We start from the raw sequence: 461,373 nt of genomic DNA, 5'->3' as shown, positions 1-461,373 counted from the left end.
TCTGGTTCATCAGCGGGCAGGCTCGACGGGGCCGGCAGGTGAGGCCGGCTCGGACTGGGAAAGGGGTGCAACGCCCAGGGGCGGCGGCATTGTGCCGTCCGCGCCCGGCATGGGCAATGCGCCAAGGCGGCGCAGCAGGCGTTCAAAGGCCTGACGGATGTCTGCATTGCTGGCGGTACGGGCGGCGCTACGGGCAACGACGACAAAATCGCCGGCACTCATCCACGGCCGTAGGTGGCGTGTGGCATCGCGCAGCACACGCTTCACTCGGTTGCGACCCACGGCTCGGGGATCGACTTTGCGCGACACGGCGAGACCCAACCTGGCTGGCGTATCGCTCTTCAGCCAGTGCAGGGTCATCAGCGGATCGGACACACGGCGGGCGCCGTTGAAGACCGTTGTATATTCGGCACGCGTACGAACCCGCGCAGAGCGAGGAAATCGCTTGCGCGGGTCGGAACTGCTCACAGTCAGGATTGCGTCTGCCGCGGGAAGCGGCATTGCAATCAAGCGCTCAGGACTTTACGGCCCTTGGCGCGGCGACGCGACAGGATCTTGCGGCCGTCAGCGGTCTTCATACGGGCACGGAAGCCATGGTCGCGCTTACGCTTGAGGTTGCTGGGTTGGAAAGTGCGCTTGGTGGCCATGCGGGCCTCTATATGAAGGGGACGGAAAGAACCGGAAATTCTATAGACCTGACCAAGGTGCCGTCAAGTGTCTGGCACTACGGGATTTCATCCGGCTGTGCAATAGCTGTGGATCATTTTGTGAATAACTTTGGGACAACCATTCCCGGCCCCCCTCGTCGGTGGTAGTCTGCGCCATCCATTCTTCCCTCCTTCCGGCCTGCGGTGCGGCGGTTTCCTACGCCTGTACGCTGGCCCCAGACGATTATTGCCGATGGATGCCTGGTCCCGTTGTCTCGAACGCCTCGAAGCGGAGTTCCCGCCCGAGGATGTTCACACCTGGTTGAAGCCACTGCAGGCCGATCTGCGCGTGGACAGCCTGGTGCTTTATGCGCCAAACGCCTTCATTGTCGACCAGGTGCGCGAGCTGTACCTGCCGCGCATCAAGGAACTGCTGGCGCACTTCGCCGGTTTCGGCGACGTTTTTCTTGAAATCGGCTCGCGTCCGCGGGCCGTGGAGGCGCAGATTGCGCCGAATCCGAGCTTCAGCGCCCCGGCCGTGGCGGCCGAACCGCTGGTGCCGTTCGCCGGCAACCTGGATTCGCACTACACCTTCGCCAACTTCGTGGAAGGCCGCAGCAACCAGCTGGGCCTGGCCGCGGCGTTCCAGGCGGCGCAGAAACCGGGTGACCGGGCGCACAACCCGCTGCTGCTGTACGGCGGCACCGGCCTGGGCAAGACCCACCTGATGTTCGCGGCCGGCAATGCAATGCGCCAGGCCAATCCGGCTGCCAAGGTCCTGTACCTGCGCTCGGAACAGTTCTTCAGCGCGATGATCCGGGCGTTGCAGGAAAAAACCATGGATCAGTTCAAGCGCCAGTTCCAGCAGGTGGACGCGCTGCTGATCGATGACATCCAGTTCTTCGCCGGCAAGGACCGTACCCAGGAAGAGTTCTTCCATACGTTCAATGCCCTGTTCGACGGCAAGCAGCAGATCATCCTGACCTGCGACCGGTACCCGCGCGAAGTCGAGGGCCTGGAAGCACGGCTCAAGTCGCGCCTGGCCTGGGGCCTGTCGGTGGCCATCGAACCGCCGGACTTCGAGACCCGCGCCGCGATCGTGCTGGCCAAGGCACGTGAGCGTGGCACCGAGATTCCCGACGATGTGGCGTTTCTGATTGCCAAGAAGATGCGCTCCAATGTCCGCGACCTCGAGGGTGCGCTGAATACCCTGGCCGCACGCGCCAACTTCACCGGCCGTGCGATCACCACTGATTTTGCGCAGGAAACCCTGCGCGACCTGCTGCGCGCCCAGCAGCAGGCGATCAGCATTCCCAACATCCAGAAAACCGTGGCCGACTACTACGGGCTGCAGATCAAGGATCTGCTGTCCAAGCGTCGGACCCGGTCGCTGGCCCGTCCGCGCCAGGTAGCCATGGCGCTGACCAAGGAACTCACCGAGCACAGCCTGCCGGAAATCGGCGATGCCTTTGCCGGCCGGGACCACACCACGGTGCTGCATGCCTGCCGTCAGATCCGGACGTTGATGGAAGCCGACGGCAAGTTGCGGGAAGACTGGGACAAGCTGATCCGGAAGTTGAGCGAATGATGCATGCACGCCGCACAGGCGTCATCGCATAAAACGGTGCAGAATCCGGTAGCAAGCAGGGGACAGGGTGTGGATAAGAAATCGGGTAAATTTCCCGGGTGATTTATCCACAGCTTCACCCTCCCCCCGAGGGTTAGTAGTGCAGAGGGTTTCAGGCTCTGAAACCTCTTTGTTTACAAAGACTTAGCTGTGTTTTCCAGCGATTCTGTTCCTACCATCACCACCAAGCTTTTGATTTATTCCATATTTTTTTAAAGCATAGGGGCACGGAACCACATGCGTTTCACACTGCAGCGCGAAGCCTTTCTCAAGCCGTTGGCACAAGTCGTCAACGTGGTCGAACGCCGCCAGACCCTGCCGGTTCTGGCAAATTTCCTGGTCCAGGTGCAGAACGGGCAGCTGTCGCTGACCGGTACGGACCTGGAAGTGGAAATGGTGTCGCGGATCGCGGTGGAAGATGCCCAGGACGGCGAGACCACCATCCCCGCCCGCAAGTTGTTCGAGATCATCCGCGCCCTGCCCGACGGCAGCCGGATCACCGTCTCGCAGACCGGTGACAAGATCACCGTGCAGGCAGGCCGCAGCCGATTCACCCTGGCAACCCTGCCGGCCAACGACTTCCCGTCTGTGGACGAAGTCGAAGCCACCGAGCGTGTGGCCATCGGCGAAGCCACCCTGAAGGAACTGATCGAGCGCACTGCGTTCGCGATGGCCCAGCAGGACGTGCGCTACTACCTCAACGGCCTGCTGTTCGATCTGCGCGGCGATGCCCTGCGGACCGTCGCCACTGACGGACACCGCCTGGCGCTGTGCGAAACCGAGCTGGAAAAAGCCAGCGGCGCCAAGCGTCAGATCATCGTGCCGCGCAAGGGCGTGACCGAACTGCAGCGTCTGCTGGAAAGCGGCGATCGCGAGATCGAGCTGGAAGTCGGTCGCAGCCACGTGCGGGTCAAGCGCGACGATGTGACCTTCACCTCGAAGCTCATCGATGGCCGCTTCCCGGATTACGAGGCAGTGATCCCGATCGGTGCCGACCGTGAAGTGAAGGTCGACCGCGAAGCACTGCGGGCCTCGCTGCAGCGCGCCGCGATCCTGTCCAACGAGAAGTACCGCGGTATCCGCGTGGAAGTCTCGCCGGGCAACCTGAAGATCAGCGCGCACAACCCGGAGCAGGAAGAAGCCCAGGAAGAGATCGAAGCCGACACCACGGTCAGCGACCTGGCCATCGGCTTCAACGTGAACTACCTGCTGGACGCGTTGTCGGCACTGCGCGATGAGCACGTCGTCATCCAGCTGCGTGATTCGAACTCCTCTGCCCTGGTCCGTGAGGCCAGCAGCGAGAAGTCGCGTCATGTGGTGATGCCGCTGCGTCTCTGACCTGACGCATGGTTCCACGTGGAACCGATGTGTTGAAGAAGCCCGGCCAAGTGCCGGGCTTTTTTTTGTTCCACGTGGAGCATTGCGTTTCAAGGTAACGGGCAGCGGTTTGGATCCTGGTTGGTGGCTGCCGTCGAAAGCGTTGATCAACGACTCGCGACAGGGCTGTTCGCACCAAGTTTCGACGTCGGCAGACCCGACGCATCGCGCAGAGGTTTCCCCTGCTCCGAAGCCTTGCTTTCGCGTTCCATGCCGACGGCTCGTTTGCCTGTCCGGATCACTGCTCTATGCTTTAAAAACTGTATATAAATCTAAAGCTAGGTGGTGGTGGTAGGGCCAGATTTGGTTGAAAAGTACCTTATCTTATTGAAATTCAAGGGAATGTTAGGCCTGAAACCCCCTACATAAGGCCCCCTGAGGCTGGGGGTGATCCTGTGGATATCTTTCAAGGCGGGTTTTGGGCCTGTTTTTATCCACAGCTCGTACATGAGTTGTGCATAAGTCATACAGAGCCTCTGTGGACAGCGAAATGCAGCCGCACCGTATTTGGCCAGATCTGAATAGGCATGCCGGGTCCAGTGCAGCAGATTTCAAAGAATTTACCCGCTGCAGTAATCGGCCCCCCGAAGGGCCAGGCAAAAACCCATCAATTTTCTTGAAATCTGCAGGCCTGCCGCCCTGCCCGGCCGCCAGATTTCAAGAAATTCACGGTGCTGCGTGGCCATGTGGCGGGCGGCTCCGTGCCCTGCGCTGGTGGATCGACGTGGATCGGGGGAGCAGGAAGCGCGTTCACCCCGCGGCCCACGTGAAACACACCCGATGCAGTAAGCTGATCGATTGCCCCTACCCGACTGCCGCCTTGTGCGGCCGTGATTGACTGCATGCACATCCGCCGCTTGTCCCTGCACCAGGTTCGCCGCTTTGACCTCGTGGAACTGGCCCCCGAGCCGGGCATCAACCTGATTACCGGTGACAACGGTGCCGGCAAGACCAGCGTGCTGGAGGCCCTGCATGTGATGGCGTACGGGCGTAGTTTCCGCGGACGGGTGCGCGACGGCCTGGTGCGCGAAGGACAGGACGCGCTGGAAGTCTTCGTGGAGTGGGACGAATGCCGCGAAGGCGCACCAAGTTCCACGCGGCGCAAGGCCGGGCTGCGTCACAGCGGGCAGGAATGGAAGGGTCGGCTCGATGGCGAAGACGTTGCGCAGCTGGGAAACCTTTGCGCTGCGCTGGCCGTGGTGACCTTCGAGCCCGGCAGCCATGCCTTGGTCAGCGGCGGTGGCGAACCGCGCCGTCGCTTCCTCGATTGGGGTTTGTTCCACGTGGAACCAGACTTCCTGGCATTGTGGCGGCGCTACTCGCGGGCACTGAAGCAGCGCAACGCCCTGCTCAAGCAAGGGGGCAACGCCCATGCACTGGACGCCTGGGACCACGAGCTGGCCGAAGCGGGAGAACCGCTGACCACGCGCCGCCAGCATTACCTCGAGCGGCTGCAGGACCGGGCCACCGCGTTGGCCCAGGTGCTGGCACCGAACCTGGGCATACAGTCGATGACGCTGAGCCCGGGCTGGCGCAAACAGGAGGTGTCCCTGTCCGATGCCCTGTTGCTCGCCCGGGAACGCGACCGCATGGCCGGCTACACCTCCGTCGGCCCGCACCGGGCGGACTGGAGCGTGGGCTTCGCCAGCATTCCAGGCCGCGACGCCTTGTCCCGCGGCCAGGCCAAACTCACCGCATTGACCTGCCTGTTGGCCCAGGCCGAGGACTACGCCGAGCAGCGCGGCGAATGGCCGGTGATCGCACTGGACGACTTGTCCTCCGAACTGGATCGCAACCACCAGGCCCGGGTTCTGGACCGGTTGAAGTCCGGGCCCGCGCAGATATTCATCACCGCCACCGAGACCCCGGCGGCGCTGCACGACGCAACCGATATCACCCGGTTCCACGTGGAACATGGGCAGGTCCAGCCTGTGCCATAGTGGTCGGGAGGGCGCATGCGCCCGGCTGGTATAATTGCTGTTGCAACCCCTTACCCACGGTGCCCCGCGTCAAGCGGCGGCCCGACCTGCGGAGCCTACGGCAAGCGCAATGACTGAAGAACAGAACACCCCGGCAAACAGCGGCAACTACGACGCCAACAGCATCACCGCCCTGGAAGGGCTGGAAGCTGTCCGCAAGCGTCCTGGTATGTACATCGGCGACGTCCATGACGGCACCGGTCTGCACCACATGGTGTTCGAGGTCGTCGACAACTCCATCGATGAAGCCTTGGCCGGCCACGCCGACCACGTGTCTGTGATGATTCACGCCGATGGCTCGGTCTCCGTCTCCGACAACGGCCGCGGTATCCCGACCGGCAAGCACGAGCAGATGAGCAAGAAGCTCGACCGCGATGTGTCTGCTGCCGAAGTGGTCATGACCGTGCTGCACGCAGGCGGCAAGTTCGATGACAACAGCTACAAGGTGTCCGGCGGCTTGCACGGCGTCGGCGTCAGCGTGGTCAACGCGCTGTCGCAGAAGCTGGTCCTGGACATCTACCAGGGCGGCTTCCACTACCAGCAGGAATACGCCGACGGTGCGGCACTGCACCCGTTGAAGCAGGTGGCCGCCAGCACCAAGCGCGGCACCACCCTGCGCTTCTGGCCGTCGCTGAAGGCGTTCCACGACAACGTGGAATTCCACTACGACATCCTGGCCCGTCGCCTGCGTGAGCTGTCCTTCCTCAATTCCGGCGTCAAGATCGTGCTGGCGGACGAGCGCGGCGATGGCCGCCGCGACGACTTCCATTACGAAGGCGGCATCCGCAGCTTCGTGGAGCATCTGGCGCAGTTGAAGACGCCGCTGCACCCGAATGTGATCTCGGTAACCGGCGAGTCCAACGGCATCACCGTGGACGTGGCGCTGCAGTGGACCGATTCCTACCAGGAAACGATGTACTGCTTCACCAACAATATTCCGCAGAAGGACGGTGGTACCCACCTCGCCGGCTTCCGCGGCGCGCTGACCCGCGTGCTCAACAACTACATCGAGCAGAACGGCATCGCCAAGCAGGCCAAGATCAACCTGACCGGCGATGACATGCGCGAAGGCATGATCGCCGTGCTGTCGGTCAAGGTGCCGGACCCGAGCTTCTCCAGCCAGACCAAGGAAAAGCTGGTCAGCTCGGACGTGCGCCCGGCCGTGGAAAGTGCCTTCGGCCAGCGCCTGGAAGAATTCCTGCAGGAAAACCCGAACGAAGCCAAGGCGATTGCCGGCAAGATCGTTGACGCTGCGCGTGCCCGTGAAGCGGCGCGCAAGGCGCGCGATCTGACCCGCCGCAAGGGCGCGCTGGATATCGCAGGCCTGCCCGGCAAGCTGGCCGACTGCCAGGAAAAAGATCCGGCGCTGTCCGAACTGTTCATCGTCGAGGGTGACTCGGCAGGTGGCTCGGCCAAGCAGGGACGCAACCGCAAGAACCAGGCGGTACTGCCGCTGCGCGGCAAGATCCTCAACGTGGAACGTGCCCGCTTCGATCGCATGCTGGCCTCGGACCAGGTCGGTACGCTGATCACCGCGCTGGGTACCGGCATCGGTCGTGACGAGTACAACCCGGACAAGCTGCGCTACCACCGCATCATCATCATGACCGACGCCGACGTCGACGGCGCGCACATCCGTACGCTGCTGTTGACCTTCTTCTACCGGCAGATGCCGGAGCTGATCGAGCGCGGCCACATCTACATCGGCCTGCCGCCGCTGTACAAGATCAAGCAGGGCAAGCAGGAGCTGTACCTGAAGGACGACCCGGCGCTGGATGCCTACCTGGCCAGCAGCGCGGTGGAAAACGCGTCGCTGATTCCGGCCGATGGCGAACCGGGCATTGAAGGTGTGGCCCTGGAAAAGCTGCTGCTGTCCTACGCCTCGGCGCAGGAAGCGATCAGCCGCAACGCCCACCGGTACGACCGCCAGGTCCTTGAAGCCCTGATCGATTTCACCCCGATGGACCTGGAACACCTGCGCAAGGCCGGTGCCGATGAGGGCCTGGGTGCGCTGGCGACGCGTCTCAACCGCAGCAGCCTGGGCTCGCCGCGTTTCAGCCTGGAGCTGCAGGAACCCACCGAGGAGCGTCCGGCCGCGCTGCTGGTCACGCGCCGCCACATGGGCGAAGCGTTGATCCAGGTGCTGCCGTTGTCGGCCTTCGAAACCGGTGAACTGCGTGCCCTGCACCAGTCCTCGCTGCTGCTGCACGGCCTGGTCCGCGCCGGTGCGAAGATCAGCCGTGGCGCCAAGTCGGCCGAGATCGAGAGCTTTGCGCAGGCACGCGAGTGGCTGCTCGAGGAAGGCAAGAAGGGCCGCCAGATCCAGCGCTTCAAGGGCCTTGGCGAAATGAACCCGGAACAGCTGTGGGACACCACGGTCAACCCGGACACCCGCCGCCTGCTGCAGGTGCGGATCGAAGACGCCGTTGCGGCCGACCAGATCTTCAGCACCTTGATGGGCGATGTGGTGGAGCCACGTCGTGACTTCATCGAAGACAACGCGTTGAAGGTCGCCAACCTGGATATCTGACACAATCGGGACACGGTCGGCCGCCTGCGCACTGCAGGCGGGCCGGCCAACGTCTTCTGCTGCCAGGAATCCGATGTCTGCTACCGCACCGGCGTCCACCGCCACGCCCCCGTTGCCCCCTGCCTCGCCGTCGGCCTCCGGCGGCAAGAGCGGTTCCCCCGTTGCCGGCTTCTTCATCGACCTGGGCATTGCTGTCGTCGCGCTGTTCGGGCTCAGCCTGATCAGTGGACTGGCCTGGGGCCTGTATCGCGGTGCCGTGGTGGGTGCACAGGCAGCACGCGATGGCACTCCCCTCGATACCGGCGCGCTGTCCCAGCAACTGGGCCAGCCCGGCGCCCTGGCGCAGATCCTGATGGCGTTGATCGCCACCGGCGGCGCCGCCCTTCTGCTGTATTTCCTGCGACGTCGTGCCGACGCCGCCGAACGGCATGCCTCGATGCAGGCCGCACGCCGTCCCTCGACCTGGGGCTGGACCCTGCTGGTGGCCACCGGCGTGGTGATCGGCAGCAACCTGATCGCCTATCTGGCCAAGCAGGCCGGCATTGAACCGGTTCCCACCAACCTGGCCTTGATGGAACAGGCGCTCAGCCGTTTCCCGTGGTTCCTGGCCGTGTTCGCCATCGTGCTCGCCCCCGCCTACGAAGAACTGCTGTTCCGCCGCGTGCTGTTCGGGCGCTTGTGGAAGGCCGGTCGGATCTGGCTGGGCGTGCTGCTGAGCAGTCTGGCCTTCGCGCTGGTGCATGAAATTCCCGGCACCAGCGCCAACGGCCCGCTGGAGATCGCGCAGCTTTGGCTGGTGTACGGCGGCATGGGCGCGGCCTTTGCATGGCTGTACCAGCGCACCGGCACCCTGTGGGCGCCGATCGTGGCGCACGGCCTGAACAACGCCATCGCCCTGGCCGCACTGGTGTTTTTGGGCCTTCACTGATCCACCGCTTCGCTTGACGAAAATTTACGGCGCGCAGTTCCACACTGGGCACATGAACACGGGGGAGCTTCGATGAAACCAGTGCTGTTCGGGGTCGCGTTGGCGCTGCTGGTCAGCGCATGTGCCACCACCACCTCACCCACCGGCCGCCGGCAGATGGTGGGCGGTGTGTCGCAGGCCGAGCTGGACCAGTTAGGCGCGCAGGCATTCAACGAGACCAAGCAGAAGGAAAAGGTCAGCACCGACGGTCGGCAGAATGGCTACGTGCAGTGCGTGGTCAATGCGCTGGTCGCGCAGCTGCCGCCACAGTACCGAGGCGTACGGTGGGAAACTGCGGTCTTCGTTGACGCCGAACCCAATGCCTTTGCCCTGCCCGGCGGCAAGGTGGGGGTCAATACCGGCATCCTCACCGTGGCCAAGAACCAGGACCAGCTGGCGGCCGTGATCGGCCACGAGATTGGCCATGTCATCTCGCGCCACCACGAGGAGCGCCTGACGCGCCAGATGGGCGCGCAGACCGGCCTGGCCGTGCTGGGCGCGCTGGCCGGGGCTGCCTACGGCGATGGCGCCGCCGGCACGGTCAACCAGCTGGGCGGCATGACCGCGCAGACGGCCTTCCTGCTGCCGGGGTCACGGACCCAGGAAAGCGAGGCCGACGTGGTGGGCCAGCGGCTGATGGCCGAGGCCGGCTTTGATCCGGGCCAGGCGGTCAACCTGTGGCAGAACATGATGGCCGCCAGTGGCGGGCGATCCCCGCAATGGCTGTCCACCCACCCCGATCCGGCCAACCGCATCCGCGAACTGCAGCGTGACGCGCCGGCCCTGAGTGGGGTATACCAGCAGGCCCAAGCCGCAGGACGCAGGCCGAAGTGCGGTTGATACGACCAAAAGATGCTGTATTGCAGCATCGGAAACGATTTCTCACGCCATGAGTTTCTGATACGTTTGGCGGCTCAGATTTTTCTGACAGTCCGTTTTGATGCCGCTGCGGCGGTTCGATCGAGGTGAAAGATGATTTTCAGCAACTCAAAGCACGCCGTCCTTTCCGTCCTCATCGCGACCGCCATCGGTGGCGTCATGGTCACCGATGCGTTTGCCCAGTCGCGTTCGGCTGAACGCAACAATGAGCGCCGCGGTGGCAAGAACAAGGCCACCAAGGCCGAGCCGCTGTATCCGCAGGCGACCCGCCAGGAGCCGGATGGCAAGTCCTCGGCCAAGCTTGGCAGCAAGCTGCAGAAGCTGATTGACACCTACAACGACCAGAAGTTCCCCGAGACCCGCACGCTGGCCGATGAAATCCTGGCCAACAGCGCCGCCAACGACTATGACAAGTCGCTGGCCGCGCAGCTGGCCTCGCAGGCGGCCTACCAGACCGAAGACAACGTCGCGGCCAAGAAGTACCTGCAGCAGGTGCTGCAGTTCAACGGCCTGGACAACAACGGCCACTACCAGTCGCTGCTGATGCTGGCCCAGCTCCAGCTGCAGGACGACGAAACCGCCGCCGGTCTGGCCACGCTGGACAAGTACTTCGCCGAAACCAAGTCGACCAAGCCCGAAGAGCTGGTGATCAAGGGCCAGGCCCTGTACCAGACCCAGCGCTACGCCGAGGCCATCCCGGTGCTGCAGCAGGCCATCGCCGGCGCCGCCGAGCCCAAGGACAACTGGAACCAGCTGCTGATGGCCGCCATGGCCGAAGCCGGCCAGACCGGTGAAGCGGTCAAGCAGGCCGAAGGCATCGTCGCGCGCAACCCGAACGACAAGAAAGCCCAGCTGAACCTGGCCAGCATGTACATGCAGGCCGATCAGATGGACAAGGCCGCCGCGGTGATGGACAAGCTGCGTGCAGCCGGCCAGCTCACCGAAGAGCGCGAGTACAAGCAGCTGTACTCGATCTACGCCAATACCGAGAACAAGGAAAAGGACGTCATCGCGGTCATCAACGAGGGATTGCAGAAGGGCATCCTGAAGCCGGATTACCAGGTTTACCTGGCCCTGGCCCAGTCCTACTACTATTCCGACGAGGTGCCGAAGGCGATCGAAGCGTGGCAGAAGGCCGCTCCGCTCTCCAAGGACGGTGAAACCTACTTGAATCTGGCACGCGTTTTGCATGCCGAAGGTCGCATCCCCGAAGCCAAGCAGGCTGCCCAGCAGGCCTTGGCCAAGGGTGTGAAGAATCAGGCGGATGCCAAGAAAATCATCAACCTGAAGTAAGTAGGAATAACGCCTGAACGCCTGCCACAGTGATGCGCAGGCGCTCAGGATTGGTATAAGCTTGGAGGTTCCTGCGGTGTCATGCACCGCTGATCATGGGCTACCTGTCCCCGGGTATCCCGGCCCCACTAATGAGCTCTTGGCGCATGACGGAACAACTAGTCGTTCACAGGTACGAACAACGCGATGACACCGGCTTAAGCTGGCCGCGAATCGTGGGTATCGCTTTTGTAATCGCACTGCATCTCGCCGCCTTCATGATGCTTCTGATCCCGGCTGTGGCTCCCAAGGCCGCTGCGGAGAAAGAACGCAACATCATGGTGACCCTGGTCGACGCTCCGCCGCCGCCCCCACCGCCGCCGCCGCCGCCGCCGCCGACGGACACCCCGCCGCCGCCGGTCAAGAACCTGTCGCCGCCCAAGCCCTCGCCGGTGCCGCCACCGCCGCAGGCCCCCGTGGTCGACGTGCCGGAACCGCGCGCCAACGACATCGTCACCCCGCCGAGCCCGCCGTCGCCGCCCGCGCCGCCGAGCACGATCGAGGCAAGTGTCGATATCTCCTCGAAGAACATGAACCCCCCGCGTTACCCGCCGGCCGCATTCCGTGCAGGTATCCAGGGTGAAGTCATCCTGATCATTGATGTCGACGCCAATGGCAACGTCACCAATGTGTCGGTCGAACGGTCCAGCCGTAACCGTGACCTCGACCGCGCCGCAATGGACGCAGCTCGCAAGTGGAGCTTCCGTTCTGCGGAGTCGGGCGGGAAGAAGGTCGCAGGTCGCGTTCGCGTCCCGGTCAACTTTGCGCTGAACTGATGGTCGCCGGTGGCCCGCCGGCCACCGCTCCGTCGGTCGTTTACAGCTACACCATTCATCACCACACACAACAAAGGTAAGCGTCATGCTGCAGGAACTCTTCATCGCCGCTGCTGCCGGGGGCAACCCGTCGAATGCCCTCTCGCAGATGGGCTTCGAGCATCTGATCCACGAAATGACCACCAAGCCGGGTGATTTCGCCGTCTCCTGGGTCGTGCTGCTGACCCTGATCATCATGTCGGCCATGTCCTGGTACTGGACCGTCATCAACATCTTCCGTGCTACCCGCCTGAAGAGCGCTGCCGACAAGGTCGTGAGCCTGTTCTGGGATACCCCGAACGCCCAGGACGCCATCCGTGCGATGGAAGAGCAGCCGGCTTCCGAGCCCTTCTCGAAGATCGCTCTGGACGCTGCCCAGGCAGCTGCCCACCACCAGCGTGCCGAAGGCGGCGCAACCGGTGGCCTGGGTGAGAACCTGAGCCGTTCGGAGTTCGTCGATCGCGCCCTGCGTCAGGCCGTGACCCGCGAAAGCAACAACCTGCAGTCGGGCATGACCCTGCTGGCCACCGTCGGTGCAACCGCTCCGTTCGTCGGTCTGCTGGGTACCGTGTGGGGCATCTACGGCGCGCTGATCAAGATCGGTGCCACCGGTTCCGCCTCGATCGACGCCGTTGCAGGCCCGGTGGGTGAAGCACTGATCATGACCGCCATCGGTCTGTTCGTGGCTATCCCGGCCGTGTTCGCCTTCAACTTCTTCAGCAAGATCAACAGCGCCACGATCAGCAAGTTCGATACGTTCGCTCACGACCTGCACGACTTCTTCGCCACCGGTTCGCGCGTTCGCTAATTGCGACGCGCTTTACCTGGCGAGAACGTAGTCAACACGATCTAGACGGAGCCCGTTATGGCTTTCAGTAGTGGTAACAGCGGCGGCCCCATGGCCGACATCAACGTTACGCCCCTCGTGGACGTGATGCTGGTGCTGCTGATCATCTTCATCATCACGGCGCCCCTGATGTCCCACAAGGTCAAGGTGGATCTGCCGGAGGCCAACCTGGTGCAGAACCCGGAAGACGCTGAGAAGCGTTCGGGCCCAATCACCCTGGCAGTCAAGGAAGACGGCTCGATCTACTGGAACGACGAGGAAATCAACAAGCAGACGCTCGAGTCGCGCTTGTCGACCGCCGCCCAGCAGACCCCGCAGCCCCCGCTCAATCTGCGTGGTGACCGCACCACCAAGATGCGTGTCATCAACGAGATGACCAAGATTGCGCAGGAGCAGGGCATGCTCGACGTTGGCTTCGTTGCCACCAAAGAGAAGGGGCAGTAAGCCATGGCGTTCAGTACTGGTGGTAACAAAGGCCCCATGGCCGACATCAACGTCACGCCCCTCGTGGACGTGATGCTGGTGCTGCTGATCATCTTCATCGTCACCGCGCCGATCATGACGTACCCGATCGCCGTGGACCTGCCGCAGCGCGTGCTCAACCCACCGCCGCAGCTGGTCGAGCCGCCGCCGCCGATCGAACTCAAGATCGACGCCAGCAACCAGGTCTCGTGGAACAACAGCCCGGTGGCAACCGGCGAGCTGCAGCAGCGTATGGAACAGGAGGTCCAGAAGGACCCGACGAACCAGCCGGAACTGCGCATCGACGCCAGCCCGGACTCTGAGTACGACGTGATGGCCAAGGTCTTGGCCGCCGCGAAGAACGCTCAGATGAAGAAGATCGGCTTCGTACAGCAGTAAATCGCACGACGCAGTCATGACGCGACTGGAAAACGCCCCTGGAGACAGGGGCGTTTTTTTTGGTTCTTCGCCCATATGCGGGGAAAGCAGAAACGTGCCTTGACGCTCTCCAGGCGCGGCCGTCGGCGGGTCAGGCGCTGGGGCCCCATGCCCTTTCCGGCGAATGTCCTCCGGCGTCGGCCTGCGGCCGCCACCTCCTCCTTTATCTCGCCTCCAAGGGCATGGAGCCCCAGCACCCGACCCACCGACCAGCGCCAGAAAAGCTGGCTTCCCCCTGCTTGCCGCAAGCCGAGCCCCGTAGCGGCCGGTAGGCCTCTGGGCAAAATAAAGGAGGAGGCCGCCCCGCGGCCGGGGGACATTTGCACCAGGGGCCTACCGGCCGTTACGGGGCCCTCACGCTCGCGACCGGCCTGATCGGGGACGCCAGCCGATCCGAACGGCGCCTGCACACCCGGCCACCCGCGCACCGTCGTGCTCACTCTGCGACGGCCCTTGCAAAAAGACGCTCCCCTCCGTTGGGAGAAGAACCTTTTTTATGGGTCGGTGCCGACCGCGGCGCCGGGTACGCGCGCAATGCACGCGGCCCGCTATCATCCGCCCATGCTCGCCACCTACCCTGCCCTTGCGGCCTGGCTCGACGCCATCCCGCACCTCCGTCCCCTGCTGGTGGCGGCCTACATCCTCTACCTGCTGTGGCTGACCGGCTGGATCATGCTGCAGAAACGCGAGCCGGTTGCCACGTTGAGCTGGATCCTGTCGCTGGCCGCCCTGCCCTACCTGGGGTTGTTCATCTATTACCTGCTGGGCCCGCAGAAGGTGAAGCGGCAGCGCCTGCGCCGCGGTCGCGCGCGCTCGGGCATGGAGCACTACAGCAGCGTGTGCCCGCCCGACGCGGACTGCACCGAACTGGCCAAGATCGCCCAAGCCACCACCGGCCTGGCGCCCACCTCGGCCACCGAGGTCGAATGGCTGGTGGATGGCGGGGCCACCTACACCGCGCTGCTGGCCGCCATCGCGCAGGCCCGCGACCACGTGCACGTGGAGTACTACATCTTCAACCCCGACCATGCCGGCACCGCGCTGCGCGATGCGCTGGTCGAGCGCGCCCGCGACGGTGTGCGGGTACGCCTCCTGCTGGATGCGGTGGGGTCCTCGGCCATCCGCACGCGCTTCCTGCAGCCGCTGCTGGACGCGGGTGGGGAGGTGGCGTGGTTCCATCCGCGGCAGCTGCTCAAGCCGTTCAAGCGCCCCTGGTTGAACATGCGCACCCACCGCAAGCTGGTGGTGATCGATGGGCGCACCGCCTTTACCGGCGGGATCAACATCACCGACGAGGAAGACGAACGCCGCCGCCCCGATGCCTACCGCGACCTGCACATGCGCCTGACCGGCCATGTGGTGCGCAGCCTGCAGCTGGTCTTCATCGAAGACTGGATCTACGCCACCGCCCAGCCGCCCGAGCGCTTCGCCATCGCCCAGCTGTGGCCCAACGACATGCCCAGCCGCGCCGACGGCCGTATCGATGCGCAGGTGCTGGTGTCCGGCCCCGACTCGGCCTGGGAGACCATCCACCGACTGCAGGTTGCCGCCATCCACGAAGCGCGCGAACGGGTCTGGCTGGTGACGCCCTACTTCGTGCCCGGCGAGGCCGCGCGGATGGCGCTGACCTCGGCCGCACTCGGTGGCCTGGACGTGCGCCTGCTGGTGCCGAAGATGAGCGATTCCTGGTTCGTCACCCAGGCAGCGCGCTCCTACTTCGACGAACTGCTGCAGGCCGGGGTGAAGATCTACGAGTACGGCCCGCGCATGCTGCACACCAAGGCGTTCATTGCCGACCACGACGTCTGCATCGTGGGCAGCGCCAACTTCGACCACCGCAGCTTCCGGCTCAACTTCGAGCTGTCGATGATGCTGGTGGACGAAGACCGGGTGGCCGCGCTGGAGCGCATCCTGGCTGCCGAGTTCGATGCCTCGGTGCGCGTGCACAACGACCGCCGCCGCTCCCTCTGGCGGCACCGGGTACCGGAAGCATTCGCGCGGCTGGCCTCACCGCTGTTGTGACCGCGCACGTGGAACCGCACCGGCCGGCGGCGCTACACTGGCGCGGTCAACGGGGAGAATGACGATGCATTGGCTGTTCCTGCTACTGGCGCTGGGCTGCTTTGCCCTGGCGCTGAAGGTGCCCCAGATGTCGCTGATGCTGCTCGCGCTGCTCGGTACGCTGGTGTTCCTGCTGATGTGGGTACGCGGGCTGTACGTGGCGCGCTTCGGCACCCTGCAGCGCGACATTTCCAGCGTGATCGACCCCACCGAACTGCGCCGGCTGCGCGAACAGGCCCAGGCCCGTCGCCAGCCCGAAGAAGACTCCGACACACCGTAGTGCCATGACCCAGCTCAGCGTCAACGTCAACAAGATCGCCGTCCTGCGCAACTCGCGCGGCGGTACCGACCCCGACGTGCTGCAGGCCGCCCGTGCGTGCCTGGAAGCCGGCGCGCATGGCATCACCGTGCACCCGCGCCCGGACCGCCGCCACATCCATGCCGAGGACGTGCTGGCACTGTCGGCGTTGACCACGGCACGTGGCGTGGAATTCAACATCGAGGGCAACCCGTTCGCGCCGCCGCGCGAGGGCTACCCGGGGCTGCTGCCGCTGTGCGCACAGACCCGCCCGGCGCAGGCCACTCTGGTGCCCGATGGGGACGGGCAGCTCACCTCCGACCACGGCTTCGACTTCGGCCGCGATGCGGAGCGGCTGCGGCCGCTGATCGCCGAACTGAAGGCGTATGGCTGCCGGGTCAGCCTGTTCGTGGATGCCGGCAACCCGGACATCGCCCAGGCCGCGGCGATCGGTGCCGATCGCATCGAGCTCTATACCGGCCCTTACGCCGAAGCGCATGCGGCCGGCGATGCCGGGGCCATGTTGGCTCTGTTCGCCGACGCCGCCCGCCGCGCGCAGGCCGCTGGATTGGGCGTGAATGCCGGCCACGACCTATCGCAGGACAACCTGCGCGCCTTCTTGGCCGCGGTGCCGGACGTCCTGGAAGTCTCAATCGGACACGCGCTGATCAGCGAGGCCCTGTACGCCGGACTGGATGCCACGGTGAAGGGCTACTTGGCGCAATTGGCCCCCTGATGGCCCCGCGATGGCCGGTTCCAGGCCAGCGGCGATGTCCGATTCTGGCCTGTGGACAAGTATGGGGACCAATTCCGCCGATTTCGGTCAGAACCCAATGGTGGCAAGCCTTTCCCGGTTGACACAGGTCTGTGGTTAGCAATACTACTAACCCCGATTGATGGGTTACCGCGCATGCTTCCCCACCCTCCCGTCGCAGCCACTGCGACACCCCGGCGATAGCCTCGGCCGATGGGTATCGCGATCAAAGGCCGAGGCTCCACCACGCACCTGGCGGGCCGCTTCGAGGTCACTGTCAGCGAAGCCGTGCACGATGGCTGGGACGCCGAGGAGAGCGAGGAGTTTCTCGCGCCGCGCCTGCGCACCGAAGTGCGGGCCGAGACCGCGCGCAGCATCATCAGCCGCAACAAGTCGCCGGACGTGGGGTTCAGCCAATCGGTGAACCCGTACCGCGGCTGCGAACACGGCTGCTCGTACTGCTTCGCCCGACCGTCGCATGCCTACCTCAACCTGTCGCCCGGGTTGGACTTTGAAACCAAACTGTTCGCCAAGACCAACGCACCGCAGCTGCTGCGCAAGGAGTTCTCGCGCCCCGGCTACGTGCCGCAGCCGATCGCCCTGGGCATCAACACCGACGCCTACCAGCCGATCGAGCGCAAGCTGAAACTCACCCGCCAGCTGATCGAAGTGATGCTGGAAACGCGGCACCCGTTTTCGCTGATCACCAAGAACGCCCTGGTCGAACGCGACATCGATCTGTTGGCCCCGCTGGCCGAACAGAATCTGGTAAGCGTGCACTTCTCGGTGACCTCGCTGGACCCGCACCTGTCGGCGAAGCTGGAACCGCGCGCCTCGGCACCGCACGCGCGGCTGCGGGCAATGCGTCGCCTGCACGACGCCGGTATCCCGGTCGGGGTGATGGTGGCCCCGGTGATCCCGTGGATCAACGACGCCGAACTGGAAGCGGTACTGGAAGCCGCGCGCGATGCCGGCGCCTCCACCGCCGGTTACGTGCTGCTGCGCCTGCCGCTGGAGGTGGCCCCGTTGTTCCGCGACTGGCTGGATACCCATCACCCCGATCGCGCCGCGCACGTGATGAGCACCATCAACCAGCTGCGCGGCGGCAAGGACTACAACAGCGAGTTCGGCAGCCGCATGCGCGGCGAAGGCGTGTACGCCGATCTGCTGTCGAGCCGGTTCAAACTCGCACGCAGGCGCTTGGGGTTCGACGCGCAGAACAGCCATTGGCCGAAGCTGGACTGCGACAAGTTCGTGCGACCGTTGCCGCCGCGGGTGGATTCGCCGCAGGGCAATTTGTTCTGATGCCGAGCGGTCGACATCGAGATAGACAGGGCTAATCACTTAATACTCATTTTAAGGCTGTGTATGCGAAACCCGGCCAGGGAAAAAAGATCGCGACGAGCGCCCTGTCCGTGCATTCAAGCGCCAACAACGCAAAAAATATATCAGGCGCTGCCATGCACTTAAGAAAATGCACGAGACAACGCAAAACAACACACAGAAAGAATCTCGAGTGTGTCACGGATCAGAAACTTGAAAGCTTCTGCTCCGCTGATTCCGCGAAGTGAGTGCTAGTCTCAGATCGCGCCTAGGAAGATGCGCGCAACTCTCAGCCAACATGCAAGGAGTTCTGACATGAAGTTCTCGCTTCCCGCACTTGCGGTCGCAATTGCCCCCGCTGGATTTGGCGAACCGCAGGCCGTAGCTCCTGTCTTTGTCGCCATCGTCGCCATTGAACTGATCGTCTACTCCGGCGATCTGCACTGACGGGCGTAACGCATTGTATGGCGTCTGTCATGCAATGCGTCTTGAAAACAGATGTACCACTCTGAAGGGCTCAACATGTGTCACGAGGCTGATCTGGACACGCTCCGGAATGGGCTGTCCTGTATTGAAAATGCAGCCGGAAAGCTGCGATCTCTACTGCCGCTGACCGAGTCTATTGCCGCGGGTAATGCCTGTAGCGGATTCTTTAATGCTTATTTCCGCGAGCAGCACGCCCGCCGTCGAGCACTTGGTGGCGTCGGCAACACGCTCCAAGTATTCGAAGAGAATGGCTATTCGGTCGCTCTGGGTATTGAAGTCGGTGGCCGCTCGCGACCACCTGAAGTATCCAGTGTTCCGCAGGACATGATTTTCGCTCTTTTGAGCGACTGCAGCGTGCATATAGAATTTTTCCGCAGCTCCGACGAAGCACAGGACGTTCCTATGGAGGATTCCGTTGTGGCGCACCATTGCACGCGGGTACTGCGCCGTGGACAAGCCCTTTTCATTGATGGTGCGCGAGACCATGTACTTACCTGGTCCGACACGCCCTACATTTCGTTGGTGGTAACCCGGCAGACGATGGTGCGGCATCTCGCGCTTCGGCACGACTCCATCACCGGTACCCCCCTGTATGCCACTGCGGCCTCCCAACATCTTTCCCGGCTGCAGCATGCCTGCAACTACATGGCCCATTTCGGTGATGCAGAGATGGTGCCGCCGCTGCAGGAACTCACCCGGCATCCCGCTCACTTCATCCGCTGGAAAGCCGCGGAAGCACTGCTGAATCTGGACGTTGATGCCGGACGCCGCATCGTTGACAAGCTACGCAGTGACCCGCACCCGCATATTGCCGATGCGGCGCGGCTGGCGTGGACGCAACTCCAGCACGCGAACATCGCATGCCACTGATCAACGTCAGCACCAAGGAAGTCATGAGCCTGGACAGCTTCTGCAACTGGGTAGATGCGCAGGATCCGCAGCGGCTACAAAACATTGGACAATGGCCTGAACTCTGGGAGCGGCTTTACGCGTTGCACAATACCCAGAACTTGGTCTCCAGATTCCTGAAAGAGCAACTGAACGACGACCTGGCGCTTTTTCAGCAGGACAACCGTTACAGCGGGCAGACCCTCATTCTGGCTCGCCGACGCGGGTTCTATCTGCGGGTGAATCTGTGGCCTTCAGCAAACGATGAGCTTGCGCGCCTGGACCTGCAGAACTTCAATAAGTTCTATGTGTACGGCGATCGGTACGCACACGACCACAACTTCGACTTTCTCACCATCGGGCTGCATGGCCCCGGCTATCAGACTGATCTGTGGACGTACGACAACACTGGCGTCACCGGTAGCATCGGCGAAAAGGTGCTGCTGACCGCCCACGGGCGTCAGCGCCTTGCGCCAGGCACCATGCTGCTATTCCGCAAGAGTGTCGACATCCATACGCAGCTGGCACCGGAGTCGCTGTCCGTTTCTTTGAACTTCATTCCCGAAGTCAGCCCTATCTCCGAGCAGTATCTGTTCGACGTCCACACCGGGCGCATCGCCAGCATCGAGGACCTGTTCCCACGGGCACGCAATATGGAAGTGCTGGTCAGTGAGCTCGGTGATGCCGGCGTGACCGACGCTTTCCAGAAAATGACCCATGAGCGTGAGCTGCAGGTGCAGGCCAGAAAAAAACAAAGAGCCGACGACGCGCGGAAGCACGATACGTCTGGAGAACCAAAATTATGACAAGGGCCACGATGAAAGTACTGGGCGACGTGATCGTCTCGCCGCAGGATGCCTGGGATGATGTCAATCAGTGCGGACAGTGGATATTGCCGCTAGTGCTGCTGGCCATTGCGACGGTGGCTGCTTGGTCGCTCTATTACAGCAGGATCGACATCGTCTGGCTGCAGGATCGACTGCTGGTCGGAACCAGCGAGCTGCAGGGGCGCGAGCTGGCGTTGGCCCGCGACATCATGGGTCCCGGCCTGCTGGCCTTGGTGACAATCGGCTCTTCGCTGATCGTGGGCGCGATGGTCATGCTGCTGACTGCCGGTTACCTGCACTTGGTGGGGCGTACGTTGCGCGTCACGCACACCGGCCCGTCGTGGCTGGTATTTGCCGCTTGGCTGACGGTGCCCGAGACCTGCGCGCTGCTGCTGATGGCAGTGCGGCTGACCTTCGGAGCCAATCAACAGATACTTCCGGAGTCGGCCAATCCGCTATCGCTGTCGCAGCTGCTGCATATCGCCGCCGACAGTCCTTGGCTCTCGCTGACTGGGGCTATTGGTGTGCAGTCACTATGGACGCTGGCGCTGTTCACCGTCGGCGTTTCCCGATGGATGAAGATTGGCACCGTCCGCGCCGCACTTATCGCCGGCCTGCCGCCGCTGCTCATCTACGGCACCTGGGCACTGGTCATCGTGGTAGATGCAGGCGCATGAACAGACGCTTGGTCATAGCAGGTGTGGTGCTGGCGGTCGCAGCGGGCAGTCTGGCGCTGGCATTGAACGCGCGCGGCACGTCACCAGAGGTGGAACTGGAGATTGTCGAAAAGCGTGCGCTGCGTGCCACGGTGCTGGGTTCGGGCACATTTGATTTCCAGGACACAGCAGCGTTGTCGCCGGAAGTGATAGGCCGGGTGCGCGAGGTCATGGTCAATGAGGGCGACGCAGTCCAGCAGGGACAACTGGTCATGGTGCTCGATCAAGAAACCCAGAAGGCGGAAGTAGATCAGCGCGAGTCAATGGTGCGCCAGAAAGAGGTCGACATTGAGCGCCAGGCGGCCATGTTGAAGTTGCGCCAGCAACAGGCCCGCCGCAGCGCCGAGCTGGTTGCAGAGCGCCTAGTAGATGTGGCCAGTGACGAACATGTGCAACATGAAGCCGAACTGGCACGCCTGCAGCTGGCAGCGAGCCGCGAGGAGCTGCGTCAGTCTAGGGCCGCGTTGGCGCAGGTCCGTGAAATCCTGTCCAAGACCCATATCCGTGCACCGATCAGCGGCGTGGTCACCGCCATCGCATTAAAGGTCGGTGAAACCGCCGTGCCGAGCTCCACCGGCATTGCTGGGTCGAGCCTGATGACCATCGCCGATGTCTCAACGATGACAGCCAAGATCAAGGTGGACGAAATGGACGTGGCGCGGCTGCAGGCGGGCCAAAGCGCCATGGTGTTCGCAGGCTCCGCTGCGGATAAGTCCATTACCGGGCGGGTTCATCGCATTGCACTGGCACCGCCGCGCAATGGAATGGATACCAGCAGCACCGAACGCAGTTACGAAGTGGAAATTGCGTTGCAGGATGGCGATCACGCTACGTTGCGGACCGGCATGAGCTGCCGCGCCGAGATATTTGTCGACGAAGGCCGCGAGCCCGTTGCCGTACCGGTGCAGGCGGTAATGACCGAGACGCTCGAGGAAGTAGATCCTTCTTCGCGTAAGGAAAATCGCACGCACCGTCGGCAGTACGTGCTGGTGGAACTAGGCGGCGCGGTGCTCCGACGCTACGTGGAGTCCGGCATGTCTGACGATACCTATGTCGAGATCGTGTCCGGGCTAACCCCCGGAGACCGTGTTGTTGTCGGCCCGGCCAAGGTCATGCGCCACCTCCGTGACAACCAGTCCGTGAATGCGGTTCTGGTCGGCCCGGTAGGGCCGTGATGACTCCCATGCTCAATGTGAAATCCCTGCACAAACGTTACGCCATGGCGGGCGAAGACCTGCACGTGCTACGTGGCATCGATATCCAGATCCGCGAGAACGAGTACGTTGCCATCACCGGCCCGTCGGGCTCTGGCAAGTCAACGTTGATGAACATCCTTGGTTGCCTGGACCGCCCGACCGAAGGGCAGTACCTGCTCGGAGATCAGGATGTATCCCGCATGGACGAGCAGACCCTAGCGCTGGTGCGAAACCAAAGCATCGGCTTCGTCTTCCAGAGTTTCAACCTGATGCCGCGTGAGTCGGCGTTGAACAATGTTGCTCACCCGCTTCGTTACCGCAGGATGAGCCGCAGCGAGCGACGGCACCGTGCATTTGCTGCACTGGCGCGGGTTGGCCTAGCCGACCGGGCCACGCACCTGCCTAACCAGCTGTCAGGCGGGCAGCGGCAGCGCGTTGCCATCGCCCGTGCACTGTGCGGCGAGCCATCGATTTTGCTCGCCGATGAGCCGACCGGCAATCTGGACTCGGCGACGACCGCCGACATCATGAATCTCTTTGACTCGCTCTGGATCGAAGGCAGCACCATCGTGATGATCACCCACGAGCCGGACATCGCGGAACGCTGCCGCCGTGTGATCCGCATAGAGGACGGGCGCATCAGCAGCGACCGATTGAATCCGGTCCATGACTGACGTTCTGCTGACCATGGAAGCTGCATTCAACAGCATCCGAGCGCATACCCTACGCAGCCTGCTAACTGTGCTGGGCATTGTCATCGGTGTGGCCTCGGTCATTGCGGTGGTTTCCATATTCCAGGGCATGTCTGCCTCGATCACCGAACAGTTCGCCGGTCTTGGTGCCAACAATCTAAGCGTGCGTGCCGAGACCTCGTTCGAAGACCAATTGCAGGGGCGGCGCAGCCGCATCGCGATCAGCGACTATCAGCGTCTACATGACAGCGTGCAGCATCTGGCAGAGCTGTCGCCAACTCTCGATGTGCTAGGTGACCATGGCGGCAACGTCAGTGCGGGAAGAGTGGAGGCCTTCACCCGGGTGATTGCAAGCTCGCCTTCGTATCAGCACTCACGACAGGTCTACCCGCGCATCGGCAGGTTCATCACCGAAGCGGACAATGACTCGCGCCGCCGCGTCTGTGTGCTGGGCGAAACACTGCGGGAGAATCTCAACCTGCCCGCCAATCCGTTGGGTCAGTACATTCGCATTGGGTCGGAGTGGTTCAAGGTTGTCGGCATCATGGAGGAACGTGGCGAAGTGTTTGGCTTCAGCCAGGACGACTTCGTGCTAATGCCGTTCGCAACCGGCCTGGCGCTGGTTTCAGATCCCGCTCAGGTCGACCTGCGAATCGACCTGCAGGCGCGCGACAGAAGCAATCTGGAGTTTCTCCGGGACCGGGTCGAGCAGGTTCTGCGACAGTCACGCCGGCTTGCTGCGAGCGCTCCGGACGACTTCAAGGTGGAGACAGCCGACCAGCTGGGTGACTCGCTTCAAACCGTAATCAACCTGGTGACTACGGTGTTTGTCGGGGTGGTTGGGATCTCTCTAGTGGTCGGTGGGATCGGCATCATGAACATCATGTTGGTCTCGGTTACCGAGCGCACACGCGAGATCGGCATCTGCAAAGCGCTGGGCGCTTCATCACGCTCGATCCTGCTGCAATTCTTGGGCGAGGCCGTGCTGTTGAGTGCGCTGGGGGGGCTGATCGGCGTTGCGATCGGGTACGCCGGCGGCTTGCTGGCGTCTTCGCTAATACCCGGCCTACCAGCGGCTGTAGTGCCTTGGTGGACAGCGTTGCTGTCGGTGGCCTTCTCGGGATTGGTCGGGGTGATATTTGGCCTGATCCCGGCTGCCAAGGCGGCACGCTTGGACCCGATAGAGGCACTGCGTTACGAGTGACCACACTGCCTCAAACCGTCCCGCCACTACCACGGCGGTGACTACAGTGGTTTCGCATGCAATGGAGTGCATGCGTGTTGGAAGGGATACCAAACCGATGTCAATCTACCAACGCAAGGAAAGAACATGAAGAACGGAAACCTCGAAGCCCTGATCTCCAATCTGGAAACGCCGGTAGGCCTGAGTTGTGATGGTGGGAACATTGGCGGCTGGCGCTGCGCTGCTATCCGCGGTGCGGTGAAGCTCATCACCGAAGTGCTGAAGTAAGCCGACGGCCGTCCTCCCGCGCAAGGGCGGGCGGCCTTCTCCAGGGTATCAAGGAAGACACATGAGTACTTTCAAGCAGTCGCCGAAGGACTACACGGGACGCACGCTCGCCGGTCTGGATGTCGGCACGCGCGCCTCCGGCCTGGTCAACATACTTGGGTTGCTGGACTCGCGATCCAACTGCATCGATGACTACACCCCGCTGCTCAGGGCAGCCGCTGCCGAGGGTGAGTTCCAAGGGTTGGCCGCTCTGCTGCTGGGCAGTTTCGACCACGCTTCGCTGATCGGCAAGGCTGCCTATCAAGCTGAAGACCAAATTGAAGTCTTCCGCGATGAGGTCAAGACCGTTCTGATGGCCAAGGTGCCTGAGATGGATGTTGCGCACAGCAGTGTGACCGTCCGCGGTGGCCACCAGTTCACGCGATCAAAGCTGAACCTTTCGCCTAATGACGCCACCTTTCTCTTTCTTGGCGATGGTGCGATGGAGCTTCGGCACCTGCAGGTTCTGCAAGATTCGGCAGGTGATCGCTTGGAAGACCTTGGTTCTGTCCGATACGCCCACGGTGACGTTATGACCGTGCGCAGTGGCAAGGACGCTTTCGATACGATATCGGTCACCGGCACCATCTGGCTGCTCCAGTTGGTGATCAACGAGCATTCCGATCTGATTCATCACTATGACCGCGAAACTCTGCAGCGGAGTGGTGTGTCGTCGGCGAACTTCCATGCGAGTCGCATGGAGTTTGTCATGGACATCTTCAAGCGCTTTCCGGCAAATGGATCACTGGACATGCTGGAGCAGACCTATGACTCCAGCCGCTTCCATTTCGTTCGGTGGAAGGCGGTGCAGACACTGCTTTGCATGGACCTGCGACGTGGCGCGGACGTGCTCATGCGAGCCGGTTCGGACCAGCACCCCCAGGTTCGCGCTGCGGCGGATATTACCCTCCAGAATCTACGCCAGCACGGCCACATTTAGGGAGCACGGAAATGGCAATTACCTGGGACTTGGAAACGGATGCGTCGATCTCGCTGGGCGAGCTGATCGTCTTTCTCGATGCACAGGGTGGTCGCGTTCTGACGGATGATCTCGATTCCGCAGCCATGATGCTGCGCAGGCTCTACAACAACCGCACGTTCCTGTCCGAGACACTACTGCAGCAACTGGCCAACCCTGCAGCGTTCAAAGCCATGAATCCGTACACCCCTCAAGTGTTCATGCTGCATCGCACTGAACACTACTTCATCCGTGCAGCAATATGGACACCGCCGGAAGGGCGCACAGGTGAGGAGATCTTCTTCTATGAGGATCCCCATGATCACAACTTCGGTCTGCTGACGCTGGGCTACGAAGGGCCGGGCTACGAAACTGTCTTGTACGAATACGACCACGACCAGGTTGTGGGAGATGTGGGTGAAATAGTTGATGTTCGCTTTCTTGAACGCACGCGCCTGTCGCGTGGACGGGTGATGTTCTACAGGGACAGCAAGGATATCCACGTGCAATTTCCTTCCGAGGATTTCTCCATCTCCATCAATGTCGTCGTGCCGAAGATGCAGATGAATCGGCAGTACTCATTCGACATGGACCTGTCACCAGAAACCACCCGCGCGGTCATTCGTGAGAACCTGATGTTCCACACACCGACAGTGATCAGCCGGCTGGCATACGACATGGGTGTGCCGGATGTGGCGGCGAAACTGCAAGATTTCGTCGCCTCCACTGGCGATCTCAATGCACAGCGTATTGCCGACGAGTTCATCCGGGAGCTGCAAGCTCGACCGCTGGATACCGCATGATGTTGATCTCCGCGTGCCAGCGCAAAGGACGTCTCCATGGATGAAGCTGTCTGGGTTGAAGATCTGCACAAGGATTTTCCAGGCCATCCTTCTGCCTTGGCAGGGGTATCGCTGACCGTGCGGCAGAGCCAGTCGGTGGCCATCGTAGGACCCAACGGCTCGGGCAAATCCACCCTGTTCAAATCCATCGTCGGCTTGATCGAGCCCACCGCGGGGCGGGTGCGGCTGTTGGGGCAGCCATTGACGGAGGCGGGGCGGCGCGGCTTGGATCGCACTGGCATTGTGTTGGAAGGGCGGGCCAATCTGTACGATCGGCTGAGTATCCAGGAGAACTGCGATTACGCGTGCCGGCTGCGAGGCAAGCGCGTGGACCGACCTTACATGCAGGCGGTGGCTGACCAACTCGGCCTGGGCGCTCTGCAGCGACCGGTACGCCGGCTGTCCACCGGAAATCGCCAGCGTGCGGCTTTGTTGTGTGCGCTAGCACATCGCCCCGATCTGATCATGCTGGACGAACCCACGTTGGGGTTGGACGTTGAAGGCACTCTTGCGCTGGAGACGCTGTTGAAGAACGAGCAGCGGCGCGGCGCCAGCATGATCACCATTTCCCACGACGCCGGCTTTGTTGCCGCCACCGCCGAACGCGTGGTCGGTATGCAGGCCGGACGCTGGGCGTTTGAACGCACCGGTACCACGGCTGCGACTGCGGTCGAACGGTTCCGCCTTGCGGTTGAGGCCACCTACCCGCTACCAACTTCCGTCACGGCTACGCTGGTCCGAGAGGATACGTTTGCTGGGCAGCTGAGCCAGCTGCAGGCGCTGGCTCGGATCTATCCAGACCTGCGCCACGCCAGCATCACTGCAGTGGCGAGGACGCTGGATGCGTCCGTGGACTCGCCGGTTGGCGAAGGCGAGGAGATCGCATGAAAATTCTGCGTCTATGCCATGCGGAGATGATGCTGCATCTGCATCGGCAGCGCCGCTACGCCTTCGAGTTCGTGGCCAGCTCATTGGTCCTGCTGGCGGCGTTCGCAGCGCTTGCCTATGGCGTCGAGCTTTTGCCTACTGCGGACTTCATGCCTACGCAGTCTTCGCTGGCACTGGGCTTTGTGTTATGGAGCTTCGCCAGTGCAGCGTACAGCGGCATCGCCGGAGAAGCTGCAGATGAGGTCCGCGGACGCACGCTCGAACAACTCTGCGTGGTTGGGCGCCCTCTGCCGGTGGTGCTGATGGTGCGCTGTGGCTTGCAGATCATCGGCGCACTGCTGGGCACCTTGGTGCTGTTGCATGTAACGTTCTGGATAGTTGGACGCGAGGTAGATGTACCTGTTCCCCCATTGATCATCATTCTGCTTGTAGCCGCTCCTTCGCTGGTCGGTCTGGGCTTGATCATGAGTGGGCTGAACGTTCTGTTCAAACACGCTGAAGCGGTCAACGCGGTGATGCTTCTTGGCGTTATCGCCTTGGTGGGCGCGCCGGCCTATCCGGCCAATGCGCTGGCAACCCTTCCTTTCAGCCACGCTGCTGCCTGGATCATTTCCGAGCAGAGCACGCTCAGCCTGTCAGGGCAGTGGCTGCGTCTGCTGTTTGTAGCAGGCAATGCCATGTTCTATCTGGTTGCCGGCATGGCCGTGTTCGGCGCCTGCTACCGCGCTGCGCGATGGCGCGGCACGCTGGGCCACATCTGAGTCGGCTGGCGACCGCCTGCGCTATCGGCAACATTTCCCCCACGCTTCCGAATGCGGCGCAAATGGCTCCGCCGAAAATGGTGCGGCAGGGTGACTACAGGGCAGTACCTCTGGCTGCGTTGACGCAACGGCATCCTCTGGCCCAACTTCCAGCGTCATACAGAAGGAAGCCGGGTGATGGCGGTCTGCGACGTGGTGCTGTGGATCGTCAGCTGAGCAGGCAGCCCGGGCGGCCGGTCACTGGCCAAACAACTTCTGCGCACTCTGGAACAGCACCCAGCTGGTGGCGATGAACTTGTCGCCACCCTGCGGACGATTGCCGCGATGCGTGTGGGTGAACGCCGTCGGGGCGATCAGCAAGCTCCCCGTGCGCGGGGCGATCTTGCGGTGCTGGAACAGGAACTCGGTTTCGCCCTGCTCGAAATCATCGTTGAGGTAGAGCGTCCACAGCAGGTGGCGGTGCAGCGTTTCGCCGGCGGGATCGCGCGGGTACAGCTCGCAATGCCAATAGGGATAGCCACCCTCGCCCGCTGCATACCATTGCAGATTGATGGCACCGGGGCGCAGGCACGTACGGGCCAGATCCGACAGCGTTGCATCGTCCATGCCGGGGAAATCGTCGGCCGCCAGACGGCGCGGTTTACCTTCGCTGTCTTGGATCTGCAACATCAGCGGCGAGATCAGCGCCTGTGGATAACGCCGTAGATAACTCAAAACACCGCGGAAAACCGCCTGTTGCAACAGCATGTCGATATCGCGCCACGCGGCGTCGCCGCTGATGCGTAGATCCTTGCTGTGCTTGAGTTCCGGGAACACGCCGCTGCCCACTTCGCCGGGTCGCAACTGCGCACTGGTTCGCATCCTGGCCTGGATGGCGGCACACACATCGGCGGGGATGGCGTTGTGGATTACTTCAATGAAGTCGTGCTGCGTGTCGGCCGTCATGGGGTCATCCGTGGGCATCTGGCCCCGATGGTGACCGCTGCACTGGCCGATGTCACGCCGTTGCCACGTTGGGTTTCTTCATGGCACACACGGGGCCGGCAATGGGCCGGCCCCGTGCTTTGCGATCAGCCCTGCGCGCTGTCGTGCTCGCGGTGATAGCGGGTGGCTTCGGCCACTTCATTGCGCGAGCCGAGGAAGACCGGCACGCGCTGGTGCAGCTGGTCGGGCTGGATGTCCAGGATGCGCTCGCGGCCGGTGGTGGCCGCGCCGCCGGCCTGTTCCACCAGCAGGCCCATCGGGTTGGCTTCGTACATCAGGCGCAGCTTGCCGGCCTTGGACGGGTCCTTCTTGTCCCACGGGTAGATGAAGATGCCGCCGCGGGTAAGGATGCGGTGCACGTCGGCCACCATGCTGGCGATCCAGCGCATGTTGAAGTTCTTGCCGCGCGCGCCTTCCTTGCCGGCCAGCAGGTCCTGCACGTAACCCTGCATGGGGGCTTCCCAATGGCGCTGGTTGGACATGTTGATGGCAAATTCCTGGGTGTCGGCGGGAATCTGCATGTCCGGCGTGGTCAGCACGAACTCGCCCTTCTCGCGGTCCAGGGTGAAGGCATGGGTGCCGTGGCCCACGGTGAGCACCATCTGCGTGCTGGGACCGTAGATGCAGTAACCGGCGGCGACCTGCGCGGTGCCCGGCTGCAGGAAGCTGGCGTCGTTGGGCTGTTCGGTGCCGGGCGGGCAGCGCAGCACCGAGAAGATGGTGCCGACCGAGACATTGACGTCGATGTTGGAGCTGCCATCGAGGGGATCGAACAGCAGCAGGAAGTCACCGCGCGGGTAGGTGTCCGGCACGGGCTGGCAGTGGTCCATTTCCTCGGAGGCGCAGGCGGCCAGGTGGCCGCCCCAGGCGTTGGCCTCGAGCAGGATCTCGTTGCTGATGACGTCCAGCTTCTTCTGCGCTTCGCCCTGCACGTTGCCGGTACCGGCCTCGCCCAGCACGCCACCGAGCGCGCCCTTGCTGACCGCGATGGAGATGCTGGTGCAGGCGCGGGCGACGACGGCGATCAGCTGGCGCAGGTCGGCGTTGATGCGGCCGGCATGCTGCTCTTCGATCAGGTACCGGGTAAGCGACGTACGGGACATGGAATGGCTGCCAAAGACATTTGGGGGCCGTATTGTCGCCCGTTGCCGCGGGCATTACGAGGCAGGCGCAGGACAGGCCGCCAGGTCAGGAAGGCAGGGCCGCGTACGCAGCAAGGATCTGGATACGGGAACGGCCGCACTGGGCGGCCGTTCCTGTGGGTGCTTCAGCGCGCGCCGATCAGCCCTTGGCGACGGTCGCCACGGCCTTGGCCACGTACGCCAGGTTGCCCTGGTTCAGCGCGGCCACGCAGATGCGGCCGGTGCCGACGGCGTAGATGCCGAACTCGTCGCGCAGGCGGTCCACCTGCGGGCGGGTCAGGCCCGAGTACGAGAACATGCCGGCCTGGTCGTTGATGAACGCGAACTCCGGTGCGCCGGCGGCGACCAGGTTCTCCACCAGGCCGTGGCGCAGGGCGTGGATGCGCTCGCGCATCTCGGTCAGTTCCGCTTCCCACACCTGGCGCAGCTCGACGCTGTTCAGCACGCCGGCCACCAGCGCAGCGCCGTGGTTGGACGGGCTGGAGTAGATGGTGCGGATGATGCGCTTGACCTGCGACTGCACGGCCTTGGCCGAGGCCGCGTCCGGGGCCACCACCGACAGCGCGCCAATGCGTTCGCCATACAGCGAGAACGACTTGGAGTACGAGTTGGCGACCACGAAGCTGTCGATGCCGGCCTCGGCGATGATGCGCACCGCGGCGCCGTCTTCGCTGATGCCCTTGTCGAAGCCCTGGTAGGCCATGTCGATGAACGGGAACAGCTGGCGGTCCTTCAACAGCTCGGCCACCTGCTTCCACTGCGCGACGGTGAGGTCGGCGCCGGTCGGGTTGTGGCAGCAGGCGTGCAGCAGCACCACGGTGCCCGGCTGCAGCTTGCCCAGGTCGGCCAGCATGGCGTCGAAATCCACGCCGTGGGTGGTCGGGTCGAAGTAGCTGTACTCCACAACCTCGAAACCGGCGGCGCCGAACACGGCGCGGTGGTTTTCCCAGCTGGGGTTGCTGATGGCGATGGTGGCGTGCGGCAGCAGGCGGTGCAGCAGGTCTGCGCCCACGCGCAGCGCACCGCTGCCACCGATGGTCTGCGAGGTGGCCACGCGGCCGGCGGCCAGCAGCGGCGAGTCCTTGCCGAACACCAACTCGCGGGTGGCCTGGTTGTAGGCCGGCAGGCCGTCGATCGGCAGGTAGCCGCGCGGCTTGGCTTCATCGGCCAGCTGCTGTTCGATCTGCTTGACGGCGCGGAGCAGCGGAATGCGGCCGCTTTCGTCGTAGTAGATGCCCACGCCCAGGTTGACCTTGGTCGAGCGGCTGTCGGCGTTGTAAGCCTCGGTCAGGCCCAGGATCGGGTCACCTGGGACCAGTTCCACATTTGCAAAGAAGGACACGGCGGTACTCATTCGGATGACGGAAGGGGGGGAGGTTGGCGCGACGCAGGTTGCGGCAGAATCAGCCAAAACCAAGCCATCCTAACAAAGCCGCGCCGTGGGCGCGGCGGCTGCCGTCACGTGATCTTCCGTACCATGGCGTGCGGCGTGCCCTGCCGCTGAGGACCCCTGCCCGTATGCTGCGTTTTTCCGCGTTTGTCGTCCCCTCCGCGCTGCTTTCGGCGGCGCTGCTGCCGAACCCGGCACAGGCCGCGCCTGCCCCGGCCGATACCCCGCCGATCGAGCGCCTGCCGACGGTTCAGGTGCAGGCGGCGCGCGTGCAGCAGGTGGACGATGCGGACCTGCCGGCTTCGATCAGCACGGTCTGGCTGGATGACGACGCCAATGGAACCCTGGCCCAGGTGTCCGAAGCGCTGGGCGGCATCCCCGGCGTGGTGGCGCGCGACCGCCAGAACTATGCGCAGGACACCCAGCTGTCGATCCGGGGCTTCGGCGCACGGTCCACGTTCGGGGTGCGCGGGGTGCGCGTGCTGGTGGACGGCGTGCCGGCCACCATGCCCGACGGCCAGGGCCAGCTGTCGCATGCCAGCCTGCTCTCGGCGCAGCGGGTGGACGTGCTGCGCGGCCCGTTCTCGGCGTTGTACGGCAACTCCTCCGGTGGCGTGGTGCAGGTCTTCAGCGCCGACGGCGCCCCCGGCGACCCGTGGCGGCTGCGGCTGGACACCGGCAGCGACAACACCCTCAGCGCCGGTGCGCAGCTGCGCGGCCAGCAGGGACCGATCCGCTACAACGTGGCCGCCAACCACTTCCGCACCGATGGCTGGCGCGACCACAGCGCGGCCCGCCGCGAGTCGGTCAATGCGCGGCTGGGCACCGACGTGGGCGGCGGCCAGCTGGACCTGGTGCTGAATTACTTCGATTCGCCCGATGCGCAGGACCCGCTCGGCCTGAGCCGGGCCCAGGTCAACGCCGACCCGCGCCAGGCCACCGCCGTGGCCAGCCAGTACAACACCCGCAAATCGGTCCGCCAGGCCCAGGCCGGGCTGGTCTTCACCCGCACTGACGGCGCCCACACCTGGCGGGCGATGGGCTATGCCGGGCAACGCAGCGTGGAACAGTACCTCGCCATTCCCCCCGGGCCGCAGGCCAACCCGCTGCATGCCGGCGGGGTGATCGACCTGGACGGCGATTACGGCGGCGTGGACGCGCGCTGGAGCTGGCACGGCGACTGGGCCGGACGACCACTGGATCTTGTGATCGGCGCCAATGCCGACCGTCAGCTGCAGGATCGCCGCGGTTACGAGAACTTCGTGGGCGATCAGCTGGGCATCAAGGGCCGCCTGCGCCGCGACCAGGCCGACCGGGTGGAGAACATCGACCAGTTCGCCCAGGCGTGGTGGCAATGGGCCCCGCGCTGGTCGCTGCTGCTGGGCCTGCGCCACAGCACGGTGCGGTTCCGCTCCAACGACCACTACATCACCGCCAGCAACCCCGATGACAGCGGCGCGCGCCGCTACGCGGCCACCACGCCGGTGGCCGGGGTGGTGTTCCGCGCCAGCGATGCCTGGCGGCTGTACGCCTCGGCCGGGCGAGGCTTTGAGACGCCCACCTTCAACGAGCTGGGCTACCGCGCCGACGGCCAGGCGGGCTTGGCGCTGGACCTGTCGGCCGCGCGCAGCCGCAACCTGGAAGTGGGCAGCAAATGGCACGCACAGAGCGGGGCGCGGCTGGAAGCAGCCCTGTTCCGGGCCGACACCGATGACGAACTGGCGGTGGCCAGCAACAGCGGCGGGCGTTCCACCTACCGCAACATCGGCCGTACCCGGCGGCAGGGCGCCGAAGCCAGCTACGTGCAGCCACTGGGGGCGCAGACCGAACTGGCCGTGGCCTACACCTGGATCGAAGCGACGGTGCGCGATGCGTACCCGCTGTGCGGTACCGCCGGCTGCAACACGGTGCAGGCCGGCGCGCGCCTGCCCGGCGTGCCCCGGCAGCAGTGGAACGCGCGGATGCAGTACACGCCCGGGCCGTGGCAGTGGGCCGCCGAACTGGTGGCCTCCAGCGACACCGTGGTGAACGATTTGGCCACCGAGAAGGCGGCCGGGTATGCGTTGCTGAACCTGGAAGCGTCGCGCCGCTGGCAGACCGCGCAGGGCACCTTGCGGGCGTTCGCACGCATCGACAACGTGCTGGACCAGCGCTACATCGGCTCGGTGATCGTCAACGACGGCAACCAGCGGTACTTCGAGCCCGGCCCGGACCGGCGGGTGGGCGTGGGCCTGCAGTGGCAGTGGGCGCCGTGATCACCGGACCGCTGCCGGTATAGCGCGGCCCACCCAACGGGCTGCCGCTAGCGCGGGATCTTGGCCGGCACGAACGGCGAGGTGGGGTCGCTGGCGGGGAAGGTTTCGTCCAGGGCTTCATCCTGGTTGTCGCTGGCGTGCTCCTTGCGCGCCTGGCGCTGTTCCTGGTTCTCCCGCCCGCCCGGGTGCGGCACGCCGGTGGGGTCCTTGCGGTCGCGGTAGCCGTGGCTGGGGCCGGACACCACCGGCAGGTGGTCCGCTTCGGCCGGGGGAGACATCCCGGCGCCGCGGTCTTCGGCGTCCTGGTTGTCGTGTTTGGCGTGCTGTTCGCCAGGCACCGGGGTGCTGGCTTCGCGCAGGGGATCGCGTGGCATGGGAATCACTCCGGAACGGGGGACCTCCACTACAGCGCTTGGCGGGTGAAGTCCCTGCGAATCGCCTGCCCTGAACACATCTGTCACGGCTGGCTAACGGCGGCGGGACTATTTCTGCCTGCCCTGTACCGCCGGAGTCGTGCCATGCCCCGCCTGGACCGTCGCGCCGCCCCCGCGCTGTTCAACGCCTACCTGCAGCCCACCCGGAACACGCGCCGCGTACGCCGTGAGCGCACCGAGGAAGCCCAGGCGGTGGCGCAGGACTACCTGCAGTACATGCGCAACGATTACGAGCGCCGCCGCGGGCATGGCCACCGCAGCTGGCGCGATCTGTACCCGGCGTACGCATTCGCCCTGACCACGCACTATGCCGCCTGGCCACGCGGCAACGACGACGACACCGACGGCGAGCTGGCCGAGCACTGGGAACAGATGCGTGGGCAGTCGCGGTTGGGCTGGGGGCAGGCACGCGGCATCGTCGAGGACGCCTGGCTGGCGCTGGACCACATGCCGCCAGCGGCGGTGCACGGCCTGCTGCAGTAAGCCGTAAAGGGCCCCTGCACGGTGCGGACACGGGCGTTTCACGCCTGCCGCGGTACAGCTGCCCTCCCCCTGTAGCGTTGGAGTGGCCCTGCCATGGCCCGACCGATCTGGACCGGTACCCTCTCGTTCGGCCTGCTCAATCTCCCGGTCTCGCTGATGTCCGGCGAGCGCAAGGTCGACCTGCAGTTCCGCATGCTCGATTCACGCGACCGCAAGCCGATCCGCTTTGAGCGGGTCAACGCCGATACCGGCGAAGAAGTGCCGTGGAAGGACATCGTCAAGGCCTACGAGTACGACAAGGGCAGCTATGTGGTGCTGGAGGAGGACGACATCCGCTCGGCGGCGCCGGAGAGCCATGAGGCGGTGGAGGTGGAGACCTTCGTGGATGCCAGCACCATCGACCCGCGCTACTACGAGAAACCCTACCTGCTGGTGCCGGCCAAGAAGGCCGAGAAGGGCTACGTGCTGCTGCGCGAAACCCTGCGCAGGACCGACAAGGTGGGCATCGCCCGGGTGGTGGTGCGCACCCGCGAGTACCTGTGCGCGGTGATGCCGCATGGCGACGCGCTGGTGCTGATGATCCTGCGTTACCCACAGGAACTGGTCGACCCGGAAGACTACAAGCTGCCCACCGGCTCACTGGCCGACTACCGGATCAACAGCAAGGAAACGGCCATGGCCGAGCAGCTGATCGCGTCGATGTCCGGCGAGTGGAAACCCGATGACTACCACGACGAATTCCGCGAACGGCTGCAGGTGCTGCTGAAGAAGCGGATCAAGGCCAAGGGCGGCACCACCCAGGTGGAGGAAGAACCCGCGCCGCGCGAGGACGACGCCACCAACGTGGTCGACTTCATGTCGCTGCTGCAGAAGAGCCTGGATGCCAAGAAGCGCACGCCGGCCAGGAAGACCGCCGTGACCGCTGCGCCGAAGAAGGCCGCCGCCAAGAAGGCCAAGGCGCCGGCGAAGGCACCGGCCAAGGCGGCCAAGGCCGCGAAGAAGCCCACCAAACGTGCCACCCCCACGCGCAAGGCCGGGTAAGCGCCGATGTCACTGCAGGAATACCGCCGCAAGCGTCGTTTCGACGGCACCCCCGAGCCGGACGCCGACCGCCGCGGTGCGCCGGCGCGGCGCCCGATCTTCGTGGTGCAGCTGCACCATGCCAGTTCGCGCCACTACGATTTCCGGCTGGAAGCCGATGGTGTGCTGAAGAGCTGGGCGGTACCCAAAGGGCCGTCGCTGCGCGCGGGCGAGAAGCGCCTGGCGGTGGAGGTGGAGGACCACCCGCTGTCCTACGCAGGGTTCGAAGGCGATATTCCCAGCGGCCACTACGGCGCCGGGCATGTGGATGTGTACGACCACGGTACCTGGGCCTGCGATGGCGACCCGCTGGAGGCGATCGCTGCCGGCAAGCTCGACTTCGTGCTGCACGGCGAGCGCCTCAACGGCGGCTGGAAGCTGGTGCGCACGGCGATGAAGGGCAAGCAGCACCAATGGCTGCTGATCAAGCGCGACGACGCGCAGGCACGGGACGCAGAGGCCGATGACATGCTGGACACACCGCCGCCACGCGGCGCCGCCCGCAAGCGCGCAGCGGGGACCAAGGCTGCGCCGCGCGCTGCTGCAAAAACAGCCAAGCGCCCGGCCACGCCCGCGCCTGCACGCAAGGCCGACGCGCGCTGGCGCAAACGCGCGTTGGCGCTGGAGGGCGCACGCGACGCCCCTTACCCAGCCGGCTTCAAGCCGCAGCTGACCGACCACCGCGCCACCGCACCGGACGGCGATGGCTGGCTGCACGAGATCAAATGGGACGGCTACCGCCTGTTGGCCGAGGTCAACGACGGGGTGGTCGCGCTGCGCTCGCGCGGTGGCCTGAACTGGACCGAGGATTTTCCCGAGGTGGTGCAGGCCATTGCCGCGTTGCCGGTGCGCGACCTGCGCCTGGACGGCGAGCTGGTGGTGCTGGATGCGCAGGGCTGCAGCGATTTCACCGCCTTGCAGAAGGTCATCGACGGCACCGCCAAGCAGCCGCTGCGCTACGTGGTGTTCGACATGCCCGGCATTGCCGGGGTGGATATCAGCCGCTGCGGGCTGCTGCAGCGCAAGGCGCTGCTCAAGGACCTGATCGGTCCGGGTCCGGGCACGCTGGCCTACAGCGACCACGTGCTTGACCATGGACCGGCGGTGTTTGCCGCCAGTGGCGAGGCCGGGTTCGAAGGCATCATCAGCAAGCGCGTGGACGCGCCCTACGTCAACGCGCGCTCGCCGGCGTGGATCAAGATCAAGCACGAGACCACCGACGAATTCCTGATCGTGGGCTACACCGATCCCAAGGGCGCGCGCAGTGGCTTCGGCTCGCTGCTGATGGCCACGCCCGACACAGGTGGCCTGCGTTACGTGGGCCGGGTGGGTACGGGGTTCGACGATGCATTGCTGCGCACGCTGACCGCGCGCTTGAAACCGCTGGCGGTGAAACAGGACGTGCTGGCACTGCCGGCGCACGTGCCGTTCAACGCACGCAGCGTGCATTGGGTGAAGCCGGTGCTGGTGGCCGAAGTGGCGTTCCGTGGCTGGGCCAAGGAAGGGCTGCTGCGCCAGGCCAGCTTCAAGCGGCTGCGCGAGGACAAGCATCCCGGTGACTTGGGGGCGGCCGGCCAAGGGCTGGCGAAGGGCAAGGCTATGAAGAAAGCAACGACGCGCGGCAACGCCAGCGCGCCGACCGCAGGTGAGGCCGCGGAAGACGTCAGCATCAGCCATCCCGAACGCGTGGTGTTCGCCAAGGCGAAGATCACCAAGGGCGAGGTGGCCGACTACTACCGGCAGATGGCGCGCTGGGTGCTGCCCGAAGTGGCGCGGCGCCCGCTGTCGGTCCTGCGCTGCCCGGACGGGGTGGACAAGCCCTGCTTCTTCCAGAAACATCACGGCACCGGGCTCGGCGACGCGGTGCGCGCGATCCCGCTGGAACAGAAAAGCGGGCGCGAAGACTACCTGTACATCGAGGACGTGGCCGGGCTGCTGCAGCTGGTGCAGATGAACACCCTGGAGCTGCATCCGTGGGGCGCCACCGTGGCCGATCCGGAGCATCCGGACCGGCTGGTGTTCGACCTGGATCCCGGCGACGGGGTGAGCTGGGCGCAGGTGAAGTCGGCCGCGCGCGATGTGCGCGACCGGCTGTTGGATACCGGCCTGCAGAGCTTCGTGCGGCTGTCCGGTGGCAAGGGCGTGCACGTGGTGGTGCCCTTGCAGCCCAAGGCCGACTGGGCCCAGGCCAAGGACTTCTGCGACGCGTTCGCGCAGGCCATGGCCGAACATGCGCCGGACCGCTACGTGGCCACCATGAGCAAGGCCAAGCGCAATGGGGTGATCTTCATCGACTGGCTGCGCAATGCACGCGGCGCCACCAGTGTCAGCTCGTGGTCGCTGCGCGCGCGGCCCGGTGCCGGCGTGGCAGTGCCGCTGCGCTGGGAAGAGCTGGGCCGCATCACCGCCGCCGATGCGTTCCCCATGGCCAAGGCGCTGCAGCGTGCGCAGCGCTTGAAGCAGGATCCATGGGAGGGAATCGAGGCGGTGAAGCAGGTGCTGCCGGGGGCGTGACGCCGTAGGGAGTGCGCGGGTGGTGCGTTTGCCCCGGCAGTCGATCGGGATGCGACCCTACCGCGTAGTTCGCCTCACTGCGGGCGATAGCGCGCGCCCAGCCAGATGCCGGCGGCCTGCAGCGGCAGCGAGAGCAGCAGCACCAGCACGAACCAGAACGGGAAGTCGTTGCCCAGGTCCCAGGCGGCATAGGCCGACGCAGCGGCGATCACCGCCCACACCACCCCACCGTGGACGTAGGGCAGCGCCGGCGCGTAGCGCGCAGCGAACGCAGTGGCCGCCAGGCCGCCGAGGATGGTCCAGCCCAGGTCCCAGGCAAGGCGCGCCTGCCCGCCCTCGCCCAGGCCGATCCACGGCGCAATCCAGCCGGCCGCGCCGCTGACCATGCCCAGCACGAACAGCGCCACCACCACGCACAGCACGGACAGTACGACGGTCTTGGCAAGCGACAACGCGGACATGGCGATCCAGGGCAACGGGACAGTGCCCATTATGGACGCGTGCGTGGGTTCAGACCTTGCCGGCGTCTTTCAGCTGCGCGAACTCGTCATCGCTGAACAGCCGCGAGCGCACCAGGAAGCGCACGCCCTCGCCGTTCTCCAGCGAGAACATGCCGCCGCGTCCGGGCACTACGTCGATGATCAGCTGGGTGTGCTTCCAGTACGCGAACTGCGACGGGCTGATGTAGAACGGGGCGCCGCCGATCTCGCCGAGCTGCACGTCGCGGTCGCCCACGATGAAGTCACCCTGGGCAAAGCACATCGGCGAGGAGCCGTCGCAGCAGCCGCCGGACTGGTGGAACAACAGCGGGCCGTGGCGGGCGTGCAGCGTTTCGATCAGCTGCAGTGCCGCCAGGGTGGCGGTGACCTGGGGTGGTTGGGCGCGCATCGTTGGGTTTTCCTGGGAGCCGGCCAGCGGCCGGCAGTACCGGGTTCTGGGCATTGCGGGGAGCCGGCCAGCGGCCGGCACTACCGGTGCAGGGTGCGGCCTGCCTTCGTTGGGAGAGGAGGAACGAAGACAGGCCGCGGCACGAGCGGTTACGCGTTGAGATCCAGCACCACGCGGCCTTCGATCTTGCCGGCGTGCATGCGCGCGAAGATGTCGTTGATGTTCTCCAGGCGGTCGCTGGTGACCGTGGCCGCCACCTTGCCCTGCTCGGCGAACTCCAGCGATTCCTGCAGGTCCAGGCGGGTACCGACGATCGAGCCACGCACGGTGATGCCGTTGAGCACCATGCCGAAAATGTCCAGCGGGAAGTTGCCCGGCGGCAGGCCGTTCAACGACACCGTGCCACCGCGGCGGACCATGCCCAGTGCCTGTTCGAAGGCCTTCGGCGATACCGCCGTGACCAATGCACCGTGCGCGCCGCCGATTTCCTTCTTCAGGAACGCGGCCGGGTCGGTGGTGCGCGCGTTGACCGTGATCGTCGCGCCGAGGCGCTCGGCGAGCTTCAGCTTGTCGTCGTCGATATCCACCGCAGCCACGTTCAAGCCCATGGCCCGGGCATACTGCACCGCCATGTGGCCCAGCCCGCCGATGCCGGAGATCACCACCCACTGGCCCGGACGGGTGTCGGTGACTTTCAGGCCCTTGTACACCGTCACGCCCGCGCACAGGATCGGTGCGACCTCGATGAAGCCCACGCCCTTGGGCAGCAGGCCCACATAGTTGGCATTGGCCAGCGCGTATTCGGCGAAGCCGCCGTTGACCGAGTAGCCGGTGTTCTGCTGCGCTTCGCACAGCGTTTCCCAGCCGCCCATGCAGTGCTCGCAATGGCCACAGGCCGAGTACAGCCACGGGATGCCGACGCGGTCACCTTCGCGGATATGGCTGACACCCGCGCCCACCGCCACCACGTGGCCCACCCCTTCGTGCCCGGGAATGAACGGCGGATTGGGTTTGACCGGCCAGTCGCCCTCCACCGCGTGCAGGTCGGTGTGGCACACACCACACGCCTCGATCTTCACCAGGATGTCGCCGGGGCCGGGCCGCGGTACCTCGACTTCCTCGATGCGTAACGGCTTGCCGAATTCGCGGACGACAGCGGCCTTCATGGTCTTGTTCATGCATGGATCTCCGTGGATTGCCAATGACAGCACTGTGGCGCCGGCCTCCGGCCGACGCCTTGATCGTGATCAAGCAGGGCGCGGGCTCAGAAGAAGCCCAGTTTCTTCGGCGAGTAGCTCACCAGCAGGTTCTTGGTCTGCTGGTAGTGGTCGAGCATCATCTTGTGGTTCTCGCGGCCGATGCCGGACTGCTTGTAGCCGCCGAACGCGGCGTGTGCCGGGTAGGCGTGGTAGCAGTTGGTCCACACGCGACCGGCCTGGATGCCGCGGCCCATGCGGTACAGGCGCGAGGCATCGCGGCTCCACACCCCCGCGCCCAGCCCGTACAGCGTGTCGTTGGCGATCTCCAGCGCTTCTTCCTCGGTCTTGAAGGTGGTCACCGATACCACCGGCCCGAAGATTTCTTCCTGGAAGACGCGCATCTTGTTGTGGCCCTTGAACACGGTGGGCTTCACGTAGAAGCCACCGGCGAGGTCGCCGTCGAGGGTGGCCTGCTCGCCGCCGATCAGCACCTCCGCGCCTTCCTGCCTGCCGATATCGAAGTAGGACAGGATCTTCTCCAACTGCTCCGACGACGCCTGCGCGCCGACCATCGTGTTGGGGTCCAGCGGGTTGCCCTGCTTGATCGCGGCCACGCGCTTGAGCGCGCGTTCCATGAATTTTTCGTAGATCGATTCCTGGATCAGCGCGCGCGACGGGCAGGTGCACACCTCGCCCTGGTTGAAGGCGAACAGCACGAAGCCTTCGATGGCCTTGTCCAGGAAATCATCGTCCTCGGCCATGACATCGGCGAAGAAGATGTTGGGCGACTTGCCGCCCAGTTCCAGCGTCACCGGAATCAGGTTCTGGCTGGCGTACTGCATGATCAGCCGGCCGGTGGTGGTTTCACCGGTGAAGGCGATCTTGGCGATGCGCGGGTTGGACGCCAGCGGCTTGCCCGCCTCCACGCCGAAGCCATTGACCACGTTCAGCACGCCGGCCGGCAGCAGGTCGCCGATCACCTCCATCAGCACCAGGATCGAGGCGGGGGTCTGTTCGGCCGGCTTGAGCACCACGCAGTTGCCGGCCGCCAGCGCCGGGGCCAGCTTCCAGGCGGCCATCAGCATCGGGAAGTTCCACGGGATGATCTGCCCGACCACGCCGAGTGGCTCATGGAAGTGGTAGGCAATGGTGTCCTTGTCGATCTCCGACAGGCTGCCTTCCTGCGCGCGTACCGCCCCGGCGAAGTAGCGGAAGTGGTCGGCCATCAGCGGGATGTCGGCGTTGAGCGTTTCGCGGATCGGCTTGCCGTTGTCCCAGGTCTCGGCATGCGCGAGCAGGTCCAGGTTCTCCTCGATGCGGTCGGCGATCCTGTTGAGGATGTTGGCGCGTTCGGTGGTGGAGGTCTCGGCCCAGGCGCGTTTGGCGGCATGCGCGGCGTCCAGCGCCGCTTCGATGTCCTCGGCGTTGGAGCGGGCCACCTCGGTGAAGACCTTGCCGGTGACCGGCGTGGTGTTCTCGAAGTACTGGCCGCTGCGGGGTGCCACCCACTGCCCGCCGATGAAGTTGCCGTAGCGCGGCTTGAAGATGGACTGCGGGTCGGTGGCGTGCGGCTTGGCGGACGTGACGGCGTTCATCGGGGTGCATCTCCGGCAGGTAGGGAAAGGCCCGTAAGGGTCCTTCCCTGCCGCAAGGACGGTGCCAACTCTGGCCTGCTGCGCTGCGGCACGCCTTCCGGCCGCGGCCGGCCACGGAACATGCCTGTGATCTGCGGCGGTGCAGCAGCGAAGGTCATTGCGCAGTAACGCTGCCTGTGCTGTTTATCGGAACAGGTCCCGCTACAACTGTCGCAGATTGCGACACTGGAGAAACAGGTGTCCCAGCAGCCGCTCCTGCACCGTGTCGGCAATGCGCGTCGTTCGTTCTTCGAGCGCGGCGCGACGCCGGTCGGCATCGTGCCCGACACCATCCTGCAGTCGTGGCAGCGCTGCCTGCGTGGCGGGCTGTCGGTGGATGCGCAGCCGGAGGTGGAGCCGTTGCCGGATGCACGCCTGCGCGAACTGCGCGAGCGCCAGCAGAAGCTGTGGCGGCTGGCCCGCCCCGAGCTGGACGGGCTGGCCGCCGACATCGCCGCCGCCGGCAGCATCGTGCTGCTCACCGATGAAGACGGCTGGATCCTGGATGCCGAAGGCAGCCCGGGTTTCCTCGACAAGGCCGGGCGCGTGGCGCTGATGCCGGGCGTGCGCTGGGACGAGACCACGGTGGGCACCAACGCCATTGGCACGGCCATCGTGGAAGGCCGCTCGGTGGAGGTACGGGGCGGCGAGCACTACTTCGCCCCGCACGGCATCCTGACCTGCTCGGCCACGCCGATCTTCGACCCCTACGGCCAGCGCGTGGGCGTGCTGGACATCTCCGGCGATGCACGATTGCAGCACCTGCACGCGCGGGTACTGGCGCGGCAGGCCGTGGCGCACATCGAGCACCGCTACTTCGACGCGGGGCTGGCCGACTGCGAACTGGTGCGGCTGCACCACGACCGCACCCTGCTGGGCACCCCGCGCGAAGGCATCCTGGGCTTCCGCGGCGGCCGCCTGGTGGCTGCCAACCGTACCGGCCTTGCGCTGTTCGGGCTGGAGCATGCCGATATCGGCCATGCGCCGTATGCCGCGCTGTTCGATGGGCCGTTGGCGCGCCTGCACGACGACGGTGCGCTGATCGACCGCCAGGGCCGCGCGCTGTACGGGCAGCTGGGCGAGGGCCAGCGTGCGCCGGTGCGGGGCCGTGCGGATGCGCGGCCGGCGGCGTTGCCGACCGGGTCACGCCGACCGGCGGCCACCGCAGTGGATGCCACCCCGCTGTTCGATGCCGACCAGCAGCGCGCGCTGGATCGCGCCTGCCGCGTGCTGGATGCGCAGTTGCCGGTGCTGCTGCAGGGTGAGACGGGCACGGGCAAGGAGGTCTTCGCCCGCGAACTGCACCGGCGCAGCCTGCGCGCCGACAAACCCTTCGTCGCGGTCAACTGCGCGGCCTTGCCGGAGGGCCTGATCGAGGCCGAACTGTTTGGCTATGAAGAAGGCGCGTTCACCGGCGCGCGCCGCCAGGGCAGCACCGGCCTGCTGCGCCAGGCGCAGGGCGGCGTGCTGTTCCTGGACGAGATCGGCGACATGCCGCTTGCCCTGCAGCCGCGGCTGCTGCGCGTGCTGCAGGAACGCACACTGTCGCCCCTGGGCGGCGGCAAGCCGGTGCAGCTGGATTTCACGCTGATCTGCGCCACCCACCGCGACCTGGACCTGGCCATGCAGGCGGGCGATTTCCGCAGCGACCTGTACTACCGCATTGCCGACCATGCGGTGCCACTGCCGGCGCTGCGTGACCATCCTGATCGGGCCGAGCTGCTGCGCGGCCTGTGGCAGCGCCTGGGCCAGGGCCGCACGCTGGCCGACGCCGCGTTTGCCGCACTGGCCGCGTATGCCTGGCCGGGCAATCTGCGCCAGTTGTGCGCGTGCCTGCGCACGCTGGTGGCATTGAGTGAGCCTGGCGAGGTGATCGCCCTGGATGCCCTGCCGGCCTACCTGCGCGCGCCGCTGAGCATGCAGGCCCCTGCCCCTGCCCCGCACGCCGATGCCGGCGCGCTCGACGCGATCGCCGAATCCGCGATGCGCGCCGCGCTGGCCGATGCCGGCGGCAACGTGGCGCAGGCGGCGCGCAGGTTGGGCATCAGCCGCAGCACTCTGTACCGCAGGCTGGGGCGTCCGGTCCGCTGAGCATCAGCTCGATGCCGGTACCAGGTCGAAGTTGTTGGCCTGGTACTGGAACAGCAGGCAGTCGGTGCCGGCCTTGCACCCGCTCTCGTGCACCCGGTTGGCTGGCAGGCTGTAGTAGGAGCCAGCCGGATACAGCACTTCCTTGCCATCGATGCGCGCATAGAACGTGCCGCTGAGCACCACCGTGGGCAGCGTCTGGCTGTGCGTGTGCAGGCCGTTGTCGGTGCCTGCCTTGAAGCGTACGAACGCCGAATAGAAGCCTTCGCCATCGCTGAGGATGTTGCCCTGGGTATTGGCGTAGCTGACCGCGCCCTGGGTGCCCGGCACGTCCTGCCAGTGCAGCTGTGCCGACGGCAACGAGACCAACGGGTCGGTGCCGGTCGTCGGGGCGGGCGGGTTGGCGGCGCAGGCGCTGACGGCGAGGGTGATCAGGGTGGCTAGGGCAAGGCGGTGGGTGAGGATCATGCGGGGCTCCCGGCTCGGTTGAGGAGGCGCCACTGTAGGAGTGCCACCCTCTCGCAAACAGCCACGCGCGCAGACACCACCTGTGCGGAAAGCGCACAGGTGGCACCATGCGTGACCTATCCGGCCAGCACCGACGCCTGGTGTGCCAGCTGTTCGATGCCGGCCCAATCCCTGGCCTGCATCAATGCCCGCGTGGTCAGCCATGACCCGCCGACGCACAACACGTTGGGCAGGTGCAGGAACTGCGAGGCGGTCTGCGCGCTGATCCCGCCCGTGGGGCAGAAGCGCACGTCGCCGAACGGCCCGTTCCACGCCGACAGCATCGCCGCGCCACCGGCCTGCACCGCCGGGAAGAACTTGAAGGTATCCAGGCCGTGCTCCAGGCCCAGCATCAGCTCGGACGAGGTGGCCACGCCCGGCAGGAACGGCAGGTCGGTGTCGCGCGCGGCGGCGTACAGGCGCGGCGTGGCACCCGGCGACACCGCAAACCGGCCACCCACCTGCTTGACCTGCTCCATCTGCGTGGTGGTCAGCACGGTGCCGGCGCCCACCACCGCATCGGGCACGGCCTCGACCATCGCCTTGATGGCGTCCATCGCTACCGGCGTACGCAGCGTCACCTCGATCACCGGCAGGCCACCGTTGAACAGGGCGCGCGCTACCTCGACCGCATCGTCGATGTTCTCGGGGGTGAACACCGGAATCACCGGGGCCAGTTTCAGGACAGCACGTACACGTGGATCAGCGCCGGACATCGAATCGCTCCTCGCCCGTCAGGGCCATCACGTCAGCCTCGCTGACAGGGTTGAAGTCGCCCGGAATCGAGTGCTTGAGGCAGGCCGCAGCCAGGCCGAAGCGTACGATCGCCTCCGGTGCGAAGCCGCGCATCATGCCATGCAGGATGCCCGCGGCGAAGGCGTCGCCGCCGCCGATGCGGTCCACGATGCCGATCATCTCGCGGGTTGGCGCTACCGCGCGGGTGCCATCGCGGCCGACCAGCATCGCCCCGAGCGCGTGGTTGTCCACACTGTGCGGCGTGCGCTGGGTGCAGGCCATCCACTGCAACCGCGGGAACGCGGCGAACGCCTGCGCGGCGGCCGCATCGACACGCTCACGCACATCGGCCTGTTCGAATTCGCCGCCGAGCACCACGCCGATATCGCGGTAGTCAGCGAAGACCAGATCGGCGCAGGCGAACAGCTGGCGCAGGATGCCGGGCGCATCGCCCTGCCAGCGCGCCCACAGCGACGGCCGGAAGTTGCCATCGAAGGACACCCGCACGCCACGCGCGCAGGCCGCCTGGGCGGCCACCAGCGTGGCCTGGGCCATGGCCGGGTTCAGCGCGGGGCTGACCCCGGACAGGTGCAGCCAGTCAGCGCCGTCCAGCAGCGCATCCCAGTCGTAGTCGGCCGCGCTGCCGCAGGCGAATGCCGAGTCGGCGCGGTCGTAGACCACTTCGCTGGCGCGCTGCACCGCGCCGGTGGTGAGGAAGTAGAGGCCCATGCGCCCGGGCCGAACCTGCACGTGGCCGGTGTCCACCCCATGCCGGCGCAGCTCTCCGCTCACGAACCGGCCCAGCGGGTTGTCCGGCAAGGTGCTGACCATCGCCACCGCATGCCCCAGGTGGGCCAGCGACACGCCCACGTTGGCCTCCGCGCCGCCAGCATGCACCGCCAGCTGCGCGCTCTGCAGCAGCAACTCGCGGCCGGGGGCGCTCATGCGCAGCAGCAACTCTCCGAAACAGACAACACGACTCATGGCGGTGGATCCTTGTGAAAGCGAGGGCGCCTGCGGGAGCGCCCGGATGGAATGGCTAGCGGTGTCATTCTAGCCTTGCGGCGCCTGCCGTCTACCGGATGGAATGTCGAAAGCATTGTCCCGCAAGCCTCCGGGGGACATTGAAAATCTGTTGCGCTGCAAGATGCTCCTTCTGGAACGGGCTGTTAACGTCCGCCCTGACCAGCGGTGTCATTGCACTGACATGTCGCCGGATAGCTGTTTCATGTAGCACCTTGGGAGAGGGAAAACATGCAATCTCGAAACATCCAGAAAAAGACACCGGTTACCTTGCTTGCCCTGTCGATCGGCCTGGCGCTGAGTGGTACCGCGCTGGCCCAGGAAACCCCTACCGACCTGGACACTGTCACCGTCACCGGCTACCGCGCCAGCGTCGAGAAGGCGCTGGACATCAAGCGCGGCGAAGCCGGCGTGGTCGATGCCATCGTCGCCGAGGATATCGGCAAGTTCCCGGACCTCAACCTGGCCGAGTCGCTGCAGCGCATTCCGGGCGTGGTCATCACCCGTGAAGCCGGCGAAGGCCGCAACATTTCCGTGCGTGGCCTCGGTCCGGACTTCACCCGCGTGCGCATCAACGGCATGGAAGCGCTGACCACGGTCGGCGCCGGTGACCAGAGCGGCGGCACCAACCGCGGCCGCGGCTTCGACTTCAACGTGTTCGCCTCGGACCTGTTCTCGCAGCTGCTGGTGCGCAAGACCGCCTCGGCCGACGTCGAGGAAGGCTCGCTGGGCGCCACCGTGGACCTGCGCACCGCGCGCCCGTTCGACTACGACGGCTTCACCTTCGCCGCCAGTGGCCAGGCCAGCTACAACGCCATGGCCGAAAAGGCCGATCCGCGCGTGGCCGCGCTGATCTCCAACACCTTCGCCGATGGCACCTTCGGTGCGCTGTTGTCGGTGGCCTACTCCGAGCGCCAGGCGCTGGAAGAAGGCTCCAACACCGGCCGCTGGGCCAACGGCCCGAGCAACAGCAACTTCAATGCCGACTCGCCGTTCGCGGAGGCGCGCAACGCCAACGTCTACCACCCGCGCTTCCCGCGGTACGTGCAGATGGAACACGAGCAGAAGCGCCTGGGCGTGACCGGCACCCTGCAGTGGAAGCCCACCGACGCCACCGAGATCTCGCTGGACGCGCTGTACTCCAAGATCGATGCCAAGCGCGACGAGCACTACATCGAGGCGATCTCCTTCAGCCGCGCCCGCGATTCGGCCACTGGCGCACTGCGTCGGCCCGAGCGCGACGGCAAGCCGTCGATGATCGTCAAGAACGGGGTGATCGAGAACAACGCGCTGGTGTACGGCGAGTTCGACAACGTCGATATCCGCAGCGAGAACCGCCACGACGAGTGGAGCACCGAGTTCAAGCAGATCGCGTTGAACGGCCAGCACCGCTTTGGCGATGCCTTCACCTTGTCCGGCAAGGTCGGCATCTCGCGCTCCAAGCACGAGAATCCGGTCCAGACCACGATCATCATGGACAAGTATGACGTGGACAACTACAGCTACGACTACCGGGGCAACAGCCGGTTCCCGACGCTGAACTACGGTATCGACCCGACCAACCCCGCTGGCTGGGAACTCGCGGAAATCCGCCTGCGCCCGCAGTACGTGGACAACGACTTCGACACCGGCCAGATCGACTTCAACTGGAACATCAGCCCCGGCTTCCGCCTGAAGGGCGGCGTGCTGGCCAAGAACTACACGTTCAAGACCGTCGAGCTGCGTCGTGGCAGTGAACTGGTGGTGCCCACCTTCGCCGACGGCACCAAGATCGTCCCGGTGGACATGACCCAGCAGGAAGGCCTCAAGGGCATCACCGGCAGCCCGAACAACTGGGTGGTGCCGGACCTCAACGCGGTCGCCAACCAGTTCGACATCTACAGCAACACCGGGATCTTCGCCGTCGCGCCGCGCGCCAACAACGTGCGCAGCGTGGAAGAAGAAGATCGCGGCGGCTACCTGATGGGTGAGTTCTCCACCGAACTGGGCAGCATCCCGTTCTCGGGCAACTTCGGTGTGCGCTACGTGCGCACCAAGCAGAGCGCCACCGGCCTGTCCACGCTGACCACCACCACGATCTCCACGACGGCCAACCGCACCTACGACGACACCCTGCCCTCGTTCAACCTGGTGGCGGAGATCACCCCGGACTTCCTGATCCGCCTGGGCGCGGCCAAGGTGATGAGCCGTCCGGGCCTGGGCAACCTGACCCCGGGGTCCACCGTGGCCGTGGCCGGCTCGGCGCGCACCATCGCCACCGGCAACCCGGATCTGGACCCGATCCGCGCCACCAACGTGGACCTGGGCTTCGAGTGGTACTTCGCCGAAGGCGCGATGGCCGGTGTCGGTCTGTTCTACAAGGACATCGACACCTTCATCCAGACCACGCGCGAAACCCATCCCTACAGCTTCAGCGGCTTGCCCGACGCGCTGCTGATCGGCACCGGCGCCAACCCCGACAGCGACTTCACGTACACCAAGCCGGTGAACACCCCGGGTGGCGAACTCAAGGGCGTGGAAGTCAACTACACCCAGCCCTTCACCTTCCTGCCGGGCAAGTGGTCCAACCTGGGCGTGCAGCTGAACTACACCTGGGTCGATTCGCAGATCCAGTACATCAACTCCAGCGGCCAGCCGGTGCTCAAGGCCGACCTCACCGGTCTGTCGCGCAACTCCTGGAACGCCACGCTGTTCTATGAAGGCAAAGTGTTCTCCGGCCGCGTCTCGGCGACCAACCGCGACGACTACCTGACCCAGGTGACCGGCACCGAAGCGGGCTTCAACCTCGATGGTTACCACGGCATGACCGGTACCACCTTCATCGACGCCTCGATCCGCTACGCGATCAACGAGAAGCTGGAGCTGAGCCTGGAAGGCATGAACCTGACCAACGAAGCCAGCGACGAGTGGGTGTACTCGCCGTCCACCGGGCGTTTGCCACTGCAGTACACCGAAACCGGCCGCCAGTTCATGCTCGGCGTGCGCTACAAGTTCTGATTCACCGGCAGGACCCAGCGGCGGCGTGAGCCATCACGCCGCCGGCTGCGCGCGCCGCCGTCGTTGCCATCCACGCCCGTATCGCATGCAGCCACGCTGCTGCGGCGCAAGATGCCGCCGCGTGAGGGGTTTGTTACGTTTCGGATGACCAACGGTGTCACAGCGGCACATGCGCGACAGACGCTCCGGGGGAGGCCGGACGTCCATGACTCATCACCATCACGCTCGCATGGCGGCGCACCCTGGAAGGAAACACGCGATGGATCGACCGTTCTCCTGTAAAAAGACACCGGTTACCGTACTTGCGGTCGCCATAGCATTCGCCCTGCAGGGCACCGCCGGCATCGCCGCGGCCCAGCAGACGCCGGAAGCGGCGGCCGCACTCAACGCGGTGGACCTGGACAAGGTGGAGGTCAAAGCCACCTACCGCGAAAGCCTGCAGCAGTCGCTGGATGAAAAGCGCTACAGCGTCGAGCAGGTGGATGCGATCTACGCCGAAGACATCGGCAAATTCCCCGATCTGAACCTGGCCGAGTCGATGCAGCGCATTGCAGGCGTGTCGATCGACCGCGAAGGCGGCGAAGGCCAGCAGATCTCCGTGCGCGGCCTGGGCTCGGACTTCACCCGCGTGCGCATCAACGGCCTGGAAGCGCTGTCCACCGCCGGCAGCGGCACCACCGGCGTCAACCGCAGCCGCGGCTTCGACTTCAACACCTTTGCCTCTGAACTCTTCAGCCGGGTCAAGATCAACAAGACCCAGTCGGCGCAGACCGACGAAGGCTCGCTGGGCGCCACGGTCGACCTGCGCGGTTCGCGCCCGTTCGACTTCGAGGGCTTCCAGGCATCGCTCGGCGGCCAGTACGGCTACAACGAGCTGTCCAGGAACAAAGACCCGCGCATCTCCGGGCTGATCAGCAACACCTGGGCCGACGGTCGCTTCGGCGCGCTGATGTCGGTGGCCTACAGCAAGCGCACCATTTTCGAGGAAGGCTACAACCCGGTCCGCTGGGAGCACGGCAACTACCGCAACTCCAACCAGAGCACCGCGGCCAACAACGGCACCTACGGTTTCTGCAGCCCGGCCGGCTACGACCCGCAGACCCCGCGCAACCCGCTGGCCAATGAAACCGCCGCCGGTGTGGGCAGCGCCGCCAACCAGGCGCGCAGCAACGGCTGGGGCAGCTACGGTATCGATGCCACCCACTGCGGCCCCGGCCTGGACCGGCCCGCCGCCACGGCCGAAAACATCGCCGCCTACGAGACCGCGACCAACGCGTGGATCCCGCGCTACCCGCGCTACGTCCGCACCGAACACGAGATCGAACGCCTGGGCGTCACCGGCGCGCTGCAGTTCAAGGTCAGCGACGACACCCAGTTGAACCTGGACGTGCTGTATTCCAAGCTCGACAAGGACGTGCGCGAAGACTCCATCGGCGCCAACCTGCACCGCACCGCGCAGTACGGCGGCAAGACCCAGATCGTGGTCCGCGAGGCGCAGGCCGACGCGCAGAACCGCCTCACCTACGGCGTGTTCGACAACGTGGACTTCCGCACCGAATCCACCGCGATCGAAGAGAGCACCGAGTTCAAGCAGTTCAGCCTGAACCTGGAACACCGCTTCAACGACGCGGTGCGGCTGGACGCGGTGGTCGGCCATTCCGAGTCGAACTACGCACGACCGGTGTTCTCGATGGTCAGCTTCGACAACAGCAACCTGGACGGCTTCGTGCTGGACATGCGCAACGGCAAGGTGCCGGCGATGTCGTTCCCGTTCGACCTCAGCGCCGTGAACAACTGGCAGTGGCTGGGCTACGGCAGCACGCCGGTCAATGCCAACGGCACCGCGCGCGGCGGCAACATCAGCGAAGTGCGGCTGAACCCGCAGTATGTCGACAACGCCTTCGACACGGCCAAGGTGGACCTCACCTTCGTCATCAATCCCACCTTCACCCTGCGCGGCGGTCTGGCCTACAAGGACTACGACATGAGCACGCAGGAGTACCGCAACATCAGTTACGGGCGCCTGTCGCAGGCGCTGCCGGACGGGGTTACCGTGGGTGACCTCAGCAGCTCGCTGAGCGGCTTCGGCAAGGGCATGGATGGCAGCCTGCCCAACGCGTGGCTGGTGCCGGACTTCAAGCAGATCGCCAACCTGCTGGACATCTACTGCAACTGCAACACCGGCACGCTGGGCGGCGACTACCGGCTGGCCAGCGTCGGCCACTTCGGCGCGTCCAACAACAACTTCGACGTCAACGAAAAAAGCTACGGCAGCTACCTGCAGCTGGACTTCAACACCGACCTGCTGGGCCGCGCGTTCCGCGGCAACCTCGGCGTACGTTACGTGCAGACCCGTATCACCGCCGATGGCTACGCGCCGTGTACCGCCACCAACGCGAACGACCTGTCCTCGGCCTGCGCACCGTTCTTCGGCGTGGCCAGCGCCACCGCCGACCCCGGCGAGCGTCTGCAGGTCGGCACCCGGGTCGGCCACAAGTACGACGACTGGCTGCCCTCGTTGAACCTGGCCTGGGACCTGACCGACACCTTCGTGCTGCGCTTCGGCGCGGCCAAGACCATGGCCCGCCCGACCCTGTCCAACCTGTCGCCGAGCGTCAGCGGTGGGCCCACGGCGTATTTCGACGATGACCGCGCGTACTCGATCAACCTGGGCAACCCCAAGCTGGATCCGTTCCGCTCGACCAACTACGACCTCAGCGCGGAGTGGTACTTCGACGAGGGCGCGCTGCTGTCGGCGGCGGTGTTCTACAAGGACATCGAGAGCTACGTGCAGCGCACCCGCCTGATGACCACCTGGGCGGACATGGGCTATTCGCTGGATCTGCTGCCGACCGGCTTCAGCCCGGACACCGTGTTCAACGTGCAGAGCTACTTCAATACGCCCGGCGGCCCGCTCAAGGGCTATGAAGTGTCCTACCAGCAGCCTTTCAGCTTCCTGCCCGGCTTCTGGCGCAATTTCGGCGTGCAGCTCAACTACACGCACGTCGAATCGAAGATCAAATACATGTTCAGCTCGGGCACCGGCAGCACCATCGTCACCACCTACACCGAGAACGACCTGCTGAACCTGTCGCCGAACTCGTACAACGCCACGCTGTACTACGACGACGGCCGCTTCAGCGCCCGCGTGTCCACCAGCTACCGCGACGCGTACATCAGCACCATCCTGTCGCAGGAAAACGTATGGGACCTGGACGGCAAGCAGCTCGCCACCGCCGATGTGCAGGGCAAGTACAGCGTGGAGAACGTGGACTTCAACATGTCCTACAAGGTCAACAAGAATCTCTCGCTGACCTTCGAAGCGATCAACCTGCTCGACACCGCCGATGAGCGCTACGTCGATTCGGCGTTGTCGCTGCCCGACCGCTACACGCACACCGGCCGTCAGTACTACCTCGGCCTGCGCTACAAGTTCTGACCGTGCTGCGCCTGCCGCCACCTGTATCGCGCCCGTCCCCGTCCTTCTCTCCGGGATGGCGGGCGCGGTGCGGGGGCGGGAGGCCACCGTGAGCCGCTGACGCCCGCTGGTGGTTCCGCTGTACTGTTTCTGCTGTCGAAAGGAAGGTCCCATGCATCGCCCTGTCGCCCCCTTGATCCGTCCCTCCCGCCTGTCGGCCAGCCTGCTGGCCCTGCTGCTTGCGGGCAGTGGCACCGCCTGGGCGCAGACCGCCCCGCAGCTGCTGTTCCACGTCTCGGCCGACCAGGGCCTGCAGGCCGACACCGCCGCGGGCGATCCGGTACCGAACTTCGTGGACAAGGTGAAGCGGGTGCCGAACGGGGCGCACGGCAGCGCGATCGAATGGGCGGATGATGGCGTGTTGTCGTGGAATGCGCCGGGCAACATCCAGGCCCAGCGCGGCACGTTGGGCTTCTTCTGGCGCTCCCGCTACGCGGTGGGCGAAGCCCCGTTCGTGATCTTCCGGGTCGGCTATGCCGACCACAGCAGCTGGGACATGGCCTGGCTGCGGATCGACTGGAACGGCCACGGCTTCGATGCGTTCGTCACCGATGCCAACCTGGCGCGCACGCGCGTGTCATTCAAGCTCGACCAGAACCCCTCGCCGCAGCAGTGGCAGCACATCGCCTTCGGCTGGGATGAAAACCACGGCGTGCGCCTGTACGTGGACGGCAAGGAGGTCGCCCGCCAGGAGACCACCGCCGACTACGACGCCGCACTCGATCAGCTCGGCCTGGCCGCGCGCGTGATGGCGCCCTACCAGGTGCAGAGCCGCTACAACTTCCTGCGCGGCAGCGACTTCGACGAGATCCGCGTCTACGACCGCCTGCTGGATCCGGCCGGTATGGCCGCCCTGGCGCGCAATGCCACACCCGCCACCGCCGTGGCCGTGCCGGACCCGATGCGCGCCTGGCGCCACCGCCATGGCTGGGACGCGACCCCGCCGCCGGCACTGACCACCACGACCACGACGATCCGCAAGGTCGAGTTCGCCGATACCAAAGACCACAAGCAGTGGATGTGGAAGGCCACCGACGGCATCGCCGAAACCACCTGGCCGGGCGTGTACAACCGCTCGCGCCTGCCGGGCCGCAACGACTACTTCCAGCTGCCCGACTGGAACACCTACGTCGAGGGCGGCCAGCAGTTGGACCTGACCCTGCCGGCCGGTGAAACCGTCAACCGCATCGAAGTGCGTGGCGCCGCGTTCGGCGGGCTCAGCCACAGCGCCGATGGCCAGCCGCCGCAGACCCTGTTCCAGCGCCCGCAGGGCGTGGTGCGCAGCGTGGATGCCATTGCCGCCCAGACCGGCGGCGTCCTGCACTTCCGCAATACCGAACAGGAAACCCCGATCCAGGAAATCTGGGCCTACCAGGTGAGCGATGCCGCCGAGCCGGAGGGCACGGTCAAGCAGCGCTACCTGGTCGACAGCCAGGCGCTGCCGGATTACACCAACATCGCGGCACTTCGGGAGTACATCGACGGCCGCTACCCGGCGGCCGAACGCAGCACGGTGATGGCGCTGCCCAAGGGGGCCGGCGCACGCCGGCGCACGGCCGATACGCTGCCCGCGCAGCCGCTGCCGATCGTGCACGTGCTGATTCCCTCCGGCGTCAGCGATGCCCCGGCGGCACAGCCGCTGATCCGCAGCTGGGCACACAGCTGGGAGAACATGCACGATGGCCTGGACGGCGTGGCCATCGACCTGCCCGCGCTGGACCTGCCCGCCACCCACGACGGGTTGATCCCACTCAACATCCGCATCAAGGACCCGATCTGGCCGGCGCGCGACATGATCGACGTGTCGGTGTCGGTCAAACCGGGGCAGAAGCGCACGCTGTGGCTGGATCTGCGCGACCGCATCCTCACCGCGGACAGCCTGTGGATCTCCATCGCCTCGGCCGCACCGGGCTTCAACGCCACCTCGCTGGACGGGGCGGAGATCCGCATGGTCTACAAGGACCGCGAGGAGGCGAAGAAGGAGCACATCGCCGACCGCTTCAACCAGGCACGCGACAATTGGGGCTTCCTGGTCGAAGAACACACCACGTCCAAGCGGCAGCGCCTGTACGCGCGCGTCTACGCCGACCTCAGCGACCTGCTGCGGGTTGATCCGGACCACGTCAACGGCCGCCTGTACTGGAACTACATCAGCTACAACAGCCAGGGCAAACCGCCGTTCGCCCAGCCGCAGGCGCCCAAGGGCGTGCCGCAGTGGGCGTTCGCGCAGACCGAAGACCTCAAGTACGTGCGCCGCTTCATCGACTGGTGGATCGACAACCGCCAGATTGCCTACGGCGACTTCGGCGGCGGCATCTCCGACGACTCCGACCTGACCCAGCAGTGGCCCGGCCTTGCGCTGATGGGCGTGCAGCCGGACAAGCTCAACGCCTCACTGACCGCGCTGTCCGATGCGGTGTACCGCAATGGCATGTTCAGCAACGGCCTGAGCACCATCGAGACCGACGAGCTGCATGCCTACGAGGAAGGCATCAACACCAACAGCGCGATGCTCTACCTCAACTGGGGCGATCCGCTCACCGTCGAGCGCCTGATGGAAACGGTGAAGGCCTTCGACGAACGCATCATCCTGCCCAACCCGCAGGGGCACCTGCTGTTCTCCAGCAACTGGTTCGGCGGCAACAAGGTCTACCGCGAACCGAACTGGCAGTGGCAGAAGCCGTATTCCTTCCCGGTGCTGCACCCGGCCTTCCTGATGGGCCAGTACAACGCCGACCCGACCGGTCGCAAGCTGGTCACCGGTCTGGCCGATGGCTACCTGGCCCACGCCTACACCGACGACAAGGGCCGCTGGGCACTGCCGAACGAGATCCACTGGGCCACCGGCAAGACCCGTGGCGGCGAGCTCAACAACGGCTCGGGCAGCGGCGACATCATGCACACCTTCTGGGCGGCATGGCGCTGGACTGGCGACGACAAGTACCTCAAGGCGCTGGACTACCGCGTCGAGCGGGGCGGCCCGGGGGCGCTGTCCAACCTGGGCGAGAACTACGTGGAAGCGTTGGGGCGCGCGGCCGAATGGAACCCGCGGTTCATCAGCGACGCCGACGCGGGCAACACCGGCTTCTCCAGCCTGATGGCGTGGCAGGCCACCGGCGACAAGAAATACCTGGCGGCGCTGCACGCCGACGGCATCCAGGCCAAGGCACAGCGCGAGTACATGAATACCGAAGGCCACTGGTGGTCCGACCGTGTCGAGGCGCCGAGCGAATTCCTGCAGCGTGCGCGGCTGGGCGGCATCGCGCTCAAGCGCAACCAGAGCTGGCCGGGCCACACCGTGAGCTGGCGCTTCGCCCAGCCGAACGCGGCCGAACAGGTGGCGCTGCTGGTGCACGCGCCCTCGCCGGACCGCTTCAAGGTGATCGCCTACAACCTGGGCACGCGCGCGGTGGATGCGGAGATGAGCACCTGGAACGTCACGGCCGGGCAATGGCGGATGACCAGCGGCGTGGACCGTAACGGCGATGACACCATCGACGGCAAGGCCACCACGCGCGATCTCACCTTGGAGCGCAGTGCATCGACCACGTTGCGGTTCGTGCCGGGCCAGAGCCAGGTGTTCGAGTTCGAGCTGGTGCAGGCCGGCACGCCGGTCGAACAGCGTGCCGACCTCGGCATCGGGCGGGGCGATGTGCGCATGGACGGGCAGCAGCTGCACGTGACCGTGCACAGCCTGGGCCACGTGGGCACCGGCGCGGGCGTGGCGGTGCTGGAGGATGCCAAGGGCCGTGAGCTGGCGCGGGTTGAGATGCCGAGCCTGCCCGCACCGAGCGACCTGCTGCCGAAGACCACGACCGTGCGCCTGCCGTTGCCGGCCGGGGATCGCCGTGGCCTGCGCGTGCGCGTGATGCAGGCCGATGGCGCGGCGGAAGTGACCCAGCGCAACAACATGGTGACGCTCGACCGGTAGCGCCCTGCCACGCATGGCGGCTTCGGCCGCCGATCACAGCGTGACCTGGCCCTCGATGCAGGTCACGCAGTCGCCGCCGATCCACAGCGCATCGCCTAGCCGCTCTACCCGCAGCCGACCGGCACGCCCGATCGCCGTGCCCTGGCTGATCACATAGCGTTCCGGCGCTTCGCCGGTGCCCAGCAGCCAGCGCGCGATGCCGGCATTGAGGCTGCCGGTGGCCGGGTCTTCCGGTGCGCCGTCGCCGGCAATGAAGGCGCGGCTCTCGTACTGGGCCTCGCTGCCATCGCTGGCGAGCCACGGCCCGAACACACCCACCTTCAGGCCCATCAGCTGCGCATAGTCCGGCTGGACCGCCAGCACCGCGGCACGATCGCGCAGGCGCAGTGCCAGCCAGCCGGTGCCGTTGTCGGCCCAGCGGGCGTCCACCACGTCCTCCGCCGCCACGCCCAGGCCGCGTCGGACGCGCTCACGCAGGTCCGGCGTCAACGCTTCGCCCCGCAGCAGCGGCGGCGCCAGGAAGGCCAGGCCGGCGTCGCTGCGGCGGATCCGCACCAGTCCGATCCCGCACTCCTGCACGATCTCCTCGCCCTTGGGCACGCCGCCGTGGGCCAGCCAGGCATGGCAGCTGCCCAGGGTGGGATGCCCGGCAAACGGCAGCTCTTCCAGCGTGGTGAAGATGCGCACGCGGTAGTCCGCCTGCGGATCGGTGGGCGGCAGCAGGAACGTGGTTTCGCTCAGGTTGGTCCAGCGCGCAAAGGCCGCCATGCGGGCGTCTTCCACGCCGTCGGCCTCCAGCACCACGGCCAGCGGATTGCCCCGCAGGGGATCCTGGCTGAAGACATTGACCTGCTGGAACGGAAACGTACGCATGGCGGAACTTCGAAAGGCGGAACCGGATGATGCGCGCGGCACAGGCCGCGGGTCGAGCGCGGCACTAGGCCGCGTCGGTTTCCATCACCTGCACGCGGCGCTGGTACCAGTCGCCTGCGTCGGGTTCGAAGATCGCGCTGCGGGTCATCTCGCCCTCGTACACATGCACCGAGATGGCCAGGCTGTCGTCGCTGGTGTTGCGGATGGTGTGGTATTCGTGCGGCGGGATCAGGCTGCCGGCACTGCCGCAGTCGCCCAGCACCGCCGGTTCGGCACGGAAGCGGAAGCGCTCGCCGTCGCGTTCGAGCAGCCGGTACTGGGTGATTTCCAGCTGGCCCAGCCACACCCCTTCCACGCACCACAGCCCGCTGTGGTCGTGCAGCGGCGTGCCCTGCCCCGGCCCCCAGCTCATCGCCACGATGCTGTAGCCGTGCGCGGCGCTGCGGTACAGCTCGCGGCGGGCGTAGTGGTCTTCGATGGGATGGTGCACGCAGGCCGGCAGCTGGATGCGGCTGTCGGCGATGGCCTCGCGCAACGCGCTGCGCAGGGTGGCGGCGATCTGCTGCGGGCTCTCGTGCTGCACCGCGTGGTCGATGGCCGCGATCAGTCGATCACGGCCATGGAAGGGCGGGAAGAGATTGCGTTGGTCTTGCATGCCCTGAGTCTAGGCCATCGCGGTGAATGTCGTGTTTGATCTGAATCACATCCAATCGCCCCACGATCACCGAAATACTGATCCATTCGAAGGAAATCGTGGGATATGCCTATCGATCACGGGATCAGCAGCGGCCGCAAGGACGGCACCTGCCGGGCCAGTTCCTCGGTCACCAGCGTGGCAAACAGCGCCGCGCCGTCCGGGCCCAGGTGGGTGTAGTCGAACGCGACCTTGGCCTGGCCCATCGGCTCGGCGACGGCGTTGTCCTGTGCGGCCGGTGCCCCCGCGACGGGCGCTGCCCCCACGGTCGTGCCGCCCAGCGCCGCGCTGACCTGCGCCGGGGTGGCCGCCGCCTGCGCCAGCGGCATGGCCGCCACCGGTCCCAGCGCCTGCACCACCGCACGGCTGCGGGCATGCAGGTCGACCAGCGGCACCTCCATCTCGCGCGCCACGCTGCGCACGGCCTCGGCCCAGGGCGCCAGATCGTCGATCAGCACGCCATCGGTGAACTGGCGGCGGGTCAGCGGCGTGACCAGCACCGGCTGCGCGCCCGCCGCACGGATCTCGCGCACGTAGCGGCGCAGGTTGTCCGGGAACTCGCGTTGTAGGTCGGTGGAGCGCCCCGGCTTGCCCGGCTGGTCGTTATGGCCGAACTGCACCAGCACCCAGGTGCGCGCGTAACCGGGCGTGCGCATCTCCGCCTCGGCCAGCGCCCAGGAGCCTTCGGCGCGGTAGTTGTAGGTGCTGCGCCCGCCCCGGGCCAGGTTGGTGCAGGTCAGGAACGAGGTCACGTGGCGCGCGCAGAAGGCCGGGCCCCAGCCCCCCTGCACGGCGGTGGTGGAATCGCCCACCAGCACGATCTTGCTGGCGCGGATCGGCGTCGGTGGCGGACGATCCAGCACCGCCGGATCTGCGGCGGCGTGCGCCGTGCCCAGTGCACCGAACAGCAGGCTGCCCAGCAGCCAGGTCGACGCGCGCATCAGAACGTACCGCGCTGGATGAAGGGGGCCTGCTGATAGAGACGACGCTCGCCGCCACGCGGGTCGTCGGCCTGCCGCGACGTGGCGTCGAACAGCATCGTTTCGCGGCGGGCGAGCGAATAGGTCTGCCAGCGCGGCAGCGCGGCGTGGTTGGGATCGCCGTGGCGGGCGAAGGCGATCAAGGCCTCGCTCATGGTCGCAGCCACGCGCGTGGCCGCTTCGCTGTCGCCGGTGCGCGAGCCGGTGCGGTCGGTGGTATCAAACACCAACGGGATGTCCAGGGTGTGGAAGGCACCGAACTTGCCGCCGTCCAACGGTGAGCCCCAGTCCAGCTGATAGGCCCAGGTGGGTGCGCCCTGGCGTGCGCGCGCCTCCAGTTCCTCCACCGCACCGCGCCACGAGCGGCCGGCGGTGGTGGCCGCGAAGAACACCTCCGAAGGCGTGTAGTGCGGATACAGGCGGCGGTACTCGGCGATCACCACCGAGGGCAGCAGGTCCACGTACTGCTCTTTTTCCAGCTTGGCCGGCAGCGTCTCCCACGTGAGCGCGAAATTGGCCGGGTCGTTGCCGAGGAAGGCGCGGGTTTCATCGTGGGTGTTGCCGATCACCATCGGAATGCCGGCGGACTGCGCCGGGGCGTCCGGCCAGAAGGGGTGCACCGGCAGCGAACGGCCATCCAGCACGGGACCGACGTAGAGGCTGCTGTTCTCCACGCGCGAAGGATCGCGTGCACGTGTGGCCGCCAGCAGCGCCTCCATCGGCAGCGTGCGCAGCGCATCGGCATCGGCCGCGCCCACCGCCTGCATCGCGATCTGCGCGCGCTGGGTGGCCGCACGCGGGCCGGCCGCGGTGACCTGCTGCCCACTCATGGTCCAGGCGCGCTGGAACAGACCACGTGCGGCCGGCATGGCCATCAGCGTGGCGATCTTGGCGCCGCCACCGGACTGCCCCACCACAGTGATGTTGCCGGCATCGCCCCCGAACTCGGCGGCATGCTGGCGCACCCAGTGCAGCGCCTGCACCAGGTCGAGCTGGCCGACATTGCCCGAGTCGGCGAAGCGCGCATCGCCCAGCTGCGCCAGGTACAGGTAGCCGAACACGTTGAGCCGATGGTTGACCGTGACCACTACCACGTCGCCGCGCCGGCACAGCGCGCTGCCGTCGTACAGCGGGTCGCTGCCGGAGCCGTTGTTGTACGCACCGCCATGGATGTAGAACACGATCGGCCGCTTGCCGCCGTCGCGCAGCGCCGGGGTCCACACGTTGAGGTAGAGACAGTCTTCGCTGCCTGGCCCTTCCGTGCCGGCCTGCGGGGCGGCGTTGCCATAGTCCAACGCATCGCGCACGCCACGCCAGGCCACCTCGGGCAGCGCCGGCTGGAACCGCCGGGGCGCGGTGTCGGCACCATAAGGGATGCCGCGGAACACATTCACCCCCTGCTCGCGTTGCCCGCGCACCCGGCCACTGCGTACCCGGGCCAGCGGCGCGGCGTCGTCGCGCGGCCCAGGCACGCCGGCGAAGGCCGGCAGCAGGGGCAGGCTGGTGGCGCCCAGCATCAGGGCATAGCGCGCGCTGTCGCGCAGGAAACGTCGACGCTGCAGGTCGGCGGGGGACTCACTCATGGCGCGCGGGCTCCGTGTGGCGCGAAGGGATCCAGCGCAGGGCCAGCTCGGGCCACTGCGCAACGGTCAAACCGGGCGGGATGCGCACGCCGAAGCCGTGGCCGCCCTGCGGGAACAGGTGCATTTCGGTGGACACGCCGGCCCGCAGCAGCGCCTGGTAATAGACCAGGCTGTTGTGCACCGACACCACGGTGTCGTCCTGCGCATGCACCAGGAAGGTGGGCGGGGTATCGGCGCGGACCTGGTCCTGCATCGAGAACTGCTGCAGCGTGCTGTCCGGATGCGGCCCGAGCAGGCGCGAACGCGAGCCGGTATGGGCATGGCTGCCCATGTCGATCACCGGGTAGATCAGCAACGCGACATCCGGTCGCGCGCTGAGCGCATCAATCGCGTCGCGGTGCGGGTACACCGGCGTATCGAAGCCGTTGCTCAGCCGCGCGGCGACATGCCCACCGGCAGAAAAGCCCATCACCCCGATACGCGCCGGATCCAACTGCCATCGCGCGGCCCCGGCGCGGATCACCCGCATCGCGCGCTGTGCATCGGCCAGCGCCGCCTGGCGGTCATTACGGCCGGCGGGCAACCGATAGCGCAGCACGAACAGGGTGACCCCGCCCTCATCGACAAATGCCGGCACCAGGGCGGTGCCCTCCTTGTCCAGCACGATGCGCTGGTAGCCGCCGCCCGGCACCACCAGCAGGGCGCTGCCATTGGGGCGCGCCGGCCGGTACACCACCAGGTAAGGCGCACCGACGTTGTCGATGTAGCGGTCCGGCAGCGCGGGGTCGGTACTGCGTTCGATCACGTTGGGCACGCTGGCCGGGCCGGTCTCGCCGGGGACCTGGCCGTGCGGCCACAGCTCGATGCGGTCCGGCGCGCCTGCGGCCGGTTCGGTGGCCGGCACAGAACGTTCGGCCGCGCGGGCCAAGGCAAGGGGACTGGCAAGCAACAGCAGCATCAACAACGGCAGCAACAGGGGGCGGCGCATCCGCATCGGTCCTTTCCAGGTGGGGGTGTACCCCGGATCGTGCCTGACGATGGCGCCTCTGATGCGCTGCACATTGCCAATGACACCGGTTTACCATATACAGCTCATCCAGCCACTGTCGATTGGCAGTGCAACATTTCTCCGGGAGACCCGCTTGAGCAACGACAACGGCAAACAGGACCTGCCAGACCACGGTTTGGGTGAGATCGCCCGCCACTTCGTCGGCGCCCGCCAACAGGGCCGATCCCTGCCGGATTTCCCGGGCACGATCCCCGCCGACCTGGTCACCGCCTACCAGGTGCAGGACCAGGCCATCGCGCTGTGGGGCGACCAGGTAGTGGGCTGGAAAGTGGGCTACATCGCCGCCGAACGCCGCGATGCCTCGGGCGATGACCGCCTGCTGGGCCCGATTTTCTCGCGCAATCTGCAAAATGCTACCGGTGGAACAGTGGACATTCCGGTGTTCGTCGGCGGCTTCGGCGCGGTCGAGGCCGAGTACGTGATCCAGCTGCAGGAAGACGCCCCGGCCGACAAGCTGCACTGGACGCCGGAGGAAGCCGAGGCGCTGGCCGCCCGGCTGTTCATCGGCGTGGAAGTGGCCAGCAGCCCGTTGGCCACCATCAACAAACTCGGCCCGCGCGTGGTGGTGTCCGATTTCGGCAACAACAACGGCCTGGTGCTCGGCACCGAGATCGCCGACTGGACCCTCCTGGACGATGCCGACCTGCGTGCGGAAACCCGCATCGACGGTGAGGTGGTCGGTACCGGCGGTGCCACCCTGTTGCCCGGTGGCCTGCGTACCGCCTACGCCTTCGCCCTGGGCCGTTCGGCGCAGCGCGGTCGGCCGTTGAAGGCCGGCGACCTGATCGCCAGCGGCAACGCCACCGGCATCCACGACATTGCCGTAGGCCAACAGGCACTGATCCGTTTCGCCGGTTACGGCGACATTACCTGCAGGGCCATCGCTGCCGGGTAACCGCGCAGCCTTGGACAGTCCGCTTGGGAGGGCGCAGATGTTCACTCGCAGAAATTTCCTTGGCACCGGTCTGGGCGCGCTTGCCGTGCCTGCGCTGGCGGCCTGTTCGCGGTCAACGGGCAGCGCGCCGGCCGGTGCGCAGTTGCTGACCGCCACCGACGTCCACGTGGCCGACTACCCCACCGTCACCGCGGTGAAGTGGATCGGCCAGCAGCTGGAACACAAGACCGGCGGCCGCCTGAAGCTGCGCCAGTACCACTCCGGCCAGCTCGGCCGTGAGTCCGAGGCGATCGACATGGCCCGCTTCGGCGCCATCGACATCACCCGGGTCTACTCCGGTGCACTCAACAACGCCTTTCCGCTGACCCAGGCGCTGTGCCTGCCCTACGTGTTCGAGTCGGTGGCGCACATGCGCCGCGCGCTGGACGGTGGCGTGGCCGACGCAGTGCTGAAGGGCTTCGAGACCCGCGACCTGGTCGGCCTGGCCATCTACGATTCCGGCGCGCGCTGCTTCTACAACACCAAGCACCCCATCGTGGAGCCCAAGGACCTGCACGGCCTGAAGCTGCGCGTGGCGTCGTCGGACATCTTCATCCAGCTGATGCGCCTGCTGGGTGCCAACCCCACCCCGATGTCGCTGGGCGACACTTTCTCGGGCATGGAAACGCACATGATCGACGGTGCGGAAAACAACATGCGCAGCTTCCATTCCAGCCGTCATTTCGAGGCCGCGCATTACTGGTCGCAGAGTGACCATTCCTATGCGCCGGACGTGCTGCTGATGTCGCGCCAGAGCCTGGAGGCGCTCACCCCGGCCGACCGCGCGCTGGTGATCGAGACCGCGCGTGAATCGGTCACGGTGATGCGCCAGCAGTGGGATGCCTCGGAAAACACCGCCCGCCAGGCCGTGGCCGACTTCGGCATCACGTTCAACGCCGTCGACATGCCGGCCTTCCGCAAGGCCGCCGATCCGCTGCTGCAGCAGTACCTGCAGCAGCCGGCGCTGGCCGCGCTTACCCGTCGCATCCGCGACTTCGCCTGAGGCCCCGACGCGATGTCCGACCCGACTTCCGAACCCCCCGTCATCGTCAGCGCGCCGCAGCGCGTGCTCAACGTCATCGCCGACGTCGCCATCCACATTGCCGTCATCGCCCTGCTCGGGCTGGTGGTGGTGCAGGGCTGGCAGGTGTTCGCACGCTACGTCATCAACGATTCGCCCAGCTGGACCGAGCCGGTCACGCTGCTGCTGCTGGCCACCGCGATGAGCCTGGGCGCGGCCACTGGCGTGCACACCCGCCGCCACTTCGGCTTCTTCCTGCTGGCCGCGCACATGGGCCCGGGCCTGCGCCGCGCGGTGGACGTGTTCGCCGCGCTGGTGGTGGCCGTGCTCGGCACCGTGATTGCATGGTGGGCCGCGGTGCTGCTGCTGGACGGCCTGGACATCAAGGCGGCCGGCGCCAACCTGCCGCAGAGCATCAACTACCTGCCGCTGTCCATTGGCGGCGCACTGATGGCGATCTTCGCCGTGAACCAGATGGTGCAGGCTGTGCTGCCCGTCGACGCCGACACCGTTGCCGAGGGAGACCGCTGAGCCATGGGTATCACGATCCTGTTTACCGTTTTCGCGGTGCTGCTGCTGCTGGGCGTGCCGGTGGCCTATGCGCTGGCCGCCGCCGCCCTGGCCACGCTGTGGTACCTGGACCTGCCCACCCTGGTGCTGGTCCAGCAGATCTCCGCCGGCACCGGCTCGGCCTCGCTGATCGCCATTCCCTTGTTCATCTTCGCCGGTGAAATCATGATGCGCGGCGGCATCTCCGAACGCCTGATCTCGCTGGCCTCCTCGCTGGTGGGGCGCATGCGCGGTGGCCTGGGCCAGGTGTCGATCCTGTCCTCGCTGTTCTTCGGTGGCGTGTCCGGTTCGGCCATCGCCGATGTCTCGGCGGTGGGCGGCACGATGATTCCGCAGATGGTCAAGCGCGGCTACGACCGCGACTTCGCGGTCAACGTCAGCATCACTGCCGCGCTGGTCGCGCTGCTGGTGCCGCCGTCGCACAACCTGATCCTGTTCTCGGCCGCGGCCGGCGGCGGGCTGTCGATCGCCGACCTGTTCGCGGCCGGTATCGTGCCGGCGCTGCTGATGACCGTCGTCCTGATGATCACCGGTTATCTCGTGGCACGCCGCCGCGGTTACGGCGTGGAAATCTTCCCGGGCTGGCGCGCGGTGCTGCTGCGGCTGGTCTCGGCGCTGCCGGGCCTGGGCCTGGTGGCGCTGATCTTCATCGGTATCCGCGCGGGCATCTTCACCGCGGTGGAAAGCGCGGCCATCGCCGTGGTCTACGCCCTGCTGGTCACCACCGTGCTGTACCGCCAGCTCAACTGGCGCGAGTTCATGGGCACGGTGACCCATGCGGCGCGCAGCACCGGTGTGATCCTGTTCGTGATCGCCACCGCCGCGGTGTTCGGCTGGCTGCTGGCCTACCTGGAAGTGCCCGCGGCCGCGGTGAACTTCCTGCAGTCCTTCGCGCACAGCCAGTTCATGGTGCTGCTGATGATCGTGGTGATGCTGTTGCTGCTGGGCACCTTCATGGACCTGGCACCGATGATCCTGATCTGCACGCCGATCTTCCTGCCGGTGGCCAAGGCCTACGGCATCGACCCGATCCACTTCGGCCTGGTGCTGGTGCTGACCGGTGGTCTGGGCCTGGTGACGCCGCCGGTGGGCTCGGTGCTGTTCATCGGTACCGCAATCGGCAAGATCAGCGTGGGCGAGAGCATGCGCTCGATCTGGCCCTTCTGGTTCGCCGCGTTGGGCGTGCTGTTGATCGTCACCTTCTTCCCGGAAATGTCGCTGTGGCTGCCCGCCCTGCTGCGCGCGTAAACGTGCGGCGGCTCGCGGTCCTGCTGTGGATCGCCCTGCCCTGCGCCACGATGGCGCAGGGCCCGGACATCGCGCTGCGCGGCTTCCAGGACGGCATCCACCACTGGCAGAGCGGGCACGGCACGGACTACCCGCGCTATCGCCCGGACCAGTACCGACAGATCGCCGACAACCTGCTTGTGCTGCAGCGTGGCGGCGGTGGCTGGGCGGTCAACCAGGACCCGCAACGCATCCTCGATGACACCGCCCGTACGCAGGCGCTGGCCGACCAGGCTACGCCCGGGGGCAGCTTCGACAACCGCAACATCTACACCCAGGTGGCCTACCTCGCCGAGGCCTTCGCGCGCAGCGGTGACGTGCGCTATCGCGATGCCGCCGTACACGGGCTGGACTTCATCCTCGCCGAGCAGATCGACAGCTGTGGTGGCTGGCCGCATTCGGTGCCGTCCCGTACCGCGTACCACGGCCACATCACCTTCGCCGACGACGTCACCAGTGGCGTGCTGACCACGCTGCGGCGCGTGCTGCGCGAGCCGGTGTTCGGCTTCATCACTTCCGATCAGCGTGCCCGCGTGGACGCCGCCGTGACCGCCGGGGATGCCTGCCTGCTGCGCCTGCAGGTGCGCCAGGACGGCGTGGCGACGATCTGGGCCGGGCAGTACGACCGCACCACCCTGCTGCCCGCGCAGGGCCGGAAGTTCGAGCTGCCCGCACTGGTCACCGACGAGAGTGTCGGCGTGGTCCGTTACCTGATGGCGATCCCGGACCCGTCGCCGGCGGTGGTCGCCGCCATCAACGCCGCCATGGCGTGGTTCCAGGCGCACGCAGTAACCGGGTGGCGGTTGGAGACGTTCGAGACGACCCCGGCGCAGTTCCAGTTCCATCGCACCACCGTCGACCGCCGCCTGGTCGCCGACGCCGGCGCGCCGCTGCTGTGGGGGCGCTTCCACGACCTGCAGGACAGTTCGGTGCTGCTGGCCAACCGCGAGGGCGAACGGGTGGCCCGTTTCGACGAGATTCCGCGCGAGCGCCGCACCGGCTACCACTGGTACGGCACCTGGCCGCAGGCCCTGATCACCACCGACTACCCGCGCTGGCAACAGCGCACCGCCGGGACCGGGGCGCGCTGAGCGCGGCCGGCCCACGCTACGTTCAAGGAGACACACGATGCGTTTGAGGACGACCCTGGCCAGCTTCGCCACCGCCTGCCTGCTGCTGGCGGGCGCCGGCCACGCCGCCGAGCCCGCCACCGCCTGGAAGCGCGGGATCGAAAACCAGCGCCAGGCCGACCTGGGCAACGGCACCTTCCTCAACCCGGTGTTCGCCGGTGACCGGCCGGATCCCTCGGTGCTCAAGGATGGGCAGGACTACTACCTCACCCTGTCCTCGTTCGATGCCTACCCCGGCCTGCCGATCTGGCACTCGCGCGACCTGGTCAACTGGCAGCCGCTGGGCCATGCCATCACCAGGAACGTGGGGGCGATCTGGGCGCCGGACATCGTCAAGCACGGCAGCCGCTACTACATCTATTTCCCGGCCCGCACCGGCGAGACCCGCAGCAACTTCGTGGTCTGGGCCGACAGCATCAAAGGCCCGTGGAGCGAGCCGATCGACATCGGGCTGGGGGCCTACATCGACCCGGGCCACGCGGTGGGCGAAGACGGCAAGCGCTACCTGTTCCTCAGCGGCGGCGACTACGTGCAACTGGCCGACGACGGGCTGAGCGTGGTCGGCACGCCCAAGCACGTGTACGACGGCTGGAAGTACCCGGAAAGCTGGGACGTGGAGGCCTACGCGCAGGAAGGCCCGAAGATCAATTTCCGCGATGGCTGGTACTACATGACCACCGCCGTGGGCGGCACCGCCGGCCCGCCGACCGGGCACATGGTGATCACCGCGCGCTCGCGCTCGATCCACGGCCCGTGGGTGAATGCGCCCAACAACCCGATCATGCGCACCCGGTCGGCCGCCGAGCCGTGGTGGTCGCGCGGCCACGCCACGGTGATCGAAGGCACCGACGGGCGCTGGTGGATGATGTACCACGGCTACGAGAACGGGTATTGGACACTGGGCCGCCAGGCCCTGCTGGAGCCGATCGAATGGACCGCCGACGGCTGGTTCGTGGCCAAGGGCGGCGATCTGGGCCAGCCGCTGGCCAAGCCCTCGGGCAGCTCGGTGGGCCCGCACGGCATGGCGCTGTCCGACGATTTCCGCGGCACGCGCCTTGGCCCGCAGTGGTCGTTCTTCAACCCGGCCCAGGACGAGTACGCCCGGCTGGACTTCACCGGCAAGGGCCTGGTGCTGCAGGGCAAGGGTGAAACGCCCCGCGACAGCTCGCCGCTGACCGCCATCGCCGGTGACACGGCCTACCAGTTCGAGGTCGAGATGCACGTCGCCCCGGGTGCGGTGGGCGGTGCCCTGCTCTACTACAGCGACCGCCTGTACGTGGGCGTTGGCAGCAACGGCGAGAAGTTCATCATGCACCGCTACGGCGAGGAGCGCCCCACCCGGCTGGCCCCCAGCGCCACCGGGGGCACGCTGTGGCTGCGGGTGACCAACAACCGTCACATCGTCACCATTCACTCCAGCACCGACGGCAAAACCTGGCAGAAGTACCCGGTTCAGATGGAAGTCTCCGGCTACCATCACAATGTGGCGGGCAAGTTCCTGGCCCTGAAGCCGGCCCTGTACGCTGCCGGCCAGGGCAAGGTGGAGTTCCGCAATTTCCGCTACCGCGCCCTCGATTGAGCTGCCCGCTAGAATCCCCTGACTCATCCCCGGTTTGAACGACATGTCATTGCGCAGCAAAACCGATCCGTCGCCGCACGGATTGACCAAAGGCAAGGCCGCCACGATCAACGACATCGCGCGCCTGTCCGGGGTGTCCAAGAAGACGGTCTCGCGCATCATCAACAACTCGCCGCTGGTGCGTAAAGACACCCGCGACAAGGTGGAAGCACTGATGCGCGAGGTGGGCTACACGCCCGACCCGCTGGCGCGTGGGCTGGCCTTCCGGCGCTCGTTCCTGATCGGCATGGTCTACGACAACCCCACCGCGCAGTACATCGTGGACATGCAGTACGGCGCGCTGGACGCGCTGCGCGGCTCCAGTTTCGAACTGGTGGTGCACCCCTGCGACTCGCGCAGCCCCGGCTACATCGATGGCGTGCGCCGCTTCGTGCAGCAGCAGAAGCTGCACGGCGTGATCCTGGTACCGCGTGCGTCGGAAGACCAGGCGCTGGTGGACATGCTCGATGAGATCGGCGTCCGCTTCACCCGCATCGCCTCGCTGCCCCTGGACGACACCTCGCAGATGGTGGTCACCCACGACCGCGACGGCGCCGCCGAAGCGGCCGACTACCTGCTCTCGCTGGGCCACCGCGACATCGCCCTGGTGACCGGCCCGAGCGCCTACCGTTCGGCGCACGAGCGTACCGCCGGCTTCATCGATGCGCTGGCCAAGCGCGGCATCGAGCTGCCCCCGGCGCGCATCGTCGAGGCCGGCTATACCTTCGAATCGGGCGTGGCCGCCGCCGAAAAGCTGCTGCTGGGCAAGCAGCGCCCCACCGCCATCTTCACCGGCAACGATGAAATGGCCGCCGGCATCTACAAGGTCGCCCTGCGCGCGGGCATCAACATTCCGCGCCAGCTGTCGATCATCGGCTACGACGACAGCCCGCTGGCCTCGCGCCTGTGGCCGTCGCTGACCTCGGTGCGCCGCCACACCCGCGACACCGGGCGCACCGCCGCGGCCATGCTGATCCAGCCCGACGGCCAGGCCGCGCTGCAGATCGCCAGCGTGCGCCCGCACCTGATCGTGCGCGACTCCTGCCAACCGCCCGAGGATTGACGCGCGCCGCGATGGCAACGACGCGCGTTCAGGATCAACGCGTCGCCACGCGCCCGTGCAATCGGTTGCCGATCGCACGGCTTTTCTGACATGGACACCACGCCGGGCCCGCCCTGGCCTATCGTGCGCTGCAAAATGACACCGGTTTACCAACTCGCTACACTTTGACCAAATCGCGCCGGGGCCGACCTGCTGCCCCACCCCTGCTCTGGAGACGCCATGTACTGCAAGACCCACTACGCCACCCATCCCGACGCCATCAAGGGCGCCAGCAATGACGACCTGCGCGAGCTGTACCTGCTCGACGGCCTGTTCAACGCCGATGCGGTGACGCTGAAGTACACCCACTACGAGCGCTTCGTGCTCGGCGGTGCGGCCCCGGTCAACGGCCCGCTGTCGCTGCCCAAGCAGACCGAGCCTGCCTCGGCCGCCGGCCATCCGTTCCTGGAGCGTCGCGAGCTGGGCATCATCAACGTCGGCGCCGGCAGCGGCACCGTCACCGTGGACGGCACCGTGTTCCAGCTCGGCCCGAAGGACGGCCTGTACGTGGCCATGGGCAGCGTGGACGTGGTGTTCGCCTCCGATGACGCCGCCACCCCGGCGCAGTTCTACCTGGCCTCCACGCCGGCGCATGCGCGCTTTGAAACCAAGCAGCTGTCGATCAAGGACGCCGTGGCGCTGGATCGCGGCGCGCTGGAAACCAGCAACGAGCGCACCATCTACCAGTACATCGTGCCGGCCACCTGCCAGTCCTCGCAGCTGCTGCTGGGCCTGACCGTGCTCAAGCCGGGCAGCGTCTGGAACACCATGCCGCCGCACCTGCACGACCGCCGCAGCGAAGTCTATTTCTACTTCGACCTGGGCCAGAACGACCGCGTGTACCACTTCATGGGCGAGCCCGACGCGCAGCGCCACATCGTCATCCAGAACAACGAAGCGGTGGTGTCCCCGCCGTGGTCGATCCACATGGGCGCCGGCACCAGCAACTACGCCTTCATCTGGGCGATGGGCGGCGAAAACCTGGATTACACCGACATGCACGTGCTGGACATCTGCCAGCTCAAGTGACCCCCGCACGCCGCCCGCATCGCGCGGGCGGCGTCTGTGCCGCATTGGAAAAGGACCGCATACGCAATGGCTAATCCGTTCAGTCTGGAAGGCAAGGTCGCCCTGGTCACCGGTGGCAACACCGGCCTGGGGCAGGGCATCGCCGTGGCATTGGCGCAGGCCGGTGCCGACGTCGCCGTGGCCGGCATCCAGCCGCCCACCGAGACCATCGCCGCCATCACTTCGCTGGGCCGTCGCTGCCTGGCTATCGAAGCCAACCTGATCAGCATCGAGCCGGTCGAGCGGGTCATCCGCGAAACCATCGAAGGCCTCGGCGGACTGGATATCCTGGTCAACAACGCCGGTCTTATCCGCCGCGCCGACGCGGTGGACTTCAGCGAGCAGGACTGGGACGACGTGATGAACGTCAACATCAAGTCCGCGTTCTTCATCTCGCAGGCCGCCGGCCGGCATTTCATCGCCCAGGGCCGCGGCAAGATCATCAACATCGCCTCGATGCTGTCCTTCCAGGGCGGTATCCGCGTGCCGTCGTACACGGCCAGCAAGAGCGGCATCGCCGGCATCACGCGGTTGCTGGCCAACGAGTGGGCCAGCAAGGGCATCAACGTCAACGCGATCGCCCCGGGCTACATGGCCACCGACAACACCGCGGCGCTGCGTGCTGACGAGGACCGCAACAAGTCCATCCTCGACCGTATCCCGGCCGCTCGCTGGGGCACCCCGGAAGACCTGGGCGGCACGGCCGTGTTCCTGGCGTCCAGCGCATCGGACTACGTCAACGGCGCGGTCCTGCCGGTCGATGGCGGCTGGCTCGCTCGGTAAGCGACACCACCGAACGATGCGCCCACGCGGGCAGACGATGGGCGCCCTTGGGCGCCCATCTGTCATTCAGGCACCCCATCTGCCCGGTAGTGCCGGCCGCTGGCCGGCAGCTCTCAGGCACCCCCATCTGCCCCGTAGCCCCGGCCGCTGGCCGGCAGCTCTCAGGCACCCCATCTGCCCGGTAGTCCCGGCCGCTGGCCGGCAGCTCTCCACCCAGGAGCATGACCATGCTGCGTTTGCTGTTGTCGCTGTCGTTCCTGCTCGCCGCCCCCAGCGCGCTGTGCGCCCCACACCGCATCTTCATTGCCGGGGATTCCACCGCCGCCGCGTACGGCCCGGAGCGCGCGCCACAGGCCGGCTGGGGCCAGGCCTTGCAGAGCTATCTCGATCCCACCGTGTGGGAGGTCCGCAACCACGCCAAGGGCGGCCGCAGCACGCGCAGCTTCATCGACGAGAAACGCCTGGACGCCATCGCCGCCGAACTCCAGCGCGGCGACGTGCTGCTGATCCAGTTCGGCCACAACGACGCCAAGTTCGAAGATCCCACGCGCTACACCGAGCCCGTCAGTGCCTATCCGCACTACCTCATGCGCTACGTGCAGCTGGCCCGCGACAAGGGTGCCACGCCGGTGCTGATCACCCCGGTGGCGCGCCTGCTGTACGACTTCGGCTCACTGCTGGACACCCATGCGCTGTACACACAGGCCATGAAGCAGCTGGCCACGCGCGACCATGTGGCGCTGATCGATCTCAACGACAGCTCCACGCGCTGGATCCGCGCGTTGGGCGAGCAGGGCGCGCGGCCGTACTTCCTGTTCGTGCCCGAACAGAACAAGGCCGATGGCACGCACTTCAGCACCGCCGGTGCAAACGCCGTGGCATGCCTGGTCATGCGCGACTGGGTTGCGTTGCAGCCCACGCTGAAACCGGCGCTGAAACGCGATATCGATTGCGACGTGCGAAGTGCAGGGCAGGGCGCGGATGCATCCAAGCCCTCGCGCGTGGTGCACGAGCGCGACATCGCGATCACCCAGCCCGGCCCCCATGGCGGCGCCGGCCCCACCACCGCCTACCCGTTCTTCGCCAACGACACCGACCTGCCGTTCGTGCTGCGCAAGCGCGTGCTGCACAAAGGCGCCGGCATCGGCCTGCACCCGCAGCACAAGGACGAGATCTACTACATCGTCAGCGGGCGTGGCAGCTATGTACTGGACGGCAAACAACACGACGTGGCGGCTGGCGACGCGCTGCTGACCCGCACCGGCAGCCTGCATGCGCTGCAGCAGGTGGGCGACGATGACCTGGTGGTGCTGCTGGCCTATCCCCGGTAGGTACCGACCGGGGGTCGGCACCGGGCGTACTCACGGCTGCGGGCCGGCATCCGGTTCCGGCCCGAAATGCAGCACGCCGAGCCTGGCCAGGTCCTCGGGGCGTGCGTAGTACGCCTCTTCAAACTGCTCCAGCGCGTCCTGCTCCGCAGGCGTCATCGCCTCGTACAGATCGCTCAACTCGGTCACCGCCGGATCATCCTCAAAACGATCCAGCAGCCCGCGCATGCCGGCCAGCGCCGCATGCGTCTGGTCCGCACCCATGGCACGCAGCCCCTGCAGGGCCAGCTGACAGGTGGGGTCGCCCCAGTTGCACAGGAACTGCATGAAGCCGCCGTTGTTGATGTCCGCTTCCATCCGCCACAACGCCACCAGCAGCTGGTCCTGCGCTGACAGCGCGTCCAGTCTCCAGTCCAGAGCATGCAGCCGCTGCATGGCATGGTCGTAGCGCGCATCCCACAGCAGGTCCAGCACGTAGACCATGCCGGTGGCCGACGCCGGCGACAGCGCCGGCCAGTTCGCGCCGAGGCCGTCGTCGGTCAACACCCACTGTGCACGCTGCTTCGCCGACGCCTTCTCCAGCCGCGGGTTGCGCGTGAGGAACTCAGCCACCTGCGTGCCGTTGGCCAGCTGCAGGTGTACGTGGGTGGCATCGAAGTGGATGGATTGGATGCGGAACGCAGACAGAGGCATGGCGTTGGACAGCGGCACGGGCAGGGCCAAGACCTTAACAGAGCTCAATCCATCCCCCGGTAGAGCCGACCGTTGGTCGGCTGCTCCACATCCATGCCGCCCGCTGCACTGTCGCGCGAACGGCAGCCGACCAACGGTCGGCTCTACCGATCAGACGTCGCCGCCGTCTTCCCAGCCTTCGCCGGTGCCCTTCTGGAACACGGTGTCGCCGTCCTGCACGTCACCGGCGGGCAGATGGTCCTTGGCTTCCAGCGCCGCATAGATCGGGGTGAAGTCCGGCGCGGTCGCCTCCATCAACTGCTCGAAGCTGTCGATGACGAAGTAGGTTTTCTGGAATGTGTCGATGCGGTAGCGGGTACGCATGATCCGCTCCAGGTCGAAGCCGATGCGGTTGGGCGCGGCCGATTCCAGCGAGTACAGCGATTCGCCCTTGGACGACACAATGCCGGCGCCGTAGATGCGCAGGCCTTCGTCGGTGTTGATCAGCCCGAACTCCACCGTGTACCAGTACAGGCGGGTGAGGTGCTGCAGCGCCTCGGGGCCGATCGCATGCGCCTTGACGCCACCGCGGCCGTAAGCGGCCATGTAATCGGCGAACACCGGGTTCATCAGCAGCGGCACATGCCCGAACAGGTCATGGAACATGTCCGGTTCGGCGATGTAGTCGATCTGGTCGGGCCGGCGGATCCACCAGGTCACCGGGAAGCGGCGGTTGGCCAGGTGGTCGAAGAAGTCCAGTTCCGGCAGCAGCCCTTCCACCCCCACCAGGGTCCAGCCGGTGGCGGCGCCCAGCACCTCGTTGAGCTGGTCGAAGCGCGGAATCATGTGCGCGCTCATGCCCATCTCGTCCTGCGCGTGCAGGAACTCCTTGCTGGCGCGGCCTTCCAGCAGCGCACGCTGGCGCTGGTACAGCGTGCTCCAGGTGGCGTGGTCGTCGGCGGTGTAGGTGTCCCAGGGCTGTTCCACGATCGCGGTGGTATACACCGGCACGTAACCCTTGTCGGTCTGCTGGTGTTCGACGCGGCGCGGGGCGGTGGCGGTTTCCATCGTGGTGGTCTCCTGGGAAGTCATCTGACGATGCTAGGGCAGGGGGCGCGCAAGAGGTTTGCAAAGTTGCGCGGATATGCCCAACTGGCGCAATATCATTGCGTCCACCTCATGTTGCGGAGCAGCAATGGCCGGAGAACCCCAGTTCGACCGCACGGATCTGCGCCTGTTGGCTGAAATCCAGCAGCACGGCCGTGCCACCAACGCCGAACTGGCCGCCCGGGTGAACCTGTCCCCGTCGGCCTGCCTGCGCCGCGTGCAGCGCCTGGAGAACGAGGGCGTGATCGCCGGCTACGGCGCGCGGCTGGAACCCCGGCGCATCGGCCTGGGCCTGCAGGCGTTCGTCCGCGTGCAGCTGGAAAAGCACGACCAGCACGCCATCGGCGTGTTCGCCGACAGCGTGGTGGAGTGGGACGAAGTGGTCGCCTGCCATGCCCTCACCGGCGACATGGATTATCTACTGCACATCTACGTGCGCGACCTGGAGCACTTCTCCAGTTTCCTGTTGGACAAACTGCTCAACGCCGCCGGCGTGGCCGACGTCAATTCCAGCTTCGTGCTGCGCACGGTGAAGGATTTCCGCGCGCTGCCGTTGTCGCAGCTGGAATAGCGCGGATCGCAAACGCGATCCCGTGGGGGAACCAGCCGTTGGTCGCCCACACGGCCATTCCAACACGGTAGAGCCGACCGTTGGTCGGCTGCGCGACCACACCAAAGCGGTAGAGTCGACCGTTGGTCGACTGAGCACTGCGTCGCAATGCTCAACATTGAAATGCGTTTAATCCTGCTCCGACAAACAGGCGTCCTGCCGTTGCGTGCGCTGTATCCGCGGCCTCGCCCTTTCTCCTCCTGACGCAATTGCCTCTGTAACCCCCAGCGCTGCGCGACGCACCATGCGCGCGTGCGTTAGGGAGATGACGGATGGACAAGGGTGCCGGAGCGCCACGCCACGGGGCAGTGGGAAACGGATCACAACATACGCCAGCGGATTCATGGTTGAATCCGTACTTGGATGAACGTGGCGGAGCCACGGCGGACCATTCCGCCGCCGGTGCCACGCGCAAGACAGACCCCAGCATTACACCGGCCACTGAGCCGTTGAATGCGAAGGCTGTTGGCGAATCAACAGGGATGTGAACATGGACAGTTCAATGACGGCCGCCTTGGTGGCGGCTCTGCGGGCAGGTGACGCCCGCCGGTTCCTGCGCCTGCACACGGCGCTGGGCCTTGGCGTATTGGTGGCCGAAACATTCGGTGGCCTCGAGCAGATCGATGGCGCGGGGTTTCAATGGTCCATCACCGCGCTCTCGCTGGAGGCCGGGCTCCCACTGGATGAGCTGATCGGCCAACCGGCGCTGTTGCAGCTGGAGCTGGCCAATAGCGACCTGCGCGCCTTCCATGGACGCATCACTGCTGTCCAACGCATCGGCAGCAATGGCGGTCTGGCGCGGTATCGCCTGCGCCTGCAGCCGTGGTTGGCCTTCCTGGGCCAGCGCGTCGACAGCTACGTGTTCCATGACGCCAGCGTGGTCGACATCGTCGAAAACGTCTTCGCCGACTACAGCGGCCTTGTTCCGGCATGGCGCTGGGACCTGACCAATCGCAGCCTCTACGCCAAGCGCAGCCTGACCACGCAGTACCAGGAAACCGACCTGGCCTTCGTGCAGCGCCTGCTGGCCGAAGAGGGCATCTATTACTGGTTCGAACACGCCGGCGAGCCGACCAGTGCGTCGTTGGGTGCGCATACGCTGGTGCTGGCCGACCACCAGCATGCGGCCGCGCAGCTGGGGCAGGTTCGCTTCCATCGTGGGGATGCGTCCGAACGCTCTGACAGCGTGCAGCAGTGGTCGGTGTCGAAACGTTGGTGTACCGCGAAGGTGACCCGTACTACCTGGGACCATCGCAGTCTTGAACTGCGGCACGCCAGTGCCGAAGCACTGACGCCCTATGAGGGCATCGGTGAGGACGCCGACACCTGTGGCCCGTACGGCTGGCAGGACAACGCCCGTGGCCAGCGCCGCGCCCAACAGCATCTGGATGCGCTGCGCGTGCGCGCGCACACGATTGAAGGGCAGGGCAAATGGCGGCAGCTCACCCCCGGGGCCCAGTTCCAGTTGGGCCAGCATCCGGGCGTGAATGCCGGCACCGCCTTCCTGTGCCTGTCGGTGCAGCACCAGGCGCGCAACAACTTCGAGGCCGATGTGTTCGATGCGCTGGAGCAGCAGTTGGGGCCGGCCGCGCAGGCGCCGCTCAGCCTGCCGGGCGCTTTGACGGGATTGTCCGTGGGCAACACCGCGCCGGACCTCACCACTACCTTCTACGACAACCGCTTCGTCGCCATTCCGGCCGACGTGGTGTACCGCCCGCAGACCGAGGACGGCCACGGCACGCGTTTGCATCCGCGCCCGTCGATCACCGGCACGCTCAGCGCCATCGTGGTCAGCGACGGTGAGCCGCTGCAGTCCGATCGCGACCACCGGATCAAGGTGCAGTTCCCGTGGCAGCGCGGTGGTTCATCGAGCACCGGCTTGGCCCATCCTGGCGGCGACGACAACGCCCCGGCCAATGGCGGTGCCTGGACCTGGGTGCGGGTGATGACCCCCTGGGCCGGCGACAACTGGGGCGGCGTGGTGCTGCCCCGTCGCGGCCAGGAAGTGCTGGTGGCCTTCCTTGAGGGCGACATCGACCGCCCGGTCGTGGTCGGCGCGGTCTACAACGGCCGCGGCCAGACCGATGCCGCCCATAACCAGGTCGCCAGCGGCGGGGCCAACGCCACGGGCAATGCGCCGGCGTGGTTCGACGGCAATGAACATGCCGCCGTCTACACCGGCTTCAAAAGTCAGGCGCTGGCCGACAGCCAGGGCGGGCAGGGTGGTTACCAGCAGATGCGCCTGGATGACACGCCGGGCCAAGGACGTGCGCAGCTGTCCACCACGCAACACGCCACTACGCTGACCTTGGGTCACCTGAAGGGCGGCGAAGACAACGTGCGCGAGACCGAGCGTGGTTTCGGCGCGGAACTTTCCACGCAGGCCTTCGGGTCGCTTCGCGCAGGGCAAGGGTTGCTGCTCAGCACCGAGCCTGGCGAACCGCAGTTGGCTGCCAACCAGGCGCTGACCCAGCTGCAGGAAAGTGCCGAGCTGCTGCAATCGCTCAACGAATCGGCAGTGAACCAGCAGGCCCAACTGCCTGAGGAACCGACCAAGTTGCACGCCCACGACGCGCTGGAGAAACTGCAGGAAAGCCTGCGCGCCACCCAGAGCGGCAGCGCGGCGGGCAATATCAGCGGCGGCGACGGCGATGCCCCGGGCTGGGACAAGCCGGTGCTGATGGGCAGCGGCGTGGCCGGCGTGATGAGCCTGACTCCGGCCGACCAGGTCTGGGTGAGTGGTGCGCACACCACGCTGGCCTCAGGCGTGGCGCTGAACTGGCTGAGCCAGGGCTCGATCACGATGGCAGTGGCCGGCGGGCTGGTGCTGTACACCGCCGGCGCCGAGCCCAAGCCGGAGAGCCCGAACCAGGAACGCGGGATTGCGCTGCACGCTGCGCAGGGCAAGGTCAGTGCGCGCGCGCACAAGAACCAGGCAATCCTGGCGGCCAAGACCAACGTGAAGATCACCAGTACCCAGGCCGATGTGCAGTTGTCGGCGCCGAGCAAGCACTTGCTGGCGACGGCGGCCGGCGCTTACATCCGGATAGAGGGCGACAACATCGAGCTGGGCGCGCCCGGGAAGGTGGAGTTCAAGGGCACGCAGCGGGAGTGGACCGCGCCTAGCGCAGCGACGCTGATTTCGGACCACAGCGATGGGCACCTGGGCGGCTGTGATTATAAGGACAGTGCCGGATGAGAGAAATCAACACTGCTGTCCAATCGGCGAGGCGAGGTGAAGCACATCTGATCGCAGACACCTGCTATCTGATAAGCAGAACCACGTCGCTGCAAAGCGATCTGTATGTCTTACTCGATGCAACGGTCGGGCTCAGCTCGGTATTTGGCGCAGAAACAGCGGCTGAACATGTCTCGATAGAGATCGATGGATACCGCAATGCACCTCTTCATCTGGTCAAAATCGAGCGCAAGAACGAACAGGTCTTGCAGGAGTCCGTATCGCTCTACCGGGCCGCAAGAAAGAGGAGGTCCAGGTCGCAGGTGATCGCGTGGATCAGGTCGTCAACAACTACTGAATGCCTCAAGGGAACTTTGGAGAGGGTGATAGACAACGAAAGACGCATGGGATCAGGCGACCCTATGAGAGTCTTCGACTCCAAGTCCGTGCCGCACTGGCCCTACGCGATGTCACGTCAGCAAGTGCAGTTTGTGAGTCGATCACTCTCTGGACTGGCCTTCTTGGACTTCCAGGCAGATTTGCAGTGGTCGTGCATGGATAGTAGACCCGAGCAGGCAGTAGAACGGTCGATACGAAACTGCTTCAACTACGAAAGGGTGCAGTTGATCAATGAGACGCTTGAGACCTTGCGTAAACTCGATGTACTCGAAGTCAATATAGAAAAGGCCCACCGTTTTGCCCAGTCCATAATGAGCAGGCCGAGCCGAATGAATATCTTGGACAGGGTGATCCTTCTTGCTCACGCGCTCATGCTCGACTGCGACTTTCATACGTCACCGAGCATATCCGCGCTCCTCAATGGAAAGCCGAGTACGGGTAATTCATTGATCCAAACCCTTGGTAGGTTGGGGCCGGAAGAGCTTGATCGAATCAGAGATACGCTAATCATCAAGCATGGAGCAGGCTGATATGACGTGGATGAAGAACAGAATTGTGGAGGCGGCCGTCAATTCAACATCACCCTGCGAGCAAGGAGCCTGCAAGAATTGTGACAAGCCGGGTCTGCTGATCCATCCATTCCGTTACTCCGCGTTCTTTAGCGAAGACTCATACGTTATGGACATGGTTCCGAACCTCGGACCGAGCGCAGGAGAGTCTTTGCCGGAATTGAAGACCTCGAAGTATGCGATCAGGATGATGCGGGAAGGTTACATATACATAGTGCTGGACCGCGGCGGCTTTCGTCACTTGGACAGCTACTACGTCCGACCCAGTGGACGTCTGATGCGTTTTCGAGGTGAGCCGCCGGATAGGAAGACATCGGACATCGCCTGTAAACGGATGGCAGAATCGGCCAATGCACTCATGGTGGCTATTGAATCGCCCGAAGAGGTGAGCATGTCGTACTGGCTCTTCACGCCCGACCCTCTCTCTGAGAGCAAGGAAGCCGAGCTCATCGAGCAAGCGCCCGCGTTGCTTGCTAACGGTTCTCTACAGGGGTTTAGCCCACAACAATGGATGAATCAGCAAGGGGTTCAAGAGTTCGCGATCTCGCCACGAGCAATGTCATCCTTTGTCCTTGAGTACATGGCGACTACAGACATCAATAGCATCGCCAAACTCCGAAAACCGATGGTTGCAGCATTGAATGAACAACCCTTTCCCGCCCTTTGCGACTCGCAAGAGCCTGGGCCCGCACCGCAGTTTTCAGGGCGGCCAGGTGGACCCTATCGATCAAAGCTCGATGAATCCTTGAGTGTTCTGAAAGATGCACTGCAACTTCTGCAAAGCACTGGTGGGGTCGGAATCGCGCTACAGGATGCGATTGGGATTACCCAAGAGCTCAATGCATGGCGTAACCGCGCCATGGAGGGCGTTGAGGAGTGGATGCACATTGTCGACAAGAATGGTGTCGACAATGAATGGAAGTATTTGGCTGCACACCAGTATGCGGAGCTCAGAGACGGTGTGCTCGAAAATCGCCTCAAGGTGGCGACAGATTGGGCGGTTACGGTCAGCAATGCACCATACGACCAAACCGAGCGGGAGCTTGAGGAGCTAAAAAGAAAAGGTGGATTCATTGACCCAGGCCCGACCATAGCCATCGTTCGGGCGGCGCGCGAAGCAGACATATTTGGACAGCGGAAAAGATCGATCGAGGAAGCGCATGCGCTGACCAAGTCTCAGTTCGCCAAGATAGAATCGCTTTTGGATGGAGAGCAAGCAAGTATCCTGAACGAGTTCAACGTCTTGGCGACGCCTTGCGAGCAGAAAATGCGCGAACGAGCGCCTGATCATTTGGCATGGTTGACGAGTCCGATGCTGAAGTTGGCATTGCGCAGCTACGATCAAGAAGATCTTGAAAGGGGTTGGGCCTTCGCGGTGCAGGTAGGTATGGCAATGTCCGGCATGGAGTCAGATGAGAGCTCGCGCCTGGTTCTGGACGGGTGGTGGAAGAATTTGCAGCTATTGGACGAGGGAGCGGATCAGATCGCTGAAGGGAATCTCGCCTGGCGAATATACTCGCTCAACCACCTCCCGCTGGCGAAGCAACTGCACCAAGCACTGGAGTTATCAAGACGCGAACACCGGTCGGTAGATGGCTGGGAGATCGCTGCGTCCGCACAGGAGTTCACATCCAAAGCGCTGGAGCTCTTTGACAAATCGAATGCTGCACTCCGTGCGTGCGAAGACGCAGGACAAGTGACGTGGTTCAAGCGTAGTCTGCTTGGTGTACTGATGAGCTGGTACGCACAGCTTGGACGAGTGGCATACAACACAGCGACCAACACGGTGGTTGATCAAGCACTGATGAGGCTGCTAGTGAGGGCAATGCAGCTTCGAATGGGGTCATATGCTCAGCAATTTCCGGTCGCGGAGTTCCATGCAAGCTCGGCCGGCAATGGCATGTCAGCCTACTGGCGAGGACAGATGAATCGGTTCATTCGCGAGGGCATCGAAAGAGAGTTGGCAAAGGGGCGTTCTGGTGGCGCCTACCAAGGGCGTGTCTTAGCAATGGCTACTCTCTTCGAGTCTGTGAATCTCATCATCAAAGGGAAGAGCATATTCAAAGATGATGCCACCGCCCGCGAGGGCGCCGAGTTCATTGCCTCGGGTATGGCGCTTACTGGCGGGGTCATTGCTATTTTCGAAGAAGGGGCGAACTGGGTCGCAAACAACTTCAATAGGGGAGCGCAAACATCCGCGTACTCGCGGGTATGGGGGGGGCGACTTGGTTTGTATGGTGGGGCTTTAGCCGGTACGGCAGGACTGATCGGTGCGGTGCTCGATGGGTCTTCCGCTCATGATAGCTACCGCCGGGGACACCAGATTCTTTCGCTGGCCTATGCGTCCAGAGGCGTAGTCGCAGCGTCTGCGGCCGCAATCGGCGCAACAATCTCCTTTGCCGGTTCGGCCCCATTTCTACGGGTAATGATGGGACGTGCGCGGGATCCACTTCTACGCATCATGCTGACGCATTCAAGCGGCTTGGCAGCTCGATTGCTCGCGCGCGAAGCAGTGATCCTAATGTTGAGGACGTGGGGCGCGCGTATGGGGTGGGCCGCCGCCGCACTCACAGTCTTTATAATTGTCTTGAGCCCAACGGATCTTGAAGAATGGTGCGACAGGAGTGTTTTTAGGAAAGACAAAAGTAGGCGGCAATATCGGAGCTCAGCGGAAGAACTTCTTGCGATTTTTCAACTTACAAAGCAGGGCGCGTAAGACGATGTACCTTTTGGAAATGATCTATTGGGAATCAAAAATCACCTGTTTTGATGAGGAATCAAAAGAGAATATTCGCATTTCAGCGGCAGAGGGCAATTCACAAATTCTGGTAGCCTTGAATACAGCGCCTCACGATGAGCAGGCAATATTCGCAGTCAACGAAAGATTCATGGATGTGCAGGCTGCCTGGCAGGAGGATCGGCGAGGCGTAGTCGCATTCCTATTCATTGGATTGATGTATTTTCTTCAATACCAGATATTTTTTAATCTAGTTCTCCCGGGCATTCGGAGCATCTCTTCGGGCATAGGCCCTATGGGATATCCCCTCACTACTGAGGGGTATATATTCGCTCCCCTTTCTATCCTTGTTTGGCTTGTGGCCAACATTGTTCTGTTCCGATTCGGCTGGCGCTGGATTCGCTTGGAGATCTTCACTCAGCGACGGCTTGTGATTCGCTTTAACAGACTCACCCGGCAGGTGCACATAAATCGTCCCTCCTACGCCGGCGGAATCGTGACATTTCCCTGGGAGTCTACCGTTGCGGATATAAGCGGCGGTGACAAGGGCTCGCGTCTTGGCGATGGCGTGCTCGCACTAGTTTGGCCGGCGCGTTACAGCGGTGCAGGTTTCGACGATCTTAGTCTGGTCGGCGGTACTCTGTCAGACCGCGATAGGGCTGAAGCACTATGGGAGTACATCCGGCGTTACATGGAGGAGGGCATCAATTCCGTTCCTAGTCCGACCAGGCTTCGTTCGACGTTTCCTTGGCCATGGGATTCTGTTCGATCAACTTTGAGTTTTATGAAGCCTTCTTGGCACAACGGTGACAAGGGGATGGTGCTCACATTCGCGCTTCTGCTCTCGCCCTTGCTGCTAATGCACAGCATCTGCCATTGGCTCTCGCTGCTTCTGTGCTGGCCTACATGGTGGCCCAGGATCATTCGTCGCGCCGGACTGCCCGGTGCGCCCGTGCCGAAGCTGACTACTGCCGACGACTACGGCCCGGAGATGGCGGCAAAGCTCAGAGCTTCGGCAGTCAAGGTTGTCGACAAGTCGGAAAGCTCTGTCGGTAGGCCAACCTAGACACAGTGCGTAGTAGGCAAGAACGCGTGAAGGCGCCCTTCGGCGATGCCCATGGCTGCCGAGGGAGTGTCTGCGCTGTGACAACACAAGGTCATGAACATAGCGGTGGTGATCTTCATTGGCTATCGGATAGGGCGACGCTTCAAGAAGATGATCTGTACGGCAGAGTCGATCTTCTCCATGCTCGGCTGGCCAGACGTCAAATGGGTGAACCTGCGCAAGGAGGTCGCGGCCCGTCGCCAATCCGGCGACCCGCCTCAACTGGGCGACACGTATTCAGATAATTACGTAGTTGAGGCTGACGTAAACGGTGCTCCAGAGCCCGCGTCCCCTTTGCCGGGGTCAGGAGCTTAAGACATCTGGTACGCGGCACCCGTTGCACTGTCCAGGCGTCGTTCAATGGCATCTCGGAACCGGCACTTTGCCGCCGGGTCCAACGGATTGAACGCGGCGAGCGGCGGTGCAGCGTAGGCAGGGGCCGGTGCAATTGCGTCGTTTGGGGAGAGCAGCCGGGCAGAGCCCGGCGCTACAGAACCTTGATCAGCACTTTTCCTTGCGCCCCATCAGCCGACCCACGCGCGACGGTTCATCGCACTTGGGCTTCGGCGGCGGCGGCGCTACCGCGGCCGCACGGGCCCGCTGCAGCTGCTGCACCTTCGCGCGGATCTGCGGCATCGCCGCCATCGCGGCCTTCTCGCCTTCCAGGATCGCGTAGCCGCGCTGGCTGAAATCGGCCGCGCCGATCTCCAGCACCTTGGGGCGGATGATGATGTCCGCGCGGGCCAGTTCCTGCTCGCCCAGGCGCTGGCCCATGATCGAGATGGACTGGTTCACGATGCCCAGCATGCCGGTCGGCGACTTGCCGCTGGCCTTGCTGGAGATGTCCACGGCGATGACGAAGTCGGCGCCCAGCTGGCGCGCTGCATCCACCGGCACCGGGCTGACCACGCCGCCGTCGACGAAGCTGTTCTTGCCGATCTTCACCGGCTCGAACACGCCGGGGATGCTGCTGGACGCACGTACCGCCTGGCCCACGTTGCCGCGCACGAACACGGCGCGGTCGCCGGTGTCCAGGTTGGTGGCCACGGCCGCGAACGGCTTCTGCAGTTTTTCGGCGGGGCGGTTGCCCACCTGCGCGTTCACGTAGTCCTGCAGCTTCTGGCCCTGCACCAGGCCGCCGGAGAACAGGCGCACGTCGCGGATGCTGGCTTCGTCCAGGGCTACGGCCTTGGACTGCATCTGGAACGCGTCCATGCCGCTGGCGTACAACGCGCCGACCACGCTGCCGGCGCTGGTGCCGGACACCACCACCGGCTCGAAGCCGTTGGCTTCCAGCATCTTGATCACGCCGATATGCGCAAAGCCCTTGGCCGCGCCGCCGCCCAGGGCGATGCCGATCTTGACCGGCTTGGCCTGCACCACCGGGGTGGCCACCGGTGGCGGGGTCGGGCGCACGGGGTCACCGCCGCAGCCGGCGAGCAGGCCGAGAGCGGCAACAGACAGCGTCAGGCGAATACGGTGCAGTGATTTCATCGGCGTGGCAGAAAGTGAATGGGCATCGAGGGCGTCAGCATACCGGTACTGCCGGCCGTTGGTCGGCAATGGCAGGGCGCCGGTTTATATCGGGTTGCCGGCCACCGGCCAGCCCCCTCAGAACCGGTTGTCGCCGTCCAGGATCCGGCCGATGCCGCCCAGCACCGAACCCTCGCCACGGCTCTGCCCGCCGGCCTGGGGCGCGGCCATCCACATGCGCCCGGCCAGGCGCGAGAACGGCAGCGACTGCAGCCACACCTTGCCCGGGCCGGTCAGCGTGGCCAGGAACACGCCTTCGCCGCCGAACACCATGCTCTTGATGCCGGCCACGCGGCGCACGTCCATGTCCACGCTGGCGTGGTAGGCCACGATGCAGCCGGTGTCCACGTCCAGCCGCTCGCCGGCGGCCAGTTCCCGCTCCACCACGCAGCCGCCGGCATGCACGAACACCCAGCCGTCGCCCTCCAGCTTCTGCATGATGAAGCCCTCGCCGCCGAACAGGCCGGTCATGATCTTGCGCTGGAACTGCACGCCGATCTGCACGCCGCGCGCGCCGGCCAGGAAGCTGTCCTTCTGGCAGATGAGGCGGCCGCCGTGCTGGTCCAGCTTCATCGGCAGCACCGTGCCGGGGTAGGGCGCGGCGAAGGCGACCTTGGCCTTGCCCTGGCCGGTGTGCGTGTACAGGGTGGCGAACAGGCTTTCACCGGTGAGCACGCGCTTGCCCGCGCTCATCAGCTTGTCCATGAAGCCGCCGCCCTGGCCGCTGTGCGAGCCGTCGCCGAACACGGTGTCCATCTGCACCGCGGCGTCCTTGAACATCAGGGCGCCGGCCTCGGCGATGGCGCTTTCGCCCGGGTCCAGCTCGATCTCCACGAACTGCATTTCATGGCCGACGATGCGGAACTCGATGTCGTCGGCGCGCTGGCTGCGGCCACCGGGGCCGGGCAGGGGCGGCGGCGCGCCCTGCGGGGCGACGCTGCCGGCCAGCAGCTCGGGCACCTCGCTGATCGCCATCCAGCCGCTCATGCCCTCGCACCAGACCAGCGCCCGCGGGTTGAGGTGGGCGTACTTGCGGGCGGCGGCATCGTCGAGGGGACCGGTGCGGTCGGCCTGGCCGGAGGTATGGAAGTACCACTGGGTCATGGCGGTGTGCCTGGCAGACGGAGGAGGGAGCCAGTCTAGGGCGGTCGACGGAAGGCTGAGTGGGCCGGAAGTCGTGATCGGCGTCGAAAACCGCAACCCGTCTTCACATCCGGGTGGCCGGATCTTGGTAATGAATGACCGGAATTTGCGACGCTGTTGCTGTACTGCAACAATTGTCTGGTAGCGCCGGTCCACCACCCCTCCCAACACAGCCTAAAACGCCATGTTCCCGAACCGCACTGCCCACGGCCGGTTTCCGTCCGTGCACCCGCTCGTCATCGCCCTTGCCGCCCTGCTGCCATTGACGGCCGCAGCCCAGGACGCCCCCGCCACCAAGGATCCGGTCGCCCTCGACACCCTGCAGGTGACGGCCCAGCGCCGTGTGGAAAACGCCAAGGACGTCCCGGTGTCGATCTCGGCCATCCAGGGCGAGAAGCTCGACGTGCTCGGTTCGGCCGGCGACGACATCCGCTTCCTGTCCGCGCGCGTGCCCAGCCTGAACATCGAATCGTCCTACGGGCGTGCCTTCCCGCGCTTCTACATCCGCGGCCTGGGCAATACCGACTTCGATCTCAATGCCTCCCAGCCGGTCTCGCTGGTGTATGACGACGTGGTGCAGGAAAGCCCGCTGCTGAAGGGTTTCCCGCTGTTCGACCTGGCCGGTGTGGAAGTGCTGCGCGGCCCGCAGGGCACGCTGTTCGGGCGCAACACCCCGGCCGGCGTGGTCAAGTTCGATTCGGCGCGCCCGTCGCAGGACGCCGACGGTTACGTCAAGGTGGCCTACGGCAGCTACAACACCTGGAACACGCAGGGCGCCTACGGCGGTCCGCTGACCGACCGCTGGTCGGCACGCGTGTCGGCGCTGTACCAGCGCCGCGATGACTGGGTGACCAATACCCGCGCCAATGCGCCCGCGCAGGGCTTTGAAGGCTACGACGAAGCCGCCGCCCGCCTGCAGTTCCTGTACGAAGGCGACGACCTCGAAGCGCTGTTCAACGTGCACAAGCGCAAGCTCAACGGCACCGCGCGCCTGTTCCGCGCCAACATCCTCAAGCCGGGCACCAACCAGCTGGTCGAGAACTTCGACCGCGACGAGGTCTCCACCGACGGCCAGAACTTCTCGGAACTTGAAACCTGGGGTGCCAGCGCGCGCCTGAAGTGGGACCTGGGGCGGGTGACGCTGCACTCGATCACCGGCTATGAAACCGCCGAATCGCTCAACCACGGCGACATCGACGGCGGCTACGGCGCCAGCTTCCTGGGCGCGGGCAACTATGGCCCGGGCAACATCCCGTTCGCCTCCGAGTCGGCCGATGGCCTGCCGCACCACCGCCAGTGGACGCAGGAATTCCGCATCGAATCCAACGAATGGGGCCGCTTCGACTGGCAGGCGGGGCTGTTCTACTTCGATGAAGACGTCACCATCGACAGCTTCAACTACGATTCGCTGACCCCGGGCAACCCGCAGAACGGCCATGCCGTGCAGAGCCAGCGTAACAAGGCCTGGGCGGCGTTCGTGTCCGGCGATTTCGACGTGACCGAGCGCTTCAAGCTGCGCGGTGGCGTGCGTTACACGCAGGACAAGAAGGACTTCAGCGCCAGCGTGCTGCAGGCCGTGCCGTTCGGTACGCCGGTCAGCGGCCCGTACCTGGCCAACACCGACGTCAACGACGTCAGCTGGGACCTGAGCGGCGTCTACCAGATCACCGACAACCTCAACGCCTATGCACGCGTGGCCAAGGGCTTCCGTGCGCCGTCGATCCAGGGCCGTCTGGCCTTCGGTGGCGTCTCCCAGGCCGACTCGGAGAAGGTGATTTCCTATGAAGCCGGCATCAAGGCCGACCTGTTCGACCGTCGTGCGCGCTTGGGCTTCAACGTGTTCCGCTACAACGTCGATGGCCAGCAGCTGATCGCGGTGGGCGGCAGCAACAACACCGCCACCCTGCTCAACGCCGACAAGACCCTGGGCCAGGGCGTGGAACTGGACTTCGAGGCCTACCTCACCGACCACGTGCTGCTCACCCTGGGCAGCAGCTACAACGACACCGAGATCAAGGACCGCGACCTGGCGGTGGCGATCTGCGGTGGCGGCTGCACCATCACCGACCCGACCACGGTCATCGACGGTTCCACCTACGCACTGGTCAACGGCAATTCGCTGCCGCAGGCGCCGAAGTGGATCCACAACCTGACCCTGCGCGCCGGTTTCCCGATCAACGACGCCAGCGAGCTGTACGTGTACACCGACTGGGCTTACCGCAGTGAAGTGAACTTCTTCCTGTACGAGTCGCCGGAGTTCCGCAGCCGCTCGTCGCTGGAAGGTGGCCTGCGCCTGGGCTACAACTGGGATTACGGCCAGTACGACGTGGCCGTGTACGGCCGCAACCTGACCGACCAGGTGCGCGTGGTGGGCGCGATCGACTTCAACAACCTCACCGGCTTCCTCAACGAACCGCGCACGTTCGGCGTGGAGTTCACCGCGAAGTTCTGATGCACGTCATGCGGTAGGTGCCCACCGATGGTGGGCACGCCCCTGAAAACGAAAACGGCGCGGAGAAATCCGCGCCGTTTTCCGTCATACCGGTAGAGCCGACCGTTGGTCGGCTGCCCAACGCGCCTACAACGCGCTCTCAGGCCGCACCTTCAACACCGCTTCCTCGGCGGCGCAATCGCGGCTGGAATGCAGCCCGGCCTTGCGTGCCGCGGCGATCTCCTTGCGCGCAGCCAGCAGATCCTTGTTGAACGCGGCGTTGTCGTGCAGGCGTGCCACGGCGGCCGCGCCCATGAACCGCCCTTCCAGGATGTCGCTCTGCCAGTGCACGTTGCACACCAGGCGGCTCTCGCCGTAGTTGCGGCCACGCAGCTGGATTGCATCGGCGCGCTCGGGGGCGATCTCGGACAGGATCAAGGCCCACGCCCAGCCGATGGACGTATGGCCGGACGGGTACGAGCCATTGCCGCGCAGCCCTTCTTCATCGTCGGGCGTGCAGGTGGGTTCGCCGTTGACCATGAACGGGCGCGCGCGCTGGTAGTGCTTCTTGGCGGTGCGCGTGGCCGAGCTGGCATCGATCCGGCTGCGTTCCAGCAGGCGGTACAGCGCGGGCGTCTTTACCGCGTCCACGTCGATGTCGATGGCGCAGGAGAACTGGTTGGCACCGGCCGGGAAGCCGAGTTCGGCATCGATATGGGCCTGCGCGAAGCGGGGGCTGCCACGTAGCGCGCGGGCTTCACGGCTGACCTGTTCGTCCAGCGCGAAGCCGGCCGAGCCGGCTGCCGGCGGCGCCGGCACCAGCGCCAGGCTGGCTGGCACCGCGTCGGCCTGCAGGTAACCCACCGCCTTGGTCGTGACCGATGCCTCCACGGCCGTGGTGCGCGGTGCGCCGGTGGTCGTACAGCCGGCCAGGGCCACCAGCACGGCAACGGTCAGCAGGGGGCGCAGGACGGGGGCGGCAGACGACGACATCGGCAGGACTCGCAGAGGGGGAGCCGGCATGATCGCAGCTTCACCCGGCCGCGACAGTGGCCGTTGGTCATGCGGCCAGATCCGGCACGCCCGGCAGTCGGATGACGGAAACCCGCGACTGGTTCACGGAATTGGGCCGCCGCGCGACATAGCTTCGGCGCAGGCGCCATCACTCGTCATATCTCTATGGATAGATGCACTGCATGGCAACGCGGTAGCGCCGGTCATCAGGGGGATCACCTGCAAGGGAGCAAACGGATGCGAAGCAACGCGGGATGGACGGGCGGTGGACTCGCCCTGGGCTTGATGCTGGCGTGCGGCACCACGCACGCGGCCGATGTGGTGGGCGTGGCGTTCGTGCACGGCACCGGCAAGCAGACCGACGCACGTACGGACTACTGGCAGCCGGGCATCATCGACACCGTGCGCCAGGGGCTGCCCAACAGCAGCAACTACACGGTCATCAACTGCGATTTCGAACAGTACATGTGGAAGCCCGAGGCGGCTGGCTGCCTCGCTGGGCAGCTGACCACCTTCATCAACACCAAGGGCATCACCAAGCTGGTGGTGATCACCCACTCCAACGGCGGCAACGTGGTGCGCTGGATGCTGTCCAACCCCACCTACGACAGCCGCTACCCGAAGATCATCCAGACCATCGGCAAGGTCACCGCGCTGGCACCGTCCTCGGCCGGTACGCCACTGGCAGATGCCGCGCTCAACGGCAACACGTTTGAAACCTCGGTGGGCTGGCTGCTGGGCTACAAGAGCGACGCCGTGCGCCAGCAGCAGGTGGGCCACATGGCCACCTACAACGCGCAGAACCTGTATGGCACCGCCGGACGCCCGGCGCTGCCGAAGCCGTTCCGCGCGGTGGTCGGCTCGGATGTGGAGTCGGCGGTGTGGGACAGCAACAGCTACTGCGGCGGGTATGCGCAGAACGTGGGGCTGGAGTTCACCCAGAACTGGTTGAACAGCTGTTCGGACGGGTTCCTGGAGTGCAGCAGCCAGAAGGCTGCCGGCACGCTGTGGTTCACCGACAAGGCGCGCACCCAGGGCGCCGAGCCGCTGAGCCACAACCAGAGCCGCCGCGAGTGCTTCGGCCTGGGCACGATCCTGCGCAACGACCTGACCCTGTGAGGAGCACGCCATGACTTCAAGACTGACGATTGCCGCCGCTGTTGCCGCGGCGCTGGTGGCCCTCCCGCTGCACGCCGCGCAGCCGCTGCTGGCCCGCAGCAGCGACCAGCTGGCGCCGCGCGTGGAAAGCGCGCCCCTGCAGGCCGACGGCATCGAGCGGGCCCCGGTGAGTTTTGCCTGGGCATTGGACCCCGCCGATACGTTGACTGCGCCTGCGCCCTTCGTGGCCACCAGCCGCAGCTACTGGGAAATGGTGGACGCGGCCACCCTGCAACGCGGCCTGGACCTGCCGCTGACCGCACCGGATGCGGTGATCCAGGTCAGCCCGGCGCCGGGTGCCCGCGCGCTGGCACCGCAGCAGTGGCAGGTGCGCGACCCGGCCGGCACGCTGGCGGTGGACAAGGTCGTGGATGACCAGCAGCTGCGTGCGGCCGGCATGGCGGCGGGGCAGGGCAGCACCATGGTGCGAACCGGGCGCAGTGCCGCGGTGGGTACCTATCGCCTGCAGAGCGCCCAGGCGCAGGGCCGCTACGTGGTGCAGGTGCTGGAGCCCAACAGCACGGTGTCGCTGCAGCTGCAGGCCAGCCGCCAGCAGGTGCTGGCCGGTGGCAGCGTGGAACTGAGCGCGCGGTTGCTGGATGACCGCGGCACGGCCACGCTGGCCGGCGCCACGGCGGCCGCGCGCACCCTGCCGGCCGGCGGCGAGGCGTTGCTGGTGGCCCCGGATGGCCGCAGCTGGCCGGTGCCGCTGGTGGCCGGCAAGGACGGCCTGCGCGCACGCGTGACGATCCCGCAGGACATCGGCCCGGTGCAGGGGCTGTGGGAACTGCAGGCCTTCGTCAGCGCCAACGGGGTACAGCGTGATGGCAAGGTGGCCTTCGCGGTGGCCCAGCCCACCGCGCGCTTCACCGGCCAAGCTGACGTGGACCTCGCCCGGCGCACGGTGACGTTGCCGCTGCAGATTGGTGCGCCCGGTCGCTACGAGGCGCGCGGCACGCTGTACGCCACCGGCCCGGACGGCCAGCTGCGGCCGGTGGCGCAGGCGCACAGCGCAGCGTGGTTCGACCGCGCCGGCCCGGGCGCCATCGCGCTGCCCTTCGCCAGCGTGGCCTTGCCGCGCGGGTATACAGCCCCGTTCGAGTTGCGCGACCTGCAGCTGCAGGACCAGGGACGGATGGCACCGATCGAGTCACGCGCGGTGGCGTTGAAGTTCTAGGCACCGCGGGCGACGGAGGCGACACCCTCCGTCGCCCGGCGGTAGAGCCACCCCATGGGTGGCTGCCTTTCATCGGGCACCCGTGCACCGCCAGCCACGCATGGCGTGGCTCTACCATTGGGGGCGCGGACACGGTACCCGTCACGCGCCAAGGTAGCGCCACCCCATGGGTGGCTGCGCGACCTATCCGGCGAACGCGCTCAGCCGGCCCTCGTGCTCCACCACCTGGATCGGGCCGCCGAACACTTCCGACAGCGGCGCGTCGCGCAGCAGGTCGTCGCGCGGCCCATCGGCGATGATCCGGCCACCGCGCAGCAGCACCACCCGCGCGATCTCCGGAATGACCTCCTCGATGTGGTGGGTCACCAGCACCAGGGTGATGCCTTCGGCGGCCAGCCGGCGCATGGTGGCGATCAGGTGCTGGCGGGCGATCAGGTCCAGCCCGGTGGACGGCTCGTCCAGCAGCAGCGCCTGCGGCCGGTTGACCAGCGCCCGGGCGATCAGCACGCGCCGGGTTTCACCGGCCGACAGCTCGGCATAGCCCCGCGCCAGCAGCGCCAGCGCACCGGTCAGAGCCAGGGTTTCACGCACGCGCTGGCGCATGTCCTCGGTGACCTCGCGGAAGGCCGGCACCACGAAGCTGGCGAAGAAGCCCGACAGCACCGCTTCCTCCACGGTCAGCCCGGGCATGTCGGCCAGGTTGCTGCTCAGATCGCCGGTGACGATGCCCAGCTGCGAGCGCAGCCGGTCCACCTGCCAGCGGTTCTGGCCCAGCACCCGCACCGCCACGCTGCCGTCGGCATGCGCCAGCGGGTACAGCTCGCGGGTGATCAGCTTGATGAAGGACGACTTGCCGCAGCCGTTGGGGCCCAGCAGCGCGGTGTGCTGGCCCTGGGCGATGCGCAGGCTGAGGTCGTGCAGAACCCGGACCTGGCCGCGGATCACGCAGGCACGGTCCAGCTCGATCAGGGGGACGTTGGCGGCCTGGGGCGCCGAAGAGGCTGCGACTGTCATGAATGCGGGGGCATGCTCACGAAGGAGGAAAACAACTGAATGACTGCGCAAAAATCGCACCAGACGGATGAAGTTTGCAACTGCAGGCCCCATCATGTCCGAAGGTGTACCTGTTCCCTTGCTGGCCGTCCGCGGCCCGGAGTCCTGCGATGCTCGATACGCTCCTCAACTTCCTGACCGGCGGTGTCGTCGGCCTCGGCTGGTGGGGCATGGCACTGGTGCTGCTGGTGTTCACCCAGCTCACCATCTTCGCCGTCACCCTGTACCTGCATCGCAGCCAGGCGCACCGTGGCGTGGATTTCCACCCGGTCATCGCGCATTTCTTCCGCTTCTGGACCTGGCTCACCACCTCCATGATCACCAAGGAGTGGGTGGCCATCCACCGCAAGCACCACGCCAAGGTGGAAACCGACGAAGACCCGCACAGCCCGGTCACCAAGGGCATCGGCATGGTGTTCTGGCGTGGCGTGGAGCTGTACCGCGAGGCCCGCGCGATGCGTGCGGACATCGAACAGTACGGTCGCGGCGCACCGGACGACTGGATCGAACGCAAGCTCTACACCCCGCATGCCAACCTCGGCCCGGTCGCGCTGCTGGCCATCAACAGCCTGCTGTTCGGCCTGCCGGGCGTTGCCCTGTGGGCGATCCAGATGGCGTGGATCCCGTTCTGGGCCGCCGGCGTGGTCAATGGCCTGGGCCACTGGTGGGGCTACCGCAACTTTGAATCGGCCGACACCTCCACCAACCTGACCCCCTGGGCGTTCTGGATCGGCGGTGAAGAGCTGCACAACAACCACCACGCCTTCCCCAGCTCGGCCCGCTTCTCGATGCGCCGCTGGGAGTTCGACATCGGCTGGGCCGCCATCCGCGGCCTGCAGGCACTGCGCCTGGCCAAGGTGCTGCGCGTGGCTCCGTCCATGGACGTACGCCCGAACATCGCCGTGCCGGATGCCGAAACCCTGAAGGCGCTGCTGTCGCACCGCTTCCAGGCCATGACCGACTACCAGCGCAATGTGTTCGTGCCGGCCCTGCGCGAAGAGGCGGCGATGGCCGGCGCCAAGCTGCGCAAGCTGCTGCCGCGCCGCATGCGCCGCGGGCTGGTCAACGACGGCCGCTGGCTCAAGCCGGACTGCCGCGCCCAGCTCAGCACCTGGGTCGAGCAGCGCCCGCGCATCCGCGTGCTGGTCGAACACCGCGCGCGCCTGGCGGCCCTGCTGGAAGCGCGTGGCAACGATGCCGCCGAGCGCCTGAAGCTGCTGCAGGCGTGGTGCCACGAGGCCGAAGCCAGCGGCATCGCCGCGCTGCAGGCCTACGCCGCCCGCCTGAAGGGCTACGCGCTGACGGCGCACTGACCGGTGCGCCCTGGCGTGATGAACCGTGGAAAACGCCGCCTCGTGCGGCGTTTTTCCTGCATGGCCGTGCTGATGGCCGCCGGCATGGCGCAGGCGCAGGTGGCCGACACCGGCAGCTACCTGCAGCGCATGGATACCGACGGCGATGGCCGGGTCAGCGTCGAGGAATACGTGCAGTGGATGATGTACGCCTTCGAGCGCATGGACCGCAACGGCGACGGCGTACTCAGCGCCGATGAACTGCCCGGCGGCAAGGGCGCCCCGATCACCAAGGAACAACAGCGGCAGACCCTGATGCAGCGCTTCCACAAGCAGGACGCCAACGGCGACGGGTACCTGAGTGCGAAGGAACTGGCCGCGCCGCCGCGGTGAGCGTGGTCTGGCCACCAGGTGAAGCGTTGGGCGATCATGCTCGGCATGGACGATCTGATCGACGAATGGTGTGAATTCTGCGCGGGACGCAGCGAACAGGAAACGTGGTACTTCTCGGGCCTGCTGCAGGGCGTTACCGAGGCGGCGGTCCTGACGCAGGTGTTCGCATCCTTTCCTCACGCCGATGCCCTGGAGGCGCGCGCCTTGGACGTGCTCCAGGCCGGTCGTTGGGGTAATCATCTCTACCTCCAGCCCGCCCACGAAGGGAATGCACAGGTCCGAGCCGCCGCCGCGCGCGCGTGGCTGGACGAACTGGCGCGCGTTGCCGGCGCGAATGGCGAACCGGCGTTGCAGGCAACGCTGCTCCGCGTCCCGGTTGTCAGCACATCGTCCGACCGGCTGGAAGCGGCTCGGTCCACGTCCGAACCGTCGGCCTACCTGCACGATGTGATCTGCGAGGTGGTGAGGGATGCGCGCACGCTGGACACCGCGCAGGTGGCCGCACTGGACGAGGCGCTGTACCACGTCGCTTCGGATCTGTATCTGGGCTGGTACATCTCCCAGCCGCTGGCACCTGACGCCATCGATTTCGCGCCCTATCTGGCGCTCTGGCGTTTGGGGGGATGTAGCGCGCTGGTCGAGGATGCATTCTTGGTCCAGAAGTGAACGGAGCGCATGCGACTCGTTGAGTAGAATTTCCCCATGCCTGAACTGCCCGAAGTAGAAACCACCCGCCGCGGCCTGGCCCCGCACCTGGAAGGCCGCCGCGTGCATGGCGTGATCCTGCGCCGGCCGGACCTGCGCTGGCCCATTCCCGAAGAGATCGGCGCGCTGCTGCCCGGGCAGGCGATCGAGGGCGTGCGCCGCCGCGCCAAGTACCTGCTGCTGGATACCGCCATCGGCAGCGCCCTGCTGCACCTGGGCATGTCCGGCAGCCTGCGCGTGCTGCCCGGCGATACCCCCGTGCGCGCGCACGACCACGTCGACATCAGCCTGGACAACGGGCGCCTGCTGCGCTTCAACGACCCGCGCCGGTTCGGCAGCCTGCTGTGGCAGCCGGCCGGGGAAACCCACGCACTGCTGGCCGGGCTGGGTCCGGAGCCGCTCGACGACGCCTTCGATGGCGATTACCTGTTCCAGCGCAGCCGGGGGCGCAAGGCACCGGTGAAGACCTTCCTGATGGACCAGGGCATCGTGGTCGGGGTGGGCAACATCTACGCCGCCGAAAGCCTGTTCATGGCCGGCATCAACCCGCTGCGCGAGGCCGGGAAGATCTCGCGCGGGCGCTACCAGCGCCTGGCCGATGCCGTGAAGCAGATCCTGGCCTACGCCATCACCCGCGGCGGCACCACCCTGCGCGATTTCATCAACCCGGACGGGGCGCCGGGCTATTTCGAGCAGGAACTGCTGGTCTACGGCCGTGAAGGCGAGCCCTGTCGCCAGTGCGGCCGGCTGCTGCGGCACGCCACCATCGGCCAGCGCGCCAGCGTCTGGTGCGGCTACTGCCAGCGCTGAACCCTCGCACGCCCGTCGCCTTGGCGGCGGTATAGTCCGCCCAACGTCACCGGCGGGGGTGTGCGATGGACGAAGCACCGGATATCACCGTATGGCTGGATTCAGCCCGCGCGGGCGACCGCGCCGCCCTGGACCGGGTGCTGACCCTGCTCTACCAGGAGCTGCACAGCATGGCCCGGCGCCAGTTGGCCGGCCAGCAGGGGCGCACGCTCGATGCCACCTCGCTGGTCCACGAGTCCTACCTGAAGCTGCTCGGCGCACGCGGTGCGGCCCGCTTCGAAGACCGCGCGCACTTTTTCGCCTATGCCGCCTCGGCCATGCGCAGCGTGGTCGTGGATTACGCGCGCAACCGGTTGGCGCGCAAGCGCGGGGGCGACCTCAAACGGGTGGACCTGCCCGAGAACAGCAGCAGCGGCGTGCGCCTGGATGAAGACCTGCTGGCGCTGGACGTGGCCCTGGCCCGGCTGCAGGCCGTGGACGGCCACCTGGCCAAGGTGGTGGAGCTGCGCTATTTCGCCGGGCTGTCCGAACAGGAGATCGCCGATCTGTGCCAGCGCTCGGAGCGCAGCATCCGCCGCGACTGGCAGAAGGCGCGCATGTTCCTGCTGGCCTCCGTGCGCGACGACTGAACACGGCGGGCAATGACGGTCCCGCGTGGCGGCGCGGGCGGTGGTACATCGTTCGGGGAGCAGATCGATGGAAGCGTCGCGCTGGCGGCAGGTGTCTTCGCTGCTGGACCAACTGCTGGAACTTGCCGACGGGCCGCGTGCGCAGCGGCTGGCGCAGCTGCGCCTGGCCGATCCGACGCTGGCCGACGACCTGGAACGCCTGCTGGAACACGAGCGCGACAGCCACGAGTTCATGGCCCAGCCGTTGTGGACCGCCGCCCCGCAGGACAGCCGCGCCGGCACCCTGATCGGGCCCTACCGGTTGTTGCGCGCGCTGGGCGAGGGCGGCATGGGCGAGGTCTGGCTCGCCGAACGCGCCGATGGCCTGTACCAGCGCCAGGTGGCCCTCAAGCTGCTGCGCAGTGGCTATGCCGACCCCGGCCTGCGCCAGCGCTTCAGCCGCGAGCGCGAGATCCTGGCGCGGCTGCAGCACCCCAACCTGGCCGAACTGCTCGATGCCGGCGTCGACCTGCAGGGCCAGCCTTACCTGGCGCTGGCGTATGTGGAAGGTGAGCCGATCACCGACTACTGCCAGCAGTTGCAGCCGCCGCTGGAACGCCGCCTGCAGCTGATGCTGCAGGTGTGCGCGGTGGTCACCCATGCGCACGCCAACCTGATCGTGCACCGCGACCTGAAGCCCTCCAACATCCTGGTCACCGCCCACGGTGAAGTGAAGCTGCTCGACTTCGGCATCGCCAAGCTGCTTGACGACCCGGAGGCGCGCGACAACGCGCAGCATCCGGCCACCGAGGCGCGCGCGTTCACCCTCCACTACGCCGCCCCCGAACAGGTGCGCGGCGAACCGGTCACCACGCTCACCGATGTGTACTCGCTGGGTGTGGTGCTGTTTGAAGTGATCACCGGGCGCAAGCCCTACCGGTTGCGCCGCCACAGCGATGCCGAATGGGAGCGCTCGATCCTGGAGGTGACCGCACCGCGCGCCTCGGCGGTGGTGCTGCGCGGCAGCGCCGGGAGCCCGCCCACGCTGGCCGATCGGCGGCTGGCCCGGCGCCTGCGCGGTGACCTGGACACCATCCTGCTCAAGGCCCTGCAGAAGGAACCGGCACAGCGCTATGCCTCGGCCGAAGCGCTGGCGCAGGACCTGCGCCGATTCCTGGAGGGCCGGCCCATCCATGCGCGGCCGCAGCGCACCCTGTACCGCCTGCGCAAGTACATCGGCCGGCACCGCTGGGGCGTGGCGGTGGGCTCGCTGGGGGCCGTGGCGCTGGCTGGCCTGGCGGTGGTGGCGCTATGGCAGATGCAGCAGGCACGGCGCGAAATCGCCCGCGCCCAGGCCATGCAGGAATTCACCGTGGGCCTGTTCGACCGCGCCGCCGGCGTGCGCCATGGCAGCTTCGACGTGCGCCAGCTGCTGGCCACCGGGCAGCAGCGCGGCGAGGCCGAGCTGGCCGATCAGCCGTTGTCGCTGGCCGATCTGCAGGGCGTGATCGGACGCCTGCGGATCGGCATGGGTGACTATCAACTTGCGCTGCAGACGCTGGACCGCCAGCGCGCACTGCTGGAGCAGGCGGGCGAGGTGCCACCCCCGTTGCAGCTGGAAGCGGTGACCCAGCGCGGACGCGCGCTGCGCATGCTGGGCCGCTCGCGCGAGTGCGTGGCGCACATGACCCCGATGCAGTCGCTGGCCGCGCAACAGCGCAGCGCGCTGCCCGGCCTGGTGGCCGAGTACCACGCCCAGCTGGGCCGCTGCCAGCAGCTGTTGGGCTACCGCGATGAGGCGCGCGCGGCCTTCGCGCTGTCGCTGGCCGTGCGCCGCGACGTCCTGCACGACACCGCCGGCACCGCCGAGAGCCTGTCCGACCTGGCCGCGCTGGACAGTGACGACGGCCGCCCGCAGGCGGCCCTGGCCGGCTACCAGCAGGCGCTGCAGCTGCTGCAGCTGCGGCCCGGCGAGCGCCAACCGCAGCTGATCGTCCTGCGCCGCCACCTAGGCGAGACCCTTGCCGCGCAGGGTGACCTGGCGGCCGCCGAGCAGACCCTGCACATCGCCTGGTCCGATGCGGTCAGCCTGTATGGGCCGGACCATCCGGAGACCTTGTCGATCCGGCGCCTGCGTGGCGTGCTGGCCCTGCAGCGCGGTGACCTGCGCCAGGCGGACGCGACCCTGCAGCAGGTCCATCGCCTGACCCGGCTGGCGCTGGGCGAGCAGCACCGCGACACCGGCCTGAGCTGGCACGCGCTGGGCCTGCTGGCGCTGGAGCGCGGTGACAGCAATGAGGCCGTGGTCGATTTCGAGCATGCCGTGGCGATCTGGCGGCAACCGGACTGCGTGCGGTTGCTGCCGCAGGGCCTGTACGACTACGGCAGTGCCCTGGCCCAGGCCGGGCGCTGGCAGGCCGGGTTGGCCGCCCTGCATGAAGGCCGCCAATGGCAGGCCGCGCAACGCGGCGACCACGATCCGTCGGTGCAGCAGGCCGACCTGCGGATGGCCGAGATCACCAGTGCCTACGGCGACCCGCGCCAGGCCGGCGACCAGCTGGCGCAGTTGATGCTGCGCCACCGGCAGGGCGGTGCCGAGGCCATGGCCGGGCAACAGGCCCTGCAGCTGGCCTGGGGCCGCAACCTGGCCCGCATGGGGCAGGACGTGGAGGCCGAGCGCGTGCTGTTGGCGGTGGCCGACAGCCGCGCGCCGGACCCGGCCAGCACCGCCGTGCGCTGGCAGGCGCGCACCCGCCTGGCCGCGCTGCACTGCGCGCAGACGCCGCTGCGCAGCCGCGAGGCGCTGCTGCGGCTGCAGGGCGAGGCCCGGGTGCAGTGGCCGCAGGGCGGCACCACGCTGCGCGACATCGACCAGGCGCTGCAGGCCTGCGCCAGTGCGACGCTGGCCACCACCCGCTGAGCGGCGGGCTGGCTGAACGCCACGCGCGCGCCACCTCGGCGATTTAACGTTCGCCTGCCTATGATGGCCGGCCCTTTCCTGCCAGTGCTGCCTGCATGCAACGTCGCGACTTCATCCGCAATGCCTCCCTGGCCTTGGCCGCGATCGGCTTCCCGGCGCTGCCGGCCTGCGCCGCGCAGGGCAGCCAGGTGGGCCTGCGCCGGCTCGGCCAGCCGCAGCCGTTCGATTTCGCCACCCTCAAGGGCCAGGCGCGCGCGCTGTCGCAGGCCGCCTACCAGACCCACAAGCGCACGTTGCCCGGGCCGCTGGAAGCGTTGGACTGGGACCAGTACCAGTCCATCAGCTACCGCCAGGACCATGCGCTGTGGGCCGACAAGCCCGGCAAGTACCAGGCCAAGTTCTTCCACCTGGGCCTGTACTTCCATTCCCCGGTGCGGATGTTCGACGTGGTCGACGGCACCGCGCAGGAGCTGGCCTACGACCCGGCCGCGTTCGATTACGGCAAGAGCGGGCTGAAGGGCAGCCACCTGCCGGCCGACCTGGGGTTTGCCGGCTTCCGGCTCAACACCCGCCAGGACACCAACCGTGATTTCGCCGCGTTCCTGGGCGCCAGCTATTTCCGTGCCGTGGGCAAGGAAGGCCAGTACGGCCAGTCGGCGCGTGGCTTGGCCATCGACACCGGCATGGGCAAGCCCGAGGAGTTCCCGGACTTCATCGCCTATTACCTGGAACAGCCGGCGGCCGACTCCAACACCCTGGTCGTCTATGCGCTGCTGGACTCGCCCAGCGTGGCCGGCGCGTACCGGTTTGCGATCACCAACGGCGACACCCTGCTGATGGACATCGACTGCGCCCTGTACCCGCGCAAGGCCATCGAGCGGTTGGGCATCGCCCCGTGCACCAGCATGTACCAGGTGGGCGAGAACGACCGCCGCATGGCCTGGGACTGGCGCCCGGAAATCCACGATACCGACGGCCTGTCGATGTGGACCGGCAGCGGCGAGTGGATCTGGCGCCCGCTGTGCAACCCGCACAACCTGCGCTTCAACATGTTCGTGGACAACAACCCGCGCGGCTTCGGCCTGCTGCAGCGCGACCGCAACTTCGACCACTACCAGGACGACGGGGTGTTCTACGAGAAGCGCCCCTGCCTGTGGGTGGAACCGAAGGGCCAGTGGGGCAAGGGCTCGGTGCAGCTGGTCGAGATCCCCACGGTGGATGAAACCTTCGACAACATCGTGGCGTTCTGGAACCCGGAGGCCAAGCCGCAGCCGGGCCAGGAGCTGTTGCTGGGCTACCGTCTGTACTGGGGCGCGCAGCCGCCGGCCCGCACGCCGCTGGCGCATTGCGTGGACAGCCGCACCGGGTTGGGCGGGGTGATCGGCAAGAAGCGGGCGTACTTCTCGTGGCGCTTCGCGGTGGATTTCGAAGGCGGCGAGCTGGCCGCGCTGATCGACAAGGGCGAGGTGGAAGCGGTGGTCCAGGCCAGCCGAGGCCGCGTGGAGATCGTGTCGGCGCGCCCGCTGCGCGAGATCAAGGGTTACCGCGCCATGTTCGACCTGGTCCCGCCGGACGATTCCACCGACCAGATCGACATCCGCCTGTACCTGCGCAGCGGCGGCAAGACCCTGACCGAAACCTGGCTGTACCAGTACAGCCCGCCGCCGAAGGGCGCGCCGGAGCGCACGCTGTACTGAGGGCAGGCGAACCGTTCCAGACGTAGCGCCGGGCTCTGCCCGGCTGCTGCTCACATCGGCAACTGCGCCTGGGCCGGTTCGATCTTGCCCTCGCCCCGCGTGATCTTCTTGAACTCGGCCCGGCTCACCGACACGTAGCGCTCGTTGCCGCCAATCTCCACCTGCGGGCCGTCCTGCACCGCATGGCCGTGCTCGTCCACCCGCACGGTCATGGTGGCCTTCTTGCCGCTGTGGCAGATCGTCTTGATCTCCTGCATCTCGTCGGCCCAGGCCAGCAGGTACTGGCTGCCTTCGAACAGCTCGCCGCGGAAATCGGTGCGCAGCCCGTAGCACAGCACCGGAATGCGCAGCTGGTCGACCACCTCGCTGAGCTGCCAGACCTGGCTGCGGCTCAGGAACTGCGCCTCGTCGACCAGCACGCAGCCGAGCTTCCCGTGGGCGTCCAGGTCCTGCGCAATCAGTCGCTGCAGGTCGGTGTCGCGGTCGAAGGCCACGCCGTCGGCCTTCAGCCCGATCCGTGAAGCCACCACGCCCCGCCCGGCGCGGTCGTCCAGGCGCGGGGTCAGGATGGCCACGCGCATGCCCCGTTCCCGGTAGTTGTGCGCCGACTGCAGCAGCGTGGTGGTCTTGCCGGCGTTCATCGCCGAATAATAGAAATAGAGCTTGGCCATCGGCCAATTCTAGACGCCTGGCCGGCTCCCGTGGCGGCCCGGCGGGGCCGGCGGACGCAATCGTCCGCCGCGGCCGGGCCCTCCGACCCGGCCGGGCGGCCCGGTACAATGCTCCTCCCCCGGAGATGGCATGCACGGTCTCAATCCCCCCCAAAGCGCTGCAGTGCTGCACTGCGAAGGTCCTCTACTGGTGCTCGCCGGCGCCGGTAGCGGCAAGACGCGCGTGATCGTGGAAAAGATCGCCCAGCTGATCGCGACCAAGCGCTACCCCGCGCGGCGCATCGCGGCGATCACCTTCACCAACAAGTCGGCCAAGGAAATGCGCGAGCGCGTGGCCAAGCGCCTGCACGGCGGGGATGCCGAGGACGTCACCATCTGCACCTTCCACGCGCTGGGGCTGAAGTTCCTGCAGATCGAGCACGCGGCGGTGGGGCTCAAGCGCGGCTTCTCGATCTTCGACGCGGACGATGCCACCTCGCAGGTCAAGGACCTGATGTACGGCGCCAAGCCCGACGACATCGAGGACGTGAAGAACCTGATCTCGCGCGCCAAGAACGCCGGTCTGTCGCCCGAGCAGGCCATGGCGGCCGCGCGCAGCACCCGCGAGAAGGAAGCGGCCAGTGTCTATGAGCGCTACCAGCTGCGCCTGACCGCGTTCAACGCGGTCGACTTCGACGACCTGATCCGGCTGCCGGTGCAGGTGCTGGAAGAGAACCCGGAGATCGCCGTGGCCTGGCGCGAGCGCATTGGCTACCTGCTGGTCGACGAATGCCAGGACACCAACGATGCGCAGTACCGGCTGCTCAAGCAGCTGGCCGGCAGCAAGGGCAACTTTACCTGCGTGGGCGACGATGACCAGTCGATCTATGCCTGGCGTGGCGCCAACCCGGAAAACCTGCAGCAGATGGCGCGCGACTACCCGGCGCTGGAAATCATCAAGCTGGAGCAGAACTACCGCTGCTCCAACCGCGTGCTGCGCGCGGCCAACGCGCTGATCGCCAACAACCCGCACGAGCATCTGAAGAAGCTGTGGAGCGACCAGGCCGACGGCGAGCGCATCCGCGTGTGGGAGTGCCGCAACAGCGAGCACGAAGCGGAGAAAGTAGCCGCCGAGATCTCCTTCCTGGCGACGTCGAAGAAGATTCCCTGGAGCGATTTCTGCATCCTGTTCCGCGGCAATTTCCAGTCGCGGCCGCTGGAAAAAGCGCTGCAGCTGGTGCGCGCGCCGTACCACATCACCGGCGGTACCGCGTTCCTGGAACGCCAGGAGGTCAAGGACACGCTGTCGTGGCTGCGCCTGCTGGTGAACCCCGACGACGATACGGCGTTCATGCGTGCGGTGCAGTCGCCCAAGCGCGAAGTGGGTGCCGGCACCCTGGCCAAGCTGGCTGAACTTGCCTCGGAGAAAGAGCTGCCGATGGCGCACGCGGCCGAAGCCATTGGCGCGTTGTCGCAGCTGCCACCGCGCGCGGCCAACGGCCTGAGCCGCTTCACCGACATCCTGCGCGACCTGCGCGCGGAGATGCCCAAGCTCAGTTCCGGCGACCTGGTGCGCAAGCTGGTGAAGGAATCCGGGCTGGTGTCCGAACTGCGCAGCGCGTGCAAGGAAGAGTCGGTCTACCAGCGCCGGCTGGGCAACCTGGAAGAGCTGGCGCAGTGGTTCGAAGGCGGCCCGCGCGGCGCCACCACCGCCGACCTGGCCGCACAGCTGGCGCTGTTGTCGCGCAACGACAAGGACGACGGCGGCAACCAGGTGCGGATGATGACCATGCACGCCTCCAAGGGCCTGGAATTCCCGTACGTGTTCATCATCGGCTGCGAGGATGGCGTGCTGCCGCACCAGGTCAGCCTGGACGAAGGCAACCTGCAGGAAGAACGGCGCCTGCTCTACGTGGGCATCACCCGCGCCAAGGTGCAGCTGTGGATGAGCTACAGCAAGCTCACCCGCAAGTTCGGCGAGCACGTGCGGCTCAAGCCGAGCCGGTTCTTCGATGAAATTCCGGCCGAGGAAATGCAGCGCGACGGCGCAGACCCCGTCGCCGACGCCGCGCGCAAGAAAGAGCGCGCCAGCGCGGGCCTGGCCGCGATCCAGGCACTATTCGACTGACCCACTGCACGGGTAGAGCCGACCGTTGGTCGGCTGCCCGAAGCGCGTCGGCTGCCATGCCCCGCCTCGAAGAGCAGCCGACCAACGGTCGGCTCTACCGTGTTCGGGGCGCGCATTGCACAATCGGCGTATCGCCTTCCACCGGTACCCGCATGTCCGCCGTGATCCAGACCGAACGCCTGCACCTGCGCCTGATCGATCCCGATCACGATGCGGCCGACATGCTGGCCCTGCTGAACGAGCCGGGCTTCATCCGCAACATCGCCGACCGTGGCGTGCGCACCCTGGCGCAGGCGCGCGACTACACCGCCGAGCGCGTGCTGGGCAGTTACACCCTCAATGGTTTCGGCATGTACGCGATCATCCGGCGCAGCGACGGTGCGTGGCTGGGCAATGCCGGACTGGTGCGCCGCGACGGCTTGCCCGCCCCGGACATCGGCTACGCGCTGCTGGCCCAGTACGAGGGCAACGGATACGCGTTCGAAGCCGCGCGCGGGGTGATGCACTACGCCCGCGACGTGCTGGGCCATACCGATCTGTACGGCATCGTGTCGCCGGACAACCTGCGTTCGGCTGCGCTGCTGCGCAAGCTGGGCATGGAAGACCGCGGCGACCTGCTGCTGCCGCCACCGCATGGCGGGGATGTCGTGCTGCTGTTCGCCACCCCGGGCGCCCCGGCCCCCTGACGCCGACAACCGGCCACGCAACACAGGGTAGAGCCGACCGTTGGTCGGCTGCCCCTCACCCCCCCAACTGCGCGCGCAACTCCGCCAACTGCGCCTGCAACTCCGCCACCGTGGCCTCCAACTGCTGCACGCGCGCTTCCAGCGCCGGGCTGCCACCGCCACCGCTCGACGACGACCCCTTGTAGCTCTCCGCCAACGCCTGCACGTCCACCGGGCCACCCAGCAGGTGCATGTACCGGTCCTCGCGCTGGCCGCTGGCGCGCGGCAGCTGCACCGCCATACCGCGCTGGATCATGCGTTCGATGTGGTGGCGCACTTCCTCGGCGTCCTGGAACTGGAACAGGCGCTCGCTGCGGGTCAGCAGCTCGTTCACCGTCTGCGGGCCGCGCAGCAGCAACAGGCCCACGATGGCCAGCTGTTGCCGGGTCAGATCCAACGCACTGCCGGCGCGGTGCTCGTAGCGCTCGGCCCGCGAGGAGAACTGCTGGCGCGCCAGGCCCAGGCTTTCCAGCTGGCGCAGCGCGTGGTGCACATCGCCGGCCGACAGCGCCATCACCGGCTCGCGCGCGGTCTTCTGGTTGGCGGCCACCTGGGCGGCATTGACCGTCAGCGGGTAGGCGTCCGGGGTGGTCGCCTCCTTCTCGATCAGGCAGCCCAGGGCGCGGGCCTGGGCCGCGCTCAGCACGGGCAGGGCGGGGGTCTGGGTGTCGTCGGTCATGGCGCGCTCCGGGGTGTTTCAGGGGCGTGCAGCATAGCCGAGCCCCGCCGATGGCATGAACCGGGCCGGACAAGCCGGTAAACTGGCGCGACTTTGTTGCTGGTGACCCCGATGCGTCGTACTGCTGCTGTTTCCCTGTCCGTGCTTGCCTGCGCCGTGATGGCGTTGAGTGCCTGCAAGCGCACCGAAGCCCCGGCCGATGCCGCCCCGCCGGCCGCCGCTGCGGCCCCCGCCGGCGCGCCCGCTGCCAGCGCCGATGCCGCCGTGTCGGCCAACGACAACCTCAACGCGGTGCTGTGGATGCAGCGCGCGCAGGAATACCGGGCCATCACCGAGCAGACCTACCGCGCCGCCGCCGACCACCTGGACAAGGCGCTGAAGGAACCCAACTGGGACGCGCTGGTGTCCGAAGAGCGCGGCAACGCCGCCAAGGGCCTGAAGCCGGCCGTGGTGCTGGACGTGGATGAAACCGTGCTGGACAACTCGCCCTACCAGGCGCGCCTGGTGCGCGACGGCAAGGAATACGACGAGATGACCTGGGACCAGTGGGTGGCCGAAAAGAAGGCCAAGGCGATCCCCGGCGTGGTCGATTTCGCCAAGGCCGCCAATGCCAAGGGCGTGACCCTGCTGTACATCTCCAACCGCGCCGTGCACCTCAAGGAGGCCACCCTGGCCAACCTGCGCGCCGAAGGCCTGCCGGTGGCCGACGACAGCGTGTTCCTGGGCCTGGGCACCGTGGTGGAAGGCTGCGAGCAGGCCGGCAGCGAGAAGAACTGCCGCCGCCGCCTGGCCGGCCAGAAGTACCGCGTGCTGATGCAGTTCGGCGACCAGCTGGGCGACTTCGTGGAAGTCACCGCCAACACCAACGACGGTCGCGACGCACTGCTGCAGCAGTACCACGACTGGTTCGGCGAGCGCTGGTGGATGCTGCCCAACCCGACCTACGGCGGCTTCGAGCCGGCGCAGTTCAACAACGACTACAGCCAGTCGCGCCAGGCCCGCCACGACGCCAAGCGCGCCGCGCTGGACTACGCGCCGTGAGCCGCGCCCCGCTGCCGCTGCGCGATGACGAGCGCCTGATCTTCGCGCTCGATGTGCCGGGCCGCGACGAAGCGCTGGCGTGGGTGGACCGGCTGGGCGACAGCGTGTCGTTCTACAAGATCGGCATGGAACTGCTGGCCTCCGGCGAGTACTTCCAGGTGCTCGAGACGCTGGCCGCGCGCAACAAGCGCGTGTTCGTCGACCTGAAGTTCTTCGACATCCCGGCCACCGCCGCGGCGGTGATCAAACGCCTGTCGCAGTGGCCGGTGAGCTACGCCACCATTCATGGCTGGCACCCGGCCATGATGGCGGCCTGTGCGGCCGCCAACGGCAGCGACATGCGCCTGCTGGCGGTCACCGTGCTGACCTCGATGGGCCATGAGGACCTGCGCGGCATGGGCATCGACCGCGAACCGGTGGACGTGGTGGTCGAGCGTGCACTGGCCGCCCAGGCCGCCGGTATCGACGGCGTCATCGCCTCCGGGCAGGAAGCCGGGCCGATCCGCGCCGCCACCGGTGCCGGTTTCTCCATCGTGTGCCCGGGCATCCGCCCCGGCGGCCCGGTGGGCGACGACCAGAAGCGCACCGTGGGCGTGGCCCAGGCGTTCGCCGACGGCGCCGATGCCATCGTGGTGGGTCGCCCGATCCGCCTGGCCAGCGACCCGCGTGCCGCCGCCGACGCCATCCAGCTGGAAATCGCCACCGCCTGGCGCGCCCGCCAGGCCTGAGCCCGCGTGCCCGCCCGACCCGCCGCCGCGACGTTGTGCGGCGGGTGGGCGACTACCCGCCGGGCACGCCGCACGTGCGATGGCGGCATGACCCCCGAACAACGCCGACGGCCTTCCCGGACGCCGCGCCCACGCATCAGGAAACGCCGCACTCCCGGTGAACTGGGATTACGCACCCGTTCCGCTGCCCCTCCCTGCGATGGAATCGATCCTGCCGGTGCATTCCTGCCCGGCCTGTTTCCATCAACGCAATGGAGGTGCCGCATGCATGTCTTCCCCCGACTGGCCCTGGCCGCCGGTTTCCTTGCCCTGTCCCTTGCCGCACACGCAGCACCCGCGCTGCCCGGTGGCGAGCCCGTGCGCCCGCTGATCATCGGCGGCGAAGACGCACTGCCTGGGCAATATCCGTTCATGGTCAGCCTGCAGCGGCTGGATTTCGGCGACTCCGACCACACCCGGCACTGGTGCGGCGGCACGCTGATTTCCCCGTCCTGGGTCCTCACCGCCGCCCACTGCGTCGAGGGTGCCCAGCCCGCCGGGTATGCGGTGCTCGGCGGCGCCACGACGCTGGACGCCACGGCCCGCGAACGGCCGTCCAACATCCGCGCCATCCACGTGCATCCCGCGTTCGACAGCAACACCCTGGTCAACGACGTGGCCCTGATCCAGTTGCGCGAACCCCTGGCCGGCGTCACCCCGGCGCAGATGCTGGATGGCAGTGATGCCGGTTACCTGCGGGCCGGGCGCCGGTTCGATGTGATCGGCTGGGGCGACACCGGGCTGGAGGGCGACGCTGCCTCGCCCACCGTGCTGCAGACCGTCAAAACGCCGTTCGTGTCGTTCCGCACCTGTCGGCAGGCCTATCCCGGGCTGCAGGCGGGTGCGGTCATCTGCGCCGGGGAAGAAGGCATCGACAGCTGCCAGGGCGACTCGGGCGGGCCGTTGCTGGTGCAGCGGCGCGGCGCCTGGACGGTGCTGGGCGTGGTCAGCTGGGGGCAGGGCTGCGCCCAGGCCGGCTACCCGGGCGTGTACGCGCGGCTGGGCGATGGCTACATCAAGGACTTCATCGCCGCGACCTGGCTGGGGGACTGACACCGGCGGGAAACACGCGGCGCGGTACTGTGGACCGATGTACCGTGGCAGTGGGAGGGCGACGCAGCGGCGTCGCCCTCCCGCGTGTTCCGGCACGAAGAGCGCCTGATTGCCACGGATCGCCACTGATCGAACCCCGTTCGGTTCCATTCCAGGGGGCTGGGCCGGGTTGGCCGGTGGGTGGCTTGCCGCGTCAGGGGCGCAGGCCGCAAGATGCGATCCGGTCCGGGGAGTCCGAATTCATGTCCATGTCGTCCAAGTCGTGGCAGTACCGGGGGCAGGCAATGGCCCTGGTCCTGTGTGGGGCGCTGTTGGTGGGGGCCTGCAAGCGGGACCGGATCGATCCGGATGCGCCGGCCGCCGAACCGGTGGCCGCACTGCAACAGCTGGCCCGGCACGTGGCCGACAACGACCTGCTCGGCTACGCCCGCGCGTCGGTACCGCCGGCCCACTACACGCGCCTGCAGGCCGCCTGGGCGCAGGGGCACAGCCGTTGGCCGCTCACCGAGCTGCCGCTGGATGGCCAGCTGTTGCCGATGCTGGCCTCGCTGTCGCGACCGGACGCACCGCAGCGCCTGCAGCGCTCGTTCGATACCCAGATTGCCGGCCAGGCCACCGGCGTGCGCCAGGCGGCGCACTCGATGGGCCTGTTCGGCGTGCAGTACCTGCGCAACCAGAGCGACTACACCGACGCCCAACGCGCCCATTACAGCCAGGTGGTGGACGCCCTGAGCAAATGGGCGGCGGCCGCGCCATTGACCGACAAGCAGCGCGCCCGCACCACCATCACCCTGCTCACCGCCACCGCGCGCACCGCCGGGTTGTCCACCGATGCGCAGCTGCAGGCGGCTGGCATGGAGGAGTCGCTGCGCCGCCTGGCGCCGTTCTTCAAGGCGTTCAAGACCGCGCTGGCCAGCTACGGCCTGGCGCTGGATGAGGCCTTGATCGGCCTGCGCGGCGAGCTGGTGTCCGAACTGGGCAACGACGCGGTGGTGCGGGTGCAGTACCCGCTGGCAGGCGAGCAGATCGAGGCGCAGGTGCGCATGACCCGCCGTGATGGCCACTGGTACGTGGCCCGCACGCTGGAACAGGCCGACGCGCTGCTGCAGGCCGCCGACGCCGCGCAGGCCGCGCAAGCTGAACATGACGCCGCCGAGGCGGCCAAAGCAGAGGCCGCCGCGCAGGTCAAGGACGGTGCTTCTGCACCGGCTAAGCCATAATGAAGCCGATGCCGAACCAGAATCCCCTGCCTTTCCCCGGCGAAGAGCCGCCCAAGACCCCGGACGCTTCGTCCGCGTCGCCCGACAGCGTGGCCGCCACCGGCGCCCCGGCCGATCCCGGCCAGGCGACGGCTGCCCCCTCTGCCGAGGTCGACCCGGACAGCGTCGCGCCCGCCGCGATCGTGCCCGGCACCCGCGCCCCGGTTGGCCGCCGCCCGTGGTGGGCGCGCCTGCTTGGCCGCCTGGTCGAGCCGTGGCTGTCGCTGAAGATCGAACCCGAACACCCCGGCCAGTACAACGACGGCCGCCCGGTGGTCTACGTGCTGGAAGACTACGGGTTGTCCAACGCGCTGATCCTGGACAAGGCCTGCCGCGAGGCCGGCCTGCCGTCGCCGCTGGTGCCCATCGCCGGCGACCCCACCGGGCGCAAGCGCGCCTACGTGGCGCTGTCGCGGCGGAGCAGCAGCAACTCGCTGATTCCCGAGCAGCGTGGCGCCAAGACCCATTCCGATTCGCTGGCCAAGGTGCTGCAGGCCCATCGCGCGCGCGATGAGCTGGACGTGCACCTGGTGCCGGTGTCGATCTTCGTCGGCCGCGCCCCGGACAAGCAGAGCGGCTGGTTCGCGGTGCTGTTCTCGGAAAACTGGGCGCTGGTGGGCCGCTTCCGCCGCCTGCTGGCCGTGCTGCTCAACGGCCGCAGCACCATCGTGCGGTTCGCCCCGCCGATCTCGCTGCGCAGCACGATCGACGAGGGGCTGGACCCCGAGCGCACCGTGCGCAAGCTGCAGCGTGTGCTGCGTACCCATTTCCGCCGCATCCGCGAGTCGGTGATCGGGCCGGACCTGTCCACCCGCCGCCTGCTGGTGGACAAGGTGCTGGACGCCGATACCGTGCGCGAGGCAATCGCCTCGCAGGCCAAGCGCGACAACTCCAAGCCGGCCGATGCCTGGAAGAAGGCGCATGCCTACGCTTGGGAAATCGCCGCGGACTATTCCAGCCCGGTGGTGCGTTCGGCCAGCTTCATGCTCAGCCATGTCTGGAACCGTATCTACGCCGGCGTGCTGGTCCATCACCTGGACAAGTTCAAGGCGGCGGCGCCCGGGCACGAAGTGGTCTACGTGCCCAGCCACCGCAGCCACATGGACTACCTGCTGCTGTCCTACCTGCTGTACGACCGGGGTATCGTGCCGCCGCACATCGTGGCCGGCATCAACCTGAATCTGCCGGTGGTCGGCACGCTGCTGCGCAAGGGCGGTGCGTTCTTCATCCGCCGCTCGATCCGCGGCAATGCGCTGTACTCGGCGGTGCTCAGCGAGTACGTGGCCCAGCTGGTGGCCGGTGGCTATTCAATCGAGTACTTCGTCGAAGGCGGTCGCTCGCGTACCGGGCGCCTGCTGCAGCCCAAGGGCGGCATGATCTCGATGACGCTGCGCGCGTTCCTGCGCCAGCCGCGCAAGCCGGTGCTGTTCCAGCCGGTCTACATCGGCTATGAAAAGCTGATGGAAGGCGGCAGCTACCTGGACGAACTGTCCGGCCGGCCGAAGGAAAAGGAATCGATCTGGTCGTTGCTGTGGTCCATTCCCAAGGTGCTCAAGCAGAATTACGGGCAGGTGGTGGTCAACTTCGGCGAGCCGATCGCGCTCAACGACGTGCTCGCCCAGCAGGCGCCGGACTGGAACGGCCAGCCGGTCAGCGAAGACGAGAAACCGTCGTGGCTGTCGGGCACCGTCGACCACCTGGCCGAACGCATCCAGGTGCACATCAACGGCGCCGCCGACGTCAATCCGATCAACCTGCTGGCGCTGGCGCTGCTGTCCACGCCCAAGCACGCGATGGGCGAAGCCGACCTGATCGCGCAGATCGAGCTGTGCAAGACCCTGCTGGTTGAAATGCCGTACTCGGACCGGGTCACGGTGACCCCGCATTCGCCGGACCGCATCATCGCCCACGCCGAGGAAATCAACGTCCTCACCCGCATCAAGCACCCGCTGGGCGACGTGCTCAGCGTCAGCGGCGACACCGCGGTGCTGCTCAGCTACTTCCGCAACAACGTCATCCACCTGTTCACCGCGTCGTCGTGGGTGGCGTGCTGCTTCCAGAACAACCGCCGCATGAGCCGCACCGGCCTGGTCCAGCTGGGCCGCACGGTGTACCCGTTCCTGCAGGCCGAGCTGTTCCTGCCGTGGACCGAGGAAGAGTTTGCCCAGCGCATCGAGCAGACCATCAACGTGTTCGTGCGCGAAGGGCTGCTGCAGAACGTCAACGACGACGACGGTGGCATCCTGGCGCGCAATACCGGGCAGACCGATGAAGTGTTCCGCCTGCGTGCCATCGGCCATTCGCTGCAGCAGGCATTCGAGCGCTATTACATCGCCATCTCGGTGCTGGTGAAGAACGGCCCCGGCACGCTGGGTGCGGCCGAGCTGGAAAGCCTGTGCCAGCAGGCCGCCCAGCGCCTGAGCCTGCTCTATGCCCCGGCCGCGCCGGAGTTCTTCGATCGCACGCTGTTCCGCGGCTTCATCCAGAAGCTGCGCGAACTGCGCCTGGTGTGGCCGGACGAGAACAGCAAGCTATTGTTCGACGACCGCCTGGACGCGTGGGCCAAGGACGCCAAGTTCATCCTCGGCCGCGAGCTGCGCCACACCATCGAACGGGTGAGCCCGGAAGCGGCCAAGCCGGAAGAACCGGTCAGCACGGATTGACGGAAGCGGATGCGCGGAGGCGCATCCGTCCGACCGCACCATCGGCGGGCATCGCGACGGACCGCAGCCGACCAACGGTCGGCTCTACCCCCGGAACATCGGCGGGGATCGGGACCAACCGCAGCCGACCAACGGTCGGCTCTACGCGGGTTCGTCTGGAATCAGCATGTCCGCCAGCTTGGCGATGCAGTCCTTCAACTGCAGCTTGCGCCGCTTCAGGCGCTTGGCTTCCAGTTCGTCTTCGCCGTTGGCGGCCATGCGCTGGATCTGCTCGTCCAGCACGCGGTGTTCCTGCCGGAGTTCGGCAAGACGGACACTGATCTGCTCGGGTGTGAGGGTATCCACAGCTGTCGAGCATACACATCTGCGATGACGCCCGGGAGTGAACGCAGTCACGACGGGGTCCCTGTGAGGGTGCCCCCCAGCCGGTAGAATGACACCATGCATTCCGCCGTCATCCGCCTGCCCGATCCCGTCCCGCGCGCCCGCGATCCGCGCGCGGCCGACGCCGTGCAGGACAAGCTGGCGCGGCGCCTGCGCCGCCAGGTGGGCCAGGCCATTGCCGACTTCGGCATGATCGCCGACGGCGACAAGGTGATGGTGTGCCTGTCCGGCGGCAAGGACAGTTACACCCTGCTGGACGTGCTGCTGCAGCTGCAGAAGAAGGCGCCGGTGCGCTTCGAGCTGGTGGCGGTCAACCTGGACCAGAAGCAGCCGGACTTTCCCGCGCACGTGCTGCCGCAGTACCTGGAATCGATCGGCGTGGCCTACCAGATCATCGAGCAGGACACCTATTCGGTGGTCAGCCGGGTCATTCCGGAAGGGCGCACGATGTGTTCGCTGTGCTCGCGGCTGCGGCGCGGCGCGCTGTACCGCCACGCGGCGGAAAACGGCTTCAGCAAGATCGCCCTGGGCCACCACCGCGATGACAGCGTGGCCACCTTTTTCCTCAACCTGTTCCACCACGCCAAGCTGTCGGCCATGCCGCCCAAGCTGCGCAGCGACGACGGCCAGCACGTGGTGATCCGCCCGCTGGCCTACGTGGCCGAGGACGACATCCGCGCGTATGCGCAGGCCCGCGCATTCCCGATCATTCCGTGCAACCTGTGTGGCAGCCAGGACAACCTGCAACGCCGCCAGGTGGGCCAGATGCTGCAGCAGTGGGAGCAGCAGCACCCCGGCCGCATCGACCAGATCGCCCGCGCGCTGGGCACCGTCGAGCCGTCGCAGCTGGCCGACCCGGCCCTGTTCGATTTCATGGCGCTGGCCCGAAGCCCGGCCACCGCCGTGCCGTCCCCGCCGTCGGCCTGGGCCGACGACACCCCCGACATCGGCGGCGCGCCCGGGCCGGCCTGAGCCGCCCACCGCCCCGCCTTCCCTTCACGACCTACTTCGGACTTCCATGTTCTTTCGCAACCTGACGCTGTTCCGCTTCCCGACCGCCACCGACTTTTCCGAAGTAGACACCCTGCTGCCGCAGGTGCTGCTCAAGCCGGTGGGTCCGCTTGAAATGAATTCGCGTGGCTTCATCTCGCCGTTCGGCCGCGAGGAAAAGACCGTGTTCTCGCACCGCATCGGCGATGCGCTGTGGCTCACCGTGGGCGGCGAGGACAAGATCCTGCCGGGCGCGGTGGTCAACGACCTGCTGGCGCGCAAGCTCGAGGAGATCGAAGAGAAGGAAGGGCGCAAGCCCGGCGGCCGCGAGCGCAAGCGCCTCAAGGACGACCTGCTGCACGAACTGATGCCGCGCGCCTTCGTGAAGAGCTCGCGCACCGACGCCCTGATCGACCTGACCCACGGCTACGTGGCGGTGGACAGTTCCAGCCGCAAGACCGGCGAGAACGTGATGTCCGACATCCGTGGCCTGCTCGGCAGCTTCCCGGCGATGCCGCTCAACGCCGAAGTGGCCCCGCGCTCGATCCTGACCGGCTGGATTGCCGGTGAGGAACTGCCCACCGGGCTGAGCCTGGGCGAAGAGTGCGAGATGAAGGACCCGGCCGAGGGCGGTGCGGTGGTCAAGTGCCAGCACCAGGAACTGCGCTGCGACGAGATCGACAAGCACCTGGATGCCGGCAAGCAGGTGACCAAGCTGGCGCTGGTGTTCGAGGACAACCTGTCCTTCGTGCTGGGCGACGACCTGATCGTGCGCAAGCTGAAGTTCCTGGACGGCGCGCTGGACCAGCTCGAACACGCCGACGACGACGGCCGCCGCGCCGAACTGGACGCCCGTTTCGCCCTGCAGAGCGGCGAAGTACGGCGCCTGTTCCTGCTGCTGGAAGAGGCCTTCAAGCTCAGCAAGGCCGACTGAGCCACCGGCGCCACCGCGTAGAGCGGGGCTCTGCCCCGCTGCTTCACGCACCCGGTAGAACGGGGCTCTGCCCCGCTGATTCCGCCCGGTACCAGAGCAGGTAGAGCGGGGCTCTGCCCCGCTGCTTCACGCACGTGGCACCCGCCCGGAAAGGCAGCGGGGCAGAGCCCCGCTCTACGTTCTGGGTACCTGGCAGCGCCCTGAACAGCGCGCAGTCATGCGCCGGTCACTGCCGGCGCTATGCTGTACCCATGTCCGGATTCCTCCGCCGCCTCATTTCGCCGGCTGCCCCCACCCTGCAGCGCGACACGGTTCGACTGCGGCTGGAAGATGCCGAGATCGACGTGCTGCGCGTGCGCGATCCGCGTGCGCGGCGGATCAAGCTCAGCGTCGACGAGCGGGGCGTGCGCCTGACGCTGCCGCCGCGGGCCAGCCTGGTGATGGGCGAGCGTTTTCTCGAACAACACCGCGACTGGTTGTCCACGCAGCTGCGCAGCTACCAGGCGCAGAACCTGCCGCCCCCGCTCGTGATCGGCGAGCCCGGCGTGTTGCCGTTGCGCGGTGCGCTGCTGCCGTTGCGGTGGGAAAGCGGTCGCTTCGCGCACATGCACGTGGACGGCGAGGGGGCCTGCCTGCACTGGCCGGCGCGCGGTACCGACGCCACGCTGCGCCGCACCCTGCGCGAATTCTACGAAGCACAGACCCGCGCCGATGTGGGCCAGTGGTTGCCGCGCTACCTGCCCGCGCTGCCGCGCGCACCGGCACGGCTGCGCCTGAAGGTGATGTCCTCGCAATGGGGCTCGTTGGCGCCCGACGGCAGTATGGCCCTGGACCTGGCGCTGGTACTGGGCCGGTCATCGGCCTTCGAGTACGTGCTGGTGCACGAACTCTGCCACCTGATCCAGGCCAACCACTCGCCGGCCTTCTGGGCCGAGGTGGAGCAGCGTTTTCCGGCGTGGCGGCAGGAGCGCGATTATTTCCAGGCCGAAGGACGGCGGTTGAAGGCCACGTTGCGGCAACTGCTGACCCCCACCCCGTAGAGCCGACCGTTGGTCGGCTGCGCAGCCCGGTGGTAGAGCCGACCGTTGGTCGGCTGCGCAGCCCGGAGGGTAGAGCCGACCGTTGGTCGGCTGCGTAGCCCGGTGGTAGAGCCGACCGTTGGTCGGCTGCCTAGCCCGGTGGGTAGAGCCGACCGTTGGTCGGCTGCCCATGACATCCAGGCCCCCGAGGTTGCCGGCCAGCGGCCGGCACTACCGGTATCTTCCGTACCGACCAACGGTCGGTACCTACCGGGTGGCGCGGGCGGTGGCGGCCTGCGCCCAGCGGGCGGCCACGCGGGGGGCGGTGATGCACACGGCCTGGTCGGTGACGGTGGTGACGGCGCGTTCCAGTAGTTGGATGTCGGCCTCGTGCTGGCGGGCCACGTGCGGGTCTTCGAAGAAGATCGCGCGCTGGCAGTGGCCTTCCAGTACGCGGTCGGCGATCTGCGCGTCGCCGCCCATCGGGCCGCTCTGGTAGCGCTGCACCCAGGCCTGGTCCTGCGGCCAGCCGCGGCTCCAGGCCAGCTCGTTGAGGCGCTGGCCGGTGGTGCCGGTGCCCACGCGGTGGGCGAAGCGTGAGAGCAGGTCGAAGTGCTCGTCGGCAAAGGCCAGGATGGCCGGCTTCATGGCGTCGTGCGCAATCAGGGCCAGGGTCTGCCGTTCGAACGCATGCAGGTCGTCGGCACCCGGATCGGCGGCCAGCCCCGCGTGCACGCGCTCCACTTCCACCCAGTCGCGCGCGGTGGCCACGGTGGAAATGAACGGTTTGCCGTGGATCACGCACTGGCGCTTGAGCGCGGTGGCCTCGGGGAAGATCGACGACGGGTCCACCGGGTCCATCAGGTAGATCGCCCCGTCCAGGGTGCGCTCGGGCGAGCCCATCCCGACCACTTCGGCCACCAGCTTCATCAGGCCGCCCTCGCGCCCGTTGGGATAGCGCTTGAGCGGGGCGAAATCGGGCAGGAAGCCCAGCCGCTGGATCGCATCGAAGGTGCGCCCGACCGCATGCAGCTCCACGCCCAGCTCGCGCAGGCCACTGTCGCAGGCGCGCAGCCAGCGGAACAGGGCGGCGTGCTTGTCGTGGTGGTGCAGGCGGTTGGCGGCCAGGCCGATGCGCATGGGGATGATCCGGTAGGGAGGGGCAATCGGCATTCTATGTCGCTTCCCGTGCTGCGGAACTGCGAACCCGGGCACGCGTCTTCACGCATTTTCGTATTAGTTGCATAGCCCGGCAGCGGGCCATAACCGACAGTGGAGGTCGTCAGTCAATCAGGAAAACCCGCCATGGCTCTCTCCCAGGTTCCCAAGGACATGTCGGTCCAGTCCCTTGCTGCGGATCGCAGTGCCCGCATCCGCGCGCTGGGTAGGCTGCTGCGGCATGCCGCCAGCGGCGATGCCGACGTGCTGCTGGTTGGGCTGGCACGCATGCTCGACGCGCACATCGACAACGATCATGCCGATGACGCCAGCAATGGACGTATCCGCGACCAGCTGGACGAGATTGAACTGCTGCTGGCGCTGGAAATCGAGCGGGCCGGGGTGCGTGCGGCCCCGCCGTTGTCGAACGCGGCGTAAGGGCAGCCGGGCAGAGCCCGGCTCTACGGCGCCGCGCATAACGCGGCCGCTGCATCGGTCCTGCGTTACACCGCCAGCAGCTGCGCGATGCTGGCCGCCGCATCGCGGCCCTCGGCCACGGCGGTGACCACCAGGTCGGCACCGCGCACGGCGTCGCCGCCGGCGAACAGGCGCGGGTGCGCGGTCTGGAACGGCAGGCGGTCCTTGCCACCGGCGATGATGCGGCCGTTGTGGCCGGCTTCCACGCCGCGCTCGGTCAGCCACGCCGGGGTGCTGGGCGAGAAGCCGAAGGCGATGATCACCACGTCCGCTTCCAGCAGCGATTCGCTGCCTTCGATCGGCACCGCGTTGCGGCGGCCCTGCGCGTCGGGTTCGTCCAGGCGGGTTTCCACCACCATCACCCCGATCACCTCATCGTCCGCGCCGGCTTCAATGGACAGCGGCTGGCGGTTGAACAGGAAGCGCACGCCTTCCTCGCGCGCGTTGGCCACTTCGCGCGCCGAGCCGGGCATGTTGGCTTCGTCGCGGCGGTAGGCGCAGGTCACCTTGGCCGCGCCCAGGCGCACCGCGCTGCGTACACAGTCCATGCCGGTGTCGCCACCGCCCAGCACCACCACGCGCTTGCCCTCCAGGTCGGGCAGGGCGATCTGGTCTTCCCAGCCGGCAATGGGCCGGCCGTGCGCGTCGCTGCCGCCGACGATGCGGCTGTTCTGCACCAGGAACGGCAGCGCCGGCAGCACGCCCTTCAGGTCCTGGCCAAGCAGGCCGCCGTCGGTATAGCGGTAGGCGCCGGTACCGACGAACACCGCGTCGTACTCGGCCAGCAGCTGGTCCACGCTGATGTCGCGGCCGATCTCCACGCCCAGCCGGAACTGCACGCCCATGCCTTCGAGCACGTTGCGGCGGCGGCTGATCACGGCCTTGTCGAGCTTGAAGCTGGGGATGCCGAACTGCAGCAGCCCACCGATCTGTTCGTAGCGGTCATACACCACCGCCTGGATGCCGGCATGCGCCAGCTTGTCGGCACAGGCCAGCCCGGCCGGGCCGGCGCCGATCACTGCCACGCGCTTGCCGGTGGGCTCCACGGCAGTCATGTCCGGGCGCCAGCCGGTGGCCAACGCGGTGTCCACGATGTACTTCTCGACCGCGCCGATGGTGACCGCGCCGAACTCTTCCAGCGTGCAGCTGCCTTCGCACAGGCGGTCCTGCGGACACACCCGGCCGCACACTTCCGGCAGCGGGTTGGTGGAGTGGCAGAGCGTGGCCGCTTCGTGGATGCGGTTTTCCTGCACCAGCTGCAGCCACTGCGGGATGGCGTTGTGCACCGGGCACTTCCAGCTGCAGTACGGGTTGCCGCAGTCCAGGCAGCGGCCGGCCTGGAACTGGGCGTCTTCCTTGCCGAACTTGCCGTACAGCTCGCCCCAGTCGCCGGACGTGCGCAGTTCGACGGGAATGCGCTGCGGCATGGTCCGGGGCAGGTCGAGGAACTGGAAGGCTTGCTTGCGGCTCATGGGTGGGCCCTGCGTTGTTCGGTCGCCGGGCAGAGCCCGGCGCTACGGAATGTTCGGGTTGCCGGGCAGAGCCCGGCACTACGATTTTTGGGTTGCCGGCCAGCGGCCGGCACTACGATTTTTTGGGTTGCTGGCCAGCGGCCGGCACTACGTGGACGGTCAGGCGGCGCGGCGCAGCGAGTCGGTGAGGGATTCGATGCTGGCGGCCTTGGGTTTGACCAGCCAGAACTTGCCTACGTAATCGCGGAACTCGTCGAGGATCTGCTGCGCCCAGATGCTGCCGGTCAGTTCGCGGTGGCGGCTGATCAGCGTATGCAGGTGCTGGCGATGGTTCTCGAAGCCCTCGGCGGAAATGCGGTGGATGTCGATGAGTTCGTGGTTGTAGCGGTCCACGAAGTCACGGTCGATATCCAGCACGTAGGCCAGGCCGCCGGTGAAGCCGGCGCCGAAGTTCAGGCCCACCTTGCCCAGCACCAGCACGATGCCGTCGGTCATGTATTCGCAGCAGTGGTCGCCGGCGCCTTCGATTACCGCCAGCGCGCCGGAGTTGCGCACGCCGAAGCGCTCGCCGGCACGCCCGGCCGCGAACAGCTCGCCGCCGGTGGCGCCGTACAGGCAGGTGTTGCCGATGATCGCGGTGTTGCGTGCTTCGAAGCGCGCGCCACGCGGCGGACGTACCACCAGCCGGCCGCCGGCCATGCCCTTGCCGACGTAATCGTTGGCTTCGCCTTCGACCTCCAGCTGCAGGCCACCCACGTTGAACGCACCGAAACTCTGCCCGGCGGTGCCGCGGAACCGCAGGGTCAGCGGCGCATCGCTCATGCCCTGGTTGCCGTGCACGCGGGCGATCGCACCGGACAGGCGGGTGCCGATCGAGCGGTCGGTGTTGTGGATCAGGAAGCGGTGTTCGCCGCCGAGCTTGTCGGCAATGGCCGGGGCCAGCAGACCGTCCATCTGCGTGGCCAGGCTGTCCGGCGATTCGTAGAGGCGCTGCGCGGCGCAGTGGCTGCCTTCGTACCGGGCCGGGTTGAGCAGGCGCGACAGGTCGACCTTGACCCCGGGGCGCGGCGCTACCTCGAGCTGTTGCAGCAGGTCGGTGCGGCCGACGATCTCGTCCAGCGACCGCACGCCCAGGTAGGACAGCCAGCCCCGCACTTCCTCGGCCAGCAGGCGGAAGAAGTTCTCCACGCGCTCGGGCAGGCCGGTGAAATACTGCGCGCGCAGGCGCTCGTCCTGGGTGGCCACGCCGGTGGCGCAGTTGTTGAGGTGGCAGATGCGCAGGTACTTGCAGCCCAGCACGATCATCGGCGCGGTGCCGAAGCCGAAGCTGTCCGCACCCAGCAGCGCGGCCTTGATCACGTCCAGGCCGGTCTTCAGGCCACCGTCGGTCTGCAGCAGGGTGCGCCCGCGCAGGTCGTTGGCCACCAGTGCCTGGTGCGATTCGGCCACGCCCAGTTCCCACGGCACGCCGGCATAACGGATCGAGCTGACCGGGCTGGCACCGGTGCCGCCGTCATGGCCGGACACGGTGATCAGGTCGGCCCCGGCCTTCACCACGCCCGCGGCGATGGTGCCCACGCCGGTATGGCTGACCAGCTTCACCGACACCAGCGCGTCGGGGTTGACCTGCTTGAGGTCGTAGATCAGCTGGGCCAGGTCTTCGATGGAGTAGATGTCGTGGTGCGGCGGCGGCGAGATCAGGCCGATGCCCGGCTTGGCATAGCGCAGCCGTGCGATCAGTTCGTTGACCTTGTGGCCGGGCAGCTGGCCGCCTTCGCCGGGCTTGGCGCCCTGGGCGACCTTGATCTGCAGCACTTCGGCGTTGACCAGGTATTCGGCGGTGACGCCGAAGCGGCCCGAGGCCACCTGCTTGATCTTGCTGCGCTTCTCGGTGCCGTAACGCACCGGGTCTTCGCCGCCTTCGCCGGAGTTGCTGCGCCCACCGAGCCGGTTCATGGCAATGGCCAGCGCTTCATGCGCTTCGGGCGACAACGCACCCAGGCTGATGGCGGCGGTGTCGAAGCGGCGGAACAGGTCTTCGGCCGGGGCCACCTCGTCCAGCGGCGTGGGCGTGGGCGCGGCCTTGAGCTGCAGCAGGTCGCGCAGCGCCGACACCGGGCGGCCGTGCACGGCCTCGCAGTAGCGCTGCCAGTCCGCGGCATCACCACTGCGCGCGGCGCGCTGCAGGGTCATGACCACGTCCGGGTTGTACATGTGGTATTCGCCGCCGTGCACGTACTTCAGCACGCCGCCCACGTCCGGGCGCAGCAGGTCGTTCCAGGCACGCACGGTGAGTTCGCGGGCTTCGTCGTCCAGGCGCGCAAAGCCCACGCCGGCCACGCGCGAGGCGGTGTCCGGGAAGCACAGGTCGACCACCTCGTCATCGAGGCCGACGATCTCGAACAGCTGCGCGCCGCGATAACTGGCCACGGTGCAGATGCCCATCTTGGAGATGATCTTGGACAGGCCCTTGTAGATGCCCTTGCGGTAGCGGCGGCCGATCTGCGACTGCTCGCCGCCCTTGCTCAGCTGCAGGATGCCGCGCCGGCCGAGGTCGAACAGGGTCTGGTAGGCCAGGTACGGGTACACCGCGGTGGCACCGAAGCCGAGCAGGCAGGCCATGTGGTGCGCGTCGCGCGCGGTGCCGGTTTCAAGAATCAGGTTGACGTCGCAGCGCAGCCCGGCGTTGGACAGGTGGTGGTGGACCGCACTGGTGGCCAGCAACGCATGCACCATCGGCCGGTCGGCGACCGGGTAGCGGTCGCTGAGCAGCAGCATCACGATGCCCTCGCGGGCAGCCGCCTCGGCCTCGGCGCAGATGCGCTCGATACCGGCCTTCAGGCCTTCGTCCAGGCTGTAGGACAGGTCGATCAGGCGGTTCTTCTCGACGTACTGCTCCATCTTGATCAGCTGGCGCAGCTTGCGCTGGCTGAGCACCGGCGAATTGAGGATGACGTGGTTCACCGTCTCCGCACCGGCATGGAAGATGTTGGTCTCCTTGCCGAGCTGCGTGGTCAGCGACATGACGCAGTCTTCGCGCAGCGGGTCGATCGGCGGGTTGGTGACCTGCGCGAACGCCTGGCGGAAGTAGTCGTACAGCGGGCGGCTGTGCTGGCTGAGCACGGCCATGGGCGTGTCGTCGCCCATCGAGCCGGTGGCTTCCTGCTCGGTCTCGGCCAGCGGCCGCAGGATCTGCTCGACTTCTTCGGTGCTCAGCTGGAACAGCTTGTGGTAGCTGCGCAGGGTACGCTCGTCGAACGGTTCCTCGACCAGCGAAGGATCGATCAGCTCGGTCTGCAGGTAGGTCACGCCCTGCTGCAGCCACTGCTTGTACGGCGCGCGGCCACGGTTGATGCGGTCGATGGCATCGGAGTCGAGCAGGTCACCGCGCTTGAGGTCGATGGCCATCATCTCGCCCGGGCCCAGCTTGCCCTTGCGCACCACGCGCTCGGCCGGCACTTCCCACACGCCCGCTTCGGAGGCGACCAGGAAGTGGCGGTCGGAGGTGAGCATCCAGCGCGCCGGGCGCAGGCCGTTGCGGTCCAGCGTGCAGGCCGCATAGCGCCCGTCGCAGGCGACGATGCCGGCCGGGCCGTCCCACGGCTCGCTGTTGAGCCCGTAGAACTCGTAGAACGCGGCCAGGTCGGGGTCCTTGAACTCCAGCGACTGGGTGGCCGGCGGCACCAGGATGCGCAGCGCCTGGATCAGCTCCATGCCGGCGCTGACCATCAGCTCCAGCATGTTGTCCAGGCTCTGCGAATCCGAGCCGTGCATGGAGATCACCGGGTCGAACTGGCCGATGTCGAAGCGCGGGGTCTTCCACACCTTGCTGCGCGCCTGCGCCCAGCGGCGGTTGCCCTCGATGGTGTTGATCTCACCGTTGTGGGCGAGCATCCGGAACGGGTGCGCCAGCGGCCAGCGCGGCAGCGTGTTGGTGGAGAAGCGCTGGTGGAACACGATGGCGCTGGAGGCCAGGTCGTTGCGCTGCAGGTCCACGTAGAAGCGGCTCAGCTTGTCCGGCAGCACCATGCCCTTGTAGCTGATCGCGTTCGGGCTGAGCGTGGTGACGTAGTAGTCGGCGTGCTCGCGCAGCTGCTGTTCGCTGCGGCGGCGGGCCAGGAACAGGGCCAGGGTGAAGGTGGCCTCGTCCTGCTCCGCACCGGCATCCACGAACACCTGTTCGATGCGCGGCAGGGTGTCGCGGGCCAGTTGCCCGCACACGCTGGGGTCGGTGGGCACCAGGCGCCAACCGACCGGTCGACAGCCGGCATCGCGCAGCTGCTGTTCCAGGGTATCGCGGCAGGCCTGGGCGGCCGCGTCGTCGTGCGGCAGGAACACCACGCCGGCGGCGAAACGCGCCCCCAGGCTGAGCCCGGCTTCGGCGGCGAGTGCCTTGAGGAACACGTCGGGGCGGCGCAGCAGCAGGCCGCAGCCGTCGCCGGTGATGCCATCGGCGGCCACGCCACCACGGTGGGTCATGCGCGAAAGTGCCGCAATGGCGGTGTCCACCAGCAGTCGGGACGGCTGGTCGTCGAGCTGGGCAACCATGCCGAAACCACAGGCATCGCGCTCATCTTGCGGGTCGTAAAGCCCTTGGCGGTTGCGGGGGGCCATCTCTGCCTCAATGTCGGGTGAGCGGCGACACTCGTCCCCGCTCAATCCGTTGAGCGCATCTGGAGGCACCGGATGACTCGACTAGATCACAGTTGCTGCAACGCCGCAATACACGGTTGCAGGCGCAACCAAACCCCTTCAAAAACCGCCTGGAACCGGGGTTCCAGGCGTCCCTGTTCAGCCGCAGCGCAGGCCGCTGATCGCGCCCTTTTCGTCCACTTCGATGTTCAGTCGTTCACCGACGAACTCCATCGTGGTCATGTCGTTGGGCTTGAGCACCCGCAGCTGTTTGGCGCTGGCGTCCTGCTGGGCCTGGCTGCCGATTTTGTCGGTATAGGCCTGGCCGACCAGGCTCTGCACCTGGGTGGCGTCGCAGTTGCCGACCGGCGGCGCTTCCAGCGCCTTGCCTGTTTCATCGGTCGGGGCCGCAGCGGCTTCGGCGGCCTTCTGGGCATGGGTGCCCACGGCTTCCTGCTCGTCCATGGGCGGCGCCTGGCAGGCGGCCAGTACGAGCAGGGCGGGAATGACGGCCACAAGGCCAATGGAACGCCGCAGGCGGCGGAACGACAAGGACGGCATCGAGACTCCAGACATCGAACCAGGGAAACCTTGGAGGATATCGCCAAGCGGGGCGTGAGGTGTTCGTGTTGTGTTATTGACGCGCCCTCGCACCCGTACCGGGTATCACTGCAGGCCCTTACCGCCGCGTCCTCCGATGAGCCCCAGCCGTCGCGTCACCCCCGAAGTCGCCGCCGCCCGCGAGGCCGGCCTGCGCTATGTCAGCGATGAAATGCCGGGCCTGCAGCGGCGCCGTGCCGGCAAGGGCTTCAGCTACCGCGACGCCGACGGCGCGGCGGTGCGCGATGCCGCCACCCTGGCCCGGATCCGCGCGCTGGCGATTCCGCCGGCCTACACCGACGTGTGGATCTGCGCGCTGCCCAATGGCCACCTGCAGGCTACCGGCCGCGATGCGCGCGGGCGCAAGCAGTACCGCTACCACGCCGACTGGGCGCGGGTGCGCGGCGACGGCAAGTTCGACCGCATCATCGCCTTCGGCACTGCGCTGCCCGTGCTGCGCCGCCGCCTGCGGCGCGACCTGAAGCTGACCGGCTTCCCGCGCGACAAGGTGCTGGCCATTGTGGTCGCGCTGCTGGCGCAGACGCTGGTGCGGGTGGGCAACGAGGTATACGCCCGCGACAACCGGTCCTACGGGTTGACCACGCTGCGCAACCGGCACCTGGCGCTGGTCAAGGGCGGGCGTGCGCAGATGCGCTTCCGTGGCAAGTCTGGACAGGCGCACGAGGTGGACGTGGATGATCGCCGCCTGGTGACGCTGATCCGTGGCTGCCAGCAGCTGCCCGGGCAGGCGCTGTTCCAGTACCGCGATGACGAGGGGGCGGTGCAGCCGGTGGATTCGGGCATGGTCAACGAGTACCTGCACGACGCGATGGGCGAGGATTTCAGTGCCAAGGATTTCCGGACCTGGGGCGGGACGCTGGAAGCCATCCGCCAGTTGGCCATCACCGAGCTGCCCGAACCGTCCAGCGAACGTGCGCTTGCGGGGTTGCAGAAGCAGGTGGTGTGCGAGGTGGCGACCCTGCTGGGCAATACGCCGTCGGTGTGCAGAAAGTCCTACATCGATCCGTGCGTGTTCGACGGCTGGCGCGCCGGCTCGCTGAAGGCGCTGGCAGGCCTGCGCGGCGAGCGGCAGTGGGAGCAGGCGACGTTGAAGGTGCTCAAGGCCGCACGGCGCACGGTCAAGCGCGCGCGGGCGGCCTGAGCGGGTCCATCAGCCGCAGTAGAGCGCGGTGATGTTGTTGGTGCGGCCGGTTTCGATGGTCAAACGCTCGCCGCCGGTTTGCGCGCCCGGGGTCGGGTTGGCCGCGCCACTGGCGGTGGGGCCGCTCTCGGCGCGCTGCCCGCGCACCACGTTCACCTGCAGGCTGTCGCTGTCCACGCGGGCGCGCTCGATGGTGGCCGCCGATGCGGCCAGGCCCACCGCACCGCGCACTTTGTCTACGTGGCACTGGCCGGAGATCACCCCGTCGATGGGTTGCACCTGCGCCACCGGGGTGCTGCTGCAGGCGGAAAGGGTGGCCAGGGCGGCCGCCGCGAAAAGGGTGCGGTACATGGGTGACTCCAGCAGGATTTCCGGCCTGCAGCGTGCCGCGTTTGACGTATGCAGCGGATGAAGCCTGCACGGATTGCCCACATCGCACTCACTTTGCGTGGCCGCGCAGTTGGCCACACTGCCTGTGCACTTGAACGCTTTCGCAAAGGAGCCGCAGATGGCCACCCGCAAGACTCGCACGCCCACCTCGCCCGCCGCCGCTGACAAGGCCGCCAAACCCCTGGCCGAGCGCACGCCGGTGGTGAAGACCGCCACCCGCAAGGCGGCGGCGAAGGACCCGCGCGCCGCCCGCGTGGCCGCGCGCCAGCGTCGCCTGCAGGACCAGGAGAAGGCCAAGGATGCACGCGTAGCCAAGCAGGCCGCCAAGAAGCAGGTGGCGAAGAAGGCGACCAAGAAGGCCACCCAGGCCGGCGCGCGCAAGCAGCCGGAGACGATGCCGGCGCAGCAGATCGCCAAGCCGGGCAATGAGCACGAACTGGCGCTGGCGCCGCGCTTCCTTGCCCCTGACTACAAGGGCAGCGGCAAGCTTGCCGGCAAGCGCGCGATCATCACCGGCGCCGATTCGGGCATCGGCCGCGCGGTGGCCGTGCTGTTTGCCCGCGAAGGCGCCGACGTGGCCGTGCTGCACCTGGACGAAGCGGCCGACGCCAAGGTGACGCGCCAGCATGTGGAAGCCGAAGGCGGCCGCTGCCTGGTGATCGCCGGTGATGTGCGTGATCCCGCGTTCTGCACCAAGGCGGTCAAGCAGGTGGCCAAGGCCTTCGGCGGGATCGATATCCTGGTCAACAATGCCGCCTTCCAGCTGCATTGCGAGCGCCTGGAAGACCTCGAGGACGCGCACCTGCAGGAAACCCTGCAGACCAACATCGGCGGCTATATCCAGATGGCCCGCGCGGTGCTGCCGCACCTGCAGGAAGGCGACTGCATCATCAACACGGGGTCGGAGACCGGCCTGTTCGGCAGCAAGGCCCTGATCGACTACTCGGCCACCAAGGGCGCCATCCATGCCTTCACCAAGGCGCTGGCCAGCCAGCTGCTGCCGCGCGGGATCCGGGTCAACGCGGTGGCGCCGGGCCCGGTCTGGACACCGCTCAACCCGGCCGACAAACAGGCCGCCGACGTGGCCGAGTTCGGCAAGGACAGCGACATGGGCCGCCCGGCGCAGCCGGAGGAGTTGTCCCCGGCGTACGTGTTCCTTGCCTCGCCGGTGACCGCCAGCTATATCAGCGGGGTGATCCTGCCGGTGATGGGCGGGCCGCGCGGCTGAGCGCGGCGCGGTAGCACGGCAGGCTGACGCGCGCGATCTACGCCGCGTCAGCCGCCGGTGGGGTGGAGTGGGACGGACATGGACAAGGAGTGCAACGATGGGTGTCGCCGCCGCAACCGGATTGGGACTGCTGCTGGCGGGCGTGGCCGCCGCGCCGCTGACGTCGATAACCACCGAGGACGGTGTGACGGCCACGCACTACGTCTCCCGCCACCAGCTGCACTGCGGTGACAGTCGCTTTGACATCACCGTGGAGGCGGGGCAGGCCGTGCCGGTGACGGCGTTCACGGTCAACGACGTGGCGCTGCCGCCGGAGCAGGTACGGCAGATCAATGATCAGATCGGTGCGCGCTCGGGGTTTCTGGGCCTGCGCAGTTCCTGCACGCGGCAGCGCCAGGCGCTGACGCTCCAGTTCACCTCGCCGACGCGGACCTACGGGGTTGCCGTGCGCTTCGTCGATGGCCGGCTGGCATCGGTGGTGGGCACAGCGCCGTAGAACGCGGCGATCGGGGCGATGAAGTCCTGCGGGTTGGCACCGACCAGGTTGGTCAACACGACCACCGCCAGCCGGCGTTCGGGATAGACGATGAACGCCGCGCGTGCGCCGCCCATGCCGCCGACCTGCAGGTCCGGGGCCGTGCCCATGATGGGCCAGCCGGCCGACCAGGCGCCGGGCTCACCGTTGTTCAGGCGTTCCGGTGTCCACATGCGGCGCACGCCGTCCGGCCTGAGCAATTGCCCCTGCGACAGCGCGATGATCCAGCGGCCCACCTCGTCGGCGGTGGTGAGCATGCCCGCACCGGCCCACAGACCCGGTGACAGGTCGTAGAACCAGTGCGACAGCCGTTGCGGTGCATCGGCGGCGTCGGTCTTGCGGGGGAACCAGCTGTAGATGGTGGCCGCGTCGGCGACCAGGTCGTAACTGTCGCCGAAGGTGGTGCGTGGCATGCCCACCACGTCGAACTGATGCCTGGCCATGTACTGCGGATACGGCATGCCGGCCTGCCTGGCGATGATCCGCGCCAGCAGCACGTAGTTGGTCTGGTTGTACCGGAAGCGCTCCCCCGGCGCTGCTTCCACCGGCAGGGCGGTCACCTGCGTCCACGCCTGCTCTTCGGTGCCGCCGCCCAGCAGGCCCTGCGCATCGAGGATGTCCGGCAGACCGGAGGTATGGGCGAGCAGCTGGCGCACCTGCACCTTGCCCCACGCCGGCGGCAGATCATCCAGGTAGCGCGACACCGGTGCCTGCAGATCCACACGCCCGGCCTGGGCCAGCTGCGCCATCGCGACCCCGGTAAAGGACTTGGTGGCCGAGTTGAGCGGGAAACGCGTGTCGCGCGTGGCGGCCACGCCGTTCTCGACATTGGCCAGTCCATAGGCCTCGGACAGCACCAGCTGGCCGTCCTTGACCACCGCGACCTGAAGGCCCGGAATGCGCCTGGCCTGCATCGTGTCCTGCACGAACCGGCGGGCCTGCGCGTTGGCGGGATCCCAGGCGGCGGAGGGAGCGGCGAAACACGCCAAGGGCACTGCGAGCGCGGCCAACAGGACGGGGGTGCGGAGGGCACTGAAACGCATGCAGCTTTCCTTGGGCGGGTGCACCGGTCGCCGCGCGCCGGTGGAGCGGCGGACAGTCCGGGCTCGCGGGCTTGGATGCGGCGGCGGGCGAAAAGGTTTAACCGGCGCGCAGGCGACCGTTCGTCGGCGCGCGCCGTCCGGCACTTGACGACAGTTGTAGTCACTGGCACGGTGACGACACGTGTAGTCATCGGAGTGTGTCATGCGCGGCAAAACCATCGGGGACCAGGAACTGGCCCTGTTGCAGTACGTAGCAGAACAGGGCGGCGCCACCGTCGGTGAAGTGGCGGCGGGGTTTGGCGAGGAGCGCGGGCTGGCCCGTTCGACCGTGCTGACCATGATGGAGCGCCTGCGCGGCAAGGCCTACCTGCAGCGCAAGCAGGTGCAGGGCGTGTACCGCTATGCCGCCACCAGCGGCCAGGACAGCGTGGTGCAGGGCGCCGTGGCCAGCTTCGTGGAAAAGACCCTGCAGGGCTCGGTGTCGCCGTTCGTGGCCTTCATGTCGCACAAGGCCGAGGTCAGCGACCAGGAACTGGCCGAGCTGGAAGCGCTGGTCGCGCAGTTGCAGTCACGCAAGCGGGAGGGCTGAGCCATGGAGACGCTGATGATGGAACTGCTGGTGCGGCTGGGCTGGACCAGCGTGCAGAGCGCGGTGCTGGTGGGCCTGGTGTGGGGCGTGTGCCGGCTGCTGCCGGGCCTGCCGCCGTCCACGCGGGTGCGTTTGTGGTGGCTGGTGGCCCTGCAGGCGGTACTGGGCCTGGTCTGGAGCAGTCCGCTGGAGCTGGCGGTGTTGCCCGCGCCCGTGGCGCAGACCACGCAGGTGATCGCACTGCCTGCCATGGACACCGCCGTTGCGGTGGCACCTTTGGCCGCCGACACGGTTTCGATGGCGGCGCCGGCCTCGGTGCTGTGGTCGTGGCCTGCCGTGCTGCTGGCGATGTGGGCGGCGGGTGTGCTGGTGATGCTGCTGCACAGCCTGCGTGGCTATCGCCACAGCCGCGCGCTGGTACGCGATGCAGTGGAGTGCACCGATGCCTCGCTGCAGGACGCATTGCAGCTGGCGGCCGAAGCACACGGTCTGCGCCGCGCGCCCGCCTTGAAGATCTCCGCGCAGATCCGCTCGCCGCAGCTGATCGGACCATGGCGTGCCGTGCTGCTGCTGCCAGCGCGGGAACTGCCGGCGATGGCCGCCGATGACCTGGACATGGCACTGACCCACGAGCTGGTGCACCTGCAGCGCCGCGACCTGTGGTGGGGCTTGCTGCCTGCGTTGGCGCAGCACCTGTTCTTCTTCCATCCGCTGGTGCATCTGGCGGCCCGCGAATATGCGCTGGCCCGCGAAGAAGCCTGCGATGGTGCGGTGGTGGCCGGGCATGGTCACTGCCGGCACGACTACGGCCGGTTGCTGGTGCAGCTGGGCGTGGCCCCGCGCCCGGCGGTGGGTGTGGCCAGTGCGTCGCCGAACTTCCGCAGCCTCAAGCGTCGCCTGCTGAGCCTGCAGCAGACCCGTCGTTTCCCGCGCATGGCGGCCATGGCGATCACCGCGGTGTTCGTGCTGGTGGGTGTCGCGCCGCTGCGGCTGGTGGCGGCGGTTGCACCCCCCGCGCCGCCGCCGCCACCGGCTGCACCGCACGCCCCGGCCACGCCGCCGCCCGCGCCCTCCGCGCCGGTCCCGGCCCCGGAACCGATGGCGGTCCCTGCGCCGCCGGCACCGCCGATGGCACCGCAGGCACCCCGTGCGCCGGCCTCACCGCAGGCGCTGGACGATGGCATGCCGCTGGTCACCCACGGCCAGCTCACGCTGTCCCGGCAACCGGCGCAGGCCTTCGTACTGATGGGGGATGGCGACAACTTCGTGAATGCCTCGGTGGCCGACCTCAAGCAGGCGCGGCGCGATGCCCGCGATGGCGAACCGGTGCTGTGGGTACGGCGCGGGCAGGCCCGCTACCTGATCCGCGATCCGGCCGTGCTGCGGCAGCTGGGACGCAGCCAGAGCGAAGTGGCCGCACTGGGCGACGCGCAGGCGGACCTGGGCGATCGCCAATCGGAGATCGGCGAGCAGATGGCCAGGGTGAGCATGCAGGTCACCGCCGACGTCATGGCGCATCTGGATGTGGACGCGGTGACCCACGCGGCCGCGCAGCACGCCACCCTGGACGCGGCCGCCGAGGCCAACCAGGCGGCACGTCAGGCGCGCAAGGCCTCTGCCAAGGCCGTGGATGCGCAGCAGCTGGCCCGGGTGGCCCGCGAACAGGCCGAACTTGGCCGCGAGCAGGCGCGCCTGGCGCAGCAGCAGAGCCTGGCCTCGGCCCGCGCCGCACGTGACGTGCGCGCGGCGATCGACCAGGCACTGTCCAGCGGCAAGGCCGAGCGCCTGCGCGACTGACCGTACGGCAACGGCGGCCTGCGCAGCGCTACGCAGGCCGCCGCCTTCATCGGCTCACGCGATCAACCGCAGTTGGCGCGGACGATCTTGTTCTGTTCGTCCACTTCGATGCTGACGCGGTCTTCGCGGTAATCCATGGTCATGGCCATGCCCGGCTTGAGCACGCGTGCATGGCGGGCGCCGCTGTCCTTGACTGCTTTGGCGAGCACCGCCTCGCTGGCGGTCTGGCCCACCAGGCCATTCAACTTCTCCGCATCGCAGCGGGCGGCACTGTCGGCACCGGCGGCCATGGGTTCGGACGTGGGGGCGCTGGTTTTCGGCGGCTGGCTGCAGGCGGCCAGTGGCAACGCACAACCTAGGGTCAACAACAGGGCAAGGCGCATGCGGTACTTCTCCCGGGGTCAGTAGCGGGCAGTGTGGTGGGTGCGTGCTTCACATCGCGTCAAAAGCCCACCGCCGCGTTCATTCGCCCTGCAGTGCCAGCGTTTCCCGCGCGCGCTGTTCCTCGGCCACCAGCCGCAGCATCAACAGCGACAGCGTCACCACGTCCTGGTGGTTGTGCTCGGCCACGCGGCGCAGGTTCACCGCGCTGCCGCCGCGCAGGTAGTTCAGCCATGCCGCCGGCGCTTCCGAACCGGGCAGGTCGTCTTCGCGGACGATCTGCAGCAGCTGCCGTTCGATGGTGGCCAGCCGGCAGTTCTCCCAGGTGCCGCGGTAGCGGCGGCGGGTCGGGAACAGCAGGTCCACGTGGTCCAGCGGGGTGATCGGGCAGCGCTGGCGGGCCAGCCGGTAGCGGGTCTTGAGCAGCGGGGCGTCGTAGCAGCGGCCGTTGTAGCTGGAGAACACGGTGGTGGGCTGCAGCCAGCCGGCGAACTCGCGCAGCATTGCGGTTTCGGCGGCCATGGTGGTCATCAACAACTGGCGGATGCGCAGGCCGTCGCCCTGTTCGGGATGGGCATGCCAGTCGGCCGCGCCGATCATGAAAGCGCGGGTGCCGGTACCGCCGGCCAGGCCGGTGGTTTCGGTATCGAAGAACATCAGGTCCTGCGGCTGCACCTGGTCGCCCTCGCGCTTGGCGAAGGCCAGCGACAGCGGTTGGGTGGGAATGGGCTGGGGCAGGAACGATTCGATCAGGAACAGCCCGGGCGCGATCTCCTCGCCGGGCACATGGCGGTCCTGCGCGTTGGCGCGCGGCGCGGGCGCTGCGGCGCTGCCCCGACCACGCAGGCCCAGCAGCCGGTGCAGGCTGCCCACGTCGGGCGTGCGCAGCGCCGGTGCGGGCGCTGCGGGTGTGCTGCTGGCCGCACCAGTGGGCTTGTGGCGGATTTCCTGTTCGACCCAGGCAAACACCGAGGCCGGCGCGGGGGACCGTGCGCGCGCATCGTTGGCGGCGGCGGGGAGCGCGGCGGCGTGTGCCGACCGACGGTCGGTGCCGACCGTTTCGTTGGGGGGGGCCACGCCCGTGTCAGCGGCGTGCGGGGCACCCTCGGTCGCCTTCGTCCGCTCCCCCGCAGGCGCGGGGGTAGCGTCACCGGCCTGCCGGCGCAGCAGGCGCAGCTTGTCCAGGCTCAGGCTCACTGCGGCACCACCTCGGCATGCACGCGGTCCTGCGCGTCGGCGCCGGGCAACGCCGGGGCATCGAACAGGTCCAGCACCTTCAACGCCAGCGCCCGGGGCGTGGTGGCATCGTCTTCCTGCCCGGCCAGCACCGGACCCACGCAGGCCGGGCAGCCGGCCTTGCAGTCGCAGCGCTGCACCAGCTCGCGCGCGCGCTGCAGCAGTTCGTCCTGGCGCAGCCACAACGGCTCGCTCAGGCCCACGCCACCGGGGAAGTTGTCGTACAGGTACACGGTGGGCACGAACTGCTGCTGCAGTTCGATCGCGCTGGCATCGAACTCGGCCCCGCGCAGCTGGCCACGGCCGCTCTGGTCGGCCACCGCGAACCACGCGCCGTCGCCGTTGCCCACCGCCTTCTGCAGGTCGCGCGCGTCGGCCATCACCGCCACCGTGGCCACGATGTGCAGCGCATATGCCGCGCCCAGGAAACCATCCAGCGCTTCCTGCTTGCTCTCGAACGCGGTCAGCAGCAATGCCTGCGGCAGCTGCCACCACACCGCGGTGGTGTGCAGTTCCTGGTCGGGCAGGTTGACCGGGCCGTAGCCGATGTTTTCGTGGGTGTAGTAGCGGATCTTCTTGTAACCGGCCACGCGCCGCACCACGTGCACCTCGCCGTGGTGGGCATCGCCCTGCCCGGCAAGGCAGCCGTCGAAGCGGTCCAGCACCTTGAGCTTGGTGAAGTCGATGCTGTCGGTGTAGTAGTCCACGTGGGTGCGGGTGACGTAGGCCTTGCGGCCGTCCCAATCCAGCCGCTCCACCTGGTATGGCGTGGATTGCACCATGTGGATCGCGCCCTCATACAGGGTGAGCGCGGCCGCCGAATAATCCACCTCGGCGATGATCTGCTGCTTGCCGTCGCTGCGGTCGACCACCACGAAGTTGCCGTCGGCCACTGAACGCAGGCTCACCGCGTTGGCCGGGTAGCTGTCGGCGATCCACTCCCAGCGGTCGCCTTCGCGGTGGATCACCTCGGTTTCGGCCAGCGCTTCCAGGAACACCAGCGGGTCGATCGGCCCGAACGGGTCGCCGGCCAGGAACGGCAGCTCGAAGGCGGCGCAGCGGATGTGGTCGAACAGGATCAGCGGCTGGTCCGGGGCGATGCGCGCGTGCTCGGGCGATGCGTCGGCGAAGAAGTCGGGGTGGCGCACCACGTACTGGTCCAGCGGCTGCGAACTGGCCACCATCACCCCCAGCGCGGGCTGCTGGCGGCGCCCGGCGCGACCGAAGCGCTGCCAGGTGGCCGCCACGCTGCCGGGGTAGCCGTTGAGCACCACCACGTCCAGGCTGCCGATATCCACGCCCAGCTCCAGCGCCGAGGTGCTGACGATGCCGTCGATCAGCCCGGCCCGCATGGCACGTTCGGTCTCGCGGCGCTCGGTGGGCAGGTATCCGCCGCGGTAGGCGCGGATGCGCGCGGGCTTGCGCGGGTCGTGGTCGAAAATGTCCTTGAGGTACTTGGTGAGCACTTCAACCATCAAGCGGCTCTGCGCGAAGATCAGCGTCTTCAGCCCGGACTTGATCGCGATGCGGGCGATGCGGTTGCTCTGCGAACGCGCCGAGGCGCGCAGGCCCAGGTCGGCGTTGACCACCGGCGGGTTCCACAGCAGGACATGCTTCGGCCCGCTGGGCGCGCCGGATTCGGTGATGGCGGTGACCGGGGCTTCGATCAGCGCCTGCGCATGCGCCTGCGGGTTGCCGATGGTGGCCGAGCACAGGATGAACTGCGGCTCCACCCCGTAGAACGCGCAGATGCGCTTGAGCCGGCGCAGCACGTTGGTGACATGGCTGCCGAACACGCCGCGGTAGGTGTGCACTTCATCGATGACCACATAGCGCAGGTTCTCGAAGAACTGCGCCCACTTGGTGTGGTGCGGCAGGATCGCCTGGTGCAGCATGTCCGGGTTGGAGACCACGATGTCGCCGTGCAGGCGGATCGCCTGGCGTGCATCGCCGGGCGTATCGCCGTCGAAGGTGAAGGCTTTCACGCCCAGGTCGCCGGCGCGGTTGAGTTCCAGCAGCTCGGCCACCTGGTCCTGGGCCAGCGCCTTGGTCGGGAACAGGTACAGCGCCTTGGCCTTGCCCTGCATGGCCGCACTCACCACCGGCAGGGTGTAGCACAGCGACTTGCCGCTGGCGGTGGGGGTGACGATGGCCACGTGCTCGCCGCGCTGGGTGGCATCCCAGGCCTCGGCCTGGTGGCTGTACAGCTGCTCGATGCCGCGCGCCTTCAGGGCGGCGGTGAGCGCGGCCGGCACGTCGGCCGGGATCGGCGCGTAGCGCCCTTCGCGGCCGGGGATGGTGAAGCTGCCGGTGATGCGGTCGGCGTAGCGCTGCTGCAGGCGCGCGGTGAGCAGCGCGCCGTTGCGCGAGGGCAGCCCGTCGGTGGTGGACAGGCGGCGCTCGGCATCTTCGGTGCGCTTGGCGAGTTCGTAGGCCATGGGAACAACGGTCTGCAAAGGACGCCATGGAACCACAGCGGCGTCTCAATGTTTGAGACACACCGGAAGCGCGGGTGAATCATTCAGTGCGATGGCCGCCCAACGAAATCTGAAGGCGGCATCCGTATCCTTGGCGCCGTACGCAACGGACCAGGATGGGCAGCTGTGGCACGTGTGGGATATCAAGCAGCCGTATTGGCCGGCATGATGCTGGCCGCCCGGGCACAGGCCCAGCAGCCGCCGGCACCCGAGCCGGCCCGGGAACCGCCCGTGGCGCCGTCTGCCGCCGCGGGCGACGTCACCACGCTGGGCGAAGTACGCGCCATCAAGCCCGATGAAGACGTGCCGCTGGATCTGTACCGGTTCAAGAGCCCGGTGCAGGCCGAAAACAACCGCTTCAGTCGCTCCTGGCGCGAGCCCCCCACTCCGGAGCAGGTGAGCATGAGCGGCGGCTACGTGATGATGGGCATCTACTACGGTATCGCCAAGGCCGCGCAGGGTATCCATAAGATCACCGGCGCACCGGACCAGATCCAGTCGGCCATCGCCCGCCCACCGCCGCAGCTGACCGAACAACAGCAACTGCGCGCGCTGCAGTTCTGCGATCCGCAGCAGGGCTGCGTGGCACCGCCGCAGAAGTGACCGGCTATCCTGTCGCCCCGCCACGCCCGCTTACCGCCATGTCCCTGCGCTCTGTGTTCCTGCTTGCCGCACTGCTTCCCGTCACGGCCATGGCCAGTGGCAGCGCGGACGATGGCAGCTGCCGCAACGGCGCCTTTCCCTCGGAACAAAGCGGCTTCGCGCTGGCCAAGGTGGTCGGTGCATCGCGGCTGTACCTGTTGAGCGACACGGAGGGCTGCCCGGCGCGCGGTGAACCGGCGTGCCGCCAGCGCAGCTACGTGGTGCCCGGCGATACGCTGATCACCGGGCGCGACAACAGCGGGTACCGCTGTGCGTTCTTCCCCAACAAGGGGGGCGGCAGTGCGGGCTGGGTAGCCAGCACGCGGCTGCAGCCGCAGCCGCTGCCACCGCCGACGCTGCAGGCATGGGCCGGCGACTGGCGCGATGGCGATGACCAGCTGGTCATCGGCGTGCGGGGTGGCCAGTTGCACGTGGAGGGCGATGCCTACTGGCCGTCGGCCAATCCCACCCCGGAGGTGCGCCCGTACGGGCCGAACATGGGCCAGGTGGAGGCGCTGGCCGCGCCGACGGGGAACACGGTGGCGTTCCAGGACGCCACCTGCACGCTGCGCGCCCACCTCCTGGGCGACTACCTGATCGTGGCCGACAACAGCGAATGCGGTGGCATGAACGTGCGCTTCAACGGTGTGTACCGGCGTACCCGCCCGCAGCGGTAACACCGGACAGGGCCCGGCGCGAGGGTGGCCGGCCGGGCCAGTACACGACAACCACGTGCGTCAGGCTGCCAGCCCGGGTACCGGGCGGGTCTGCATGTCCGCGTCCAGCGCGCGGCGGCGCGCCCGGGCCCGGGCCACCCCACGCCACAGCAGCGCGGCTTGGCCCAGTGCCAGCGCACTGGCCAGCAACAGGGCCAGGGTGCTGGCAGCGGCGGCCACGATGCGGCGCTGGTCGGCATCGGTATTCACCTCCAGGCGCAGGCCGGCGGCATCTTCGTGGCGGCCCACCACCAGGCCGTCCACCGTGAACGGCACCGGCGTGGCCAAGGTGGTCATCGCCTGCTCCCAGCGATCCAGCACCGATTCGGCACGCACGTCGGCCGCATCGAGCCGCACCGCGTCGGCATCGCCCCGCAGGTCATGCGGGGTGGCCAGCACCACGCCGCCCTGCTGCAGCGACAGCAACTGCGGGGCAAGCGTCTGCAGCTGCCGCGCGATGGCGATACCGGCATGGCCACGGGTAATGTCCTGCAGCGCGCTCAACTGGTGCGATGGCATCAGCATGCCGTCGTTGCCTTCCTCGACGGCACGGCGCAGTTCGCGGGCCAGGAGTGGCCAGCTGTCCAGGGCGAGTTCCTGGCCGTCCACGTCTGCCGTGGCGGCAAGCTCGTCCACGATCTCGCGCTTCAGCGCGTCGCAGTCCTCCAGGCCGGCGGCGCACGCCTGTTCGACGACTTCCACCAGGTTGCCCATGCCACTCACGATCTTGCCGCCGCTATGCTGCGCCGACAGTGCGGCCTGTGCGTAAGGATCGCTGCCGGCCTGCTGCAACATCAGCAGGCGCAGCATGGCCGACATGTTGTCTTCGCGGACGCTGACATAGTCGCCGCGATACAGCGACTGCAGCGCGGCGGGCATCTGCAGCCCGGGCAACCTCACCGGCGTGCCGCCCCAGCGCACGCGGCTGCAATCGGGCAGCACGATGGCCGCATCGATCTCCTGCAGGGGAGTGAGGGCGAGTTCGCACTGGCCTTCGCCGCGCAGTCTGACCCGGTCGCCACCGCGGGGCGGCCGCTGTGCCAGCGAAGCCGCGGTGGCATCGCTGCGGGTCTCTCCGCCACGCACGCCCTGCCACGCCAGCGCCATGTCGTCGGTGACGCCATGGCTGTTGAGCAGCGCGGCCAACAGTGCCACCAGCCCCACGGCCAGCAGCACCACATGATGGCCCCAGCGCGCCGCCGGGAAGCGACGTGCTTCGTCCACCTGCGACCACGCGCTGCCCATCGCCAGCACCTCGCCGCTGGTCGCCAGGATCTCCACCTCCACCGGCTGCCCGAGCGGCAACCGCCCGGAGTGCTGCCAGTGCGCCGGCATCTGCACCTGCAATGCATCGCCAAGGAAGTAGTGATAGGTGCGCAGGGCTGCATTGGTCGGATTGGGCAGCTCCACCAGCCGCAGCGGCCCGTGGACGCGGTTCACCGCCAGCGGCTTCGCCGGCGCGGCCGGGGCGGGGCGCCGCCACTGCCACCACACCGCTGCGCCGGCCATCGCCAGTGCCGCCAGCAGCAGCGGCACGCGCGCACCGCCGAGATCGGCATTGGCCACTACCAGCATCAGGACGAACGCAAGCACCCAGAGGCCGGCCATCTTCCACACCCGCGAGGTGGGCTGGCGCAGTGCCGCTTCCTCGGGCGTTTCCACGCGCCGTTCCCGTACCTCCACGGGCGTTTCTGCGATCTGTTGCACGGGCCTGCTGAGCGTGGCGTCGGCATCCGCAGGATCGCCCTGACCGGGCAGGGGCGGTGGCAGTTCGTCATCGCCGTGGGCACTTGCCTGCTGCAGGGTGCGGGCACGGCCGTCCACCACGGTGAAGCCGTTGAGCCGCACCACAATGGCCTGTTTGGCGCTCAGCACCACTTCCGCATCGTTGTCGTCGTCGTGCAGGAACGCCGGCGCGTCGTAGGGCAACAACACCTCCACGTTGCCCAGCGTGTCGTGCAGGGTCTGGGCGCCGTTGACCTCGAGGCCATGGCGGCTGAAGCGTCCACGCAGCGCCCGTACCTCCGGCGCCCAGCTCAGTCCGCCGGCCACGCGCAGCGGCTCCAGCGCCAGTGCTTCGTCGGGCGTCAAGGTGCGCAGCACGGGTGCCTCGCGCAGCTGCGCCAGCGCACCGTGATTGTCGCTGCGACGCGACTTGTAGGACAGGAAGCTGAAAAGGGCCACGCCCAGCAGCACCAGTTTCAGAATGATCCAGAACGTCATCGCGTTGCCCCCGCATGTGTGCGGTTGGGCCGGGACGGATCGGGCAGGAAACGCGTGCGATCGGCGCACGACATCATGTCGTTCATGGCTCCCTCCATTGGAGCGGCATTTGGCGGGCGCTAGTCTGCCGCGCGCGGCCGGATAGGGCAAATGGCATGCCTGCGTTTCTTGCGTGAGGCCGCTCGCGGTGCAGCGGCGACAGCACGCCGACCGCTACGAATACCGGGCGTTGTAAACGCGTCAGCGCGGCGGCGGTGGCGGTGGGCTGTACCCGGCATCGGGGGTGACGGTCACCGCCTGCAACGTCATCGGCTCGGCATCGGGCTGTTCAACTGACGCGATCGGCGCGGGCTGTGCAGCCGCTTCCAGCGCCTGGATGATGGCCTGCTGGCGTCGCTGGCCGTCGGCCACCTGCATCGCCATCATCTGCGCAGCGAATTCACGCTGACGCTGCTTGGCCACATGGTCGCGCAGCAGCAGCCCGCCCACCAGCAGCAGTGGCACGGAGAGGAGCAGCACTGAGGCGATCAGCTGCGTACGCTGGGAGGGGGTTTTCGATGGCTTTTCCATGTATGCGTGACCTGTCCTTGGTGTGCAGTGCGCAGGTAGTTTGCACGAGGCAGTCATGGCATGCAGAAACGGAGCGCACGTTGTGGCGGATGGTGGCTGTGCGGGCAGCGTGCCGGGTTACGGTGTGCCGCGCGGGCGCCAACGCTCCAACCACCACAGCAGGCCGGCCACCACGAGGAAGCCAAGCAGCCACGGCCAGCGCGGGCCGGGCACGGGAACGACCGCGGCGGTCGAAGCGGCGGTGGCAGTGCCCAGCCGCAGCGCGGTGGCATCGCGGGTCTGCTGGCGGTGCATGGCCTGCGCGCGCGCCGGGTCGAACACGTAGAACGCCCGGGTGCGTGTGCCCATCTGCACCTGGTGCCAGCCTGGCTGCTGCGGCCAGTAGCCGGCACAGCGGTCGCCCGCGGTATCCGGGTCGATGTGCAGCGCTACCGTGATGCCCTGCGGGCTGCGCACGGTGGTGCCGTCGGCCAGCGCGCACAGCGCGATGCGTTCGCCGGCCCAAGCCGTGGCACTGCCCAGGCGCACCGATGCAGGGGTCGCCAGCGGGCGCGCCAGCGTCGCCACCACGCTGCTCCACAGCTCGGCATGACGATCGTCGCGGCCGGCCAGCACCAGGCGGTAGCTGTCGGTGACGGGCAGCAGCGCGAGGCGACCACGGCCCACATCGCGCCAGCCGCCCAGCGCGGCACCGTTGGCATCGCGCAGCAGCGGCGTGGCATCCAGGGCGCGCTGGTTGAACTGCTCCAGCGCAGGCAACGGGGCGTTGTGCGAGGTGCTGTCCGCTTCGTCGATGGCGGCGGTGGGTGCGCTGGCCGCGCGCTGCGGGCCACGCCGCGCCTGCAGCAGCGCAGGATCCGGATCGGCGGCCAGGCGCAGCGGCAGGCTCTGGTTGCTGCCGCTTGTCGCCAGGCCCCAGTTGCGCAGTGTCTGCCGCGTGCCATCAGTGAGCGGGCCGCTGCTGCGCACCAGTACGCCGAGGCCATCGCGCAGTGCCTGCTGCACGACCGCGCGCTGGGGCGGGCCAAGCGCGGCCACGCTGCGCTCATCGAGGATCAGCACATCGGTGGCGGCCAGACGCGCGGCGGTCAGGGCCACGGGTGCGTCGCCGAGCACCACCCCGGCGCCCGCACTGGCCTGGGCGTGCAGCTCCAGGCCGGTATCGGATGCCCAGCGGCGCAGGTATTTCAGCTCCGGCGTGGGGGCGCCGGCCAGCACCCGCACCCGCACGCCGGGGGCGTCGTCGGTCTGCAATGGCACGGGCACGGTATCCACCACGTGCCTGTCGGCGTCGAGCAGGCGCAGGCTGAATTCGCTGCGGCCGCTGGCACGGGCAACGCCGTCCAGCGCGACGCTGCCATCGCGGCCGGGCGCGGCGCGGTCCACGACGATGCCGGCCGGATCAAGCAGTTCGGCGCGCGCACCGGTCACGCCCTGGGCCCGCGCCCGCACCGTGAACAGTGCGCCGGGAACGGTGATGGCCGGTGGTTCCAGAGCGACCCAGCCGCGGGGCGCGGCGGCAGGCTGCAGCGCGACCTGCCGGGGCAGCGCGATGTCGCGGTCACGCGCCACCAGCCCATCGCCCTGCAGTACCAGGGCCTGCGTGCCGGGGTGCTGGCGCAATGCCGTGGCCAGGTCGGGCGCGACGCGGGTGCCGCTGCGCGCCGCGGCTTCCGGCAGTGCAATCACGCTGGCGTCGCCGGCTGCGTTCGATGTGGCCGCCGCGTGGCCGGTCAGGAGGGTCAGGCGCTGGGCGGCGATGTGCACCGGCGGTGGCAGCAGGGTGAGGTACAGCAGTGCGGCCGCGCCGACCTGCAGCACCAGCAGCGCGACGATGCGCGCGGTACCGTGCGTGCGGTTGCGACGCTGCTGCAGCAGCGTGCGAACGCTGCCGATCAGCACGATGGCCAGCAGTGCCGACGCGATCCAGACGGCGTCATTCATCGCGTGGCCTCCAGGGCATCCAGATAGGTCTGGCCCATGCGATCGGGAGGCGTGCGCCGCGACACCTGCGGACTGGGCCGCGACAACGCCCGCCACAGGCGCGCGCGCAGCACCGCAAGGCACTCGCCGCAGTCCGGTGCAACCCGCAGCTCTTCGATGGCCGCGGCCAGGCTGAGCGGATCGGGCAGGCGGCTGTCGTTGCGCTGCAGCCACTGCGCGATGGCATCCAGGTCGGGCGTGCTGGCCGGGTCGGCAAGCTGTTGCCAGGCGCTCACGATCGCCGGCTCGGGGGCGGGCACCGCGGCGATGGGCAGGGTGCGGCTGCCGAGGTCGGTGCGGTCGCCGCTGAGCCGACGGCTTTCATCGATGGGCGGCAGTTCCGGACCCACCCGCGCCAGATAGATGCGCTCGGCCTGCTGCACCTGCTTGATGAAGGCCAAGGCCTTGTTGGCGTAGGGCAGCGCGGCTTCGGGCCGGCCCTGGCGCAGTTCGCCTTCGGACGACCACATCTGGTCCAGGGCGGCTTTCAGCGTGGCGCGGGTCTGCGGGTCGAGCAGGGTGGCGGCTTCGGCGTGGTCGTGGGTGTGGCCGTACTCGGACAGCACGTCGGTGGCGCTGCCGAACACCGGCGGTGCCTCCGGTGTGGCGCCTGCATGGTCATGGCCGTCATGGCCGGCCTGCGCGTGGTCGCTCTTTTCGGCCTGCGCATGCGCGTGCGCATCGGTGTCGTCGTGTGCATCGGCCGTGGGGGTGTCGCTGGTGGGCAGCGCGTCGCTGGTCGGCGGCGGCTTGGCGCCGCCTTCGCTCTCCTCGCCCAGGAACTGGCCATAGCGCAGGCGCAGGATGCGCTGGTCCACGCCGATGGCATCGGCGCGCTTGATGAATTCTTCGGCAGGCAGCTGGCGACGCAGTTTGATCAGCGCCTCGGCGTCGATGATGATCTGGCGCTGGCTGCGGAAGTAGGCGGGCAACGTCTTCTTGACCATGCCGTCCAGTTCCGCGCCCTGCACCTGCTCCACGCTGGGCAGGCGCAGGATCACGCTGGTGCTCTGCGCGGTCTGTGGCGTGGGCACACGGTTGTCGCGCACCTGCAGTTGGGCGATCACATCGTTGCCCGGCTCGGCACCCAGCGCGGCCAGGTCCAGCGTGCGCGCGAAGCGGCGCAGCGTGGGCGTGCCGCTGCCGGCCAGGGTGAGGGTGTGTTCGCGGAAGGTGATGTTCTCGCCACCGCCCTGGGCCAGGGTGATCTTCAGCTGGGCATCGGCGGCCACGCCGTGGTCGTCGCTGGCCTCGAACTGCAGCGCCCACTGCCGTTGCCCGGGCGTGCCCAGCACCAGCGTGCGGTCCGGGGCGAGCACGCGTACGCGCGGCGGCTGGTCGGGCAGCACATCCAGGCGGTACAGGCGTGGCCCTGCCAGCGCCGGTACGGTGACCACGCGGTACAGCGCGGGGCGGTCGGCGGTCCATGTGCCGGTCCAGGTGTCGCCCTCGCGACGCAGGGCGACACGGCGGCCATCGTGGAACTGCAGCACGGCCTCGCTGGGCTGCGCGCTGAAGCGCAGCGACCACTGCAGCGCGCTGCCCTGCGCGACCTTTGCATCCAGTGTGCTCTGCACCCGGGCCGGTTGCCCCGTGTAGGCCGGGGCGTTGATCGCCAGCCGGCTGGACTGCAGGCGGGGCGGTTGTGCGGGCGTGGCAAGCGGGGCGGTGGCCGACGATGGGCGCGCGGTGCCGCCGCTGGTACGCGGCCATCCCAGTGCCAGCGCGATCAGCACCAGCGCACCCAGCCAGGCCACCAGCAAGGCGCGGCGCGGCCACGCCGCGCGCAGGTCGGGCGTTCGCGCCTGCAACGCGGCGTGGACATGCGCGCGCTGCCGACGCTGCAGGGGGTTGAGCGCATCGTCGGGCGCGAACAGCAGGTCGGCGCTGTCCTGCAGTGCGGCGTGGCGGTCGAGCTGGCGTACCAGCCAGCGCCGGTCCAGCTGGCGGCTGCGCCAGGTGGCCAGTGCCGCGCCGGCCAGCAGCGCCACCAGCAGCACCACCGTGGCGATATCGAACCCGCCCAGGCGCAACGCCACGGCCGTGGCGCCCAACGCGAGCGGCAACGCCAGCAGCAGCGTCGACCACCACCGGCGTCGGCGTGCCTGCCGCCAGCGCTGCTGCAGGGCGGCGATCATGCCGTCCCCCCACGCCGGGGCGATGTGGCCAGCCAGCGTTCAAGCGCGAACAGCAGCACGGTCAATGCCAGCAGCCACGGTGCAAGGTCCAGCGGTTGCGGCGTGGGCGCTCGGGCACCCTGCAACGGCGCGTGCGCGCGCGCGTCCACCCACTGTGGCGCGGCGACCGGACGAACCAGCTGCAGCAGCCGTCGCGGGAACTCCGGGTCGCGCAGGCCCGGCGACGCCGCCGGTGACACTGCCGCGTGGAAGCGCAGCAGACGCCCGCTGCCGATGCGGTATTCGCTGAGCACCGCCGCGCCCTCCGCGTCGCGCAGCACCACGACCCCGGCCGCACCGGGCGGCGCCGGTGCGCTGCCCAGCACTGTGCCGCCGCCCGCCAGCCAGGCCTGCCAGGCCGGTGGCAGCGGGGCGTTGGACGGCCACACGCCGACCTCGTCGTTGCCGGGCACGGCCGCGTTGGCCGCTGCGATCGGCGCGGCGCTCCAGGCGCGTTGCACCGCATCGAACACGCGCTGCGCCTGTGCATCGGCATCCACGCCCAGGTGCAGGCGCGGCGCGCGTGCCGTCGGCTGCGCCGGGCTCGGCTTGGCCGCCGCCAGCGGTTGCCACTGCACGGTGCGCGACAGTCGCGGGCGCTCGGCGTCCGTGCCGGGCATTGGGTCGGGCACGTAAACGGTCAAGGGGGTGCCGGCAGGCAATTGCTGGTCCAGCTCGCGCAGCAGGCTGGCCAGCGGCTGCGCGCCGGTGGGGGCGGGCTGATCCAGCGGCGGGAAGCCCGGTGCCAGCCAGCGCCAGTCGGCGTTCGGCTGCCGTGCGTGCTGCGCGGCGACGTCCAGTCCGGGGGCCACCGCAACCACCGGATGCGTGTCGGCAGCGCTGCCCTGCAGTACCGGGCGCGCCAGCAGCAGCGCCAGGGCGGCCAGCAGCGCCAGGCGCACCAGCAGCAGCGGCCACTCGTCGAAACGAACGCGTTGGCGCGGCCGTACCTTGGCGCGCAGCCAGCGCAGGGCGGCAAACTCCAGCGGTGCGTACTGGTGGCGGCGCGCCAGGTGGATCAGCAACGGCACCAGCCACGCAGCCAGCGCCAGCAGGCCCAGCGGGAACAGCAGCGCCAGGCTCATGCGCCGCCGCCCGGGCCGAACAGCTGGCGCAGCGGTGCATCCAGCGGTTGGTCCAGGTAGCCCACCGCATACGCGATGCCGCTGGCGTGCAGGCGTGCCTGCAGGTCGCGCTGGGCCTGGGCGAAGCGGACCAGGTAATCGGCGCGGATGGCGCGCCCGTCACCCAGCAGTTCCTCGCCGGTTTCCGGATCGCGGAAGCGGTGGCCGTCGGTGAACGGGAAGTCGCGTTCGTCGGCGCCCAGCAGTTGCACCTGCAGCACCTCGCGGCGCGCGGCGGCCAAGCGTTCCAGCAGCACGGTGCCGGCCGCGTCGAACCCATCGCCGAGGGCCACCAGCAGGTCGCCGGGCTGCACGCGCTCCCATACCGGGCGCAGCTTGTCGGCGGGTGGCCAGCCGCCGTGGGTCTGCAGCTGACGCAGCAGCAGGTGCACGCGGTCGCGCTGGCGCGGGCCGCTGCCAGCGGGTATCAGTTGCACGCCGTGGCCGTTGACGGCGATCACCCCGAAGCGGTCGCCCTGCTGCAGGGCCAGTTCGACCAGGCAGGCGGCCGTGGCGCAGGCGTGGTCCAGGCGCGACCAGCCCGGGCGGGCGCGGTCGTGCTGGGCGGCCGATGCGCTGGCGTCCACCAGCACCCAGCTGGTGATCGGGCTTTCGCGTTCGGATTCGCGCACGAAGAAGCGGTCCGAGCGGGCGTACAGCTTCCAGTCGATCTGGCGCAGTTCGTCACCCGGCTCGTAGGCGCGGTACTGCGCGAACTCCAGCCCGGCACCGCGGCTGCGGCTGGCATGCTGGCCGATGCCGTGCGCACCCCGCGCACGCCGCGGCAACAGACGCAGCGCCTTCAGGCGGCTGCGCACGTCGGCGGGAATGGCGATGGGGGCGTGCAGCGTCACGGCGGGCTCAGGCGGGGAACGGCACGGCCTGCAGCAGCGCGGCGATCACATCGTCGGCACTCTTCTGCTCGGCCTCGGCGGCGAAGGACAACAGCAGGCGATGGCGCATCACCGGTGCCACCAGCGCCTGCACATCCTCACGGGTGGCGGCGAAGCGGCCCTGCAGCAGGGCGCGCGCCTTGGCGGCCAGCACCAGCGACTGCCCGGCACGCGGGCCGGCGCCCCACTTCACCCACTGGTTGATCGCCTCCGGCGCAGTGGTGCCCGGGCGGCTGGCGCGCACCAGCCGGGTGATCCAGGTGAGCACATCATCGCTGACATGCACCTGGCGCACGGCGGCCTGCAGGGCCAGCACGTCGTCGGCGTCCATCACCTTGGGCACGCTGCCGGTCGCGCTGCCGGTGGTCTGCAGCAGGATGTCGCGCTCTTCCTGCTCGGTGGGGTAATCCACGCGCACGTGCAGCAGGAAGCGGTCCAGCTGCGCTTCGGGCAACGGGTAGGTGCCGGCCTGCTCGATCGGGTTCTGCGTGGCCAGCACGAAGAACGGGGCAGGCAGGGTGTAGGTGGTACCGGCGTAGCTCACCGTGCGCTCCTGCATGGCTTCCAGCAACGCGGCCTGGGTCTTGGGCGGGGTGCGGTTGAGCTCGTCGGCCAGCAGCAGGTGGGTGAAGATCGGGCCCTGCTGGAAGCGGAAGTGGCGGTGGCCGGTGCCGTGGTCTTCCTCCAGCAGCTCGGTACCCAGAATGTCGCTGGGCATCAGGTCCGGGGTGAACTGCACCCGGCGGAACTGCAGTTCCAGCGCCTGGCCCAGCGAGCGCACCAGCAGGGTCTTGCCCAGCCCCGGCGCGCCTTCGAGCAGGCAATGGCCGCCGGCCAGCAGGCCGATCAGCAGCTGTTCCACCACCGCGTGCTGGCCAACCACGGCCTGGCCCAGCGCGGCGCGCAGGTGCTGCAGTTTGGGTAGAAGGGCATCAAGGCGGTCGGGGGTCATAAGGCACTCGCATCAATCGATGTAGAGCCACGCCATGCGTGGCTGAAGAATCAGGAAGAAACTAGTTGTTCAACGCGTACATCACGATGTTCACCGCGAAACGCGTGTTGTCTTCGGCCAGGAACCGCTTGTTGCGCCAGTCGTAGTCCCACTCGCAGCCGTAATCCTTGTTGCTGTAGAGCAGGCCCAGCCGGCCGTCCACCTCGATGCCCTTGAGGTAGTCATGCACCAGGTCATCGCCCCAGCCGTTGAGCTCGAAGCCGGTGGCGGGCGGCCCGTCGGGGAAACGGAAGAAGCTGCGGTACAGCGCGTGGCTGTTGGGCAGTTTGTTCAGCGCCTTGGGGCCGAACAGCTTGGCCATCTGCGCCTCGAACGACTTGGCAAACAGGCCGTCGATGTCGTGGTTGCAGTCATCCACGAACACGAAGCCTCCGTTGCGCACATAGCGCACGAAGTTCTGCCGCTCGGCGGCGTTGAACTCCACCAGCTTGTGCCCGGCCAGGTAGCAGAACGGGGCTTCCAGCATGCGTGGGTCGGACAGGGCGATGACATGCTCGGTCGGGTCCACGCGCAAAGAGGTGTAATCGATCAGCGAGGTGATCACGTTGGACGGCATGCGCGCATCCACGTCCCAGTCGCCGGAGTCGTACTTGAGGCGGGTGAACCAGAAGTCGTAACGACCGGCCTGGGCGCGCGCCAGTGAGGGCAACGCCGCGAATGCGGCGCTGCCCAGCAGCAGGCGCAGGAACTGCGCGCGGTTCATCCGTGCATCAGACCGCGTCGGACAACGAGGTGAAGGTGAAATCGCGCAGTTTCATCGGCGGAATCATCATCACGAAGTTCGACTCGTCACCGGCCACGCGCACCGGCTTGCCCAGCTCTTCGATGTTGTTGAGCATGATCACCGGCGACTCGTTGAAGCGGAAATTCTTCACCGGGTACTTGATCTGGCCGTTCTCGATGTAGAAGGTGCCATCGCGGGTCAGGCCGGTCAGCAGCACGGTCTGCGGATCGACCATGCGGATGTACCAGGTGCGGGTGACCAGGATGCCCTTCTGGGTACCACGCACCAGATCGGCGGTGCTCTTGTCGCCGCCGCTCATCAGCAGGTTGCCCGGGGTGGCATTGGCGGTCTTGCCCTGCTTCTGCGCCCAGAACCGGGTGTACTCCAGGTTGGCGACCTTGCCGTTCTCGATGATCGGCAGCTTGCCGCGCGGCATGCCTTCGCCATCCCACGGCAGCACCGGGGCTTCGGGGTGCCACGGGTCGGCATGCATGTTCACGCGCGGGTCGTAGACCTGCTCGCCCAGCTTGTTGCCGCCGCCCTTCTTGGACAGGAAGCTGCGGCCTTCATCGGCCGAGCGCGCGCTGAAGAAATTCATCATGAAGCTGATCAGGCCCGCCGCGGCGGCCGGCTCCAGGATCACCGTGTACTTGCCCGGTTCCAGCGCCTTGGCTTCCTGCGATTCGGTGGCCTTGCGCATCGCGATCTGGATGTCCTGGTCGGCCTTGAAGTCGGCGGCATCCTTGAGGTTGCGACCCACCCAGCCCGAACCGCGGCCATCTTCAGTGCGCACGGTGCAGGTGTAATCGAAGTTGGTGCTGCGCTGGTAGCCGAAGTTGCCGTTGCTGTTGGCGGTGGCGTAGAAGCCCTGGCCGTCTTCCAGGAAGCCGGCGGCGATCAGGCCCTTGCCGCGGCACGGGGCGATCGAGTCGGCGGCGACCTTGGCGCGGAACGCCGGGTCGATGGCGGCGGTGGACGCACTGAAGGTGGGGCTGGCGGTGTAGGTCTGCTTGCCGATGGCCGGCATGAACTCCGGGTTTTCCGGGGCCAGGCGGGCCAGGTCTTCGGCGCGGCGCACCACGCGTTCCAGCGCGGCATCGTCGAACTCGTTGATCGAGGCGGTGCCCACGCGCTTGCCAAAGGCCACGGTGACGGCCAGTTCGGTGTTGTCCACGATGCCGCTGGTGGAGACGTTGTTGAGCGCGAAACGGATGTTGCCGTTGATCGAGCCGGCCAGCACGGCGGTGCATTCATCGGCCTTGGACAGCGCGATGACCTTGTCGAGGATGGCCTTGGCTTGTGCTTCGGTGAAGATACTCATGATTCGTAGGCTCCTGACCGGTCAGCCGAGGCTGCGTGCGGTGTTGATGACGTTGATGCCGTTGAAGCGCGCGGTGGACGACCCGTGCGAGACCGCCGAGACCTGGCCCGGCTGGCCCTTGCCGTCGAAGAACGAACCGCCCAGGCGGTAGTCGCGTTCATCGGCCACGGCGCTGCAGGCGTTCCAGAATTCCGGCGTGCGGATCTGGTAAGCCACGTCTTCAAGCATGCGGGTGATCTTGCCGTTCTTGATCTCGTAGAACAGCTGGCCACCGAACTGCGCGTTGTAGCGCTGCTGATCGATGGAGAAGGAGCCGTCACCGATGATGTAGATGCCGTTTTCCACGTCCTTGACCAGGTCGGCCACGCTCAGCGGGGTTTTGCCCGGCGCCATCGACACATTGGCCATGCGCTGGAACTGCACGCTGGACCAGGAGTCGGCATAGCAGCAGCCGTCCGAGGCGGTCTTGCCCAGGATGTGGGCCTGGTCGCGGATGGTCTGGTAGTCCACCAGCTTGCCGTCGCTGATCAGGTCCCAGCGCTTGGTCTTGACGCCTTCGTCGTCGTAGGCCACCGCGCCGAGGCTGCCCGGCTGGGTCTTGTCGGCGAAGATGTTGACCTTGTCGCTGCCGTACTGGAAGTGCTGTTCGCGCTTGTCCAGGGTGGCGAAGCTGGTGCCGGCGTAGTTGGCTTCGTAGCCAAGCACGCGGTCCAGTTCCAGCGGATGGCCGACCGATTCGTGGATGGTCAGCCAGGTGTGCGAGGGGTCCAGCACCAGGTCGTACTTGCCCGGCTTCACCGACGGTGCTTTCAGCTTCTCCTGCGCCTGCTTGGCCGCCGCGATGGCATCTTCCTTCATGTCGTAGGAGGAGCTGTAGTTGACCACCCCGTTGGGGGTGAGCACCTTGCCGGCGGCGGCGCCATCGAGGTATTCGTAGCCCATGCCCATCGGCGCGGACAGGCCTTCGCGGGTGCGGAACTTGCCGCTGGCCTTGTCGATGGCGGTGATGGTCATCGGAGCCCAGATGCGGTGCACGTCCTGGTCGATGTAGGAGCCATCGGTGGAGGCGAAGTACTTCTGTTCGTTGACCAGGAACAGCATCGAGTTGACGAAGCTGGCGCCGGCGGCCATCGCCGCGGCGTTGACGTCCAGCAGCAGGTCCACCTTCTCCTTGATCGGCACGTCCATCGCATTCTTGCGGATGGGGGTCTTCCAGCTCACTTCCCCCACGCCGGGTGCGGCGGCCAGCTGTACCGGCGCGGTCTGCACGCCCGAGTTGGCCTTGGCGATGGCGGCCGCCTGCTGCGCGGCGCGCGCCACGTCGGCGGTGCCCAGCTGGTTGGTGGCGGCAAAGCCCCAGGCGCCGTTGACGATCACGCGGATGCCCACACCGGTGGATTCGGTGTTGACCACGTTCTGCACCTTGTCCTCGCGGGTGATCACGAACTGGCGCAGGTAGCGCCCGATGCGGACGTCGCAGTAGGTGGCGCCGGCCTGGCGGGCAGCGGCCAGCGCGGCGTCGGCCAGGCGCTTCTTCAGCCCCAGGTCCAGCGTGCTGTGCAGCTGCTCGGCGGCGATCACCTTGCCGAAGAATGACGGCACGATCAGTCCGCCAGCGGTAAGCCCGGTGAGGGCGAGGAAGTCACGTCTTTGCAAGGCAGCTCTCCACGTCGGTGTGGGGGTGGCAGGGAAACGGCGACATCACAGCGACCGCCGGGGCGGTGGCCCCGATTCTTGCGGCCATCGGAAGGGGGCGTCAAATGACGAAATGCACGGTGGGCAGGGCATGCTCATCCCAGGCTGCGCGCGGTGTTGATGATGTTGATGCCATCAAAGCGCGTGGTCGACGAGCCATGCGACACCGCCGATACCTGGCCGGGCTGGCCCTTGCCGTCGAAGAACGAGCCGCCGAAGCGGAAGTCGCGTTCATCGCAGATCGCGCTGCAGGCATTCCAGAATTCCGGCGTGCGGATCTGGTAAGCCGCATCTTCGACCATGCCGGTGATCTGGCCGTTCTTGATCTGGTAGTACAGCTGGCCGCCGAACTGCGCGTTGAAGCGCTGCTGGTCGATGGAGTACGAGCCGCGGCCGTGGATATAGATGCCGTTCTCCACGTCCTTGATCATGTCGGCCACGCTCAGCGGGGTCTTGCCCGGGGCCAGCGAGACGTTGGCCATGCGCTGGAACTGCACGCTGGACCAGGAATCGGCGTAGCTGCAGCCGTGCGATTCGGTCTCGCCCAGGATGTGTACCTCGTCGCGGGTGGCCTGGTAGTTCACCAGGATGCCGTCCTTGACCAGATCCCAGCGCTTGGTCTTGACCCCCTCGTCGTCGTAGCCCACCGCGCCCAGGCTGCCGGGGGCGGTCTTGTCGGCGAAGAAGTTGACCCGCTCGCTGCCCCAGCGGTAGCCGGCGTCGCGCTTGTCCAGGGTGGCAAAGCTGGTACCGGCGTAGTTCGCCTCGTAGCCCAGCACACGGTCCAGCTCCAGCGGGTGGCCGACGTTCTCGTGGATGGTCAGGAACAGGTTGGACGGGTCCAGCACCAGGTCGTACTTGCCCGGCTTGACCGACGGGGCCTTGAGCTTCTCGCGCGCATGCCGCGCCGCGGCGATGGCATCTTCCACCGGGTCGTAGGAATCACGGTAGGCGGTGATGCCGCCGGGCAGGGCGATCTTGCCGCTGGCATCGCCGTCCAGGAATTCGTAGCCCATGCCCATCGGCGAGGACAGACCGGCGCGCGTGCGAAACTTGCCGCTGCTCTTGTCGATCGCGGTTGCGGTGAACGGCAGCCAGATGCGGTGCACGTCCTGGTCGATGAAGGAGCCGTCGCTGGAGGCGAAGTACTTCTGTTCGTTGACCAGGAACAGGGTGGAGTTGATGAAGTTGGCGCCGGCATTGAGCGCGGCGGCGTTCAAGCTCAGCAGCAGGTCGACCTTGTCCTGGATCGGCACGGCCATCGCGTTCTTGCGGATGGGCGTCTTCCAGCTCACCTCGCCCACGCCCTGCACGGGTGCCAGCTGGACCGGACGGGTCTGGATGCCGGCGTTGGCCCGGGCGATGGCGGCCGCCTGTTCCACCGCGGCCTTCACTGCGGCCGGTGTCTGCTGGTGCGTGGCGGCAAAGCCCCAGGCGCCGTTGACGATCACCCGGATGCCGATGCCCGACGATTCGCGGTTGGTGACGTTCTGCACCTGCGCCTCGCGGGTGATCACCGACTGGTTGAGGTAGCGGCCGATGCGTACGTCGCAGTAGCTGGCCCCCAGCCGTTTGGCGGTCGCCAGTGCCGCGTCGGCCAGCGCCTTCTTGCGGGCCACGTCGCCCGGCTCGAGCAGCTGCTCGGCGGCGATCAGGCGGGAGTGCGGCAGCATCAGGCCAGCCAGGCCCATTCCAGACAGCGTCAGAAACTCACGGCGTTGCACAGCTTGCGATTCCCCGGGTACGGTCGCGGGCAAGGCGCCGGCGACAGTGGACAAGTCCTCGACTTTCGGTGGCAGGCGGCAGTGGCACAAGTGACTGCGGTCATGGTTGGATGTGTCTTGTCCAATTCATCTTGAGCATTGCATGAGCCAGCAACGTTGGTCCGAGGCCTGCGAACGCAACCGTGAGCCGATTCTTGCGGTGCTGCAGCGGCACCTGCACGACCGCACGCGCGTACTGGAGATCGGCAGTGGCACCGGGCAGCACGCGGCGTACTTCGCCGCACAGCTGCCGCACCTGCAGTGGCAGGCCAGCGACCACCCGGACTACCTGCCGGGCATCGCCGAGCGCCTGGCGCAGGCCGCGCTGCCCAATGCACCCGCACCGTGGCCGCTGCAGGCGGTGCTGTCGCCCCGGCCGGGCCTGGGCCCGCTGCCGGAGGCGCCGCGGGGCTTCGATGCGGTGTTCAGTGCCAACACCCTGCACATCATGAGCTGGGCGCACGTGCAGGCGTTGTTCGCCGGGTTGCCGGCGGTGATGACGGACAACGCGCTGCTGTGCATCTACGGGCCGTTCAATTACGACGGTGCGTTCAGCAGTGACAGCAACCGGCAGTTCGATGCGTGGTTGAAGGCGCGCGATCCGGACTCGGGCATCCGCGATGCGGAGGCGGTGGACGCGTTGGCGGCTGCGCAGGGGTTACGGCTGGTGGAGGATGTGGCGATGCCGGCCAACAACCGGTTGCGGGTGTGGCGGCGGGGGTGATCAGGCGGTGGTGCTGAACTGTCGAAGGCAGCGTTCGCAACTGCGCTCGATTTCATGCACCAGCGTTTCCAGCACGGGGTGGTCGATACCCTCCTGCTGCAGCAACTGGCGTTGCTGTGAGGCCACGTCGGGCAGCTGCAGGCACATGCTGGCCAATGACTTCATGGCGGCATCGGAATCCAGCCGCATGGCCTCTGCGGTCGCACGCCAATCGCCGAGACGGATATCCCACCACTTGTAGTGGCTGCCCATCTTCATCGCCAGTTTGATCTTGCGCTTCTGCAGTTGCGGATAGGGAAGCGCACTGGAGATGTCATACAACGGCGCCAGTCGGATCTCACCGCCACTGCCCAGCAGCAGTGAGTAGTTCTTGGCGTGGGCGTCGGTTCCACCGATCAGGTAGTTGAAGGCCAGCGCATTGAAGAACAGTTCCACGTCGCGACGGGGCTGGCTGGCGTGCGCCCACAGTACGCCGGCGAGGTCTGCCGCGCCCGGGCCCCCTTCGTTCTGGTACTTGATCTGCGGCATCACCCCCAGCGCCTGACAGAAATCTTCCTGGTGCACGCGGACCCAGCCGGCATCGGTCTGCAGACGGTCATAGCGTTCCACGCAGATGGCCGTTTCACCGGCCAGTTCCCACTGCTCCGACGCCGCCGTGGGCAGGCCCATGGCACGCGCAAGGCGCAGGCAGAACATCTCGTTCTCTACGAACCCGGTGTAGTCGGTGCCCGGCGGTTTGAGGATGTGGGTGGTGGGGATGCGGCCACTGGGAACCGCCCAGCCATCATCCAGACGCAGCAGCGCGATTTTGGCCTGCGCGCCGGCCAGGCTGAACTGCCCGATGTCCCCCAGCCAGCGCCCACTGCCGACGTCGCGGCGGACCTGGGAAAGGCGGGCGGCCACGTCCGCACTGCTCAATCGCTCAATGCCGTCGGCCGCACCCGACAGCACGTGGGGCAGGCGCTCGGGGGTCACGAACTGCACGGCCCCTGCGCAGTCTTCGCCCACATGGGCCAGCAGGGCCACCGGGTTGCGGGGTGACACATGGAAGCGCGACCCCCAGCCCTGCAAGATGGTGTCGTTGTCGGGCAGCAAGCCCCAGATCACCGCGCCTACCGTTGCCGACGGGTGGGTCGGGCGATTCAGTGGAAGGCTGATCGAAAGGGGAAACGCATCGGCTGACGCCAGCCATTGGCGGTCGTAGACGAAGTGCGGGTTGCCGTGGTCGTCCATGTGCAACAGACCCATGGGCCTGCCTTGCATGAGTACGTGCAGCATCACGCCCCCTTCTTGGGCGTGGCGGGGTAGTCGGCGTGCAGCTCATGTACCGACGGCGGTGTGGTCGTGCCCGACGGCGGCAATTCTCGCCGGGCCTGCTCCAGGATCTCTGCGTACGACAGGGTGCCCGGCTTTCCCGGTGCGCGCGGACGACCCTGCTGCGGCAGGCGGTGGCGTTCCACGATCGCATTGATGTCCACGCGGGGAAGGTCGGCGGCGGCCGGCGACGGCGCGGGCAGCGCTGCAGTGAGCGGAACCCCCAGCACATTCATCACCCGCAGCACCAGCTGCAGTTCCGCGCGTGGTTTGCCTTTCTCGATGTCGATGACCCACTGCCGGCTGACGCCGGTCTCGTAGGCCAGGCGTGCCTGGTCCCAGCCCAGCGCCTTACGACGGTTCCGGATCACATGGCCCAGGTCGGCGGGAGTCTTGAGGGCGGTCATGCCCCAAATGTAAGCGTGTGCTGACATGAGAGCAAGTGTCGTCGTACGCCAACATTTGAATCAGGACAGTGCTTTCAATAGCCTCGTTACATCCAAAAGTAAGCGAACGCTTACTTTTGGAGTCTGGTCAACGAACGCTGACATTTAAGAAATGCCAGCGTTCGCTTACCTCATGCCACCTGCACGATATGCAGGGCGCGCGGGTTCTTCCACTGTGCCAGCAAGGTGGCTTCGCGTGCCTTGGCCTTGTGCAGGTGCGCTTCCTTGACGTGCCCGTAGCCGCGGATGTGTTCGGGGATGCTGGCGATCTCCACCGCCAACGCCACGCGGTCATCGCGCAGCCCCTCCAGCAGCAGGGCCACGGTCTGTTCGTAGTCGGCGATGAGCTGGCGTTCGCCACGGCGTTCGGCGGTGCGGCCGAACACGTCGAAGGTGCCGCCGCGCAGGAACTTCAGCTTGGCCAGCAGGCCGAACGCCTTGAGCATCCACGGGCCGTATTCCTGCTTGATCAGGCGGCCCTGCTCGTCCTTCTTGGCAAACAGCGGCGGGGCCAGGTGGAAGCGCACCTGGAAATCGCCCTCGAACTGCTGCTGCAGGCGGCGCTGGAATTCGCCGCTGGTGTACAGCCGCGCCACTTCGTACTCGTCCTTGTAGGCCATCAGCTTGAAGTAATAGCGCGCCACGGTTTCGGTCAGCGCGGTGCTGCCCACCGCGTCCCACTCGGCGGTCCGCACCTTGTCCACCAGCGCGCGGTAACGCGCGGCGTAGGCGCTGTCCTGGTAGTCGGTGAGGAAGCGCACGCGGCGTTCGACCATCTCGTCCAGCGAGCGCGACAGGCGCTCGTCGTCCAGCGGCAGGAACGCCACATCCTCGCCCACGCCATGGCCGGGCAGGCCACGCAGCTCGCGCTCGTCGCCGGTATCGCGCGGGGCCGCGTTGGCGCCCCATTCGTTGCCTTCCCACTCGCCCGGCGGCAGGTCGTGCAGCGGGCCGGGCGTGCGCTCGGCGTCGGTGTGGCCGTTGCGCACCAGGCCGGCGGCCTGTTGCACGGCCTGCGGGTCCACGGCGGCCAGGCGGCCCCAGGCGAACGCCTGCTGGTTCATCTGCACGGCCGCGCCGTTGAGTTCCACCGCGCGCATCAGCGCCTCGAACGAGATCGGCACCAGCCCCTGCTGCCAGGCATAGCCCAGGATGAACAGGTTCGACGCGATCGCATCGCCGAGCAGGGCGGTGGCCAACTGGGTGGCATCGAGCAGCAGCGGCTCGCGCCCGCCCAGCGCCACGCGGATGCCGGCGATGATGTCGGCCGCGGGGAACTGCATGTCCGGGCGCGTGGTGAAGGTGCCCGGCATTGCTTCATAGGTGTTGAGCACCACCTGCGAGCGCTCGGCGCGCACCTTGGACAGCGCCCAGTAGTCGTTCACCACCACCATGTCGCAGCCCACCACCAGGTCGGCTTCGCCGGCGGCGATGCGTACCGCGTGGATGTCTTCGGGCGTACCTGCGATGCGGATATGGGTGGTGACCGCGCCGCCCTTCTGGGCCAGCCCGGTCTGGTCGAGCACGCTGGCGCCCTTGCCTTCCAGGTGCCCGGCCATGCCCAGCAGCGCGCCGATGGTGACCACGCCGGTGCCACCGACGCCGGTGATCAGGATGTTCCAGGGCTGGTCCAGCGCAGTGCGGAAGGTCGGTGCCGGCAGGTTGTCCAGCAGCGCGGTCTTCGAACTGCGCGCGCCCTTGCGCGGCTTGCCGCCGTGCACGGTGACAAAGCTCGGGCAGAAGCCGGTGGTGCAGCTGTAGTCCTTGTTGCAGTTGGACTGGTCGATGTCGCGCTTGCGCCCGAACTCGGTTTCCTTGGGCAGCACCGACACGCAGAAGCTCTTCTGCCCGCAGTCGCCACAGCCTTCGCAGACCAGCGAATTGACCACCACCCGCTTGGGCGGGTCGACCAGCTTGCCGCGCTTGCGGCGGCGGCGCTTCTCGGTAGCGCAGGTCTGCTCGTAGATCAGGATGCTGGTGCCCTTCACCTCGCGCAGCTGCTTCTGCACCGCGTCCAGCTCGGCGCGGTCATGGAACTCCACGCCCTCGGGGAACAGCTCGCGCTTGTTCCACTTGCCGATCTCATCGCTCACCAGCACGATCGTCTGCACGCCTTCGGCACGCATCTGGTGGGCGATCTGCGGCACGCTCAGGGTGCCGTCCACCGGCTGCCCGCCGGTCATCGCCACCGCGTCGTTGTAGAGGATCTTGTAGGTGATGTTGACCCCGGCCGCGATGGCCTGGCGGATTGCCAGCGAGCCACTGTGGAAGTAGGTGCCATCGCCGAGGTTCTGGAATACGTGTTCGGTGTCGGTGAATGCGGCCTGCCCGGCCCAGGTGACACCTTCGCCGCCCATGTGGGTGAAGGTGTCGGTGCTGCGGTCCATCCAGGTGACCATGTAATGGCACCCGATCCCGCCCAGCGCGCGCGAGCCTTCCGGCACGCGGGTGGAGGTGTTGTGCGGGCAGCCGGAGCAGTAGTGCGGCACGCGCGGGAAGCTGGCGCGCGGCAGGGCCAGCTCGGCTTCCTTTTCGTCCATCCAGCGCAGGCGCTGTTCGATGGATTCATTGGTGAAGAAGCGTTGGATGCGGCGGCCGATGACGCCGGCGATGGTGGCCGGAGTCAGCTCGTTGGTGGACGGCAGGATCCAGGTGCCCGCCTCGTCGTACTTGCCCACGATCGACGGGCGCGGGCCGGCACTGGCCGGCCAGTTGTAGAACTGCTCCTTCATCTGGCGCTCGATGAAGGCGCGCTTTTCCTCCACCACCACGATGTCTTCCAGGCCCTGCGCAAAGCGCGCGATGCCCACCGGCTCCAGCGGCCAGGTCATGCCGACCTTGTACACGCGGATGCCGATATCGGCGCAGGCCTGCTCGTCCAGGCCCAGGTATTCCAGCGCCTGCAGCACGTCCAGGTAGCTCTTGCCGGTGGTGACGATGCCCAGCCGCGCACGCGGGGAGTCCATGACCACCCGGTCGATGCCGTTGGCACGGGCGAAGGCCTGCGCGGCGGCAACCGCATAGCGGTGCAGGCGCATTTCCTGGTCCAGCGGCGGATCGGGCCAGCGGATATTGAGACCACCGGCCGGCATCTCGAAGTCCTCGGGCAGCAGGATCTTCCGCGCGAACGGGTCGACCTGCACCGAGGCCGAGGATTCCACGGTCTCGGCAATGGTCTTGAAGCCGATCCAGCGCCCGGTATAGCGGCTCATCGCCCAGCCGAGCAGACCCATGTCCAGGATGTCCTGCACACCGGCCGGGTTGAGCACCGGCATCATCGCGCTGACGAACTCGTCCTCGCTGCCATGCGGCAGGGTCGAGCTGCGGCAGGCATGGTCGTCGGCGGCCAGCGCCAGCACGCCCCCGTGCACCGAGGTGCCGGCCGCGTTGGCATGCTTGAACACGTCGCCGCAGCGGTCCACGCCCGGGCCCTTGCCGTACCACATGCCATACACGCCCTGGACCTTGGCGCCCGGGAACAGGTTGGTCTGCTGGGTACCCCAGACCATGGTGGCGCCCAGGTCCTCGTTGAGGCCGGGGGTGAACTTCACCCGCGCCGCCTCCAGGTGCTGGCGGGCCCGCCACAGTTCCAGGTCGAAGCCGCCCAGCGGGCTGCCGCGGTAGCCGCTGATGAAGCCGGCGGTGTCCAGCCCGGCCGCCTCGTCGCGCAGGCGCTGCATCAACGGCAGCCGCACCAGCGCCTGTACCCCGCTCAGGTAGATGCGGCCATCGGTACGGGTGTACTTGTGGTCCAGCGTATAGCTGGCGTCCAGGCCACCGGCGTCGGGCTGGTTGGCGGAGGAGGGCGAGGTGAGTTCGGCGGTACTGGTCATGGCTGGCCCGGGAAGTCGGCTGGCACGGCCGCAGCAAACACGACCGGAAAGGCGCGGATTGTAGCAGTGGCGCCGAAATGGACCTCGGGCACTCGCGTCCGGGCGCACGCTGGGGTTAGGATCGGGATGGGAGGTTGTTGTGACAACCCGGGGGAGTTTGCATGGCAGTGGCAAGACAGGGGCGCGCCGGCGTGATGCGGGCGGCTGGTTTGGCTGCGGCGTTGATCGCCGCAATGACGACATTCGGGGTAGCGGCGCAGCCGCTGCCCGCGTTGCAGGAGTTCTACTTCGACACCGATCCCGCTGCCGTTCCGATGGTGGTGGTGCCGGCCGGCAGTGGCGACCTGGTGGACCAGCTCATGAAGCAGCGCGAGCGCGGGCGCAAGGCGCTCGATGCCACCGTGCAGCTGGCGGGCGTGGCGTTCTCGCAGGGGCGTCCGGAGCTGGGCCGCACGCTGTACGCCGAGGCAAGCAGCAGCGCGCCGCCGACCACGGCGACGGGGCGCGCGGTGCGCTGGAACTACGGCTGGGACCTGTTCCGGCTGGGCGAGGTGGAGGCGGCGTTGGCGCAGTGGAGCACGGCCCAGGGCGGCATGCGCGGCAACCCGTCCTGGGTGCCGGCCACCTACGCGCTGGCGCTGTGGACCTTGGGGCGCAAAGACGAGGCCGTGCAGTGGTACGCCGCGGCGGTACGCACCGAGCCCCAGCAATGGAGCAGTTCGGCACGCTACGCCGACCTGCTGCCCAGCTGGCGCGACAGCGAGCGCGCCACCCTGGCCGAGGTGCAACAGGCCTGGGCGGCACAGCCGCCGGCCTGGCCCTGAGCCACCGGGCGCTGCCTGTGGCGGCCGCCCGGACCGGACCTGTGGCACCTCGCTTCGACCAAGGTCGGAGCGGCGGCGGCCTGCGCATCGGCTAGGCTGTTGCGATGGCTTTCGATGCGTTCGCCCTGATCCTGACCATGCTTGGCCTGGGCATGCTGTTTGCGCGCCTGCGCGCGCTGCCCGAGACCAGCGCCGAGGTGCTCAACCGCGTGGTGCTGTATGTGTGCCTGCCTGCGGCGGTGCTCACCTACGTGCCGCGGCTGCACCTGGATGCCAGCCTGATCGGGCTGATGGCCACGCCCTGGCTGCTGATGCTGGCCAGTTGGGCGCTGGTGTCGCTGGCCACGCGCGTGTGCGGCTTTGCCCGCGACGTGCACGCGGTGCTGCTGATCTGCGTGACCCTGGCCAACTCCAGCTTCATCGGCTACCCGATGGTGCGCGCCCTGCTGGGCGACGCCGCACTGCCCTACGCGGTGGTCTACGACCAGTTCGGCACGTTCCTGCTGCTGTCCACCTTCGGCCTGTACGTGATTGCCCGTTACAGCGGCGACACCCCGCCCACGGCGGCCCAGGTGCTGGCCCGCATCGCGCGGTTCCCGCCGCTGTGGGCGCTGCTGTTCGCACTGCTGCTGATGCCCGAACAGCCGCCTTCCTGGATAGGTAACGGCCTGAAGCAACTGGCCGATGCGATGCTGCCGATGGTGATGCTGGCGGTAGGCTTGTCGATCCGGCTGCGGCTGTCACGCCAGGAACTCACCCCGCTGGGGATCGGGCTGGCGCTGAAGCTGCTGGTGATGCCCGCCCTGGCGGTGCCGATCTCGTGGCTGCTGGGCCTGCAGGGCACGATGCTACAGGTGAACGTGCTGGAATCGGCGATGCCGACCATGATCACCGCCGCCGCCCTGGCGATCTCGCACCGGCTGGCACCGCGGCTGGCCGCGGCGATGGTGGGGTACGGCATTCTGTTGTCGCTGGTGACGCTGCCTGCGTGGGTAGCCGTGCTGCAACAACCCGCATAAAAACCGGTAGAGCCGAAGAACCGGTAGAGCCGACCGTTGGTCGGCTGCTCTACCAGGGCCACCGACACCGCCCGTGCGCGTCAGCCGACCAACGGTCGGCTCTACGTCGGCGTGTCGGCGAACGTCGGCGAGGCGCCGAACGTTTACCCGTCGGCGCTTACCGTGCGGCCGCGCGCCCATTCGCGCAGTGCGGTGACCTGCTCGGCCATCAATACCGACAGCGGCCGGCTGCTGCGGATCTCGGCCATCAGCAGGTCGGTATCCAGCGCGCGTTCCTCGGCATGGGCGGCGTACAGCCCGGCCACCACGGCCTGTTCGATCTCGGCACCGGAGAAGCCGTCGGCGGCGGCGGCCAGGGCCGGCAGCGCGAAATCGTCGGCATTGAGCTGGCGCCGGCCCAGGTGCAGGCGCAGCAGCTCCACCCGGGTGTTGGCGTCGGGCAGGTCGACGAAGAAGATCTCGTCGAAGCGGCCCTTGCGCAGCAGCTCGGCCGGCAGCTCGTGCACCTGGTTGGCAGTGGCCACGATGAACACCGCGCCCTTGCGCTCGGCCAGCCAGGTCAGCAGGTAGCCCAGCACGCGCCGTGACACCCCGCCGTCCTCGCCACCGCTGGCCAGGCCCTTCTCGATCTCGTCGATCCACAGCACGCACGGCGCCAGCTGCTCGGCCGAGGCCAGGGCGTCGCGCAGGTTCTTCTCGGTCTCGCCGTGGTACTTGTCATACAGGCTGCCGAAATCCAGCCGCAGCAGGGGCACCCCGAAGCCGGCGGCGGTGGCCTTGGCCAGCATCGACTTGCCACAGCCCTGGACCCCCAGCAGCAGCATGCCCTTGGGCGGGTCCAGCCCGGCGGGGCCCTGGCCCCCCAGGAACACCGGGCGGCGCTGGTTCACCCAGCGCTTGAGCCGGTTGGCCCCGGCCACGTCGGCAAAGCGGGTGGTGTCGTATTCGAAGTGCAGGTGGCCGGCCCGGTTGAGCAGCTCGAACTTGAGCCGGGCCAGTTGCGGCAGGTCGTCCTGGCTGAGCGCGCCGTCGGCGAAGATCAACTGCCGGCCGATGCGTCGCGCGTCCACCATGCTCAGGCCGCGCAGGTTGTGCAGGATCTTCTTGACCGCCTCGTTGTCCACTTCGACCCGCCGCCCGCCGTTCTCGCGGGCATAGGCTTCGGCCTCTTCGCGCAGCATCTTCAGCAGCGCGTTGAGGTCGGGCAGGCGCGGGTTGAAGCGGGTGGCCAGGGCTTCCAGTTCGGCCGGCAGCTCGACCTTGGCACCGATCAGCACCAGCACGTGGGCTTCGCAGTGGCGGCGCTGGATCAGGTCGCGCAGCGCGCGCTGGTGGCTGGCATAGCCCAGGTAGGGATGGAAATCGAGCAGCAGGTAGATGCCGCGCTGCTCGGCCTGGCGGATCATCTGCAGGGCCGAACTGGCATCGGGCGGCCCAACCGCGTCGTCCTCGCGGTCCATGTCGATGCGGCGCAGGCCCTCGGTGATGGACCAGCGGTGCAGGGCCCGCCAGACATGCATCAGGGTCTGCCGGAACAGCTCCACGATGCGACCCTCGTCCTGGGTCTCGATGATGATCAGCGGGGTGTTGGCGCGGATCAGCGCGCTCAGGTCCTGTAACTCGCTCATGCCGGCTTGCAGTCCATTGGATCGCGCACGATAGCAAAGCGCCGGCCGGTGCAGGGGTTCAGCAGTGCGACTATCTCCGTCACGGACGGCGGTGTACGCTGCGACGACGTTCCCCGGAAGCGAGGCTGGCATGAAGACGATCCTGGTAGCCGGTTCCAAGGGTGGGGTGGGCAAGACCACCGTCGCCACCCACCTGGCGGCGCATGCCGCATTGGACGGCAAACGGACCGTGCTGGCCGACGCCGACCCGCAGGGCTCCAGCACCCGCTGGGCGCAGCGCCGCGCGGTGCTGGAAAGCGCCGTGCTGCCGGTGGACGTCTACCGCAAGAAGGCCTGGGAGAAACTCATCCCCGACGGTACCGACGAAGTGATCATCGACGCACCGGCCGGGGCATTGGCCGACGATCTGGGCCACTTCCTTGACGTTGCCGATGCCGTGGTGGTGCCGGTGCTGCCCTCGGCGCTGGACATCGAAGCCATCGTCGGCTTCCTCAACAGCCTGTCCAAGGTGCCGCGCGTGCACCGCCGTGCGCTGCCGGTGGGGCTGGTGCTCAACCGCACCAAGCCGTGGACCCAGACCTCCCAGCAGGCCATCCAGATGCTGGCCGAGTGGCCGTATGACGTGGTCGCGCAGCTGCGCGACAGCCAGAGTTACGTGGTGATGGTCGGGCTGGGACGCAGCCTGTTCGATTACCGCTCCGCGCAGGTGCGCGAGCACCAGAGTGACTGGGAGCCACTGTTGAAGTGGCTGAAGAAAGCCTGATCCGGAAGAGAGCCTTTATGCGAGAACTGATCCTGCTGCGCCATGCCCACGCCGAAGCCGCCAGTACCGGCCAGGCTGACCTTGACCGTCCGCTGTCACCGATCGGCCTGGCCGAAGCGGAAGCGGCCGGCCGCTGGCTGAAGGAGAACAACCTGCTGCCCGATTGCGTGCTGTGCTCGCCGGCGCGGCGCACCCGTGAAACCCTGGAGGCCGTGCTGGGCATCACCGGTTTTGTCGAAAAGCGCCTGGAAGATGCCGTATACGACGCCACCCCGGGCACCTTGATGGGCCTGATCGAGGCCCGTGGCGATGTCGACCGGCTGCTGGTGGTCGGGCACAACCCCGGCCTGGAACAGCTGGTGGCGCTGCTCAGTGAAGGCACCAGCAGCGATTACCGCGGCATGCCGCCGGGCGGCATCGCGGTGCTGTCGGTGGACGGCAAGGCCAGCATCGAGCCCGGCGTGGCCACCCTGACCGCGTTCTGGTGGCCGTAGCCCATGGCGGTAGTGCGCGTGTTGTTGGGCTGCCTGCTGGCACTGGCAGCCGAAGCGGCCTGCGCTGAACCACCGGCGCCTGCCCCGCGCCAGGTGCTGGAGTTCGATACCGCGCGCTCGCGCTTCGGTTTCGAGATCCGCACCCGGCTGGGGCAGCGCATCGAAGGGGTGTTCCCGCGTTTCGAGGGGCGTATCGAGGTGCTGTCCGACGGGCGTCACCAGGTGCACCTGCGGATGTTCACCCGCTACGTGGAAATCCCCGGCAAGACCCGCTACACCGGCTGGATGCGCGGCGAAGAGTTCTTCGATTCGGCGCGCTATCCGGTGGTCGAGTTCGACTCGGTGCCCTACTGGCCCGAGGTCGTGGACAAGGGCGGCGGGGTGGAGGGCAGGCTGATCCTGCGCGGGGTAAGCCACCCGGAGACCCTGCGGGTCGAACCGGCGGAGTGCCCCCGGGCCGGGTATGATTGCGACGTGGTCAGCCGCGGCAATGTGCAGCGAGGCCGGTATGGAATGGACAGCTGGCAGCTAGCCTTGAGTGATCGAGTGACCTTCGTATTGCGAGCGCGTCTGAGCGAGGCGCCGAAACCGTGAACCCATTGTTGAAGATCGTGCTGCTGGCACTGCTGTTGCTGGTCAGTGGCTGTGCCTCGCTGTCCAACGCCGAGCGTGAGCGTGCGGCCGGCATTGCCGTGCAGGCCCGTTCAACCGTGGTCGAGTGCAGCCAGCCGGACCGCTGCGCGCTCGATTCGCCGCTGCGTGGCCTGGGCGGCAAGGCGTTTGCCGCCTCCACCGAGGCCGCCCCGCAGCACTACGCCACCATCATCGATGAGGGCGAGGTGTCGCTGGTGGCGCGGCTGAACCTGATCCGCAGCGCCACCCGCAGCATCGACCTGCAGACCTACATCTTCGACAAGGACGACAGCGCCCGGCTGGTGCTGGACGAACTGCTGGGCGCGGCCCGGCGCGGGGTCAAGGTGCGGGTGCTGATCGACCAGCTCTCGGCGATCTCGGACCTGGAAATCCTCGGGGCGCTGGCCAGCAGCCACCAGAACTTCGAGCTGCGGGTGTACAACCCCACCTTCGGCAAGGCGCGGTTGAACTACTTCGACTACGCCGGCAGCGTGCTGTGCTGCTTCCGCCGCTTCAACCAGCGCATGCACAACAAGCTGCTGGTGATCGACGATGCGCTGGGCGTGGTGGGCGGCCGCAACTACCAGGACGACTATTACGACTGGGACAGCGAATACAACTTCCGCGACCGCGACGTCCTGGTGGCGGGCCCGGAAGTGCGCGAGATGGCGGCCAACTTCGACGCCTTCTGGCGCGCGCCGCGCAGCGTGCCGGCCGAACGCCTCAACGATGTCGGCGGCCTGCTGCTCAAGAACGGTGCGCCGCCGATGCCGCCGGCCGAGTTCCGCCACCCGCAGCGGATCGCGCGGGTCAGCGCCGAAGCCGACGACCCGGCGTATGTCACCCGGGCGTTTGTCGACACCGCGCTGCCGGTGGCATCGGTGCGCTACGTGGCCGACCTGCCGCGCAAGCACCGCCGCGAACGGGCCAGCCAACCGGCCAACGGCCAGCACGTCACCGAGCCGCAGCTGGACGCGTTGATTTCCAGCGCGCAGACCGAAGTGCTGCTGCAGACGCCCTACCTGGTGCTGTCCAAGCCCGCCCGCAAGCTGTTCTCCGACCTGCGCAAGCGCCCCCAGCCGCCGCGCATCGTGGTGTCGTCCAACAGCCTGGCGGCCACCGACAACCCGATCGTCTATGCGCTGTCCTACAAGTACAAGCGGCGCAACCTGCGCGAGCTGGGCTTCAACATCTACGAATACAAGCCGTTCCCGCTGGATGCCCCGGTGGATTACCGCAACCTGCTGCCGGCCCCGCTGGGCGAGGCGCCGCCGTCGGACGGCAAGCGCAGCAGCCTGATCGGCGGCAGCGCGGCGGGGAGCAACGCCCGCGGCAGTGCCGGCAGCGGCGAACGCCGACGCAGTGAGCCCGACGCCGACGCCACGGCCAGCGCCACCCCGCGCCAGACAACCCCCGGCCCGGCCGCGCGCCGCCGCACCGACGGCAGCGTGGTCGAACGCCGCGTGCTGCGCGCCGAAACCCGGCCGTCGTTCCTGGGCACCAAGGCGGTCAACAAGCCGCTGCCGGTCACCCGCACCGGTGCGCGCATGGGCCTGCATGCCAAGTCGATGGTGGTGGACCGCCGCATCGGCGTGATCGGCACGCACAACTTCGATCCGCGCAGCGAGAACTACAACACCGAAGGCGCGGTGATCATCGACGACCCGGTGTTTGCCGAAGCGCTGGCGCAGAGCATCCTGCGCGACATCCACCCGCAGAACTCGTGGGTGGTGGCGCCGCGCACCAAGCCGCCGGTGTTGTCCGGCTTGAACTACAGCGTCGGCAAGGCATCCGAAGCACTGCCCGTGCTGGATTTCTGGCCGTGGCGCTACGCCACCGATTACGAATTCAAGCCCGGCCCCGACTGCCCGGCGCCGCTGCGCCGGCAGCACGAGGATTTCCATAAGTGCTACGTGGCCGTCGGCGACTTCCCCGAGGTCAACGTCGGCCCGAAATGGCTGCTGGTACGCATGCTGACCGCCTTCGGCGCCGGCCTGGTGCCCATCCTGTAAACCCTTGGTTCCACGGAGCTGCTGCATGTCCCAGGTATTCCGCGAGGCGGTGTCGATCGAGGCACTCAACGCACTCAGCCGCAACACCCTCATCGACCACCTGGGCATCGTCTTCACCGCCGCCGGTGAGGACTGGATCAGCGCCACCATGCCGGTGGATGCGCGCACCCGCCAGCCGTACGGCATCCTGCACGGCGGCGCCTCGGTGGTGCTGGCCGAAACGCTCGGCAGCAGCGCCGGCAATCTGTGCGTGGACACCACCCAGCACGTGTGCGTGGGCCTGGAGATCAACGCCAACCACATCCGCGCCATGCGCGGCGGCGTGGTCACCGGCACCGCGCGTGCGGTGCACGTCGGCCGCAGTACCCATGTGTGGGACATCCGCATCGAAGACGAGGGTGGCCGCCTGGTGTGCACCTCACGGCTGACGTTGGCTGTGGTTCCGGCGGTCGCCCCGGTCTGATCGCTGCACTGCATGGATGCTGTGTTGCGTCGGTCGCCACAGTGCGCCGGCGCACTGTCGGCGTGGGCGCTGTGCCGCAACCGGGCAGCGGCTTGACCCCTTGCGGTCGCTGGCCCTCCCGCGTTATCGATTTGGCCGCCTGCGGCTGGCAGACCCTGCGGCGCTCGGGTATCGTGCGCGGATGAATTCCCCCACCCCGGCCTCACGTGGCGGCGTGGCGCGTGTGTGCCGCTACCTGTACCGCGTACCGCTGCTGCTGGTCCACCTGTTGCTGTTCCTGCCGATGCTGCTGATCGCCATGCTGCCCCCGTGGGGCGTCATGCGCGTGGGCAACCGTCCGTTCGAGCACGTCGCGGTCAATGCATGGTCCAGCGGCCTGATGTGGATCTTCGGCTTCCGCCTGCACCGGATCGGTACGCCGCTGCCGGGTGCGGTGCTGTTCGTGGCCAATCACGTCAGCTGGGTCGACATCAACATGCTGCACAGCCAGCGCATGATGGGGTTCGTGGCCAAGCGCGAGATCGCCAGCTGGCCGGTGGTGGGCTGGTTGGCCGCCCGCGGCCAGACCATCTTCCACCAGCGCGGCAGCACCGAGTCGCTGGGCGGGGTGATGCAGGAAATGGTGGTACGCCTGCGCGAGGGCAAGGCCGTGGGCGTGTTCCCCGAGGGGCGCACCCGCGGCGGCCATGAAGTGGGCCCGTTCCACGCCCGCATCTTCCAGGCCGCGGTGGAAGCCCAGGTCCCGGTGCAGCCGGTGGCGCTGCGCTATGGCTGGCGCGGCGACGCCCAGACCATCGTGGCGTTCGGCCCGGGCGAGAGTTTCTTCGCCAATTTCCTGCGCCTGCTCGGTGAGCCGGCCCGCCGCGCCGAGGTGCATTTCCTCGCGCCCATTGGTACGCACGACCTGGAAGGCCGTCGCCGCATCGCTGAAACTTCGCGGACGCGCATCCTGGCGGCGATGAACGCCGAGTAGCGCATGTCGGCTCTTCACGCGCCAGCGTCGCAACCGGGAGCAGGCTGCCGCCCATGTTGACCGCTGCCGACTACCGCCCGCCGCGTTGGCTGCGCAATCCGCACCTGCAGTCGATGCTCAGCTCCAGCCGCATGCGCATGCAGCGCGGCCTGATGCTGCTTGCCGCCACCGGGGCGATGACCGAAGAGCTGATCCTGGACGGCGGGCAAGGTGTGCGCCTGCAGGGCTGGCACAGCCACGTGGAAGGCCGCGAGCCGATCGGCATGGCGCTGCTGCTGCATGGCTGGGAAGGCAGTGCCGAGTCCAGCTACATGCGCATGACCGCCGCACGCATGCTGGAGGAAGGGTTCGATGTGGTGCGGCTGAATTTCCGCGACCACGGCAACACCCACCACCTCAACCCGGGCATCTTCCACTCCAACCGCATCGACGAAGTGGTCCAGGCCGCCGGCGACATCGCCCAGCGCTGGCCGCAGTTGCCGCTGGTCGCGGCCGGGTATTCGCTGGGCGGCAACTTCGTGCTGCGCCTGGCGCTGCGCGCGCCGTCGGCGGGGGTGCCGCTGCGCCGGGTGGCGTCGGTGTGCCCGGTGCTGGACCCGGCCATCACCATGGAGAGCATCGAGAACGGCCCGGCGATGTACGACTGGTATTTCCGGCGCAAATGGGCCGGCTCGCTGCGCCGCAAGCGCGACCTGTTCCCCGAGCTGAGCGACTGGGACGACCGGGTGCTCAAGCTGGACATCCGCGCCCTGACCGCCTGGCTGGTCGAGCATCACACCGATTTCGGCTCGCTGCAGGCGTATTTCGACGGGTACTCGATTGCCGGCGACCGGCTGGCCGGGCTGGCCGTGCCGGCCGACATCCTGATGGCCCAGGATGACCCGGTGATCCCGTTCGCCACCTTCGACGGCTGGCGCCTGCCGGCCCACGCCCACCTGGAAATCGCCCCGTGGGGCGGCCATTGCGGCTTCCTGGAGAACTGGCGCGGCGACGGTTTCTCCGAACGCTGGGTCTCCCAGCGGCTGCGCGCCGAAGCCGTGCGCTGAGCGAGCTTGGCCCGGCGGGCGTGCTCTACAATCGGGGTTTGACCCACGCTGGACCGTCATGCAAGACAAGATCCTCCAAGCCCTGCGCCGCAATGCGGCCGACGATGCCGTGCAGCTTGCGCGCCAGTGGACCGCCGACGAGCCGGAGCAGCCGCAGGCGCACCGCTGGCTGGCGCTGTCGCTGCAGCAGCAGGGCCAGTACGACGCCGCCCTGGAGAGCCTGCAGCAGGCCCTGGCGCTGGCGCCGGACAACGCCGACCTGCACCTGCAGCACGCTGGCCTGCTGTTGGCCCTGCGCCAGTTCGACGCGGCCGGGTCGGCGCTGGACCGCACCGCGTCGCTCAATCCCAACGAGCTTTCGGCCTACCTGATGCAGGCGCACATGGCGCTGCTCCGCAACGACGTGGACGAAGCCGAGCGCATCACCCGCACCGCCGCCCGTCTGGACGAGGACAGCCCCGAACTTGCGGCGTTGAACGGCATGATCGCGCTGCGCCGGGGCGAGGGCGACCGCGCGCTGGCCTTGCTGTCGGCCGCCGCACGTGCGCTGCCGGATGACGCGCGGGTGCTGTACGCGCTCGGGTTTGCCTACATGAGCAAGGACATGCTGGCCTTCGCCGAGCAGGCGTTCCGGCGCGTGATCGAGCTCAATCCGGCCGTGACCTCGCTGCGCGCGCTGCTGGTGCAGCTGGCGCTGCGCCAGGGCAACAGCGAATCGGCCGCGGCTACGCTGCGCCAGGTGCTGGCCGAGCCCGACGGCGACACCCCGGCCACGCGCCGCCTGGCCGGTGAGCTGGAACTGCAGTCCGGCCAGCCGCTGCAGGCGCTGGAGCACCTGTTGCCGGTGCTGGAACAGACGCCCGCCGATCGCCACACGCTGCAGCTGCTGCTGATGGCCTGGCAGCGCCTGGGCCGCGAACAGCAGGCCCGCGACACCCTGGACGCGCTGCTGGACACCCACACGCAGCTGCACGACCTGTGGCTGGCGCGGCTGTCCATCGAAGTGGTGGGTGCGGCCGAAGCGGTTGCCGTGGGCGAGCGCTGGCTGCAGGCCATGCCCGAGCACCTGCCGGCGCTGGAAACCCGCATGCGCCTGCACGACATGGCCGGCGAAGGCGAGGCGGCCGAGGCGATCGCACGCCGCATCGTGGCGCTTGAGCCGGGCCGCGCCAGCGGCGAGACCCGCATCGTGGACGGCCTGCTGGCACGCGACCCGCAGGCGGCGGTCGCCCATGTGCAGGCTATCCATGACAGCGCACCGGACGCGGCCAAGTCCACCCTGCGTACGTGGCTGGGCGCCGTCCAGGACCAGGCCGGGCAGCATGCCGACGCGCTGCGCAGTTGGGTTGGCGCGCACGCCGCAGAAGCCGGCCAGCGCCTGCCGCTGCCGCCGCAGGCCAAGGCGCCGCTGAGCTGGCCGGAGATGGGCACCATTGCCGAGGACGCCGTGGCCCGCCCGATGCTGGTCTGGGGTGCACCGGGGTCGGGCGTGGAGCGCGTGGTCGCGGCCATCGCCGCGGCCAGCAACGTGCTGCGTGGCGACCGTTTCGGCCAGAACCCGCCCGACGATGCCTTCCAGAGCTACCACACCCTGCAGAACCTCTCGACCGGCACGCTCAGCCCCGAGCAGCTGGTGGCCCAGTGGCGCGAACAGCTGCCCTCGCGCGGGCTGGCCGACGCCAATGTGATCGACTGGCTGCTGTGGTGGGACAACGCGCTGTTGTGGGCGCTGCGCCCGCAGCTGCCCGAAGGCCGCCTGCTGGTGGTACTGCGCGACCCGCGCGACATGCTGCTGCACTGGCTGGCGCATGGCGCACCGGCGCCGTTCGCGGTCAACGGCATCGACGAAGCCGCCGAGTGGCTGGCGCGTTCGTTGGCCCAGGTGGCCACCCTGCACGAGCAGGACCTGTACCCGCATGCGCTGGTCAACATCGATGGCATCGGCAACGACCCGGCCGTGATGGCCGAGCACCTTGGCCGTCTGTTCGGCATGCGCTTCCCGCCGGCGCCCACGCTGGGTCCGGCGCGCCTGCCTGCCGGCCACTGGCGCCAGTATCGCGAGGTGATGGCCGCGCCGTTTGCGCTGCTGACGCCGGTCGCGGTGCGCCTTGGTTACCCGGAAGAATGAGGAGTTCCGCATGCGCCTGAGCAGCACCCGCCTTCAGAATGGCCAGCCGATCGCGGCGGAATTTGCCGCCGGTGACGCCGCTGGCTTCGCCCCCAACCGCAACCCACCGCTGGCCTGGAGCGAGGTGCCCGAGGGCACCCGTTCGTTCGCACTGCTGTGCGTCGACCCCGATGTGCCGACCGTATCGGACACGGTCGGCCGGCAGGACTGCACCGTGCCCCGCGACCAGCCGCGCGCCGACTTCGTGCACTGGGCCATGGCCGACATTCCGGCCACGTTGCGCGAGATCGCGGCCGGCAGCTGCAGCGAAGGCTTCACGGTCAAGGGCAAGACCGCGCCGGCCGGACCGGCCGGGTCGCGTCAGGGCCTGAATGACTTCACCGGCTGGTTTGCCGGCAACCCGGACATGGCCGGCCAGTACCTGGGTTACGACGGCCCGTACCCGCCGTTCAACGACGAACGCGTGCACCGGTATTTCTTCCGGCTGTTCGCGCTGGACGTGGCGCAGCTGGACCTGCCGACGCCGTTCACCGCCGCCGATGTGCACCGGGCGATGCACGGCCATGTGCTGGCCGAGGCCGCGTTGCACGGCACGTATACGTTGAATCCGGCGCTGGGTTGATCAACGCCGCCGCCCCGATCCAGTAGTGCCGGCCGCTGGCCGGCTCCCCATGGGCCCTTGCGAAGGTTCATGAGGAGCCGGCCAGCGGCCAGCACCCCACGGGCCCTTCCGAAGGTTCATGAGGAGCCGGCCAGCGGCCGGCACTACCTGTAGAAAGAAGAAGGGCGGCCTCTGGCCGCCCTTCCGCGTTTCAATTCTTGACCGTTTCCGACTCGACCACCATGTCCAGCACGTACGCCAGCGACGAGGCGTCGGCCGGCGGGTTGGCGATCTTGTAGCGCTTCACACGCACCACGTTGCGCACGCCGTCTTCGTGGGTGTAACCCTCGATGGTGCCGTAGAAGTTCTCGAACGCGCCCGGGGTGCCCTGCTTGAGGCCCTTGTCGTCGAAGGCCACTTCGCGGGTCTGCAGGCACTGCATGTCCGGGATCATCGGGTGCGAGCACGGCTTGGTCTTCGCGGCCACTTCCAGGAACACCGTCTCGCCTTCGCCGCCGTAGCGGGTTTCGGCAGTCGGCTCGGGGGTGAAGACCAGCACGTCGCCGGCGGCGGTGCGCAGGGTCAGCTGGCCCTGGCCGGCCAGTTCAGCCTTGAGTGCGCCTTCCAGTCGCGAGCCCACGGCCTGGTCCAGCGCCATCAGCGCCTTGTCGGTGCAGGCCATCATGGTCGAGGCCATCGGCGACACGGTGAGGGTGCCGTCGGCCAGCGTATAGCCGCCGCCCATGCGGTTGCAGGTGTTGCTGACCGACAGGCGGCCGTCGTTGAAGTCCAGCGTCACCGGCTTGTCGGCACGGGCAAACAGGGCGTCCACGCGCTTGCCGCTGGCATCGGTGGCGCTGTCCAGCAGCCAGTGGTTGCCCTGCAGGCGCTGCACGTCCAGCTTGGCGGCGGCCTGGGTAGTGGCGGCCGCCGTCGGCGCGGGGGCGAGGTCATCGCTGCCGGTGCCGGCCGGTGCGGTGGTGGACGGGTTGCTGCAGGCGGCCATCAGGGCCAGCGGCAGGATCAGCATCAGGGTGCGGGTGCGGTTCATGGACATCTCCTTGGGAACCCGGGGAAAAACGGTGCAGCGTACGAAACGGGGTCAGGCAGGTACCGGCGGTGTTCAGTTGCCAGCAGGCAACCACAGCAGCAGTGCCGCGCCGAGTGCGATGCGATAGAACGCAAACGCGGTGAACTTGTGGGACTTGATATAGCCCAGCAGCCACTTCACTACGACGAAGCCGGTGACGGCGGCGGCAAGGAAGGCCACACCCACGTCGGTCCAGTTCTCGTTGCCGAGCTTGCCGTCCTTGGCCATTTCCAGGAACGCGTAGGCACTGGCGGCGAACATGGTGGGAATGCCCACCAGGAACACGAACTCGGTGGCCGCCGCGCGCCGGCTCAGGCCAAACAGCATCGCGATGAAGATCGCGGCCGCCGAACGCGAGGTGCCCGGGAACACCCCGGCCACCACCTGCGCCAGGCCGACCAGAATGGCCACCTTCCAGGTCACCTCGTCGCGGTCGGGCAGGCGCGCGCTGTAGGTTTCCACCAGGATCATCCAGATACCGCCGATGATCAGCGCCCAGGCCACCGGGGTGACCGTCTCGGGCAGCTCCCAGCCAGCCAGGCGTACCGGCAGGCCCACCACGGCGGTGACCAGGAAGGCGGTGCCCAGCTTCATCACGTAGTCGCGGTTGGCGCGCTCGTGCAGGCCGGTGGCCAGCGTCCACAGCCGCTGGCGGAACACCAGGGTGATGGCCAGGATCGCGCCGGCCTGGATCACGATGTTGAAGAAGTCCGAGCGCGCGCCCAGCCAGTGCTGGGCAATCAGCAGGTGGCCGGTGCTGGAGATCGGGAGGAATTCGGTAAGGCCTTCGAGGATGCCCAACAACAGGGCAGAGAGCAGGTCGGACATCGGGTGCTGGGACTCGGAATGGATGAAATCGCGGTAAAGCATAAAACATCAAACGCCGCACCAAATGTGTGCGTGGTGCGGCCGTTGCACCGTTGTGGTGCGGCGGCTTCCGCGGCGGGCAGGGTGCGCGGCCAATGAAATCAACAACTTGTGAAGAATAAAAAGTTGGCACGGCGATTGCTCTACTCACCTACGCAATCATCCATCCGAGGGTTTCACCGATGTCCGTGGAAAACGTTGAGAAGCTGATCAAGGACAACCAGATCGAGTTCATCGACCTGCGTTTCGTCGACATGCGCGGTATCGAACAGCACGTCACCTTCCCGGTGAGCATCGTCGAGCCGTCGCTGTTTGAAGAAGGCAAGATGTTCGATGGCAGCTCGATCGCCGGCTGGAAAGGCATCAACGAATCGGACATGGTCCTGCTCCCGGACCCGGCCAGCGCCTACATCGACCCGTTCTACGCCGACCCGACCCTGGTGATCAGCTGCGACATCCTCGACCCGGCCACCATGCAGCCGTACGGCCGCTGCCCGCGCGGCATCGCCAAGCGCGCCGAGGCCTACCTGAAGTCCTCCGGCATCGCCGAGCAGGCCTTCTTCGGCCCGGAGCCGGAGTTCTTCATCTTCGACTCGGTCCGCTTCGCCAACGACATGGGCCACACCTTCTTCAAGATCGATTCCGAAGAAGCCGCGTGGAGCACCGGTGACAAGTACGACGGCGCCAACAGCGGCTACCGTCCGGCGGTGAAGGGCGGTTACTTCCCCGTGCCGCCGACCGACTCGCTGCACGACCTGCGCGCTGAAATGTGCAAGACCCTGGAACAGGTCGGCATCGAAGTGGAAGTGCAGCACCACGAAGTGGCCACCGCGGGCCAGTGCGAGATCGGCACGAAGTTCAGCACCCTGGTGCAGAAGGCCGACGAACTGCTGCGCATGAAGCACGTCATCAAGAACGTCGCCCACCGCAACGGCAAGACCGCCACCTTCATGCCCAAGCCGATCGTCGGTGACAACGGCAGCGGCATGCACGTGCACCAGTCGCTGTCCAAGGGCGGCACCAACCTGTTCTCCGGCGACGGCTACGGCGGCCTGAGCCAGATGGCGCTGTGGTACATCGGCGGCATCTTCAAGCACGCCAAGGCCATCAACGCCTTCGCCAACTCCGGCACCAACAGCTACAAGCGCCTGGTTCCGGGCTTCGAAGCCCCGGTGATGCTGGCCTACTCGGCCCGCAACCGCTCGGCATCGTGCCGCATTCCGTGGGTGTCCAACCCGAAGGCGCGCCGCATAGAAATGCGCTTCCCCGATCCGATCCAGTCCGGCTACCTGACCTTCACCGTGCTGATGATGGCCGGCCTGGACGGCATCCGGAACCAGATCGACCCGGGCGCACCGAGCGACAAGGACCTGTACGACCTGCCGCCGGAAGAAGAGAAGCTGATCCCGCAGGTCTGCTCCTCGCTGGACCAGGCCCTGGAAGCGCTGGACAAGGACCGCGAGTTCCTGAAGGCCGGCGGCGTGATGAGCGACGACTTCATCGACGGCTACATCGCGCTGAAGATGCAGGAAGTGACCCGCTTCCGCGCCGCCACGCACCCGCTCGAGTACCAGATGTACTACGCCAACTGAGCAACCGGTGACGATGACGAAGGCCCTCCCTCCCACCTTCGTCATCGTCACTGCTTTTCCGGCTGGGGAGCCGGCAAGGCACGTCGTAAAACGGACCGCCGGTCCGTTATATGCGGTAGAGCGGACCGTTGGTTCGTTATACCCGGTAGAGCGGACCGTTGGTCCGCTGCAAAAGGTAGAGCGGACCGTTGGTCCGCTGCACCACCAGGGGCAAGAGAGACCGGACGCGTGCCATGGGCCCCTCCTCCCTCCCGCGTCACCGCTACCGTTGCCCGCAAGGGCCCCGGCAGTGGCGAGGCCCATGCATCGTTCGGCGCACCAGGGGGCGGCCATGTGCAAGTGGCCGCCCGCTGACCTGACACCGGCCAGCAACACACCGCCGGTTCCATCCACCATCGGGACATGCGCATGAAACTGATCTCCGCCATCATCCGGCCGTTCAAGCTCGACGAGGTCCGCGAGGCCCTCTCCGATGCGGGCGTGTCGGGCATCACCGTGACCGAAGTGAAAGGCTTCGGGCGCCAGAAGGGCCACACCGAGTTGTATCGCGGCGCGGAGTACGTCGTGGATTTCCTGCCGAAGATCAAGATCGAAACGGTGGTCACCGACGACCGCCTGGACGCGGTGGTCGAAGCGATCCAGAACGCGGCTGGCACCGGCAAGATCGGTGACGGCAAGATCTTCGTGACCGCGGTCGAACAGGTCGTTCGCATCCGCACCGGCGAAATCGGCGCTGACGCGCTCTAACCCCACTCGGAGCCCACAATGAAGACCTCTTTGTTCACCGGGTGGCAAGCCCGGTTCCATGCCGTGTGCCTGTTGATGCTGATCAGCGCACTGGCCGTTGGCGCGTTCTCCAGCACCGCGCAGGCCCAGGCGCAGGTCACCCCGGCACCGTCGGAGACGGTCGCGGTCGAGCCGCTGCCCGTTGCCGCCGCGCCGGCCGCACCGGCCGCCGAGGCTGCCGTCGCTGCCGCGCCCAGCTTCGATCACGGCGACGTGGCCTGGATGCTCACCTCCACCCTGCTGGTACTGCTGATGGTGGTACCCGGCCTGGCCCTGTTCTATGGCGGCCTGGTGCGTTCCAAGAACGTGCTGTCCATCCTCAGCCAGATCCTGGTGGTGTTCTCGCTGATCCTGATCCTGTGGGTGGCCTACGGCTACAGCGCGGTGTTCAGTGAAGGCAACGCCTTCTTCGGCTCCTTCACCGAGTTCGCCTTCCTCAAGGGCTTCAGCCCCGACTCGGTCGGCAACACCCCGATCAAGGGCCTGCCCGACTATCTGTTCGTTGCCTTCCAGTCGACGTTTGCCGGCATCACCACCGCGCTGATCGTCGGTGCCTTCGCCGAGCGCATCAAGTTCAAGGCAGTGCTGCTGTTCTCGGCGCTGTGGTTCACCCTGAGCTACATCCCGATGGCCCACATCGTGTGGGGCGGCGGTTACCTGGGGGCGATGGGCGCGATCGACTTCGCCGGTGGCACCGTGGTTCACATCAATGCGGGCGTGGCCGGCCTGGTCGGCGCGTACTTCGTCGGCAAGCGCATCGGCTACGGCCAGACCGCGCTGAAGCCGCACAACGTACCGTTTACCTACATCGGCGCGATGCTGCTGTGGGTGGGCTGGTTCGGCTTCAACGCCGGCTCGGCGGCCGCCGCCGACACCGTGGCGTCGCTGGCCTTCCTCAACACCATCCTGGCCACTGCCGCGGCGGTGCTGGGCTGGACGCTGGTGGAAGCGGTCAGCAAGGGCAAGCCGTCGGCCCTGGGCGCGGCGTCCGGCGCGGTGGCCGGCCTGGTCGGCATCACCCCGGCCTGCGGCACCGTGGGTCCGCTGGGCGCGATCGTGATCGGCCTGGTGGCCGGCGTGGTCTGCGTGTGGGGCGTGACCGGTCTCAAGCGCCTGCTGCGCGTGGATGACACCGCCGACGTGTTCGGCGTGCACGGCATCGGCGGCATCGTCGGCGCGTTGCTCACCGGCGTGTTCAGCGCCCAGTCGCTGGGCGGCACCAAGGCCGACCTCGACATCGGCCACCAGGTCTGGGTGCAGCTGGTCAGCGTCGGCTTCACCATCGTCTGGTGCGCCGTGGTCACCGCGGTGATCCTGCTGGTGGTCCGCATGGTGTTCGGCCTGCGCGTCACCGAAGAAGCCGAGCGCACCGGCCTGGACGTCACCTCGCACGGCGAATCCGCCTACGAGGCCTGATCGCCCGCAACGTAATGCCGGGCTCTGCCCGGCAACCAGCCAACGTAGCGCCGGGCTCTGCCCGGCAACCAGCCAACGTAGCGCCGGGCTCTGCCCGGCAACGCACCAAACAAGAAACGAGAGAGACGCAGTACCTTCGCCGGCGGCCTTCGGGTCGCCGGCTTTTTCTTGGTCAAAGGCCCCGCCAGCACCCACGCACAGAATCCCGCACAATGATCGGATGCGCCCCATCCGCACCGTACTGCCGCTGTTCGCCTGCCTGCTGCTCGCTGCGTGCGCCAGCACCGGCATTCGCAGCCCACTCGCCAGCTGGGTGCCATCGCCCAACTACAACGCGCGCAGCCCGGTCATCATCGTGCTGCACCACACCGACCAGCACTCGGTCCAGGAAAGCCTGGACACCCTGCGCAGCGCCAACAGCGGGGGCAAAGTCAGCGCGCACTATCTGGTCGGTGCCGACGGCCACATCTACCAACTGGTGGGCGACGACCGCCGCGCCTGGCACGCCGGCCCGGGCCGCTGGGGCACCATCACCGACCTCAACTCGGCCTCGATCGGCATCGAGATCGACAACGACGGCGACACCCCGTTCGCGCCCGCGCAGATCGACGCCGTGATCCGCCTGCTGGACGACCTGTGCACGCGCCTGCGCATTCCGCGCACGCAGGTCATCGGTCATGCCGACCTCGCGCCCACCCGCAAGCAGGACCCCAGCCGCTTCTTCCCGTGGCAGCAGCTGGCGCAGGCCGGCTTCGGCGTGTGGCCGCGCAACAGCGACGGCGCCGCACCGGCAGGATTCGATGCGTACCTGGCGCTGCAGACCTTCGGCTACCCGCTGGACGACCGCGATGCCGCCGTCGGCGCATTCCATCGTCGCTTCCGCGGCCGCGACGACCTGCCCGCCACACTGGATGCCGAAGACGCCCGCATCCTGCATTCGCTGCTGCGCCAGATGCCATAACGGCCGCGCGATCCCAGGACCAATGACGATCCCACGCCTCACCGCCGCATGCCGACGTCCTGTGGCACCGCGCATGGGCCGGGCCCTCACGCGCACCCGTGAACCGGTAGAGCCGACCGTTGGTCGGCTGCTCTCCCTCACACACCGCGCGTGGTCGCACCGCCAGCCGACCAACGGTCGGCTCTACGATTCCAGCTGCGTCAGCCGGCCAACGGTCGGCGCTACGATTTTCAGCACCGCCAGCCGACCAGCGGTCGGCTCTACCATTTCAGGACCCTCGCCCATGACGATCACACGCCTCACCGCCGCATGCCGACTTCCGGCGGCACTGCTCATGGGCCTGGCGCTGCTGACCAGCTGCGCCGTGTCCCCGCAGCGCCCCAGCGCGCCCGGCAACACCTACGTCAAGGCCGCCTGGACCGCGTTGCCCGCCGTCTCCGATGCTGACCTGCAGGCCGGCTTCGCCGCGTGGCGCAGCAGTTGCCCACGCCTGAAGACCGACGCCACCTGGGCATCCACCTGCACGGCGGCAGCGACGGTCGACACCACGCCGGCCGCTATCCGCCAGTTCCTGCAGGAGCGACTGGACGTTTACGCGTTACGCGCCGCCGGCAACCGCGCTGATGGCCTGATCACCGGCTACTACGAACCCATCTACCCCGGCAGCCTGACCCGCACCGCGCAGGCCACCGTGCCCGTCTACGGCGTGCCCAGCGACATGGTCAGCGTGCAGCTGGACAGCCTCTACCCCGAGCTCAAGGGCAAGCGTCTGCGCGGCCGCGTCGACGGCCGCGTGCTCAAGCCCTACGACGATGCCGCGACGATTGCCGCGCAGGGCGTCAAGGCACCGGTGCTGGCCTGGCTCACCCACCCGATGGACCTGCAGTTCCTGCAGATACAGGGCTCGGGCCGCATCGTGCTGGCCGACGGCCGCCACCTGCGCATCTCCTACGCCGACCAGAATGGCCACCCCTACCGCCCGATCGGACGCTGGCTGGTGGAGCAGGGCGAGCTGAAAAAGGACGACGTCACCATGGACGCCATCCGTGCCTGGGCCATCGCGCATCCGGCCCGCGTGCCCGAGCTGCTGGCCAGCAATCCCAGCTATGTGTTCTTCACCAAGGGCCCCGACGGCGACGAAGGCCCGCGCGGTTCGTTGAACGTGCCGCTCACCGCCGGCTACAGCGTCGCGGTGGACCGCAACGTGGTGCCGCTGGGCAGCCTGCTGTGGCTGTCCACCACGCGCCCGGACGGCAGCGCGGTGGTGCGCCCGGTGGCCGCGCAGGACACCGGCGGCGCGATTGCCGGCGAGGTGCGTGCCGACCTGTTCTGGGGCACCGGTGACGCCGCTGGCAAGCTGGCCGGTGACATGAAACAGAAGGGCTTCATCTGGATGCTGTGGCCCAAGGGCGCGGCGTTGCCGAAGGCGCCGTAGGGACCGGCGCGTGAGGCCTGCTTCACGCACCGGTCCTATGCTCGCCGTTCGCATCCCGTTGCGGATGCTTCCTGGCAAGGTGACTCGACTCAATGAGCGCATTCCCCGACCGTTTCGACGTCATCATTGTGGGCGGCAGCTATGCCGGCATGTCCGCGGCCCTGCAACTGGTGCGGGCCCGGCGCAGCGTGCTGGTGATCGACAGCGGCACCCCGCGCAACCGTAACGCGGTGGTCGCCCATGGCTTTCTGGGCCGCGAAGGCATGGCCCCGGCCGAGATCGCCGCGCAGTCGCGTGGCGAATTGATGCGCTATCCCACCCTGGCCTGGCTCACCGGGCGCGCCATACGTGCCGAGGTCCTGGGCGGCGGCAAGCACTTCGACATCCATTGCGAAGGCGGCCAGCGCTTTTCAGCTCGCCGGCTGATTCTTGCCTACGGCGTCACCGATACGCTGCCCGCCATCGACGGTCTCGCCGAGCGCTGGGGCAGGAGCGTGCTGCACTGCCCGTATTGCCACGGCTATGAGCTGCAGGAAGGCCGCATCGGGGTCGTCGGCTGCTCCGATGACGGCGGGGCAGGGCAGGCGCTGCTGCTGTGCGACTGGGGCAATGTCACCCTGTTCTGCAGCGATGCCACGCGCATCGATCCGGCACAGAAGGCGCGGCTGGACGCGTGTGGCGTGGTCATCGAAACGACGCCTGTGCTGCGCGTGGATGGGGAGGCCACCGTCGTGCTTACCGATGGGCGCCGCGTCGTCACCGATGCGCTGTTCGTCGCCCCGGTGTCGCGCCTGTCCTGCGACTTGGCCCAGCAGTTGGGGTGTGAGTTGCAGGACGCCGGCTGCATCACCGCCGATTCGGCCAAGCAGACCACCGTGGAAGGTGTGTTCGCCTGCGGCGACGCAGCCCGCATGGCGGGCAACATCGCGCTGTCGGTCGGCGAGGGCGCGCTGGCGGGCGTGGCCGTGCATCATTCGCTGGTGGGTCTGCTGGACTGAGGGGCCATTGGCGCTACATTCGCGCAAGCGGCCCCTGCAATCGCGCATGTCCGGCCGACAAAAAAATGGAAGGGAACGTCCATGCAGGTCAAACGCATCATCGCCAACATCCGCACCGAAGACCCCACGCTCGCCGATCGGTTCTACCGGGACATCCTCGGTCTGGAGCTGGCGATGGACCATGGCTGGATCCGTACCTATGCCAGCCCGAGCCACATGACCGTGCAGGTCAGCGTTGCGCAGGAGGGCGGCTCGGACACCGACGTGCCCGACCTGTCCGTGGAGGTCGATGATCTGGAGGAAGCGCTGCGCAGGGTGAAGGCAGCGGGCATTCCACTGGTCTACGGGCCGACCCGCGAACCTTGGGGTGTGCGACGGTTCTACGTACGCGACCCGTTCGGGCGGTTGGTCAACATTCTGCAGCACGCGTAGCTCGTCATGGACGCGACGTATCCGACGTGCCTGGACACCGCCGATGACGCCACTGCCTGCGCCTTCTTCTGGACGGGCCTGGCGCTGGACATCCTGCACGTGGATGCCAGCAAGGAATGGGCATACGCCAGGATCGACGCGCGGGACGCGCCGACCATCGAGATCATCGAGATTGCCACGGCGCGTGACCGCAATGCGGCCATGGACGCGCTGCAGCTCGCTACGGGTGACGCGGATTGGCAAACCGCTGGACGCTGGCTTTTACGGGAGCTGCTGGTGCAGTTCCGGTCGGGTGGGCTTTCAGCGCACGAAACATCCCTCACTGCCATGCGGGTAGCAAGCACCGCCCGGCTCCCCGCAGAGGTCTACTACGCCTTCGACGGTCTCGATGACGAACGGGTGCTGGTGGCCAATGGCATCTTTGGCACCGCTGCGGGATTTGAAGTTGACCTTGTTGAGACACTTGAGCGGTACTCGTCCGCTGCCTGACAGATCTCGCATCTTTCAGGGCCGTTGGCATCCTGCACCCGAACCACGCCGATCCTCCACACGCTCTTCCTCAATGGATCAGGCAAGGCCATTCACGAACGCGAAGTGCTGGTTGGCGGGAAGCGCCCGATCTCAGATCAACGACCGCGGCGTCTGATCCCGATCCCATATCCAGAACGTGTCGCCGTAATCCGAATTCACGATCTGCGGGAACACCTCACCCTGTTTGAAGTAGCGGCGTGAGTCGATCTTCGCCGGGGTGTACCACCACCCACTCCTGGGGACAGCTTCGTCGGCGGGTACGCGTTCGGGGGCGGCTTCCGCCTGTGCGGTGACATCGGCAGCAAGTGCCCGGGCAAAGTCGGCCAGATCCTTGGGGTAAAAGGCCATGTTTCGGTAGCTGCTGTCGTCGATGCCCAGCGCCACCGTAGTGGCGGCGGCTTCCCAGGACCAATACCCGTAGAAGTCTACATCGCCCTCGCCGTGCTGGTTTACGTACGGCTCGCGACGACTGGCGTGGTACCACTCGTCCAGATACGTCGCCATCAGGGCAGGTCGCTGCTCAGGTTGTGCGGCGAACACCTTGAACAGCTTGCAATACGGAAGGTGGCGTGTAGCAGTGTCAGGTGGCGTCGGGCGCCCACTGACGTACGGAGCAACCAACCGCTCCAGTAGACCGTCGTAAGTTTCCAGATCGGCATTGGCGTAGTCCAAGACCTTCATGACCTGCGGCATCCGCGCGGCATGGCCGGTCAACAGACCGAAGCACACCAGACGTAGAGCAACGATCCAGTATTCCTCGGACACCAGTGACACGTGCGGGGTGATATCGCCGGAGGAGTTCTCCGCTGAAGCGTGATACGCGGCATGGAGCTTGCTGTACTCTTCAGCCCACTTCAGCGCGTGAGGCCACACTTCAGCCCACTGCTGCACAGAAGCGCCTGCTGAATACTGCAGACTCATCCAATCCAAGGCGCTCCAGAGCCTTCGTCGAGTGGATGTCATACGTCCCCCGGCACGCGCCTTCAGCATGTGCTTCGGAAGATCCGTTGTGACCATGGCAACGCCGCCAAGGTGCTCGTCAAACAATTGCGGATACGTGGCATAGCGTAGGTACGGCTCGCGCCGTCGATCAAAATCGGCCTCCGAGACTTTCCAGGCGAACCACTGTTGCCAATCAGGCATGGAGAGGGTCATGCAAGTTGTCACTCCAGAAGAATGCTATGGGCAGAATGAATGTCGCACGGAGCATGAAGACTGCAGCTACAGGCGCGCGACCGCCTGCTAGCTTCTCCGCTCACGCAACCGATTGCGGAAGAGACCGCGGCAGGGCAATCCACTCTCGCTTCATGTGCTGAAGACAGCGAGGATCAGGTCAGCGCTGCTGACGAAAGCGCCCAGGAGCGGCATCATGTTGGAGAACATCAAGGCAGCCCATCTGAGCTGCTATCTGGACCGACGATGGGTCCTGGAAGAATCTTCGCCTTCGCGGGCGCAGCCCGAAGATCTCTGACTATCTCCTCAAACGCTCGGCTGACTGCGATCTCATTGCGGTCACTGGCGATGAAGCGGTCGCACGAGGCAACATAGTCGAAGGCGAGCCCGTACCGTCCGCCAACATCCTTCATGGGTACGCCCCACGCTCGATTCGTGGACCGCTCCCAGAGCCAGCAGGCAACGCGGTTCAGGGGATCGCCGTCATGGGTATCCAGCAGAACCCAGTCGTCACGCAGCAGTACCACGTTCACCTGCGCCGGCATCCAGCGGGCGCTTGAGCCACGTGGCCCTCTCAGCAGCGCAGAAACATCTTGACGGCTGCTACTCCAATCCATCAGATCGATGTCGTAAAGGAATGCCTCGTCATGAGCATCCGTATGGGAGAACAGCAGGATGCTTCCATCGCGGACCCCGGACGGAGCGTGGGCCTGTACCGGGCCAACCCCTCGTGGCGCGGGCAGCTCGGTAACGCCCGCACCATCGAGTGCAAAAAACCTGTTCCATGCGTACGCGATGACACGATCACCCGCAGCCGCTGACCAGAACACGTCCCGTTCCGTGAACGACCTCCACCCTCTCTCGGAGGCCAGCAGCAGTTGTTTGCCTGCGATCATCTCGCCATCCCGGTTGTATCGGCTCCAGAAAAGGGCCTCCGGCAGGATGCGGCCGAATCGCGGCCGAACGGAAAACACCACAATCTCATCGCCGACCCAGGCACCCAGCACAGCGTCGGTCAACGGGGCGCCGTCGCAGCCTGGAGGTGGAGCGGCCAGCGTTGTCCATGTGCGTTTCTCTTCCGAGAAAAGCCGAAAGACAAAGCATCTGGTTTGTCGACACCAGGCCTTGGCAAGCGCATGCGTCTGGGCAGCATTGCGGCTGAAAGAGGAAAGATCGGGAGAAAAGTTGTAGCCCAGGTCGCCGTAAAGCACCAGCACCGGCTGGTGTGGCAATCCGACTACATCAAACATGCGGCCATCCGGGTCTGAAACCAGCAACCGATCCCGAACGGCTACTGCCGGCCCGTGAGATGGAAGACGGTCGTGACCGTGATCGTCAACGTGCGTGAGGCGAAGTGAGTGAATGCTCTCAACCAGGGGGCGCATGCTTCCTCTCGTTGTGTCGAAACAGATATACGCGGCTATCGACCGTCCGCTACGCCACTGCGCTTGGGCGGGTCGGTGGTGACCGTGGCAATGCCGCCAAGCAACGCCTCACACAATTGTAAATAGGTCACGTGGCGTAAACAGGGCTCGCGCCGCTGATCCAACTGTGCTTCGTGGAGCTTCCCGACATGGGACCTGGAGCAGCCGACCAACGGTCGGCTCTACCGGGATGCTGTGTAGCCGACCAACGGTCGGCTCTACCGGGACGTTGTGTAGCCGACCAACGGTCGGCTCTACCCCGGCCGGCGGACCAGGATGAATGGAGGCGCGTGAGACACGGTGCCGTCCCCGGTTGCCCGCTGTTTGTGATTCAACCCCCTTCGCTTTTGCACTACATTGGTGCAATGACCTCCGTACTAGCGCCTCCCGCCCTCGACGTCCTGGGAACCCCGGTTGCCTGGGCCGACGCCAGTGGCCGCGTGGTGGGCTGCAACCCGGCGTTCGCCCGCTGGCTGGGCGTCAGCGTGCGCCGCTTGATTGGCCAGCCGCTGGCCTCGCTGGAAGTGCAGGGCGAGGCGCTGGCGCACTTCCTGGCCCGTGACGAGCGCGACACCCTGCGCCTGCACCGCCTGGCCCTGGCCCTGCCGGGCGACGCCCCGCGTTTCGCCGAAGGCTGGCTGAGCCGGTGGGACGAAGGCGGGTGGCTGCTCGAAGCGCATCCGGTGGACGAGTTCCCCGGGCTGGACCCGACCCAGGCCCTGCCCAGCGCGCTCAGTGCGGCGCTCAAGGGCCTGGCCCACGAGCTGCGCAATCCACTGGCAGGGCTGAAGGGCGCGGCCCAACTGCTGGCCAAGCGCAATGCGCAGCGGGCCCCCGATGAGCGCGACCCGGACGAGCGCGAGCTGATCGAGTTGATCGGCTCGGAGATCGAGCGCCTCAACGGCCTGCTCGAACAACTGCTGTCGCCGGCCCCGGCCGCGCCGCACGCGCCGCTCAACATCCACGCCTCGCTGGAGCGCGTGCTGCGCCTGGCCGAAAGCGAAGGCGGCTGGGCGGTGCGGCTGCAGCGCGACTACGACCCCAGCATTCCCGAATTCGACGGCGACGCCGACCGCCTCACCCAGGCGGTGTGGAACCTGGTGCGCAACGCGATCCAGGCCGGTGCCGGCAGCGTGACCCTGCGCACCCGGGTAGAGCACGGCGTGCGCATCGGCGACCAGGTGCACCCGCTGGCCTTGCGCCTGGAGATCGCCGACGACGGCCGCGGCGTACCCGAGCAGTTGGCCGAGCACCTGTTCCTGCCGCTGGTCAGCGGCCGTGCCGAAGGTACCGGGCTGGGCCTGGCGCTGGCCCAGCAGGTGGCGCGCGAACACCGCGGCACGCTGACCTACCGTTCGCGACCGGGGCATACCGTCTTCACCGTGCTGCTGCCGATCGGCCACGGCACGCCCGCCGAGGAGACCGCCCATGGCGGATGACACCGACAGCACCGCCCAGCGCGTCTGGGTGGTCGATGATGACCGCGCGGTCCGCTTCGTGCTGTGTACCGCGCTGCGCGACGCCGGCTACCGCGTGGAGGGCTTCGACGGCGCCGCCTCGGCGCTGGCTATGCTCGACACCCAGCCGCCACCGGACCTGTTGTTCACCGACGTGCGCATGCCCGGCGACGATGGCCTGGTGTTGCTGGACAAGCTGAAGGCGGCGCACCCGCAGCTGCCGGTGATCGTGATGTCGGCCTATACCGACGTTGCCAGCACCGCCGGCGCCTTCCGTGGCGGTGCACAGGAATTCCTGTCCAAGCCGTTCGATCTCGACGATGCGGTGGCGCTGGCCCAGCGCGTGCTGCCCGAGCAGGACGCGCTGGTGGATGCACCGGCGCCCGCGGCCGTGGAACCCGCGCCGGACCAGCGCCCGCAGCTGGTGGGCGACACCCCGGCCATGCGCGCGCTGTTCCGCGCGATCGGGCGGCTGGCGCAGGCGCCGCTGTCGGTGCTGATCAACGGCGAAACCGGCACCGGCAAGGAGCTGGTGGCGCATGCGCTGCACCACGAGTCGCCGCGCGTGCAGGGGCCGTTCGTCGCGCTAAATACCGCGGCCATTCCCTCCGAACTGCTGGAGAGCGAACTGTTCGGCCACGAGGCCGGCGCGTTCACCGGTGCGCAACGGCGCCACGTGGGCCGCTTCGAGCAGGCCAACGGCGGCACCTTGTTCCTCGATGAGATCGGCGACATGCCGCTGCCGCTGCAGACGCGGCTGCTGCGTGTGCTGGCCGAGGGCGAGTTCTTCCGCGTGGGCGGGCGCGAGCTGATCCGGGTCGACGTGCGCGTGATCGCCGCGACCCACCAGGACCTGGAGTCGCTGGTGGCACAGGGACGCTTCCGCGCCGACCTGCTGCACCGGCTGGACGTGGTGCGGCTGCGCCTGCCGCCGCTGCGCGAGCGTCGCGACGACATCACCCAGTTGGCCGATACCTTCCTGGCCGCGGCGGTGCGCAAGCTGGATACGCCGCCCAAGCGGCTCACGGCGGCTGCGCTGCAGGCGCTGCGCGAACATGACTGGCCCGGCAACGTACGCGAGCTGGAGAACGTGTGCTGGCGCATGGCGGCCCTGGCCGCCTCGGACACCATCGGGGTGGCCGATGTGGACAGCGCGCTGCATCGCGGCGGTGGTCCGCGCACCCGCGCGGCGGGCGATCCGGGCCAGTGGGAAACCCTGCTGTCGGCCTGGGCGCGCCAACGCCTGGCCGAAGGCGCCGAGGGCCTGCACGCGCAGGTGCGCGACCGGGTGGACCAGGCACTGCTGGAAGCGGCGCTGCAGATCACCCACGGGCGCCGGGCCGAAGCGGCCGCGCGCCTGGGCATGGGCCGCAACACCCTGACCCGCAAACTCGGCGCCGGGCGCCGTCGGGGCGGATGAACCAGATGTCCACGGCATGTGTGCACGGCGTCCGTGCCGCTTTCATGGTGTGTGGACGAGCACGTCGTTAGTTTGCAACCAAGGAGTTTTCCATGCGCAGTTCTTCCATCGTCCTCGGTGCAGCGGTTGCCCTCGGCCTGGCCGCCTGCGGCAGCACGCCGCCACCGCGCCCCACCGCCCCGCCGGTGCCGCTGGTAAGCACGGCCAAAATGGCCGAAGCCAACCTGTCGTCGGCGTCGGCCAGCCTGGTCAGTGGGCGCCTGGCGTTGGTGCCCGACGCGCAGGGCGTGCACATCACCGGCGTCATCGGTGGCCTGCAGCCGTTGCAGACGGCAGCGTTCCACGTGCATGAGCGCGGCGATTGCAGCGCGGTGGATGCCAGCAGCGCGGGCGGACATTTCAACCCGGGCGCGCAGCCGCATGGCCGCAACAGCGCCGGCGCGCACCACGCCGGCGACATGGACAACCTGCGCGCCGATGCGCAGGGACGTGCCAACGTGGATGTGCGGCTGCCAGCGGTTACGCTTGGCGGCGGCGCAGCCACCGATATCGCAGGGCGTGCACTGGTGGTGCATGCCAACGCCGACGATTACCGCAGCCAGCCCGCCGGCAATGCCGGCGCCAGAATCGCCTGCGGCGTCATCCGGGTCACGCGCTGATCGCGCAGCCCGACGCCGCTTTTTCCATCGCTACCCGCAAGGAGTTCCACATGCGCCTGATCCACACCTCGCTGTTCGCCGCCATCGCCGCGCTCGGCCTGACCGCCTGCAACAAGCCGGCCGACACCACCCCGGAAGCGACCCCGGCTGCTGAAGCCACGGCCGCCCAGCCGACCGCCGAATCAACCCCCGACGCACCGCCGGCCATGACCAGCGAAGCGCACGCCAACCACGGCGCCGCCGCCGAACTGGCCCCCACCAAGGACAGCACCGTCAAGGGCAACGTCACCTTCAGCGTGGTGGACGGCAAGGTGCATGTGAAGGGCGAGGTCAGCGGCCTCAAGCCCAACACCGAGCACGGCTTCCACATCCACGAGAAGGGCGATTGCAGCGCACCGGACGGCGCCAGCGCCGGCGGTCACTTCAACCCGGGCAAGGAAGACCACGGCAGCGTGGCCGCCACCCCGCACCACGGCGGCGACATGCCCAACATCAAGGCCGACGCACAGGGCAACGCCGTGGTCGACGCGGATGTGTCCACCAACGTCAACATCGGCAAGGGCGATGATTTCGACATCATTGGTCGTGGCCTGATCGTCCACGCCGACGCGGACGACTACAAGACCCAGCCGACCGGCAACGCCGGTGCGCGCCTGGCCTGTGCGGTGATCAAGGCCGCGCCGTAACCGACGCGGTGCAGAACGAAAAACGCCGGCGATTGCCGGCGTTTTTTTTTGGAACGCGGGTAGAACCACGCCATGCGTGGCTGCCATGATCGCTATCGATGCCCGGAGGAGCCGGCCAGCGGCCGGCACTACCGTTAGCGGGTGAGCAGCTCGCGCGCGTCCTGGCCGGCTTCGCAATGCACGAACAACACCGGCAGGCCATGCGCTTCGAGCACGGCGGCCATCTGCCGCTGGCGCATCAGGAACTGGTCGTAGATGCCCTGCAGGCGCTCGCAATCGCCGGTGCCGTGGTTGTAGAACGCGCACCAGCCGGCGGGATCGAACAGGGCCATACGCACTTCGCCATCAGCGTATCGAAGCAGCGGCTCCGGTGCGGCATCCAGCCATTCTTCAACGTGCGGCGCCATCAGAGCGGTTTCGATCACCGGCCACAGGGCGGCCAGGCCCTGGTTGTCGTACTGCATCGACATCATCGCGGCGAGATCGTTCACCGTGAAGAAGCGTGCGTGCTCGATCTGCGCACCGAAGGCCGTCTGCGCCAGCAGCGCCGTGTCCGGCTGGGCCATGCCCTGGGCCAGCAGCACCTCTTCCAGCGCCTCGGCCACGGCCTGGGTCTGCGCCACTTCGGTGCCGGTCAGCAGGAACGGCACCACGCGCAGGCCACCGCCGGTCAGCGCGGCCTCGGCCTGGAAGGGCAGCGGCACATCACCATCGGCACCGGCACCGAAGGCCAGCATGCGCGGGCCCTGGCTGCGGCCGGGGGCGCGCATCTGCAGTTCTTCCAGGCGGCGGTGCACGGGCCAGCCCGGGCGCAGTACTTCGGCCGGATCGAAATGCGCGCCGGCGAACACGAAGTCCAGCCCGCTGACGCCGGGGACCAGCTTGGCCAGGTCGCGGCCGACGCGTTCGGCCAGTTCGCCAGCCTGTTCGGAGGACAGCGCGGCATGGCGCGGCGCGTCGCCGCCGGCCAGTTCCAATGCCAAGACGCCAAGGGCATTCATGCCGGGGTCGGGTTTGCTCATGGTTTCACGGTTGGCCCATCACAGGGCGGCAGCTACACTTGCCCCCATTATGCCTGCTCCCTCGTGCAGGCCATGTTGCAGACACCCCTCCCATGCCAGGTATCTCCATGCCCAACGCCCGTCCCGTCGCCATCCTCGGTGGCGTCCGCATCCCGTTCTGCCGCCAGAACACGGCCTATTCGGACGTCGGCAACCTCGGCATGTCGGTACGTACGCTGGGGGCGCTGGTCGAGCGCTTCGGCCTGCACGGCCAGCAGCTCGGCGAAGTGGCGATGGGCGCGGTGATCAAGCATTCCAGCGACTGGAACCTGGGCCGCGAAGCCACGCTGTCCTCCGGCCTGTCCCCGCTCACGCCCGGCATCACCATGCAGCGCGCCTGCGGCACCTCGCTGGACACCATCATTGCGGTGGCCAACAAGATCGCGCTGGGCCAGATCGACTCGGGCATCGGCGGCGGCTCGGACACCACCTCCGACGTGCCGATCGTGTACGGCAAGAAGCTGCGCGCGCGCCTGCTGGCGGCCAACCGCGCCAAGAGCACCGGCGACAAGCTCAAGGCGCTGACCCGCGGCTTCAAGCTCAGCGAGCTCAAGCCCGAATTCCCCGGGGTGGCCGAGCCGCGTACCGGCAAGAGCATGGGCGACCATTGCGAGGACATGGCCAAGGAATGGAACATCTCGCGCGACTCGCAGGACGAATGGGCGGTGTCGTCGCACAAGAAGCTGGCTGCCGCCTATGAGCGCGGGTTCTTCAACGACCTGATCGCCCCGTTCCGCGGCGTCGAGCGCGACAACATCCTGCGCGCCGATACCTCGCTGGAAAAGCTGGCCACGCTCAAGCCGGCCTTCGACAAGGTGTCCGGTCGCGGCACGCTGACCGCCGCCAACTCGACCCCACTTACCGACGGCGCCTCGGCGGTGCTGCTGGCCAGCGAGGAATGGGCGCGTGCGCACGGCCACGAACCGCTGGCCTACCTGCGCGATTCGCAGGTGGCCGCGGTGGATTTCGTGCACGGCGAAGGCCTGCTGATGGCGCCCACCATTGCGGTGCCGGAAATGCTCAAGCGCAACGGCCTGACCCTGCAGGATTTCGACATCTACGAAATCCATGAAGCGTTCGCCGCGCAGGTGCTGTGCACGCTGCGCGCGTGGGAAAGTGAAGACTACTGCCGCAACCGCCTGGGCCTGGACGCGCCGCTGGGCCGGATCGACCCGGCCAAGATCAACCCGCTGGGTTCCTCGCTGGCCACCGGCCACCCGTTCGCCGCCACCGGCGCACGCGTGATCGCCACGGCGGCCAAGCAGCTGGCCGAACGCGGCGGTGGCCGCGCGCTGGTCTCGATCTGCACCGCTGGCGGCATGGGCGTGGTGGCGATCGTCGAACGCTGATCCGCGCCGAAACGAATACGAGAAAGGCCGCCCAAGGGCGGCCTTTTTCATGGGGGGTAGAGCCACCCCATGGGTGGCTGCACAACCACCGAAGCCCGGTAGTGCCGGCCGCTGGCCGGCTCTTCATAAACCTTGGACGGGTGTGCGTGGAGCCGGCCAGCGGCCGGCACTACCTGTATGCGTGGATCCGGCGTGCGCGATCAGGGCAACCGCGGGTTGCCGAATGCGTGGATCCGGCGTGCGCGATCAGGGCAACCGCGGGTTGCCGTATGCGTGGATCCGGCGTGCGCGATCGGTGCAACCGCGGGTTGCCGAATGCGTGGATCCGGCGTGCGCGATCGGTGCAACCGCGGGTTGCCGAATGCGTGGATCCGGCGTGCGCGATCAGGGCAAGCGCGGGTTGCCGAATGCGTGGATCCGGCGTACGCGATCAGGGCAACCGCGGGTTGCCGAATTCGTCACGGTCATCGCGCACGACCGGATCCACCGGATCAATGCGATCGACCGACTGCAACGGCTGCACCGGCAGCGGCTGCGACATCAGCGACTGTTCTTCCACCGTGGCGCGCTCGGGAACCACCGGGCCCAGCGGCGTGACCACCGCGTCGGCGCGCGCCAGTGCAATGCTGTCGTCGCCGCGCTGCTGGCGCAGCGCATTGGCGAAGCACTGTGCGGCCAAGGCCGGCTCGCCACGTTCCACGAACAATTGGCCCAACGCTTCCCACGCGGCCGGACCGGCACCGGCGGCAATCGCGCGGTGCAGGTAGTCCTCGGCCTGGCTGTGCTGGCGCTGGCGGGTCGCGATACGGCCCAGCGCCAGCAGCAATGCCGGGCTGGCCGGCTGGTTGACCAGCCAACGCTGCAGGTTGGCCTGGCGCGTGGCCAGCTTGTCCACCGGCATCTGGCCGTACAACTGCACCAGCGATTCGTCCCAGCGCGTGTCCAGCGCCTGCTCGATGTTGAGCAGGGCCGGTTCGTCCCAGTCCAGCGCCACGGCACGCAGCGCATACGCCGACACCACGTCCGGATCGCTGCGCAGCGCCTTCGGGGTGGCTTCCCATTGCGCGGCCAGCGCATTGACGTCGCCCGCTTCCAGCAGCGACTGCGCCGCCAGGCGGGTTTCCAGCTCGGCCACGGCCTCGTCGGGCAGGACCTTCTGTTTGCGCAGCGCGCCCAGCTGGCCGTACGCCTCATGCGCGCGCTCGGCGCGGGCCAGCGCTTCGGTGCGCAGCCACAGGCCGCGCGGCGGCAGTGGTTGAATGGTGGCGGTGTCCAGCAGGTTGATCGCATCCACCGGGCGCTCCTGCACCAGCAGGCGTTCGGCCTGCAGCAGGGCGTGCAGGGTGGCGTCTTCACCGGCCAGGCGCTGCAGGTACTGGTTCACGGCCGCCTGGTCATCGCGCGCCTGTGCGCTGCGGACCGCGGTGACCATTGCAACGGCGGTCACTTCCTTGTCTTCGGCCGCGCTTTCCAGCAGCTTTTCAGCCCGCTGCCACTGGCCCTGTTCGTGCGCCTGGATGCCGTCGATCAGGCGGGCGCGGCCCTGCTTGCGGCGGTAGCGGCCCCACGCACGGAACGGCGAGGCCAGCAGGCTCCACAGCAGCCACAGCACCAGCAGGCCCACCAGCACCATCAAGGCCACCTGCGGCACCGTGGAGCGGTAGTCGTTGCCGCCGTAGCGGTAGATCACTTCGCCGAACTGGCGCAGTTGTTCGGTGCCCAGGAATTGCGAGGCGATCACGCCAAGGGCTACCGCCAACAACAGCACCACCAGGGATTGGAAGGGTTTCATCGGTCATCTCCATCGCGCATCGCGCGCAGTTGCTGCAAGGTGCTGCCCAGTTCGGGTACCGCAGGATGCAGCACGCGCGTACGCAGTTGCTGCAGTTCAGCACGACGCTCGCGCAGGGCGGGTGAATCCGGCCACAGTCGCGGCAGCCACGCCGCCACGCGGTCCACGGCGCGGGTGAAGCCCTCCTGGTCGCCGCGCTCCACCGCTGCGCGCGCCAGGGTCAGTTCCAGCTGCAGGGAATCCCAGCCGGCCACGCGTTCGGCGTCGGTCAACGGGCCCTGCGTGCGGGTGGGGGTGATGGTCACGAACGGCGCCAACACCTGATGCCACCACGGCGTGCCGGCGGCTGCACCGGCACCGGCATCCACCTGTTCGGGGACCTGTTCCAACGCCGTGGCGAACGCGGCCAGCTGCGCGCCGGTGGTGGCACGCACGCCCGGACCCAGCGCGTCCACCGCATTGCGTTCCTGCATCAATGCCTGGCGCAGGTTGAGATAGTCGTTGCCCTGCACATCGGCCAGGGTGGTGGCGGCCAGCGCATACAGCCGCTTGGCACCGTCCACGTCGTCGGCGTAGGCCAGGCGCTGTGCGGCCTGGCCCAGCAGCAGTTCGGTCTCTTCCAGCTGCAGCGCCTGCGCGCCATGGCGGGTGCTGTCGGCCAGCTTGGCCAGGTTGTCTTCCAGCAGCGCGTTGCGCTGGCTCAGGCCCAGCATTTCATCGCGCAGCACGCGGTTGGTGGCGGCCGCGTCCTGCACCCGTTGCGAGGTCGAACGCTGGTCGCGGCGCAGCGCTTCCACGCTGTCCACCAGGCCCTGCAGCTGCAGCCCGGCATCGGCCTGCGCCTGGGCGGCGCGGGCCTGTTCGGCCTGCCAGCGGGTCCAGCCCCAGGCCACGCCCACGCCAATCACCAGCACGACCGCGAGCGGCACGATCCAGCGCAGGGAACGGGGGTCAGGCGGTGGCGAAACGTCGTCAGTCATGCGGGCATCCTTGTCGCGCGCGCCGGGGTGTCCACAAGCTGGCGTGCGACGTGGTGCACAGCATCACCCGGCGTGCGCGCGGCCCGCAAGGCCGGGAGCGTCGCCTGTTCAGGTAGATGCGGAAGTGATGATCGCCGCGTGTGCGGCCTGCACCAGCTGGCGTGGTAGGGGGCCTTCGGCGACGCGGACGTGGGCGAAGCCGGCCGCGTGGGCCTGATCCGCAAGCCGCGCGCTGGCGGCCACCACAAGCGAGGCACGCAGGCGTGGCAGCAGGTCCGGCGGCGCCTTGGCCAGCAGCAGGTCCAGCGCCTCGCCACTGCTGAGTGCCACCACCCACGGCGCGGCACGGCGGCGCAGCCGCTGCAGGGCGCGCGGCGGCAAGGGCAGCGGCACCCGCTGGTAGACGTCGGCACGGTGCAGCGTGGCGCCGCGCGCGACCAGGGTGGCGGCGATGATGCCGCGGCCACCGGGGGCGGTGACCAGGCCCGCGTCGAGCCCGTCCAGAGTGGCCAGTTCAGGCAAGGCCAGCAGGCCTTCGCTGTCCATCCGCGCCGGTGCCAGCACCGGGCCGGCGGTATGGGCGCGCAGTGCCGCCGCGGTCCCGGCGCCGACCGCCAGCCAGATACCGGCACGCGCCGCGTCCAAGGGCAGCAGGCGCGCGGCGGCGTGCACCGCCGCCGGGCTGCTGAATACCACCCGCTGGGCGGCCAGCGCGCGCGCCAACCGGGCGCGGCTGGCGTCGTCGTTGCGCACCTGCAGCGCCCACGGCGACAGCGCCACCACCGTGGCGCCCACGGCCTGCGCAGCCCGCCGCAACGGCGCATGCTGGCCGCGCGGGCGCAGTGAAATCAGGGTCCATTCCGGCACATGTGCATCGCTCTTCATTGCGGGCATTATGCGAGCCCTTTGCCGTCACGTTGTCGTATCGATGTCCAATCCTGAATCCCTGACCGCGCACCTGGCCGAACTGCAGCATGTGCTGGACCGGATGCCCCCGGTGGCGGCCATGCAGATCCGCGTGGTGTCCTACCGCGACGGCATGCTCGACCTGGGCGCGCCGCTGGCGGCCAACGTCAACGACAAGGGCAATGCATTCGGTGGCAGCCTGGCGTCGGCGCTGACCCTGTCCGGGTGGGCGCTGGTGACCCTGCGCCTGCGCCTGGCCGGGTTCGATGCCGACGTTTACGTGGCCGACAGCCACGTGCGGTACCTGGCTCCGGTCTACGAGGACCTGCACGCCCAGGCCCAGGCCGCCGACCCGGCCGACTGGGACGGCTTCCTGGCCACCTTCGCCCAGCGCGGCAAGGCCCGGATCGGGCTGGTGGCCCGCCAGCCCGGCACCGCGGGCAAGCCGGCCGCTGAACTGACCGGGCGTTTCGTGGCCTTCGCAAGGCGGTAGGATGGGCGCCTTGCCGATTGGGGAATTCGCATGCGCCGTTTGTTTCAGATCCTGCTGCTGACCGTGTTCGCGCTGACCAGCGTGAGCGCGCTGGCCGCCGAGCCGAAAACCACCAAGAAACAGCGCAAGGAGCTGGAAGAGACCCAGGTCAAGTACGACTCCACGATGCGCTGGGGTACCGTCGAGGACGCCCTGCCGTACCTGGACCCGGAATACGCCAAGGTGCACCCGCTGACCGACCTGGAGCTGCGCCGCTTCGAGCAGGTGAAGATTTCCAGCTATCGGGCCGGCGACAACGTGCCGCTGCCCGATGGCCGGGTGGGGCGCAACGCCGAGGTGCGGGTGATCAACAACAACACCCAGGCCGAGCGCACCATGCGCGTGAAGGAAATCTGGCGCTGGGACGCCGAGGGCAAGCGCTGGCTCCAGGCCAACGGCCTGCCGGACCTCTGGCAGGAGCTCTGAGCCTCGTAGAGCCGGGCTCTGCCCGGCTGAAGCCATGATCGCCGAACGCTGAGTCCCGCCCAGGCGGGGGCTGGACGCCGATTCGCCCGCATGTGCGACAATCGGCGCCCGATTATCGACCCGTGATCTTAGTGAATTACGAAGAGCTGCTGGCCTTTGCCGGCCGAAACCCGATGTTGTCGATGGCCCTGGTCGGGCTGACCGTGGCCATCATCGTCACCGAAGTACGCCGCCTGTTCCGGGGCTTCAAGTCGCTCAAGCCGGCCGAACTGACCCACCTGATGAATGCCGGTGGCGCGATCGTGGTCGATCTGTCCTCCAGCAGCGATTTCGAGAAGGGCCATATCGCCGGCAGCCGCAATGTGCAGCCCAGCGCGTTCGGCCCGGAGCACAAGCTGGTGGCCAACGCCAAGCAGAGCCCGGTGGTGCTGCTGTGCCGCACCGGCAACGCCTCGGAAACCGCCGCCAAGGCGCTGAAGAAGGCCGGTTTCGAGCAGGTCAACGTGCTCGACGGCGGCATTCCGGCCTGGCAGCAGGCCGAGTTGCCGCTGGTCAAGGGCCGCAACTGATTTCCGCGCGATTGCGCTGCATGCCTTGTGCGCGGCGCCACACGCCCGCATAGCAGGGCATGTAACAATCCATTCTTATTGCATTCATTCTTGGAGCTACAGGAAATGTCCGAAGAGACCACCAACGGCGCCGTCGCGCCGGCCGACGCCGCCACCGGCCCCGCGTTCACCGTCGAGAAGATCTACGTCAAGGACGTTTCGTTCGAGTCGCCCAATGCGCCGGCCGTGTTCAACGAAGCCGTGCAGCCGGAACTGCAGCTCAACCTCAACCAGCGCGTGCAGCGCCTGGGCGAGAACGCCTTTGAAGTCGTGCTGGCCGTCACCCTGACCTGCAAGGCCGGCGACAAGACCGCCTATGTGGCCGAAGTGCAGCAGGCCGGCGTGTTCGGCCTGGTCGGCCTGGACCCGCAGTCGATCGACGTGCTGCTCGGCACCCAGTGCCCGAACATCCTGTTCCCGTACGTGCGTTCGCTGGTGAGCGAGCTGATCCAGGCCGGCGGCTTCCCGCCGTTCTTCCTGCAGCCGATCAACTTCGAAGGCCTGTACGCCGACACCCTGCGTCAGCGCCAGGAGCAGGGTGAAACCTCGCTGGCCGACTCCGAGCCGGCCGGCAACGCCTGATCGGCGCTGCTGTCGTTGCGATGAGCACCCACGCAGAAAAAATCGCGGTTCTCGGCGCCGGCTCCTGGGGCACGGCGCTGGCCAGTCTGCTTGCCCGGCACGGTCATTCGACCGTGCTGTGGGGGCGTGATGCGGCCATGGTCGAGGCCATCGACCAGCGCCACGAGAACACCCGCTACCTGCCCGGGATTCCGCTGCCGGCGGCGTTGCGTGCCACTACCGACCTGGCCGCTGCCGTCAGCGACGCCACCTGGATCCTGGTGGTGGTGCCGTCGCACGCCTTCGGTGAAACCGTGCGCGCGCTGGCGCCGCTGCGTCCGGCCAATGCCGGCGTGGCCTGGGCAACCAAGGGCTTCGAGCCCGGGTCGGGCCGTTTCCTGCACGAAGTAGCGCGCGAGGTCCTCGGGCCGGACGTGCCGCTGGCGGTGGTGACCGGTCCGTCGTTCGCCAAGGAAGTCACCGAGGGCCTGCCCACCGCGATCACCGTACACGGTGACGCGCCGGCATTCGCCCAGCAGGTGGCCGACGCGATGCACGGCCCGGCGTTCCGCGCCTACACCGGTGACGACATGGTCGGCGCCGAACTGGGCGGGGCCATGAAGAACGTGCTGGCCGTGGCCACCGGCGTGGCCGATGGCATGCAGCTGGGCCTGAACGCCCGTGCCGGCCTGATCACCCGCGGCCTCAACGAGATGCTGCGGCTGGCCGCGGCGATCGGGGCCAAGCCGGAAACCCTGATGGGCCTGGCTGGCCTGGGCGACCTGGTGCTCACCTGCACCGGCGATCTGTCGCGCAACCGTCGTCTCGGCCTGGCGCTGGGACGCGGCCAGACCCTGCAGGACGCCGTGCGTGAAATCGGCCAGGTGGTGGAGTCGGTGCAGACCGCCGACGAAGTCATGCGCCAGGCCCGCCGCCACGGCATCGACCTGCCGATCTCCGATCGGGTGCGCGCGGTGCTGCACGGCGAGCAGACCCCGGAAGAAGGCTTGCGTGCGCTGCTGGCGCGCGAACAGAAGCCGGAATATCCGGACACGCTGTTCAAGTGATCCACGAAAACCCCGGCAAACGCCGGGGTTTTTTGTAGGCACCGACGCCCGGACACACCGCCCCCGGAAACGAAAAAACCCGGCACATGGCCGGGTTTTTTCGTGGCGTACCGACGAGGGTGTCGCCATGCCAACCGCAAAGAACGCGGCGGCCCTGCAGGTAGAGCCGACCATTGGTCGGCTGCTGTCCGCGCAAAAAATGCGACGGCCCAACACAGGTAGAGCCGACCGTTGGTCGGCTGCCGTGAAAGTGAAGCCCGACCTAAGCCGGGCTTCATGGCGCAGGGGAGAGAGACCGCGCCATCCAACAACGTACCGCGGTGAAACTGTATTACCAGGTGAAGCGCGGACCGACGAACCATTCCTTGTCGCCGCCCTTGGCCAGCTTCACTTCGCCAGCCAGGCCCCAGTTCTGGTTGAGCTTGGCCTGGGCGCCGACGCGGCCGTAGAACTCGCCGTCCGGGTTGATACCGTGCTTCTTGCCGAAGTCTTCGTAGCCGGCCAGCGCGTAGCCTTCGAAGTTCGGGGTGAACGCGGTGCGCACGCCCACTTCGGTGGCATAGCCGTTGAAGTCCAGGCCGTGCTTGATGTCCAGCTTCTGGTAGGCAACGCGCGCCACCAGGTCGGTGGTCGGGGCGATGCCGTAGTTGTAGCCCACGCCGACGCGCCACTGGTCAACGTCGTTGCTGCCACGCTTGGTTTCCTGCGAGTTGTAATCGCCGAAGACGTGGAAGTTCGGCGCCACGGCGACCGAGCCCTTCGCGGCCCAACCGTCAGCGTCGCCACCCTTGGCATCGGTGTTCACGTAGCCGCCTTCAACATAGTTGTACGACAGGCCATCGGTTGCAGACGCAGCGAACGGCAGAGCAGCGAGCAGACCCAGGGCAAGCAAGGAAGACTTCATCATCGGGACACCTTTAATTATTTTTGGTTTTGCCGAACCGCCCCCCTTGGGAGGGGGAGAGAAGGGGCGGTCGACAGGTGTTAATTATTCATTTGTCGTCCCAATCGCTCCTGAATATTGAACTGACCGGTACATGAATGAGGCGCCCGTTCAGGGAACTTGAGTGGTAGGCCGATTAGCCATGTCCCCGTAGTTGGTGTCGATTGCATGAACTATGGGCGCAGCAGCCTGCACGAACTATGGGCGCAGGCCTGTCACCCCTTCTAGGACAGTGCCGTGCCTTAACGGCAACGTAACATCGGCTTCGCAGCCAGCCTAAGACGCATTTTTAAGAAACCGCTGATATATCCCAGAGAGACAGGTGGGGAGGATGGAGCCATCCGGTCAGACCGGAACCAAGGCCCCTCCACTCTCACGCGCAGTTTGCCGCGCAGCTCCTGGGATACTCCATGAACTTTGTATACAAGTTGATCTTCAACATTTCGACGGGCACATGGGCAGTCGCCCACGAGCTCGCTGTTTCGCGCGGCAAGAAGAGCCGCACCCGGTTGGCGAAGGCCATGGCGATTGCACTGGCGCTGCCGGCAGGTGCAGCGATGGCGGCTGACTCGCCCGAAGTGATGCAGTGTGTCGCGGGACAAACAATGTCTCAGGACGGGCTGCGCTGTGAGGATACGGCTAATGCTGCTGGTGTCGTTGCACCACGCGCTGGCACCGGGGCCGTATTCTTAGGTGGGACCGCAAATGGCGAAAATGCTGTAGCCATTGGAACAGGGTCAACGGCGAGCTACAAGGAATCAGCAGCGCTCGGCTATAGGGCTCTCGCGCAACAAGAGGGCGCGGTCGCTGTGGGCCCACAGTCGGCTGCGTACGCTGTTGATGGAACAGCCGTTGGCTCATTCGCCACTGTTGCCAGTGGTGCAGTGGGAGGCGTCGCGCTCGGGACCCGTTCGACGTCTTCTGCCAATGGAGCGGCCGCGATCGGCGAAAGATCGATCGCCAACGCGGCAGACGCCACGGCGCTCGGCAAGAACGCACAGGCCAGTGGTGCTAGGGCTGTAGCGTTGGGTGCAGCTTCCATTGCTGGCGCGGCGGACACGGTTTCTGTCGGCAATACAACGCTGAAGCGCGTCATTGTCAACGTTGCGCCCGGCAAGGCTGCGACTCACGCGGCTACGATTGGCCAGTTGTCGCCGCTTATCGCTGGTTTGGGCGGTGGCGCTGCCATCGACCCGACGACCGGCGCGGTTACCGGTCCGACCTACAAGGTGGATGGCAAGGATCAGAACCTCGGCGAAGCCCTCGCCGGGCTGGGCAATAACGCCCAGGCGCTGAAGGACAAGCTGACCAGCAGCGGGCTGCTCGCCGAAGATGGCAAGGCCATCGCACCAGTGACCTACGACCGGGATGTCAAAGGTGAAACCAACTTTGGTTCGGTCACCATGGGCAACGGTACTGGTCCGGTCAAGCTGAAGAACGTCGCCGTTGGCACCGCCAACACGGACGCGGTCAACGTCGGCCAGCTCAACACGGCCCTTACGAAAGCTGCTCAGGATGATGTTCATACGTTCTTGCAGTTCGGCGCGACCGGTGCCAGTTCCAGCGGAAACGCAGTCGCAGGCGGCGCCGGGGCGGTAGCAGTTGGCCGGGGCGCGAACGCAGCCAAGTACAGCGTTGCGGTCGGTGGCAACACGAAAGCAACCGGCGACTCTTCCACAGCCATTGGCATTGAAGCCTCTGCCGTAGGCGCCAAGGCCTCTGCACTTGGCTGGAAGGCAAACGCTGCTGGCGAACGCGCCACAGCCGTCGGCTTTGGCGCGACAGCAGAAGGTGCCGCCAGCGTCGCGCTGGGCGGTGGCATCAGCGAAACCCCGGAGGGCGTAGTCATCGCATCTGGCGCGTTGTCGTCGGGCGACAACTCTGTTGCCATCGGCGTCCGTAGCAAAGCGACCGCCAAAGACGCCGTCGCGCTCGGCTCGGACTCGGTGGCCGGGTCGGTCAACTCCTTCTCGATCGGTAACGATACCTTGAAGCGCACCATCATCAACGTGGCCGCCGGCAAGGCTGCAACCGATGCGGTCAATGTCAGCCAGCTGTCGCCGCTGGTGGCCGGCCTGGGCGGTGGCGCAGCCATTGATCCCAACACGGGCGCGGTCACCGGGCCGACCTACAAGGTTGACGGCAAGGAACAGAAAAATCTGGGCGATGCGCTGACCAGCCTTGACGCAGGCACCAGCGCACTGAAGGAAACGCTTGCAAGCAGTGGTCTGGTGGCAGCCGACGGCAAGGCACTGGCCGCTGTCAGCTACGATCGCGATATCAAGGGCGTGACCAACTACGGCTCGGTGACGCTGGGCAACGGCAAGGGTGCCGTTTCGCTCAAAAACGTAGCGGCGGGCACGGATGATACCGACGCCGTCAACATGACCCAGCTCAAGAACGCCATGGCCAACGCAACGCCGGCCGAAAGCACCTTCCTGGCCGGTAAGGGCGGTGGCACGGCAGCCAAGGCGACCGGCTTCAACTCGGTGGCCTTGGGCATCAACTCGGTGGCCGACCAGGCCAACACCGTGTCGGTGGGCTCGGCGTCGGGGAAGCGTCGCATCACGAACCTGGCGTCGGCCCAGGAAGAAAGCGATGCCGCAACCTATGGCCAGGTTACGGCACTGGTGGGTAACGCCAGTTCGAGCGCCCAGCGTGCACTGAAGGACGTCAACACGCGCCTGTCGGCACTGAGCGAGCAGACGGGCCGTGTCGGTTTGGATAGCCCGTTCCTGAAGATCGATGCTCCGGAAGGCTCCGAAGCGGCTGTCGTCGATCTGAACAACTCCGCTGTGGCCATCGGTGCATCGACCAGCGCCATCGGCAGTATTGCCACGGCGATTGGTGGCGCCTCCTACGCGAAGGGTTCGCAGGCTGCGGCGATTGGTGGTGGCGCCTACGCCGAAGGTCAGGGCGCTCTGGCGATGGGCTCCGCACGGGCCGAAGCCGACAATTCCACGGCGTTGGGTAACGGTGCGCGTGCCACCGGTGCCTACACGCTGGCCATTGGCGCCAACGCGCGCTCAGCGGGCATGAATGGCGTTGCCCTGGGTAACAGCACCCGCGCGAACGCTGATAATGCAGTGGCCATCGGCACCTTGGCCAACATCGATGCCACGGCCACCAACTCCATGGCCTTTGGCCGTAACGCCAGCGTGGGCGCTGGCGCGACCAATGCGATGTCGCTGGGCAGCAACACGACCAATACCCGTGCCAACACGGTGTCGGTCGGCAGCCTCAAGAACGAACGGCAGATCACGAATGTGGCGGCCGGTACCGCTGACACCGACGCCGTCAATTTCAGCCAGCTGAAGAGCTTCGTCGGTTCCAATGGTGGTGGTCCGCTGACGGTGTCGTACGCCGATGAAACGAAAGCCTCGCTCGCCTTGGCCGGCGAAAACGGCACGACGATCAGCAACGTGAAGGCTGGCGCCGTCTCGGCCACCAGTACCGAAGCGATCAACGGCGCACAGCTGCAGGGCACGGCCTCCTCGGTTGCCTCCGCGCTGGGCGGCGGCTCGACGGTCAAGGCCGACGGCACCCTCGCGGCGCCGAGCTATACCGTGGGCGGTAACAAGCATGGTTCCGTCGGCAGCGCTCTGGGTGCTGTGGATACCTCGCTGACCGATCTGGACGGCCGTACCAATGACCTGGCCAGCCAGATCAAGGGCAGCGGCCTGGTGGACGACAAGGGCAACGCCTTGGCGGCCGTGACCTACGACAAGAAGGCGGATGGTTCGGCTGACCGGGCTTCGGTGACGCTCGGCACGCCGGGCACCGCCGTAAAGCTCTCGAACGTGGCCGCCGGCAAGGTGACCGCTGCCAGCACCGACGCCATCAACGGCGCTCAGCTGCAGGGCACGGCTGCTTCCGTGGCAGCGGCCCTGGGTGGCGGCTCCACGGTCAAGGCCGACGGCACCCTCGTGGCGCCGAGCTACACCGTGGGTGGCAACAAGCATGGCTCCGTCGGCAGCGCTCTGGGTGCCGTGGATACGTCGCTGACGGACCTGGATGGCCGCACCAACGAACTGGCCAGCCAGATCAAGGACACCGGTCTGGTAGACGACAAGGGCAACGCACTGGCAGCGGTCACTTATGACCAGAAAGCAGACGGTTCGGCTGACCGTGCGTCGGTGACCCTTGGCACGCCGGGCACTGCGGTGAAGCTGTCGAACGTGGCCGCCGGCAAGGTAACCGCCGCCAGCACCGACGCCATCAATGGTGCGCAGCTGCAGGGCACGGCCGCGTCGGTTGCGGCCGCACTTGGCGGCGGCTCGACGGTCAAGGCCGACGGCACCCTTTCGGCGCCGAGCTACAGCGTGGCTGGTAAGCCGCATGCCTCCATCGGCGGCGCGCTGGGCGCTCTGGACACGTCGGTCACGGCGCTGGATGGCCGGACCAATGGTCTCGCCGAGCAGCTTGCCGACAGTGGCTTGGTGGATGACAAGGGCAACGCCATCGCGGCAGTGACCTATGACCAGAAGAAGGACGGCTCGGCGGACTACGCGTCGGTGACGCTGGGCAATGCGGACACTGCTGTGAAGCTCTCGAACGTGGCCGCCGGCAAGGTGACCGCCGCGAGCACGGACGCCATTAACGGTGCACAGCTGCAGGGGACGGCCACTTCCGTGGCGGCGGCTCTGGGCGGCGGCGCGGTGATGAAGGCTGACGGCACGCTGACTGCGCCGAGCTATACCGTGGGAAGCGGCAAGTACGGCGACGTCGGCGGCGCTTTCGGTGCGGTGAACAGCTCGCTGACCGATCTGGATGGCCGTGCCAAGTCCATGGCGGAGCAGCTCGCAGGTATGGGCGTGGTGGGCGAAGATGGCAAGAGCCTGGCTGCCGTAACCTATGACCAGAAGAAGGATGGTTCGGCTGACTATGCATCCGTGACCCTGGGCTCGAAGGATGCTGCGGTGAAGCTGTCGAACGTGGCCGCTGGTTCGGTAGCCGCCGGTAGCACCGAGGCCATCAACGGCGCTCAGCTGCAGGCCAATGCGGCGTCTGTTGCCGCATCGCTGGGTGGTGGTAGCCAGGTCAAGCCGGACGGCACCCTCTCGGCTCCGAGCTACACCATCGGTGGCAACAAGCATGCCAGCGTGGGCGGCGCCCTCGGCGCGGTCGATACATCGCTGACCGATCTGAAGAAAGTCACCAATGACCTGTCCTTCAAGTTCGAAGATGCAGGCCTGGTCGGTGAGGACGGCAATGCGCTGGCTGCCGTCACTTATGACCAGAAGAAGGACGGCACGGTCGACCACACGTCGGTCACCCTAGGTGACGCGGGCACAGCAGTGAAGCTGAAGAACGTCGCTGCAGGTGCAGTGAATGCCGGCAGCAGCGAGGCCATCAATGGTGCGCAGCTGCAGGGCACCGCCGCTTCGGTGGCAGCAGCCCTGGGCGGTGGTTCCACCGTGAAGGCCGACGGCAGCATTGCGGCACCGAGCTACACCGTGGGTACCACCAAGCACGGCGACGTGGGCAGTGCTTTCGGCGCCGTCAACACCTCGCTGTCTGACCTGGATGGCCGCGCCAAGCAGCTGGACGAAAAGTTGTCCGGCACGGGCCTGGTGGACGACAAGGGCAATGCGTTGGCCGCTGTTGTCTACGGCCAGAACAAGGACGGTTCGACCAACTATGGTTCGGTGACGCTGGGCAAGATCGCTGGCAGTGAACCGGTCCGCCTGAAGAACCTCGCCGCTGGCGTGGACAGCAGCGACGCGGTCAATGTCAGCCAGCTGACCGCTGCAACCGCAAATCCGTGGTTCAGTGGCAAGGGCGGCGGCACGGCGGCCAAGGTAAGTGCGTTCGGTTCGGTTGCCATCGGCATCAACTCGGTCGCCGACCAGAACAACACGGTGTCCGTTGGCAGTAGTGACCAGAAACGTCGCATCACCAATGTTGCCGACGGTGAGGGCAACTACGACGCGGTCAACTACCGCCAGCTGGTGTCGATGGTGTCCGGCCAGAACACGCGGACCCAGAGCGCGCTCAAGGATGTGGACAGCCGTTTCGCCGCGTTGGATGCACGCGGCGTCGTGGACGATTCATTCATCAAGATCGACGCCCCGGAAGGCTCCGAAGCGGCTGTAGTTGATCTGAACAACTCCGCTGTGGCCATTGGTGCATCGAGCAGCGCCATCGGCAGTATTGCCACGGCGATTGGTGGCGCCTCCTACGCGAAGGGTTCGCAGGCTGCGGCGATTGGCGGTGGCGCCTACGCCGAAGGTCAGGGCGCTCTCGCGATGGGCTCCGCCCGGGCCGAGGCCGACAATTCCACGGCGCTGGGCAACGGTGCGCGTGCCACGGGTGCCTACACGCTCTCGGTCGGCGCCAATGCGCGTTCGGCGGGCCTGAATGCCGTTGCATTGGGTAACAACACCCGAGCAAACGCCGACAACGCAGTGGCCATCGGCAACCTGGCCAACATCGATGCCACCGCTACCAACTCCATGGCCTTTGGCCGCAACGCCAGCGTGGGTGCTGGTGCGACCAATGCGATGTCGCTGGGCAGCGGCAGCACGAACCTCCGCGCCAACACGGTGTCGGTCGGCAGCTTGAACAATGAGCGGCAGATCACCAACGTGGCGGCTGGCACGGCCGAGACCGATGCTGTCAACTTCAGCCAGCTGAAGAAGTACGTGGGTGAGAACGGTGGCAGCGGTGGTGCAGCCAATCCGCTGGCTGTGGCCTACACCGATGCCGACAAAGGCACGGTCAGCCTGGCGGGCGCCGAGGGTACGATCCTCTCCAACGTCAAGGCGGGTAGCGCAGACACCGACGCGGCCAACGTCGGCCAGGTGAAGCGTGTTGCCGCCGCGATCGGCGGAGGCGCCTCCATTGCGGCAGACGGTTCCGTCACCGCGCCGAGCTTCACGATCGGTGGCGGCCGCTACAGCAACGTCGGCGACACCTTCGCTGCAGTGGACACCTCGCTCACCGACCTGGATGGGCGTGTCACGGGCAATAGCAGCAGCGTGACCAACCTCAGCAAGCAGTTCGAGGCGCTGACGGCAGGCACCAGTGGCATGGTCACCTTCGATGCGGCGTCCAACACCGTGAAGGTGGCTTCGGCCCAGGCGGGCACCACGGTCGACTTTGCCAACAGTGACAACGAAGCACGCACGCTGACCAACGTTGCTGCAGGCAGCGCCGAAGGCGATGCGGTGAATGTTGCCCAGCTGAAGGGCACTGCACAGAGTGTGGCCGCAGCCATCGGTGGCGGTTCGGTCGTCAACGCGGACGGCACTGTCTCCCAGCCGAGCTACACGGTTGGTGGGACCACGGTGACCAACTTCGGCGATGCCATCACCAACATAGATGACCGCACGACCACCAACGCAACCGAGCTCACCACGCTGGGCACGACCATCAAGGAACTGTCCAACGGTACGTCCGGTCTGGTCACCGTTGATCAGGTGACCGGCAATGTGCAGGTCGCTGCAGCGCAGGGCGGAACCCTCGTCGACATGGAAGGTACCGACGGCAAGCGTCGCGTCAGCGGTGTTGCCAACGGCACGGAGGAAGACGACGTGGTGACGATTGCCCAGCTGCGTGCAGCCGGTGCGATCGATCCGGTCAGTGGCCAGACGTTGAGCGTGCTGACCTACGACGGTGCCGATCTGTCGCGTGCCACCCTGGGCGGTAGCCAGGGAACCGTGCTGGCCAACGTCGCCAGCGGGTTCATCGGCGCGGGCAGCATGGAAGCGATCAACGGTGGCCAGCTGTTCGACATGAATGCCGCTATCCAGGGCAGGATGGATGGGCTGGATGGCCGTGTCGGCACCATTGAGAAGGGCATTGCCGAGGGCTCGATTGGGAGCGGCAATGGTTCCGGCAACGGCAACGGCAACGGCAACGGCAACGGCAATCCTGCCGGCGACGGTGCAGCCGAGGGCGGTTTGGTTGGCCCGGGTGCTGGCGAAGGTGCGCTGATTGTCGGCGGCGGTTCGGCCGGCGGTTCAGGTGCGGTGAGCGTCGGCGACGGCAGCAAGGCGGAGGGCGACAGCTCGATCGCCGTCGGCGGTGGCAGCTCGGCCGGCACCGGTTCCATCAGCGTCGGTGGTGGCAGCTCGGCCGGTGGCACTGGCGCGATCAGCGTCGGCGAGGGCAGCGCGGCCAGTGGTACCGGCTCGGTTGCCATCGGTGAGGGTGCGAAGGTGACGAACGACAACTCGGTTGCCATCGGCAGCGGATCTACCACCACCCGGGACAATGAGGTGTCGATGGGCTCGGCGGGCTCGGAACGTGTTGTCAGCAATGTCGCCGCGGGTATCCAGGGCACTGACGCAGTCAATCTGCAGCAGATGGATGACCGCTTCAAGGCCGAGCATGACTGGTCCAACAGCCGCTTCCAGTCGATGGACAAGCGCATCGACCGGATGGGTGCCATCAGTGCGGCCTACGCCGGTATGGCCATCAATACGGCTGGTCTGAGCGGCGACAACCGCCTGGGCGCCGGTATCGGGTCGCAGAACGGTCGCAGTGCATTGGCCGTCGGCTACCAGCGCATCCTCGGCGAGAAGAAGAACGTGTCGGTCTCGCTGGGCGGTGCTTTCAGTGGCAGCGACCAGAGCGTCTCGGCAGGTGCCGGCATCAGCTGGTAAGCGGAGAGAGCTTACCGTCGTAGCGTAAAAAGAAGCCCGCGGTCGAAAGACCGCGGGCTTTTCTACGTCTTCCTGCGAAGCAACCGCGACTCGATCAGCCGAAAAGGCCTGATTCCAGACAGAACGCGACCAGTTCCTGATCCGTCCGGGTGCCCAGCTTGCGCATGGCGCTGATCTTCTGCGTGCTGACTGTCTTGCTGCTGCGATTGAGCGCGCGCGCGATGTCACCAACGCTCTGGCCGCTGGCGAACAGCCGAATCACTTCGAACTCCCGGGGCGACAAGGTGGCGGCCGAGGTGGGCTCGCCAGCCTCAGGCACCATTTCTTCGCGAGGCAGTTCGGGGGAACGGTAGATCCGCTGTGCCAGCAGGCTGGTCAGGGCCCCGTCGAGCTCATTGAGATTCCCGCTCTTGCGCACCACACCGCTGGCACCCGCGCGATACATTTCGGCAACGATGGAGGGGTTGGACACCATCGTCAGTATCAGAACGCGAGTGTCCGGGAAATTGCGGGTCAGGTAGGAAATGAGCTTGATCCCATCCCCCATCCGCTCGTCACCAGGCATGCTGTAGTCGGTGATGATGATGTCCGGCGCATGCTGCTGTGCGAGTTCCACCAGCCCGGCCGGGTCCTGTGCTTGACCGACGACCTGGAAGCGCGGGTCGCGATCAACAAGATCGGCGATGCCTGCCAGCACAATCGGGTGGTCGTCGGCAATGACGATCTTGGTCTTCAAGGCGGGGTCTCCGGATCGCGGGGAAAGGTCAAGGTGGATCGGTCGGGTCGGCGGATATCGACTCGAGATGGGCCAAGGCGCGTTCCAACCGGACAATGAACGCCTCGGTGCCAGATGCGCAGTCCTCCGCACTGGCGCCGTCGTCGATTCTATCCTCGATACGCTTGCTCTCATCGGCCAACGGTTCTGCCGACACTAGGACCAGCGCACCACGCAGGCGATGCAGCATGTGCTTGACGCCCGGCAGATCCCCGGTCTCCTGTGATCTCGCCAGCGCGGCCATATCATCACGCATGGTCTCCAGGAAGAGCGTCCGCATCCGCGGAGCGACCGAGAGGACATCCGGGCTGGATCCGGCAACAGCCAAGGGGCTCAGATGTCGGTACAGATCGTCCAGCCGGATGGGCTTCACCAGACAATCGGCCATGCCCACGCTGCGGCAACGCGCGCGCTCAGTGGGGTCGGCATTTGCGGTGGCACCGAATATCGGCGCCGTTATGCCATGCCCGTGCAGCCGCTCTGCCAGTGCGTACCCATCGACATGCGGCATGTTCAGATCGGTGATGACCACATCGAAATGGCGACGTGTCCAATAATCAAATGCCTCCGCGCCATCGCTGGCGACGACGGCATGGCACCCGAGACGCTCCAGCTGTTCACGCAGGATCATCTGGTTGATGGGGTTGTCCTCTGCGACCAGAACGCTCAGGTGTAGCGGCTGGAACGCCTTGGCCGACGGTTCCCCCTGCAGTGGCAGTGGGCGGCCGGTCGCGAGGAGCAGTGCATCGACCATCGCATCGAGGCGGTGCATGGACACCAGCCATACGCCGTTGACCTGTTGGGGATGATCGCCACCGCCGGTGCGGGCGACCACGTGAGGGCCGTCCCATGCGCCGATCGGTCCATTCATGGGGACTTCCAGAAGTGGCGTGCCGGGGATCGCGTCCATGCCCGGTTCCCGGTGAAGCCCCTGCGCGAGGAAACCGCGCTTGCGCAGACGGGCGCACAGGGTGTCAACCAGCTCGCCGGCCGGCGAGCGCACGTAAACGCGCTGCTCTGCGTCGGCGGAACGTCCGGTCGGGGAGGAATCCTCTGGCCGGTCCAGCTCGAGCTCGAAACTGAAACTGCTCCCAAGCCCCGTGTCACTGACCACTCTCAGTTGGCCGCCCATCAGGCCCACCAGTTGCGCGCTGATCGCCAACCCAAGGCCGGTGCCCCGCTGCGCATCGGCGCCCGGATTGGCCTGATAGAACGCTTCGAAGAGATGCGCTTGATGGTGTTCCTCGATCCCGATCCCGGTATCGGCCACCTGCCAGGCGAGCGTCGCCTTTCGCCCGCTCACGTCCCGTGGCTGAAGCCGGATGACCACGCGGCCGGCCTCGGTGAACTTGATGGCGTTGCTGACCAGGTTGTTCAGGACCTGACGTATCCTCGCGCCGTCGCCGTGGACGTGCCCAGGCACGTCGCCATCAATGCAGGCATACAGCTGCAGGTTCTTCCGCGTCGCGGACGCGGCATATGAGCGGAGTACCTCTTCGGTGAGTTCGGCCGGAGAGAACAGCACGGGCTCCAGGACCAGCTGTCTGGCTTCGGCCTTGGACACGTCCAGGATGTCGCCAATCAACTGCATCAACGTGGAGGACGAATGCTGGATGGTGCTCAGGTAGTCTCTCTGCTGACTGTCCAACGCGGTGAGCCCAAGCAGCTCCAGCGTGCCCAGAACGCCGTAGAGGGGGGTGCGGATCTCATGGCTCATGGTCGCCAGGAACAGGCTCTTGGCGCGGTTCGCCTGATCGGCCTCCTGCCGAGCCTGTTGTAGAACCTGCTCGGCCTCGTGCTGTGCAGTGAGATCGATGAACAGGCAAAGGGTGACAGGCTCGCCGCGATACCGGGCTTGGGTGGTATTGATCAGCAGGTGGCGTCCATCCGGTGTCCGGTAGGGAATCGTGCGGCTCTGCCCGGATTTCACCAACGTCAGTGCATCTTGACGCCACGTGCCATCCCAGCCAGGAGCGTCGTGTCGAGCACCCAGCCACTCGCGAGCCAGCGCATTCTCCAGTACCACGCTGCCATCACTGCTGCGAAGAAGACACAGCCCTATCGGAGCGGCCTCCAGGACGGTACGGCTGAACGCCTCGCTCTCCTGCAGCCGTTCCTGATTCCTGCGCAGCGGCACCAGGACGGAGCGGCGGTAGCTGCGAAGCGCCACGATGCCACCGAGCGCAAGCAGGATGGCCGCAATCACGCCGCCGATCAGAGGCCAACGCTGGTGAAGCAGCACGCGCGCCCAGCCGACCTGATAGACCGCTTGCCAGCCTTCAGCGTCACGCATGCGATAGGTAATGCTCCCTGCGCTGTAGTGTCTGCTTTGCCCGCCGCCACCATCGACTTCCGGCCCGTAGAGCAGCCGCCCGTCGGGGGCCAGGATCGAAAGCCGGTCGTAAATAGGCTCTCCAAGCACCTGCTGGTGGTCGTCGATGCGGGACACATCCAGCATGCAGGAGATCGCCGGGGTCCCGCCATTGGCCCATAGGGCCGCATCCTGGGGAGAGCGCATGACGGACAGCAGCCAACGGCTCCCATCGGCCAGATCGCGACGGTGCCACCCCATGCCGCCGTTCTGAGGGCTTGTGATCGAGGCTTCTGCGTGAATGATGCCCATCATCCGGCGCAGGGTTGGATCCGCAGTGTTATCCGAACCGCTTATGGGGAGCGCATGCGGCACCAGCGCTGCCATCGTGCCGGTGCCATCGAGCAGGAGGCAACGCGGCGACGGATAGCGCGAATCGGACCAAAAGCTGCCATAGAACCCTGAGAAAGCTCTGCCCAACTCCGTTGCTGCGGGTGAAGGCGGGGATCCGTTGCTGCTTACGACGGAAAATGGAGAGAAGGCTGCGGGGTAAGGACTGGCATCCAGAAAGCGTGGCGTGGCGCGCTTTGAATCCGCGGGATCCAGCTGATGGCCCTGCCAGCGCGCCATGAAGCGCTCTTGTTCGTGCAGCGCACCAGAAAGGCGCTTGAAGTGGAAATCAACCTTCTGCTGCTCTTCCCGAAGCAGCTGTAGCGAGCTGGAGAGAAGAAGACCGGCCTGAATGGTGGCCACGGCGATGGTGCCCACGAGCAGGCTGTGCAGCCACAGGGACCTGCGCGCAAGCAAGCGCACGGGAGTGGACTCGACCGGCATGCATATCTCGTCTGACGGGCGGAGCGGCCCTTGCGAAGGATAATCGATAGGAACCCGGCCGCGCACGGGGCGGTGAAGGTCCCCCCAGCGGTCTCACCCCTGCAACCATTCACGGGCTCCCGTCAGATGACCTGGTCACTCCAACCCGACAAAGTTCAGGCCCAGCGCCACCAGTTCCTGGTCGCTCCTCGTACCGAGCTTGCGCTTCGCACTGGCTTTCTGGGCGCTGACGGTGCAGCGGCTCCGATTGAATCTCGCCGCGATGTCACTCACGGTCTGGCCGTTGGAAAACAGCCTGACGACCTCCAGTTCCCGCGGCGACAGGCCGTGTCGAGGCGCTTGAGTGTGATCAGTCGTTGCGCTGGAACGACCAGCGCTACTTGACCGATAAGTGCGCTGCATCCGTGCCGCTGTCAGTGCGCTGAGAAGTTCAGCCGGATCCCCCGATTTGGTGATCACGCAGTGCGCCCCGACTCTGTACATCTCATCGATCATCCACGGGGTGGTGATCATTGTCAGAACGAGAATGGGGAGTGAGGGAAACGCCCTGTGCAGCCTGCCGATGAGCACGGAGCCATCGCAGGTGCGGGAATCGCCGGGCATCACGTAGTCGGTGACCAGAATGTCAGGTTGTTGCGTATGGAGCGCCCTCATGAGTGCGGCGGAATCACTCACCTGTGCAACCACCCGGAATCGGCCGTCCTGCTCGATCAGTTCACGAACGCCCGCCAGTATGAATGGGTGATCGTCGGCAATCACAACGCGGGACGTCCCTCGGCCGTCCTGGCGTTTCATCGGCCGTCATTCCGCTGGGCGCGCGTCTCACCATTCAAAAGCTCTGCGAAGGCGTCTGGGGGGATCGCGGCGGAGATCAGATAGCCCTGCACTTGTGTGCAGCCGAGTCCCCGGAGCGTAGACAGCTCTTCATCCGTCTCCACACCTTCGGCGACGATGTTGAGGCCGAGCTTCTGGCCAAGCGTGATCACGGTGCTCAAGGCGCTCCGCAGTGCAGAATCCCGCGTGCAGCCATGTACCAGAGACCGATCGATTTTTACCTCGGTGAATGGAGCGCTCACCAGGTTGTGCACGGAGCTCAGTCCCTGTCCAAAGTCATCCTGGGCCAACCCGAAGCCTTTCATGCGCAGGCGGCAGGCGCCAGCGTAATAGTCGCTGACATGCCGGGTGGTGCTGCTCTCCATCAGCTCGAAACAAAGATCAGCAGGCGAGCCGCCGTGCTCAATGGTCAGCTCCGCCAGTTCCTCCGGTAGGGTGCTTCTTTCCAGGAGATGGGGAGGCAAATTGACTGATACGGGAATTCGAAAGCCCCTCGCGCGCCACTGGGCCTGCGCGAGAACGCTCATCTTCACCATGTGCCGCAGTAGTGCCAGCTCGAGTGCGTTTTCCTGGATCAGCGGGAGAAACTGACCGGGCGATATCAAGCCCTGTTCTGGGTGGCACCAGCGGACCAACGCTTCGGCCGCCACCACAAGGCCGGAGCCCAGCGATTTTTTCGGCTGGAACCACGCCGTGATCTCACCGCTCTTCATGGCCCGCCACAACGTGTCGCGGCTTGCTGCCAACGGGAGCTTGGCCTCCTTGCTGACGGCGGCGACGCGATGCGCGCCTTCCTGCTTTTGGCTCAACAACGCCATTACATCGGCAACATCGCCAGGGGATACGGGCTTTGGGAGTACCGCAAGCACGCTGAATCCCAAGGATTCGGCCATCAGACGGGCGGAGAACATCATGCGTGTCGACGCCGAGCTGACCAATACCAGTGCCGGCTTCCGATCCTGGGCAGCCAGGCTCTGGATGAACTGAATGCCGTCCACCCCGGGCATCATCATGTCGGTGACGACCAGGTCGTAGGGACGCCAGTGGCACATCGCCAGCGCATCGGCGCCATCGCCCGAGGTATCTGCGTGGGTTCTCGATGCGCTGTTGAAGAGCTGAGCCAGCATGCTGCGTTGGAAGGCCTGGTCTTCCAGGATCAGTACATGGCGGATGGTCATGCCGGTGCTCCGTGGGACAGTTGGGTCAGGGCGCGGCGCAAGGTACCGATGTCCACGGGCTTCGCCAGGTAGCCGGCCATGCCACTGGCAAAGCAGCGTTCACGCTCTTCGGGGGTGGCGCTGGCTGTCGCGCCGATCACTGGGAAAAGGATGTCGTGCTGACGCAGGCTTCTGGTCAACGCATGCCCGCTCATGCGCGGCATGTTGATGTCGGTCAAGACCACGTCGAACGGTTGCGACCGGCACAGCTCCAAAGCATTCTGGCCGTCGGTTGCTGTCAGGACGCTGCAGCCGAGTGTTTCCAGCTGCTCCTTCATGATGATGCGATTGATCGGATTGTCCTCGGCGACCAGCACCCGCAGATCCAGCGCGTCGGGTCGGGATACCGCTGCCATCGGTACAGGGGCGTCGCTCTGTTGCAGCCGCGCCAACGCGTTTGCAATGGCGCGGATGCTGAACATTGTGACGGTGAGGTGGCGGGGGTTCCCCGGATCAACGACGGGCGTATCGCCTGCATCAGGCAGTGCGGTGACGCGGGGACCCCGCCAGCTGACGGGGGGAGAGCCGCGTGGATCGCTGTCGAGCAGAATGGCGTTCTCGTCCGGCGCGAGCGGCATCCCCGGTTCATAGCGACGCACGGTGGCACCCCACCGCTGCAGCCATTCGCTTCCACTATCTGCCAATTCGGAAACAGAGCACCGGACATAGATCAGCGGTTGCGCCAGCAACTTGGGCGCACTTTCCTCGGGCGTGGCCCGCGAATCGGTCTTCAGCGGCAGCACCATCGTGAAACTGCTGCCCAGGCCGGGCTCGCTGACCAGACGGATGTCGCCGTTCATCAGCCGCACCAGTCGGTCGCTGATGGACAATCCCAGCCCGGCACCTTCCAAGCGGTTGTGTGTGCCGATCTGACGGAAGGGTTCGAACAGACGCGCATGCTCGGCTTGGGCGATGCCTACGCCGGTATCGGTGACCTGCCAGCTCACGGACACCATATCCGCCTCACGTGCGACCAGCCGGACGCGCAGGCAGATGTTCCCGCTGTCAGTGAATTTGATCGCGTTGCTCAACAGATTTCCCAGAATCTGCCGAATCCGACCGGCGTCGCCCAGGACCTGGTCCGGCAGCGCGGGGTCGGTGCATACCATGATCCGTATTCCCTTTCGTTCAGCGGCTGCCGCATACGCACGAAGGGTCGACTCCGCCAGATCCAAAGGGGAAAACGGTGCCACGACCAAGGTGAGCTGACCCGATTCAATCTTGGTCACATCCAGAATCTCGCTGATCAGCTGAAGCAGGGCCGAAGAGGATTGCTCGATGGTTGCAAGGTACTGGCTCTGTCGAGCGTCCAGTGACGTATGCGCCAAAAGCTCCAGCGTGCCGAGCAGGCCATACAGAGGGGTCCGGATCTCGTGGCTCATCGTGGCAAGAAAGGCAGTCTTGGCTTGACTGGCGGCGTCAGCCGCCTGCTTTGCCGCGGACAAGGCCGCCTGGATCTGACGATGTCTGCTCACGTCGTTGAAAACGCACAGCAGGACATCTTCGCCGTGATAGCGGGTCCGAGCGGCCAGCACCTGGAGTTGTCGGCCATCGCTGGTGGTGTAGTCCGCGCTGCGACGTTCGCCCAGCGGGTCCGCATTGCCGGTTCGCAGATTGCCCAGCCAGTCGCCTGCTGCGGCATCGTTGCCAAGCCAGTCACGTGCAAGCTGGTTCTCCACCATCGGGGTGCCATCGTGGCCGCGCAGCACGCAAACTCCGACCGGCGCCATCTCGATCACTGTGCTGCCGAAATCGAAGCTCTCCAGGAGTTGTCGATGCTGTAGCAGCGCCGGCTGGATCAACTGGCGGTCGATGCGTCGGGTCAGCGCACGCAGCGCAACCACGCCAGCCAGGGACATCAGCAGCGAAATGCCCAGATGGGGCGCGATATCAACCAGCAGCAGGCTCAGGGGCGCGTGGTACACCAGCCGCCAGCCGTCTTCGCCAATGCCCTTGACCAATGCCAGGCCCTCGGGACGAGCGCCATCCCAGATCCATCCGAACTCGTCCTGCGCATGCCGACGCATCCAGCTTGCGGAAGGGGAGCGCTCCCCTTGCGTCAGGACTGCCTCCCCGTGCTTGTCCAGCAAAGCAAAGTCGCCAATGCCGTTGCCATTCAGGGTCTTGATCATGGCGTCCGAGTCAATCGCCAATCCCAGCCAGTGGGAAGCGTCTGGTTCCGCGCCGCCGATCGCCCGATAAAGATAAATAGGCGATCCCGTCTGTGTTGGTGCAACCCAGCGCACCCGGCTATCGCTAGGACGTTCACCATCCGGCGCCAGCGGGCTTCCCACGGTGTGTTGTCGAGAGATGAAACTGGCGCTCGGCTCCTCGTGAGCAGCCGAGCGAACGGCCACTGAGGTGCCGTCAATGTGCACCAAGCGCACGCCAAAATCGGCCAAGGTCTGTTCAGCCCGTGCCGACAGGAGCAGAGTCAATTCCTGTCCGTCGCCCGCCGTACCCAATCGGAGTCGACGAACGTTCCGGTCAACGTCATGCCTCCAGGCGCGCGCCTTCTGGCTGGAGGTGTGGACGTTGACGACCGAGTCGACCAGATAGTTCAGGAGGGCTTCGCGCTGGTCCACATAAAGCTGCGCTCGATACGCAGCAGCGTTCATCCCGCGCCTGTGTACGGAGACGTCATCGCCAAGCTGAACGAGGACGTAGAAGATCCCGGTACCGACCAGGCACACCAGGATGCACGCCGACAGCCACCGCAGCAGCACGGTGGCTGCGACGGCAGGAGCGTCAATCGCGGGGTGCTGTGGAAGGAGGCGATGCATGAAAGCATGCTATGGAGACGCATCAAGCCACTCCATCAGCCAATCCTTAAAGGCCGTCTCCTCACGCGGAGGTCGGCATGTCCGTTCAGCTCCGGCCAGACGGGGGCTGGAACTGCCAATAAGGGTGTTTCCTGTGGCGTTGACCGGTTCTAGAATTGAATTCGATTCGGAGTCCAGCGTGTCCCAGAACATCTACGACAATCAGGCCTTTTTTGATGGCTATGCCCGACTGCCGCGCTCGCAGTTCGGTCTGGAGGCCGCTCCCGAGTGGCCGGCCATCCAGGCTATGCTTCCTGTGCTGACGGGAAAACGGGTTCTGGACCTTGGCTGTGGATACGGTTGGTTCTGCCGCAGGGCACGAGTCGCAGGAGCCGCCAAGGTGCTCGGTATCGACTTGTCCGAAAAAATGCTCGCACGAGCTCGAGAGCTCACCGAGGACACCGACATCAGTTACCAGCGTGGCGATCTGGAGCAGCTCGTACTGCCGAGCCAGGCGTTCGACGTGGTCTACAGCCAACTGACGCTGCACTACCTTCCGGACATCGGCCCGCTGTTTGCTTCCATCCATCAGGCACTGCCGCCTGGCGGTTGGTTTGTGTTCACGGTGGAGCACCCGATCTATACGTGCTCACCACGTCAGGCTTGGCTCACCGATGAAGAAGGTCAGCGTTCTTGGCCGGTCAATAATTACCAGAACGAAGGCAAGCGCGTCAGCAACTGGCTGGCTGACGGGGTGGTGAAGTATCACCGGACATTGAGCACGACATTGAACGCGTTGATTGCCGCTGGCTTTACTATTCGCCACGTCAATGAGTGGGGGCCGGCTGCGGAGCAGATTGAAGCTAACCCAGCACTTGCCGAAGAGGCGGAGCGGCCCATGATGGTTTTGTTTTCCGCACAGCGATTGTAGCCATTCTAACTGCTGCGGCCAAAGGCTCTGTAAAGGAATCGCCACGCGCCCCGACAACCTCAATCATCGTTGGCCGCATCAAAGGGCCATCTGACTTCTTTAGACGCTTTCCTTCGCCTCCGCTCTCGACGCCTGCGCCTAGGGAGGCGATGCGCTTCGGCCCGCCTATGTGAACGGACCACCAGCAGGCAGCTCACAGATCTTTCACCCATTGGCGTCGTTAATTAGCCGTGGCCAACCGGGCCATCTCAGATTGACTGGAGCCCTCATGCGGACCACGTTGATTGGCGCGTTTGCCGTGCTCTCTGGTGCAGTGATGCTGGCTGGATGTGGCACCACCCAGATCAAGGCATGGAGCAAGCCGGGTGCAAGCGAAGAGCAGAAGCAGCGCGATCTGGCCGAATGCGATTACGACGCCTCCAAGGCTACGACCGGGGATGGAAAAGCGCCAAAAAGCACCGGCGACGCAGTAGGGGATGGCGTGGTCCGCGGCATGGAAAAATCGGATCTCATCAAGAAGTGCATGCGCGTCCGCGGCTATAGCGGTTGAGTTGGATGCAGGCGTGAACCTTCCTTCCACGTGCAAGGAGCGTCGTATGCGAGGTTTGCTTTCCTTGGTGGTACTGATCGGTCTGGTTCCCCTGGGCCAGGCTGCAGCGGGCGAAACCGTCGAGTGCGCGTCGCGCCATTTCGAGTACAACGAGTGCGGTGCCGGACCTCTCAGATCCCCGCAGCTCATTCGCCAATCTTCGTCCAGCGCCTGCATCGTCAACAGTACGTGGGGCTTCAACAGGCGCAGTGGTTACATCTGGGTGTCGGACGGCTGCGCGGGCGTATTTGCGGATGTCGGCGGATACCACCATGGCAGGGGCGACGGATACGACTCCAATGCGCGTCGCTACGACGACCACGGTCATGACGTGGGGGCGGTGGCTGCCGGCGTGGTACTCGCTGCGCTGTTGGCGGGAGCGGCCGATGACAATTCGCACAAAAGCCACAAACACCACAGCAGCAGCGACTACGACGGCTGCCATGGCAATGGTTGCCTCGTCGACAACCCGGACGCGATCGATACACGGCCCCAGTTCGACAAGGACGGCAATCCAAACTTTGACACCCATGGCAACTACCAGGGCTGCCACGGCGAGGGCTGCAAGGTCGACAACCCGGACGCCAACAACTGATTTTCCGTGCGGGCGCGCCTAACGGTCGCCAGTCTGTTGGCACCCTATGCGCGTCCTTGAAGGAGTGACCCGAATGAGAGTATCTGTCGCAGTACTTTCTCTCGCGTGCGCCCTCTCCGTTGGGACCGTAGCCAACGCTGAGGCGAAGAAAGGCAGTGCAACGCCTGCGGCGGCACCGCATACCTCCGATGGCATGGCCTGTGACAGCCCCAACCAGTCGCAGGCGGGCCTCAACCAGTGTGCAAGCAACAGCGCCAAAAGCGCAGACGCCGAGCTCAACCGGATCTACGCAAAAGTGCTGGCCGCCAATGCAACCGACACGGCCTTCCTGGAGAAGTTCAAGGCCGCACAACGCGCCTGGATAGTGTTTCGCGATGCACAGATTGCGGCGCGATACCCGAGCCCCGCCGATTACGGCAGCGTCCTGCCGATGTGTGAAAGCGGAGAGTATGAGCAGCTGACGCGTGATCGGATCAAACAGCTCAATGCGTGGATAGCAGGGACGGAGGAAGGCGACGTCTGCGCGGGCTCCTATCCCATGAGCGGACAGTAGAGGACGCGTCGGGGCGTGCCAACGCCTGGTGCGGATCTTGGGGTCGCGTTGTAGCAAGCGCTGGCGCGCCGTAGATTTCGCTATGGGTGAGTGATGTAATCAGGCGCTGTGGGCTGCTATGGAGACGTTGGACACATGGACGACATCGCATCACCCTTGGCGCTCGTCTTCTCGTTGGCCCGAGGCCTCTGGGGCGAGGTCCATCCAACGTTACGTCAGGCTTCGATCGAGGCCGACGAGGAAGCGCAGATGGTTCGTCTTCGTTTCGAGTACGACGGAGACGCCACGGGTCCGGCTCAAGAGAGTTGCTCATGCGCGGCGACCAGCGTCATCGCTGATTTTCCCTCGCCGTGGGACGTGGATGAGCAGCATGTAGCGTCTCCGGCACCAAGCCCTCTATCCCCGCTAAGGCACGTTGTTTACCGCCGCTGGGAGCCTGATGGTGCGGCCTGCAGGTGAAGCGTGGGCCGTGGATGCTCCTGGTGCAGGTCCCACCGGATGCCCTTGCCACTGGCGCACAGCATCCAAAGCCAACCATCGGATCACCAGACGTAGTTTCGCCCGGCTGGAAAAGAATCGAGCGCTGTAGAAAAGCGGCGAACGCCTGCTCTACACTGGCCCGCAGCTCGTCCACCTGCTTTTCCTGGGCCTACGGTCCAGAAGGCGTTGAACGGGCTGCACGCAGCGAAGGGAGCTGTGGCCGCGATTCAACTCGCGGTCTTTCGGGGATAGCCGTAACGCCGAGTCATCCAAGGGGATAAGCGAGATGCGTCTGACGTTGATTGGGGCGGCACTGTCGCTCGCCTGCCTGTGCGCCGCTTCCGCTCATGCGGAGACCGTTGTACCGCTCACCTTCGCCGACCGCCTGGCACAGGCGGGGTCGCCGCTGACCGTCCGGCCGGACGGCTTCTCGGGTCCGGGCGCCGCCATCTTGTCGGACGCCGTAGATGCCAGCCGGTACGTCCTCATCGGCGAGAGCCATTTCTCGCGCGAGATCCCCGCCTTCACCACGAACGTCTGTCGATTGATGGCGCCCGGCGGCCTGACCGCCATGGCCGTCGAGACCGGGCCGGAGGCCGCCGGCGCAGTCAACGCACGGATGAGAGCACCGGACCGCGAACAGCAGATTGCCGACTTCCTGACCACCTATCCCGACGTCATGGCGTTCCTCAACAGCCGCGCCGAAGGCCAGACGGTGGCCGATTGCGCCGCTGTCGCCGGCCCGGGCTTCACGTTGTGGGGGCTGGACCAGGAGTTCCTGGGGGTAAGCGGCTATCTGTTCGACCAGATGCTGGCGTCCGGCCCCGGGCCGCTCGCCCGCGCCCAGATCGAGGCCTTGGCCACGCAGGAGCGGGCGGCCGTGAAAGCCGCGCTCGCCTCCGGCTCCCCCATGGACCTGTTCCTGTTGAAGGCCACCGATGCGACGCTGGATCCGGCAGGGAAAGCCATCAACCAGGACGGCGGTGACCGGGCAAAGGCGCTGTTCGCCGCTTTGCGCGAAACACGCGCCATCTATCAGGCTTCGCAGTCTGGTCGTGGCGATGCGAACGGACGCAGGGCACGGCTGATGAAGCGGACGCTCACGGCCCATTTCGCCGAGGTGCCGCAGGCGCGCGTGCTGATGAAGTTCGGCGCCTATCATCTCTACAAGGGCTACAACCCACTCGGCCAGCGCGACGTGGGTAACTTCGTCGCCGAACATGCCGACGGACAGGACGTGAAGGCGCTGAACCTGATCGTCGGGGGCGCGAAAGGCGTGGGCGCCGGCTACAACGGGGTCGGTCGCCCGATGAAGGTGTACGACTTCGATGCGACCACGGGCGAGGACAGCGACTGGCGCAAGGATGTGATGTTGGCCCGCCCCTCGGGCGCGGCGCCCGGGGACTGGATTCTGGTGGATCTGCGCCTGCTGCGCAGCAAGGATCTGGACGCCCCGACGCCGGAATGGCGCGCGCTCATCTTCGGCTACGACCTCGCCATTGTGGCGCCGGCGCTGTCTCCGTCCACCAAGCTTGGCGCGGATGTCGGCCTCTAGCGGGCGCACGCGTTCCAAGGCCGGCATCAGGCAACCACACCGATGAAAGACATGCGCAAAACGGGGCTTCGGGCGATCGCGTTGCTTTCGCTGGCGCTTGTCGCGTGCACGCCGCGCGCGTCTGACGCGCCGGCGAGCGCCTCGTTGCCTGGCACGGTTGACGAAGCCGTCGACCGACTTCTGGCTGAACTGCCTGCCGATGACGTCGATTGGATGCGGCGAAACCCAAAGGACAGTGTCCTCAGCCAGCTTTACATGGGATACGGAACCGGCTTGCGCAACGAGTTCGGCGTGTGGGGTGGCAACCAGGCCCTGCTCACGTCCTGCGGAACTGACGATGCGGAGGGGTGCTCGGTCGTCATCCTCCATGGACTGTGGGACAGAGTGCAGGCGCAAACCGATCCTGCGCTACGTGCGTCCCTGCAATGCCAGTTCGCAACGGTGCACACGATCCGAATCGATACGACGGGTTGGTATCTGCTCACCGTGGGCGACATGCTGGATGCCATGCAGGCGCAGATCGATCGCCAGGTGGCTGAAGCGGCCGCACCGGGCTGCCCGACCCAGTTGCGCATCGTGCCCGTGGGCGAGGTGAACCGCCACTGCTTCGTGCGTGCGGAGTTCGAGCATGAGGAGCCGCTGGACGTCGTGTTGATGTGGCTCGGGTTCCGAAACGCGCTTACTCCTCGCCATGCGCCGCCCAATCTGGAGCTAGAATTCAACCAGGCGTGCGCGTGGCCCGAGCGTCCGATGCACTTTGAACCCGAACACAAGGCGTCCGCTGGCTGACACGGGACGCGTGGCGCGTGTGCCAAGGTCTGCTTCTGGCCGAAAGTGGACATGCGACAACATCCGCGCGTTTCATTCGTGGAGTCGCGGCCTCGTGTCGCAAGCCACATCTGCAGCTCCGACCTTGCCAACTTCCGCTAGCAACCACTGCGCGAACTTCTTCACGGGGCCCGTAGTTAGGCCGATCGGTTCGGGCAGCACCAGGCAGAACGTCTTGGACACCGCCTCACCTTGCGGCCATGGCGCAACCAGTCGACCTTGCTCCAGCTCTTCCTCCACGTAGAGGCGCGGCACCAGTGCGACCCCGAGGCCTGCAAGCGCGGCCTCAATCAACATCGCATGCAGGTCGTACCTTGCGCCCACTGCTGGATTGGTGAGGGTTATACCCACGCTCTCGGCATAGCGCTGCCAGGCATCGGGACTCTGTCGCCGGTGCAGCCGCGGCAGTGTCTCCAGCGAGACGGTGCGGTGTCCCTTCTTGATCAGCGTGGGACCGCACACCGGCAACAGAACCTCCTGCAGCAGCGGGTAGGTCCGCATGCCCGCCCAAGCCGGATGCTCAAAGTGCACGGCGGCATCGAATCCACTGCCGGCCAGGACGAACGGCTCTATGCGCTGGGAAAGGTGCACGGTGATGTTTGGATGCGCGCGGGTAAACGCGGGCATGCGAGGGATGAGCCATCGCATCGCGAAGGTCGGCGTGACGGCAATGTCCAGACTTGCGGCGTTCTCCGGCTGGCCCATCAGGTACTGACTGTCCCGGTCCAAACGCTCTAGTGACTCCCGAACCTGGGCGGCGTAGCGCTCGCCATTGGGCCGTAGGCGGACGCGATTGCCGACCCGCTCAAACAAGGGCACACCCAGAAAGGACTCCAGCCTGCCGATTTGGCGGCTGATGGCCCCCTCGGTCAGGGAAAGCTCCTCCGCCGCTCGCGCGAAGCTGCCGTGGCGGGCGGCGGCCTCAAAGGCGATCAGGGCGGTGCTACTGGGAATCTTTCTGCGCATTTGGACTTCAGCGTGATCTTTTGTCACTGAAGCATACCGAACAATCGATTTTTGGGGTGGCAGATAAGGCCTAGCATGATGAAACGTCAACAACATGCCCAAGCGCACCTGCAGGGCTAGGAGTGTTATCCATGATCTATACCGTCGAATGCAGCTATTCCGACTCCGCGACCGAGGCGGAATGGAACGACTTCTACAGCCTGCATAAACTGCCGGCGCTGATTTCGGTCAGGGGGTTCCACACCTCGCAACGCTTCAGGGCATGCGGTGCGGGTTGCCCGACCTACCTTGCCCTTCACTCGATAGATGGCCTGGAGGTCTTACAGGGGGAGGAATACGCCCGGAAGGGCGGAGGTAACTTTGCTCGCTGGCAGCAGCAGATCAATGACTGGCACCGCAATCTCTACCGTGGCTTGAATCGGGCCCCCGCCGTCGAACAGGGCAACTATCTGCTGGTGAGCCGCGTCGGCCCGGAGCCGCTCATTGCGATGGGGACTTCCCCCGATGGGTTGCATGCGGTTGCACTGGATCACGCACCCGCAGCGATCTGGCTGGCGCGCCTCCCGCCCGGTGACTCACCCGTCGTTGAACTCCTGCCGGTTGGCGTGCACGCGTATACACCCATGACAGCGCAACTCAAGAGCGTGGCGGTTGACGGCCAACACGGATCGGAGCAGCACTCACATGCCTAGGCTCACGATCTACTTCACCGCGGAACGGATGCCGGCGGACGACAGTCTGGACGCGCTAACGGAGCGATGCGCAGTGCTGTGCACGGACGTGCTTGGTGCTGCGTTGGACAACGTGCACATCCTTTACCTAATTGCGCGTCAGGGTCGGGGCCATCCGGCGTCCGCGGAACTAGCCTACCGCCTGGGACCGGGGAGAACGCCCGAGCTCATGGATGAATTCATGCGGCAGCTGGATCGGGCCATCCAACAACATGCAGGACTGACGGCGCGCATCCGATGCTTTGGCTACGCCAATGATTCAATCCACGCACGCAACTGACCAACGACATGAACGCATCCACCATTGAACGGGCTCTGCCCACGCTTCAGATCGGTGACTTCCTTATCCAGGCGATCAGCGATGGCCATCTGACCGCCAGTCTGGATCTGCTCTCCCACATCGATCCGGCCGACGCCACGCGGCTGCAGCTGCAGGCTGGGGTCAACGACCCCTCATTGATCCACATCAACTGCTATCTGGTAAGGGGAAGGGGGCGCACTATCCTCATCGACGCTGGCGCCGGCGGCATCAAGGGATGGGGAGGGAAGCTGAAGGTCAATCTGGTGCGAGCGGGCGTGCGTGCCACAGATGTGGACACGATCCTGCTCACACATGCTCATCCTGACCACGTTGGCGGTCTGCTCGACGCTCAGGGTGGTCCTGTCTTCCCCAATGCCGAGCTACTCATACACCCCCGAGAGCTGTCGTTCTGGGAGGACGACGGCAACCTTGCCCGCAGCGGTGACCGCGCACGGGGCAACTTCCTGCTTGCACGGCAGGTGTTCGCCGGGTATCGCCACAGCCTTCGCTTGTTGGCCGAAGGCGAAGTTCTGCCCGGTATCAGCACAATCCCGCTGCCGGGCCATACCCCAGGTCACACAGGCTATCGGGTCGATTCGGCGGGCCGGACCGCGTTGATCTGGGGCGATGTCGTTCATTTTCCAAACATCCAGATTGCCCGCCCCGAGGTATCCATCGCATTCGACCAGGATCCGCAGCTGGCTGCAGCGGCCCGTTCAGCGCTTTTGGATATGGTCAGTGCAGATCGGTTGATCGTGGCCGGCATGCACTTGGGTGAGCTGGGGTTTGCTCGCATTCAGCGCTTGGGAAGGGGTTATTCCTTCAGCTACGCCGGATGAAGAAGGACTGATTGGTGTAACGGCAGTGTCCGCTTCTGGCCGAAAGCAGACACCCCGCCGGGGCGGGGTCGTTGCGCCCGTGGTAGTGTCCGCTTCCGACCCAGAACGCATGCATGGACTTGTAAATTCATGGAACCCAGCAAGATCGATCCGGCATGGCCAAACGCCCTTCGTTGGTTTCTCAGTCAGGGACTGACCCGGTTCACGCCATGGCATTTTTTGTCCGACGCCTCTGATTTTGCATTCGCTTCGCGCGCTTTCCAGCGCGAGGACGTAAGCGGCGAAGAGGTCTTTGTTTTTGCTGCCCGGCAAGATCGCGACGACTTCGCGGGTCTATTGATTGTTGATGGCCGCATCACAGATCGGGTTGTGTACTTCCATCCGGTTTTTGCCGACAGCAGCCAGCCATCGCCCAGGACATGGAACATCGTCTGCGACGCCTACGAAGACGTGTTCGAGGTCGTCAAGGCGCGGGTGATTGAAGACATGAAAGACTGGGCACTGGTCGAAGACGCTGCGGATCTTTGAGCAACGACCGCTTCTGGCCGAACGCGAGCGCGCCTCTCATATCGCCCAGGGTATGTCCGCCTCGCATGCAGCGCTCTCGAACTGCGGCCGGCCGAACCAATAGCCTTGCATCAGGCGGATGCCGAGATCGGACAGGCAGTGCGCTTCATCGCGGGTCTCTATGCCTTCGGCAATTACGCCAATAGACAGTTGCTCACACATGGACACCACGCCGGCCACGATCGCGCGACGCGGCGGACTGTGGTCGATTCCGCGGATCAACGCCATATCCAGCTTGACCATGTCCGGCTGGAAGTCGGCCAGCAGATTCAGGCCGGCGAAACCGGCGCCGAAATCATCAATGGCCGTCTTGAAGCCGATGCGTTTGTATTCGCTCAGGATCTCCGCCAACCACTTTCCATCGCTGACCTGCTCTCCCTCGACGGTCTCAAAGATGATCCGCTCAACAGGAAAGCCATACCGTTCCGCTGCCTGAAGCGTGGAGCGTATGCACACCTCGGGCCGGTAGATCGCATTGGGCAGAAAATTGATGGAGAGATGGGATCGCAGATCCAACGATGCAGCGATCCGGATCGCCTTCTCACGGCAGGCCTGATCGAACGAATAGCGGTTATCCGCCGTGACACGTGACAGCACCCAGCTCGCGGGTTCGCCGGCCGGACCGCGTACCAGCGCTTCATGCGCGAAGACCTCGCGCGCATGCACATCGACGATGGGCTGGAATGCGTAACTGAAGTCGAACTGCAGCGGCTCGGCATCGCGGCATAGGGCACAGCCAGCACGCATATTGGTGGAAGGCATGCGCCTGATCCCGTGTTCGGATGGAGGAAACCAGAATAGTCGACGCCCATCACGGCCATGTGGACGTCGCCTGCGCCGCCGCGGCCAATGGCCGCCAACGGGCACCCGGGCAGGACCCTTCGCTTCTGGCCGGAAGCGGTCTCCCGAGGCTACAGCGCCTCCGTCGCACCCGGCTCCTTGCGCAGGAACGCCACCAGCGCAGCCACCTGGCAATACTCCGCCGCGGCCATGAACGTGGTCGGCACGTGCTCTTCGGTCTGTTGCGCAGTACGCATGCTGTCGATCGGTTCGACGATGGCCGGGAAGTCCTTGGCCTGCTCGTCGAGGACGCGTTTGAGCCGGTCGAACAAGGTGCTCTTGTAGTCGAACCCCGGGGCGACGATGCACATCTGCGTGCCCGGGCGGGTGGCGATCTCGCGCATCGCGCCTTCGAACGCATCGGCGTGGGCGGCGGCGTCGGGCTGCAGTGCCAGGTTGGCGGACTCCCCGGTCACCCGGTAGTACACGCTGCCGGGCCGGAACAGGAACGTATACAGGTGCGCACCGTCGACCTTGCCGGTTTGCGGAGAGCGCTGCCGCTGCCGTTCGCCGCGCAGCGGGGTGGAGCCGCCGTCGGCCAGAAGCTGCCGGGCGGTAATGCCGCAGCCTTGACCGTCGGTGCCGAAGGACACTTCATAGTCCGTACCCGGTTCGGCCGTGAAGGACACCGAGGGGCCACCGATGTAGCGCAGCGCATCGCGCGACTGACCAGTGGCGGCCACCGGAATGCAGCGTCGGTTGGGGCCCTCGAAATTGGCCGAGATCGTCACGTGTTGGCCAGGTTCCACCGCGACCTCGTGGTAGAACGGCTTGGCACCGAAGCGGGTGTTCTCGTTCAAGGTGCGGGTGGCGAATGAGACCGGCATGCCGATGGTCACGTGGTCGTTCTTGCGCGCCATCGAAAACAGGGCGCCGATCGGCGTGACGCTACCAGCGCTCCTGCCCTCCACGCTGACCATCTCGGCCTTGCCGCCCTGCTCAAGGGCATTGGCGCGCAACGACAGCCGCACCAGGTTGCTGCCAAACAGGCGCACCCGTGCCTGTTGCTGCAGTGCCGTGGCCGACGATGGGGCGGGCCCCGCTGCGTCAGGCGCGGCCACGACCGGCGCGGAATCGGCCAGCGCGGTCGCTGAAAGGGCCAGGCAAAGAACGAACGCGGCAACGCGAAGGGTCATCGGTATATCTCCATGAATATTCATGGCGCCTCATGCGCCATCTGCGCCGCTCTAGCGGCAGCCTGGCGGAAAACTTGAGTCGGCGCGGGGGGGGGGCGAGGGCCTTGCGGGTGCCTCCCTAACACTGTTAGATTCGCCCCCTAACAGCGTTAGTCCAGGTCCCCCCGTGCGCCAACCCATCGCCCGCGAGAACATCGTCGAGGCCGCTTTCCGGATCCTCGACGAAGCCGGCCTGGAAGGCATCACGCTGCGCAAGGTGGCCTGCTCGCTGGGCATCCGTGCGCCGTCGCTGTACTGGCACTTCAAGAGCAAGCAGGCGCTGATCGACGCCATGGCCGACGCCATGATCTGCAACGTCGCCCGTGACATCCCCGCCGGCCAGCCCTGGCGGCAGACCCTGCTGCAGATCGCGCGCGAGTTCCGCCTGGCGTTCAAGGCCCGTCGCGACGGCGCGCGGGTGTATGCCGGCACCTTCCTGGCCACCGAGAACGTGCTGCGGGTGGGTGAGGCCAGCCTGGCCGCGCTGGTCGGCGCCGGGTTGCCGGCGCGCTTCGCCGCGACCACCGCGATGGACCTGGTGTACTACACGATGGGCTTTGTGATTGAAGAGCAGTCCTGGCCCGGTGACGGCAGCATGGAAGCCCTTGGTGAGACGTTCATGGCATTGGCCGAGCAACGTTTCCCGCATTGCTGGTCTGCCCGCGAGGTGTGGAGCGAGGTCGATTTCGACGCGCGCTTCGAACAGGGGCTAGGACTGATGCTGGATGGCATCGCACAGCGCCTGGCCGCTACCCCCTGATCCCCGCTGTTTCCCCGCTGTTCCCGCTGCTCCGACACGGAAGCCCCACCGATGCGTGACCGAATTCTCCGCTGCTCCTCCCTGATCCTGGTTGCCGCGCTGCTCAGCGCCTGTGGCGGCAAGGACGACACCCCGTCGGCCGAGGCCACCGCCGAGTCCTCGGCGTTGCCGGTGTCGCTGGCCACCGCCCAGCAGCAGACCATGGCGCGCACGGTGCTGGTGTCCGGGCCGGTCAGCGCCTACGAAGAGATGCAGCTGGGCGTGGAAATCAGCGGCCAGCGCGTCACCGCGTTGCCGGTGGACGTGGGCCAGTGGGTCAAGAAGGGCCAGGTGCTGCTGCAGCTCGACCACCGCACCCTGGACAGCGAACTGGCCCAGGCCGACGCGTCGCTGCGCCAGGCGCAGGCCTCGCAGGATCTGGCGCGCCTGAACTACCAGCGCAGCGAGAAACTGGCGGCGCAGCAGTTGATCAGCGCCAGCAGCCTGGACGAACTGCGCGCTGCCCGCATCAATGCGGAGGCGCAGACCGCCACCGCGCGCGCGTCGCGCGATGCCGCCCAGCTGCGGCGCGACTTCGCCGACCTGCGTGCGCCGGCCGACGGGCTGATCTCCAAGCGCCTGGTGCAGCCCGGCCAGGTGGTCTCGGCCGGTACCGAGCTGCTGCGGCTGATCCGCGATGGCCGCCTGGAGTGGCGCGCCGAACTGCCGGAGAACCAGCTGGCCGACGTGGTGGTGGGCAACACAGTGGAACTGCCCTATGCCGGCCAGGTGGTACGCGGCCGCATCCGTGCCGTGAGCCCCGGGGTGGATGCGCAGACCCGCACCGGCACCCTGTACGCCGACCTGCCCACGCCGGAGCCGCTCAAGCCGGGCATCTACGTGGAAGGGCGCATCGTCACCGGTGACGGACAGGTGCTTACCATTCCGACCGCGGCGATCGTGCAGCGCGATGGCCACAGCTACGTCTTCAGCGTGAATGACAAGCAGCAGGCCACCCGCCGCCGCGTGCGCACCGGCCAGGCCGTCAACGGCCACACCGCGATCCTGGAAGGCCTCAAGGCCGGTGATCGCGTCGTGGTGGACGGCGCCGGCTTCCTGGGCGAGGGCGACCGCGTGCGCGTGGTGACCAACACCAAGGCCGCCGCCCGATGAATATTTCCGCCTGGGCAATCAAGCGCCCATTGCCCGCGCTGCTGATCTTCTTCGTGCTGTGCGTGGCTGGCCTGTGGGGCTTCTATCAGCTGCCGGTGGCGCGCTTCCCGGACATCGCCTTCCCGATGACCACCGTCACCGTCACCCAGCCCGGTGCGTCGCCCAGCCAGCTGGAAGCGGAAGTCACCCGCAAGGTCGAGGACTCGGTGGCCACGGTCAACAACGTCAAGCGCGTGATCTCCTCGGTCAGCGAAGGCGTCAGCACCACCACCATCGAATTCCAGCTCGAGGCCGACCTGGCCACCGCGCTGGACGACACGCGCGATGCGGTCACCCGCATCCGCACCGACCTGCCGCAGGACATCCAGGAACCGGTGATCTCCAAGGTGGACATCGGCGGCTCGCTGATGACCTACGCCCTGGTGGCCCCGCACATGACCCCCGACGAGGCCAGCTGGTTCGTCGACCGCGACGTCTCGCGCGCCATGTACGGCGTACCGGGCGTGGCCCGGGTGACCCGCGTGGGCGGTGTGCAGCGCCAGGTGCGGGTGGACCTGGACCCCAATGCGTTGATCGCCATGGGCATCACCGCCGGCGACGTCTCACAGCAGCTGGCCCGCATCCAGGTGGAGCGTGCCGGCGGCAAGGCCGAGATCGAAGGCGCGCAGCAGACCATCCGTACGCTGGGCACAGTGGGTAACGCGCAGGCCCTGCGCGATTACTCCATCGCGCTGCCGGACGGCCGCGCGGTGCGCCTGTCCACGCTGGCCACGGTTACCGATGCCGCCGCCGATCCCACCGAAGCGGCGCTGCTCGATGGCGGCGAGGTGGTGGCGTTCTCGATGTCGCGCACACGCGGCTCCAGCGAAGTGAAGGTGGAGGCGGGCGTGCACGCCGCGCTCGACACCATCAAGGCCGCCCATCCCGGCATCGATTTCCGCCTGGTCACCACCGCCATCGACGAGACCCACCGGTCCTACGATTCGTCGATGACCATGCTCTACGAAGGCGCGCTGCTGGCGCTGCTGGTGGTGTGGTTGTTCCTGCGCGACTGGCGCGCCACCTGGGTGGCCGCGCTGGCGTTGCCGCTGTCGATCATCCCCACCTTCGCGGTGATGTACTTCTTCGGCTTCACCCTCAACATGATCACGCTGCTGGCGTTGTCGGTGGTGGTCGGCATCCTGGTGGACGATGCGATCGTGGAGATCGAGAACATCGTGCGCCATCTGCGCATGGGCAAGCCCCCGCTGGAAGCGGCGCGCGAGGCCGCCGGCGAGATCGGCAACGCGGTGATCGCCACCTCGCTGACCCTGGCGGCGGTGTTCGTGCCGGTGGCGTTCATGCCCGGCATCGCCGGCAAGTTCTTCCGCGAGTTCGGCTGGACCGCGGCCACCGCCGTGCTGTTCTCGCTGCTGGTGGCGCGCCTGCTCACTCCGATGATGGCGGCCTACCTGCTCAAGCCCCACGGCGAAGAGAAGCCCGATTCCAGGCTGATGGTCTGGTACCTGGGCTGGGTGGACGCCGCCCTGCGCCATCGCGGCCGCACGCTGTGGCTGGCCACCGGGCTGTTCGTGGCCTCGCTGGCGCTGGTGCCGTTCATCCCGGCCACCTTCATTCCGCAGTCCGACCTGGGCCGCAGCAACCTGAGCCTGGAACTGCCGCCGGGCACGCGCCTGCAGGACACCGTGGCCGTGGCCGAACAGGCGCGCGCGCTGCTCAAGGACATGCCCGAGCTGAAGCAGGTGTACACCGCCGTGGGCAGCGTGCTCGACCTCGGCGACCCCAGCGCGACCGGTGTGGGCGAGGCACGCAAGGCCACGCTGGTGCTCGACTGGGGCACCACCGACACCCGCGACCGCGACCAGCGCGTGCTGGAACGCGATGCGCGTGCACGCCTGGCCAACCTGCCCGGCGTACGCGTGAGCTACGTCAGCTCCGAGCCGGGCAACCTGCTGCAGCTGGTGCTGTCCGGCGATGATCCGCAGCGCCTGCAGGACGCATCCACCGCACTGGAACGCGACCTGCGCGGCATCCAGGGGCTGGGCAGCGTCACCTCCACCGCCTCGCTGCTGCGCCCGGAAGTGCAGATCGTGCCCAACGCGGCGCGCGCGGCCGACCTTGGCGTGGCCACGGCCGACATCGCCGAAGCGGCGCGCATCGCCACCGCCGGCGACTACGAACAGCGCCTGGCCAAGCTCAACCTGCCCGATCGCCAGGTGCCGATCCGGGTGGGCTTTGCCGAGGCCACGCTGGCCAACCCGGCGTTGATCGGGCAGCTGCGCGTGCCCGGCCGCAACGGCCCGGTGCCGCTGGCCGCCGTGGCCGACATCCAGCAGGGCAGCGGCCCCTCGCAGATCTCGCGGTACCAGCGCCAGCGCAACGTCACCCTGACCGCCGAACTCAACGGCCGCCCGCTGGGCGAGGTGATGACCCAGGTGCAGGCGCTGCCCAGCGTGAAGCAGCTGCCGCCGGGGGTGAGTTTCCTCAACACCGGCGATGCCGAGGTGTTCGTCGAACTGTTCATCGGCTTCATGCTGGCGATGGCCGCCGGGTTGATCTGCATCTACATGGTGCTGTTGCTGCTGTTCAACCATGCGCTGATGCCGGTCACCATCCTGGCGGCGGTGCCGCTGTGTGCCGGTGGTGCATTCGGCGCGCTGCTGATCACCCAGAACATGCTGTCGCTGCCGGCGCTGATCGGCTTGTTGATGCTGATCGGCATCGCCACCAAGAACTCGATCCTGCTGGTCGATTACGCGGTGATCGCCGAAGACGAACACGGCATGAGCCAGCACGATGCGCTGATCGACGCGTGCCGCAAGCGCGCCCAGCCGATCATCATGACCACCCTGGCGATGGGCGCCGGCATGATGCCGATCGCGCTGGGCTTTGCCGGCGATTCGAGCTTCCGCGCCCCGATGGCGATTGCGGTGATCGGCGGCCTGATCACCTCCACGCTGCTCAGCCTGATCGTGATCCCGGCTGCGTTCACGGTGATGGACGACCTGGGCGAATGGCTGTCGCGCAAGTTCCGTCGTCGCTCATCGCATGCGGTGGCCGGGCACACGGAGTAGAGCCACCCCATGGGTGGCTGCGCGGTCCGCTTCGATCACCCCGTTCATGCCGATGCAGCCCAGGCGGGTAAGCGCGGTCACCCGGCGGCGGTGGTATGAGCACAATGCATAGGTGGCATGCGGAAATACCGTGGCGGGCGCAGCGCGCCCGCCCCTTCCGCGTCGATACACTGCCTGCACGTTCTGACCGGTTGCCCGCCATGCCTCTGCGTACCCCCGTTGCCCTGCTGATGTGTCTGGTGTTCGCGACCAGCGCGCCTGCATCGGCGACGAATGCACCGGTGACGGGCGTTGGCCCACTGGCGGCCGATGCCGTGGCCACGGTGGATGCCGAATTGTTCGCACGCGGCAGCTTCACTGCCGCCGACGGCACGGTGCTGCCGTACCGGATCCTGCCGCCGCGCCACGTGCGCGCGGGCCAGCGGTATCCCCTGGTGCTGCAGTTCCACGGCTCCGGTGGCATCGGTACCGACAACGCCGCGCAGCTGGATCGCCTTGCCAGAAGCTGGGCGATGCCTGCCACGCGCGAACGCTACCCCGCATACGTCCTGGTGCCGCAGTTCGCCGGGCGCAGCGCCAACTACGGCCCTGCCGCTGCGGACCAGGCCGCCACGGCGGCACCGCAAATGCACGCGGCCCTGGCGTTGGCGCGGCACGTGGCGGCAACGCATCCGATCGACACCTCGCGCATCTACGCCGTGGGATTCTCGATGGGCGGCTCGGCCGCGTGGCTGTCGCCGACGCTGGCACCGGGCCAGTTCGCGGCGATCGTGTCCATCGCCGGCATCGCCCCGCCCGACAGTGCCGCATCGGCGTACACCCACGTGCCGGTGCTGGCGATGCACGGCGATACAGACGACGAGAATCCGATCACGGCTGATCGACGTTTCGTACGTACGCTGCACGCGCGCGGTGGTCAGGCCGTGCTCCGCGAGTACCCCGGCCTGGCCCATCAACCGCCCGCCGACATCGTGCCGGGCACGTGGTGGCGCGACTGGTTGTTCCAACAGAAACAAATGCCGCCGCGCTAACTGCAAGCGCAATGTCATGGGGAAGTCACTGCGGGCACCAATACTCCGCCGGTCCTCCACTACCCCGTCGACCCATGCGCGCTTCCGGCCACGCCCCCCGTGTTTCCCTGCTTGCTGTGTTGCTCACCGCTGCCGTCCAGGCCATGGCCGCCGAACCTGCACCTGCCGACGATGCACGCACGCTGGACCAGGTACAGGTGATCGGCCAGGCCACCAGCTACGCCACGACCACGGTGAGCCAGGAAACCCTCAACCGCCAGCAGGTCATCAGCAGCGTCAACAACGCGCTCAATGAACTGCCGGGCGTGGTGGTGAGCGAAGCCGATGCCACCGGCTCGTCGGTATGGGGCACGCAGATCAGCATGCGCGGCTTTGTGACCAACCGCGACACGCAGCAGATCGGCACCACCATCGACGGCCTGCCCAACGGCGGTTCCGGCTACGGCGGCGGCTCGCTGGCCAACCGCTACATCGACACCCTGGATCTGGAGACCGTCGAGGTGAGCCAGGGCACCGCCGATATTTCCTCGCGGTCCAACGAGGCGCTGGGCGGCACCTTGAACTTCCTCACCAGCGACCCGCTGGCCGAACAGCGGCTGCGCATGGTGGTTGGCGGCGGCGACCACGACGCGCGCAAGTACTACGTGCGCTACGACACCGGCCTGCTCGGTGGGCATACCCGTGCCTGGGTGAGCGCGTCCTCGGCGCGCGTGAATGACTGGATCGACGGCACCGGCCATGTCAGCAACGACAACCTGGCCGCGAAGTTCGTGACCGAGCTGGACCGCTGGACGCTCAGTGGCTACGCCTCCTACAACGACGCTGACGAACCGGAGTACACCAGCGTCACCCCGGCCGCGTTTGCGACCAACCCTGACCGCGACGGCCTCACCGGCACGCTCACCGGCATTCCCTACCTGGACCAGAATTTCCGCTCCGGCTCGCGCGCGCTGCGTGAAAACACCTTCGGCTACCTGCGCGGGGCATTCGACAGCGGCAACGGCTTCAAGGCCACGCTGACCGGCTACGCGCACAAGATGGAAGGCCGCGGCGACTGGCTGCCGCCGTACCTGGTGCAGGCGCGCAACGATGGCGCCGGCCGGCCCGAATCGGAGTACCTGGGCGGCAGCACCGTGTATGGCGGCAGCGCGCTGGGCCAGTTCTACTTCGTCAATCCCGATGGCAGCGCCGCGCAGATGCGCGCCGGCTGCGTGCCGCGCGCCGGCTTCAGTGCCGAGTACGACCCCAACTGCTACGCCGCCGGCGTACAGGGCGTGCAGTCCTACCGCCATTCGCACTACGACAACGACCGCGCCGGTGCCACCGCCGACGTGGAATGGAAGCAGACGCTGGGCAGCGTGGACAACACCGTGCGCGGTGGCGTGTGGGTGGAGCAGTACGACCGCAGCGTGCGCCGCGACTGGCACCGCCTGCTCAACGTGGGCACCGACATCGGCTTCGACCACCAGCCGTACTGGGTGCAGTTCGAAGACCGCTACAAGACCAGCGAGCAGATGTACTACGTGGAAGACGTGGCGCGCTTCGGTCCGTTCAGTGCGCGCGTGGGCGTCAAGCAGTTCTTCGTGGACCAGAAGCGCAACCGCGTGATCGGCAATGCCGAGAGCGTGCGGTCGGATTCCAAGTCCGACCCGCTGCTGTCGGCCGGTGCCACCTGGACGTTGCCGGTCGACGGCCTGGAGCTGTTTGGCGGCTACTCGCAGAACTTCGCCGCCATTCCCTCCGGCGTGCTCGGTGAAACCGATGCGCAGCGCTTCGCCCGGGTTGAACCGGAGACCGCCGACAACATCGAGCTGGGCCTGCGCGTGAGCCGCTGGCCCTTGACCGGCTCGTTGACCCTGTACAACATCAAATTCGACAACCGCATCGTCTACCTGCCCGCACGGCTGGCCGACGGTATCGACTATCTGGACGAGACCGATGGTGTCTACGAGAACTTTGGTGGCGTGGAAAGCACCGGTCTGGAAGCGGCGCTCGGTTATGGCTGGGACAACGGCTGGCGCCTCAATGGGGCCTACACCTACAACCGCTCCAAGTACCTGGGCAGCGGCAACGCCGCGCGCGATACCGAGCTGGGCATCGTCGACGGTGCCCAGGTGATCGGCCAGCCCAAGCACGTGCTGGTGGTGTCGGCCGATTGGCAGGGCGACAGCTGGAACGCCGGCATTTCCGGGCGCTACCTGGGCGAACGCTACCTGGATGCGTCCAATACCGCCAAGCTGCCGTCGGCCACGGTGTTCAATGCCAACATCGGTTTCGACCTGCAGAGCCTGTCGCCCCGGCTCAAGGGCGTGGGCGCCAGCCTGGTGGTGAGCAACCTCACCGACCGCAAGTATCTTGCCGGCGTGGACGGCAGCAATTCGGCCTTCATCGGCGCGCCGCGCACCGTCGGGTTCTCGGTGCGGGTCGACCTGTGAGTCCAGCGCGGCCACCGCTTGCCGACCCGGTACGCCGCCGCCTGCTGCAGGGCGGCCTGGGGGCGGGTGTGGCCGCGCTGCTGCCCAGCATCGCGCGGGCGGCGGCCATCGCCCCGCATGCACGCAGCGGCAGCCTGGAGGACGTGCAGCACATCGTGGTGTTCATGCAGGAGAACCGGTCGTTCGATCACTACTTCGGCACGTTGCCCGGTGTGCGCGGGTTCGGCGACCGCTTCGTTGCGCCGGCCCCACCGCTGGCGCCCGGGCAGCCGCCGCGCACGCTGTGGTTGCAGCCCAATGCCGCCGGCACGCGCGGCATCACGCCGTTCGCGCTGGATACCGCCGCGCAGTTCGGCCTGATGCGCGTGGAAGGCACCCCGCACACCTGGCCCGACGCGCAGCGCGCCTGGGACCACGGGCGCATGGCGCACTGGCCGGCTGCCAAGCAGGACCACGCGATGGGCTACTTCCGCCGCGATGACATGCCGTTCCAGTTCGCGCTGGCCGAGGCATTCACCGTGTGCGATGCCTACCACTGCGCGATGCAGGCCGGCACCAATCCCAACCGCCTGTTCCTGTGGACCGGCCACAACGACCCGCACGCCCGTGCGGGCGGCCCGGCCGTGGCCAACTCGCACGACAACTTCCCCGAGCTGGGCGGCCACCCGGCGTCGTACACCTGGACCACCTACGTCGAACGCCTGCAGCAGGCCGGCGTGCGCTGGCAGATCTACCAGGACATGGCCGACAACTTCACCGACAACCCGCTGGCCGGCTTCGCGCCGTTCCGCCAGGCCTGGCGCGGCGCGCCGGGGCATGATGCGGCGCTGCGCGCGCGTGGGGTGAGCACGCGCGGGCTGGCCCAGCTGCGCGAGGACGTGCTGAAGGGGCAGCTGCCGCAGGTCAGCTTCATCATCGCCGATGCCGCCGGCAGCGAGCACCCCGGCCCCTCCAGCCCGGCCCAGGGCGCGGCCTACACCGCGCGCGTGCTGGACGCGCTCACCGCCGATCCGGCGGTGTGGAGCCGCACCGCGCTGTTGCTGATGTTCGACGAGAACGACGGCTTCTTCGACCACATGCCGCCCCCGGCACCGCCGTCGCGCGATGCCTCGGTGGACGGTGGCTGGGCCGGTGCATCGTCGGTGTCCACCGACGGCGAATACCACCAGCATCCGTCGCCCGGCAACGAGACGGCCGATCCGCTGGACCTGCGTGGACGCCCGTACGGTCTGGGCCCGCGGGTGCCGCTGTATGCAATCTCGCCGTGGAGCCGTGGCGGCTGGGTCGACTCGCAGGTGTACGACCACACCTCGGTGATCCGCCTGATCGAACGCCGCTTCGGCGTGGCCGCGCCGGAACTGTCGCCGTGGCGCCGCGCGGTGTGTGGCGACCTCACCGGTGCATTCGATTTCTCGCAGCGCGACACGCGGCCCTTCGTGGCCTCGCTGCCGGCCACGGCCGCGGTGGCCGCACGCGCGGCGGCCCTGCCGGGGCGTACCGTGCCGGTGCTGCCCGAGGGCCTGCAGCCGGCACGGCAGGAACCCGGGGTGCGCCCGGCACGCGCGCTGCCGTATCGCCCGCAGGTCGATATCGCACTGGACGATGACCACCTCCGCCTCGACCTGGCCTGCGATGGCGCCGCAGCGGTACTGCACGTCTACGACCGCACGCAGCTGGGGGCGATCCCGCGCCGTTACACGCTGGCCCCGGGCATGCCGCAGCACGCGCGCTGGGCGATGGATGCGCAGCGCGGCTACGACCTGTGGCTGCTCGGCCCCAACGGCTTCCACCGCCACTACCGCGGCCAGCCCGGCACGGCCGCGCCGCTGCAGGCACGCATCGACCGCGACGGCGACCGCCTGCAGCTGTGGCTGCACAACCCCGGCACGGCGGCGCTGGCGGTCAGCGTGCGCCCGGGGGCCTATGTCGATGCCGCCCCGGACAGGCAGCTGCAGCTGGCGCCCGGTGCGCGCACCGCACTGCACTGGGACGCCGCCGCCAGTGGCGGCTGGTACGACCTGCATGTCGAGCAGCCCGGGGCCTCCCAGCGTCTTGCGGGGCGCGTGGAAGACGGCCGCTCGGGCAGCACCGACCCGGCCATGGGCACCGAGCCGATGCGCCTGCTGCTGGACTGACGGCTACGCCGGTGCGCTGTCAGGCGGAACCGCGGGCGGCCGATTCGATCATCTTCCAGCCGTTGCCGGACGGATCGCGGAAACCGGCATCCACCGTGCCGTAGCGCTCCACCGGCGCCTGGGTGAATTCGACGCCGGCCGCGCTCAGCCGCTGGTAGGCCGCACGGCAGTCGTCCACGGCCAGCACCAGGGCCGGCATGGCGCCCTTGGCCACCAGTGCCGCCAGGGCCTGCGCGGTGGCGGCGTCATGCACCGGCGGACCCGGCACGAACAGGCCCAGCTGGAACGCGGGCTGGTCCGGGTGCTGGACGGTCAGCCAGCGGTACGGGCCATTGCGCACGTCGGTGTGGATCTTGAACCCCAGCGCGTCGACGTAGAACGCCACCGCTTCGTCCTGGTCGCGCACGTACACCCCGACCACCTCGATACCCTGTGTCATGGAACCTCCGTTGGTTGAGGCTCTGTTGTACCGGCCCCTTCGCGCTGGCGCTTCTCCGAAACTGAGGTGGTGAGGTCCGGGCGCCGGGCGGCGCGCAGGATGCACTCGGGGGTGCTGCCCGGTGACGCCTGCGCCGGTGCCGTACCGCGCAGGTCGCCGGGACACTGCCCGGTGATGTCGCGGAACACCCGGCCGAACGTGCCCAGGCTGCTCCAACCGGTCTGGTAGGCGATCTCGGTGATGGGCAGGTCGGTGTCGCGGCACAGCGCCACCGCCCGCTCGATGCGGCGGCTCAGCAGGTAGCGGTGCGGCGGCAGGCCGAAGGCCAGCCGGAACTGGCGCGCGAAGTAGGCCTCGGAGGTGGCGCTCACCGCGGCCAGGCGCCGGACCGGCCAGGCCTCGTGCGGTGCCTGGTCCATCCGGTCCTTGGCCCGCAGCAGGCGTCGCAGCAGTGCAGGACTCTGGGTCATGGGCTTCCTCCGCCCGGCGATGCTACGACCGGGCGCGTCCGCCAGCAAGGCGCCGTCAGCGGCGCTGCATGGCGCCCGGTGCCTCGTCTGCTGCCGTCCAGGCGCGCAGGCCCATCACCGCCAGCCCGACGAACACCAGGTACAGCCCGGCGGTGACGTCCAGCGACTTGACCAGGTACATGCCCACATAGACCACGTCGACGATGATCCACAGCCACCACGTGGCGATATGGCGACGTGCCTGCCACCACTGCGCCACCAGGCTCAGCGCGGCGAGCATGGCATCCAGCCAGGGCAGCGCGGCATCGGTCCAGGTGTGCATGGCGGCGCCCAGCGCGATGCCGAACACCACGCCCAGACCAAGATCGCGCAGCAGCTGCGGGCGCGGCAGCGGCGCGATCACGATCGCACCGTCCTGCTGCGCGTGCCGGCGCCAGCTCAGCCAGCCGTACAGCAGGAAGCCGCCGAACACGACCTGCAGCAGCGTGTCCGAATACAGCTTGGCCTCGATGAACACCACCGCATACAGCGCCACCGCCACCAGCCCCACCGGCCAGGCCAGCATGCGCCGGCGCGCCATCAACCACACCCCGAGGATGCTGGTGGCTACCGCCGACCATTCCAGGATCGCCGCGTTCATAGCCCGAACGTCACCGACAACCGGGCCTGGCGCGGCGCACCGGCGAACAGGTAGTAGTCGCCGGCGGTGCTGCCGGTATCGCGCCAGTAAAAGCGGTCGAACACGTTGTCCACCGACAGGTTCCAGGTCACCGGATGGTCGGCCAGCGCGTGCTTGAAGCGCAGGCCCAGGTCGACCACGTGGTAGGCCGGTGCGCGCACGCTGCCATCCACCGTGGCGGCGTTGGCCGAGGCGTAGCGCCAGCCGCCGGTGAGCGACAGCCCGCTGGCGAACGGCAGCGCGTAGTCGGCATGCACGCTGGCGCGCAGCTTGGGCACGTTGACCAGCTGGTGGCCTTCATACAGCGCGGTGCCACTGCTGCGCGCGCGCGCCTGCAGCGCGCTGACGCTGGCGTTGAGCACCAGGCCGTCGGCAACACGGCCATTGGCGGTCAGTTCCAGCCCGGTGTGGGTCTGCTGGCCTTCGGCCACGAAGGTGTAGCCGGCGTCGCTGCTGTCCGGCTTGGCGTACTGGAACGGCTGCGAGGTGCGGAACAGCGCCGCGCCCAGGGTCAGCGCATCGGCGGCGGCGTACTTGATGCCCACTTCGGTCTGCCGCGACAGCACCGGCGCCAGGAACGCGCCGTCGTTGGAGGTCCAGAACGGGGCTTCCTGGCCCAGCGAAATGCCGCGCACGTAGCTGGCGTAGACATTCACCTGCTCGGTTGCCTTCCAGACCAGCGCGGTCTGCGGCAGGAAGCGCGACAGCGTGCTTCGGCGCTCGGGGTTACCGCGCTTGTCGAACGCGCGCTCATCCAGGCGCACGAACCGGCCACCGGCCAGCCACTGCCAGGCATCGCCGAACTGCATGCGGTCCATCGCGAACACGGCCGTCTGCGCGCTGTCCAGGCGGCGCACCGAGGGGCCGGGCTGCAGCGGCGACGGCGCGAACACCGGCACCTGCGCGTCGTGGATGTTGGCCGTGCCGACGTACTCGTTGACGTTGCGGCGCTTGTCGATGGTGCGCTCGAACCGGTCCGCGCCGACAGTGAGTTCGTGGCCGACGCGGCCGGTGCTGAAGCTGCCGCGCAGTTCGGCGCGTGCCTCCAGGTTGCGGCGGGTGTCGTCGGGGCTGCGGTAGTCGTAGATGTCGTAGTCGCCGTTGGGCGCGAAGTAGTTGCCCGGCACGCTGCCATCGGCACACTGCGCGGCGTAGTAGCAGCCGTAGGCGAAGGCCACGTTGTCATCGATCACCGAGCGGCTGTAGCCGGCCGACACGCGCGACTGCCACTGCGCGTTGAACTGGTAGGTGTGCAGTGCGGTGATGTTGGTGCTGTCGATGCCCACCGGCCGCTGCCACGGCTGGTAGCCCAGCATGTGCTCGCGGTCCACCCCGCGCGGCAGTTCGCGCGCGCCCAGCAGCTGGTAGCCGGAGGCCGAGCGCTGCGAGCTGGTCTGGTAGTTGGCATCGACCTCGAGCTTGCTGCGGTCGCTGATCAGCCAGTCGGTGGCCAGCGAGTAGAAATTGCGGCGGCCCTCGGCGTGCTCGATATACGACTCGCTGCCGTCCCACGCCGCGTTCACGCGCACGCCCAGGCGCGGGGTCAGCCAGTGGCCGACATCCACCGCGGCGTAGCGCGAGCCTTCCGAATCGGTGCCCAGGGTGACGTTGCGGACCTCGGTCGGGCGCTTGCCGACGTAGTTGATGATGCCGCCGGGCGCCATCACGCCGGCGGCAAGGCCGGCTTCGCCCTTCAGGATTTCCACCTGCTGCACGTTCTCCAGCGCCAGCCGCTGCTCGCCGGTGGTGCTCAGGCCGTTGAAGCGGTAACCGGTACCGGTGTCCAGCGGGAAGCCGCGGATGGCGATGTTCTGGTAGTAGCCCACCGGGGCGTAGCTGTCGCCGAGCGAGGCGTCGCTGCGGGCCAGTTCGGACAGGCTGCGCACCTGGCGGCTGTCGAGCAGGTCGCGGTCGAGCACGGTCAACGCGGCCGGGGTGTCCTTCCAGTCGCCACTGCCGAAACTGGTGGTCTGCACAGTGTCGGCCACCGGCTGGCGGGCCTGCACGCGCACGGCGGCAAGCTCGGTCGGGGAACGGTCGGGCGCGTCCGGGGCGGCGTCGCTGGCATACAGCGGCAGGGCGGCGCACAGGGCGGCGGTCAGCAGGGCAGGGCGATAGCAGCGGTTCATTCGATTCGTCATCAGCCAGAAGAGACGAAGCGACGGCGCGCACGCACCGACCCATCCGGTCGTTGCGCCCACTGCACAAAGCTCCCTACGCCGGTATCAACCGGATCAGGTTCCAAGGGACTCTCTCAGCCTGGTTTTGTCCAGGCACCCCCGCTTCGGTGACCATTTCACCACAAACGGCCCCGCGATGCCCGCCACGGCTCAGGCGGCGGCGTGCAGCGCCTGGAGCAGGGCTTGGCCGTGGCGGCCCTTGAACCACAGCGCGTGGCCCAGCAGGAAGGTGTGATAGGCCACATCCGCGTTGGCCGGCGAGGCGGTGATGCCGTTGAAGTACTCCACTTCGGACAGTGCAAAGTCCAGGTGCACGATGGGCAGCAGGTCGGCCAGCAGCTGCACCCGCGCGGCCGACACCGGCAGCACCTGCCGGTAGCCTTCGACCAGGGCCAGTGCAATGGCGATGCGCGCCGCATCGGTCTGCTGCTCCAGCGCCAGCCAGGCAATGGCATTGCGTTCGATCGCGGTGGCCAGGTCGAACAGCGCGCTGGTGGGCGAGGCCAGGCCGAAGTCGAACACGGTCTGCACCTGCGGGGCGTTGCTGTCGGCACGCCAGAGCAGGTTGGACACGTGCCAGTCGTTGTGGGCCCACAGCCGTGGCTCGGCGTGCAGGCGCCCGGCCAGGCCGGCGTGCCAGGGCAGCACCGCGCGCTGCAGGTCGTCCTGCCAGTGTTGCCGGGCCAGGTAGGCGGCCAGGCCGGGGCGCTGGCCCAGGTCGGCCTGCAGCATCGCCAGCGGGTCGGCGGCGCGGATCAGGTCGTCGCGTGCCACCAGCAGGTGGGTGCTGCGCTGGGGCGCGTGGTAGCCGGCCGAGGCCTGGTGCAGGGTGGCCAGCATGCGCCCGGCCTCGCGTGCGGCGGCCGGGTCGGCCAGCGGTGTCCAGGACGGCGCATCGCGGTACAGGTCCTGGCCGTCGCCCACGCTGTGCAGCTCGTAGGTCCAGCCGTCGTGTTCGGGGGCGGTCGCATCGTCGGCATCGCGCAGCACCTGCACCACGGGCACGCCGGCCGCCGCCAGGTGGGCGATGAAGCGGTGTTCTTCGCCCAGCGAAGCGGCGTCGCGCACGCTGTGGTGGTGGCGTTTGACGAATACCCGCCCGCGCCCGCTTTCCAGGAGGGCGGCCGCCGACAGGGGGCGCGGGCTGTGCCAGGCCACGCCGACCTCCGTGCCCAGCTGCGGGTAGCGCCCGCGCAGCCAGGCCACGTCGCGCGCATCGATGGCAGGCCAGTCGGCGGCCACGGCGTCGTTGTCCAGGCCTTGCACGAGGTGGGCGGTGTGGGTCATCGGCGAGCAGGCACAACGTGCGTCGGGGTGCGGGGCAGACAGGGTAGCCGAACGCACAACGGGCGGGTCATCGACCCGCCCGTTGAAGGCGCTGCGCACGGTGGTGGGGGCGGGGCTTACCAGCCGCGGCCGTGCTGGCGGTCCCAGTTGCGGCGATCGCGCTGCTCGCGTTCCCAGCGGCCACGGTCGTTGCGACGGTCATAACCACGGTCATAGCCGTAGCGGCGGTCATGGCGACGATCGTCATAGCGGCGGTTGTCGTAGCCACGGTCGTACCGGTGGTCGCGCTTGTCGCGGGTGGTCAGGTTGCCGATGGCGCCGCCGGCCACCGCGCCGCCCACGGTGGCCGCCGTATCACCGTTGGAGAGCAGGTGGCCGGCCACGCCGCCCACCACCGCGCCTACCACGGTGCGCTTGTCCTTGCGGGACATCGCGCTGGCGTCGCCGACGGCGGCCAGGCCGACCGTCAGGGCCAGGGCCACGGCCAGGCCACGAAGGCTGAGTGCGGAAATGTTGAGCATGTTCGGTTCTCCAGTCGGGTACAGGCCACGCTGGGGTTCCAACATTGTCGGAACATTGCCGCGCGGCCCGGGTGGGTCTGCGTATTCATCTAGCGGCAATGCGGATGAAGCGAGGCTGAAAGTGCCGGTGCCCGCTCAGGGTCCAGCAAGGTCCGGCGCGGGGGTCAGATCTCGCCGTCGCGCAGGTAGTCAAACAGTTCGGCATCGCCCTTGAGGCCGAGCTTGAGCATTGCATCACCCTTCTGGCGGCTGATCGTGCTGACGCTCTTGTGCAGCTGCAGGGCGATCTCCTTCACGGTCTGGCCGCTGCCGAGCAGGCGCAGCACCTCGATTTCACGCGGCGACAGCGGCTTGGTACCGACGTCATCGACCGTGTTGGTGCCGATTGCGTCAATGCGTTCCTTCAGCGTGCGGCTCACATACGGCAGGCCGCGCTGCACGGTCTGGATCGCCAGCGGCAGCTCTTCCATCGAGGAGGTCTTGTCGACCAGCCCAAGCACGCCGGTGGAGGCCACCATGCGCAGGATGGCCAGGTTGTTGGACACGCTCAACATCAGCACCGGCAGGTCGGGAAAGCGGCGCCGGATCATGCCGATCATGGTGAACCCGTCAGCCTGCTGGCTGCCGGGCATCGAGTAGTCTGTCACCAGCACATCGCAGGGCGCGCTGGCCAGCGCGGCCATCAATTCGTCGGCGCTGCTGGCCTCGGCCACCACCACGCCCACGCCGCTGGATTCGATCACCGCCTTGGTGCCGATCCGGACCACCGGGTGGTCGTCGGCGATGATGATGCGAAGTGTCATGGGCTGGTATGGTTGCCGGGGCGGATGCCGCACGGGCCAGGCCGTGGGCGAGAGATCATTCTACGGAGATGGGACTGCATGCGTACTCCGGTTGTCCGCTGGCTGCTGCTGATCGTCCTGGCCTGCGTGCCGATGCTGGCCGCAGGGGCCGATGCACCCGCCACCGGCCCGACGCTTTCGCCTCGCCAGAGTGAATGGCTTGGTCGGCACCCTACCATCATCCTTGGCCTGTACGACAGCGGCTGGCCGCCGTTCGAGTCCCTGCGCGACGGCAAGCCGGAAGGCCTGGGCTATGACTACCTGAGCCTGCTTGCACAGCGCCTGGGCATCCGCGTGGAGGTGCGCGTCTACCGCGACTGGGCGGAGGTGCTGGACGCGGCCTGCCGGGGCGAGGTCGATGTGGTGATGAACGTCACCCTGACCCCGGACCGCACCCGCTGCATGGTCTACACCCGCGGCTACGCCTCGGCGGCGTTGGCCGTGGTGGGTCGGCTGGACGATACCCGCACCTCGACCGATCCGGACCTGCACGGCCTGCGCGTGGTGACCGAGCGCGAGTTCGTCACCCGCGACCAGGTGCGCGCCCGTTTTCCCGGTGCGCTGCGGATCACCGCGGCCGATACGCTGGCCGCGTTGAAGATGGTCAGCGACAACGAGGCCGACGTGTACATCGGCAATGCACACGTGGCCAGCACCCTGATCCAGCGGCACGCGATGGAGCGGATCACCCTGCTCAGGCCCAGCGACCTGCCACCGGAGCGCCTGCACTTCGGCGTCCCCAACGCCGAGCAGCCGCTGGCCGAGGCGCTGGACAACGGGCTGGCGCAGCTGACCCGCGCCGAACGCGACGCATTGGCCCAGCGCTGGCTGGGTCCGCTGCACTGGTCCACCCAGTCGCGGCTGATCCTGGGCAACGCCGAGAAGCGCGTGCTGTCCACGCCCCTGCGCCTGGGCTTTGCGCCGAATGCGGCACCGCTGGCGTTCGTCGACCAGGCCGACCAGCCCAGCGGCGTGGCTGGCGACTACCTGCGCCAGCTGCGCATGGTCGGCGCGCATCTGGTGCGCGTACCGGCACACGACTGGTTCGAGGTGCGCGAGCAGATGCGCCGCGGCGAGGTCGACGCGATCATGGGCATTCCCAACGACTCGGCCTACCTGGGCGAGGGCTGGGTGTTCAGCCAACCCTTCATCACCGTGCCCAACGTGATCGTGGTGGGCAGCGGCAGCCCGTCGGTACTGGCCCTGGCCGACCTGGACGGGCGCAGCATCCTGCTTTCGGACCCGGACCGGTTGCGCGGCTACATCCTGCAGCACGCGCCCAAGGCGCGCATCGTGCCGGCGCGCAGCACCGAGCAGGCCCTGGAGCGGCTGGCCAACGGCGACGCCGATGCCTACGTCGGCAACCTGGCCATGGTCGACCGCATCGTGCGCGACCGATACCCCGCGCAGCTGCACGTTGCCGCACCGGCCGGCTTCAGCGACCGCCTGTCGCTGGCGGTCAAGCGCGAGTACGCGCCGCTGGCCACCACCTTCGACCGGGTGCTGCTCAACCTGACCCCGCGCGAGCATGAGGCGATCCGTGGCGACTGGCTGTCGGCCGAATACCACAGCGACGTGGACTGGCGCGCGATCGCGCGCTGGGCGGTGCCGCTGTCGCTGGTGCTGCTGACCGCCATCGTGGTGCATGGGTGGGGCCACTGGCGCCTGCGCCGCGAGGTCGCCATGCGACGGCATCTCGAACAACGCCTGGCCGAGGTCACCGACAACCTGCCGGCCACCGTCTACCAGGCGCGGCGCGACAGTGATGGCCAGTTCTCGTTTCCTTACATTGCCGGTGACATGGAGGCCCTGTTCGGGATCAGCGTGGCCGAGGCGATGGCCGACGAAGGCTTGGTGATGGAGCGCATCGACGTGCACGACCGGGAGCGCGTGCGGCAGACGCTTGAGCAGGCCGTGCGCGATTTCACCGTGCTGGACATGGAGTTCCGCACCTGCCCGCACGGGGAGGTGCGCTGGATACGGTCGCGTGCGCTGCCCTACGCGGTCGACGACGGTGCCATGCTGTGGAGCGGCTACTGGGTGGATGTCACCGAGGCCCGCGCCCAAGCCGATGCACTGGTGGCAGCCAAGGCCGCCGCCGAGCGTGCCACGGCGGCCAAGTCGGACTTCCTGGCCACCATGAGCCATGAGATACGCACGCCGATGAGTGGCGTGCTGGGGATGGTGGAAGTGCTGGCGCACACGCCGCTGGACGGCGAGCAGCGGCGCATCATCGCCGTGATCGAGGACTCGGCGCAGATGCTGCGCCATATCCTCGACGACATCCTGGACTACTCGCGGATCGAAGCCGGTGCGTTGCCGCTGGAACTGCAGCCGGTGGCGTTGCGCAGGTTGCTCGACAACGTGCAGCAGCTGCTGTCGCCGCAGGCCTCGTCAAAGGGCCTGGCGTTGCAGCTGCACGTGGACCCGGCAGTGGCCCCGATGCACCTGGGCGACGGCATGCGCCTGCGCCAGATCGTGTTCAACCTGCTCAGCAATGCGATCAAGTTCACCGAGCACGGCGAGGTGTCCATCACCCTCGGCCTGGACGAAGACAGGGACGTCGACATCGACGGGGCGCAGCCGCTCTGCCTGCGCGTGGCCGACACGGGGATCGGCATTTCCGCCGAGCAGCGCGAACGCCTGTTCAAGCCATTCGCCCAGGCCGACATCGCCACCACGCGGCAGTACGGCGGCACCGGCCTGGGCCTGAGCATCTGCCAGCGGCTGGTGGCATTGATGGGCGGCCACCTCGACCTGCACAGCACGCCGGGCGAAGGCACTGAAGTGGTGGTGCGGCTGCCATTGCCGGTGGTGCCGGCACTGGAGCCGGGCGATGCCGCGCCGTCGGATCCGGACCGGGTGGCCGCCCTCCCGGCGGCGCTGCAGGCGTTGCGCGTGCTGGTGGTGGAGGACCATCCCACCAACCAGGCGCTGATGCGCTGGCGGCTGCAGCAGCTGGGCCTGGCCCACGATGTTGCCGCGCACGGGCAGGCCGCGCTGGACCTGCTGGCGAACACCCACTTCGATCTGGTCATCACCGATTGCCGCATGCCGGTGATGGATGGCTATGCCATGACCCGGCGGCTGCGCGAACGCGAGCGGGAAACGAGCGCGCCACGGGTGCCGGTGATCGCACTCACCGCCAGCGCCCTGGCCGAAGACCTGCAGCGCTGCCGCGAGGCGGGCATGGATGACCTGCTGGCCAAACCGGTGGCGCTGGCCACGCTGCGCCAGGTGCTGGTGCGCTGGTTGCCCGGTCACAGCGGCGGCGCGGTCGACGGTGTGCCACCGCCGCCCACCCCGGGCGGTGCCGCGGCCCCCAATCGCGCCGCCATCGTGCAACGCTTCGGCTCCGGGCACGTGGCCAGCGTGATGATCGACAGCATGCGCAGCACCACCGAGGACGACCTGCAGCGCGGCCAGGCCGCGCGCGCCGACGGCGACAGCCAGGCGGCCGCAGAAGTCCTGCACCGCATCGCGGGCGGGCTGGGCACGCTCGGTGCCATGGGCCTGGTGGAGCAGGCGCGCACATTGATGGCGCAGATCGACGCGGCCGGCGTGGAGAGTTGCCATGCCGACATCGAGGCCTTCGAACAGGCATTGCGCGATTATCTGGCGTCGCTGCAGGCCACGTGATGGTTGGCGCGCGTCTCAGCGCGCTTGCTGCAGGTACTCGATCACCTGCCTGCGTCGCTCCGGATCGGCGGTGGCGTTGAGCATGCGCGAACCGGGCACCACGCTGGCCGGTGCGCGCAGGAACGCATCCAGGGTCGTCTCGTTCCAGGTGATGTCGGCTTGGCGCATGGCGTTGGAATAGGGGTAGTCGCCCAGGCTGCCGGCACGCCGCCCGATCACGCCGTGCAGGTTGGGGCCGAAGCGGTGCACGCCCCCGGGGGTGACGGTGTGGCAGCCGGCGCAGATCGCGAACGCGCGCTGCAGCTGCTGCTGGTGCTGTTGTTCGGGCGTCTGCGGCGCGCGCGCGCAGGCGGCCAGCCCCAGGCAGGCAACCAGCACACAGCACAGGCGCAGCAACGGCATCGTCGGGATCGTCGGGCAAGGGCGAGCGCAGATGATAGCCAGCGCCCGCGCCGCTGCGGCCTGCGACCAAAGGCCGCAGGCGCGGTGCCTCACATGCCGGTGTAGTTCGGGCCGCCGCCGCCCTGCGGGGTCACCCACACGATGTTCTGGGTGGGATCCTTGATGTCGCAGGTCTTGCAGTGCACGCAGTTCTGCGCGTTGATCTGCAGCTGTTCGCTGCCCTGCGCACCCACGAACTCGTACACGCCGGCGGGGCAGTAACGCGCTTCCGGGCCGGCGTATTCGGCCAGGTTGACCTGCACCGGCACGCTGGCGTCCTTCAGCGTGAGGTGGCTGGGCTGGTCTTCGGCGTGGTTGGTGCTGCTCAGGAACACCGAGCTGAGCCGGTCGAAGGTGAGCACGCCATCGGGCTTGGGATAGACGATTCTGGTGTGCTTGTCCGCCGGTTCCAGGCAGGCATGGTCCGGCGTGCTGTGGCGCAGCGTCCACGGCGGGTTGCGGATGCCCAGCTTGGGCAGCAGCCACTGCTCGATGCCGGTCATCAGCGTGGCCACGGTCTGGCCCTTCTTGAACCACTGCTTGAAGTTCTTGGACTGCTTGAGCTCGTCATGCAGCCAGCTGCTGTCGAACGCGGCCGGGTACGCGCTCAGTTCGTCGTGCTGGCGGTCGGCCGCCAGCGCATCGAAGGCGGCATCGGCAGCCAGCATGCCGGTCTTGATCGCCGCGTGGCTGCCCTTGATCCGGCTGACGTTGAGGTAGCCGGCTTCGCAGCCGACCAGCGCGCCACCGGGAAACACGGTCTTGGGCAGCGACATCAGGCCACCGGCGGTGATCGCGCGGGCGCCGTAACCGATGCGCTTGCCGCCTTCCAGGTGCGTGCGGATGGACGGGTGGGTCTTGAAACGCTGGAACTCCTCGAAGGGGCTCAGCCACGGGTTCTTGTAATCCAAGCCGACCACGTAGCCGATCGATACCTTGCCACCGTCGGCGTGGTACAGGAACGCGCCGCCGTAGGTGTCGTTGTCCAGCGGCCAGCCGGCGGCGTGCACCACCAGGCCCGGCTCATGCTTGGCCGGGTCGATCTGCCACAGCTCCTTGATGCCGATGCCGTAGGCCTGCGGGTCCTTGCCGGCATCGAGCTGGTAGCGGGCGATCAGCTGGCGGCCGAGGTGGCCGCGCGAGCCTTCGGCGAAGATCGTGTACTTGGCATGCAGTTCCATGCCGCGCTCGAAGTTCGGGCCGGGCTGGCCGTTCTTTTCGATGCCCATGTCGCCGGTGGCCACGCCCATCACCGCGCCGTCGGCGGTGTACAGCACTTCGGCGGCGGGGAAGCCGGGGAAGATCGACACTTCCAGCGCTTCGGCCTGCTGGGCCAGCCAGCGGGTGACCTCGCCCAGGCTGACGATGTAGTTGCCGTCGTTGTGGAAGCACTCGGGCAGCAGCGCGTGCGGGGTGCCACGCGCGCCGGTTTCACTCAGGAACAGGAACTCGTCGCGGGTGACCTTCTGCTTCAGCGGTGCGCCGCGCTCGGCCCAGTCCGGGAACAGTTCAGTGAGCGCGCGCGGGTCCATGATGGCGCCGGACAGGATGTGCGCGCCGGGCTCGGAGCCCTTTTCCAGGATGCATACCGACAACTCGCGGCCGGCCTCGATGGCGCGCTGGCGCAGGCGGATCGCGGTGGCCAGGCCGGCGGGGCCGGCACCGACGATCACCACGTCGAATTCCATGGCTTCACGCGGGGGCAGGGCGGGGATCTGTTCGCTCATGGGGGTGCGTAACTCTTGGGTAGTACCGTCGGCCGGAGCCGGCGGCGGTTGCCTGGGAATCGCGCGCGGGACACACGGCGCAACGGCTGGATCAGATGAGCAGGGTACCGGGACGCGGCGTTTACGCCTAGATCGCCGACGTTGGCACCACGTCGCGACACCGTTCGCGGGTGTTTTTGTTGCGCTGCATCAATGTGCGGATGCGCGCGCGGCGCGCGTGCTGTCGCCCGGTTTCACGCGCTGGCTTCGAAGCCGGCGTGGTAGCGCACGTCGGCATCGGGGCTGTCGCCGCGCAACCGGCGCGCCTGGAAGAACGCGGCCGGGATGCCCGGCAGGCGCAGGCGCGGGTCGGCTTCGAACCCGAACCGCCCGTAGTAGCCCGGATCGCCCAGCACCACGCAGCCGGCGGCCTGGCGCTGCTGCAGGGCCTCGATCGCGGCGTGCATCAAGGCGCTGCCGATACCGCGACCCTGCTTCTCCGGTGCCACCGAGATCGGCCCCAGCCCGTACCAGTGCAGGCTGCCGTCGCTGAGCTGCACCGGCGACAGCGCCAGGTGGCCCACGATGCCATCGTCGTCTTCGGCCACCAGCGACACCGCCAGCGCGCCGGCATCGCGCAGCGCATCGACGATGAACTGTTCGGTGCCGCTGCTATGCGGGGCGTCGGCGAAGGCCGCGCGGGTGAGGGCATGGATGGCATCCCGGTCGGCGGGGTGTTCGTCGCGGATCCGCATGTCCGGCTCCTGTACGAGGGAAGCCACAGTGTAGGCCGTGCTGCGGCGTGCCTTGGCCCGGCGCGGCGCAGCGACCACAATGGCCCCCTGTTTGATCGCCATCACGCCCGGGTAGCCATGTCACTGAATCCGTATGACCTGTTTGATGTCCGCTCCCTGCTCAGCGACGAGGAGCGCGCCGTGCAGGCCACGGTGGCGCGCTTCACCGACGAGCGCGTGCTGCCGATCATCGGCGACGCCTTCGACCAGGGGCGCTTCCCGGACGAGTTGATCCCGGAGATCGCCGCGCTGGGCCTGCTCGGCTGCAGCCTGCCCGAGCAGTACGGCGGCGGCGGGCTCAACGCGGTCAGCTACGGGCTGATCTGCCAGGAACTGGAACGCGGCGATTCGGGCCTGCGCAGCTTCGTGTCGGTGCAGAGCTCGCTGTGCATGTACCCGATCTTTGCCTACGGCAGCGAGGAGCAGCGCACGCGCTGGCTGCCCGACATGGCCGCCGGCAAGGTGATCGGCTGCTTCGGCCTGACCGAAGCGCACGGCGGCTCCGACCCGGCGGCGATGAAGACGCGCGCGGTGCGCGACGGCGGCGACTGGCTGGTCAACGGCAGCAAGATGTGGATCACCAGCGGCCCGGTGGCCGACATCGCCATCGTCTGGGCACACACCGAAGACGGTATCCAGGGCTTCGTGCTGGAAAAGGGCATGGCCGGCTTCACCACGCAGGAAATCAAGCACAAGATGAGCCTGCGCGCCTCGCTCACCGGCGCGCTGTTCTTCGACAACGTGCGCGTGCCCGAGCGCAACCGCCTGCCCAACGTGCAGGGCCTGAAAGGCCCGCTGGGCTGCTTGAACCAGGCGCGCTACGGCATCAGCTGGGGCCCGATCGGCGCGGCGGTGGCCTGCCTGGACGAGGCGCTGAACTACACCAAGCAGCGCGTGCTGTTCGGCCGGCCGGTGGCTGCCACGCAGAGTGCACAGATCAAGCTGGCCGACATGGCCCGGCGCATCACCACCGCGCAGCTGCTGGCCTTGCAGCTGGGCCGGTTGAAGGACGCCGGCCAGCTGCAGCCGCAGCAGGTCAGCCTGGCCAAGTGGAACAACTGCCGCATGGCCATCGACATCGCCCGCGAATGCCGCGACCTGCTCGGCGGTGCCGGCATCACCACCGAGCACATGGCGATCCGCCACGCGCTGAACCTGGAATCGGTCATCACCTACGAAGGCACCGAAACCGTGCACCAGCTGGTGATCGGGCGGGAGCTGACGGGCATCAACGCGTTCTGAGCGGATCGGTAGTGCCGGCCGCTGGCCGGCATGGCCCAGGAAGGTGCGCAACATGCAACGCCCAGCACGAGAGGTTAGATGAATGAAAAACAATCTTGCAAAGACGCTGGTGTGGTTCTCGTTGGTCTTCCACGCCTGCGCGCTGCAGGCGGCGTTGGCAGGCAACCGGGACGGGGAGGCATGGACAGGCCAGTACTCGCAGCCGAGCGATCTCTGCACTGAACCGCGCACCGGACGTAGTTGCCGCGACGACTTCAGGGACGGCCTGTCGATCGTCGAAGAATCAAAGGGATACAGGGTTGAGCTGCATAGTACCCAGTCGATGCAGCATGTCTGCACATTTGTGCTGCATATGAAGCCAGTAGCCGGAAAGCTGATTTATGAGTCCGAACTAGGCGTCGTGGCTATCGAGAAACATGTGGATGCGCTGAGAGTCTCATCCGGCGGCATTGATCCCACTGCTACTGGCTTGGGCATGTGCGGTGCACATGCTGATATTGATGGTCTGGAGTTTTCTTCCCTGGGCAAGCTCACACACTCTGGGTGAGGCGATGGTGCCCGCCCCTGATTGATCCAGGCAGAAGGCATCCAATGTGCGGCTGTCGGGCTCGCTTGGAAGCGAGCCGAGCACCGCGGAACCGGCGGAGCGAATGAGCGCCGCCGGTTCCGCGCCGTCCCCCCGACGGACCGAGGAGCGCAGGGTACCGGTGCGCCGCACAAACGCGAACTACACCCCGCCGGCAAACCCGCGCTGCCGCCAAGCCTCGTACATCACCACGGCGACCGTGTTGGACAGATTGAGGCTGCGGTTGTCCGGCTGCATTGGCAGGCGCAGGCGCCGGCCATCGGGGAGCGCGTCGAGCAGGTCCTGGGGCAGGCCGCGGGTTTCCGGGCCGAACAGGAAGGCATCGCCATCGTCGAACTGCGGGGTGTCGTAACGCACGCTGCCGCGGGTACTCAGGGCAAACAGACGCTTGGGTGCAATGGCCTGCAGGGCGGTGTCCAGGTCGGGATGGACCTGCAGTCGAGCGTATTCGTGATAGTCCAGGCCGGCGCGCTTGAGCTGCTTGTCGCTCAGGTCGAAACCGAGCGGCTCGATCAGGTGCAGCCGCGCGCCGGTGTTGGCGCAGAGGCGGATCACATTGCCGGTGTTCGGCGGAATTTCGGGTTGGAACAGGATGACGTGGAACGTGGGCGCGGTCATGGCCGCAGTTTACGCGGCTGCTGCGTGTTACCGCAGCAACCGATTACGGACGGACCAGCACCTGGGCAGCGGTTTCCAGCGCCAGGGCCTGCAGATCGGCAGACGACGGGCGCACCTGCAGGGCCGGCAGATTGACGATCACGTCGCGGGCCACGGCGGTGGCAGCGGCGGCCAGCGTGGCCACGTAATCGCGGTGGGTCACCTGCTCGGCCGCCAGCGCCTGGTACTGCTCGGCGGTCGGACGGACTTCGACGGCGGCCAGCGTGGTCACGCGGCGGCTGCCGGCCAGCTCGGCGCGGTAGTCGGCGATCAGGCCGGCGCCCGGGCGGACTTCCACCAGGGCCAGGGTCGGAATGGCGCTGGTGCGCTCGATCTCGGCCTGGGCGATCTGGTCGGCCGACGGACGCACCTGCACGGTGTCCAGGGTGGTGATGGTGGCGGCCTGCACGTTCGAAGCAAACGCGGCGCCGGCGGCGAGGGCGATGGCAATGGCGAGGGTCTTGGTGTTCATGGCGGGCCTGTTTAGTGTTGGTGGGCAGTGGTGTGGTAGTAAGGTAGTACACCGATTCGGGGCATGCAAGAACAATTTCAACTTTTTCGTTTCGGTTCAGCGGGCAGTCATGTTGGATCTGTTCCTGCCTTTGCCACAGCCAGTACCAAGCAGGTGCCGTGCCAACTTTTTCTCGTTGATTCGTAAGGATTTTTCGCCACTGACGGAGTGTCCGCTGTCCGGACACCTGTCCGATGGCGGTGCGCAGGTGTCCGCGCCCAGGCGTTCAGGCAGGGCCGAGCTGACCGCTGCCCTGGCCTTCAACCCCGAAAACACCCACGGGACCCGCAGTGACTGTTGGCCGATGCCGCAGGCGCCCGTCACGCGCTAGGATCGGCCTTCACTTTCATGACCAAGGAACCGGAATGACCGTCCAATTTCGCCCGCGTGCCGCGCTGCTGGCTGTAGCGCTCTCCGCCGCCCTGGGCAGCGTCGTGCCGGCCCCTGCGCTGGCCAAGCCCGCCACGCCGGCCAAGGTCGACATTCCGTTCGAGCAGTTCACCCTTCCCAATGGCCTGCGCGTGGTGGTGCACACCGACCGCAAGGCGCCGATCGTGGCGGTCAACGTCTGGTACCACGTGGGCAGCAAGGACGAACCGGCCGGTCGCACCGGCTTTGCGCACCTGTTCGAACACCTGATGTTCCAGGGCAGCGAAAACCACGACGGCGAATATTTCGAACCCTTCAAGCAGGTCGGCGTGACCGGCCAGAACGGCACCACCAATACCGACCGCACCAACTACTTCGAGAACGTGCCCACCACCGCGCTGGACATGGCGCTGTGGATGGAGTCCGACCGCATGGGCCACCTGGTTGGCGCGATCGACCAGGCCGCGCTCGACGAACAGCGCGGCGTGGTCCAGAACGAGAAGCGCCAGGGCGAGAACCAGCCCTATGGGCAGGTGTGGGACAAGCTGACCCGCGCCATGTACCCGGAGGGCCACCCGTACCACCACGGCGTGATCGGTTCGATGAACGATCTCAACGCCGCGTCGCTGGATGACGTCAAAACCTGGTTCCGCACCTGGTACGGCCCCAACAACGCGGTGCTGGTGCTGGCCGGCGACATCGACGTGGCGACCGCCAAGGAAAAGGTCGCCCGCTACTTCGGTGACATCCCGGCCGGCCCGACCATGGCCCAGCCCAAGGTGGACGTGGCCCAGCGCGAGAAGAGCACCCGCGAGGTGATGACCGACAAGGTGCCGCAGGCGCGCATCTACCGCGCCTGGAACGTGGCCCAGGTCGGCACCACCGACATCGACCAGCTGCAGCTGTTTGCCCAGGTGCTGGGCGGGGCCAAGTCCTCGCGCCTGGACCAGCGCCTGCTGCACCAGGACAAGCTGGTGGACAACATCAGCGCCGGCGCCTACAGCTCGCAGCTGGGCTCCAACTTCGTGGTGATGGCCACGGTCAAGCAGGGCGTGGACCCGGCCAAGGTGGAGGCGATCATCGATGAAGAGATCAAGCGCCTGGCCAAGGACGGTCCCACCGCCGACGAACTGAGCCGCGGCAAGACCGCGTTCCGTGCCGGCTTCATCCGCGGCATCGAGCGCATCGGCGGGTTCGGCGGCAAGGCCGACGCGCTGGCCGAGTGCACCGTGTTCGAAGGCGACCCGGGCTGCTTCCGCCGATCGCTGGCCAACATCGACGCGGCCAGCGCCGCCGACGTGCGTGCGGTAGGCGCCAAGTGGCTGGGCGTGGGCGACCACACCATCGTGGTGGAACCGGGCGCGCGCGTTGCGCTGGCCGAACTGCCGTCGCAGTCGCCCAAGCCGTTCACCGTGCCGGCCGTGGATGCCAAGTACACCACCCTGCCCAAGCAGGTCGACCGCAGCACCGGCGTACCGCAGACCAAGACCTTCCCGGAACTGAAGTTCCCGCAGCTGCACCGCGCCACGTTGAAGAACGGCACCAAGGTGATCCTGGCCGAGCGCCACGACATCCCGGTGGTGCAGTTCAGCTATGAGTTCCCCGGTGGCTTCACCGCCGACCAGGGCCGCAAGCAGGGCACCGCCAACTTCACCATGGACCTGATGGGTGAAGGCGCCGGCAAGCTCGGCGCGCTGCCCTTCGCCAACGCCGCCGACGCACTGGGTGCCACCCTGGGCGCCTCGGCATCGCTGGACAGTGCCAGCGTCTACCTGTCGGCCTTGAAGGAAAACCTGGCGCCGTCGCTGGCGCTGTACGCGGACATGCTGCGCCAGCCGCGCTTCGAGCAGGGCGAGATCGACCGGGTCAAGGCGACCTGGATCGCCGGCATCCAGCAGGAAAAGGTCAACCCCAGCGCGGCCGCGATGCGGGTCATGCCCACCCTGCTCTACGGCGCCGGGCATCCGTATGCCATTCCGTTCACCGGCAGCGGCAACGAGGCGGACATCCAGTCGCTGACCCGCGACGACCTGGTCAGCTTCCACCGTGACGCGCTGCGCCCCGAACAGGGCACCCTGATCGTGGTGGGTGACACCACCCTGAAGGACATCGTGCCGCTGCTGGAGCGCCAGTTCGGCGACTGGAAGAGCACCGGCACCGCGCCGCAGGTCAAGGCACCGGCCGACGTGGCCCGTCCCACCCATGCCCGCGTGTACCTGATCGACCAGCCCGGCGCGGTGCAGGCCAACCTGTTTGCCAGCCAGCTGGTGCCCTCGGCGATGGACCCGGGCAGCACCCGCTTCGACATCGCCAACGGCGTGCTGGGCGGCGACTTCACCTCGCGCCTGAACATGAACCTGCGCGAGGAGAAGCACTGGTCCTACGGCGCCGGCAGCAGCGCCCCGTCCACGCTGGGCCAGCGTCCGTGGGGCGCCCGTGCCCCGGTGCAGATCGACAAGACCGCCGAGTCGATGCAGGAACTGCAGAAGGACATCCGCGACTTCGCCAGCGGTGCCAAGCCGGCCACCGCCGCCGAAGTGGCGCGCATCCGCAACATCCAGACGCTCAGCCTGCCCGGTGCGTATGAGACCGCCAGCGCGGTGCTGGGGACCATCAGCGGCATCGTGCGTTACCAGCGCCCGGACGACTATGTGTTCAAGCGCAAGGCCGAGATCGAGGCGATGACCCCGGCGCAGGTGCAGCAGGCCGCGGCCACGCTGGACCCCAACACCCTCACCTGGGTGGTGGTGGGCGACCTCAAGCAGACCGAGAAGGAAGTGCGCGCGCTGAACATCGGCGAGGTCCACGTGATCGACGCCGACGGCAAGGAAACGGCTCCGGCCGCCACCCCCGCCGCCCGGTAGTGCCGGCCGCTGGCCGGCTCCACGCGATCCCAACCCAAGGTAATGCCGGCCCCAGGCCGGCACCCTCGACAACGCCACCCGATGGGGGGCCGGGCCACCGCCCGGCACCCCATCACCCCCGATTCAGCCGTTTCCCGCACACTCCTTTCTCGTCGCCCAGCCAGGTTTCCCACATGCGCGTTCTTCTGATTTCCCTGCTCACCCTCAGCGCCACCGCCTGCACCTGGGTGCCGATCGAACCGGTGGGCAAGACCGTGCGCGTGCTGCCGGCCGGGCAGGTGCCCAGCGGCTGCCAGACCAAGGGCGAGGTGGTGGTGACGGTCAAGAGCAAGGTGGGCTTCTACAACCGCAACCCCTTGCGCGTGCAGGAAGAACTGGAAACCCTGGCACGCAACGAAGCCCCCAGCGCCGGGGCCAATGCGGTCCAGGCCGCCGGCCAGCCGGCCGATGGCAGCCAGCGCTTTCTGGCCTTCCAGTGCCCGCCGCGCTGAACCCTTCAGGCCGCCCGGCCGCACCATACGCCCGGGCGTGAATTCGTAAAGGTGCGGTGAAGGCAGCGCCGGCTTACAATAGCGCCCCCTTTGCCTGAGCCTTGGCGCTAACTGATGCTCTTCAAGAATGTCTCTATCGCCGGCCTGGCGCACATCGACGCGCCGCACACGCTGACGTCCAAGGAAATCAACGAACGTCTGCAGCCGACGCTGGATCGTCTGGGCATCCGTACCGACGTGCTCGGCGACATCGCCGGCATCCACGCCCGCCGCCTGTGGGACGCGGACATGCTCGCCTCCGACGCGGCCACCCTGGCGGCCCGCAAGGCGCTGGAAGACGCCGGCATCGGCGCCGACAAGATCGGCCTGCTGGTCAACACCTCGGTCAGCCGCGACTACCTGGAGCCGTCCACGGCCAGCATCGTCTCGGGCAACCTGGGCGTGGGCGACGAATGCATGACCTTCGACGTCGCCAATGCCTGCCTGGCCTTCATCAACGGCATGGACATCGCTGCGCGCATGCTTGAGCGCGGTGAGATCGACTACGCCCTGATCGTCGATGGCGAAACCGCCAACCTGGTCTACGAGAAGACCCTCGAGCGCATGGCCCTGCCGGGCGTGACTGCCGACGACTTCCGCAACGAGATGGCCGCCCTGACCCTGGGCTGCGGTGCCGCTGCCATGGTGATGGCGCGTACCGAGCTGGTGCCCGATGCCCCGCGTTACCGCGGTGGCGTGACCCGCTCGGCCACCGAGTGGAACCAGCTGTGCCGCGGCAACCTGGACCGCATGGTCACCGACACCCGCATGCTGCTGATCGAAGGCATCAAGCTGGCGCAGAAGACCTTCGTCGCCGCGCGCGAAGCGCTGGGCTGGGCGGTGGACGAACTGGACCAGTTCGTCATCCACCAGGTCAGCCAGCCGCACACCGCCGCGTTCATCAAGAACTTCGGCATCGACCCGAAGAAGGTCATGACCATCTTCGGCGAGCACGGCAACATCGGCCCGGCCTCGGTGCCGATCGTGCTGAGCAAGCTCAAGGAGCTGGGCCGCCTGAAGAAGGGCGACCGCATCGCGCTGCTGGGCATCGGTTCGGGCCTGAACTGCTCGATGGCCGAAGTGGTCTGGTAAGCAGACCGCTGCGTTGATTCCAAGGGCCGGTACTACCGGCCCTTTTTACAGGTGCGATTGCATGCCCCAGCTTCCCGGTTACCCCGCCCACCCGCAGCGTTTCGAGGTCCGCCCCGGCCTGTCGATGAATTACCTCGACGAAGGCCCGCGCGACGGCGAGGTGGTGGTGATGGTCCATGGCAACCCGTCGTGGAGCTATTACTGGCGCACGCTGGTGGCCGGGCTGTCGGATACATACCGCTGCATCGTGCCCGACCACATCGGCATGGGCCTGTCGGACAAGCCCGATGACGCGCATTACGACTACACGCTGCAGTCGCGCGTGGACGACCTGGACGCGCTGCTTCGGCACTTGGGCATCACCGGCCCGGTCACCCTGGCCGTGCACGACTGGGGCGGCATGATCGGCTTCGGCTGGGCGCTGTCGCACCATGCGCAGGTGAAACGGCTGGTGGTGCTCAACACCGCGGCGTTCCCGATGCCGGCGGCCAAGAAGATGCCGTGGCAGATCGCGCTGGGCCGGCACTGGAAGGTGGGCGAGTGGATCATCCGCACGTTCAACGCGTTTTCCTCCGGCGCCTCGTGGCTGGGCGTGGAGCGCAGGATGCCGGCCGACGTGCGCCGGGCTTACGTGTCGCCGTACAACAGCTACGCCAACCGCATCAGCACCATCCGCTTCATGCAGGACATCCCGCTGACGCCGGCCGACAAGGCCTGGTCGCTGCTGGCGCGCGCCGGTGAGGCGCTGCCGTCGTTCGCCGACCGCCCGGCCTTCATCGGCTGGGGCCTGCGTGACTTCGTGTTCGACCACCACTTCCTGGCCGGCTTCCAGGCCGCGCTGCCGCAGGCCCAGGTGCATGCCTTCGAGGATGCCGGGCATTACGTGCTGGAAGACAAGCACGAGGTGCTGGTGCCGAAGATCCGGGCGTTCCTGGACGCCAACCAGATCTGACCGATGGCGTGACGACCCACGGTCGTCACCTACCGATCAACCGGTTGATGCCGACGTTGGGCGGATCGAAACCCATCACCGGGCACCGACGTTCGGTCGGATCGAAACCCGTCACCGTGCACCGACGATTGGGCGGATTGAAACCCGTCACCGGGTACCGACGTTTGATCGAATCGGAACCCCTCCCCGGTAGAGCCGACCGTTGGTCGGCTGCCCTTCGCTCCGGGCCATCACCCCCGGACGCGCACCCTCACGCCGCGATCGGCGCCTGCGGGGCCGGCGAACTGCCGTTGTCGTCGGGATGATCATCATCGTTGTCCGCTGCGTCCCGCCAGCGCCAATCGGCCAGGGTCAGGGCCGGCATGCCGTGCGCTACCCGCGCCTTGTCGCACTGCGGGCTGGCCTTGCCGTACTCCCACGAGGCGTCCACCTCGCGGCACACGCTGGGCCGGTTGGGGTGGATGGTGCAGCGGGAATACACGCCGATCTCCGCATCCAGCGCCACGCAGTACACCGGCTTGGACAGGGTGCCGCGCATGCACAGCCGGTGCGGGTCCAGCACCTGGGTCAGTTCATGCGGCACGCCACCGGGGGTGACCTCGTCCGATTCCATCCAGTGGAACGCCACACGGTACTGGGTGCAGCAGGCGCCGCAGGTGAGGCAGGGATGGGACATGGGGTACCGGCCTTGGGCGGCAATCGAGCAGGAGGGAAGGGCGCGAATTTTCCACGCCGTTGGCCGTCGCGCAAGATTTTTCTGCAGCGGCGACAATGAACGGATGAACAGCCCCGTCAACATCGCCGCCCGCCTGCCCGAGCTGGCCCGTGAGCGCCCCGACCAGATTGCCATCCGCTGCCCGGGAAAGCCCGGCCCCGGCGGCATGGCGGCCTATGACGTCACCCTGGACTACCGCACCCTCAACGCACGCAGCGACGCGCTGGCCGCCGGCCTGGCCGCGCATGGCATCGGCCGTGGCGTGCGCGCGGTGGTGATGGTGCGGCCGTCCCCGGAATTCTTCCTGCTGATGTTCGCGCTGTTCAAGAACGGCGCGGTGCCGGTGCTGGTCGACCCCGGCATCGACAAGCGCGCGCTCAAACAGTGCCTGGAAGAGGCCCAGCCGCAGGCCTTCATCGGCATCGGCCTGGCCCACGTGGCGCGGCTGGTGCTGCGCTGGTGCCCGGGGGTGAAGACGCGGGTGACGGTGGGCCGGCGCTGGGGCTGGGGCGGCACCACGCTGGCCCGCATCGAGGCCGATGGCGCGCGGGCGCCGCAGCCGATGGCCGCCACCGACGGCGAGGATGTCGCCGCGATCCTGTTCACCAGCGGCTCCACCGGGGTGCCCAAGGGCGTGGTCTACCGCCACCGCCACTTCGTGGGCCAGGTCGACCTGCTGCGTGCCGCCTTCGGCATGGAGGCCGGCGGCGTCGACCTGCCGACCTTCCCGCCGTTTGCCCTGTTCGACCCGGCGCTGGGCCTGACCTCGGTGATCCCGGACATGGACCCCACGCGCCCGGCCAAGGCCGACCCGCGCAAGCTGCACGACGCCATCGCCCGCTTCGGCATCACCCAGCTGTTCGGCTCGCCGGCGCTGATGCGCGTGCTCGCCGACCATGGCCAGCCGCTGCAGGGCGTGCGCCGGGTTACCTCGGCCGGCGCGCCGGTGCCGCCGGACGTGGTGGCGCGGATCCGCCGGCTGCTGCCCGATGACGCGCAGTTCTGGACCCCGTACGGCGCCACCGAGTGCCTGCCGGTGGCGGTCATCGAAGGGCGCGAGCTGGACAGCACGCGCCAGGCCACCGAGGCCGGCGCCGGCACCTGCGTGGGCCGCGTGGTGGCGCCCAACCAGGTGCGCATCATCGCCATCGACGACGCGCCGCTGCCGCAGTGGTCGCAGGTACGCGAACTGGCGGTGGGCGAGGTGGGCGAGATCACCGTGGCCGGCCCGACCGCCACCGACAGCTACTTCAACCGCCCCCAGGCCACGGCCGCGGCCAAGATCAGCGAAGTGCTGGTCGATGGCCGCACCCAGGTAGTGCACCGCATGGGCGATGTGGGCTACTTCGACGCGCAGGGCCGGTTGTGGTTCTGCGGGCGCAAGACCCAGCGGCTGGAAACCGCGCACGGCCCGCTGTACACCGAACAGGTGGAGCCGGTGTTCAATGCGCTGGACGGCATCGCCCGCACCGCGCTGGTCGGCGTGGGGCCGGCCGGCCGGCAGCGGCCGGTGCTGTGCGTGGAGCTGCAGCCCGGCGCGGCCGATACGCCGGCGCTGCGCGAGCGCCTGCGCCACGAGGCCGACGCGCACCCGCACACCACCCGCATCGAACAGTTCCTGATGCACCCGGGCTTCCCGGTGGATATCCGCCACAACGCCAAGATCGGCCGCGAGAAGCTGGCTGTCTGGGCCGCAACCCAAGTGGAAACGCACGCATGAAGATCCTGGTGACCGGTGGTGGTGGCTTCCTCGGGCAGGCGCTGTGCCGCGGGCTGGTGCAGCGTGGCCACCAGGTGCTCAGTTTCAACCGGGGCGATTACCCGCCGCTGGCCGCGCTGGGCGTGGGCCAGATCCGCGGCGACCTGGCCGACGCCGATGCCGTGCGACACGCCGTGGCCGGGGTCGATGCGGTCTTCCACAACGGGGCCAAGGCCGGCGCATGGGGCAGCTATGACAGCTACTTCCAGGCCAACGTGGTGGGCACCGACAACGTGATTGCCGCCTGTCGCGAACACGGCGTGGGCAAGCTGATCTACACCTCCACGCCCAGCGTGACCCACCGCGCCACCCATCCGGTGGAAGGGCTGGGGGCCGACGAGGTGCCTTACGGCGAAGACTTCCAGGCGCCCTACGCGGCCACCAAGACCCTCGCCGAGCAGCGTGTGCTGGCCGCCAACGATGCCACCCTGGCCACGGTGGCGCTGCGCCCGCGGCTGATCTGGGGCCCGGGCGACCAGCAACTGGTGCCACGCCTTGCCGAACGCGCGCGCGCGGGCCGGCTGCGCTTCGTCGGCGACGGTACCAACCTGGTCGACACGACCTACATCGACAATGCCGCGCTGGCCCATTTCCTGGCCTTTGAACACCTCGCCCCCGGCGCGGCGTGCGCGGGCAAGGCGTACTTCATCTCCAACGGCGAACCGTTGCCGATGCGCGAGCTGCTCAACAAGCTGATGGCCGCCGTGGGCGCCCCGGCGGTGGAGAAGTCGATCAGCTTCAAGACCGCCTACCGCATCGGCGCGGTGGCCGAACGCCTGTGGCCGCTGCTGCGCCTGCGCGGCGAACCGCCGATGACCCGCTTCCTGGCCGAGCAGCTGTGCACGCCGCACTGGTACAGCATGGAGCCGGCGCGCCGCGACTTCGGCTACGTGCCGCAGGTGAGCATTGACGAAGGCCTCACGAGGCTGAAGTCTTCATCGCGCGCAGAGGGCGCCATCACTTCCTGAACACCGCGGTTTGGTGAAGATTGCAGCACGCCAATCCGGCACGCATTACGCGAGGATCGACATGCTGCATTACGCCGTAATCTTTTTCGTCATCGCCATCATCGCGGCGGTGCTCGGCTTCTCCGGCATCGCCGGCGCTGCCAGTAACATTGCCTGGATCCTGTTTGTGGTGTTCCTGATCCTGGCGGTGGTGTCGATGTTCCGCAAGCGAGGGTAGTTCGCCGGGCAGCCCGCGCTACCTCTCTCCAGCGCGGGGTGCCCAGCGGCGCCTGACGACGGCCTGATCCTCGAAAGGGGTCAGGCCGTCGTCGTAATGGAGCTCTGCAGCGCACGTTCGCCCGCATGCCGCTCCAGCGCCAGTTCCAGCAGGCGGGTGATCAAGGCGGTGTAGCCCAGCCCGCTGGCCGCCCACAGCTTGGGATACATGCTGATCCGGGTGAAGCCGGGCAGGGTGTTGATCTCGTTGATGACCACCTCGCCATCGCGGCCGAGGAACACATCCACCCGCGCCAGCCCGGCGCAGTCCAGGGCCTGGTAGGCACGCACGGCAATGGCGCGGATACGCTGCTGGTCGGCGTCGCTGATCGCCGCCGGCACCACCACGTCGGCGCCGTGCTCGCTGATGTACTTGGTGTCGTACGAATAGAATTCGTCGTGCACCACCACCTCGCCGCAGACGCTGGCCTCCGGCGTTTCATTGCCCAGCACCGCGCACTCGATCTCGCGGCCGTCGATGGCCGTTTCCACCAGTGCCTTGTGGTCGTAGGACAGCGCCAGCGCCAGTGCCTCATGGAACTGCTGCGCGGTGTGCACCTTGCTCACGCCCACCGACGAGCCCTGGTTGGCCGGTTTGACGAACAGTGGCGCGCCCAGCTGCGCCACCAGGGCCGCGTAGTCGGCGTTGGCTGCGCTGGCGCGGTTGAAGCAGACGAACGGGGCCACGGCCAGGCCGGCATCACGCAGCAGGCGTTTGGCCACGTCCTTGTCCATCGCCACCGCCGACCCGAGCACGCCAGCGCCCACGAACGGCAGGTTGGCCATGCGTAGCAGGCCCTGCAGCGAGCCGTCCTCGCCCAGCGTGCCGTGCACGATGGGGAACACCACGTCGATCTGTTCCAGCGCGGTGGCCGGGTCGGTGGGCACCAGCTGCTGGCGCGCCACGCCCGGATGCACGGCCACCGCATTGCCCGAGGGGTTCAGCGCGATCCGCGCCGGGTCCTCGGCGTGCAGCAGGAAGGCCTGCGGGTCGCTCACATGCCACTGGCCCTGCTTGTCGATGCCGATCAGGGTGACGTCGAACCGTTCCTTGTCCAGCGCATCGACGATGTTCTTCGCCGACTGCAACGACACTTCATGCTCGGCCGAACGGCCACCGAAAATGATGCCTACCCGCGTCTTGCCCATGCCTGCTGCTGCTCCTGCGTGTGTATGTGGACCCTTAGCATGAACCGGTCCGCCGGCCGTGGCGCACCCGGCCTTCATCCACGCGTCAGGCTGGGCACCGTGGCGACGGTTCCCGCCTGCCATGGGCCGGTTAGAATGCACCGATGGCCCGTTCCCTCCTCAGTTCCCTCAAGCCGCTGGCCGGCAATGCGCTGCAGCTGGCGCTCAACCGCGCGCTGGCGCTGGACCCGGACACCCGGGGCGCACTGGCCGCGCTGGATGGCCGCCACATCGCGCTCACCCTGGAATCGCCCGCGCTGGCGATGCGGATCGGGGTGGACGGGGAGCGGCTGACGGTGGGCCCGGTGGACCCGCAGCAGGAACCGGACCTGGCGGTGCGCAGCACGCTGGGTGGGGTGCTGGCGCAACTGCCGTTCCTGGCCAATGCACGCCGTGGCGGCACCGCCCCGGCCGGGCGGGTCAAGGTTTCCGGCGATGCCGAGCTGGCGCGTCGCCTGCAGCAGCTGGCGAGCCGTTTCGATCCGGACTGGCAGCAGCCGTTCGTGCGTGTGTTCGGCGAGGTGCTGGGGGTGCAGGTGGCCAACAGCCTGCGTTCGGCGCTGCAGCACGCGCGCCGCGGCGCGTCCGACCTGGCGCACAGCGCCGCTGAATTTGTCACCGAGGAGTCCCGCGACGTGGTACCGCGAGCAGAACTGGAAGCCTTCCACGACGACGTGGATGTGATGCGCGACGATGTGGAACGCATTACCGTGCGCGTGCAGCGCCTGCGCCAGGTGCGCGCATGAAGGCGATGTTCCGCGCCACCCGCATTGGCCGCGTGATCCTGCGTTACCGCCTGGACGACCTGCTGGAAGGCACCGTGGCCGAGCGCTGGCTGCGCGTGGCCAAGCCGTTCGTGCCGCGCGCCTCGGCCGACATCGCCGCCCAGTCGCGCGGCGCGCGCCTGCGCCTGGCGCTGCAGGACCTCGGCCCGATCTTCGTCAAGTTCGGGCAGATCCTGTCCACCCGCCGCGACCTGATCCCGGCCGACATCGCCAACGAACTCACCCTGCTGCAGGACCGGGTGAAGCCGTTTGACGGTGCCACCGCGCAGCGCATCGTCGAGCAGGCGCTGGGCCGCCCGGTCAGTGAGGCGTTCGCCAGCTTCGACCTGCAGCCGCTGGCCTCGGCCTCGATCGCGCAGGTGCATGCGGCCACCCTCGCCGATGGCCGCCAGGTGGTGGTCAAGGTGCTGCGCCCCGACATTGAAAAGCAGATCGGCGCCGATATCGCGCTGCTCAACTCCGCTGCCGCGCTGGTCGAGCGCACCCACCCGCGCGCCGACAAGATCCGCCCGCGCGAAGTGGTGGCCGAAGTGGAGAACACCCTGGCCGCCGAACTGGACCTGCAGCGCGAAGGCGCCAATGCCAGCGTGCTGCGCCGCAACTGGGTCGACTCGGACGACCTGTACGTACCGGAAGTGATCTGGAGCCACACCGCCGAGCGCGCGCTCACCCTGGAACGGGTGTGGGGCATTCCGTCGGACGACATCGCCGCGCTCGACAAGGCCGGCATCGACCGCAAGGCACTGGCCGCCAAGGGCGTACGGGTGTTCTACACCCAGGTGTTCCGCGACAACTTCTTCCATGCCGATGCGCACGCCGGCAACATCTGGGTCGACATCGATCCGGCCCGGCGTGACAACCCGCGCTTCATCGCGCTGGACTTCGGCATCATGGGCCAGCTGTCCGAGCAGGATCAGTACTACCTCGCCGAAAACTTCATGGCCATCTTCAACAAGGACTACCGGCGCATGGCCGAGCTCCACGTTGAAGCCGGCTGGATGCCCAACAACGTGCGCATCGACGAGCTGGAAGCGGCGGCGCGTTCGGTATGCGAACCGTATTTCACCCGCCCGCTGTCGCAGATCTCGCTGGCCGAAGTACTGATCAAGCTGTTCCGCGTGGCGCAGCGCTACGAGCTGACCCTGCAGCCGCAGCTGATCCTGCTGCAGAAGACCCTGCTCAACATCGAAGGCGTGGGCCGCCAGCTCGACCCGGAGCTGGACATCTGGGCGGTGGCACGGCCGGTGCTGGAACGCATCCTGCGCGAGCGTTACAGCCCGCGCCGGGTGCTGAAGGAGCTGCGCAAGCGGCTGCCGGAAATCATGACCCACACCCCCGACATGCCGCGCCTGGTGCACGCCTGGTTGAAGCAGCAGGTGGAAGGCGGGCACGAGCTGTCGATGCGCTCGCAGGACCTGGTGGCGCTCAACACCAACCTGCAGAAGCTGCAGAAGCGCGCGGTGGCGGCGATCGCCGGTGTCGGCCTGTTGATCGTGGCGGCGGTGCTGTACGGCATGCAGCCGGGCGGCTGGTACTTCGGCGATGCGCCGGTATGGAGCTGGGTGAGCGGCGCGGCCGGCCTGTTCTCGCTGGCCAGTGCGTGGTGGCGGCGCTGACCTGGGGCTGCAGGTACTCACGGCTGCCCTCGACGCCAGTGTGCGCGATGATCCGCAACGACGGATTGATCGCGGCACGCAGCGCCGCCTGAATCATCACCGATGGCGCTGCCCGCGCGTGGCGGGGATAATCGGTCGGTGAACGATACCGATACCGACAGCGCACTCCCCGCCACCGCCGACGCGGCCCCGCTGCAGCTGCTGCACGTGGACGATCGCCTGGCCGTGGTCAACAAGCCCGCCGGGCTGATGGTCCACGACAGCAAACTGGCCCGTGGCGAAGACGACTTCCTCGCCGACCGCCTGCGCGAGCAGCTCGGCAAGCCGATCTTCCTCGTGCATCGTCTGGACCGTGCCACCAGTGGCTGCCTGCTGCTGGCCTTCGACCGCGAAAGCGCCAGCGTGCTGGGCAAGGCGCTGATGGGCGGTGACGTGACCAAGGACTATCTGGCCATCTGCCGCGGTTGGCCGGCCGAGGAGGCGTTCACCGTCGACCACGACCTCGACGGTGGTCCGGGCAAGCCGGTCAAGAAACAGGCCATCACCCATTTCCAGCGCGTGGCCGTGGGCGAGATCGCCGTGCCCGTCGGCGAGTTCGACACCTCGCGCTATGCGCTGCTGCGCTGCCAGCCGCAGACCGGCCGCTTCCGCCAGATCCGCCGCCACCTCAAGCACCTGTCGCATCACCTGATCGGCGACACCAGCCATGGTGATGGACGGCACAACCGCAGCTTCCGCATGCAGGGCATCCACCGCATGCTGCTGCACGCCGAACGCCTGCGCTTCCCGCACCCCGATGGCACCGCGATGGATGTCAGCGCCCCGGTGGACGGTGAGTTCCGCAAGGCGATGGATCTGTTGGGGTGGGATGCGGTTTGAGCGGGGTCTGGTCGGGCTGAAATGTGCCCGGGATCCAACCGGCTGAAATGTGCCCGGAATCCAACCCGGTAGAGCCGACCGTTGGTCGGCTGCTCCACACGCGGCACCCGGGTTATCCGTGCAGCCGACCAACGGTCGGCTCTACGCCCGAGGTGCCGCATGCAGCCAACCAACCGCCCGGAATCCAACCGGGTAGAGCCGAGGTGGTGTCCGTGCAACCGACCAACGGTCGGTTCTACCGGGGCGGGGTGCGTTACCGGGCGGGCGGCGGCGTCGGCGCCGGCGCCTCGTTCATGATCGCCTCGAGGTCCTTCTGCAGGTCCACGAACAGCGGCTGCATCTTTTCCTGGATGGCCACCATCACGTTCTGCATCAGCGCCGGGGTCTTGTCGAGCAGGCTCTGGCCGGCCGAGCTCTCGTAGAACTCGGCCATCGCCAGTACGTCTTCCTTGCTGAAGCTCTTCTTGTACAGGTCCACGTACATCGGCCGCAGCTGCTGCCACGACAGCGCCTGGCGGATGGTCTGGGTGGTGCGTGCCTCCATCCGCTTCATCTGTTCCTGCTGCTGCGCGTCCAGCTGGCGCTGCTGGGCCACCTGCTGGAACTGCTGGCGCTGCATCGCCTCGATCTGCGGCAGCATGCTGTCCAGCATGGTCTGCGCACGTGAGGCGGCCAGCAGCCGGTTGATGTCGGCATCGGACGGCGGCGCGGCCACTGCCGGCGCGATCGCGGCCAGGCCGAGCGCCAGGACAAGGCCGACACGGGTCAGCGCACGGCGGGGAGTGGTGGCAATGGCCAGGGAGCGGATCAAAAGCATGTGCGGGGCATCCTGCGTGGCATGGAACCCCGAGGATACCTGCGAAGGCGTCAGCAGGCCGTAGTTTGCGGACGTTATCGGCGTCATCGGGGATGTTTGCCCCACCCCTGGACCCGGTCCTGCCTTTACAATGCCGCCCATGGCTTCTGCACCCGTCATCATCAGCGCGCACCTGTCGATTCCCGATGCGGAACTCGTCGAGCGGTTCGTGCGCGCCAGCGGCGCCGGCGGCCAGAACGTCAACAAGGTCTCCACCGCCGTGGAACTGCGTTTCGACGTGGCCGGCTCGCCGTCGCTGCCCGAACCACTGCGCTCGCGCCTGCTGGCGCGGCGCGACCGGCGCATGACCGGCGAAGGCGTGCTGGTCATCGACGCCCAGCGCTTCCGCACCCAGGACCGCAACCGCGACGATGCCCGCGAGCGCCTGGCCGCCTTCATCCAGGAAAGCCTCAGCGTGCCCAAGCCGCGCGTGGCCACCAAGCCCTCGTATGGCGCCAAGCTGCGCCGCCTGGACGAGAAAAAAGGCCGCGCGCAGATCAAGCGCGGACGCACCACACGCAATTGGGAGTGATTGCTTGAACAACCGAAGTCCGCTGTTGCCGGCCGTTCCGCCCAACATGCCGCAGGTCAAACCGAACCGCTTCCTTCGCTGGCTGGCCCGCTGCACGTTGCGCCTGGGCGGCTGGAAGGTGGTGGGCACCTTCCCCGACGTGCCCAAGCTGGTCTTCATCATTGCCCCGCACTCGTCCAACTGGGACGGGTTCTGGGGCATGGCGGCCAAGATCGCGCTGGGTATGCAGGTGAAGGTGCTGGGCAAGGCCTCGCTGTTCTGGTGGCCGCTGTCGCCGCTGCTGCGCGCGCTGGGCGTGATCCCGCTGGACCGCAGCTCGCCGCAGGGCACCGTCGAGCAGGCGGTCAGCCTGATCCGGGGATCCGAACGCATGTGGTATGCCATCACCCCCGAAGGCACCCGCAAGGCGGTGACCCACTGGAAGGCCGGGTTCCTGAAGATCGCGCGGATGGCCGACGTGCCGGTGCTGGCGGCGTACTTCCACTACCCGGAGAAGGTCATCGGGATCGGCCCGCTGTTCCACTCCAGCGGCGACGACGCGGCCGACATGGCCGCCATCCGCGCCTATTACCAGCCGTGGCAGGGCAAGAACCGCGGCACCGTCTGAGTCCCGCCAGCCCCCGCCGTGGCTGGCGCCGGGGGCTGCACAGCCATACGCCACGTCCGGCACATGCCGGTCCCGGGCAATCGGAGTAGGGTGATCGGCTGCGGTTTTTCCGCAGTCGCATCCCATTCCAAGGAGCCCGTTTCATGTCGCGTACCGTAGTTTTGGCCGCTGCCATCAGCCTGGCGCTGGCGGCCTGTTCCGGCAAGGAGTCCACCCCCGTGTCCGACACCCAGACCCCCGCCGCGCAGCAGCCGGCCGATGCCTCCACCAATCCCCTGTTGAGCGCCAGCACGCTGCCGTTCCAGGCGCCGCCGTTCGACAAGATCAAGGACAGTGACTACCTGCCGGCCTTCAACGAAGGCATGAAGCAGCACCTGGCCGAGGTCCGCAAGATCGCCGACAACCCCGAGCCGGCCACCTTCGACAACACCATCGAAGCGCTGGAGCGCAGCGGCGAGACCCTGACCCGCGTGTCGCGCATCTTCTTCGGCCTGGTCCAGGCCGATACCAACGACGCGCGCCAGAAGATCCAGGAAGAAGTCGCCCCGAAGCTGGCCGACCACCAGGACGAGATCAACCTCGACCCGAAGCTGTTCGCCCGCATCAAGAGCATCTACGACCAGCGCCAGTCGCTGGGCCTGGACCCGGTGCAGCTGCGCCTGGTCGAGCGTGACTACCAGGAGTTCGTGCGCGCCGGCGCGCAGCTCAACGACGCCGACAAGGCCTCGCTGCGCAAGCTCAACGTGGAAGAAACCACGCTGGCCACCCAGTTCCACACCCGCCTGGTAGCCGCCACCGCCGCCGGTGCCGTGGTGGTCGACGACAAGGCCAAGCTGGCCGGCCTGGACGAGGACGCGATCAACACCGCCGCGGCCGACGCCAAGGACCGCAAGCTGGACGGCAAGTACCTGCTGCCGCTGCAGAACACCACCCAGCAGCCGGTGCTCGGTTCGCTGAGCGACCGTGAGCAGCGCGCCGCCGTGCTCAAGGCGTCGGAAACGCGCGCCGAAAAGGGCGATGCCAACGACACCCGCCAGACCGTACAGCGCCTGGCCCAGCTGCGTGCGCAGAAGGCCAAGCTGCTGGGCTTCGACAACTACGCTGCTTACAGCCTGGCCGACCAGATGGCCAAGACCCCGGCGGCCGCGCTCAAGCTGCTCACCGACACAGTGCCGGCGGCCACCGCCAAGGCGCGCGGTGAGATCGGCGAGATGCAGAAGGTGATCGACGCCCAGAAGGGCGGTTTCAAGCTGGCCGCGTCCGACTGGGACTTCTACGCCGAACAGGTGCGCAAGGCGCAGTACGATCTGGACGAGTCGCAGATCAAGCCGTACTTCGAGATGGACAACGTGCTGCAGAACGGCGTCTTCTACGCCGCCACCCAGCTGTACGGCATCACCTTCAAGCCGCGCACCGACATCCCGACCTACCACGCGGACATGAAGGTCTACGAAGTGTTCGACAAGGACGGCACCTCGCTGGCCCTGTTCTACACCGACTACTTCAAGCGTGACAGCAAGTCCGGTGGCGCCTGGATGGACGTGTTCGTCGAACAGGACGGCCTGACCGGTGCCAAGCCGGTGGTCTACAACGTGTGCAACTTCACCAAGCCCGCCGCCGGCCAGCCCGCGCTGCTCAGCTTCGATGACGTGACCACGATGTTCCATGAGTTCGGCCACGCCCTGCATGGCATGTTCTCGAAGGTGAAGTACCCGTCCATCGCCGGCACCAGCACCTCGCGCGATTTCGTCGAGTTCCCCTCGCAGTTCAACGAACACTGGGCGCTGGACCCGAAGGTGTTTGCCAACTACGCCAAGAACTACAAGACCGGCGAGCCGATGCCGCAGGCACTGGTCGACAAGATCCTCAAGGCGCGCACCTTCAACCAGGGCTATGCGACCACCGAGTACCTGTCGGCCGCGCTGCTTGACCTGGCCTGGCACACCCAGCCGGCCGACGCGCCGCTGCAGGACGTGGCCAGCTTCGAAGCAGGCGCGCTGAAGAAGTTCAAGGTCGACCTGCCGCAGGTGCCGCCGCGCTACCGCACCACCTACTTCGACCACATCTGGGGCGGTGGCTATTCGGCCGGGTACTACGCCTACTTCTGGGCCGAAGTGCTCGACCATGACGCCTTCGAGTGGTTCAAGGAAAACGGCGGCCTGACCGCGCAGAACGGCCAGGTGTTCCGCGACAAGATCCTCTCGCGCGGCAACAGCGTGGAGCTGTCGGACCTGTACCGCGATTTCCGCGGCAAGGACCCGTCGGTGGAACCGCTGCTGGTCAACCGCGGCCTGAAGTAACCGCGGCCGGGTACAACGAAAACGGCAGGGGAAACCCTGCCGTTTTTTTTTGCTTGTCGCGCGCGTGAGGGCCCCGTAGCGGCCGGTAGGCCCCTGGCGCAAATGTCCCCCGGCCGCGGAGCGGCCTCCTCCTTTATTTTGCCCAGGCGCCTACCGGCCGCTACGGGACTCGGCTTGCGGTAAGCAGGCAGAAGCCAAGCCTTTCTGGCGTTGGTCGGTGGGTCGGGCGCTGGGGCCCCGTGCCCTTGGAGGCGAAATAAAGGGGGAGGGGGCGGCCGCAGGCCGACGCCGGAGGACATTCGCCGGAAAGGGCATGGGGCCCCAGCGCCCGACCCACCGACCGACCCCCGCGCGTGGCGGCCGTGTCCCTCACGTCCCCACGTGCACCCCGTCCACGATCTCGCTGCACCCCAGGTGGTCCAACGCGATCTCCAGCGCATGCATGTAGCTCTGCGCGCAGTACCCGTGCGCCACCCCGATGCGCTGGCCGATGTCCGGCGGCAGGCACGCTTCGGGACTGCGCGTGTCATCGTCGTGCACTTCCACATAGGCATTGCGCAGGTACGGCAGCAGCTGTTGCAGGCGCAGGCTGCCCACGCACGCACCCGGGTCCAGCAGGGTCACCTCGCCACGGCTGTGGTCGGCCACGCGCAGTGCATCCAGCAGTTCCTGTTCGGACCCGCATGCGCGGATGGCCACCGTGGTGCCCGCATCGATCGCACGGTGCACCAGCGATTTCAGGACCGGTGCCGGCAACGGCTGCGCGGTGCGGATCAGCGCGCCGGCCGCCTCCGGACCACGGATGATGAAGATCGACATGGCTCAGCCCTCCGCCGTCAGGCGACGCGCAGCGATCGCCAGCGACAGCCGGCACGCATCGTCGCGGCCGCTGCTGCACACCACCCGCGCCGTCGGCGCGTGCTGCGGGTGCAGGTGCTCGTCCAGCGCGTCATCGTCGTTGCTGGCCATCTCGATGTAGGGCGCCGGCAGCGCCTCCAGCGCCGTGCGCAGCGCCTGCCCATAGCGCGCCCATTGCGGCGCATCCACCGCCGTGGTGGCGATCAGCACCAGCGCCGGACGGCTGCGTTGCGCGCGCTGCAGGCAGCGCACCAGCGCCGGCAGGGAATCGCAGTCGCGGCAGGCCACGCGGTGCCCGGCCACCCGGGCAGGCAGCGGCAGGGCGTCCGGTGCCGCGCCAGGCGGCGAGTGCCGGATCATCAGGATGGTCATGCAACACCTCGTTCAAGCGCCTTGCGGCGCGGTGGTGCCACGATGCGACCGGACCGCGTAAAACCGCCATGCCCCCGGTGCCTGCAGCGCATAAATTCCGCGTAGCTTCTGGGCCCGTGGCCGGGGAACTTGGCGGGCCCCGCCACGGTCATAGCCCCACACCCCGAGAGAGCCTGGCCATGGATATGCCCGCTACCGAACCCACCGCCGCACCCTCCAACCGCATCGTGCACTGGCTGAAGAAGGAAGCACTGCCGCTGGCCGTGATGCTGGGCCTGCTGTTGGCCGCGCGCGACTCGCTGGCCAACCACTACCAGGTGCCCAGCGGCTCGATGCAGCACACCCTGATGCCGGGCGACCGGGTCGTGGTGGACATGCGCGCCTATGGCCTGCGCCTGCCCTTCACCTCGGTCGAGCTGCTGCACACCGGCCAGCCGCAGCGCGGCGACGTGGCGGTGTTCGACTCCCCCGTGGACGGCATCCGCCTGATCAAGCGGATTGCCGCGGTGGGCGGCGACCGGGTCGAGCTGCATGACGGCCACCTCAGCATCAATGGTCGGCCGCTGGCCGACGCCAGCCAGGGCGAGGTCGAGGACTTCGGCCAGCATGTGGCCCAGCTCGATCTGGGCCAGGGCGGCGGGCCGGACATCACCGGCCTGACCGTGCCGGACGGCAAGGTGCTGATGCTGGGCGACCACCGCGGCAACAGCGCCGATGGCCGCTTCTTCGGGCTGGTCCAGGCCAGCGCGTTGTACGGCAAGGCCTCGCACGTCTACTACCGGCGCGGGGACGGCCTGACCTGGCAGGCGCTGTAACCACGGTCGCGATCTGAATCGATATGTAGAACGTCTCGATGCAGACATTCCAGGTTATGGATCGACCTGTCGACGCTGCCTATCCTGAGCGCTGACTTCTCGTCCGGGCCCGCGCAGGCGGGCCCTTTCCGCATGAATGGCGACACCGAAGCGGTTCCCGACCGCAGCTCCCCAGCCCCCACGGCGAGAGCGGCAGACCAGATCCAGCAGGGCACGCCCGCGTTCCGGCGCACGGCGGCTGCGCTGTTCCTGGCCGGGTTCTCCACCTTCGGCCTGCTCTACACGGTGCAGCCGCTGCTGCCCGAGTTCAGCCGGCATTTCGGCGTCTCGGCGGCCAACAGCGCGCTGACCCTGTCGCTCAGCACCGGCCTGCTGGCGGTGTCGATGCTGATCGCCGGGCTGATCTCCGACCGCATCGGCCGCCGCGGCGTGATGGTGGCGGCGCTGTTGGTCTCCAGCGTATTGTCGGTCGCCACCGCGATGGCCACCGACTGGTCCACCCTGCTGGTGCTGCGCACGTTGCTGGGCATTGCGCTGAGCGGCGTGCCGGCGGTGGGCATGACCTACCTGGCCGAAGAAATGGACAGCCGCGCGTTGGGCCTGGCGATGGGCCTGTACATCGGCGGCAACGCCATTGGCGGCATGAGCGGCCGGCTGATCGCGGGCATCGTGGCCGACCACTGGGGCTGGCGCTGGGGCATCGGCGTGGTCTCGTTGATCGCGCTGTTCAGCACCGTGCTGCTGTGGATCCAGCTGCCGCCGTCGCGCCATTTCCAGCAGCGCCGCAGCGGCCTGCGCGAACTTCCCGCGCGCTGGGGCCGTCTGTTCGCCGACCCCGGCCTGCCGTGGCTGTTCGCCACCGCCTTCGTGCTGATGGGCGTATTCGTCACCCTCTACAACTACCTCGGCTACCACCTGCTCGCACCGCCGTACCGGCTGAGCCAGACCGTGGTCGGCCTGATCTTCAGCGTGTACCTGGTCGGCACCTTCAGCTCGGCATGGATGGGGCAGCAGGCCACCCGGCATGGCCGCAGCCGCGTGCTGGCCATCTGCTACGGGCTGATCGCGCTGGGCATCGTGCTGCTGGCACTGCCGTGGCTGGGCTGCATGGCGGCCGGCATCGCGCTGGTCACCTTCGGCTTCTTCGGCGGGCACTCGGTGGCCAGCAGCTGGGTCGGCAGCCGGGCCGGCACGCTGCGCGCCGAAGCGTCGGCGCTGTACCTGTTCGCCTATTACCTGGGGTCCAGCGTGGCCGGCGTCATCGGCGGCGTGTTCTACACCCACTGGGACTGGCTGGGCGTGTGCGGTTTCGTCGGCGTGCTGACAGTGGCCGGCGGCGTGATTGCCTGGCGGCTGGGGCAACGTGTGCAACCGGCGGGCGCCGCGCTGGCGGTGAGCCGCTGACGGCCGCGCCGTGCAGACCGCCTAGCCGGCATGCACGACGGGGCGCTCCTCCAGCAGCACAACGTCTTCGGCCAGGACGTGGAACGCCACATTCTCCGCCATGAATTGAATGCTGAAGTGGCGCAGCGACGGCGGCGTATGGGACGAGATCGACCGCCATGCCGCCAGGCTGCCTGCGGCCCAGTCGGACTGGGTGAATTCGGTCAGCTCACCCAGCGTGTAGCGCCCTGATCCTGCGTCGAACGCGAACAGCGTGCTGCCCGGAAACGGCTGTTTGATCAGCGAATGCACGCGGCTGAAGCGTATCTCGCGTGTCAGCATCGTCATCGCCTCATCCCGCTCATCGTCCGGTGCTTCTCTTTCGTAGGCCACCTCGAGGACGACATCCAGGCCTTCGGAGCGGAAGGACACCGTCGATTCGCCATACCCAGGCAGCCACTCGTAGGGGTTGAAGATGGAACGTGGTGCGCCGATCAGCATGGCTGTCCTTGTATGGGATGTGTCTCTTCCGCTGTTGGCCTCGCCCGTGCTCAACCGTGGGCCTGGCCCTGCAGCAGCTGGGTGAAATGTGCGATCAGCGGCGAGGCGGTGCCGCGTCGGCAGGCTACGTGCACTTCCGAACTGGCGGCGCGGTCGCTGAGTGCCACGAAGCGCGCGCCGTCCACCTGGATATGGCTGCACGAGGCGGGCAGCACGGTGACCCCGAGGCCGGAGGCGGCCAGGCTGATCAGCGTCGAGGCCTCGCCAGCCTCCTGGATGATGCGGGGGGTGAAGCCCGCGCTGCGGCACAACGCGATGAAGTGATCGTGGATCCCGGCACCGACCTCGCGCAGGAACCCCACGAACGGTTCGTGCGCGAACAATCGCAGCGCCACCGACGCGTCAGCCGGCAGCGCCCGCACCAGCGGATGCTGGTCGTGCACCACCAGCGCCAGCGGATCGCTGAACAGCTTGCGCGACATCAATGGCGCCGGCAAAGCACGTTTGCGGATCAGCCCGACGTCGAGCTCACCGGCCATCAACGCATCGATCTGCTGCAGGGTGTTCATCTCGCGCAGCTTCAACTGCACCTGCGGAAACTGCTGGCGGTAGGCGAAGATCGCGCGCGGAATCTGCGTGGACAGCGGCGTTGCGCGGGTCAGCCCGATGCGCAGCTCGCCGGTTTCGCCGCGCTGCGCGCGCTGGGTCAGGTCGACGGCCTTGTCCATGCGTTCGAGCACCGCCGTGGCCTGTTCCTGCAGCACGCGGCCGGCTTCGGTCAGCTCCACGCGGCGGTTCGCACGCAGGAACAAGCGTGCGCCGAGCAGTGTTTCCAGCTGACGGATCTGCTGGCTGAGCGGCGGCTGCGACATGCCCAGGCGTTCGGCCGCGCGGCCGAAATGCAGGGTGTCGGCGACGGCCAGGAAATAGCGCAGGTGGCGCAGTTCGATCGACATGGCAGGGCAGGCGTCAGCGCTCGGAATGACCGCTTTCATCATAGCTGCGCGGACTGAACAGGTCCGGCTGGATCAGCTCGATGAAGGCACGCGCCTGCGGCGACAGGAAACGCCCGCGGCGCACGATCACCCCGTAGCTGCGCTCGGGGAACCAGGCACTCATCGAGCGCGTCACCAGCCGGTCGCGGTCGGCATCGTTGAGGCACAGCGCCGGCACGATCGAGATGCCCATGCCCATCGCCACGTACTGCTTGATCACTTCCCAGCCGCCCACTTCCAGCGCCACGGTGTAGGGCAGGCGGTGGCGCTGGAACACCTGGTCGACCAGCCGGTAGGTGATCTGGCGCTTGGGGGGCAGCACCAGGGGGTGTTGGGAGATCGCCTCGAGACTGAGCTCGCCGCGCGCCAGCGCATGCCCGGGCGGGGCGATCAATACCTGCTCGAAGCGGTAGGCGGGGGCGTAGCTGAGGTCGGCCGGCACGTCGGTCATCGAACCCACCGCCAGGTCGGCCGCGTCGCTGCGCAGCAGGTCGGTGCCGTCGGCGCTGATCGCGTTGTGCAGGGTCAGGCGCACGTCCGGGTGGCGCTGGCGGAAGCGCTCCACGATGCGCGGCAGCAGGTACAGGATGGTCGAGCTGTTGGCGGCGATGTTGAGCTCGCCGGCATCCAGGCCCTTCACCTTGTCGCGGAAGCTGGCCTCCAGCCCGTCCAGGTTCTCCACCAGCGGCAAGGCCATCTCGAACAGCAGCTGGCCCTCGCGGCTGGGCACCAGGCGGCGCCCGCTGCGCTCGAACAGATCCACGCCCAGTTCGCGCTCCAGCGCCTGCAACTGCTGGCTGATGGCCGGCTGGCTGACAAACAGTGCCTCAGCCGCCCGTGAGACAGACCCCAGGCGCACCGTCTGGCAGAACGCCCGCAGCGGCTTGAGCCGGTCAGACTTGTAGGAAAAACGGGGACTTGGCGCGGGCGGTGTGGGCATGGCGTCACGAGTATAAGCACAACTTATGTAAAGCATTGCTATAACTGTTTTGTCATATACGGTACGGCGGCGCACGGTGGGGCCTACCGCAATGCAGGAGCCCGCCATGTCCGCCGTCGCCGCTTTCGCCACTGCCCAGCCCACGCCCGCCGATGCCCCAGCCACCCCCGGGATCGCGCTGACCACCCAGCTTGCCGGCCAGTCCGCGCTGCTGCCGGCGGGGGTACTGGCCTTGCTGGTGTCGCTGCACCGCGCCGTGGAGCCCGAGCGCCAGCGCCGGCTGCAGGCCCGGGTGGCCCGCCAAGCCTTCTTCGATGGCGGCGGGGTGCCGGACTTCCGCGCCGACACCGCGCACATCCGCAGCGAAGACTGGCGCGTGGCGCCGCTGCCGGACGCGCTGCAGGACCGCCGCGTGGAGATCACCGGGCCGACCGACCCGAAGATGGTCATCAACGCGCTGAACTCCGGTGCCAAGGTGTTCATGGCCGACTTCGAGGATTCCACTGCCCCGGCCTGGGCCAACCTGCTGGCCGGCCAGCAGGCGCTGATCGGCGCGGTGCGCGGCGACCTCACCCATACCGGCCCGTCGGTGGAGGGCAAGCCGGGCAAGCAGTACACGCTGCGCCCGTTCAACGAACAGGCGGTGCTGATCGTGCGGCCGCGTGGCTGGCACCTGGACGAAAAGCACGTGCGCATCGACGGCCAGGCCATCGCCGGCGGGCTGTTCGACGCGGCGGTGTTCGCCTTCCACAACGCCCGCACGCTGATGTGCAAGCAGCGCGGCCCGTACTTCTACCTGCCCAAGCTGCAGTCGATGGAAGAAGCGGCGCTGTGGGAAACCGCGCTGTCGCACATCGAAGGCATGCTCGGCCTGCCGCATGGCCAGATCAAGGTCACCGTGCTGATCGAGACGCTGCCGGCGGCGTTCGAGATGGATGAAATCCTGCACGCATTGCGCGACCGCATCGTCGGCCTGAACTGCGGCCGCTGGGACTACATTTTTTCCTACATCAAGACCTTCCGCCAGCACGCCGACAAGGTGCTGCCCGAGCGCGGCCAGGTGACCATGACCCAGCCGTTCCTGAAGGCCTATTCGGAACTGCTGATCCGCACCTGCCACCGCCGTGGCGCGCATGCCATGGGCGGCATGGCCGCGCAGATCCCGATCAACCACGATGCCGCCGCCAACGAACAGGCGATGGCGCGGGTGCGTGCCGACAAGCTGCGCGAAGTGACCGCCGGGCACGACGGCACCTGGGTGGCGCACCCGGCGCTGATTCCGATTGCCCAGGCGATCTTCGACGCGCACATGCCCACGCCGAACCAGCACCACGTGCTGCGCAATGACGTGCAGGTGGGCCGCGACGCACTGATCGCCGCCCCCACCGGCACCATCACCCGCGCCGGCTTCGAGGGCAATGTGGAAGTCTGCGTGCGCTACCTGGCCGCCTGGCTGGACGGCAACGGCTGCGTGCCCATCCACCACCTGATGGAAGACGCGGCCACCGCCGAAATCAGCCGCAGCCAGCTGTGGCAGTGGCTGCACACCCCCGGCCAGCACCTGGACGACGGCACCGCCATCGACCTGGCGCTGCTCGACGCCACCCTGGCGCAGCTGCCCACCCGGCTCGGCGACACCCGCGCGCTGCCCGGCAGCGCCCGCCTGCCCGAGTCCATCGCGCTGCTGGCCGAGCTCAGCCGCCGCGACACCCTGACCGACTTCCTGACCCTGCCGGCCTACGACCGCCTCGCCTGATTCCGCTGCCCTGCACCCCGCCAGCCGGGCAGAGCCCGGCTCTACGCCCAAACACCCCGTAGAGCGGGGCTCTGCCCCGCTGCCCGGTCCCGGCCAGCCCAAACACCCGTAGAGCGGGGCTCTGCCCCGCTGCCCGGTCCCGGCCAGCCCAAACACCCGTAGAGCGGGGCTCTGCCCCGCTGTCCTTCCCACCCCAGCCCGGCACCGTCCGGCGTCCCGCATTCCCTTCCTGGAGAACCGACATGAGCACCCTGCAGACCGCCGAACAGATCCAGCACGCTTGGGCCACCGACCCGCGCTGGGCCGGGATCACCCGCAACTACACCGCCGCCGACGTGGTGCGCCTGCGCGGCACCGTGCACGTGGAGCATTCGCTGGCGCGGCTGGGTGCCGAAAAGCTGTGGACCTACCTGCAGGAAAAAGACTTCGTCAACGCACTCGGCGCGCTGACCGGCAACCAGGCCATGCAGCAGGTGAAGGCCGGCTTGAACGCCATCTACCTGTCCGGCTGGCAGGTGGCCGCTGACGCCAACCTGGCCGGCCAGATGTACCCGGACCAGTCGCTGTACCCGGCCGACTCGGTGCCGGCGGTGGTCAAGCGCATCAACAACACCCTGCTGCGTGCCGACCAGCTGCACCACGCCGAAGGCAAGGACGACATCGACTTCCTGCAGCCGATCGTGGCCGATGCCGAAGCCGGCTTCGGCGGCGTGCTCAACGCCTTCGAGCTGATGAAGGCGATGATCGAGGCCGGCGCGGCGGGCGTGCACTTCGAAGACCAGCTGGCCTCGGTGAAGAAGTGCGGGCACATGGGCGGCAAGGTGCTGGTGCCCACCCGCGAGGCCATCGAGAAGCTCAACGCCGCGCGCCTGGCCGCCGACGTGATGGGCGTGCCCACCCTGCTGGTGGCGCGTACCGATGCCGAAGCCGCCGACCTGCTGACCAGCGACGTGGATGGCAACGACCAGCCGTTCACCACCGGCGAGCGGACCGTGGAAGGCTTCTACAAGACCCGCAACGGCCTGGACCAGGCGATCAGCCGCGGCCTGGCCTACGCCCCCTACGCCGACCTGATCTGGTGTGAAACCGGCAAGCCGGACCTGGAGTTCGCCCGCCAGTTCGCCGAAGCCATCCATGCCAAGTTCCCGGGCAAGCTGCTGGCCTACAACTGCTCGCCCAGCTTCAACTGGAAGAAGAACCTGGACGACGCCACCATCGCGACCTTCCAGAAGGAAATTGCCAAGTACGGCTACAAGTTCCAGTTCATCACCCTGGCCGGCTTCCACGCCCTGAACTACTCCATGTTCAACCTGGCCCACGGCTACGCCCGCCGCCAGATGAGCGCCTTCGTGGAGCTGCAGGAGGCCGAATTCGCCGCCGCCGACCGCGGCTTCACGGCGGTCAAGCACCAACGCGAGGTCGGCACCGGCTACTTCGACGCGGTCACCCAGGCCATCCAGCAGGGCCAGTCCTCGACCACCGCCCTGAGCGGCTCGACCGAGGAAGAGCAGTTCAACGCCGAACGGGCAGCCTGACGATCACCAAGGGCGGCCAGGGAAGGCCGGGGCGACGGGCGGTCGGGGGACCGCCCGTCGTGTCTGTGCGTAAGGGGAGCTGTGCGGTGCTTGGGAATAACGTCGAATGCGGGTCATGGGGAGCTTATGCACACAGAAGCGGGATCCAGCTTGGAATCTTCCTCATAGCGGTAGCTTTCAGGATTGAAGCTGAGTTTGATCCTTTGCGGCGGGTCTTCCTCGTGTCCGGACGCTGCACACCCACGCGTGGCAGTCAGATCTGGCCACGGTTCCGTGATGACGACTGGCGCGATGACATCCTTGAATTGTCCCTCAAGCACGTTGATGGCCGTGCCATCCCCGCATTGCACGAATCCAAGGTAGTGGACTACGTCGACGTCACCGTAGTTAGAGCCGAAATGCTTCACAAGTTGGTCTGGGCGACCGTCGGCATTGAGATCTGGCTTGCCAGCGCTGTAGGTTTGACCAACGGTCAGGCTGTACATGCACTCACCATCCACTCCGGGTGGGCAAGCGCTGATCGTTTCATGGCCTTGCGGAGATGCCCTAATCACAACCAGGTCGTCAACCGCTGCATTCGCGCAACGCTCCTGCAACGTTCGCGTGTGTGCAGCAGCGAAGCATGTGCCGGCTGACAGGAGAAAGGGGAGAAATGGAAAAAGTGCTCGCGCCATGGATCAAACTCCGTGGTATCGATCTGCAGACTGTTGAGCGTGTCCGCAATCCACCACGTTCATTACTACAATTGAGTGTCCGATAACGCGCTTCAGTGCGAGCCTCGATCGCCTGGACCAGACTCAAATAGTCCCCTGCACTCTGCTTCCACTGCGGAGCGTTCTCCATTGAGAACAACCTTCTTGTTTTCGTGGATGTCCCAAACGCCAAGCTTCGCCTGAGCACTGCAATCCGGGTTGCCATCGACCGCGACGTATCTTCCATCGCTTGAGATCAACGGAAATGGACCAGCCTCCTCGTCATAGAAGAAGGCGTTCTCGCGCAGCGCTGAGATGGGTAGAGTGTCTATGTATGCGCCCGGCAATGAAACCAGGTTCGTAGTAGATCCAAGGTGCGCAACCACTGCCAGATATGAAGCCGGTTGAACATCAACAAGCACCATCCCGACGTACACATTGCCCGGAATACTCACATCAGCTAGTGCACCCATCTCTGCTGGAACATCGATTGGATGAAGGACTTGGTTGCCACAATGGACCAAGGTGCTCTTTGGAACGTAAGCGCCCGCGGAGACCAGGATGGCGCTGCCGTCCGATGAAAATCTGGCTGGCGTTGCACCCGTTGCGATTGTGCAAGACTGATGTGTCGTCGCATCCACCAACAAAATACTCTTGCCATCATGGGAGATGGAAATGGCTTCATTGACGCGGCCAACGTCGGTGTTTGGCAAGGCCGCTGAACACGATGTGGCGAGAGTCGAGAGGAGGCCAATCAGCAGGGAATTCATGGTATTCACAGTAGAGTGAGCTTGGCTAATCGTGTCGCGTCAAGACGTCGCTCATGTGCGATACCTCCGCCGTTGATCGCGCGAGTCACCGCCAGTGACGTCCTTCTCTCAAGCCAGCTGGCGCTGCTCGGCAAACGCGGTGATGCCGTCGAGTGCTTCGGCGATGTCGGCGAAAAGCCCCAGTCGCTCTCGGGGTACTGGGTAGTGATGGCGCGGGCGGGCAGGGCGGACTGCACGTCGAAGCGGAACACCGCCTGCGGGTAGTCGCCGAAGATCTGCTCGCAGATGGTGCGGGTGTCCAGCTCCTGGAAGATCACCGCGTTGCGGCGCAGCTCCAGCAGGGCTGTCCACGACTCCAGGGTGAGCCGGTGTCGGGCCAGGCCGACGTCGCTGCCTAGCTGGGCCACCTCGGGCAACAGGCCATGCCACTGACGCAGGCGGCCGTCGGCTTGCCGCGGTTGCAGGGTCAGCGGCTGCTCCAGCCACGGGTCCATGTCCAGGAACGCAGCGGTGGACAGGCAGTCGATCTCGACGCGGCTGCTGCCGCAGACCGATTCCTGGTCCTCGAAACGTTCCACAACCAGGCCAGGGGCTGGGCTCTGCAACTGGATCAGGCGTGCCTGTTGGGACCGAGCGGCAAGCGCGGCCACGGCCGCAGTGCCGGATATATCCATATCGTCGACATTCCGTAGTGCAGGAAATCGAGCCTACGGACAAGGCTCCAACCCAGCCATCGGGGAATCCTTACCCGCTCATGCAAACGGCCTGTCAGAATCAAATGCGTCAATAAAATCAAATACATACATCTAAATGAAGTGGCAAAATTCAGAAGGGTTTCAGCGATCGAGTACTCCGCGAGCGCCCACAGACGCCCTTCCGGCGCAGACGGTTGTCACCCGGATGGTGGCCGCTGGCAGGCCGGGATCGCGTCATGAAGGAGGATGTGCCGGGCCGGCCGGGAAAATTTCGGCGCCCGTGCGCTGAAATGGGATGAGGCGCACACTTTTTAGGGGTGCTATTCTCCTCGGCTCACCGGGGGAACGCTGGGAAGCGGGTGCACGGGATGACCGGCAAGGTTGCGGCGATTGTGTGCGAACAGGAACCAGGCATCGCCGAGACCGCGATGGCTGAGATCGTGCACGCCATCCTGAGCAACGCCGAGTTCGCGCTGTTCGCCGAATTCGGCAAACAGCAGTGCCTGACCAAAGGTGATCTGCTGTTCCAGCGCGGTCAAGCCGGCGACACCATGTATGTGGTCGTGAGCGGCAGCATCGAGCTGGATTTCGGCGACGACCTGGTGGTGAAGTCGCTCGGCCCCAACGAATTCTTCGGCGAACTGGGCCTGTTGATCGGCGACCATCCGCGCAGCGCCGACGCGCGCGCGGTAACCGACAGCGTGGTGCTGGAACTGGGCAACGCCGATTTCCAGCGCCTGGTCGACCGTGACCCGGGCCTGGTGGCCTATTTCCTGCGCCGTACCATCATGCGCGTGGTCAGCAACGAACAGGTCCTGATCCGCCAGCTGCGGCGGCGCAACCACGACCTGGAAACCGCGCTGGACAACCTGTACGTCACCACCCACCAGCTCACCCACACCCGCGAACTGGTGCGGACTGACGAGCTCACCGGCCTGCACAACCGGCGTGGCCTGGCCCTGTACCTGCAGGACTGCCGCAACCATGCCGACGGCGCGCCGCAGGGCCTGCTGCTGATCGACTGCGACCACTTCAAGCAGGTCAACGACGAGCACGGCCACCAGGCCGGCGACCGGGTCCTGCAGAGCGTGGCCAACATCCTGCGCTCGGTGGCCACTGAAGCGGACCTGGCCTGCCGGCTGGGGGGCGACGAGTTCTGCCTGCTGCTGCGCACGGCGACCGCCGACAACCTGCAGCACGCCGCCGAGTTCATCCTCAGCGCGGTGCACGGCCTGATGGACCGCGCCCACGGCGTGCCGCACGTCTGCCCGGTCAGCATCGGGGTGCGCCTGCTCGAGCCCCACACCGACTGGAGCGAGTGGTACGCTCGCGCCGACAACGCGCTGTACCAGGCCAAGCGCCTGGGCGGCAACCGGCTGCACTGGTCGCGTGCCGCGACCGCATCACCCTGATCGGGGGAAGATCGGCATGAACGGCGACATCGGAACGTCGACCCAGGCACCGCAGATGCGGGCGCTGTTGTTCACTGATCTATGCGATTCGTTGATCCTGGTCGAACGCATCGGCGATGCGGCCGCGGCAGAGCTGTTTCAGGAGCACGACCGCTTGGTGCTGAACCTGCAGCAGCGCTGGAACGGCCAGCTGATCGATCGCTCCGACGGGCTGTTCCTGCTGTTCGAGCGGCCTGTTGACGCGTTGGGGTTTGCCTTGGACTACCAGCGCAGCCTCAGTGCACTGGGTACCCAGCGCCGCCTCGAAGTGCGCGCCCGGGCCGGCCTGAACGTGGGCGAGGTGATCCTGTGGAACAACAGCGCCGAAGCCGTGGCCCACGGTGCCAAGCCGGTGGAGGTCGAGGGACTGGCCAAGCCCATGGCGGCGCGGTTGATGCAGCTGGCACGGCCGGGCCAGATCCTGCTGTCCGCCGCAGCCGATTCGATGGTCCGGCGCAGCAGCTCCGAACTGGGTGAGCGCGCGCACGGTCTGAAGTGGCGCTCGCATGGCCGATGGCGATTCAAAGGCGTCGAGCCGGTCCAGGAAGTGTTCGAAGTCGGGGAAACCGACGTTGCCCAGTTCCGTCGGCCACGCGGCCACGGCAAGGCCCGTCCCTCCACGCCGTGGTGGCGCAAGCCGATGGCGCTTGGGGTGCAGATGGTGATCGCCTCGGTATTGCTGGTCGCCGGCTGGGCGCTGCTGCGACCGGTGCCCGCCATTGCCTTCGCCGAACGCGATTGGGTGGTGCTGGCCGATGTGCAGAACCTGTCAGGAAACATGCTGCTCGATGACGGGTTCGAACAGGCGTTTCGCATCAGCCTGGAACAGTCACGCTTCGTGAACGTGCTGAGCAACCTTAAAGTGGAGGAAGCGCTTGGCCGGATGCAACGCGAGCGACCCACGCTGGACCTGGATGCAGCCGTCGAAGTGGCCAGTCGAGAAGGCGCACGCGCCGTCGTGGTACCGCGGGTGGAAGAGGTAAGTGGTCGACTCCGTGTCACTGCGCAGCTGGTTGACCCGGTGAGCCGCAAGGTCGTGTGGTCCACGTCGGCTGAGGACCGAGGTTTGAACTCGCTGTTCGCCTCCACCGATTCAGTGACCGCTGCGTTGCGCAAGGAGCTGGGGGAAGCGCTGCAGCAGGTCTCGCAGACCTCGCTGCCGCTGCCCCAGGTGGCCACCACCGATCTGGACGCCCTCCATGCCTATGCGGTTGGTTTGCAGGCATACGGCGATGGCCACTATGCCGAGGCGACCCGCTACTTCGATCAGGCCACCCGCTTTGATCCCTCCTTTGCGTTCGCCTACCTTGGGTTGATGCGGATCGATGTGTTGAAAGGCGATCTGGACCAGGCCCGGGCCATGCTCGACAAGGCAACCGCCATTCGCACGCGCCTTCCGGGTCGCGACCGTCTCTATCTGGATGCCTGGGCAGTAGAGCTGCGCGGCGGGCGCGTGGAGGACGTTGCGGCAAAGTGGAAGTTGCTGGCGGACCTTTACCCTGACTACCACGGCGCCTTTGCCAACTACGCGTGGGCCATGCAGACATTGGGCCACTATGTCGAATCCGAAGCGGCGGCACGGCGGGCGGCGGTGTCCTCCAATGCCCTCCAGTCCATTGCCTGGCAGGACGTCGGGCGCGCGCAGCTGGCACAGAACCGCTTTGGCGATGCGCTGGAGAGTTATCGTGTGTCCGCCAAGCTCGGTCGCTGGACCAGCAACCGCCATGTGATCGCCGCCACGGCTGCATCCGGCGATATCCCCGCTGCGATGCGCATGATCGAAGGCGAGCCGGAGGATGAACTGAGCAGCGGGTTGGAGGGCGTCGCCGTTGCCATCGATGCTGGTGATGCCGGACGTGCCTGGAAGGTCAACAAGCACGCGCGGGCAAACTGCGGTGACGGCGGATTGGCGTGTGAGTTGTTTGACCTTCAGGGTCTGATGCTGGGCGTGGCGACCGATAAGCCGACCACTGCCAAGGTCTTCGAGAAGAAGGCCCGTGAGCTTTTGCGGCTGGCAACAGATACGAAGGGCAATGACCGGCAGGACTGGTTGTTCATGGCGGCCGCTACCGTGTACGGCGCGCAGCGTGCCGGTCACCCTGAGGTGGCTGTGCGTCTTCTGGAGCCGCTGCGCACGGCGTCGAAGGCACTCAACGATGCGCGATGCGCTGAACTGATTACGATCGTCGAAGCCAATGGCGAGCGGTTGGCCGGGCAACAGGAACAAGCCGTGAAACGGCTGCAGCCGCTATTGGATGGTACCGAGCTCTACCAGGCACGCGTGGTGCTTTGGCAGGCGTTGGCAGGCCAGGCCGGCACCCAGCAACAGGATGCGCGCAAATGGCTGCTGGCGCAGGCCGGCCGGGCGTATGCGGAGAGCGCGGGATCTTACGTGCTGCAGGTGTTCAACACCCACGATCTCCGCATGGCGCGCTTGCAGGAAACGCCAGGCCAGCGTGTTGTTACGGGGCAGGCGGATGCCTCAGCTGCGCGTCGATCTCTCCGCTGACAAAGCAATGCGGCACACGGAAAATGGCCTTCGAGCTCAGCCGCTCGACCAGCCGCGCGCGCGACAGCTGGAACTCTTCCTTGCTGGCCAGCGGGCCCTGTGTCGCGCAGCTTCCGCACGCCGCCGCCACGTCCGGTGCGATGCGCTCGAGCGCCTTTGCCGGCGAGGCATGGAAAACACTGCGGAAGTCATCGTCGCTGGACAAAAGGTCCAGCAACTGCAGGGCCTGCTCGGGAGAAAGAAGGGGGAGATCCGGGGTCATGGAAAAGCACTCATAGGCGGCGGGTTGGGGACGGCGTCCAGGAGCGGCGCCTTTGCAGGTAGCGGCTGATGCAGCAACAGCTTGAGGCGCAAGAATAGCCGTTGTCGGCCGACATTCTTCCTGCAACTTCCTACTGGTAACCCGTATGCCTCCCGCCCGCTACCGCCGCTGCAGCCAATTGATGACCGAACCTCGAATGGTTGAGCAGTATTCCATGGCTGACCTGCTTGCCGGCGGGACCTCGGTGACCTCGACGATGCAGTGGGTCGCGCTGGCGCCGCACCTGCCGGTACCGGTCGCGCTGGATGAGGCGATGCTGCTTGCACTCGGCCGCCTCTCCCCCGAGCGATGGTCCGCACCGGACACGCCGGACGCAATGGTGGTGCTGGAGCGGCTGGTGGCGGCGGGCCTGACCTTTCGCGACGACAGCCCACCTACCGCTGCACTGCAGGACGAACACGCGCTTACTGCGAGTGCATGGTGGACGCCCGCCGCCGTGATGCACCGGCTGGCGCGCTGGGAAAATCAGGATAGCGTAGAGGCCTTGCGCGAGGCCGGTATGGAGACCGCTGCGGGCCTGTGCGCGCGGCTGGGCGCGCCGCCTGCGGCTATGTTCGACCCCGGTCCCGACGCGGTTGCGCTGCCGCCCCCGGTCCAGGTCCCTTTTGACGCCTGGCTCAAGCGCCGTGCGACCTGCCGCAACTTCGACCGCACCCGCGCGCTGGACCTGGCCGCGCTGTCTCAGCTGCTGTGGCGGACGCTGGCCAGCCACGGCGAGCAGCGCGAAGGCGAGCAGGCCGTCTTTCTCAAGAAAAACGTGCCGTCTGCTGGTGGACTACATCCTACTGACGCCTATCTGCTGGTCCAGGATGTGGATGGGCTGGAAGCGGGGCTCTATCACTACCATCCCGGCGCCCATGCGCTCAGCCCGACGTGCAGCCGGACAGCCTCCGGCGATGCACTGGCACGGCGTTTCGTGGCTGGCCAGGACTGGTTCGCCAACGCGCACGTGTTGCTGATTCTCGCGCCGCGCTTTGCCCGTACGTTCTGGAAGTACCGCCAACACCCCAAGGCCTACCGCGCCGTCATTCTGGATGTCGGCCACGTCTCCCAACTGCTGCTGAGCTGTGCCACCGAACAGGGGCTCGGTGCCTTTGTTACGGCCGCAATCAACGAGCAGGACATCGAGCAGGCGTTGGGGCTGGATCCGATGCAGCAGAGCCCGATGGCCATCTGCGGCATCGGGCTGCGCAGTGAACAGATGACCACCAGCGAGTTCGACCCAGGACGCCATGTATGGCAGCCGGCCGGGTGAGGCGGATTCAGTCCGCCTCGAAATCCACCAGCACCGCCCCATCGCCCACCTGGTCCCCGGCCTTGACCCGGTAGCCCTGCACCACGCCGTCAGCCGGTGCCTGCAGGGTGTGTTCCATCTTCATCGCCTCCAGCACCAGCAGCGGCGCACCGCGCTTGACCTTCGTGCCGGGCGTCACCACCGTGGCGACGATGCGGCCGGGCATCGGTGCCAGCAGGCTGCCGGCATCGGCCACGGTCTGGTCGGCTTCGCTGACCGGGTCGTGCAGGGTGAAGCGCTGGGCGCCATCGCTGCCGAACAGGTACACCTCGCTGCCGTCGCGGACCACGCGGGCACGGTGCAGGGCATCGCCGGCCTGCACGCGCAGCATGTCGCCGTCGAGCGCGCCGTGGGCGAGCACCCGCGCATCCCCGACGGTCACCGACCAGGTGCCGTCGTGTTCCAGCGCGGTCACCGCCTGCGCGGTGCCGCGGTATTCAAGGCTGATCGCATGCGGGGCGCGCGCGCCCAGCCGCCAGCCATCCTGCCGTTGCCACGGCGAATGCGGGTCGCGCGCGTCCACGCTGGCGGCGGCCTGGCTGCCGACCGCGGCAATGGCGGCCAGCGCCCACACCGTCGGGCTGCCGCTATCGGCGCTGGGTGCCAGCGCGGCCTGCTCGCGCTCGATCAGCGCCGTATCCAGGTCCGCGTGGGCGAACGAATCGGTCATCACCAGCCGGCGCAGGAACGCCGCATTGGTGGTCACGCCGACCACTTCGCACTCGGCCAGTGCCTGCTGCATGCGGCGCAGCGCCGCGTCGCGGTCCACGTCCCACACGATCAGCTTGGCGATCATCGGGTCGTAGAACGGGGTGATCGCATCGCCTTGTTCGACACCGGCGTCCACGCGCACGTGCGCGGTGTTGGCCGGCAGGCGCAGGTGGCGCAGGGTGCCGGTGGACGGCAGGAAGCCCCGGTCGGCGTCTTCGGCATAGAGCCGCGCTTCCAGCGCATGGCCGCGGATCTGCAGCTGGTCCTGCTGCAGCGGCAGCGGTTCCCCGCTGGCCACGCGCAGCTGCCACTCCACCAGATCGGTGCCGGTGATGCACTCGGTGACCGGGTGCTCCACCTGCAGGCGGGTGTTCATTTCCATGAAGAAGAAATCGCCGTTGGGGGCGGCAATGAACTCCACCGTGCCGGCGCCCACGTAGTTCACCGCGCGCGCGGCATCCACCGCGGCCTTGCCCATCGCGGCGCGGCGCTCGGCGGTCATGCCGGGCGCGGGCGCTTCTTCCAGCACCTTCTGGTGGCGGCGCTGCACCGAGCAGTCGCGCTCGAACAGGTACACCACGTTGCCGTGGCTGTCGCCGAACACCTGGATTTCGATATGACGCGGGCGCTCGACGTACTTCTCCACCAGCACGTGCGCGTTGCCGAACGCGGCCTGCGCCTCGCGCTGGCAACTGGCCAGGGCCTCGATGAAATCGGCGCTGTCGTCCACGCGGCGCATGCCCTTGCCACCGCCACCGGCGCTGGCCTTGATCAATACCGGGTAGCTGATCGCATCGGCCTGGGCGCGCAGGAACGGCGGATCCTGGTCATCGCCGTGGTAACCCGGGGTCAGCGGCACGCCGGCCTGCTGCATCAGCGCCTTGGCCGCGCTCTTGTCGCCCATCGCGCGGATCGCATCGGCCGACGGACCGATGAAGACGATGCCCGCCTCGGCACAAGCCTGGGCGAAACCGGCGTTCTCGGACAGGAAGCCGTAGCCGGGGTGAATCGCCTGCGCGCCGGTGCGGCGGGCGGCGTCCAGGATGGCGTCGGCGCGCAGGTAGCTCTCGCGGGCCGGCGCCGGGCCGATCGCGATGGCCTCGTCGGCCAGGCGCACGTGGCGCGCGTTGCGGTCGGCATCCGAATACACCGCCACGGTGGCGATGCCCAGGCGCTGGCAGGTAGCGATGACGCGGCAGGCGATTTCGCCGCGGTTGGCAATCAGGATCTTGGTGAACATGGGAGTCTCGTTGCGCGGGCCAATGGCGAAGAAGGGGCGCACCCAGCGGTGCCGCACGTGCCTTACATGCGGAACACGCCGAAGTCGGTTTTCCGTGCCGGTGCGTTGAGGCTGGCCGACAACGCCAGGCCCAGCACGCGGCGGGTATCGGCCGGATCGATCACGCCGTCGTCCCACAACCGCGCGCTGGCGTAGTAGGGATGGCCCTGCTGTTCGAACTGGTCGCGGATGGGCGCCTTGAAGCCGTCCTCTTCCTCGGCCGACCACTGCCCGCCCTTGGCCTCGATGCCGTCGCGCTTGACCGTGGCCAGCACGCTGGCAGCCTGCTCGCCGCCCATCACGCCGATGCGCGCGTTCGGCCACATCCACAGGAAGTTGGGCGAATAGGCGCGGCCGCACATGCCGTAGTTGCCGGCGCCGAACGAACCGCCGATGACCACGGTGAACTTGGGCACCTTGGCGCAGGCCACCGCCATCACCAGCTTGGCCCCGTCCTTGGCGATGCCGCCGTGTTCGTACTTGCGGCCCACCATGAACCCGGTGATGTTCTGCAGGAACACCAGCGGAATGCCGCGCTGGGTGCACAGTTCGATGAAGTGCGCGCCCTTCAGCGCGGACTCGGAGAACAGGATGCCGTTGTTGGCGATGATGCCCACCGGATAGCCGTGCAGGTGCGCGAAGCCGGTCACCAGGGTGTTGCCGTAGCGTGGCTTGAACTCGTCAAAGCGCGAGTCGTCGACGAGGCGCATGATCACTTCGCGCACGTCGTACGGCTTGCGCGTGTCGGCGGGGATCACGCCATACAGCTCGTTGGCCGGGTAGCGCGGTTCCACCGCGGCCTGCACGGCCAGGGCCGGCTCGGGCTTGCGCCAGTTGAGCTGGGCGATGATCGCGCGGACCCGGGCCAGCGCCTGCAGGTCGTTGTCGGCCATGTGGTCGGCCACGCCGGAGATGCGCGTGTGCACGTCGGCACCGCCCAGTTCTTCGGCCGTCACCACTTCGCCGGTGGCGGCTTTCACCAGCGGCGGACCGCCGAGGAAGATGGTGCCCTGCTCGCGCACGATCACCGTTTCATCGCTCATCGCCGGCACATAGGCGCCGCCGGCGGTGCAGCTGCCCATCACGCAGGCGATCTGCGGGATGCCCTGTGCGGACAGGTTGGCCTGGTTGTAGAAGATCCGGCCGAAATGGTCGCGGTCCGGGAACACCTCGTCCTGCAGCGGCAGGAACGCGCCGCCCGAATCCACCAGGTAGATGCAGGGCAGGCGGTTCTGCTCGGCCACTTCCTGCGCGCGCAGGTGCTTCTTGACCGTCATCGGGTAGTAGGTGCCGCCCTTGACGGTAGCGTCGTTGGCTACGATCACGCACTCCACGCCCGACACCCGGCCGATGCCGGCTACCACGCCCGCGCTGGGGATGGGGTCGCCGTACATGCCGTGTGCGGCCAGCGGCGCGATCTCCAGGAATGCACTGCCCGCATCGAGCAGCGCATCGATGCGATCGCGCACCAGCAGCTTGCCGCGCGCGGTGTGCTTGGCACGGGCCGCCTCGCTGCCGCCCAGCGCGGTCTGCGCCAGGGTGGCGCGCAGGTCATCGACCACCGCCTGCAGGGCAGTGCGGTTGGCCTCGAAAACATCACTGCCCGGTTGCAGCTGGCTGCTCAATACGCTCATGGCCTTCCCTTACTTGGTGCGCTGGAACAGTTCGCGACCGATCAGCATGCGGCGGATTTCCGAGGTGCCCGCGCCGATTTCATACAGCTTGGCATCGCGCCACAGCCGCCCGGTCGGGTACTCGTTGATGTAGCCGTTGCCGCCCAGTACCTGGATCGCCTGGCCGGTCAGCCAGGTGGCCTTCTCGGCCGAATACAGGATCGCACCGGCGGCGTCCTGGCGGGTGGTGCGGCCCTGGTCGCAGGCGCGTGCCACCGCATACACATACGCACGGCAGGCGTTGAGGCCCACGTACATGTCGGCCAGCTTGGCCTGCATCAGCTGGAAGGTGCCGATGGCCTGGCCGAACTGCTTGCGCTCGTGCACGTAGGGCATCACCACGTCCATGGCCGCGGCCATCAGGCCCAGCGGGCCACCGGACAGCACCACGCGCTCGAAGTCCAGGCCGGACATCAGCACGTTCACGCCGCCGCCGACCGCGCCGAGCACGTTTTCTTCGGGCACTTCGCAGTCCTCGAACACCAGTTCGCAGGTGTTGGAGCCACGCATGCCCAGCTTGTCCAGCTTCTGCGCGGTGGAGAAGCCCTTCATGCCCTTCTCGACCAGGAACGCGGTGATGCCCTTGGCGCCGGCCTCCACGTCGGTCTTGGCGTAGACCACCAGCACGTCGGCGTCGGGGCCGTTGGTGATCCACATCTTGTTGCCGTTGAGCACGTAGTGGTCGCCGCGCTTGTCGGCGCGCAGCTTCATCGACACCACGTCCGAGCCAGCGCCGGGTTCGCTCATGGCCAGCGCGCCGACCTTCTCGCCGCTGCACAGGCCGGGCAGGAAGCGCTGCTTCTGGTCTTCGTTGCCGTTCTTGCGCAGCTGGTTCACGCACAGGTTGGAGTGCGCGCCGTAGGACAGGCCGATGCCGCCGGAGGCGCGCGAAATCTCTTCCATCGCCACCACATGGGCCAGGTAGCCCATGCCGCTGCCGCCGTATTCTTCTTCCACGGTCAGCCCGAGCAGGCCCTGCTCGCCGAGCTTGCGCCACAGCGCGTGCGGGAACAGATTCTCTTCATCGGCCTGGGCGGCCAACGGCGCGATCTCGACCGAGGCAAAATGGGCCACGCTCTGGCGCAGCAGGTCGATCTCTTCACCGAGATCGAAATTCATGGTGGGAACGTGCATGGGGCGACTCCGCAACTGCTGGATGGGCGCGCCGGTTGGGGTGGACGGCACCAGCCGTCCCGCGGGCGATATGGCCCAGCGTAGCGGGGTTCGCGGAAGAAGTGAACACAAATTCAAAAATTGAACATAGAATCAACAAATGGCCTACAAACGCTCAGCACTGATGGAAGAACGCCTGGCAGGCGCCCGTGAACGGATCCTGCTGGCCACCCGTGCGCTGGTGGCCGCCGGCGGCTACCGCAATGCGCCGGTCACCGCCGTGGCGGCCGAGGCCGGGGTGTCCACCGGGCTGATCTACCGCCACTTCCCGTCCAAGGCCGAGCTGTTCGTGGAGGTGCTCACCGCCGCGGTCGAGCATGAGCTGCGCATCTTCGAGGCGATTGCCGCCGAGCCGCTGCCGGCGCCCGAGCGGTTGCGCAGGGCCATCACCGCCTTCGTGCGACGCGCGCTGGCTGGCCCCGGGCTGGCCTATGCGTTCATCGCCGAACCGGTCGACCCGGAGGTGGAGGCCGAGCGCATCCGCTGCCGCCGCCTGTTCGGCGAGGTGTTCCGCCGCATCGTTGCCGAAGGCATTGAAGCGGGCACGTTCCCGCCGCAGGACACCCACGTGGCGGCGGCCTGCATCGTCGGTGCCTTCACCGAAGCGCTGGTCGGGCCGACTGCGCCCAGCCGCGACGCGCACGGCGACGAAGACCTGCTGGTGGAGTCGATCTGCGTTTTCTGCCTAAGGGCCGCCGGCGCCTGAGCCGGGCCCATGCTGCATTGCGATAGAAAGCGGCGGCTTGCAGAGCCCGGCTGACGCTGGTCATACTCGGGCGACAAGCCGTGGTCCAACGACTACCAGCCAGGGGTAAAGAGAGTGCGGAATTACGACCTCGAGTTCCTGAAACGCTTTTCCATGGTCATCGCATTATTGGTGGCCATCACGCTCGGCCTGATCGTCTTCGCCGCATACCTGCACACCAGCATTCCCGCTGAAGTCTCGCCCATGGCGGCCAAGCGCACCGAACAGCGCATCGCCCCGGCTGGCGCGGTCTATGCCGGCAGCACGGGCGCGGCAGCGCAGGCCGCCGCCAAGGCCGCGGCGCTGGCCAAGGCCGCCTCGCAGGTCGCCTACGGCGGCACCACCGACGGCAAGGTGATCTTCGACAACCTCTGCACCGCCTGCCACACCAACGGCGTGGGCAACGCCCCCACCCTGGACCACAGCCATTGGGATGCGCGCATCGCCCAGGGCAAGGACACCCTCTACAAGCACGCGCTGGAGGGCTACACCGGTCCGGACGGCGGCATCATGCCGCCCAAGGGTGGCAACCCGGCGCTCACCGAAGAGCAGATCCACGTCACCGTCGACTGGATGCTGGCCAACCTCCGGTAGAGCCGACCGTTGGTCGGCTGCCCGTAACGCCCCGTGGACCCCATCGTTGGTCGGCTACCCGGAGCAGCCGACCAACGGTCGGCTCTACCGGCTTCCGCCAACCCACGTCCACCGATCCGCGGCGTCCGCCAACCCACGTCGTCCAGTAGTCCCCGGCTTCCACCCATCCCGCGCACCCACCACACCGCCCCCGGGCGGTAGCGGCGTTGCATTGCTACCATCGTCGCCGGTCGCTGGCGGGTCATCTTTCGCCCCCACACTTGTATCGCCCTTTTCCGGAGTCGCCCCACCGATGCGTCGTTCCCCGCTTGTGTTCGCCCTTGCGCTGGCCTTGTCCGGCGTAGTCCACGCCGCCCAGCCGCAGCCCGCTACCGCGCCGCAGGCGCGCCCGGCCGCAGCCACCGCGTCGGCCAGCATCACCCTGACCGCGCCGCCCACCGACTGGCGCCCCCTGGACGGCCAGAAGGTGCGCATCGCCGCGCCGCTGACCCTGGCCGGCACCGACGGCCTGGCCCGCTTCGGTGAACTCAGCGTGGCCTTCGATGGCCGCCTCTGGCAGCCCAGCGAAGTGGCCGCACCGCGCAGCGCCGGCCATGCCCAGGTAACGGCCGACAACGCCCACCGCCGCCTGGTGCTCGATGACGGCAGCGACGCACGCGATCCCGGCCCGGTGGCCTACCTGCCGGCCAATGCGGACCTGCGCACCGGCATGCTGCTGCGCAACGTCGAAGGCATCGTGCGCATCGACGCCAAGGGCACCCCGCGCCTGCAGGTGACCCGCCCGCTGGTGCTGCCCAAGCTCGACCGCCCGGCGGTGCCGGTCGTGCCCGGCAGCCTGCACGTGGCCGCCTTCAACCTGGAAAACTTCTTCAACGGCGATGGCCAGGGCGGCGGTTTCCCGACCCTGCGCGGCGCTCGCACCCTGGCCGAACACCAGGCGCAGAAGGCCAAGCTGGTGACCACCATCAACGCCCTCGGCGCCGATGTCGCCGCGCTGATGGAACTGGAAAACGACGGCTACGGCCCGCAGTCGGCGATCGCCCAACTGGTCGACGCGCTCAACGCCGACCGTGGCGCCGGCGCCGACTGGCGCTTCATCGACGCCGGCAAGGGCCCGGGCGAAAACCCGATCCGGGTCGGCATCATCTATCGCGCCTCGCGGGTTACGCCGGTGGGCGCGCCGGCCACCCTCGAGCAGGGTCCGTTCGGCCCGCACAGCCGCGTGCCCCTGGCCCAGGCATTCCGTGCGGGCAAGGGCGCCCCGTTCGTGGTGGTCGCCAACCACTTCAAGTCCAAGGGCTGCTCCGACGCCACCGGCGCCGATGCCGACCAGAAGGACGACCAGGCTTGCTGGAACGCTACCCGGGTCGCATCGGCCAAGCTGCTCGACCAGTGGCTGCGCACCGATCCCACCGGCACCGGCGGCAGCGACGCCGTCCTGCTAGGCGACTTCAATGCGTACGCGATGGAAGACCCGGTCCGCACCCTGCACGACGCCGGCTGGCGCGACGCGTTTGCCGTGGCCAAGATCGAGCGCCCCTACAGCTACGTCTACAACGGCATGAGCGGCCGCCTCGACCACGCCCTGCTCAGCCCGGGCATGGCCGCGCGCCTGCGCGGTGCCGCCGAATGGCACACCAACGCCGACGAAGCCGACGATGTGGGTTACCGCGACCGCAATGAAAAAGGCCCGTGGCGCAGTTCGGACCACGACCCGCTGCTGCTCGGCTTCGACCGCTGATCGATTCGCGTAACCAAGCGACCCGAAGGGTAGAGCCACGCCATTGAACTGACCCCACAAAGTTGGACAGTGGGATCTAGGTACCGAAGGCTTGGATCCGGAATTGAACCGGGCTCTGGCCATTCAGTTTGAGCTTGATGCGCTGGTGATTGTAGTACCGGATGTAGTGGTCCAGTCCGCGTTTGAGCTGGTCAATGCTGGTGAAGCGCTTGAGATGGAAGAATTCCGATTTCAGGGTGCCAAAGAAGCTCTCCATGGCGGCATTGTCCAGGCAATTGCCCTTGCGCGACATGCTCTGCGTGACGGCCTGTTTTTTCAGCAGGTGCTGATATGTCCGGTGCTGGTACTGCCAACCCTGATCTGAGTGAAGAAGTGGCTTTTCACCGGACTTCAGTCGCAAGAAGGCCTTGCCGAGCATGGCTGTGACCATATCCAGCAATGGGCGTGTGTTTGTCTGGTAGGCCACGATTTCGCCGTTGTACAAGTCCATGATCGGCGACAGATAGAGCTTTTTCCCGCCCACCCTGAACTCCGTGACGTCGGTAACCCACTTTTGATTAGGACGTGAAGCATGAAATTCGCGTTGAAGGGTGTTCGGGGCAACCGCGCCCACCGCGCCGCGGTATGAGGTGTACTTTTTCACCCGCACCACCGATTTGAGGCCCATCAACCCCATCAGACGTTGGACGACCTTGCGATTGATCAGCTCGCCGGCCTGGCGCAGTTCATCGGCAATGCGTCGGTAGCCATATAGGCCTTCATGGCGACGGTAGATTGCCTTGATGCGGCGCTTCAACCCGGCCTGATGGTCAGGCCGGGAGATGGCCTGAGTCTGGTAATAGAACGTGCTGCGAGATAGCGCTGCCGCTTTGAGCAAAAGCGACAGTCGGTGATGCTGCCTCAATCCTTGGACGGCTTGCGCTGTAATGCGCGCTTGGCCGCCTGCTCTTCCTGGATCAAGGCATCGAGTTTTTTTAGGAAGGCATTCTCCGCGCGCAGATACTCCACCTCCTTGAGCAGCTGATCGTGCGTGAGATCCTTGGCAGGCTGGGAGGTCGCGGGCTTTTTTCTCATTCGGAATCGATCACGAGTGGGCGTCAGTGCGCCGATACCACCCGAATCATACTGCCGCTGCCAACGGGGGATGACGCCGGGTCCAGCAATCCCGAAGATTGCCATGGCCTGACGTACCGAAAGGCCATCACGGCTCATCCGCGCCAGAACCGACACCTTGAACTGGTCGGTGTAGCGCCCAGCATCGATCAGGAAGCTGTCCTGTCCATGGTGGCGGTAAGCAGCGATCCACCGATGGACCATTGATGGATCCAGCCCATGCCGCGCGGCTACAGCCCTCACCGGGAGGGTGCCTGCGGCACCCTCCCGGGCGACTTTGAGTTTGAAACACCTGTCGTACTTCGTCATGAACACCCCGGCTATTGAATGGGTGTCCAACTTCCGGGGGTCAGTTCACATGCGTGGCTGCGCCTGACCGCGTAAATCGCACCTCTCCGAAGGCAGGATCAGGCCGGCCTGGTCCTGCCCGGGTGGAGAAGCAGGCGCTGAATCGCAACCGCTCAGCCCGCCGCCGTGCCCCACGCAATCAGCCCGATCGCCACCACCGCCAGGGCCAGGCCCACCCGGTTCCACACGCTGGTGCGCTCGCCGAACGCCAGCACGCCCACCAGCGCGCCCACCACCACCACGCCGATGTTCATGCCGGCAAACACCACCGCCGGGCTGTCGGGCAGGTGCTGGTGCGCGCGCACGTAGAACAGGATGTTGCCGAAGTTCAGCAGCCCCAGCAGCGCACCGGCCCCCAGGTTGCGCCACTGCAGCGGCGAAGCACCGCTGGCATGCCGCCACAGCTGCAACGCCAGCATCAGCACGAAGGCCAGGCCGAAGCTGGCCGTCAGCGCCGCCATCGACGGCGTGCCCGACAGCGCCACCTGCTTGAGCATGATGTCCACCAGCGCGTAGCCCACCCACACCGCCAGCAGCCACGGCCAGGCGCGTTCGCCGCTGGGTGCGGCGGCGCTGGCGCGCGGACGCACGCTGATGCCCACGATGGCCAGCAGGCCCAGCCCCAGGCCGGCCAGCTTCCAGCTGTTGGCGGTTTCGCCGAACACCAGGAACGCGGCCAGCAGGGACAGCAGCAGCGACAAGCGCTGGGCCACGTCGCTGCGCACGATGCCGGCGCGGGTGACCGCGCGGGCCATCACCAGGAAAATGGTGGGCAGCGTCACCGCCAGCCCCAACAGCGCCAGCCACGGCGCGTGCGCGGTCTGCAGCGAGGCCAGCGACGGGCGCAGCAGCACCAGGCTGAGCACGCTGGCCAGCAGGTAGTTCCAGGTGACTACCTGGGCCATGTCCAGGCGCTGGCGCGGCGCCAGCTTCAGCAGCACCGACACCAGCACACTGCAGCACACACTGAAAACCAGATAGAGCATGACGAACCCGGCAAGCGCGGCCGTGCAGCCCGCGGAGGAGCGGTATTATGACGCCATGCACAATCCCCCTTTCCCCCCCACCAGCGCCGCCCTGGTGCTGGACGGCCCGGTCGGGCCGCTGGACGTTGCCGTCGACCTGCCCACCGGTGACGCGCCGGTCCAGCCGATCGTCGCGGTGATCTGCCACCCGCTGTCCACCGAGGGCGGCACCATGCACAACAAGGTGGTGACCATGGTCGCCACCAGCCTGCGCGCGCTGGGCATCACCACGGTGCGCTTCAACTTCCGCAGCGTGGGCACCTCGGCGGGCAGCTTCGACCACGGCAACGGGGAGCAGGACGATCTCAAGGCCGTCGTCGCCTGGGTCCGCGCCCAGCGCCCCGGCGAGCAGCTGTGGCTGGCCGGTTTCAGCTTCGGCGCCTTCGTCTCGCTCAAGGCCGCCGCTGCGTTGCAGCCGGACGCGCAGATCTCGATCGCCCCGCCCGCCGGGCGCTGGGACTTCGACGGCATCCAGCCGCCGGCGCAGTGGCTGGTCATCCAGGGCGAGGAAGACGAAATTGTCGACCCGCAGGCGGTCTATGACTGGCTGGGCAGCCTGCAGGCGCCGCACGAAATGGTACGCATGCCCGACACCAGCCACTTCTTCCACCGCAAGCTGATCGACCTGCGCGGGGCCATCACCCACGGCGTCAAGCACTGGCTGCCCGACGCAGGCACCGCAGGCGCATGAGTGACAGCGCACTGACCCCGTCGCAGCGCTACGCCGAAGGCGTGGCCCGGGGCGAATGGCAGAACGACCCGGCCCAGCATGCCGCGCTGGCCGAGCTGGACCGCATCCATGTGGCGCTGGTCGACAGCGCCCAGGACGGCTGGCTGGACCGCCTGTCGGCGTTCTGGAAAAAGCCCGAGCCGGTCAAGGGCCTGTATTTCTGGGGCGGGGTAGGGCGCGGCAAGACCTTCCTGGTGGACCTGTTCTATGACGGGCTGCCGATCGAGCAGAAGTACCGCACTCATTTCCACCGCTTCATGCGTGGCATCCACGAGCGCCTGCGCGAGCACCAGGGCCAGAGCGACCCGCTGGCGCGCATCGCCCAGGAATGGCGGGCCAAGCTGCGTGTGCTGGTGCTGGACGAGTTCTTCGTCACCGACATTGGCGATGCCATGCTGCTGGCGCGGCTGCTGGAGCGGCTGTTCGCCGAGGGCGTGACCCTGGTGACCACCTCCAATACCGCCGTGGAGAACCTGTACCTCAACGGCCTGCAGCGCGACAGCTTCCTGCCGGCCATCGGCCTGCTGCAGACCTACTGCGTGGAGCTGTACGCCGAAGGCACCGAGGATTACCGGATGCGCGCGCTGACCCGCTCGCCGGTGTACCAGGCCCCGCGCGACGCCGGCAGCGATGGCTGGCTGGGCACGCGCTGGGCCGAGTTGAGCGGTGGCCAGCCGGCCAAACCGGGCAACATCGAGATCGAGGGTCGCAAGATTCCGGTGCGGGCGCGCGGCAAGAGCATCGCCTGGTTCGATTTCAAGGCGCTGTGCGAGGGGCCGCGTGGCCCGTCGGACTACATCGAGATCGCGCACGAGTTCAACACCGTGCTGCTGGGCGACATCCCGCACTTCGACAAACTCAACGAAGATGCCGCGCGCCGCTTCGTCAACCTGATCGATGAGCTCTACGACCGCCACGTCAACCTGGTCTGCACCGCCACCGATACCCCGGTGGCGCTGTATTCGGGCGTCCGCCTGCAGGGCGCGTTCGAGCGCACCGCCTCGCGCCTGATCGAAATGCAGAGCGCCGAGTACCTGGGCACCCCGCACAAGGCGTGAGGGTGGCGCCGGGGCATGCCCGCCGCTATGGGGTGGGCAGGGCGACGGCCTTGCTGCGCGGCTGTTCGCGCGGGGCGGGGGCGTCGTCGTCGCGGTCCACCACCAGCATTCCCAGCGGCTGGCCTTGGTAGCGCACCTCCAGCGCCTGCTGCAACTGGTCCAGCGCCAGCACCTGGGTGCACAGCGACTGGGCATGGGCCTCCAGCGCCTGGGCGCGGGTTTCCATGGTCCGCTCCAGTTGCGCCTCGACCTTGTTGGCACGCGCCTCCATGCGCTGCGCACCGCCGGTGAACATCGACCACATCACGCCCCGGGCCAGCGAATCTGCCATGGATTCGGCCGCCTGCTCCACGCGCTGCTCGAAGCCGTCGCCGAAATCGGCCTGCTCCCAGATGCCGCGGCCGAGGGTGCGGTCCACGTACTGGTGGGCGTCGTCGCGCAGCCGGGCCACCTGGCGCGCCTTGCCCTTGCTGCCACTGAGGATCTCCACCGTGGCACTGAACGCGTCGAAGGTGATGTCCACCACTTCGCCGGCCAGCCCGGCCACGGCGGGCACCAGCTGCCGGGTGCCCCATTCCAGCTGGCGCAGCCGCTGGGCGTCGGCGGCGCTCACCGGCACCGGGGTCCGGTCGATGTTGAGCTCGCCATCGTGGAAGAAGATCTCCGCCGGGACCTGGCCCGGCTGGCGCAGCCAGATCCCGCCGCTGTCCACCAGCACGTTGTAGGGCGTGCTCACCCCGCATTGGCGCGAGGACAGGGCCGGAACGGGGTCCTTGTCATCGGCGTGTGCGGGCGCGGCCACGGCCAGGCCCAGCAGCAGACATCCAGTCAGGGGCAGGCGCATGCGGCGGGCTCGGCAAGGGGGACGCCTGCAGGCTCGCACCCCCTGCGGTTGCCGGCGCGGGTCGGAAGTCACGCCGATCGGCGGGCACGCGGCGGGTTTGTTACGTTCGTGTGAGTTCAGGGGTCTGTTTTCGGATTCAGTTTCTCACCCGGCGTGCCTCTTCCGGCCTTGACTGCGCACTCGGTTTCGACGGGTCCAGACCGTTCGTCGGACGCCCCTCAAGGCGGATCGTTGCGGCGCAAGGGATTGCTCATTTTCCCCAGATTTGGCGTTGACGATCCCCGGTACCCCCACTATCTTGTGGCCGTCGGTCCCGCCGACCACAAGTCGACGGGTGAATCGCCTTCACGCCGATGGCCTGAAAACCTACTGACAACCGCACTACACGTACAGCGTTGAGGTATCGGTCGCACCACTCTGAGGGGAGAGGACCGGTGACGCAGGGGAACCGCCCGCAGGCCTGCCTGCGCAGTCGCGGCCCATGCGACACCCCAGGTCCACTCTGAGAGTCCGAGCGCCGGTCCAGCACCTGCCCAGCAGGCAACGTTGTGCCATCCCAAATCACGCCAAGAGGAAAACGCCGTGAGCACCGAAACCAGCGCAGCCACCGAGCAGGAAAGCGAGTTCCTTCTGACCTCGCCGCCCACGGCCAACGCCATGAGTGTCACCAAGCGCAACGGCACTACCGAACTGGTGGATCTGAACAAGATCGTGCGCGCGGTGCAGCGTTGCTGCGAGGGCCTGCACGCGGTGGACCCGATGCGCGTGGCCACCCGCACCATCTCCGGCCTGTACAACGGCGCCACCACGCAGGAGCTGGACGAACTGTCCATCCGCACCGCCGCCCTGCTGATCGGTGAAGAGCCCGAGTACGGCCGCCTGGCCGCGCGCCTGCTGGCCAACTTCATCGCCAAGGAAGTGTCCGGCCAGGAAATCCACGCGTTCTCGCAGTCGGTGGGCCGTGGCCACGAAGTGGGCCTGATCAACGCGCGCCTGCTGGACTTCGTGCAGATCAACGCACGCAAGCTCAATGACGCCATCGATCCGTCGCTGGACCTGCATTTCGATTACTTCGGCCTGCGCACCCTGTACGACCGCTACCTGCTGCGCCATCCGCACACCCGCAAGGTGATCGAGACCCCGCAGCAGTTCTTCCTGCGCATCGCCAGCGCCCTGAGCGAAGACGTGCCGGAAACCCTGGCGCTGTACAAGCGCATGGGCAACCTGGACTACCTGCCGTCCAGCCCGACCCTGTTCAACTCCGGCACCACCCACGAGCAGCTGTCCTCGTGCTTCCTGCTGGACTCCCCGCAGGATTCGCTGGAGTCGATCTACGCCAAGTACGGCGACATCGCCCAGCTGTCCAAGTTCAGCGGCGGCATCGGCGTCAGCTACAGCCGCGTGCGTTCGCGTGGCTCGCTGATCAAGTCGACCAACGGCCATTCCAACGGCATCGTGCCGTGGCTGAAGACCATGGATTCGTCGGTGGCCGCGGTCAACCAGGGTGGCAAGCGCAAGGGCGCGGCCTGCGTGTACCTGGAAACCTGGCACGCCGACATCGAGGACTTCCTCGAACTGCGTGACAACACCGGTGACGAGTCGCGCCGTGCGCACAACCTGAACCTGGCCAACTGGATCCCCGACCTGTTCATGCAGCGCGTGGAGACCGACCAGGAATGGTCGCTGTTCGATCCCAGCGTGGTGCCCGAATTCACCGACCTGTTCGGTGAAGCCTTCGAGCAGGCCTACCTGCAGGCCGAAGCCCAGGGCAAGGCCCAGCGCACCATCCCCGCGCGCAAGCTGTACTCGCGGATGATGCGCACCCTGGCCGAGACCGGCAACGGCTGGATGACCTTCAAGGACAAGTGCAACCGCGCCAGCAACCAGACCCTGCGTCCGGGCAACGTGATCCACCTGTCCAACCTGTGCACCGAAATCCTGGAAATCACCTCGGCCGAAGAGACCGCGGTGTGCAACCTGGGCTCGATCAACCTGGGCAACCATTTCGACGCCCACGGCGAATTCGATTTCGACAAGCTGGCCAACACCGTGCGCCTGGCCGTGCGCCAGCTCGACCGCGTGATCGACCTGAACTTCTATCCGATCGAAACCGCCCGCCGCGGCAACCTGCGCTGGCGTCCGGTCGGCCTGGGCTGCATGGGCCTGCAGGACGTGTTCTTCCGCAAGCGCCTGGCCTTCGACAGTGCCGAAGCCCGCGCGCTGTCGAAGAAGATCGCCGAAGCGATCTACTTCCACGCCCTGGAAACCTCGTGCGAGCTGGCCCAGGAACGCGGCAAGCACCCGTCCTTCGCCGACACCCGTGCGGCCAGCGGCGAGCTGCAGTTCGACGCCTGGAACGTGGTGCCCGAAGACACCGCCCGTTGGGATGCCCTGCGTGACCGCATCAAGGAACATGGCCTGCGCAACTCGCTGCTGATCGCCATCGCCCCGACCGCGACCATCGCTTCGATCGCCGGTTGCTACGAGTGCGTCGAGCCGCAGGTGTCCAACCTGTTCAAGCGCGAAACCCTGTCCGGCGACTTCCTGCAGGTCAACCGCTACCTGGTGACCGAGCTGAAGAAGCTGGGCCACTGGACGCCGGAAATGCGCGACGCGATCAAGATGGCCGAAGGCTCCATCCAGGGCATCACCCAGATCCCGGAAACCCTGCGTCACATCTACCGCACCGCGTGGGAACTGCCGATGCGTTCGCTGATCGACATGGCCGCCGACCGCGGCGCGTTCATCGACCAGTCCGCCTCGCTCAACCTGTTCATGGAAAGCCCGAGCATCGGCGCGATGTCCTCCATGTACATGTACGCCTGGAAGCAGGGCATCAAGACCACCTACTACCTGCGTTCGCGTCCGGCCACCAAGATCGCCAAGACCACGATCAGCCAGGGCTCGCATGCCGCGCCGGAAAAGGTGTTCACCCCGGACGAAGCCGTGGCCTGCTCGCTGGAGAACCCGGAAAGCTGCGAAGCCTGCCAATAAAAGGCGTGCCGGCCCAACCGGCCGGCACCCGGTAGGTACCCACCGTTGGTGGGTACGGGAAATGATCGATACCGCTTGAACGCCGGGCCCAGCCCGGCGGCTTCACCGCTCCACCCCAAACACGCTGACACCGCCGGGCGTTGCCTCTGCCCGCGGTGCCGGAAGCCCGCCGCGCACACGCGCGGGTCTTTCGATGCTTCCCCACCGGGAAGCCGCCAATTGAACCAAGGAACCCCCCATGGCAGACACGCCGCGCCAGATGTTGCTCGATCCAGGTTTTGAACTGACCCTGCGCCCGATGCGCTACCCGCAGTTCTATGACATGTATCGCAACGCGATCAAGAACACCTGGACTGTCGAGGAAATCAATTTCCAGATCGACATCAGCGACCTGCACAGCAAGATGTCGCCGGGCGAACGCCACCTGATCCACCGCCTGGTGGCGTTCTTCGCCACCGGCGATTCGATCGTGTCCAACAACCTGGTGCTGAACCTGTACCAGCACTTGAACGCGCCCGAAGCGCGCATGTACCTGTCGCGCCAGCTGTACGAAGAAGCGCTGCACGTGCAGTTCTACCTGACCCTGCTCGACAACTACCTGCCCGATCCGGATGAGCGCGTCAAAGCGTTCGCCGCGGTGGAGAACATCGACTCGATCAAGAAGAAGGCCGATTTCTGCTTCAAGTGGATCGACTCGATCCAGGACCTGCGCCGCATCGAAACCCGCGACGAGCGCCGCCAGTTCCTGCTCAACCAGATCTGCTTTGCCGCCTGCATCGAAGGCCTGTTCTTCTTTGCCGCGTTCGCCTACGTGTACTACTTCCGTTCGCGCGGCCTGCTCAACGGCCTGGCCTCGGGCACCAACTGGGTGTTCCGCGACGAAAGCGCGCACATGGAGTTCGCCTTCGAATGCGTGGACGTGATCCGCGAGGAAGAGCCGGACCTGTTCGACGATGCGATGAAGCAGCAGGTCTATGACATGCTGGCCGAAGCCATCGAATGCGAAGTGCAGTTCGCCGAAGACGTGCTGTCCGGCGGCGTGGCGGGCATTTCCACCCGCGACATGCGCCAGTACCTGCAGCACTGCGCGGACAACCATTTCCACCGCCTGGGCATGGAGCGCAAGTACAACGTGCGCAACCCGCTGAGCTTCATGGAACTGCAGGACGTGCAGGAACTGACCAACTTCTTCGAACGCCGCTCCTCGGCCTACCAGGTGGGCGTGAAGGGCGAAGTCTCGTTCGACATGTCGTTCTGATTCCCGCGTCACACGCATCAACGAAAACCCCGGCCCAGTGCCGGGGTTTTTCGTTCCCGCGCGGCGGTAGAGCCACCCCATGGGTGGCTGCGCGCGGTGCCGGTTTCAGGTGCAGCCACCCATGGGGTGGCTCTACCGGCGATTGCATCCGTTGCTAGAACAGGCGATGTGCATACGTCATGCGTTGTCCGCATGCCTCGCCAAGGGCCTGCACAAACCGCTCAAGGTCATAACCGCTTCCATCCTCAAACTGGATGAAGCACCTGCCGATACCCAGGCTGTATTCCCAGTCCAGATCCAGCAGGGCATAGCGGCGACCACTGTCCGGATGGACCCAGTCCACGTGGAGGTCCTCGTACACGGCACCGACGAAGTCCATGTAGTCGCCAAAGGGCGGGAAATCCTCCCGTTCGGTGTCTTCCCCGGGCACCGTTGGCGCGCTGGTTCCTGCGCCGAACACGACAAAGGGCGGTTCGCCCGCGTCGATCTGGAACAGCACGATGCTCAGGTGGTCGATCTCGCCGATGCGGTCGGGATCGTACAGGCGCACCATTCCGGGCCCCGCGCGGTAGCGTGGGCTGAACCACGTGCAGGCCGCATGTTTGCCGAACAACCACGCATCATCCAGCGCGATGCCGTGGTCCCGGATCGCCTTGACGCAGTCTTCGACGCTGCCGTCGCCGTTTACGCGCAGCGCGTCAGGCAGGTTGCCGGCCTGGACATGGGTGGCAACCACGTCCGCCGCCGTCCGCCAGTCAGCGTCTACCAGCGGGACGTTGGCGCCCGGCAGGCATGAAATGGCATGGCTGAGTGCGTACAACGCTTTGGCGGGCACGTCCGCGCCCACCGCCGGCAGGATGATCCTTTCCTGCAACATCCAGCGTTCCAGCGCCGGCATGTCCGGCGCAGGCAAATGCGGTGCGGCCGGAAACACGAAACAGTCATGCATCGTCATGGGAAGGCCGTGGTGTATGAAGGCAGGGGTGAACAGAATCGGGGCAGTGCCATGCCACGCACGACGGACTGGCACAGCAGGGTCAGCACAGCGCTATAGGTGCCGATGTGCGTACATCATGCCTTGCCCGCATACCTTGCCAACGGCGTCGGCGAACGTCGCCAGATCCCGCCCGCTGCCACCTTCGAACTGGATGAAGCTCCAGCCAATTCCCAATCCGGATTCCCAGTCCAGATCCAGAATGCCGTAGCGTCGGCCAGTGTCAGGATGGGTCCACTGCGCACGGATGTCGTTGTAGGCGACACCAATGAAATCCGTGTAATCGCCGAAGGGAGGGAAGTCCTCGCGTGCATCACATTCGCCCGGCACGAGTGGAGGGCAGGTTCCCTCCCCAGCAACGACGAACGGCGGTTCTTCAGGGTCGATCTGGAAGAGGACGATCGTGAGATCGTCGATGGGTTGGCCGCGATCGGCGATATCGAACAGATCCACGATGCCTGGGCCCGCACGGTAGCGGGGACTGAACCAGCGGGACGCTTGGTGTTCCCAGAACAACCATGTATCACCCAGCGCGATGTCATGGCCCCGGATCGCCGCGACGCAGTCTTCCACGCTGCCGCCGCCGTGCACGTGCAGCGAATCGGGCAGGTTGCCCGCCTGGACATGGGAGGCGACCACGTCCGCTGCCGTTCGCCAGTCCGCGTCCACCAGCAGGGCATTGGCACCCGGCAGGCGCTCAATGGCCTGGCTGAGCGCGTACAACGCGTTGCCAGGGACATCCGCACCCACCGCCGGCAGGATGATCTTTTCCTGCAGCATCCATCGCTCCAGCGCAGGCATGTCAGGTGCAGGCAACTGCGGTGCGGCGGGAAATACGAAACAGTCATGCAGGGACATGCAGCGGCTCGCGCGTTGGGGCAATGGGCAGTGTCGGCGGCTGTCGTTGGCAGGGTCAACGCCGTAGTTCAAGAAATGGGCACAGCCTGAACGCGTGGCGGTCATCCACGACCTTGTTCGCGCCGCTGCCGTACCATCGCGCCACACCCCAACCGGCCACCCCCATGTCCACCACCCCAGACCCCATCCCGCCCACTGAAATCAGCATGGCCGAGATCGTCTTCCCCAACCACACCAACCACCTGGGCACCCTGTTCGGTGGCCAGGCGCTGGCCTGGATGGACAAGGCGGCCTTCCTCGCCGCGGCCCGTTACTCGCGCCGCACCGTGGTCACCGCGCGCTCGGACCAGGTCGATTTCAAGCTGCCGATCCGCATCGGCCAGATGGTGGAAACCATCGGTCGCATCGTCGAAGTGGGCCGCAGCTCGATGAAGGTGGAAGTGGAGCTGATCGCCGAAGACCTGCACAGCGGCGAGCGCAAGCTCTGCACCCGCGGCCACTTCGTGATGATCGCGCTGGATGCCGACGGCCACCCCATCGCCGTACCGCCGCTGCCCGACGCCATTCCCGGGCCGTAACCGCGATTGCGTTGCCCGCCGCGCGCCCCCACCTGTAGACCATGACCCGCCCGCTCGCCGACTTCATCGACCGCGCCCAGCGCCTGTTCGTGCTCACCGGGGCCGGGTGCAGCACCGATTCGGGCATCCCGGATTACCGCGATGCCGATGGCCAGTGGAAACGCACCCCGCCGGTGACCTACCAGGCCTTCATGGGCGAGCTGGCCACCCGCCAGCGCTACTGGGCGCGCAGCCTGCTGGGCTGGCCACGTTTCGGCCATGCCCGCCCGAACGGCACCCACGCCGCGCTGGCGGCGCTGGAAGCCCGCGGCCAGCTGGAAGTACTGCTCACCCAGAACGTGGACCGCCTGCACCAGCGGGCCGGCAGCCGTGCGGTCATCGACCTGCACGGCCGGCTGGACCAGGTGCGCTGCATGGGCTGCGAAGCCCGCACCCCGCGCGAGGCGTTCCAGCAGGTCCTGCTGGCCCACAACCCCGGCTGGGACCAGCTCGACGCAGCCCTGGCCCCGGACGGCGACGCCGACCTCGACGGGGTGGACTTCAGCCCGTTCCAGGTGCCGGCATGCCCGCAATGTGGCGGCATCCTCAAGCCGGATGTGGTCTTCTTCGGCGAAAATGTCCCCCGCGAGCGGGTGGCTGCCGTCCACGCGCACCTCGCCCAAGCCGACGCCGTGCTGGTGGTGGGCTCCTCGCTGATGGTCTATTCGGGCTTCCGCTTCGTCCAGGCCGCGGCCAACGCCGGGGTGCCGGTGGCCGCGCTCAACCTCGGCCGCACCCGCGCCGACGACCTGCTCAGCCTGAAGATCGAACAGCCGTGCGCGGCCGCGCTGGCCTTCCTGCTGCCGTCGGCCAGCACCGCCTGAGCGCCGCCGCGAAACACTGATCCACCGATACGGTTGCCTTGCGCGCGCAGCAGGAGTGCAATGACGCCCGGTTTTCCCGTTTCCGCCAGAGTCCCCCACTTGAGCCAGCTCTTTTCTTCCGTTTCCTTTGGCCCGCTGTCGCTGGCCAACCGCATCGTCATCGCCCCGATGTGCCAGTACTCCTCCACCGATGGCCTGGCCAACGACTGGCACCAGATCCACCTGGGCCAGCTGTCGCAGTCCGGCGCCGGCCTGCTGATCCTGGAAGCCACCGCCGTGCTGCCCGAAGGCCGCATCAGCTGGGCCGACCTGGGCTTGTGGAACGACGACACCGAAGCGGCACTCAAGAAGGTGATCGACGCGGTGAAGCGCTGGTCGCCCATGCCGATCGGCATCCAGCTGGGGCATGCCGGGCGCAAGGCGTCCTCGTCACGGCCGTGGGACGGCGGCGGCGCACTGCCGGCCACCGACCCGCGCGCCTGGACCACGCTCGCGCCGTCGGCGATTCCGTTCCACCCCACCGACCCGACCCCGCAGGCGCTGGACGCAGCCGGCATCGATGCGATCGTGGACGCCTTCGTGGCGGCCGCCCAGCGCGCCGAGCGCATCGGCCTGGACCTGATCGAACTGCATGCCGCGCATGGCTACCTGCTGCACCAGTTCCTGTCGCCGCTGAGCAACAAGCGCGATGACGAATACGGTGGCTCGCTGCAGAACCGCATGCGCCTGCTGGTGCGTGTGTTCGATGCCGTGCGCGAAGCGGTCAGCGACCGTATCGCGGTGGGCGTGCGCATCTCGGCCAGCGACTGGGTGGCCGGCGGCTGGGACATTGAACAGACCACCACCCTGGCGCACGTGCTGGATGGCCGGGGCTGCCAGTTCCTGCATGTGTCCAGCGGCGGCAACGACCCGCGCCAGCAGATTCCGCTGTCGCCGGGCTACCAGGTGCCGTTCGCCGAGGCGATCAAGGCGCAGAAGCTGCGCATGCCGGTGATTGCCGTCGGCCTGATCACCGACCCGGCCCAGGCCGAATCGATCCTGCGCCACAGCCACGCCGATGCCATCGCGCTGGCCCGCGGCATCCTCTACGACCCGCGCTGGCCGTGGCACGCCGCCGCCGCGCTGGGCGATTCGCTGGAACCGGCGCCGCAGTACCTGCGCTGCGAACCGCGCGAAGCACGCGGCGTGTTCATCGCACCGCCGCGCTGACCCCGGCCGCAGGCGGTGGCCAGGTGCCATCGCCTGCGCGCGGCTAGGCCACGTCCACCCGCCACTCGGCCGGCAGCCCTTCGACGATGTGCGTCATCAACGCACGCACCTTCGGGGTCAGGTCGCGGCGGTCGCTGACACACAAAAACAGCCGCATCGGCTCGGGCAACGCCTGCGCATCGCCGGCTTCATTGCCTTCGAACAGGGCCTGCAGTTCACCGCGCGCCAAATAGGGCGCGGCGACGAACGCCGCCAGGCGGGTGATGCCGCCGCCGGCAAGCGCCATCGCGGCCAGCGCATCGATATCGTCGCTGACCAGCGCCGGACTGACGTCGGCATCGAAGCGCAGCCCGTCGCGCACGAAGCCCCAACGCAGGTGCCGGCCGTCCTTGGGATGGCGGAACAACAGGCAGCGATGCTCGCGCAGGGCCTCGGGCGTGCGCGGCACGCCGGTGCGCGCCAGGTACGACGGCGCCGCGCAGAACACGAACGGCACCTGCGCGATCGGCCGCGCCACCAGCCCTTCTTCCAGCTGCGGCTCGATGCGGATGCTCACGTCCACGTCTTCGCGCGCATGGTCCACCGCCCGGTCGGCCAGCAGCAGTTCGATCGCCAGCCGCGGGTAACGCGCCTTCAGCGACGGCAGCAGCGGGGCCAGCTTGTGCCGCCCGAACGAGGTGCTGCAGGCGATCCGCAGCCGGCCCTCGGGCGTGGCGTCCAGGTCGGTCACCGCCGCCTGCGCACGTTGCAGGTCGCGTTCGATGTAGCGCACCTGGGCCAGGTACAGCGCGCCGCGCTCGGTCAGCGCCAGCTGGCGGGTGGTGCGGTTGAACAGGCGCACGCCCAGGTGCGCCTCCAGCCGGGCGATGTTCTGCCCGACCGCCGCCGCGCTGATGCCCAGCGTGCGTGCCGCCGCGGCCAGGCTGCCGGCGTCGGCGGTACGGATGAAGCTGCGGATTGACTGGAGAATATTCATGGTGACCGCCATTCTCGCCTGTGATTGCAAAGTTTGTCTTTCGAAAGAGCCAACAGGGTCCGATCTACCGGGGGCCCGGGCCCGCTCCTAAGGTGGGTGTCCCCGCCAGCCCCGGGCTGCGCCCGCCACCCGGCGCGCACCTGCACCGGGCCTGGCCGCCTTTGCCGGAGATGGACCATGAACCCTGCGCTCGCCCCCCTCGACACCGACCCCCAGGAAACCCAGGAATGGCGTGAAGCACTGCAGGCGGTCACCCAGGTGGCCGGGCGGCCGCGCGCGCACTACCTGCTGGACCAGCTCAGCGACCAGGACGTGGCCCACCACGGCGACCTGCATGCGCGCGCCTGGACCGCTTACGTGAACAGCATCCCGGTGGAGCGCCAGCCGGCGTACCCGGGTGACCTTGCGATCGAGCGCCGGCTCAATGCGATGATCCGCTGGAACGCGATGGTGATGGTGCTGCGCGCCGGCAAGCACTCCAACGTGGGCGGCCACATCGCCACCTACCAGTCGGCGGCCGTGCTGTACGACGTGGGCTTCGACCACTTCTTCCGTGGCCGCACCGACACCTTCGACGGCGACATGATCTACATCCAGGGCCATTCGGCGCCGGGCATCTACGGCCGCGCGTTCGTCGAAGGTCGCATCGCGCCCGAGCGCATGGACAACTTCCGCCGTGAATCCGACCGTGACGGCCTGTCGTCCTACCCGCACCCGCGCCTGATGCCCGACTTCTGGCAGTTCCCCACCGTGTCAATGGGCCTGGGCCCGCTGACCGCCGCCTACCAGGCGCGCTACATGCGCTACCTGGAATACCGCGGCCTGAAGGAGCACCAGGGCCGCAAGGTGTGGGCATTCCTGGGCGATGGCGAAATGGACCAGCCCGAATCGCTGGCCGCCATTTCCGTGGCCGGGCGCGAGCGTCTGGACAACCTGGTGTTCGTGGTGAACTGCAACCTGCAGCGCCTGGACGGCCCGGTGCGCGGCAATGCCAAGGTCATCCAGGAACTGGAAGGCACCTTCCGTGCGGCCGGCTGGAACGTCATCAAGGTGATCTGGGGCGGCGGCTGGGACGCCCTGCTGGCCAAGGACCACAGCGGCCTGCTGCGCCAGCGCATGATGGAATGCGTGGACGGCGACTACCAGACCTTCAAGTCGCAGAGCGGCGCGTACGTGCGCGCGCATTTCTTCGGCACCTCGCCGGAACTGCTCGCCCTGGTCGCGGACATGAGCGATGACGAGATCTGGGCGCTGGCCCGTGGCGGCCACGACCCGCAGAAGGTGTATGCCGCCTACGCGCAGGCGGTGGCCGGCAATGGTCGCCCGAGCGTGATCCTGGCCAAGACGGTCAAGGGCTTCGGCATGGGCGAGGCCGGCGAAGGGCAGAACATCAACCACCAGCTCAAGAAGATGAGCGCCGATGCCGTGCGTGCGTTCCGTGATCGGTTTGACCTGCCGGTCAGCGATGCCGAGCTGGACGACATGCCCTACCTGCGCCCCGCACCGGACAGCCCGGAGGCGCGTTACTTCGCCCAGCGTCGCCAGGCCCAGGGCGGCCAGTTGCCGGCGCGCGTTACTCACGTCGCGCCGCTGCCGGTGCCGTCGCTGTCGGCCTTTGCCACCCAGCTGCAGGGCAGCGGCGAGCGCGGCCAGTCCACCACGATGGGCTTCGTGCGCATCCTGGGCACGCTGCTCAAGGACCCGGCGCTGGGCAAGCTGGTCATTCCGATCGTGCCCGACGAGTCGCGTACGTTCGGCATGGAAGGCCTGTTCCGCCAGATCGGCATCCACTCCTACCTGGGCCAGCTCTACACCCCGCAGGACGCCGGCCAGCTGAGCTATTACAAGGAAGCCAAGGACGGCCAGATCCTGCAGGAAGGCATCAACGAATCCGGCGCGATCTGTTCCTGGATCGCCGCCGGCACCGCCTACAGCAACCACGGCCTGGCCACGATTCCGTTCTACATCTTCTACTCGATGTTCGGCCTGCAGCGCGTGGGCGACCTGGCCTGGGCAGCAGCCGATGCGCGCACCCGCGGCTTCCTGCTGGGCGCCACCTCCGGCCGCACCACCCTGATGGGCGAGGGCCTGCAGCACGACGACGGCCACAGCCACGTGCTGTCCTCGGTGATTCCCAGCTGCATCTCCTATGACCCCACCTACAACTTCGAACTGGCGGTGATCATCCAGGACGGTCTGCGCCGCATGTATGTGGACCAGGAAGACATCTACTACTACATCACCGTTCTCAACGAGAACTACCCGCACCCGGCCATGCCCGAGGGCGCCGAGGACGGCATCCTCAAGGGCATGTACCTGCTGCACCCGGCCGCCACCGACAGCGACCCGGCGCTGCGCGTGCAGTTGATGGGCAGCGGCGCGATCCTGCGCGAAGTGGAAGCAGCCGCTGCGCTGCTGCAGCAGGATTTCGGCATCGCCAGCGACGTCTGGAGCGCCACCAGCCTGACCGAACTGCGCCGTGACGGCCTGGCCGCCGAGCGCTGGAATCTGCTGCACCCGGCCGATGAACCGCGCGTGCCGTACGTGCAGCAGCGCCTGGCCGCACACGCCGGACCGCTGGTGGTGGCCACCGACTACATGAAGATCGTGGCCGACCAGATCCGCCCGTTCGTCGACGGCCGGCGCTTCACCGCACTCGGCACAGACGGCTTCGGCCGCTCGGACACGCGCGAGTCACTGCGCACGTTCTTTGAGGTGGACCGCCACTTCATCGTGCTGGCCGCGTTGAAGGCGCTGGCTGATGATGGGCGGATCGCGCGCAGCCAGCTGCAGGTGGCGATCGAGAAGTACGGCATCCACGTGGACAAGGTGGATCCGGCGGCGGTGTAGCGAAGACTCCAGCCCGGCCGATTCATCATAAGGAAACTATTACTTCAGATAGGAATCGAGGGATTCTCCCTATCTCGTGATCGTCAACCGGTTCTGGACGAACGTGATTGGTTAGCGTGGCGTTGCCGCACATGTCGCGGTAACGCCAACCCTCAGGGGGATCGGTCATGAAGATACGTCCAGTCTTGATGTCGTTCGTCGTCTTTGCTGCCTCGTTGGGCGCACTCCCGTCCTCCGCCCATGGGCTGCAGGATGTTCCCCCTATCAATTCTCAGGCTGAAACGCTGGCGATCGCGCAGAAAAATGCACCCATCAACAGCGCTGTACGGTTGCAGGAGCATCTACAGAGTCTCTCGCCGGACTCACCACTGCGGTCCTTCTCTGTACCGGCGCGTCAGCGCTTCGTTGCGTCACTTCGCTTCAATGCGGCCGGAGTGACCACCCTTCGATACCAGGACATCGTTGAGGAACTGAGCTACAGCGAAGCGTACCGCGTGCTCGCTCTCTTCGGCGTGACCAGGATACTTGCAACGCTGCCGCCCTTACGTAGCGAAACCCTTGAGCATGAAAGGATCCGCACCCTCCAGGATCCGTCCTGAGTACCCCATGCAAATGCAAGCCACTGGCTCCAGCGATCCGGTTGAGACAAGGCGCTGCCCGGATCCGCAGGAGTGCAGCTTGGTTGCATCTGAGAGCATCGTCCCCCCACCGGCGGTGCTCGCTTAAACTGGTCGGATGCGCCCTGATTCCATTCTTACCCTCTCGTGCCCGGACCGTACCGGGATTGTCTACCGCGTGTCTGGCCTGCTGTTCGAGCTCGGCTGCAACATCCTGGATGCCCAGCAGTTCGGCGACGAAGAGAGCGGCCGGTTCTTCCTGCGCGTGCACTTCGATCGCGCCGCCAGCCAGGCGCTGGCCGATGTCGAAGCGCGCATGGCCACGCTGGCGGCGGAGTTCCAGATGGACTGGCAACTGCACGACGCGCGCCGCCGTGCACGGCTGCTGGTGCTGGTGAGCAAGCAGGGGCATTGCCTGAACGACCTGCTGTTCCGCGCGCACAGCCGGCAGCTGCAGGTGGATATCGCGGCGGTGGCGTCCAACCATGACGACTTCGCCGCATTGGCCGGTTCGTACGGAGTACCGTTCCACCACCTGCCGGTCAACGCCGACAACCGCGCCGTACAGGAACAGCAGATCATCGACCTGGTCGAGCGCGAGCAGATCGACCTGGTGGTGCTGGCGCGTTACATGCAGATCCTGTCGCCGCGCCTGTGCCAGGCGCTGGCGGGCCGGGCGATCAACATCCACCACAGCTTCCTGCCCAGCTTCAAGGGCGCACAGCCGTATCACCAGGCGCACGCCCGCGGGGTCAAGATCATCGGCGCGACCGCGCACTACGTCACCGAAGACCTGGACGAAGGTCCGATCATCGAACAGGACGTTGCGCGCGTGGACCACGCCATGACCCCGCGCGACCTGGTGCGGCTGGGCAGCGACACCGAATCGCAGGTGCTGGCCCGCGCCGTGCGCCGGCATGTGGAGCACCGGATCCTGCGCAACGGGCATCGCACGGTGGTGTTCCGCTGACCGGCCCGCGCCGGGGCGCGGCGTCCCGGTAGGTACCGACCGTTGGTCGGTACGCTTTCTGGCCGGCGCCCGGGGTCGTCTGGGATGGCGGGTAGTGCCGGCCGCTGGCCGGCTCCTCGCATGCCCCACACGGTATCGGGAGCCGGCCAGCGGCCGGCACTACCAGCGCACAGCCGGCACCCGCCGATCGTTCTTTGATCCGGTAGGTACCGACCGTTGGCCGGTACGCCGTTCCGGCCGGCGCCCGGCGTCGCCCGTCAGATAACCGCGATCTTCGCCTTCGCCAATGCCTCGCGCACCATGCCGTCGTTGGCGTCGGTCACCGGCCGGGTCAGGTCCCACAGGAACTTCACCCGGAACCCGGATTTCACCGCGTCCTGCGCGCTCCACAGCACGCAGTAATCGCGCGCCAACCCGCACACGTGCACCTCGCGGATACCGCGCTCATGCAGCCAGCCGGCCAGCCCGGTTGGCGGGCGGCTGCCGTCCGGGCCGTGGTTCTCGCGGAACGCGCTGTAGGAGTCCACCTGCTGGCGCGTGCCCTTGCGCAGGATCAGGTCGGCAACGGTCCAGTCCACGCCCGGGTGCAGTGCTGCACCGGCGCTGCCCTGCACACAGTGGTCCGGCCACAGGGTCTGCGGCTGCGCATGCAGCAGGATCGCCTCGAACGGCAGATGCCCCGGGTGCTGGCTGGCGAACGAGGCGTGGTCGGCCGGGTGCCAGTCCTGGGTGGCCACCACCGTGCGGTAGCGGCGCTGCGCAAGCAGGTCGGCAATGGGGGCCACCAGCGCGTCGCCCTGTTCGCAGGCCAGCGCGCCACCGGGCATGAAGTCCGGCTGCAGGTCGATCACCAGCAGGGCCACATCGGCGGGTAGGGCGGCGGTCATGGCAGATCCAACACAACGGAAGCGGGGCAACCAGCGTGGCGGCCCCGCGTGCGAACGTCAATCGCCCTTGGGCGCGTCGTTGTCCTGCCCGTAATACAGCAGGCCGATCTTGATGCGCTCGCGGCCGGTTTCGCGGCGGTGACGGTTGGCGTCGCGCAGCGAGTACACGCAGCCGCAGTACTCCTGCTGGTAGAACTGCTCGCGCTTGCTGATCTCCACCATGCGCGCGGCGCCACCGCCCTTGCGCCAGTTGTAATCCCAGTACTGGATACCCGGGTAATGCGCGGCGGCGCGGTGGCCGCAGTCGTTGATCTGGTTCATGTCCTTCCAGCGCGAGATGCCCAGCGAACTGCTGATCACCGGAAAGCCATGCTCGTGCGCATACAGCGCGGTGCGCACGAAGCGCATGTCAAAGCACATCGTGCAGCGGATGCCGCGCTCGGGTTCGGCCTCCATGCCGCGGGCACGTGCGAACCAGTTGTCGGTATCGTAGTCGGCGTCGACGAACGGCACGCCATGCTTTTCGGCAAAGCGGATGTTCTCCTGCTTGCGCAGTTCGTATTCCCTCGCCGGGTGGATGTTGGGGTTGTAGAAGAAGATCGTGTAGTCGATGCCGGAGGCGGTGATGGCTTCCATCACTTCGCCCGAGCACGGTGCGCAGCACGAATGCAGCAGCAGCCGGGTATGGCCGTCGGGCAGGGACAGGGTGGGGCGGTCGATCGGGGTAACGGTGGGCGTGGTCATGTACGTCTCGTCGACCGCACCGCCGGCAACGGCGGCGGTGCGGTCCTTGGGTCATCTTTACAGGGGGGATCAGGCGGCGTTGGCGTCGGCGGTTTCCTCGCGCAGCTGGCGCGCGGCGGCCACCAGTGCTTCCAGCGCGGCGCGGGTTTCCTTCCAGCCGCGGGTCTTCAGGCCGCAGTCGGGGTTAACCCAGATCTGCTCGGGCCGGAGGACTTCGGCGGCCTTGCGCAGCAGCGCCAGCATCTCTTCCTTGTCGGGCACACGCGGGGAGTGGATGTCATACACGCCCGGGCCGATCTCGTTGGGATACTGGAAGCGCACGAACGCATCCAGCAGCTCCATGCGCGAGCGCGAGGTCTCGATCGAGATCACGTCGGCATCCATCGCCGCCACCGAGTGGATGATGTCGTTGAACTCGGAATAGCACATGTGCGTGTGGATCTGGGTCGCATCGCGCACGCCACTGGCACTGATCCGGAACGCTTCCACCGCCCAGTCCAGGTACTCGCGCCACTGCGCGCGGCGCAGCGGCAGGCCTTCGCGGATGGCCGGCTCGTCGATCTGGATCACGCCGATGCCGGCCGCCTCCAGGTCCAGTACCTCGTCGCGCAGCGCCAATGCGATCTGCCGGCAGGTGTCCGCGCGCGACTGGTCATCGCGCACGAACGACCACTGCAGCACCGTCACCGGGCCGGTCAGCATGCCCTTCATCGGGCGGTCGGTCAGCGACTGCGCGTACTGCGACCAGCGCACCGTCATCGGCTGCGGGCGGGTCACGTCGCCGAAGATCACCGGCGGCTTCACGCAGCGCGAGCCATAGCTCTGCACCCAGCCGTTCTTGGTAAACGCGAAGCCGTCCAGCTGCTCGCCGAAGTACTCCACCATGTCGTTGCGCTCGAACTCGCCGTGCACCAGCACGTCCAGCCCGATCTGCTCCTGCACGCGTACGCAGTGTTCGGTCTGGGTGGCCAGGAACGCATCGTAGTCGGCGTCGGACAGCTTGCCGGACTTGTTGCTGGCGCGGGCCTCGCGTACTTCCAGGGTCTGCGGGAAAGAGCCGATCGTGGTGGTGGGGAAGCGTGGCAGCTGCAGCGCACCGGCCTGGGCCAGGTGGCGCTGCGGGTAGGGGCTGTGGCGCTGCGCATCGGCGGCGGTCAGGGCGGCCAGGCGCGCGGCCACCGCGGCCTTGTGCACGCGCGGCGAGCGCCGGCGCGATTCGATGCACGCACGCGAGTGCGCCAGCGCGTCCTCGGCGCGGGCCGGGGAGTCGATGGCATCGGCCAGCACGCGCAGCTCCTGCAGCTTCTGCCTGGAGAACGCCAGCCAGCTGTGCAGTTCGTCATCCAGCTTTTTTTCCAGGTCCAGGTCGACCGGGCTGTGCAGCAGCGAACACGACGGGGCCAGCCACAGCGCATCGCTGCCCACGTGGCCGTGCGCGTAACGGGCCAGCACCAGTGCGTTGTCCGGATGCGTGCGCCAGATGTTGCGACCGTTGACCAGACCGGCCGACAGCACACGACCTGGGGGCAGCGCCTTGATCACCGCATCCAGCTGCTCCGGGGCGCGCACCAGGTCCACGTGCAGGCCATCCACCGGCAGCGAGGCGGCCAGCGGCAGGTTGTCGTCCAGCGCACCGAAGTAGGTGGCCACCAGCACCTTCGGCCGCGCCGCCTCGGCCAGTACCGCGTAGGCATGGGTGAACGCGGCGCGGGTGGCCTCGTCCAGATCCTGCACCAGCGCCGGCTCGTCCAGCTGCACCCACTGCGCGCCAGCGTCCTTCAGCTGGCCCAGCAGCTGCACGTACACCGGCAGCAGGGCGTCAAGCAGGTCCAGTGCGCGGCTGCCGTCGGTGGTCTTGGACAGCAGCAGGAAGGTCACCGGGCCGATCAGCACCGGGCGGGTCTCGATGCCCAGCGCCTTGGCCTGGCGGTATTCGGCCAGCGGCTTGTCGCCGCGCAGCGCGAAGCCCTGGCCGGCCTGCAGTTCGGGCACCAGGTAGTGGTAGTTGGTGTCGAACCACTTGGTCATTTCCAGCGCGTGCAGGTCATAGCCGTCGCGTTGCACGCCCCGGGCCATGGCGAAGTAACCGGCCAGCGGCTCGGCGTCGGCCAGGGCGCGGTAGCGCGCCGGGATGGCGTCGAACAGGAAGGCCGCGTCGAGCACCTGATCGTAGAAGCTGAAGTCGTTGCTCGGCGGCACATCGACGCCGGCCTCGCGCTGCAGCTGCCAATGGCGCTCGCGCAGGCCGCTGGCGGTGTCCTGCAGCGACTGGGCGCTGCTTTCGCCGGACCAGAACGCTTCCAGCGCACGCTTGAGTTCGCGCTTGGCGCCGATGCGGGGAAACCCCAGGTTGGTAACAGTGGTCATGGAACGTGTCCTCATTGCAGTAGCGGCATTGAGGAACGAAGGAACCGCGCGCCGTGCACGACATGGCTGCCGTGTCCGCCCCGCCAGCGACCTTCGCCCCCGCGGGCGAACCGGATGTCGTGGAGCGGACGCACGGGGGCAGCGCCACGCGGGCGGCATGGCGGCAGGCCCCGGCAACCTCCCCGCGGACGTTCCAGGTCGAATCAGGGGACGGTCGTGTCCCCCGGCCGGGGCCGGTATTCGGGCTGATGGACACGGGCGCGAACGCCCACCTAGTACCTGCCGCTTCCCAGGCCGGGGCCCAGTGCTGTTGGCAGGATTCGTTTCCATTCACCGCTGCGGGGCAGCTCCGGAATGGGCGCACGAGGCGCCTTCACCGGATTCCCGTTTAAACCCATCCCTTTATCTGCATGAAGAGATGGATACCTTCGGCGAGCACAAGGTAGGCCGAAGCCGGGCGGTGGTCAAGGGGCGTCGCGCTAACGAAGGAAGGTCATGGACGATGCAACGCACGTGACAGCAATGTCCGTCGCACCGGGTGCCGGAGGCCATCCACGCGTTTGCGGCAAGCAAGGGGAGGGGAATGGCGGCCGCTCAGGCCGCGTGGTGGTATGGCTCGATGCGCGCCAGGACGTCGGCCAGTTCGTCCCTGGCCTTCGCCGCGTCGTAGGCCATCTGCAGGTTGAGCCAGAAGGCCTCGCTGGTGCCGAAGAAGCGCGCCAGTCGCAATGCGGTGTCGGCGGTGATGCTGCGCCTGCCCGCGATGATCTCGCCGATGCGCGTCTGCTTCACGTCGATGGACTTGGCCAAGCGGTAAGCCGTCATCCCGAAAGGGGTGAGGAACTCCTCCTGCAGGATTTCACCGGGGTGCGGGTAGGGAATCGAACGCATGTAGGCAGCCCTCAGTGATAGTCGCAAAGCTCTACGTCTGCAGGACCTGCATCGGTCCATGTGAAGCACAATCGGTACTGGTCGTTGACGCGGATGCTGTGCTGACCCGCACGATTGGCGCGCAGTGGTTCCAGGCGGTTGGCCGGTGGAATGCGCAGGTCTTCCAGCCGGACGGCCGCATCCAGCATGGCGAGCTTCCGTATCGCAACGCGCTGGATATCCTGGAACCTTCGGATGCGCCTACCCATGAACAAGCTCTTGGTAGTAATGCATCGGAACGACACGATGGACATGACAGCTTCCTATAATGACGATACTAACGCGTGACGGTAGTATCGTCAAACGGGACCAATCCGGCCCGCTGATGCACAGGGCAGTCGATCAGCGGGCCTCGCCTGTGATGCTCGCTGAATTTTGCGCAGGCGAAAGCGGACGCGGTCACGCCCGCGGGACGGTGGTCATCGATTCGATGTATCGCTCAACCGCGCATCATCGGCCCGGCTGCGGATCTCAGCCAACGTATCGTCCTGCAGCAACGTGCCGTTCTCCCAGACCGTGACCATCGCATCCTCGTAGCCCAGCGGCAGCGCGGCGGCTGTCAGCGATTCCGCGTCGGCCGGCACCGACACCGTCCGGAACTGGCCGTACTCGCGATGGCGCAGCAGGCGCATGCGGCCGCGCTTGCTCTGCTTGCCACTGTCGGTCACCGGGTCCTTGTAGACGTCGATCCATTTCCCGTCCACGCGCGCGGCCGAGCACTTCAGCGCGAACTTCTGGGTGTCGCGGTCCAGCCGCTGCAGCAGCGCGCCGCCCATGCCGAAGGCGACGTTGTCGGCGGCGTAGCCGGCGGCGGTGATGCTGGCCAGGATCTGGCCGATGCTGGTCGGGTTGACGCCGTCACCCTGGATCACGCGCACGTGGTTGAGCACCTTGTAGCCCTTGCCGTTGACCACGTGGCCGAAGGCGTCGTCGAGCAGCTGCAGGCACTGCAGCACCACCGCCACCGGGTCGCCCGAATCCGGGCGGATCACCACGGTGGCGCCCGAGTCGATCACCTGCTGGCGCAGGGTGGTGCCCCAGTGCCGGGTGATCGCGTGGAAGATGTCGTAGCTGTCCGAGACCACGGCCACCAGCGCGCCAGGCGTGGCGAAGCGGGCCAGCATGTTGCGGTAGGCCTCCACCTCGTTGTCGCGGCCCCAGCTGGTAATCGTGCTGTGCTCGGCGGCCGGGATCGAATAGCCGGCCATGGCCTCGTGATAGAAGGCGCGGGCGAACAGCAGGGCCGAGACAGTGTCGGTGCCGAGGAAGTTGACCAGGTGCGCGGCGCCGCCGATGGCGGCCGATTCCAGGCTCGACACGCCCCGGCTGCCGAAGTCGTGCAGCTTGAACGGCAACTGGCCTTCCGGGTCGTCGCTGGTGCGCTCCAGGTACTGGCGGATGGTCTGCTTGGCGTGCCAGCTGGTGGTGGCCACCGTGACCGGGTACCACACGCGCAGCAGCATCGTTTCAAGATACGACGGTACCCAGAACGCCTGCGGGTCGGTCGATTCGATCGTCATCAGCGCGTTGTGCACCGGCACCACGCTGCCCTCGGGCACGGCGCGGATGCGGATCGGCATCAGGCCGCCGTGCGTATCGACGATGTAGCGCCAGCCCGCCTCGTTGAAGGGCTCGCCGTGGGCGGCGAAGAGATCGCGCGCCACGTCGATGTCGGCATGGGTGATCGGCTTGGCCAGGTAGTCCTTCAGGATCGCCTGCAGACCGAAGAACAGCGTGCGGTCGTAGTGGCCGCCGCGCGACTCCACGTAGAAGAAGGTGGCGTCGGTGCCCGGCGGATACTGCAGCCAGTGGCTGGCCTTGTAGCTGTCGGTGTTGAGGAGAAGATTGTCGAGGTAATGCATGACGGGAAGCTCCTTCGCGTCGGGTGACACCGGCGGTCTATCCGCCGGCGGGAAAGCCGGGATCAGCCCCGGCCCAGGAAGAACTCCAGAATGTGCAGGTGGTCTTCGTAAAGCTTGGGGCCCATGTCCAGTGCTTCGCTGACCGGGATCCAGCGCGCCTTGTCGGCATCGTCGCCGCCGCGCACGGCCGGCAGTTCGCCGGCGGGGAAATCGAAGTGGAAGGCGTGGGTGATGGTGCGGCCGCGCTGGCTGCGCTCAGGGTGGTCGAACACATGCTGGCCCTTGAGCGAGCCCTTGAGCACCGGCGCGGGAATCTTCAGCCGGGTCTCCTCGCGAAGTTCGCGCAGGCAGCTGTCGAGCAGGCCCTGCTGCTGGCCGACGAAGCCGCCCGGCAACGCCCACAGGCCCTTGCCGGGCTCGGCACGGCGACGCACCAGCAGCACGTGGCCCGAATGCACCACCACCGCATCGGTGGTGACGAACGTGGGCGCATACGGTGCGTCTTTCCAGGCGGCCTTGTACTGCTCGATGAACTGGTACTCGGCCACCAGCTGGGCGTAGGCCGGGCCGCTCTTGCGGAACGCTTCGAGCATGGCGTACACCGGCGCCGGCACGTTCCCGCGCAGCATCAGCAGCGCACCGTGGAAATCCACGCTGCCGGCTTCAAACAGGTAGCGGCGCAGTTCGGTGGCCGACAACGTTTCGGTGTGCTGCACATCCACCAGCGGCCACTGCGGGAACTCGCGCAGGTAGTAGCTCGAATCATCCTTGTCCATGCCGACCAGGCCGATCTTCGCATCGCCCGCATGCCCGTCGGCACGCACCGCATCGGCCACCGTGCGCTGCACGCCGGCGATCCACTGCGCTTCGTTGTACAGGTGGTCCTTGAGCGGACGGATCAGCAGGCGTTCGCCCGCACCTTCAAGCGCAGCCTGGATCATCACGGCGCGTTCGGCCACGGTCCAAGGGTTGCGGAGGCTGCGGGGGGTATCGGCAGAGCCGACCAGAAAGATCAGCTTCTTGGCCCGGCTCAGTGCGAGGCGGGCGACGGCGGCATGGCCGTTATGGAAGGGCTCGAAACGCCCAATGAACACCAGATAGTCGTATTCCATGAGAATCCCCCATGTCGTTGCAGGTGCCGTGGGTCTATCCCTTGGCTGGTGCCAATGCTACTCCTCTGTCCTGTACCGTCAACAACCCGCTGCGCGTGATCCCTCCAGCGCGGTCATCACCTGCGCTACGCGCTGCGGCAGCGGGCCGCCCAGCACGGTGAACGGCATGCCGCGCGCGTCCAGCGCCTCCAGGTACGCGCGATGCTGCGCGTGCCGGAAGGCGTCATCGCGACGGGTGCCGTCCTGCACGAACGGGAAATCCGGGGCGCACAGGAACAGGTGGGTGTAGCGCCGTTGCGCCAGCGCATGCAGTGCCGGTTCGGCGCGTTCGAACATGGACAGGCAGTACAGCAGCGTGGTCAGCGGCGTGGTATCGCAGACCAGCCAGCGGTTGGCCTGCGCGGCCAGCGTGTCCTCGCGCGCTACCTGCACCCGTGCGATGTGCAGCAGGTCGTCGTAGTCGAGCGCGCCACCGCGCGCCTCCCAATGCTCACGTCCGAACTCGGCGGCCCAGACGGTCTGCAGCTGCCCGGCCAGTGCGGCGGCGAGCGTGGTCTTGCCGCTGGATTCGCCGCCGAGCAGGGCAATGCGGCCGACGAAACTGGCATACACGCGCGGGTCGAGAAATCCGCGCAGGGCATGCGGATCGCGCCGCAACGCCGTGCCCGATACCGGCACCCGGCTGCGGGCCGGGTCCAGGCACACATGCGCCACCGGCCAGTGCACGCCCGCCTGTGCACTGAAATGGCGCTGCAGGGCGGCCGCGAATCCATCGCCGTACGCCTCGCTGGTGAACACCGCGTCCACCCGGCACTGCCACAGCGTGCTGCACACCCAGGCCACGAACGCGCGCTGCGTCGCGTCGTCGTCGGTGTTGTCCGGCAGCGGCCGCATCGGCACGCCCTGTCGGGCGCAGTGTGCCGCCAACCGCGCCTCGTCGAGTACCAGCCGGGTTACCTGCGGGTACAGCGCCTGCAGCCAGCCTTCACGCCGGTCGGCATCACAGCCGGGCAGTTCCGGCTGGCTCCAGCTGAGCAGCAGCACGCTGTCGCAGCGGCTCAGCGCATGGTCGATGAGGGCCTCGTGGCCACGGTGCAGCGGGCTGAACTTGCCCACCACCAACCCGGTGGCGAAACGCTCACCCATGCGCGGCATCGGCCGCTGCGGTGGCGACGCTCTGCTCGCGCATCAACCGCCGCCAGTGCCGCAGCGAGACCAGCGCGTTGATCCAGAACACGCCATACAGCACGGCCGTGAGGTGCAACCCGCGGCTGGCGTACAGCGGAATGGCGATGCTGTTGACCAGCAGCCAGAACCACCACGAATCCAGCTTGCGGCGCATCATCAACAGCTGCGCCACCACGCTCAGCACCAGCACGGCCGAATCCAGGAACGGCGCATAGGCGTCGGTCCAGGTATGCAGCAGCAGGCCATAGCCGACGCTGGCCAGCAACGCTGCCGGCAGCATCCAGCCCAGCGTGCGCAGCTGCACCCGGCTGATCGGCAGGGCATGCCCATGGTCGCCGCGCAGCCACTGCCACCACCCGATCACGCTGGTGAGCACGAACACGCCCTGCAGCACCACGTCGGCGTACAGGCGCGCCTCGTAGAACACCAGGCCGAACAACGTGCAGCCGATGATGCCGGTCCACCAGGTGTGCACGCTGTTGCGCCCGGCCAGCAGGATCGAGGCGGCCACGGTGACGTTGGCGGCAATTTCCAGTGCGCTGGTCATGCGGCTGCGCCGGCAGGAGGGGAACGCAGGGTGGGCGTCGGCATCGGGTTCTTCAGGGGCGGCGGTGACAAGCCGGCCAGTTTACCCGCCGCCCGCAGTGCATCCGCCGCGGCGCTGGCTGCGTATCTGCTGGTGACCCCCACGTGGAGCCGGGCATGCGCCGATCCCTCTTACCGTCCCTGGTGCTGCTGCTGTGCCCGGTATTGCCGGCGGCGGCCCAGCAGGTGCTGCGCCAGGAAGGGCGGGCCTATGCGCCGGCCGATGGCCGACTGCTATACCGCGAGACCCACTGGCTGCAGGGGCCGGCGGCGACCCGATCGCGGCTGGTGCTGTACCGCTGCGCCGACGGCCGCGCCTTCGCGCGCAAGTGGATGACCCCGCAGGGCAGCCCGCAGACCCCCGACTTCGCCTTCGAGGATGCCCGCAATGGCTACCAGGAAGGTCTGCAGGGCAGCGCCACGGCCCGTACCGTGTTTGTGCGTGAAGACGCGCGCGCTGACCGGGTCAGCCGTGCCATCGCGATCCCGCCCGATGCGGTGGTCGATGCCGGTTTCGACGCCGCCGTGCTGGGCCACTGGGACGCCCTGCAGGCCGGGCGCCCGGTGGCGTTCCAGTTCCTGCTGCCCAGCCGCCAGCGGCTGGTGCCGTTGAAACTACAGCGCAGCGCGGCGGTCACCTGGCAGGGCCAGCCGGCCGAACAGCTGCAGATGCGGCTGGATGCCTGGTTCGGCTTCGCGGTCCCGGCGGTCACCCTGGTGTATGCACGCAACAGCCCGCGCCTGCTGCAGTTCAGTGGCACCGGCAACGTGCGCGATGCGCAGGGGCGCTACCCGCAGGTGCGCGTTGAATTCCCCGCCGAGCCAGTCGCGGCGACCGCCGCCGAACTGGCCGCGGCACGGCAGCAGCCGCTGGTGGCCACATGCGCCGGTTGAGTCCCCCCTTGCGCCCTGCGCGCGCAGCGACGACGATGCGGGCTATCTTCCTGCCGACGTTGAGCCTGCGATGCCTGAGCTGGAGCTTGCCGACACGGGTGCCGCACGGCGCCTCGACGACCTGCTGGTCCGGGTTGCCAGCGGCGATCGCCAGGCCTTCGAGTCGGTGTATCAGCTGGCGTCCGGGCGCTTGTTCGCGATCTGCCTGCACGTCCTGCGCGATCGCAGCGACGCCGAAGAGGTGTTGCAGGATGTCTTCACCAGCGTCTGGCACAAGGCGGCGCAGTTCGACCGCGCCAAGGCGGCGGCCATGACCTGGCTGTCGATGATGGCGCGCAACCGCGCGATCGACCGCCTGCGCGCGGCGCCGCCGCGCCCGCTGGACGACCTGTCGGTGGCCGATGAAATCCCCGATTTCGCCCCGCAGCCGGCCCAGGTGGCCGAACAGGCCTCCGACCGGCAGCGCCTGGACGACTGCCTGGACACCCTGGAACCGCGCCGCCGTTCGCTGATCCGGCTGGCGTTCCTGGACGGGGCCAGCTATGAGGAACTGGCGCGCCGGATCGGCTCGCCCCTGGGCTCGGTGAAAAGCTGGATCCGCCGCGGCCTGGGGCAACTGCGGGTGTGCCTGGAACGATGAACATCCGCGACCTCCATGACCTGCATGACGACGGGCAACCGCCCAGCGCCGACATCCTGGCCGGCGAATACGTGCTGGGCGTGCTCGATGCCGCCCAACGCAGCGAGGCCGAGCAGCGCATCGCCAACGACCCCGGCTTTGCCCGGCTGGTGAGCCAGTGGGAAAACCGCCTGGCGCCCATGCTCGACGCGCTGGGCAGTGAAGCGGTGCCCGCGCACGTGTGGCCGCGCATCCGTACCGCGCTGGGCTGGCCCTCGGTCGGCGCCGGCGCGCCGCGCGCCTGGCAGCGCACCGGGTTCTGGCAGGGCATGACCGCGCTGGCCGCCGTGGTGGCGCTGGTGGCGGTGTTCAGTCGCGGCCAGCTGGAACCGGTGGCCCCGGTTGCACCGCCGGTGGCGGTCACCCCGACCCCGCCGCCCACCCCGTCCGAACCCGAGCAGGCGACCAAGCCGGTCACCCCGCTGTTGCACGACGACGGCACGCCAGGCTGGTTGGCCTCGGTGGACAAGGCCCAGGGCAAGGTGCTGATGGTGCCGGTACCGGCCGCCGCCGATGCGGCCGGGCGCGCCCCGGAACTGTGGCTGATCCCGGCCGGCGGCACGCCGCGTTCGCTGGGCCTGGTGTCCATCAACCGCGCCCATACGGTGACCGTGCCGGACGCACTGCGTGATGCGCTGGTGAACGGCTCCGTGCTGGCCATCACGCTGGAACCGTCCAGCGGCGCGCCGCAGGGCATCCCGACCGGCCCGATCATCGCCAAGGGCGACATCGCCACCCTGTAACGCGCTTTTTTTGGTTCTTCTCCCCTCTGAGAGAAGGCGCAGATTGGATCGGCTGGCGTGCCCGATCGGGGCGCGCGCGCGTGAGGGCCCCGTAGCAGCCGGTAGGCCCCTGGTGCAAATGTCCCCCGGCCGCGGGGCGGCCTCCTCCTTTATTTTGCCCAAGAGCCTACCGGCTGCTACGGGGCTCGGCTCGCGGTACAGGTTGGGGAAGCCACGCTTTCTCCTGGCTGTCGGTGGGTCGGGCGCTGGGCCCCCATGCCCTTGGAGGCGAAATAAAGGGGGAGGGGGCGGCCGCAGGCCGACGCCGGAGGACATTCGCCGGAAAGGGCGTGGGGGCCCAGCGCCCGACCCGCCGACGGCCGCGCGCGGAAAGCGTCAAGCCACGTTTCTGCCTGCGTCGCAGATGGGCGACGAACCTTTTTTCCGGATCCGTGCATCCGGATGGGCCTGGCTCCCGTATCTCCTGACAAGAACGCCAGGAGATACGCGATATGTCGGCCGGACCCGCCACTGCAGCACCCCGCACGGCCCGCCGTGGCCTGATGGCCACCGTGCGGCGCTGGTTCGATACCAGCGCCGGGACGGCGGTGGCCGACGAAGCGGCGCAGCGCGTGGACTGGCTGCGCGCGATCCCGTTCGCGGCCATGCACCTTGCCTGCCTGGCGGTGATCTGGGTGGGGGTCTCCTGGGTGGCGGTCGGCGTTGCGGTGGCGTTGTACGCCGTGCGGATGTTCGCCATCACCGCCTTCTACCACCGCTACTTCTCGCACCGCACCTTCCGCACCTCGCGCGCGGTGCAGTTCGTGTTCGCGGTGATCGGCGCGGCCAGCGTGCAGCGCGGCCCGCTGTGGTGGGCCGCCCACCACCGCGTCCATCACCGCCATACCGACACCGCCGCCGATCCGCACTCGCCCGGCGTGCATGGCTTCTGGTGGAGCCACATGGGCTGGTTCCTCACCACCGACGGCTTCCGCACCCGCTGGGACCGCATCCCCGACCTGGCCAAGTACCCGGAACTGCGCTGGCTGGACCGCTTCGACACGCTGGTGCCGATCGCGTTGGCCGCCGCCCTGTTCGGCCTGGGCGCGCTGCTCGAACATTTCGCGCCGTCCTGGGGCACCAGCGGCGGGCAGATGCTGGTGTGGGGCTTCTTCATCTCCACCGTGGTGCTGTTCCACGCCACGGTCACCATCAACTCGCTGGCGCACCGTTTCGGCCGCCAGCGGTTCAACACCGGTGACGACAGCCGCAACAACCTGTGGCTGGCCCTGCTCACCTTCGGTGAGGGCTGGCACAACAACCACCACTTCTTCCCCGGCACCGCGCGCCAGGGCTTTTACTGGTGGGAGATCGATGTGACCTGGTACGGCCTGCGGCTGATGGCGGCGCTGGGCCTGGTGCGCGACCTCAAACCCGTGCCGGCCTGGGTGCTGGCCAAGGCGGAGCACTGACATGCGTATCGCCGTGATCGGATCGGGCATCGCCGGCCTGGCCAGCGCCTGGTGGCTGGGCCAGCAGCACGAGGTGACGCTGTTCGAGGCCAACGACTACCTGGGCGGCCACACCCACACCCATCAGGTGCAGGTGGACGGCGCCAGCCACGCGGTGGACACCGGCTTCATCGTGTTCAACCCGCTGCACTACCCGCTGCTCACCGCGCTGTTCGACGAGCTCAACGTGGCTTCGCAGCCCACCACCATGAGTTTCTCGGTACACAGCGAGCGCAGCGGGCTGGAGTACAACGCCACCTCGCTGGATGGGCTGTTCTGCCAGCGTCGCAACCTGGTGTCCCCGCGGTTCTGGGGCATGCTCGGCGACCTGCGCCGCTTCTACCGCGAGGCACCGGCGTTGCTGCACGGCGACGATGCCGGGCCTTCACTGGGGGACTACCTGCGCGCCGGCCACTATGGTCGCACCTTCATCGACGAGCACCTGCTGCCCATGGCCTCGGCGCTGTGGTCCTCGCCCACCGCCAGCCTGGAGGCCTTCCCGGCGCGCTACCTGGCGCAGTTCATGGCCAACCACCAGATGCTGCAGGTGAGCGGTCGCGCACCGTGGCGGGTGGTGCAGGGCGGCTCGGCGCGTTACATCGACGCGATGCGGCGGCGTTGGCACGTGCGCGAACGGCTGGATTGCCGCGTATTCGGCGTGGAGCGCCACGAGCATGGCGTGCGCGTGCACAGCGCGGCCGGGCTGGAAGGCTTCGACCAGATGGTGCTCGCTTGCCACAGCGACCAGGCCCTGGCGCTGCTGTCCGATGCCGACCGCACCGAACGCAGCGTGCTCGGTGCGATCCGCTACCAGCCCAACGAGGTGGTGCTGCACACCGATGCGCGCCTGCTGCCGCGCAACCGCAAGGCCTGGGCGGCCTGGAACGCGCACGTACCGGCCAACCCGCTGGCGCCCTGCACGGTCAGCTACCTGATGAACCAGCTGCAGGGCATCGATACGCCCACGCCGCTGGTGGTCACCTTGAACCGCACGGCCGCCATCGACCCGGCCAAGGTGCTGCGCACGCTGCACTACGCGCACCCGGTGCATGACCATGCCATGGTGGCGGCGCAACAGCGCTGGGCCGAGATCCAGGGCCAGCGCCGCACCTGGTTTGCCGGCGCGTACTGGGGCTGGGGCTTCCACGAAGACGGCATCCGCAGTGCACGGCGCGTGGTTGATGCGCTGCAGGCACTGGACGCCGAGTCGTACTGGCCGCTGGCCCAGGCGCAACCGGCATGAGCGCCAGCGCCCTCTACCGTGGCCGCATGCGCCACCGCCGCCACGCCCCGCACCCGCATGCGTTCGGCTACCCGGTGGCGCAGCTGCTGCTGGACCTGGACGAGATCGATACGCTGTTCGCGCGGCGCTGGCTGTGGTCGGTGGGACGCCGCAACCTGGCGGAATTCCGCCGCAGCGACTACCTCGGCGACCCGGCGCAACCGCTGGCCGATGCGGTACGCGCCCGCATCACCGCCGCGCTGGGCCGCGCACCGCACGGCCCGATCCGCCTGCTTACCCACCTGCGTTACGCCGGCCACGTGTTCAACCCGGTCAGCTTCTACTACTGCTACGCCGACGATGGCCGCACGCTGGACTGCATCGTGGCCGAGATCACCAACACCCCGTGGAAGGAGCGGCACGCCTACGTGCTGCCGGTGGCCGCCGCCGATGCCAGTGGCCGCGCGCTGGCCTGGGAATTCGACAAGCAGTTCCATGTATCGCCCTTCATGGCCATGGACTGCCACTACCGCTGGCGCTTCACCACACCGGGGGACGACCTGCACGTGCACATGCAGGTATGGCGCGCGGGCGTACGCCAGTTCGATGCCGACCTGGTGCTGCAACGCCACCCGATCACCGCGCGTAGCTTGGCCGGCGTGCTGCTGCGCTTCCCGCTGATGACCGTCCAGGTGGTGGCCGCCATTCATTGGCAGGCACTGCGCCTGTGGCTCAAGCGCACCCCCGTCCACGACCATCCTTCGCTTGCAGGAAAACGCCCATGAACGACATGACCGGCCCGGTTGCGCTGCCGATGCCCACGGCACTGGAGCGCTTCCTGCGCGATCGCCTGCTGGCCCAGCTGGCCCCCCTGGGCGGCGGCTGCCTGCAGCTGCGCGACGCTGCCGGCGATGTACTGCTGGGCGATCCGGCAGCGAGCCTGCGCGTCACCGTGTGGGTGGATGACCCCGCCTTCTACCGGGCAGTGGCGGCGCAGGGCAGCGTGGGCGCGGGCGAGTCGTATATCCGTGGCGACTGGCGCTGCAGCGACCTGGTGGCGCTGGTGCAGCTGCTGGTGCGCAACCGCGACCTGCTCGACGGCATGGAGCGCGGCGTGGCGCGCATCGGCGGCTGGCTGCTGAAGGGCTGGAACCGGCTGCGTCGCAATACCCGCGAAGGCAGCCGCCGCAACATCGCCGCGCATTACGACCTGGGCAATCCGTTCTTCTCGCTGTTCCTGTCGCCGGACCTGATGTACTCCTCGGCGCTGTATGCCAGCCCGGCCGACGCGCTGGAAGACGCCTCGCGGCGCAAGCTGGCACGCATCTGCGCGCAGCTGCAGCTGCAACCGGGCGACCACGTGGTGGAGATCGGCACCGGCTGGGGTGGGTTCGCGTTGTACGCGGCCGGCGAGATCGGTTGCCACGTCACCACCACCACCATCTCGGTGGAGCAGTACACCCTGGCCAAGGCGCGCGTGGAAGCGGCCGGCCTGCAGGACAAGGTCACGCTGCTGCTGAAGGACTACCGCGATCTGGACGGCCAGTACGACAAGCTCGTCTCCATCGAGATGATCGAGGCCATCGGTGCGCAGTACCTGGACACCTATTTCGACACGCTCACCCGCCTGCTCAAGCCCGAGGGCCTGGCGCTGCTGCAGGCCATCACCATCGAAGACCAGCGCTACGAACAGGCGCGGCGCAGCGTGGACTACATCAAGCGCTTCGTGTTTCCCGGCAGCTTCATTCCGTCGATCAACGCGATCATGGCGGCCAAGACCCGCAGCAGCGACCTGCAGCTGATCGGCCAGCATGATTTCGGCACGTCCTACGCGCTCACCCTGCGCGCCTGGCGGCAGCGCTTCCTGGCGCAACTGCCGGCGGTGCGCGCGCAGGGCTTCGACGAACGCTTCATCCGCCTGTGGGAGTTCTACCTGGCTTACTGCGAAGGCGGCTTCCTGGAACGCTCCATCGGCGTGTCGCACCTGCTGATGGCGCGCCCGGGCTACCGGCCTGCCGCGCACGGCGAAGTCGGCTGAGATGGTGCGCTTCTGGGCCAACGTGATCGGCAACCAGCTGGTGTGGCTGTGCGCGGTGGTTGGCGCCGGGCATGGCCTGCGCTGGCCCGCGCTGCTGGCCGCCGGTGTGTACGTGGGCAGCCAGCTGGCACTGTCGCCGCAGCCCGGCGTGGAACTTCGCCTGCTGGGCGTGGCACTGCTGTGCGGCCTGCTGGTGGACGGCGTGGCCGGTGGCTCGGGCTGGGTGCAGTACGCGGCCGGCAATGGCCCGGCGTGGGTGGCCCCGGTGTGGATCCTGGCCTTGTGGGCGGCGTTCGCGATGACCCTGCCGGTGTCGTTTGCGGTGCTGCAGAAGCACCTGCGCATCGCCGCCCTGGTCGGGCTGCTGCTGGCGCCGCTGGCGTATCTGTCGGCAGCGCGTGGCTGGTCGGCGGTGAGTTTCGCTACGCCCCGCTGGCAGGGCGTGCTGCTGCTTGGCCTTGGCTGGTCACTGGCGCTGCCGGTGCTGGCCGCGTGCGCGCGGCATTGGCAGCGCACGTCGCACGCCCTTTCTGATACCGCGGGAGAACACGCATGAAGTTGCTGTGGTGGGTATGGCTGTATGCCGCGTTGATCATGAGCTGGGGCTGGTGGTGGCAGCGCCGCCACCAGAACATCGGCGTGGTCGATGTGCTGTGGGCCAAGGGCGTGGGCGCGTCGGCCCTGCTGCTGGCCGTGCTGGGCAGCGGCGCACCGGCACCGCGCATCGCGCTGGCGGTGCTCGGCGGATTGTGGGGATCGCGGCTGGCGCTGCATCTGTGGCACCGCGTGCGCAGCGAACCCGAAGACGGCCGCTACCAGCACCTGCGCGCCCACTGGAACGGCCACCAGGGCAAGATCTTCGGCTTCTTCCAGTTCCAGGCGGGGCTGATCGTGCTGTTCGCGTTGCCGTTCGTTGCGGTAGCGCACAACCCCCAGCCCGATGACCTGCGCTGGATCCTGGCCGCCATCGCGGTCTGGCTGCTCAGCGTGGGCGGCGAAGCGCTGGCCGACCGCCAGCTGGCACGTTTCCGCGCCGACCCCGGCAACAAGGGAAAGACCTGCCGCGACGGGCTGTGGCGCTACTCGCGGCACCCCAACTACTTCTTCGAATGGCTGCACTGGTTCACCTACGTGCTGCTGGCCGTGCATTCGCCGCTGTGGTGGCTGGCCTGGTCCGGCCCGGTGGTGATGTACGTGTTCCTGCGCTGGGTCAGCGGTATTCCCTTCACCGAGGCCCAGGCGCTGCGCAGCCGTGGCGAGGACTACCGCGACTACCAGCGCACCACGCCGATGCTGTTTCCGTGGTTTCCCTCCCGCTCATCGAATACCCGCAAGGAGCCGTCCCCGTGAATGTCGCCAGTGACTCCCTGCCCGCGCCCGACCACGCGCCGGGCCTGACCGGCCTGGCCGAGCGCGGCCTGCTGCCCGACGCGTTGCTGCGCCTGGGCATCCGCCGCCAATGCGAGGCGCGCCTGCGCGACGAACTGGCCGGTGGCCAGCAGGCGCAGTCGCAGCGCTTTGCCGCGCGCATCGCCGAACTGTCGCAGAGCGCGGTGGCCCTGCACGTGGACGCGGCCAACCGCCAGCACTACGAAGTGCCGGCCGGTTTCTTCGAACTGTGCCTGGGCAAGCGGCTGAAATACAGCAGCTGCTACTACCCCACCGGCAGCGAAACGCTGGACCAGGCCGAAGAGGCCATGCTGGCCCTGTACGGCCAGCGTGCCCAGCTGGCCGATGGCCAGGACATCCTGGAACTGGGCTGTGGCTGGGGTTCGCTGACGTTGTGGATGGCCGAGCATTACCCCAACGCACGCATCACCGCGGTGTCCAATTCCAACAGTCAGCGCGAACACATCCAGGCGCAGTGCCGCCTGCGCGGGCTGGACAACGTCACCGTGCTGACCCGCGATGCCAATACCCTGGTGCTCGATGCAGCCGCATTCGACCGCTGCGTGTCGATCGAGATGTTCGAGCACATGCGCAACTACCGGCAGCTGCTGCAGCGCATCCACGGCTGGTTGCGCCCGCAGGGCAAGCTGTTCGTGCACATCTTCGTGCACCGCACGCTGATGTACCCCTTCGAGACCGAGGGCGACGACAACTGGATGGGCCGGCACTTCTTCACCGGTGGCCTGATGCCGGCCGCCGACACCCTGCTGTGCTTCCAGCAGCATCTGCAGCTGCAGCAGCGTTGGCTGCTCGATGGCACCCACTACGAGCGCACCGCCAACCATTGGCTGGCCAACCAGGACCAGAACCGCGACGCGGTGCTGGAGATCATGCGCCAGTGCTACGGCGCGCCCTCGGCGGCGTTGTGGGCACAGCGCTGGCGCATGTTCTGGATGGCCTGCGCCGAGCTGTTCGGCTACCAGAACGGCCAGCAATGGCAGGTGGCCCACTACCTGTTCGACCGCCCGTGACCCCGCCTGCCATGAGGATCCTGCCATGTCTTACCGCGCCCTCGCTCCCCTGTTGCTGGCCAGCCTGATGCTGGGCTGCGGCGGCAACACCCGTCCCATTCCGCCCGTGGCACACGTGGATGTGCCGCGCTTCATGGGCGACTGGTATGTGATCGCCCATATCCCCAGCCGCCCCGAGCGCGAGGCGTTCGATGCGGTGGAGTCCTACGCGCTGCGCCCGGATGGACGCATCCAGACCACCTTCCGCTACCGCAAGGGCAGCTTCGATGCGCCGGTGAAGACCATGCACCCGATCGGCAAGGTCAAGCCCGGCACCAACGGTGCTGAGTGGGGCATGCAGTTCATCTGGCCGATCCAGGCCGAGTACGTGATCGTGTACCTGGACGACGGCTACCAGCAGACCATCGTGGGGCGCAGCAAGCGCGACTACATGTGGTTGATGGCGCGCACCCCGACCATTCCGGAGGCCGATTACAAGGCCGCCATGACCCGGCTGGCCGCGCTGGGCTACGACCTGTCGCAGGTGCGCCGCGTGCCGCAGTCGGGCGCCAAACCCGAGTAAGGCGTTCCGTGCCGTGCTTCTCAGGCCGTGAGAAGGCCCCGGGCGATACTGTCGTTATCAGCCCGTTGGGTGCCGGCCCCTGGCCGGGATGCCTGCGGGGCCTGCGCGGATCGGCCGCGCATGGGCAGGCGGACGTGAGGAGTCGGGCGTGGCGGACAAGTACTGCGATCTGGTCATGAAGGGCGGCATCACCAGCGGCATCGTGTATCCCAACGCGGTGCTGTCGCTGGCGCGCGAATACCGCTTCAAGAACATCGGCGGCACCTCGGCCGGAGCGATTGCCGCGGCGGTGGCTGCGGCGGCGGCACTGGGGGATCGCCGCCGCCACGCCGGCGAGACGGTGGACGCGCAGGTGGGCTTTCCCGGCCTGTCGGCGGTGTCGGCGCAGCTGTCCACGCGCGGCTTCATCTACAGCCTGTTCCAGCCCGCGCACGGCGCGCGCACTGCCTACCGCCTGCTGGTGATGCTCACCGGCAAATCCAGCCTGCCGCGCAAGATCGCCTGCCTGCTGGCCGCCGTATTCGCCATCGCGCCGCTGGAACTGCTGGTCGCGTTGATCGGCCTGCTGGGCATCGGCTGGCTGGCCGGCGGCGTGGCGGGGGTGTGGGCGACGCTGCTGCCCTCGTTGCTGTGCGCCTACGGCGCCGGCGTGCTCGCATCGGCGCTGCGGGTGGCGCGGGTGGCGCGGCGCAACCTGCTCGGGCTGTGCAATGGCAGCACCCAGGCCGACGCCGCCACCCCGGCCCTGACCGACTGGCTGCATGACCGCCTGCAGGCGCTGTCGGGCAAACCGCCGGGCCAGCCGCTCACCTTCGGCGACCTGCACCAGGCCCCGCGGTACCCCGGCGAGCCGGCCGGCGCGCAGGCCATCAGCCTGCAGATGATCACCACCTGCGTGTCGCATACCGAGCCGCGCACGTTGCCGTTCAATGCGGCGCACTTCTGGTTCCTGCGCGACGAGTTCGCGCAGTTGTTCCCGGCCAGCGTGGTGGAGTGGCTGGTGGCCCAGGCCGGCGCGCCCGAACAGGTCGATGGTCGCGCGTATTACCGTCTGGTCGATGGCGATCAGCTGCCGGTACTGGTGGCCACGCGCATGAGCCTGAGTTTCCCGCTGTTGATCAGCGCGGTACCACTGCACGAACCGGCGCGTCGCGAGCGGCGCTGTGAACCGCAGCCCGAGGCGTCCGCGCCGCACGACAACAGCAACGTTGCCGACAGCATGGAAGGCCTGACCAGCGGCGGCCAGAGTTGTGGCCCGGTGATCACCGCCTTCCGGGTGTGCTGGTTCTCCGATGGTGGCATCAGCAGCAACTTCCCCATCCACCTGTTCGACGCGGCGTTGCCGCGCTGGCCCACCTTCGGCATCAACCTGGTGTACCCGCGCCACGCCGATGCGGTAAGCGTGCTGGACGCCGGCAGGCATGGCGTGCAGGCGCAGCTTGAACAGGCGGTGTTCCTGCCTACCGAGAACCGCCAGGGCTGGCAGCGCAGCTACCACGCCATTGCGCGGCCGCTGGCAGCTGCGGAGATGTCCGGCTTCCTGTTCTCGATCGTATCGACCATGCAGAACTGGCGCGACGTGCTGCAGGCCCGCGCACCGGGGTATCGCGACCGCATCGTGCACGTGTCGCTGCAGGGCGACGAAGGCGGCATGAACCTGGACATGCCGCAGGACGTGCTGAGCCGCATCGCCGCCAAGGGCAGCGTGGCGGGCGAACGCTTCTGCGGCTTCTCCTTCCAGAACCACTACTGGATCCGCTGGCGCAACCTGGCCTCGGCCTACCAGCGCTACACGCTGGAGATCGCCCGCACCGACGATCCTGCGCAGCGCGTGGCCGCCTGGCGTGACGCGTACCAGAGCGTGGCCACCGGCGAACCGCCGCCGCCGTCGTACCGGCTGGGCTCGGAGGACAAGCGGCGCGCCTCCCAGCAGCTGTGGCGGCTGATGGTCGAGCAGGGCCAGGCCTGGGAAGACCTCGGCCCCGACCTCACCGACGGCGCACCGCGCCCGCTGCCGCAGATGAAGGTCACGCCGATTTACTGAGCCGGGAGGGGCGCCGGCCGGGCAACGCATGGAACGCGACATGCCCGGTAGTGCCGGCCGCTGGCCGGCTCCTCATGAAACCCAGCATTACCGGTAGAGCCGACCGTTGGTCGGCTGCTCATGAAACGCGACATGCCCGGTAGAGCCGACCATTGGTCGGCTGCGCATCTCGTTTATGCTCGTTGACGCACCGCTCTCACCAGGATGGAACCGCATGACCCCACGCATGGCCTTGCTGCAGACACTCGAACACCTCGACGCGCTCGACCCCGACCACCTGCCGGTGGTCCCGCTGGATGCGTATTTCACGGGCAATGATCAGGAAGAATCGATCGCGCCGAACCAATGGGAGTTCGGGCGCCCGCCCATCCGCGAGCTGCACGCACGCTTTCAGGCCATCGCCGCGCGCCCGGACGTCCAGGGCGTGTATGTCGGCCTGCACCAGGACTGGGGCATGGCACTGGAAGACGACACCGATTGGCCGGCAGCGGAGAACATCCACATCCTCACCTCCGCTGACGCGCCCACCGTGCAGTCATGGCTGGAAGGCCTGGAATCGGACGGCGCCAGCGCAGGCTGGCCATACGGCCAGCATGCCGCAGCACCCGTGCCGGCCGAGGGTTTCCAGGTCTTCTCGGTGTTCTGGGACTAGGGCAGACGTCGACCAACGGTCGATTCTACGCGGGTGGAACGCATGCATGCCCACCCCGACCGATGGCACACACCGCATCCCGATCGATTGCATACACCGCATCCCGATCAACTGCATACACCCGGTAGAGCCGACCGTTGGTCGGCTGCCCTTCGCATCGGGGTCCAGCATTCCTGGCGTCGGATGCAAGTCGACCAACGGTCGACTCTACCCGCGTCGGGGTCCAGCATTCCTGGCGTCGGATGCAAATCGACCAACGGTCGACTCTACCCGCCTCCGGATCAAACATTCCCGGCGCCGGAGGTAGAGCCGACCGTTGGTCGGCTGCCCTTCGCATCGGGGTTGAGCATTCCTGGAGCCGGATGCAAGGCGACCAACGGTCGACGCTACCCGCGGCCTGGTAGCTGCGCGAACGCGCGTTGCATGCAATCTTCGCGCGGGCACACGCGGCAACCCGGGCCGATGGAGACCGAGTTGCCCGGGCTCTGGATGTCCAGGCCGCGCGAGTAGATCAGCCGTTCGGCATGCTGCAGGTCGCAGCCCAGCGCCACCGCGAAGGTCTTGCGCGGTTGCCCGTGACCGATCGGGCCGCTGCTCACCTGCCGCGCCAGCCAAAAGTGGCGGCGCCCGTCGGGCATGCGCGCGGTCTGGGTCAGCACCCGGCCCGGCTGGTTGAACGCCTCGTACACGATCCACAGCGGGCACGAGCCGCCCACCTGCGAGAAGTGGAAGTCGGTAGCCGAGTGGCGCTTGGACACATTGCCGGCCCGGTCCACGCGGATGAAGAAGAACGGCAACCCCGGCGCACTGCGCCGCGCGAGCGTGCTCAGCCGATGGCACACCGCTTCAAAGCCCACCCCGAAGCGGTGCGCCAGCGCATCGATGTCATAGCTGCTGTGCTCGGCCGCACGCAGGAACTGCGCATACGGCATCACCAGCGCGCCGGCGAAGTAGTTGGACATGCCGATCCGCGCCTGCGCGATCTGCTCCGGTTCGCGGAAGCCGGCGCGGGCGATCACCGCATCGATCTGCGCCGCATAGCCCAGCAGCGCCAGCTCGGCGGCCATCTGGAACGCCTGCTGGCCCGGCTCCAGGTAGTCGGGCAACCACAGCGTGCGGCTGCCCCCGTCATAGACCCGCTTCTCGCGACCGGCCTGCAGCGGCGCCACCTCCACCAGCACCCCGTGACGGTCGGCCAGCAGCTGGCGCAGCCGCGGCGCCACGTGCCCGGCCACCAGCCCCCATTCGCCGAACAGCTGCTCGGCCAGGTCGTCCAGCTCGGGGATGTGGTTGTGCATGCGGTTGAAGAAGTCGCGCACCTGGTCGCCGGCCGGCAGCGCCTGCCCGGCATGCACGTCGCCCAGCTGGAACTCCAGGGCGGCCGCGTGCTCGCGCAGCGCCAGATGGCGGCGGTGCAGGTCCAGCAGGGCCTGGCTCACCTGCGGCAGGTTGCCGGCCATGGCGCGCAGCTCGGTGCTGCTCACGTCGTCCAGGCCCAGGTCGCGCAGGGTGTCGCTCAACGCTTCCTGCAACGCGCCGGGTTCATCCACATCGAACAGCCCGGAAACGTCGCCCAACACCTCGCGCAGCTTCTGCTGCACCGCCGGCGTCAGCGGGCGCTTGTTGCGCTCCATCTGGTTCAGGTAGCTGGCCGACAGCCCCAGCGCCCGGGCCAGCTCAACCTGGCTGTAGCCGCGCTGCTCCCGCAGCTTCAGCAGGCGCAGGCCGATCTGACGATGGGTGGGCTGGCTATTCACAGAATTCACAAGAATCGTAGCGGGCATTGGCCAGATTAAGCGTATACAGCCCGGAAATCGAGGATGGCCATGTGAATAATGCCAACAACTTTCGACCCCCCGGGATTGTCCATGACTGTTGCAGCGCCCCGTATCCGCATGTTGATCGATGGCCAGTTCATCGAATCGGCAAGCTCGCATTGGCAGAACGTGGTCAACCCGGCCACCCAGGACGTCCTGGCCCAGGTCCCGTTCGCCACCCTGGGCGAGGTTGACGCCGCCGTGGCCTCGGCCAAGGAAGCCTTCAAGACCTGGCGCAAGACCCCGATCGGCACCCGCGCCCGCATCTTCCTGAAGTACCAGCAGCTGATCCGCGAGCACATGAGCGAGCTGGCCCACATCCTGTCGGCCGAGCAGGGCAAGACCGTGCCCGACGCCGAAGGCGATGTGTTCCGCGGCCTGGAAGTGGTCGAGCACGCCGCTGCCATCGGCAATCTGCAGCTGGGCGAACTGGCCAACAACGTGGCCAACGGCGTAGACACCTACACCCTGCTGCAGCCGCTCGGCGTCTGCGCCGGCATCACCCCGTTCAACTTCCCGGCGATGATTCCGCTGTGGATGTTCCCGATGGCCATCGCCACCGGCAACACCTTCATCCTCAAGCCGTCCGAGCAGGACCCGATGGTGACCATGCGCCTGGTCGAACTGGCGCTGGAAGCCGGCATTCCCAAGGGCGTGCTCAACGTCGTGCACGGTGGCGAAGAGGTGGTCAACGCGATCTGCGATCACCCGGACATCAAGGCTGTTTCGTTCGTCGGCTCCACCCGCGTCGGCACCCACGTGTACAACCGCGCCTCGCTGGCCGGCAAGCGCGTGCAGTGCATGATGGGCGCCAAGAACCACGCCGTGGTGCTGCCGGACGCCAACAAGGAGCAGAGCCTCAACGCGATGGTCGGTGCTGCCTTCGGTGCGGCCGGCCAGCGCTGCATGGCCGCCTCCACCCTGGTGCTGGTGGGCGAAGCGCGCGAGTGGGTGCCGGACCTGGTGGCCAAGGCCAAGACCCTCAAGGTCAGCGGTGGAAGCGTCGCTGGTACGGACGTCGGCCCGGTGATCTCCTGCGCCGCGCGCGAGCGTGTTGAAGCGCTGATCGCCTCGGGCGTGGAGCAGGGCGCCAAGCTGGTGCTGGATGGCCGCAACCCGCAGGTCGATGGCTTCGAGAAGGGCAACTTTGTTGGCCCGACCATCTTCGACGGCGTCAAGCCGGGCATGCGCGTGTACGACGAGGAAATCTTCGGGCCGGTGCTGGTGATCCTGGAAGCCGACACCCTGGAAGACGCCATCGCGCTGATCAACGCCAACCCGAACGGCAACGGCACCGCGCTGTTCACCCAGTCCGGCGCGGCCGCCCGCAAGTTCCAGGAAGACATCGACGTCGGCCAGGTCGGCATCAACGTGCCGATCCCGGTGCCGGTGCCGCTGTTCTCCTTCACCGGCTCGCGCGCATCCAAGCTCGGCGACCTGGGCCCGTACGGCAAGCAGGTGGTGATGTTCTACACCCAGACCAAGACCATCACCTCGCGTTGGTTCGACGACGAGACGCTGGGTCATGGCGTCAACACCACCATCAGCCTGAAGTAAGCGACAACGGAGTTCGACCATGAGCCACTCGATGACGACGGAACTCGACGAAGCGCAGCAGGCCTATAGAGAGGCAGCGCGTGACTTCGCCCAGGCCGAACTGGCGCCGCACGCCGCGCGATGGGATGCGGAGGGCATCTTTCCGCGCGAGGCGATCGCCAAGGCAGGGGAACTCGGGTTCTGTGGTTTGTACATGGATCCCGAGGTCGGTGGCAGCGGCCTGAGCCGTCTGGACGCCGCCGTCGTCATCGAGGAGCTCGCCAATGTGGATCCGTCCACGGCGGCCTATGTCAGCATCCACAACATGGCGTCGTGGATGGTGGCCAAGTGGGGCCAGCAGAGCCTGCGTGCCGCGTGGGGCCCAGACCTCTCGTCCGGCACCAAGCTGGCCTCGTACTGCCTGACCGAACCGGGTGCCGGCTCGGATGCCGCCTCGCTGAAGACCAGCGCGGTGCGTGACGGCGACGATTACGTACTCAACGGCTCCAAGGCCTTCATCTCCGGCGCCGGTGCCACCGAACTGCTGGTGGTGATGGCGCGTACGGGCGGTCCGGGCGCGGGCGGCATCAGCGCGATCGCCGTGCCGGCCGACCTGCCGGGCATCAGCTACGGCCGCAAAGAAGAGAAGATGGGCTGGAACAGCCAGCCGACCCGTGGCATCACGTTCGAGAACGTGCGCGTGCCGGTCAGCCACCTGCTGGGCGAGGAAGGCAGCGGTTTCAAGCTGGCCATGAAGGGCCTGGACGGCGGCCGCATCAACATCGCCGCCTGCTCGCTGGGCGCTGCCCAGGGCGCACTGGATGCCGCCCGCCGCTACATGGGCGAGCGCCGCCAGTTCGGCAAGGCGCTGTCGGAATTCCAGGCGCTGCAGTTCAAGCTGGCCGACATGGCCACCCAGCTGGTGGCTGCCCGGCAGATGGTGCACACCGCCGCGCGCAAGCTCGACGCCCGTGCCAGCGATGCCAACGTGTGGTGCGCGATGGCCAAGCGCTTCGCCACCGACGCCGGCTTCAACATCTGTAACGACGCGCTGCAGATCCACGGCGGCTACGGCTATATCCGCGAATACCCCATTGAACGGTTGCTGCGCGATTCGCGCGTGCACCAGATCCTGGAGGGCACCAACGAGATCATGCGTGTGATCGTGGCCCGCCACCTGCTCAATACCGACGAGGAACTGCGATGATCGACTGGCGCACGCATGATCACACCGGCCTGAAGGTCGAGGCCGATGGCCACGTTGCCGTGGTGACGCTGGACAACCCGCCGGCCCACACCTGGACCGTGCACAGCCTGTCGGCGCTGCGCGACCTGGTGGGCGCACTCAATGCCGACAATGGCATCTATGCGCTGGTGATCACCGGCGGCGGCGAGAAGTTCTTCTCGGCCGGTGCCGACCTCAAGCAGTTCGCCTCCGGCGACAAGGCCGCGGCGCGCGAAGCGGCGCGCCGTTTCGGCGAAGCGTTCGAAGCGCTGTCCGGCTTCCGTGGCGTGTCCATCGCCGCCATCAACGGCTACGCGATGGGCGGTGGCCTGGAATGCGCGTTGGCCTGCGACCTGCGCATCATCGAAGACCACGCCCAGGTGGCGCTGCCGGAGGCCACCGTGGGCCTGCTGCCGTGCGCCGGTGGCACCCAGAACCTACCGCGTCTGGTCGGCGAAGGCTGGGCCAAGCGGATGATCCTGCTGGGCGAACGCATCGACGCCGATACGGCCGTGCGCATCGGCCTGGCCGAGGAGAAGGTCGGCAAGGGCGAGGCCAAGGCCTTGGCGCTGGAATGGGCGCACAAGGCCGGCAAGCAGAGCCCGACCAGCATTGCGGCCTGCAAGACCCTGGTGCAGGCCACCCGCAGCGGCACCCACGCCTCGGCACTGGTGGCCGAGCGTGAGGCCTTCGTAGACCTGTTCGACCGGGCCGACCAGGCCGAGGGCGTCAATGCCTTCCTGGAAAAGCGCGCCCCGCAGTGGAAGAACGCATGAGCACGCCGGCCGCCAGCGACGAGGCCCCGGTGCTGTTCGAAGAACGCGCGGCCGCCAACGGCACGCGCATCGGCATTGCCACGCTCAACGCACCGCGTACCCTCAATGGGTTCTCGCTGCCGATGGCGCACCTGCTGCGCGAACGGCTCGATGCCTGGGCCCGCGATGACGGCATCGCGCTGGTGGTGTTGCAGGGCGCGGGCGAGAAGGCGTTTTGCGCCGGCGGCGACCTGCACAGCCTGTACCGCAGCATGGTCGACTACCGTGAAGCCGGAAAGACCCACATCCGCGACAACGCCTACGCCGCTGAATTCTTCGACGTCGAATACCGCGTCGACTACGCCATCCATACCTATCCCAAGCCGATCCTGTGCTGGGGCCATGGCATCGTGATGGGCGGCGGCATCGGCCTGATGTCCGGCGCCAGCCACCGCGTGGTCAGCGAGCGCTCCAAGCTGGCGTTCCCGGAGATCACCGTGGGCCTGTTCCCCGACGTGGGCGGCAGCTGGTTGCTGCCGCGCGTACCGGGCAAGGGCGGCCTGTTCCTGGCGTTGACCGGTGCAGCGCTCAATGCGGGCGATGCGATCTATGCCGGCCTGGCCGACATCCACATCGCCGAAGCGCAACGGGGGGCCGTCTTCAACGCGCTCACACAGGTGCACTGGAGCGACGACGCCAAGCGCAACCACGACCAGCTCGATGCACTGCTGCAGCAGCACGCCAGCGACGCGGCCACCGGCCCGCTGCTGCGCAACGCGGCGGCCATCGACGCGCTGTGCACCGGGGATGACGTGCCGGCCATCGTGGCCGCCATCACCGCGCTGCAGACCGATGACCCGTGGCTGCAGGCCGCGCAGGCCACGCTGGCCGCCGGTGCCCCCGGCTCGGCGCGGCTGGCGTTCGAGCTGCAGCGCCTGGCCGAGGGCGCAACGCTGGCCGAGGTCTACCGCATCGAATACATCGCCGCACTGCATGCGGCCGCCCACGGCGATTTCGCCGAAGGCATCCGCGCGCTGCTGATCGACAAGGACCGCACCCCGCAGTGGCAGCCGCGCACGCTGGCCGACGCCACCGCGCCGTGGGCCCAGACCTTCTTCGTTTCGCCGTGGTCGGACGCCGCGCATCCGCTGGCCGACCTTGGCACCTCCGTCCCTGAAAGGAGCCACGCATGAGCCGTATTGCATTCATCGGGTTGGGCAACATGGGTGGCCCGATGGCCGCCAACCTGGCCAAGGCCGGCCACGCCGTGCGCGTGTTCGACCTGGTGCCTGCCGCCGTGCAGGCCGCCGTTGATGCCGGTGCCACCGCCGCACACTCCGCGCTGGACACCCTGACCGACGCCGAGATCGTGATCTCGATGCTGCCGGCCAGCCGCCACGTCGAAGGCGTGTACCTGGGCGATGACGGCCTGCTGGGCGACATCCCGGGCGGCGCGCTGGTCATCGACTGCAGCACGATCGCCCCGGCCACCGCGCGCAAGGTGGCCGAAGCGGCCGCGGCGCGTGGCCTGCAGATGCTGGACGCGCCGGTCTCCGGCGGCACTGCCGGTGCACAGGCCGGCACGCTGACCTTCATCGTCGGCGGCGAGGAGGAGGCGCTCGAACGCGCGCGCCCGATCCTGCAGGCGATGGGCAAGAACATCTTCCACGTAGGCGCCAGCGGTGCAGGCCAGGTGGCCAAGCTGTGCAACAACATGGCGTTGGGCGTGATCATGGCCGTCACCGGCGAGTCGATCGCCCTGGGCGTCGCGCACGGGCTGGACCCGAAGGTGCTGTCGCAGATGATGGCGGTCAGCACCGGCCGCAGCTGGGCCACCGAAGTGTGCAACCCGTGGCCGGGCGTGCTGGACAATGCGCCGGCCTCGCGCGGCTACAGCGGCGGCTTCGGCAGCGACCTGATGCTCAAGGACATGGGCCTGGCGGTGGAAGCGGCGATGAGCGTCGGCGCGTCGATCCCGCTCGGCGAACTGGCCCGCAACCTGTACTCGATGAACCACCAGGCCGGCCGCGGCAAACTGGATTTCTCCAGCGTCGTGCAGCTGATCGCCAACGAAAAGTAACGGGCACTGCCGGCCGCTGGCCGGCAACCTCATGAACGCAAATACGACCGGTAGGCAACGACCGTTGGTCGTTGCCCGCCCCACCAGACGCATCCCGTGGGCGCACCCACGGGATCCACCGCGGTGGGATGGGCGGTTGCCAGGCTATCCAGCCAGGCAGCCGCCCATTTTTTTACCCGTGCGTCAGGTGCCGCCCGTAGGCCGGTATGGCACCTGCGGCATCAGGCAACGGTCAGCGTCACGTCGATGTTGCCGCGGGTCGCGTTGGAGTACGGGCACACGATGTGCGCCTTCTGCAACAGCTCTTCCACCTGCTCGCGCGGCAGGCCCGGCACGCTGATCTCCAACGCCACTTCGATGCCGAAGCCGGTCGGGATCTGGCCGATGCCCACCTTGCCGGTGATCGCGGTCTCGGCCGGCAGCGCAACCTTGGCCTGGCCGGCCACGAACTTCAGCGCGCCCAGGAAGCAGGCCGAGTAGCCAGCGGCGAACAGCTGTTCCGGGTTGGTGCCCGGGCCGCCCGCGCCGCCCAGCTCGCGCGGGGTCGACAGCTGCACGTCCAGCACGTTGTCGGACGAGGTGGCGTGGCCTTCACGGCCGCCGGTAGCGGTGGCGGTGGCGGTGTACAGAACCTTTTCGATGGACATGGGAATCTCCTGTGGCGTGGAATGGGGTGGGCCAGATGGCAGGTGTACTTTGACCGGTCCAGGGGTACGTCGGGTTACATTTCGTCTGTCAAACTTGACCAGGAGTCCAGAATGGTCGATCGCCTCCAGTCCCTGCTGAGCCGTTTTGCGGTCAGCGCCGAAGTCTTCCACGCCGGTCCGCTGTGCGGCATCAACGACCTGCCCGCCGATGGCGAACGCGGCCAGCTGCACCTCATCCGCGAGGGCCAGGTCCGCGTCGAGCACGCCGACGGCCGCGTGCTGCAGATCGACCAGCCCAGCGTGCTGCTGTATCCGCGCCCGCTGGCGCATCGCTTCGTGACCGATCCCCAGCGCGGCGCCGACTTCGCCTGCGCCCACCTGCAGTTCGAAGGTGCCGGCAACAACCCGGTCGCCGCCGCGCTGCCGCCGGTCATCTGCCTGCCGCTGGACCAGCTCTACGGCGGCCAGCCCATCCTGTCGGTGTTGTTTGAAGAAGCCTTCGCCCAGCGCTGCGGCCGCCAGGCGTTGCTCGACCGCCTGTTTGAAGTGGTGTTGATCCAGATCCTGCGCGCGCTGATGGAAAGCGGCCAGTTGCGTGTGGGGCTGCTCGCCGGCATGGCCCATCCGCGCCTGCGCCATGCGCTGGTGGCCATGCACGAGGCACCGGCCGACGAATGGACGCTGGAATCGCTGGCCCAGCGTGCCGGCATGTCACGCAGCGCGTTCGCCGACAGCTTCCGCGACACCATCGGCAGCACCCCCGGCCACTACCTGCAGGGCTGGCGCACGCGGCTGGTGCAGCAGGCCTTGCGCAAGGGGCAGCCGCTCAAGCGCATCGCCATCGATGTGGGGTATGGCAGCGAAGCGGCGTTGTCGCGCGCGTTCAAGGCGCAGACCGGGCAGTCGCCGCGGCAGTGGAAAGAGGGCGTGCGTGCCGCGACTGATCCATCGTGACCGTGGCATCGGAAACATGCAGTGATGCATTGCCCGCCGGCCGCTCGCGATTTCACCTTCGGCGTCAGGGAGTTTCCACGGGCGCGCTTCCCTTTCGGAACGCGTAGCCCGTCAAGCCCCATTCGTCCCCTTCGCCGGCGGGCGGCGCTGCCCAGCGATAGTCCCACGTCTGGGTGGTGCCATCGGCAAATGTGCTTTTCACGCTGTAGGCATCGCCCGGGTTGCCCTTCGTCGGCACGCTGTCTGGCGCGCTGATGGAGGCAGGCGATCCGGGGACGTACTGCTTCCTCTCCACGACGACTGCGCCATTACGGGCCAGCGGGCGTCTGTCGGGCGAGTGCGCTGCGATCCACTCAAGGACGCGGGTACCTTCGGGATCGCCCGATACATACGTGTGGCTGGTAACGACGGTGGTGTGCGCGGCGGCACCGACATCTGCCGGCATGGCAAGCACGCCTGCGACGGACAAGCACAGGGCAAGCAGCCTGCCCGTTCCATGGTCGACCATATCTGCTCCTCGTGCGTCGCGCGCTGGGCTGCACGCGTTTTCAACCGTTCGACGTGAACGGTACCGAGGAGCTTAGTGGGTACGTGTCCGGTCGGCCAATCCGATGGCGGGATGGAAATCGACGTTCAGTGCGGCAGTGACTATGCCTCGACAGGAGACGGTGTTGCTCCAAATGCGCGTGCACGACGGGCACACGTCAGATCGCCCACTCCCGATCGGTGGTGAACATGATCGTCAGCCACCGGTCGGTGGATTCCTCGCCCAGCGCCTCGCCGATCTCATCGCGCAGGCGGTCCCATTCCAGCAGTGCACGCGGCGGATCGTCGGCGCGCACCACGAAGAACAACTCGATCTGCTCGCCACGCCCCACCTTGGCCACGTAGCTGCGGTATTCCAGGAAACCGTGCCGGGCCACGATGTCGCGCGCCACGGCATCCACGTGCGCCTGCAGGTCCACCGGGGTGATCAGCAGGATGTCCGACAGCGCCTGTCGCACCGTGCCCAGCGGCGCCACCATCACGAACAGGCACACCACCAGCAGGATGGCCGGATCGATGTAGGGCACCAGCCAGGCCCAGTGCGTGCCGCCCAGCAGCCAGCCGCCGATGAAGGCGACCAGGTAGGCCGCCGACATGCTGGCCGAGACCACCCAGTTCTTGCCGTCCAGCGCGATGAACTCCGAGCCGATGCTGCGGTTGACGCGCCGGATGAACACCGCCAGCCCGATCTCGGCAATGATCGACAGCACCGCGAACAGGATCGCCGGCCCCAACGCGATCTCGCGCCCGCCCGACATCAGCGCGTCCACCGCATTGACCGCCGCGTACAACGCCGCGCCGATCATCAGCGTGCCGCTCACCCCCAGCACGATCGGTTCCAGGTGCCAGAAGCCCATGGTGAAGCGCTGGTTCAAGCGCGACTGCAGGGTGTCCACGTTGGTCGACATACTGATCAGCCGCACCACCAGCAGCGACAGCCAGGTCATCACCACGTCGATCAACCCGTAGATGCCGTCGAAGATGATCAGCGACGAGTTGGCCAGGAAGCCAAACACCACGGCGGCGGCCGCCATCGCCAGCGAGGCGGCGATGGACAGGCGCAGCACGCCTTGTTCGGTGGTGGGGTCGAACGGGCGTGGGCGGGAAGGGGACATTCTGTGTCTTGCGGTGCGGGGCGATGCATTCTCGCTTGAATTTGGGCGACAAGGACCAAGCGCACTGCAAACGCATTCAGGTGACTGCTTCCAGCGGCGGTTAACGCCATCGTGGCCTGAGAAGCGCGGCATGAGCCGCGCTTCTCAGTGGGACAAATTACCCCATGCCTGGGCATTCCAGAATGGGGATCGAGGTCGAAACACAGTGCTCAGCACCGCCACCGGCTGAAGTGCATGCTGTCCCCGTTTGCGTCCCAGAGAAACACCCTTCCCAAGGGTTGCTGCCACTACCCCCGCTGTCACCTGATCCGCCCCAGTCCCCGCCTATTCCACCGCCGCCATCGTTGGCGCCATTGGCGATATCATTTGCCGCTTCTTTCATGGTCTTGCCGCAGGGTTTGTGCATGTTCGTTTCAACAGGGGGCGCGCATGCTACTCCAAAAGCAGCGCACAGCTGAAGGGGCACTTTTACGTTGAGCTCTACGTCCCGAAGCGCAGATCCAAATTGCGATTGCAGTTCATCGCCGATGGTGCGCCAGTGAGCGGCGACCGTGTTTGCGGCGTTGACTTTAATGGGGGCGCTCATGAGAGCACTTACGGCACACGCAACTGCTGCCGCCGACGCGAGCAAAAGAAACGGAAAAGCAAGCTTGTACCGCATGACATACGCTCCTTCGGGCACCTTCCATGAGTACCTGACGCCGTCGGCGCCCTGACGGCGACTGGCGGGTAATGCGAATGAGTCGAAGCAGCGATCTCAGCGAGATGCAGGTGCGCCGCTCTTTGCGATTTCCGAAATTAGATCGTTCAATCCTGGGCGGCTATCGATTCCAAGTGGAGGCAGTCCATTTTTCTGCCGGTCCACCTCAATATTCGCAATAACCTGGTGCGCCATCAGGGTCGCGTACATCTCTTGCTGTGGCGTCAGCTTTGACCGGCCGTTGACCAATCCTGCCGGCCAACTGCCTCGTAACTCAGCTGCCTTTCGATAGGCTGAAGCTCGTACGGGGTCAGAAATGCCATCTACACCATCCTCATGAATCCGCGCGATGGTCTCTAGTGCGTAGATCGACCCAGACTGTGCAGAAGCAGCCAGAAACTCCATCGCTTCCGTGCGTCGGGAGGAGTCAAGAAGTGCTAGCTGTTCTGCGTCCAGGATCGCAGTGGGATCCAGTAGCTCGGCTTGCTCGAGTGGGCCTCTCGCACCTCGTCGAAGCAAAGCATCGCGGGCCGCTTCAGTTGAGGGATATCCATTGCGCACCAACCACGCCACGTCGGCTTCGGTCTTCGCGCCGGAAAGAGCATCCCCAATACGTGGGGAGGCACTTGAAGCGGAGCCCGATGAGCGACTAGCGATAGGCGCGCGCGCAACTGGAGCCTTGTCCGACCCGAGGCTGACGGGCTGCTCTGAAGAAGAACCAGCCGCATGGGATTGCTTCGCGTTGGGTAGCCCACGTGTTGTCCATGTAACAGCGGCTGCAATCAAAAGTGCGGCAACGCCAACGCCAACCACAACAGGTCTTGCTGACTTCATGTCCCCCCCATGTTGACTTCATGTCTAGTTCATAAATGTTTCGCAGTTCCTCGCACGTGTCAATGCCTGACGACATGCCCCTGCCTGCGGGCAACGTTCATTCCAAGCAGGTAAACTATTGATTGCGCTGGCAATGCCAGCAGTATCCGACGCTCCGCCCGATGACCCTGCCCGCCACCGACGCCGCCGCACGTTACGCCGCCTCCCTGCGCTTGTCCGTCGCCCCGATGATGGACTGGACGGACCGCCATTGCCGGGTGTTCCACCGGTTGCTGGCCCCGGGTGCGCGGCTGTACACCGAGATGGTGCACGCCAACGCGGTGATCCATGGCGACCGCGAACGCCTGCTCGGCTTTGATGGCAGCGAGCATCCGCTGGCCCTGCAGCTGGGGGGCAGCGATCCGGCCCTGCTCGCGCAGGCTGCCCGCATCGCCCAGGACTGGGGCTATGACGAGGTCAACCTCAACTGCGGCTGCCCGTCCGACCGGGTCCAGGCCGGGCGCTTCGGTGCCTGCCTGATGCGCGAGCCGGCCCTGGTGGCCGAGTGCGTGGCGGCCATGGTCGCGGCGGTGGACATCCCGGTCACGGTGAAGTGCCGCCTGGGCGTGGATGAAGACAACGACTACGAAACCTTCCGCAACTTCGTCGATCAGTCTGCCAACGCGGGCAGTGCAATGTTCATCGTGCACGCCCGCAATGCGTGGCTGAAGGGGCTGTCGCCGAAGGAAAACCGCGAAGTGCCGCCGCTGCGTTACGACTGGGCCCACCGGCTCAAGGCCGACCGCCCGGCGCTGCAGATCGTGCTCAACGGGGGCTTGGCCACCGTGGAGGCGGCGCAGGCGCAGCTGCCGGCGCTGGACGGGGTGATGCTGGGCCGCGCGGCCTACCACGACCCCTACGTGCTGCATCAGCTGGAGGCCGCCCAGACCGGTGCGCCCGTGCAGCCGCGCGAGGCACTGTTGCGCGCCATGCGCCCGTACATCGAGGCGCAGCTCGGCCGCGGCCTGGCCCTGAAGCACATCACCCGTCACCTGCTCGGCCTGTTCCACGGCCAGCCCGGGGGCCGCGCGTTCCGCCAGGTGCTCAGCGAGGGTTCGCACCGCGCGGGCGCCGATTGGGCGCTGATCGAGCAGGCGCTGGCGGTGACCCGCGCCCAGGCCGAACGCGTCGCCGCGTGAGGCGCGTCACCTTGTCGGCTTGACAAGGCACCCACTTTAGCCGCCAATGTTCACTTAGATGAACGGCGCCGAGGTGCGACCGGAAAAGTTCAGACCGGATTCACTGCGTAAAACCAAGAATTCGCTAAAGATTCGTAAAGCGCCGGCCCAGGTCGGCGGCTCCGATTCACAACTTTTGAACGTTTCGCTGTGCTCCGCTAGGATCAAACCGATGCTCTCCGTGACCCGCCAACGCCGTCTTGCCGTCCTCGCCCTGCTGGCGACGGGCGCCGCTGCCTCCATCGGCAGTGTGTCGGCGCAGGAACCGACCCCGGATCCGGCACGCGGTGAGGCCATGGTGCGGGCCGCACGCGGGGCAGCGCCGGAACGTTCGCTGTCCGACGCGGTCCGCCGCGTCCAGCGCACCACTGGCGGCCACATCCTGGGTGCCGAACGGGTGCCCTACGACGGCCGCGACATCAACCGGGTCAAATACATGGACGATCGTGGTCGGGTCCGCTACATGGACGACCCCGCGCCGGCGCGTTCACAGCCCCGCGCACCGCGATCGGATATGTCTTCACTACGCGGCGATAACCCCTGAACAGGGATAGTTGTCGTAATCAACTGTATTCCACTGGCCCCCGGCCATACCCAGGACACTAGGGAGAGTTCATGCGTATCCTTCTGGTCGAAGACGAAGCCCCGCTGCGGGAAACCCTGGCCGCCCGGCTCAAGCGCGAAGGTTTTGCCGTCGACGCTGCGCAGGACGGTGAGGAAGGTCTGTACATGGGCCGCGAAGTGCCGTTCGACGTTGGCATCATCGATCTCGGCCTGCCCAAGATGTCGGGCATGGAACTGATCAAGGCGCTGCGCGATGAGGGCAAGAAATTCCCCGTGCTGATCCTTACCGCACGCTCGAGCTGGCAGGACAAGGTCGAAGGGCTCAAGCAGGGCGCCGACGATTACCTGGTCAAGCCGTTCCATGTCGAGGAACTGCTGGCCCGCGTCAATGCGCTGCTGCGCCGTGCCGCTGGCTGGAGCAAGCCCACGCTGGAATGCGGGCCGGTTGCGCTGGATCTTGCCGCGCAGACGGTCAGCGTCAGCGGCAGCAACGTGGACCTCACCAGCTACGAGTACAAGGTGCTGGAATACCTGATGATGCATGCCGGTGAACTGGTCTCCAAGGCCGACCTCACCGAACACATCTACCAGCAGGATTTCGACCGCGACTCCAACGTGCTGGAAGTGTTCATCGGCCGCCTTCGCAAGAAGCTCGATGCCGACGGCGAACTCAAGCCGATCGAAACCGTGCGTGGCCGGGGCTACCGCTTCGCCATTCCGCGCAACGAGGGCTGAGCCGCTAGCCGGGCGAAGGGATGATGTCAGGCCGTCTGTGGTTCTTTAAACGCTGGCGGCCGCGCTCATTGCAGGCGCGCCAGCTGCTGGCCGCCTCGGTCGGCCTGGTCGCGTTTCTGGCCATCGCCGGCTACGCGCTGGATGCGGCCTTCGCCGACACCGCGCGCGCCAACCTGCGCGAGCGGCTGAAGAACTATGCCACCGCCTATGCGGCCGGCATCGACTTCACCCGCGACCGCTCGCTGTACATCCGCGAACAGCCGCCGGATCCACGTTTCGACGTGCCCGGCAGCGGTCTGTACCTGCAGGTGGTGATGCCCGGCGGCAAGGGCAACTCGATGTCCGCCGAAGGCCCGATGCTGCCCACCGTGGGCGGTGGCCTGCTGGCCCCGCGCCAGGAGGTGTTCGAGGGCCCGCTGCCGATGATCCAGATCGATGGCAGCCAAGGCTCGGTGTACCGCTACGGGCTGGGCCTGGTGTGGGATGCCGACGCCGACCCGGCCACTGAATTCCCGTACACCATCTACGTGATGGAAGACTCGCGCGCGCTTGGCGCGCAGCTGCGCGTGTTCCGCGGCCGCGTCTGGTTCTGGATGGGCGGCGCCGGCTTGATCCTGCTGATGCTGCAGACGGTGATTCTGCAGTGGAGCCTGCGCCCGATGCGGCGCGTGATCACCGAGTTGACCAAGGTCCAGCGCGGCGAGACCGAGCGCATGAGCGAGCGCCATCCGCGCGAGCTGGAACCGCTGACCGACAGCATCAACGCCTTCATTGAAAGTGAGCGCGAGAATCTCGAGCGCCAGCGCAACACCCTGGCCGATCTTGCGCACAGCCTGAAAACACCCCTGGCGGTGCTGCGTACGCAGCTCGACAGCGGCGCGCAGGACCAGGACCTGCGCCAGGAGTTCGACGTGCAGCTGCGGCGCATGAACAACCTGGTGTCCTACCAGCTGGCGCGTGCGGCCTCGTCGGGGCACAAGCTGTTCTCGGCACCGCTGCCGATCGAGTCCAACGCCGAGGAAATCGTGCGCGGGCTGGAGAAGGTGTACGCCGGCAAGGGCGTGCTGTGCGAATTCGATATCGACGAAGGCGCGCGCTTCCACGGTGAGCCGGGCGACCTGCAGGAACTGCTCGGCAACCTGCTGGAAAACGCCTTCAAGTGGGCCAAGCGCCGCGTGCTGCTCACCGCCAAGCCGTTGCCGGCGCCGGGCGCACGCCGCGCCGGGCTGGTGCTGTCGGTGGACGACGACGGCCCGGGCATCGCCCCGGAAGACATCGCCAAGGTGCTGCAGCGGGGCGTCCGCGGCGACGAGCGCGTGCAGGGCCATGGCATCGGCCTGTCGATCGTGCAGGACCTGATCAAGGATTACCGCGGCGAACTGCAGGTCAAGCGCTCGCCCGAGCTGGGTGGTGCGCGGTTCGAAGTGAAGTTGCCGCCGGGGCCGTGATCGCCGCGCGGGTGCCGGCAATGCATCGACCAACGGTCGATGCCTACCGGACGTGGCCAACGCGCCAACCCCGGGGCCGGTACGAAAACCCCCCAACATCCCACGGTAGGTACCGACCGTTGGTCGGTACGAAAAACGATCAGCGCACCGCGGTAGGCACCGACCGTTGGTCGGTACCCGGCAATCCCGGCGAAGCCCCATAAAACCGACGCAGATGCGCGGCCACGCCCGGCATCTCCTGCGCCAACAGATCCGGCGCAGAAAAGTGGTATTCGGTCGCCACCGCGAAGAACTCTTCGGGCGCTTCCGCCGCATACGGGTCGATCAGCGTCTCCCGGCCACGGTCCACCCGGGCGCAGAACGTGTCATACGCCGCCTGGAAATCCTTCGCCCATTCGCGCTGCCACTCGCGCGGCAGCGGTGGGGTGCCGTCGATCGCCCCATCCAGCGCATCGATCTTGTGCGCCATCTCATGCACGGCCACGCAGTAGCCCGCATGCGGATCGGCGATGTCGGCTTGGATATCGGCCCAGGACAGAATCAGCGGACCGCTGTCCCACGATTCGCCAATCAGCTCGTCGTCCCACTGGTGCAGCACGCCGGCCGCGTCCACGTGGCTGCGCTGTACGCGGAACGCGTCCGGATACACGATCAACTGCGACCAGCCGCGCAGGCCCACCTCGCCCAGTTCCAGCAGCGGCAGGCAGCACAGCGCGGCCAGCAGGACCGCATCGCTGTCATCCAGAACCAGGCCACCCACTGGGCTGATGGTTTTTTCATGCAGGAAGCGCGCAGCCAGGCCGGACAGTCGGTCGCGGCGTGGTGCGTCCAGTCCCTGCAGCCACGGCCCACGCTGGCAGCTTTGCTGCCACAGAACCGGATCAATCGCGCGCGGCGTGCGCCGCAGCCAACCCCACATACGTTCGATCAGCGGAACATGCCCGGCAGGAAGCTGTGCCATTTCGGCGCGCGCAGGCGCGGCAGGACGTCGTCGTCGCCGCCACCCCCGCTGCTGGTGCCGCTGGCCGCGCTCGGCTTCACGGCCGGTGCGCGTGCGGCAGGTGCCGCCGCCGGTGCGGTGCGCTCGCTTTCGGCCGGCGAATACACACAGCCGCCCCGCCCCGTGCTGGTCAGCGCATCGGAAGCATGCGCGGCCAAGGGGGCCATCAGCAGGATCAGGCAATGGGCGAACGGGCGCATCGTCGACATCCGGAAGGGCGGGTCAGTCTTCGATTCTAGCCCGATTCAGGGCCGTGATTGGAACCCCGCCCGGCAGGCAAGCGGCGGGGCTTTCCCGCATACTTTTGCCGATCACCTGATGGAAGCTGCCGTGGACGACCGCCAACTGCTGGCCAAACTGGGCGCCGGGCGCCTGTCCGGCGACGCCCTGGCCCATGAGCTGGGCGTGACTCGGGCCGCGATTTGGAAGCGGATTCAAGGACTTAGAGCTGCTGGCGTCGAAGTGGAGGGGCGCGCGGGCGAAGGCTACGGCCTGACCCGGCCGATGGACCTGCTGGACGCCGATGCCATCCGCGCCCGCTTGCCGAAGGACGCCCAGGCCCTGGTGCGCGACCTGCAGGTGGCGTGGACGGTGGACTCCACCAACGCCGAATTGCTGCGGTGCAGCGCGCCTGAACAGGGCGTTCGCGTCCTGTTGGCCGAGCGCCAGACCGGCGGTCGGGGTCGGCGCGGGCGTACCTGGGCCTCGCCGTTGGCCGCGCATGTGTACCTGTCGGTGCTGCGGCTGTTCTCCGGCGGGCTGGTGCGCCTGAGCGGCCTGAGCCTGGTGGCCGGCATCGCGGTGGCCGAAGCACTGCACGACCTGGGCTATGTGCAGGCGCGGCTGAAGTGGCCCAACGACCTGATGGTCGACGGGCGCAAGCTGGTGGGGTTGCTCGCCGAGGGCGGCGGCGAATATGCCGGGCCGGCGCGGGCGGTGATCGGGATTGGCATCAACGTGCACATGCCGGCCGCCTTCGCCGAACAGATCACCCAGCCCTGGATCGACCTGGACACGCTGGCCGGCGCGCCGGTGGACCGCAATGCCGTGGTTGCGGCGGTGCTGGCGCGGCTGTTGCCCGCGCTGGAGACGTTTGATGCCGAAGGCCTGGCGCCGTTCCTGCCGCGCTATGCCGAACTGGATCTGCTGCGCGGCCAGACCGTGCGCGTCGAGCAGGGCGGGCAATGGCGCGAAGGTACCGCGCTCGGATTGGCCGACGATGGCGCGCTGCGCGTGCGCATCGACGGGGTGGAGCAGCACGTGCATGCAGGCGAAGTCAGCGTGAGGGCGCAATGAGCGACTGGTTGTTCGACCTCGGCAATTCGCGGTTCAAATTCGCGCCGCTGCAGGGTGTGCGCGCCGGCGATGTGCAGGCCTGGCCGCACGGTGCCGAGACCATGCCCGCCGAGCAGCTGCAGGCATTGCCCAGTGGCGATGTCGCCTATGTGGCCAGCGTCGCCGCGCCGACCCTCACCCGCAGCATGCTGGCGATTCTGCAGGGCCGCTTCCGCGAGGTGCGGGTGGCCCGTACCGAGGCCCGCTGTGCGGGTGTGCGGGTGGCCTATGCCGACCCGGCGAAGTTCGGCGTGGACCGCTTCCTGGCGCTGCTGGCCGCCGCAGAGCGCGGTGAGGCGGTGGTGGTGGCCGGGGTGGGCACCGCGTTGACCATCGACCTGCTGGACGCCGATGGCCTGCACCACGGCGGCCGCATCGCCGCATCGCCCACGACCATGCGCGAAGCGCTGCATGCGCGCGCGGTGCAGTTGCCGCCCACCGGCGGTGACTACAGCGAGTTCGCCGATGACACGGCCGACGCGCTTGCCTCCGGTTGCGACGGTGCAGCGGTGGCCCTGATTGAACGCAGTCGCGCACAGGCGACCCGGCTGCTGGGACACGTGCCGGCGCTGCTGGTGCATGGCGGCGGCGCGCCCGCGCTGATGCCGCTGCTGGAGGATGCGCATTACCAGCCTGCGCTGGTGCTCGACGGCCTGGCGCGCTGGGCCGTGCATCAGCCGGCAGGCACACGGTAGGATCGCCGCATGCTGACCCGTGCCCTGATCGTCGTGCTGGCCATCCTCAACCTGGGGGTGGCGTTGTGGTGGATGTTGCGGGGCGAACCGGCGCCCGCGCCGCCGCCACCGACCACCGGGGTGGCCCAGCTGCAGCTGCTGCCTGCCAGTGCGAGTGCGCCCACAGGCGCCGCCATTGCCAGCCCGCCCGCCGCGGCGCTGGATGACGTGACGCCGGCACCCGTGCCGCCACCGCCGGCCGCTGCGCCGGCCAAGGCACCGGCTACCGAATCTCCCGCCGCCACCGCGGTGGCGTCTGCGCCCGTTGCCGCGTCGCCTGCGCCCGCAGCGGCCGTAGCCCAAGCACCTGCACCCGTGCCTGCCGCGCCTGCCCAGTGCGTGAGCCTGGGCCCGTTCACCGACCGCGCCGCGGCCCAGGCCGCGCAGGCCAAGGCCGGTGGCACGCTGCGTGGCGCGCGTCTGCGCGAGGTAGCCGATGCCGGGGCTACCCGCTACCGGGTGGTCCTGCCCGCGGCCGCCAGCCGCGAGGACGCCCAGGCCACGGTCAAGCGCATCGTCGCCGCCGGTCTGAGTGACTACTACATCATCGCCAACGGTGAAGAGACCAACGCCATTGCCCTGGGCCAGTACCGCAACCGCGAGGGCGCCGAACGCCGCATGGCCGCGCTGAGTGCCGCCGGCTTCAACGCCCGCCTGATCGCCAGTGGTGGCGACGGCAGCGCGCAATGGTGGCTGGACGCGACCCTGGCAGCCCCGGCCGATGCCAGCGTCGCCCGGCAACGCAGCGGTGCGGCCCAGCAACGCTCGCTCGACTGTGCGCGGGTGCGTTAGAATCGCCGCGCGCCATGCCGCTTTAGCTCAGTTGGTAGAGCAACTGTCTTGTAAACAGTAGGTCATCCGTTCGATTCGGATAAGCGGCACCATCATCTGCGCAGATCTGCATACCGGCCACCTGCTGGTTGGCCAGGCACTTCGGCGTCCAGGCGGGCGCGTGCCCTTGGCCAACACCGAATTCCATGTGCACGCCGCCGTTCCGTAGTGCAGCAGCCATGCAGTGGTCCATGCCCCACCGGCGCACGCCGTCCTCGCCAACAGCTACGCCATGCTCGGCAAACGCGGCGACAGGGAATCGCAGGGTCGGTTTCGACGGCGTCAGTTCAATGCAGGACACGGTTTTTCAATCCCTAGTGGGCCGAGCACGCCCGATCATCGCGTGCCTCGCGTCGTTACCTTGTGCCGGCCTGCTGCACCGCCGCGAGTGACCCTGCACCCGTCTGGCTAGACTGTGGCTCTTTTTTCGCATTTGCAGGAGGCACCCCATGGCCACGTATCCCCCGGTTTCCCTGATCGGCGTTCCCACCGACATCGGCGCGGGCCATCGCGGCGCCGGTCTCGGCCCGGATGCACTGCGCATCGCCGGCCTGGGCGACGCGCTTGCCGCGCGTGGCGTGGATGTGCGCGACCTGGGCAACCTGGACGGCCCGCGCAACCCGTGGACCGCGCCGGTGGAGGGCTATCGCCACCTGGACGAGGTGGTGGCGTGGAACCGCGCGTTGATGGACGCCACCTACGCCGAACTGCAGGCCGGCCGCATGCCGATCATGCTCGGCGGCGACCATTGCCTGGGCATCGGTTCGATCACCGCGGTGGCGCGCTGGTGCCGCGAGCAGGGCAAGACCCTGCGCGTGCTGTGGCTGGATGCGCATTCGGATTTCAACACCAGCGAGGTCACCCCGTCGGGCAACGTGCACGGCATGCCGGTGGCCTGCCTGTGTGGGCTGGGCCCGGACGCGCTGACCCGGTTGGGCGGCGATGCCCCGGCGATCCGCCCGCAGCAGGTGCACCAGATTGGTATCCGCTCGGTGGACCAGGAAGAGAAGCGGCTGATCAAGCAGCACCAGGTGGAGGTGTATGACATGCGCTACATCGACGAAGCCGGCATGAAGCGCACCATGGAAGCGGCGCTGCACGGCATCGACGACAACACTCACCTGCATGTCAGTTTCGATGTGGACTTCCTGGACCCCAGCATCGCTCCGGGCGTGGGCACCACGGTGCCGGGCGGGGTGAACTACCGCGAGGCGCAGTTGGTGATGGAGATGATCGCCGACACCGGCCGCATGGGGTCGCTGGACATCGTGGAACTCAATCCGCTGCTGGACAACCGCAACAGCACTGCCGTGCTGGCCGTGGACCTGGTGGAAAGCCTGTTCGGAAAATCCACCTTGATGCGCGACTGAAGACCCCGCCGGCCGGGGCTTTCCTGCGGTTTGCTGAACGCTGGCGCGGTGCGTTCACATTCGCTGCACGCGTCTCCCGCCAGATTGCACGTCACGCGGCGGCGGTGCTGGAAACAGCCACGACGTCACCGCGATCAGGAAGAGGATCGGCCACGCGCACTGTGCATTCGCCGATTCATCTGACAGGTGGGACCGGATTCCGGTGTCGACGTAGGTACAAACAGGAGAACCCCATGAAGCGTGTTATTGCACTGATGCTGTTGTCGATGTTCTCGGTAGCCATGCTGTCCGGCTGCAACACCGTTGCCGGTGCTGGCAAGGACGTGCAGAAGGCCGGCGAGAAGGTCGAAGACGCCGCCAAGACCAACTGATCCACGCGATCAGGCTGCACCGAAAAAGGCCGGGAACTCCCGGCCTTTTTCGCGTCTGTCGCATGCCGCCCGCCAGCACCTGTTCAACCACGTGAGCATGCGTTTCATCCGCGCTTGACCGCCACCGAACGTCGTCCATCGCATTCTGTCCGTGCGGCGAAGGTGCCGTTGCAATCAAGGAAGCGAACCCATGAACAAAGACATCATTTCCGGCAAGTGGACGCAGCTCAAGGGCAAGGCGCAGGCCAAGTGGGGCGACCTCACCGATGACGATTTCAAGGTAGCCGAAGGCAACGCCGAATACCTGGCCGGTCGCCTGCAGGAACGCTATGGCTGGGCCCGCGACCGCGCCGAAACCGAGGTCCGCGACTTCGAAACCGCCATTCGCAAGGACTACCCAGATTACAAGTGATGCCGGCACGCACGTGCCAGCCACAGCTTCACCGGGTGTATGAAACGAAACGGGCCGCATTGCGGCCCGTTTTTTTTGGGATGCATGTGCCCCGCTCAGCGGCGACCGTCGCCCGGCGGATCGGGCACGTACTGCGACGGGAACGCGCGCGGACCGTCCTGGCGCGGCGGCTGCACCGGCAGGATGCCGCGTGCGCGCAGGTTGCTGGCACTGTCGTAGCGCAGTTCGGTCTGCTGCACCGGGTAGTCAGTGGAACGTTCGAAGGTGGTATCGCGGACCTGCGAGGTTTCGCGCGCGCCATGCCCGGTGCCCAGCCGCTGGGCGGGTGCAGCCGGTGCAGGCGCAGCCGAGCCACGCGCGCTGCTGTCAGCCATGGCTTCGGCCTGCGCGCCGGCCTCCTGCGTGGACAAACGGCGGCGCCCCGGCACGGGCTTGAGCGCGGGCGTGGTCAGCACGGCGCCGGCTTCGCGGAACACCGCGATGCCGATCACCCCGATGTTGTCCGGGCGGCCGGTGCGCCCGGCGTAGCTTTTGCCGGGCGAAGTGAACACGAACTGCGCCACCTCGTCCTGCGATTTGCGCCAGCCGCTGATGTCGGCCGTCTGCCAGGGGTTGAGCACGTAGCCGGTCTGGCCGGGCGCGGCCACCTCGCCGCTGATGGCGTTCAGGCCATCCACCGACACCACCACCAGCACCCGCTCGGCGCTGTGGTTGCGCAGCCGCACGCTGTAGCGGTGGCCCTTCTCCCCGGCGATCCAGCGCTGGCTGCCGTCGCGGTACTGCGGCAGCGTGGTGCCCGCATCGCGGTCCAGCACGGTCAGGTAGACCGGGCCGGGATCCAGGCGCGGGGGCAGCGGGGCCGGGCGGAAGCCGCACAGGGCCAGCACGGCAAGCAGGGGCAGCAACAGGCGTTTCATGGCACGGCTCCACGTTGGGGTGATGGGTTGAACGGCCTACCGCTGCCAACGGGGTTGGGCGCGGGCAGGTAAACTGGTCTGGTTCACCTGTCCGTAATGATCCCCCCTATGACCACCCGCGTTCTTACCGGCATCACCCCCTCCGGCACCCCCCACCTGGGCAACTATGTGGGCGCCATCCGCCCGGCCATCGCGGCCAGCCAGGCGTCGGAGATCGAGAGCTTCTTCTTCCTGGCCGACCTGCACAGCCTGATCAAGGCGCAGGAGCCCGAACGCACCCAGCGTTCGACCCTGGAGATCGCGGCCAGCTGGCTGGCCTGCGGGCTGGACCCGGACAAGGTGTGGTTCTACCGGCAGAGCGACATTCCCGAAACCACCGAGCTGATGTGGTTCCTCACCGCGATCGCCAGCAAGGGCATCCTCAACCGCGCGCATGCCTACAAGGCGGCCGTGGACAAGAACCGCGAGGAGCAGCTGGACGAGGACGCCGGGATCAGCGCGGGGCTGTTCATGTACCCGGTGCTGATGGCCGCCGACATCCTGATCTTCAAGGCCAACCGCGTGCCGGTGGGCCGCGACCAGATCCAGCACATCGAGATGGCGCGTGATTTCGCCCAGCGCTTCAACCACGTGTACGGCAAGGCGTACTTCCCGCTGCCGGAGGTGGTGATCGACGAACAGGTGGCCACCCTGGCCGGCCTGGACGGGCGCAAGATGAGCAAGAGTTACCACAACACCATTCCGCTGTTCGCCCCGCGCGCGGAGCTGAAGAAGCTGGTGTTCTCCATCCTCACCGATTCGCGCGCACCGGGCGAGCCGAAGAGCACCGACGGCTCGGCGCTGTTCCAGATGTACCAGGCCTTCGCCAGCGCCGAACAGACCGCCGCGTTCGCCCAGGCCTTCGCCGACGGCATCAGCTGGGGCGATGCCAAGCAGCAGCTGTTCGAGCGCATCGACGCCGAGCTCACCCCGCTGCGCGAGCGCTACGAGGCGCTGATGGCCGAGCCGGAAAAGATCGAGGCGCTGCTGCGCCGCCGTGGCCAGCAGCTGCGCGAGCAGTACGCCGTGCCGCTGCTGAAGGAACTGCGCCATGCGGTGGGCCTGCGTGACCTGTCCAGCGCCGGCGACATCGCCGGTGACGATGCCACCGAAGCGCGCGCGGCACCGCCGCTGTTCAAGCAGTACCGTGAGCAGGACGGCCGGTTCTACTTCAAGCTGCTGGCCGGTGACGGCAGCCTGCTGATCCAGAGCGAGGGCTTCGATTCGCCGCGCGATGCCGGCCAGTTGATCGGCGTGCTCAAGCAGACCGAACACGGCGATGGCCTGCAGAGCGAGCTGTTCAAGCTGGACGCCGAAGTGGACGTGGTGCTGGCCGCATTGCAGGAACTGCGCGGGTAATGCCGGCCGCAGCGATCCGTAGTGCCGGCCGCTGGCCGGCAACCAAGCGATCGCGGCGATAGGTGGCGCCGGCCAGCGGCCGGCGCTACCGGGTTCGGGCACGTGGCATGATGCGGGCATCCTGAAGGGGAGACTGCGATGGCCTGGTTGTCGTTGTTGTTGTTCCTGCCCTGGTTCGTGCTGCTGGGTGCGCTGTACTGGCTGTTCCCGCGGCAACCGCGTGATGCGGCGCGGCGCGGGTTCGATGCGGTCGCGCTGCTGCTGGCCTTCGTGCTGAGCATCGCGGCGATGCTGTGGGGCCACCATATCGGCGTGGTGCAATCCGATGCCGGGCCGATCTGGCGCCAGGTGCTGGCGGTGCTGTATGCCTATGGCGCATTCCTGGCGGTGCTGGTCGGCGCGATCCTGCTGCGCACTTCGTGGCTGGCCCAGCGTGCGACCAAAGCCGCATCGAAGCAGGCCGGTGGATCGTCCTAAGATGGAGGCGTAATCCGCCCGGGATGATCCGATGTCGTTCGACCCCAGCATCCACACCATTGATACCGGCTTCATGCAACGCGGCAGCTTCGACGCGGCCTACCTGGTCGTGGAGAACGGTCGCGCCGCCTTCATCGACTGCGGCACCGGCCTGGCCGTGCCGGCGATGCTGGCCGCGCTGCAACGCGCCGGGCTGGCCGTGGACGCGGTGGACTGGCTGATCCTCACCCACGTGCACCTGGACCACGCCGGCGGTGCCGGGCTGCTGATGCAGCAACTGCCGCACGCCCGGCTGGTGGTGCATCCGCGCGGTGCGCCGCACATGGTCGATCCAACCCGGCTGATCGCCGGGGCGACCGAGGTGTATGGGCAGACGCAGATCGAGCACAGCTACGGCCCGATCCTGCCGGTCAGCCCCGACCGCGTGGTCATCGCCGACGACGGCCATCGGGTGGATCTGGCCGGGCGCAGTCTGCTCTGCATCGACACCCCCGGGCATGCGCGCCACCACCTGTGCGTGTGGGACGCGCGCAGCCGCGCATGGTTCACCGGCGACACCTTCGGGCTGTCCTACCGCGAGCTGGACAGCGACCGCGGCGCGTTCATCGTGCCCACCTCCTCGCCGGTGCAGTTCGATCCGGAACCGCTGAAGCAGTCGATTGCGCGCCTGCTGGCGGTTGCGCCGCAGGCGATGTTCCTCACCCACTACGGCCGCGTCGAGGACGTGGCCAGACTGGCCGCCGACCTGGTCGAGCAGATCGATGCCATGGTCCACATCGGGCACCAGTGCGACGCGCGCCCCGACCGCCACCGCTGCCTGGTGGCGGCGTTGACCGCGCTGTACCTGGAGCGCGCGCAGGCGCACGGGTGCCGGCTTGACGACGCGGCGGTGACGCAGGTGCTGGCGATGGACATCGAGCTCAATGCGCAGGGCCTGGCCTGCTGGCTGGACCGCGACCGCCGGTAGGCCATGACCGTTGGTTGTGATGCTCCCGGCATCGCCACCACGGCGTCGGCTGCACGGTCATGCAGGTGTCACGTTACACTCGCAGGCCCTTGCTTTCCGTGCTGGTGCCTGCCGTGAATCCGATGCGCATGTTGCTGCTGTCGTCCTGCCTGTTCGTAGGTGGCTTGGCCCACGCGGCCAATGACCTGCCCGGCGGCGGCATCGACCCGCAGGCACTGTCGCGGCACGTGCGCATCCTGGCCTCGGACGACTTCGAAGGCCGCGCCCCGGCGACGCCGGGCGAAGAGCGCACGGTTCAGTACCTGATTGAAGAATTCAAGAAGTACGGCCTGCAGCCCGGCGGCGTGGACGGCAGCTGGGTGCAGCCGGTGCCGATGGTGCGCGCCCAGGTCGAGGGCCCGGTGCGTGCACAGCTGCGCCAGAAGGGCAGCACGCGCACCCTGGCCAATGGCGAGGACGTGACCCTGCAGAGCCTGCGCCCGCAGCAGGCGGTGGCCATCAAGGACGCACCGCTGGTGTTCGTCGGTTACGGCATCGACGCACCCGAGCGGCAGTGGAACGACTACAAGGACGTGGACCTGCACGGCAAGATCGCCGTGGTGCTGATCAACGATGCCGACTTCGAGGCCGACCAGCCCGGCGCGTTCGATGGCAAGGCGGTGACCTACTACGGCCGCTGGACCTACAAGTTCGAAGAGGCCGCCCGCCGGGGCGCGCAGGGCGTGCTGATCGTGCATGAAACCGCGCCGGCCGCGTATGGCTGGGCCACGGTGAAGAGCTCGGGCACCTCGCCGCTGTTCGACATCGAGCGCACCCCCGAGCAGGCGCTGGCCCAGCACGTGCCGGTGCGCGGCTGGATGCAGCGCAGCCTGGCCGAGCAGTTGTTCCGCGACGCCGGCCTGGATTTCGACGCCGAAAAGCGCAAGGCCATGACCCCGGCGTTCAAGCCGGTGGCACTGGGCGACGCGCGCCTGTCGGTGGACTTCAAGCTCAAACGCGAGCAGGTCATCACCCGCAACGTGGTGGCCAAGCTGCCCGGCGGCGCGCATGCCGATGAAGCGGTGATCTTCTCCGCGCATTGGGACGCGTTCGGTATCGGCCAGCCCGATGCCAAGGGCGACCGCATCCGTCGCGGCGCGATCGACAACGCCACCGGCGTGGCCACCGTGCTGGAGCTGGGCCGCGTGTTCGCCGCCGGCCCGCAACCGCAGCGCACGCTGTACTTCGTGGCGCTGACCGCTGAAGAGAAGGGCCTGCTCGGCGCCAGCTATTACGCCGCGCACCCGCTCGCCCCGCTGGACAAGACCGCCGCCGTGTTGAACATCGAGATGTTCAGCCCCGATGGCCCCACCCGTGACATCGCGTCCTGGGGCAAGGGCCGGGTGTCGCTGGAAGGCGACCTGGAGCGCGTGGCCAAGGCCCGCGGCCGCAGCTATTCGCCGGACCCGAACCTGGAGGCCGGCTTCTTCTACCGTGCCGACCACTTCGCCTTCGCCCGCCTGGGCGTGCCGGCGATCACCATCGGCCCGGGGTTGGACATGACCGACGGCGGCGTGGAGAAGGGCCGTGAACTGCGCGATGCCTACTTCGCCGCGTGCTACCACCAGGCCTGCGACGCGTGGACCCCCACCTGGGATGCCAGTGGCCATGCCGCCGATACCCTGCTGGTGTACGACCTGGGCGCCGAGCTGGCCAACAGCCGCCGCTGGCCGCACTGGGAAGAAGGGTCGGAGTTCCGCAAGGTACGCGAGCAGAGCGAAGCCTCGCGCCGCTGAGGCGCCTCAGCGGCGGCGCGGTCCACGGCGTGGCCCGCGGCGCGGCAGCGGGTTCGGGGGCGGCAGCGGGCGCCCCAATCGCAGCAGGGCCCACCCGAAGCCGACCATCCCCAGCGCGAAGGCCGCCTCGATGCACTGTTGCACGGTGAAGGCCACCGGCGAGAGTTCGTACCAGAGCCAGCGCGGCGGCCCGCGCACGTTGGACAAGGTCACCCCGCGATAGACCGCCACCGCGATCTTGAGCAACATCCCGGCACTCAGCGCGGCCGCCGCAACGAAGGCGTAACCGCCCGCGCGCCCGCGATACCGCCAGCGCCACTGACGGAACAGGGTGACCGCGCACAGCAGGGCCGCGCCCAGGAACACCCCGGTCAACGCATGGTGTACCGGTCTCAGCCACGGCCGCAGGGGCCGGTCGCGCTGCTCCAGGCGTTCGCAGGCCAGTGCATGCGCCTGCTGCTCCAGCGCGGTAGGCACGCCGGCCACGCTGCTGGGGTGGCGGTCGGGCACCGGCTGCCCGGCGCGACATTCGCGGGCACCGCCCACGGCCGGGACCAACAGCCCCAGCCCGATCAACATCCACAGGATCCATCCCCGCACCGCCACGTCCCTCTGCTGCGTCATCCAGTGCCCTGCGCCGCATCATCGGCGCAGGGTCACGGAGAAGGGTACGCGATCGGCCGGCCGTGATTGAAGCGCGGGCCGCGCGTGCGGCCCGCCACGGTGCAACGCTTACGGCTGGGTGCGGGTGCCGTCCAGCCAGTTGGGGCCCTTGTTCTTCAGGAAGAACACGTACACCACCAGCGATACCGCGATGATCGCGGTGACATACCACGCGAACTGGCCCACCCGGTCGGTGGTCTTGGCCGCCTGGTAGAGCAGCGGCGCGGTGCCGCCGAACAGCGAATTGGCCATGGCATAGCCGAAGCCCACGCCCAGTGCACGCACGTGGGTGGGGAACAGTTCGGCCTTCACCACCGCGTTGATCGAGGTGTAGCCGGTCAGGATCACAAAGCCGATGGCCAGGATCACGAAGGCCATCAGCGGATCCTGCTGCTGGGGCAGTGCCGTGATCAGGTAGTGGCTGTACAGCACGCCGCCCACGCCGAAGAACACCAGCAGGCTCTTGCGGCCGACGATGTCGGACAACCAGCCGCCAATGGGCTGCAGCACCATCAGGAAGGTCAGCACGCCCAGGTTGATCAGCGTCCCGGTCATCACGTCGGTGCCGGCGAACGCGCTCTGGATCATCTTCGGCCCGTTCACCGAGTAGGTGTAGAAGGCCACGGTGCCACCGGCGGTGATCAGGAAGCACAGCAGCAGCGGCCGCCACTGGTGCACGAACAGTTCGTACATCGAGCCGGACGCCTTGGCCCGCCCTTCCTTGGCCGCTTCGATGGACGACACCTCCAGCGATTCGTCCATGCTGCGGCGCAGCCAGAACACCACGATGGCGGCGATGCCACCGATGCCGAAGGCGATGCGCCAGCCCCATTCGGAGATCTGCGGCTTGTCCCAGAAGGTGAGCATGCCCAGCAGGGTCAGCTGCGCCAACACGTGGCCGCCCACCAGGGTGACGTAGTGGAACGAGGACAGGAAGCCGCGCCGGCCGGGAATGGCGGCCTCGGACATGTACGTGGCGCTGGTGCCGTATTCACCGCCGGTGGCGAAGCCCTGCAGCAGGCGCGCGAACAGCAGGATCACCGCCGCCCAGATGCCGATCTGCGAGGCGGTGGGGGTGATGGCGATGAGGAACGAACAGCCGGCCATCACCGTGACCGAGACCGTCAGCGCCAGGCGCCGGCCGTAGCGGTCGGCGAAACGGCCGAAGTACCACGCCCCGATCGGGCGCATCAGGAAGGTGGCAGCGAAGATCGCCCAGACGTACATGGTGGAGTTCTTGTCGGCGGCCGAGAAGAACTGCGATTCGAAATACACCGCGAACACGGAGTAGACGTAGACGTCATACCACTCGACGAGGTTGCCGGCCGAGCCTTTGAGGGTGTTGGAGATCGAGCGCCGCAGCGCGGCCCGCTCGGGGTGTGCCACGGCGGCGGAGGAGGAAGGGGTGCTCATGCAGGGAGGGTGTCCTGGCTGGGAAACGGTAGTGCGTCACCCTTGTTACCCTACCGCACGTCAACGACAGGTGCCCGACATCGGCGCGCCGGGCGGCCAAAGCAGACACAGCTTGCCGTTTTACTTCGTGAACCGGGCGGCGCAGTGGCCTAGAATCCGGGTTCCCCCGGATGGTGGTGTGCCATGTCTTCGCCCGAACCCTCAGCGGCTGCTCCCCGGAGCGGCCTTGTCGTACTGGCCCTGTTGCTGGTGTATGTGGTCTGGGGGTCCACCTACCTGGGCATCCGGCTGGCGCTGGAGGGCGGCGCCCTGCCGCTGACGATGGTGTCCGGCGCCCGCTTCATCATCGCCGGGTCGCTGATGTACGCGGTGCTGCGCTGGCGCGGGATGGCCGCGCCCACCGGCCGCCAGTGGCGCAACTTGGCCATCATGGGCCTGACCATGCTGGTGCTGGGCAACGGCATGGTGGTGCTGGCCGAGCGCACGGTGTCGTCGGGCCTGGCCGCCACGGCGGTGGCGTCGGTGCCGTTGTGGATGGCGCTGTTCGGGGCGATGCGCGGCACCCACGCCAGCCGTGGCGAGTGGCTGGGCATCGCGATCGGCTTCCTGGGCGTGGTCTGGCTCAACGCCGGCAGCAGCCTGACGGCGTCGCCGCAGGGGTTGATCCTGCTGCTGATCGCGCCGATCGGGTGGGCCTTCGGTTCGGTCTGGGCGCGCGGGCTGGACCTGCCCAACCCGTTCATGACCGCGGCCGGGCAGATGCTGTGCGGCGGGGCGATGCTGGTGGCGCTGGGCGTGGCCACGGGCGAGCGGCCGACGACGTGGCCGAGCATGAACGGTCTGTTGGCGGTGGCCTACCTGTGCATGTTCGGTTCGATCGTGGCGTTCACGGCCTATGTGTGGCTGCTGCACAACGTGCGCCCGGCCCTGGCGGCCAGCTATGCCTATGTGAACCCGGTGATCGCGGTGATGCTGGGCGCGTTGATCGGCCACGAGCGTTTCGGGCTGCATGACATCGCGGCGATGGTGGTGATTCTGGTGGGCGTGCTGGTGCTGACGCTGGCCCGGACGCGCGCGAAATGAGCGCGTTGCCGCAGCACAGCCTGCAGGAGCAACGGCGCGGTCTGGCGATCACGGCCTTTACGTTCACGCTGTGGGGGTTGGTGCCGGTGTACTGGCACCTGCTGCAGGCGGTGCCGTCGCAGCAGATCATCGCGCACCGGATCATCTGGAGCACGGTGCTGGTGGTGGCCTGGCTGCTGCTGAGCGCGGGGACGGGCTGGTGGAAGCAGATTGCGGCGCAGAAGCGGGCGCTGCCGACGCTGGCGCTGAGCAGTGTGGCGATTGCGTTCAACTGGGGGCTGTACATCTGGGCGATCAATGCGGGCCATGTGATCGAGACGAGCCTGGGGTATTTCATCAATCCGCTGGTGAGCGTTGTGCTGGGGGTGGTGGTGCTGAAGGAGCGGCTGCGCGGGTTGCAGTGGCTGGCGGTGGGGTGTGCGGCGTTGGGGGTGGCGTGGCTCACCTACGATGCGGGCACGCCGCCGTGGATTGCGTTGGGGCTGGCCTGTTCGTTCGGGCTATATGGGTTGTTGCGGAAGCTGATTTCGGTGGACCCGGTGGCGGGGTTGGGGGTGGAGAGTCTGTATCTGTTCCTGCCGGCGATCGGGTTTGCGTTGTGGAGCGAGAACGGGCACGGCGGGGGCTTTTTCAGCGGGTGGGGCTGGAGGAATGATGCGCTGCTGATTCTGGGCGGTGCGGTGACGGCGCTGCCGTTGATCGGGTTTGCCTACGGGGTGAAGCGGATTCCGCTGTCGCTGGTGGGGATCCTGCAGTACATCGCGCCGAGCCTGGGGTTGTTGCTGGGGGTGTTCTTCTTCCGCGAGCCGTTCGATACGGCCAAGGCGATTGGCTTTGCGGCGATCTGGACCGGGCTGTTGCTGTTTATCGGCGACAGTGTGTGGCGGTCGCGGCGGGGGTGAGGGGTTTTCTTTAGAAGCTTTTTGAAGAGCGCAGAGCGCAAAGCGCAAAGCGTAGAGCCGAAGCTTTGGTTGGCGCGTGCGACGGGCCGGGCGGGGCTGGGTGGGCTCGCGGGACACGCCGCAAGTACGTCCGTGTAGCAACTGTGTTGCTGGAGGGGGCTTCGGCCCCTCCAGCAGACGGGCACGGTAGTGCCGGCCGCTGGCCGGCAGCCGTTGGAGATGTGCCCGGGCGCGCTTCAGGCGGGAATCGGTCCGCTTTGAGCGTCGCGCACGCGGGCGTTGAGGATCACCAGCATCTTTCGCATTACCGCCACGATGGCCACTTTGGCCTCCTTGCCGCGGGCCCGTAGCGACCGGTAAAAGTCCCGTATGCGCGGTTCGTGCTGCAGGGCCGACATGCCGGCCATGTAAAGCACCTGACGGATCTCGGCTCGACCGCCGTGGATGCTTCGTTTTCCACGCATCGTCCCGCTGTCGTGGGACATCGGCGCCACGCCCACCAGGCTGGCGATGGCCTTTCCACTGATATGGCCCAGCTCAGGCAGGTAGCTGGCCAGCACCGCCTGTACCACCGGCCCCACGCCCTTCATCGACTTCAGAACCGTGAGCTGGGGCTGTTGAGCGAGCTGCTCTGCAATCTGGTTTCCCAGGCGTTTGACCAGTGTCTTCAGGTGAGTGATGTTGGCCTGCAAAAGCCGGCGCAGTTCACGATCACCCACCATTTCCTGCTGCTGTCGCGCGATGGCCAAGGCCTGGATCATCTGTCGACGTGCCCGCACAAACTCCCGCAGTTTCTGCTGCCAAGGCTCCAACGGCTGATAGGCCGGCAGCTTCACCAGCGCGGCCATCTGTGCCAATGCATAGGCATCCAAGCGGTCGGTCTTGGCCCTCTGTCCCAGCCCCTGAGCAAGCTTCCGCGCCCGCAAGGCATTGGCCCGAACCACCGGATGACCGGCCTTGTGCAGAAATTCCAGCACAGGCTGTTCATAGCCACCGGTGGCCTCCAGCACGATCTGGTTACTCGGGCGCTTCCTCAGCCAGAGGTCCAATTCAGCGAAACCGGAGGGGTCATTGCTGACCTGCAGGGTTTGGCCGTCGGAGGTTCCAACATCCAGCCGGCGCTTGCTTACATCAATCCCGATCCCGTTCATCGCCCGACTCCGTATAGTCTGGAAGGGTCGAGAGCTCCCCCGCTTGCCCAGTCTTATCGCTTCGAGTGACAGCTCCAGCAACTGTTCGGGCGGATCAAGGGAGATTCCGGCGTGGGCGCCAAGCTACACGGCGATCGTCGAGATCCAGGCTCACACGGCGGCCCACGCCGGCTCTCGACACCTAAACTGCCAGATTCCGGTCAGATAAGGCTCGTGAGCGCCATCCATGGCGCCCAACGGTCCCGCAAGCCCACCCAGCCCCACCCCCGACAGTTGATCGGTAGCCTTGGGCAGGCGAAGCAAGCGGCACAAGCAGGCCAGGCACAGGCAATTGATACGAGGTAGGGTCGGTTCCCAAACGACTGCCGATACGGTTGGCCAGCGCGGCGAACGCATGTTGCCCACCGAAGAAGGCCCTGGCACACCACTACAACTTCAGCGAAGAACGCGCTGTTGCCTTAGATTTTTCTGCGAGTGCCGGCAATGTATCTGGGGCTGGTGGGAGTGGGTTGGCGGGACCGTTGGGCGCCATGGGTCCGGCGCATGCGCCGGACGGGTTGGGCAGGACGCCCAACCCTGGTCTTGCCGTTTGTGCAGGACTGCACAAACGAGCAAGGCGCCCACGAGCCTCCAGGGATGGATTTACGGCGTGTCCCGCCACCCCACTCCCACCAGCCCAGCCCGACAAACGCGCGTGCCCGAACTGCTTTTGATCTATCGCTTCCAGCTGAAGAAAACAAAAAAAGGCGGCGCCCGAGGGCGCCGCCTTACTTCCATTCAACGGCTTGGAGAGAGTAAGCCGTGGATCAGAAACGCTGCTGGTACTTCATGTACATGTAACGGCCGATGTCGAAGCCACCGTAGTAGGTGAAGCTGCTGTTCGGCTGGCTGTACATGATCGGACCCTGGTGGTCGAACACGTTGTTCATGCCCATCGAGATGGTGCCGTTCCACGGCAGGATGTAACGCATCTGGATGTCATGGAAGGTGTTCGAACCCACCTTGTTGATGCCCTGGTTGCCGGTGTACGGCGAGCTGAAGTCCGGGTTGCTGCACTCGGTGGCGAATGCGCAGTTTTCCTGCATGCCCGAGTAGTAACGTGCCGTCCAGCCCAGGCCAAGATTGCCGTACTGCCAATCCAGATTCAGGTTCGAGCGCACGCGGAAGTTGCCTTCCCAGCCCGTGTACTGGCGCACCGGCGTGGTGTCGACGTTGTCGTTCTTGCGTTCCAGGTAATCCACATACGTGGTGTTCCAGGTGATCGCGAACTTGCCGATCGCCATTTCCGGCAGGCGGTAGCGCACCGAAATGTCATAGCCGGCCGTTTCCTGGTAGCCGGCGTTGAGCAGGGTGCGGTCCAGGCTGCTGACCTGACCGATGGTCTTCCCCGACTTGCTGCGGGTGAAGCGGCTGCAGGCTGCGTCCACGCCCTGCACGTAGCACTGGTTGAGCATGTCCGTGGCCGACTCACCGACGATCACGTCGTTGATGCGGATCTTCCACCAGTCCAGGCTCAGGTCCAGGCCCGACACGAACTCCGGGCTGTACACCAGGCCCACGGTCCAGGTCTTGGCCGTTTCCGGCTTCAGATCGGCGTTGGAGCCGGAGGTGAAGTCGGTGCCACCCTGCTGGCCCGGTACCGTGGCGGCATTGCCGTCGGCGGCGAGCTGGTGGAAGTTGGCCGGAACGCCCTTGGCCAGGCAGCGTGCCAGCACCTGCGGGTTGTTGGCCGCAGCGCCGAAGGTCATGTCGCACGGGTCGGTGTACGAATCACGCGTGGTGACCGTGCCGCCGTACAGATCTTCCACCGTCGGTGCGCGGAAGCCGGTGCCGTAGGTGGCGCGCACCAGCAGGCTGTCGATCGGCTTCCACTTCAGGCCGAACTTGGTGTTGGTGGTCGAACCGAAGTTGCTGTAGTCCGAGTAACGGGCGGCCATGTCCAGCGACAGCTCGCGCGCGAAGGCCATGTCGGCCAGCAGCGGCACCTGCAGTTCCAGGTAGGCTTCGTTGAGCGAGTAGTCGCCACGGGTCGGCTGGCCGGAGGTGCCGGCAATCTGGCCCTTCTGCACCATCATGTCCGGGTCGTAGCTGGATTCTTCGCTGCGGTGCTCGAAGCCCATGGCGCCCATGATGTCACCGGCCGACAGGCTGAACAGCGAGCCGGAGATGTTCGCGCTGGCCACCTTGGTGGTGCTCTGCATCTTGTCGGTGAAGCGGGTGAACAGGAAGTCCTGCACGTCCTGGTTGCCCAGTGCGCCCGGGCCGGTGTAGCCCATCGGCGCCAGCGGGTTCCACGGCGTGCAACCGGCGATCACGTTGCCGACGCTGCCGCAATGGGCCACGCCGTTGGCATCCAGGAACGACGGACCGACCGACTGGTTGACGTTCGGCTGGTACATGCTGCCCGTACCGATGCGCTCGCCTTCGTTGCGGTTGTACATGTAGCTCACGTTCCAGTCCCAGTACCGCGAACCGGTTTCGAAGCTGCCTTCCACGCCCACGCTGGCGCGCTTGGTGGTGAGGTTGTTTTCGGTGGCGCGCGGCAGTTCTTCGGTGCGGTGCGCGAACGCCACGTCACGGCCGAACGGGTTGAACGCGCTGTCCTTGGACAGCAGCGCACGCGAGCCGGTGCTCTGGTACGGGTAGCCGGCCAGCTGCTTGGTCGACTCACGCTCGGTGTACAGCGCGTCGGCCACCAGGCGCAGGTTGTCGTTGATGGCAAAGCCACCGTTGGCAAACACCGACTTGCGCTGCAGGCCGGTGAGCAGGCTCATGTTGCTCTTGGTGTTGGCATCGTTGGCCTTGTTGGCCGGCACGAAGTTGCCCAGCTGGGTCGGGTCGCCGCCCGGGCCCACGCTCAGGTTCTTGCCGTCGACAGTGGCATAGCCCCACGGGGTGACGCCGCTCAGGCCGTCAGTCGGGTGGCGCGGGCCGTTCGGGTAGGCGGTGAACTCACGCGCGCTGCCCAGCACTGCATCTTCGTCGGAGTACTCGCCGCCAACGGTGACCCAGCCACGGTCGAAGGTCTTGCCGAAGGTGGCGCTGTAGCCGGTCTTCTGGCCGTCGCCTTCGCTGTACTGGCCGACGTAGGCGTTCACTTCCGCGCCGTCGAAGTTCTTGCGGGTGATGATGTTGACCACGCCGGCGATGGCGTCCGAGCCGTACAGCGCCGAGGCGCCGTCGGTCAGCACTTCCACGCGGTCCACGATCGAGGACGGGATCGAGGCAAGATCGGAATAACCGGCGGCGGAAACGCCCATGCGGCGGCCGTCGATCAGCACCAGGCTGCGTTCCGGGCCCAGGTTGCGCAGGCTGACGTACATGCCGCCGAAATCGCGGCCCGACTCCAGCGAGTTGGCGCGGCTCATCGCCGGCGCACCGGCCGCGGTTACGTCCTGCAGGATGTCGGCGACGTTGACGTAGCCCTTCTTCTCAATCTCGGCGCGGTTCAGCGCGACGACCGGCTGGGCGCTCTCGACGCTGGCCTGGCGGATGCGCGAGCCGGTGATTTCAATGCGGTCCAGATTGGTGGTGCCGTCAGTGGCGGTCTGGGCGAAGGCAGGGGCACTGCAGCTGGCAACAAGCGCGATGGCAATCGCGTTGCGCAGCGGGTGGGTCTTCAAATACATCCGTGCGATATCTCTTTTCAGGAAAAACAAGCGCCCTTGCGGGCGACGTGGGGAACAACATCACGACGCGGGGGGCGGGAGTCTAATGACTTTTCAAAATTTTTACTTTCACTTGAAAGCATAAAAACAGCCAAAAATGAACGATGGCTGACAAATTCGCGGGTTGGCGAACTATCTTTTTCCAATGCGCGCCGTCGTGTGTGCAGTGCATCGCACTGATGCAGGCAGAGGCACCGATAACGGCGATGCACCCTGCAACTTGAGTGCCGGCAGACGCGCACAACGACAAGCGTTCAGCATCCGCCACCCGGTAGAGCCACCCCATGGGTGGCTACGCAAAAAACCGGTAGAGCCACCCCACGGGTGGCTACGCAAAAAAAACCGCACCCTTGCGGATGCGGTTCGTGGCCTGCTATCGCGTGTGCGCAAACGCGCGCGCGGGTGCCTCTATTGCGGTGTCAGGTCTCGCGCAGTGCCGTGGTGATCGGCAGGCGTGCTGCACGCAGGGCCGGGAACAGCCCACCCACCAGCCCGATGCCCAGCGCCCACTTCAGCCCCGTCCACAACAGCTGCGGGGACACCTGGAACTGGAACACCACCTGGCTGAAGTTGTTGCCCAGCGTGGACACGGTGTAGTTGTTGAACACCAGCCAGGCCACCAGCCCGCCGAGCAGGCCGCCAAGCAGCGCCAGCAGCATGGTTTCCAGCATCACCGCCGTCACCACCGGCAGGCCACGGAACCCGATCGCGCGCATGGTGGCGATCTCCCGCGCGCGCGTGGCCACGGCCGCGTACATCGTGTTGAGGGCGCCGAACACCGCGCCGATGGCCATGATCGTGCCGATCACCGTGCCCAGGATGCTGATCAGCTTGCTCAATCCGCCGGACTGCTTGCTGTAGTACGCGCGGCTGGTTTCCACGTCCAGCTTCAGCCGCGGGTCGGCCTCCATCGCTGCCTTGAAGCGCGCAAATCCGGCCGTGCCGTCGGTGCGCACATTGACCGACTGGTAGGCACTGCGGTTGTAGGTGGTGGACAGGGTCTGGGTGTCGGCCCACAGCTCGGACTCGTGCACGTCGTTGGAGGCGAACACGCCCACCACGGTCCAGTCCTGCTTGCCCAGCTGCAGGGTCTTGCCTACCTCCAGGCCCTCGAACTGCGCCTTGGCCCCCTTGCCCACCACGATCTCGCGCAGGCCGGGCTTGAAGCGGCGGCCTTCAATGATGCGGATCGTCTTGCGCACCTCCCACGCCTTGTCGCCGACCCCGCGGAACTGCACGTTGGTGTCGCTGTGGTCGCTGCGCGAGAGCAGGCTGATCACCTGCGACAGCTCGGCCGACACCAGCGGCTTGCCATCGGTGCCACGGGCCACGCCGGGCAGGCTCTGGATCAGCGGCAGCTGGTCGCGCATGATCACCGAGTTGGTCTCGGCCTGCGAACCACCGCGCAGCACGATGGCCACGTCGTCGCTGCCGCTGCGGTTGAGCGTGGCCTTGAAGCCGTCGCCCATCGCCAGCATCGCCACCAGCACGCCGACCACGCCGGCAATGCCGACCACGATCACCGACGAGGCACCCCAGCGCTGCGGCAGGCTGGCAATGCCGATGCGTGCGGCCGCCAGCGACAACCGACCGCTGCGGGTCAGCAGCAGCCAGGCCGCCACGGCCACCGCGATGGCCAGTACCGCCGGCCACGGCAGCACGATCCAGACCACCAGGGCCACCGCCAGCAGCAGCACGGTCAACACGTTCCACATCCAGTGCGTCTTCATGGTGGGCTCCTCAGCGTCCGGCCAGTGCGTCGACGATCTTCAACCGCTGCGCGCGCAATGCCGGCAGCAGGCCCACTACCACCCCGATCACCGCCATCAGGCCCAGCGCCATGGCCCAGGTCTGCGCAGGCACGCCCGGCAGGCTGATCATGCCCTGGCTATTGGCGCTGATGGCCGGCATCAGGATCGCGGCCAGGCCCATGCCGATCAGCCCGCCCAGCACGATCAACAGCACCGACTCCACCATCACCAGCACCAGCACGGTGCCGTCCTTGAAGCCCAGTGTCTTGAGGATGGCCAGTTCCGGGATGCGCTCGCGTACCGCCTGCGCCATGGTGTTGCCGGTCAGCAGTACCAGGGTGAAGAACACCGCGGCCATGATGCCGGTGACGATCAGGCCGATGTCGGCGAACTGCTTGGCGAACGCCTGCGAGAACGCCGCTTCGGTCTGCGACTTGGTTTCGCGGTCGGAATTGAGCGACAGCGCATCGATCGCCTGGGCCACGCGCGAGGCATGCGCCGGGTTGTCCAGCTGCACGGTGTAGAAGCTGACCTGGTTCTTGATGTAATCGTTGGACTCGTCGAAGTAGCTCCAGTGCAGCAGCAACTGGTTCTCCGCGCCGGCGTTGTTGCGGTCCTTGGCCCGGTAGATGCCCACCAGTTCCAGCGGCCAGTCGTTGCTGCCCTTGCGCGGGAAGATGGTGGCCTGCATCGGGATGGTGTCGCCCAGCTTCCAGCCGAAGCGCTTGGCCAGGGTCTCGCCCACGATGGCGCCGGTACGGGTGTTCTTGAACGCCTCGGCCTGCGCCGGCGGCAGCTCGAACTCCGGGTACAGGTCCATGTAGTTGTCCGACACCGAGAAACTGGGGAAGAAGTTCTTCGGGTCCTGGTAGATGCCCCCGAACCACATCGCGTAGTTCACCTTGCGCACGCCCGGGGTGGCCTCGATGTCGCGCAGCAGGCGCAACGGCAGGCTCTGGGTGATCGACAGCTTGGAGGACACCACCAGCCGCTTGGCGCCTTCGATGGTCTCACCGCCGGAGTTGAACGCCACACGCACCGAATCGAGCATGCCAAACAGCAGGAACGCGGCCACCACCGACAGCAGGGTCAGCAGCGTACGTGTCTTGCTGCGGAACAGCTGGGCCCAGACCAGCGAGAAATACTTCATCGCGGCATCCTCCGTCAGTGGGCCGCTGGCGCGCTGGCCAGTTCGCCCTTGTCCAGGTGCACGGTGTGGGTGGCGTACTCGGCGGCCTTGGGGTCGTGGGTGACCATGATGATGGTCTTGCCGTGCTCGCGGTTGAGCTGCTGCAGCAGGCCCAGGATCTCCTCGGCCGACTGCCGGTCCAGGTCGCCGGTGGGCTCGTCGCAGATCAGGAAGGTGGGGTCGGACACGATTGCCCGCGCGATCGCCACGCGCTGCTGCTGACCGCCGGACAGCTCATTGGGGCGGTGGCTGCGGCGGTCGGCCAGGCCCACCAGGGTCAGCGCGATCTCGGCGTTGCGCTTGCGCTGGGCCGCGCCCAGGTGGGTAAGCAGCAGCGGCAGTTCCACGTTCTTCTGCGCGGTCAGCATCGGCATCAGGTTGTAGAACTGGAACACGAAGCCGACGTGGTGGCTGCGCCAGGTGGACAGCTGGCCGCCGCTCATGCGGTCGATGCGTTCGCCTTCGATCTCGATCTCACCGTCGCTGGGCGTGTCCAGCCCGCCGATCAGGTTGAGCAGGGTGGTCTTGCCCGAGCCGGACGGGCCCATCAACGCGACGAAATCGCCGCGCTGGATGTCCAGATCGATGCCGTGCAGCACCTGCACCTTCTCGGGGCCACGCTGGTAGGTCTTGGTGATGTTGCGGAGCGAAACCAGGGTCGACATGGACGGTTCTCCGTGGATCAAGGCGGATCGAAGACGCACCGGCATGCAGCAGCCGTGCCTGCCTGCGGCGGAATGAGGGCCGTGCCCGGGTGGGATGCGCGGTGGCAGACAGCGGCCAGCCTGCGCGCCTGCACGGCACGGGTAGCGCACGTTCGAGGCCGCGCGCGGGGGCGCGCGGGTCACACACTGGGTTGCGCCGCCTTGCGCGGCGGCGCCGCCTACTTACTGGCTTCCACGACCTTGCTGCCGTCCTTCAGCGCCTCGGGCGGGTCCAGCACCACCACCTCGCCCGCGCTCAGCCCCTGGCTGACCTGGCGGTCGGTGTTGAGCGTGGCGCCGGCGGTGACCGTGCGCTGTTCCACGCGCTGGTCGTCCTTCACCGCGAAGGCGACGGTCTTCTGTTCGCGTTCCACGAGCGCGGCCGCCGGCACGCGCACGCCCTTCGGGGCGGCCGCCTGCGCCGGTTGTGCGGCCTCGAGGAAGCTCACCCGCACGCCCATCTCCGGCACGATGCGCGGGTCTTTCACCTTCAGCGCCACGCGCACCTTGACCGTGGCCTTGCCGCGGTCGGCGGTGGGAATGATGGCGATCACCTCGGCTGGAATCTTCCAGTCCGGGTAGGCGTTGAGCGTGGCTTCGACCGGCATCTTCGGTTGCACGCGGCCAATGAACGACTCGCCCACCTCTACTTCGATCTCCAGCGACTCCATGTCCACGATGGTGCCGATACCGGTGCGGGTGAAGCCACCGCCGGCCGACAATGGCGACACGATCTCGCCCGGCTGCGCGGCCTTGGCGGTTACCACGCCGGAGAACGGTGCGCGCACGGTGTTGTTGTCCACGCCCAGGTCGGCGATGGCCAGGGCATCGTTGGCCACCGTGGTGTTGCGTTCGGCGGTACGCAGCTGCGCGCGCAGGCTGTCGCGCTGGGCGATGGCCAGGTCGTACTGCGAGCGCGACACCAGCTGCTGGCCCACCAGCGTCTGCAGGCGGCCAGCTTCGGAGTTGGCCTGCGCCACCTGCGCCTGCAGCCCGGCCAGCTGGCTGCGCGCGGCCTCCAGCTGCGAGGCCGACAGGCTGCGCTGGGCGTTGGCATCGATCGGGTCGAGCGTGGCCATCACCTGGCCTTCTTCCACCCGCATGCCTTCTTCGATCATCACCTCGCGCACCTTGCCGGTGATCTTGGCCGACACCGTGGCCATGCGCCGCGCCACCACGTAGCCGCTGGCATCGAGCACCGAACCGCTGGCGCCGCCCTGCTGGATGGCCACCACCGGCGCGGTGGTCACCTCGATCGGGCGTTGCCGGCCGAACAGGAACCAGCCGATGCCAACGAGCAGGAGCACGGCGACGATGGCCACCCCGATCCACAGCCCACGGCGGGGCGCGGACGGCGGCGGGGGCGCCTTGCGGTCGATGCGGAGTTCCTTGAGCAGTTCAGCGGATGCGTTCATCGTGAGTCTGGACGGGGAATCGGGCCGAGTGTGACCGCAACGGCGGTCGGGGACAAACCGGCACCGGGCCGGGAGGTGCACAGCATGCCCACCGGCCGGGCGCGACGGCAGTGACAGCTGTCACCTGCTTGCGCTGACGGTGGCCACTGGGACCGGGGCCGCCGCAGCGCGACGCTGTGCCGAACCCGCTACGGAGTGTCCCGATGTCCGTTTCCTGCCCGACTGCCTTGGCCACGCTGCGCGACGCGCAGGTGCATTACGGTGCTGTCGCCGCACTGCAGGGCGTGAGCTTCTCGCTGCAGCGCGGCGAAGTGCTGGCCCTGCTCGGCCGCAACGGCGCGGGCAAGAGCACCGCGATTTCGGTACTGCTGGGCCTGCGCGCCCTGGATGCTGGCCAGGCCGAGCTGCTGGGCGGCGACCCGCAACAGCGGGCCAGCCGGCGGGGCATCGGGGTGATGCTGCAGAGCACCGCCTTGCCGCCGGTGCTGCAGGTGGATGAACTGATTGCGCTGGCCAGCGCCTGCTACGACGACCCACGCCCTCTGGAAGAGTGCCTGGCACTGGCCGGGCTGGCCGATCTGGCACGGCGCCGTTACGGCCAGCTGTCCGGCGGCCAGCAGCGCCGCGTGCAGTTCGCCATCGCGCTGTGCGGGCGGCCGCAGCTGCTGTTCCTCGACGAGCCCACCACCGGCCTGGACATCCAGGCCCGGCAGGCGCTGTGGCAGGCGATCGGGCAGCTGGCCAGCGAAGGCTGCGGCGTGCTGCTGACCACCCACTATCTGGAAGAGGCCGAAGCACTGGCCCAGCGCGTGGTGGTGATCGAACAGGGACGGGTACTGGCCGACGGACCGTTGGCGCAGTTCCGCCAGCAACTGGCCCCGCGCCGGATCCGCTGCCGCAGCGCGCTGGATGCCGAGGTACTCAAAACCTGGCCCGGCGTGCGCGAGGTGCAGCGCGATGGGCTGCGCCTGCAGCTGCTGGCCGAACCGGCCGAGCCGGTGGTGGCGCGGCTGCTGGCCGAAGACCCGCAGCTGCAGGAGCTGGAGGTACACGGCGGCGGCCTGGCCGACGCCTTCGTCGAACTGACCCGGGAGGCCGCATGAATACCCTGACCACCGTACCGACCGCGCACCCGCGCGCCTCCAGCTGGCGGATCTACCGCGCCGAAGCGCTGTGCGAACTGCGCCGCGCCTGGCGCACGCCGGCCTTCGCGCTGCCTTCGCTGCTGTTTCCGGTGCTGTTCTATGCGCTGTTCGGGATACTGCTCGGTCGCGGTCACGCGCCGCAGTACCTGCTGGCCACCTACTGCGTGTTCGGCGCGATGGCACCGGCGCTGTTCGGCTTCGGCGTGCAGCTGGCGCTGGACCGCGAAGGCGGCCTGCTCACGCTGAAGCGCGCGCTGCCGTTGCCGCCGATGGCCCCGTTGCTGGCGCGGCTGCTGATGGCGGTGCTGTTCGCGCTGCTGGTGGCGCTGGTGCTGCTGGGGGTGGCCGCCCCGGCCGGGGTGGGCCTGGCGCCAGCGATGGTGCTGCGGCTGCTGGCCGTGGCCGGCTTCGCCGCGCTGCCGCTGGGCGCGATCGGGCTGTGGATCGGCAGCCATGTCAGTGCCAGTGCAGCCCCGGCGGTGGTCAACCTGGTGTACCTGCCGCTGGCGCTGCTGTCGGGGCTGTGGCTGCCGCTGTCGATCCTGCCGCCGGTGTTTTCCGCGCTGGCCCCGCTGTGGCCCACCTGGCACCTGGCCCAACTGGCGCTGCCGGCGGTGGGCATGCCGGCCCAGGGCAGCACGTGGGTGCACATCGCGGTGTTGCTGGCGGTCACCGGTGTGGCGCTGGGGCTGGCGCGGCGGCGCCTGCGCCGGGTTGGCTAAGCGGCGGACGAAACTGGCATGATCGCGCCTGACCGCCCCGCCCTGGAACCGACCGTGCCTTCGCGCTGGATCGCCTCGCTGCTGCGCCCCGCGCCGGATTCGTCGGTGGCCGACAACCTGCGCCGTGGCAAGCCGGCCTGGGCCGACGCGGTCCACCTGTTGTGGACCGGCTGGGTGTTCTTCACCCCCATCTTCGGCACGGGCTACACGCTGGAGTGGTTGTGGTTGACCCTGCTCACCTACCCGGTGTTCTTGGTCCTGTATGTGCGCCTGCTGCTGGCGCCCCGCCACCACGGGCCGCGTTATGCGCTGGCCATGGTGGCCATGGGCCTGGCGCTGCTGCCGTTCTATCCCTCGGGCATCAGCTACTTCATCTTCGGGTGCGTGATGCTGCGGGTGTGCCGCGACACCAGCATGCTGCGCTACATGCTGCAGCTGCTGGCGCTCAACGGCCTGTTCGTGGTGGTCGCCTTGTGGGTGGGCTACCCGTGGCAGCTGGTGGTGTGGATTCCCTCGATGGGCCTCATCCTCGGCATCGTCATCAACGTGGAACGGGCCAACAAGGACCGTGACGCGGCGCTGCAGCTGTCGCAGGAGGAAGTGCGCCGTCTGGCCGCCACCGCCGAACGCGAGCGCATCGGCCGTGACCTGCACGACCTGCTGGGGCACACGCTGTCGCTGATCACGCTGAAGCTGGAACTGTCGCGCAAGCTGGCCGACCGCGACCCGCAGGGCTCGCGCCGCGAAGTAACCGAGGCCGAAGCGATCGCGCGCCAGGCCTTGGCCGAAGTGCGCAGCGCGGTCACCGGCATCCGCGCCAGCGACCTGGCAGCCGAGCTGGCGTCGGCGCGGCTGTTGCTGGAATGCCAGCACGTGCACCTGCATTACGCGCCGCCGCCGCCGATGCCGCCGGATGTGGAGCGCGGGTTGTCGCTGGTGCTGCGCGAGGCGGCCACCAACATCGCCCGGCACGCGCAGGCACACCAGGCCTGGATACGCTTTGAACAGGAAGGGCGCAGCTTGCTGATGGAGATCCGCGATGATGGCCGTGGCGGCGTGCAGGCCGACGGCAACGGGCTGGGTGGCATGCGCGAACGGGTGACGGCATTGCGCGGCACGCTGGTGGTGCAGTCGGTGAAGGGCGAGGGCACCTGCGTCACGGTGCGCGTGCCGCTGCCAGCGGCAACCGCGGCGGTGGCCGCCTTGCCGGCCGACCTGCCGACGGCACCATCGCTGCCCGCGGGCGGGCCGGCATGATCCGCATCGTATTGGCCGAAGACCAGGCGATGGTGCGCGGCGCGCTGTCGGCCCTGCTGGGTCTGGAGCCGGACATCGAGGTGCTCGGCAGCGCCGCCGATGGCGAGGCAGCCTGGCGCATGCTGCAGCAGCTGCAGCCGGACATCCTGGTCACCGACATCGAAATGCCCGGTCTGTCCGGGCTGGAGCTGGCCCAGCGCATCGCGCGCCAGCAGTTGCCGATCAAGGTGGTGATCGTGACCACCTTCGCGCGCTCGGGCTTCCTGCGCCGCGCGCTGGATGCCGGGGTGTGCGGCTACCTGCTCAAGGACGCCCCGGCCGAACGCCTGGCCGATGCCCTGCGCCAGGTGCAGCGCGGCGGACGTGCGATCGACCCGCAGCTGGCGTTGGATGCCTGGTCGCAGGCCGACCCGCTCAACGACCGCGAACGCCAGGTGCTGCGCTTGTCTGGCGACGGGCGTTCGGCCAGCGAGATCGCCACCCAACTAGGCTTGTCGCACGGCACCGTGCGCAACTACCTGTCCGAATGCATCGGCAAACTGGGCGTGGCCAACCGCATCGAAGCGTATCGACTGGCGCGGCAGAAAGGCTGGCTGTAGGCGAGCGGGTATCCTGTGCGTTCCATGGACCGGATGCGCACCCGATGAAACACCACTTCGCCGATCTCATCGACCGTGCCAGCGGGGTGTGGACGATCACGCCGAACGCGCAGCGCTGGGCGTGCCATTACGAGGACGTGGCCGACGCGCCCGACGACGCCACCCGGCTCACGTTGACCCGCCACGACCGCAACTGGGTGCGCGTGCTGCAACTGGAAGCGCTGCGCGAACTGACCCTGCACGAACCCGACCAGGCCCAGCTGGCTGCCTTGGCGCAGCTGCCGCAGCTGACCGCGTTGCGGATCAGCCATGCGCGGCCGAAGACGCTGGCGATGCTGGAGGGCATGCACGGGCTGCGCGAACTGGTGCTGGAGTACGTCTCGGCGTTTTCCGATCTGTCGCCCGTGGGCCGCCTGCCGGCGCTGCAGGCGCTGCACATGGAGAACCTGCGGCGGGTGCACGATTTTTCCGGCCTGGCCGGCGCCACTGCATTGCGCGACCTGACCCTTCTGGGCACGCTGGACTGGAACCAGCCCGTGGACGATTTCGCCTTTCTTGCCGGCCTGCCGGCGCTGGAGCGACTGAATGTGTCGTGGTTCCGCGCGCCGAAGGTGTCGCCGGTGATGGGCGCGCTGCTGGCGCTGCCGCGCCTGGCCAAGCTGGAGATGGGCATGGCCAGCCTGCCGCTGGAAGAATTCGCGTGGATCGAGGCGAACCTACCGCACGTGGAAGGCGCGGTGCGGCCGGCCACCGTTCCCACCCACGGCCAGGACCACCAAATCGGCGCCCGCGATCCGCGCGCGAGCATGCCCCTGGCCGAGTTCTACCAGCACATCGACGTGTACGTGGGGCACCAGGGGAAGCGCTTCAGAAGCACCGGCTTCGACGCCATGCTGCTGGGCAAGGGCGAGCGCTACGCCACCGGCACGCCCGAGGCAGTGCTGGCCAAATGCACCCAGCACCGCCAGCGCTACCGCGCCCTCGTCGAAGCCCACCGCGCCGCCCGCTAGGCACCCACCGTGGGTGAGTGCAACGCGCGCAACGCCGATACCAATGGCCGTCCCGCCCAACCCGGTAGGCACCCACGGTTGGTGGGTGCAATGCGCGCGATGCCGATACCGACCGCCGTCCCGCCCAACCGGGTAGGCACCCACCGTTGGTGGGTGCAATGCAATCGCACCGGTAGTGCCGGCCGCTGGCCGGCTCCTCGCAACGCTGATCCGATGGCCATCTACCGACCAACGGTCGGTAGCTACCGGTGCTTGTCGGTGTCCAGACCGTCGGCGCGCCCCGGCCCCTTCGCCATCGCCTGGAACACCCCATCGCGGCGCACCCACAGGTGGAACAGCGCGGCCGACAGATGCACCACCACGGTAGCGAACAACGCATAGGCCAGCAGGCTGTGCGCATTGCGCAGCGCAGCGTACAGCGACGGATCATGCGGCACGATCGCCGGCAGGTTGAACCCGGACCACATCACGATCGGATACCCACCGGCCGACAACATCGACCAGCCCACCAGCGGCATCGCCAGCATCAGCCCGTACAGCACCCAGTGCGAGGCATGCGCGGCAGCGGCCTGCCAGGCCGGCAGGTCGGCCGGCAACGGCGGCGGCCGGTGGCGCAAGCGGTTGTACAGGCGCACCAGCACCAGCAGCAGGATCGCGATGCCCAGCGGCCGGTGCAGGTCCACCAGCATCGGCCGCCACTGCAGCGCGGCCACCATGCCCACGCCCACGAACAGCATGGTCAGGATCATCGCCGCCATCAGCCAGTGCAGCACCCGCGCGGTAAGGTTGAAGTGGCCGGTATCGCGGTTCATTTCGCACCTTCCTTGCCGGTGGCGGCGGCACCCTTGCCGCTGGCGATTTCGCGCTCGCGGCGGTTGAACGACTGCGAATACACCGCCGAGCGCGCCGCCAGGATCGGATCATCGGTGCCGGCGATGCCGCTGGGCAGAATCAGCGGGTCGTAGTTGAGGTCGCGGCACGCGCCCTCGGCCTGGGGCTGCATCGACACCAGGCTCAGCGTGCCCACCTTGACTTGGCGGCGCTGCGCCGGCCACACCTGCGACGGGTCATTGATCGGGTCGCCCGCTTCGGCCAGCGTCACCCACATGTCCCAGCGCACCGGTCCCTGCGCCAGCCGTTGCGCGAACTCGTCGGCCAGGTAGTCCAGCCCGGCCTGCGCGCGCTGCGCGGCAGTCATCTCCACGAAGGGGGCCTGGGGGCGCATGCTCCAGCGCACGAAGTGCTGGCTGCCATCGGCGGCGGTGAAGCGGAAGCTGTTGACCCCGTTGTAGTCGGTGTTGGCCCAGCTGTTGGACCACGGCGCGGTCTTGGCCCATTCTCCGAAGGCGCGCGCGCTGGGGTATTTGGCCTGCACCGCGGCCATCTTCGCCGGGTCCGGCTTGCCGGTGGCCGGGTCGGGAATGCCGGCGCGGGTCTGTTCCAGGAAGGCCTCGGCAGTGGGCACGGCGAAGAACGGGAAGCTGTTCATCGCGGTGCGCCATTCCTGGCCGTCATCGCTCACCAGCTGTAGCGCCATGCTGCGCACGCGCGCGTTGGCATCGGCACCGTGCGGATCGCCGCCGCCGATCGACAGGCGGCCCAGCACCGGCACCTGCGCCTGGCGGAACACGCGGGCCGAACTCAACGCGGCACCGTCCGGCGTGCCCTGGAAGCTGCCACTCACGCACACGCCCTTGCTGTGCGCGCGGCGGAAACCGGGGTGGGGCGGGCCGGTAGCTTCGATGCTGTCGGTGAAGGCCTGCGCGGTGGCGCGGTCACGACCGATCCAGCCGGCCAGCCAGGCAAACGCCAGGACCAGCAGGCCGGCAATCAGCGCGATCAGCGCGATCCACAGCAGCGGCGACGGGGGACGCGGGGCGCCCGGCTCCTGGCCGGCGCGGGTGTAACCAAAGAGCGACATGTCCGGAATCCTGCCTTCACGTGTGTGTGGGTGGGCGACAGGGGCATGGTGTCAGAAGGCAGCGCACGCCGATATTCACATTTTCGACAAGAGTTGGCCGGGGGGCAGTGCCGGGTTCCATCCGGCAGCCCGATCAGCCGGGCAGCCACGTAGTGCTGGGTTCTACCCGGCAGATCGATCGGCCAGGCAGCCACGTAGTGCCGGGTTCTACCCGGCAGATCGATCGGCCAGGCAGCGGGGCAGAGCCCCGCTCTACGATGTTCGGTCGGTCAGCCAGGCAGCGGGGCAGAGCCCCGCTCTACGATGTTTGGTCGGTCAGCCGGGCAGCGGGGCAGAGTCCCGCTCTACGGGGTCAGGCGTAGCGCGCCTTCAGCATTGCCCACGCCGAGCGCAGCGCCAGCGCTTCGCCACCGGCCGGGCGGCCCGGGCGTTCGCCGTCGTTCCAGGCGTATACGTCCAGGTGCGCCCAGACCTGGCCTTCGGCGATGAAACGCTCCAGGTACAGCGCGGCGGTGACCGAGCCGGCCATGCGCGAGCCGGCATTGGCCAGGTCGGCAATGCCGCTGTGCAGGTAACGCAGGTACGGGCGCCACAGCGGCATGCGCCAGACCGGGTCGCGGGTCCGCTCGCCGGCCTGCAGCCACTGCTGGGCCAGGGTGTCATCGTTGCTGAACAACGCCGGCAGGTCCGGGCCCAGCGCGATGCGTGCCGCGCCGGTGAGGGTGGCGAAGTCGAGCACGATCTGCGGCTGCTGTTCGCTGGCGTAGGTGAGTGCATCGCACAGCACCAGCCGGCCTTCGGCGTCGGTATTGTCGATTTCGATGCTCAGCCCCTTGCGGGTGGCGATCACTTCGCCCGGCCGGAACGCATCCGGGCCGATCGCATTTTCCACCGCGGCAATCAGCAGGGTCAGCTGCACCGGCAGCTGCTGGGCCATGATCAGCCCGGCCAGCGCCAGCGCATGCGCCGCGCCGCCCATGTCCTTCTTCATGTTGCGCATGCCGTCGGCCGGCTTGATGTCCAGGCCACCGGTGTCGAAGCACACGCCCTTGCCCACAAGCGCCACATGCGGCTGGCCGGCGGTGCCCCAACGCAGCGCGATCAGGCGCGGGGCACGGTGCGAGGCGCGGCCAACAGCGTGGATGGCCGGGAAATTCTGCGCCAGCAGCGCGTCACCGGTGATCACCTCGATCTGCGCACCATGTGCGTCGGCCAGCGCACGCGCGGCGTCTTCCAGCTGCTGCGGCCCCATGTCTTCAGTGGGGGTGTTGACCCAGTCGCGCACGCGCAGGCTGGCGGTCACCACGTCGCGCACTTCGGCCGACGGCGTGGCCAGCAGCTGCGCGGGGGCGCGGTTGGGCTTGCGGTACCGCGCGAAGCGATAGCTGCCCAGGCCCCAGCCCAGGTGCAGCAGGGTTTCAACATCCGCCGGCAGCGCATCGGCCACCTTCCACACGGTGCCTTCGGGCAGCGCGAACGGCGCATGCGCATACGCATAGGCATCGCCGGGATCACCCACGCCCACGATCGCACCGGCCAGGCCATGCTCGCCGGGCAGCAGCACCACGCTGCCACCGCTGCCGTTGAAATGCTGCGCATCGATCCAGGCAACCAGCGCCTCGCTCTGCTGCGCGCGCCAGGCGGCGAACTGCGTACGCTCCATCACGTGCAGCGGAAGGGCCTTGGCGGCCTCGGTGGTGAAACCGTTGATCTGGGTCATGCGGGAAAAGGCTCCGTTCGTGGTCAGGCGTGCTGTGCCGATGCGTTCGCATCGAGCCAGTCGGCCAGCCCGGTCAGGGTGTCGAACTGCAGGTCAGGCTGCAGCGAAGGGTGGTTCCAGACATGCGCTTCGCGGTTGATCCAGCAGCCGCGCAGGCCGGCCTGCATGGCGCCCACCACGTCCATCTCGGCGTGGTCGCCCACGTGCAGCACGTGGGTGGGGGCAACCCCAAGGCGGTCGCAGGCAGCGTGGAAAATGCTGGCCGCCGGCTTGGCCGCGCCGTGTTCGCGCGAGCCCAGCTGGAAGCTGAAATGGTGGGCCAGGCCGATCCGCTGCAGGTCGGCGTTGCCGTTGCTGAGCGCGGCCACCGGCACCTTCGCGGCGATGCGGGCCAGCGCGTCCAGTGCGTCCGGGTAGAACTCCACCTGGTTGCGCGCGGCGTAGAACGCCTCGTAGGCCGGCTCGAGCAGGGCCAGGTCGGCACCGCTTTTCTCCAGCGCTTCGTGCAGGGTCAACCGGCGCAGCGCGCTCAGGTCGTGGTGCAGCTGCGGGTTGTCGTGGAAGGAGCGCTCGCGCAGCTCCCGCATGGCCGCCACGGGGTACATCGCGGCGGTGGCGGGGCTGTGTTGCAGCATCCACTCAAACAGCACCTGGTCGATGCGCGCGCCGATGGGGGCGAACGGCCACAGGGTGTCGTCGAGGTCGAGGGTGATGGCTTGGACTGGGAAATTCACCCCGCCATTCTACGCCTGCGCGCGCGGGCTTTCATGGCGCGCGCAGGGACCGCCGGTGAAGATCCTTCAGCGCAGGTCGTAGGAACAGCCGATGGATGCCTGGCCATCCTGCTGCCGCACGTTAAGGTCGTGGCGCCCCACCTCAAGGGTGTAGTCACCGGCTACGTTGTCCCGGATCTTCGCCAGCGCGGCGATCTGCTCGACACTGGCAGTGCTGAAGTACGCGGTGTAGCTGTCGATGCCGTCCTCGCCATTGGCGCCGTCGTACAGGTGCAGGCGGTTCACCGGCTGGCCCAGCACCAGCAGCGGCGTGGTCAACGCATACTCACCGTCGGACAGGGCGCCGTAAGCCTGCAGCTCGGTGGGCTTGAGCACCTTGGCCAGGGCGGCGAACTGCGCAGGCGTCAGGTGGCGCTTGCAGGTGACCGCTTCCACCAGCTGGCGCCCGGCCACGTCGGCGCTGGGCAGGGGAGCGGCCAACGCCGGCGCAGCGAGGGTGACAAGGCCGGCGAGGGTGAGGCAACGGGTAACAAGGGAAGACATCAAGGCCGGGTCCATCCGAAAAAAGGGCGGTTATTCTGGCAGCATCATGAGTGTGCGGCCAGCCGAATCCTCGGCATTACATGCTCACTCGAGCAGCCGCGCCCAGCCGTGCATGCCGTCCAGCCGCGCCAGCACCAGCTTGACGCAGACCAGCAGCGGCACCGCCAGCAGCAGCCCGATCATGCCCCACAGCCAGCCGAACACCAGCAGCGACAGGATCAGGATCAACGGCGAGATCGCCATGCGCCGGCCCAGCACGATCGGCGTGACCACCTGGCCTTCAATGGTATGCAGGGCCAGGTAGCAGGCCGCCGGCAGCAGGGCCTTGAGCGGATCGCTGAACTCCACAAAGCCCATCAGCAGCATCAGCGCCACGCCGATCAGCGGTCCCACGTACGGTGCGAAGTTCAGCAGGGCCGCCACGGTGCCCCACAGCAGCGCTTCCTGCAGGCTGATCCCGAGCAGCAGCAACACGCCGGAGAACACCAGCCCGACCAGGGCGTTGATGACGGTGATGGTGAGGACGTAACGCGATACCTCGCGTTCGATCGAACGCAGGATGTCGGTGGTGAAGCGCTGTTGCTGGCGGCTGGGAAACAGCGCGATGGCATGCTTCTGCAGGTTCTGCCCATAGATCATGAAGAACAGCGTCAACAGCACCACCGCCAGCACCGACGCGGCCAGCCGTGGCGCGCGGGTCAGCACCTTGTAGGGGTCGTCCAGCTGGGTACGCACGATCTGCACGCGCCGGCTGCTCTCGCCCCCGGCGACGCGGGCGAAGTTCTCCGCGGCCTGGTTGGCCTGCTGCACCGGCTTGGTCAGGTCCTGCACCTGGCGAGCCACCTTGCGCAGCTGCTGCGGCGCTTCCTGCGCCCACTCCATGGCCGGCCCCACCAGCTGCACGCCCAGTGCGGCGGCACCACTCAGGCCCAGGCCCAGTACCAGCACCGCGCCCAGGAAGCGGGGAATCCAGAGCTTGCCCAGCAGGCGCAGGATCGGGTTGCAGACCAGCGCCAGGAACATCGCCAGCAGCACCGGCAGGATCACCTCCTGCGCGGCCCAGAGCGTGAACCCCACGGCCAGCGTGGCCAGCACCACCAGCGACATCGGCGCGCGCGGACGCGGCGGTGGGGGCGCGGTGACGGTGTCATCGAGGGAAACGGCAGGAACGCTCATGCGGGCGCCGGGCAGGAAAGGTGCGCCATTATTGGGCAAGCCGGGTGCGGGCGGCGTGTTGGTGGTGGGGTCACATGCACCCGCTCGTTGGCGGGACAAAACCAGGCCCACCGCGTGCGGGGCGCGCAATAAAAAACCCCGCCGCGGCGGCGGCAGGGCTTCAGGTGCAGTGCGCCGGTGGACCGGTGCGGCTCAGCGCTCGGAAAGATCCGTCGCCGCTTCAGCCGGCTGCGGCTGGCGCTGGTCATCGGCGTCAACACGCGGCGCTGCGGTGGCCGCGGCGCGTGGCGCGGGCGGCTGGCGCGGCACGCCACTGTCCACCGCATCGTCCACCTTGTCGGCGGCCTGCTCGGCGGTATCGGCCGCTTCACTGGCCTGCATCGACGCAAACGCGGCCTGGGTACTGGCCAACAGGTTGGACACCGAGCCGATCATCTGCAGCCAGCGCGCGCCCTGGACCTTCGCCCCGAGCCCGGTAGGCTCCAGTTTGCCGGCCAGGAAACCGCCGGCCAGGCCCACGGTGATGATGCGCAACGGCGTCCAACCGGCCCGCCATGCGCCGCTGAGGCTGAACCAGCTGCTGCGGGTTTTCTCCACCCGCACCGCCACCACCAGTTCGGCACGCTGTACACGTTGCCGCAAGGCTTCAAAATTCATCGCTTGGCCCCCGTCGTATCGACGTCGGCATCGGGATCTTCCTCGCTCGGTTCGTCATACAGCCCCAGCCGCGACAACTGCCGACGCGTGGCATGCATGCCGGTATGGCGGAAGAAGAACGATACCCGCCACATCGCATAGCCGGTCACGATCAGGCTGAGGATCGAGGTAATCAGCAGCGAGTGGAACCAGCTCATGCCCCAGCGCACCATCAGCGCGATCAGCGTACCGGCCAGCAACAGCCAGGCCGATGCACCGAACACGATCGCCACGCCACTCCACGCCAGCGCCCGCCCGAAGGCACTGCGCGCCAACGCGAAATCGGCCGAGGCCAACCGGCGCAGGGACCGCAGGGTGTGCTTGGCCGCCTCTACCGTGTCACGACCGGCAGCACCCACCTGGCGGATGCTCTCATCCAGGTGGGGCGCCTTCTCAGCGCCGTCCGGTGGCGGGGTATCCGCGCCACCGGTGGCGGTCGACTGGGCTTGATCGCTCACGCCGGATTACTTGTCGCCGCCGCTGCGGGCCAGCTTGGCGATGATCCAACCGGCGGCAAAGGCCACGCCGAAGGACGCCAGCGGACGCTCGCGGATGAGCTCGGCGGCGCTGTCCACCAGGTCCTTGCCCTTGTCCATCAGGGCATCCACCTGTTCCTTGGCGGCGGCACCACCGAACTCGGCGGCAGCCAGGCCCGACAGCGCGGTGTCGGACAGCTCGGCCTTGACGTTGGCCTTGCCGATACGCAGTTCGTCGCCAGCGGCACCGGTGGCGCCCTTGATCGCGCCGCCCGCGGCGGTGGCCGCCGACTTCAGGTGCGAACCGGCTTCGCCCAGGTGTTCCTTCAGGTTCTCGGTATTGGTGGGGCTCATCGTGACTCTCCGTTATGTGCGATGGGGAAGGTGACCGCAGCAGACCTGCGGTAACGAACACAAGGTAATAGCATCGGCGGGGTGTAAGGGGCGTTAGGGCTTGCTGACCCGTTCATCGCATCACCAGCACGCCCGGCGTGTTGCCGCGCACGATGCGCAGCACCAGCTGCGGCGGGCGCTGCTGGAAATTGGCCCGCCAGCTGGCCAGGTCGGCGAACTCGCCGGCCGTGGTTTCGGTGATCACATCGCCGGCGGCAAGGCCCGAGCTGGCCGCGCGGCTGCCGCGCTTGACCTCGCTGACCTGCACCCCGCTGATGCCAGCCTGACGCAGCGACTCGGGCAGGTCGACGAAGGTGGCACCGGCCAGGCGCGGGTCCAGCGTGTCGCCGCTGACCGCGCGCGCCTGTTCCTTCAGCGTGGCCTTGAGCTGCTGCGCCTTGCCGTCGCGGCGGATGTCCAGGGTGAGCGTGCTGCCCACCGGCGCCAGCCCTTCCATGTTGTGCAGCGCCTGCGCGCTGTCCACGCGCTGGCCGTTGGCCGACACCACCACATCGCCCGGACGCAGCCCGGCGGCGGCCGCGCCGGAGCCGGCCAGCACCCGCGTCACCAGCGCGCCGCGCGCTTCGTTCAAGCCCAGGCCCTGGGCGATCTGCTGGGTCAGGTTCTGCGCTTCCACGCCCAGCGTGCCGCGCACCACCACACCATGCTTGACCAGCTGGTCGACCACGTCGCGCGCCAGGTTGGACGGAATGGCCAGGCCCAGGCCGATGTTGCCGGCCATGCTGCCCTGCGGATTGAAGCTGGCGGTATTGATGCCCACCAGCTGGCCCTGCAGGTTGACCAGCGCACCGCCGGAGTTGCCCGGGTTGATCGACGCGTCGGTCTGGATGAAGTTCTGGTAGCCCAGCCCGCGGATGCCGCTGCGGCCCACCGCCGACACGATGCCGGAGGTGACGGTCTGGCTGAAACCGAACGGGTTGCCGATGGCCACCACGAAGTCGCCCACGCGCAGCTGGTCGCTGTTGCCCAGCGGCAGGGCGGTGAGCTTGTCGGCGGGAATGCGGATCAACGCGATGTCGGTGTCGCGGTCCGAGCCGATGAACTCGGCCTTGACCGTGCGCCCGTCGGCCAGCGTCACCTGCACGGCGTCGGCGTTGTCGATGACGTGGTGGTTGGTCAGCACCAGCCCGGCGCTGGCGTCGATGATGACGCCCGAGCCCAGCGATTCGTTGATGCGTTCCTGCGGCACTTCCGGGAACAGCCGGCGGAAGAACGGGTCGTTGAAGTACGGGTTGCGTACCCGCACCACCTGCTTGGTGTTGACGCTGACCACCGCGGGCATGGCCCGTTCCAGCATCGGCGCCAGCGACGGCACCGGCTGCCCGGCCACCGAGGCCGGCAATGCCGCCGTGGCCGGAATGACCAGCGACGCCGGCGCTGCTTCGGCACGGTTGTCCAGGTGCACGTTGATCGCCGAAGCGACAAAGCCACCGAAGGCGGCGGCAAGGGCGAGCGTGAGCAGGGTGGGGAGCGGTCGCATGGTCCGTCGGTTCCGTAACGAAGAGCGGCGTGGGAGGCAGAAGCCTCTATAAGGTAAAGCAAGCTGAATGAGTGTGGCTGCCTGCGCCTAAACCGCGAATGAAATCCGGCCCGCCGCGCGGCGGGCGACGCCCCCGCGCCATCCGCTTTGGTGTCGTTGAAGGCCGCCGTGCAGCGGTCGGCTGCGCGCCGGCGGCGGGGTCGGCCAAGCGCGCGATGCCGCCGTCGACCAACCATCGGTGGCACGCACCCCGCTGTCCCCTGTCGCTGTCCATGCCGCTGATGCAGGTCATCGGTGACGTCATGTCTGCGACCAGGATGGGCCCGCTGCATGACCCCGTTTTCAACCCCGACCCCCGCCCTCTGCCGCATGCCCCGGCGGGTTGATCGGGCCAACACCGCCGGCCTTTTCGAGCCCGAAGGCAGCGCAGTTGTGCAGTAAAAGCCAACCAACCGAACGCGTACGACAGCCAATTGCACATCGCGTCACTACCGCTCGACGCGCGCAGGAACGACCGGCACGGCAACGCACGTGCCGTGCACGGAAGCTGTTTTAAAGGGGTTTGCTGCCAACGCCTGGTTTGCCGGGCAGCGCTGGCGTCGTCCCGCCAAGCACAGGTGCGGCTCACAGGCTGCGACAAGACCGTTCCACGATGGACCGCGCCGGTATAGCATCGCCAGCGATTTAACTGACCAGGCCCCTTAGGAGGCAATCATGAGCAACGGTAATGGTGTGACCGCGACCCTGTCGCAGGGCGTCGACGAAGTGAAAGAAGTGGCCGGCAACGTGGGCGAGACCATCGCTACCGCCGCTGAAGATGCCGTGGCGTCGGTGAAGAAGACCGTCAAGCGCGCACGCAAGGCTGCCACCACCCAGGTTGCCAAGGTCAAGAAGGCCGTGCAGAAGGCCGAGAAGACCGTCGCCAAGAAGGCCGACAAGGCCGCCAAGTCGGTTGGCAAGACCCTGGCCACCGCCAAGAAGAAGCTGGAAACGGCCAAGAGCAACGCCAAGGCCGAAGCCGCCTCGCTGAAGAAGCAGGTTGCCAAGAAGAAGGCCGCCGCTGAAAAGGCCGTGACCAAGACCACCAAGGCTGCCAAGAAGGTTGCCGGCAAGAAGGTCGCCACCGCCAAGAAGGCCGTGACCAAGAAGACCGCCGCCGCCAAGAAGGTTGTGGGCAAGAAGGTTGCCGTGGCCAAGAAGGCCGTGGCCAAGAAGACCGCGACCGCCAAGAAGGTCGTCGGCAAGAAGACCGCCGTGGCCAGGAAGACCGTCGGCAAGAAGGTCGCCGTGGCCAAGAAGGCTGTGGCCAAGAAGTCCGCCACCGCCAAGAAGGTCGTCGGCAAGAAGACGGCTGTTGCCAGGAAGACCGTCGGCAAGAAGGTCGCCGTGGCCAAGAAGGCTGTGGCCAAGAAATCCGCCACCGCCAAGAAGGTGGTCGGCAAGAAGACCGCCGTTGCCAAGAAGAGCGTCGGCAAGAAGGTCGCCGTAGCCAGGAAGACCGTCGGCAAGAAGACTGCCGTGGCCAAGAAGGCCGTCGCCAAGAAGACCGCCGTGGCCAAGAAGGCTGTCGGCAAGAAGACCGCCGTTGCCAAGAAGGCCGTTGCCCGCAAGGCCGCCCCGGCCAAGCGTGCTGCCAAGCCCGTGGCCCGCAAGGCCCCGGCCAAGCGCGCCCGCAAGTAAGGCGTGACCACGGCGCCTGCCTGCGGGCGGGCGCCGTGATGGGCCACCTTCGCTTGCACAAAGCTGAAGGGGTTTACGCAATACCCGCGTCAGAATGTTGGCGCACGTCATGCAGAAATGGCAGAGTCGGGATCTCGAAGTCATGGGACGAAGGAACGCCCGATGTATGCCGAAGCCCTCACCGCCGGTCACGCGCTCACCCGCCTGCACCAGGACCACCGCCTCATCCGTGTCGACACCGTGCTGGACCCGCAGACCTTCCTGGTCAAGCGGTTCGACGGCAGCGAACGCGTGTCCCATCCCTTCGCCTACCAGGTCGAGCTGCTCTCGATCCAACCCCGGCTGGAGCTCAAACAGCTGGTGGGCCAGCCGCTGCGGCTGATCCTGGGCGACGAGTTCGGCGGCCATGGCGTCCACGGCTACGTGCGCGAATTCGCCAGCACCGGCCGCGAGGCGCAGTTCAGTGCCTACCGCGCCGAGATCGCGCCGTGGTTCGCCTTTCTGGACTACACCAGCAACTGCCGCATCTTCCAGGACATGAACGTGCTGAAGATCGTGGAAACGGTGTTCGCCGATTACCCCGACCTGGCCCGCTTCGACTACGACCTGGACACCGGCAAGCTGCCCAAACTGCCCTATTGCGTGCAGTACAACGAGTCCGATTTCGCCTTCGTCTCGCGCCTGCTTGAAGACGCCGGCATCTACTACAGCTTCCGCCACGACGAAGACGGCCACACCCTGCTGCTCAGCGACGACTCCACCCTGAGCGTGGCCCTGGGCGAACCGGCGCCGGTGTACTTCCGCGCCGACCAGGGCGTGCAGCAGCAGACCGGCCTGCACCGCTGGGGTGCCCGCCGCCGCGTGGGCCCGGGCGCGCACGCGCTGAGCAGTTTCGACTTCAAGCAGCCCAGCACGCCCTTGCGCGTGGTGCGGGGCAACGAGGCGCCCCGCGGCGTGCTGCCCGAACTCACCCAGTACCGGTACGACGGTGCGGCCCGCTTCGCCGACAGCCGCATTGGCGAGGCGCTGGCGGCGGTGCGCAATGAAGAAACCGCGTGGCCCACCAAGCTGTTCGAATGCGCCGGCAACGCCGCCGGGCTGCAGGCGGGCGGCTGCTTCACCCTGGAACAACAGCCGGACTTCATCGGCCGTGGCGCCGAAGACCGCCAGTTCTTCGTGGTGCGCCTGCAGCGCGAAGGGCGCAACAACTTCGCCAGCGATTTCGCCAGCGCCGAAGCGCCCAGCCACGCCATCGAGGCCGAGGTGCTGCGCCGCAAGATTCCCTACCGCCCGCTGCGGCAGACCCCGTGGCCGCGCATGCCCGGCCCGCAGACCGCCACCGTGGTGGGCCCGCCCGGCGAAGAACTGCATGCCGACGCGTACGGCCGGGTGAAGGTGCAGTTCCACTGGGACCGCAAGGAAGACCGCCGCGACAACGGCGCCGAGAACAGCTCCTGCTGGATCCGCAGCGCCAGCCCGTGGGCCGGCGCGGACATGGGCGGGGTATCGCCGCCGCGCGTGGGCCAGGAAGTGGTGGTGGACTTCCTCGACGGCGACCCGGACCGCCCGATCATCACCGGCCGGGTCTTCAATGAAGAGAACATGCCGCCGTTCGGCCTGGAAGTGAGCGGCCTGAAGTCCAAGACGGTCAAGGGCGCCGGCTGGAACGAAATGACCATGCACGACACCGCCGGTGGCGAGCTGCTCAACATGCGTGCCCAGCGCGACATGGTCACCACCGTGCTCAACGACCAGAACGCCAGCATCCAGAACAACAAGTCCACCGCGGTGGCGGTGAACCACAGCATGAGCGTGGGCGCCAACCAGGACATCAGCGTGGGTGCCAACCGCGGCATCACCGTCACCGGCACCGACACCCTGGGCGTCACCGGCACCCGCACCACCAACGTCACCGGCGCTGTCACCGAGGCCTACCAGTCCGGCCAGACCAAAACCATCGCCGCGGCCGGCTACACCGAAACCATCACCGGCGATTTCGGCACCACCCTCACCGGCAACTACACCAGCCAGCGCACCGGCACCTGGAAGGAAACCGTCACCTCCACCTCGCTGCGCCAGGTGATCGGCAAGGTCACCCAGGAATACTCGGCCGGCCGCGAGACCACCATCACCGGGCTGGACAAGCGCGGCGTGCAGGGCGCGGTGGAAGACACCAACATCGGCGCGCGCACCGTGGGCGTGGACGGCACTTTCGAGCACGAAGTCAGCGGCACCCACAGCCAGCTGTCCAACGGCGACATGACCCTGGGCTCGGCCAGCAAGCTCACCGCGGCGGTGGGCGGCGCCTTCATCGAGATCACCGACGGCGAGATCAAGATCTCCGCCGGCGGCTCGGAAGTGGTCATCAACAGCGGTGGCGTGTCGGTCAACGGCAGCGAGATCAAGCTCAACTGCTGACCGGTCCATCGGAGGGACACCCATGCACGACACCCCCATGCTGCGCGGCATCCAACGCCTCAGCGACGCCTGGCTTGCCGCCGCCGCCGACCCCAGCCGGCGGCTGCTGGTCTGGCGGCTGCCGGCCAACGCCAGCCGCCTGCTGGCCGCCTTCTTCGAGATGCAGCGGCACGACCAGGGCCGCGACACGCCGGACTACTTCCTGGGCGTGGACACGCCCTATGAGCTCGGCTTCCGCTACAGCCGGCAGATCAAGCAGACCCTGCTCGAGCGCTACCTGGGCAGCCAGGACGAACTGCGCGGGCAGGGCATCACGCTCGGCTGGCGCGGCCCGCATGCCGAGCACCCCGACAGCGCCGCCGGCGTGGTGCAGGTACTGGACAGCTTCGCCGAGCACCACGGCAACCACCTGCGGTTGCTGGCCGCCGTGCTGGAACCCGAGCGCATGGTGCCCGGCGACGGCTTTGAACGCTGGGTGGATGCGGCGCTGGCCGCCGCCCCCGGCGACCGCCTGCGCCTGGTGCTGGTGGACACCGAGGAAGACCCGCGCTGGCAGCCGTTGCTGGAGCGCCACGCCAGCGTCGCCGCGCGCATCGACGCGCCGGTGGACATGTTTGCCATCGCCCGCGACACCGCCTCGCAGTCCGGCGGCACCGGCCCGGAAGTGCTGTACCGCCAGCTGCTCGCCGACCTGATGCTGCTGCTTGAGCGCGGCAGCCCGCAGCAGGTGGTGGCCCGCGCCGAGCGCGCGCTGGGGCTGGCCCAGCGCCACGGCTGGCAGGAGCAGGCGTCGGTGGTGCAGATGATGGTGGCCGGTGCCTGGCTCAAGGCCGGCGACCACGGCCAGGCCATCACCGCCTACCGCCAGGCGCGCAGCGCCGCCGATGCCGCCCGCAGCGCCGGCAACGCTGCCGCGCCCGAGCTGGTCATGCAGAGCTGGTTCGGCGAAGCCGGCTGCTGGCTCACCGCCAAGAACCCCGAGCGCGCCGCCCAGACCTACCTGCAGGCGTCCACCTCGGCGGCCAGCATCCCGCACCCGATGTTCCAGCTGGAAGGCCAGCGCATGGCCGGCTACTGCCTGCTCCAGCACGGCAAGCGCGAGGAAGCGCGTACCCAGCTGCTGGAAGCCATCCGCATCGCCAAGCCCCTCAGCACGCAGGACCGCAAGGCCACTACCCTGCCGCAGGCACTGTGGGACCTGCTGCAGCTGCAGGACCTGCGCCGCGCCGAGAAGATCCAGCTCACCGCCCCGGCCTATCTCGAACAGACCACCGCGCTGCACGCGCAGGCCGAAGAGGCCGCCGCCAAGCTCGGCCCCACGCCCACCCGCGTGCAGCTGGATGTCATCGACGCCCAGCTGCATGCGGGCCTGGAACAGACCTTCCACCGCATCCAGCAGGAACGCGAACGGCTGGTGCAGGGCGGCGACGAGTTCTTCCGCAAGATCGTCGCGGTGGGGCGTGAGTTCCTCGACCCGCACTGGAACGGCCTGCCCACCATCGAACACCCGCTCGACCACGAGATTCCGGTCTGGAGCGAACCGCCGGCCATGCAGCCGCTGCCCGACCCCGGCCCGCTGCTGGCCGGTACCGACCTTGCCCACGTCGCACCGCCTGCGGCCACCCCTGGAGTTGTTGCCGCATGAATACCCGCATTCTGGTCATGACCGTCGCCGTGCTGCTTGGCATGGCCATCGTGGTGTGGCTCGGCGTGGAATACCGCGACGAAGTCAAAGCCTTCCTGCGCGCCCTGTTGCGCGCGCTGTAAGCAACACAGGAGTGTTGCCGTGAGCATTGCCGCCAAGCATTTCGATCCGCAGCTGGGCATCGACATCCATATGTACGCGATGCCGCCGTGCCCGCTGCCCACGCCGCACATCGGCCTGGTGCTGGACCCGTTCGACTACATCCCGTTCATCGGCTCCACCATCAAGGTCAACGGCGTGCACCGCGGCACCGCCGGCACCGGCGGGCTGGACATCCACATTCCACTGGGCGTGTGGGGTCCGCCGCTGGCCGCGCCGATGGGCCCGCAGTTCGACGGCGAAGAGATTTTCATGGGCAGCCGCACCGTGTCGGCCGATGGCGAGCCGTTCTCGCGGCTGGCCATGCCCGTGCTGGACTGCAACCTGGCCGGCATGATCAACCCGTTCCGGGTGAAGAAGCCCAAGAAGCCGCTGCGCGCCATGTCGCTGCCCACCGGCTTGAACGTGGCCATTCCCACCAGCGTCAAGGTCGGTGGCCCGCCCACCGTGTCGTGGACGGCGATGGCCTTCCGCGCCGCCTTTGCCGGCTTGGGTAAGCTGCGCAAGACCGACTTCTTCCGCAAGAAGATGGATGCCTTCACCGCGTGGCGCCGGGGCAAGTGGGGGCATCTGCCCTCGGGCACGCTCAAGTGCAAGATCCTGCGGGCCGAGCCGGTGGACATCCGCGACGGCAGCGTCTCGGTCAGCCACGAAGACTTCAGCATTCCCGGCCGCCTGCCGCTCAGCTGGCGCCGCGTGTACGCCTCGCGCCATGCCCAGCGCACCGGCGCCTGCGGTTACGGCTGGCAGACTCCGGCCGACATCGCGCTGGCGCTGTCGGCCGACGGCAGCGCCTGGCTGTCCGGCCCGGACGAGGTGGCCTTCTTCCCCGAGCTGCCGCGCCGCGACGGCATGGACGCGGCCACCCTGGACTTCGTGGACGGCGCCCGCCTGTGGCGCGACAACGGTCAGTGGGTCGTGCGTTTCAAGGGCGGCCTGCAGTACCACTTCGACGCCACCCCGGCCGCCGGCGTGGCGGTGCTGCCGCACGAGCGCAGCCTGCCCATCGAGCGCATCGAAGACCGCTGCGGCAACCACTGGCGCTTCGAGCGCCGCGACGGCCACCTGGTACGCATCGTGGAAAGCGGCGTGGACGGCCTGCAGGGCCGCTTCATCGAAGTGGACGCGCGCCAGGGCCACATCGACCGCCTGCAGCTGCACGACCCGGCCAGCGGCCTGAACCACCTGCTGGTGAGCTACCGCTACGCCAACGGTGACCTGATCGCTGCAGTGGACCCGCTGGATGCCCCGCGCACCTTCGGCTACCAGCAGCACTACATGGTGCGCCATACCGATCGGGTTGGCCTGTCGTTCTATTACGCGTTCGATGCGCAGTGGCGCGTGGTGCATTCCTGGGGCGACGGCGGCCTGTACGACTACCACTTCGACTACGACGCACTGCTGCACGAAACCCGCATCACCGACTCGCTGGGCCATGTGAGCCTGGTCAAGTTCGACGAAAACCGCCTGCCGCTGTGCGAGATCGACCCGCTCGATGGGGTGACCATCTTCGAGTACGACGACTTCGGCCGTACCGTGGCGGTGACCGATCCGGAGGGGCTGCGGACCGGGTTCGAGTATGACGAGCGCGGGAACCTGGTGGTGCTGGTGCGCGCCGATGGCAGCACCCTGCAGCAGCAGTTCGACGACAACGACCAGCTGCTGGCCGTGACCGACCCCGACGGCAACACCTGGCAGCAGCACTACGACGCCCGCGGCCTGCTGATCGAGCAGACCGACCCGCTGCAGGCCAGCACCCGCTACGCCTACGACGCCCATGGCCTGCTGCAGGCCCAGACCAACGCGCGCGGCGCCGTCACCGCCGTGGGCTACGACCGGCATGGGCTGGTGGCGGTGGTGCGCGATCCGCTGGGCCATGAGAGCCGCTTCGAGCATGACCCGCTGGGCCGCCTGCAACGCCAGGTGGACCCGCTCGGCCAGCCCACGACGTACACCTACGACGCCAAGGGCCGGCTGCTGGCCGTGCTCGCCACCGACGGCACCGGCGTCCGCTGCGAATACGACGCCGAAGACCAGCTCATCACCTATCTGGACGAGGCCGGTGCGCGCACCCGCCTGCAGTACGTGGGCATCGGCCAGATCGGCAAGCGCCTGCAGGCCGACGGCCAGGTGGTGGAGTACCGCTACGACACCGAAGAACAGCTGTTGGCGGTGATCAACCAGCGGGGCGAGACCTACACGCTCACCCGCGACCCGCTCGGCCGCATCGTGGAAGAAGTGGATTACTGGGGCCAACCGCGTCGTTACGAGTACGACGCGGCCGGGCGCCTCACCGCCACCCTGGACCCGCTGGGTCAGCGCATCGGGTTCGCCACCGACAAGATGGGCCGCATCACCGCCAAGACCCTGCCGGACATCCGCCAGCCGGGGCGGCAGGTCAAGGAAACGTTCGAGTACGACAAGCGCGGCCAGCTCATCGCGTTGCGCAACCCGCACCGGCACGCCACCCGCCGCTTCGACCCGCTGGGCCAGCTGCTGGAGGAACTGCAGGACGGCTTCCGCGTGGGATACGCCTACGATGAAGTGGGCAACCGCATCCAGCGCCAGACCGGCGCCGGCAACACCGTTGCCTTCGCCTACGACCTGCGCGACCAGTTGATCGAGGTGGGCATCAACGACGAAGCGCCCATCACCCTGGAGCGTGACGCGCTGGGCCGTACCACCCGCGAGCAGCTGAGCGCGCACGTGGAGCGCCGCTTCGAGTACGACGCGCGCAACCTGCTCACCGCGCAGACCGTCCTGCGCGATGCGTCACCGTTGTTCGACACCCGCTACGACTACGATCGCACCGGCAACCTCACCCGCCGCCAGGACAGCGCGCAGGGTGTGGACGAATACCGCTACGACGCGATAGGCCGGCTGCTGGCCCACACCGATCCGAAGGGCGTGCTGCACCCCTACTACAACGACCCGGCCGGCGACCGCCTGCGGACCGAAATCCGCGAAGTGCGCATGCGCAAGGTGGCCGGTGGCGACGACCAGGCAGAGCTGCTGTGGACACGCGAGGGCACCTACCAGGGCGTCCACTACGTGTTCGACCGCGCCGGCGACATGGTGCGCAAGGGCAGCCCGGGCGGCGGCGACGCCAGCGACCTGGAACTGATCTGGGACGTCAACCATCGGCTGGCCGAGAGCCGGCGCGGTGGGAAGAGCACGCACTACGGCTACGACCCGTTGGGACGACGGGTGTTCAAGCGCAATCCGGACGAGACCACGTGGTTCTTCTGGGATGGCGACGCGCTGCTGGGCGAAGTGAAGCAGGCCAACGACGCCGAAGACGCCGCGCCGGTGTGGGTGGACAACGTGGCCAGCCTGATCGAGGTGAAGCGGCGGCAGCGGCGGTTGGGGAAGCTGCATGAGGGGGTTCGGGAGTATGTGTATTACCCGGGGTCGTTTGTGCCGCTGGCGTTGCTGGAGAGGAGAGTCAATTCACCAGCTCGCACTTCTAGTGAACTGACGTCAGAACCTTCTTGTCGAGTTGGCACTGCCGAGCGTGCCGCGCAGTCCCGGCCTGGTGCGGTTCCCGCAGTTTTAGCGGCGGCGGACGGCTGCGATCAGCGTCCAGACGGTGACAGCGCTCCGCCTGCAAGGCAACGCTCAGCGGGCTACGGCGGAAACGGATTAGGTGCGCTTGGCAACCTCTCGCTTGCGAATCAAGACGCGGCGAGTGGCTTGCCCATCGCAAGAGACGGGCAAGCTAGTTCGCAGCCCGAGCGTGCATGGGGAGCCAAGCTGGGGACTATTAGCCTTGGCCCCGAAAAAAAAGAGGCATCTAACACGAAAGATGCGGTTAAGCCTCTTGAACACAGGACCGGATCCGCGCACCGCATTCCGGTTCGCCCATCATCCGAGAGCGACAAAGCACCCGACGAGTTGGCTCACGCCAGATCATCTGTGCGATTGCCAGAAGATGTCCATACACCTACGGACATACTGAACGGGCCGAGCACTAGCCTGTACCTATACCAGTGTGACCCTAATGGGTGCCCAAATCGAATTGTTACAGCTCAAGGCAGGGTGATTTGGGTTGCTCCGCCTGAAGGCGCGCGTGATGATGCCAACGATAACGAAATGAGCTTCATTCGATCGCTTGGTCAGTATCACGACGTGGAAACCGGGCTGGTCTATAATCGTTCTCGCTACTTCGATCGGGAGTCAAGTCAGTTTTGCTCGGCCGACCCGATTGGGCTCAACGGAGGAACAAACCTCTACGCTTACGGACTCAACTACATAAATTGGACAGATCCTCTGGGTCTGACCAGCGGTCGAACGACCGGTGAAAATGCCGACATCCTTCGTCGAAACATGAATCGAGAAGGGAGAACGGTTGCTCCTGGGCAAGCAGCGGGCCACATAGTTGCGTCAACAGGATCCAAGGGGCACTGGGCCGCAGCCGCAGACTCGAGAGATATCCTTTCGGCATATGACATTGAGATCAATGATGCCGCTAATGGTGTTCCGGTGGATCATCCGCGGCCGCACAATCGGATGCACACCAGGAAGTTCCACATGGATGTGAAGGCACGATTGACTGCGGTCGTCGATAGGATGTCTGCAGCTGGATATGGTCATCGTGCGACTAGAAGTGCGCTCCGAAGAGAGTTGAGGCAGATTGGTAGAGAGTTCACGGCTTCGTGCCGAGGATAGCAAAGCGATTCACGGAGATTTGAAAATGGAAGATGTCAAGATTTTGGTGGACTTGGTCTGCAAGGCATTTCGGCCCGCGCTGCTGGACTTGTTTAGAAGTGGCGAGAGCTTCTATTACTGCACCTTCGTCATGACCGGGGAAGGCCACGCGCCATTCCTTTCAGCTTGGTCTGAAGAGGCGCTTGCAAGGGCAGTGGACGAGAGTGGCGAAGGCCCAGAGGTAGCTGCGGATCTGAGGTGGTCGTATGCAGATTCTCCATACGTTGACTTTGGAAGCGAATACACTGAAAAGCTTCGCGCGCCCTTCCTCGCCAGGCCGAGCCTACAAGAGCTCGGTGTCGATGAGTGGGAGAAAGAGATCGAGCTCCGTATGGATGCTGTAGAGCAGGCCGCACGCCAGTTGGATGCAGAGGGCGCATTCGGCGCAGGCCAGCGTCGCAGCAGGCTCCTTCTCGCGGTGGAGATCATGCCTCCAGTACCGTCCAACGTTGACCGAGTGGCTCGGCTGAACGACACCAATTCGGATATCTTCAAGCAGTGGTTGGAAGAGGCTGCAGAAGTGGATGGTTGAATGGCCGAAATGACCATAAAGATCAAGGTTGCCGTTGGTGAAGTGTTTGCGATTCCGCTTCCGTCGGGCGGGTATGGGGTGGGGCGCTTGATACACATTTCAGACAGGTGGCGCCTTGCTCAGTTCTTCGCGCTTAGGCTGGATGCTCCAGAGCTCCCGGTGTCGCTTCTCGATTTCGGTGACGCCATGCCAGTTCACAACATAGTTACGTTGCGTATTGAAGAAGGCGCGTGGCCCGTTCTGAAGCGCGGTGTGCTCGATGCTTTGCCAGACCTTGACTCACTGATCTTCTATCGAGGACTGACTGCCCATCGAACGTATTTGAAATTGAATGGCGAGATTGTTCCTGCGTGTCCCTCGCAGGGCTGCTCGTCTTCCATGCCTCAGTTCGCGGAATACGTGGCAGAGCAGCTGGACGAGCGCTTGGCCGCGTGAGACTGACTACCTCCATCACTGGCGACTGAGGAGATGGCTTGCTCGGTGGTAGGGCGCTGCAGGGCGAATGCAGGAAGCCCGCGGCGGCCCCCACACCTTTGCTCGTCTGGAGAGGCATGTGATGTGGCCTGGATACGCATCTCTGCCCCAAACGTTCGAAGGTCTGTGATCGCGTTGAATGATCCTGTACAGGTATGCTCGGCATTCCTGTGGTGCGGGAGGCTAAAGGAAATGATCGATGCTTGCTAAAGAAGCTCGCAGCAGGTGGCCGGTCGAGCAGTTGAGGCTAGTAGAGAAGAAGCTCTACGATGCTGCGAAGTCGTTCAAGATGGGGCCTATGCCGGAGTCGCCCTTTGGCCTCACCGAACTAGGCATGGCCGACTATCGCGGGGCGACCCTCGCTGAACCCTTGCGTCACCTGAAAGTGAGCAATGTCGATCTCTCTGACGTCCTTTTCAAAGAAGGTGCCAGCATCAACGAGTCCGAGCTGAAGGCGTGTCGGCTTGATGGGATCGACATGCGTAACGTTTTTGTGAGGCGTAGCTTCAGTGACTGCAGCTTTGTCAAAGCGAAGCTCTCTGGCGCTAGGATGGGCGGAGAGTTCGTGCGCTGCGACTTCACCGGGTCGAATCTATCCAAGTCATTCGCCACGGACTGTAAGTTCACGGCATCCAACTTCACTGGTGCAACACTGTCCGGTGTGCATTTCATCAGCTGCACGTTCGAGGACTGTGACTTCTCGGACGTCAAGCTGTTCACTGGATCCGTCGCCGGCAGCAAGTTCCTGGGCGGAACTTCGATTGACCAATTGGCGGGCTGTATCACCGAAAATGTAGTGATTCGGTGAGACGGCCATCTGGAACGAGTGCGGTGCTTGTTGTCCAACGTACGCTGGGGGTTTCATGGAAGTATCGCTGACCGCCCGGTTGGGCGGCCCCGAGGTCGGCATCCTGTTTCTTGCAGGCGTAGTTCATGCTCGCAAGCGTTTGAAAGCTGTACTAATTGGGGTTTCCTCGGTCGGCCTTGATGCCATGGATATCACGCTGCATATTGGCGGTAGCATCACCGACATCTCCCCCGCAGCACCGAGTGTTGAGGCACGCTATTTCAAGCAGCGACGGCGCCTGAAGATCTTCGTGAGCATACCGAGTGCGGAGGCCCAGGCGTCGCCCGAAGAGGACGTTGGCCGGAGGGTTACGGAATGGCTGGTGGATGGTCTCGAGAGCGTAGCGCTGCCGCGAAGTGCAGCTGGCATGACGCTTGGTCCGGTGTCGAGCGCGTTGCGCTCTACGCTGTCGCCAATGTGAGTTCTATAGCGGGCGCATGAGCGTCCCGTTGTCAGTTGGACGAAGTGGCTTCTTTCTGGACGTAAGTGAGGCACGGGATTCTGATGAAGTTTGGTGTATCTACAGATACAAGTGGGGCGACCGAGGTCTACCTCATCGCATACGAGCTTGACGCGGTGTTCTCAGTTCTCGAATCGGAGTTTAGAACGACTGATCTCGAAATCTTCTTTGTATTTCGTTGCCTCCCTGACGCATTGGGGAGGAAGTCGTCACGAAAATTCTCGAAGAGTGAATCTGTTTTGTATCTGGATATGTCCTTCTCCGAAGACTCGTTGAGTGGGATGGATCTGGAGCAGCAGCGTTCCGTTGTAGCTGGCTACTTCTTTGAGTACTTGGAAGATTCATTGAAAAAGTACAAGTTCAAGGATCTTGATATCCCGTTTTTCATGGCGGCCTTCCGGGACGCCGCGGTGTCTATAGGCTGGGTCACTTGAGTCTGGACTGACTCGGTAGATCGCGGCCCCAGTCCAAAACGCCCCAGAGTTCACAAAGGATGACCGGCAATGCTTGAACGTCTCGAGGCCCTGCTAGCGCAGTCGTCGGGAGCCAAGGTGTTCCCCGGGCGCTAGGTAGCGTCTGAGTGGGTCGAAGACGCCGAGCGGGAGCTTGGCCTCCCGTTGCCTGCAACGTACAGATGCTGGCTGCAGACCTACGGCGATCTCCTGGTTGGCAGCTACCCGGTCTTGACGCTTTGCGCCCCGGAGCACCGCGATCTCGCAGACGACGACCTGATCTACTACGCCAGGTTGGACGCGGTAGACGGCGTCGCGCCGAAGGGACTGATCGCGCTGCACGTGCCAGACACGGAGGAGGCGTTCTACTTCGACACCCGCACCGGCTTGAAGGAGGGCGAATACCCGATCCTCAGGTTCGACTACACCGATGGCAGCTACGCGCATTTCGCGGACTCCTTCGCGTTGTTCCTTGAGGACCTTGTGCGTCGAATCTGAGCCACCCGTCCGCCGAGGCCTGCCTACGGTCGTTGCCAACGCGGCGAGGAGCAGATCGGCTGCATCACCGCTTCACCCCACGCCAGCTATCGTTGCCAAACCCCCGCCGCCTCCCGGATACCCATGCGCGGTCTAGACTTCAGCTCCTGGCAAGCCATGCTCTCCACCCTGCTCGGGCTGGCCGTCATCACCCTGATAGGCGTCGGCATCCACCTATTGGTGATGCAGACCATGCAGCAGCGCCGCGAGCGTGAGAACCGCCAGATCAACGAGCGACTGCGCACGCTGATCGCCGCCTACAAGACCCTCGGTGGTTCCTTCACCGGCGCATTGCACGTCGATCCGCGCCATCTGCGCGACCTGCGGCAGCCGGCCGCGCCCGATGCCCCGGAAGATGCGATGCTGTTGCCCGCCGATGGGGTGGCCGGCAGCGACCGTGCACGGCGCATTCGCGATGCGGTGGAAGCAGCGCTGTCCGACATCATCCTGCTCGGCACCGACGACCAGGTGCGCCTGGCCGCCACTGCCGCCACCGAGTTGGCGCAGGGCAGGCCGGTGCAGACCGCAGAGCTGGTGGTATCGCTGCGCAACTTCATCCGCGAAGCACTCGACCTGGCGCCCATTCCCGCCAGTGTGGCCATTCCGCGCCAGGGTCCTGCCCGGCCCGCGCCCGGTGCGAAGGGCAAGGGCGAGGCCGACAAGGCCGGGGGCAAAGCGGGCGGCGGTGGCGGAGGCATGGGTGGTATGGGCGGTGGCGGCATGGGCGCCGGCAGCGCCCATCACGACGACGACACCGCGCCGCGCTGACCTCACGCGCCGTCGTGTTGCCTGCCCAGTTCGTAGGCGGGCGGCGTGGCACCCATCAAGTGGGTGACGAAGTAATCCCACATGCGGCGCATGTAGTACGTATCGTTGCGGAACAGTTCGTGGTCCTGGTTGGCCAGGTACAGCAGGTCGTAGTCCTTGTTGGCGGCGTTGAGCGCACGTGCCAGCTGCAGCGTCAGCGCCGGCATGGCGTTCTCGTCCAGGTCGCCATACACCAGCATCAGCTTGCCTTGCAGCTGCGCGGCCAACGCGCTGTTGTCCAGCGGCTGGAACAGCGCAGGCACCGCCGTCGCATCGGGTCGCACCGCGCTGCCGTCGGCATACACCGGCTGTCCCCCCACCAGTCGGTCCATGCCGTGGATGCCGCCGCCGTACATGCCCTGGAAGCTGTGGCTGCCCGCCGACGCCACGCCCACCCGGTAGAAGGACGGATGGCGCAACAGTGCCCGGGCGGCGCTGTAGCCCCCGAAGGAGTGCCCGTAGATGCCCACCCGCGCAAGGTCCATGCCCGGGTAGCGCGCTGCCAATTGCCGGATCGCGACAACGTGGTCGTCCAGCTGCACGTCGGCAGCGGTCAGGAAGCTGCTGTCGTGGAACGCCTTGGAGCGGCCGGGCGTGCCACGCGCGTCGATGCTGACCACCACGAAGCCGAGCTGGGCCAGGCTGGCGCGTGCCACCGGATTCATCGTGGCGGTGGCGTCCAGGTAACCCACCGGCGCGTTGCTCACGTGGGGCCCGCCGTACATTGCATCGATCACCGGATACCGGCCGCTGGCGGTGTAGCCGGGTGGCAGGTATACGGTGGCGTAGATCGGGGTGTGGCCGTCGGCGGCCAGCAGTTGCTCCCGGTGCGGGGGCTGCCAGCCGGCCGCGCGCACGGCGCTGTCGTCGGCGTGCTCCAGGGGCAGCACCACGCGACCATCGCGTGTGTCACGCAGCACGGTGATGGGCGGCGCGGCCACGGTCGAGTGGCTGTCCACTACCCAGCGGCCAGAGGGTGCCAGCATCTGCGGGTCACGCCCGCCCATCAGCGCGCCCGCCCCCGCATCGATGGCATGGTCGGCCGCCTCGGGGGTCAACAGCACCGGCTCGCCACCGTCCAGCGGCACCCGGTACAGGCGGCGCTGGTACGGGTCGCCGGGCTCGCGCCCGCCTGCGCTGAAGTACAGCTGCTGCTCGTCCGGATCAACGCCGACGATATCGCGCACCAGCCACGCGCCGCGGGTCAACTGCCGGATCACCGCGCCGCTGGCGGTATCCACCAGGTACAGATGGCCCCAGCCATCCCGTTGCGAGAACCACACCACCTGGTCGCGGTCCGGCAGCACGCGCACCGCCGCGCGGTTGTAGGGATAGCTGTTGAGTTGTACGCGGGTGCTGGACGTTTCCTCCAGCAGCGTGCGCACGGTGCGTCGGTGCAGGTCGATTTCCACCAGCCGGATCCGCGCCGGGCGGTCATACCGCACGATCGCGGTGTATGCCTTGTCTGCCGTGCGCGACCAGCCCAGTACACCGGCCTCGGTGAGGCTGTGCCAGCCGTCGGGCACCGGGATGCTCTGGGTGCGCGCTGCCTCGACGTCGGTGACAAACCACGCATCGCGCACCTGCTCGGCATCGCCCAGCAAGCCCAACCGCACCTGGTGCAGCACCGGGCGAACGCCCTGCGCCGGCGCCGTGGCCAGGTAGGGATAGGCCTGCACGTGGCGCTCGTCATAGCGCACCCCGAACAGGCGGCTGCCGTCGGGCGCCCACGACACCGCGAACGGCGGCGGTTGCAGCCGGCCCTCGCGATAGGGAATGCCGCGCAGCGCGAAATCGGGCAGCACGCCGTAGCCGTGGGACGCCTCGCCATCCTGGGTGAGTGCAATGGCCGGTGCCGTTCCGGCCGGGAGCAGCCACAGGTTGTGGTCGCGTACCACCACGGCCCGCTGTCCATCCGGTGCGGTCAGCGCCTGCGGGTTGGGTGCGGGCAGCGCGACTGCTGCACACCGGTAGGCCGGCAGCGTGCACTGCAGGCCTTGCACGGCGCCGCTGCGCAGCACCACCTGCAGCGCGCCGACATCGGGCGCAGTGGTGACGCTGGCCACCTGCAGCAGCACCTGGTCGGCGTCGGTAGCACCAGCGGCCTGGAGCGCCACACGCAACCGCGCGCGATCGAACAGCGGCTCGCGCGAGGGCACGCGGGGGTCCACCAGCAGGTAATCGGTGCTGCCCTGCGCAGTCTGGTGGCGGTACCAGAACCGGCCATCGTCCAGCCAGTTCGGCAGCACCGTGGCATTGCGTACTTTTCCGCGCAGGTGTCCGTCCAGTACCCGTTCGGCGCGCGCGTAGTCCTCGGCGGTGGGCGCGGCCGTCGCCGGCGCCAGGCTCACGCCAAGCAGCCCCAGCATCCCGGCCAGCAACTGCAGGTGGCGCGGTGCAGATCCTTCTGTCATAGATGCAGCTCCTGTTCGGCGCCCATCGCGGCACGAGCCGCCGGGCCTGGCCGGTGGGCCTTGAGCATGCCGCGCACCGGCCAACCGGGCAAGCGCATCCAGACGTGGACGCGCTGCCCCTGCCTGCGCGCCTACTTGCCGCCCAGTTCCACCACCGGCACAAAGCCGCCGTAGATCATGCGCTTGCCGTCAAACGGCATCGGGTTGTTTTCCGGGTTCATGCGCGGGTCTTCCATCATCTTCCGCATGCCGGCATCGCGGGTGGCCTTGTCGGGCCATTCGATCCAGGAAAACACCACCGTTTCATCGTCCTTGGCCTCCACGGCGCGGAAGAAGTCGGTCTGCTTGCCGTGGCTTACATCGTCGCCCCAGCATTCGACCACGCGCAGCGCGCCGTGCTCGATACAGATCGCATCGCCTTCGCGGGCGTGGGCAAGGAACTTCTCTTTGTGGGCGGTGGGTACTGCAAGCACGAAACCGTCGATATAGGACATGGCTGCCTCCAGGGGTGGGCGATGGCGCACCGGAACGGGCGCCTTCATGACATACGACGTGCGGGGAAGGGGAAAATCGACAATGCGCCCACGAGCGCGCGGCCGGCGTGATGGCATCGCGCCTCATTTCACGCCAATTCCAACGCGTTCAATGACTTGCGCGATACGCGGCGGCGCGCTTCCGTACGGGGGGTCAGAAAAATCCTAACGAGGGAGCGGAACATCCTGATATTCCAGATGACGCGTTCAGCACACTATGGGGACGCCGGGCAGGACCTTTCCCCAAGGCCCTGCACCTTGTCGCACACCCTGCGCCGAGCGGTGCAACACGGAGATGGACGCGTTAGCCGGTTACTCCCCAAGAGCGGCTTCCCCAGCGCGTGACGCCCCGCAAGGGCATCGTCGTGACCAGAATCCTCCTCGCGCGTAGTGCCGCCGCCGCCGTGCGCCGCCAGGTGCCTCGCACCGCCCACGCGCACCGCTCCTCACCCCGCATGCACGCCCGGCAGCTGTTTTTCCGCTGGAATCTGCGCGCGCGTATGTCACAGCGCAACTGAACCCCTGCCAAAAATTCACGCAGGTGAAGGGGGCTCACTTCAGGGCGGGTTGTGTCGAATAACGGAGAATTTACATTTCCGATGCAACCGACGTCCGCGTCAGCTGCAAGTAGTTCAAGACAGAGGTGTACCCCCATGAAGACTTCGTTGATTGCCCTGGCGCTTGCCGCCGCCCTGCCGTTCGCCGCCTCCGCTGCTGAAGGCCTGTCCTACAACTACGCCGAAGGCGACTACGTCAAGACCGACGCAGACGGCGGCAAGGCCGATGGTTGGGGCGTGAAGGGTTCCTACGCGTTCCTGCCGAACTTCCACGCCTTTGGTGAGTTCAACCAGCAGAAGAGCGACCTGGACGATGCCAAGACCGACCAGTGGCGCGTCGGCGTGGGCTACAACCAGGAAATCGGCAACAGCACCGACTTCGTGGGCCGCGTTGCCTACAACAAGTACGACCCGCGCCATGGCCTGGACTTCAACGGCTACAGCGCCGAAGCCGGTATCCGCACCGCGTTCGGCCAGCATGCCGAAGTCTACGCAATGGCCGGCTACGAAGATTTCAGCAAGAAGCACGGCATCAATCCGGATGGCCAGTTCTACGGCCGCCTGGGTGGCCAGGTGAAGTTGAACCAGAACTGGGGCATCAACGGCGACATCAAGATGGATCGCCACGGTGACAAGGAATGGTCGGTCGGCCCGCGCTTCAGCTGGTAATTCCAGCGTGACCGCATCGCCACGCGCCTGATCGGCGTGGCAGGAAAGGCCCGGCATTGCCGGGCCTTTTTCGTGGGCGCAGCGTCGGCTGGGTCAGATCGCAGCGGCCAACAGCGCCGCGCTGCGCGTCAACAGCACCCGCGATGCCGGCGCGGTGCCCAGCAGGTGCAGGCACGCGTGCACCATGCCGGGCAGGCGCTCGCAGTGCACCGCCACCCCGGCCTGCGCCAAGCGCGCGGCGTACTGCTCGCCTTCGTCGCGCAGCGGGTCGTACGCGCACACCAGCACGGTGGCCGGCGGCAGGCCGCGCAGGTCATGCGCCCGCGCGGGCACCGCCCGCCCATCGGCGTTGGCCACGCCCTCGCCCAGGTAGGCGTCCCAGCACCGTTGCATCAACGCCGTGCTCAGGTAATAGCCCTCGCCGAACTGCCGGTGGCTGTCGGTGTCGATGGCCGTGTCCAGCGCCGGGTACAGCAGCAGCTGGTGGTGGATCGGCGGCCCACCGCGTTCGCGCGCCAGCAGGGCCACCGCCGCGGCCAGGTTGCCGCCGGCACTGTCGCCGCTCACCATCAACCGCGCCGGGTCGATGTCCAGCTGCGCGGCTTGGGCATGGCTCCAGCACAGCGCGGCGTACACGTCGTCCAGCGGAATCGGGAAGCGGTGCTCCGGCGCGAGACGGTAGTCCACCGCCAGCACCACGCAGCCGGTGGCATTGGCCAGCGCCCGGCACGGACGGTCGTACACCGCCAGCGAGCACTGGAACCACCCGCCGCCATGGGCGAACAGCAGCCCCGGGCGCGCCTGGCCCTGGCAATGCCCGGCCGGCCAGTACGCGCGCACGGTGAGGGCATGGCCATCGCCGGTGGTCACGCTGAAATCGCGTACGTCGGCCACCTGCTCCATCGGACCCTGCAGGGCGGGCAGGGCAACTTCGCTGGCCGCGCGGATCTGCTGCAGCGTCAACCCTGCCACCACCTCCGGCGGTGGCAGGGTCTGCAGGAAGCGGGCGATATCCGGGTCCAGGCTCATGCCGCGCAGTCCGGCAGCAGGAACGGCAGCAGCTGGTCCAGGAAGGCCTGCGGGGCTTCTTCCATCACGAAGTGGCCGCAGTCGGCAATCATCGTGCCGCGCAGGTCGGCAGCATGCGCGCGCATGGTGTCCATGGGCATATTGGCGGTGGCATGTTCGGCCCCGATGGCCAGCACCGGCATCGCCAGCGGGGTAAGAGCGCGCTGCTGGTTCTGGCGGATGGTTTCGGGAATGGCGCGGTAATAGCCGAACCCACCGCTCAGCCCGCCCGGGGCGGCATACGCGCGGATGTACACCTCGCACGCCACCGCTTCGCGGCGATGCGCCCAGCGATCGAACATGAAGGTCAGGTAGGCGCGCTCGCGCCCGGCAATCAGCGCTTCGGGCAGGTCGCGCACCTGGTTGAACATGAAATGCCACAGGAAGATGTTGTCTTCCGGGGCCACGAACACCGGCGGTGCCTCGGCCAACCCGGGAATCACCGCCTCGGTGATGGCCAGCCGCTGCACGGCATCGGGGTGGTCGCTGGCCAGCGCGTAGGCCACCCACATGCCCACGTCATGGCCCACCACCTGGTAGCGCGCATGGCCCAGCTGCTGCATCACCGCGTTCAGGGTGGCGGCGATGCCGCCGGTGTCGTAGCCGTGGGCCGGCGTGTCCGAATCACCGGTGCCGGGCGGGTCCACCGCAATGGCCTGGAAACCCTGTGCGGCCAACGCCTGCAGGATGTGCCGCCAGGCGTACCAGGTCTGCGGCCAGCCGGGAATCAGCAGCACCGGCCGGCCCTCGCCCAGGATCGCGCAATGCACGCTGCGGCCGTCGATGCGGACGTGGCGGTGGGTAATGCTGTCCAGAGAGGTGCTCATCAGTGGATCCCCAGCATGCCGTGGATCTGCGCACGGCTGACCGGCGCGCCGGCGAAGTCGTCGAAGATGCGGTCGGTCACGGTGATGATGTGCGCGTTGATGAAGGCCACGCCCTCGCGCGCACCGTCTTCCTGGTTCTTCAGGCAGCACTCCCATTCCAGCGTGGCCCAGCCGTCGTAGTCGTACTGGGCCAGCTTGGAGAAGATGCCCTTGAAGTCCACCTGCCCATCGCCCAGCGAACGGAAGCGCCCGGCGCGCTCGGTCCAGCCGCTGTAGCCGCCGTAGATGCCCTGGCGGCCGCTCGGATTGAACTCGGCATCCTTGATGTGGACCATGCCGATGAAGTCGCGGTAGATGTCAAGGAAGCTCAGGTAATCCAGCTGCTGCAGCACGAAGTGGCTGGGGTCGAACAGGATCCGGCAGCGCTTATGGCCGCCCACCGCGGCGTGGAAGCGCTCGAAGCTGGTGCCGTCGTGCAGGTCTTCGCTGGGGTGGATCTCGTAGCAGAGGTCGATGCCGTGCGCGTCGCACACGTCCAGGATCGGCAGCCAGCGGCGGGCCAGCTCTTCGAACGCGGCCTCGATCAGGCCGTCCGGTCGCTGCGGGAACGGGAACAGGTACGGCCAGGCGAACGAACCGGAGAAGGTGCCCATGCGGTCCAGGCCCAGCCGCTGCGACGCCTTGGCCGCCAGTTTGATGCGCTCGATCGCCCAGGCGCTGCGTGCGTCCGGGTCGCCGTGCAGGGCGGCGGGGGCGAAGCTGTCGCACAGCGCGTCGTAGGCCGGGTGCACCGCCACCAGCTGGCCGAAGATGTGCGTGGTGAGTTCGCTGATCACCAGCCCGTGGCCGGCCAGCATGGCGATCATGTCATCGCAGTACTGCTGGCTGTGCGCGGCCTGTTCCACGTCGAACAGGCGTTCGTCCCACGCCGGAATCTGCAGGGCCTTGAAGCCCTGGCTGGCGGCCCAGGCGGCAATGGACGGCAGGTCGTTGAAGGGGGGCTGGTCTGCACTGAACTGGGCCAGGTGCAGGCTGGGGCCTTGGATGGTGCGCATTGGATGTCGCCTTATTGTTTGTCGAGCGACAAAGAATAGGCCGCAAGTTCGCCCCGGTCAACGCCGGGTATCGCTAGAATTGCCGCACCGCTTCTTTCCGTAGTGATGCCCCATGGCCGGCCGCCCCCGCGAATTCGACAAAGACCACGCCCTCAAGCAGGCCATGCTGCTGTTCTGGGCGCGTGGCTACGAAGGCACGTCGATGTCGGCGTTGGTGGAGGCACTGGGCATCGCCTCGGCGCGCATCTACGCCGCCTTCGGCAGCAAGGAGCAGTTGTTCCGCGAGGCGGTGGCGCTGTACGAAGCCAGCGACGGGGGCTTCGCCGACCGCGCGCTGCGCGAACAGGCGGTGCGCCCGGCCATCGAACGCATGCTGCACGACGCCGTGCTCACCTACACCAAGCGCGGGCGCGCGCAGGGCTGCCTGGTGGTGTCGGCGGCCACCAGTACCGCACCGGAGAACGAGGCGGTGATGGACTGGCTGGCCGAACACCGCCGCCAGCGTACCCAGCAGATCATCGCGCGGCTGCAGCAGGCTGCCACCGCCGGCGAACTGGCCGATGGCGCGGACGTGCAGGCATTGGGCGACTACTTCGCCACCGTGCTGCACGGCATTTCCACCCAGGCCCGCGACGGCGCCAGTCGTGCCCGCCTGCTGGCCGCGGTGACGGTGGCGATGCAGGTGCTGGGGGAGCAGGCGCATGGCTGAGGCATCTGTCCGCCATCAGCCGCGCGTGGGCTGTGGTGCGGTCATCCAGCGCGCCGATGGCGCGGTGTTGCTGGTCCAGCGCGGGCGCCCGCCCGAGCAGGGTCACTGGGGCCTGCCGGGTGGCAAGGTGGACTGGATGGAAACCGTCGAAGCTGCCGTGGTCCGCGAAGTGCACGAAGAAACCGCGCTGCGCGTGGCCATTCAACGGCTGCTGTGCGTGGTGGACCATTTCGAACCGGCGCTGCAGCAGCACTGGATCGCGCCGGTCTACTTGGCGCGCACCCTGGATGACACCGTTGCCGTGTTGCAGGAACCGGAGGTGCTGCTGGCGCTGGGCTGGTTCAGCCCGGACGCCTTGCCCGCGCCGCTGACCCTGTCCGCGCGCCAGGGCCTGGCACAGCTGTCAGCGGCGGGCTGAGCCCACCCAACGGGTCAGCGCTTGGCCGCCGCCGCATCACCGCGCGCCACCGCTTCCACTTCCTCCAGGCTGGTGCACGCGGTGTCGCCCGGCGTGGACATCGCCAGCGCCCCATGTGCCGCGCCCAGTTCCACGGCCACCTGCTCGCCCTTGCCGGCCAGCAGCGCATGCACCACGCCGGCCACGAACGCATCGCCGCCGCCCACCCGGTCCAGCAGGTCCACCTCGCGCCGGCGCGACACGAACAGCATGTCGCGCGTGCGCAGTGCGCCCGCCCAACCGTTGCGTGCCGCGTTGCTGGCGTCGCGCAGGGTGAAGGCCACGGCCTGCAGGTTCGGAAAGCGCTGCAGCGCCCGCTGTGCAGCCGCATCGGCCGGGCCCACGTCCATCGGTGTTTCGCGCTTGCCCAGGTCGGCCAGGTCCATGCCCAGGCAGGCCGCGAAGGAATACTCATCGCCCACCAGCAGGTCGCACTCGGCGGCGATGGCGCAGTTGGCGTGACGCGCCGCGTCCGGGTCAGGATGGCTGTCCCACAGGCTGGCGCGGTAGTTCAGGTCGTAGGACACCGCCACGCCGTGGCGGCGCGCGGCCTGCGCGGCGGTGATGGCGGTCTGCGCGCTGTGCTCGGACAGCGCGGCGAAGATGCCACCGGTATGCAGCCAGCGGGCGCCGTCGCGGCCGAACACCGCGTCCCAGTCGTATTCGTGCGGCTGCAATTGCGAGGCGGCCGAGTAGGCGCGGTCGGAAATGCCCAGCGGCGCGCGCACGCCGAAGCCGCGCTCGGTGAAGTTCAGGCCCATGCGCGTGTTGCGGCCGATGCCGTCGTAGTCACGCCAGACGATCTGGCTGGTATCCACGCCACCGGCCTGGATCAGCTGCTGGGCAAGCGCGCCCAGCTCGTTGCGCGGCAAGGCGGTGAGCACGCCGCTGCGGTGGCCGAAGGTGCTGCACAGCCCGCGCGCCACGTTGTACTCGCCGCCGCCTTCCCACACGTTGAACTGGCGCGCGTTGCGCACGCGGCCTTCGCCCGGGTCGAAGCGCAGCATCACCTCGCCCAGTGCCAGCGCATCCCAGCGCTGGCCGCTGGAGGCCGCCACCTTGAACTGCTGGCCGCTCATCGTGCCCGGCACCCCAGCAGGCCCAGGTCGATGCCGGCGGCCATGCGCCGGTAGCCTTCATCGTTGGGATGCAGGTGGTCGCGGGTGATGTCCTCGGGCAGGTTTTCGGTGTTGGCCGGGTCGCGCAGGATCGCGTCGAAGTCGATCAGCGCGTCATAGCCGCTGCGGCCGCCGCGCATCCAGGTGTTGAGGGTGGTGCGGGTGGCCGCCGAGGTCGGCTCGTAGCGGTCCGAGCCGCCGAACGGGGTGATGGTGGCGGCGATCGCACCGATGCCGTTGCCGTGCAGGCGCTCGGGGATCTGCCGGTAGCCCAGCACCATGTCCTCGGCATTGCGGCCGGCGGTGGGCGGGGTGCCGCCGTCGTGGCGGATGTCGTTGATGCCTTCGAACACGATGACCTTGCTGACGTTCGGCAGCGCGATCACGTCGCGGTCCAGCCGCGCCAGCGCGCTGTGGCTGCGGCCGTGGTCCATTACCTTGTTGCCGCTGATACCGGCATTCACCACCACCACCTGGTCCGGGCAGGCCTGCTGCAGGCGGGTGGCCAGCAGCGCCGGCCAGTCGCCGTTGCTGCCGCGCGTGGCGGTGGCGCCTTCGGTGATCGAATCGCCCAGGGCGACCACCACTACAGGCTTGCTGGCGCGTTCGGCCAGCACCGCCGACACCACGTTCTGCCGGTAGGCCAGTTTGACCTTGTCGCCCACCTCGGCCAGGCGGCCGTCGGCAATGCGCAGCGCGGTGCGGCGCACCGCCGGCTTGGTGGGCTGCGGGAAGTACACGGTGAGCGATACATCGGCCAGTGCCGGCACCGTCATCGCCACCGGGTCGCTGAGCAGGGCGGCGCCCACCGGCACCACCACTTCGCTGCGACCATTGAAGGTGACCAGCTTGGCCGGGGTGGCCGTGCCGGTGCGTTGGGCCGAGGCGCCGCCGATGGTCAGCGGCGCATCGCCCAGTTCATTGCTGATGCGGAAGCGCAGCGCGGTGGCCGAACTGGCCAGCCGCATGTCCTGGCGCACCGTCTGGTGCGCGAACTGTACCGGTGCCTCCGGGGTGCCGTCCTGGCGGTCCGGTGCGGGTGAGGCGGTCCATGCCGGCACCCACACCTGGGCATGGGCGGGCAGCGCAGCGGCGCTGGTGGCAAGTGCAATCGAAAGTGCAGTGGTCCAGCGCAGCATGGCGGCCCTCCCAGGCGGTCAGCGAAGCAAACGGATCAAGAGAAGTAGGTGCCGCCGTTGACGTCCACGTTGGCACCGGTGATGAAACCGGCGGCATCGGAGGCCAGGTACACGGCGGTGTCGGCGGCTTCCTGCGGGCGGCCCTGGCGGCGCAGCGGCGTGTTGCCGGCCACGGCGGTGCGCACTTCCGGCTTGGTGAATTCATCGTGGAAGCGGGTGGCGATCATGCCGCAGCACAGCGCGTTGACGCGGATCCCACGCGGGCCCAGTTCCTTGGCCATGGCGCGGGTGAAGGTCATCACCGCGGCCTTGGCGGTGGCATAGATCGCCGCGCCTGGGCCACCGCCATCACGGCCAGCCTGCGACGCGAAGTTGACGATCGCGCCACCCTCGGCCATGTGCGGCACCACCGCGTGGGTGGTCAGGTAGACCGAGCTCATGTTGAGGTCCATCACCTTGTGGAAGAACGCTTCGTCGATCTCGGCCAGCGGGCGGCGCTGCACCATGCCGCCGGCCACGTTTACCAGCACGTCGATGCGCTCACCGAATGCGGCCTGGGTGGCGGCCACCATGCCGGCCACCGCCTTGGCATCGGTCACGTCGGCGCGGTGCACGATGGCGGTGCCACCGGCGGCCTTGATCTGCTTCAGCGTGTCCTGCGCGCTGGCTTCGTCGTTGGCGTAGTTGATGCACACCTTGGCACCGGCGGCCGCCAGCTTGATCGAGATCTCGCGACCGATGTCACGGCCGCCACCGGTGACGATGGCCACCTTGTTGTTGAATTGGGTCATGGAAAAACTCCAGTAGTGCGTTGGGGGAAAGGAAAGAAGGGGTTCAGCGCGGCTGGGCCGGGCCGTCGAGTTTTTCGACGCGGCCGGTCACCAGCCACAGCGCCAGCAGCGAGGCCGGCACCAGCGCGGCCACCAGGATGAAAATGGGTGCGTAGGACTCGTGGGTCATCGCCGGCACCAGCCAGGTGGTGATCAGCGTGCCGGCCACGGCGGCCATGCCGCCCAGGCCGGCGACCGAGCCGACCGACTTGCCGCTGAAGATGTCGCCGGGCAGGGTCTGGATGTTGCCGATGGCGATCTGGAAGCCGAACAGCACGAAGGCGATGGTCACCACCGCCCACACCGGGTCGGTGGCCAGCACTGCGCCCAGCAACGCCGGGGCCATGATCGCGCCGCCCAGGGTGATGACCACCTTGCGGGCCTTGTCCACGCTCCAGCCGGCGCCGATCAGGCGGCCGGACAACCAGCCGCCGCCCAGGCTGCCGATCATCGCGCCCACGTAGGGCACCCAGGCGAAGATGCCGATCTGCTTGATGTCAAAGCCGAAGGTGTCGGCCAGGTAGAGCGGCAGCCAGGACACGAACAGCCACCAGATCGGGTCCAGGAAGAACCGCGAAATCAGGATGCCCCAGGTCTGCCGATGGCCCAGCAGCTGGCGCATGCTCGGCACGTACTCGGCCTTGGGCGTGGCCGGCTGTTCGGTCGGTGCATCCAGGATCAACGCGCGTTCGGCCGCGCTCACCCACGGGTGCTTGTCCGGGCCGGCGCGGTAGATGATCAGCCACGGCAGCAACCAGATGAAGCCGATCGCACCGATCAGGATGAACGTGCCGCGCCAGCCCAGCCACAGGAACAGCACTGCGATCAGTGGCGCCGACACGATCGCGCCGATCGACGCGCCCGCGTTGAACACGCCCTGCGCCAAGGCCCTCTCGCGCGCGGGGAACCACTCAGCGTTGGCCTTCACCGCACCCGGCCAGGCGCCGGCCTCGCTGATGCCCAGCATCGCGCGGACCAGGCTGAAGGACAGGATGGAGTGGGTGACCGAGTGCAGCGCGATCGAGATCGACCACACCGCAATGGACAGCGCAAAGCCCAGCCGCGTGCCGATGATGTCGAACAGGCGCCCGAACACGAACTGGCCGGCGGCGTAGAACAGCATGAACACCGTCACCAGCAGTGCGTAGTCTTCCTTGGTGGCGCCCACATCCTTGGAAATCTGCGGCCACATCACTGCCAGCGCGTTGCGGTCGATGTAGTTGATCACCGTGGCAATGGCGATGAGCGCCACGATCAGCCAACGGACGTAGGTACGGGCCTGCGTGGTCACTTTCATTTGCTGTCCTTGCCGGTGCTGCTGTCAAAGCGCTTCCAGCCGCCGTCCCAGCGCCAGCTCTGCCCACCGCCACTCACTTCATGGCTGCCGGGCTTGTCCGGTTCATCGGCAATGCCCACCGCCACCCGCTTGCCACCGGCCAGGTCCAGCACCAGCACGTCGGCATCCTTGCCGCGGTAATGCGCAATGGCATCGATGCGGCTGTTGGCACCGCGCACGGTCTCGGCCGTGCCGTCGTACTGGCCGTGCGGTTCCAGCACGCCATAGAAGGTGGTGGCGGCCTGGCCGTCCACACGCTGCAGCAGCATCGGTTCGCGGCGCAGGTTGAACGACGGGTCATTGGCCCCGCTCTCGCCGATCAGCGCCCGCGACGGCGCGGTACTGGCGAAGCGGTAGGTATAGAAGCGCCCGTCCAGCAGCCAGGTCAGGCTGCGCGCCTCACTGCTGGGCTCGCTGGAGGCATCCACCCACACGTGCTGGTAGCCGTTGGCCTTGCCGAGCACCGGGCGGCTGGTTACCGCCGACTGGCTCTTGAAGCCCACATCCATGATGTGGCCGTTGAAGTGCAGCGGCAGGTCGTAGCGTGCCGCCTTGCTGCCATTGACGCGCAGCAGGTCCAGCACGACCGGCTCGCCCAGCGAGGGGTGGGCCAGCAGCAGCTGGGTGCGGGTGAAGCTCACCCCGTCGTAGGCGCTGTCCATGCGGGCCGAGGCAATCTGGGTGTCGTCGCTGGTTGCGAACAGCAGCGGCGTCGGGGCCAGCGGCTGGCCCTTCTTCCAGTCGCCGCCGAAGTGGCTCTGCTCGTTCACCACCAGCGTGTTGTGCGCGATGGTCTGGCGTGCCCAGCTGTTGTTCTCGGGCAGGTAGATGCCGCCGGCCTTGGCCTCGATGTTGAGGAAGCGCGCCGCGCCGTAGTCGGTCACCACGCGCTGGCCGTTGTCGTAGAACAGCCAGTTGAGCTTGTCGAAGTGGCCGTGGCCCATGCCCTGCTTGGTGTTCTTCATCACCAGCGCCTGGCCGTTCTCACCGCCCATGCGCAGGATCGCCAGCGCCCCTTCGGTGCCGTCCGGGCCATCGCGCAGCAGCGTGGGCACGAACGCGAACGGCGTGGCCTTGTCCTGTGCCAGCGCCTGGGCCACCTGCAGGCCCTCGGGCGACAGCAGCACGCGCTTCTGCGCCTTGGCCACCGACAACAGGCGCGCATCGGTGGTGCGCGCGTAGGCGATGTCGATGCCGGCCACCAGCTCTTCGGTGTCCAGGCCCTTGTCCAGGATCGCGTCGTTGATCGGGAAGAAGTAGCCGCCGTAGCTGCTCTGCACCAAGGCATCCACCGCTTTGAGCAGCACGCCGTCGCGGCGCTTGAAGATGCCCTGCTGCGGCTCGTTGCGCTCGATCGCATTGGCGAACAGGATGAACGGTGCCAGTGCATAGCGCTGGTAGTAGGGGCCTTCCTCGTAATAGCCATCAGGCGAGAACAGCTGGTCCACCTGCTTCAGGAAACCGGCGCTGCCGTCGCGCTTGCTGCCCTTCAACGCCTTGTCCACATAGGTGGGGTCGCGCAGCACGTAACCGGTCATGCCCACCGCCGCCACCGCCCAGGTGGCGTGGTTGTGGATCTTGTCGAAGTTTTCCGGCGTACCGCTCAGGAAGTCGGCCATCGGCCGGAACACGTTGTCGTCGATGGTCTTTCGGTCCGCGGCACTCAGGCTGTCGCGGATCGCGTCGTAGCCCTGCACCGCGCTCACCAGCCACACCGAGTCGTTGAGCGTCTGCCAGAACAGCCGGCCGGGAATCTGGCCGCGCCCCTGCGGGTGGGCGCCCAGCCCGGGGTACAGCTTGGCGTAGCCCAGCAGCAGGTCGCGTGCGTAATTGGCATAGACCTTGTCGCCGGTCAGCCGGTACAGCGCACCGGCGGCCTGGATGGCCTGGTAATTGCGCTTGTGCTGCTCGTGGGTGTAACCGCCGCCCTTGTCCTTGGGCACCGGCACATCGATGCCGGCCTTGATCATGCCGCGCACCAGGCGTTCGGCGCGCTGCTGTTCCTTGGTGAACACCGGGTAGCGGGTGCCGTCGCTGCGCATCTGCTGCCACTGCGCGGCGGTCACCAGTACCGGCGCGCTGCCTGCGCTGGCCGGTTGCTGGGTGGCGGCCGGTGCGGCGGCAACGGCGGGCAGTGCTGCGGCGCTGAAGGACGCGGCCAGCAGCAGCATCAAGGGCGTGGAACGCGTCATGGCAGGGTCTCGGCTGGAGTATCAGACTGCATTGCCGCCGTGGCGGTAAGCACGTTGTTGCGCACGCGCAGGTGGGGCTCGCCCACGCGGTGGCTGAAGCGCACGCGGCCGCTGTGCGCGAACTGGTTGTCCACCAGCGTGGCCTGCTGCACGCCCTGCAGGCGCAGGCTGGTGTCATCGGCCACGCCCACCTGCTGCAGGTGGTTGCCCTGCAACAGCAGCGACGGCCCGAAGGTGCTCTCGTCGGTGCCGCCGCGGTACAGGCTCAGCAGCGGCCCGCCGATGCGGGTGAAGTGCGAATCCACAATCTCCACCTGCTCGGCGTTGTAGGTGCCCAGGTCGTCGGTCTCGGCGGCGGCGGCAATCACGCTGCCGCTGATGTCGTCCACCGTGGTGTTGCGCAGCGTGATGCGCGCGGCCAGGCTGCCCTTGCCGGCGTTGATCACGTCGAAGGCCTTGTTGGCGGTCAGCCCGTGGATACGGCTGTCCTCAATGTGGAGGGTGTAGTTGAACGCCTGGCTGCCCGGGGCGATGCGCACCACCGCGTTGCCGGCGGCATCCGGCGCCAGGGCGCCGTCAATCTCCAGCCGCGACAGCTTCAACGCACCGCCCGCGCGGATCTCGAACAGGCTGGGGCGGGTGAACTGCAGGCGGGCCTGGCCACGCGCCGGCCCGATCACGCTCAGCGGGTGGTCGACGCCCAGCACCTGGTCCACCCGGTATTGGCCGCGCTGCAGCTGCAGGCGGTCGCCCGGGGCGCTGGCTGCAATGGCGCGGGTGAGGGTGTCCTCGCCCGGGGCCACCTTGCGCACGCTGCCGCTGTCCAGCGCCACCGTGCTCAGTTCCTTCGGGTACCACGCCACGCCCACCTGGTCGCGGGCGATCGGTGCCAGGTCGCGCGGGGCGCCTGCGGCCACCGTTTCCACCGGGTACTGCAGGCCGTTGGCCGCGCGCTGCAGGGTGACCTGGCGCGCGCTTACGCCGGCCGGGAAGCCGGGCGACACGGTGGGGCTCTGCACGTTGCCGCTGAAGGCAATGCCGCCCAGATCGCCCTGGCTGCGCAGCAGTGCGTTCTTGCCATCACCGATGAACAGGTTGCCCGCCATGCGGCTGTTCACCGGCATGGCATTGCGCTCATCGTCCAGCCCCGCGCCCAGGAACAGCTGGCGCACGTTGATGAAGCTGTTGCGCTCGATCACCGCGTCGTCCACCTGCTCATAGCGGTTCAGTGGCGCGTCGCGCGTGCCGGCCATCACCGCCAGCGCGGCGGCGAAGTTGTCGCCGGCGATGTTCTCGAAATAATTGTCGCGCACGATCTGGTGGCGGTTGATCACCCGCACGCCGCCGGTGTGGGCCTTGTTGTTGCCCAGGAACACATTGCGCTCCACCACGTTGCCGTGGCCATGGCGCAACACCATCGACCCGCGCGATTCAAAGAACACGTTGCCGCGGTACAGGTTGCCGCCGGACTTGTTGGACACGATCTCCACTTCACCGTCGCAGTGTTCGAACCAGTTGTTCTCCACCACCGTATTCGCGTTGGACTGCGAGTCGGTGCTGGTACCCACGCGGATGGTCTCGCCGCCGTTGCTACCCAGGTTGGGGCGCGGGCCGAACCAGTTGTGGTCGATGCGGTGGCGGTTGTCCAACCCGCTGGTGGCGTTGCGCACCACCACCAGGGTGGTGCCGGCGTTGGTCTTGCCCACCAGCTGGTTGTGGTCGAAGCGGTTGTGCTGGCCGTACATGCCCACCCAGTTGTCCGACTGCTGGCGGTCCGGCTTGTTGTAGCCGTCGATCACCACCCCGGTCACCCGGCTGTGGGTGGCCCATTCCTTGGACGAGGCGCGGAAGGACACCACTTCGCTGCCCGGCGCCCAGCCATCGCGGAACACCAGGTTGGACACTTCCAGGTAGCTGCCAGCCAGCCGCAGTTGCGACTGGCCGCTGAGAATCACCTTGCCGGGGGTCTGCGCCGTCAACTTAATTGGTTGACCAATTGTGCCGGTGCCGCGCAGAAGCAGGTCGGTATCGCGCCACACACCGTCGGCCAGGATCACCGTATCGCCGGGTTGCAGGTTCTTGGCCACCTGCGCATAGGCGGCAGCGTCGTGGACCAGGTGATTGGCGGCGAAGGCGGGCAGGGCGCCCAACAACAGGCCCGTGGCCAATGCCGCAGTTAGCGGGCGCAGCGCCCACGGCGCATGCGAATGGTGCAAAGTCACAGGCTTACCCTCCCAGATCAACCGTGGCGTCCAACGCGAGTCCGGATCGTAACAGGTCGGGCGCGGCGCGCGTCAACCACAATCGCATACCACTTTAGGTGCATGTGGTTAGCCGGTTGCGCATATTTCTGCTGCATCCGCACATTAAATTCGTCCAAAGTGGTCTAGGCGGATCACAGGGGTAGACTTTAGTACCAATTCATTGACATTGGTCCAGCAACCGTGAATTGTCCGGATCGAATCCGTGTAATCGGACGATCCATCCTGGGAGGGAGATCACGATGTTGCATGACCGCCGTACGGCCTCGCCACGAGGCCTCCGCCGCACCGCGCTGCATGGCGCGCTGTTGTATGCCCTGTCTGTCACCGCGGCCGTGCCGCTGGTGCACGCACAGGAGGCTGAATCACCGCCCGCGCAGGCCACCACCCTGGACCAGGTCCAGGTCACCGGTGTGCGCGGCACCATCCAGACCTCGATCGACAAGAAGCGCGAAGAGACCGTGGTGTCCGACGTGCTCGCTGCCGAGGACATCGGCGACCTGCCGGCCCTGTCCATCGGCGAGGCCATCGAAACCATCACCGGTGCCTCCACCCATCGCGAGAAGGGCGGGGCGTCGGAAATCTCGATCCGTGGCCTGGGCCCGTTCCTGGGCTCGTCCACCTTCAACGGCCGCGAAGCCACCAACGGCAGCGGCGACCGCTCGGTGAACTTCAACCAGTTCCCGTCCGAGCTGATCAACAGCGTGGCCATCTACAAGACCCAGCGCGCCGACTTCGTCGAAGGCGGCGTGGCCGGCACCGTGAACATGGAAACGGTCAAGCCGCTCGAATACGGCAAGCGCACCATCCAGGTGGACGGCCGCGGCACCTGGCAGGACTACGACGACCGCCTCAAGGACAAGGACGGCGTGGGCTGGCGCGGTACCGCCAGCTACATCGACCAGTTCGACATGGGCGGGGCCGGCAAGCTCGGCGTCTCGGTGGGCGTGCAGGCCCTGCAGGGCAGCAACCCGGAAGAAATGTTCTCCAGCAGCTCCACGTGGGTGGCCTGCGATGGCCGTGAAACCGTGGGCGCCACCCGCAACTGCACGCAGGTCAACGGCAACCAGGTCGCCAACGGCGTGCCCTATTACCTGGTGCCCAGCAGCCGCATCTACCGCCAGTTCATCGAACACGACAAGCGCGACTCGCAGTTTGCCGCGCTGCAGTGGCGCCCCAACGACACGGTGGAAGTGAACGTCGATTACCAGCATTCCAAGCGCGACTACACCGAAGACCGCTCGGACCTGTCGCTGTCGTCGATGATGCGCAACCTCAACAACCGCGTGGTCACCGACGACGGCGCGCTGCTGCACCACACCGGCAGCACCACCATCGACTCCACCGGCAACTTCCTGGAGCGCAAGGAGGAATACACCGGCGGCGGCTTCAACGTCATCTTCCGGCCCACCCCGGCCTGGACGCTGTCCACCGACCTGTCCTACTCCAACACCCAGCGCGATCAGATCGAGCGTTCCACCCGCCTGCGCGCCGGCCGTACCGACGTCAACGGCAACCCGGTGGGCGGCATCAAGAACACCCGCTACGTTGATTACACCTACGACTACAGCGGCGACGTGCCCAGCATCTATCTGGATCCGGCGTTCGACGTGAACAATCCGGACAACTACACCGATTCGGCGCTGATCCGCCGCCGCCAGCAGAGCCGCGAGCACACCATCCGCGCGCAGCGCTTCGATGCAGCGTTCACCCCGGAAAGCGGCTTCTTCACCGCCATCAAGGGCGGCGTGCGCCATTCCGAAGCCACCTACACCGACTTCACCAACACCCGCGACATCACCACCACCAATGTCGCCGCCATCCGCGCGGCCAACCGCGCCTGCCGCCAGGAATTCCCGCAGAAGGACTTCCTGGCCAACGCCAGCGGCAACACCATCGACCAGTGGGCCAGCTTCGACAGCCGCTGCCTGTTCAACGCCTTCACCGGCGTGGACGACACCGGCCTGAGCGCCGACCTGCGCGACCCGGCCAACAACGATGTCACCGAGAAAACCAACGCCCTCTACCTGATGGGCGACTACAGCAGCGAGTGGTTCGGCCTGCCGGTCACCGGCAACATCGGCGTGCGCGGCGTGCGTACCGACGTGCGCTCGGTGGGCCTGCGCAGCGGCCTGGATGTCATCAACAACCCCGATGGCAGCGTGACTCTGCGCCCCACGGGCGACTTCACCCGGCAGATCCTCAAGTCCAGCAACACCGAATGGCTGCCCAGCTTCAACGCCGCCTTCGAACTGCACCCGGACCTGCTGCTGCGCGTGGGTGCCTACCGCGCCATGTCGCGCCCCGACCTGGCCGCCGAAGGCTTTGGCCGCAGCTTCACCCTGGACGAGGCCGATACCGATTTCCGCACGGTGGCCGAGGCGCTGGGCAACATCACCGCCACCGGCAACCCGCGCGCCAAGCCGCTGATGTCCTGGAACGCCGACGTCTCGCTGGAGTGGTATGCCAACGCCGATTCCATGCTGTCCACCGCGATCTACTACAAGCAGTTCAACGGCGGCTCGGTACCGGTGGTGGTGGGCGAAACCTTCGATATCGACGGCCAGAGCGTCACCGTGCCGGTGGAGCAGCTGGCCACCAGTGACCAGAAAAGCGACCTGATCGGCTTCGAGCTCACCGGCTCGCACAGCTTCAGCTACCTGCCGGGCATCTTCTCCGGGCTGGGCGTGAAGGCCAGCTACAACTACGCCCATTCCAACTTCAAAACCGAAGACCTGCGCCTGGGCGAGTCCACCGACCCCATCACCGGCGTCTTCACGCCCGGGATCGTCGAGCCGGCCAACATCTTCGGCCTGTCCAAGCACGTGGCCTCGGCCCAGGTGTATTGGGGCCTGGGCAAGCTGGACCTGCAGGCCATCTACAAATACCGCTCGGATTATTACCAGCAGTTCGTCGGCGACCCGTCGCAGAACCGCTACGTGCGCGACAATGGCTCGCTCGACTTCCGCGCCACCTACAAAGTGAACAAGCACTTGTCGCTGTCGTTGTCGGCCAGCAACCTCACCGACGAGCCGCGGGTGTCGGATATGCCCATCCTGGGCAGCTTCCGCGAGTACACCACCTACGGGCGGCGCTATTATCTCGGGGTGCGCTACCGCTTCTGAGGTCAGTGGCGCGGTTTTCCCAACCGCGCCGCTCTCTGAGGGCGCGGGTCGCATGATGGTCCCCAGCCACCGTACAGCCAGGTCTTGATGATGTCCGAACCCCGTCTCTACCAGTCCATTGCCGCCGAAATCGTCGCGCTGATCGAGAAGGGCGAATTCCCGCCGGGCTCGCGCCTGCCCGGCGAACGCGACCTGGCCGAACGCCTCGGCGTCAGCCGGGTGACCGTGCGCGAGGCGGAAATCGCGCTGGAAGCGCAGGGGCTGATCACCATCAAGACCGGCTCGGGCGTGTATGTGAAGGCGCGCCCGTCGCAGGCCCCCGGCGCGCTGCCGGACGTGTCTGCCTTCGACCTCACCGCCGCCCGTGCGGTGATCGAGGCCGAAGCGGCGGCCATGGCCGCCAGCCGCATCACCGACGCCGAACTGCAGGACTTGGCCGGCCTGATCGCCGCCATGGTCGACCCGGCCTCGGGCGAGGCCGCCGCCAGCGAAGCCGACCGCCAGTTCCATCTGTCCATTGCCCGCATTGCCGGCAACCCGGTGGTGGAGCACTGCGTGCAGCTGATCTGGCGCATGCGCAACGAACTGCCGCGGGTGAAGCAGGTGTATGCCAACGTCTGCCACAACGACGACGACACCCGCGACGAAGAGCACACCGCCATTCTCGACGCCCTGCGCCAGCGCGACCCGGCTGCCGCACGGCTGGCCATGCGCAACCACTTCCAGCGCCTGTTCGAATCCATGCTGGAAGCCACCGAAAACGAAGCGCTGGCCGAAATCCGCCGGCGCACCCAGCAGGACCGCGAACGCTTCATGGCCGCCACCGGGCACTGAGCCCGGTGCGGGCGGGGCGGGTTACTCGCCCTGGTACTGCTTTTCTTCCACCAGCTGCGAACCGGCCACGCGGTTGATCTCGTTCTTCACCTTCACCCGCTCGCCGTTGGTGCCGTACACCCCACGCGCCAGCTGGATGAACGCATCGTCGAACTCCTGCGCCGCTTCCTTGTCGCGCAGCTGGTCCTGGATGTCCCACATGCGCACGTTGATCGCCTTGAGCTGATCCTTCAGGGCATCCAGCCCCGGCTGGCTGGCCAGCTGCTGCTGCCACAATGGCCACAGGCCATCGAGTTCCTTGCGGACGTTGGCGTTCTTGCCGGCATCGCTGATGCGCTCGGCCTTGATTTCCAGAATGGTGATCTTGTCGATCAGCTCGCCAATCGATACCGGGGTCAGGATCGCGTCCACGCCATTACTCGCAACAGGTCAGAGCAGCCATGATAGCGCGGCCCCTGTGCGGCATCGTGGACGCAGGATTTACGCTGATTTTGCGCCGGCACCGCCGCCGCGGCATGGCGGCTTTACGGCCCCAACAGGAACACTGCCCACCTCGACGGCGCCGCCGTCCGATGGAGTGCTTACCGTGGTGGTTGAACAGATGAAAGGGCGCATCGTGCGCCGCTGCAGCGTGCTGCTGCTGGGCCTGGCGATGAGTGGTGCGGCGGCGGCCGCGGTGGAGGGCAACGCAACGCTCACCACCGATTACGTCTGGCGCGGCAGCTCGCAGAGCGACGGCGACCCGGCCGCGCAGGCCGGCGTCAAACTTGGCAGCGAGCGCGGCTGGTATGCCTCGGTATGGGGCTCGGGCGTGTCGTTCCAGCCCGACAACGGCGCACGCAGCGAGTTCGACGTGGTGGCCGGGTGGAGCGGGGCGTTGGGCCAGGACTGGGCGCTGGACGTCAACCTCACCCGCTACCTCTACCCGTCCAGCAACGTGGACCTGAACTGGACCGAGCTCAACAGCACCCTCACCTGGCAGCAGCGCTACTGGCTGCAGGTAGGCGTGTCCGACGACGCGCTGGCCGGCGGCCACACCGGCACCTACGCCCAACTGGGCGCCCGCCTGCCGCTGGGCGAGCAGTGGCGGCTGGAAGCGGCGGTGGGCCATTACTGGCTGGCCAGCGCGCAGGCCGACGACTACCTGCACGGCCAGCTCAGCGCCGTCTGGAAGGTCCACGGCCCGTGGGAACTGCGCCTCACCGCGCACGACACCGACACCGCCGCCAAACGCCTGTTCCCCGGCAACGCAGGCTCCCGCGTCGAATTCGCGGTACAAACCGCGTTCTAACGGAGCGCCCACCCACCCCGTGCGGTATTCCTACCGCCGGGCACACACCCCATCCGGTAGAGCCGACCGTTGGTCGGCTGCCCCCGGCGGCACGCAATGCAGCCGACCAACGGTCGGCTCTACCGGGCGGCACGCAAATGCAGCCGACCAACGGTCGGCTCTACCGGCGCAGCACCGCCACCGCCCACACCGCCATCGCCACCGCGGCCACGCCCGCGCCGGTCACGCACACCCCGGTCCACCCGAACGCGCCATACACCTGCGCCGACACCAGCGACCCCAGCGACCCACCAATGAAGTACCCGGTCATGTACCCCGCATTGAGCCGGTTGCGCGCCTCCGGCCGCAGCGCGAACACCACGTTCTGGTTGCTCACGTGCAGCAACTGCGCCGCCAGGTCCAGCACCAGCACGCCCACCACCAGTGCCACCAGCGACTGCGTTGAAAAGCCCAGCGGCAACCACGACGCCGCCAGCAGCACCAGCGCCAGTGTCGTCGCCAATGCCGCCTTGCCGCGGTCGGCCATCCGCCCGGCCACCCCGGCGGCCAGCGTGCCCGCCGCGCCCACCAGCCCGAACAGCCCGATCGTCGCATCGCTGTAGTGGTACGGCGCGCCCGCCAGCAGGAAGGCCAGCGGCGTCCAGAACATCGCGAACATCGCAAAGCTCAACGCCCCCAGCAGCGTGCGCAGCCGGAACACCGGCTCCTGCGCGAACAGCGTGCCGATCGAACGCAGCAACGCCCCATAACTCAAGCCCGCATGCTGGTAGAAGCGCGGCAACGTGCGATACAGCACCCACGTGGTCAGCACCAGCGTGCCCGCCGCCATCCAGTACACCCAGCGCCAGTCGCCCAGCGACGACAACGCCCCGGCCACCGTGCGCGCCAGCAGAATGCCCAACAGCAGCCCGCTCATCACCGTGCCCACCACCCGGCCACGCTCTTCCGGCCGCGCCAGCGTGGCTGCAAACGGCACCAGCACCTGCGCCACCACCGAAAACAGCCCGGTAATCGCCGTACCCACCAGCAGCCAGGCGAACTCATGGCTCAACGCGCTCACCACCAGCCCGGACGCCGACAGCAACGACATCACCACGATCAACCGCCGCCGCTCGAACATGTCGCCCAATGGCACCAGCAGCACCACCCCCACGCCATAGCTCAACTGCGCGGCCGTCACCAGCGTGCCCGCGCGGCCGAACGACACCCCGAACTCGCCGGCAATGGTGTGCAGCAGCGGCTGCGCGTAGTAGTTGCTGGCCACCGCCACGCCGGTGGCAAAGGCCATCAACAGCACCTGCCAGCGGCTCAACGGGGTGTGTACATCGGCGGTCATAACGCGTCCAGACTCCAGGGGGACGCCAGTGTCCGCCCACCTGCGCCATGATGGAAATGAATAGTTATCATTCAACGCATCTTAAAAATAGATGCATACCGGAGACCACGGCGTGAACCTCAAACAGCTCGAGTTCTGCGTGGCCCTGGCCGAAGAGCGCAACTTCACCCGCGCCGCCCAGCGCTGCCACGTCGTGCAGTCCGCGCTCAGCCACCAGATCGCCCACCTGGAAGAGGAACTGCAGGCCACCCTGTTCGAACGCCTGCCGCGCCAGGTACGGGTCACCCCGGCCGGCGAAGCGCTGCTCAGCCACGCCCGCCAGGTGCTCGATTCACTGCGGCACATGCGCGAAGACGTGGCCGCCGTGGCCGGCCAGGTGCGCGGCACCCTCACCATCGGCCAGATCACCTCGCTTACCGCCGTGGACCTGGTGGCCTGCCTGGCCGCCTTCCACACCCGCTACCCGCAGGTGGAATTCCGCCTGCGCATGGACAAAAGCGAAGTGCTGATGGAAGACGTGCGCGAGCGCCGCGTCGATGTTGCGCTGGTGGGCCTGTCGCCCGGTACCGCCATCGACGGGGCCTGCCACCGGCTGCTGGCCGAAGAATCCATGGTGGCCGTGCTGCCGCCCAGCCACCCGCTGGCCAGCCGAAAACGCCTGTCGCTGGCCACCCTGGCTGAGTTGCCGCTGGTGGATTTCCAGTACGGCAGCGGCGGCCGCCGGCAGACCGACGAAGCCTTCGCCGCCGCCGGGCTACCGCATCGGGTGCCGTTCGAAATCAACCACATGTCGCTCATCGAGCGCTTCGTCCAGCAGGGGCTCGCGGTGGGCATCGTGCCGGTGGCCATCGCGGCCGGGTTTACCGGCGTGGCCTGCGTGGCCATCCAGGATGCGCCCGTGCGGCGTGTGCATGCGGTGTGGTCGCGGTTGCCCACGCCGGCGGCGCGGGCCTTCATGCAGGAACTGCTGCAGCACGTGGCCCCGCAGGCGGAGCCACGTGCCGGCGTGGGGCTCAGGCGCCGCGCACGCGCAGGGTGAGGCCCTTCAGGAAGTTGCGCAGCAGCTGGTCGCCGCAGGCGCGGTAGTTCTTGTGGTCCGGCTGGCGGAACAGCGCCGACAGCTCCGGCTTGGACACCGGGAAACCGGCCTGCTGGAAGATATCGTGCATGTCCACGTCCTTCAGCTGGAAGGCCACGCGCAGCTTCTTCAGCACCAGGTTGTTGGTGATGCGCTTTTCCACCGGGCGCAGCGGCTGGCTCTCGTCGCGGCCACGGAAGTGCACGATCAACCCGTCCAGGAAGTGCGCCAGGGTGCGATCGTCGCAGGCCACGAAGCCCTCTTCGTCTTCCTTGCGCAGCCAACCGGCCACATCGGCCTTGTCGATCACGAAGGCCGGATCGGCCAGGGCACAGGTGTCGGCGATCATGCCGTCGCTGAGGTCGAGCATGTAGCGGATGCTGCGCAGTACATCGTTGTTGATCATGTGACGTCCAATACCGCCGGCGCGGCTGCGCGGCTGGCCGCCATTTTACCCCCTGCCGGCCTCAGCACCCGGCGCGACCGGCCACGCTGTCATCTGGCTGCCATGAAAGTGCAGCACAGTGCCGCCATCGAGCATCAACAGGCAGTGGAGCAGGCAATGCGCAGGTGGCAGGTTCTGGCGGGTGTGGGCATGGTCTGGCTGGCCGCAACGGCCGCCGCCCAGGCCCCGTATGTGGCAATCGAACAGCGCGTGGACCCGCAGGAACTGGCCCACGTAGGGCTCAGCCCGGCCCAGCTTCAGACCCTGAACCGCCTGCTGCGCGAGGCCGACGCCCGTACCCCGGCCCCGCCGGTGGCCGCCGCCCCGGTGGTCGCGCCCGGCGCGCCCACCCCGACGCCCATGTTCCCCGGCCTGGACGACGGCCCCATCAACGCCACGGTCACCGGCCAGGTGGACGGCTGGGCCCCGGGCACCGTGTTCACCCTCGACAACGGCCAGCAGTGGCAGGTGCTCAAGGGCGAAATGAAGCTCAAGACCAGCCGCAGCAACCCGGCCATCGTCGTCGTACCGGGCATCGCCGGCCGCTGGTTCCTGCAGGTGGACGAAGACCTGCCCAAGGCCCGCGTCTTCCGCATCCGCTGATCGCCGATCGCGCGCCGGCCGCGTAAACGGACGCCCACCCACGTAGAGCCGGGCTCTGCCCGGCTGCTCCAGATTTCGGCCAGCCGGGCAGAGCCCGGCTCTACGCGATCCCGCCCCGCGGGCTACGTCGCCATACCCCCGGCACACACCCCCCGCATCGGTGCGAAAATACCCGTGATTCCCACGGAGTACCCCGATGACCCGTACCGCTCTGATTACTGGCGCCACCTCCGGCTTTGGCGCTGCCGCCGTCCATCGTTTCGCCCAGGCCGGCTGGCGCGTCATCGCCACCGGCCGCCGTGCTGAACGGCTGCAGCCGCTGGTCGACGCCTACGGTCCTGAGCGTGTGCATGCGGCCGTCTTCGATGTGCGCGACAGCGCCGCCATGGAGGCCGCGCTGGCCGCCCTGCCGGCCGACTTCGCCGCCATCGACCTGCTGGTCAACAACGCCGGCCTCGCCCAGGGCACCGCCCCGGCGCAGAGCGCCTCGCTGGACGACTGGCGCACCATGATCGACACCAACGTCACCGCGCTGGTCACCCTGACCCACCGCCTGCTGCCGCAGCTGGTGGAGCGCAAGGGCGCCATCATCAACATCAGCTCGGTGGCCGGCGTGTACCCGTACCCGGGCGGCAACGCCTACGGTGGCACCAAAGCCTTCGTCAGCCAGTTCTCGCTCGGCCTGCGCGCCGACCTGCACGGCACCGGCGTGCGCGTCACCACCATCGAACCGGGCATGGCCGAAACCGAGTTCACCCTGGTGCGCACCCACGGCAACCAGGCCGCCTCGGACACCCTCTACACGGGTGCCAACCCGATGACCGCCGACGACATCGCCGAGCAGATCTTCTGGGTGGCCAACCTCCCGGCGCACCTCAACATCAACCGCCTGGAACTGATGCCGGTAAGCCAGTCGTTCGCCGGTTTCCAGGTCGCGCGCGACTGATCCAAGGGCATCGCTGCCCGGTCGTGCCGGCCGCTGGCCGGCACCTCGCCACGCGAACAAACCGGCAGAGCCGACCGTTGGTCGGCTGCTCTCGGCGCACACCCACCGCTTACGGCAGCCGACCAACGGTCGGCTCTACCTCAGGCGGCTGTCCACACCGCCAACTCATACCCATCCGGATCGCGGAAATGAAACCGCCGCCCACCCGGAAAGTCGAACGTTGCCCGGCACACCTCCGCCCCGGCGGCTTCCACCCGCCGCTGCGCGTCGGCCCGATCGTCGGCATACACAATCACCAACGGCCCACCCGGCCGCACCGGCTCACCCGTGGTGAACCCGCCGCGCAACCGGCCATCGTCGAACTCGGTATACCCCGGGCCGTAATCGGTGAACGACCACCCAAACACGCTGCCGTAGAACGCCTTGCTGCGCGCGATGTCAGCGACGTTGAATTCAATGTTGTCGATCCGGCGATCGTTGCCGTGTGCGGTGCTCATGGGGGCATCTCGTTGAAAGGAGCCCCAGCATCGCCACCCCGGCCGCGCCGGTCTTGAACAAAACGGCCAGTCAGCTACGCCACTGCGCGCACAACTGCGCCGCCCCGATCCCTGCCAACGCCCGTACCTCGCGGCTCAGGTGCGACTGGTCGGCATAGCCCACGTCCGCCGCCAACCCCGCCAGCCCATCCCCCGGGCGCGCACGTGCCAGCGCCAGGAACCGCTGCAGCCGCAGAATCCGCTCCAGCATCTTCGGCCCATAGCCGAACTGCTCGTGGCACAACCGGCGCAGGCTGCGCGTGCTCACCTGCAGCGCTGAACTGATCGCGGCCAGATCGTGGCCACCGGCCCGCACCTGCCCGAACACCCGCGCCGCCACCGCGTGGCGCCCCCCGGTAGAGCGGGGAAGCCCAGCCAGCGCCTGCGCAAACAACCGCTGCCGCGTATCGCCATCGCCCACGTCATTCAAGCGCGCCGCCATCTGCCGCGCCTGCGGCCCCAGCACCGCATCCAGCTCCACGGCCATGCCCACCATCTCGCCCAGCGGCACCCCCAACCACGCCCGCGCCGCGCCCGGCTGAAACCGCGCGCCCAACACCTGCGCACCGGGCATCAACTGCGGGTGCGCAGCCACCACATCCGGCCCCACCACATACAGCCGCCCATCGCGCCACAGGATATCCACGCAGCCATCGGGCAGCACCGCCACCTCACCGCTGTGCCCCACCGGCAGATCGCTGCGCCACAGCTGCCCGAAGCAGCCCTGCAGCGCAGCCGGCGGCATCCATTCGCGATAGCGACCGGTGGCACCGGCAACGCTTGGAAGTTCAGCAGGATCGGGGCAGGAAGACATGCATGGACGATAGCGCACTGCCAGGTGGTCGCCAGCGAGGGGGGCTGCCTGAAACAAGAACGCCGACCCAAGGGTCGGCGTCCAAGTTGCATCTGGAGCAACAGCCCCCTTGGAGTGCAAGGGGGCGCGCCGGCAGGCGCGGGGATGTGGAGGTACCAGCAGGGGCCCGAGGTTTCGCGTAGCGCAACCTTGGGGTAGTCGCGCGGCGCGCGGCTACTGCGCCTTGATCGCCATAGCCTGAAGTCCGGTCCCATCCAGCTTCTGCTTGGCTTCCGCCAGCTCCCCGGCGCTGCCATACGGTCCCATGCGCACGCGGTACACCGTCTTGCCGTTGATCTGCGCCGATTCCACCCGCGCCGCCAGACCAATCATCGCCAGCTTGGCCTTGGTCGCCTCGGCATCGCCAGACGCACCAAACGCACCGGCCTGCAGGATGTAACGCACGTTGCTGGCCGCAGGCGCAGCCGCCGCCGCAGCAGGCGTCGCTGCCGCAGTAGCCGCCGGCTTCGGTGCAACCGGGGTAGCGGCCGCCGTCTGCGCCGGCGTTGCCGCCGCAGCCGTGGTCGCCGCCGGGCGCTCCGCCACCGGGGCGGGCAGCGGGGCGGTGCTCACCGGTGCCGCCGACGTGGTTGCTGCGGTGCTGGTCGGGGCCGGTGCCGGCGGCAACGGACGGCCTTCCAACGCCGCCTGCGCGCGCTGCGCCTCGGCCTTGGCACGGCGCTGGTCTTCCGCACGCGCGCTGGCCGCCAGCTCCGCATCGGACATTTCCACTTCCTTGCCGGGCAGCAAGGTGTAGAAGTCGTACTGCGTAGCTGCCGGCTTGGCCGGTTCGGCAGGCTTGGCCGCCGCGCCCGGCTTGGGCAGTTCAGCGCCCACGTCGGTATCGGCGTCGCTCACCGGGGCCGGCTGGGCGTTCGGGTTCGGCTGCGGGCCTACCCGCAGGAAGCCGTCACCGTCGCTCTTGAACAGGTTGGGTGCTGCCAAAAACACTACGGCCGCAATCGCCACACCGGCCACCAGCCACACCCATCCCGGCGTGCCCTGGTTGCTGTTGCGTCGTGCCTGGCTCTTGCCGCGTCGTGCTGCCATTTACTGCTTCTCCACTGCTTACATTTTTTCCGGGGCGGAAACGCCCAGGACGCTCAGACCATTGGCCAGCACCTGGCGCGCCGCGCAGGCCAGCGTGAGCTTGGCGTTGCGTTCGGCGTCGTCAGCCACCAGTACCTGCGTGCCGTGATACCACGTGTGGAAGGCGTGCGCCAATTCACGCAGATACTGCGCGATCAGGTGCGGCTCCAGCGCGATACCGGCCGCTTCCACCACCTCCGGGAAGCGCGACATTTCAATCATCAGCCACAGCGAGGCATCGTCGTTCAGCGACGCCACACCCGCCAGGCCTTCGCCCGGCGTGTAGCTCAGGCCCTTCTCCTGGGCCTGGCGCAGCAGGCTGCACACCCGGGCGTGCGCATATTGCACGTAGAACACCGGGTTGTCGTTGCTCTGCGCGCGGGCCAGGTCGATATCGAAGGTCAGCTGCGAATCGGGCTTGCGCGCAATCAGGAACCAGCGGGTCGCATCGCGGCCGGCTTCTTCAATCAGGTCGCGCAGGGTCAGGTAGCTGCCGGCACGCTTGGACAGCTTCACTTCCTCGCCGCCGCGCATCACCGTCACCATCTGGTGCAGCACGTATTCCGGCCAGCCCTTGGGAATGCCCACGTCCAGCGCCTGCAGGCCGGCGCGCACGCGTGCCAGCGAGCCATGGTGATCTGCGCCCAGCTCGGTGATGGCGCGCTCATAGCCGCGCTGCCACTTGCTCAGGTGGTAGGCCACGTCCGGCAGGAAGTAGGTGTAGGTGCCGTCGGACTTGCGCATCACGCGGTCCTTGTCGTCACCGAAGTCGGTCGAGCGCAGCCACAGCGCGCCGCCGTCCTCATAGGTGTGGCCAGCCGCCTTCAGCTGGGCGACGGTCTCTTCCACCTTGCCGTCCTTGTACAGCGAGCTTTCCAGGAAGTAGATGTCGAAATCCACCCCGAACGCCGCCAGGTCCTGGTTCTGCTCGTTGCGCAGGTAGGCCACCGCGAAGCGGCGGATGCCATCCAGGTTGTCCGGGTCGCGCTCGCCCACCACCGAGTGGCCTTCCAGTTCCACCGTGGCACCAGCCAGGTAGGCGTTGGCCACGTCCTGGATGTAATCGCCGCGGTAGCCCGCTTCCGGCCAGCCGGCGTCATCGGGCTTGAGCCCCTTGGCGCGCGCCTGGGTGGACAGGGCCAGGTTTTCGATCTGCACGCCGGCGTCGTTGTAGTAGAACTCGCGTTTGGCGTTCCAGCCGTTCACATCCAGCAGGCGCGCCAGGCAGTCGCCGATGGCGGCGGCGCGGCCATGGCCCACGTGCAGCGGGCCGGTCGGGTTGGCCGACACATACTCCACGCCCACGGTACGGCCGTTGCCGCTCAGGTTGCGGCCGTAATCGGCGCCTTCCTTTAGCACGCTGGCCGCTTCGCGCTGGTAGGCGCTGGGGGCGAGGTGGAAATTGATGAAGCCTGGGCCGGCGATCTCAACGCGCAGCACATCGGCGCTCTTGGGCAGCGCATCCAGCAGCGCCTGGGCCAGGGCGCGCGGGTTGCTGCGCGCCGGCTTGGCCAGCAGCATCGCGGCATTGGTGGCGAAATCGCCGTGCTCACGGGTCTTCGGGCGTTCGACCACGAATTCCGGGGTCAGGGTATCGGCCGGCAGAGTGCCGTTGGCGCGCAAGGCTTCGATGCCTTGGCTGATCAGGGCGCGGAGGAGATTTTTCACAAGGCCTGCTTTGGGACTGGAGCGGCGGAATCGGCAATTTTAGCCTAGATGGCGGGCCGATCCATTGAACGGGGTTGGGGCAGGGGGCTTGAGGGGTCTTGGGGACGGTTTCGGGGCTTCGGACAGGCGCGTTTGGGCTGACTGGGGCGTTCAGCCCCGGAAGGACAGGGTGGGTTCGAGCCAACCTCGTTCAGCCATGGAGACGGGGGTGCCTTCGCCCACTACTACGTGGTCCAGGAGTCGGACTCCTACCAAAGGCAGGGCTTTTTCCAGATGACGGGTGATATCGCGGTCGGCAGCGGACGGTTCGGCGCTGCCAGAAGGGTGGTTGTGGCCGATGATCACGGCTGCCGCGTTGTGGAACAGTGCGCGGCGTGCCACTTCGCGCGGGTAGACCGCCGCCGCATCGATCGTGCCGTTGAAGAGTTCCTCGAACGCCAGCATGTGGTTGCGGGTGTTCAAGAACATGACGGCGAAGACCTCATGGGGGCGCCCGCGAAGCCGCTGTTTGAAGTAGCGCATGGCTGCCTTGGGATCGCACATGCCTTCACCCAGGTCCAACTTCGCACGCAAATGGCGGTCGGCGAGTTCCAGTGCGGCGACCAGCTTGCACGCCCGTGCCGGGCCGAGCCCTGGCAGTTTCCTCAGCTTCTGCGCGCTCATATCAAGCAATAGGCGCAGGGGGCCATGTTCCTTGAGGAGAAGGCGTGCGTTCTCCATGACGTCCAAGCCCTTGCAGCCGGTGCCCATGAACAGGGCAAGCAACTCAGCATCGGAAAGCGCTGCGGGGCCACGCGCCAGCAGTTTCTCACGGGGTTGCTCGTCCTTGGGCCAGTCTTTGATTGCCATGGCTCAAGTGTTGAGAAACACGTATGCCCAGCCAATCAGAATATGCCGCGTCCTCTGATAAGGGTTGCGCGTGGGCGCACTTGATGGCTGTTCAGCAGGCTGTTTGATCCAGTCAAAAACAATAATATTTCTACAGTTATGCGGAGAGAATGCTGTTGAGGCTGGCTAGCGGCTCTGCAATGTCATAGCTCCGTCCCCTCATTCCATTAGAAGTCGCACATACCGCGCATACAAGAAGCTCTGGTTCCGCGCCCGGCCCGTCGTCTCGTCCAACACCCCAGCTACCTGCAATCCATTGATGGCCTTCGCCGCGGTTGGAGCACTCACCTCCAGCACCTGCGCCGCGCGATCAATGTTGATTCTCGGCATGGTGGGAAGCAGCTCGAACAACCGAAGCGTCGCCAACGTACTGGTACCCAGTGCAAGCACACGCTTCCGATCCTCGGCGATGCATGCGGCAAGGGCAACGATGCTGCTTTGCGCCTCATCAGCAGCAGCCTCCACGGCCTCCAGAAAGAAGCTCACCCAGCCTTCCCAGTCACCGTCATTTCGAATGGCGGAAAGCCGGTCGTAGTACACCCGCTGGTGTCGTTTCAGGTAACCAGACACATACAGCAACGGCTCGGGCATCAACTTCCATTCTTCCAGCAACATGGCGATGAGCAGGCGCCCAATGCGGCCGTTGCCGTCCAGGAAGGGATGGATGGTTTCGAATTGCGCATGCACCAACGCCACGCGTACCAGGGGCGGCAACGTGTGCTTTGGCTGGTGGATAAAGCGCTCCAGCGCGCTGAGCGCGGGCCCCACTTCCTGAGCGGGCGGCGGAACGAAGCTCGCATTGCCTGGCCGGCTTCCACCAATCCAGTTCTGTGTAGTGCGCACGGCCCCCGGCTGCTTGGTGGCGCCACGCACGCCCGTCATCAGCACCCGGTGGGACTCGGTCAGCAGCCGTAGTGATACCGGCAGACCGGTAGGGCTACGCAGCTGTTCGCGCGCGTAGTTGAACGCCAGCAGGTAATTCGTAACCTCTTCCACATCCTGGGCATTGGTCACCGTCATACCGGCTTCCTCATCCAGCACGTCGGTCAGTGTGGCCTGGGTGCCTTCTAGCTGCGAGGTAAGCAAGGCCTCCTTGCGGATGGCGGCATAGATCAGCCAGTTGCTGGAGGCCACCAGCCCGGCCATGCCGGACAGGCGCGTCAACGCTACTTCGGCGCGGGCGTTCTGCTCCACGTACGCGGTGGGGGAAAGCACCGGCTCTCCGGGCGGGAGGGCGTGAGGCACGAACGCGGGAACGTTCTCGCCGCCAACGGCGGTTGTGGCATAGGTCCCAGTGATGCGCGGCATGACAAGGTTCCTTTGGATACGGTTTCAGCTGCGAAAGAAACCTTTCCCAGCCGCGAGCGTTATTAAAGCATCCTTTTTTAACGACTAAAACCGCGGGGTCACCTTCCGTTGTCGGCACCCTGCCTCAGGCAGTTCCGTCTACTGGGCAGGCCAACAATCAAGGGAGGCAGCCGTACACCCTCATGACCAAAAACACCCCCCTCATGCCCCTGAGGCATGAGCCGCCCACACCCCATCAGGTAAGCTAATCGCCTCAGTTCGACAGGAAATTCGCAGGTGGCTGACTCCCCCCAGGCTTCTCCGGCGTCCGCGCGCCCGCTGCAAGGCCAGAAGCTGTTGTTGTGCGTAGGGGGCGGCATCGCCGCCTACAAGTCGCTGGAACTGGTGCGTCGCCTGCGCGATGCCGGGGCCCAGGTGCAGGTCGCCATGACCGCCGGGGCCCAGCAGTTCGTCACCCCGCTGAGCTTCCAGGCCCTGTCCGGCCAGCCCACCCGCACCACCCTGTGGGACAGCGCCGCCGAGCAGGCCATGGGCCATATCGAGCTGGCCCGCTGGGCCGATCGCATCGTGGTGGCCCCGGCCACCGCCGATCTGCTGGCCCGGCTGGCCCACGGCAATGCCGATGACCTGGTCACCACGCTGTGCCTGGCCACCACCGCGCCGCTCACCGTGTGCCCGGCCATGAACCACCGCATGTGGCAGCACCCGGCCACGCAGGCCAACATCACCCTGCTGCGCCAGCGCGGCGCGCAGGTGATCGGGCCGGAAGACGGCCCGCTGGCCGAAGGCGAATCCGGCCCGGGCCGGCTGACCGAACCCAATGCGATTGTTGCGGCACTGGCCGCGCTGCAGGCGCCGGCCGGTGCCGACGCCGCGCCCGAGCAGCAGCTCAAGGGCCTGCGCGTGGTCATCAGCGCCGGCCCCACCTATGAAGACCTGGACCCGGTGCGCTACGTGGGCAACCGCAGCAGCGGCAAGATGGGCTACGCGCTGGCTGCGGCCGCCGTGCGCCAGGGCGCGCAGGTGGTGCTGGTGAGTGGTCCGGTGCAGCTGCCCACCCCGGCCGGGGTGCAGCGGGTGGATGTGCGCTCGGCCGCGCAGATGCGCGAGGCGGTGCTGGGCGCGCTGCCGGCCGACATCTATATAGGCGCGGCCGCGGTGTCCGATTACACCCCGCGCCAGGTGGCCCCGCAGAAATTGAAGAAGACCGCCGGCACCCAGACCCTCACGCTGGAGCTGGTGCGCACGCCGGACATCCTGGCCGAGGTGGCCGCGCAGACCAACGCGCTGAAGCTGGTGGTCGGCTTCGCGGCCGAAACCCACGATGTGGAGAAGTACGCGCGCGGCAAGCTGGTGGACAAGCGCCTGGACCTGGTGATTGCCAACCAGGTGGGCATTGCCACCGGCGGTTTCGAAAGTGATGAAAACGCGGCCACGGCCTACTGGCAGGGCGGCGAACAGGTGTTCCCCGGTACCTCCAAGGCGCTGCTGGCCGAACAACTGTTGTCCCTGATTGCCCAGAGGTTGCACGCATGAGCGTTGATTCCACCCTTCAGCCGTTGCAGGTCAAGCTGCTCGACCCGCGCTTTGGCGATACCTGGCCGCTGCCGGCCTACGCCACCGAGCACAGCGCCGGGCTGGACCTGCGCGCGGCGCTGGAAACCGAACTCACCCTGCAGCCGGGCGATACGGCGCTGATTCCCAGCGGTATCGCCATCCATATCGCCGATCCGAACCTGGCCGCCGTGGTGCTGCCGCGCTCGGGCCTGGGCCATCGCCACGGCATCGTGCTGGGCAACGGCACCGGGCTGATCGACGCCGATTACCAGGGCCCGCTGCTGATCAGCGCGTGGAACCGCGGCCGCGAGCCCTTCACGCTGCAGCCGGGCGACCGCATCGCGCAGCTGGTTGTGCTGCCCATCGCACGCGTAAGCCTGCAGGTAGTGGATACTTTCACCGACAGCGCCAGGGGAACGGGTGGATTCGGCCATACCGGGGTGCGCTGACCAGGGGGAAGTTCCATGAGCAAGGCGAAGGCGGAAGGGCAACCGAAGCTGGCAAGCAAGCGCACCGGGCCACTGGTGGTGGCCGCGCTGGTGCTGCTGGCTGCATGGTTTGGCTGGAGCGCGGTGCGGCAGTGGCAGCAGGCCTCGGTGGGCACGGAGCTGGAACAGTCGCGTGACCAGATCGTGGGCGGGGTGCAGACGGCGCTGAGCGGCCAGCTGGACCAGCTGCGCAAGCTGGTGAAGAGCGAGCGTGTGGCAACGGCGCTGCGCAACGGCGATGGCCAAGCCACGGCCGTGGCCATCCGCGAGGGCTGGCCGGGCACCGAAGAGGTGCAGGTCATCCCCGCCAGCCTGGACGCGGCCTATGCCGACCCGAAGGCCTTCGGTTACTCGCGTCTGGCGCTGCTGGAAGCGGCCAACGCCCAGAACGAGGTGGTGGCCCGCGTGGTGCGTGATGCCGGCGGCCAGCGCCTTGGCCTGGCGGTGCCGGTGGTGCTGGGCACGCAGGGGCCGGCGCTGGTGTACGTGCGCCAGCCGCTGCTGCGGCTGACCGCCACCTTTGATCAGGTGCGCGTGCCGGGCGCAGGCTACGTGGCCCTGCGCCAGGGCAACCACAACGTCATTGAACAGGGCAACGCGGGCCTGGCCGGCGGTGCCGAGGCGCTGGCGCGCCCGATCGGCAAGAGCGGGCTGCGCCTGGCCGCGGCCGTGCCGGATATTGAACCGGGCCCGCTGGGCCTGGGTGCCATTCCCAGCGCGGTGGTGGCGGTGCTGCTGCTGGCCATCGCCGGCATGCTGCAGTTCGGCAAGGGCAAGGTGCCGATGCCGCGCCGCCGCGCGTCGAAAGACGCCACCGAAGAAGACGGCCCCACGCTGCGCGAAAGCCTGGAACAGGTGCCGCTGGCGGTGGTGCCGGCCGTGGCCGAAGGCGGTCCGCCGCCGGTGCCGGGCGTAGCGGGGCAGGACGTGCCGGCCGGTATCTTCCGCGCCTACGACATCCGCGGCGTGGTCGGGCGCGAGCTCACCCCGCAGGTGGCGGCGCTGATCGGTCAGGCCATCGGTTCGGTGCTGCAGGTGCAGGGCCTGCGCGAGATCGTGGTGGGCCGCGATGGCCGCCTGTCCGGCCCGGAACTCAGTGCCGGGCTCATCGAAGGCCTGCGCCGCGCCGGCTGCGATGTCATCGATATCGGGTTGGCGCCTACCCCGGTGGTGTACTTCGCCAGCTACCACCTGCGTGCGGGCAGCTGCGTGGCGGTCACCGGCAGCCACAACCCGCCGGACTACAACGGCTTCAAGATCGTGGTGGGCGGCGAAACGCTGTCGGGCGACGCCATCACCGAACTGTTCCTGCGCATCCGCGACGGCCAGCTGCACGTGGCGGCCGAGCCGGGCAGCCTGAAGCAGCGCGAGGTCAACGCCGATTACATCCAGCGCATCGCCGACGACGTGCAGCTGGACCGCCCGCTCAAGGTGGTGGCCGATGCCGGCAACGGCGTGGCCGGCGAACTGGCCCAGCCGCTGCTGGAAGCCATCGGTGCGGAGGTCATTCCGCTGTACTGCGATGTGGATGGCACCTTCCCCAACCACCACCCGGACCCGAGCGACCCGCACAACCTGGAAGACCTGATCCAGACGGTGAAGCGCTTCGACGCGGACATCGGCCTGGCCTTCGACGGCGACGGCGACCGCCTGGGCGTGGTCACCCGCGAAGGCAAGATCATCTATGCCGACCGCCTGCTGATGCTGTTCGCGGCCGACGTGCTGATGCGCAACCCGGGCGCGCTGGTCATCTATGACGTGAAGTGCAGCGGCAAGCTGTCCGACTACGTGCTGCGCAACGGTGGCAGCCCGCTGATGTGGAAGACCGGGCATTCGCTGATGAAGGCGAAGATGCGCGAAACCGATGCCGAGCTGGCCGGCGAGATGAGCGGGCACTTCTTCTTCAAGGAGCGCTGGTTCGGGTTCGACGATGGCCTGTATGCGGCGGCGCGTTTGCTGGAAATCCTGGCCCAGCGCGAGGAGACGCCGTCGGAGGTGCTGGACGAACTGCCCGACAGCGTGTCCACGCCGGAGCTGAAGGTGCCGGTGGAATCGGGCACTCCGCACGCGCTGGTGTCGCTGTTCGTGTCGGCCGCGCAGGTGGAAGAGTCGCCGTTCGCCGGCGCCCGCCTGGCCACCATCGACGGCCTGCGCGCCGATTTCCCCGATGGCTGGGGGCTGCTGCGCGCCTCCAACACCACGCCGGTGCTGGTGCTGCGCTTCGAGGCCGATGATGAAGCGGCGCTGGAACGCATCAAGACCCTGTTCCGCGACCAGCTGCAGCCGTTGCTGCCGGGTGTGGACCTCGGGTTCTGATGGGCGTGGGTACCGACCAATGGTCGGTACCTACCGTCGCACCATCGGGTGGGCCACGACCGTTGGTCGTGGCGCATCCCAATCGAATACCCTGCGATCCTCACGCGCGCGACGTGATCCCGCACGCCATCCCGGTTCGCACACGGACAACGAGATACCGCCGGTAGGGTCGCATCCCAATCGACTGCCGTGAAACGGGCAACGTGCGATGTTGGCATGACCGTAAATCGAAACGTGTTTCTCCGCCGGTGTTCATGCCACAACCGAACGCGGGGAACGTATCGGCGGTCGATCGGGATGCGACCCTACCAGGTGTTCCGGCACAACGGTGATGGACGCAAGAAACCACACCCCGCCGCCTCACCCCTTGAACCGCAACCCCACGCCCGGTTCGGTGAACACGTACCGCGAATCCAGCGCGGAATCGCCCAGCTTGTGCCGCAACTTCCCCACCAGAATCCGCAGGTAATGCGTGTCTTCCTGATGCGTTGGCCCCCAGATCTCCTGCAGGATCTGTGGCTGGGTCACCACGCGCCCGGCGTTGCGCAGCAACAACGACAACAACGCGTATTCCTTGCGCGTCAACGCCACCGGCGCGCCATCCAGGTGCACCTCGCGGCGCACCAGGTCGATATGCAGATGCCCGTCATCGAACTGCGGCAACACGCCATCGGCCGACACCGTGCGCGAGCGCAGCAACGCCCGCACCCGCGCCATCAGTTCCTGGGTGCCAAACGGCTTGGTCACGTAGTCGTTGGCGCCGTTGTCCAGCGCGCGCACCTTCTCTGTTTCACCGGCGCGCACGGTCAGCATGATCACCGGCACCTGGCTCCACTGGCGCAGTTCGGCCAGCACCTCGTGGCCTTCCATGTCCGGTAGGCCGATATCCAGGATCACCAGGTCCGCGCCTTCGCTGACCAGCGCTTCCAGCCCGGCCTGGCCGGTGGCCGCCTGCACCACGCGGTAGCCCTGCGCGCGCAGGCTGATGTCGAGGAAGCGGCGGATCTGCGCTTCATCGTCAATCACCAGCACGCGCGCCGGGGGCGCACCTTGGGGCAGGTCAGGGGTCGTCGTGGTCATCGGCAGGGTGGGGTTGCAGCAGGGGCAGCGTAATGCGGATCAGGGTACCGCGTCCGTCGCGCCCTGGCAGTGCCTGCACGCTGCCGCCATGGGCGCCGATCATGCCCTGGCAGATGGTCAGCCCCAGCCCGGTGCCATGCCGGCCGCGGTCGCCACGCTCCACGCTGTAGAACATGTCGAAGATGCGCGCGCGCTCGTCGTCGGGAATGCCGGGGCCGGCGTCCAGCACGTCGATGCGCAGCTCGCCCTCCACCAGCCGCGCCTGCACCTCCACCGCCGCGCCGGGCGGGGAGAACTTGGCCGCGTTTTCCATCACGTTGAACACGGCCTGTTCCACCAGCGCCGGGTGTACCCAGATCGGCGCCAGCGTGGCCGGGATGTCCAGCTTCAACTGCACCTCCGGCTGGTAGCGCTGCAGGCGGCGCGCGGCCGAGCCCACCAGCTCGTCCACGCCGATCCAGTCGCGGTTGATCTGCAACCCTTCGTGGCCCAGCCGGGTCATGTCCAGCAGGTTCTGGATGTAGCGGTCCAGCCGCTCGCCTTCCACCAGGATGGTGTCCAGCAGGGCGCGGCGGTCCTGCGCGTCCATCGCGTCGGCATAGCTGCCCAGGCTGTCGGCCGAGCCGATCATCGCCGCCAGCGGCGAGCGCAGGTCGTGCGACACCGACGACAGCAGCGCCGAGCGCAGGCGCTCGGTCTCGTTGCTCACATGCGCCTTTTCCAGGTCGGCCACCAGCTGGGTGCGCAGCGCGGCCTGGGCAATGTCATCCACCATCGCCTCGGCCAGCTGCCGCTGCTCGGGGGTAAGGCGCGGCGCGTTGCGGGCGAAGCGCATGCCGGCCACGCCGATGGCGCGGTCGTCGCCGTCCAGCAGCGGCAGGAACCACCACTCCGCACCGGCCAGGGTGTCGGTGAAGCGGCCGCTGGGCTGGCCGTGGCGGCGTGCCCAGTCGGCGGCGGCCAGATCGGTGTCGCCCGGCGCGGCGCTGCCGCTGGTGCTGGTGTCCTGGCCGATGCGCAGCCACGCCGGTGCGTCCATCGCCTGTTCCAGCGCCTCGCGCCCGGCCTGGGCGACCTCTTCATTGCTGGCCGCGCGGGTCAGCTGCCGGCCCAGTGCCTGGCGCGCGTTGGCATGCCGGTTGGCCGCGCGCAACGCCAGCACCTGCATGCGCAGCCGCGACGCCAGCCGCCCGGCCACCAACGCAGCGGCCAGGAACAGGAACACGGTGATCACGCCCTGCCGCGCGCTGATGGCAAAGGTGAAGCGCGGGGCGATGAAGAAGAAGTTGTAGGCCAGGAAGCACAGCGCCGCGGCAATCACCGCCGCACTGGTGCGACTGCGCGCGGCCACCATCACCACCGCCACGATGAACACCATCGACAGGTCGTACAGCCCTACCCAGCGCTCGGCCACCAATGCCACCAGGCAGGCAATCGCCGTGGCGCCCAATGCCAGCAGGGTGTCCTGGCCGGTACTGCGGCTGGGCACGCTCAACCCGGTGCGGCGCGCGCGTGCACGCGCCTGCGGGGTGCCGATGATGGTGATCTCGTAGTGCGCGCCACGCTGGATCAACTGCTGGGTGAGGGTGCGGTTGAGCATGCGCGCGACCGGGCGCTCGCGGGTGCGGCCCAGTATCAGGGTAGACACGCTGTTGTGCGCGGCATGGTCCAACAGCGCATCGGCAATGCTGGACCCGTGCAGCAGCTCGGCCTCACCGCCCAGGCGGCGGGCGAGGGCGAACGCCGCGTCGATCTCGCGCCGGGTGGCCTCGTCGTTGCGGCGGCCCTGCACGGTCACCACCGTCCATGGCGCATCGCGGCGCTCGGCAATGCGCCGGCCCACGCGCACCAGGTACTCGCTCTGGCCCCCGCCATCGATGGCCACCAGCACGCGGCGGCGCAGCGGCAAGTTGCCTTCGCCACGCGCGGCGCGGGTCTCGCGCAGGCTGCTGTCCACGCGGTCGGCCGCTTCCTGCATGGCCAGTTCGCGCAGCGCGGTGAGGTTGGCCGGCGAGAAGAACGCCTGCAGGGCCTGCGCGGCCTGCTCGGGCACGTACACCTTGCCCTGCTGCAGGCGCTCGATCAGTTCGCGCGGGGGAATGTCCACCAGCACGATGTCGTGCAGGCGATCCAGCACCGCATCGGGCACGGTCTCGCTCACGCGTACACCGGTGATGCGCATCACCACATCGTTGAGGCTTTCCAGGTGCTGGATGTTGACCGTGGTCCACACATCGATGCCGGCCTCCAGCAGTTCCATCACGTCCTGCCAGCGCCGCTCGTGGCGGCTGCCGGGCACGTTGCGGTGGGCCAGTTCGTCCACCAGCACCAGCGCCGGGTGGCGCGCCAGCACCGCGTCCAGGTCCATCTCGCCCAGCACGTGCTGCTGGTAGTCGCGTTGCAGCAGCGGCACCTGCGGCAGGCCCTCCAGCAGCGCCGAGGTTTCGGCGCGGCCGTGGGTTTCCACCAGCCCCACCACCACGTCCACGCCACGGCGCAGTTGCTCGTGCGCGCGGCTGAGCATGCTGAAGGTCTTGCCCACGCCGGGGGCGGCACCGAGGAACACGGTGAGTTTGCCGCCGGCTTCGCGTTGCAGACGTTCAACCAGGGCATCGGCCTGGCGGGTGCGGGGGTCGCTCATGGGTGGCGATTGTGCGCCCGGGACGGTACGCAGCGCATCAAGGCATCCCGTAGAGCCCGGCCTTGCCCGGCTGCCCGTCCTGCGCATCCAGCGCCAGGTTCAACGTCATCACGTTCACCCGCGGCTGCCCGAACACGCCCCACTGCGGACCCAGCGTATGCGCCTTCACCAGCGCCGCCACCTGCTCAACCGGCAGCCCACGGCTGCGCGCCACCCGCGCCATCTGCACCTGCGCGGCGGCTGGCGACAGCTCCGGGTCCATGCCGGCGCCCGACTGCGTCACCAGGTCGCCGGGCACCTGCGCCGGCGTTATCCCTTCGCGCGCGGCCACTGCGGCGATGCTGGCCTGCACGCGTTCCTGCAGGGCCGGGTTGCTGCGCGCCAGGTTGCTGCCGGCCGCGGCCATCGGGTCGTAGTTGGCCGCCGACGGGCGCGCCTGGAAGTAGCCGTCGCCGGTGAACGGCTGGGCGATCAGCTGCGAGCCGCGCACCTGGCCGTCGCGGATGAGCAGGCTGCCGTCGGCCTGCGCCGGAAACAGCAGCCGGCTGGCGCCGGTGGCGGCCAACGCGTGCGCCAGGCCGAGCAGCAGCAGGCTGACCAGGCCCAGCATCAGCGCCGGGCGCCACGCGCCGTGCTGCTGCAGGGTGGCCGCATCCACGGCGCGGGCGCGCGCGGTGCGGGGCAGGGAGGTTGCAAGTGAGCGGTTCATGCGCCGAATACCGAGACAAGGAAGAGGTCGATCAACTTGATGGCCGCGAACGGCAGCAGCACGCCGCCCAGGCCGTACACCAGCATGTTCCGGCGCAGCAGCGCGGTGGCCGTGGCCGGGCGGAAGCGCACCCCGCGCAGAGCCAGCGGAATCAACGCCGGAATCACCAGCGCGTTGAAGATCAGCGCTGCCAGCACCGCGTTGCGCGGGCTGGACAGGTGCATCACGTTCAATGCCGCCATCGCCGGCAGGGTGGAGGCGAACAGCGCCGGCAGAATCGCGAAGTACTTGGACACATCGTTGGCCAGCGAGAAGGTGGTCAGTGCACCGCGCGTGATCAGCTGCTGCTTGCCCACTTCCACCACCGCCAGCAGCTTGGCCGGGTCCGAATCCAGGTCGACCATGTTGCCGGCTTCCTTGGCGGCCTGCGTGCCGGAGTTCATCGCCAGGCCGATATCGGCCTGGGCCAGCGCGGGGGCGTCGTTGGTGCCGTCGCCCACCATCGCCACCAGCCGTCCACCGGCCTGTTCGGCACGGATGCGGGCCAGTTTGTCTTCCGGGCGCGCCTCGGCGATGTAGTCGTCCACGCCGGCTTCGGCGGCAATGGCCGCGGCGGTGAGCGGGTTGTCGCCGGTGATCATCACCGTGCGGATGCCCATGGCCCGCAGCTGCGCGAACTTCTCGCGCATGCCGTGCTTGACCACGTCCGACAGCTCGATCACGCCCAGCACATGCCGCCCTTCGCAGACCACCAGCGGGGTGGCGCCGTTGCGCGCCACCTGCTCCACGCGGCCCGGCAGTTCGGCCGGCACCGTGCCACCCAGCTCGCGCACATGGGCGGTGATCGCATCGGAGGCCCCCTTGCGGATGCGCCGGCCGCCGTCCAGGTCCACGCCGGACATGCGGGTCTGCGCGGTGAATGCCAGGTAGTCCGCACGGTCCGGTTCGGCAGTGGTGCAGCCCTGCTCGCGCGCCAGGCGCACGATGGACTTGCCTTCCGGGGTGGGGTCGGCCAGCGACGACAGCAGCGCCGCTTCGCGCAGCTGCGTGGCGTCGATCCCGGCCAGCGCATGGAAGTGGGTGGCCTGGCGGTCGCCGTAGGTGATGGTGCCGGTCTTGTCCAGCAGCAGCACGTCCACGTCGCCGGCCACTTCCACCGCCTTGCCCGACTTTGCCAGCACGTTGGCGGCCAGCGCCCGGTTCATGCCGGCAATGCCGATGGCCGGCAGCAGCCCGCCGATGGTGGTGGGAATCAGGCACACCAGCAGCGCGATCAGCAGCAGCGGATCAACCTGCACGCCGACGAACGCACCAATCGCCGGCAGCGTGGCCACCACGATCAGGAAGGTAAGCGTCATCGCCGCCAGCAGCAGGGTCAGCGCGACCTCGTTGGGCGTCTTCTGGCGGTTGGCGCCTTCCACCAGCGCGATCATGCGGTCCAGGAAGCTGTGGCCCGGCTCGGCGGTGATGCGCACGATGATCTGGTCCGACAGCACCTTGGTGCCGCCGATCACGCCGCTGCGGTCGGTCCCGGCCTCGCGCAGCACCGGCGCCGATTCACCGGTCACCGCCGCTTCGTTGATGGTGGCCAGGCCCTGCACGATCTCGCCGTCGGCCGGAATCAGTTCGCCGGCACTGACAATCACATGGTCGCCCGGGCGCAGCTCGGCGGCCGGTACCTGGGTTTCGCTGGCCCCGGCATGCGCGGCAGCCAGCCGGCGCGCGCTGAGGTCCTGGCGAGCCCGTCGCAACGAGGCCGCCTGGCCCCGGCCGCGGGCTTCGGCCACGGCCTCGGCGAAGTTGCCGAACAGCACGGTCAGCAGCAGGATCGCGGTGACCGCCAGGCCGAAGCCCAGCGGTGCGTTGCCGCTCAGGGTGACCACCAGGCTGACCACGGTGCCGGCCATCACCACCGCCATCACCGGGCTGTGCAGCAGGTGACGGGGCGACAGCTTGATCACCGCATCGCGCAGGGCGCGGCGCCAGCCGGCCGCGTCGAGCAGGCGCTGGCGGCGGTGGGAAGAAACGTTCAAGGGATAGGTACTCATGGGGTCACATCTCAATGCAGGGTCAGCGACAGGTGGTCGGCCACCGGGCCCAACACCAGCGCCGGCATGAACTGCAATACGGTCAGGACAACGATCAGCGCGATCAGGGTCAGCGCGAAGGTCGGGGTTTCAATCTGCAGCGTGCCGGCCGATTCCGGGGCGCGCCGCTTGGCGGCCAGCTGCGCGGCCACGATCAGCGGAATCACCAGCACCGGGTAGCGGCCCAGCAGCAGCACCAGCGTGCAGCTCAGGTTCCACCACGGGGTGGCATCGCCCAGGCCTTCGAAGCCCGAGCCGTTGTTGGCGAACGCCGACACATACTCATAGAACACCTGGCTGACGCCGTGGAAGCCCGGGTTGGAGGTGCCGGTGATCGACGGAATGGCCAGCGTGATCGCGGTGAAGCCCAGGATGGTGATCGGCTGCAGCAGCACCAGCAGGGCCAGCAGGCGCACCTGAGGAGTTTCCAGCTTGCGGCCGAGCAGTTCCGGGGTACGCCCGGTCATCAGCCCGGCCAGGAACACGCCCAGCAGCAGGTACACGATGAACTGCTGCAGGCCGCAGCCAATGCCGCCCCAGATCGCGTTGACCAGCATGTTCACCATCGGCACCGCACCGGCCAGCGGGCTCAGCGAGTCATGCATGCCGTTGACCGAGCCGTTGGACACCTGGGTGGTGATGGCCGCCCACATGCCGGTGCCGTCCGCGCCGAAGCGCACTTCCTTGCCTTCCATCAGCAGCGGGCTGGCCGCGGTGGCCGAGTGGCCTTCCAGCCACACCGTGGCCGCCACCGACACGCTGGACATCGCCAGCATGCAACCGAACACCAGCCCGGCCAGGCGCTTGCGCCCGGTGAACGCGCCCAGCATGAAGATCACCGCGATGGGAATCAGCAGAATGCCGATCAGCTCCAGCGCGTTCGACAGCGGGGTGGGGTTTTCCAGCGGCATTGAGCTGTTGGGGCCATACCAGCCACCGCCATTGGTGCCCAGCTGCTTGGCCGCCACCATCGCCGCCACCGGACCCAGCGGCAGTTTCTGCGTGTCCATGCCGGCGGCGGCATCGATCGGCGTGGCCTGCGGACCGGCCGCCAGCGTGGAGGGCACGCCCTGGCTGGTCAGCAGCACCGCCCACAGCAGGCACAGCGGCAGCATGAAGCGCACGCACGAACGCACTACGTCGGCGTAGTAGTTGCCCACGTCCACGCGGCGGTCGGCGCTGAGCTGCGCGGCCTGCTGTGCGTCCACGTCTTCTGGACGCGCACCGAACAGGGCGCGCAGGGTGGCCACCACCAGCGCCAGACCCATCATCGGCGTCACCACCTGCAGGCCGGTGATCGCGGTCATCTGCGCGAAGTACGACAGCTGCGCCTGGCCCGAATAGTGCTGCTGGTTGGTGTTGGTCAGGAACGACACCATGGTGTGCAGCGCGGTGTCCCAGCGCATGTTGGGGATCTGGTCGGGGTTGAACGGCAGCCAGGCCTGGGTCATGAAGACGGCCTGCACCAGCACCGCGATCACCACGTTGCTCAACAGGAAGGCGCCCACATAGCCGCGCCACGACATGCCGCGCGCCGGGTTCACGCCCAGCAGCCAGTACAGCGGTTTTTCAACCAGCCCGAACAGCGCATCGCCGCGCATCGGCGCACCGCGCATCACCCGGGCCAGGTACAGCCCAAGCGGAAAGGCCAGCACGATGCTGGCCAGCAGGATCAACAGGATCTCGGTCATGGTCGGCTCCGGTCAGAACGCTTCGGGCCGAAGCACGACATACAGCAGGTAGGCGGCGGCAACCAGCACCAGCACGCCGCACAGCAGGGAAAGCCAGGCAGACATGGCAATGGCCTCAGGCGCAGGAAAGAAGGGCGGCGGTGCAGGGCGCACCGGCGGCAGGGGAAACAGGCAGAAACAGGCTCATGGGACGTCCAGGTGGAACCACTCCACGTCAGGCGCCCATCGTGTTCCCCACCGGCGTAAACGCTCCACGCCGCAACCGGCCCCGCCGCGTAAAAAGTGCATAAAACCTGCGCAGGCATGCTCATCGCGCAACCCGCACACCGCCCCGTAGAGCCGGGCTCTGCCCAGCTGCCCGTAACGCGTCACCTGCCCCGGATCTACGGCAGCGGGGCAGAGCCCCGCTCTACGCCGGTGGGGCGCCCACGCCCGGTTCCCACCCGCCCCCACAAAAAAAGGCGGCCCAAGGCCGCCTTCTCTTCCCTTCACACCGCGCGCTTAGCCGCGCGGATTGGTCCCCACGCCCTTCAGCAGCCGGTACCGCTGCAGCGTCTCCTCGATCTCCACATCCAGCGCACGGCGCTGCTGCTCGAACGAGTTCTGCATGCGCAGCTGCGCCACCAGTTCGGTGTGCCGCTGGCGAATGCTTGCCGCCTGCTTCTCCACCACCGGCTGCCCGGCCAGTTCGCGATCGCCGGCGGTGCCCAGCAGGCTCACCAGTGCGTCGCGCAGGCTGGCCACGTTGTAGCGCGCGGTCTGCACGTTGTTGTCGATGATGCCCGTGCGCTCCACGAATACCCGGCGCAGGTCATTCTCGTTTTCATACGTGGACAGCATCGCCTGCTCGGTGCGTTGGCGGGTCTCCTGCGCGGCCAGGTCGAGCTGGTGCTGCGCGGCGGCAACCGCCGCATCGGCCCGCTCTTCCTCGGTCAGGGTGCGCTCCACCTCGCCGCGACGCAGGCCACTGCTGGCGCTGAACTCCTCGCGTGCGTTGTTGATCGCATCCTGGGGCAGCGTATCGCTGCAGATACGCTCGGACCCCTTGTTCCAGCAATACAGCTTCTTCGCCTTCGCCTCGCCCTTGCCGCTCTGGGCGTGCACGGGCACCGTGGCGACGGCCAGCAACAGGCCGATGGCGGTGATCGAAACAATCCTGGACATGGTGGTCAGAGCCCCCTGCTCTCAACGCGTAGGACGGGTGCCGTAGCGGGACCGGTAGTCCTCCAGCGGCTGCCGGTACCCCACAAGTTCCGGATTTCCGGAGGCAAAATCAAGCAGGTCGGCCAGCGTGGCTACCGCCACCACCGGAATGCCGGCTTCCTCGGCCACGGACTGGGCCGCCGAACGGCGGTCGGTTTCCGAGGCGATCTCCTGGCGGTCCAGCGCCACCACGATCCCGGCCGGGGTGCCACCGGCGTCCTTGATGATGCCCAGGGCCTCGCGGATGGCGGTGCCGGCGGTGATCACGTCGTCCACGATCAGCACGCGCTTGCCATTCATGTCCGCGCCAATCAGGTTGCCGCCTTCACCGTGGGCCTTGGCTTCCTTGCGGTTGAACGACAGCGGCAGGTCGCGGCCGCGCTGGGCGAACTCGCAGGCGGTCGCGGTGGCCAGCGGGATGCCCTTGTAGGCCGGGCCGAACACCACGTCGAACTTCAGCCCGGTGGCTTCCACCGCATCGGCGTAGCAGGCGGCCAGCTGGACCATGCGCACGCCCGAATCGAAGCGGCCGGCATTGAAGAAATAGGGGCTCAGGCGGCCCGACTTGAGGGTGAACTGGCCGAAACGCAGGGCATCGGCGGTCAGGGCCAGTTGCAGGAAACGGTGGCGATGGTCGCTCATCAGGACTCTATTCAATTCATTTGGACCGCAAATCCTAATGCATGGGCGCGTTTTTCGCCCTCCGGGGCCCCGCGGCGGGCGGTCGCAGCCCCGCAGGAGGCCCCGGCCGGCACACAGCGCCGCCGCATTCCGGCACGCCGCGGCAAGGTCTTCCCGGTATGCTTTCCCGGTTACCGCTTCAGACCTGGACCCGCATGCGCATCATCAGCTTCAACGCCAACGGCATCCGTTCGGCCGCCACCAAGGGCTTCCTCGACTGGTTCCGTGCCCAGGACGCCGACGTGCTCTGCATCCAGGAGACCAAGGCCCAGGAAGACCAGCTGACCGACCCGATGTTCCGCCCGGACGGCCACCACTGCTTCTACCGCGACGCCATCACCAAGAAGGGCTACAGCGGCGTGGCCATCTACAGCAAGCGTGAGCCCGACCAGGTCATCACCTCGCTGGGCTGGGCCCCGTTCGACGACGAAGGCCGCTACATCGAGGCCCGCTACGGCAACCTCAGCGTGGTCTCCTTCTATATCCCGTCGGGCAGCTCGGGCGATCTTCGCCAGGGCTTCAAGTACGAAGTGATGGAGTGGCTGCGCCCGATCCTGGCGGAGTGGCTGGCCAGTGGCCGCGACTACGTCCTGTGCGGCGACTGGAACATCGTGCGCTCGGCGCTGGACATCAAGAACTGGAAGTCCAACCAGAAGAACTCCGGCTGCCTGCCGCCCGAGCGCGACTGGCTCAACGGCCAGTGCGTGGACACCGACCAGGCGCTGGACATCGCCGCCGGCCAGGGCTGGACCGACGCCTACCGCCTGCTGCACCCGCAGGGCGAGGACTACACCTGGTGGAGCAACCGCGGCGCGGCCCGGGCCAACAACGTCGGCTGGCGCATCGACTACCAGTTCGTCAGCCCCGGCCTGCGCGACCGCCTGCGCGCGTGCTCGATCTACCGCGATGAGCGCTTCTCCGACCATGCCCCGTTTACGGTGGACTACGCCCCATGAGTGAAGCGGTCGCCAAGCCGCGCCGGCCCTGGCAACGGGTGCTGGCCAACCTGCGCCAGCGCAAGGTGCTGGCCATGCTGCTGCTGGGCTTCAGTTCCGGACTGCCGATCTACCTGGTCGGCAACACGCTCGGCTTCTGGATGCGCAAGGAAGGCATCGAGCTCACCACCATCGGCTTCCTGTCGTGGGTGGGCCTGGCCTACTCGATGAAGTTCCTGTGGGCGCCGCTGGTCGACAAGGTCAACGCGCCGCTGCTGGGGCGTTTCGGCCGCCGCCGTGGCTGGATGCTGCTGTCCCAGCTGGTGGTGGCCGTGGCGCTGGTGGGGATGGCGCTGGTCCAGCCCAAGGGCGGCCATTTCGTCTTCCTTGGCATCGCCTGGGAACACCTGGTGGTGTTCGGGGTCATGGCCACCGTGGTGGCGTTTGCGTCTGCAACCCAGGACATCGTCATCGATGCCTGGCGCATCGAGATCGCCGAGAACAGTGAACAGCTCGGGCTGCTCACCTCCTCGGCTGCGCTGGGCTATCGCACCGCGCTGCTGGTTACCGATGCGCTGATCCTGCTGATCGCCGCCCGGGTGGGCTGGCAGATCTCCTATGAAATCATGGCCGGGCTGATGGCGCTGGGCGTGGTGGCCGTGGTGATGGCCAAAGAGCCGGCGCGCGCGCAGCTGGCGGTGCAGGCGCAGGCGGCCGCGTTGTGGACGCCGCGCGGCCTGTTCGACGCACTGGTGGGCCCGTTCGTGGCCTTCCTGCGCGAACACCGCAGTGGCGCGATCCTGATCCTGCTGGCCATCAGCATCTACCGCATGGCCGATTTCATCATGGGCCCGATGGCCAACCCGTTCTACGTGGACCTCGGGCTGGCCGAGGAGACCGTGGGCGCGGTGCGCGGCTCGGTCGGGCTGGTGGCCACTTTCATCGGCATTGCCGCTGCCGGCCTGGTGTCGGTGCGCTGGGGTGTGCTCGCCACCCTGCTGGTCGGCGCGGTGCTGGGCCCGGCCTCCAACCTCGCCTTTGCGTGGCTGGCCTATGTCGGTCCGGACCCCACCAGCTTCGCCATCGCCATGGCCATCGACAACATCTCCGGCGGCTTCGCCGGCACGGCGTTGATCGCCTACATGTCCAGCCTGACCAGCATCGGATACACCGCCACCCAGTACGCCTTGCTGAGTTCGTTCTACGCAATGCCGGGCAAGGCGTTGAAGGGGCTGTCCGGCTGGGCGGTGCAGTCGCTGGCCCAGGGCCGCACCCTGCTGGAGGGATATGCGCTGTTCTTCACCGGCACCGCACTCATCGGCATCCCGGTGGTCATCCTGTGTGCGCTGTTGATCCGGCAGCAGCGCAAACGCGCCGCCGCCGTCTGACCCGGCCGGTTGCCCGACGCCCCCCGCTGCGCCATGATCGACCCCGTTGTGCCGTGGGGGCGGTGCTTGCCAACGGGGAGAACAATGGTCGATCTGCTGCTGCGGGATCTGGACCCGCTGTTGAACGAACGCATCCGGCGCGTGGCCGTCGCACGCGGCTGGACCCGCGAATACACCTGTGTGGTGCTGCTGGAGCAGGGCCTGTTCACCAGTGAACTGGAGGTCCGCAGCGGCTTCCAGAGCCCGGAAGTAGACGCCCTGGCCGACGCCATCGCCGCGCTGCAGGCCTTGCCCGACGCCCAGGGCGTGTAGAGCCGGGCTCTGCCCGGCTGCGCCCGCGCCACGGTCCGCAATTGCCGGGCAGAGCCCGGCACTACGATCCGTCCCCACGAATGCCGGGCAGAGCCCGGCACTACGATCCGTCCCCACGATTGCCGGGCAGAGCCCGGCGCTACGCCCTGTCCCGCCTTGCGCTTGGGCGCGGCCGTCGGCATCCACCGGTAGGGTCGCGCCCCAGCCGACTGCCGACCCGGGATCAACGCTCGATACCGGCATGACCCTCAAACCAAACGGGCGCTCCGGTCACGCCAGATGGATCGCCCCCAGAATCCGCGGCCCACGCGCGCCACTCACGCTCGGCAGGTTCCCCGGCAACCCGTCCAGCGTGCGCTGCGCCAACCACGCAAACCCCATCGCCTCGAGGTAATCCGGGTCCAGCCCGTGCACCGCACTGGACTCGATCACCACCCCCGGCAGCCGCGCCGCCAGCCGCCGCAGCAGCTGCGGGTTGCGCACCCCGCCGCCGCACACCAGCACCCGCCGGGCACCCGGCAGGTGCGCCAGCAGCGCATCGGCCACGGTCGCGGCGGTCAGCTCCAGCAGCGTGGCCTGCACATCGGCGGCCGCATGCTGGCCCTCGCCCATCGCCGCCTCCGCCCACGCCAGGTGGAACTGCTCGCGCCCGGTGCTCTTCGGCGGCGGCAGCGCGAACCACGGCTCGTCCAGCCATTGCGCCAGCAACGCCTCATCCACCTGCCCACTGGCCGCAAATGCGCCATCAGCATCGAACGGCACCCCGCGATGGCGCTGGCACCACGCATCCATCAGCGCATTGGCCGGGCCGGTATCAAAGCCACGCGGCACGCCATCGCGCGGAATCAGGGTCAGGTTGGCAATGCCGCCCAGGTTGAGAATCGCCCGGTCTTCGTCGGCGGTCCCCAGCATGGCCAGGTGGAAGGCCGGCATCAGCGGCGCGCCATGGCCCCCGGCGGCCACGTCGCGGCGGCGGAAATCGGCCACGGTGGTGATGCCGGTGGCTTCGGCAATCCGGTTGGCATCGCCCAGCTGCATCGTGAAGGCCGGGTCGGCCAGCGGCCGGTGGCGCACGGTCTGCCCGTGCGAGCCGATCGCCCGCACCTGCGCCCGGTCCACGCCGCTGAGGTCCAGCAGGGCATTGGCCGCGGCGGCAAAGGTAACCCCGATCTGCGCATCGATCCGCCCCAGCGTATCCAGCGACTCGACAGCGCCGCCTTCGCCCAGTGCAATCAGCTCGGCCCGCAGCGCCGGGTCCCACGCGTGGGTGTGGCCGAAAACGAACCGGCAGCCGCCCGCCTCGGGAAACTGCACCAGCGCGGCGTCGATGCCATCGGCGCTGGTGCCGGACATCAGGCCCAGGTAGAGCGGGGTATGCGGGTCAACGACAGCGGTCATGGCAGCACAGTCAAAACGGGGTGCGCCCAGCTTCCGCGCAACCCGTTGCCGCCGTCAATGCGCGCGTGTCCGCGCGCTGTACCGGGCGATCAGCCGCGGGTGCGCCTGGCCGGCTTGGCCACGCTGGCGGTCTGCGTCTGGGCCTGGGGGTCGGCCGGGGCGGCCTGCGGCGCCGGGCTGGCATCGGCGTAGATCAGCTTTTCCATGCCCTGGATGCGGGCCAGCGCCGGTGCGGTCTGCGCGCGGAAGGCCACCAGCTCGGCACCCTTCAGCGGCTCCGGCGGCGGCATCGTCACCGACAGCGGGTTGCGGTGCTCGCCGTTGACGCGGAATTCGTAGTGCAGGTGCGGGCCGGTCGCCATGCCGGTCGAGCCCACATAGCCGATCACCGTGCCCTGGGCCACGCGCTGGCCGGTCTTGATCGCCCCGAAGCGCGACATGTGCCCGTACAGGGTGGTGTGGCCGCGGCCGTGGTCCAGGATCACCACGTTGCCATAGCCGCGCTGGGTGCCGGCGAACTGCACGCGGGCATCGCCGGCGGCCATGATCGGAGTGCCGGTGCGGGCGGCGTAGTCCACGCCCTTGTGCATGCGCATCTTGCCCAGCACCGGGTGCTTGCGTGCGCCGAAGCTGGAGCTCAACCGCGCGAACGGAATCGGCATGCGGATGAAGCTCTTCTTCAGCGGCCGCCCGCTCACGTCGAAGTACTCCGACTTGCCGTTGCGATCGAAGCGGAAGCCGCTGTAGGTCTTGCCGCCCGAGGTGAAGGTGGCCGCCAGGATCTTGCTGGTGTCCACCTTCTCGCCTTCGCGCCAGGTCTCATCCAGCACCACGCTGAAGCGGTCGCCCGGCTGCAGGTCCTTGGAGAAGTCGATGTCGTACTTGAAGATCTCGTCGGTCATCGTGGCAATCGCCGACGGCGACAGCCCGGCCTTGCGCGCGGCCGCATACAGCGAACTGGTGATTTCCCCGCTGGCCACGATGCGGCGGGTGGACGACTCGCGCTTGATCACCTTCTCGGCAATCTTGCCGTCGGCCAGCGACAGCTCGACCCGGTTGTCGGCATCGCGGTCGAAGCGGATGGTGCGCAGGTCACCGGACAGCGGCAGGTCGAAGGCGATCTCCGCGCCGGGGCGCAGCTTGGTCAGCGCCTCACGCGCACCGGGGTGGTCCAGCACCTGGTGCATCACCGTGGCCGGGATGCCGGCCTCGTCGAACAGGTTGCTCAGGGTCTGGCCACGCTGCACCCGCAGCACCTGCCAGCTGTCGCCCGGCACCTGCTTCTGGCGTTCCAGCGACAGCGGCGGCAACGGCAGGGCCAGGGTGGAGTGGCCCACCGAGTAGGGCGATTCAATGGTGTGCGAGAAGCCCGGCACGATCGTGGCCACCAGGGCGCCGATGGTGGCGAACAGGCTGGCGTGCATCCAGTGCCGGCGCGTCCAGCGCTGGTTGAAGGCGGCAGGAAGGTGCTGTTTGAGCTTCCGATGCAGGGCGGTGTCGTGGAGGACGTGGAGACGTTCCTTGAAGCGCGTCTTGCGCGCGCGGCCTTGATCGGAATTGAGCATCGTCGGTCTGTTCCTGGCTGGCCCGGGAGCGCGGGCCCAAACGTCGGTAACATAGACAGGTATAAATACCGCGTCAAACCCTTGTGCCTATTGGCTTTTGTGAAGCGCTTGCGGTTAACTACTACTTAACGTCATTCATATAAATAAGGCATTGCCGGGAGCTGTCACGTGTCATCGATTGAAGAAGCCATCGCCCTGATCGGTCGCGGTGCCGACGAAGTCCTCAAGCCCGAGGAGCTTCGCCAGCGCCTGGAAAGCGGCCGCCCGCTGCGGATCAAGGCCGGTTTCGACCCCACCGCGCCGGACCTGCACCTGGGCCACACCGTGCTGCTGAACAAGCTGCGCCAGTTCCAGGACCTCGGCCACCAGGTCATCTTCCTGATCGGCGACTTCACCGGCATGATCGGCGACCCGTCGGGCAAGAACGTCACCCGCAAGCCGCTCAGCAAGGACGACGTGCTGGCCAACGCTCGGACCTATGAGGACCAGGTCTTCAAGGTGCTCGACCGAGACAAGACCGAAGTGCGCTTCAATTCGGAGTGGTTCGGCAAGATGGGCGCGGCCGACATGATCCGCCTGGCCGGCCAGCACACGGTGGCGCGCATGCTTGAGCGCGACGAC

At 67.3% G+C, this 461,373-nt stretch carries 396 protein-coding genes, 1 tRNA gene, 1 pseudogene and 2 riboswitches (2 of these 400 only partly in view); of the genes and pseudogenes, 230 read left to right on the top strand and 168 right to left on the bottom strand.

The window, feature by feature from the left end:
- The 3 genes in view from yidC to rpmH are tightly spaced (at most 5 nt apart) and all read right to left on the bottom strand, a layout consistent with a single transcriptional unit that may run on beyond the window.
- On the bottom strand, positions 1 to 10 hold the beginning of the coding sequence (yidC, locus tag DX03_RS20015) for a membrane protein insertase YidC (protein WP_038691545.1). It extends 1,691 nt beyond the left edge of the window; the window shows 10 of its 1,701 coding nt (coding positions 1–10); it begins with the start codon at positions 8 to 10; the stop codon falls past the left edge of the window.
- A complete protein-coding gene (gene rnpA, locus DX03_RS20840; RefSeq protein WP_081797298.1) occupies positions 10 to 501 on the bottom strand; it encodes a ribonuclease P protein component in 492 nt (163 codons plus the stop codon). The genes yidC and rnpA overlap by 1 nt, the downstream gene beginning before the upstream one ends.
- Before the next feature lie 5 nt (positions 502 to 506).
- Positions 507 to 647 carry a 50S ribosomal protein L34 gene (gene rpmH / locus DX03_RS20010; protein WP_006404565.1) on the bottom strand — a complete coding sequence of 47 codons (141 nt, stop codon included), beginning with the start codon at positions 645 to 647 and terminating at the stop codon, positions 507 to 509.
- Between the two features lie 253 nt (positions 648 to 900).
- Here rpmH and dnaA point away from each other — a divergent pair, with 253 nt between their 5' ends.
- From dnaA to DX03_RS19880, 27 genes are all read left to right on the top strand, one after another.
- Positions 901 to 2,235, top strand: a complete 1,335-nt coding sequence (dnaA, locus tag DX03_RS20005) for a chromosomal replication initiator protein DnaA (RefSeq protein WP_038691541.1) — start codon at positions 901 to 903, stop codon at positions 2,233 to 2,235.
- A 276-nt stretch (positions 2,236 to 2,511) separates the two neighbouring features.
- Positions 2,512 to 3,612: a DNA polymerase III subunit beta gene (gene dnaN / locus DX03_RS20000; RefSeq protein WP_019184048.1), complete on the top strand. Its 1,101-nt coding sequence runs from the start codon at positions 2,512 to 2,514 to the stop codon at positions 3,610 to 3,612.
- An 881-nt stretch (positions 3,613 to 4,493) separates the two neighbouring features.
- Positions 4,494 to 5,591 carry a DNA replication/repair protein RecF gene (recF, locus tag DX03_RS19995; protein WP_038691539.1) on the top strand — a complete coding sequence of 366 codons (1,098 nt, stop codon included), beginning with the start codon at positions 4,494 to 4,496 and terminating at the stop codon, positions 5,589 to 5,591.
- 109 nt (positions 5,592 to 5,700) lie between these two features.
- A complete protein-coding gene (gyrB, locus tag DX03_RS19990; protein ID WP_038691537.1) occupies positions 5,701 to 8,160 on the top strand; it encodes a DNA topoisomerase (ATP-hydrolyzing) subunit B in 2,460 nt (819 codons plus the stop codon).
- 73 nt (positions 8,161 to 8,233) lie between these two features.
- Complete coding sequence (locus DX03_RS19985) at positions 8,234 to 9,088, top strand: CPBP family intramembrane glutamic endopeptidase (protein ID WP_038691535.1); 855 nt, start codon at positions 8,234 to 8,236, stop codon at positions 9,086 to 9,088.
- A 72-nt stretch (positions 9,089 to 9,160) separates the two neighbouring features.
- Positions 9,161 to 9,967, top strand: coding sequence for a M48 family metallopeptidase (locus tag DX03_RS19980; RefSeq protein WP_038691533.1), 807 nt, complete (start codon positions 9,161 to 9,163; stop codon positions 9,965 to 9,967).
- Positions 9,968 to 10,099: 132 nt separating this feature from the next.
- Positions 10,100 to 11,299: a tetratricopeptide repeat protein gene (locus tag DX03_RS19975; RefSeq protein ID WP_038691531.1), complete on the top strand. Its 1,200-nt coding sequence runs from the start codon at positions 10,100 to 10,102 to the stop codon at positions 11,297 to 11,299.
- A 146-nt stretch (positions 11,300 to 11,445) separates the two neighbouring features.
- Positions 11,446 to 12,114, top strand: coding sequence for an energy transducer TonB (locus DX03_RS19970; protein WP_038691530.1), 669 nt, complete (start codon positions 11,446 to 11,448; stop codon positions 12,112 to 12,114).
- Between the two features lie 85 nt (positions 12,115 to 12,199).
- The gene (exbB, locus tag DX03_RS19965; protein WP_038691528.1) at positions 12,200 to 12,961 is read left to right on the top strand and encodes a TonB-system energizer ExbB; all 762 of its coding nucleotides are present in this window, start codon (positions 12,200 to 12,202) and stop codon (positions 12,959 to 12,961) included.
- Between the two features lie 57 nt (positions 12,962 to 13,018).
- A complete protein-coding gene (locus DX03_RS19960; protein ID WP_038691526.1) occupies positions 13,019 to 13,444 on the top strand; it encodes an ExbD/TolR family protein in 426 nt (141 codons plus the stop codon).
- Between the two features lie 3 nt (positions 13,445 to 13,447).
- Positions 13,448 to 13,861, top strand: coding sequence for an ExbD/TolR family protein (locus DX03_RS19955; protein WP_038691524.1), 414 nt, complete (start codon positions 13,448 to 13,450; stop codon positions 13,859 to 13,861).
- A gap of 600 nt (positions 13,862 to 14,461) precedes the next feature.
- Positions 14,462 to 15,922: a cardiolipin synthase gene (cls, locus tag DX03_RS19950; protein WP_038691522.1), complete on the top strand. Its 1,461-nt coding sequence runs from the start codon at positions 14,462 to 14,464 to the stop codon at positions 15,920 to 15,922.
- Positions 15,923 to 15,986: 64 nt separating this feature from the next.
- Positions 15,987 to 16,241 carry a hypothetical protein gene (locus DX03_RS19945; RefSeq protein WP_038692733.1) on the top strand — a complete coding sequence of 85 codons (255 nt, stop codon included), beginning with the start codon at positions 15,987 to 15,989 and terminating at the stop codon, positions 16,239 to 16,241.
- 4 nt (positions 16,242 to 16,245) lie between these two features.
- Positions 16,246 to 16,995, top strand: a complete 750-nt coding sequence (locus DX03_RS19940) for a pyridoxine 5'-phosphate synthase (RefSeq protein ID WP_038691520.1) — start codon at positions 16,246 to 16,248, stop codon at positions 16,993 to 16,995.
- A gap of 231 nt (positions 16,996 to 17,226) precedes the next feature.
- Positions 17,227 to 18,318: a PA0069 family radical SAM protein gene (locus DX03_RS19935; protein WP_038691518.1), complete on the top strand. Its 1,092-nt coding sequence runs from the start codon at positions 17,227 to 17,229 to the stop codon at positions 18,316 to 18,318.
- A 333-nt stretch (positions 18,319 to 18,651) separates the two neighbouring features.
- Positions 18,652 to 18,783, top strand: coding sequence for a hypothetical protein (locus DX03_RS21515; RefSeq protein ID WP_280512934.1), 132 nt, complete (start codon positions 18,652 to 18,654; stop codon positions 18,781 to 18,783).
- Between the two features lie 51 nt (positions 18,784 to 18,834).
- Positions 18,835 to 19,692: a HEAT repeat domain-containing protein gene (locus DX03_RS21330; protein ID WP_185753413.1), complete on the top strand. Its 858-nt coding sequence runs from the start codon at positions 18,835 to 18,837 to the stop codon at positions 19,690 to 19,692.
- The gene (locus DX03_RS20505; RefSeq protein ID WP_051598949.1) at positions 19,683 to 20,516 is read left to right on the top strand and encodes a hypothetical protein; all 834 of its coding nucleotides are present in this window, start codon (positions 19,683 to 19,685) and stop codon (positions 20,514 to 20,516) included. Before DX03_RS21330 ends, DX03_RS20505 begins: the two co-directional genes overlap by 10 nt.
- Before the next feature lie 11 nt (positions 20,517 to 20,527).
- Positions 20,528 to 21,214: a YIP1 family protein gene (locus tag DX03_RS19915; RefSeq protein WP_038691513.1), complete on the top strand. Its 687-nt coding sequence runs from the start codon at positions 20,528 to 20,530 to the stop codon at positions 21,212 to 21,214.
- Positions 21,211 to 22,428, top strand: coding sequence for an efflux RND transporter periplasmic adaptor subunit (locus DX03_RS19910; protein ID WP_038691511.1), 1,218 nt, complete (start codon positions 21,211 to 21,213; stop codon positions 22,426 to 22,428). The genes DX03_RS19915 and DX03_RS19910 overlap by 4 nt, the downstream gene beginning before the upstream one ends.
- Positions 22,429 to 22,436: 8 nt before the next feature.
- Entirely contained in the window at positions 22,437 to 23,123 is a 687-nt protein-coding gene (locus DX03_RS19905; RefSeq protein ID WP_185753412.1) for an ABC transporter ATP-binding protein, read from the top strand.
- Complete coding sequence (locus DX03_RS19900) at positions 23,116 to 24,345, top strand: ABC transporter permease (protein ID WP_038691508.1); 1,230 nt, start codon at positions 23,116 to 23,118, stop codon at positions 24,343 to 24,345. The genes DX03_RS19905 and DX03_RS19900 overlap by 8 nt, the downstream gene beginning before the upstream one ends.
- Positions 24,346 to 24,471: 126 nt before the next feature.
- Positions 24,472 to 24,612: a hypothetical protein gene (locus DX03_RS21325; protein ID WP_185753411.1), complete on the top strand. Its 141-nt coding sequence runs from the start codon at positions 24,472 to 24,474 to the stop codon at positions 24,610 to 24,612.
- A 61-nt stretch (positions 24,613 to 24,673) separates the two neighbouring features.
- Positions 24,674 to 25,591 (top strand): hypothetical protein, encoded by a 918-nt coding sequence (locus DX03_RS19895; protein WP_038691506.1) that lies wholly within the window; start codon positions 24,674 to 24,676, stop codon positions 25,589 to 25,591.
- An 11-nt stretch (positions 25,592 to 25,602) separates the two neighbouring features.
- The gene (locus DX03_RS19890) at positions 25,603 to 26,412 is read left to right on the top strand and encodes a hypothetical protein (RefSeq protein WP_051598948.1); all 810 of its coding nucleotides are present in this window, start codon (positions 25,603 to 25,605) and stop codon (positions 26,410 to 26,412) included.
- Between the two features lie 36 nt (positions 26,413 to 26,448).
- Complete coding sequence (locus DX03_RS19885; RefSeq protein ID WP_081797295.1) at positions 26,449 to 27,339, top strand: ABC transporter ATP-binding protein; 891 nt, start codon at positions 26,449 to 26,451, stop codon at positions 27,337 to 27,339.
- Positions 27,336 to 28,100 (top strand): hypothetical protein, encoded by a 765-nt coding sequence (locus tag DX03_RS19880; RefSeq protein ID WP_038691502.1) that lies wholly within the window; start codon positions 27,336 to 27,338, stop codon positions 28,098 to 28,100. The genes DX03_RS19885 and DX03_RS19880 overlap by 4 nt, the downstream gene beginning before the upstream one ends.
- A 237-nt stretch (positions 28,101 to 28,337) precedes the next feature.
- Here DX03_RS19880 and DX03_RS19875 read toward each other — a convergent pair whose 3' ends face one another.
- The 3 genes from DX03_RS19875 to DX03_RS19865 all read right to left on the bottom strand — a co-directional run bounded on the left by DX03_RS19875 (position 28,338) and on the right by DX03_RS19865 (position 31,568).
- Entirely contained in the window at positions 28,338 to 29,045 is a 708-nt protein-coding gene (locus DX03_RS19875; protein WP_038691501.1) for a 2OG-Fe(II) oxygenase, read from the bottom strand.
- 125 nt (positions 29,046 to 29,170) lie between these two features.
- On the bottom strand, positions 29,171 to 30,187 hold the full coding sequence (locus DX03_RS19870) for a class 1 fructose-bisphosphatase (RefSeq protein ID WP_038691499.1): 1,017 nt from the start codon (positions 30,185 to 30,187) through the stop codon (positions 29,171 to 29,173).
- Between the two features lie 178 nt (positions 30,188 to 30,365).
- A complete protein-coding gene (locus tag DX03_RS19865) occupies positions 30,366 to 31,568 on the bottom strand; it encodes an amino acid aminotransferase (RefSeq protein ID WP_038692727.1) in 1,203 nt (400 codons plus the stop codon).
- A 176-nt stretch (positions 31,569 to 31,744) separates the two neighbouring features.
- Here DX03_RS19865 and DX03_RS19860 point away from each other — a divergent pair, with 176 nt between their 5' ends.
- A complete protein-coding gene (locus tag DX03_RS19860; protein WP_038691497.1) occupies positions 31,745 to 33,871 on the top strand; it encodes a TonB-dependent receptor family protein in 2,127 nt (708 codons plus the stop codon).
- A 47-nt stretch (positions 33,872 to 33,918) separates the two neighbouring features.
- On the opposite strand, the gene DX03_RS19855 is transcribed toward DX03_RS19860, so the two are convergent.
- On the bottom strand, positions 33,919 to 34,245 hold the full coding sequence (locus DX03_RS19855; protein ID WP_038691495.1) for a hypothetical protein: 327 nt from the start codon (positions 34,243 to 34,245) through the stop codon (positions 33,919 to 33,921).
- Positions 34,246 to 34,389: 144 nt separating this feature from the next.
- Here DX03_RS19855 and DX03_RS19850 point away from each other — a divergent pair, with 144 nt between their 5' ends.
- The 3 genes from DX03_RS19850 (at position 34,390) to ligD (ending at position 38,382) form a co-directional block, all read left to right on the top strand.
- Positions 34,390 to 34,788, top strand: coding sequence for a hypothetical protein (locus DX03_RS19850; RefSeq protein WP_038691493.1), 399 nt, complete (start codon positions 34,390 to 34,392; stop codon positions 34,786 to 34,788).
- 93 nt (positions 34,789 to 34,881) lie between these two features.
- Complete coding sequence (ku, locus tag DX03_RS19845) at positions 34,882 to 35,829, top strand: non-homologous end joining protein Ku (protein WP_038691492.1); 948 nt, start codon at positions 34,882 to 34,884, stop codon at positions 35,827 to 35,829.
- A 6-nt stretch (positions 35,830 to 35,835) separates the two neighbouring features.
- A complete protein-coding gene (ligD, locus tag DX03_RS19840) occupies positions 35,836 to 38,382 on the top strand; it encodes a DNA ligase D (RefSeq protein ID WP_038691490.1) in 2,547 nt (848 codons plus the stop codon).
- Between the two features lie 74 nt (positions 38,383 to 38,456).
- Here ligD and DX03_RS19835 read toward each other — a convergent pair whose 3' ends face one another.
- The 4 genes from DX03_RS19835 to adh all read right to left on the bottom strand — a co-directional run bounded on the left by DX03_RS19835 (position 38,457) and on the right by adh (position 42,064).
- Positions 38,457 to 38,843 carry a hypothetical protein gene (locus DX03_RS19835; protein ID WP_038691488.1) on the bottom strand — a complete coding sequence of 129 codons (387 nt, stop codon included), beginning with the start codon at positions 38,841 to 38,843 and terminating at the stop codon, positions 38,457 to 38,459.
- Between the two features lie 49 nt (positions 38,844 to 38,892).
- The gene (locus tag DX03_RS19830; RefSeq protein WP_038691486.1) at positions 38,893 to 39,270 is read right to left on the bottom strand and encodes a DUF779 domain-containing protein; all 378 of its coding nucleotides are present in this window, start codon (positions 39,268 to 39,270) and stop codon (positions 38,893 to 38,895) included.
- Positions 39,271 to 39,419: 149 nt separating this feature from the next.
- Positions 39,420 to 40,448 carry an alcohol dehydrogenase AdhP gene (gene adhP, locus DX03_RS19825; RefSeq protein WP_038691484.1) on the bottom strand — a complete coding sequence of 343 codons (1,029 nt, stop codon included), beginning with the start codon at positions 40,446 to 40,448 and terminating at the stop codon, positions 39,420 to 39,422.
- An 86-nt stretch (positions 40,449 to 40,534) separates the two neighbouring features.
- The gene (gene adh / locus DX03_RS19820; RefSeq protein ID WP_038691482.1) at positions 40,535 to 42,064 is read right to left on the bottom strand and encodes an aldehyde dehydrogenase; all 1,530 of its coding nucleotides are present in this window, start codon (positions 42,062 to 42,064) and stop codon (positions 40,535 to 40,537) included.
- A gap of 237 nt (positions 42,065 to 42,301) precedes the next feature.
- Between adh and DX03_RS19815 the strand changes: the two genes are divergently transcribed.
- A complete protein-coding gene (locus DX03_RS19815) occupies positions 42,302 to 44,194 on the top strand; it encodes a sigma-54-dependent Fis family transcriptional regulator (RefSeq protein ID WP_051598947.1) in 1,893 nt (630 codons plus the stop codon).
- A 3-nt stretch (positions 44,195 to 44,197) separates the two neighbouring features.
- On the opposite strand, the gene DX03_RS19810 is transcribed toward DX03_RS19815, so the two are convergent.
- The 3 genes from DX03_RS19810 to DX03_RS19800 all read right to left on the bottom strand — a co-directional run bounded on the left by DX03_RS19810 (position 44,198) and on the right by DX03_RS19800 (position 46,417).
- Entirely contained in the window at positions 44,198 to 44,659 is a 462-nt protein-coding gene (locus tag DX03_RS19810) for a cupin domain-containing protein (RefSeq protein ID WP_038691481.1), read from the bottom strand.
- A 116-nt stretch (positions 44,660 to 44,775) separates the two neighbouring features.
- Positions 44,776 to 45,414, bottom strand: a complete 639-nt coding sequence (eda, locus tag DX03_RS19805; RefSeq protein ID WP_038691478.1) for a bifunctional 4-hydroxy-2-oxoglutarate aldolase/2-dehydro-3-deoxy-phosphogluconate aldolase — start codon at positions 45,412 to 45,414, stop codon at positions 44,776 to 44,778.
- Positions 45,401 to 46,417: a sugar kinase gene (locus DX03_RS19800; RefSeq protein ID WP_081797294.1), complete on the bottom strand. Its 1,017-nt coding sequence runs from the start codon at positions 46,415 to 46,417 to the stop codon at positions 45,401 to 45,403. The genes eda and DX03_RS19800 overlap by 14 nt, the downstream gene beginning before the upstream one ends.
- Before the next feature lie 270 nt (positions 46,418 to 46,687).
- Here DX03_RS19800 and DX03_RS19795 point away from each other — a divergent pair, with 270 nt between their 5' ends.
- The 3 genes from DX03_RS19795 to DX03_RS19785 all read left to right on the top strand — a co-directional run bounded on the left by DX03_RS19795 (position 46,688) and on the right by DX03_RS19785 (position 56,862).
- Complete coding sequence (locus tag DX03_RS19795) at positions 46,688 to 49,453, top strand: TonB-dependent receptor (protein WP_038691476.1); 2,766 nt, start codon at positions 46,688 to 46,690, stop codon at positions 49,451 to 49,453.
- Positions 49,454 to 49,712: 259 nt separating this feature from the next.
- Complete coding sequence (locus tag DX03_RS19790) at positions 49,713 to 52,892, top strand: TonB-dependent receptor (RefSeq protein WP_051598946.1); 3,180 nt, start codon at positions 49,713 to 49,715, stop codon at positions 52,890 to 52,892.
- 151 nt (positions 52,893 to 53,043) lie between these two features.
- On the top strand, positions 53,044 to 56,862 hold the full coding sequence (locus tag DX03_RS19785; RefSeq protein ID WP_038691474.1) for a LamG-like jellyroll fold domain-containing protein: 3,819 nt from the start codon (positions 53,044 to 53,046) through the stop codon (positions 56,860 to 56,862).
- Positions 56,863 to 56,895: 33 nt separating this feature from the next.
- Here DX03_RS19785 and DX03_RS19780 read toward each other — a convergent pair whose 3' ends face one another.
- The 5 genes from DX03_RS19780 to DX03_RS19760 form a co-directional block, all read right to left on the bottom strand.
- On the bottom strand, positions 56,896 to 57,735 hold the full coding sequence (locus DX03_RS19780; protein ID WP_038691472.1) for a PhzF family phenazine biosynthesis protein: 840 nt from the start codon (positions 57,733 to 57,735) through the stop codon (positions 56,896 to 56,898).
- A 64-nt stretch (positions 57,736 to 57,799) separates the two neighbouring features.
- Positions 57,800 to 58,390, bottom strand: a complete 591-nt coding sequence (locus tag DX03_RS19775; RefSeq protein WP_051598945.1) for a cysteine dioxygenase family protein — start codon at positions 58,388 to 58,390, stop codon at positions 57,800 to 57,802.
- Positions 58,391 to 58,506: 116 nt separating this feature from the next.
- Positions 58,507 to 59,370, bottom strand: a complete 864-nt coding sequence (locus DX03_RS19770; RefSeq protein WP_038691470.1) for a rhamnogalacturonan acetylesterase — start codon at positions 59,368 to 59,370, stop codon at positions 58,507 to 58,509.
- Positions 59,370 to 60,992, bottom strand: coding sequence for a carboxylesterase/lipase family protein (locus DX03_RS19765; protein WP_038691468.1), 1,623 nt, complete (start codon positions 60,990 to 60,992; stop codon positions 59,370 to 59,372). The genes DX03_RS19770 and DX03_RS19765 overlap by 1 nt, the downstream gene beginning before the upstream one ends.
- Positions 60,985 to 61,980 carry an alpha/beta hydrolase gene (locus DX03_RS19760; RefSeq protein ID WP_081797293.1) on the bottom strand — a complete coding sequence of 332 codons (996 nt, stop codon included), beginning with the start codon at positions 61,978 to 61,980 and terminating at the stop codon, positions 60,985 to 60,987. Before DX03_RS19760 ends, DX03_RS19765 begins: the two co-directional genes overlap by 8 nt.
- 154 nt (positions 61,981 to 62,134) lie before the next feature.
- Between DX03_RS19760 and DX03_RS19755 the strand changes: the two genes are divergently transcribed.
- From DX03_RS19755 to DX03_RS19710, 10 genes are all read left to right on the top strand, one after another.
- The gene (locus tag DX03_RS19755; protein ID WP_081797292.1) at positions 62,135 to 62,956 is read left to right on the top strand and encodes a 2-keto-4-pentenoate hydratase; all 822 of its coding nucleotides are present in this window, start codon (positions 62,135 to 62,137) and stop codon (positions 62,954 to 62,956) included.
- A gap of 37 nt (positions 62,957 to 62,993) precedes the next feature.
- Complete coding sequence (locus tag DX03_RS19750) at positions 62,994 to 63,998, top strand: TRAP transporter substrate-binding protein (protein WP_038691466.1); 1,005 nt, start codon at positions 62,994 to 62,996, stop codon at positions 63,996 to 63,998.
- A 12-nt stretch (positions 63,999 to 64,010) separates the two neighbouring features.
- Positions 64,011 to 64,547: a TRAP transporter small permease gene (locus tag DX03_RS19745; protein ID WP_038691464.1), complete on the top strand. Its 537-nt coding sequence runs from the start codon at positions 64,011 to 64,013 to the stop codon at positions 64,545 to 64,547.
- 3 nt (positions 64,548 to 64,550) lie between these two features.
- Positions 64,551 to 65,834 carry a TRAP transporter large permease gene (locus DX03_RS19740; RefSeq protein ID WP_038691462.1) on the top strand — a complete coding sequence of 428 codons (1,284 nt, stop codon included), beginning with the start codon at positions 64,551 to 64,553 and terminating at the stop codon, positions 65,832 to 65,834.
- Positions 65,807 to 66,964 carry a pectate lyase gene (gene pelA / locus DX03_RS19735; protein WP_038691460.1) on the top strand — a complete coding sequence of 386 codons (1,158 nt, stop codon included), beginning with the start codon at positions 65,807 to 65,809 and terminating at the stop codon, positions 66,962 to 66,964. The genes DX03_RS19740 and pelA overlap by 28 nt, the downstream gene beginning before the upstream one ends.
- 37 nt (positions 66,965 to 67,001) lie before the next feature.
- Complete coding sequence (locus DX03_RS19730) at positions 67,002 to 68,582, top strand: family 43 glycosylhydrolase (RefSeq protein WP_038691458.1); 1,581 nt, start codon at positions 67,002 to 67,004, stop codon at positions 68,580 to 68,582.
- Between the two features lie 43 nt (positions 68,583 to 68,625).
- Positions 68,626 to 69,684: a LacI family DNA-binding transcriptional regulator gene (locus tag DX03_RS19725; RefSeq protein ID WP_051599021.1), complete on the top strand. Its 1,059-nt coding sequence runs from the start codon at positions 68,626 to 68,628 to the stop codon at positions 69,682 to 69,684.
- Between the two features lie 219 nt (positions 69,685 to 69,903).
- A complete protein-coding gene (gene kduI, locus DX03_RS19720; protein ID WP_038691456.1) occupies positions 69,904 to 70,752 on the top strand; it encodes a 5-dehydro-4-deoxy-D-glucuronate isomerase in 849 nt (282 codons plus the stop codon).
- A gap of 66 nt (positions 70,753 to 70,818) precedes the next feature.
- Entirely contained in the window at positions 70,819 to 71,574 is a 756-nt protein-coding gene (gene kduD, locus DX03_RS19715) for a 2-dehydro-3-deoxy-D-gluconate 5-dehydrogenase KduD (RefSeq protein ID WP_038691455.1), read from the top strand.
- Positions 71,575 to 71,801: 227 nt separating this feature from the next.
- Entirely contained in the window at positions 71,802 to 72,905 is a 1,104-nt protein-coding gene (locus DX03_RS19710; RefSeq protein WP_038692710.1) for a GDSL-type esterase/lipase family protein, read from the top strand.
- Between the two features lie 30 nt (positions 72,906 to 72,935).
- On the opposite strand, the gene DX03_RS20835 is transcribed toward DX03_RS19710, so the two are convergent.
- A complete protein-coding gene (locus tag DX03_RS20835) occupies positions 72,936 to 73,595 on the bottom strand; it encodes a DMP19 family protein (RefSeq protein WP_038692708.1) in 660 nt (219 codons plus the stop codon).
- Between the two features lie 150 nt (positions 73,596 to 73,745).
- Positions 73,746 to 74,642 carry a phenylalanine 4-monooxygenase gene (gene phhA, locus DX03_RS19700; RefSeq protein WP_038692706.1) on the bottom strand — a complete coding sequence of 299 codons (897 nt, stop codon included), beginning with the start codon at positions 74,640 to 74,642 and terminating at the stop codon, positions 73,746 to 73,748.
- Between the two features lie 127 nt (positions 74,643 to 74,769).
- Between phhA and DX03_RS19695 the strand changes: the two genes are divergently transcribed.
- The 5 genes from DX03_RS19695 to DX03_RS21315 all read left to right on the top strand — a co-directional run bounded on the left by DX03_RS19695 (position 74,770) and on the right by DX03_RS21315 (position 83,240).
- On the top strand, positions 74,770 to 75,252 hold the full coding sequence (locus tag DX03_RS19695; RefSeq protein WP_038691453.1) for an Lrp/AsnC family transcriptional regulator: 483 nt from the start codon (positions 74,770 to 74,772) through the stop codon (positions 75,250 to 75,252).
- 529 nt (positions 75,253 to 75,781) lie between these two features.
- Positions 75,782 to 78,490, top strand: a complete 2,709-nt coding sequence (locus tag DX03_RS19690; RefSeq protein ID WP_038691451.1) for a type VI secretion system Vgr family protein — start codon at positions 75,782 to 75,784, stop codon at positions 78,488 to 78,490.
- Positions 78,487 to 79,398, top strand: a complete 912-nt coding sequence (locus DX03_RS21320; RefSeq protein ID WP_185753409.1) for a hypothetical protein — start codon at positions 78,487 to 78,489, stop codon at positions 79,396 to 79,398. The genes DX03_RS19690 and DX03_RS21320 overlap by 4 nt, the downstream gene beginning before the upstream one ends.
- 1 nt (position 79,399) lies before the next feature.
- Complete coding sequence (locus DX03_RS19680; RefSeq protein WP_185753408.1) at positions 79,400 to 82,153, top strand: T6SS effector BTH_I2691 family protein; 2,754 nt, start codon at positions 79,400 to 79,402, stop codon at positions 82,151 to 82,153.
- 4 nt (positions 82,154 to 82,157) lie between these two features.
- Positions 82,158 to 83,240: a DUF6708 domain-containing protein gene (locus DX03_RS21315; protein ID WP_219335241.1), complete on the top strand. Its 1,083-nt coding sequence runs from the start codon at positions 82,158 to 82,160 to the stop codon at positions 83,238 to 83,240.
- A gap of 540 nt (positions 83,241 to 83,780) precedes the next feature.
- On the opposite strand, the gene DX03_RS19675 is transcribed toward DX03_RS21315, so the two are convergent.
- On the bottom strand, positions 83,781 to 84,773 hold the full coding sequence (locus DX03_RS19675) for a patatin-like phospholipase family protein (protein WP_038691445.1): 993 nt from the start codon (positions 84,771 to 84,773) through the stop codon (positions 83,781 to 83,783).
- 117 nt (positions 84,774 to 84,890) lie between these two features.
- Complete coding sequence (locus tag DX03_RS19670) at positions 84,891 to 85,916, bottom strand: TIGR00266 family protein (RefSeq protein ID WP_038691444.1); 1,026 nt, start codon at positions 85,914 to 85,916, stop codon at positions 84,891 to 84,893.
- A 223-nt stretch (positions 85,917 to 86,139) separates the two neighbouring features.
- On the opposite strand from DX03_RS19670, the gene DX03_RS19665 reads away from it, so the two are divergent.
- Positions 86,140 to 88,407: a TonB-dependent receptor gene (locus tag DX03_RS19665; protein WP_051598944.1), complete on the top strand. Its 2,268-nt coding sequence runs from the start codon at positions 86,140 to 86,142 to the stop codon at positions 88,405 to 88,407.
- A 126-nt stretch (positions 88,408 to 88,533) separates the two neighbouring features.
- Here DX03_RS19665 and DX03_RS19660 read toward each other — a convergent pair whose 3' ends face one another.
- The gene (locus DX03_RS19660; RefSeq protein WP_038691441.1) at positions 88,534 to 89,379 is read right to left on the bottom strand and encodes an acid phosphatase; all 846 of its coding nucleotides are present in this window, start codon (positions 89,377 to 89,379) and stop codon (positions 88,534 to 88,536) included.
- 258 nt (positions 89,380 to 89,637) lie between these two features.
- On the opposite strand from DX03_RS19660, the gene DX03_RS19655 reads away from it, so the two are divergent.
- Positions 89,638 to 90,519: a lipase family protein gene (locus tag DX03_RS19655; RefSeq protein ID WP_038691439.1), complete on the top strand. Its 882-nt coding sequence runs from the start codon at positions 89,638 to 89,640 to the stop codon at positions 90,517 to 90,519.
- Positions 90,520 to 90,529: 10 nt separating this feature from the next.
- Complete coding sequence (locus DX03_RS19650) at positions 90,530 to 91,735, top strand: DUF4785 domain-containing protein (protein WP_038691437.1); 1,206 nt, start codon at positions 90,530 to 90,532, stop codon at positions 91,733 to 91,735.
- Between the two features lie 183 nt (positions 91,736 to 91,918).
- Here the strand turns inward: DX03_RS19650 and DX03_RS19645 are convergent, their stop codons facing one another.
- A complete protein-coding gene (locus DX03_RS19645; protein WP_185753406.1) occupies positions 91,919 to 92,749 on the bottom strand; it encodes an ABC transporter ATP-binding protein in 831 nt (276 codons plus the stop codon).
- A gap of 149 nt (positions 92,750 to 92,898) precedes the next feature.
- Here DX03_RS19645 and DX03_RS19640 point away from each other — a divergent pair, with 149 nt between their 5' ends.
- The 7 genes from DX03_RS19640 (at position 92,899) to DX03_RS19610 (ending at position 101,213) form a co-directional block, all read left to right on the top strand.
- Positions 92,899 to 94,101: a DesA family fatty acid desaturase gene (locus DX03_RS19640; protein WP_038691435.1), complete on the top strand. Its 1,203-nt coding sequence runs from the start codon at positions 92,899 to 92,901 to the stop codon at positions 94,099 to 94,101.
- Positions 94,102 to 94,173: 72 nt separating this feature from the next.
- Positions 94,174 to 94,473 carry an EF-hand domain-containing protein gene (locus DX03_RS19635; protein ID WP_137191535.1) on the top strand — a complete coding sequence of 100 codons (300 nt, stop codon included), beginning with the start codon at positions 94,174 to 94,176 and terminating at the stop codon, positions 94,471 to 94,473.
- A gap of 45 nt (positions 94,474 to 94,518) precedes the next feature.
- Positions 94,519 to 95,139 carry a hypothetical protein gene (locus DX03_RS19630; protein ID WP_038692700.1) on the top strand — a complete coding sequence of 207 codons (621 nt, stop codon included), beginning with the start codon at positions 94,519 to 94,521 and terminating at the stop codon, positions 95,137 to 95,139.
- Positions 95,140 to 95,175: 36 nt separating this feature from the next.
- On the top strand, positions 95,176 to 95,988 hold the full coding sequence (gene mutM / locus DX03_RS19625) for a bifunctional DNA-formamidopyrimidine glycosylase/DNA-(apurinic or apyrimidinic site) lyase (RefSeq protein WP_038691431.1): 813 nt from the start codon (positions 95,176 to 95,178) through the stop codon (positions 95,986 to 95,988).
- 65 nt (positions 95,989 to 96,053) lie between these two features.
- Positions 96,054 to 96,617 carry an ECF-type sigma factor gene (locus tag DX03_RS19620; protein ID WP_038691429.1) on the top strand — a complete coding sequence of 188 codons (564 nt, stop codon included), beginning with the start codon at positions 96,054 to 96,056 and terminating at the stop codon, positions 96,615 to 96,617.
- Between the two features lie 67 nt (positions 96,618 to 96,684).
- Complete coding sequence (locus tag DX03_RS19615) at positions 96,685 to 99,516, top strand: serine/threonine-protein kinase (protein WP_038691427.1); 2,832 nt, start codon at positions 96,685 to 96,687, stop codon at positions 99,514 to 99,516.
- 95 nt (positions 99,517 to 99,611) lie between these two features.
- Positions 99,612 to 101,213 carry an OpgD/OpgG family glucan biosynthesis protein gene (locus tag DX03_RS19610; RefSeq protein WP_038691425.1) on the top strand — a complete coding sequence of 534 codons (1,602 nt, stop codon included), beginning with the start codon at positions 99,612 to 99,614 and terminating at the stop codon, positions 101,211 to 101,213.
- 50 nt (positions 101,214 to 101,263) lie between these two features.
- On the opposite strand, the gene DX03_RS19605 is transcribed toward DX03_RS19610, so the two are convergent.
- Positions 101,264 to 101,884: a thymidine kinase gene (locus DX03_RS19605; RefSeq protein ID WP_038691423.1), complete on the bottom strand. Its 621-nt coding sequence runs from the start codon at positions 101,882 to 101,884 to the stop codon at positions 101,264 to 101,266.
- Positions 101,885 to 102,014: 130 nt separating this feature from the next.
- Here DX03_RS19605 and DX03_RS19600 point away from each other — a divergent pair, with 130 nt between their 5' ends.
- On the top strand, positions 102,015 to 103,991 hold the full coding sequence (locus DX03_RS19600; protein ID WP_038691421.1) for a UvrD-helicase domain-containing protein: 1,977 nt from the start codon (positions 102,015 to 102,017) through the stop codon (positions 103,989 to 103,991).
- Positions 103,992 to 104,143: 152 nt separating this feature from the next.
- Positions 104,144 to 104,677, top strand: coding sequence for a GNAT family N-acetyltransferase (locus tag DX03_RS19595; protein ID WP_038691419.1), 534 nt, complete (start codon positions 104,144 to 104,146; stop codon positions 104,675 to 104,677).
- A gap of 55 nt (positions 104,678 to 104,732) precedes the next feature.
- Here DX03_RS19595 and DX03_RS19590 read toward each other — a convergent pair whose 3' ends face one another.
- Positions 104,733 to 105,395 carry a YceH family protein gene (locus tag DX03_RS19590; RefSeq protein ID WP_038691417.1) on the bottom strand — a complete coding sequence of 221 codons (663 nt, stop codon included), beginning with the start codon at positions 105,393 to 105,395 and terminating at the stop codon, positions 104,733 to 104,735.
- Between the two features lie 111 nt (positions 105,396 to 105,506).
- On the opposite strand from DX03_RS19590, the gene DX03_RS19585 reads away from it, so the two are divergent.
- The 5 genes from DX03_RS19585 (at position 105,507) to plsB (ending at position 112,178) form a co-directional block, all read left to right on the top strand.
- On the top strand, positions 105,507 to 106,436 hold the full coding sequence (locus tag DX03_RS19585; protein WP_038692698.1) for a 5'-nucleotidase, lipoprotein e(P4) family: 930 nt from the start codon (positions 105,507 to 105,509) through the stop codon (positions 106,434 to 106,436).
- On the top strand, positions 106,433 to 107,164 hold the full coding sequence (pyrF, locus tag DX03_RS19580; RefSeq protein ID WP_038691415.1) for an orotidine-5'-phosphate decarboxylase: 732 nt from the start codon (positions 106,433 to 106,435) through the stop codon (positions 107,162 to 107,164). Before DX03_RS19585 ends, pyrF begins: the two co-directional genes overlap by 4 nt.
- 264 nt (positions 107,165 to 107,428) lie before the next feature.
- On the top strand, positions 107,429 to 108,256 hold the full coding sequence (locus DX03_RS19575; RefSeq protein WP_038691413.1) for a S1 family peptidase: 828 nt from the start codon (positions 107,429 to 107,431) through the stop codon (positions 108,254 to 108,256).
- Between the two features lie 242 nt (positions 108,257 to 108,498).
- On the top strand, positions 108,499 to 109,476 hold the full coding sequence (locus tag DX03_RS19570; RefSeq protein WP_038691411.1) for a hypothetical protein: 978 nt from the start codon (positions 108,499 to 108,501) through the stop codon (positions 109,474 to 109,476).
- Positions 109,476 to 112,178, top strand: coding sequence for a glycerol-3-phosphate 1-O-acyltransferase PlsB (gene plsB / locus DX03_RS19565; RefSeq protein ID WP_038691409.1), 2,703 nt, complete (start codon positions 109,476 to 109,478; stop codon positions 112,176 to 112,178). Before DX03_RS19570 ends, plsB begins: the two co-directional genes overlap by 1 nt.
- 141 nt (positions 112,179 to 112,319) lie before the next feature.
- On the opposite strand, the gene DX03_RS19560 is transcribed toward plsB, so the two are convergent.
- Positions 112,320 to 112,523, bottom strand: a complete 204-nt coding sequence (locus DX03_RS19560) for a YdcH family protein (RefSeq protein WP_038691406.1) — start codon at positions 112,521 to 112,523, stop codon at positions 112,320 to 112,322.
- Between the two features lie 96 nt (positions 112,524 to 112,619).
- Between DX03_RS19560 and ttcA the strand changes: the two genes are divergently transcribed.
- The 3 genes from ttcA (at position 112,620) to DX03_RS19545 (ending at position 115,526) form a co-directional block, all read left to right on the top strand.
- Positions 112,620 to 113,534 carry a tRNA 2-thiocytidine(32) synthetase TtcA gene (gene ttcA / locus DX03_RS19555; protein WP_038691404.1) on the top strand — a complete coding sequence of 305 codons (915 nt, stop codon included), beginning with the start codon at positions 112,620 to 112,622 and terminating at the stop codon, positions 113,532 to 113,534.
- A 46-nt stretch (positions 113,535 to 113,580) separates the two neighbouring features.
- On the top strand, positions 113,581 to 114,486 hold the full coding sequence (locus tag DX03_RS19550) for a recombination-associated protein RdgC (protein WP_038691402.1): 906 nt from the start codon (positions 113,581 to 113,583) through the stop codon (positions 114,484 to 114,486).
- Positions 114,487 to 114,737: 251 nt separating this feature from the next.
- Positions 114,738 to 115,526, top strand: coding sequence for a M48 family metallopeptidase (locus DX03_RS19545; protein WP_038691400.1), 789 nt, complete (start codon positions 114,738 to 114,740; stop codon positions 115,524 to 115,526).
- Positions 115,527 to 115,772: 246 nt separating this feature from the next.
- Here DX03_RS19545 and DX03_RS19540 read toward each other — a convergent pair whose 3' ends face one another.
- Complete coding sequence (locus DX03_RS19540; protein WP_038691398.1) at positions 115,773 to 116,645, bottom strand: methylglyoxal synthase; 873 nt, start codon at positions 116,643 to 116,645, stop codon at positions 115,773 to 115,775.
- 165 nt (positions 116,646 to 116,810) lie between these two features.
- On the opposite strand from DX03_RS19540, the gene DX03_RS19535 reads away from it, so the two are divergent.
- Complete coding sequence (locus DX03_RS19535) at positions 116,811 to 117,101, top strand: hypothetical protein (protein ID WP_051598943.1); 291 nt, start codon at positions 116,811 to 116,813, stop codon at positions 117,099 to 117,101.
- 65 nt (positions 117,102 to 117,166) lie between these two features.
- Here the strand turns inward: DX03_RS19535 and DX03_RS19530 are convergent, their stop codons facing one another.
- From DX03_RS19530 to DX03_RS19520, 3 genes are all read right to left on the bottom strand, one after another.
- Positions 117,167 to 118,612: an FAD-dependent oxidoreductase gene (locus DX03_RS19530; RefSeq protein ID WP_038691394.1), complete on the bottom strand. Its 1,446-nt coding sequence runs from the start codon at positions 118,610 to 118,612 to the stop codon at positions 117,167 to 117,169.
- A gap of 159 nt (positions 118,613 to 118,771) precedes the next feature.
- Entirely contained in the window at positions 118,772 to 123,226 is a 4,455-nt protein-coding gene (gene gltB, locus DX03_RS19525) for a glutamate synthase large subunit (RefSeq protein ID WP_038691392.1), read from the bottom strand.
- Between the two features lie 177 nt (positions 123,227 to 123,403).
- Positions 123,404 to 123,805: an I78 family peptidase inhibitor gene (locus tag DX03_RS19520; protein ID WP_081797291.1), complete on the bottom strand. Its 402-nt coding sequence runs from the start codon at positions 123,803 to 123,805 to the stop codon at positions 123,404 to 123,406.
- A 136-nt stretch (positions 123,806 to 123,941) separates the two neighbouring features.
- Here DX03_RS19520 and DX03_RS19515 point away from each other — a divergent pair, with 136 nt between their 5' ends.
- Positions 123,942 to 125,006 carry a DNA topoisomerase IB gene (locus DX03_RS19515; protein ID WP_038691390.1) on the top strand — a complete coding sequence of 355 codons (1,065 nt, stop codon included), beginning with the start codon at positions 123,942 to 123,944 and terminating at the stop codon, positions 125,004 to 125,006.
- 9 nt (positions 125,007 to 125,015) lie between these two features.
- Here the strand turns inward: DX03_RS19515 and DX03_RS19510 are convergent, their stop codons facing one another.
- Positions 125,016 to 125,357 carry a hypothetical protein gene (locus DX03_RS19510; protein WP_038691388.1) on the bottom strand — a complete coding sequence of 114 codons (342 nt, stop codon included), beginning with the start codon at positions 125,355 to 125,357 and terminating at the stop codon, positions 125,016 to 125,018.
- Between the two features lie 157 nt (positions 125,358 to 125,514).
- Here DX03_RS19510 and DX03_RS19505 point away from each other — a divergent pair, with 157 nt between their 5' ends.
- Together DX03_RS19505 and DX03_RS19500 are read left to right on the top strand one after the other, a co-directional pair.
- Positions 125,515 to 126,624, top strand: a complete 1,110-nt coding sequence (locus DX03_RS19505; protein ID WP_038692695.1) for an SDR family oxidoreductase — start codon at positions 125,515 to 125,517, stop codon at positions 126,622 to 126,624.
- 97 nt (positions 126,625 to 126,721) lie between these two features.
- Complete coding sequence (locus DX03_RS19500; RefSeq protein ID WP_038691386.1) at positions 126,722 to 127,120, top strand: hypothetical protein; 399 nt, start codon at positions 126,722 to 126,724, stop codon at positions 127,118 to 127,120.
- On the opposite strand, the gene DX03_RS19495 is transcribed toward DX03_RS19500, so the two are convergent.
- Positions 127,057 to 128,202 (bottom strand): serine hydrolase domain-containing protein, encoded by a 1,146-nt coding sequence (locus tag DX03_RS19495; protein ID WP_038691384.1) that lies wholly within the window; start codon positions 128,200 to 128,202, stop codon positions 127,057 to 127,059. The two genes, DX03_RS19500 and DX03_RS19495, sit on opposite strands and share 64 nt — an antisense overlap.
- A 202-nt stretch (positions 128,203 to 128,404) precedes the next feature.
- Between DX03_RS19495 and DX03_RS19490 the strand changes: the two genes are divergently transcribed.
- Positions 128,405 to 128,791, top strand: coding sequence for a BlaI/MecI/CopY family transcriptional regulator (locus tag DX03_RS19490; protein ID WP_038691382.1), 387 nt, complete (start codon positions 128,405 to 128,407; stop codon positions 128,789 to 128,791).
- 3 nt (positions 128,792 to 128,794) lie between these two features.
- Entirely contained in the window at positions 128,795 to 130,588 is a 1,794-nt protein-coding gene (locus DX03_RS19485; protein ID WP_038691380.1) for a M56 family metallopeptidase, read from the top strand.
- 62 nt (positions 130,589 to 130,650) lie between these two features.
- On the opposite strand, the gene DX03_RS19480 is transcribed toward DX03_RS19485, so the two are convergent.
- The 3 genes from DX03_RS19480 to DX03_RS19470 form a co-directional block, all read right to left on the bottom strand.
- On the bottom strand, positions 130,651 to 130,971 hold the full coding sequence (locus tag DX03_RS19480) for an I78 family peptidase inhibitor (protein ID WP_038691378.1): 321 nt from the start codon (positions 130,969 to 130,971) through the stop codon (positions 130,651 to 130,653).
- 79 nt (positions 130,972 to 131,050) lie between these two features.
- Positions 131,051 to 132,166, bottom strand: coding sequence for a ribonuclease H-like domain-containing protein (locus tag DX03_RS19475; RefSeq protein ID WP_038691376.1), 1,116 nt, complete (start codon positions 132,164 to 132,166; stop codon positions 131,051 to 131,053).
- Positions 132,163 to 134,643, bottom strand: coding sequence for a DEAD/DEAH box helicase (locus DX03_RS19470; RefSeq protein WP_038691374.1), 2,481 nt, complete (start codon positions 134,641 to 134,643; stop codon positions 132,163 to 132,165). The genes DX03_RS19475 and DX03_RS19470 overlap by 4 nt, the downstream gene beginning before the upstream one ends.
- A gap of 204 nt (positions 134,644 to 134,847) precedes the next feature.
- Between DX03_RS19470 and DX03_RS19465 the strand changes: the two genes are divergently transcribed.
- Positions 134,848 to 135,285 (top strand): hypothetical protein, encoded by a 438-nt coding sequence (locus tag DX03_RS19465; RefSeq protein ID WP_051598942.1) that lies wholly within the window; start codon positions 134,848 to 134,850, stop codon positions 135,283 to 135,285.
- A 38-nt stretch (positions 135,286 to 135,323) separates the two neighbouring features.
- Positions 135,324 to 136,001 carry a hypothetical protein gene (locus tag DX03_RS19460; RefSeq protein ID WP_038691370.1) on the top strand — a complete coding sequence of 226 codons (678 nt, stop codon included), beginning with the start codon at positions 135,324 to 135,326 and terminating at the stop codon, positions 135,999 to 136,001.
- 60 nt (positions 136,002 to 136,061) lie between these two features.
- Here DX03_RS19460 and DX03_RS19455 read toward each other — a convergent pair whose 3' ends face one another.
- From DX03_RS19455 to DX03_RS19405, 11 genes are all read right to left on the bottom strand, one after another.
- On the bottom strand, positions 136,062 to 138,263 hold the full coding sequence (locus tag DX03_RS19455; RefSeq protein ID WP_038691368.1) for an IgaA/UmoB family intracellular growth attenuator: 2,202 nt from the start codon (positions 138,261 to 138,263) through the stop codon (positions 136,062 to 136,064).
- Positions 138,264 to 138,503: 240 nt separating this feature from the next.
- On the bottom strand, positions 138,504 to 138,782 hold the full coding sequence (locus DX03_RS19450; RefSeq protein ID WP_185753405.1) for a hypothetical protein: 279 nt from the start codon (positions 138,780 to 138,782) through the stop codon (positions 138,504 to 138,506).
- Between the two features lie 168 nt (positions 138,783 to 138,950).
- A complete protein-coding gene (locus tag DX03_RS19445) occupies positions 138,951 to 140,777 on the bottom strand; it encodes a hypothetical protein (RefSeq protein ID WP_038691364.1) in 1,827 nt (608 codons plus the stop codon).
- Positions 140,774 to 142,951 (bottom strand): hypothetical protein, encoded by a 2,178-nt coding sequence (locus tag DX03_RS19440; protein ID WP_102100707.1) that lies wholly within the window; start codon positions 142,949 to 142,951, stop codon positions 140,774 to 140,776. Before DX03_RS19440 ends, DX03_RS19445 begins: the two co-directional genes overlap by 4 nt.
- On the bottom strand, positions 142,951 to 144,072 hold the full coding sequence (locus tag DX03_RS19435; protein ID WP_038692693.1) for a BatA domain-containing protein: 1,122 nt from the start codon (positions 144,070 to 144,072) through the stop codon (positions 142,951 to 142,953). The genes DX03_RS19440 and DX03_RS19435 overlap by 1 nt, the downstream gene beginning before the upstream one ends.
- Before the next feature lie 2 nt (positions 144,073 to 144,074).
- Positions 144,075 to 144,971: a DUF58 domain-containing protein gene (locus DX03_RS19430; protein ID WP_038691361.1), complete on the bottom strand. Its 897-nt coding sequence runs from the start codon at positions 144,969 to 144,971 to the stop codon at positions 144,075 to 144,077.
- Between the two features lie 7 nt (positions 144,972 to 144,978).
- Complete coding sequence (locus DX03_RS19425; RefSeq protein WP_038691359.1) at positions 144,979 to 145,962, bottom strand: AAA family ATPase; 984 nt, start codon at positions 145,960 to 145,962, stop codon at positions 144,979 to 144,981.
- A gap of 61 nt (positions 145,963 to 146,023) precedes the next feature.
- Complete coding sequence (locus tag DX03_RS19420; protein ID WP_038691357.1) at positions 146,024 to 146,725, bottom strand: DUF4159 domain-containing protein; 702 nt, start codon at positions 146,723 to 146,725, stop codon at positions 146,024 to 146,026.
- Between the two features lie 7 nt (positions 146,726 to 146,732).
- Positions 146,733 to 148,067 (bottom strand): TldD/PmbA family protein, encoded by a 1,335-nt coding sequence (locus DX03_RS19415; protein WP_038691355.1) that lies wholly within the window; start codon positions 148,065 to 148,067, stop codon positions 146,733 to 146,735.
- 21 nt (positions 148,068 to 148,088) lie between these two features.
- Positions 148,089 to 149,723 carry a TldD/PmbA family protein gene (locus DX03_RS19410; protein ID WP_038691354.1) on the bottom strand — a complete coding sequence of 545 codons (1,635 nt, stop codon included), beginning with the start codon at positions 149,721 to 149,723 and terminating at the stop codon, positions 148,089 to 148,091.
- Between the two features lie 134 nt (positions 149,724 to 149,857).
- Complete coding sequence (locus DX03_RS19405; RefSeq protein WP_038691353.1) at positions 149,858 to 151,486, bottom strand: TldD/PmbA family protein; 1,629 nt, start codon at positions 151,484 to 151,486, stop codon at positions 149,858 to 149,860.
- Positions 151,487 to 151,628: 142 nt separating this feature from the next.
- Between DX03_RS19405 and DX03_RS19400 the strand changes: the two genes are divergently transcribed.
- On the top strand, positions 151,629 to 152,249 hold the full coding sequence (locus tag DX03_RS19400; protein WP_038691352.1) for a DUF938 domain-containing protein: 621 nt from the start codon (positions 151,629 to 151,631) through the stop codon (positions 152,247 to 152,249).
- Here the strand turns inward: DX03_RS19400 and DX03_RS19395 are convergent, their stop codons facing one another.
- From DX03_RS19395 to DX03_RS19385, 3 genes are all read right to left on the bottom strand, one after another.
- Positions 152,250 to 153,512, bottom strand: a complete 1,263-nt coding sequence (locus DX03_RS19395) for a type II toxin-antitoxin system HipA family toxin (protein WP_280512933.1) — start codon at positions 153,510 to 153,512, stop codon at positions 152,250 to 152,252.
- A gap of 14 nt (positions 153,513 to 153,526) precedes the next feature.
- Positions 153,527 to 153,970, bottom strand: coding sequence for a helix-turn-helix transcriptional regulator (locus DX03_RS20825; protein ID WP_081797290.1), 444 nt, complete (start codon positions 153,968 to 153,970; stop codon positions 153,527 to 153,529).
- Positions 153,971 to 154,140: 170 nt separating this feature from the next.
- Positions 154,141 to 157,842, bottom strand: coding sequence for an indolepyruvate ferredoxin oxidoreductase family protein (locus tag DX03_RS19385; protein ID WP_038691349.1), 3,702 nt, complete (start codon positions 157,840 to 157,842; stop codon positions 154,141 to 154,143).
- 194 nt (positions 157,843 to 158,036) lie between these two features.
- On the opposite strand from DX03_RS19385, the gene DX03_RS19380 reads away from it, so the two are divergent.
- Both DX03_RS19380 and DX03_RS19375 read left to right on the top strand, forming a co-directional pair.
- The gene (locus tag DX03_RS19380; RefSeq protein ID WP_038691348.1) at positions 158,037 to 158,666 is read left to right on the top strand and encodes a tetratricopeptide repeat protein; all 630 of its coding nucleotides are present in this window, start codon (positions 158,037 to 158,039) and stop codon (positions 158,664 to 158,666) included.
- Positions 158,667 to 158,770: 104 nt separating this feature from the next.
- Positions 158,771 to 159,685, top strand: a complete 915-nt coding sequence (locus DX03_RS19375; RefSeq protein WP_038691346.1) for an AEC family transporter — start codon at positions 158,771 to 158,773, stop codon at positions 159,683 to 159,685.
- Between the two features lie 143 nt (positions 159,686 to 159,828).
- On the opposite strand, the gene DX03_RS19370 is transcribed toward DX03_RS19375, so the two are convergent.
- On the bottom strand, positions 159,829 to 161,313 hold the full coding sequence (locus DX03_RS19370) for an AAA family ATPase (protein ID WP_038691344.1): 1,485 nt from the start codon (positions 161,311 to 161,313) through the stop codon (positions 159,829 to 159,831).
- Between the two features lie 130 nt (positions 161,314 to 161,443).
- Here DX03_RS19370 and DX03_RS19365 point away from each other — a divergent pair, with 130 nt between their 5' ends.
- The 9 genes from DX03_RS19365 to DX03_RS19325 all read left to right on the top strand — a co-directional run bounded on the left by DX03_RS19365 (position 161,444) and on the right by DX03_RS19325 (position 170,447).
- A complete protein-coding gene (locus DX03_RS19365) occupies positions 161,444 to 162,076 on the top strand; it encodes a ParA family protein (RefSeq protein ID WP_038691342.1) in 633 nt (210 codons plus the stop codon).
- Between the two features lie 17 nt (positions 162,077 to 162,093).
- Positions 162,094 to 162,570, top strand: a complete 477-nt coding sequence (locus DX03_RS19360; RefSeq protein ID WP_038691340.1) for a SixA phosphatase family protein — start codon at positions 162,094 to 162,096, stop codon at positions 162,568 to 162,570.
- A 3-nt stretch (positions 162,571 to 162,573) separates the two neighbouring features.
- The gene (locus DX03_RS19355; protein WP_038691338.1) at positions 162,574 to 163,164 is read left to right on the top strand and encodes a YceI family protein; all 591 of its coding nucleotides are present in this window, start codon (positions 162,574 to 162,576) and stop codon (positions 163,162 to 163,164) included.
- The gene (locus tag DX03_RS19350; protein ID WP_038691336.1) at positions 163,161 to 165,215 is read left to right on the top strand and encodes a phospholipase D family protein; all 2,055 of its coding nucleotides are present in this window, start codon (positions 163,161 to 163,163) and stop codon (positions 165,213 to 165,215) included. Before DX03_RS19355 ends, DX03_RS19350 begins: the two co-directional genes overlap by 4 nt.
- A 25-nt stretch (positions 165,216 to 165,240) precedes the next feature.
- Positions 165,241 to 165,678: a hotdog fold thioesterase gene (locus DX03_RS19345; protein WP_038691334.1), complete on the top strand. Its 438-nt coding sequence runs from the start codon at positions 165,241 to 165,243 to the stop codon at positions 165,676 to 165,678.
- Positions 165,679 to 165,859: 181 nt separating this feature from the next.
- On the top strand, positions 165,860 to 166,651 hold the full coding sequence (locus DX03_RS19340; RefSeq protein ID WP_038691332.1) for a lysophospholipid acyltransferase family protein: 792 nt from the start codon (positions 165,860 to 165,862) through the stop codon (positions 166,649 to 166,651).
- A gap of 56 nt (positions 166,652 to 166,707) precedes the next feature.
- Positions 166,708 to 167,697, top strand: coding sequence for a YheT family hydrolase (locus DX03_RS19335; RefSeq protein ID WP_038692689.1), 990 nt, complete (start codon positions 166,708 to 166,710; stop codon positions 167,695 to 167,697).
- Between the two features lie 58 nt (positions 167,698 to 167,755).
- Positions 167,756 to 169,825: a tetratricopeptide repeat protein gene (locus tag DX03_RS19330; protein WP_038691330.1), complete on the top strand. Its 2,070-nt coding sequence runs from the start codon at positions 167,756 to 167,758 to the stop codon at positions 169,823 to 169,825.
- Positions 169,826 to 169,835: 10 nt separating this feature from the next.
- Positions 169,836 to 170,447, top strand: coding sequence for a YbhB/YbcL family Raf kinase inhibitor-like protein (locus tag DX03_RS19325; RefSeq protein WP_038691328.1), 612 nt, complete (start codon positions 169,836 to 169,838; stop codon positions 170,445 to 170,447).
- Positions 170,448 to 170,637: 190 nt separating this feature from the next.
- On the opposite strand, the gene DX03_RS19320 is transcribed toward DX03_RS19325, so the two are convergent.
- Entirely contained in the window at positions 170,638 to 171,477 is an 840-nt protein-coding gene (locus tag DX03_RS19320) for an META and DUF4377 domain-containing protein (RefSeq protein WP_038692687.1), read from the bottom strand.
- 72 nt (positions 171,478 to 171,549) lie between these two features.
- Entirely contained in the window at positions 171,550 to 172,344 is a 795-nt protein-coding gene (locus DX03_RS19315) for an undecaprenyl-diphosphate phosphatase (protein WP_038692685.1), read from the bottom strand.
- A gap of 221 nt (positions 172,345 to 172,565) precedes the next feature.
- Between DX03_RS19315 and glnA the strand changes: the two genes are divergently transcribed.
- The 8 genes from glnA to DX03_RS20495 all read left to right on the top strand — a co-directional run bounded on the left by glnA (position 172,566) and on the right by DX03_RS20495 (position 180,492).
- Positions 172,566 to 173,975: a type I glutamate--ammonia ligase gene (gene glnA, locus DX03_RS19310; RefSeq protein WP_038691327.1), complete on the top strand. Its 1,410-nt coding sequence runs from the start codon at positions 172,566 to 172,568 to the stop codon at positions 173,973 to 173,975.
- Positions 173,976 to 174,383: 408 nt separating this feature from the next.
- On the top strand, positions 174,384 to 174,722 hold the full coding sequence (locus DX03_RS19305; protein WP_026070924.1) for a P-II family nitrogen regulator: 339 nt from the start codon (positions 174,384 to 174,386) through the stop codon (positions 174,720 to 174,722).
- Positions 174,723 to 174,740: 18 nt separating this feature from the next.
- Positions 174,741 to 176,177, top strand: a complete 1,437-nt coding sequence (locus tag DX03_RS19300; protein ID WP_038691325.1) for an ammonium transporter — start codon at positions 174,741 to 174,743, stop codon at positions 176,175 to 176,177.
- 220 nt (positions 176,178 to 176,397) lie between these two features.
- A complete protein-coding gene (locus DX03_RS19295; protein WP_038691323.1) occupies positions 176,398 to 177,138 on the top strand; it encodes an N-acetylmuramoyl-L-alanine amidase in 741 nt (246 codons plus the stop codon).
- 283 nt (positions 177,139 to 177,421) lie between these two features.
- Positions 177,422 to 178,573 (top strand): murein transglycosylase A, encoded by a 1,152-nt coding sequence (mltA, locus tag DX03_RS19290; protein WP_038691321.1) that lies wholly within the window; start codon positions 177,422 to 177,424, stop codon positions 178,571 to 178,573.
- Between the two features lie 92 nt (positions 178,574 to 178,665).
- Entirely contained in the window at positions 178,666 to 179,571 is a 906-nt protein-coding gene (locus tag DX03_RS19285; RefSeq protein WP_038691319.1) for an NAD(P)/FAD-dependent oxidoreductase, read from the top strand.
- 81 nt (positions 179,572 to 179,652) lie between these two features.
- Positions 179,653 to 180,003, top strand: coding sequence for a VOC family protein (locus DX03_RS19280; RefSeq protein WP_038691318.1), 351 nt, complete (start codon positions 179,653 to 179,655; stop codon positions 180,001 to 180,003).
- A gap of 6 nt (positions 180,004 to 180,009) precedes the next feature.
- Positions 180,010 to 180,492, top strand: coding sequence for a hypothetical protein (locus DX03_RS20495; RefSeq protein WP_051598940.1), 483 nt, complete (start codon positions 180,010 to 180,012; stop codon positions 180,490 to 180,492).
- Between the two features lie 132 nt (positions 180,493 to 180,624).
- On the opposite strand, the gene DX03_RS19270 is transcribed toward DX03_RS20495, so the two are convergent.
- On the bottom strand, positions 180,625 to 181,689 hold the full coding sequence (locus tag DX03_RS19270) for a PoNe immunity protein domain-containing protein (protein ID WP_219335240.1): 1,065 nt from the start codon (positions 181,687 to 181,689) through the stop codon (positions 180,625 to 180,627).
- Positions 181,690 to 181,916: 227 nt separating this feature from the next.
- A complete protein-coding gene (locus DX03_RS19265; protein WP_185753404.1) occupies positions 181,917 to 182,957 on the bottom strand; it encodes a hypothetical protein in 1,041 nt (346 codons plus the stop codon).
- 539 nt (positions 182,958 to 183,496) lie between these two features.
- Here DX03_RS19265 and DX03_RS19260 point away from each other — a divergent pair.
- From DX03_RS19260 to DX03_RS19245, 4 genes are all read left to right on the top strand, one after another.
- Positions 183,497 to 184,570 (top strand): two-component system sensor histidine kinase NtrB, encoded by a 1,074-nt coding sequence (locus DX03_RS19260; protein WP_038691312.1) that lies wholly within the window; start codon positions 183,497 to 183,499, stop codon positions 184,568 to 184,570.
- Positions 184,560 to 186,008, top strand: coding sequence for a nitrogen regulation protein NR(I) (gene ntrC / locus DX03_RS19255; protein WP_038691310.1), 1,449 nt, complete (start codon positions 184,560 to 184,562; stop codon positions 186,006 to 186,008). Before DX03_RS19260 ends, ntrC begins: the two co-directional genes overlap by 11 nt.
- Before the next feature lie 92 nt (positions 186,009 to 186,100).
- On the top strand, positions 186,101 to 186,667 hold the full coding sequence (locus DX03_RS19250; RefSeq protein ID WP_038691308.1) for a superoxide dismutase family protein: 567 nt from the start codon (positions 186,101 to 186,103) through the stop codon (positions 186,665 to 186,667).
- Between the two features lie 50 nt (positions 186,668 to 186,717).
- Entirely contained in the window at positions 186,718 to 187,353 is a 636-nt protein-coding gene (locus tag DX03_RS19245; protein ID WP_038691306.1) for a superoxide dismutase family protein, read from the top strand.
- Between the two features lie 134 nt (positions 187,354 to 187,487).
- Here the strand turns inward: DX03_RS19245 and DX03_RS19240 are convergent, their stop codons facing one another.
- Complete coding sequence (locus DX03_RS19240; protein WP_038691305.1) at positions 187,488 to 188,375, bottom strand: hypothetical protein; 888 nt, start codon at positions 188,373 to 188,375, stop codon at positions 187,488 to 187,490.
- A 92-nt stretch (positions 188,376 to 188,467) separates the two neighbouring features.
- Here DX03_RS19240 and DX03_RS19235 point away from each other — a divergent pair, with 92 nt between their 5' ends.
- Positions 188,468 to 189,763 carry an acetyl-CoA C-acetyltransferase gene (locus tag DX03_RS19235; RefSeq protein WP_102100653.1) on the top strand — a complete coding sequence of 432 codons (1,296 nt, stop codon included), beginning with the start codon at positions 188,468 to 188,470 and terminating at the stop codon, positions 189,761 to 189,763.
- Positions 189,764 to 190,193: 430 nt separating this feature from the next.
- Here the strand turns inward: DX03_RS19235 and DX03_RS19230 are convergent, their stop codons facing one another.
- The 3 genes from DX03_RS19230 to DX03_RS19220 form a co-directional block, all read right to left on the bottom strand.
- Positions 190,194 to 191,555 (bottom strand): heme biosynthesis protein HemY, encoded by a 1,362-nt coding sequence (locus DX03_RS19230; protein ID WP_038691301.1) that lies wholly within the window; start codon positions 191,553 to 191,555, stop codon positions 190,194 to 190,196.
- The gene (locus tag DX03_RS19225) at positions 191,552 to 192,535 is read right to left on the bottom strand and encodes a uroporphyrinogen-III C-methyltransferase (protein ID WP_038691299.1); all 984 of its coding nucleotides are present in this window, start codon (positions 192,533 to 192,535) and stop codon (positions 191,552 to 191,554) included. The genes DX03_RS19230 and DX03_RS19225 overlap by 4 nt, the downstream gene beginning before the upstream one ends.
- A 108-nt stretch (positions 192,536 to 192,643) precedes the next feature.
- Positions 192,644 to 193,420, bottom strand: a complete 777-nt coding sequence (locus DX03_RS19220; RefSeq protein WP_038691297.1) for a uroporphyrinogen-III synthase — start codon at positions 193,418 to 193,420, stop codon at positions 192,644 to 192,646.
- Positions 193,421 to 193,463: 43 nt separating this feature from the next.
- On the opposite strand from DX03_RS19220, the gene DX03_RS19215 reads away from it, so the two are divergent.
- From DX03_RS19215 to DX03_RS19195, 5 genes are all read left to right on the top strand, one after another.
- Positions 193,464 to 193,934 carry a YiiD C-terminal domain-containing protein gene (locus tag DX03_RS19215; protein ID WP_038691295.1) on the top strand — a complete coding sequence of 157 codons (471 nt, stop codon included), beginning with the start codon at positions 193,464 to 193,466 and terminating at the stop codon, positions 193,932 to 193,934.
- 30 nt (positions 193,935 to 193,964) lie between these two features.
- Positions 193,965 to 194,399: a hypothetical protein gene (locus DX03_RS19210; RefSeq protein WP_038691293.1), complete on the top strand. Its 435-nt coding sequence runs from the start codon at positions 193,965 to 193,967 to the stop codon at positions 194,397 to 194,399.
- 131 nt (positions 194,400 to 194,530) lie between these two features.
- Complete coding sequence (locus tag DX03_RS19205; RefSeq protein ID WP_038691291.1) at positions 194,531 to 194,968, top strand: rhodanese-like domain-containing protein; 438 nt, start codon at positions 194,531 to 194,533, stop codon at positions 194,966 to 194,968.
- A 105-nt stretch (positions 194,969 to 195,073) separates the two neighbouring features.
- Positions 195,074 to 195,589, top strand: coding sequence for a protein-export chaperone SecB (gene secB / locus DX03_RS19200; RefSeq protein WP_038691289.1), 516 nt, complete (start codon positions 195,074 to 195,076; stop codon positions 195,587 to 195,589).
- Positions 195,590 to 195,609: 20 nt separating this feature from the next.
- Positions 195,610 to 196,635 carry an NAD(P)H-dependent glycerol-3-phosphate dehydrogenase gene (locus DX03_RS19195; protein WP_038691287.1) on the top strand — a complete coding sequence of 342 codons (1,026 nt, stop codon included), beginning with the start codon at positions 195,610 to 195,612 and terminating at the stop codon, positions 196,633 to 196,635.
- Between the two features lie 331 nt (positions 196,636 to 196,966).
- On the opposite strand, the gene DX03_RS19190 is transcribed toward DX03_RS19195, so the two are convergent.
- Positions 196,967 to 197,539, bottom strand: a complete 573-nt coding sequence (locus DX03_RS19190; protein WP_038692680.1) for an OmpO family porin — start codon at positions 197,537 to 197,539, stop codon at positions 196,967 to 196,969.
- Positions 197,540 to 197,988: 449 nt separating this feature from the next.
- Here DX03_RS19190 and DX03_RS19185 point away from each other — a divergent pair, with 449 nt between their 5' ends.
- Complete coding sequence (locus DX03_RS19185; RefSeq protein WP_081797288.1) at positions 197,989 to 206,187, top strand: ESPR-type extended signal peptide-containing protein; 8,199 nt, start codon at positions 197,989 to 197,991, stop codon at positions 206,185 to 206,187.
- Between the two features lie 94 nt (positions 206,188 to 206,281).
- Here the strand turns inward: DX03_RS19185 and DX03_RS19180 are convergent, their stop codons facing one another.
- The 5 genes from DX03_RS19180 to DX03_RS19160 all read right to left on the bottom strand — a co-directional run bounded on the left by DX03_RS19180 (position 206,282) and on the right by DX03_RS19160 (position 214,941).
- Positions 206,282 to 206,923, bottom strand: a complete 642-nt coding sequence (locus tag DX03_RS19180) for a response regulator (protein ID WP_038691283.1) — start codon at positions 206,921 to 206,923, stop codon at positions 206,282 to 206,284.
- 28 nt (positions 206,924 to 206,951) lie between these two features.
- A complete protein-coding gene (locus DX03_RS19175; RefSeq protein ID WP_081797287.1) occupies positions 206,952 to 210,107 on the bottom strand; it encodes a hybrid sensor histidine kinase/response regulator in 3,156 nt (1,051 codons plus the stop codon).
- Between the two features lie 135 nt (positions 210,108 to 210,242).
- A complete protein-coding gene (locus tag DX03_RS19170; protein WP_038691281.1) occupies positions 210,243 to 210,902 on the bottom strand; it encodes a response regulator in 660 nt (219 codons plus the stop codon).
- Positions 210,899 to 212,119 carry an EAL domain-containing response regulator gene (locus DX03_RS19165; protein ID WP_038691279.1) on the bottom strand — a complete coding sequence of 407 codons (1,221 nt, stop codon included), beginning with the start codon at positions 212,117 to 212,119 and terminating at the stop codon, positions 210,899 to 210,901. Before DX03_RS19165 ends, DX03_RS19170 begins: the two co-directional genes overlap by 4 nt.
- Complete coding sequence (locus tag DX03_RS19160; protein ID WP_038691277.1) at positions 212,116 to 214,941, bottom strand: response regulator; 2,826 nt, start codon at positions 214,939 to 214,941, stop codon at positions 212,116 to 212,118. The genes DX03_RS19165 and DX03_RS19160 overlap by 4 nt, the downstream gene beginning before the upstream one ends.
- Positions 214,942 to 215,119: 178 nt before the next feature.
- On the opposite strand from DX03_RS19160, the gene DX03_RS19155 reads away from it, so the two are divergent.
- From DX03_RS19155 to DX03_RS19130, 7 genes are all read left to right on the top strand, one after another.
- Entirely contained in the window at positions 215,120 to 215,851 is a 732-nt protein-coding gene (locus DX03_RS19155; protein WP_038692676.1) for a class I SAM-dependent methyltransferase, read from the top strand.
- Between the two features lie 268 nt (positions 215,852 to 216,119).
- Positions 216,120 to 216,401: a hypothetical protein gene (locus DX03_RS19150; RefSeq protein WP_038691275.1), complete on the top strand. Its 282-nt coding sequence runs from the start codon at positions 216,120 to 216,122 to the stop codon at positions 216,399 to 216,401.
- A gap of 13 nt (positions 216,402 to 216,414) precedes the next feature.
- Complete coding sequence (locus DX03_RS19145; protein WP_244880150.1) at positions 216,415 to 217,035, top strand: DUF3011 domain-containing protein; 621 nt, start codon at positions 216,415 to 216,417, stop codon at positions 217,033 to 217,035.
- Between the two features lie 73 nt (positions 217,036 to 217,108).
- Complete coding sequence (locus tag DX03_RS19140; RefSeq protein WP_219335238.1) at positions 217,109 to 217,588, top strand: lysozyme inhibitor LprI family protein; 480 nt, start codon at positions 217,109 to 217,111, stop codon at positions 217,586 to 217,588.
- 135 nt (positions 217,589 to 217,723) lie between these two features.
- On the top strand, positions 217,724 to 218,047 hold the full coding sequence (locus DX03_RS21560) for a MafI2 family immunity protein (RefSeq protein WP_081797286.1): 324 nt from the start codon (positions 217,724 to 217,726) through the stop codon (positions 218,045 to 218,047).
- Between the two features lie 307 nt (positions 218,048 to 218,354).
- The gene (locus DX03_RS19135; RefSeq protein WP_038691272.1) at positions 218,355 to 219,623 is read left to right on the top strand and encodes a hypothetical protein; all 1,269 of its coding nucleotides are present in this window, start codon (positions 218,355 to 218,357) and stop codon (positions 219,621 to 219,623) included.
- A 42-nt stretch (positions 219,624 to 219,665) separates the two neighbouring features.
- Positions 219,666 to 220,412: a DUF6794 domain-containing protein gene (locus DX03_RS19130; protein WP_038691270.1), complete on the top strand. Its 747-nt coding sequence runs from the start codon at positions 219,666 to 219,668 to the stop codon at positions 220,410 to 220,412.
- A 72-nt stretch (positions 220,413 to 220,484) separates the two neighbouring features.
- Here DX03_RS19130 and DX03_RS19125 read toward each other — a convergent pair whose 3' ends face one another.
- On the bottom strand, positions 220,485 to 221,513 hold the full coding sequence (locus DX03_RS19125) for a LysR substrate-binding domain-containing protein (protein WP_219335237.1): 1,029 nt from the start codon (positions 221,511 to 221,513) through the stop codon (positions 220,485 to 220,487).
- Positions 221,514 to 221,548: 35 nt separating this feature from the next.
- Between DX03_RS19125 and DX03_RS19120 the strand changes: the two genes are divergently transcribed.
- The 3 genes from DX03_RS19120 to DX03_RS19105 all read left to right on the top strand — a co-directional run bounded on the left by DX03_RS19120 (position 221,549) and on the right by DX03_RS19105 (position 223,816).
- Positions 221,549 to 222,109: a hypothetical protein gene (locus tag DX03_RS19120; RefSeq protein ID WP_038691268.1), complete on the top strand. Its 561-nt coding sequence runs from the start codon at positions 221,549 to 221,551 to the stop codon at positions 222,107 to 222,109.
- 327 nt (positions 222,110 to 222,436) lie between these two features.
- On the top strand, positions 222,437 to 223,288 hold the full coding sequence (locus DX03_RS19110; protein ID WP_038691264.1) for an MBL fold metallo-hydrolase: 852 nt from the start codon (positions 222,437 to 222,439) through the stop codon (positions 223,286 to 223,288).
- Positions 223,289 to 223,417: 129 nt separating this feature from the next.
- Positions 223,418 to 223,816 carry a hypothetical protein gene (locus DX03_RS19105; protein ID WP_038691262.1) on the top strand — a complete coding sequence of 133 codons (399 nt, stop codon included), beginning with the start codon at positions 223,418 to 223,420 and terminating at the stop codon, positions 223,814 to 223,816.
- Between the two features lie 36 nt (positions 223,817 to 223,852).
- Here the strand turns inward: DX03_RS19105 and DX03_RS19100 are convergent, their stop codons facing one another.
- Complete coding sequence (locus DX03_RS19100) at positions 223,853 to 224,617, bottom strand: EAL domain-containing protein (protein WP_038691260.1); 765 nt, start codon at positions 224,615 to 224,617, stop codon at positions 223,853 to 223,855.
- A 149-nt stretch (positions 224,618 to 224,766) separates the two neighbouring features.
- On the bottom strand, positions 224,767 to 225,831 hold the full coding sequence (locus DX03_RS19095; protein ID WP_185753403.1) for a hypothetical protein: 1,065 nt from the start codon (positions 225,829 to 225,831) through the stop codon (positions 224,767 to 224,769).
- 166 nt (positions 225,832 to 225,997) lie between these two features.
- Between DX03_RS19095 and DX03_RS19090 the strand changes: the two genes are divergently transcribed.
- From DX03_RS19090 to DX03_RS19065, 6 genes are all read left to right on the top strand, one after another.
- Entirely contained in the window at positions 225,998 to 226,630 is a 633-nt protein-coding gene (locus DX03_RS19090) for a TetR/AcrR family transcriptional regulator C-terminal domain-containing protein (protein WP_038691256.1), read from the top strand.
- Between the two features lie 51 nt (positions 226,631 to 226,681).
- Positions 226,682 to 227,782, top strand: a complete 1,101-nt coding sequence (locus DX03_RS19085; RefSeq protein WP_038691254.1) for an efflux RND transporter periplasmic adaptor subunit — start codon at positions 226,682 to 226,684, stop codon at positions 227,780 to 227,782.
- Positions 227,779 to 230,856, top strand: coding sequence for an efflux RND transporter permease subunit (locus DX03_RS19080; protein WP_038691252.1), 3,078 nt, complete (start codon positions 227,779 to 227,781; stop codon positions 230,854 to 230,856). The genes DX03_RS19085 and DX03_RS19080 overlap by 4 nt, the downstream gene beginning before the upstream one ends.
- A 200-nt stretch (positions 230,857 to 231,056) precedes the next feature.
- Entirely contained in the window at positions 231,057 to 231,887 is an 831-nt protein-coding gene (locus tag DX03_RS20490; protein WP_185753402.1) for a carboxylesterase family protein, read from the top strand.
- 74 nt (positions 231,888 to 231,961) lie between these two features.
- Positions 231,962 to 234,322, top strand: a complete 2,361-nt coding sequence (locus DX03_RS19070; RefSeq protein ID WP_038691250.1) for a TonB-dependent receptor — start codon at positions 231,962 to 231,964, stop codon at positions 234,320 to 234,322.
- Entirely contained in the window at positions 234,319 to 236,457 is a 2,139-nt protein-coding gene (locus DX03_RS19065; RefSeq protein WP_038691248.1) for a phosphocholine-specific phospholipase C, read from the top strand. Before DX03_RS19070 ends, DX03_RS19065 begins: the two co-directional genes overlap by 4 nt.
- Before the next feature lie 19 nt (positions 236,458 to 236,476).
- Here the strand turns inward: DX03_RS19065 and DX03_RS19060 are convergent, their stop codons facing one another.
- The 7 genes from DX03_RS19060 to DX03_RS19030 form a co-directional block, all read right to left on the bottom strand.
- A complete protein-coding gene (locus tag DX03_RS19060; RefSeq protein ID WP_038691246.1) occupies positions 236,477 to 236,896 on the bottom strand; it encodes a VOC family protein in 420 nt (139 codons plus the stop codon).
- The gene (locus DX03_RS19055) at positions 236,893 to 237,366 is read right to left on the bottom strand and encodes a helix-turn-helix transcriptional regulator (RefSeq protein ID WP_038691244.1); all 474 of its coding nucleotides are present in this window, start codon (positions 237,364 to 237,366) and stop codon (positions 236,893 to 236,895) included. Before DX03_RS19055 ends, DX03_RS19060 begins: the two co-directional genes overlap by 4 nt.
- 55 nt (positions 237,367 to 237,421) lie before the next feature.
- Positions 237,422 to 238,006, bottom strand: a complete 585-nt coding sequence (gene pnuC, locus DX03_RS19050; RefSeq protein WP_185753401.1) for a nicotinamide riboside transporter PnuC — start codon at positions 238,004 to 238,006, stop codon at positions 237,422 to 237,424.
- Entirely contained in the window at positions 238,003 to 240,174 is a 2,172-nt protein-coding gene (locus DX03_RS19045; RefSeq protein ID WP_038691242.1) for a TonB-dependent siderophore receptor, read from the bottom strand. The genes pnuC (DX03_RS19050) and DX03_RS19045 overlap by 4 nt, the downstream gene beginning before the upstream one ends.
- Positions 240,175 to 240,239: 65 nt before the next feature.
- A riboswitch (TPP riboswitch) is annotated at positions 240,240 to 240,336 on the bottom strand.
- Between the two features lie 39 nt (positions 240,337 to 240,375).
- On the bottom strand, positions 240,376 to 241,512 hold the full coding sequence (locus DX03_RS19040) for a phosphotransferase enzyme family protein (RefSeq protein ID WP_038691233.1): 1,137 nt from the start codon (positions 241,510 to 241,512) through the stop codon (positions 240,376 to 240,378).
- A 116-nt stretch (positions 241,513 to 241,628) separates the two neighbouring features.
- The gene (locus DX03_RS19035) at positions 241,629 to 242,033 is read right to left on the bottom strand and encodes a glycine zipper 2TM domain-containing protein (protein WP_038691231.1); all 405 of its coding nucleotides are present in this window, start codon (positions 242,031 to 242,033) and stop codon (positions 241,629 to 241,631) included.
- 164 nt (positions 242,034 to 242,197) lie between these two features.
- Positions 242,198 to 242,836, bottom strand: a complete 639-nt coding sequence (locus DX03_RS19030; protein ID WP_038691229.1) for a response regulator — start codon at positions 242,834 to 242,836, stop codon at positions 242,198 to 242,200.
- A 78-nt stretch (positions 242,837 to 242,914) separates the two neighbouring features.
- Here DX03_RS19030 and DX03_RS19025 point away from each other — a divergent pair, with 78 nt between their 5' ends.
- Complete coding sequence (locus DX03_RS19025) at positions 242,915 to 246,514, top strand: ATP-binding protein (protein WP_038691227.1); 3,600 nt, start codon at positions 242,915 to 242,917, stop codon at positions 246,512 to 246,514.
- Between the two features lie 15 nt (positions 246,515 to 246,529).
- Here the strand turns inward: DX03_RS19025 and DX03_RS19020 are convergent, their stop codons facing one another.
- The 3 genes from DX03_RS19020 to DX03_RS19010 all read right to left on the bottom strand — a co-directional run bounded on the left by DX03_RS19020 (position 246,530) and on the right by DX03_RS19010 (position 249,416).
- Positions 246,530 to 246,916 (bottom strand): c-type cytochrome, encoded by a 387-nt coding sequence (locus DX03_RS19020; protein ID WP_081797284.1) that lies wholly within the window; start codon positions 246,914 to 246,916, stop codon positions 246,530 to 246,532.
- A gap of 89 nt (positions 246,917 to 247,005) precedes the next feature.
- A complete protein-coding gene (locus DX03_RS19015) occupies positions 247,006 to 248,682 on the bottom strand; it encodes an electron transfer flavoprotein-ubiquinone oxidoreductase (protein WP_038691225.1) in 1,677 nt (558 codons plus the stop codon).
- A 233-nt stretch (positions 248,683 to 248,915) separates the two neighbouring features.
- Complete coding sequence (locus tag DX03_RS19010) at positions 248,916 to 249,416, bottom strand: GNAT family N-acetyltransferase (RefSeq protein ID WP_051599017.1); 501 nt, start codon at positions 249,414 to 249,416, stop codon at positions 248,916 to 248,918.
- Positions 249,417 to 249,533: 117 nt separating this feature from the next.
- Between DX03_RS19010 and DX03_RS19005 the strand changes: the two genes are divergently transcribed.
- On the top strand, positions 249,534 to 250,697 hold the full coding sequence (locus tag DX03_RS19005) for an acyl-CoA dehydrogenase family protein (RefSeq protein WP_038691223.1): 1,164 nt from the start codon (positions 249,534 to 249,536) through the stop codon (positions 250,695 to 250,697).
- An 82-nt stretch (positions 250,698 to 250,779) separates the two neighbouring features.
- On the top strand, positions 250,780 to 251,244 hold the full coding sequence (locus DX03_RS19000; RefSeq protein ID WP_038691220.1) for a hypothetical protein: 465 nt from the start codon (positions 250,780 to 250,782) through the stop codon (positions 251,242 to 251,244).
- Between the two features lie 180 nt (positions 251,245 to 251,424).
- Here DX03_RS19000 and trmL read toward each other — a convergent pair whose 3' ends face one another.
- Together trmL and DX03_RS18990 are read right to left on the bottom strand one after the other, a co-directional pair.
- Positions 251,425 to 251,901, bottom strand: a complete 477-nt coding sequence (gene trmL / locus DX03_RS18995; protein ID WP_038691218.1) for a tRNA (uridine(34)/cytosine(34)/5-carboxymethylaminomethyluridine(34)-2'-O)-methyltransferase TrmL — start codon at positions 251,899 to 251,901, stop codon at positions 251,425 to 251,427.
- A gap of 43 nt (positions 251,902 to 251,944) precedes the next feature.
- The gene (locus tag DX03_RS18990; protein ID WP_038691216.1) at positions 251,945 to 252,412 is read right to left on the bottom strand and encodes an XAC0231 family protein; all 468 of its coding nucleotides are present in this window, start codon (positions 252,410 to 252,412) and stop codon (positions 251,945 to 251,947) included.
- A 404-nt stretch (positions 252,413 to 252,816) separates the two neighbouring features.
- On the opposite strand from DX03_RS18990, the gene DX03_RS18985 reads away from it, so the two are divergent.
- The 4 genes from DX03_RS18985 to DX03_RS18970 all read left to right on the top strand — a co-directional run bounded on the left by DX03_RS18985 (position 252,817) and on the right by DX03_RS18970 (position 258,258).
- Entirely contained in the window at positions 252,817 to 255,684 is a 2,868-nt protein-coding gene (locus DX03_RS18985; protein WP_038691214.1) for a M16 family metallopeptidase, read from the top strand.
- 173 nt (positions 255,685 to 255,857) lie between these two features.
- Complete coding sequence (locus DX03_RS18980; RefSeq protein WP_038691212.1) at positions 255,858 to 256,175, top strand: DUF4156 domain-containing protein; 318 nt, start codon at positions 255,858 to 255,860, stop codon at positions 256,173 to 256,175.
- A gap of 114 nt (positions 256,176 to 256,289) precedes the next feature.
- The gene (locus tag DX03_RS18975; protein WP_038691210.1) at positions 256,290 to 257,306 is read left to right on the top strand and encodes a 3-oxoacyl-ACP synthase III; all 1,017 of its coding nucleotides are present in this window, start codon (positions 256,290 to 256,292) and stop codon (positions 257,304 to 257,306) included.
- 61 nt (positions 257,307 to 257,367) lie between these two features.
- Positions 257,368 to 258,258 carry an alpha/beta fold hydrolase gene (locus DX03_RS18970; protein ID WP_038691208.1) on the top strand — a complete coding sequence of 297 codons (891 nt, stop codon included), beginning with the start codon at positions 257,368 to 257,370 and terminating at the stop codon, positions 258,256 to 258,258.
- Between the two features lie 250 nt (positions 258,259 to 258,508).
- Here DX03_RS18970 and DX03_RS18965 read toward each other — a convergent pair whose 3' ends face one another.
- Positions 258,509 to 258,934 (bottom strand): YkgJ family cysteine cluster protein, encoded by a 426-nt coding sequence (locus DX03_RS18965; RefSeq protein WP_038691207.1) that lies wholly within the window; start codon positions 258,932 to 258,934, stop codon positions 258,509 to 258,511.
- Between the two features lie 103 nt (positions 258,935 to 259,037).
- On the opposite strand from DX03_RS18965, the gene oleC reads away from it, so the two are divergent.
- The 3 genes from oleC to DX03_RS20815 all read left to right on the top strand — a co-directional run bounded on the left by oleC (position 259,038) and on the right by DX03_RS20815 (position 261,917).
- Positions 259,038 to 260,693, top strand: a complete 1,656-nt coding sequence (oleC, locus tag DX03_RS18960) for an olefin beta-lactone synthetase (protein WP_038691205.1) — start codon at positions 259,038 to 259,040, stop codon at positions 260,691 to 260,693.
- Positions 260,690 to 261,700, top strand: a complete 1,011-nt coding sequence (gene oleD, locus DX03_RS18955; protein ID WP_038691203.1) for a 2-alkyl-3-oxoalkanoate reductase — start codon at positions 260,690 to 260,692, stop codon at positions 261,698 to 261,700. The genes oleC and oleD overlap by 4 nt, the downstream gene beginning before the upstream one ends.
- Positions 261,701 to 261,761: 61 nt before the next feature.
- Entirely contained in the window at positions 261,762 to 261,917 is a 156-nt protein-coding gene (locus DX03_RS20815; protein WP_038691201.1) for a DUF1328 domain-containing protein, read from the top strand.
- A gap of 80 nt (positions 261,918 to 261,997) precedes the next feature.
- Here the strand turns inward: DX03_RS20815 and ddlA are convergent, their stop codons facing one another.
- The gene (ddlA, locus tag DX03_RS18945) at positions 261,998 to 263,104 is read right to left on the bottom strand and encodes a D-alanine--D-alanine ligase (protein ID WP_038691200.1); all 1,107 of its coding nucleotides are present in this window, start codon (positions 263,102 to 263,104) and stop codon (positions 261,998 to 262,000) included.
- Positions 263,105 to 263,247: 143 nt separating this feature from the next.
- On the opposite strand from ddlA, the gene DX03_RS18940 reads away from it, so the two are divergent.
- The 3 genes from DX03_RS18940 (at position 263,248) to DX03_RS18930 (ending at position 266,423) form a co-directional block, all read left to right on the top strand.
- On the top strand, positions 263,248 to 263,889 hold the full coding sequence (locus DX03_RS18940) for a ubiquinone biosynthesis accessory factor UbiJ (protein ID WP_038691198.1): 642 nt from the start codon (positions 263,248 to 263,250) through the stop codon (positions 263,887 to 263,889).
- Positions 263,886 to 265,544: a ubiquinone biosynthesis regulatory protein kinase UbiB gene (gene ubiB / locus DX03_RS18935; protein ID WP_038691196.1), complete on the top strand. Its 1,659-nt coding sequence runs from the start codon at positions 263,886 to 263,888 to the stop codon at positions 265,542 to 265,544. Before DX03_RS18940 ends, ubiB begins: the two co-directional genes overlap by 4 nt.
- Before the next feature lie 138 nt (positions 265,545 to 265,682).
- Complete coding sequence (locus DX03_RS18930; RefSeq protein WP_051599016.1) at positions 265,683 to 266,423, top strand: pseudouridine synthase; 741 nt, start codon at positions 265,683 to 265,685, stop codon at positions 266,421 to 266,423.
- A gap of 253 nt (positions 266,424 to 266,676) precedes the next feature.
- Here the strand turns inward: DX03_RS18930 and DX03_RS18925 are convergent, their stop codons facing one another.
- Positions 266,677 to 267,240, bottom strand: coding sequence for a DUF2059 domain-containing protein (locus tag DX03_RS18925; RefSeq protein ID WP_051598935.1), 564 nt, complete (start codon positions 267,238 to 267,240; stop codon positions 266,677 to 266,679).
- Positions 267,241 to 267,379: 139 nt separating this feature from the next.
- Between DX03_RS18925 and arfB the strand changes: the two genes are divergently transcribed.
- From arfB to dcp, 3 genes are all read left to right on the top strand, one after another.
- Positions 267,380 to 267,811 carry an alternative ribosome rescue aminoacyl-tRNA hydrolase ArfB gene (gene arfB / locus DX03_RS18920; protein WP_038691194.1) on the top strand — a complete coding sequence of 144 codons (432 nt, stop codon included), beginning with the start codon at positions 267,380 to 267,382 and terminating at the stop codon, positions 267,809 to 267,811.
- A gap of 4 nt (positions 267,812 to 267,815) precedes the next feature.
- A complete protein-coding gene (locus DX03_RS18915; RefSeq protein ID WP_038691192.1) occupies positions 267,816 to 268,418 on the top strand; it encodes a lysophospholipid acyltransferase family protein in 603 nt (200 codons plus the stop codon).
- A 143-nt stretch (positions 268,419 to 268,561) separates the two neighbouring features.
- Positions 268,562 to 270,718 (top strand): peptidyl-dipeptidase Dcp, encoded by a 2,157-nt coding sequence (dcp, locus tag DX03_RS18910; protein ID WP_038691190.1) that lies wholly within the window; start codon positions 268,562 to 268,564, stop codon positions 270,716 to 270,718.
- 369 nt (positions 270,719 to 271,087) lie between these two features.
- Here the strand turns inward: dcp and DX03_RS18905 are convergent, their stop codons facing one another.
- Together DX03_RS18905 and DX03_RS20485 are read right to left on the bottom strand one after the other, a co-directional pair.
- Positions 271,088 to 271,537, bottom strand: a complete 450-nt coding sequence (locus DX03_RS18905; RefSeq protein ID WP_038691188.1) for a 3-dehydroquinate dehydratase — start codon at positions 271,535 to 271,537, stop codon at positions 271,088 to 271,090.
- A 3-nt stretch (positions 271,538 to 271,540) separates the two neighbouring features.
- Positions 271,541 to 271,948 carry a hypothetical protein gene (locus DX03_RS20485; protein WP_051598934.1) on the bottom strand — a complete coding sequence of 136 codons (408 nt, stop codon included), beginning with the start codon at positions 271,946 to 271,948 and terminating at the stop codon, positions 271,541 to 271,543.
- Between the two features lie 185 nt (positions 271,949 to 272,133).
- Here DX03_RS20485 and lepB point away from each other — a divergent pair, with 185 nt between their 5' ends.
- On the top strand, positions 272,134 to 272,763 hold the full coding sequence (gene lepB / locus DX03_RS18895; protein ID WP_425598316.1) for a signal peptidase I: 630 nt from the start codon (positions 272,134 to 272,136) through the stop codon (positions 272,761 to 272,763).
- Between the two features lie 132 nt (positions 272,764 to 272,895).
- Entirely contained in the window at positions 272,896 to 274,167 is a 1,272-nt protein-coding gene (locus DX03_RS18890) for an MFS transporter (protein WP_038691185.1), read from the top strand.
- 21 nt (positions 274,168 to 274,188) lie between these two features.
- Here DX03_RS18890 and DX03_RS18885 read toward each other — a convergent pair whose 3' ends face one another.
- The 3 genes from DX03_RS18885 to DX03_RS18875 are packed head-to-tail and all read right to left on the bottom strand — an operon-like array spanning position 274,189 to position 276,582.
- A complete protein-coding gene (locus tag DX03_RS18885; protein ID WP_038691183.1) occupies positions 274,189 to 274,647 on the bottom strand; it encodes a hypothetical protein in 459 nt (152 codons plus the stop codon).
- 50 nt (positions 274,648 to 274,697) lie between these two features.
- Entirely contained in the window at positions 274,698 to 275,603 is a 906-nt protein-coding gene (locus DX03_RS18880; RefSeq protein WP_038691181.1) for a LysR substrate-binding domain-containing protein, read from the bottom strand.
- Between the two features lie 13 nt (positions 275,604 to 275,616).
- Positions 275,617 to 276,582: a LysR family transcriptional regulator gene (locus tag DX03_RS18875; RefSeq protein WP_038691179.1), complete on the bottom strand. Its 966-nt coding sequence runs from the start codon at positions 276,580 to 276,582 to the stop codon at positions 275,617 to 275,619.
- Between the two features lie 106 nt (positions 276,583 to 276,688).
- On the opposite strand from DX03_RS18875, the gene aceB reads away from it, so the two are divergent.
- Positions 276,689 to 278,338: a malate synthase A gene (gene aceB / locus DX03_RS18870; RefSeq protein WP_038691177.1), complete on the top strand. Its 1,650-nt coding sequence runs from the start codon at positions 276,689 to 276,691 to the stop codon at positions 278,336 to 278,338.
- A 242-nt stretch (positions 278,339 to 278,580) separates the two neighbouring features.
- Positions 278,581 to 279,873: an isocitrate lyase gene (aceA, locus tag DX03_RS18865; RefSeq protein WP_038691175.1), complete on the top strand. Its 1,293-nt coding sequence runs from the start codon at positions 278,581 to 278,583 to the stop codon at positions 279,871 to 279,873.
- Positions 279,874 to 279,986: 113 nt separating this feature from the next.
- Here the strand turns inward: aceA and DX03_RS21310 are convergent, their stop codons facing one another.
- From DX03_RS21310 to DX03_RS18860, 3 genes are all read right to left on the bottom strand, one after another.
- Positions 279,987 to 280,358: a hypothetical protein gene (locus tag DX03_RS21310; RefSeq protein ID WP_185753400.1), complete on the bottom strand. Its 372-nt coding sequence runs from the start codon at positions 280,356 to 280,358 to the stop codon at positions 279,987 to 279,989.
- Between the two features lie 281 nt (positions 280,359 to 280,639).
- A complete protein-coding gene (locus DX03_RS21305; protein WP_185753399.1) occupies positions 280,640 to 281,335 on the bottom strand; it encodes a hypothetical protein in 696 nt (231 codons plus the stop codon).
- Positions 281,336 to 281,340: 5 nt separating this feature from the next.
- Positions 281,341 to 281,913 carry a contractile injection system protein, VgrG/Pvc8 family gene (locus DX03_RS18860; RefSeq protein ID WP_244880149.1) on the bottom strand — a complete coding sequence of 191 codons (573 nt, stop codon included), beginning with the start codon at positions 281,911 to 281,913 and terminating at the stop codon, positions 281,341 to 281,343.
- A gap of 485 nt (positions 281,914 to 282,398) precedes the next feature.
- On the opposite strand from DX03_RS18860, the gene DX03_RS18855 reads away from it, so the two are divergent.
- Both DX03_RS18855 and DX03_RS18850 read left to right on the top strand, forming a co-directional pair.
- Positions 282,399 to 283,442, top strand: a complete 1,044-nt coding sequence (locus DX03_RS18855; protein ID WP_038691173.1) for a GGDEF domain-containing protein — start codon at positions 282,399 to 282,401, stop codon at positions 283,440 to 283,442.
- Between the two features lie 16 nt (positions 283,443 to 283,458).
- The gene (locus DX03_RS18850; protein WP_081797283.1) at positions 283,459 to 285,990 is read left to right on the top strand and encodes a putative peptide modification system cyclase; all 2,532 of its coding nucleotides are present in this window, start codon (positions 283,459 to 283,461) and stop codon (positions 285,988 to 285,990) included.
- Here the strand turns inward: DX03_RS18850 and DX03_RS18845 are convergent.
- Positions 285,944 to 286,252 carry an NHLP-related RiPP peptide gene (locus DX03_RS18845; RefSeq protein ID WP_038691171.1) on the bottom strand — a complete coding sequence of 103 codons (309 nt, stop codon included), beginning with the start codon at positions 286,250 to 286,252 and terminating at the stop codon, positions 285,944 to 285,946. The two genes, DX03_RS18850 and DX03_RS18845, sit on opposite strands and share 47 nt — an antisense overlap.
- A 145-nt stretch (positions 286,253 to 286,397) precedes the next feature.
- Here DX03_RS18845 and DX03_RS18840 point away from each other — a divergent pair, with 145 nt between their 5' ends.
- Positions 286,398 to 287,567 carry a putative peptide maturation dehydrogenase gene (locus DX03_RS18840; protein WP_038691169.1) on the top strand — a complete coding sequence of 390 codons (1,170 nt, stop codon included), beginning with the start codon at positions 286,398 to 286,400 and terminating at the stop codon, positions 287,565 to 287,567.
- 7 nt (positions 287,568 to 287,574) lie between these two features.
- Here DX03_RS18840 and DX03_RS18835 read toward each other — a convergent pair whose 3' ends face one another.
- The 3 genes from DX03_RS18835 to DX03_RS18825 all read right to left on the bottom strand — a co-directional run bounded on the left by DX03_RS18835 (position 287,575) and on the right by DX03_RS18825 (position 292,403).
- A complete protein-coding gene (locus DX03_RS18835; RefSeq protein WP_038692652.1) occupies positions 287,575 to 289,557 on the bottom strand; it encodes an acetyl/propionyl/methylcrotonyl-CoA carboxylase subunit alpha in 1,983 nt (660 codons plus the stop codon).
- 62 nt (positions 289,558 to 289,619) lie between these two features.
- Entirely contained in the window at positions 289,620 to 291,230 is a 1,611-nt protein-coding gene (locus DX03_RS18830; protein ID WP_038691167.1) for a carboxyl transferase domain-containing protein, read from the bottom strand.
- 9 nt (positions 291,231 to 291,239) lie between these two features.
- Positions 291,240 to 292,403 carry an isovaleryl-CoA dehydrogenase gene (locus DX03_RS18825; protein WP_038691165.1) on the bottom strand — a complete coding sequence of 388 codons (1,164 nt, stop codon included), beginning with the start codon at positions 292,401 to 292,403 and terminating at the stop codon, positions 291,240 to 291,242.
- 139 nt (positions 292,404 to 292,542) lie between these two features.
- Here DX03_RS18825 and DX03_RS18820 point away from each other — a divergent pair, with 139 nt between their 5' ends.
- The 3 genes from DX03_RS18820 (at position 292,543) to DX03_RS18810 (ending at position 295,522) form a co-directional block, all read left to right on the top strand.
- Complete coding sequence (locus tag DX03_RS18820) at positions 292,543 to 293,148, top strand: TetR/AcrR family transcriptional regulator (RefSeq protein WP_038691163.1); 606 nt, start codon at positions 292,543 to 292,545, stop codon at positions 293,146 to 293,148.
- 114 nt (positions 293,149 to 293,262) lie between these two features.
- Positions 293,263 to 293,781, top strand: coding sequence for a c-type cytochrome (locus DX03_RS18815; RefSeq protein ID WP_038691161.1), 519 nt, complete (start codon positions 293,263 to 293,265; stop codon positions 293,779 to 293,781).
- 292 nt (positions 293,782 to 294,073) lie between these two features.
- On the top strand, positions 294,074 to 295,522 hold the full coding sequence (locus tag DX03_RS18810) for an ExeM/NucH family extracellular endonuclease (protein ID WP_038691159.1): 1,449 nt from the start codon (positions 294,074 to 294,076) through the stop codon (positions 295,520 to 295,522).
- A 76-nt stretch (positions 295,523 to 295,598) separates the two neighbouring features.
- Here DX03_RS18810 and DX03_RS20810 read toward each other — a convergent pair.
- A protein-coding gene (locus tag DX03_RS20810; RefSeq protein ID WP_425598280.1) for an IS3 family transposase occupies positions 295,599 to 296,944 on the bottom strand; the annotation gives its coding sequence in 2 pieces (ribosomal slippage) (positions 295,599 to 296,491 and positions 296,491 to 296,944; 1,347 coding nt in all).
- Positions 296,945 to 297,096: 152 nt separating this feature from the next.
- Positions 297,097 to 297,969: an EamA family transporter gene (locus DX03_RS18795; RefSeq protein ID WP_038691158.1), complete on the bottom strand. Its 873-nt coding sequence runs from the start codon at positions 297,967 to 297,969 to the stop codon at positions 297,097 to 297,099.
- A 55-nt stretch (positions 297,970 to 298,024) separates the two neighbouring features.
- Between DX03_RS18795 and DX03_RS18790 the strand changes: the two genes are divergently transcribed.
- Positions 298,025 to 298,699: an alpha/beta hydrolase gene (locus tag DX03_RS18790; RefSeq protein ID WP_038692650.1), complete on the top strand. Its 675-nt coding sequence runs from the start codon at positions 298,025 to 298,027 to the stop codon at positions 298,697 to 298,699.
- The gene (zapE, locus tag DX03_RS18785; RefSeq protein WP_038691156.1) at positions 298,696 to 299,796 is read left to right on the top strand and encodes a cell division protein ZapE; all 1,101 of its coding nucleotides are present in this window, start codon (positions 298,696 to 298,698) and stop codon (positions 299,794 to 299,796) included. Before DX03_RS18790 ends, zapE begins: the two co-directional genes overlap by 4 nt.
- 25 nt (positions 299,797 to 299,821) lie before the next feature.
- Here the strand turns inward: zapE and DX03_RS18780 are convergent, their stop codons facing one another.
- Complete coding sequence (locus tag DX03_RS18780; RefSeq protein WP_051598931.1) at positions 299,822 to 300,640, bottom strand: DUF2884 family protein; 819 nt, start codon at positions 300,638 to 300,640, stop codon at positions 299,822 to 299,824.
- 582 nt (positions 300,641 to 301,222) lie between these two features.
- On the opposite strand from DX03_RS18780, the gene DX03_RS18775 reads away from it, so the two are divergent.
- Together DX03_RS18775 and DX03_RS18770 are read left to right on the top strand one after the other, a co-directional pair.
- Entirely contained in the window at positions 301,223 to 303,634 is a 2,412-nt protein-coding gene (locus tag DX03_RS18775; RefSeq protein WP_038691154.1) for a ribonucleoside-diphosphate reductase subunit alpha, read from the top strand.
- Positions 303,635 to 303,872: 238 nt separating this feature from the next.
- The gene (locus DX03_RS18770) at positions 303,873 to 304,892 is read left to right on the top strand and encodes a ribonucleotide-diphosphate reductase subunit beta (protein WP_038691153.1); all 1,020 of its coding nucleotides are present in this window, start codon (positions 303,873 to 303,875) and stop codon (positions 304,890 to 304,892) included.
- A 154-nt stretch (positions 304,893 to 305,046) separates the two neighbouring features.
- On the opposite strand, the gene DX03_RS18765 is transcribed toward DX03_RS18770, so the two are convergent.
- The gene (locus DX03_RS18765; RefSeq protein ID WP_038691152.1) at positions 305,047 to 305,847 is read right to left on the bottom strand and encodes a hypothetical protein; all 801 of its coding nucleotides are present in this window, start codon (positions 305,845 to 305,847) and stop codon (positions 305,047 to 305,049) included.
- A gap of 93 nt (positions 305,848 to 305,940) precedes the next feature.
- Positions 305,941 to 306,744, bottom strand: a complete 804-nt coding sequence (locus DX03_RS18760) for a hypothetical protein (RefSeq protein ID WP_185753398.1) — start codon at positions 306,742 to 306,744, stop codon at positions 305,941 to 305,943.
- Between the two features lie 164 nt (positions 306,745 to 306,908).
- Here DX03_RS18760 and DX03_RS18755 point away from each other — a divergent pair, with 164 nt between their 5' ends.
- From DX03_RS18755 to DX03_RS18745, 3 genes are read left to right on the top strand one after another with little or no spacing between them, the layout of a single operon-like run.
- The gene (locus tag DX03_RS18755) at positions 306,909 to 307,322 is read left to right on the top strand and encodes an acyl-CoA thioesterase (protein WP_038691150.1); all 414 of its coding nucleotides are present in this window, start codon (positions 306,909 to 306,911) and stop codon (positions 307,320 to 307,322) included.
- 41 nt (positions 307,323 to 307,363) lie between these two features.
- Positions 307,364 to 308,185, top strand: a complete 822-nt coding sequence (locus DX03_RS18750) for an NAD-dependent protein deacetylase (protein ID WP_038691149.1) — start codon at positions 307,364 to 307,366, stop codon at positions 308,183 to 308,185.
- Positions 308,186 to 308,245: 60 nt separating this feature from the next.
- Positions 308,246 to 309,394: an NADH:flavin oxidoreductase/NADH oxidase gene (locus tag DX03_RS18745; protein WP_051598930.1), complete on the top strand. Its 1,149-nt coding sequence runs from the start codon at positions 308,246 to 308,248 to the stop codon at positions 309,392 to 309,394.
- 43 nt (positions 309,395 to 309,437) lie between these two features.
- On the opposite strand, the gene DX03_RS18740 is transcribed toward DX03_RS18745, so the two are convergent.
- Entirely contained in the window at positions 309,438 to 310,370 is a 933-nt protein-coding gene (locus DX03_RS18740; RefSeq protein WP_038692646.1) for a LysR family transcriptional regulator, read from the bottom strand.
- Positions 310,371 to 310,547: 177 nt separating this feature from the next.
- Here DX03_RS18740 and aceE point away from each other — a divergent pair, with 177 nt between their 5' ends.
- The 3 genes from aceE to purU all read left to right on the top strand — a co-directional run bounded on the left by aceE (position 310,548) and on the right by purU (position 314,807).
- Entirely contained in the window at positions 310,548 to 313,220 is a 2,673-nt protein-coding gene (gene aceE, locus DX03_RS18735; protein ID WP_038691147.1) for a pyruvate dehydrogenase (acetyl-transferring), homodimeric type, read from the top strand.
- Between the two features lie 188 nt (positions 313,221 to 313,408).
- Positions 313,409 to 313,819, top strand: a complete 411-nt coding sequence (locus DX03_RS20480) for a hypothetical protein (protein ID WP_185753397.1) — start codon at positions 313,409 to 313,411, stop codon at positions 313,817 to 313,819.
- 136 nt (positions 313,820 to 313,955) lie between these two features.
- Positions 313,956 to 314,807 (top strand): formyltetrahydrofolate deformylase, encoded by an 852-nt coding sequence (purU, locus tag DX03_RS18725; RefSeq protein ID WP_038691146.1) that lies wholly within the window; start codon positions 313,956 to 313,958, stop codon positions 314,805 to 314,807.
- Between the two features lie 257 nt (positions 314,808 to 315,064).
- Here purU and pncA read toward each other — a convergent pair whose 3' ends face one another.
- The 9 genes from pncA to pnuC (DX03_RS18680) all read right to left on the bottom strand — a co-directional run bounded on the left by pncA (position 315,065) and on the right by pnuC (DX03_RS18680) (position 324,444).
- On the bottom strand, positions 315,065 to 315,694 hold the full coding sequence (pncA, locus tag DX03_RS18720) for a bifunctional nicotinamidase/pyrazinamidase (RefSeq protein ID WP_038691145.1): 630 nt from the start codon (positions 315,692 to 315,694) through the stop codon (positions 315,065 to 315,067).
- Positions 315,695 to 315,751: 57 nt separating this feature from the next.
- Positions 315,752 to 316,438 carry an epoxyqueuosine reductase QueH gene (locus DX03_RS18715; protein ID WP_038691143.1) on the bottom strand — a complete coding sequence of 229 codons (687 nt, stop codon included), beginning with the start codon at positions 316,436 to 316,438 and terminating at the stop codon, positions 315,752 to 315,754.
- Positions 316,439 to 316,507: 69 nt separating this feature from the next.
- A complete protein-coding gene (gene metE / locus DX03_RS18710; RefSeq protein ID WP_038691141.1) occupies positions 316,508 to 318,805 on the bottom strand; it encodes a 5-methyltetrahydropteroyltriglutamate--homocysteine S-methyltransferase in 2,298 nt (765 codons plus the stop codon).
- A gap of 214 nt (positions 318,806 to 319,019) precedes the next feature.
- A riboswitch (cobalamin riboswitch) is annotated at positions 319,020 to 319,251 on the bottom strand.
- Between the two features lie 148 nt (positions 319,252 to 319,399).
- On the bottom strand, positions 319,400 to 319,696 hold the full coding sequence (locus DX03_RS18705) for a HigA family addiction module antitoxin (protein WP_038691139.1): 297 nt from the start codon (positions 319,694 to 319,696) through the stop codon (positions 319,400 to 319,402).
- 11 nt (positions 319,697 to 319,707) lie between these two features.
- Positions 319,708 to 319,989, bottom strand: coding sequence for a type II toxin-antitoxin system RelE/ParE family toxin (locus DX03_RS18700; RefSeq protein ID WP_038691137.1), 282 nt, complete (start codon positions 319,987 to 319,989; stop codon positions 319,708 to 319,710).
- 165 nt (positions 319,990 to 320,154) lie between these two features.
- Entirely contained in the window at positions 320,155 to 321,597 is a 1,443-nt protein-coding gene (locus DX03_RS18695; RefSeq protein WP_038691135.1) for a nicotinate phosphoribosyltransferase, read from the bottom strand.
- A gap of 62 nt (positions 321,598 to 321,659) precedes the next feature.
- Complete coding sequence (locus tag DX03_RS18690) at positions 321,660 to 322,715, bottom strand: bifunctional nicotinamide-nucleotide adenylyltransferase/Nudix hydroxylase (RefSeq protein WP_102100650.1); 1,056 nt, start codon at positions 322,713 to 322,715, stop codon at positions 321,660 to 321,662.
- A gap of 72 nt (positions 322,716 to 322,787) precedes the next feature.
- On the bottom strand, positions 322,788 to 323,855 hold the full coding sequence (locus DX03_RS18685) for an AAA family ATPase (protein ID WP_038692643.1): 1,068 nt from the start codon (positions 323,853 to 323,855) through the stop codon (positions 322,788 to 322,790).
- Entirely contained in the window at positions 323,848 to 324,444 is a 597-nt protein-coding gene (gene pnuC, locus DX03_RS18680; protein WP_038691131.1) for a nicotinamide riboside transporter PnuC, read from the bottom strand. Before pnuC (DX03_RS18680) ends, DX03_RS18685 begins: the two co-directional genes overlap by 8 nt.
- A gap of 155 nt (positions 324,445 to 324,599) precedes the next feature.
- Between pnuC (DX03_RS18680) and DX03_RS18675 the strand changes: the two genes are divergently transcribed.
- The 13 genes from DX03_RS18675 to DX03_RS18615 all read left to right on the top strand — a co-directional run bounded on the left by DX03_RS18675 (position 324,600) and on the right by DX03_RS18615 (position 337,226).
- Positions 324,600 to 325,376: a hypothetical protein gene (locus DX03_RS18675; RefSeq protein ID WP_038691129.1), complete on the top strand. Its 777-nt coding sequence runs from the start codon at positions 324,600 to 324,602 to the stop codon at positions 325,374 to 325,376.
- Positions 325,377 to 325,446: 70 nt separating this feature from the next.
- Positions 325,447 to 326,016, top strand: coding sequence for a sigma-70 family RNA polymerase sigma factor (locus tag DX03_RS18670; RefSeq protein WP_038691127.1), 570 nt, complete (start codon positions 325,447 to 325,449; stop codon positions 326,014 to 326,016).
- A complete protein-coding gene (locus tag DX03_RS18665) occupies positions 326,013 to 326,798 on the top strand; it encodes an anti-sigma factor (protein ID WP_051598928.1) in 786 nt (261 codons plus the stop codon). The genes DX03_RS18670 and DX03_RS18665 overlap by 4 nt, the downstream gene beginning before the upstream one ends.
- Before the next feature lie 491 nt (positions 326,799 to 327,289).
- Positions 327,290 to 328,249, top strand: a complete 960-nt coding sequence (locus DX03_RS18660) for an acyl-CoA desaturase (RefSeq protein ID WP_051598927.1) — start codon at positions 327,290 to 327,292, stop codon at positions 328,247 to 328,249.
- A gap of 1 nt (position 328,250) precedes the next feature.
- A complete protein-coding gene (locus DX03_RS18655; RefSeq protein WP_038691125.1) occupies positions 328,251 to 329,531 on the top strand; it encodes an NAD(P)/FAD-dependent oxidoreductase in 1,281 nt (426 codons plus the stop codon).
- On the top strand, positions 329,528 to 330,295 hold the full coding sequence (locus DX03_RS18650) for a DUF1365 domain-containing protein (RefSeq protein WP_038691123.1): 768 nt from the start codon (positions 329,528 to 329,530) through the stop codon (positions 330,293 to 330,295). Before DX03_RS18655 ends, DX03_RS18650 begins: the two co-directional genes overlap by 4 nt.
- Positions 330,292 to 331,548, top strand: coding sequence for an SAM-dependent methyltransferase (locus tag DX03_RS18645; protein ID WP_038691121.1), 1,257 nt, complete (start codon positions 330,292 to 330,294; stop codon positions 331,546 to 331,548). The genes DX03_RS18650 and DX03_RS18645 overlap by 4 nt, the downstream gene beginning before the upstream one ends.
- Before the next feature lies 1 nt (position 331,549).
- On the top strand, positions 331,550 to 332,104 hold the full coding sequence (locus tag DX03_RS18640; RefSeq protein ID WP_038691119.1) for a DUF2878 domain-containing protein: 555 nt from the start codon (positions 331,550 to 331,552) through the stop codon (positions 332,102 to 332,104).
- The gene (locus tag DX03_RS18635; RefSeq protein ID WP_038691117.1) at positions 332,101 to 332,898 is read left to right on the top strand and encodes a DUF1295 domain-containing protein; all 798 of its coding nucleotides are present in this window, start codon (positions 332,101 to 332,103) and stop codon (positions 332,896 to 332,898) included. Before DX03_RS18640 ends, DX03_RS18635 begins: the two co-directional genes overlap by 4 nt.
- The gene (locus DX03_RS18630) at positions 332,895 to 333,968 is read left to right on the top strand and encodes a cyclopropane-fatty-acyl-phospholipid synthase family protein (protein ID WP_051598926.1); all 1,074 of its coding nucleotides are present in this window, start codon (positions 332,895 to 332,897) and stop codon (positions 333,966 to 333,968) included. Before DX03_RS18635 ends, DX03_RS18630 begins: the two co-directional genes overlap by 4 nt.
- A 25-nt stretch (positions 333,969 to 333,993) precedes the next feature.
- On the top strand, positions 333,994 to 334,530 hold the full coding sequence (locus tag DX03_RS18625; RefSeq protein WP_038691114.1) for a lipocalin family protein: 537 nt from the start codon (positions 333,994 to 333,996) through the stop codon (positions 334,528 to 334,530).
- 148 nt (positions 334,531 to 334,678) lie between these two features.
- Complete coding sequence (locus DX03_RS18620; RefSeq protein WP_038691112.1) at positions 334,679 to 336,574, top strand: patatin-like phospholipase family protein; 1,896 nt, start codon at positions 334,679 to 334,681, stop codon at positions 336,572 to 336,574.
- A gap of 214 nt (positions 336,575 to 336,788) precedes the next feature.
- A complete protein-coding gene (locus tag DX03_RS18615; protein ID WP_038691111.1) occupies positions 336,789 to 337,226 on the top strand; it encodes a hypothetical protein in 438 nt (145 codons plus the stop codon).
- Positions 337,227 to 337,612: 386 nt separating this feature from the next.
- Here the strand turns inward: DX03_RS18615 and DX03_RS18610 are convergent, their stop codons facing one another.
- Positions 337,613 to 338,983, bottom strand: coding sequence for a helix-turn-helix domain-containing protein (locus DX03_RS18610; RefSeq protein ID WP_038691110.1), 1,371 nt, complete (start codon positions 338,981 to 338,983; stop codon positions 337,613 to 337,615).
- A 111-nt stretch (positions 338,984 to 339,094) separates the two neighbouring features.
- Between DX03_RS18610 and DX03_RS18605 the strand changes: the two genes are divergently transcribed.
- Genes DX03_RS18605 through mmsB form a run of 5 tightly spaced genes read left to right on the top strand, consistent with a single transcriptional unit; the run spans position 339,095 to position 344,639 of the window.
- Positions 339,095 to 340,600: a CoA-acylating methylmalonate-semialdehyde dehydrogenase gene (locus DX03_RS18605; RefSeq protein ID WP_038691109.1), complete on the top strand. Its 1,506-nt coding sequence runs from the start codon at positions 339,095 to 339,097 to the stop codon at positions 340,598 to 340,600.
- Positions 340,601 to 340,631: 31 nt separating this feature from the next.
- Positions 340,632 to 341,786 carry an acyl-CoA dehydrogenase family protein gene (locus DX03_RS18600; protein ID WP_486669404.1) on the top strand — a complete coding sequence of 385 codons (1,155 nt, stop codon included), beginning with the start codon at positions 340,632 to 340,634 and terminating at the stop codon, positions 341,784 to 341,786.
- On the top strand, positions 341,783 to 342,580 hold the full coding sequence (locus DX03_RS18595; protein ID WP_038691105.1) for an enoyl-CoA hydratase: 798 nt from the start codon (positions 341,783 to 341,785) through the stop codon (positions 342,578 to 342,580). The genes DX03_RS18600 and DX03_RS18595 overlap by 4 nt, the downstream gene beginning before the upstream one ends.
- The gene (locus tag DX03_RS18590) at positions 342,577 to 343,752 is read left to right on the top strand and encodes an enoyl-CoA hydratase/isomerase family protein (protein WP_038691103.1); all 1,176 of its coding nucleotides are present in this window, start codon (positions 342,577 to 342,579) and stop codon (positions 343,750 to 343,752) included. The genes DX03_RS18595 and DX03_RS18590 overlap by 4 nt, the downstream gene beginning before the upstream one ends.
- The gene (mmsB, locus tag DX03_RS18585) at positions 343,749 to 344,639 is read left to right on the top strand and encodes a 3-hydroxyisobutyrate dehydrogenase (RefSeq protein WP_038691101.1); all 891 of its coding nucleotides are present in this window, start codon (positions 343,749 to 343,751) and stop codon (positions 344,637 to 344,639) included. The genes DX03_RS18590 and mmsB overlap by 4 nt, the downstream gene beginning before the upstream one ends.
- A 221-nt stretch (positions 344,640 to 344,860) precedes the next feature.
- On the opposite strand, the gene DX03_RS18580 is transcribed toward mmsB, so the two are convergent.
- Positions 344,861 to 345,286, bottom strand: a complete 426-nt coding sequence (locus DX03_RS18580) for an organic hydroperoxide resistance protein (protein ID WP_038691099.1) — start codon at positions 345,284 to 345,286, stop codon at positions 344,861 to 344,863.
- 111 nt (positions 345,287 to 345,397) lie between these two features.
- Between DX03_RS18580 and DX03_RS18575 the strand changes: the two genes are divergently transcribed.
- Positions 345,398 to 346,240: an AraC family transcriptional regulator gene (locus DX03_RS18575; RefSeq protein ID WP_038691097.1), complete on the top strand. Its 843-nt coding sequence runs from the start codon at positions 345,398 to 345,400 to the stop codon at positions 346,238 to 346,240.
- A 64-nt stretch (positions 346,241 to 346,304) separates the two neighbouring features.
- On the opposite strand, the gene DX03_RS18570 is transcribed toward DX03_RS18575, so the two are convergent.
- From DX03_RS18570 to DX03_RS21295, 4 genes are all read right to left on the bottom strand, one after another.
- A complete protein-coding gene (locus DX03_RS18570; RefSeq protein ID WP_038691095.1) occupies positions 346,305 to 346,748 on the bottom strand; it encodes a hypothetical protein in 444 nt (147 codons plus the stop codon).
- A 196-nt stretch (positions 346,749 to 346,944) separates the two neighbouring features.
- Positions 346,945 to 347,901 carry a cation diffusion facilitator family transporter gene (locus DX03_RS18565; RefSeq protein ID WP_038691093.1) on the bottom strand — a complete coding sequence of 319 codons (957 nt, stop codon included), beginning with the start codon at positions 347,899 to 347,901 and terminating at the stop codon, positions 346,945 to 346,947.
- Positions 347,902 to 348,058: 157 nt separating this feature from the next.
- Positions 348,059 to 348,562, bottom strand: coding sequence for a hypothetical protein (locus DX03_RS21300; RefSeq protein WP_185753395.1), 504 nt, complete (start codon positions 348,560 to 348,562; stop codon positions 348,059 to 348,061).
- A 96-nt stretch (positions 348,563 to 348,658) separates the two neighbouring features.
- Entirely contained in the window at positions 348,659 to 349,435 is a 777-nt protein-coding gene (locus tag DX03_RS21295; RefSeq protein WP_185753394.1) for a hypothetical protein, read from the bottom strand.
- A 161-nt stretch (positions 349,436 to 349,596) separates the two neighbouring features.
- Here DX03_RS21295 and dusA point away from each other — a divergent pair, with 161 nt between their 5' ends.
- The 4 genes from dusA to DX03_RS18545 all read left to right on the top strand — a co-directional run bounded on the left by dusA (position 349,597) and on the right by DX03_RS18545 (position 353,399).
- Positions 349,597 to 350,613, top strand: a complete 1,017-nt coding sequence (gene dusA / locus DX03_RS18560) for a tRNA dihydrouridine(20/20a) synthase DusA (RefSeq protein WP_038691091.1) — start codon at positions 349,597 to 349,599, stop codon at positions 350,611 to 350,613.
- 211 nt (positions 350,614 to 350,824) lie between these two features.
- The gene (locus tag DX03_RS18555) at positions 350,825 to 351,196 is read left to right on the top strand and encodes a hypothetical protein (RefSeq protein WP_038691089.1); all 372 of its coding nucleotides are present in this window, start codon (positions 350,825 to 350,827) and stop codon (positions 351,194 to 351,196) included.
- A gap of 71 nt (positions 351,197 to 351,267) precedes the next feature.
- Positions 351,268 to 351,951 carry a response regulator transcription factor gene (locus DX03_RS18550; RefSeq protein ID WP_038691087.1) on the top strand — a complete coding sequence of 228 codons (684 nt, stop codon included), beginning with the start codon at positions 351,268 to 351,270 and terminating at the stop codon, positions 351,949 to 351,951.
- A 23-nt stretch (positions 351,952 to 351,974) separates the two neighbouring features.
- Positions 351,975 to 353,399, top strand: coding sequence for an ATP-binding protein (locus tag DX03_RS18545; protein ID WP_038692635.1), 1,425 nt, complete (start codon positions 351,975 to 351,977; stop codon positions 353,397 to 353,399).
- A gap of 139 nt (positions 353,400 to 353,538) precedes the next feature.
- Here DX03_RS18545 and DX03_RS18540 read toward each other — a convergent pair whose 3' ends face one another.
- Complete coding sequence (locus tag DX03_RS18540; protein ID WP_051598924.1) at positions 353,539 to 354,360, bottom strand: M90 family metallopeptidase; 822 nt, start codon at positions 354,358 to 354,360, stop codon at positions 353,539 to 353,541.
- Positions 354,327 to 354,599: a hypothetical protein gene (locus DX03_RS18535; protein WP_038692631.1), complete on the bottom strand. Its 273-nt coding sequence runs from the start codon at positions 354,597 to 354,599 to the stop codon at positions 354,327 to 354,329. The genes DX03_RS18540 and DX03_RS18535 overlap by 34 nt, the downstream gene beginning before the upstream one ends.
- 130 nt (positions 354,600 to 354,729) lie before the next feature.
- On the opposite strand from DX03_RS18535, the gene birA reads away from it, so the two are divergent.
- The 7 genes from birA (at position 354,730) to DX03_RS18500 (ending at position 359,452) form a co-directional block, all read left to right on the top strand.
- On the top strand, positions 354,730 to 355,695 hold the full coding sequence (gene birA, locus DX03_RS18530; protein WP_038692629.1) for a bifunctional biotin--[acetyl-CoA-carboxylase] ligase/biotin operon repressor BirA: 966 nt from the start codon (positions 354,730 to 354,732) through the stop codon (positions 355,693 to 355,695).
- A complete protein-coding gene (locus tag DX03_RS18525; protein WP_038691085.1) occupies positions 355,692 to 356,429 on the top strand; it encodes a type III pantothenate kinase in 738 nt (245 codons plus the stop codon). Before birA ends, DX03_RS18525 begins: the two co-directional genes overlap by 4 nt.
- Positions 356,430 to 356,438: 9 nt before the next feature.
- Positions 356,439 to 357,260 carry an SPOR domain-containing protein gene (locus tag DX03_RS18520; protein WP_038691083.1) on the top strand — a complete coding sequence of 274 codons (822 nt, stop codon included), beginning with the start codon at positions 356,439 to 356,441 and terminating at the stop codon, positions 357,258 to 357,260.
- A 16-nt stretch (positions 357,261 to 357,276) separates the two neighbouring features.
- Positions 357,277 to 357,352, top strand: a tRNA-Thr gene (locus DX03_RS18515).
- Positions 357,353 to 357,748: 396 nt separating this feature from the next.
- Positions 357,749 to 358,669 carry an arginase gene (rocF, locus tag DX03_RS18510; RefSeq protein ID WP_038691081.1) on the top strand — a complete coding sequence of 307 codons (921 nt, stop codon included), beginning with the start codon at positions 357,749 to 357,751 and terminating at the stop codon, positions 358,667 to 358,669.
- Positions 358,670 to 358,902: 233 nt separating this feature from the next.
- Positions 358,903 to 359,040 carry an entericidin A/B family lipoprotein gene (locus DX03_RS18505; RefSeq protein ID WP_038691079.1) on the top strand — a complete coding sequence of 46 codons (138 nt, stop codon included), beginning with the start codon at positions 358,903 to 358,905 and terminating at the stop codon, positions 359,038 to 359,040.
- 190 nt (positions 359,041 to 359,230) lie between these two features.
- Positions 359,231 to 359,452 carry a CsbD family protein gene (locus DX03_RS18500; protein WP_038691077.1) on the top strand — a complete coding sequence of 74 codons (222 nt, stop codon included), beginning with the start codon at positions 359,231 to 359,233 and terminating at the stop codon, positions 359,450 to 359,452.
- Between the two features lie 95 nt (positions 359,453 to 359,547).
- Here DX03_RS18500 and DX03_RS18495 read toward each other — a convergent pair whose 3' ends face one another.
- Positions 359,548 to 360,369, bottom strand: a complete 822-nt coding sequence (locus tag DX03_RS18495) for a hypothetical protein (protein WP_038691075.1) — start codon at positions 360,367 to 360,369, stop codon at positions 359,548 to 359,550.
- A 108-nt stretch (positions 360,370 to 360,477) separates the two neighbouring features.
- On the opposite strand from DX03_RS18495, the gene DX03_RS18490 reads away from it, so the two are divergent.
- From DX03_RS18490 to DX03_RS18475, 4 genes are all read left to right on the top strand, one after another.
- The gene (locus DX03_RS18490) at positions 360,478 to 361,767 is read left to right on the top strand and encodes a tryptophan--tRNA ligase (RefSeq protein ID WP_038691073.1); all 1,290 of its coding nucleotides are present in this window, start codon (positions 360,478 to 360,480) and stop codon (positions 361,765 to 361,767) included.
- Positions 361,768 to 361,905: 138 nt separating this feature from the next.
- Complete coding sequence (locus DX03_RS18485; protein ID WP_038691071.1) at positions 361,906 to 362,244, top strand: hypothetical protein; 339 nt, start codon at positions 361,906 to 361,908, stop codon at positions 362,242 to 362,244.
- A gap of 31 nt (positions 362,245 to 362,275) precedes the next feature.
- Positions 362,276 to 363,211: an MBL fold metallo-hydrolase gene (locus tag DX03_RS18480; RefSeq protein WP_038691069.1), complete on the top strand. Its 936-nt coding sequence runs from the start codon at positions 362,276 to 362,278 to the stop codon at positions 363,209 to 363,211.
- A 122-nt stretch (positions 363,212 to 363,333) separates the two neighbouring features.
- Complete coding sequence (locus DX03_RS18475; protein WP_038692627.1) at positions 363,334 to 364,986, top strand: M28 family metallopeptidase; 1,653 nt, start codon at positions 363,334 to 363,336, stop codon at positions 364,984 to 364,986.
- Positions 364,987 to 364,992: 6 nt separating this feature from the next.
- Here DX03_RS18475 and DX03_RS18470 read toward each other — a convergent pair whose 3' ends face one another.
- Positions 364,993 to 365,610 (bottom strand): hypothetical protein, encoded by a 618-nt coding sequence (locus DX03_RS18470; protein ID WP_185753393.1) that lies wholly within the window; start codon positions 365,608 to 365,610, stop codon positions 364,993 to 364,995.
- 108 nt (positions 365,611 to 365,718) lie between these two features.
- Positions 365,719 to 367,062 carry an MFS transporter gene (locus DX03_RS18465; RefSeq protein ID WP_038691065.1) on the bottom strand — a complete coding sequence of 448 codons (1,344 nt, stop codon included), beginning with the start codon at positions 367,060 to 367,062 and terminating at the stop codon, positions 365,719 to 365,721.
- A gap of 183 nt (positions 367,063 to 367,245) precedes the next feature.
- Here DX03_RS18465 and yedA point away from each other — a divergent pair, with 183 nt between their 5' ends.
- On the top strand, positions 367,246 to 368,145 hold the full coding sequence (gene yedA, locus DX03_RS18460) for a drug/metabolite exporter YedA (protein WP_038691054.1): 900 nt from the start codon (positions 367,246 to 367,248) through the stop codon (positions 368,143 to 368,145).
- Positions 368,142 to 369,047 carry an EamA family transporter RarD gene (rarD, locus tag DX03_RS18455; protein WP_038691052.1) on the top strand — a complete coding sequence of 302 codons (906 nt, stop codon included), beginning with the start codon at positions 368,142 to 368,144 and terminating at the stop codon, positions 369,045 to 369,047. Before yedA ends, rarD begins: the two co-directional genes overlap by 4 nt.
- 236 nt (positions 369,048 to 369,283) lie before the next feature.
- Here rarD and DX03_RS18450 read toward each other — a convergent pair whose 3' ends face one another.
- The 6 genes from DX03_RS18450 to DX03_RS18420 all read right to left on the bottom strand — a co-directional run bounded on the left by DX03_RS18450 (position 369,284) and on the right by DX03_RS18420 (position 378,925).
- Positions 369,284 to 370,198 carry an IS110 family transposase gene (locus DX03_RS18450; RefSeq protein WP_038691051.1) on the bottom strand — a complete coding sequence of 305 codons (915 nt, stop codon included), beginning with the start codon at positions 370,196 to 370,198 and terminating at the stop codon, positions 369,284 to 369,286.
- Positions 370,199 to 371,004: 806 nt separating this feature from the next.
- On the bottom strand, positions 371,005 to 373,827 hold the full coding sequence (locus DX03_RS18440) for a TonB-dependent receptor plug domain-containing protein (RefSeq protein ID WP_038691049.1): 2,823 nt from the start codon (positions 373,825 to 373,827) through the stop codon (positions 371,005 to 371,007).
- A 458-nt stretch (positions 373,828 to 374,285) separates the two neighbouring features.
- Positions 374,286 to 375,596: an ABC transporter permease gene (locus DX03_RS18435; protein WP_038691048.1), complete on the bottom strand. Its 1,311-nt coding sequence runs from the start codon at positions 375,594 to 375,596 to the stop codon at positions 374,286 to 374,288.
- A 10-nt stretch (positions 375,597 to 375,606) separates the two neighbouring features.
- The gene (locus DX03_RS18430; RefSeq protein WP_038691047.1) at positions 375,607 to 376,767 is read right to left on the bottom strand and encodes an ABC transporter permease; all 1,161 of its coding nucleotides are present in this window, start codon (positions 376,765 to 376,767) and stop codon (positions 375,607 to 375,609) included.
- 14 nt (positions 376,768 to 376,781) lie between these two features.
- The gene (locus DX03_RS18425) at positions 376,782 to 377,471 is read right to left on the bottom strand and encodes an ABC transporter ATP-binding protein (protein ID WP_038691046.1); all 690 of its coding nucleotides are present in this window, start codon (positions 377,469 to 377,471) and stop codon (positions 376,782 to 376,784) included.
- Between the two features lie 218 nt (positions 377,472 to 377,689).
- Positions 377,690 to 378,925 (bottom strand): efflux RND transporter periplasmic adaptor subunit, encoded by a 1,236-nt coding sequence (locus tag DX03_RS18420; RefSeq protein ID WP_038691045.1) that lies wholly within the window; start codon positions 378,923 to 378,925, stop codon positions 377,690 to 377,692.
- A 203-nt stretch (positions 378,926 to 379,128) separates the two neighbouring features.
- Here DX03_RS18420 and DX03_RS18415 point away from each other — a divergent pair, with 203 nt between their 5' ends.
- The 5 genes from DX03_RS18415 to DX03_RS18395 are packed head-to-tail and all read left to right on the top strand — an operon-like array spanning position 379,129 to position 383,658.
- Positions 379,129 to 380,028: an ABC transporter ATP-binding protein gene (locus tag DX03_RS18415; RefSeq protein WP_038691044.1), complete on the top strand. Its 900-nt coding sequence runs from the start codon at positions 379,129 to 379,131 to the stop codon at positions 380,026 to 380,028.
- Positions 380,025 to 380,792: an ABC transporter permease gene (locus DX03_RS18410; protein ID WP_038691043.1), complete on the top strand. Its 768-nt coding sequence runs from the start codon at positions 380,025 to 380,027 to the stop codon at positions 380,790 to 380,792. The genes DX03_RS18415 and DX03_RS18410 overlap by 4 nt, the downstream gene beginning before the upstream one ends.
- Before the next feature lie 18 nt (positions 380,793 to 380,810).
- Entirely contained in the window at positions 380,811 to 382,049 is a 1,239-nt protein-coding gene (locus DX03_RS18405; RefSeq protein ID WP_038691042.1) for a sensor histidine kinase, read from the top strand.
- On the top strand, positions 382,046 to 382,648 hold the full coding sequence (locus DX03_RS18400; RefSeq protein WP_038691041.1) for a response regulator transcription factor: 603 nt from the start codon (positions 382,046 to 382,048) through the stop codon (positions 382,646 to 382,648). Before DX03_RS18405 ends, DX03_RS18400 begins: the two co-directional genes overlap by 4 nt.
- Before the next feature lie 44 nt (positions 382,649 to 382,692).
- On the top strand, positions 382,693 to 383,658 hold the full coding sequence (locus tag DX03_RS18395; protein ID WP_051598923.1) for a hypothetical protein: 966 nt from the start codon (positions 382,693 to 382,695) through the stop codon (positions 383,656 to 383,658).
- 242 nt (positions 383,659 to 383,900) lie between these two features.
- Here DX03_RS18395 and DX03_RS18390 read toward each other — a convergent pair whose 3' ends face one another.
- The 10 genes from DX03_RS18390 to DX03_RS18345 form a co-directional block, all read right to left on the bottom strand.
- Positions 383,901 to 384,470, bottom strand: coding sequence for a cytochrome b (locus tag DX03_RS18390; protein WP_051598922.1), 570 nt, complete (start codon positions 384,468 to 384,470; stop codon positions 383,901 to 383,903).
- A complete protein-coding gene (locus DX03_RS18385) occupies positions 384,467 to 385,579 on the bottom strand; it encodes a catalase family peroxidase (protein ID WP_038691040.1) in 1,113 nt (370 codons plus the stop codon). Before DX03_RS18385 ends, DX03_RS18390 begins: the two co-directional genes overlap by 4 nt.
- A 352-nt stretch (positions 385,580 to 385,931) precedes the next feature.
- A complete protein-coding gene (locus DX03_RS18380) occupies positions 385,932 to 387,299 on the bottom strand; it encodes a leucyl aminopeptidase family protein (RefSeq protein WP_038691039.1) in 1,368 nt (455 codons plus the stop codon).
- A gap of 23 nt (positions 387,300 to 387,322) precedes the next feature.
- On the bottom strand, positions 387,323 to 388,033 hold the full coding sequence (locus tag DX03_RS18375; protein WP_038691038.1) for an HAD family hydrolase: 711 nt from the start codon (positions 388,031 to 388,033) through the stop codon (positions 387,323 to 387,325).
- A gap of 66 nt (positions 388,034 to 388,099) precedes the next feature.
- Positions 388,100 to 388,576 carry a hypothetical protein gene (locus tag DX03_RS18370; protein ID WP_038692621.1) on the bottom strand — a complete coding sequence of 159 codons (477 nt, stop codon included), beginning with the start codon at positions 388,574 to 388,576 and terminating at the stop codon, positions 388,100 to 388,102.
- Positions 388,577 to 388,660: 84 nt separating this feature from the next.
- Positions 388,661 to 389,752 (bottom strand): AI-2E family transporter, encoded by a 1,092-nt coding sequence (locus DX03_RS18365; RefSeq protein ID WP_038691037.1) that lies wholly within the window; start codon positions 389,750 to 389,752, stop codon positions 388,661 to 388,663.
- 192 nt (positions 389,753 to 389,944) lie between these two features.
- Positions 389,945 to 390,409, bottom strand: a complete 465-nt coding sequence (locus DX03_RS18360) for a hypothetical protein (RefSeq protein ID WP_038691036.1) — start codon at positions 390,407 to 390,409, stop codon at positions 389,945 to 389,947.
- The gene (locus DX03_RS18355; protein WP_038691035.1) at positions 390,406 to 390,906 is read right to left on the bottom strand and encodes a phage holin family protein; all 501 of its coding nucleotides are present in this window, start codon (positions 390,904 to 390,906) and stop codon (positions 390,406 to 390,408) included. Before DX03_RS18355 ends, DX03_RS18360 begins: the two co-directional genes overlap by 4 nt.
- A 6-nt stretch (positions 390,907 to 390,912) precedes the next feature.
- Positions 390,913 to 391,278 carry a hypothetical protein gene (locus tag DX03_RS18350; RefSeq protein ID WP_019185548.1) on the bottom strand — a complete coding sequence of 122 codons (366 nt, stop codon included), beginning with the start codon at positions 391,276 to 391,278 and terminating at the stop codon, positions 390,913 to 390,915.
- 112 nt (positions 391,279 to 391,390) lie between these two features.
- Positions 391,391 to 392,818: a Do family serine endopeptidase gene (locus DX03_RS18345; RefSeq protein ID WP_038691034.1), complete on the bottom strand. Its 1,428-nt coding sequence runs from the start codon at positions 392,816 to 392,818 to the stop codon at positions 391,391 to 391,393.
- A 714-nt stretch (positions 392,819 to 393,532) separates the two neighbouring features.
- Here DX03_RS18345 and DX03_RS18340 point away from each other — a divergent pair.
- The 12 genes and pseudogenes from DX03_RS18340 (at position 393,533) to DX03_RS18290 (ending at position 407,497) form a co-directional block, all read left to right on the top strand.
- Positions 393,533 to 394,498 carry a hypothetical protein gene (locus tag DX03_RS18340; RefSeq protein WP_038691032.1) on the top strand — a complete coding sequence of 322 codons (966 nt, stop codon included), beginning with the start codon at positions 393,533 to 393,535 and terminating at the stop codon, positions 394,496 to 394,498.
- A gap of 162 nt (positions 394,499 to 394,660) precedes the next feature.
- Entirely contained in the window at positions 394,661 to 396,916 is a 2,256-nt protein-coding gene (locus tag DX03_RS18335) for a type VI secretion system Vgr family protein (RefSeq protein WP_038691030.1), read from the top strand.
- Between the two features lie 22 nt (positions 396,917 to 396,938).
- Positions 396,939 to 398,561 carry a hypothetical protein gene (locus DX03_RS18330; protein ID WP_038691028.1) on the top strand — a complete coding sequence of 541 codons (1,623 nt, stop codon included), beginning with the start codon at positions 396,939 to 396,941 and terminating at the stop codon, positions 398,559 to 398,561.
- Complete coding sequence (locus DX03_RS21510; RefSeq protein ID WP_258223862.1) at positions 398,558 to 398,683, top strand: hypothetical protein; 126 nt, start codon at positions 398,558 to 398,560, stop codon at positions 398,681 to 398,683. The genes DX03_RS18330 and DX03_RS21510 overlap by 4 nt, the downstream gene beginning before the upstream one ends.
- 19 nt (positions 398,684 to 398,702) lie before the next feature.
- A complete protein-coding gene (locus DX03_RS18325; protein ID WP_038691026.1) occupies positions 398,703 to 403,388 on the top strand; it encodes an RHS repeat-associated core domain-containing protein in 4,686 nt (1,561 codons plus the stop codon).
- Between the two features lie 25 nt (positions 403,389 to 403,413).
- Positions 403,414 to 403,959 (top strand): DUF4303 domain-containing protein, encoded by a 546-nt coding sequence (locus tag DX03_RS18320; RefSeq protein WP_038691024.1) that lies wholly within the window; start codon positions 403,414 to 403,416, stop codon positions 403,957 to 403,959.
- Positions 403,960 to 404,394, top strand: a complete 435-nt coding sequence (locus DX03_RS18315) for an Imm26 family immunity protein (RefSeq protein WP_038691023.1) — start codon at positions 403,960 to 403,962, stop codon at positions 404,392 to 404,394.
- 238 nt (positions 404,395 to 404,632) lie between these two features.
- Entirely contained in the window at positions 404,633 to 405,241 is a 609-nt protein-coding gene (locus tag DX03_RS18310) for a pentapeptide repeat-containing protein (RefSeq protein WP_219335235.1), read from the top strand.
- Between the two features lie 55 nt (positions 405,242 to 405,296).
- The gene (locus DX03_RS18305) at positions 405,297 to 405,701 is read left to right on the top strand and encodes a hypothetical protein (RefSeq protein WP_185753392.1); all 405 of its coding nucleotides are present in this window, start codon (positions 405,297 to 405,299) and stop codon (positions 405,699 to 405,701) included.
- A gap of 83 nt (positions 405,702 to 405,784) precedes the next feature.
- Positions 405,785 to 406,174, top strand: a complete 390-nt coding sequence (locus tag DX03_RS18300) for a hypothetical protein (protein ID WP_038691018.1) — start codon at positions 405,785 to 405,787, stop codon at positions 406,172 to 406,174.
- Between the two features lie 153 nt (positions 406,175 to 406,327).
- Positions 406,328 to 406,690 (top strand): annotated as a pseudogene (locus DX03_RS18295) (SMI1/KNR4 family protein); the annotation flags it as partial.
- Between the two features lie 123 nt (positions 406,691 to 406,813).
- Positions 406,814 to 407,497, top strand: a complete 684-nt coding sequence (locus DX03_RS18290; protein WP_038691016.1) for a hypothetical protein — start codon at positions 406,814 to 406,816, stop codon at positions 407,495 to 407,497.
- A 2-nt stretch (positions 407,498 to 407,499) separates the two neighbouring features.
- On the opposite strand, the gene DX03_RS18285 is transcribed toward DX03_RS18290, so the two are convergent.
- Both DX03_RS18285 and DX03_RS18280 read right to left on the bottom strand, forming a co-directional pair.
- A complete protein-coding gene (locus DX03_RS18285) occupies positions 407,500 to 409,950 on the bottom strand; it encodes a S9 family peptidase (RefSeq protein WP_244880147.1) in 2,451 nt (816 codons plus the stop codon).
- A gap of 131 nt (positions 409,951 to 410,081) precedes the next feature.
- On the bottom strand, positions 410,082 to 410,444 hold the full coding sequence (locus DX03_RS18280; protein ID WP_038692615.1) for a DUF1428 domain-containing protein: 363 nt from the start codon (positions 410,442 to 410,444) through the stop codon (positions 410,082 to 410,084).
- A gap of 692 nt (positions 410,445 to 411,136) precedes the next feature.
- Between DX03_RS18280 and DX03_RS18275 the strand changes: the two genes are divergently transcribed.
- A complete protein-coding gene (locus tag DX03_RS18275; RefSeq protein ID WP_038691013.1) occupies positions 411,137 to 411,709 on the top strand; it encodes an OmpO family porin in 573 nt (190 codons plus the stop codon).
- A gap of 93 nt (positions 411,710 to 411,802) precedes the next feature.
- Here DX03_RS18275 and DX03_RS18270 read toward each other — a convergent pair whose 3' ends face one another.
- From DX03_RS18270 to DX03_RS18260, 3 genes are read right to left on the bottom strand one after another with little or no spacing between them, the layout of a single operon-like run.
- The gene (locus DX03_RS18270; RefSeq protein ID WP_038691011.1) at positions 411,803 to 412,738 is read right to left on the bottom strand and encodes an alpha/beta hydrolase; all 936 of its coding nucleotides are present in this window, start codon (positions 412,736 to 412,738) and stop codon (positions 411,803 to 411,805) included.
- Positions 412,735 to 413,604: an alpha/beta fold hydrolase gene (locus tag DX03_RS18265; RefSeq protein WP_038691010.1), complete on the bottom strand. Its 870-nt coding sequence runs from the start codon at positions 413,602 to 413,604 to the stop codon at positions 412,735 to 412,737. The genes DX03_RS18270 and DX03_RS18265 overlap by 4 nt, the downstream gene beginning before the upstream one ends.
- A complete protein-coding gene (locus DX03_RS18260) occupies positions 413,604 to 414,659 on the bottom strand; it encodes a sugar phosphate isomerase/epimerase family protein (protein WP_038691008.1) in 1,056 nt (351 codons plus the stop codon). Before DX03_RS18260 ends, DX03_RS18265 begins: the two co-directional genes overlap by 1 nt.
- 112 nt (positions 414,660 to 414,771) lie before the next feature.
- Here DX03_RS18260 and DX03_RS18255 point away from each other — a divergent pair, with 112 nt between their 5' ends.
- Both DX03_RS18255 and DX03_RS18250 read left to right on the top strand, forming a co-directional pair.
- Positions 414,772 to 415,368, top strand: coding sequence for a TetR/AcrR family transcriptional regulator (locus DX03_RS18255; RefSeq protein ID WP_038691006.1), 597 nt, complete (start codon positions 414,772 to 414,774; stop codon positions 415,366 to 415,368).
- Entirely contained in the window at positions 415,361 to 415,786 is a 426-nt protein-coding gene (locus tag DX03_RS18250; protein WP_038691004.1) for an NUDIX domain-containing protein, read from the top strand. The genes DX03_RS18255 and DX03_RS18250 overlap by 8 nt, the downstream gene beginning before the upstream one ends.
- A 14-nt stretch (positions 415,787 to 415,800) precedes the next feature.
- Here the strand turns inward: DX03_RS18250 and DX03_RS18245 are convergent, their stop codons facing one another.
- From DX03_RS18245 to DX03_RS18220, 6 genes are read right to left on the bottom strand one after another with little or no spacing between them, the layout of a single operon-like run.
- Positions 415,801 to 416,904: a sugar kinase gene (locus DX03_RS18245; protein WP_038692613.1), complete on the bottom strand. Its 1,104-nt coding sequence runs from the start codon at positions 416,902 to 416,904 to the stop codon at positions 415,801 to 415,803.
- Positions 416,901 to 418,082: a GDSL-type esterase/lipase family protein gene (locus DX03_RS18240; protein ID WP_038691002.1), complete on the bottom strand. Its 1,182-nt coding sequence runs from the start codon at positions 418,080 to 418,082 to the stop codon at positions 416,901 to 416,903. Before DX03_RS18240 ends, DX03_RS18245 begins: the two co-directional genes overlap by 4 nt.
- A gap of 35 nt (positions 418,083 to 418,117) precedes the next feature.
- On the bottom strand, positions 418,118 to 418,873 hold the full coding sequence (locus tag DX03_RS18235; protein WP_038691000.1) for an SDR family NAD(P)-dependent oxidoreductase: 756 nt from the start codon (positions 418,871 to 418,873) through the stop codon (positions 418,118 to 418,120).
- 43 nt (positions 418,874 to 418,916) lie between these two features.
- Positions 418,917 to 420,209: an MFS transporter gene (locus DX03_RS18230; RefSeq protein ID WP_038690999.1), complete on the bottom strand. Its 1,293-nt coding sequence runs from the start codon at positions 420,207 to 420,209 to the stop codon at positions 418,917 to 418,919.
- On the bottom strand, positions 420,206 to 422,440 hold the full coding sequence (locus tag DX03_RS18225) for an oligoalginate lyase (RefSeq protein WP_051598918.1): 2,235 nt from the start codon (positions 422,438 to 422,440) through the stop codon (positions 420,206 to 420,208). The genes DX03_RS18230 and DX03_RS18225 overlap by 4 nt, the downstream gene beginning before the upstream one ends.
- Positions 422,437 to 424,662 (bottom strand): polysaccharide lyase 6 family protein, encoded by a 2,226-nt coding sequence (locus DX03_RS18220; RefSeq protein WP_081797280.1) that lies wholly within the window; start codon positions 424,660 to 424,662, stop codon positions 422,437 to 422,439. The genes DX03_RS18225 and DX03_RS18220 overlap by 4 nt, the downstream gene beginning before the upstream one ends.
- Before the next feature lie 281 nt (positions 424,663 to 424,943).
- Here DX03_RS18220 and DX03_RS18215 point away from each other — a divergent pair, with 281 nt between their 5' ends.
- Both DX03_RS18215 and DX03_RS18210 read left to right on the top strand, forming a co-directional pair.
- A complete protein-coding gene (locus DX03_RS18215) occupies positions 424,944 to 427,826 on the top strand; it encodes a TonB-dependent receptor (RefSeq protein ID WP_038690997.1) in 2,883 nt (960 codons plus the stop codon).
- Between the two features lie 90 nt (positions 427,827 to 427,916).
- Positions 427,917 to 428,660: a FadR/GntR family transcriptional regulator gene (locus tag DX03_RS18210; RefSeq protein ID WP_038692607.1), complete on the top strand. Its 744-nt coding sequence runs from the start codon at positions 427,917 to 427,919 to the stop codon at positions 428,658 to 428,660.
- A 21-nt stretch (positions 428,661 to 428,681) separates the two neighbouring features.
- On the opposite strand, the gene DX03_RS18205 is transcribed toward DX03_RS18210, so the two are convergent.
- Positions 428,682 to 429,071 carry a DUF6165 family protein gene (locus DX03_RS18205; protein WP_038690995.1) on the bottom strand — a complete coding sequence of 130 codons (390 nt, stop codon included), beginning with the start codon at positions 429,069 to 429,071 and terminating at the stop codon, positions 428,682 to 428,684.
- Between the two features lie 190 nt (positions 429,072 to 429,261).
- Here DX03_RS18205 and DX03_RS18200 point away from each other — a divergent pair, with 190 nt between their 5' ends.
- Positions 429,262 to 429,951, top strand: coding sequence for a TorF family putative porin (locus tag DX03_RS18200; RefSeq protein WP_051599014.1), 690 nt, complete (start codon positions 429,262 to 429,264; stop codon positions 429,949 to 429,951).
- Between the two features lie 160 nt (positions 429,952 to 430,111).
- Here DX03_RS18200 and DX03_RS18195 read toward each other — a convergent pair whose 3' ends face one another.
- On the bottom strand, positions 430,112 to 431,287 hold the full coding sequence (locus tag DX03_RS18195) for an MFS transporter (protein WP_038690993.1): 1,176 nt from the start codon (positions 431,285 to 431,287) through the stop codon (positions 430,112 to 430,114).
- A 112-nt stretch (positions 431,288 to 431,399) separates the two neighbouring features.
- Between DX03_RS18195 and DX03_RS18190 the strand changes: the two genes are divergently transcribed.
- A complete protein-coding gene (locus DX03_RS18190) occupies positions 431,400 to 432,326 on the top strand; it encodes a LysR family transcriptional regulator (protein ID WP_038692603.1) in 927 nt (308 codons plus the stop codon).
- Here DX03_RS18190 and DX03_RS18185 read toward each other — a convergent pair.
- Positions 432,301 to 432,771: a YehS family protein gene (locus tag DX03_RS18185; protein ID WP_038690991.1), complete on the bottom strand. Its 471-nt coding sequence runs from the start codon at positions 432,769 to 432,771 to the stop codon at positions 432,301 to 432,303. The genes DX03_RS18190 and DX03_RS18185 overlap by 26 nt on opposite strands.
- 102 nt (positions 432,772 to 432,873) lie before the next feature.
- On the opposite strand from DX03_RS18185, the gene DX03_RS18180 reads away from it, so the two are divergent.
- A complete protein-coding gene (locus DX03_RS18180; RefSeq protein WP_244880146.1) occupies positions 432,874 to 433,413 on the top strand; it encodes a hypothetical protein in 540 nt (179 codons plus the stop codon).
- 196 nt (positions 433,414 to 433,609) lie between these two features.
- Positions 433,610 to 434,359 carry an SDR family NAD(P)-dependent oxidoreductase gene (locus tag DX03_RS18175; protein ID WP_038690989.1) on the top strand — a complete coding sequence of 250 codons (750 nt, stop codon included), beginning with the start codon at positions 433,610 to 433,612 and terminating at the stop codon, positions 434,357 to 434,359.
- A gap of 140 nt (positions 434,360 to 434,499) precedes the next feature.
- Here the strand turns inward: DX03_RS18175 and DX03_RS18170 are convergent, their stop codons facing one another.
- From DX03_RS18170 to DX03_RS18145, 6 genes are all read right to left on the bottom strand, one after another.
- Positions 434,500 to 434,856 carry a VOC family protein gene (locus tag DX03_RS18170; RefSeq protein ID WP_038690987.1) on the bottom strand — a complete coding sequence of 119 codons (357 nt, stop codon included), beginning with the start codon at positions 434,854 to 434,856 and terminating at the stop codon, positions 434,500 to 434,502.
- A 70-nt stretch (positions 434,857 to 434,926) separates the two neighbouring features.
- The gene (locus DX03_RS18165; RefSeq protein ID WP_038690985.1) at positions 434,927 to 435,709 is read right to left on the bottom strand and encodes a helix-turn-helix domain-containing protein; all 783 of its coding nucleotides are present in this window, start codon (positions 435,707 to 435,709) and stop codon (positions 434,927 to 434,929) included.
- 213 nt (positions 435,710 to 435,922) lie between these two features.
- Entirely contained in the window at positions 435,923 to 436,798 is an 876-nt protein-coding gene (locus tag DX03_RS18160; protein WP_038690983.1) for an SPOR domain-containing protein, read from the bottom strand.
- A gap of 18 nt (positions 436,799 to 436,816) precedes the next feature.
- Complete coding sequence (gene argS, locus DX03_RS18155; protein ID WP_038690981.1) at positions 436,817 to 438,505, bottom strand: arginine--tRNA ligase; 1,689 nt, start codon at positions 438,503 to 438,505, stop codon at positions 436,817 to 436,819.
- Positions 438,506 to 438,655: 150 nt separating this feature from the next.
- The gene (gene radC / locus DX03_RS18150) at positions 438,656 to 439,354 is read right to left on the bottom strand and encodes a RadC family protein (protein ID WP_038690979.1); all 699 of its coding nucleotides are present in this window, start codon (positions 439,352 to 439,354) and stop codon (positions 438,656 to 438,658) included.
- Positions 439,355 to 439,552: 198 nt separating this feature from the next.
- The gene (locus tag DX03_RS18145) at positions 439,553 to 440,701 is read right to left on the bottom strand and encodes a Fic family protein (protein ID WP_038690977.1); all 1,149 of its coding nucleotides are present in this window, start codon (positions 440,699 to 440,701) and stop codon (positions 439,553 to 439,555) included.
- 276 nt (positions 440,702 to 440,977) lie between these two features.
- Here DX03_RS18145 and coaBC point away from each other — a divergent pair, with 276 nt between their 5' ends.
- The 3 genes from coaBC to DX03_RS18130 are packed head-to-tail and all read left to right on the top strand — an operon-like array spanning position 440,978 to position 445,062.
- On the top strand, positions 440,978 to 442,237 hold the full coding sequence (coaBC, locus tag DX03_RS18140) for a bifunctional phosphopantothenoylcysteine decarboxylase/phosphopantothenate--cysteine ligase CoaBC (RefSeq protein WP_038690975.1): 1,260 nt from the start codon (positions 440,978 to 440,980) through the stop codon (positions 442,235 to 442,237).
- A complete protein-coding gene (gene dut, locus DX03_RS18135; protein WP_038690973.1) occupies positions 442,234 to 442,707 on the top strand; it encodes a dUTP diphosphatase in 474 nt (157 codons plus the stop codon). The genes coaBC and dut overlap by 4 nt, the downstream gene beginning before the upstream one ends.
- Positions 442,708 to 442,722: 15 nt before the next feature.
- Entirely contained in the window at positions 442,723 to 445,062 is a 2,340-nt protein-coding gene (locus DX03_RS18130) for a phosphomannomutase/phosphoglucomutase (protein WP_038690971.1), read from the top strand.
- Between the two features lie 360 nt (positions 445,063 to 445,422).
- Here DX03_RS18130 and DX03_RS18125 read toward each other — a convergent pair whose 3' ends face one another.
- The 8 genes from DX03_RS18125 to pyrE all read right to left on the bottom strand — a co-directional run bounded on the left by DX03_RS18125 (position 445,423) and on the right by pyrE (position 455,115).
- Positions 445,423 to 446,142 carry a response regulator transcription factor gene (locus tag DX03_RS18125; RefSeq protein ID WP_051598917.1) on the bottom strand — a complete coding sequence of 240 codons (720 nt, stop codon included), beginning with the start codon at positions 446,140 to 446,142 and terminating at the stop codon, positions 445,423 to 445,425.
- Positions 446,123 to 448,783 (bottom strand): sensor histidine kinase, encoded by a 2,661-nt coding sequence (locus DX03_RS18120; protein WP_038690969.1) that lies wholly within the window; start codon positions 448,781 to 448,783, stop codon positions 446,123 to 446,125. The genes DX03_RS18125 and DX03_RS18120 overlap by 20 nt, the downstream gene beginning before the upstream one ends.
- Before the next feature lie 37 nt (positions 448,784 to 448,820).
- Entirely contained in the window at positions 448,821 to 449,492 is a 672-nt protein-coding gene (gene kdpC / locus DX03_RS18115) for a potassium-transporting ATPase subunit KdpC (RefSeq protein WP_051598916.1), read from the bottom strand.
- Positions 449,489 to 451,540 carry a potassium-transporting ATPase subunit KdpB gene (gene kdpB / locus DX03_RS18110; protein ID WP_038690968.1) on the bottom strand — a complete coding sequence of 684 codons (2,052 nt, stop codon included), beginning with the start codon at positions 451,538 to 451,540 and terminating at the stop codon, positions 449,489 to 449,491. The genes kdpC and kdpB overlap by 4 nt, the downstream gene beginning before the upstream one ends.
- 11 nt (positions 451,541 to 451,551) lie before the next feature.
- Positions 451,552 to 453,270, bottom strand: a complete 1,719-nt coding sequence (gene kdpA, locus DX03_RS18105; RefSeq protein ID WP_038690966.1) for a potassium-transporting ATPase subunit KdpA — start codon at positions 453,268 to 453,270, stop codon at positions 451,552 to 451,554.
- Between the two features lie 12 nt (positions 453,271 to 453,282).
- On the bottom strand, positions 453,283 to 453,375 hold the full coding sequence (locus DX03_RS18100; protein ID WP_038690964.1) for a potassium-transporting ATPase subunit F: 93 nt from the start codon (positions 453,373 to 453,375) through the stop codon (positions 453,283 to 453,285).
- Between the two features lie 396 nt (positions 453,376 to 453,771).
- Complete coding sequence (locus DX03_RS18095) at positions 453,772 to 454,434, bottom strand: hypothetical protein (protein WP_038690962.1); 663 nt, start codon at positions 454,432 to 454,434, stop codon at positions 453,772 to 453,774.
- 21 nt (positions 454,435 to 454,455) lie between these two features.
- Positions 454,456 to 455,115 carry an orotate phosphoribosyltransferase gene (gene pyrE, locus DX03_RS18090; protein WP_038690961.1) on the bottom strand — a complete coding sequence of 220 codons (660 nt, stop codon included), beginning with the start codon at positions 455,113 to 455,115 and terminating at the stop codon, positions 454,456 to 454,458.
- 194 nt (positions 455,116 to 455,309) lie between these two features.
- Here pyrE and DX03_RS18085 point away from each other — a divergent pair, with 194 nt between their 5' ends.
- The 3 genes from DX03_RS18085 (at position 455,310) to DX03_RS18075 (ending at position 457,789) form a co-directional block, all read left to right on the top strand.
- Positions 455,310 to 456,110 carry an exodeoxyribonuclease III gene (locus DX03_RS18085; protein ID WP_038690958.1) on the top strand — a complete coding sequence of 267 codons (801 nt, stop codon included), beginning with the start codon at positions 455,310 to 455,312 and terminating at the stop codon, positions 456,108 to 456,110.
- Positions 456,107 to 457,477 (top strand): AmpG family muropeptide MFS transporter, encoded by a 1,371-nt coding sequence (locus DX03_RS18080; protein ID WP_038690956.1) that lies wholly within the window; start codon positions 456,107 to 456,109, stop codon positions 457,475 to 457,477. Before DX03_RS18085 ends, DX03_RS18080 begins: the two co-directional genes overlap by 4 nt.
- A gap of 84 nt (positions 457,478 to 457,561) precedes the next feature.
- On the top strand, positions 457,562 to 457,789 hold the full coding sequence (locus DX03_RS18075; RefSeq protein WP_038690954.1) for a hypothetical protein: 228 nt from the start codon (positions 457,562 to 457,564) through the stop codon (positions 457,787 to 457,789).
- A gap of 270 nt (positions 457,790 to 458,059) precedes the next feature.
- On the opposite strand, the gene DX03_RS18070 is transcribed toward DX03_RS18075, so the two are convergent.
- A complete protein-coding gene (locus DX03_RS18070) occupies positions 458,060 to 459,187 on the bottom strand; it encodes an anhydro-N-acetylmuramic acid kinase (RefSeq protein WP_038690952.1) in 1,128 nt (375 codons plus the stop codon).
- An 89-nt stretch (positions 459,188 to 459,276) separates the two neighbouring features.
- Positions 459,277 to 460,752, bottom strand: coding sequence for a M23 family metallopeptidase (locus DX03_RS18065; RefSeq protein ID WP_038690950.1), 1,476 nt, complete (start codon positions 460,750 to 460,752; stop codon positions 459,277 to 459,279).
- 168 nt (positions 460,753 to 460,920) lie between these two features.
- Here DX03_RS18065 and tyrS point away from each other — a divergent pair, with 168 nt between their 5' ends.
- Positions 460,921 to 461,373: the 5' portion of a tyrosine--tRNA ligase gene (tyrS, locus tag DX03_RS18060; protein ID WP_038690948.1), read on the top strand. It continues 759 nt past the right edge of the window; 453 of the gene's 1,212 nt are visible here — the first part of the coding sequence; its start codon is at positions 460,921 to 460,923; its stop codon lies beyond the right edge, outside the window.

The sequence above is a fragment of the Stenotrophomonas rhizophila genome, assembly GCF_000661955.1.
Taxonomy (GTDB): Bacteria; Pseudomonadota; Gammaproteobacteria; order Xanthomonadales; family Xanthomonadaceae; genus Stenotrophomonas; species Stenotrophomonas rhizophila.
This window is presented reverse-complemented; position numbering and strand designations above follow the sequence as displayed.

Coding starts and splice junctions, on each gene's coding strand:
- rnpA (WP_081797298.1), bottom strand. CDS start 501: ATGCCGCTTCCCGCGGCAGACGCAATCCTGACTGTGAGCAGTTCCGAC.
- rpmH (WP_006404565.1), bottom strand. CDS start 647: ATGGCCACCAAGCGCACTTTCCAACCCAGCAACCTCAAGCGTAAGCGC.
- dnaA (WP_038691541.1), top strand. CDS start 901: ATGGATGCCTGGTCCCGTTGTCTCGAACGCCTCGAAGCGGAGTTCCCG.
- dnaN (WP_019184048.1), top strand. CDS start 2,512: ATGCGTTTCACACTGCAGCGCGAAGCCTTTCTCAAGCCGTTGGCACAA.
- recF (WP_038691539.1), top strand. CDS start 4,494: ATGCACATCCGCCGCTTGTCCCTGCACCAGGTTCGCCGCTTTGACCTC.
- gyrB (WP_038691537.1), top strand. CDS start 5,701: ATGACTGAAGAACAGAACACCCCGGCAAACAGCGGCAACTACGACGCC.
- DX03_RS19985 (WP_038691535.1), top strand. CDS start 8,234: ATGTCTGCTACCGCACCGGCGTCCACCGCCACGCCCCCGTTGCCCCCT.
- DX03_RS19980 (WP_038691533.1), top strand. CDS start 9,161: ATGAAACCAGTGCTGTTCGGGGTCGCGTTGGCGCTGCTGGTCAGCGCA.
- DX03_RS19975 (WP_038691531.1), top strand. CDS start 10,100: ATGATTTTCAGCAACTCAAAGCACGCCGTCCTTTCCGTCCTCATCGCG.
- DX03_RS19970 (WP_038691530.1), top strand. CDS start 11,446: ATGACGGAACAACTAGTCGTTCACAGGTACGAACAACGCGATGACACC.
- exbB (WP_038691528.1), top strand. CDS start 12,200: ATGCTGCAGGAACTCTTCATCGCCGCTGCTGCCGGGGGCAACCCGTCG.
- DX03_RS19960 (WP_038691526.1), top strand. CDS start 13,019: ATGGCTTTCAGTAGTGGTAACAGCGGCGGCCCCATGGCCGACATCAAC.
- DX03_RS19955 (WP_038691524.1), top strand. CDS start 13,448: ATGGCGTTCAGTACTGGTGGTAACAAAGGCCCCATGGCCGACATCAAC.
- cls (WP_038691522.1), top strand. CDS start 14,462: ATGCTCGCCACCTACCCTGCCCTTGCGGCCTGGCTCGACGCCATCCCG.
- DX03_RS19945 (WP_038692733.1), top strand. CDS start 15,987: ATGCATTGGCTGTTCCTGCTACTGGCGCTGGGCTGCTTTGCCCTGGCG.
- DX03_RS19940 (WP_038691520.1), top strand. CDS start 16,246: ATGACCCAGCTCAGCGTCAACGTCAACAAGATCGCCGTCCTGCGCAAC.
- DX03_RS19935 (WP_038691518.1), top strand. CDS start 17,227: ATGGGTATCGCGATCAAAGGCCGAGGCTCCACCACGCACCTGGCGGGC.
- DX03_RS21515 (WP_280512934.1), top strand. CDS start 18,652: ATGAAGTTCTCGCTTCCCGCACTTGCGGTCGCAATTGCCCCCGCTGGA.
- DX03_RS21330 (WP_185753413.1), top strand. CDS start 18,835: ATGTACCACTCTGAAGGGCTCAACATGTGTCACGAGGCTGATCTGGAC.
- DX03_RS20505 (WP_051598949.1), top strand. CDS start 19,683: ATGCCACTGATCAACGTCAGCACCAAGGAAGTCATGAGCCTGGACAGC.
- DX03_RS19915 (WP_038691513.1), top strand. CDS start 20,528: ATGAAAGTACTGGGCGACGTGATCGTCTCGCCGCAGGATGCCTGGGAT.
- DX03_RS19910 (WP_038691511.1), top strand. CDS start 21,211: ATGAACAGACGCTTGGTCATAGCAGGTGTGGTGCTGGCGGTCGCAGCG.
- DX03_RS19905 (WP_185753412.1), top strand. CDS start 22,437: ATGCTCAATGTGAAATCCCTGCACAAACGTTACGCCATGGCGGGCGAA.
- DX03_RS19900 (WP_038691508.1), top strand. CDS start 23,116: ATGACTGACGTTCTGCTGACCATGGAAGCTGCATTCAACAGCATCCGA.
- DX03_RS21325 (WP_185753411.1), top strand. CDS start 24,472: ATGAAGAACGGAAACCTCGAAGCCCTGATCTCCAATCTGGAAACGCCG.
- DX03_RS19895 (WP_038691506.1), top strand. CDS start 24,674: ATGAGTACTTTCAAGCAGTCGCCGAAGGACTACACGGGACGCACGCTC.
- DX03_RS19890 (WP_051598948.1), top strand. CDS start 25,603: ATGGCAATTACCTGGGACTTGGAAACGGATGCGTCGATCTCGCTGGGC.
- DX03_RS19885 (WP_081797295.1), top strand. CDS start 26,449: ATGGATGAAGCTGTCTGGGTTGAAGATCTGCACAAGGATTTTCCAGGC.
- DX03_RS19880 (WP_038691502.1), top strand. CDS start 27,336: ATGAAAATTCTGCGTCTATGCCATGCGGAGATGATGCTGCATCTGCAT.
- DX03_RS19875 (WP_038691501.1), bottom strand. CDS start 29,045: ATGACGGCCGACACGCAGCACGACTTCATTGAAGTAATCCACAACGCC.
- DX03_RS19870 (WP_038691499.1), bottom strand. CDS start 30,187: ATGTCCCGTACGTCGCTTACCCGGTACCTGATCGAAGAGCAGCATGCC.
- DX03_RS19860 (WP_038691497.1), top strand. CDS start 31,745: ATGCTGCGTTTTTCCGCGTTTGTCGTCCCCTCCGCGCTGCTTTCGGCG.
- DX03_RS19855 (WP_038691495.1), bottom strand. CDS start 34,245: ATGCCACGCGATCCCCTGCGCGAAGCCAGCACCCCGGTGCCTGGCGAA.
- DX03_RS19850 (WP_038691493.1), top strand. CDS start 34,390: ATGCCCCGCCTGGACCGTCGCGCCGCCCCCGCGCTGTTCAACGCCTAC.
- ku (WP_038691492.1), top strand. CDS start 34,882: ATGGCCCGACCGATCTGGACCGGTACCCTCTCGTTCGGCCTGCTCAAT.
- ligD (WP_038691490.1), top strand. CDS start 35,836: ATGTCACTGCAGGAATACCGCCGCAAGCGTCGTTTCGACGGCACCCCC.
- DX03_RS19835 (WP_038691488.1), bottom strand. CDS start 38,843: ATGTCCGCGTTGTCGCTTGCCAAGACCGTCGTACTGTCCGTGCTGTGC.
- DX03_RS19830 (WP_038691486.1), bottom strand. CDS start 39,270: ATGCGCGCCCAACCACCCCAGGTCACCGCCACCCTGGCGGCACTGCAG.
- adhP (WP_038691484.1), bottom strand. CDS start 40,448: ATGAACAAGACCATGAAGGCCGCTGTCGTCCGCGAATTCGGCAAGCCG.
- adh (WP_038691482.1), bottom strand. CDS start 42,064: ATGAACGCCGTCACGTCCGCCAAGCCGCACGCCACCGACCCGCAGTCC.
- DX03_RS19810 (WP_038691481.1), bottom strand. CDS start 44,659: ATGATCCTCACCCACCGCCTTGCCCTAGCCACCCTGATCACCCTCGCC.
- eda (WP_038691478.1), bottom strand. CDS start 45,414: ATGTCCGGCGCTGATCCACGTGTACGTGCTGTCCTGAAACTGGCCCCG.
- DX03_RS19800 (WP_081797294.1), bottom strand. CDS start 46,417: ATGAGTCGTGTTGTCTGTTTCGGAGAGTTGCTGCTGCGCATGAGCGCC.
- DX03_RS19795 (WP_038691476.1), top strand. CDS start 46,688: ATGCAATCTCGAAACATCCAGAAAAAGACACCGGTTACCTTGCTTGCC.
- DX03_RS19790 (WP_051598946.1), top strand. CDS start 49,713: ATGGATCGACCGTTCTCCTGTAAAAAGACACCGGTTACCGTACTTGCG.
- DX03_RS19785 (WP_038691474.1), top strand. CDS start 53,044: ATGCATCGCCCTGTCGCCCCCTTGATCCGTCCCTCCCGCCTGTCGGCC.
- DX03_RS19780 (WP_038691472.1), bottom strand. CDS start 57,735: ATGCGTACGTTTCCGTTCCAGCAGGTCAATGTCTTCAGCCAGGATCCC.
- DX03_RS19775 (WP_051598945.1), bottom strand. CDS start 58,390: ATGCAAGACCAACGCAATCTCTTCCCGCCCTTCCATGGCCGTGATCGA.
- DX03_RS19770 (WP_038691470.1), bottom strand. CDS start 59,370: ATGCGCGCGTCGACCTGGCTGCTGGGCAGCCTGCTGTTCGGTGCACTG.
- DX03_RS19765 (WP_038691468.1), bottom strand. CDS start 60,992: ATGAGTGAGTCCCCCGCCGACCTGCAGCGTCGACGTTTCCTGCGCGAC.
- DX03_RS19760 (WP_081797293.1), bottom strand. CDS start 61,980: ATGCGCCGCCCCCTGTTGCTGCCGTTGTTGATGCTGCTGTTGCTTGCC.
- DX03_RS19750 (WP_038691466.1), top strand. CDS start 62,994: ATGTTCACTCGCAGAAATTTCCTTGGCACCGGTCTGGGCGCGCTTGCC.
- DX03_RS19745 (WP_038691464.1), top strand. CDS start 64,011: ATGTCCGACCCGACTTCCGAACCCCCCGTCATCGTCAGCGCGCCGCAG.
- DX03_RS19740 (WP_038691462.1), top strand. CDS start 64,551: ATGGGTATCACGATCCTGTTTACCGTTTTCGCGGTGCTGCTGCTGCTG.
- DX03_RS19730 (WP_038691458.1), top strand. CDS start 67,002: ATGCGTTTGAGGACGACCCTGGCCAGCTTCGCCACCGCCTGCCTGCTG.
- DX03_RS19725 (WP_051599021.1), top strand. CDS start 68,626: ATGTCATTGCGCAGCAAAACCGATCCGTCGCCGCACGGATTGACCAAA.
- kduI (WP_038691456.1), top strand. CDS start 69,904: ATGTACTGCAAGACCCACTACGCCACCCATCCCGACGCCATCAAGGGC.
- kduD (WP_038691455.1), top strand. CDS start 70,819: ATGGCTAATCCGTTCAGTCTGGAAGGCAAGGTCGCCCTGGTCACCGGT.
- DX03_RS19710 (WP_038692710.1), top strand. CDS start 71,802: ATGCTGCGTTTGCTGTTGTCGCTGTCGTTCCTGCTCGCCGCCCCCAGC.
- DX03_RS20835 (WP_038692708.1), bottom strand. CDS start 73,595: ATGCCTCTGTCTGCGTTCCGCATCCAATCCATCCACTTCGATGCCACC.
- phhA (WP_038692706.1), bottom strand. CDS start 74,642: ATGGAAACCGCCACCGCCCCGCGCCGCGTCGAACACCAGCAGACCGAC.
- DX03_RS19695 (WP_038691453.1), top strand. CDS start 74,770: ATGGCCGGAGAACCCCAGTTCGACCGCACGGATCTGCGCCTGTTGGCT.
- DX03_RS19690 (WP_038691451.1), top strand. CDS start 75,782: ATGGACAGTTCAATGACGGCCGCCTTGGTGGCGGCTCTGCGGGCAGGT.
- DX03_RS21320 (WP_185753409.1), top strand. CDS start 78,487: ATGAGAGAAATCAACACTGCTGTCCAATCGGCGAGGCGAGGTGAAGCA.
- DX03_RS19680 (WP_185753408.1), top strand. CDS start 79,400: ATGACGTGGATGAAGAACAGAATTGTGGAGGCGGCCGTCAATTCAACA.
- DX03_RS21315 (WP_219335241.1), top strand. CDS start 82,158: ATGTACCTTTTGGAAATGATCTATTGGGAATCAAAAATCACCTGTTTT.
- DX03_RS19675 (WP_038691445.1), bottom strand. CDS start 84,773: ATGAAATCACTGCACCGTATTCGCCTGACGCTGTCTGTTGCCGCTCTC.
- DX03_RS19670 (WP_038691444.1), bottom strand. CDS start 85,916: ATGACCCAGTGGTACTTCCATACCTCCGGCCAGGCCGACCGCACCGGT.
- DX03_RS19665 (WP_051598944.1), top strand. CDS start 86,140: ATGTTCCCGAACCGCACTGCCCACGGCCGGTTTCCGTCCGTGCACCCG.
- DX03_RS19660 (WP_038691441.1), bottom strand. CDS start 89,379: ATGTCGTCGTCTGCCGCCCCCGTCCTGCGCCCCCTGCTGACCGTTGCC.
- DX03_RS19655 (WP_038691439.1), top strand. CDS start 89,638: ATGCGAAGCAACGCGGGATGGACGGGCGGTGGACTCGCCCTGGGCTTG.
- DX03_RS19650 (WP_038691437.1), top strand. CDS start 90,530: ATGACTTCAAGACTGACGATTGCCGCCGCTGTTGCCGCGGCGCTGGTG.
- DX03_RS19645 (WP_185753406.1), bottom strand. CDS start 92,749: ATGACAGTCGCAGCCTCTTCGGCGCCCCAGGCCGCCAACGTCCCCCTG.
- DX03_RS19640 (WP_038691435.1), top strand. CDS start 92,899: ATGCTCGATACGCTCCTCAACTTCCTGACCGGCGGTGTCGTCGGCCTC.
- DX03_RS19635 (WP_137191535.1), top strand. CDS start 94,174: ATGGCCGCCGGCATGGCGCAGGCGCAGGTGGCCGACACCGGCAGCTAC.
- DX03_RS19630 (WP_038692700.1), top strand. CDS start 94,519: ATGGACGATCTGATCGACGAATGGTGTGAATTCTGCGCGGGACGCAGC.
- mutM (WP_038691431.1), top strand. CDS start 95,176: ATGCCTGAACTGCCCGAAGTAGAAACCACCCGCCGCGGCCTGGCCCCG.
- DX03_RS19620 (WP_038691429.1), top strand. CDS start 96,054: ATGGACGAAGCACCGGATATCACCGTATGGCTGGATTCAGCCCGCGCG.
- DX03_RS19615 (WP_038691427.1), top strand. CDS start 96,685: ATGGAAGCGTCGCGCTGGCGGCAGGTGTCTTCGCTGCTGGACCAACTG.
- DX03_RS19610 (WP_038691425.1), top strand. CDS start 99,612: ATGCAACGTCGCGACTTCATCCGCAATGCCTCCCTGGCCTTGGCCGCG.
- DX03_RS19605 (WP_038691423.1), bottom strand. CDS start 101,884: ATGGCCAAGCTCTATTTCTATTATTCGGCGATGAACGCCGGCAAGACC.
- DX03_RS19600 (WP_038691421.1), top strand. CDS start 102,015: ATGCACGGTCTCAATCCCCCCCAAAGCGCTGCAGTGCTGCACTGCGAA.
- DX03_RS19595 (WP_038691419.1), top strand. CDS start 104,144: ATGTCCGCCGTGATCCAGACCGAACGCCTGCACCTGCGCCTGATCGAT.
- DX03_RS19590 (WP_038691417.1), bottom strand. CDS start 105,395: ATGACCGACGACACCCAGACCCCCGCCCTGCCCGTGCTGAGCGCGGCC.
- DX03_RS19585 (WP_038692698.1), top strand. CDS start 105,507: ATGCGTCGTACTGCTGCTGTTTCCCTGTCCGTGCTTGCCTGCGCCGTG.
- DX03_RS19575 (WP_038691413.1), top strand. CDS start 107,429: ATGCATGTCTTCCCCCGACTGGCCCTGGCCGCCGGTTTCCTTGCCCTG.
- DX03_RS19570 (WP_038691411.1), top strand. CDS start 108,499: ATGTCCATGTCGTCCAAGTCGTGGCAGTACCGGGGGCAGGCAATGGCC.
- plsB (WP_038691409.1), top strand. CDS start 109,476: ATGAAGCCGATGCCGAACCAGAATCCCCTGCCTTTCCCCGGCGAAGAG.
- ttcA (WP_038691404.1), top strand. CDS start 112,620: ATGCATTCCGCCGTCATCCGCCTGCCCGATCCCGTCCCGCGCGCCCGC.
- DX03_RS19550 (WP_038691402.1), top strand. CDS start 113,581: ATGTTCTTTCGCAACCTGACGCTGTTCCGCTTCCCGACCGCCACCGAC.
- DX03_RS19545 (WP_038691400.1), top strand. CDS start 114,738: ATGTCCGGATTCCTCCGCCGCCTCATTTCGCCGGCTGCCCCCACCCTG.
- DX03_RS19540 (WP_038691398.1), bottom strand. CDS start 116,645: ATGCGCATCGGCCTGGCCGCCAACCGCCTGCACCACCACGACAAGCAC.
- DX03_RS19535 (WP_051598943.1), top strand. CDS start 116,811: ATGGCTCTCTCCCAGGTTCCCAAGGACATGTCGGTCCAGTCCCTTGCT.
- DX03_RS19530 (WP_038691394.1), bottom strand. CDS start 118,612: ATGAGCCGCAAGCAAGCCTTCCAGTTCCTCGACCTGCCCCGGACCATG.
- gltB (WP_038691392.1), bottom strand. CDS start 123,226: ATGGCCCCCCGCAACCGCCAAGGGCTTTACGACCCGCAAGATGAGCGC.
- DX03_RS19520 (WP_081797291.1), bottom strand. CDS start 123,805: ATGCCGTCCTTGTCGTTCCGCCGCCTGCGGCGTTCCATTGGCCTTGTG.
- DX03_RS19515 (WP_038691390.1), top strand. CDS start 123,942: ATGAGCCCCAGCCGTCGCGTCACCCCCGAAGTCGCCGCCGCCCGCGAG.
- DX03_RS19510 (WP_038691388.1), bottom strand. CDS start 125,357: ATGTACCGCACCCTTTTCGCGGCGGCCGCCCTGGCCACCCTTTCCGCC.
- DX03_RS19505 (WP_038692695.1), top strand. CDS start 125,515: ATGGCCACCCGCAAGACTCGCACGCCCACCTCGCCCGCCGCCGCTGAC.
- DX03_RS19500 (WP_038691386.1), top strand. CDS start 126,722: ATGGGTGTCGCCGCCGCAACCGGATTGGGACTGCTGCTGGCGGGCGTG.
- DX03_RS19495 (WP_038691384.1), bottom strand. CDS start 128,202: ATGCGTTTCAGTGCCCTCCGCACCCCCGTCCTGTTGGCCGCGCTCGCA.
- DX03_RS19490 (WP_038691382.1), top strand. CDS start 128,405: ATGCGCGGCAAAACCATCGGGGACCAGGAACTGGCCCTGTTGCAGTAC.
- DX03_RS19485 (WP_038691380.1), top strand. CDS start 128,795: ATGGAGACGCTGATGATGGAACTGCTGGTGCGGCTGGGCTGGACCAGC.
- DX03_RS19480 (WP_038691378.1), bottom strand. CDS start 130,971: ATGCGCCTTGCCCTGTTGTTGACCCTAGGTTGTGCGTTGCCACTGGCC.
- DX03_RS19470 (WP_038691374.1), bottom strand. CDS start 134,643: ATGGCCTACGAACTCGCCAAGCGCACCGAAGATGCCGAGCGCCGCCTG.
- DX03_RS19465 (WP_051598942.1), top strand. CDS start 134,848: ATGATGCTGGCCGCCCGGGCACAGGCCCAGCAGCCGCCGGCACCCGAG.
- DX03_RS19460 (WP_038691370.1), top strand. CDS start 135,324: ATGTCCCTGCGCTCTGTGTTCCTGCTTGCCGCACTGCTTCCCGTCACG.
- DX03_RS19455 (WP_038691368.1), bottom strand. CDS start 138,263: ATGACGTTCTGGATCATTCTGAAACTGGTGCTGCTGGGCGTGGCCCTT.
- DX03_RS19445 (WP_038691364.1), bottom strand. CDS start 140,777: ATGAATGACGCCGTCTGGATCGCGTCGGCACTGCTGGCCATCGTGCTG.
- DX03_RS19425 (WP_038691359.1), bottom strand. CDS start 145,962: ATGACCCCCGACCGCCTTGATGCCCTTCTACCCAAACTGCAGCACCTG.
- DX03_RS19420 (WP_038691357.1), bottom strand. CDS start 146,725: ATGAACCGCGCGCAGTTCCTGCGCCTGCTGCTGGGCAGCGCCGCATTC.
- DX03_RS19415 (WP_038691355.1), bottom strand. CDS start 148,067: ATGAGTATCTTCACCGAAGCACAAGCCAAGGCCATCCTCGACAAGGTC.
- DX03_RS19400 (WP_038691352.1), top strand. CDS start 151,629: ATGAGCCAGCAACGTTGGTCCGAGGCCTGCGAACGCAACCGTGAGCCG.
- DX03_RS19395 (WP_280512933.1), bottom strand. CDS start 153,512: ATGCAAGGCAGGCCCATGGGTCTGTTGCACATGGACGACCACGGCAAC.
- DX03_RS20825 (WP_081797290.1), bottom strand. CDS start 153,970: ATGACCGCCCTCAAGACTCCCGCCGACCTGGGCCATGTGATCCGGAAC.
- DX03_RS19385 (WP_038691349.1), bottom strand. CDS start 157,842: ATGACCAGTACCGCCGAACTCACCTCGCCCTCCTCCGCCAACCAGCCC.
- DX03_RS19380 (WP_038691348.1), top strand. CDS start 158,037: ATGCGGGCGGCTGGTTTGGCTGCGGCGTTGATCGCCGCAATGACGACA.
- DX03_RS19375 (WP_038691346.1), top strand. CDS start 158,771: ATGGCTTTCGATGCGTTCGCCCTGATCCTGACCATGCTTGGCCTGGGC.
- DX03_RS19370 (WP_038691344.1), bottom strand. CDS start 161,313: ATGAGCGAGTTACAGGACCTGAGCGCGCTGATCCGCGCCAACACCCCG.
- DX03_RS19365 (WP_038691342.1), top strand. CDS start 161,444: ATGAAGACGATCCTGGTAGCCGGTTCCAAGGGTGGGGTGGGCAAGACC.
- DX03_RS19360 (WP_038691340.1), top strand. CDS start 162,094: ATGCGAGAACTGATCCTGCTGCGCCATGCCCACGCCGAAGCCGCCAGT.
- DX03_RS19355 (WP_038691338.1), top strand. CDS start 162,574: ATGGCGGTAGTGCGCGTGTTGTTGGGCTGCCTGCTGGCACTGGCAGCC.
- DX03_RS19345 (WP_038691334.1), top strand. CDS start 165,241: ATGTCCCAGGTATTCCGCGAGGCGGTGTCGATCGAGGCACTCAACGCA.
- DX03_RS19340 (WP_038691332.1), top strand. CDS start 165,860: ATGAATTCCCCCACCCCGGCCTCACGTGGCGGCGTGGCGCGTGTGTGC.
- DX03_RS19330 (WP_038691330.1), top strand. CDS start 167,756: ATGCAAGACAAGATCCTCCAAGCCCTGCGCCGCAATGCGGCCGACGAT.
- DX03_RS19325 (WP_038691328.1), top strand. CDS start 169,836: ATGCGCCTGAGCAGCACCCGCCTTCAGAATGGCCAGCCGATCGCGGCG.
- DX03_RS19320 (WP_038692687.1), bottom strand. CDS start 171,477: ATGAACCGCACCCGCACCCTGATGCTGATCCTGCCGCTGGCCCTGATG.
- DX03_RS19315 (WP_038692685.1), bottom strand. CDS start 172,344: ATGTCCGACCTGCTCTCTGCCCTGTTGTTGGGCATCCTCGAAGGCCTT.
- glnA (WP_038691327.1), top strand. CDS start 172,566: ATGTCCGTGGAAAACGTTGAGAAGCTGATCAAGGACAACCAGATCGAG.
- DX03_RS19305 (WP_026070924.1), top strand. CDS start 174,384: ATGAAACTGATCTCCGCCATCATCCGGCCGTTCAAGCTCGACGAGGTC.
- DX03_RS19300 (WP_038691325.1), top strand. CDS start 174,741: ATGAAGACCTCTTTGTTCACCGGGTGGCAAGCCCGGTTCCATGCCGTG.
- DX03_RS19295 (WP_038691323.1), top strand. CDS start 176,398: ATGCGCCCCATCCGCACCGTACTGCCGCTGTTCGCCTGCCTGCTGCTC.
- mltA (WP_038691321.1), top strand. CDS start 177,422: ATGACGATCACACGCCTCACCGCCGCATGCCGACTTCCGGCGGCACTG.
- DX03_RS19285 (WP_038691319.1), top strand. CDS start 178,666: ATGAGCGCATTCCCCGACCGTTTCGACGTCATCATTGTGGGCGGCAGC.
- DX03_RS19280 (WP_038691318.1), top strand. CDS start 179,653: ATGCAGGTCAAACGCATCATCGCCAACATCCGCACCGAAGACCCCACG.
- DX03_RS20495 (WP_051598940.1), top strand. CDS start 180,010: ATGGACGCGACGTATCCGACGTGCCTGGACACCGCCGATGACGCCACT.
- DX03_RS19270 (WP_219335240.1), bottom strand. CDS start 181,689: ATGACCCTCTCCATGCCTGATTGGCAACAGTGGTTCGCCTGGAAAGTC.
- DX03_RS19265 (WP_185753404.1), bottom strand. CDS start 182,957: ATGTTTGATGTAGTCGGATTGCCACACCAGCCGGTGCTGGTGCTTTAC.
- DX03_RS19260 (WP_038691312.1), top strand. CDS start 183,497: ATGACCTCCGTACTAGCGCCTCCCGCCCTCGACGTCCTGGGAACCCCG.
- ntrC (WP_038691310.1), top strand. CDS start 184,560: ATGGCGGATGACACCGACAGCACCGCCCAGCGCGTCTGGGTGGTCGAT.
- DX03_RS19250 (WP_038691308.1), top strand. CDS start 186,101: ATGCGCAGTTCTTCCATCGTCCTCGGTGCAGCGGTTGCCCTCGGCCTG.
- DX03_RS19245 (WP_038691306.1), top strand. CDS start 186,718: ATGCGCCTGATCCACACCTCGCTGTTCGCCGCCATCGCCGCGCTCGGC.
- DX03_RS19240 (WP_038691305.1), bottom strand. CDS start 188,375: ATGAGCAAACCCGACCCCGGCATGAATGCCCTTGGCGTCTTGGCATTG.
- DX03_RS19235 (WP_102100653.1), top strand. CDS start 188,468: ATGCCAGGTATCTCCATGCCCAACGCCCGTCCCGTCGCCATCCTCGGT.
- DX03_RS19230 (WP_038691301.1), bottom strand. CDS start 191,555: ATGAAACCCTTCCAATCCCTGGTGGTGCTGTTGTTGGCGGTAGCCCTT.
- DX03_RS19225 (WP_038691299.1), bottom strand. CDS start 192,535: ATGACTGACGACGTTTCGCCACCGCCTGACCCCCGTTCCCTGCGCTGG.
- DX03_RS19220 (WP_038691297.1), bottom strand. CDS start 193,420: ATGAAGAGCGATGCACATGTGCCGGAATGGACCCTGATTTCACTGCGC.
- DX03_RS19215 (WP_038691295.1), top strand. CDS start 193,464: ATGTCCAATCCTGAATCCCTGACCGCGCACCTGGCCGAACTGCAGCAT.
- DX03_RS19210 (WP_038691293.1), top strand. CDS start 193,965: ATGCGCCGTTTGTTTCAGATCCTGCTGCTGACCGTGTTCGCGCTGACC.
- secB (WP_038691289.1), top strand. CDS start 195,074: ATGTCCGAAGAGACCACCAACGGCGCCGTCGCGCCGGCCGACGCCGCC.
- DX03_RS19195 (WP_038691287.1), top strand. CDS start 195,610: ATGAGCACCCACGCAGAAAAAATCGCGGTTCTCGGCGCCGGCTCCTGG.
- DX03_RS19190 (WP_038692680.1), bottom strand. CDS start 197,539: ATGAAGTCTTCCTTGCTTGCCCTGGGTCTGCTCGCTGCTCTGCCGTTC.
- DX03_RS19185 (WP_081797288.1), top strand. CDS start 197,989: ATGAACTTTGTATACAAGTTGATCTTCAACATTTCGACGGGCACATGG.
- DX03_RS19175 (WP_081797287.1), bottom strand. CDS start 210,107: ATGCCGGTCGAGTCCACTCCCGTGCGCTTGCTTGCGCGCAGGTCCCTG.
- DX03_RS19170 (WP_038691281.1), bottom strand. CDS start 210,902: ATGAAACGCCAGGACGGCCGAGGGACGTCCCGCGTTGTGATTGCCGAC.
- DX03_RS19165 (WP_038691279.1), bottom strand. CDS start 212,119: ATGACCATCCGCCATGTACTGATCCTGGAAGACCAGGCCTTCCAACGC.
- DX03_RS19160 (WP_038691277.1), bottom strand. CDS start 214,941: ATGCATCGCCTCCTTCCACAGCACCCCGCGATTGACGCTCCTGCCGTC.
- DX03_RS19150 (WP_038691275.1), top strand. CDS start 216,120: ATGCGGACCACGTTGATTGGCGCGTTTGCCGTGCTCTCTGGTGCAGTG.
- DX03_RS19140 (WP_219335238.1), top strand. CDS start 217,109: ATGAGAGTATCTGTCGCAGTACTTTCTCTCGCGTGCGCCCTCTCCGTT.
- DX03_RS21560 (WP_081797286.1), top strand. CDS start 217,724: ATGGACGACATCGCATCACCCTTGGCGCTCGTCTTCTCGTTGGCCCGA.
- DX03_RS19135 (WP_038691272.1), top strand. CDS start 218,355: ATGCGTCTGACGTTGATTGGGGCGGCACTGTCGCTCGCCTGCCTGTGC.
- DX03_RS19130 (WP_038691270.1), top strand. CDS start 219,666: ATGAAAGACATGCGCAAAACGGGGCTTCGGGCGATCGCGTTGCTTTCG.
- DX03_RS19125 (WP_219335237.1), bottom strand. CDS start 221,513: ATGTTGTTGACGTTTCATCATGCTAGGCCTTATCTGCCACCCCAAAAA.
- DX03_RS19120 (WP_038691268.1), top strand. CDS start 221,549: ATGATCTATACCGTCGAATGCAGCTATTCCGACTCCGCGACCGAGGCG.
- DX03_RS19110 (WP_038691264.1), top strand. CDS start 222,437: ATGAACGCATCCACCATTGAACGGGCTCTGCCCACGCTTCAGATCGGT.
- DX03_RS19105 (WP_038691262.1), top strand. CDS start 223,418: ATGGAACCCAGCAAGATCGATCCGGCATGGCCAAACGCCCTTCGTTGG.
- DX03_RS19100 (WP_038691260.1), bottom strand. CDS start 224,617: ATGCCTTCCACCAATATGCGTGCTGGCTGTGCCCTATGCCGCGATGCC.
- DX03_RS19095 (WP_185753403.1), bottom strand. CDS start 225,831: ATGACCCTTCGCGTTGCCGCGTTCGTTCTTTGCCTGGCCCTTTCAGCG.
- DX03_RS19085 (WP_038691254.1), top strand. CDS start 226,682: ATGCGTGACCGAATTCTCCGCTGCTCCTCCCTGATCCTGGTTGCCGCG.
- DX03_RS19080 (WP_038691252.1), top strand. CDS start 227,779: ATGAATATTTCCGCCTGGGCAATCAAGCGCCCATTGCCCGCGCTGCTG.
- DX03_RS20490 (WP_185753402.1), top strand. CDS start 231,057: ATGCCTCTGCGTACCCCCGTTGCCCTGCTGATGTGTCTGGTGTTCGCG.
- DX03_RS19070 (WP_038691250.1), top strand. CDS start 231,962: ATGCGCGCTTCCGGCCACGCCCCCCGTGTTTCCCTGCTTGCTGTGTTG.
- DX03_RS19060 (WP_038691246.1), bottom strand. CDS start 236,896: ATGACACAGGGTATCGAGGTGGTCGGGGTGTACGTGCGCGACCAGGAC.
- DX03_RS19055 (WP_038691244.1), bottom strand. CDS start 237,366: ATGACCCAGAGTCCTGCACTGCTGCGACGCCTGCTGCGGGCCAAGGAC.
- pnuC (WP_185753401.1), bottom strand. CDS start 238,006: ATGAACGCGGCGATCCTGGAATGGTCGGCGGTAGCCACCAGCATCCTC.
- DX03_RS19045 (WP_038691242.1), bottom strand. CDS start 240,174: ATGAACCGCTGCTATCGCCCTGCCCTGCTGACCGCCGCCCTGTGCGCC.
- DX03_RS19040 (WP_038691233.1), bottom strand. CDS start 241,512: ATGACCCACACCGCCCACCTCGTGCAAGGCCTGGACAACGACGCCGTG.
- DX03_RS19035 (WP_038691231.1), bottom strand. CDS start 242,033: ATGCTCAACATTTCCGCACTCAGCCTTCGTGGCCTGGCCGTGGCCCTG.
- DX03_RS19030 (WP_038691229.1), bottom strand. CDS start 242,836: ATGACACTTCGCATCATCATCGCCGACGACCACCCGGTGGTCCGGATC.
- DX03_RS19025 (WP_038691227.1), top strand. CDS start 242,915: ATGCGTACTCCGGTTGTCCGCTGGCTGCTGCTGATCGTCCTGGCCTGC.
- DX03_RS19020 (WP_081797284.1), bottom strand. CDS start 246,916: ATGCCGTTGCTGCGCCTGTGCTGTGTGCTGGTTGCCTGCCTGGGGCTG.
- DX03_RS19015 (WP_038691225.1), bottom strand. CDS start 248,682: ATGAGCGAACAGATCCCCGCCCTGCCCCCGCGTGAAGCCATGGAATTC.
- DX03_RS19010 (WP_051599017.1), bottom strand. CDS start 249,416: ATGCGGATCCGCGACGAACACCCCGCCGACCGGGATGCCATCCATGCC.
- DX03_RS19005 (WP_038691223.1), top strand. CDS start 249,534: ATGTCACTGAATCCGTATGACCTGTTTGATGTCCGCTCCCTGCTCAGC.
- DX03_RS19000 (WP_038691220.1), top strand. CDS start 250,780: ATGAAAAACAATCTTGCAAAGACGCTGGTGTGGTTCTCGTTGGTCTTC.
- trmL (WP_038691218.1), bottom strand. CDS start 251,901: ATGACCGCGCCCACGTTCCACGTCATCCTGTTCCAACCCGAAATTCCG.
- DX03_RS18990 (WP_038691216.1), bottom strand. CDS start 252,412: ATGAACACCAAGACCCTCGCCATTGCCATCGCCCTCGCCGCCGGCGCC.
- DX03_RS18985 (WP_038691214.1), top strand. CDS start 252,817: ATGACCGTCCAATTTCGCCCGCGTGCCGCGCTGCTGGCTGTAGCGCTC.
- DX03_RS18980 (WP_038691212.1), top strand. CDS start 255,858: ATGCGCGTTCTTCTGATTTCCCTGCTCACCCTCAGCGCCACCGCCTGC.
- DX03_RS18975 (WP_038691210.1), top strand. CDS start 256,290: ATGCTCTTCAAGAATGTCTCTATCGCCGGCCTGGCGCACATCGACGCG.
- DX03_RS18970 (WP_038691208.1), top strand. CDS start 257,368: ATGCCCCAGCTTCCCGGTTACCCCGCCCACCCGCAGCGTTTCGAGGTC.
- DX03_RS18965 (WP_038691207.1), bottom strand. CDS start 258,934: ATGTCCCATCCCTGCCTCACCTGCGGCGCCTGCTGCACCCAGTACCGT.
- oleC (WP_038691205.1), top strand. CDS start 259,038: ATGAACAGCCCCGTCAACATCGCCGCCCGCCTGCCCGAGCTGGCCCGT.
- oleD (WP_038691203.1), top strand. CDS start 260,690: ATGAAGATCCTGGTGACCGGTGGTGGTGGCTTCCTCGGGCAGGCGCTG.
- DX03_RS20815 (WP_038691201.1), top strand. CDS start 261,762: ATGCTGCATTACGCCGTAATCTTTTTCGTCATCGCCATCATCGCGGCG.
- ddlA (WP_038691200.1), bottom strand. CDS start 263,104: ATGGGCAAGACGCGGGTAGGCATCATTTTCGGTGGCCGTTCGGCCGAG.
- DX03_RS18940 (WP_038691198.1), top strand. CDS start 263,248: ATGGCCCGTTCCCTCCTCAGTTCCCTCAAGCCGCTGGCCGGCAATGCG.
- ubiB (WP_038691196.1), top strand. CDS start 263,886: ATGAAGGCGATGTTCCGCGCCACCCGCATTGGCCGCGTGATCCTGCGT.
- DX03_RS18925 (WP_051598935.1), bottom strand. CDS start 267,240: ATGCTTTTGATCCGCTCCCTGGCCATTGCCACCACTCCCCGCCGTGCG.
- arfB (WP_038691194.1), top strand. CDS start 267,380: ATGGCTTCTGCACCCGTCATCATCAGCGCGCACCTGTCGATTCCCGAT.
- dcp (WP_038691190.1), top strand. CDS start 268,562: ATGTCGCGTACCGTAGTTTTGGCCGCTGCCATCAGCCTGGCGCTGGCG.
- DX03_RS18905 (WP_038691188.1), bottom strand. CDS start 271,537: ATGTCGATCTTCATCATCCGTGGTCCGGAGGCGGCCGGCGCGCTGATC.
- DX03_RS20485 (WP_051598934.1), bottom strand. CDS start 271,948: ATGACCATCCTGATGATCCGGCACTCGCCGCCTGGCGCGGCACCGGAC.
- lepB (WP_425598316.1), top strand. CDS start 272,134: ATGCCCGCTACCGAACCCACCGCCGCACCCTCCAACCGCATCGTGCAC.
- DX03_RS18890 (WP_038691185.1), top strand. CDS start 272,896: ATGAATGGCGACACCGAAGCGGTTCCCGACCGCAGCTCCCCAGCCCCC.
- DX03_RS18885 (WP_038691183.1), bottom strand. CDS start 274,647: ATGCTGATCGGCGCACCACGTTCCATCTTCAACCCCTACGAGTGGCTG.
- DX03_RS18880 (WP_038691181.1), bottom strand. CDS start 275,603: ATGTCGATCGAACTGCGCCACCTGCGCTATTTCCTGGCCGTCGCCGAC.
- DX03_RS18875 (WP_038691179.1), bottom strand. CDS start 276,582: ATGCCCACACCGCCCGCGCCAAGTCCCCGTTTTTCCTACAAGTCTGAC.
- aceB (WP_038691177.1), top strand. CDS start 276,689: ATGTCCGCCGTCGCCGCTTTCGCCACTGCCCAGCCCACGCCCGCCGAT.
- aceA (WP_038691175.1), top strand. CDS start 278,581: ATGAGCACCCTGCAGACCGCCGAACAGATCCAGCACGCTTGGGCCACC.
- DX03_RS21310 (WP_185753400.1), bottom strand. CDS start 280,358: ATGTACAGCCTGACCGTTGGTCAAACCTACAGCGCTGGCAAGCCAGAT.
- DX03_RS21305 (WP_185753399.1), bottom strand. CDS start 281,335: ATGAATTCCCTGCTGATTGGCCTCCTCTCGACTCTCGCCACATCGTGT.
- DX03_RS18855 (WP_038691173.1), top strand. CDS start 282,399: ATGACCGGCAAGGTTGCGGCGATTGTGTGCGAACAGGAACCAGGCATC.
- DX03_RS18850 (WP_081797283.1), top strand. CDS start 283,459: ATGAACGGCGACATCGGAACGTCGACCCAGGCACCGCAGATGCGGGCG.
- DX03_RS18845 (WP_038691171.1), bottom strand. CDS start 286,252: ATGACCCCGGATCTCCCCCTTCTTTCTCCCGAGCAGGCCCTGCAGTTG.
- DX03_RS18840 (WP_038691169.1), top strand. CDS start 286,398: ATGCCTCCCGCCCGCTACCGCCGCTGCAGCCAATTGATGACCGAACCT.
- DX03_RS18835 (WP_038692652.1), bottom strand. CDS start 289,557: ATGTTCACCAAGATCCTGATTGCCAACCGCGGCGAAATCGCCTGCCGC.
- DX03_RS18830 (WP_038691167.1), bottom strand. CDS start 291,230: ATGAGCGTATTGAGCAGCCAGCTGCAACCGGGCAGTGATGTTTTCGAG.
- DX03_RS18825 (WP_038691165.1), bottom strand. CDS start 292,403: ATGCACGTTCCCACCATGAATTTCGATCTCGGTGAAGAGATCGACCTG.
- DX03_RS18820 (WP_038691163.1), top strand. CDS start 292,543: ATGGCCTACAAACGCTCAGCACTGATGGAAGAACGCCTGGCAGGCGCC.
- DX03_RS18810 (WP_038691159.1), top strand. CDS start 294,074: ATGCGTCGTTCCCCGCTTGTGTTCGCCCTTGCGCTGGCCTTGTCCGGC.
- DX03_RS18795 (WP_038691158.1), bottom strand. CDS start 297,969: ATGCTCTATCTGGTTTTCAGTGTGTGCTGCAGTGTGCTGGTGTCGGTG.
- DX03_RS18790 (WP_038692650.1), top strand. CDS start 298,025: ATGCACAATCCCCCTTTCCCCCCCACCAGCGCCGCCCTGGTGCTGGAC.
- zapE (WP_038691156.1), top strand. CDS start 298,696: ATGAGTGACAGCGCACTGACCCCGTCGCAGCGCTACGCCGAAGGCGTG.
- DX03_RS18780 (WP_051598931.1), bottom strand. CDS start 300,640: ATGCGCCTGCCCCTGACTGGATGTCTGCTGCTGGGCCTGGCCGTGGCC.
- DX03_RS18770 (WP_038691153.1), top strand. CDS start 303,873: ATGGCAGACACGCCGCGCCAGATGTTGCTCGATCCAGGTTTTGAACTG.
- DX03_RS18765 (WP_038691152.1), bottom strand. CDS start 305,847: ATGACGATGCATGACTGTTTCGTGTTTCCGGCCGCACCGCATTTGCCT.
- DX03_RS18760 (WP_185753398.1), bottom strand. CDS start 306,744: ATGTCCCTGCATGACTGTTTCGTATTTCCCGCCGCACCGCAGTTGCCT.
- DX03_RS18755 (WP_038691150.1), top strand. CDS start 306,909: ATGTCCACCACCCCAGACCCCATCCCGCCCACTGAAATCAGCATGGCC.
- DX03_RS18750 (WP_038691149.1), top strand. CDS start 307,364: ATGACCCGCCCGCTCGCCGACTTCATCGACCGCGCCCAGCGCCTGTTC.
- DX03_RS18745 (WP_051598930.1), top strand. CDS start 308,246: ATGACGCCCGGTTTTCCCGTTTCCGCCAGAGTCCCCCACTTGAGCCAG.
- DX03_RS18740 (WP_038692646.1), bottom strand. CDS start 310,370: ATGAATATTCTCCAGTCAATCCGCAGCTTCATCCGTACCGCCGACGCC.
- aceE (WP_038691147.1), top strand. CDS start 310,548: ATGAACCCTGCGCTCGCCCCCCTCGACACCGACCCCCAGGAAACCCAG.
- DX03_RS20480 (WP_185753397.1), top strand. CDS start 313,409: ATGTCGTTCGTCGTCTTTGCTGCCTCGTTGGGCGCACTCCCGTCCTCC.
- purU (WP_038691146.1), top strand. CDS start 313,956: ATGCGCCCTGATTCCATTCTTACCCTCTCGTGCCCGGACCGTACCGGG.
- pncA (WP_038691145.1), bottom strand. CDS start 315,694: ATGACCGCCGCCCTACCCGCCGATGTGGCCCTGCTGGTGATCGACCTG.
- DX03_RS18715 (WP_038691143.1), bottom strand. CDS start 316,438: ATGACCACGCCCACCGTTACCCCGATCGACCGCCCCACCCTGTCCCTG.
- metE (WP_038691141.1), bottom strand. CDS start 318,805: ATGACCACTGTTACCAACCTGGGGTTTCCCCGCATCGGCGCCAAGCGC.
- DX03_RS18705 (WP_038691139.1), bottom strand. CDS start 319,696: ATGCGTTCGATTCCCTACCCGCACCCCGGTGAAATCCTGCAGGAGGAG.
- DX03_RS18700 (WP_038691137.1), bottom strand. CDS start 319,989: ATGTCCATCGTGTCGTTCCGATGCATTACTACCAAGAGCTTGTTCATG.
- DX03_RS18695 (WP_038691135.1), bottom strand. CDS start 321,597: ATGCATTACCTCGACAATCTTCTCCTCAACACCGACAGCTACAAGGCC.
- DX03_RS18685 (WP_038692643.1), bottom strand. CDS start 323,855: ATGGGTGAGCGTTTCGCCACCGGGTTGGTGGTGGGCAAGTTCAGCCCG.
- pnuC (WP_038691131.1), bottom strand. CDS start 324,444: ATGACCAGCGCACTGGAAATTGCCGCCAACGTCACCGTGGCCGCCTCG.
- DX03_RS18675 (WP_038691129.1), top strand. CDS start 324,600: ATGCGCCGATCCCTCTTACCGTCCCTGGTGCTGCTGCTGTGCCCGGTA.
- DX03_RS18670 (WP_038691127.1), top strand. CDS start 325,447: ATGCCTGAGCTGGAGCTTGCCGACACGGGTGCCGCACGGCGCCTCGAC.
- DX03_RS18665 (WP_051598928.1), top strand. CDS start 326,013: ATGAACATCCGCGACCTCCATGACCTGCATGACGACGGGCAACCGCCC.
- DX03_RS18660 (WP_051598927.1), top strand. CDS start 327,290: ATGTCGGCCGGACCCGCCACTGCAGCACCCCGCACGGCCCGCCGTGGC.
- DX03_RS18655 (WP_038691125.1), top strand. CDS start 328,251: ATGCGTATCGCCGTGATCGGATCGGGCATCGCCGGCCTGGCCAGCGCC.
- DX03_RS18650 (WP_038691123.1), top strand. CDS start 329,528: ATGAGCGCCAGCGCCCTCTACCGTGGCCGCATGCGCCACCGCCGCCAC.
- DX03_RS18645 (WP_038691121.1), top strand. CDS start 330,292: ATGAACGACATGACCGGCCCGGTTGCGCTGCCGATGCCCACGGCACTG.
- DX03_RS18640 (WP_038691119.1), top strand. CDS start 331,550: ATGGTGCGCTTCTGGGCCAACGTGATCGGCAACCAGCTGGTGTGGCTG.
- DX03_RS18635 (WP_038691117.1), top strand. CDS start 332,101: ATGAAGTTGCTGTGGTGGGTATGGCTGTATGCCGCGTTGATCATGAGC.
- DX03_RS18625 (WP_038691114.1), top strand. CDS start 333,994: ATGTCTTACCGCGCCCTCGCTCCCCTGTTGCTGGCCAGCCTGATGCTG.
- DX03_RS18615 (WP_038691111.1), top strand. CDS start 336,789: ATGACCCCACGCATGGCCTTGCTGCAGACACTCGAACACCTCGACGCG.
- DX03_RS18605 (WP_038691109.1), top strand. CDS start 339,095: ATGACTGTTGCAGCGCCCCGTATCCGCATGTTGATCGATGGCCAGTTC.
- DX03_RS18600 (WP_486669404.1), top strand. CDS start 340,632: ATGACGACGGAACTCGACGAAGCGCAGCAGGCCTATAGAGAGGCAGCG.
- DX03_RS18595 (WP_038691105.1), top strand. CDS start 341,783: ATGATCGACTGGCGCACGCATGATCACACCGGCCTGAAGGTCGAGGCC.
- DX03_RS18590 (WP_038691103.1), top strand. CDS start 342,577: ATGAGCACGCCGGCCGCCAGCGACGAGGCCCCGGTGCTGTTCGAAGAA.
- mmsB (WP_038691101.1), top strand. CDS start 343,749: ATGAGCCGTATTGCATTCATCGGGTTGGGCAACATGGGTGGCCCGATG.
- DX03_RS18580 (WP_038691099.1), bottom strand. CDS start 345,286: ATGTCCATCGAAAAGGTTCTGTACACCGCCACCGCCACCGCTACCGGC.
- DX03_RS18575 (WP_038691097.1), top strand. CDS start 345,398: ATGGTCGATCGCCTCCAGTCCCTGCTGAGCCGTTTTGCGGTCAGCGCC.
- DX03_RS18570 (WP_038691095.1), bottom strand. CDS start 346,748: ATGGTCGACCATGGAACGGGCAGGCTGCTTGCCCTGTGCTTGTCCGTC.
- DX03_RS18565 (WP_038691093.1), bottom strand. CDS start 347,901: ATGTCCCCTTCCCGCCCACGCCCGTTCGACCCCACCACCGAACAAGGC.
- DX03_RS21300 (WP_185753395.1), bottom strand. CDS start 348,562: ATGCGGTACAAGCTTGCTTTTCCGTTTCTTTTGCTCGCGTCGGCGGCA.
- DX03_RS21295 (WP_185753394.1), bottom strand. CDS start 349,435: ATGAAGTCAGCAAGACCTGTTGTGGTTGGCGTTGGCGTTGCCGCACTT.
- dusA (WP_038691091.1), top strand. CDS start 349,597: ATGACCCTGCCCGCCACCGACGCCGCCGCACGTTACGCCGCCTCCCTG.
- DX03_RS18555 (WP_038691089.1), top strand. CDS start 350,825: ATGCTCTCCGTGACCCGCCAACGCCGTCTTGCCGTCCTCGCCCTGCTG.
- DX03_RS18550 (WP_038691087.1), top strand. CDS start 351,268: ATGCGTATCCTTCTGGTCGAAGACGAAGCCCCGCTGCGGGAAACCCTG.
- DX03_RS18545 (WP_038692635.1), top strand. CDS start 351,975: ATGTCAGGCCGTCTGTGGTTCTTTAAACGCTGGCGGCCGCGCTCATTG.
- DX03_RS18540 (WP_051598924.1), bottom strand. CDS start 354,360: ATGGCACAGCTTCCTGCCGGGCATGTTCCGCTGATCGAACGTATGTGG.
- DX03_RS18535 (WP_038692631.1), bottom strand. CDS start 354,599: ATGCGCCCGTTCGCCCATTGCCTGATCCTGCTGATGGCCCCCTTGGCC.
- DX03_RS18525 (WP_038691085.1), top strand. CDS start 355,692: ATGAGCGACTGGTTGTTCGACCTCGGCAATTCGCGGTTCAAATTCGCG.
- DX03_RS18520 (WP_038691083.1), top strand. CDS start 356,439: ATGCTGACCCGTGCCCTGATCGTCGTGCTGGCCATCCTCAACCTGGGG.
- rocF (WP_038691081.1), top strand. CDS start 357,749: ATGGCCACGTATCCCCCGGTTTCCCTGATCGGCGTTCCCACCGACATC.
- DX03_RS18505 (WP_038691079.1), top strand. CDS start 358,903: ATGAAGCGTGTTATTGCACTGATGCTGTTGTCGATGTTCTCGGTAGCC.
- DX03_RS18500 (WP_038691077.1), top strand. CDS start 359,231: ATGAACAAAGACATCATTTCCGGCAAGTGGACGCAGCTCAAGGGCAAG.
- DX03_RS18495 (WP_038691075.1), bottom strand. CDS start 360,369: ATGAAACGCCTGTTGCTGCCCCTGCTTGCCGTGCTGGCCCTGTGCGGC.
- DX03_RS18490 (WP_038691073.1), top strand. CDS start 360,478: ATGACCACCCGCGTTCTTACCGGCATCACCCCCTCCGGCACCCCCCAC.
- DX03_RS18485 (WP_038691071.1), top strand. CDS start 361,906: ATGGCCTGGTTGTCGTTGTTGTTGTTCCTGCCCTGGTTCGTGCTGCTG.
- DX03_RS18480 (WP_038691069.1), top strand. CDS start 362,276: ATGTCGTTCGACCCCAGCATCCACACCATTGATACCGGCTTCATGCAA.
- DX03_RS18475 (WP_038692627.1), top strand. CDS start 363,334: ATGCGCATGTTGCTGCTGTCGTCCTGCCTGTTCGTAGGTGGCTTGGCC.
- DX03_RS18470 (WP_185753393.1), bottom strand. CDS start 365,610: ATGACGCAGCAGAGGGACGTGGCGGTGCGGGGATGGATCCTGTGGATG.
- DX03_RS18465 (WP_038691065.1), bottom strand. CDS start 367,062: ATGAGCACCCCTTCCTCCTCCGCCGCCGTGGCACACCCCGAGCGGGCC.
- yedA (WP_038691054.1), top strand. CDS start 367,246: ATGTCTTCGCCCGAACCCTCAGCGGCTGCTCCCCGGAGCGGCCTTGTC.
- rarD (WP_038691052.1), top strand. CDS start 368,142: ATGAGCGCGTTGCCGCAGCACAGCCTGCAGGAGCAACGGCGCGGTCTG.
- DX03_RS18450 (WP_038691051.1), bottom strand. CDS start 370,198: ATGAACGGGATCGGGATTGATGTAAGCAAGCGCCGGCTGGATGTTGGA.
- DX03_RS18440 (WP_038691049.1), bottom strand. CDS start 373,827: ATGTATTTGAAGACCCACCCGCTGCGCAACGCGATTGCCATCGCGCTT.
- DX03_RS18435 (WP_038691048.1), bottom strand. CDS start 375,596: ATGAAGACGCACTGGATGTGGAACGTGTTGACCGTGCTGCTGCTGGCG.
- DX03_RS18430 (WP_038691047.1), bottom strand. CDS start 376,767: ATGAAGTATTTCTCGCTGGTCTGGGCCCAGCTGTTCCGCAGCAAGACA.
- DX03_RS18425 (WP_038691046.1), bottom strand. CDS start 377,471: ATGTCGACCCTGGTTTCGCTCCGCAACATCACCAAGACCTACCAGCGT.
- DX03_RS18420 (WP_038691045.1), bottom strand. CDS start 378,925: ATGAACGCATCCGCTGAACTGCTCAAGGAACTCCGCATCGACCGCAAG.
- DX03_RS18415 (WP_038691044.1), top strand. CDS start 379,129: ATGTCCGTTTCCTGCCCGACTGCCTTGGCCACGCTGCGCGACGCGCAG.
- DX03_RS18410 (WP_038691043.1), top strand. CDS start 380,025: ATGAATACCCTGACCACCGTACCGACCGCGCACCCGCGCGCCTCCAGC.
- DX03_RS18405 (WP_038691042.1), top strand. CDS start 380,811: ATGATCGCGCCTGACCGCCCCGCCCTGGAACCGACCGTGCCTTCGCGC.
- DX03_RS18400 (WP_038691041.1), top strand. CDS start 382,046: ATGATCCGCATCGTATTGGCCGAAGACCAGGCGATGGTGCGCGGCGCG.
- DX03_RS18395 (WP_051598923.1), top strand. CDS start 382,693: ATGAAACACCACTTCGCCGATCTCATCGACCGTGCCAGCGGGGTGTGG.
- DX03_RS18390 (WP_051598922.1), bottom strand. CDS start 384,470: ATGAACCGCGATACCGGCCACTTCAACCTTACCGCGCGGGTGCTGCAC.
- DX03_RS18385 (WP_038691040.1), bottom strand. CDS start 385,579: ATGTCGCTCTTTGGTTACACCCGCGCCGGCCAGGAGCCGGGCGCCCCG.
- DX03_RS18380 (WP_038691039.1), bottom strand. CDS start 387,299: ATGACCCAGATCAACGGTTTCACCACCGAGGCCGCCAAGGCCCTTCCG.
- DX03_RS18370 (WP_038692621.1), bottom strand. CDS start 388,576: ATGTCTTCCCTTGTTACCCGTTGCCTCACCCTCGCCGGCCTTGTCACC.
- DX03_RS18365 (WP_038691037.1), bottom strand. CDS start 389,752: ATGAGCGTTCCTGCCGTTTCCCTCGATGACACCGTCACCGCGCCCCCA.
- DX03_RS18360 (WP_038691036.1), bottom strand. CDS start 390,409: ATGAATTTTGAAGCCTTGCGGCAACGTGTACAGCGTGCCGAACTGGTG.
- DX03_RS18350 (WP_019185548.1), bottom strand. CDS start 391,278: ATGAGCCCCACCAATACCGAGAACCTGAAGGAACACCTGGGCGAAGCC.
- DX03_RS18345 (WP_038691034.1), bottom strand. CDS start 392,818: ATGCGACCGCTCCCCACCCTGCTCACGCTCGCCCTTGCCGCCGCCTTC.
- DX03_RS18340 (WP_038691032.1), top strand. CDS start 393,533: ATGAGCAACGGTAATGGTGTGACCGCGACCCTGTCGCAGGGCGTCGAC.
- DX03_RS18335 (WP_038691030.1), top strand. CDS start 394,661: ATGTATGCCGAAGCCCTCACCGCCGGTCACGCGCTCACCCGCCTGCAC.
- DX03_RS18330 (WP_038691028.1), top strand. CDS start 396,939: ATGCACGACACCCCCATGCTGCGCGGCATCCAACGCCTCAGCGACGCC.
- DX03_RS21510 (WP_258223862.1), top strand. CDS start 398,558: ATGAATACCCGCATTCTGGTCATGACCGTCGCCGTGCTGCTTGGCATG.
- DX03_RS18320 (WP_038691024.1), top strand. CDS start 403,414: ATGGAAGATGTCAAGATTTTGGTGGACTTGGTCTGCAAGGCATTTCGG.
- DX03_RS18315 (WP_038691023.1), top strand. CDS start 403,960: ATGGCCGAAATGACCATAAAGATCAAGGTTGCCGTTGGTGAAGTGTTT.
- DX03_RS18310 (WP_219335235.1), top strand. CDS start 404,633: ATGCTTGCTAAAGAAGCTCGCAGCAGGTGGCCGGTCGAGCAGTTGAGG.
- DX03_RS18305 (WP_185753392.1), top strand. CDS start 405,297: ATGGAAGTATCGCTGACCGCCCGGTTGGGCGGCCCCGAGGTCGGCATC.
- DX03_RS18300 (WP_038691018.1), top strand. CDS start 405,785: ATGAAGTTTGGTGTATCTACAGATACAAGTGGGGCGACCGAGGTCTAC.
- DX03_RS18290 (WP_038691016.1), top strand. CDS start 406,814: ATGCGCGGTCTAGACTTCAGCTCCTGGCAAGCCATGCTCTCCACCCTG.
- DX03_RS18285 (WP_244880147.1), bottom strand. CDS start 409,950: ATGACAGAAGGATCTGCACCGCGCCACCTGCAGTTGCTGGCCGGGATG.
- DX03_RS18280 (WP_038692615.1), bottom strand. CDS start 410,444: ATGTCCTATATCGACGGTTTCGTGCTTGCAGTACCCACCGCCCACAAA.
- DX03_RS18275 (WP_038691013.1), top strand. CDS start 411,137: ATGAAGACTTCGTTGATTGCCCTGGCGCTTGCCGCCGCCCTGCCGTTC.
- DX03_RS18270 (WP_038691011.1), bottom strand. CDS start 412,738: ATGAGCCTGGACCCGGATATCGCCCGCTTCCTGCAGACCCTGCCACCG.
- DX03_RS18265 (WP_038691010.1), bottom strand. CDS start 413,604: ATGAGCACCTCTCTGGACAGCATTACCCACCGCCACGTCCGCATCGAC.
- DX03_RS18260 (WP_038691008.1), bottom strand. CDS start 414,659: ATGCGCACCATCCAAGGCCCCAGCCTGCACCTGGCCCAGTTCAGTGCA.
- DX03_RS18255 (WP_038691006.1), top strand. CDS start 414,772: ATGGCCGGCCGCCCCCGCGAATTCGACAAAGACCACGCCCTCAAGCAG.
- DX03_RS18250 (WP_038691004.1), top strand. CDS start 415,361: ATGGCTGAGGCATCTGTCCGCCATCAGCCGCGCGTGGGCTGTGGTGCG.
- DX03_RS18245 (WP_038692613.1), bottom strand. CDS start 416,904: ATGAGCGGCCAGCAGTTCAAGGTGGCGGCCTCCAGCGGCCAGCGCTGG.
- DX03_RS18240 (WP_038691002.1), bottom strand. CDS start 418,082: ATGCTGCGCTGGACCACTGCACTTTCGATTGCACTTGCCACCAGCGCC.
- DX03_RS18235 (WP_038691000.1), bottom strand. CDS start 418,873: ATGACCCAATTCAACAACAAGGTGGCCATCGTCACCGGTGGCGGCCGT.
- DX03_RS18230 (WP_038690999.1), bottom strand. CDS start 420,209: ATGAAAGTGACCACGCAGGCCCGTACCTACGTCCGTTGGCTGATCGTG.
- DX03_RS18225 (WP_051598918.1), bottom strand. CDS start 422,440: ATGACGCGTTCCACGCCCTTGATGCTGCTGCTGGCCGCGTCCTTCAGC.
- DX03_RS18215 (WP_038690997.1), top strand. CDS start 424,944: ATGTTGCATGACCGCCGTACGGCCTCGCCACGAGGCCTCCGCCGCACC.
- DX03_RS18210 (WP_038692607.1), top strand. CDS start 427,917: ATGTCCGAACCCCGTCTCTACCAGTCCATTGCCGCCGAAATCGTCGCG.
- DX03_RS18200 (WP_051599014.1), top strand. CDS start 429,262: ATGAAAGGGCGCATCGTGCGCCGCTGCAGCGTGCTGCTGCTGGGCCTG.
- DX03_RS18195 (WP_038690993.1), bottom strand. CDS start 431,287: ATGACCGCCGATGTACACACCCCGTTGAGCCGCTGGCAGGTGCTGTTG.
- DX03_RS18185 (WP_038690991.1), bottom strand. CDS start 432,771: ATGATCAACAACGATGTACTGCGCAGCATCCGCTACATGCTCGACCTC.
- DX03_RS18180 (WP_244880146.1), top strand. CDS start 432,874: ATGAAAGTGCAGCACAGTGCCGCCATCGAGCATCAACAGGCAGTGGAG.
- DX03_RS18175 (WP_038690989.1), top strand. CDS start 433,610: ATGACCCGTACCGCTCTGATTACTGGCGCCACCTCCGGCTTTGGCGCT.
- DX03_RS18170 (WP_038690987.1), bottom strand. CDS start 434,856: ATGAGCACCGCACACGGCAACGATCGCCGGATCGACAACATTGAATTC.
- DX03_RS18165 (WP_038690985.1), bottom strand. CDS start 435,709: ATGTCTTCCTGCCCCGATCCTGCTGAACTTCCAAGCGTTGCCGGTGCC.
- DX03_RS18160 (WP_038690983.1), bottom strand. CDS start 436,798: ATGGCAGCACGACGCGGCAAGAGCCAGGCACGACGCAACAGCAACCAG.
- radC (WP_038690979.1), bottom strand. CDS start 439,354: ATGGCAATCAAAGACTGGCCCAAGGACGAGCAACCCCGTGAGAAACTG.
- DX03_RS18145 (WP_038690977.1), bottom strand. CDS start 440,701: ATGCCGCGCATCACTGGGACCTATGCCACAACCGCCGTTGGCGGCGAG.
- dut (WP_038690973.1), top strand. CDS start 442,234: ATGAGCGTTGATTCCACCCTTCAGCCGTTGCAGGTCAAGCTGCTCGAC.
- DX03_RS18130 (WP_038690971.1), top strand. CDS start 442,723: ATGAGCAAGGCGAAGGCGGAAGGGCAACCGAAGCTGGCAAGCAAGCGC.
- DX03_RS18125 (WP_051598917.1), bottom strand. CDS start 446,142: ATGACCACGACGACCCCTGACCTGCCCCAAGGTGCGCCCCCGGCGCGC.
- DX03_RS18120 (WP_038690969.1), bottom strand. CDS start 448,783: ATGAGCGACCCCCGCACCCGCCAGGCCGATGCCCTGGTTGAACGTCTG.
- kdpC (WP_051598916.1), bottom strand. CDS start 449,492: ATGAACCGCTCACTTGCAACCTCCCTGCCCCGCACCGCGCGCGCCCGC.
- kdpB (WP_038690968.1), bottom strand. CDS start 451,540: ATGAGTACCTATCCCTTGAACGTTTCTTCCCACCGCCGCCAGCGCCTG.
- kdpA (WP_038690966.1), bottom strand. CDS start 453,270: ATGACCGAGATCCTGTTGATCCTGCTGGCCAGCATCGTGCTGGCCTTT.
- DX03_RS18100 (WP_038690964.1), bottom strand. CDS start 453,375: ATGTCTGCCTGGCTTTCCCTGCTGTGCGGCGTGCTGGTGCTGGTTGCC.
- DX03_RS18095 (WP_038690962.1), bottom strand. CDS start 454,434: ATGTCCAGGATTGTTTCGATCACCGCCATCGGCCTGTTGCTGGCCGTC.
- pyrE (WP_038690961.1), bottom strand. CDS start 455,115: ATGAGCGACCATCGCCACCGTTTCCTGCAACTGGCCCTGACCGCCGAT.
- DX03_RS18085 (WP_038690958.1), top strand. CDS start 455,310: ATGCGCATCATCAGCTTCAACGCCAACGGCATCCGTTCGGCCGCCACC.
- DX03_RS18080 (WP_038690956.1), top strand. CDS start 456,107: ATGAGTGAAGCGGTCGCCAAGCCGCGCCGGCCCTGGCAACGGGTGCTG.
- DX03_RS18075 (WP_038690954.1), top strand. CDS start 457,562: ATGGTCGATCTGCTGCTGCGGGATCTGGACCCGCTGTTGAACGAACGC.
- DX03_RS18070 (WP_038690952.1), bottom strand. CDS start 459,187: ATGACCGCTGTCGTTGACCCGCATACCCCGCTCTACCTGGGCCTGATG.
- DX03_RS18065 (WP_038690950.1), bottom strand. CDS start 460,752: ATGCTCAATTCCGATCAAGGCCGCGCGCGCAAGACGCGCTTCAAGGAA.